Below are 410,382 nucleotides of genomic sequence, written 5' to 3'. Positions count from 1 at the left end.
ACGCCGCCCCGCCCGGCCCCGGGCGGGGCGGGGGGGGGGGGGGGGGGGGGGGGGGGGGGGGGGGGGGCGCCCCCGGGGGGGGGGGGGGCGCCGGCCCCCCCCCCCCCCCCCCCCCCGCCCTCCTGCCGAACCGAACGCTAACGGCGTGCGCCGCTCATCGCGCGCCCACCCGACTGGCCACACCGCGCCCCGCGGCAGCGGGACGACCGGCCGGACCGCGCGAACCCGCGGGTGCCGACCTGCCCTGCTGCTGCTGGGCGGGCAGACCGTTCTGCACGTCCATCACCGCGTGGGCCACCATGCCGCCCAGCGGGTCGTACCTGATCAGGTCCCGCAGCCGGGAGCGCGAGGACCGCCCCTCGTTGCCCGGGTACAGGTGCTTGCCCAGGCCGACCGCGTGCGCCAGCGCCGCCAGCGCGGCCGTCCGCGGGTCCGGCGGCACGCCGGTGCGGATCGCCGTGTCCAGCCGCTGCTTGATCGCCGCGTTGGTGCAGTCGTCCGACGCCTGGTAGCGCGTCGTCGGCAGCACCCCGCAGACCTGGCCGGCCACAGCCGTCACCATGCCGCACCGTTCCAGGTGCGCCAGGTACGTCTGCCGGAGGCCCAGGCGCGGGCCACCGATCCAGTGCGCGGCGCGCACCGGACTGCCGCGCCGGCGCAACAGCTCCAGTGCGTGGTCAAGTGTCGGATCACCGGTCGGCCGTGGCACCACCACGGCGATCCGGTCCCCGTCCGGGACTATCCTTCCGGCCAGGGACAGCTCGACGAGCTGCGCCCCGGCAAGTCCGAGGTCGAGGGTCTGCGGCTGTGCGGTGGTACCCGTGGCCGGGTCCAGCGCGAGCAACAGCAGCTCCTCGGGAATGGTTCGACGGCCTTTGCCCATCCAAGCCTCCCCGCGTGGATGAATGACAGGGTGACGCCTCTCACACAGGCTTGTCGAGTACGCCTCCGAATCGTGACCTTGCCCGGGCAGGCTGGAACCGCCGTCCGACGGCGCCGCGTCTGACCGGGCAACAGCCCGTACGGGCAGGAAAAACCGCCGGTCGGGCGGGGTGCGGCGGGCCCTTGCGGGCTCGGTGCCGGAGACTGTACAGGTGCTGGGCCGGGCCGAGAACCCGCCCGAAAAAAACCAGCTTGTGTGATCGGACCGGCGGTGCCGGGCGGACGAGGAGGAGTGGGTTACGTGGGCGAGTCCCCGCAGAGCGAGCGGCGCGACGGCGAGACGCGGTCGGCCGAGACCGAGGAGACCCCGCGCGAACCCGGCGAGCGCGCCGGGGGCAACGGCACTGTCCACCTGCGCGTCCGCGATGCGGACACCCGCACCGCCGCCCTCCGTCTCCCCGCCGACCTCCCCGAGGCGAGCGCCGCCCTCACCGACTCCCGTCCCACCCCTCGGGACGAGGACACCCCGGAATCCGAGACGGAATCGGCCCCGACACCCGCGCTGCCGGACCGGCCGGAGACGCCGGACGCGGAAGACGAAGGGGAAGAGGGCGCGGGAGCAGAGGAAGGGGAGGGCGCGGAGGCGGAAGCCGCCCCGGCCGGGCCGCAGCGGACGATGATGCTGCGGATGCCGGAGCTGCCCGAGACGGGGAGCGAGGACGGGGCCGCGCCTGCTGCTGAGCCCGAGGACGAGGACGAGGACGAAGCTGCGCCCGCCGGTGGGGCGAGTGCCGAGGACGAGGCCGCGCCGGCGGACGAGGGCGGTTCCGGTTCCGGTTCCGCCGCGAAGCCCGAGCCGACCATGATGCTCCGGCTGACGGACCTGCCCGAGGCCGCTGACGAGGGCGAGGGCGAGGGCGAGGGCGAGTCGGAGGGGGAGTCCGTTCCGGCCGGGCCGCAGCCGACCATGACCCTGCGGGCGGCGGGCCTGGCGGAGGCCGGTGCGGCGTCGGACCAGGGCAAGGCCGAGGACGCTGGGGCAGAGGACGAGGACGAGGACGCGGGGGCCAAGGGCGAGGGCGGGTCGGAGGGGGAGTCCGTTCCGGTCGGGCCGCAGCCGACCATGACCCTGCGGGCGGCGGGCCTGGCGAAGGCCGAGGACGCTGGGGCCAAGGACGGGGCCGAGGACGCGGAGCGGGCCGAGAGCGGCTCCGACGCCGAGCCCGCCGCGAAGCCCGATCCGACGATGACGCTGCGGGTCGACAAGGACCGTCCCGAGCAGACCGTGATGCTCCGGCTGCCCCCGGAGGCCGCGGCGCCCGGGTCGGAGCCGAAGGCCGGGCCGAAGCCCGCCCCGGCTGCTGCCGCGTCCGTCCCCGCGCCCGTTCGGGCGTCCGCGCCCGCCGCGCCCGCCGCGCCCGCCGTTCCGCCGCCGGCGCCTGCCGCGCCCGGGCCGGAGAGCACCATCGAGGCGCTGGAGGTGCTGAAGTCGCTCAGCGCCCGTCCGATGACGCCGTTGCGCCGGGCGGTGAAGCGGATCACGGTCTGGGGCGTCTTCCTGGCCGTGGTGCTGGGCGTGCTGGTCGCGGCGCAGTTGCTGCGTCCGCTGCCGACGCCGAAGGCGAAGCTCTCGCTGGCGGACTCGTTCACCTTCGGGGGCGAGCAGCCGACCATCCCGTGGCCGACGAAGGGCCAGGCCGCGGCCGAGGTGGTGGGCGTGGGCAGCCTGGGGGCGTCGGGGGAGGAGACGCCGGTGCCGATCGCGTCCGTCACCAAGGTGATGAACGCGTACCTGATCCTCCAGGCGCACCCCTTGAAGAAGGGGGAGAGCGGCCCGGTGCTCACCGTGGACAAGCTGGCCGCGCAGGAGTCGGGCAACAACGACGAGTCGACGGTGCCGCTGACCGAGGGCCAGCAGCTCACCGAGTACGAGGCGCTGGAGATGCTGATGCTGCCGTCGGCCAACAACGTGGCCCGGCTGCTGGCCCGTTGGGACTCCGGCAGCGAGCCGGAGTTCGTGAAGAAGATGAACGACACCGCCGCGCAGCTCGGCATGGGCAACACCACGTACGCGGACGCGGCCGGGTACAGCAACGACACCAAGTCGACCGCGAAGGACCAGCTGAAGCTGGCCGAGAAGGCCATGCAGCTGGACATCTTCAAGCAGGTCATCGCCGAGCCGGACACCCGGTTCAACGGCCAGCGGATCTACAACACCAACAAGCTGCTGGGCAAGAACGGAATGATCGGCGGCAAGACCGGCTCCTCCACCCCCGCCCAGTCCTGCCTGATGTGGGCGGCGGTCAAGGAGATCGGCGGCGTGCAGCGGATGGTCCTCGGCGTGACGCTGGGCCAGCCCGCGACGAAGGAGGACCCGAGCCTGGTCACCGCCGCCCAGGCACCCAGCCAGCGGATCAACGTCGCCGCGCAGACCGCGCTGGCCGGACAGACCCTGGCCAAGCAGGGCGACGTGGTCGGCCACGTGGACGACGGCGTGGGCGGCAAGGTGCCGGTGGTGGCGGCCAAGGACCTGACCGTCGCGGGCTGGAACGGCATCACCGCGCACCTGACCCTGACCCCGGTCGGGAAGATCGCCCACACCCTGCCGGCCGGCACCCAGGTCGGCACGATCGCGGCGGGCGAGGGCGACGGCCGGGTCGAGGTGCCGGTCGTCCTCCAGTCGGACCTGGCCCCGGCGTCCATCACCTCCCGCCTGCTGCGCCTCGGCTGAGGCCCCACCACGGCCCCACGGCCCCACGGCCCCAGGTCCCGCGCCCCGGCCCCGGTCCCCGTCCACTGCGGCGGGGGCCGGGGCCGGGGCCGTTCCGGGGGAGGGGGAGGGGGAGGCGCGGGGCTACCAGCTGCCGGGTTCGGTGCGGGTGCCGAGGGCGCGGGCCACGATCGGCTCCTCGGAGACCACCCGGCCCAGCACCAGTGCCAGGGTGATGGCGGTGAACAGCGCGATCAGCCAGGACAGCACGGTGAACACCACCCCGTACGGGCCGAACTTGTCGATCGACGCGGACATCGCGTGCGGCAGCCACACCTGCGAGGCGATGCCGAAGCCGACCTCGCCGACGCCGCACAGCACCGCGCCCGGCAGCAGCGGGTACCAGCGGACCCGGCCGCCGAGCAGCAGGTGCTGCGTCCACCACCACACGCCGGTGGAGGCCAGGAAGGTCAGCGGGACGCCCAGCCACAGGCCGGCGCCGAAGCCCTTGCGCAGCGGCACCTGGACGACCAGGAACACCAGCCACGCCAGCAGCCACACCACCCAGCGCCACAGGGCCAGCCGGGCGCTGTGTTTGGGCATCTCCCAGGCCCGTTCGCAGACCCGCTGGAGCGCCCGGCTCAGCGCGGTCGCGGACGCCAGGGTGACCAGCAGGCCGAGCACCCCGAAGCTCTGGCTGGCGCTGTCGTCGTGCGGGGTGTTCATCAGCAGCTGGACCTGCTGCTGCGCGGTGCCCTGCAGGCCGAGCTGTTCGCGCAGCGAGCCGGTGATGCTGTGCTTGAGCGTCGCGGGGGCGAACACCGCGACCACGAACAGGGCCGGCAGCGCGGACAGGAAGGCCTGCGCGGCCAGCCGGGTGGCGTTGTCCAGCAGGTTCACCCGGATCAGGTTGCTGACGGCCCGCCCGACCAGCGGGAAGCGCTCGGGGGCGCCCTTGGCGGTGGCGGTGAGGCGGGCCGCCCGCTCCTTCGCGGACTCCCACCGCCGGGGGCCCGGGTCGGGGTCCCGTCCAGCCCGTCGCAGTGACTCCGTCACGCCGCCACCTCCGCAAGCTCCGCCGGCCGGGAACTCCCATCGTCACCGGCCGGTGGAGTCGGAGGGCGGCCGCCTACTTCTTCTGGGTGAGCTTGGCGACCCGGTCGCCCACGCCCCAGGCGGTGACCCGCCACAGCGCCTCGACCACGATGTCGCGGCTCATCTTGGACGCGCCGTGCTCGCGCTCCACGAAGGTGATCGGCACCTCGGCGACCTTGAACCCGGCCCGCACCGCGCGCCAGGCCAGGTCGACCTGGAAGCAGTAGCCCTGCGAGGAGACCTGGTCCATGCCGAGGCCCAGCAGGGTCTCCTTGCGGAAGGCCCGGTAGCCGCCGGTGACGTCCCGGATCGGCACGTCCAGCATCAGCCGGGAGTAGGTGGAGCCGCCCTTGGACAGCAGCAGCCGCGACTTCGGCCAGTTCACCACCGCGCCGCCGGGCACCCAGCGGGAGCCCAGCACCAGGTCCGCGCCGCGCAGCGCGGTGAGCAGCCGGGGCAGCTCCTCCGGCTGGTGCGAGCCGTCCGCGTCCATCTCGACCAGCACGTCGTAGCCGCCGTCGATGCCCCAGTGGAAACCGGCCAGGTAGGCCGCGCCGAGGCCCTCCTTGCCCGGGCGGTGCAGCACCTTGACGTGCGGGTCGTCGGCGGCGAGGGCGTCGGCGAGCTTGCCGGTGCCGTCCGGGCTGTTGTCGTCCGCGACCAGCACGTGCGCCTCGGGGACGGCGGCGCGGACGCGGGACACGATCCGTTCGACGTTCTCGGCCTCGTTGTAGGTCGGGATGATCACCAGGATCTTGCCGAGTCCGGCGAACGGGGTCTCCGGGGAGGAGCTCACAGGTGGGTGCCTTTCAGGAGCGACTGGCCGGGGCGGCACACGGGTGCGCGCGACTTCCACGGTAGGTCACCCGGAGCGGTGCCCACGGCCACCGGGTGGGTCCGGGCGTCCGTCCGGGCGTCCGGCCCCCGGTCCGGCGGTGCGCGGGCGGTGTCAGGCGGGCACCGCCCGCAGGGCGCCCGGGTGGCGGCCGGCCAGCCGGTCGAGCGCGGCGGCGGTGGCCGGGTCGGCGGGCAGCTGGACCACCAGCCGCTGGTCGTCGTCGGCGGGCAGCTGGAGCGTCTCGTAGGCCAGCCGCAGCTCGCCGGCCTCCGGGTGGTGCAGCCGTTCGGTCCCGGTGGCGTCCGGCAGGCCGGGCAGCCGGGCCAGCCGGGTGGTGAACTCCGCGCCCGCGGCGAGCGCCAACTCGTCCATCAGCGCCGCGACTTGCCGGTCCGACCGGCCCGGGCCCTGCTTGAGGGCGGCCACCTGCTGGTCGGCCGTCCGCGCCCAGTCCGGGTAGGCGGTCCGGGCCCGGGGGTCGGTGAAGACGTACCGGGCCAGGCTCGGCCGCTCGCCGTCCAGCAGGCCGACCGGTCCGGCCAGCCGCCGGTAGGCGGCGGTGCAGGCGAGGATCTCGCCGAGCCGGTTGAGCACCAGCGCGGGGGCGGGTTCGAGGTGGTCGAGCAGCGCCCGGACGGCGGGGCGGACGGTGCGGTTCGGCGCGGCCCCGCCGGTGCAGGTGAAGGCGCCGCCCAGCGCCTTGCCCAGCCGGTGCAGGTGGACCCGTTCGGCCGTGCCCAGCCGCAGCGCGTCGGCCAGGGCGGAGAGCACCGGCACCGACGGGTGGCGGTCGCGCCCCTGCTCCAGCCGGGTCACGTACTCGACGCTGACCCCGGCCAGGGTGGCGAGCTCCGCCCGCCGCAGGCCGGGCGTCCGGCGGCGCGGACCGGCCGGCAGCCCCACCTCGGCCGGGGTGACGGCCTCCCGGCGGGTGCGCAGGAACAGCCCCAACTCGTTGTCGCTCACCCCTCGAACGTAACAGCCCGGCCCCGTACGGAGGGTGGCCCCGGTACTACCAGCCTCCGTGCGGTCTCCCCGGCCGCTGCCGGGCCCGCGAGCCTGGTGGAGCGCCCCGTCCGGGGCGGCCGTTCCGTCCCAGGGAGTCAGGTCATGACCGATCAGCCGCTCAACCTCGCCGTGATCGTCGGCAGCGTCCGGGAGGGCCGGTTCGGCCCGGTGGTCGCCCGCTGGTTCGTCGACCGGGCCGAACGGCACGGCCGGTTCGCGGTCGACCCGGTCGACCTCGCCGAGATCCCGCTCCCGCTCGAACTCCCGGCCGTCCCACCGGCCCTGGAGCCGGACCCGTCCCGTCCCGCCGGGCTGGCCCGCCTCGCCGACCGGCTCGCCGCCGCCGACGCCGTGGTGGTGGTCACCCCCGACTACAACCGCAGCTTCCCCGCCTCGCTGAAGGCCGCCATCGACTGGCACCACACCCAGTGGCAGGCCAAGCCGATCGGCTTCGTCGGCTACAGCGGGGCCAGCGGCGGCCTGCTCGCCATCGAGCAACTCCGGCAGGTCTTCAACGAGTTGCAGGCCCACACGGTCCGGGACTACGTCTCCTTCCCGCGCTACTACGCGCTCTTCGGCCCGGACGGCACCCCGCTCGACCCGGACGGACCGAACGCCGCCGCCCAGGCGATGCTCGACCAACTCGACTGGTGGGGCTCGGTCCTGCGCGACGCCCGCCGCGACCGCCCGCGCACCGCGCGCTGACCCCGCGGCGTCCGACGCACCCCCTGGCCGCGGCCGTCCCCGGCGGGTCAGGCGGTGTCGGCGTCGGCGGTGTCGGCGCTGGCGGTCCCGGCGTCGGCGGGGGTCTCCGGGCGGGCGCGGAACTTGTGCAGGCGGCGCGGCGGGACGACGGTCGGCAGGATCAGCTCCCACATGTCGCCGACCCGGCGGGAGAGTTCGGTCCGGTGGTCGAGGACGCCGGAGACCAGCTGGATGCCGGTGAAGGAGCTGATCACGAAGCGGGCCAGGTCGGCGGGGACGACCGTGGCGCGCAGGTCGCCGACCCGGTGCGCCTCGGTGAGCAGCTGCTCGATCACCTCGATCCAGCGCAGGTAGGGCCCGGGGTCGGGCTCGGTGAACGCCTGCTCGATGACCAGCCGGATGCTGGCCTGCATCATCGGGTCCTCGCGCAGCGAGCGCCCGATCCCGTGGCTGAGGTCGATCGCGGCCTGCAGCGCGGGGCCCTCGGGCAGCGGGGCGGCCTCGCCGTCCGCGGCGGGGGCGAACTGCTCGTTGACGACGGCCCGGGCGAGCTCCTCCTTGGAGGAGAAGTGGAAGTAGAGCGCTCCCTTGGTGACGCCCGCCTCGGCGAGGATCTGGGCGAGGCTCGTCCCCAGGTAGCCGTTGACGGCGAACACCCGGGCGGCCGCGTCCAGCACCGTCCGACGGGTCTGCAGGGCGCGTTCTTGCTTGAGCACGTGCGGTCCTTCCCCAACCTGTGAGCGACCCGGCCAACATTTCACATCGGGGCCCGGAAAATAAACCGCTCGCAAGGTATTCAACTTTTGAACCGGCGCCAGCCCGGGTGCAGGACCGCTCCAGGTCACGCGCGTACCACTGGGACCGGACACGGCCGTCGACCGTTCCGATGGTTCGTTCGGAGCCCACCGGGGCGCCCGTACCGGGAGTGCCGGGCTACGGCGTCAGCACGATCCGGCCGAAGACCTCGCCCGCGTCCATCTTCCGGTGCGCTGCCACGGCTTCGTCCAGCGGCAGCAGTTCGTGCACCACCGCCTCGATCTCGCCGCGGACGGCCGCGGCGAACAACTCGCCGCGCACGGCGCTCAGTTCGGCCGGGGGGACGGTGGCCGCGCTGAAGGCGGCGAAGGACGGCGACTTCCGGAACGCCGCCATGATCCTCGTGCCGAAGTCCGCGGGCGGCTGACCTGCGACCGCGCCCAGGGCCACCAGGCGGCCGTTCGGGTCGAGCCGGTCGAGGAAGGACGGCAGGTCCGCCCCGGCCACCACGTCGAGGATGACGTCGTAGCCCGCGGGAGCCGTCCCCCCGCCGTCGCCGCTGCGGTCCAGCACGTGGGTCGCGCCGAGGCGGCGCAGCCGGGCGCCGCGTCCGGCGGACGAGGTGGTGACCGCCACGGCGGCGGCACCGGCGCGGGCGGCGAGTTGCACGGCCATGATCCCGATGCCGCCGGCCGCGCCGCGGACCAGGACCTTCTCGCCGGGGACGAAACGGGCGTGGCGGAGCCCGAAGTGGGCCACCGCGCCGGAGCCGCCGAGCGTCACCGCCGCCGCGGCGGACAGGCCGTCGGGCAGCGGGACGACCTGCTCGACCGGCACCACGGCCTGTTCGGCGTACCCGCCGCCGGTGCCGGTGGGGCCCCACACCCGCCGGCCGGTCCACGCCGCGTCGACGCCGTCGCCGACCGCGGTCACGGTGCCCGCCACCTCGCCGCCCGGGACGTGGCCCGCCCGGAAGCCGTAGGCGGCCAGCGCCCCGCTCCGGACGACGGTGTCGACGCCGCCGACGCCCACCGCCTCGGTGGCCACCAGGACCTGCCCGGCCGCCGGCGCGGGTACCGGCAGGTCCACGACGGCCAGGCCGTCCGGGCCGCCGAAGCTCCGGATCGAGATCGCTTTCAACAGGGCCTCCAGGTCTCCGCTTCGGTCGAGCGTGCGAGCCGCTCCCCACGTCCCGGACGGTAACGGACGCCACCGTCCGGCTGGCTAAAGTGAGAGCGGTGACCGACCGTCTGCCTCAGGTCCGGCGCTCCGACGCGCTGGACAACCGCGCCCGCATCCTCGACGCCGCCCGCGCGCTGTTCTCCACCGACGGCCTGGACGTGCCGATGCGGGAGGTCGCCCGCCGCGCCTCGGTGGGGCCCGCCACCCTGTACCGGCACTTCCCGACCAAGCGGACGCTGCTCGCCGAGACCTTCGCCGACCAACTGCACGCCTGCCGCGCCATCGTCGACGAGGGGTGCGCCGACCCCGACCCGTGGCGCGGCCTGTGCCTGGTGATCGAGCGGATCTGCGAACTGCACGCCCGCGACCGGGGCTTCACCGAAGCCTTCCTCTCCGGCTACCCGGAGGTGGCGGACGCCGCCGCGGGCCGCGCCCACACGGTGAAGGCGGTCGCCGGACTGGCCCGGCGGGCGCAGCAGGCCGGGCGCCTGCGCCCCGACTTCGTCCTGGACGACCTGATCCTCGTCCTCATGGCCAACAAGGGCATCCACGCCGCCTCGACCACCGCCCGGGTCAGAGCCTCCCGCCGCTTCGCCGCGCTGGCCGTCCAGGCCCTCGAAGCCTGCCCGCGCCACGCCCCCCTGCCACCGCCGGCCCGACTGGCGCCCGCACCGCCCCCCGACCCGTCGCTGTAGCGGGAGCAGGCCCCCGCCCGGCACCGCGAAGCACGAAACCCCAGCTCGCACCCCCACGACGGCGGGAGCCCGGGTAGTTCACTCCGCCGCTCCACGCCGATCCGCTACGCTGTTCACGTCAGTGGCCAGGCCAGGCCGGATGTCCGCCCGGGAAACCGTCGCGCACACCCGCAGACCCCCACCGACCGACGAGCCCGCACCCCGAGGCCGAAGACCCGCCCGCCGGACCTTCGCCGAGGACCCTCCGCGGGCCCCCGCCTCAGTAGCTCAGGGGATAGAGCACGGCTCTCCTAAAGCCGGTGTCGCAGGTTCGAATCCTGCCTGGGGCACGAGCGTGACCGCAGGCCCTCCGCCCACCCGGGTCGGGGGGCCTGCGGCGTTCTCCGCGGCCGGTGCCGGCGGGGCCGTCACGGTCCGGTGGGTGGGGCGAACAGGGCGCGGACGGTGGTGGTGGCCAGGTCGCGGAGCCAGGTGTGGGCGCGGTCGTCGTCGTGGCGCTGGTGCCAGCGGAGGTGGAGGGGGGCGTCGGGGAGGGGGAGCGGCGGGGTCAGGGTGGTGAGGCCGAGCCGTTCCCGGGTGGTGCGGGTGACCGCGTCGGGGAGGGTGACGACCAGGTCGGTGTCGCGGGCGAGTTGCAGGGCGAAGGCGGTGGTGGGGCCGGCGGCGACGACGTGGCGGGTGAGGCCGTGGGCGGCGAGTGCGTCGTCGATCGGGTCGTGCAGGCTGCCGCGGCGCGACACGGTGAGGTGTTCGGCGGACGCGTAGCGCTCGACGCTCAGCGGTTCCTCGGTGAGCGGGTGGCCCGGCCGGACGGCGACGACCAGCCGGTCGGTGCCGACCAGGCGGTGCCGGATGTCGGGGAGGGCCGGAGCGCCGGAGCTCGATTCGAGGTCGACCTCGCCCCGGCGCAACTCGGCGTCGTCCGAACCGGGTTCGGCCGGCAGGCGCAGTCGGACGCCGGGGGCCTGGCGGTGGACGGCGGTGATCAGGGCGGTGCCGCAGGCGGCGGTCAGGGCGTCGTGCCAGCGCAGGGTGAACACCCGGTCCAGGGCGGCGAGATCGAGTTCCTGCTGCGCGGAGAGCAGGTGGTGGGCCTGCTGCACGAGGACGTGGACCTGGGCGCGCATGGCCAGCGCGCGGGTGGTGGGGACCATGCTGCGGCCGGTGCGGACCAGGATCTGGTCGCCGGTGGCCTTGCGGATGCGGCCCAGGGAGCGGCTCATCGCCGGTGCGGTGACGTGCAGGCGGGCCGCGGCGCCGGCGACGCTGCCCTCCTCCAGCAGTGCGTCGAGGGCGGTGAGCAGGTTCAGATCCAGTTGCATGGCAGTAACTCTACGAGTGAACAGCATGCACTTGTTGTTAACGATCGGGAAGCCTACCGTCGAAGTGCGGGCGCGGAACGAACCGCCCGCCCACCTCGACCCCAGGGAGACCGCCATGAGCACCGCCATGCCTTTCGCCGCCGACACCACGCTCCTGCCCGAGGTGACCGCGGCGGTGAAGACCGCGGGCCGCACCCTGCGCGACCGCCACACCCCGCACGCCCGGGGCGTGAGCCTGGACGAGATCGTCGCGGAGATCCACGCCAACGACGACGCGGTGCTGGACGTGCTGCGGGAGCCGCTGCTGCGGGCCCGGCCGGGATCGCGGTGGGCCGAGGACGAGTTGGCCGGCGGCGCGCTCCCGTCCGGGGAGTGGTGGGTCGTCGACCCCGCCGAGGGCAACATCAACCACGTCCACGGCATGGACGACTGGGCCGTGACCGCCACCCTGGTCCGCGACAACCGGCCGGTGCTCACCGTCGTCCACCTGCCGCTGACCGGCCACACCTACACCGCCGTCGCCGGCGGCGGCGCCCGCCTCGACGGCCGGCCGCTGGCGGTGTCCGCCAAGACCGACCTGGGCGCCGCGCTCGTCGGCACCGGCCAGGCCCGGCCCGGCGAGGACGAGCGCACCTTCCGGCGGATCGGCGACTCGGTCACCGCGATGCTCGTCAACGGCCTGGTCGTGCGGGTGTCCGTCCCCGCGACGATGCAGCTCATCCACGTCGCGGCCGGACGCACGGACGCCTTCTGGCAGTTCTCCGACGTCCGCTCCGGCCTGGTCGCCGGGGCGCTGCTGGTCTCCGAGGCCGGCGGCACCGTCACCGACCTGGCGGGCGAGCCCTGGACCGCGGGCAGCCGCGACTTCCTGGCCGCCGCCCCCGGCCTCCACGCCACCGCCCTCGACGTCCTGTCACCGCTCGCCTGACCCGGGCGCCCCCGTCCCGCCCACCCCTCCCACCGCAAGGAGCACCACCCCATGACCAGCATCGGCATCCTGGGCGCCGGCCGCGTCGGCACCCACCTGGCCGCCAAGCTCTCCGCCGCCGGACACCGGGTCACCCTCGGCGTCCGGAACCCGACGGAGACCGCCTCCCCCGGTGCCGTTCCACCGACCACCATCGCCGACCAGCGCACCACCGCCCGCACCGCGGACATCGTGATCAACGCGACGCCCGGCGACACCGCGCTGGCCCGCCTCACCGACCTGCGCGCCGAACTCGCCGGAAAACTCCTCGTCGACGTCTCCAACGCCACCCGCGACGCCGACGACGGCCTGCCCGGCGAGCTGTGCTACCCCGGCAGCAGCCTCGCCGAACGACTCCAGGCCGCCCTCCCCGACACCCGGGTGGTCAAGACGCTCAACACCATGCTGTTCACGGTCATGACCGCCCCCGAGACCCTGGCCGCCCCGCCGACCGCCTACCTCTCGGGCGACGACCCGGACGCGAAGCGGACCGTCGCCGGCCTGCTCGGCGACCTGGGCTGGCAGCCCGCCTGGATCGAGGACCTCGGCGGCATCACCACGGCCCGCGCCACCGAGGCCATGGTCCTCGTCGTCCCGCACGTCCTGCGCCTGCACGGCTTCGCGCCCTTCGCGGTCTCTCTCGCCCGCTGAGCCGCGCGGCCGGGGCGGTGACGTCCCGTGATCGATTCATTCCACCGACAGGGCGTCAATTCCTCTCTTCCTGAACGTCATTGACCCAGGAGAGAGCGAATCCGCCCGCTTCGATCAAGGGGTGAGGAGTGTGTTACGTTCCGTGTCCAGACCACGAAATAGTGGACCCCGGCGGTGCTACCAACACCCCGGGGCCTGGCACTAGGAGCAACAGACTCCCCATGCACATCCATCGTAGCGCGCGCATGCGCGGGTTCGACCCCTTCCCGGAGCTTCGGCCCGAACGTTCCGGGCTCTCCAAGGGCGCGTTCGGGCTCGCGGTCCAGATCCTCACCAGCCCCACCGGCTGCGACGCGGACGGCCGACAGCTCGCCGAACAGGGGCCGGACGGCCGGGCGGGGATCGCCAGGATGCTCCGGGAGTTGAAGAAGGCCGGGTTCTACTGGGTCATCACGTTCCGGCTCCCGGACGGACGGATCATCAGCCAGTCCCACCTCTTCGACACTCCGCAGCACGTCGCGCCGGATCCCATCCCCCCGGGTCCCGGCGGCCCCGGGTCCGGGGCACCTGACGTCCTATGGAAAACCCGGGAGGGAAAACCCTCCCTCCCGGCCGCCAGGACCGCCGCCGAGCCCCAGCCGAAGCCGAAGCCGAAGCCGGAACCGGAATCCGCCCCTGCCCCCGAGCCCGCCCCCGAGCCCGAAGTGCCCGCCGAGTCGCGGGCGGCAGCGGCCCTGCTGCACCGGGTGGTCCGGCCGGAGCCCCGGCTGCGGATCGGCGAGGTGGAGGCGCTGGAGCTGGCCCCGCTGGTGGCGGAGTGGGTGCGACGCGGCAGCACCCCCGAGGACCTGTCGCGGGCCCTGGTGCCCGGCCTGCCGGCGTTCATGTACTCGGCGGCGGCCGTCCTGCGGGACCGCCTGTCGCGCAAGATGCCGCCCGAACCGGGCCTGCTCCCGGAGACCCCGGCGATCGCAGCCGCCAAGTCGGCCCGGCCGAGGTCGAGTTACGCCGAGTGCGCCAAGTGCCATGACCCGGTGCCGAACCCGGGCATCTGCGGCCCCTGCGCGGGCCTGGCCCCCAGGCCGATCGCGGTCGGCACCGGCTCGGCCGCCGTCCGGGCCGGAGCCCAGCGCGCCCGAGCCGCCCTGCGCTCCGCCCGCGACACACTCCCGATCGCCCACCGCCCGGCCCCGGCAGGCACGTGACGCAGGCCCGACACCCGCCCCACCGAAAGCCCCGGAACGGGTAACCCGCCGACCGGACGGGTCCCCCGTACGAGCGACCCCCGCCACCCCGCCCAGACACCCGGCCACCGCCCGACACCCGGCACGCCGGACTGCAAACCACCAGGCAGGGAAGCACAACCCACCCAGGCCCCCACCGCCGGCGGCCCCCGCCACCCGCGACAGCCCCACTTGCATCCCGTGCGAACAGGCCCCTTCGCGCGCCGGGCCCGAGCCCGCGACACCGGCTTCAGGAGATCTTCCAGGGCGGGTCCCTGATCTGGGGCGTTACCATCCACACTAGCCATGACCTGCATAAACGCCCTTCGCTGGTGCGCAGTGCTCCACAGTGCTTCCCGCTTCCGCGTGCACCGGATCCGCATGTCGAGACGGGTCACCGAGGACCGCCGTAGGTGTCAGTGCTCCGGGCACCCGCGAGCTGTCACCTCGGGGATGTCCACAAGCTGTGGGCATCCCGCCCGCTGTCGCCGAACTGCTCTCCTGTCTCTCACTCCGTTCCTCCACCCCTGGCTGTTGGTCGAACGTGAGGTGGTCAGGACGCTGTGAAGTCCTCCGCGGTGGCGTCCATCAGGAGTTCGTCGCAGTCCCGCCCGAGCCAGTACCCGGACCGGCGCAGGCGGCCGGCCGGCTGGAACCCGGCCTTCCGGTAGGCGGCGATGCCCGCCGTGTTCGGTTCCAGGACCTTGAGCCAGACCATGCGCAGGGCGGCGTACTCGAAGGCCCAGCGCAGGGTGAGCGCGGTGGCTTCGGCGGCGAAGCCCTTCCCGCGCGCTTCGGGGGCGAGGAGGACCACGAACTCGGCGGTGCGGACGGCCGGGTCGATCGAGAGCGTGGTGACGCCGAGGGGGGTGTGGTCGGCGGCGTCGACGACCTCGAACTGCGGGTAGTTGCGGTTGCGGCCCTGTGCCTCCCAGCCGGCCGCGCGGACTTCCCAGGACTGGGCGACCTGGGTGCCGAAGCCGAGGATGGTGCCGGGGTCGTTCTCCCAGCGGTGGTAGTCCTCCAGGTGGTCGCGGCTGGTGGCGGCCAGGCTGACGCGGGTGCCGTCGAGCAGGACGAGCGGGGTGCGGGTCACGGGTGCCTCGTTCAAGGTCGGGGGCGGGGGTTGATCGGGGTGTAGTGGGCGGTGTGTGCCGGTTCTTCGACCGGTCGGCCGTCGCCGTCGCAGATCCAGGCGTGCAGCCGGATCGGGTCGGTAGCGATGCCGTGACGCCAGGCTCCGCCGCGTCCGCCGAGTGCGAGCAGCAGCACCGCGGCGACCGACTCTTCCAGGCAGGCCACCCGCGCGGGAACGTTCCGCGCGGCCCAGCGCACGGAGCGCACCGCGAGGCGCGCGTGCCGGGCGGACGGGGGCGGCAGCGCGTTGCCCGTCTCGGCGAGGTGGCGAAGCCGTCCGAACCGCTCCGCGCGGGGGCCGAGCGTACGGGCGGCAAGAACGCTTGCCAACACGGCGGTTGCCGCCAGACGCCAGTGAAGCGGGGGCTGTTCGAGGGCGGGCAGGCGGACCGGCACTTCACCGGTGCCCCAGGAGACAGTCGAGTCGGGGACCGGCACCGGGGCCGGTGCGGGGCTGCCTTCGAGGGCGGTGAGCCAGCGGTCCAGCGCGTCACCGGTGAGGAGGACGGTCGTGCCGGTGCGGTAGTTGACGACCACGCCCGCGTGGCGGGTCAGTGCGGTGACGGTGTCGGCGGTCGGTTGCGGCCTCATGCGGTGCTCTCCCAGCGGATCGTCCGGGCGGCCGATTCGGCGGCGCGGAGCCACAGTTCGGTGCCGAGGACGGGTTCGATCAGACCCCACGGGATGTCCGCTCCGAGGACGGCGTTGCGCAGCAGCGAGCGCAGCGCGGCGGGGCGGAGCAGGCCGAGGGCGGCGAGGTGGCCGTCCACCAGGTCCAGGACGGCGGCCTTGTTGGCGCGCAGCCCGTGGTGGTGGTCGGCGGTGAAGACGCCTTTCGCGCCCCGGCCGAGGACGCTGGGCGGGAGCAGGCCCGCGACGGCGTCGGACAGCATCGGCTTGTAGCGCCGGGCCGACCAGCGGTCGGCAGCGGGCGCGGCAAGGACCGTCTCCAGGACGCGGGTGTCGGTGAAGGGGTTGTGCATGGTGACGCCGTGGGCGGCGGCGAGCTGGTTCTCCGTCGCGGCGGTGCGGCCGACGTAGCGGACCTCTTGGAGCAGCATGGCGTCCGCGTGGCCGAGGCCGCCCGTGTCGCGGTGCGCGGCGGTGACGGACGCGGCAAGGTCGCGGGTGTCGGTGGTGAGCCAGGGCATCGCCACGGCGGTGCCGAGCTTGCCGGGGTCGCTCACGGCGGAGGCCACGGCGGCCCACGGGCTCGTCCGGTACAGCCGGGCCCAGGTCTGGGCGTCGCGGGCCAGGCGCAGCAGGCGGCCGGAGCGGGCGAGGTCCGCCAGGTGGGTCGGGGGCGGCATGAACAGGGAGTCGCCGCCGTCTCCGGTCAGGTGCACACTGACACCGTCCGATGCCAAGTCGCTCAACTGTGCGTCGAACTGGGCGAAGGTGATCGCGGACGGGGCGGGTTCGTCGGTGGGCGGGAGCGTGCCGGGGCCGGCGAACGGGAGGTGTTCGGGTCCCAAGGCCATCAGCCGGTGCCGGATGCGGGGGACGGCACCGGCGACGACGCGCGCGTGGTCGAGGTCGCCGCCTTCCTCGCGTCCCTCGGGGTGGTAGGTGAAGCCGGTCACCGGCCCGTGCTTCGCGGCCAGGACGGTCAGGGTGCTGGAGTCCAGGCCGCCGGACAGGTCCGAGGAGACCACCCGGTCCGCGACCCGGACCGCCACCGCACCGGTCAGGTCGTCACGGAGCCGCCGCACGGCGTCGGGCCAGGCCAGTTCGAGGCGGCACCAGAACGGCGCGATCGTGCAGGCCCCGCGTTCGGCTGCCGTCCAGCGGTGCCCCGGCGGGATCTGCTCCACATCGGCCCAGGCCGAGCGGTCGGGCACCCAGGTGGTGGGGTCGGCCAGGTGGGCGGCCAGCCATGCGGTGTCCGGGACCGCGCCGATCAGCGAGGCCAGTGCGAGCGAACTCGACGCCCACACCGGGCCGTTGGCCGTACGGGTGACGTAGACGGGGGCCGCTCCGGCGGGGTCCGCCCACACCGTCAGCGCGCCGTGCCCGTCGTCCAGCACCAGCGTGTACGCGCCGGACCAAGCGGTGGCCACGGCGTCGATCTCGGCGACCGTGGCGAGGCAGGCCAGTTCCGCATCGGTCGCACCGCACGGCCCGAACACCGCCAGCCGCAGCCCGTCGGCACCGCGCACCTGACGCACCGACACCCCGGCCGACCAGAGAGCTGGTCCCCGCCACACGACCTGCGCACCCACAGGGGCTCCGGCACTTCGACCGGGCGTCCCTCCGAACCACCACATGGGATCAACTCCGTGACCTGTGTTCCACCAGCGGCGCGGCGGCACCGGGATGGGGAGGTGCCGCCGCGCCGCCGACCGTCAGCCGGCGTCGTACGGGGAGCGCTTGCCCTCGACGCTGTTGTTCGAGCTGCCCTTGGTCAGGAGCGCCGCGTCCCCGAGGACCACGGTCTCCCCCTCCGGCTCGCCGTCGAGCGGGGTGAGTTCCTGCATGCCGATCACCTCCCTTGATGATGGACGGGGCGGGAGGAACCCGCCGCCGACTGGTGCCCCGGCCCCCGGCTGCACCGCCGAGCCCGGGGAGTCGTCACGTGCGGCTCACAGCGGCACTTCGCGGTCCGGTGCGGACAGTGCCGCTACCGGTTCCGCCCGGCCGTGACCCACCTGGAGGAAGGCAGCCGTCCCGAGCACGAGGACGGTGCCCAGGTTTCCGAGCAGCCACAGGAAGGTCATGGCGGCATCGGCCGGGTCGTCACGATCCCCTCGACGGCGGCCGCCCGCGGCGTACCGACCGCTCACGATTCCTCCAGCCCCAGCTCGAACCAGACCCACTTGCCGCACGGCGTGCTCTCCACGCCCCAGCGCCGGGAGAGCGCCTCGACCAGCCCCAGGCCGTAACCGGACTCCGCCTCGGAAGCCGGATCCATCAGGACGGGCAGCTCGCCCGACGAGTCCCGCACCCCGACCCACAGCACCGAAGGGCGACGCCGCACCGCGACCCCGACCCGCCGGCACCCCGTGTGCTCTGCCGCGTTGGCCACCAACTCCGTGACCAGCAACGTCGCGGTGGGCACCAGCTCGGCACCCGACCAGGCGGCGAACGCGGACTCGACCAGCCGCCGTGCGGACGAAGCGGACTCCGCAGCGCACGGAAGCACCACGTGGCACCCGCTGTCCTGCCGCTGTACGACCACCGGTTCGAAAGGCCCACGGCTCGAAGGCCCGGCGGGCCTAGCGGCAACGCTGGCGGACATGCGACCCCCTGTCCCGATCGGATCGGGCGGCGCCACCACCGGCACTTGCTTTCGGCCGGCGGCGATGTCGCCCTTTCGGGTCCGAAATCTCGGACCGCGCTGTGCAGCGCGTACAAGAAGGATCGATCCGGTACTGATTCCGCACGATGCCCGCGAGGTGTTACCTGGACGGTAATACTGGTCCACGGAGCGGTATTTGATGATCTGTATCCCGTTATGATCCCCACCGAAGGTACTGCCCGATGACGCATCCAGGCCCGACCCACGGCCCCTTGCTGTCTGCCGAGTTACTGGCGCGCGAAGACCTCCGCCTGGCGCTCGGTGAGCACGACTTCGCCGCAGCCTTCGGGCTGATCAAGAAGTACGGCGGGTACTCGCAGAACAGGATCGCTGCGGCCTGCCGGCTCACTCCGGGCAAGGTCTCCACGATCATGTCCGACCCGGCGAAGCGGATCACGTCCTACGAGGTGATCGCCCGGATCGCCGACGGTCTGGGAGCGCCCGGCCACTGTCTCGGACTGGCACCGCGCCCGTGGGAGTCCGACACCGGACAGCCCCGGCGACCGGCCGAGACCAGCCTTCCGGACGGCGACTTCCCGTGGCGGCCGGAGGTGACCACAGCACTCGCCACCCGCCTCACGAGAACTGACCTCGCCATGGACAGACGTACCGCCGCGCGCCTGCTGGCCGCCGCCGCGATCACCGGAACCGCCCTCCTGGACCCGCTCGAAGGGTGGCTCGCTACACCCGCCACCGCGTCGGAGCGGGCCCGCCCCGGACGGCTCGGCCGACATGACGTGGTCCAGCTCGAACACTCCGCCGTGGCCTTCCGGCAGTGGGACCACCGGTTCGGCGGCGGCCTGCGGGCCAAGGCCGTCCTCGGCCAGCTCAACGACACCGCCGCGGCCCTCGAAGACCACCAGCTCCCCGAGATCGAGCAGCGGTTGTACGGAGTGATGGCCCAGTTGGCGGGCACCGCCGCCACGATGATGTGGGACTCCGGGTACCAGCGCCGCGCGCAGGACTACTACCGGCTCGCCCTCCGTTCCGCTCACGAGGCAGGTGACCGGGCGTTCGGCGCGAACGTCCTCGCCGGCATGGCGCGCCAGATGCTCTGCACCGACCGCCCGGGTGACGCCCTCGAACTGGTCCGGCTCGCCCAGGACGGCAGCCAGGGCCACGCCGGCCCACGCGTCCGGGCCATGCTGCGGACCCGCGAGGCATGGGCCTACGCGGCGATGGGGCGGGTGGCGGCCTTCCGCCGGGCCACCGGTCAGGCCGAGGACGAGCTGTCCACCGCCCGCCCCACCGACGACGAACCGCACTGGATCGCCTACTTCGACCAGGCCGAGATCTCCGGAGTCACCGGCGGCCGACTGCTCGACCTCGCCCGCACCGACCCGCACACCCACGCCGACGCCGCAGCCCAGCACATCCGGTCCGCCCTGGCCGCACGAGGGGCCGAGGCGGGCCGTTCCCACGCGCTCGACCGGATCGGCCTCGCCGAGGCCCTGTTCCTGGCCGGCGACATCACCGCCGCGGTGGAGGAGACCCGGCAGGCCGTGGCCGCCGCCGCACTCACCAAGTCCGACCGCGTCCGGACCCAACTCTGCGGCCTCTACCAGTACACCGTCGGCCACTCGACGAACCCCGCCGTCCGGGAGGCCCGCGATAGCATCCGCGAGCTACTGGCGAACTGACCGAAGGGGAACGGGCATGACCGTCGTCGCCGTCACCGGGCACATGGACCTCACCGAGGAGAGCGTCCCGCTGGTCCGCGAAGCCCTCGAGGCGGTGCTCGCCGAGCACACCGCCGACGGCCTCACCGGCGTGTCCTGCATCGCGAAGGGCGCCGACGCAATCTTCGCGGACGCGGTGCTGTCGCTCGGCGGAAAGCTGGTCGTGGTGGTCCCGTCAGCCGACTACCGGCAGGCCGTGGTCAAGCCGAGCTACGCCGAGGAGTTCGACCGCCTCCACCAGGCCGCCACCGAGGTCGTGGTGATGCCGCACACCGAGGCCGACCGCGAGGCGTACGAGGCCGCCAACGCGGAACTGCTCCGTCGCGCCGACCACCTCGTCGCCGTCTGGGACGGCCGGCCGGGCAATGGACGCGGTGGCACCGCCACCACCGTCACGGACGCGCGCACGGCCGGCCTGCCGGTCACCGTCGTCTGGCCGGACGGTGCAGCGCGCAGAAGCCGCTGAAAACCGGCACCCCGCCGGTACGGACTACCCCGAGTGCTCCGAACCCGGAAACCGGCCGCGGAGAACGCCGCAGGCCCCTCGACCCGGGTGGGTGGGAGCCTGCGGTCGCGCTCGTGCCCCAGGCAGGATTCGAACCTGCGACACCGGCTTTAGGAGAGCCGTGCTCCGGGTCCGGAGGTCGGAGAGCGGGTGCGGGCTTCTGGGCGTGAGGGGAAATTTTGCCTCTGGGGCAATGAGGTTCTTGAAGTGTCAACAGGTTGTTTAAGGTCGTGTGGACCGTACTGCCTGATCAGGGAGCCTTTGCATGTCCGTCGCCTCGAACGTCGTCGCGCTGGGAAGTCGGGTGTGGCATGCAGTGCGGGCCGGGAGTTTTGCCATGGGGGCACTGTTGGTGTTGGTGGCGGTGGGGGGCGCGTTGCACCAGGCGGTGTTGATACCGCCGTTGGCGGCGAGTGCGGCGTTGGTGCACGGGGCGCCGGGGTTGCCGATCTCGCAGCCGCGGAACCTGGTGGGTGGGCAGTTGTTGTCGGCTGCGGTGGGGTTCGGGGTGCTGGCGGTGGTCGGGGCGGGGCCGTGGGCGGCGGCGGTGGCGGGTGGGGTGGCGCTGGGGGCGATGCTGGTCGCGCGGGTGCCGCACTCGCCGGCGGCGGCGACTGCGGTGATCGTGGTCCTGCAGTCCCCGCGTCCGGTGGTCTTCCTGCCGTTGCTGGCGCTCGCCACCGCTGTGCTGGTTCTCTTCGGGTTGCTCCCGCACCGGGTCGGCGGTCATCCGGTGCGTTATCCCGTCGCCTGGTGAGGCGCCGTCCGGAGGTGGGCGCGGGGCCTCAGTGGCAGCGGTCGGCGGGAGGGGAGATCGGGACGCGGGGCTGCCGGGCGTCGATCAGGGGGGTGGTCGTAGGGGTGGTCGTGCGGGTGGTGTCCTCGGGGCCGGTGGGGAGTTCGGCCCAGACCACCTTGCCGTTCGGCGGGGTGCGGTAGTAGCCCCAGCGGGAGGAGAGTTCGTCGACCAGGTGCAGGCCGCGGCCGCCGGTGGCGTCGGGCCCGGTTTCGCGGGGGCGGGGCGGGCGCGGGTCCTGGTCGCCGACCTGCACCAGCAGGTGGTCGTCGCGGAGGGCCAGGGAGAGGGTGAAGCCGCTCGGCCCGCCGCGGGCCCGGACCGCGTTGGTGGCCAGCTCGGAGACCACCAGCCGGGCGGCGTCGGAGAGCCCGTCCCGGGCGTGCCAGCAGTGCAGCACCAGGACGGTGTGGCGGCGGGCCCCGGCGACCGACTCCGGGGTGCTGTCGAGCGTCAGCAGGCTGAGTCGTGGCCGGCTTCGGGACATCGCGGGCCTCCCGGTGGGACGCGTACGGGCACCCGCCGACGGCAGGAGACGGCCCGCGCGGACCAGCCTCCGCCGGAACGCCGACGGCCCGCCACGGCCGGAAGTCCCCTGGGGCGCGGGCACTTCGGGACGGGCGGGCCGGTCGGAGTTGGGTAAGCGGCGTTAACCGACGGTGGATCAGCCGCGCGCGGAAACGCCCGGGCGGGCTCAGCCCCGGCGGGGCTCCCAGCGCAGCAGGCGGCGGGAGAGCATCGCGGCGGCGGCCAGCCAGGCGGCGAGCAGCAGCAGCGAGGGCCCGGCCGCCGTCCAGCCGTGCAGCAGGTCCAGGCGGGGGAGCGGGCCGCCCGCCCAGGTCTCCGGGCCGAAGCCGCGGCCGAACCAGGCCGTCCGCAGCCCCCGGATCACGGGGGAGAGCGGCAGCGCCCCGGCGGGCCCGCGCAGCCAGTCGGGCAGGCCCGCGACCGGGGTGAACACGCCCGCGCCGAACATGCACAGCACCAGCACCGGCGTCGCCACCAGCGGCGCGGACTCGGCGGACGGGGTCACCCCGGACAGCGCCACCGCCAGCACCGAGAACAGCAGGTAGCCGCCGAGCAGGGTGAGCAGCAGCAGCGCCGGATCGGCCGGCAGCGGCGCGCCGAACCAGCCCACCGCGACACCGCCCAGCACCAGCGCCTGGATCAGCACCACCACCCCGCCCGCGCCCAGCTGCCCCGCGAAGATCGCGCTCGGCGGGCACTCGGTGCCGCGCAGCCGCTTCAGCACCAGCTCCTCGCGGCGCGACACCACGCTGCCCAGCAGGTTGACGAACGAGGTCACCAGGGCTAGCCCGAGCAGCCCCACCGCCACGTACCCGGCGGCGTTCACCCCGCCGATCTCCTTGTCGCGCAGCGGCGCGGCGATCACCAGGTTGAGCAGCACCGGCAGCAGGAACCCGATGAAGGTGGAGCGCCGGTTGCGCCAGAACACCTTCCAGGACAGGCCGAACTGGCCCTTGGCGTACGTGAACCAGCTCATCGGGACGCTCCTGCGGTGGTGGTGGCGGCGGTGGTGGCGCCGGTGGCGGGCGTGGGGGTGGGGGCGGGAGTGGCGTGGGCGTGGTCGTGGTCGTGGTCGGCGAGGTCGAGGAAGACGTCCTCCAGCGAACTGGCGCGCACCTCCAGGCCGTCCAGCTCGACGCCCCGGGAGGCCGCCCAGGCGTGCAGCGCGGCCAGCGCGGGCGCCGAGCGGGGCACCCGGTAGACCGCCCGGCCGTCCGCCGAGGTGGGTGCGGTGCCCAGCAGTTCGGGCAGGGCGGCGAGGTCGCCGCCGGGCGGCAGCGGGAGGGTGATCAGGTCGCCGCGGCCGGACAGCACCTCGGCGACGGTGCCGGTGGCGGCGATCACGCCCCGGTCCATGATGGCCACCCGGTCGGCCAACTGCTGGGCCTCCTCCAGGTAGTGGGTGGTCAGCACCACCGTGGTGCCCGCCGCCCGCAGCTCCTCGACCAGCCGCCAGGTGGCGCGCCGGGCCTCCGGGTCCATGCCGGTGGTCGGCTCGTCCAGGAACAGCAGCTCCGGGTCGTTCAGCACGGCCAGCGCCAGGTCCAGGCGGCGGCGCTCGCCGCCGGACAGCTGGGAGACCCGGGTGCCGGCCTTCGGCTCCAGCGCGACCCGCGCCAGCACCTCGGCGGTCGGCCGGGCCCGGCTGGTGAAGGAGCGCCAGCAGTCGACGGTCTCCTTGACCGTCAACTCCTTGAAGAACCCGCCCTCCTGGAGCATCGTCCCGGTGCGCCGGCGGACCTTCGGGCCCGCCGTGAACGGGTCCAGGCCGAAGACCCGGACGTGCCCGGAGGTCGGCGGGTGGTAGCCCTCCAGCACCTCCAGGGTGGTGGTCTTGCCCGCACCGTTGGTGCCGAGCAGGGCGAGCAGTTCGCCGCGGGCGAGGGAGAAGGAGATGCCGCGCACCGCCTCGTAATCGCCGTAGCTGCGCCGCAGGTCCACTACCTCCACGGCCGGGGAATTCTCGGAAAGAGGTGTCATGTATGCAGCGTGACGGGTCCGGGCGGGGAACGGCAAGTAGCGCATCGCCGCAGGTCAGAACACGTGCAAAATGTCATCTCGGGTGGTGACATTTGCGTCCGCCGGAATCTGACATCTCCTACTGCACGGATTTTCGAGGGTCGGTCATAGTTGAGACATCGCCGAGAGCGGAACCGGGGAAAGCGAAACCGGGAAAGCGAAGGGCGGGAAAAGAGTAAACCGAGGCGGCCGGTCCGATCAGCGGGTCGGCGCCGCGAAACCGAGGGAGATTCCCATGGCGCAGAACGAGATCAACAAGGACGAGCAGTTCGACATCGAGGTCGAGGAGCTGGACACCGTCAACGGCGGCGTCTCCGTCTCCTCCCTGCTCTCCGCCGCCTGCCCGGTGTCGAGCTTCAGCTCGGTGTCGAACTCCGTCGCCGAGGTCGCGGCCGAGTAATTCGGGACCTGTGCGGGGGTGGTCCGCTCTCCGGCGGCCCACCCCCGCACCCCCCACCCGGCCCACCGGCACCCCGGCACTCCGGCACCCGGACCGGACCCCACACCCCAGCCCCACCGCCAGATTGAAGGAGAGCCGGGCATGGACAGCCTCCGGCACGAGCTGACGCGGTTCATCCAGCAGCCCGCCGCTCAGCAGGACCCACCCGCGCTCTACCGCCGGCTGCTGACCGAGGCGCCCGTCCTGGACCTCGGCCCGCTGTACGTGGTCTCCGGCTACCAGGAGATCCTCACCGTCCTGATGAACCCCGGGACCAACGTCGACCCGACCACCGTCGGCCTGCCCCGGGCGGGCAACACCGCGCTGCTCAAGGTGGTCAACCGGATGCTGCCGATGCGCGACGGCGCCGACCACACCCGGCTCAAGCGGCTCGCCACCGCCGCGTTCAGCCACCGCCGGCTGGAGCAGATGCGTGAGCGGATCGAGAGCACCGCCGCCCGGCTGCTCGCCCCGCTGATCGCCGTCGGCTCCTTCGAACTCGTCGCCGACCTGGCCGTCCCGCTGCCGGTCGCGGTCTCCTGCGCCATCCTCGACGTCCCCGACTCCGAGCAGGGCCGGATCACCGGCTGGGCGAGCCTGGTGGCCCGCTCGATGCTCGACCCCTTCGGCAACGGCCCCGAGGCCGCCGAGCTGGACGTCGAGTTCGCCGAATTCCACGCCTACGTCGAGGAGTTGTGCGCGGCCCGGGCCGCCGACCCCGGCGACGACCTGATCAGCCGACTGACCACCGCCCGCGGCGAGGGCCGGCTCGACACCGAGGAACTGCTCGCCTTCGTGGTGATGCTGCTGGCCAACGGGCTGGAGACGCTCACCTCCGGACTGGCCGTCGCCGCCTGGGAGTTGATCCGAACCCCCGGCCTGACCGCCCGGGTGCGCGAGGAACCCGGGCTGGCCGCCGCCGTGTTCGACGAGGCCCAGCGGCTCGGCAGCCCCGTCCGGGCCAGCGCCCGGGCCCTGACCCGGGAGGTCGCGCTCGGCGACACCGTCGTCCCGGCCGGGAGCGTCGCCATGCTGCTGTACGCCGCCGCCAACCGGGACCCGCGCCGCTTCGCCGACCCCGACCGCTTCGACCTCGACCGCGCCGAGCGCCAGCACCTCGCCTTCGGCCACGGCCCGCACCACTGCCTGGGCGCGCCGCTCTCCCTGATCGCCGGCTCCGCCGTCCTGCGCGGCCTCGCCGAGGCCGACGCCACCAGGGAGTTGAGCACCACGCTGACCGACGCCACCGCCCGCCCGACCGAGCAGTTCGCCTTCGGCGGGGTGCGCGAACTGCCGGTGGCCTGCCCGCCGCGGACCGCGCCGGTGCCCGAGCTGATGGAGGTGGCGGCATGAGCATCACGATCGAACCCCGGCCCGAGACCGAGTCCGGCACGAAGGTCGACACGAAGGCCGACACGAAGGCCGGGACACCGCGCGAGACCGAGGCGGAGTCCCGGGCGCGGAACGCCGTCGCCGCCGTCGCCGCCGCCCGGGCCGCCGCCGTGCTGGAGCCCGGACTCGACCAGCCCGTACGGCTGGTCGGGGCCCGGCTGTGGCTGGCCGGCGCCGCGCTGGTGCTGGCCGTCGGCGCGGGCGCGAGCTGGACGGTGTGGGGCAGGCTCCCGCACACCCTGACCGTGCACGCGGTCGCCGCCCACGGCGACGCCCCCGTCCGGGTGGCCGCCGAACACCCGGGCAGCGTGCTGGAGTTCAAGGTTCGGCCGGGCGAGCACGTGACGGCCGGGCAGGTGCTCGCGCTGGTCGGCGCGGAGGGGTCCACCACCGAGGTCACCGCTCCCGCGGCCGGCACCGTGAGCGCGCTGCTGGCCGCGCCCGGAGCCCGGCTCGCCGCCGGATCACCCGTGCTGACCCTGGACGCGAGCGCCGCACCGGCCACCGTCCGGCTGCTGGTGGACGACCCGAAGGACGCCGCGAAGCTCGCCCCCGGCCTGCCCGTGCTGGTCCCGGTGCCCGGCGGGGGAGCGATTCGCGCCGTCGTCGACCGGGTCGAGCCGCTGCCCGTCCGGGCCGACTCGCTCGACGGCACCCTGCCGGTCGCCGTCCCCGGCCTGCCCGCCGGCACCGCGCCCGTCTGGGTGGCGTACGCCCGGCTCCCGCAGGGCGTCGCGCTGAACGGCCCGCTGGCGCTGGACGTCCGGGTCGACCTCGGCAGCCGGCACCCGTACCAGGCGGTGCTCGGACAGGAGGCCAAGCGATGAAGCCCACCCGCACCGCTGCCGTCGAACCGCCCGCCACCGAGCCGCGCACCGCCAACAGCGGCGAGCCGAGGACGGAGCCGAAGAAGGCGGAGTCCAAGCCGCCCGAGCCCGGGACCGAGCAGGCCAACCGGACCGAGCAGGCCAGCCGGACCAAGCAGCCCGAGCAGCCCGAGCAGCCCGAGCCCGGGACCGAGCGGGCCGAGCCCGAGAAGAGCAAGCCCAGGACCAAGCAGCGCACCTACCTCCGCACGCCCGTCGTGCCGCAGATGGAGGAGCAGGACTGCGGGGCGGCCTGCCTCGCCGTCGTGCTCGGGGCGTTCGGGCGGCGGGTGACGCTGAACGAGGCGTCCCGGGCCTGCGGGGTCAGCCGGGACGGGGTGAGCGCGGCGGCCGTCGCGCGGGCCGCCGGGCGGTACGGGCTGCTGGCCCGGGGGCGCCGGGTGGTGCGGCGGGAGGATGACCGGCTGGAGGGGCTCGGCGCGGTGCCGGTGCCGTCGATGGTGCTGGTCACCGGCCCGCACTTCGCGGTCTTCGAGGGCGTCAGGCGGGGCCGGGTGCACGTCAACGACCCCTCGCTGGGCTCCTACTCGGCGACCCCGGCGGAGTTCTGGGACTCCTTCGCGGGCATCGCGGTGGGCTTCGAGCCCGGCCCCGACTTCGAACGCGGCGGGCGCCGCTTCCCGCTGCTGCGCTCGCTGACCGCCCGGATGCGGCCGTACGCGTGGCCGATGCTGGTCGCGGTGCTGGTCGGCATGCTGATGACGGTGCCCGGCGTGGCCTCCGCGTTCCTGCTGCGCACCTACCTGGCGACCGTGGTCAACGGCGGCGCGGGCGGCTGGGCGCTGCCGCTGACGCTGGCCGGGCTGGCGGTCGCCGGGCTGGTGCTGGCCGGGAACTGGCTGCGCTCCGCGATGGTCAACCGGGTGCTGGAGGCGATGGCCGCCCGCTCCTCGGCGTCCTTCCTGTGGCGGATGCTGCGGCTGCCCGGCGCGTTCTTCCACCGCCGCCAGCTCGGCGGCCTGGTCACCCGGGTGCAGCTCAACGACGGCCTGGCCAACCTGCTGTCCTACCGGGTGGCCGGCGCGGCCTCCTCGCTGGCCGCCGCCGCCGTGCACCTGACCGCGCTGCTCTGGCTGGCGCCGAAGCTCGCCGCCATCCCGGTGGCGGTCGCGGTGCTGGACGCGCTCGCGCTGCGCTCCGCGGACCGGCGGCGCGGCGGCACGATCCACCGGCTGCACGCGGAGGGCCACAAGCGGGACGGTGTCGCGTTCGCGGGGGTGTCGGCGATCGAGACGGTCAAGGCGGAGGGCGCGGAGGACGCGCTGTTCCGCTCCTGGGCCGGCTGGCAGGCCCGGGCCGCGCACACCGGGCAGCGGGTCGCCGAGAGCGTCCTGGTGCCGCTCTCGCTGCCCGGCGCGCTCAACTCGGCCGCCGCGGCCGCCGCGGTGGTCGCCGGGACGGTGCTGCTGCTGGCCGGCTCGCTCTCCTTCGGCACCCTGCTGGCCTTCCTGCTGCTGCTCAACGGCTTCCTCCTGCCGGTCTCCCAACTCGTCGGCACCGGAGCCGAGTTCACCGTCGCCCGGGCGCAGAACGCGCTGCTGGAGGACATCGAGACCAGCGAGGTCGACCCGTACCTCGTCCCGGTGCTCGACGCCCCGGCCGAACCGGTCCGGCTGCGCGGCGAACTGGAGCTGCGCGGGCTGGAGTTCGGCTACGACCCGAACCGGCCGCCGGCCCTCGCCGGGATCTCGCTGCGGATCGCCCCCGGCGAGTGGGTCGCGGTGGTCGGCGGCAGCGGCAGCGGCAAGTCCACGCTGGCCCGGCTCGCGGCGGGCGTGCTGCGCCCCTGGAAGGGCGAGGTGCTGCTCGACGGGCGGCCCCGCGACGACTGGCACCGGGGCACCGTCACCGCCCAGGTCGCCTACGTGGAGCAGCAGTTGCGGCTCTTCGAGGGCACCGTCCGGGAGAACCTGACGCTCTGGGACCCGTCGGCCGGCGAGGACGCCCTGCACCGGGCGCTCGCCGACGCCGAGGCCACCGAACTGGTCCGCCGCCGCGGCGGGTTGGACGCCCGGATCGACGAGGACGCCCGGAACTGGTCCGGCGGCGAGCGCCAGCGCCTGGAGATCGCCCGGGCCCTGGCCCTCGACCCGGTCCTGGTGGTGCTCGACGAGGCCACCAGCGCCCTGGACGCCCACACCGAGGCCGCCGTCAACGAGCACCTGCGCCGCCGCGGCGTCAGCTGCCTGGTGCTGGCCCACCGCCTGAGCACCATCCAGGCCGCCGACCGGGTGGTGGTGATCGAGGCCGGCCGGATCGTCCAGCAGGGCCCGCCCGCCGAGCTCGCCGGACAGGACGGCCCCTACCGGGAGCTGCTGCGCGACGCCGAGCGGAAGACCCCCGCCGCCGCCACCAGCACCGCGGCCGCCACGACCACCACGACCACCACGACCACCACGACCACCACCGAGAACCGCACCGTTCGGACGGAGGAGCAGGCATGAGCACCACGACCGCCGCCCGTCGGGGCGGACCGCAGACCGCCGCGGAGGACGAGGAGCGCGACCCGGCGACCCGGGCCGACGCCACCGCGGCCGCCAACCGGACCGCACTCGCGGACGCGTTGGCCGAGTTCGGCACCGTCACCCGTCCGCACACCTCCCCGCGCCCCGGCGGCACCACGCCGACAGCGCCGCGCCACCGCGCGGACCTGGCGCGGGAGGTGCTGCGGGCGCTGGGAGTGCCGGTGCCGAAGGAGATCCCCGCCGCGGTGCGGGACGCCGCCGACCCGGTCACGGCGCTGCTGCGCCGGGCCGGGGTGCGCTGGCGCCCGGTCACCCTCGCCGACGGGGACGAGACCGGCACGGCCGGGCCGATGGTGGCGTTCGCCGCCGAGGACGGCCGGCCGATCGCCCTGATACCCCGGGCCGGACGGCACCGCCGCCACGACCCGGGCTCCGAACGGGCTGCCACCCGTGCGGAGTTGAGCCGCCAGGCGCTGCTGCTGTACCCGCCGCTGCCGCCGGGGTGCCCGTCCCCGGTCGACCTGCTGCGCTTCGCCCTCGCCGTGCCCGGTGCCCGCCGGGACCTGGGAGTGCTGAGCCTGGCCGGTCTGGTGTCGGCGCTGCTCGGCCTGCTCGTCCCGCTGTCCACCGGAGTGCTGCTGCCCGGCCTGCTGCTGGCCGAACGGCACCCGGTGCGCTGGCTGGCCGTGCTGCTGGGCTCCGCGGTGGTGGCGTCCTGGCTGCTCACGCTGGTCCGCAACACCGCCGCCGTCCGGCTCACCAGCCGGGTGCAGCACGCGCTCGAACCCGCCGTCTGGGACCGGCTGCTGGCCCAGGACGCCAGGTTCTTCCGCGACTACACCACGGGTGACCTGGTGCACCGGGCGAACGCGGTGGCGCAGGCCCGCCAGGCCCTCTCGGAGGTGCTGGTGGGCGCCGTACTCGGTGCGGTGTTCGCCGTCACCGGGCTGACGGTCCTGCTGCTGGTGGACTGGCGGCTCGGCGGGCTGCTGCTGCTCGCCGTGCTGGCGGTGACGGCCGCGCTGCTGCTGCTCGGCCGTCGCCGCCAGGAGTACGAGTCCCAGGTGTACGCGGCGCACGGGCAGCTCCAAGGGGTGCTGTACGGGCTGCTGCTGGGCATCGACAAGATCCAGACCGCCGGCCGGGAGATCCAGGCGTTCGCCCGCTGGGCCGCCCCGTTCGCCGGGCAGAAGCGGGCCGACGCCGCCGCGATGCGCAGCGAGGCCCTGTCGAGCGCACTGACCACCGCGCTCCAGCCGCTGCTGCTGGCCGTCCTGCTGGCCGGGGCGACCTTCGGCCCGGCCGCCGAGGCCGGGCACCTGATGGCCGCCGGGGTGGCGGCCGGACAGGTCGCCCTGGCGCTCGGCCAGGTCACCCACGCCGCGGTCGGCGCGTACGGCGTCGCCCCGGTGCTGGAGCGGCTGCGCCCGATCCTCGCCGAACCGGCCGTGAACGCCGCCGAGCGGGCCGGACAGCTCACCGACCCCGGCCGGCTGAAGGGGCGGCTCGCCCTGGAGGACGTGGTGTTCCGCTACCCGGGCAGCGCGCTGCCCGCCCTGGACGGGGTGTCGCTGCGCGCCGAGCCCGGCGAGTTCGTCGCCGTGGTCGGCCCGTCCGGCGCCGGGAAGTCCACCCTGATCCGGCTGCTGCTCGGCTTCGAGCGGCCCGAATCCGGCGCGGTCCGCTACGACGGCCGCGAACTGGCCTCGCTGGACGCCCGGTTGGTGCGCCGCCAGCTCGGCTCGGTGCTCCAGCACGGCCGGATGCTGCGCGGCTCGCTGCTGGAGAACCTGGCCGGCGCCGACCCCGACGTCGCCGAGGACCGGATCTGGCACGCCGCCGAACTCGCCGGGATCGCCGACGAGTTGCGCGCCCTGCCGATGGGCCTGGGCACCCGGGTCGGCGAGGACGCCCAGGGCTTCTCCGGCGGCCAGGTGCAGCGCCTGCTGCTGGCCCGGGCCCTGGTCCGCGACCCGGCCGTGCTGCTGCTCGACGAGGCCACCTCCGCGCTCGACAACGCCACCCAGCAGCGGGTCGCCGAGGCCGTCGCCGGACTCGACCGCACCCGCCTGGTGATCGCCCACCGACTGAGCACCATCCGCACCGCCGACCGGATCTACGTGCTGGACGGGGGCCGGGTGTCCGCCGCGGGCACCTACCGCGAACTGCTCGGCACCGACCCCCTGTTCACCCGCCTCGCCCGCTTCCAGGAGATGTGAGATGTCGCTCGACGTTCAGACCTGGCTCCGCACCCCCGGGACCCCGGGCCACGCGGCCCCGACCGCCGCCCTGCTGCCCGGCCTGCCCGGCGCCGACGAGCGGCTGCACGCCGTGATCGCCGCCGCGGCGAGTTTCGAGGAACGCGCCGCCGCCCGCGACGACGGGCAGGCCCTGTTCACCCCCGACCCGGCCGAGGACCGGCGCAGCCGCGCCGCCGCCGTCGAGACCTGGCTGCGCCGCGCCGCCGGCGACCAGCGCTCCGCCGGGGTGCTGCTCGACCACCTCGCCGAGACCGGCCGCCCGCTCGGCGAGGGCCTGCGCCGGGTCCGGCTGACCGACCCGGCCGCGCTGCCCTCCTGGGCCCACGCGCTGGCGGTGTTCCTGCGCGCCCAGAGCGAGGCGCCCGCCACCGGACCGGGCGCGGTCACGGCCGGCTTCCGGGCCGCCGCCGACGCCCTGCTGCCCGCCGGGGACGGCTCCGTGCTGGGCGTCCCGGTCACCGCGAAGGGCCGCGCCGATGTGGTCGGCACCCTGACCGGACGGCTGGTCGAGGCCGCCAACCTGACGCTCTGCCAGGAGTTCCAGCTCGCCACCGGCCGCCCCCGCGCCACCAGCTGGGACGCCGAGGGCGGCCCGGACGCCTCCGCCGCGGGCTGGCTGGCCCGGCTGGAGCGGCTGCCCGCGCTGGCCCACCTGATCGGCACGGTCTGCCGGCAGTGGCAGGAGATGTACACCGAGATGTTCGCCCGGCTCTCCGCCGACCGGGCCGGCCTGGTGGCCGAGATGTGGGGCGGCACCGACCCGGGCGCGCTGGACTCCGTGCACGGCGACGCCGGCGACCGGCACGCCCAGGGCCGCTCGGTGGCGCTGCTGCGCTTCGAGAGCGGCGCGGGCGTGGTCTACAAGCCCAAGGACATGCGGCACGCCACCGCCTTCCTCGGCCTGGTCGAACGGCTCAACCGGGAGCTCTCCCTCGACCTGCCGCTGCGCACCGTGCTGATCCGCTCCGACCGGGGCGACGACGGCCACGGCGCCTCGCTCAGCACCGACTGCTCCGGCGACTACGGCTGGGAGGAGCTGGTCCCGTCCCGCCCCTGCGCCGACCGCGCGGGCTTCGCCCGGTTCTACCACCGCCTGGGCATGACCATCCGGCTGGTGCAGCTGCTGGAGGGCCGCGACCTGTGGGCGGACAACCTGCTGGCCGACGGCGAGCACCCCGTCCTGATCGACCTGGAGTGCCTGCTCTACCCGCGCGTCCAGGCCCCGCCGGTGCTGACCGCCGGACAGCACGGCCTGCTGGACGAGCTGGAGACCACCGTGGTGCGCACCGCGATGGCCTTCCAGGCGTGGACCCCGGCCGGACGCACCGACGCCCTCGACATCGGCTGCCTGTCCCGGGTCGGCAGCCTGGAGAGCGCCCCCGGCGTGCCCGCCCTGCCGCTGCCCGCCTACCGCCCGGTGCACGACGGACAGCCCGCCGACCCGTGGCAGTACACCGACGAGGTGGTCGACGGCTACCGCGAGATGCACGCCGCCCTGCACCGGCTGCGCGGCGAACTCGCCGACCCCGAAGGGCCGCTGAGCGGGTTCCGGGGCATCTGGGTGCGCTACATCTGGCGCCACACCTGGGACGGCTACAAGATCCTGCGGGCCTCCACCAGCCCGTTCGCGCTGGACGACGGCGCGACCCGGGAGACCGTCATCGCCGGGGCGCTGCGCGGCGCCGTCACCGCCCGCGCGGGCGACGCGGCCCGGGGCGACCTGCTGGAGGTGGTGCTCGCCGAGCTCGACTCCTTCCGCTCCTTCGACATCCCGTTCTTCCGCTCGCTGACCACCTCCTCCTCGGTGTTCACCGCCGACGGCCGGGAGATCCCCGGCCACTTCCAGTCCACCGGCTGGCAGCGCCTCCAGCTGCGGGTCGCCGAACTCGACGGCTTCGACCTGGAGGGCCACGTCGCGGTGCTCTCCGGCTGCGCGGACGCCGCCCGGGCCGGCACCGAGCGGCCCCCGGCGGTGCCCGCCCGGCCGCTGCGCGCGGCCCAGCCGCCCAGCCCCGGCGAACTGCTGTCCGCCGCCACGGCACTCGGCGACCGCGTCCTCGCCGACCGGCGCCCCACCGGCTGGCTCGGCCAGAGCTGGTACCCGGGCACCGGCCTGCGCCAGGTCGAGGCGCTCGGCCCCGACCTGACCTCCGGCACCCTCGGCATCGCCCTGCTGCTCGCCGAACTCTGGTCCGCCACCGGCGAACCGCGCTTCCACCGGGCCGCGCACGGCCTGCTCGCCGAGGCCGCCGCGCTGATCGACCCGAAGGAGCCGATGGCCTTCGCGTTCGCCGGCGACTCCCGGCTGGCCTCCGGCGCGCCCGTCCCCGGCGGCTTCTTCGGCCCCGGCGCGATCATCCACGGCCTGGCCCGGGGCGGGCTGCTGCTCGGCGAGGCCGACTTCCTCACCGCCGCCCAGGCCCTGGTGCCCGGCGCGCTGTCGGTCGCCGAGTCCGCCTCCAACCGGCCCGGCCGCCCGACGAAGGTCCCGCACGCCGACGTGCCGCTCGGCAGCGCGGGCCTGCTGCTCAACCTGCTGCGGCTGCGCCGGGCGGGCGGCAGCCACCCCGACACCGACCAGGGCATCCGGCTGCTGGCGGCCGGAGCGATCGACCGGCTCGCCGACGAGCACACCGCGTTCGACTTCCTGGAGCTCGTCCCCGGCGGCGCCGACTCGATCGCCGCCGCGCTCGCCCGCACCCTCGCCGAAGCCCCCGCGCTGCTCACCGACCCCGAGGACCTGCGGGCCCGGCTGCACGCGCACCGCTTCGCCACCGGCACCCGCTCCGGACGCCTCGCCTGCCTGGACACCGCCGTCTCGCTCGGCGCCGACGCCGTCGACCAGGCCGACCTGGGCGCGCTCGCCCCGCCCGTCACCGGCCCCGAACTCGCCGCCCTCACCGGCCGCGCCCTGCTCTCCGCCGCCACCGAGGCGCTCACCGCCGCCGAGGCGGGCCTGGTCCACACGCTGCCGGAGGACGTCGAGGCGCTGCTGCCCGGCCCGTTCTACGACGGCCGCGAGGCCGCCGCCCTGATGGTCCGCGAACTGCTCACCCGCCACCGCCTGCACGGCACCTGGTTCCCGGACCGGGCCGCGCACGACGCCGTCAACCTCGGCGCGCTGGACGGCACCGTCGCCGTCGGCCTGCTGCTGCTGCGCCTGCACGACGCCTCCGCCGCCCCGCTCGCCACCCTGCGCTGACCGCGCGCCGCTTCGAGGAGTACCCGCCATGTCCGAACTCATCGGCTTCAAACGCCACTTCACCCCGTACGTGGTCGACGGCGAGGCCGTCTACCTGGTCTCCGAGCGCGGCGTCTCGGTGGTCGACGGCAGGCTCGCCCAGGCCCTCGCCCCGCTACTGGACGGCACCCGCACCGCCGAGCAGATCGGCGCCGCCCTGGACGGCGTCGTCCCGGCCGACAAGCTGCGCGCGGGCGTCGACAAGCTCCGGGCCGGCGGCTGGGTGACCGCCGCCGACCCGGCCACCGACCGCCCCGGCGCGGCCTTCTTCGAGATGGCCGGGCAGGACGGCGACACCGCGATGGCCGCGCTGCGCGGCGCCACCGTCCGGGTCGAGGTGTACGGCGAGCTGGACGCCGCGCCGTTCCTGGCCGCGCTGGCCGCGGCCGGCGTCACCGTCGACCAGGACGCCGCGTTCACCGTCGCGCTCACCGAGGACTACCTGCACCCCGGCCTGGCCGAGCGCAACCGGCGGGCCCTCGCCGACGGCCGCCCCTGGCTGCTGGCCCGCCCGGTCGGCTCGATCGTCTGGGTCGGCCCGGTGTTCAGCCCGGACGCCCCGGGCACCGAAGGCGCCGGGAACACCGGGAACACCGAGAACACCGAAGGCCCCGAGGACGCCGGCGGCTCCGGCTGCTGGGAGTGCCTGGCGCACCGGCTCTCCGCCAACCGGCAGTCGCTCAGCTACCTCCAGCACCGCCTCGGCCAGGACCAGCCGATCTCCACCGCCGGCGCCCACCTGCCCGCCACCCTGGCGCTCGGCACCCAGCTCGCCGCCCTGGAGACCGCCAAGTGGCTGGCCGGCGCCCGCCCGCCGCAGCCCGCCGTCACCACCCTGGACACCGTGCTGCTGGAGAGCGAGAAGCACGTCCTGGTGCGCCGCCCGCAGTGCCCGTCCTGCGGCGACGACGCGATCATGGAGCGCCGCCAACTCGCCCCCGTCGCCTTCGAGTCCCGCCCCAAGGCGTTCACCGCCGACGGCGGCCACCGCTCCGCCTCGCCCGAGGACATGCTGGAGAAGTACCGCCCCCAGCTCAGCCCGATCACCGGTGTGGTCACCACCCTGGTCCCCGCCGCCCGCACCCCCACCGGCCTGCGGGTCTACGTCTCCGGGCAGAACCTGTCCCGGCAGAGCGGCGACCTCAAGCAGCTGCGCACCGGCCTGCGCTCGGTCAGCTGCGGCAAGGGCCGCACCGACGTGCAGGCCCGGGCCTCCGCGCTCGGCGAGGCCATGGAGCGCTTCTCCGGCGTCTTCCAGGGCGACGAGGCCCGCCGCACCGCGACCTTCGCCGAACTCGGCGACGCCGCGATCCACCCCGCCCGCACCCTGCTCTACTCCGACCGGCAGTACGCCGAGCGCGACCGCTGGAACGTCAAGCAGTCGATGTTCAACGTCGTCCCGGTGCCGTTCCGCGCGGACGACCCGATCGAGTGGTCCCCGGCCTGGTCGCTCACCGAGCAGCGGCACCGCTGGCTGCCCACCCAGGCGATGTACTACGGCTACCGGCACAGCGGCCGGTTCTACGCCGCGGGCGACTCCAACGGCTGCGCGGCCGGCACCTCCTTCGAGGACGCCGTGCTCCAGGGCTTCCTGGAACTCGTCGAGCGGGACGCGGTCGCGCTGTGGTGGTACAACCGGGTCCAGCGCCCGGCCGTCGACCTGGACTCCTTCGGCGACCCGTACGTCGACCAGCTCCGCGAGGTCTACCGCGGCCTGCGCCGGGAGGTCTGGGCGCTCGACCTGACCGCCGACTTCGGCATCCCGGTGGTGGGCGCGTTCTCCCGGCGCACCGACGCCGCGCCCGGCTCGGGCACCAACGAGGACGTGCTGATCGCGTTCGGCGCCCACCTCGACCCGCACATCGCGCTCACCCGCGCCCTGACCGAGATGAACCAGTTCCTCGGCCCGGTCGCCGGGGACGAGCACGGCCGGGTCAGCTACGCGGGCGCCGACCCCGAGCAGAAGGCCTGGTGGACCACCGCCACCGTCGCCAACCAGCCCTACCTGCTGCCCGACCCGCACGCCCCGCGCTCCACCCCCGCCAGCTGGCTCCCGCTCGCCGGGGCCGACCTGGCCGACGACCTGGCGCTCGTCCAGCGGATCGTCGAGGACCGCGGCATGGAGTTCCTGGTCGCCGACCAGACCCGCCCCGACGTGGGGCTGCCCGTCGCCCGGGTGATCGTCCCCGGCATGCGGCACTTCTGGGCCAGGTTCGCACCCGGCCGGCTCTACGACGTCCCGGTCCGGCTCGGCTGGCTGGACACCCCGACCCCGGAGAGCGAGCTCAACCCGATCCCCATCTTCATCTGACCGACGCGCGGGGCAGCCGGGCCCGGCTGCCCCGCCCATCCGGGGAGGTCCCCATGACCGTCATCGAACACCTGCCGCCCGCCCCCGCCACCGGGGGCCACCGCCCGCTGCGCCGCCTGCTCCGGCTGCGCCCCGAGGTCGAGGTCACCGCCCAGGGCGCCGACGTCGAACTCGCCCACCCCTGGGGCCGCCAGCGCGTCCACGCGCTCGGCGAACGCACCGTCGCCGCCCTGCTCGACCTGACCCGCTCCGACGCCGACCTCGACCTGCTGGCGCTCGACCACGTCCGGCTGCTGAAGCTGCTCGAACGCTTCCCGTACCTGGTCACCACCACCGTCGCCGACCCGCTCGGCACCCCGCTGGCCACCGCCGTGCCGATCGCCCGCTCCGCCGCACTGCCCGGATTCGCCCGCCCCACCGGCCGGTTGGTGCTCTCCCGGTTCGCCTACCTGCGCCGGCTGCCCGACGGCCAGGGCCAGGACGGCGAGAGCTGCGTCCTCGAATCGCCGATGGCGCCGTTCCGGCTCACCCTCCACCAGGCCGCCGCCGGGGCCTTCGTGGCGGCGCTCAGCGCCTCCCGCACCGCCGAGGAGGCCGCCCTGCTCGCCGGGATGTCCCCCGGCGAGGGCGAGGCGCTGGCCGGACTGCTGGCCGGCGGCGGCTTCCTGGACGCCGGGCAGGGCTCCGAGGCCCCGCTCTGGGACTTCCACGACCTGCTGTTCCACGCCCGCAGCCGCCCCGGCCGGCACGACTACCCCACCGGCGGCGTCTTCGCCCACCAGGACGTCCCGCAACTGCCCGCGGTCTCCACCCCCGGCGCCCGCGAGGAGGGCGAGGGCATCGACCTGCCCGTCCCGGACTGGGACACCGTGGTCGCCCGCGACCCCGCGCTCAGCGAGGTCCTCGAAGGCCGCCGCTCGGTGCGCTCCTACGCCGACACCCCGGTCACCCTCGACCAGCTCGCCGAACTGCTCTACCGGGTGGCCCGGGTCCGCCGGGTGATCCCCGGCGACCCCGCCGACCCGCACGGCTACGACGGCGTCGAGCGCCCCTACCCGGCCGGCGGCGCCACCGGCGAACTGGAGGTCTACCTCTCGGTGGTCAAGTGCGTCGGCCTGGAGCCCGGCGTCTACCGCTACGACGCCGCCGCCCACCGGCTGCGCCCCCGCCCGTTCCAGCACCCCGGCGAGGAGGCCGCGTTCAACGAACTCGTCACCGCCGCCTGGCGCGCCACCGCCTGCACCGTCGACCCGCAGGTGCTGCTCACCGTCACCAGCCGGTTCGGCCGGCTGTCCTGGAAGTACAGCCAGATCGCCTACGCGCTGACCCTCAAGCACGTCGGCGTGCTCTACCAGACCCTCTACCTGGTGGCCACCGCGATGGGCCTGGCCCCGTGCGGACTCGGCTCCGGCGACACCGACGCCGCCGCCCGGGCGCTCGGCCTGGACTGGACCGCGGAGTCCTCGGTCGGCGAGTTCCTGATCGGCAGCCGCCCGGCCGGGGTGCCGCGCACCGCGCACGGCTTCGCGGACGTGGTGGCCGCCGCCCGCGCCGGGGAGGGCTTCGGCGAGAACTTCTGACCGGCCCGCCGCGCCGCACCCGGCCGCGCGACGCCGCACGCGCGACGCCCGGACGCACAGCGCCTGTGCGCGCGACACCCGGACGCAGGCACGCCTGCGACCCGTCAGCGGGAATCTGACGGGTCGTCGGCGAGCCTGCGTTCTTGTCCTGCCGTCCTACAGCCAGCCGCACTCGCGGGCGATCCGGATCGCGTCGCAGCGGTTGCGGGCCCGGGTCTTGGCGATCGCCGCCGAGACGTAGTTGCGCACCGTCCCCGGGGAGAGCGACAGCGCCGCGGCCGCCTCCCGCACCGTGCTGCCCGCGGCGATCTCGCCCAGCACCGCCAGTTCCCGGCGGCTCAGCGGCCCGGCCTGCCCGGTGCGCACCACGTCCAGCACCAGCCGCGGGTCGTACACCCGGCCGCCGCGGGCCAGTTCGCGCACCGCCGCGATCAGCGCGGGCGCCTGCACGTCCTTCAGCAGGACCCCGGCCGCGCCCTCCACCAGGGCCCGCCGCAGCTCCGCCGTCCGCGGCAGGGCCGGCACCAGCAGCAGCACCGCCGCGCCCGGCGCCGCCTGCTGCACCTGCCGGGCCAGCGCCGGCCCGTCCGGCTGCTCCGGGTCCAGCCCCAGCACCGCGACCGCGGGCCGCACCCGGGCCGCCGCCGCGACCGCCTCCTCCCCGCCGGCCGCCTCGGCGACCACCGCGAGGTCCTCCTCCCGGTCCAGCAGGGCCCCCAGGCCGGAGCGGAACAGGTGGTGCCCGTCGGCCAGCAGGATCCCGGTCGAGTCCGTCGCCGCCGCGATCCCGGGGATCGGGAAGCGGTGGGCCGTGGCCCGCTGCACCAGCGGGCGTTCCAGTGCGGTCGTCATCCGCGTGCCTCTCCGGTCCGCTCCGGTCCGATCAGCCCCAGCCCCAGGTCCCGGACTGCTGCGGGCCGCTCGGGCTGCTGGTCGGGGTCGGGCTGCCGGACGGGACCGGGCTCGGGTCCGAGACGCCGCCGCCGACCACGGCGTTCTGGGCGGCCGCGTCCCCGGGCTGCTGCGGACCGCCGACGACCGCCCCGTCGGCGGTGACGACGGCGCCCGGTCGAGCCGGGCCGGCCAGTTCGGCGGCGGTGGCGACGCCGCCGACCGTCAGCGCACCAAGTACCGCAATCGTGACAATTCGGATGTTCAGCGCCATGGGAGTGCCCGATCCTCTCGCGTTCGGCTGATGCCCCGGGCTGCCACCGGGGCGTGTGGTGTGAGCCGTCGTCAGGTGCCCGGTGCGATCCGCGTCCCCCGCCGGGGGCTGCTCCCGCTTCCTCGCTCCGTCGTCCTGCCGACAACAACGAGAGTGCTCCCGGTGGCACCTCCGTGTCAGTAGTCGGAGCTGTCACCACAGTGCCGTGACACTGTGGTGCCAGCTCCACCACCGGGTTGTTGATGTACCGTCAGCTACGGGCGCTGTCCTGCCACGTGCCCAGCGCGATCCACGGGTCCGCCTCGCAGAGCGCCACCGACCAGCCCGCCAGCGGCCCGTCCGGCCCCACCAGCGCCGCCGCGCCCGCCCGCAGCGCCCACTCCGCCGACAGCAGCGAGGCCGCCGTCAGGAAGCACATCGCCGCCAGCCCGCCCGCGACCTCCAGCACCCGGACGTGGCACACCCGGGCCCCGTCCAGCGGCAGCCGCAGCAGCGCGGCCCGCACCGGACCGGCCCCGGCGGACACCGCGCACCGACCCGACACGGGCGGCGGGTCCAACTCCAGGCGGATCGCGTACATCCGTCCAGCGTGGCAAATCCGCATCCGATCCGCGCGGTACGACGGGTGTCACATCCCCGCCTGGCACGAATATGACAGTTGCCGGGCGCTCTTCACGGCTCGCCCACCTGTACGACAGAATCTCCGCAAGCCAGTTCTCGACGGTGACCGGTCAGCGCTAGTCTGACGCCCGGTCAGCAGGAATCCGGGGGGCGCGCCACGGCGCGCTGGAGGTCGACATGGGCAGAACCACGCGGACGGACTCGATCCGGGGCACGCGGAAGACCGGATCTTGACCGCCGGCGGCCCGATCGGGCTCGACCCGTTCGGCGAGGCGGTCTACCGCGCCATGCTGCTCCACCCCGACCTCGACACCGGTGGCCTGGCCGGCCACCTCGACTCCACCGAGGCCGAGGTCGGCCACGCCCTCGACCGGCTCGCCGACCTCGCCCTCACCCGCCCCACCAGCTGCGGCACCCGCTGGCGCGCCGTCAACCCCGAACGCGGCCTGGCCGCCCTGCTCGCCCACCAGGAGGCCGAGGAGGCCCGCCGCCAGCGCGAGGCCGAGCGCAGCCGGGCCGCGATGGCCGGGCTGATCGCCGAGTACGCCAGCATCCACGCCCCCGGCGCCGACGGGCAGCGCGGCATCGAGATGCTCTCCAGCCTCGACCAGGTCCGCGACCGGCTGATCCAACTGGCCTCCGACGCCACCGCCGAGGTGCTCTCCTTCGCCCCCGGCGGCCCGCAGCCCGCCCCCGTCATGGAGGCCAGCCGCGCCCTCGACCAGGAGACCCTGGAACGCGGCGTCCGGATGCGCACCGTCTACCAGGACAGCGTCCGCAACGACCCCGCCACCGTCCAGTACGCCCGCTGGCTGCACGGCCTCGGCGGCGCCGTCCGCACCACGCCCACCCTGCCGCTGCGCATGATCGTGGTCGACAACGCCACCGCCATCGTCCCGATCGACCCCGACGACCCCCGCAAGGGCGCCGTCCTGCTCCAGAGCCCCGGCGTGGTCGCCGCCCTGCGCGCCCTGTTCGACCAGGTCTGGGAGCAGGCCCGCCCGCTCGGCGAGAAGAGCCCCCAGCGCGACCCGCACGGCCTCACCGGCCAGGAGCGCGAACTGCTCCGCCTGCTCGCCGACGGGCTCACCGACGAGCGCGCCGGGCAGCGCCTGGGCGTCTCGCTGCGCACCGTCCGCCGGATGATGGCCGACCTGATGGTCCGGATGGACGCCCGCAGCCGCTTCCAGGCCGGCATCCAGGTGGCCGCCCTCGGCTGGCTGGAAGCCGCCGAGGACGCCCCCGCGTGACGGCAGCGGCCCCCGCCCCCTCGGAAGGGGACGGGGGCCGCCGGCACGGGCCCGGCGGACTACCGGTAGTAGCCGGTGATGTCGGCGATCAGGTCGACCGTGCCGTCGTTGTTGTACAGGTCGACCTTGCCGTTCAGCACCGGGACGACGACCAGGTTGGGGATGGTCTGCCCGGCGGTGAAGTTGAGGTTCGACGCGGACGTGCGCTGCTGCCCGTCCGGGTAGACCGCGACGTAGCTGGAGCTGGTCGGGTTGGTCGCCGTCACGTTCAGCACCACGGCCTTCGCGTCCGACGGCACCCCGGCCCGGCCCGCGACCTGCAGGGCGACCGTCCGGCCCGCGCCGACCTTGGCCTGCGGGGCGCCCAGGCCGGAGCGGGTGTCCATCAGCCGGACCGGGCCCGCGCTGACGAAGGACGCGCCGCCGCCCTGGGTGTAGTACCCGGAGATGTCGGCGATCAGGTCGACCGTGCCGTCGTTGTTGTACAGGTCGACCCTGCCGTTGACGACCGGGACGACGACCAGGTTGGGGACGGTCTGCCCCGGGGTGAAGTTGAGGTTCGACGCGGACGTCCGCTGCTGCCCGTCCGGGTAGACCGCGACGTAGCTCGGGCTGGTCGGGTTGGTGGCCGTCACGTTCAGCACCACGGCGGTGATGTCGTTCGGCACGCTCCGGCCGCCGCCCAGGTCCGCCCCCGCGACCTGCAGGGTGACCGTCCGGCCCGCGCCGACCTTGGCCTGCGGGGCGCCCAGGCCGGAGCGGGTGTCCAGCAGCCGGTACGGACCGGCGGTGGACAGCTTCGAGGCGCCCGACGGCGAGTAGTAGCCGGTGATGTCGGCGATCAGGTCGACCGTGCCGTCGTTGTTGTACAGGTCGACCTTGCCGTTGACGACCGGGACGACGACCAGGTTGGGGATGGTCTGCCCGGTGGTGAAGTTGAGGTTCGACGCGGACGAGCGGGGCTGTCCGTCGGGGTAGACCGCGACGTAGCTGGGGCCGGTCGGGTTGGTGGCCGTCACGTTCAGCACCACGGCGGTGATGTCGTTCGGCACGCTCCGGCCGCCGCCCAGGCCCGCCCCCGCGACCTGCAGGGTGATCGACCGGGCCGGTCCGACCTTGGCCTTCGCCGCGCCGGTGCCGTCCCGGGTGTCCAGCAGCCGGTACGGGCCCGCCGGGGTGTAACCGCTGGGCGCGGGCGCGTTGTTGGCGACCACCTGGACGTCGGAGGACTTCAGGTACGCCAGCCGGTGGTTGAACCGGATCGGGTAGTAGGTGTCGGTGCCGACCACCCGGGTGCGGTCCTTCGGCGCGTCGCCGTTGATGTTCTGCGCGTAGAAGAAGTCGCTGTCCAGCGCCACCGGGCTGCCCGCCAGGTACCCCTGGCCGGCCGGGACGGTCGCGCTGTACGCCACCGGCGCCAGGTTGGCGGTGCTGATCTCCGCCGGGTACGCCGACAGCTCCGGGTAGGTGCGCCCGTACACCGGGATCGAGGCGGCCCCCGGCTTCGCGGTCAGCACCACCTGGCCGGCCCGGTCGTCCGCCACGCCCGCCGTGAAGCCCGGGTTGGCGAACCAGGCCTTCTGGCCGCCGTACCAGATCGCCGTCCAGTCGCCCTGCTGGTCGGCCACCACGAAGCTGGTGCCGGCCACCGCCTTGGCCCGGACGTCCGCGGCCTGGGTGGTGCCGCCGTTGACCAGGGTGCCGCTGTTCGGGCCGGTGTACAGGTAGACGAAGTTCTCCGGCCGGGCCGGGACGCCGTCCACCGGCGGGGTGTTGCTGCCGTCGAAGGCCGGGGCGATGGTCACCTTGCCGCCGGGCAGCAGCACGCCGCCCCCGTTGGCCCGCACCGGCGCGCCGAGCAGGTCCATGTAGTGGTTCCAGTCCCAGAAGGTGCCCGGGTCCCAGTGCATGCCCGAGATGGTCTCCTGGGTCGGCCCCGGCACGTCGTCGTGGCCGATGACGTGCTCGCGGTCCAGCGGCACCCCGTACTTCTCCGCCAGGTAGCGCACCAGGGTCGCCGAGGACTGGTACAGCTGCTCCGAGTACCAGGGCTGGCTGCCGGTCGGGAGCGCGTAGCCCTCGTGCTCGACGCCGATGCTGTGCATGTTGACCGTCTTGTTGCCGGCCTGCCAGGCGATGTTCTTGTCGTTCACCAGCTGGGTGACGTGGCCGTCGCTCGCCCGCACGATGTAGTGCGCGCTGGACTGGGACTTCGGGTCCTGGAAGGTCCGGATCGACCCGGCGTACCCGCCCTCGGTGTCGTGGATCACGATGTACTGGATCCGGTCGCCGTCGGCGGGCCGGTTCGCGATCGTGTAGTTGCCGTACGAGGTCGGGTCGGCGGGGTTCGTCAGGTCGTACGCCGCCTCCTGGAAGTCGCAGTTCAGCGCGGCCGGGCACTCGATCGGGTGCGGCTCGGGGTTCGAGGAGAGCGGGGCCAGCGCCGGTCGCGCCGAGCCGCGCGAGGCCGCGGCGGTGCCGGTGGCGGTGGCGGTGCCGGTGGCGGCCTTCGGCGCGTCCTTGCCGCGGACGGCCTTGTCCGCGCCTCGGGTGGGGGCGGGGGCGGTCGCCGGCAGCGCGGGCAGCGAGCCCTGGCCGTCGGAGGAGCTGCGCGGCGCGGTCGCGGTGCTCGCCGATCCCTGCGACACCCCGGTGTCGGCGGGCAGTTCGACCCGCTCGCCGTCCGCGGTGGTCCGGGCCGCGCCGAGCCGGATGGTGTTGTACACCCGGTCCGCGAAGGCGTGGCCGCTCGCGTCGTCGCTCGCCTCGCTGAACCGGGCCACCGACTCGTACCAGGCGGCGGGGTCACCGGAGAGCGGCCGCCCCGCGTCCTTCTGGTACTTCACCAGCAGCGCCGCCGCACCGCGGATCGACTGCGCCGGGTCCGACTTCAACTGCCCCGCCGGACGGTCGATCAGCTTCGCGGCGCGCGCCAGCGTGTGCAGCGCGGGGGAGTCCTCCACCGGCACCGGATCGGCCTTCGCGGCCGGCGCGGTGCCGTCGCCCCGCCCGTCCACCTCCGCCCCCGGGCCCTGGGCGAGCGCCCGGGCGACCGCGGCCGGGTCGACCTCGGTCAGGCCCATCACGTTGTAGTTGCCGGTGGTGCTCGGCTGGCCGCCGTGCTGCTCCCAGCGGCTCTGCTGGTACGACAGCGCCAGCAGCACGCTCTGCGGGACGTGGAACTCCCCGGCGGCCGCGGCGAAGGAGCCGCGCAGCTTCTCGCCGGGCGCCGCGGCGGCGGCCCGGTCGTCGGCCGAGGCGAACACGGACAGCGCGGTCGCCGAGACGACCGCGGCGGCCGTCAGGGCCAGCGGTATCCGCAACCGGTGCGAGCGGCGGTGCCGCCCGCCACCGGCCGATGGGTCCTGGTGGGCAGTCAACAGGAGTGCGCCTTCCGGACGAGTCCGGCCGCGGGCGGCCGGTTCAGGTGGGAAACGGACCCGGTACGCACGACGAGGCACCCCCGGGGCGAGCGCTGACGCTAGCACCGATCGATACGCACCCGGACGGTCGGAGGTTGCGCGACACCGGTGGAGATCCGGTGAAGGCCGCTCCGCCCCTGCTCCGGCCCCCTGCCGCCTGCTCCGGCCCTCTGATCCGGCCCCGCTCGGGTCGCAGATCCGCCCACTCCGGCCGTCGGTCCCTGCTCCGGTCGCGCCGGTCGACGGCCCGGCCCGGGCCCCGCCGCGCCGCCTACCGCCGCGCCGCCTACCGCCGGTGCTTGCCGCTGGTCGGGGCCGGGGTCGGGTACGGGATGCGCAGCTTGCGGGCGAACGGGGCCACCGAGGCGCCCACGCCCAGCGGGCGGGCCAGCACGAACAGCGAGAGCAGCACCGCCAGCGCGCCCGCGGCCAGGCCCGCCAGGCTGCCGAACAGCCCCGCGCCGAACCGCCCGGCCAGCCAGTGCGCGGCCAGCGCGCCCGGCGCGCAGGCCGCCAGCAGCCCCAGGTGCAGCACCACCAACCGGCCGCCCTCCAGCCCGCTGCCGCGCCGCCAGTCGCGCCGCACGCCCAGGTCCACGGTGGCGTTCGCCCCCGGCGCGAAGGCGTCGGTGCGCAGCACCATCGTGGCGTCCGGCCCCTGGCCCGGCCCGGCCTGCGCGGGCACCGCCGCCGGGGCGGCGCCCCGGGACAGTCGGCGGCCCAGCGCGATGCCGGTCACCGCCACCGAGACCAGCGCGGCCGTGGTGTGCGCGAACGCCATGCCGACCACCTTGTAGCGCAGCGGCAGCGTCTCGTACGCCACCCAGCACATCAGCGCGTTGGTGCCGGTGGTCACCAGGGTCAGCCAGAACGGGGTGCGCGCGTCGCTCATCGCGTAGAAGCCGCGGGCCAGCGCGTACTGGGCGCAGAACGCGGGCAGGCCGATCGAGAAGGCCATCAGCAGCGAGGCCACCACCATCGCGTCGGCGTGCACGGTCGGCCCGGAGCCGTAGCCGTACGCGGCCATCGCGATCTGCGGGGCCAGCGCCAGGAAGAGCACCGCGGCGGTGACGATCATCGCGGCCGAGGAGCGGAGCATCCCCGACAGGTCCTCGCCGATCTTCCGGTAGTCGCCCGCCGTCGCGGCCCGCGACATCCCCGGCAGCAGCGCCGTCACCAGCGAGATGGTGATCACGCCCTGCGGGACGACGAACAGCTGGTACGCGTTGGCGTAGGCGGCGTAGCCGCGTCCGCCGACGATGTGCGCGGCCGCCGCCGCCTTGCCCGCGCCGGTGCCCAGGCTGGTGATCACCGCGAAGGACAGCTGGGTGGCCACCACCAGCAGCAGCGCCCAGCCCGCCGAGCGCAGCGGCCGGGTCAGGCCCGCGCCGCGCCAGTCGAAGCGCGGCCGGAAGCGGAAGCCGGAGGAGCGCAGCGAGGGCAGCAGCGCGGCGGCCTGCACCACGATGCCCATGGTCGAGCCGAGGCCGAGCAGCAGGGTGTCGCCGGAGGTCACGTCGCCGACCTGGTAGGCGTGCCGGCCGATCACCAGGTAGATGCCGAACACGCCGATCGCCACGACGTTGTTCAGCACCGGCGTCCACATCATCGCGCCGAACCGGTCGCGGGCGTTCAGCACCTGCCCGAGCAGGGTGAACACGCCGTAGAAGAAGATCTGCGGCAGGCAGTACCGGGCGAAGTCGATCGCCAACTCGCGCTGGGCGCCGTCGAACTGCGAGTACAGGTCGACGATCTGCGGGGCGAACAGGAACGCGCCGACCGTCAGCACCACCAGGATCACGCCGCACAGGGTGAGCAGCCGGTCGGTGTACGCCTGGCCGCCGTCCCGGTGGGTCTGCATCGCGTGCACCAGCTCCGGCACGAACACCGAGGCCAGCGCGCCGCCGATCAGCATCATGTAGACGATGTTCGGCAGCGAGTTCGCCACGTTGAACGCCTCGCCGACCGGGCCGTTGGTCAGCGCCGCCACGATCACCGCGCTGCGCACGAAGCCCAGCGCCCGGGAGGCCAGCGAGCCCAGCGCCATGATCAGGCCGTTGCGGCCGGTGGAGGCGGGCTTCTTGGCCGCGGGCTCCGGCCCGTCCGGCTCCTCGCCCGCCCGCGGCGCCGGTACCGGCCGCTCGGCGGCCGGCGGGGGGGCCTGCGGCGCGGGAGCCTGCGGCGGGAAGGGCGGCCGGCCGTACTGCTCGAACGCCTGCGCGGGGATCCGGCCCAGCTGCATGGTCGGCTGGTCCTGCCCCGGGTACGGTCCGTCCGGCGGCGGGTAGTACGGGGCGCCCTGCGGGTGCGGGCCGCCCTGCGGCGGCTGCGGCTCGTCCCGGCGGTACGCGGTGTCCGGCCGGTGCGGTCCGCCCTGCCCGTGCGGGGCGCCCTGCTCGTACGGTCCGCCCTGCGGGTGGTACGGGTCGCCGGGGCCGTCCGCAGTGTGCAAGGTCATCGGACCCCCCGTCGATCGGTGCCCGTCCGGCGTTGCGTGGGTGAGTGCGGGAGATTCGGCCCTGGTCCGGACTCCGCCTGCCGGTTGCAGGGTGCACCAGCCGCAGAAGTCTGCCCCACTTCGGCACCCGATGGGGAGTCGGGTGCCGACCGGCGAGCTGTTCGAGCCGGTCGCACCGGTGTCCGGGGGCCTTGCCGCACCGGCCGTGGAGCGTCGTTTGCGCCCGGAAACACGCGGAATGCTGCCCGCGCGGTTCCCCCGCGCGGAGGAGGCGGGCGACGCGGTGTGACGTTGCTCACGATCCGTCAGGAACGCCCCGGATCACGCTCCGCGGCGGGTTCCGCCGGTGGCAGCGGCGCGGCCAGCACCCGCTGCACCCGGGGCCGGTTCCGCCGGTGCAGCAGCCGCACGTCCCGGCCGAACCGGCCCGGCCGCCACAGCTCGACCGCCAGCGCCGACCCGGCCAGCACCGCGACCGCCGCCGCCCAGCCCGCCAGCACGTCGCTCGGCCAGTGCACGCCCAGCGCGATCCCGGTCCAGCCCGCCGCCAGCACCACCAGGCCCGCCGCGGCGCCCGCCGCCACCCGCACCGGCCGCTCCGCCCGCGGCCACGCCAGCACCAGCAGCGCCCCGCAGGTGACCGCCGAGGCCAGCGCGGGCCCGGACGGGAAGGACCCCCCGGAACCGGCGGCCACCGGATCGGCGAAGTGCGGCCGGGGGCGGTTGACCAGCGCCCCGCCCGCCCGGCCCGCGGCCCAGCCCAGCAGCGCCACCGCCACCGTCCAGCCCGCCGGCACCCGGGCGCCCAGCGCCCACAGCCGCACCGCGACCGCCCCGAGCAGCGCCCGCATCACCCAGGTCGGCCCCAGGTCGGCCAGCGTCTGCAGGGCCGCCGTCCACACCGGGTGCCGCAGCGCGTAGCGGTGCAGCAGCGCCACCCAGCCCCGGTCCAGTCGGGCCAGCGGCGGCCAGCCCGCCCGCACCAGCACCAGCAGCGCCGCGAACGCCAGCACCCCCGCCAGGGCGGGCCAGGCACAACGGAGCGCCCCCGGGCGTTGTACCCGTGGAGGGGCCGCGAGACGGCCGGTGCCCCGGCCGCCGCCCGGGCACCCGGCGGCCGACCGGGAGCCGGGGTCGATGGGCTGGTGCATGACAGAAACCTTCCCAGCGGCAGGAGGCGAACCGGCGCTGGTCCGATCGCGATTCGGCATCGGTTGTGCGGACGTGCCGCGAAGGCCGCGCACGGATTCGGTGCCGATCGTCCGGTGCGCACCGTGCAGGGTGCGTCACGCTCCGTCTATCGTCCGAGTGAAAATCGGCAGGATACTGCATGGCCGGTGGAAAGCTGAGTCACTTGGGAATGTTGTCCGTTTTCTGTGCGTTGGATCGTTACGTGTGAGCCACGAACGGGCCCACACGGTTGTGCCGAGTGGCGGAACGGAGCGCCCCCGGCAGCGTCAGTGAGGGAGCAAGCATGGCCACCCGTGCCGTCGTACGCGACAGGGCCGATCGGACTCGCACCGCCCGCCCGACCAACCTCGAAGCCGACCGCGACCTGGTCGGCATGTACCTCGACGAAATCGCCAGGACACCCCTGCTCGACGCCGCCGAGGAGGTCGAGCTGTCCCTGCGCATCGAAGCCGGGGTCTTCGCCCAGCACCTGCTCGACGAGGAGGAGCGGCCCGACGGCGTCACCACCGAGGAGCTCCAGGCGATAGCCGACGACGCCGAGCGCGCCAAGGACGTCTTCATCCGCTCCAACCTGCGCCTGGTCGTCGCCGTCGCCCGCCGCTACCCGCGCAGCGGCCTCCCGCTGCTCGACCTGATCCAGGAGGGCAACGCCGGCCTGGTCCGCGCGGTGGAGAAGTTCGACTACTCCAAGGGCTTCAAGTTCTCCACCTACGCGACGTGGTGGATCCGGCAGGCGATCACCCGCTCCATCGCCGACCAGTCCCGCACCATCCGGCTGCCCGTCCACCTGGTCGAGGAGCTCGGCCGGATCCGCCGGGTCCAGCGCGAGAAGGCCAAGGAGCTGGGCCGCGAGCCCGAGCCCGCCGAGATCGCCGCCGAGCTGGACACCACCGAGCAGCGGGTCAAGGACGTCCTGGACTGGGCCCGGGACCCGGTCAGCCTCAACATGTCGGTCGACGACGAGGGCGAGACCCAGTTCGGCGACCTGGTGGAGGACACCGGCGCGGTCTCCCCGGAGGACGCGGTCATGGTGATGATGCGCCGCGAGGAGCTGGACGACCTGATCGGCCGCCTCGACGACCGCACCGCCTCCATCATCCGCAGCCGCTACGGCATGGAGGACGGCCGTGAGCGGACGCTCACCGAGGTCGGCAAGCAGCACGGCCTGACGCGCGAGCGGATCCGCCAGATCGAGAAGCACGCCCTCGCCGAACTCAAGAAGATCGCCGACCACGCGGGCTTCGAGGCGGCGTAGCCCGTCCGGCGGGCGGGCCGCCGGGGCCCGCGGCGGTCCTACAGTGGAGGCATGACCTCCCCGGACGCGCAGAAGCCCGAGCCCCGGCCCGAGACCGGCCGCCCCCGGCCCCGACTGGTCTTCACCGACCCGTTCGACCAGCAGACCTCCGACGACACCGACCGCGGTTGGGGCGGCACCTCGGAGGAGCGGGGGCTGGACTGGTACCGCAGCCAGCGGCCCCCGCACCACGGCGAGAAGTAGGGGAACGGCGGGATCAGCCGCGGCGCACCAGCGCGTCGCGGATCTCGGCGAGCAGTTCGACCTCCTTCAGTTCGACGTCCAGCGCCTCGTCCTCCACGGACTTGCGCCTCCGCATGAAGTGGTTCATCGGCAGGATCAGCAGGAAGTACACGACGGCGGCGGTGATCAGGAAGCTGAGCGCGGCACTGAGCACCGAACCCCAGAGGATGAAGATGCCCGAGGTGACGTTGCCGGCGTCGTCCACCGTGCACGGCCCCTTGAGGCAGGAGCTGTAGGCGGCCAGGTCCTTGGTGCCGAACAGACCGACCAGCGGGTTGATCACGCCCTTGACGAACGCGTTGACGACGCTGGTGAAGGCCGCGCCGATGACGACGGCGACGGCCAGGTCCACCACGTTGCCGCGGAGCAGGAATTCCTTGAAGCCTTTCATGCCGCGTCGAACGGCGGACGCCCCCGAAAGTCACGGGTGAACCCCCCACCGTCAGGTTGACGCCCGAGCACACCCCACCACCCCACCACCCGCCCCCGACCCGGGCGGCGGCGCCCCGCAGAGCAGCACGGCGGACAGCGCCAGACAGACCACGGCAAGCAGACCGGAACGCCGCCGCAACGCCCGCCACAAGCGGTGGCGCCCCGACGCGACGCCCAGGATCGGCGGGAAATCAGGCACCTCACGGCGCGGCGGAACGAGCACGGCGGGCAGCAGGAAAGAGGTCACGGCACGGGCCTTCCCGAACGAAGCACACGACCCCGGACGGAGCCGCGCCAGCCATCCTGCGACCCACCCGGACAACCCCGCCCCGAATTCCCCCACCCTGTGGAAAACCCGCCCCTGTGGAAAACCGACCTCACCCCACCGAGTGAACCCCTACGCCGTCCGGCCCCCACCCCGTGACCCACCCGCCCCCACCGTCCGGAGGAACCCGCGTAACCCGCCCCCGACAGCGGGTCCGCGAGTCCCGGTGGTGGATCAGACCTCGGTGAAGTGGCCAGCCCTGACCGCCGTGACGAAGGCGGCGAAGGCGGCCCCGGTGAAGAGGAGAGCGGGGCCGTGCGGGTCCTTGGAGTCGCGGACCGGGACGATGCCGTGGGTGGCGGTGAACTCGGCCGTGAACTCGACGCAGTTGCCGCCATTGCCGCTGTGGCTGCTCTTCACCCACCGGGCGCTGGACAGGTCGATGTGGGGCATGCGAGTTCCTCCCGTGGCGGTTGTTGTGATGGCCGGCGGGGCCGCTTGGTGCTGGCGGCCGTGTTGTCGGGGCAGAGCGAGCCAGGAGAGCTTCCCGTTCTCAGATGCGAAGAAGCCCCACAGGCGGTCGTTCTGGCCTTCGACAGCCGGTGGTGGGTCAGACCTCGTTGAAGTTCCCGGCCTTGACCGCCGTGACGAAGGCGGCGAAGGCGGGCTCGGTGAAGAGGAGAGCGGGGCCGTGCGGGTCCTTGGAGTCGCGGACCGGGACGATGCCGTGGGTGGCGGTGAACTCCGGCGTGAATTCGACACAGTCGCCGCCGTCTGTGCTGTGGCTGCTCTTCACCCACTGGGCGTTGGGCAGGTCGATGTGGGTCATGCGAGTTCCTCCCGTGGCGGTTGTTGTGATGGCCGGCGGGGCCGCTTGGTGCTGGCGATCGTGCTTTCGGGGCGGAGCGCGTCAGGAGGGAATTCCCGACTTCCGGTGCGATGAAGCCCCGCAGACGGGCCGCGCCGACCTGCAGGGCCGGTGGGTCAGGCCTCGGTGAAGTGGCCGGTCTTGACCGCCGTGACGAAGGCGGTGAAGGAAGCCTCGCCGAAGAGCAGGGCGGGGCCGTGGGGGTCCTTAGAGTCGCGGACCGGAACGATGCCATGGGTGGCGGTGAACTCGGGTGCGAACTCGACGCATTCTCCGCCGTCGGAGCTGTGGCTGCTCTTCACCCACTGGGCGTTGGGCAGGTCGATGTGGGGCATGTGAGTTCCTCCTGCGGCGATCGTGGCGTGAGCCAGAGGAGGCTTCCCGGATTGGGACGCGCAGAAGCCCCGTGCGTCCAAGTGGCTTGGCTGCGCGACCATGCGGTACTGGTTTTAAGTCAGATGCCTTGGAAGCGGTCGGCCTTGATTGCCGTGACGAAGGCGGTGAAGGCGGGCTCGGTGAAGAGGAGGGCGGGGCCGTGGGGGTCCTTGGAGTCGCGGACGGGGACGATGCCATGGGTGGCGGTGAACTCGGTTGCGAACTCGACGCAGTTGCCGCCGTCGGTGCTGTGGCTGCTCTTCACCCACTGGGCATTGTGCAGGTCGATGGGTGTCATGCGAGTTCCTCCTGTGGCGATTGCAGTGGTGGGTCGGTGGGGCTGCTTGGCGCTGGCGATCGTACTTCGGGGCGGAAGCGACGGGGTGAGGTTTTCCGGTGTCGGGCATGAAGAAGCCCCGCGCGCCCAAGTAGCCGGCCTGCGGGGCTCGGTGGTTCTGGTGGCGGGTCAGATCGATTCGAAGTTTCCGGCCTTGATCGCCGTGACGAAGGCGGTGAAGGCGGGCTCGGTGAAGAGGAGGGCGGGGCCGTGGGGGTCCTTGGAGTCGCGGACCGGGACGATGCCGTGGGTGGCGGTGAACTCCGGCGTGAACTCGACGCAGTTGCCACCGTCGGAGCTGTGGCTGCTCTTCACCCACTGGGCGTTATGCAGGTCGATGTGGGTCATGCGAGTTCCTTCCGAGCAGTTCGGATCATGTCTAGTGAAGGGGCCGTTGGGAGGGACTCCACCAGAAGCCGATCGTAGCGCTTGGACCAGGAGGCAACAGTCTCCCGGTTCCGCTCTACATGTCCTCGGGCCAGGGATTCCGCATAGCCGAGCACCGACCTGTCGGGCAGGGTGAGCAGGACTACCGACGTTCTGAACGGTGCCCACTCGCCCAGTGTGAACGGAGCGATCTGCAGCACGATGTGAGGGCTCGCTGCCATGGCCTCAAGATGCGCAAGTTGGTTCGCCATGACTTCGGGTCCGCCTATGACCCGACGGATGCACCCCTCGTCCAGCACCGCGTGGACGATAGGTGCGGCGGGGCGCTGGAAGATCTGTTGGCGGTTCAACAGGAAAGATACTCGCGCCTCCGCCTGGGCTTCGGTGATGTCTCCACGCTGCGCCGCCGCCATCGCCAAGGCTGAGGCGTAGGCGCGCGTCTGAAGCTGTCCCGGAACGATGCCCAACTCAAAAGTGCGGAGCATCCGGCACCTCGCCTCTGCTTCGACATACTCCGTGAACCCCTCCACCAGGCTCGCGTTCGAGTAGAGCCGCCAGAGTTCCTGGAATCGCGAGCCGGTGCCGAACACCTCGTCGGCTTTTACAGCGAAAGTAAAAGTCAGGGCCCGCTTACCTCGTTCGATGAGCGAGATGTAGCCGTTCGTGTAGCCCATGTGTTTGGCCAACCTGACCTGCGACCACCCGCGAGCCGCCCGTGACCTGGCAAGTTCCCGGCCGAAGCGCAGGGCGGGAGATGACACCAGATCAACTTCGTTTCCGGTTTCCATGGTTGTCCCCCTTTGACGGACCGGAACGGTCAACGGTCAAGCCCTGGTGAGCGTAGCCGTTCCCGCCGATGCTTGTGACGCAGAGAACGCAGAAAGAAGCGGACGGTGACCGGCGCGCGGGAGCTCGCTCCCGGCGTGCGTGTCGTCCGGGCCGTCCGAGGGGGCGTGAGCGCTCTCCGAACTCCCCTTGCACAGCGCAAACCAGCCGTGAGGTCGATCGCCATGCCGAACCACCAGGACCCGGAGCCGAAAGCGAAGTTGACGATCCGGGTCTACACCGTGCGGGCCGACGGAGCCCGGGTGCAGGTCTCGTCCTGCACGTCCGAGGAGGAACGCTTCCTGCCGCTGGTCTCCGCGCTGCTCTGGCCGGCCTGCCGGTGCCCGCGCTGCGGCGACCGCGACGGGGCCCAGGCACCGGACGCGGCCTGACCGGCCGGTCGTCCCGCCCACCCGACACCCGACACCCGAACGAAGGGATGCACGTGTTGTACACCGGACAGCCACCGGAGGCGGTCGATGCCCTCCGGCGCTTTCTGCGCGCGGGGTTCGCCGACTCCGAACAGGCCGCCGACCTGCTGGAGCGGGCGTTCCGGCTGGCCCGACTCGATCCGCCGCCGGGGCTGTCGCCGGTCTACCGAGTCGAGGTGCCGCCGGAGTCCGGCGGCGTCGCGCTGGGGTGCGCCGGGCTGCCGTGGGTGCAGCGGTTGGCCGAGGCGCTGCTCGAACTCGCCCTCCTGCGCGGCGACCTGTCCTTCGTCCGGCCCGGTTGCGAGGGCCGTCCCGCGCTGGAGGTCGCCTCATGAGCGGCGGTGAGCGTGGCGAAGCCCGGAGGGTCACGTCCGCGGTCCGGGTGGCGGCGGCGGTCCTCGTCGCGTCCGGCCGTCCGCACTGATCCCGTGGGGAACGCGGAGGCGCGGCAGGCCGCCCGGGACCGGGCGTGGGCGATCGCCGAGAAGCTGGCGGCAGCCGGTGGCGGGGAGGCCCGGCTGACCGCTATCCCCGGCGGCTACCGGGTCGAACTCCACCTGACCGGGCCCGCGCCGGACGAGCTCGGGGTGCTGGAGGCGCTCGCGCTGGGCGACCGCTGGGGGCACCGCCGCTCGCCCCCGTCGCGCAACGGCGGGGTGGCGAAGGAGACCGTGTGGAGCGAGGTCCGGGAGCCGTCCGGGCCGGTGGCGGCCGGGTGAGCGGTCACGGCGAGGCGGGGAACGGGGCGGGGAAGGGGCGCCGCGGGCCGTGCCGTCAGCGCGGAACACCGGGCCCGTGCGGGACCCGGTGTCCGCGGAGCGCCGCGGTCAGCTCGTGCTGGAGGCGGAGCTGCTGGAGCTGGAGCCGGAGCCGGAGCTGCCGGAGCCCGTCGAGGAGGACGAGGCGCTGCCGCCGGAAGAGGCGGTCGAGGAGGACGGGGACGTCGAGGACGACGACGAGCCCACCGAGCTGCTGGAGCTGGAGCGGCTGTCGGTGCGGTAGAAGCCGGAGCCCTTGAAGACCACGCCCACGGCCGAGAAGACCTTGCGGAGCTTCCCCTGGCAGTCGGGGCACGTGGTCAGCGCGTCGTCGCTGAACTTCTGCACCGCCTCGAGGCCGTTGCCGCACTCGGTGCACTGGTACTGGTACGTGGGCACTTTCCGCTTCCTCCTGCACTCCCCCTGGCACTCTCACGCTATGAGTGCTAACGACGGTCCATGATGCGGCATTCCGCTGGAGGAGTCCAGCGGCTCAGCCGTGGCGGGCGGCGCCGACCGGCTCCTCGCGGACCGCGCCTCCCCGGGCCACGGTACGGGGCGCGGGTGCCGGAACGGCCAGCAGGCGGCGCATCGTGACGAGCGCCACCAGGCCGAGGCCGGAGCCGGCCAGGGCGACGGTGAAGCCCAGCGAGGGCCCGGAGCGGTCGATCAGCTGCCCGGCGGCGGTGGAGCCGAGCGCCAGGCCCAGGCCGATCGCGCCGGTGAGCCAGGTGAACGCCTCGGTCTTGGCGCCGTCCGCGACCAGGGTCTCCACCAGGGTGTAGCCGGTGATCAGGGTGGGCGCGATGGCCAGGCCGCAGAACAGGCCGGCCGCGGTCAGCGCGGCCAGGTTGGGCATCGCCCACAGGGTGGAGCAGCCGAGCACCAGCAGCGCGTAGCAGGCGGTCATCCGCCGCCGGGGGGTGGAGCGCCAGGGGACCAGGCCGTAGAGCACGCCGGCCACCATCGACCCGGTCGCGAAGAGGCCGTAGACCAGACCGCTGAGCCCGCCGGAGCCGGCGTCCTCGGCGAAGGCGGTGATCGAGACCTGGAGGGTGCCGAAGACGGTGCCGAGGCCGAGGAAGGCCCCGGCCAGCAGCCGCACGCCGGGGGAGGAGAGCGCGGAGACCCGCCGGTGGCCGGGGGCGGCGGGCCCGGTGGGCGCGGGCGCGGTGTCCCGGCGGGCGGCGAAGGCGAGGCCGCCGAGCAGGGTCAGGGCGGCCTCGGCGGTGAGCCCGACGGACGGGTTGACCAGGGTGGCGATGCCGGTGGCCAGCATCGGGCCGATGACGAAGGTGAACTCGTCGGTGACGGACTCGAAGGCGAAGGCGGTGTTCATCAGGGCCGGCCGCTCGCCCAGCCGGTGCACCCAGCGGGCCCGGACCATCGCGCCGACCTGCGGCACCGCCGCACCGGCCGGCGCGGCGGCCAGGAACAGCGTCCAGTCGGGGGCGCCGGCGTGGGCCAGCACGATCAGCGCGGCGACCGCCCCGGCGTGCACCAGCACGGCCGGGACCAGCACCGCGGCCTGGCCGTGGCGGTCGGCGAGCCGTCCGGTCTGCGGGCCGATCAGGGCCTGCGCGACGGCGGCGGCCGCGGCGACCGCGCCCGCCAGGCCGTAGGAACCGGTGGTGTCGTGGACCAGCAGCACGACGCCGAGACTGAGCATGGCGTACGGCAGCCGGGCGACCAGCGCCGGGAGCAGGAAGGTCCAGGCGCCGGGGGTGCGCAGCAGCGCCCCGTAGCCGGAGCCGTGGGTGGTGGTGTCGTCGACCGGTCGGCGCGCCGCCACGGTCGGTCCTCTCTGCTGCCTGGTAGCGCCGCGGTCGGGGGTGGGGACCGGTCCGGCGCCGAGAGTCGTCCTCTCGCGCGTCGACCGGGGTTGTTACCGGGCCCGGGCGAGGTGCCGCGGGGCCCGGCCGCCGAGCGGTCGCGCCGACTCTGCATCAGGCAGATACGGAAAAGCGGGTGTATCGGGTGTATCGGGGTGTTCCGGCCTTCAGCTTAGCGGTTCAGCCGGTCTTCTTCCTGGCGATGGAAGGCTTCCCGGCAACGGAAGCCTTCCCGGCGGTGGGGGCCTTCCCGGCGGCGGAAGGCTTCCCGGCGGCGGAAGGCTTCCCGGCGAGGGAGGGCGCCCGGCGGGACGTCCGGGAAACGGCGGACGGACCTTCCGCGTGCTCCAGCCACCCGGCGAGCTTGCCGCCGCGGTCGACGGCGCGCAGCCGGCGCTCGGCGGCCTCGGAGACCTCGTCGGTGGTGACCACCAGCAGTTCGTCGCCCTCGCGCAGCACCGTCGTCCGGTCCGGCACGAAGCTGGAGCCCTCGCGGACCACCAGGGTGACGGCGGCGCCCTTGGGCATCCGCAGCTCGGAGACCTCGACGCCGGACATCCGGGAGCCGGGGGCGAGGTGGACGGAGAGCAGGTGGCCGTGCAGCTTCTCCAGCGGGGCGGACTCGATGCCCAGGTCCTGGCCGATGTCGCCCTCGCCGATCCGCAGCCACCTGGCGACCAGCGGCAGGGTCGGGCCCTGGAGCAGGGTGAAGACCACGACCAGGATGAAGACCACGTTGAACAGCTGCTGGGCGTCGGTCGCGCCGGACACCAGCGGGATGGTGGCGAGCACGATCGGCACCGCGCCGCGCAGCCCGGCCCAGGACAGCAGCGCCTGCTCCTGCCAGGGGATCCGGAACGGCGTCATGGTCAGCAGCACCGACAGCGGCCGGGCGACGAACACCAGCACCGCGCCGGCCACCAGGCCCGGTACGACCGCCGCGCCCATGCTGGTGGGCGTCACCAGCAGGCCGAGCACCACGAACATGCCGATCTGCCCGATCCAGGCCAGCCCGTCGGCGAAGCCGCGCACCGCGGGGCCGTGCGGCAGCTTGGAGTTGCCGAGGATCACCGAGGCGACGTAGGTGGCGAGGAAGCCGGAGGCGTGCAGCAGCGAGCCGCCCGCGTAGGCGAGCACGATCAGCGCCAGCACCGCGATCGGGTACAGGCCGGAGGAGGGCAGCGCGACCCGGCGCACCGCGTACGCGCCGAGCTTGCCGACCGCGTAGCCGACCGCCCCGCCGACCACCAGCTCGACGATGATGGTGCCGACCAGCACGTACCAGGGGTCGAGCTCGCCGGTGGCGGCGAAGGCGACCACCAGGATCACCACGGGCGCGTCGTTGAAGCCGGACTCGGCCTCCAGCAGGCCGGTCAGCCGCTTGGGCAGCGGGACCATCCGCAGCACCGAGAAGACCGCCGCGGCGTCGGTGGAGGAGACGATCGCGCCGAGCAGCAGCGCGGTGCGCCACTCCAGGCCGACCAGCCAGTGCGCGCCGGCGGCCGTGACGAAGACCGAGACCGCGACGCCCAGGGTGGCCAGCACGGCGGCGGCCGGGACCACCGGCCTGATGGACCGCCAGCTGGTCTTGAGCCCGCCCTCGGCGAGGATGACCACCAGGGCGGCGTAGCCCAGGACCTGGGTGAGCTCGGCGTTGTTGAAGCTTATGCCGATGCCGTTCTGGCCGAGGGCGACGCCGATGCCGAGGTAGATCAGCAGCGAGGGCAGCCCCGAGCGGGTGGAGATCCGCACCGCCACGACGGCGAACAGCAGGATCACGGCGGACTCGAGCAGCAGGGTGTTCAGGTGGTCAACGGTCACGCAGGGGCACCTCGGGGCAGGGAGGGGGCTTCTGGCGGATCGTTACTCATCCTAACATTTTACTTGATCTTTACGCCAGCCCCTCCGCCCGGCCGCACCCGGTAAGGTCCCTGCGGTGCCGTCGAACCGCCGGGGCGTCCCCCGTGCACGGCCGCCGGTGCGCTCGCCCTAATGTGGTGACCTGTCACGGCCGCACGCTCCCTCATACAAGGACTCGGATGCCCCGCTCGAAGAAGTTCCGGCGCGCACGTCTGATCATGATCCTGCTCGCCGTGCTGCTGGTGGCGGGTCTGGTAGGCGGCGGCTGGTGGGCGGTGGACACCGTCCGGTCCTCCTTCCCGCAGGTCAGCGGCACCGTCAAGGTGGCCGGCATGTCCGCGCCGGTGGACGTGGTCCGCGACGACAAGGGCGTCCCGCAGCTGTACGCCGACACCGACGCCGACCTGTTCCGCGCGCAGGGCTACGTGCAGGCCCAGGACCGGTTCTGGGAGATGGACGTCCGCCGGCACATCACCTCCGGCCGGCTCTCCGAGATGTTCGGCTCCTCCTCGGTCGAGCAGGACACCTTCCTGCGCACCATGGGCTGGCGCAGGGTCGCCGAGAAGGAGTGGAACGAGGTCCTCTCCGAGGAGACCAAGCGCAACCTGACCGCCTACACCGAGGGCGTCAACGCCTGGCTCGCCGAGCACCCCGGCGGGGCCGGCGCCTCGCTCGAGTACGCGCTGCTCGGCACCGTCAACTCCGGCTACCGGCCCGAGAAGTGGGACCCGATCGACTCGGTGGCCTGGCTCAAGGCGATGGCCTGGAGCCTGTCCGGCAACATGCAGGAGGAGATCGACCGCTCGCTGCTCGCCCAGGACTTCACCGCCGAGCAGATCGACCAGCTCTACCCCGGGTACCCGTACGACCGCAACGGCACCATCGTGAAGACCGGCAAGGTCTCCGCCGACGGCACCTACACCCCCGGCGCCGGCGACACCGTGCCCCCGCTGGCCGGCGGCTCCGCCCCGGCCGAGAGCTCCCAGGCCCGGGCCGCCACCCAGTCGCTGCTGAGCGGCCTGTCCCAGCAGGTCGGCGCGCTGCCGCAGCTGCTCGGCCCGCAGGGCCAGGGCATCGGCTCCAACTCCTGGGTGGTGGCCGGCACCCACACCACCACCGGCCTGCCGATGCTCGCCAACGACCCGCACCTCGGCCCCGGCATGCCGTCCATCTGGTACCAGATGGGCCTGCACTGCCGCACCGTCTCCGCCACCTGCGGCTACGACGCGGCCGGCTACACCTTCGCCGGCATGCCCGGCGTGGTCATCGGCCACAACAAGGACATCGCCTGGGGCTTCACCAACCTCGGCGCCGACGTCACCGACCTGTACCTGGAGAAGGTCACCGGCCCCGACACCTACCTCTACGACGGCAAGGACGTGAAGTTCACCGTCCGCAAGGAGACCATCAAGGTGGCCGGCGGCGAGGACCGCACCATCACCGTCCGCACCACCCAGGACGGCATGCCGCTGATCTCCGACCAGTCCTCCGAGGAGCAGGAGGTCGGCCGGTACGCCCCGGCCGGCAACGCCGCCCCCGACCGGGCGGCCGGCTACGCCGTCGCGCTGCGCTGGACCGCGCTCGTCCCCGGCCGCACCATGGACGCCGTCTTCGAGATCGACCGGGCCACCGACTTCACGTCCTTCCGGGCCGCCGCCAAGGACTTCGCCGTCCCCGCGCAGAACCTGATCTACGCCGACACCAAGGGCAACATCGGCTACCAGGCCCCCGGCCTGATCCCGGTCCGCGGCAAGAAGAACGACGGCCGCTACCCCTCGCCCGGCTGGGACCCCGCGTACGCCTGGAACACCGCCTTCCTCCCGTTCAAGTCGCTGCCCTACGCGTACAACCCGCCCGAGGGCTACATCGTCACGGCCAACCAGGCCGTCGTCGACCAGAGCTACAAGCCGACGCTCACCACCGACTGGGAGTACGGCACCCGCGCCAAGGAGATCACCGACCAGATCCAGGCCAAGCTCAAGAACGGCGGCAAGGTCTCGCTGGACGACATGCAGTCCATGCAGCTCGACAACACCAGCGTGATGGCCAAGGAGCTCGTCCCGCTGCTGCTCAAGGTCAAGATCGACGACCCGTACGTGCGCGAGGCCCAGGACCTGCTCAAGGACTGGAACTACCACCAGGACGCCGACTCCGCCGCCGCCGCCTACTACAACGGCGTCTGGCGGGCCCTGCTCACCCTCGCCTTCGGCCAGAAGTTCCCCGCCGACCTCCGGGTCGAGGGCGACTGCCTGCTGGTGCGCCAGAAGCGCGACAACACCCTGCCCGACGACGCCCTCGGCGGCGCCGCGCAGGCCGTCACCGAGTGCGGCACCCGCGAGCCCGCGCAGGCCCAGCCGGACGGCGGCGACCGCTGGATGGAGGTCGTCCGCCAGCAGCTCGCCAACCCCGACTCGTCCTGGTGGGACTACATCGACTCCGACCACCAGCAGCAGCACGGGCTCGGCAATCTGCTCGCCGAAGCGCTCAAGGACGCCCGCCAGGACCTCACCTCGCGCCTCAGCAAGGACATCTCCACCTGGAGCTGGGGCCGCCTGCACCAGCTCACCCTGCAGGAGCCCACCCTCGGCAGCGACGACTCCTCGATCGCCTCCGGCGTCGTCCACAAGCTGCTCAACCGGGGCCCCTACAAGCTCTCCGGCGGCAGCGCCGCCGTCGACGCCACCGGCTGGAACGCCGCCGCCGGCTACGACGTCGACTGGATCCCCTCGATGCGGATGGTCGTCGACCTCAGCGACTTCGACGCCTCCCGCTGGATCAACGTCGGCGGCGCCTCCGGCCACGCCTTCCACCCCCACTACAACGACCAGACCGACCTGTGGGCCTCCGGCCAACTCCTGCCCTGGGCCTACACCAAGGACGCGGTCGCCAAGGCGGGCAAGGACACCCTCACCCTGACCGACTAGGCCCCGTCCGGTCGGTCCTGCCGGATCGGCGCGCGGCGTCGCGCGCCCGGCACGACCGACCGGACAGGACCTGGCGCGGACACCCGGCGGCGCGCGTCTCCGGCGGCCGGGGAGCGGACCGCCGGGGCCCGCTCCCCGCCTCCGGCTAGAAGCGCGTCACGCCCTCCGGCGTCACCACCGCGTGCACCGGCAGGTCGTGGGGTTCGGCCGGGAGGGCCGGGAGCAGCTCGCCCGGGTAGAGCAGGGTGGCCAGCAGCGGGCGGGCCCCGGCCCGGGTCAGGCGGGCCAGGACCCGGTCGTAGGAGCCGCCGCCCCGGCCGAGCCGGGTGCCGCGCGGGTCGACGGCCAGGCCGGGCAGCAGGACCACGTCGGCGCCCAGGACGGCGTCCGGGCCGAGCCGGGGCGCGGTGGGTTCGAGCAGGCCGCGGCCGGCGGGGGAGAGGCGGTCCTCGCCCTCGTACGCCGCCCAGTCCAGGTCGTTGTCCGGCAGCAGCACCGGCAGCAGGACCCGCACGCCCGCCCCGGCGAGCGCGGCCAGCAGCGGGCGGGTGCCGGGCTCCGCGCCGACCGAGACGTACGCGGCGACGGTGCCGCCCGGCGGCACCAGCGCGGCGGCGTGCCGGGCCAGCGCCCCGGCCGCGGCGGCGCGTCCGGCCGCGTCGAGCGCCCGTCGTTCGGCGAGCAGGCGTGACCTCAGCGCCGCCTTGTCGTTGGACAACCGATCCGCAGTCACCGTTCGATTCCCTCCACTCCGTTCCGTGCACTGACACGAGCCTGACACGCCCCGAGGCCGCCGCATGTCCACCCCGCTCCTGCTCCAGGCCCTGGCCGCGCTCGGTGCGGCCGCCCCGGCCGCCGCCGGCGTCCTCGCGCTGCGCCGGCGGCGGGACCGGGCCGAGCGGGGCGGTCGGGAGGCGGAACTCCTGGCGAAGATCGCGGAACTGGCGGCGGAACGCGACGAACTGGTCCGCACCGCCTCCTGCGACCCGCTGACCGGGGTGTGGAACTACCGGCACCTCCAGCTCACCCTGGACCGCGAGATCGAACGGGCCCGCCGGGCCGAGGCCACCGCGATCGACCCCCGGCCGCTGGCGGTGCTGATGATCGAGGTCGCCGGGTTCGAGGCGGTGGTCGCCGAGCACGGCCGGGCCCGCGCCAACGCGATGCTCCGGGACCTCGCCCAGCGCCTGGCGATGGAGATCCGCGGCTGCGACACCCTGGGCCGCTACGGCGGCGAGGAGTTCCTGGCGCTGCTGCCCGACACCGGCCCGGAGGGCGCCGCCCAGGTCGCCGAGCGGCTGTGCTGGTCGGTGCGCCGCCACCGGCTGACCGACCGTCACCCCGGCGAGAGCGCCGACCCGGGCGAGCGCAGCGGCCTGACCGCCTCCGTCGGCCTGGCCGTGCTGCCCCGGGACGGCGCGCACTCCGCCGTCCTGCTGCGGGCCGCCGACCGCGCGCTGGCCGCCGCGCGCGCCGCGGGCGGCGACCGCTGGCGCTCCACCGAGCAGCTCCCGCCCGAGCCGGCCGGTCCGGACGCTTCACCGGCGCCCGGTAAGGTGTCTTCCGGCCCCGGCGGGGGACCCCTCGCCCCGCATGCGACCACCGTCGGCCCGGGCCCGACCGGTGACAGGCCCTAACCAACGTTTCACGCCGCTCCCAGCAGGGTGGGACGCCCGCCTCAGTAAGGTCGACGCATGACGAACAAGCACGCCCGCCAGCCGGTCACCAAGGCAGTCGTCCCGGCCGCCGGCCTCGGTACCAGGTTCCTCCCCGCCACCAAGGCCACGCCCAAGGAGATGCTCCCGGTCGTCGACAAGCCGGCCATCCAGTACGTCGTCGAGGAGGCCTCCGCCGCGGGCCTGTCCGACATACTGATGGTCACCGGTCGCAACAAGCGTGCTCTGGAAGACCACTTCGACCGCGCCTACGAGCTGGAGGAGCTGCTCAGCCGCAAGGGCGACCAGGAGCGGCTGCGCCGGGTGCAGGAGTCCGTGCAGCTCGCCAGCATGCACTACGTCCGCCAGGGCGACCCCAAGGGCCTCGGCCACGCCGTCTCGGTCGCCGAACAGCACGTCGCGGGCCAGCCGTTCGCCGTCCTGCTGGGCGACGACCTGATCGACCCGCGCGACCCGCTGCTGTCCCGGATGATCGAGGTGCAGCAGGAACTCGGCGGCTCCGTCGTCGCGTTGATGGAGGTCGACCCCGCGCAGATCCACCTGTACGGCTGCGCCGCCGTCAAGGCCAACGGCTTCGGCGAGGACGTCTTCCAGGTCACCGACCTGGTCGAGAAGCCCGACACCGCCGACGCCCCCTCCAACTACGCCGTGATCGGCCGCTACGTCCTCGACCCGGCGGTCTTCGACGTGCTGCGCGAGACCCCGCCCGGCCGCGGCGGCGAGATCCAGCTGACCGACGCGCTGCGCGAACTGGCCACCCGCGACGAGTCCGCCGGCGGGCCGGTGCACGGCGTGCTGTTCAAGGGCCGCCGCTACGACACCGGCGACCGCGCCGACTACCTGCGGGCGATCGTCCGGCTGGCCGCCGAGCGCGAGGACCTCGGCCCCGAGTTCCGCAGCTGGCTGCGGCAGTTCGTGGCCACCGAGATGCAGGGCTGACCCGCGCGGGGCCGACCCACCACGAAGACCGGCGTAGAAGGCGGTAGAAGGCGAGCGTGAGGCGATGACCGGGAAGCACGACCCCTGCTGCGCGGAGGCCGGCTCCCCGGCCGCGCCGCGGCTGTGGACCGTCGACGAGCACCTCGCCGACGTCCTGGCCGCGGTCGCCCCGCTGCCGCCCATCGAACTGCAACTGCTGGACGCCCAGGGCTGCCGGCTCGCCGAGGACGTGCGGGCCGACGACGACCTGCCGCCCTTCGACAACAGCTCGATGGACGGCTATGCGCTGCGCACCGCCGACACCGTGCGCGCCACCGGGCAGTACCCGTCGGTGCTCGCCGTGGTCGGCGACATCGCGGCGGGCGCCGCCGAACTGCCCAGGGTCGGCCCCGGCCAGGCCGCCCGGATCATGACCGGCGCGCCCGTCCCGCCCGGCGCCGAGGCCGTCGCCCCGGTCGAGTGGACCGACGGCGGCACCGGCACCGGGCAGGCCGCCGACGCGATGGGCGCGCCCGTCGCGGACGAGGAGGTCCGGGTGCTGCGCCCGGTCGCCGAGGGCGCGCACATCCGCCGCCGGGGCAGCGACGTCACCGCGGGCGACACCGTGCTGGAGGCCGGCACCGTGCTCGGCCCCACCCAGCTCGGCCTGCTCGCCGCGGTCGGCCGCGGCACCGTCCGGGTCGCACCCCGCCCCCGGGTGGTCGTGCTCTCCACCGGCACCGAACTCGTCCAGCCCGGCGAGAGCGCCGGCCCGGGCCGGATCCACGACTCCAACTCCTTCACCCTGACCGCCGCCGCGATCGCCGCCGGCGCCGTCGCCTACCGGGTCGGCGGCGTCCCCGACGAGCCGGCCGTGCTGCGCGCCGTGCTGGAGGACCAGCTCGGCCGGGCCGACCTGATCGTCACCAGCGGCGGCGTCTCGGTCGGCGCGTACGACGTGGTCAAGGAGGTGTTCGCGGACTACGGCGGCGTCGACTTCCGCAGGTTGCGGATGCAGCCCGGCAAGCCGCAGGGCTTCGGCCGGATCGGCGGGGGCGCCGGGGTGCCGCTGCTCGCGCTGCCCGGCAACCCGGTCAGCGCCTACATCTCCTTCGAGCTGTTCGTCCGCCCGGTCATCCGCACCATGCTCGGCGCCCCCGACGTGCACCGCCCCGTGGTGCGCGCCGCGACCACCGCCGCGCTGCGCTCCCCGGCCGGGCGGCGGCAGTTCCTGCGCGGCCGGTACGACCCGGCGGCGGGCACCGTCGGCCCGGTCGGCGGCGAGGGATCGCACCTGGTCGGGGCGCTGGCGAAGGCCGACTGCCTGATCACCGTCCCCGAGGACGTCACCGCGCTGCCCGCCGGAAGCGCCGTCGACGTGGTCCTTCTCACGGACTGACCGGGACGGGGCTGTACGGTAGCGCGAGATTCGCACCGTGCCACTGGAGCCACTCGTGACCGACACACCCCCCGGCGACCGCCTCACGCACGTCGACCACACCGGCGCCGCCCGGATGGTCGACGTCTCCGCGAAGGCCGCCACCACCCGGGTCGCGGTGGCGGCCGGCCGCGTCCGGGTCTCCCCCCGGGTGGTGGAACTGCTGCGCGGCGAGGGCGTCCCCAAGGGCGACGCCCTCGCGGTGGCCCGGATCGCCGGGATCATGGGCGCCAAGAGGACGCCCGAGCTGATCCCGCTCTGCCACCCGATCGCGCTCACCGGCACCACCGTCGACCTCGCCGTCACCGACACCGCCGTCGAGATCACCGCCACCGTCCGCACCGCCGACCGCACCGGCGTCGAGATGGAGGCGCTCACCGCCGTCGCCACCGCCGCGCTCACCGTCATCGACATGGTCAAGGCCGTCGACAAGGCCGCCGCCATCGAGGACGTCCGGGTGCTCAGCAAGACCGGCGGCAAGAGCGGCGACTGGCACCGGGAGGACGCCAAGTGAGGGCGCTCGCCGTCACCGTCTCCAACCGGGCCTCGGCCGGCGTGTACGAGGACAGGGGCGGCCCGCTGCTGGTCGCCGGACTGCGCGCGATGGGCTTCACCGCCGACGGGCCGGTCGTCGTCCCGGACGGGGAGCCGGTCGAGGCCGCCCTGCGCGAGGCCGTCGCCGCCGGGTACGACGTGGTGCTCACCACCGGCGGCACCGGCATCTCCCCGCAGGACCTCACGCCCGAGATGACCGCCCGGGTGCTCGACCGGCCGATCCCCGGCATCCCCGAGGCGATCCGCGCGCACGGCCGGGACAAGGTGCCCACCGCGGCGCTCTCCCGCGGCCTGGCGGGCCTGGCCGGACGCACCCTGATCGTCAACCTGCCCGGCTCCACCGGCGGCGTCCGCGACGGCCTGGCCGTGCTCGCCCCGCTGCTGCCGCACGCCGTCGACCAGCTGGCCGGCGGCGACCACCCGCGACCCGCCGATCCCTCCGGGAGCGCCCACTGAACGCCGGCTGGCCCGTCGAACTGGCCGAAGGGGACATCCTGCTGCGGCCCATCCGCCGCCGCGACCAGGCCGAGTGGCAGGAGGTCAGCCGGCGCAACCGGGACTGGCTGCGCCGCTGGGAGGCCACCGTCCCGCCCGCCCCGCCCGGCCGGGCCCCGCTGCCCCGGCCCACCTACCGGCAGATGGTCCGCTACCTGCGGTCCGAGGCCGCGGCGGGCCGGATGCTGCCCTTCGTCCTGCTCCACCAGGGCCGCCTGGTCGGCCAGTTGACGGTCGGCGGGATCACCTGGGGCTCGATGTGCTCCGCCAACGTCGGCTACTGGGTGGACGAGGCGGTCGCCGGACGCGGCATCGTGCCCACCGCCGTCGCGCTCGCCGTCGACCACTGCTTCCGCGACCTGGGCCTGCACCGGGTCGAGGTCTGCATCCGCCCGGAGAACCGGCCCAGCCGCCGGGTGGTGGAGAAGCTCGGCTTCCGCGAGGAGGGGGTGCGCCCGCGCTACCTGCACATCGACGGCGACTGGCGCGACCACCTGGTGTACGCGCTCACCGCCGAGGAGGCCGCCGACGGGCTGCTGCGGCGCTGGTACGCCCTCAGGAACCGGCCGCCGCAGGATAATTGAATACTTGTTCGAAATTGATATCGATATGGCATCGGGGCCGGGGCGAGCCGTCACAAATACCGGCAAAATAGTCTGAGAATCAGCTTGATCACACGACACGCCGCGCCAAATTGCTGCAGTGCCTTCGCCCGCGCCCGTACCGTGTGAAACGTGAGCAGTAGCGGCCTTATCTACGCGGTCATCGTAGGGGCCTGGGCTGCCTATCTGGTGCCGATGTGGCTCCGCAGGCAGGACGAGCTCAACGAGTCGCGTCCGACGGAACGCTTCAGTACCGCGATCCGCCTGCTGGCCGGTCGATCGGCCATGGAGCGGCGCGCGGCCCGAGTCCTCGGCGACCAGACCGCCGACCAGCAGCACCCCGCCGGGCAGGACCCGGATGGGGCCCTCGCCGATCCCGCCCCCGCCTCCGCCTCCGGGCGCGAGTCCGGCCCCGCGCCCGATCCCGCCGACGTGCCCACCCGGGCCGCCGGGCCGGGCGCCGGGCCCGCGGTCGAACCGGCCGCCGAACCGGCCGCCGAACCGGCGGCCGAGCCGCTCGCGGCGGCGAAGCCCGCCGAGGGCCGCGCCGAGCGGGAACGCGAGCGGGAGCGCGAGCACGGCGACCGGCGCTCCGCCGAGCGGCGGGCCCTGCTGCTCGCCCGGCGGCGGCGGATGGTCACCATGCTGTTCCTGGCCTTCGCGCTGGGCGCCGTGGTCGCCGGGGTGGCCGGCTTCGCCTTCCTCTGGGTGCCCGCCGTCCCCGGCGTGCTGCTCACCCTCTACATCGGCCACCTGCGCCGACTGGAGCGGCAGCGCTACGAGGTCAAGTTCGACCGCGGCCGGGCCGCGCAGGCCGCCGAGCGGCTGCGCGAGCGCGAACGCGAGCGGACCGCCCGCCCGGCCGCCGCCCCCGCCGCGGACCGCCCCGCGCCCGCCGCCGAAGCGGCCGCCACCGCGGACCCGAGCACCACCCGGGCCACCGTCCTGGCCGAGGCCACCGAGCACGAGGAGTGGGCCGACGGCGTCCGCTCCCGGGCCGCCGCCGGACCGGACTCCTGGGAACCCGTCCCCGTCCCCCTCCCCACCTACGTCACCGCCCCCGTGGCCCCCCGCACCACCCGCGGCCTCGACCTCTCCGCCCCCAACACCTGGGACTCCGGCCGCCCGGCCACCCCGCTCTACGACCAGTACGGCGGCGACCCCGCCCAGCCCCCCGCCGCCACCGCGGACTGGGCCACCCGTCCCCGCGCCGCCAACGAGTAGCCACCCCGCCCGCCCCCGCCCCGGCCGCAACGCTCCCCCCGCGCCGGGGCGTTCGCGTCCCCCCGCCACCCCGCCGCCGGACCGCGTCGACCATGGTCACGGGGACCTCCGCGGAGGTGATAGAGTTCTTTCTTGTTGGGGCTGTGGCGCAGTCCGGTAGCGCACCTCGTTCGCATCGAGGGGGTCAGGGGTTCGAATCCCCTCAGCTCCACCCCATGGCAAAGGCCCTCCCGGGTAATCCGGGAGGGCCTTTGCGCATTTCGGAGCGGTGCGGCGATGCGGCGGTATGGCGGTGCGTCAGGGCCGCCGGGATGCGCGGCGGTGGAATTCCCGGCCCGCCTCCGGGGTCGTGGTCCGGGCCGATCGGGGTGGTGCCGTGGTCGCTCTCGGTGGCGGTGGGCGGTTGCTATGGTCGTGCCTGACGGCGGCGTCCAGGATTCGACGGAGATGGGGTGAGGATGTGGGCGACGACACCCCCCGCGTGACTCCGGTGGTCAGCACGCCGCTGTACCAGGTGAAGGCCGAGTTCTTCAAGACGCTCGGGCACCCGGTCCGGATCCGGGTCCTGGAGCTGCTCAGCGTGCGCGAGCACGCGGTGGCCGAGCTGCTGCCCGAGACCGGGGTGGAGGCGGCGCACCTGTCGCAGCAGCTCGCCGTGCTGCGCCGGGCCAACCTGGTGGTCGCCCGGCGGGAGGGCAGCACCGTGCACTACAGCCTCACCAGTCCGCGGGTGGCCGAACTGCTCGCGGTGGCCCGGGAGATCCTGGGCGGCGTGATCACCGGGCAGGCCGAGCTGCTGGACGGCCTGCGCGCGCCCACCGGGACGAGCGGCCGGGGCTGAGGCGCGCCCCTTCGCGGTGCACTCCGGGGCCGTCCTGCGCCCTCCGGTATGCCAAAACTGTGATTTGCGAAATTCGTAAAGTCAATACATGATGCCTGCTGTGGGACCGGCAGCCGGTACGCCCCAATCGGGCCGGGCCGGGGCGGCCGAAGGAGGGCGACGGTGACCGGGAGCTTCGACGGGGAACTGCGCGAACAACTCGTCCGGGCCAGGCACTCCGAGGCCGAGGCGCGCGCCGACGGGGACGAGGACGGTGCGCTGGCCTACGCCGGGCGGGCCGCCGAACTGCTGCGGCTCGCCGGGCAGCACGGGATCGAACTCCCGCCGGACGCCCCGGCGGACCGGCCGTGACCACCGTCCGGCACCGCCTCGCGGCGGTGCTGCCCAGCCGGCGGACCCTCGCCGCCATGGGCCGCTCCCCGCGCCGGGACCTGCTGGCCGGGCTGACCGTCGCCGTCGTCGCGCTGCCGCTCGCGCTCGGCTTCGGCATCTCCTCCGGCGCGGGCGCCGAGGCCGGGCTGGCCACCGCCGTGGTGGCGGGCGCGCTGGCGGCGGTGTTCGGCGGGTCGAACCTCCAGGTGTCCGGGCCGACCGGCGCGATGACGGTGGTGCTGGTGCCGATCGTCCACCGCTACGGCGTGGACGGGGTGCTGACGGTCGGTCTGCTGGCCGGGGCGGTGCTGTTGGCGCTGGCGCTGGCCCGGGCCGGGCGCTGGATGGCGTACGTGCCGGTGCCGGTGGTGGAGGGCTTCACGGTCGGCATCGCCGGGGTGATCGCGCTCCAGCAGGTGCCCGGCGCGCTCGGCGTCCCCGAGCCGGGCGGCGACAACCCGGCGGTGGTCGCGGCCCGGGCGGCCGGCGCCTTCCTCGGCACCCCGCACTGGGCGGCGCTCGGCCTGGCGCTGGGGGTGGCCGCCGTGATGCTGGTCGGCTCCCGGCTGCGGCCCGCCGTCCCGTTCTCGCTGCTCGCGGTGGTCGCGGCCACCCTGCTGGCCCGGTTCGCGGACCTGCCGGTGGAGAGCATCGGCCACCTGCCCGCCGGGCTCCCGACCCCCTCGCTCGGCTTCTTCGAGGCCGCGGACGTGCCCGCGCTGCTGCCCCCGGCACTCGCGGTGGCGGCGCTCGCCGCGCTGGAGTCGCTGATGTCGGCGACCGCCGCGGACGCCATGGGCGCGGGCGAACGGCACGACAGCGACCGGGAGTTGTTCGGCCAGGGCCTGGCCAACCTGGCGGCCCCGCTGTTCGGCGGGGTGGCCGCGACCGGGGCGATCGCCCGGACCGCCGTCAACGTCCGCTCCGGCGCGGCCTCCCGGCTGGCGTCGCTGGTGCACGCCGCGGTGCTCGCGGTGATCGTGTTCGCCGCCGCGCCGCTGGTGTCCGGCATCCCCCTGGCGGCCCTGGCCGGCGTGCTGATCGCCACCGCGGTGCGGATGGTCGAGACCGGCTCGCTGCGGGCGCTGGCCCGCAGCGGGCGCGGCGCGACGGCGGTGCTGGTGCTGACCGCCGTCGCGACCCTGGCGTTCGACCTGGTGACGGCTGTGGTGGTGGGCCTGCTGCTGTCCGGGGCGCTGGCGCTGGCCGAGGTGGCCCGGGCGGCCCGGGTCGAACAGGTCCCGCTGCACGAGGAACCGCCGACCGCCGGCCACCGCGAGGAGGAACGGGCGCTGCCCGCCGAGCACGTCGTTGCCTATCGGATCGACGGCCCGCTGCTGTTCGCCGCCGCGCACCGCTTCCTGCCGCAACTCACCGGCGCGGACCGGGTACGGGTCGCGATCCTGCGGATGTCGCGGGTCAGCGCGATCGACGCCAGCGGCGCGGTCGTCCTGGGCGACGCGATCGCCGCCCTCGAACGGCGCGGCACCCTGGTGCTGCTCTCCGGCCTGCGCGCGGAACACCACCGCCCGCTGGCCGCGCTCGGCGTGCTGGACCGGCTGCGCGACCAGGGCCGGGTGTTCGGCACCACCCCCGAGGCGATCGCCTGCGCCCGGCGGCACCTGGCCGGGGCGGAGCTGCCGACGGGCGCGGGTACGGGGGCGGCGGGTTGACGGCCGACGAACGCCGCCGCCCCGGCCCCCACTCGATCCGCCCGCCCGCCCGTACCAGCCCGTACCCGCCCGTACCCGCCCGTTCGAGCCCACCGGAGCAGCCATGAGCGACGCCGTCCGCGACGAGCGGAGCAGGCGTCGGGGGATGATCGTCCGCGCCCTGATCCACGTCGCCGGCACCCACCTGTTCGCCGGGTTCGTGATCCTGCTGTTCGCCGTCGGCGGCCGCCACTGAGGGCGGGGGCTACCGGAGCCGCGGCGGAGCCTCGCCCAGCAGTTCCCCGTCCGGGCCGCGGACCTCGATCCGCAGGCCGAACTCCGCGTGCAGCGCGGCCGCCTGCTCCGGGGTGGCCAGCAGGTAGTGGTCGTCGTCGTGGCGGCGCACGCCCGGGAGGAGGTGGAAGACCCGGGGGTCGCCGCCGCCCGGGGCGAGGTCGTCGATGCCCTCCGCGACGGCGGCCAGGTCGAGGTAGTCGTCCGACTCCTGGTCGATCGGCCAGCACTTCGGCACGCCGTTGACCTTGAAGCGCAGGTCCCGGAGGGAGTCCTCGTCGCCGACCAGCTCCACGTCGGTGACGGTCACCGCGCCGCCGGACAGCCGCCCGGCCGTCCGGAAGATCGCGCGGTAGGCGTCCTCCGCGAAGTCCACGTCGTCGCTGTGGGCCTGGACCACCGCCTCGCAGAGGGCCGCCACCGCGATCAGGTCCCGTTCCCGCCGCTCCGGCGGGAACTCTGGCCAGTCGGCGGCGTACTCGATCGTCTCGTCCGCCAGCGCGCGGGTGGTCAGACCGAACTCGTACAACCGCTCGGCCATCCGCTGGTAGCTGTTCATCCCCGTGTCCTCCATGCCGGGAGTCTGACAGGACGTCACGACAGCCCGGGGCGGGGAGGTGTCCGCCCGCGGGTGCGGGCGCTGCGGCACCCCGGGCGGGAGGACGGGGTCAGGGCTTCAGGACGGTCAGGCGGACGGTGGTGGCGTCGCCGTCGGGAGTCGTGACGGCGGTACCGGCGGGGGACGGGCCGAAGGTGAGGACCTGGTGGGCGAGGCCGGGCGGGAAGTCCCAGTCGACGTGGTCGCGGCGGCGCAGGACGTCGGTGTCGTGCAGGGCGGTGTCCGGGTCGGTGGTGACGGCGGTGGCGCGCAGAGCGGCGAGGTAGGCGGTGGCGGTGGCGGGCGGGGCGGTGAAGCGCAGGAAGAGGACGTCCGGGCCGGCGGCCGAGTTGTCGTCGCTGTAGTAGCGGACCTCGGTGGCGCCCCCGGGGAGGGTGACGTCGTAGTAGCGCAGCAGGGTGGGCAGGTTGCGCGGGCCGCCGAGGTTGGCGCAGTCGTACTGCCGGTAGGCGCGGGCGTCGTGCGGGTGCAGCGGCCAGCAGCCGCCCCAGGCCCGGCGGGCGCCGACCAGGCCGCCGCCCAGGACGAGCAGCGCGATCAGCACCCAGGTCAGCGGCCTGCGGTGCCAGGCGCGGACAGCGGACATCCCTACCCCCCGGTGTTCCGCCCGCTCCCCGTGCGCCGTCGTTCGTCGTCGGGCCCGGCCGGGCGGCAGTTCCCGGGGATCATAGTCGGCTCGAACACCCGGCCGACGCACGGCCGACGCACGGCCGGCGGACGGTCGACGCACGGCCGGCGGTCGGCCGGCGCCGCTCAGTCCCGCAGCAGCAGCCGCAGCCGGGGCGTCAGCAGCGGGCGCAGCAGCCGGGTGACCGGCGGGGTGCACAGCAGCAGGGCCAGCGCGGCGGCGGCGAGGGTCAGGGCCGCCTGCCCGGCCGCCGAGGTGAGGAGGCCCCCGCGGTAGCCGCCCGCGCGGACCAGGGCCAGCTGGACGAAGGGGTGCACCAGGAACGCCGCCGTGCTGGCCGCGCCGAGCCCGCTGTACCAGCCGGCCCGGACCGGCACCAGGGCCAGGAACAGCACGCCCAGGACCGCCCCCGCGAGGTTGACCGCCAGCGACAGCGCCAGCCAGCGGGGCAGGCCCGCGTGCAGGCCCGCCGCGCCGGCGCTCCGGTAGAACCAGGCCGCGTCCAGCCGCGGCACCAGCCAGTACGCGAGCAGCGCCGCCGCCGCGAACACCGGGGGCGCGGCGGCCCGCAGCCGCCGGTTGCCGCGCAGTGCGAGCACCCGGTCGCGGTCCAGGGTCAGCCCGGCGACGAAGAACGGCAGCAGTTGCAGGGTCCGTCCGATCGACAGCTGCGGGGTCAGCGGCAGCGCCCCCGCCAGCAGCGAGACGGCGACGGCGGTGGTCAGCGGGGCCCGCAGCCGGTGCCAGAGCGGGGCGCTCAGCCGCCACAGGAACAGCGACAGCAGGAACCAGGTCACCCAGACCGGGGTGAGCAGGTCCAGCGCGAACCGCCCCCCGTCCAGCCACGCCGTGTACGCCCCCAGCAGGGTGGTCCACAGCAGGTACGGGACCAGCACGCCGCTCAGCAGCCGGCCGAGCTGGTCCGGGCGGGCGGTGAAGGAGCGGGAGAACCAGCCGGACACGAACACGAACACCGGCATGTGGAACGCGTACACCAGCAGGTACGCGGCGTGCAGCACCCGGTGCCCCGGCACCCGCGCCAGCGGCTCCCAGAAGTGCCCGCAGACCACCAGCACCGTCGCCAGCAGCTTCACGTGGTCGAAGAACGGTTCGCGCCCGCGGGGAGCCGCGGGCCCGTCGGGGCCGGGTCGGGCGAGCGGGGGATCGGCGAGCACGGGTTCCCACAGGTCGGAAGGGGGCACGGACCGACAGGACTCTACGGGGTGCCACGGAACGGGGACCGCGCGGGCACCGCGCTGGTACCGCGCGGGGCGCCCGGGGCCGGGGAGGCGCCCGGGACCGGGGAGGCGGCCGACCCCGCCGCGGGGGTCGGACGGCGCCGTCCGTCACGGCGGCGCGCCCGGGTGTCACTCGTACGGGTGGATTGCGGAATCCGGGTGGCCCAGCGGGGTACCGGTGACCGCGGGCCCGCGGGCTCGTTAGGCAGCGTGCCGGTCTCCGTCGACGGCACACCATCAGACGCACACCTAGGGGCGGGACCCAGTGGCTCAGCCGTTCGAACTGCCGGACTTCTACGTGCCGTATCCGGCCAGGATCAACCCGCACTACGAGCAGGCGCGGGTCCACACCAAGGAGTGGGCGCGCCGCTTCGGCATGCTGGAGGGCTCGGGCATCTGGGAGGAGCACGACCTCGACTCGCACGACTACGCGCTGCTCTGCTCCTACACCCACCCCGACTGCGACAGCGGGGCGCTGGACCTCGTCACCGACTGGTACACCTGGGTGTTCTTCTTCGACGACCACTTCCTGGAGACCTTCAAGCGCACCCTGGACCGCGAGGGCGGCAAGGCGTACCTGGACCGGCTGCCCGCCTTCATGCCGATGGACCTCGCGGACGGCTACCCGGAGGCGACCAACCCGGTCGAGGCCGGCCTGGCCGACCTGTGGCAGCGGACCGTCCCGCACATGTCGGCGGACTGGCGGGCCCGGTTCGCCGAGTCGACCAGGAACCTGCTGAACGAGTCGCTCTGGGAGCTGTCGAACATCAACGAGGGCCGGGTCTCCAACCCGGTCGAGTACATCGAGATGCGCCGCAAGGTCGGCGGCGCGCCCTGGTCGGCCGGGCTGGTCGAGTACGCGGCGGGGGCCGAGGTGCCCGAGGCGGTGGCGTACTCCCGCCCGCTGCGCGTCCTGCGGGACGCCTTCTCGGACGGCGTGCACCTGCGCAACGACCTGTTCTCGTACGAGCGCGAGATCGGCGAGGAGGGCGAGCTGTCCAACGGCGTCCTGGTGCTGGAGACCTTCCTCGGCTGCTCCACCCAGGAGGCCGCGGACGCGGTCAACGACCTGCTGACCTCCCGGCTCCAGCAGTTCGAGAACACCGCGCTCACCGAACTCGCCCCGCTCTTCGCCGAGCACGCGCTGAGCCCGGAGGAGGTCGCCCGCGTCCTGGCCTACGTCAAGGGCATGCAGGACTGGCAGTCCGGCGGCCACGAGTGGCACATGCGCTCCAGCCGCTACATGAACGGCGGCGGCGCGGCCGCCCCGGTGCTCGGCCCCCGGGGCCTGGGCACCTCGGCGGCCAACATCCGCCTCGCGGCGGGCATCCGCGGCCTGCGCAGCTTCGCCCACGCCCCGCACCGCACGTCCGGGCCGTCCCTGCTGCCCGACTTCCCGATGCCGTACCCGCTCAGCCTCAACCCGCACCTGGACGCCTCCCGCGAGTACGTGGTCGGCTGGGCCCGCGAGTTCGGCCTGCTCGACCCGGAGCCCGGCGTCCCGGCCTCCGACATCTGGGACGAACGCAAGCTCCGCGACTACGACTTCGCGCTGTGCGCCGCCGGCATCGACCCCGACGGCACCCCCGCCGAGCTCGACCTCTCCTCCGCCTGGCTGACCTGGGGCACCTACGCCGACGACTACTACCCCGTCGTCTTCGGCCGCCCGCGCGACCTGGCCGGCGCGAAGGCCGCCAACGAGCGGCTGTACGCGCTGATGACGCTCGACGGCAGCCTCCCGTTCCCCCCGCGCAACGCGCTGGAGGCCGGCCTGGCCGACCTCTGGCAGCGCACCAGCGCCCCGTTCTCGCAGAGCGCCCGGGCCAAGTTCCGCAAGGCCGTCGGGGACATGATCGACAGCTGGCTCTGGGAGCTGGCCAACGGCGCGCAGAACCGCGTCCCCGACCCGGTCGACTACATCGAGATGCGCCGCGCCACCTTCGGCTCCGACCTGACGATGAGCCTGTCCCGGCTCGGCCGCGGCGAGGTGATCCCCGAGGAGGTGTACGCCAGCGGCACCATGCGCGCGATCGAGAACTCCGCGGCGGACTACGCCTGCCTGGTCAACGACCTGCACTCGTACCAGAAGGAGGTCGAGTACGAGGGCGAGTTCCACAACCTGGTCCGGGTGGTGGAGAACTTCTTCTCCTGCGACTACCCCGTCGCGGTCGACATCGTGGCCGACCTGATGACCTCCCGGCTGAGCCAGTTCGCGCACGTGGTCAAGGGCGAACTCCCGATCCTCAAGCAGGACTTCGCGATCGAGGGCGAGGCCGCGCAGGCCCTCGACGGGTACGTCCGCGAGCTGGAGGACTGGATGGCCGCCGTCCTGCACTGGCACCGCGCGTGCGACCGCTACGCCGAGGACGTGCTGCGGCGGCACTTCGCCCCGAAGGCGGCCGTCCCGGCCGACCTGGGGACGTCGGCGATGCGCATCCTGGAGACCATCGGCCGGTAGGGCGCGGGCGGCGCCAGGGGCGCGGGGAACCGCGCGAGCGGGCGGTTCCCCGCGCCCCTGACCGGCCCGACTCGGGCCGTCCTACTGCCAGTTGTTCTGCTGCGGCTGCCCCGGCGGCGCCTGGTGCGGCACCGGGGCCGGAGCCGGAGCCGGGTGGTGCGGGTGGTGCCGGTGCCCGCGCGGGTGCCGGGTGAGGGTGTAGCCGAGGACACCGGCCAGGGCGGCCAGCACGCCGCCCGCGACGGTCCACCACCAGCGGGTGTTCCAGCCGGAGAAGAGGTCCGAGTACCAGTGGGACTCCTCCGCCGCGGGCGCGGCCGCGTACGTCGCGCTCGCGCTCGGCACCGGGGTGGCCGCCGCCGCGGCGGCCGTCGCGCCGGCGTTCACCGGCGGCACCAGCGGGGCCTTGAGCGAGCCGCCCTCGGGCTGGGCGTCGTCCGCGCCGCCCTTGGTGGCGACGTGCACGTGGACGGTGGCGGCCAGGCCGAGGTCGGTCTGCGGGATGTCCGTGGTGGACAGCCGGACGTAGTACGTCCCGGGCAGCGGGTCCCCGGACCAGGGCTCGGCCCAGGACCGGATCTGCCGCAGCGCGCAGCTCAGCGCCAGGGTGGTCGCGCCCTGCTCGCCGGTGCCCTCCTGCGGCCCCGCGGTGCAGGACTGCCGGCGGCGCAGGCCGTCGAAGAGTTCGAGCGTCCAGGTCTGCGGGCCGTGCCGGTCCGCGGCGTCCGGCAGGGTGACGGTGACCTGGACGGTCGCGGTCTGGCCCTCGGCGGCCGGGAACGCCCAGTACAGGTAGTCGCCGGTGGAGACCGGGACGTCCGCGTCCTGGCCGGAGGCCAGCGTGGTCGCGGTCAGGAAGCTGGTGCCGACCGAGTTCAGCACCGGCTTCGCCCCACCGGAGGCGGAGGCGGAAGCGGAGGCCGACGGCGAGGCCGCGGCGGACGGGGACGCGGCGGAGGCCGTCGCCGGGGCCAGCAGGAGCAGGCCGGTGAACGCGGCGGCCGAGGCCGCGGCGGTGCGGAGCTTGCGCATCGTCAGTTCTCCCGCCAGACGGCGATCCGCCAGCGTGCCAGCCAGCCGAAGATCAGACCGGCGAGCAGGCCGGCCAGGGTCAGGACACCGAGCAGGATCCAGCCGCGGCCCAGGCCCATCGCGGGGCCGTCCGGAGCCGGGGAGGCGGCGGCGACGTCCACCGTCAGCTCCAGCGGCAGGCCCGGGTCGGCCTGCACGCCCGCCTGCGCGGCGAACGAGTTGCTGACCACCAGGCAGACCGTCCGGACGTCCGACCCGGCGCCCGCGCCCTTCGACGGGGAGGCCGAGGCCGAGGCCGAGCCGTCCCCGGTGGCGGACCAGCGCACGCCGGTCGAGGCCACGTCGGTGCGGCCCGAACCGGCGTCGCTGCCGCGCACCAGCTCCTGGCCGCCGCTGTCGGTGGCCCGGAGCAGCACCCCGTAGTCCCGGGCGACCGCCCGGTCCGGGGTCACGCTGACCGAGGCGCGCAGCTCCTCGCCCGCCTTCACCGGCACCCGGTACACCCGGTGCTCGGAGAACTTCTCCCGGTCGGTGTACACACCGGGGGTCAGGACCGGGGCGTCCGCGCACTTCTCGGTGCCCGTCACCTGCGCCGGGGCGATGGTGTGGGTGTCCTGGGCGCGGTTGACCAGCTGCTTGACGCGCTCGGTCAGCTGCTCCTGGGTGCGGACGTCGGTGAAGGTGCCGCCGGTCGCGTTGGCGATGCAGATCAGCTGCTGCCGGGTCTTGTCGTCGTGCGCCAGGCCCAGGGTGTCCACCACCAGGTGGATGCCCTGGCTGGCCAGCTCGCGGGCCACGTCGCACGGGTCCGGCGGGGCGCAGGTGTCCTCGCCGTCGGTGATCAGCACGATCCGTCGGGTGGTCGGCCCGGTCCCCAGGTCCTGCGCGGCGGCGCGCAGCGCGATCCCGATCGGGGTCCAGCCGGTCGCGCGGACGGTGGCGACGGCCGTCTTGGCCTCCACCTTGTTCGTCTTCCCGACCGGGTAGAGCTGCTGGGTGTCCTTGCACCCCTCCTTCTGGTCGTTGCCCGGGTAGGTCGCGCCCAGGGTGCGGATGCCGAACTCGGTCTCGTCCGGCAGCGCGTCGATGACCTCGTCGATCGACTGCTGGGCGACCGCCATCCGGCTCTTGCCCTGGATGTCGATGGTGCGCATCGACCCCGAGCCGTCCAGGACCAGGTCGACCTTGGGGGGTTCGGTCGCGGCGGGCGGGGCCCCGGGCTCGTCGGCGTGCGCGGGGAAGCCGCCCAGCACGGTGCCGACGACTATCGTCAGGGCCCCGAACAGGGCGGCCGCGCGGGCCGTCCGTCGTGGTGTGGGAGTGGTGATCACCCGCCGCATCCTAGGGACCGTCAGTTCGAATCGCCCAACGCGGGTGGTGGGCGGCCCCCGTCCCGAACGGGCGGGCGGGGCAGGCGGGGAGAGCACCTGACGGCGCGTCCGGCCGGGACCGGCGGCGGCCCGCCGGAAACGGACACACCGCACCGGATCGGCCCAAATGCCGCCGCCCCTGGCTAAGGTGCGGGAGACGTGCCCAACGCCAGTCGGAAGGAAGCCCGCCGTGAGCAACCTGTTCGCGATCGCCTACCCGGATGTCCCCACCGCGCAGAAGGTCCGTGACGAACTGGTCGGGCTGCAGAAGCAGAAGCTGATCGACCTGGAGGACGTCGTGGTGGTCGAGCGCCGCGAGGACGGGAGGATCAAGCTGCACCAGGGGGTCTCCAACACCGGGATGGGCGCGGCCTCCGGCGCGCTGTGGGGCGGCGTGATCGGGCTGCTGTTCTTCATGCCGTTCCTCGGCGCGGCGATCGGCGGCGCGACCGGCGCGGCGGTCGGCGCCTCCACCGACACCGGCGTGGACGACGACTTCATGCGGCGGGTCGGCGAGAAGCTGGACCCGGGCAAGGCCGCGGTGTTCGCGCTGGTCCGCTCGGCGACCCAGGACAAGGTGGTCCCCGCGGTCGCGCAGTTCGGCGGCGAACTGATCCAGACCTCGCTCAGCCACGAGGAGGAGGAGCACCTGCGGGAGATCGCCAAGGCGGCGTACCCCGCGTCGACGCTCTGACCCCCGGACGGCCCCCCTCCGGCGGGGTGCCGGGCGCCCGCCGCCCGGTGCCCCGCCGTCCGTGCCCCTACGAGCTGGCGAGGACGGCTGGCGGTGGCGACTGACTCCGCGACCCGGACGGCCCGGGCGCCCCGGGTGCCGCGGGCCGGGTCCGGGCGGTGGACCGAACTGGTGCTGGTGCTGGCCGCGGTGGGACTCGCGGTGTTCGGCTACGTCGAGGTCGGCGTCGACCTCGACGGCCAGGCCCCGCCGGACGCCGCCCAGTACGGCGGCGCGCTCGGCGTGCTCGCCCTGCTCGCGCACGCCGCGGTGCGCTGGCGCGCCCGCTGGGCGGACCCGCTGCTGCTGCCGATCGCGGTGCTGCTGAACGGCCTCGGACTGGTCGTCATCTACCGGCTGGACCGCAACCCCGGCAGCGCCGCCGCCCCCACCCAACTGCTCTGGTCCACCCTCGGGGTCGGCCTGTTCATCGCGGTGCTGCTCCTGCTGCGCGACCACCGCCGGCTCCAGCGCTACGCGTACGTCGGCGCGTTCGTCGCCCTCGTCCTGCTGGTGCTGCCGGTGTTCTTCCCGCCGGTGTACGGCTCGCGGATCTGGATCACGCTGGGCCCGTTCTCCTTCCAGCCCGGCGAGTTCGCCAAGGTCCTGCTGGCGGTCTTCTTCGCCGCCTACCTGGCCGCCCACCGGGACGCGCTGGCGCTGACCGGCCGCAAGGTGCTCTGGTTCCAACTGCCGCTGGGCCGGGTGCTCGGACCGGTGCTGCTGATCTGGGCCGCGTTCGTCGGCGTGCTGGTCCTGGAGACCGACCTCGGCACCTCGCTGCTGTTCTTCGGCCTGTTCGTGGTGATGCTGTACGTGGCCACCGCCCGCACCGGCTGGATCGTGATCGGCCTGCTGCTGTCCGCGCTGGCCGCGGTCGGCGTCGGCTGGCTCTCCCCGCACGTGCACGGCCGGGTCACCGAGTGGCTGCACCCGCTGGCCTCGATCGCGGCCGGGCGGGGCGCCAACCAGATCGCCCAGTCGCTGTTCGCGTTCGCCTGGGGCGGCCAGCTCGGCACCGGCCTGGGCCTGGGCCACTCCGCGCTGATCGGCTTCGCCACCAAGTCCGACTTCATCCTCGCCACCGTCGGCGAGGAGCTCGGCCTGACCGGCCTGTTCGCGGTGTTCCTGCTGTACGCCCTGCTGGTGGCCCGGGGCTTCCGGACCGGCATCGCACTGCGCGACCCGTTCGGGCGGCTGCTCGCGATCGGCCTGGCCGCGCTGGTGGCGATCCAGGTGTTCGTGGTGGCCGGCGGCGTCCTCGACCTGATCCCGCTGACCGGCATGACACTGCCGTTCATCGCCCAGGGCGGCTCGTCCGTGGTCACCAACTGGATCATCGTGGCGCTGCTGGTGCGGATGAGCGACCTCGCCCGGCGGCCCGTCCCCGAGGAGGACGCGTGAGGCCGCCCCGGCCCGCGGGCACCAACGGCGGACCGCAGGGCCTGCCCGGCATCTCCACCACCGGCCGCCGGGCCGGCACCTTCTGCATGCTGCTGATCGTCGCCCTCGCCGTCCAGGCCACCCGGGTCCAGGTGTTCCAGAAGCAGGGCCTGGACCACAACAGCGCCAACCAGCGCGCCACCATCCAGCGCTACGCCCAGCCCCGCGGCAACCTGCTGGTGGCCGGGCAGCCCGTCACCGGCTCCACCCCCACCGGCGGCCGCTACGCGTACCAGCGGACCTACTCGGACGGCCCGCTGTACGCCGCCGTCACCGGCTACTCCTCGCAGACCTACGGCAACACCCAACTGGAGGGCGTCTACGACGACCTGCTCTCCGGCACCGACCCCCGGCTGGCCGGCTGGGCGGTCTGGGACGCGATCACCCGGCACCAGCAGCCCGGCGGCGACGTGGTCACCACCATCGACCCGGCCGCCCAGCGCGCCGCGACGCAGGGCCTGGGCAGCCAGAAGGGCGCCGTCGCCGCGATCGAACCCGCCACCGGCCGGATCCTCGCCCTCGCCTCCGCCCCCAGCTACGACCCCGGCAGCTTCGCCGGCACCTCCGCCGCCGACCAGGCCGCCTGGAAGAAGCTCCAGGACGACCCCGACCAGCCGATGCTCAACCGGGCGCTGCGCCAGATCTACCCGCCCGGCTCCACCTTCAAGGTGGTCACCGCCGCCGCCGCGCTGGCCAACGGCACGGTCACCGACATCGACGCGCCCACCGACGCCCCCTACCCGTACGTCCTGCCCGGCACCACCACCCCGCTCAACAACGACACCGGCGCCTGCGACCAGGCCGGGCTCTCCCTGGACGAGGCGGTGACGCTGTCCTGCAACAGCGTCATGGGCTACCTCGGCGTGCGGACCGGCCTCGACCGGATGACCGCCATGGCGAAGAACTTCGGCTTCAACGACGCCCGGCTCGACACCCCCGTGCGCGCCGCCCGCTCCAACTTCGACGCCGACATGAACGCCTCCCAGCTGGCGCTCTCCTCGATCGGCCAGTACGACACCGCCGCCACCCCGCTGGTGATGGCGATGGTCGCCGCCGGGGCCGCCAACGACGGCCAGGTGATGTACCCCCAGCTCGTGGACCGGCTGACCAAGGCCGACGGCAGCCAGGTCCAGCTGATGCGCCCCGCCCTCTACCACCAGGCGTTCGGCTCCTCGGTCGCCCAGCAGCTGCGGCAGCTGATGGTCGACGTGGTCGAGAACGGCACCGGCCGCAACGCCCGCATCCCCGGCGCCGAGGTCGGCGGCAAGACCGGCACCGCCCAGCACGGCGTCGACAACTCCGGCACCCCGTACGCCTGGTTCATCGCCTGGGCCCGCCCGGCCGGCTCCACCGCCGCCCCGCCGGTCGCCGTCGCCGTGGTCATCGCCGACAGCCAGGCCGACGACGTCACCGGCGGCGGACTCGCCGCCCCCATCGCCCGCTCCGTCATGCAGGCCGTGCTGAACCGCTGACCGTGCTCGACCGCCGGCCGGCCCAAACGTCAGAAAAACACCATTTGGTACTGTCCCGGTCTGATTCCCCACCAGAAGGACACCGATGAGCACCACCCGCCTGTTGCGGCGCAAGCCCGTGGACACCCTGATCGCCGAAGCCGGCGGCACCGGAACCGGACACCTGCGCCGCTCCATCGGCCTGTGGCAGCTCTCGGCGATCGGCATCGGCGCCACCGTCGGCACCGGCATCTTCTTCGTCCTGACCACCTCGGTCCCCGAGGCCGGCCCCGCCGTCGTCCTCTCCTTCGTGATCGCCGCCGTCACCGCCGGCCTCACCGCGCTCTGCTACGCCGAACTCGCCTCCGCCATCCCGGTCGCCGGCTCCTCCTACTCGTACGCCTACGCCACCATGGGCGAGCTGGTCGCCTTCGGGGTCGGCGTCTGCCTGCTGATGGAGTACGGCGTCTCCGCCTCCGCGATCGCCGTCACCTGGGGCCAGTACCTCAACCAGTTCTCCGACCTGGCCTTCGACCTCCACCTCCCCACCGCGCTCACCGCCCCGCCCGGCGACGGCGGCGTCTTCAACCTCCCCGCGGTCGTCCTGGTGCTGCTGGTCACCGTCCTGCTGGTCCGCGGCGTCGGCGAGTCCGCCAAGGTCAACGCCGTCATGGTGACCGTCAAGCTGGCCATCCTGGTGCTCTTCGTGGCCGTCGCCCTGACCGGCTTCACCGCCGGCAACTTCACCCCGTTCGCCCCCAACGGCTGGGACGGCGTCCAGACCGCCGCCTCCACCATCTTCTTCTCCTTCATCGGCCTCGACGCCGTCTCCACCGCCGGCGAGGAGGTCCGCGACCCGCGGCGCACCCTCCCGCTCGCCATCCTGATCTCGCTGGTCGTCGTCACCACCCTCTACCTCGCCGTCGCCGTCACCGCGATCGGCGCCCAGCCCTGGCAGCTGTTCGACGGCCAGGAGGCCGGCCTGGCCCAGATCCTGCAGGACGTCACCGGCCACACCTGGCCCGCCCTGGTGTTCGCGGCCGGCGCGATCGTCTCGATCTTCTCCATCACCCTGGTGGTGATCTACGGCCAGACCCGCATCCTGTACGCGATGGGCCGCGACGGGCTCCTCCCGTCCCCCTTCACCCGGGTCTCCGCCCGCACCGGCACCCCCGTCTGGAACACCCTGGTGGTCGGTGCCGCGGTCGCGGTCCTCGCCGCGGTCTTCCCGCTCAAGCTGCTGGCCGACATGACCTCGATGGGCACCCTGGTCGCCTTCACCGCGGTCTCGCTCGGCATCATCGTGCTGCGCCGCACCCGCCCCGACCTGCCGCGCGGCTTCAAGGTCCCGCTCTACCCCGTCACCCCGCTGCTCAGCGCCGCGTTCTGCGTCTACCTCATCACCAAGCTGCACGCCGACACCTTCCTGGCCTTCGCGGTCGTCCTCGCCCTCGCCGCGGTGCTCTACTTCGGCTACAGCGCCAAGCACTCCCGGCTGGCACGGGACTGACCCCCGGCGGGACCCGGCCCCGACACGCGAGAAGGGCCCCCGCGGGGGCCCTTCCGCCGTTCCGTCCGACCCGCTACTTGTTGTTGCCGACCCGCAGGACCTTGGAGACCGCCGGACCGGCCGCGGTCGCGCCGTGGCCGCCGCCCTGGACCTCCGCGGCCACCGCCAGGTCACCCGAGTAGGCGGTGAACCAGGAGTTCGCGTCGGGGCTGTTGTCCACCTCGGCGGTGCCGGTCTTCGCGCCGGAGCCGGCCGGCAGGGCGGGCTTGACCTCGGCGGCGGTGCCGGAGCGGACGGTCTGCACCATCAGCGACCGCAGGCTGTCGAGGACCCCGGGGGCGAGGTTGCGGGCGGCCTTCACCTGCTCCATGCCGGGGACCAGGATCGGCTGGCGGAACACCCCGGACTGCACGGTCGCGGCCACCGACGCCATGCCGAGCGGGTTGGTGCGCACCCGGCCCTGGCCGATGAACTCGCTCGCCGCGCCCGCCATGTTGCCCTCGGTCGGGATGTCGGTGTCGAAGTTCGACAGGCCGGTCTTCCAGACCAGGCCGAGCCCGAAGACGTCCTTGGCGATCGCGGGCAGGCTGCCCGGCTTGAGGGCGTCCTTGCCCTTCTCGATGAAGGAGGTGTTGCAGGAGTGGATGAACGCGTCGGTGAGCGTGTACTCGGGGTGCGCGCCGGGCTCGTCGTTGGTGATGGACTTGCCGGTGACCATGGTGGTCTCCGGGCAGGGCATCGGGGAGGTGGGGGTGACGCCCGCCTCGAGCAGGGCCGCGGAGGTGATCACCTTCATGGTCGAGCCGGGCGCGGTCGCGCCGGAGAAGGCGCGGTTCTGGCCGGTCGAGGGGGAGAAGGCGTAGGCCAGGATGTTGCCGCTGCTGGGCTCGACGGCGACCAGCGAGGAGGGCTTGCCGGTGGCGGCGACCTCCTGCTCGGCGGCGGCCTGGAGACCGGCGTCGATGGTGAGCTTGAGGTTGGGGACGGGCTTGGGCTCCTTGATGGTGAACAGCTTCTCCGTGCTGCCCGAGCCGCTGCCGCCGGCCGTGCCGCCCGGGGTGCCGGTCGCCGCGCCGGTCGCCGCGCCACTCGGAGCGCCGCTCGCCGTGCCGCCGGGGGCGCTCGGGGAGATGACCACCCCGCTGCCCGCGTCCGCCGGGTCGCCGCCCTGCGGGGCCGCGGCCCGCAGCTGGTTGAGCAGGCCGGTGAGCGAGGCGTAGCCGGTGAGCGGCTTGCCCTTGCGGTCGGTGACGGCGGACGGGGCGGCGTACAGCGGCTTGACGGAGATGGTCTCGCCGGCGTCCAGCTTGGGGTGGATGACGCTGGGCGCCCAGTGCACGGCGGCGGTGCCGTCGCTCATCTTGACCACGCCGAGCACGCCGTCGTAGTTCCAGGGGGTGCCGCTCTCGGCGAACTCCAGCGACGCCTTGAAGCTCTCCAGCACGCCGGTGGGCGCGGGGCTCCCGGTGGCGGCGGCCGGGGCGGACGCCGGGGCGGAGGCGGCGGCGCTCGCGGACTTGGACGCGGCGGGGCTGGGCGCGGTGGTGGGGCCGCCGACGGTGAGGTGGACGGCGCTGGGCTTCACGCCGTCCTGGAAGGACTGCAGCGCGGCCTGCGCCCGGTCCGGGTCGTCGGTGAGCTTGGCGGCGCCGAACAGGTCGCCCTTGGCCCAGGCGTCCAGGAACGCCTTGGCGCCGGACGCGGCGAGCTCCTGGCTGGGGGGCTCGGCGACCACGGTGCGCGGCTTCTTCGCCTCGGCCCCGCCGGAACCGCCGGAGACCAGGGCGTAGGCCCCGTACCCGCCGCCGACGAGTACCGCCGCTGCGACCACCGAGACGCCGATCTTCGCGCCCTTGTTCACGTCGTGTCCCCCATGGAGTGTCGTGGCCGTCGGAGTTCAGCGGCCACGACACCATAGGCAGACCTGCTCCGTGCACTCACGACACGGAGCTGGTTTGTGACAGTTCCGGTACACGTGTGCAGGTGTCGTGGCCGTTCGGGCGGACCGGTCAGATCCAGGTGTCGAGCCACATCCGGGCCCGCCAGTCGTCCATCGGGATCGTCTGCCCGGTGTAGATCGGGTAGAAGTACAGGAAGTTCCACAGGACGGCGACGACCAGCAGCCCGGCGCCGGTGGCCCCGGCGAGCCGGCGGTCGGGCGAGGCGTCGGCCCGGCCGAGCATCGCGCCGATCATCATGGTCACCGCGAGCACCAGGAACGGGACGAAGCAGACCGCGTAGAAGAGGAAGACCGTCCGGGCCTGGTAGTTGAACCAGGGCAGGTAGCCGGCGGCCAGCGCGCACAGGATCGCCCCGGCCCGCCAGTCGCGGCGCAGCGCCCAGCGGTAGAGGCAGTAGGCCAGCGCGACGATGCCGGCCCACCAGAGCAGCGGGGTGCCGAGGGCGAGCACCTCGCGGGCGCACTCGGTGGTGGTGCAGCCGGACTGGCCGTTCTTCGGGGACTCGTAGAAGAAGGAGACCGGGCGGCCCAGCAGCAGCCAGCTCCACGGGTTGGACTGGTAGGTGTGCGGGCTGGTCAGGTTGACGTTGAAGTGCCAGATCTCGTGGTGGTAGTGCCACAGGCTGCGGGCCCAGTCCGGCATCCAGCTCCAGGAGCCGCCGGGGTGCTGGGCGGCCCAGTCGCGCAGGTAGCCGCCCCTGCCCGGCTCGGCGGAGGAGGCGATCCAGCCGCTCCAGCTGGCCAGGTAGGTGACGGCGGCGGTCAGGCCGAGGCTCAGGCCGGACCAGCAGAAGTCCCACGCCTGGCGGGCGAGGAGCGGCAGTCCGCCGGGGGAGCGGCGCACGTCCGCCAGGCGGCGGGCGGAGGAGTCCCAGAACGCGGCCAGCAGCACCAGGGCGAGGATCGCCGGGGCGCCGCTCCACTTGGTGCCCGTCATCAGGCCCAGGCAGACGCCCGCGGCCAGGCGGTAGGGGCGCCAGCCGAGGTGCCACCAGTCGGCGGCCAGGCCCCGGTCGATCCGCTCGGCGATCCGGGCCCTGGTCCGGTCCCGGTCGACCAGCAGCAGGCCGAACGCGGCCAGGAACCAGAACATCACCAGCAGGTCGAGGATGGCGGTGCGGCTGAGCACGAAGTGCAGGCCGTCGACGGCCAGCAGCAGGCCGGCCACGCAGCCCAGCAGGGTGGAGCGGAACATCCGGCGGGCGATCCGGGCCAGCATCAGCACCGACAGGGTGCCGAACACGGCCACCATGAACCGCCAGCCGTACGGGCTCATGCCGAAGAGGTGCTCGCCCAGGCCGATGATCCACTTGCCGACCGGCGGGTGCACCACGAACGCGGCCTGGGCCTGGTCGATCGCCGGGACGGCCGGGTTGGGCGCGGTGATCAGCGCGTTGGCGTCGTCGGGCCAGTTGCTCTCGTAGCCGAGGTGCCAGAGCGCGTACGCGTCCTTGGCGTAGTACGTCTCGTCGAAGATCAGCGCGTGCGGGGTGCCGAGGTTCGTGAAGCGCAGCACCCCGGCGAACAGCGCGACGGCCAGCGGCCCGAGCCAGCCCGCCCACCGGCACAGCCAGGACCAGAGCGGGTCGGGCAGCCGGACGCCGAGCCGGACCAGCACCGGGGAGGGCGCGACGAGCGCCGGGGTGACGCCCGGGCCGTCCGGCATCGGCGGCACCAGCTGCTCGGCCGCGCCGGGGCGCCGGGGTGCCCGGTAGCCGACGCCGGACAGCGCGCGGGCCCATCGGGAGGTCGGTTCGGGCTCCGCGCGCGGCGCCGGAACGGCGGCCGGGTCGGCCGGTTCCAGCACGGTCACGCCGCCCCGCTCGGGGTGGTCCATACCACTCTCCATGTCGCCGTTCACGGGCCACATCGTAGGGGCAACGGCTGAGGGCACAAGGGGTCCGCGGCCCGCGCTTCCCGGCGGTCGCGCGCTCACCAGCCACGAGCCGTCCCCCGGTAGGGGAGGATGGTGCCGTGACTGGTGTTCTCGTACTGGCAGGTACCCCCATTGGCGACGTCGAGGACGCGCCGCCCCGACTGCGCGCCGAACTCGCCGAGGCGGACGTCATCGCGGCCGAGGACACCCGGCGGCTGCGCCGGCTGACCCAGGCCCTGGGCGTCACCCCGGTGGGCCGGGTGCTCTCGTACTTCGAGGGCAACGAGGTGGCCCGCACGCCCGAGCTGGTGGCCGCGCTGCAGGGCGGCGCCCGGGTGCTGCTGGTCACCGACGCGGGCATGCCCTCGGTCTCCGACCCCGGCTACCGGCTGGTGGACGCCGCCGTCGCGGCCGGGATCAAGGTGACCGCGGTGCCCGGCCCGTCCGCGGTGCTGACCGCGCTGGCGCTCTCCGCGCTGCCGGTGGACCGGTTCACCTTCGAGGGCTTCCTGCCGCGCAAGGCCGGCGACCGCGCCCGGCAGCTCGCCCAGGTCGCCGCCGAGCCGCGCACCATGGTGTTCTTCGAGGCCCCGCACCGGATCGCCGAGACGCTGGCCGCGATGGCGCAGGCGTTCGGCGCCGACCGCCCGGCCGCGGTCTGCCGGGAGCTGACCAAGACGTACGAGGAGGTCCGGCGCGGCCCGCTGGCCGAGCTGGCCGCCTGGGCCGCCGACGGCGTCCGGGGCGAGATCACCGTGGTGGTGGCCGGTGCCCCGCCGGCCGCGCCGGAGGAGGTCGGCCCGGCCGAGCTGGCCCGCCGGGTGGCCGCCCGGGAGGAGGCCGGGGAGCGCCGCAAGGAGGCGATCGCGGCGGTCGCGGCCGAGCTGGGGCTGCGCAAGTCGGTGGTGTTCGACGCGGTGGTGGCGGCCAAGCACGCGCCGTGACCGCCTGGCACCGGTCATTTTGTATGGCGATGGCCGGAATCGCGCGTACGTTGGAATGAGCACCCCAGCGGAGGGCCAATTCGGGACCAAGACTTGGCAAGCCGGGCATCGGACGGAGCCTCCCGGGCATTCCCTGGGATGGAACACCCCGCACCCGGCGGCAGCGCCGGGCGACGGGCTCCGAGCGAAGCGAGGTGGCGCATGAGCGACACGATCGACAGCCCCCGGAACGGCGGAGCACCCAGCGGCCTCGGCACGACCAGCCGTCCCGCCCCCGTGCAGACGGTCCACGAGGCGTACTCCTTCGCCTGCCTCAACTGCGGCTACGGCTGGGAGCAGGCGTACGACATCGAGCACCGCACGGCCCGCGACGGCCACACCGTCGTCGAGTACACGGCGAACGGGGTCCGGGTCCCCTCCCCGCTGCGCGAGCTGGCCTGCCCGGGCTGCGGCGGCGAACGGGTCCGGATCATGCGGGCCGGACGGGTGGCCGGCATGGCCGCCGTCACCAAGCGCGGCCCCGGCTACGCCCCCACCGCCGAACCGGAGGGCCCGCCCGAGCCCGCCCGGCTGCGGGCGCGCCGCCACTGGCTCGCCTGGCTGCGCCGCACCGGCTGACCCCGGCCCCGCCCGGCCGACCCGCCCCGACCGCCCCGCCCGGGGCGGTCCGGCCCGGGACGGCGCGGCCACTAGGATTCCGAGCCATGGCGGCCTTGGAAGAGCACCCCGGTACCGGCGCGTACTACGTCACCACCCCGATCTACTACGTGAACGACCGGCCCCACCTGGGCCACGCGTACACCACCGTCGCGGGCGACGTGCTGACCCGCTGGCACCGCCAGCGCGGCGAGGACGTCTGGTACCTCACCGGCACCGACGAGCACGGCCAGAAGATCCTGCGCACCGCCGAGGCCCACGGCACCACCCCGCAGGAGTGGTGCGACCGGCTGGTCGAGGAGGAGTGGAAGCCGCTCTGGGAGCACCTGCGGATCGCCAACGACGACTTCATCCGCACCACCCAGGCCCGGCACACCGACCGCGTCCAGGAGTTCGTCCAGGACCTCCACGACAGGGGCGAGATCTACCGGGGCAGCTACACCGGCCCCTACTGCGTCGGCTGCGAGGAGTACAAGCTCCCCGGCGAACTGCTGCCCGGCGCCACCGAGGACGAGAAGCTCTGCCCCGTCCACAAGCGCCCGGTCGAGTGGCTGGAGGAGGAGAACTACTTCTTCCGGCTCTCCGCGTACGGCCCGAAGCTGCTGGAGTTCTACGCCGCCCACCCGGACTTCATCCAGCCCGCCGCCGCCCGCAACGAGGTGCTGCGCTTCGTCGAGCAGGACCTCAAGGACCTGTCGATCTCCCGCTCCACCTTCGACTGGGGCGTCCCGCTGCCCTGGGACGACAAGCACGTCCTGTACGTCTGGGTCGACGCCCTGCAGAACTACATCACCGCGGCCGGCTACGGCACCGACCCCGAGCGCTTCGCCCGGCTCTGGCCCGCCTCCGTGCACCTGGTCGGCAAGGACATCCTGCGCTTCCACGCCGTCATCTGGCCCGCCATGCTGATGGCCGCCGGACTGCCGCTGCCGCGCCGGGTGGTCGCCAACGGCTGGCTGATGGTCGGCGGCGAGAAGATGTCCAAGTCCAACCTGACCGGCATCGCGCCCACCGACCTGACCTCGCACTTCGGCGTCGACGCCTACCGCTACTACTTCCTGCGGGCGATCCCGTTCGGCACCGACGGGTCCTTCTCCTGGGAGGACTTCACCGCCCGCTACACCTCCGAACTCGCCAACGACTTCGGCAACCTGGCCTCCCGGGTCACCGCGATGACCGTCAGGTACTTCGACGGCGCGCTCCCGGCCGCCACCGCGCACGGCCCCGCCGAACAGGCCGTCGCCGACGCGCTGGCGAAGGCCGCCGCCGAGGCCGACCGGAGGATCGGCGAGGAACTCGACTTCGCCGGCGGCATCGCCGCCGTCTTCGAGTTCGTCAAGCTGGTCAACGGCTACCTCACCGAACAGGAACCCTGGAAGGTCGCCAAGTCCCCCGACGGGCGGGACCGGCTCGCCACGATCCTGTACACCGCCGCCGAGGCGCTGCGGGCCACCGCCGTCCTGCTCAACCCGCTGATGCCGGACTCCGCCGCCAAGCTCTGGGACTCGCTCGGCGCCGGGGCCGGGCTCGGCGCGCTCGCCGACCAGCCGATCGCCACCGTCGCCGACTGGGGGCGGCTGCCCGCCGGGTCCGCCGTCACCAAGGGCGAGATCCTGTTCCCGCGCCTCGAAGAGAAGGCTGCTGCCTGATGGCCGGCAAGAAGAACGACGCGGACCGCACCACCCCGCCGCCGCTGCCCGAACCGCTCGCCGTGCCGGTCGCCGACTCGCACACCCACCTCGACATGCAGTCCGGCACCCCGGCCGAGGGCCTAGCCCGGGCCGCCTCCGTCGGCGTCACCACCGTCGTCCAGGTCGGCTGCGACGTCCCCGGCTCGCAGTGGGCCGCCGACCTCGCCGCCCGGTACCCGCAGGTGCACGCCGCCGTCGCCCTGCACCCCAACGAGGCCCCGCGGATCTTCCTCGGCGACCCCGACGACTGGTCCGGCCGGCGGCGGAAGCCCGGCGGCCGGGACGCCCTGGACAGCGCGCTCGCCGAGATCGACCGCCTCGCCGCCCTCCCGCAGGTCCTCGCCGTCGGCGAGACCGGACTCGACTACTTCCGCACCGGCCCCGAGGGCGTCGACCTGCAGAAGGAGTCCTTCCGCCGGCACATCGAGATCGCCAAGCGCCACGGCAAGGCCCTGGTCATCCACGACCGCGACGCCCACGAGGACGTCATCGCCCTGCTGCTCGAAGAGGGCGCCCCCGAGCGCACCGTCTTCCACTGCTACTCCGGCGACGCCGCCATGGCCAAGACCTGCGCCGAACACGGCTGGTACCTCTCCTTCGCCGGCCCCGTCACCTACAAGGCCAACCACGCCCTGCGCGAGGCCCTCACCGCCACCCCCCTCGACCGCGTCCTGATCGAGACCGACGCCCCCTTCCTCACCCCCCACCCCTACCGGGGCCGCCCCAACGCCCCCTACCTGATCCCGGTCACGCTGCGCGCGATGGCGGCCCACCTGGCCCTGGCGGAGGACGAGTTGGCGACGGCGATCGCCGCCAACACGGCCCGCGCCTTCGGCTACCGGCCGCACCCTGGTGACGGGCCCGCTCGTTAGCATGAGGCAGTGAGGAGGCTGCGATGACCGCCGAACCGATCGACTGGGTGTACCCGCCGGCCAACGGCTGGACGTTTGACCAGGTCAATGAGCTCGATCTGCCGTTCAAGTGGGAGCTGGTGGACGGAGCGATCGGGGTCAAGGGACAGACGCTGTGGTGGCACGACCGGGTGCGGGACCGTCTGCTCGTGCAACTGCTCGCGGCGAGCGACGAGCCCTACGACGCGAACGTGGAGCGGGCCGTCCTGCTCGACGAGCACAACGTCGTGCTGCCCGACGTCATGGTGTTCGACGAGACGGGTCTGGAGGTCTCCGCGCTGGCCTGCACCCCGGTGGAGTCGGTGGTGCTGGCCGTCGAGGTGGTCTCTCCCGGTTCACGGGTGGCCGACCGGTTCACCAAGCCCGGCCTGTACGCGGAGAAGGGCGTCCCGTCCTACTGGCGCGTCGAGCGCGGTGAGGACGACGTTCCCGTCGTGCACGAGTTCCGGCTCGACCGGGAGCAGGGCGTCTACCTCCCGGTCGCCGTGCACGAAGGGGCGCTCCGCACCGAGCTGCCGTTCCCCGTCGAGATCGATCTCAAGCGGCTCGTCAAGCGCTGACCCGTATCCTTGGCGGGTGAGCACCACCGAACCCCCCTCCGACGGCCACCTGCTGGGCGCCGCCGACATCCGTGCGCTGGCCGAGGCGTTCGGCGTGAAGCCGACCAAGCAGCGCGGGCAGAACTTCGTCATCGACGGGAACACCGTGCGGCGGATCGTCCGGGCGGCGGGGGTGACGGACGAGGACGCGGTGGTCGAGGTCGGGCCGGGGCTCGGGTCGCTGACGCTGGCGCTGCTGGAGGCGGCGCGGCACGTCACGGCGGTGGAGATCGACCCGCTGCTGGCGCGGCACCTGCCGGACACCGTGCGGGGCCGGATGCCCGCGAAGGCGGACGCCTTCGACCTGGTGCTCAGCGACGCGATGGAGGTCACCGAGCTGCCCGGCCCGGCACCGACCGCGCTGGTGGCGAACCTGCCGTACAACGTCGCCGTGCCGGTGCTGCTGCACATGCTGGAGACCTTCCCCAGCATCGAGCGCACGCTGGTGATGGTGCAGAGCGAGGTCGCCGACCGGCTCGCCGCCAAGCCCGGCAACAAGGTCTACGGCGTCCCCTCGGTGAAGGCCAACTGGTACGCGGACGTCAAGCGCGCCGGGGCGATCGGCCGGAACGTGTTCTGGCCCGCGCCCAACGTCGACTCCGGCCTGGTCTCGCTGATCCGGCGCGACCCGCCGGCCACCACCGCCACCCGCCGCGAGGTGTTCGCCGTGGTCGACGCCGCCTTCGCCCAGCGCCGCAAGACCCTGCGGGCCGCGCTCGCGGGCTGGGCCGGCTCGCCCGCCGCCGCCGAGGAGGCGCTGCGCGGCGCCGGGATCGACCACACGCTGCGCGGCGAGATGCTCACGGTGGAGCAGTTCGCCGCGATCGCCGAGCACAAGCCGAAGACCCAGTCCCAGGAGCAGTGATGGTCACGGTCCGCGTCCCCGCGAAGGTCAACGTCCAGCTCGGCGTCGGCGGGGTCCGCCCCGACGGCTACCACGACCTGGCGAACGTCTTCTTCGCCGTCGCCCTCGGCGACCAGGTCACCGCCACCCCCGGCACGGACGTCACGCTCAGCTGCGACGGCCCCGACGCGGACGCCGTCCCGCTCGACGGGGACAACCTGGCCGCCCGCGCCGCCCGGCTGCTCGCCGCCCACCACGGCCTCGCCGACCCCGGCGTCCACCTGCACATCGACAAGGCCATCCCGGTCGCCGGCGGCATGGCCGGCGGCAGCGCGGACGGCGCCGCCGCGCTGCTCGCCTGCGACGCCCTGTGGGGCCTGGACACCCCGTTCGACACCCTGCTGGAGCTGGCCGCCGAACTCGGCTCCGACGTCCCGTTCGCGCTGCTCGGCGGCGTCGCGCTGGGCCGCGGCCGGGGCGAACTGCTGGAGCCGCTGCCGGTCTCCGGCACCTTCCACTGGGTGTTCGCGGTCGCCGACGGCGGGCTGTCCACCCCCGCCGTCTTCCGCGAGTGCGACCGCCTGCGCGAGGAGTCCGGCCGCGGCTCCTCCGTCGAGGACGTCCCCGTCCCCGACGCCGACCCCGCCCTGCTCGCCGCCCTCGCCGAGGGCGACCCCGTCGCGCTGGCCGCCGCCCTCGGCAACGACCTCCAGGCCGCCGCCGTCTCGCTGCGCCCCGCCCTCGCCGACACCCTGCACGCGGGCACCGAGGCCGGCGCCCTGGCCGCCCTGGTCTCCGGCTCCGGCCCGACCTGCGCCTTCCTCGCCAAGGACGCCGACGCCGCCGCCCACCTCGCCGCCGCCCTCCGCGCCTCCGGCACCTGCCGCACCGCCCACGCCACCCACGGCCCGGTGCCGGGCGCGCAGGTGGTCAGCGCACCCAGGCCTTGAGCGGTTCGGTGTCCAGGGTGATCCCGACCGGGTCGGGCAGCACGGCGGGCTTGCCGAAGGGCCGCCGCACCAGGCTCACGTACCGGCCGTCCTCGGGCTCGCTGTGGACCAGCACCTCGCCGCCGTCCCGGTCGACCAGCAGGTGGACCGGGATGCCGGTCTCCGCGTAGGCCCGGGGCTTCTCGTCCCGGTCGCGGCGGTCGGTGTCACGGTCGTACGAGGTCACCTCGACCACCATCAGGGCCCGGTCGGCGTCGGCCCACTCGCCCTGCCCGGCGAAGCCGCCGTCCGGCGCGAGCACGCCGTCCGGCTTGGCGTGGCCCCTGCGGGAGGTCCCCACCCGCAGTCCCCGTCCGGGGTAAAGCCACAGGTCGGGGCGCTGCTGCATGCACTGCTTCATCACCCAGCGGATGATCTCCATGTGGTCGCCGTCGGGCGCCGCCTTGACTCCGATCCGCCCGTGGATGAACTCCATCCGGACACCCTCGCGCTCGGCCGCCCGGGCGATGCGCTCGAACTCCTCGGTCGGCATCTGCGGCCGGTCCTCCACTGCCGCCATGACAACCTCCGGCTCACCGTCGTGGTCCTCGCACGCTACCGCGCCGCGGCGACGGCCCGGGAGACGACGGGCGCACGCCGTCCGCCGTGCGCGGGAGGTGGTCCACACCTCTGCTTGACCTGGAGCGCGCTCCGGGTTCCAGACTCTCTCCCGTGGCCCGCACCGGGCGGGCCGCGGACAACGAGGGGAACCCGGATGCGCAAGCGCACCATCGGAACCGACCCGCGCACCCGCCGCGAGGTCAGCGTGCTCAGCCTCGGGGCGATGCTGTTCGGCACGCTCACCGACGAGGCCACCTCCTTCGCCGTGCTGGACCGGTACGTCGAGGCGGGCGGCACCTTCATCGACACCTCCAACAACTACGCCTACTGGCAGGACGGCAGCCAGGGCGGCGCCAGCGAGGAACTGCTCGGCCGCTGGCGGGCCAGCCGGGGCGTCACCGACGAGGTGGTCATCGCCACCAAGCTCGGCGCCCGCCCCAAGGCCCCCGGCACCGGGTTCGTCGAGAACGCCGAAGGGCTGTCCGCCGAGGTGATCCGGGCCTCCGCCGAGGCCAGCCGCAAGCGCCTGGGCGTCGACAAGCTCGACCTGCTGTACGCGCACATCGAGGACGCGAAGGTGCCGCTGGCCGAGACGGTGCACGCGTTCGGCGAGCTCGTCCAGGAGGGGACGGTCGGCCTGCTCGGCGTCTCCAACCACTGGTCCTGGCGGGTCGAGCGGGCCCGCAACCTCGCCGAGCGGGCCGGGCTCCCCGGCTACGAGGTGCTCCAGTACGGCCACACCTACCTGCGCCGCCGCGCCGACGTGCCCGGCTTCCTCTCCGCCGACGGCGACCAGGCCGCCGTGCACGGCGACCTGATCTCCTACCTCAAGGAGAACCCGGAGCTGACCATGGTCGCCTACTCCCCGCTGCTCGGCGGCGGCTACGTCCGCCCGGACAAGCCGCTCGGCCCGTCCTTCGACCACGCGGGCACCGCGCCCCGCCTGGCCGCGCTCGACGCCGTCGCCCGGGAGACCGGCGCCACCCGCAACCAGGTGGTGCTGGCCTGGCTGCTCGGCGGCGAGCTGCCGGTCGTCCCGCTGGTCGGCGCGTCCTCGGTGGCCCAGCTGGACGAGAGCCTGGCGGCGCTCGACCTGGAGCTGACGGACGAGCAGCGCGCCCGGCTGGACTCCGCCCGCTGACGCCACCGGGACCACGTCCGGCGTCCCACTAGGCTGGGGAACGTTCCACCCCCCTTCCTCAGGAGTGCAGCTTCGTGGCCGTCAACCTCGCCACCATCGAGTCCGTCACCAAGGTGTACGGCACCAGGGCCCTGCTGGACGGGGTCAGCCTCGGCGTCAGCGAGGGCGACCGGATCGGTGTGGTGGGCCGCAACGGTGACGGCAAGACGACGCTGGTCCGGATGCTGGCGGGCCTGGAGGAGCCGGACAGCGGGCGGGTGACCTGGTCCGGCGGGCTGCAGATGGCGGTGCTGACGCAGCACGACTCGCTGGACCCGGCGGCCACCATCCGGCACGAGGTGATCGCCGGCCGGGCCGACCACGAGTGGCTCGGCGACGCCCGCATCCGCGACATCATCCAGGGCCTGTTCGGCGGCCTGGACCTGCCCGGCTTCGCCGACGGCCTGGACACCGTGATCGGCCCGCTCTCCGGCGGCGAGCGCCGCCGCATCGCGCTCGCCAAGCTGCTGCTCGGCGAACCCGACCTGGTCGTGCTGGACGAACCCACCAACCACCTCGACGTGGAGGGCATCGCCTGGCTCGCCAAGCACCTCCAGAACCGCCGCTCGGCGCTGGTCTGCGTCACCCACGACCGGTGGTTCCTGGACCAGGTCTGCACCCGGATGTGGGACGTCCAGCGCGGCGAGGTCCGCGAGTACGAGGGCGGCTACTCGGACTACGTGTTCGCCCGCGCCGAGCGCTCCCGGATCGAGGCCACCGAGGAGCAGAAGCGGCAGAACCTGGCCCGCAAGGAGCTGGCCTGGCTGCGCCGCGGCGCCCCCGCCCGCACCTCCAAGCCGCGCTACCGGATCGAGGCCGCGAACGCGCTGATCGCGGACGTGCCGGAGCCGCGCGACAAGTCCGAGCTGATGAAGTTCGCCAACGCCCGCCTCGGCCGGACCGTCTTCGAGCTGGAGGACGTCACCGTCAAGGCCGGCGAGAAGCTGCTGCTGGAGCACCTCACCTGGCAGCTCGGCCCCGGCGACCGGATCGGCCTGCTCGGCGTCAACGGCGCGGGCAAGACCTCGCTGCTGCGGGCCATGCAGGCCGCGTACGCCACCCAGGGCGACGTGCAGCCGGCCGGCGGCGTGGTCAAGGTCGGCAAGACCGTCCGGCTGGCGTACCTCTCCCAGGAGGTCGCCGAGCTGGACCCGGCCACCCGCGTCCTGCAGGCCGTCGAGCAGGTCCGCGGCCGGGTCGACCTCGGCAAGGGCCGGGAGATGAGCGCCGGGCAGCTGTGCGAGCAGTTCGGCTTCGGCAAGGACAAGCAGTGGACGCCGGTCGGCGACCTGTCCGGCGGCGAGCGCCGCCGCCTCCAGCTGCTGCGGCTGCTGATGGACGAGCCGAACGTGCTCTTCCTCGACGAGCCCACCAACGACCTCGACATCGAGACGCTCAACCAGCTGGAGGACCTGCTCGACGGCTGGCCCGGCTCGATGGTCGTCATCAGCCACGACCGGTTCTTCATCGAGCGCACCACCGACACCGCGTACGCCCTGCTCGGCGACCGCCGGATGCGGATGCTGCCCGGCGGCGTCGACGAGTACCTGGAGCGCCGCACCGCGATGGCGGAGGCCGCCGCCCAGGCCGCCGCCGCCCGGGTGCCGGCCGCCGCGGAGACCACCGGGCTGTCGGCGGGCGACCTGCGGGCCGCCAAGAAGGAGATGCAGAAGCTGGAGCGGCAGATCGCCAAGCTGGACCAGCAGGAGTCCAAGCTGCACACCCAACTGGCCGAGCACGCCGCCGACTTCTCCAAGGTCGCCGAGCTGGACGCGCAGCTGCGCAAGGTCCGCGAGGAGAAGGAGGAGCTGGAGATGTCCTGGCTGGAACTGGCCGACCAGGTCTGACCCGCGCCCGGGCCCGGCCGCGGACACCTGGCGGGGCGCGGGGCCTCGGACGCCCGGCGGGGGCGTGGCCGCCTGGCTCGGCTCGGCCGCTCGGCCTGGCCCCAGTCGCTCGGGCCCGGGCTTCGACCGCTCGGTCGAGCCTTAGCCGTCCTGCTCGGCTCCGGTCGCCCGGCTCGGGCCCCGGCCGTGCGACGCGGGCTTCGGCCGCCCGGCCGGGCCTCAGCCGTCCAGGAGCTGGTCGAGTTCGTCGGCGGCCCGGGCCAGCGCGCTGCGGGACGGGTCGTGCGGGCCGGTCGGGCCGGCGATCCGGCCGGTCGGGGGGTGGTGGGTGCGGGCTGCGGCGGTGATCCGGTCCAGCGAGGTCAGCACCCGTTCGATCACCTCCGGCTCCGGCTGCCGGCCGCCGTAGCGCAGCTGGGCGGCGTACGCGGCCACCGCGCCGGACATCCGTTCCAGCGCGGCGGTGGTGGGCAGCCAGCGTTCGGCGAGCCGGCCGGCGGGCGGGGGTTCGGCCAGGCCGAGGTCCACCTGCCGGCGGGCGTCGGCCAGTGATCGGTACGCGGTGCGGCGCAGCCACACCTCGGCGACCGGCTGGGTGCGTCCGGCGACCACCGCGGCCAGGTAGCGGCGCAGGGTGGCGGCGGCGGTGACGACGCTGGGCTCGATCCGGTGCGGCGGCCGGTCGGGCCACAGCAGGTAGCCGAAGACCAGCACGATGCCGCTGGCCAGCGCGGTGTCCAGGACCCGCGGCCAGAACTCGGCGGCCCCGCTCTCCCCGCCGAGCTGCACCAGCAGCAGCGCGACCGGCGTCATCACGATGGTGTTCAGCCCGTAGTGCGCGGCCGTCGAGTACGGCAGCAGCGCCACGCAGAGCGAGATGGCCAGGCTCAGCGCCCAGGGGTTCGTGGTCAGCGCCAGCAGCACCGCGGTGACCGCGATGCCCAGCACGGTGCCCAGCGCCCGGCTCACCGCCCGCTGGAACACCGAACCCAGGTCCGGCTTGAGGACGAACGCCACCGTCATCGGCACCCAGTAGCTGCGGCTCAGCGTCACCCCGTTGACCAGCGTCTCGGCGACCGCCACGCACAGCGCCACCCGCAGCCCGTAGCGTACCGAGCCCCGGGACAGCAGCCGGGCGCGCAGCCGCCACGGGTCGGGCGGCGGCGGGGCGGCGGTGTCCAGCGGCGCCCAGCGGCCCGCGACGGTGTCGGCGGCGGCCCGCAGCGCGGTGTCGAACGCCGTCCGGGACGGGGTGTCCGGCCGCCAGTCGGGGTAGTCGGGCTCGGGGCCGCCGGTGATCCGGGCGGCCAGCCGGGCGGGCAGCTCCGCCACCTCCGGCGGCACCGGGCGCCAGGCCCACAGCAGCCCGGCCGCCGCCTCGGTGGCGCCCAGCGCGGCCTCGTACGAGCGGCGCAGCCAGCGCAGCCGCTCCGACTCGCGCCGGTCCGGGCGGGGCGGCGGCAGCAGGTCCTGCATCTGGTTGAGCCGGCCGGTGAGCAGGCGGCGGGCCGCCGCGCCGTCCGGGGTGCCGAGGGCGGCGAGCAGGCCGCCGAGCGCCAGGTAGACCTCGGCGAGCGCCCGGGTGCGCGGATCGGAGCGGACGTCGGTGCGGTAGCGCACCCCCATCAGCAGCACCAGCGCGGCTCCGCACGGCATCATCGCGGGCGCCGCCCACCACGGGTGCGGCAGCGCCATCCCGCCGCCCAGCGAGGCCGACACCAGCAGCAGCATCCCGGCCGCCGACCCGCGCGGCCCGGTCGCGGACAGCGCCCCGCCCGCGAAGCCCACCGCGGTCAGCGCCGCCCCGATCTCCAGGCCGCCCGCGCCCCGGTACTGCAGTTCGGCGCCGATCAGCATCCCGGCCGTCGACGCCGCCAGCGCCAGCGCGATCCGCGGCGCCCGCAGCCGCAGCGGCTCCACCCGGTCGTTCATCGTCGCGTGCATCGCCCCCAGCGCGGCGAACACTCCCAGCGCCATCCGGTCGCACAGCAGCCCGGCCAGCAGCGGCACCGCCATCCCCACCGCGGCCCGCACCACCAGCGCCCGCGCCACCACCGGGCGGCTCGGCCGCAGGGCCAGCGCCCACCACGCGGAGGGGTCGCCGGAAGCACGGCTGCGGCCGGGGGCTGACACAGGATCACGCCTTCGCTGCACGGGAGTTCGCGGCTGCTGGGCGACATTGCACGGCAGATCGGGTCTTCTCGGGCAGTTTAGCCCTCCGACCTGGCCGAAGCGGATTTCCCAACCCGTCCGCGGAGCATGTAGTGTTTTCCTCGTCGCAAGGGGAACCGCGAGGGACCCGGAGCAACAAGCCCCTATAGCTCAGTCGGTAGAGCGTCTCCATGGTAAGGAGAAGGTCTGCGGTTCGATTCCGCATGGGGGCTCAGGACAGCGAGGCCCCGCCGTGAGGCGGGGCCTTTCGCGTTGTCCCGTTCGGGCCGCCCCGCGCGGGTCGCCCCCTCCGCGTTGCCCGGGGCCGGTTCCGGAGGTGCTCTGGCGGGGCGGGCGATTGTGCGCTGTGATGGTGCGTCTGTCGGGCCCGGAGGGGGAGGCGCGGGATGAGCGCACGGCTCGTGGTGGCGGACGACCACCGGCTGATGGCCGAGGCGCTGGGGTCGGCCCTGCAGCAGCGCGGGCACCGGGTGCTGGGGATCGGGGCGCCGTGCGGGGCGGTGCTGGAACTGGTGGCGGGGCGGCGGCCTGAGGTGTGCCTGCTGGGGACGGCGGGCGGGCCGGACGACCCGTTCGGGCCGCTGCGGCGGCTGCGCCGGGAGCGGCCGGAGATCGCGGTGGTGGTGCTCGGCCCGCTCGGCGCGCCGGGGCGGGTCGCGGCGGCGTTCGCGGCGGGGGCGGCCGGGTACGTCCGCAGCGACGAGCGGATCGAGGTGGTGGACCGGGCGATCGTCCGGGTGCGGGCCGGGGAGGCGGCGGTCGGGGTCGACGTGCTGCGGGCGGCGTTCGAGCACCTGCTGTGGCCGGCGGCCGAGCCGGACGACGAGGCGCTGCGGCTGCTGCGGCTGCTGACCCGGCGGGAGGTGCAGGTGCTGGCCCGGATCGCGGACGGCGAGGACACGGCGGCGATCGCCGCGGCGATGCGGATCGCCCCGTCCACCGCCCGCACGCACGTCCAGCGGGTGCTGACCAAACTGGGCGCGCGGTCCCGGCTGGAGGCGGCCGCGTTGGCGGCCCGGACCGGGCTGCTGGACCAACTGGCCTGATCTTCCCGTGAGTTCACCGTCCGGCCCGGCGCGGGGGCGGGAGGCCCGCCCGGCCGGCCCGGACGGGCGGTTCAGGCGGGTGCCCTATGCTCCGGTCGAGGAACACCCGAAATGTCGCGGAGGTCGGAGAGCATGGGCAAGTACCTGGTCACGGGCGGAGCCGGTTACGTGGGGAGCGTGGTGGCGGCGCACCTGCTGGAGGCGGGCCACCGGGTGACGGTGCTGGACGACCTGTCGACCGGGTTCGCGGAAGGGGTGCCGGACGGGGCGGAGTTCGTGCGGGGCCGGATCCAGGAGGCGGCCGGGGTGCTGGACTCCTCCTTCGACGGCGTGCTGCACTTCGCGGCCTCCTCCCAGGTCGGCGAGTCGGTGGCGGACCCGGAGAAGTACTGGCGCAACAACGTGGCCGGTTCGCTGGAGCTGGTGGCGGCGATGCGCAAGGCCGGGGTGGGCACGCTGGTGTTCTCCTCCACCGCGGCGGTGTACGGGGAGCCCGAGGAGGTGCCGATCAAGGAGAGCGCGCGGACGGCGCCCACCAACACCTACGGGGCCACCAAGCTGGCGGTGGACCACCTGATCACCTCCGAGGCGACCGCGCACGGCCTGGCCGCGGTGAGCCTGCGCTACTTCAACGTGGCCGGGGCGTACGGGCGTTACGGGGAGCGGCACGAGCCGGAGTCGCACCTGATCCCGCTGGTGTTCCAGGCGGCGCTGGGGCAGCGCCCGGACATCGCGGTGTTCGGCGAGGACTACCCGACCCCGGACGGCACCTGCATCCGGGACTACATCCACATCGCCGACCTGGCCGAGGCGCACCTGCTGGCGCTGGACGCCGCCAGGCCCGGCGAGCACCTGGTGTGCAACCTGGGCAACGGCACCGGCTTCTCGGTGCGCGAGGTGATCGAGTCCGTCCGGCGCGTCACCGGCCGGGAGATCCCGGTCCGGATCGCCGACCGCCGCCCGGGCGACCCGGCCGTCCTGGTCGCCGCCGCCGACCGCGCCCGCGAGGCGCTCGGCTGGACCCCGAAGCGCCCCGACCTCGACCGGATCGTCGCCGACGCCTGGGAGTTCACCCTCGCCCACCGCGCCTGACCAGCCCGCTCCCCGGCCCGGCTCCCGCCCCCGGAGACCCTGTGTACAGGAACTTCACCAAACCCCCACGCCGCGGCGGCGCACGCCCGTAGGCTGAGTGAGGCACCGGTGGGGGTCGGGCCACGAGCAGGGGGGCAAGGACGATGGGGCGTATGCGCGTCCTGGTGGTCGACGGCCACCGGATCTTCGCCGAGGCGCTCGCCACGGCACTGGCCGCCGAACCCGACGTGGACGTCGGGGCGGCGGGCAGCGCGGCGGCGGCCGAACGGGCGCTGGAGCGGGCGGTGGCCGAACACCGCCCGTACGACGTGGTGCTGGTCGACGTCGACCTGGGCGCCGTCCCGCTGCCGCCCCGCGCCCCGGCCGGACCGCCGTCGCCGCACCCGCAGGCCGCCCCGCCGCCCCGCGTGCAGGCCGCCGCGCCCGGGCCGCCCGCGTCCCGGCGCGCCCCGGCCGGGCCGCGACAGCCGCACCATCCGCAACAGCGGCCCGCCGCCGTCCAGTTGACGCCGCCGCAGCTCCCCGCCGTCCGGCCCGGCGAGGTCCGGCCGCTGACCGACGGGATCGCCCTGGTCGCCCGTGTCCGGCGGGCCCACCCGGAGGTGCGGGCCGTCCTGCTGGCCGCCGCGGACGACCCGCAGCGGGCCGCCCGGGCCCTCCAGGCCGGGGCCAACGGCTGGGTGGCGCGCGAGAGTTCGCTCAGCGCGCTGATGACCGTGGTGCGCGGCGTGCGCCGCGACGAGACGCACCTGCCGCCCGCGCTGCTCACCGGCGTGGTCCGCGAACTGACCTCGGCCCGCCGCGACCGCTCGGAGAGCGAGCGGCTGGTCGCCGCGCTCACCCCCCGCGAGGAGGAGGTGCTGCGCTGCATGGTCGCCGGGCTCGGCCGGCAGGCCGTCGCCGAGCGGCTGTTCCTCTCCCCGCACACCGTCCGCACCCACATGCAGAACGTCCTGGGCAAGCTGGGGGTGCACTCCACGCTCGCGGCGGTCGCGGTCGCCCGCCGGGCCGGGATCGCGCCCTCCGAACCGCCCGTCCCCGTCCCCCCGCCGACCGTCGCGGCCGCCACAGGCCCCGGCGCGGGCTGAACGAGCCCCCGCCTCCCCCGCACGTTCCACTCCGTGATTCAGGGAAACCGGAGGTCAGATGTTGCCGCACCGCACTGCCGCACGCCCGCACGGGGCCCGTACCCGCCCACCGGACGGCTCCACCGGCCTGCGCACCCTGGTGGTCGGGGCCGGTTCCGCCGGCACCGCCCTGGTCCGCGACCTGGGCCGGACCCCGGAGTTCGGCCTCGACCCGGTCGGCGTCCTGGACGACGACCCGGCCAAGGCCGGCCGGGACGTCTCCGGCAGCCCCGTCCTGGGCCCGCTCGCCGACCTCACCGACCTGGCGCTGCGCCACCGCGCCCAGGTCGTCGTCCTCGCCATCCCGGGCCTGCCGCACCAGCGGGTGCGGACCCTGGCCACCGCCGCGGCCGCCGCCGGCGCGGCCGTCCGCTACCTGCCGTCCTTCCTGGCCGCGCTGCGCCGCGAGGTGGTCGGCTCGGACATGCGCACCCTGGACGTCAACCGGCTGATCGGGCGGCACGAGGTGCACGTGGTCTCGCCGGACGTCCGCACCGTGATCGAGGGCCGCCGGGTCCTGGTGACCGGCGCCGGCGGCTCGATCGGCAGCGAACTGTGCCGCCAGGTCCAGGCGTTCGGGCCGGCCGCGCTCTACATGCTCGACCACGACGAGTCCAACCTGCACCGCCTCCAGCTCGACATCTGGGGCGAGGCGCTGCTCACCGACGACTCGCTGGTCATCGCCGACATCCGGGACCGCCCCCGGATCCAGCAGATCTTCCGCGACCTGCGCCCCGACGTGGTCTTCCACGCCGCCGCGCACAAGCACCTGCCGCTGCTGGAGCGCCACCCCAGCGAGGCCGTCAAGTCCAACGTCCTGGGCACCGACCACCTGGTCGAGGCCGCGCTGGCCACCGGCGTCGAGCGGTTCGTGCTGATCTCCACCGACAAGGCCGCCGACCCGACCTCGGTGCTGGGCGCGAGCAAGCGGCTGGCCGAACTCATCGTCCAGGCCAACGCCCGCGACGCCCGCAACCTCGGCACCGGCGTCTTCGCCGCCGTCCGCTTCGGCAACGTGCTCGGCTCGCGCGGCTCGCTGCTGTCCGTCCTGGAGGAACAGCTGCGCAGCGGCGGCCCGGTGACGGTCACCCACCCCGACGTCACCCGCTTCTTCATGACCATCGAGGAGGCCGTCGGCCTGGTCCTGGAGGCCGGGCGGATGGCCGAGGGCGGCGAGGTCTTCGTGCTCGACATGGGCGAGCCGGTCCGGATCGTCGACCTGGTCCACAACTTCGCCGAACAGGTCCAACTCGGCGCGGACGAGGTCGAGATCCGCTACACCGGCCTGCGGGCCGGCGAGAAGCTCAACGAGGCCCTGTTCTCCGCCGCCGAGGAACGCCTGCCCACCGCCCACCCCCGGATCTTCGCCACCGCCGCCGACCACGCCGCCGCCCCCGAGGACCTGGCCGGCGGCCTCACCGGCCTCTACGCGGCGGCCACCACCAACGACGACCCCGAAGTCCGCGACCGCCTGGCGGCCCTGCTCCCCGGCTACCAGACCGCCCCCGCCCGCACCCCGGCGCTCGCCACCCCGTACCCGGACGGCTTCTGAGCCCGTGACACCGGCCCCGCCGGGGCCGGGCTCAGCTGCTGCGGTCGAAGGGGGCGACCAGGTCGCGCAGCAGGGCGGCGAGTTCTGCCTGCTGGGCGGGGGCGAGCTGGGAGAGGATCTCGCGCTCGTGGGCGAGGAGGCCGGCCAGGGCCTGGTCGGCCTGGTCGCGGCCGGCCCCGGTGAGGCGGACCAGGACGCCGCGGCGGTCGTCCGGGTCGGGGAGGCGGACGACCAGGCCCTTGGCGGTGAGGCGGTCGATCCGGTTGGTCATGGTGCCGGAGGTGACCAGGGTCTGGGTGAGCAGCTGGCCGGGGGAGAGCTGGTAGGGGGAGCCGGCCCGGCGCAGGGCCGTGAGGACGTCGAACTCCCAGGGTTCGAGACCGTGCTCGGCGAAGGCGGTGCGGCGGGCGCGGTCCAGGTGGCGGGCGAGGCGGCTCACCCGACTGAGGACCTCAAGCGGTTCCACGTCGAGGTCGGGGCGCTCTCGGCGCCATGCTGCGACCAGGCGGTCGACCTCGTCCTCCATGACGATCAGTGTATCGGGGGGTGTGTCGATGTGAAGTCTCTTGACATCAAGAGATAACAAAGGAAGTCTCGGCGTGACAGGGATATCTTGACATCGAGATACTTTCCGGAGCCGCGTCATGCCCGCCCACTGGGACGCCGACCAGTACCTGCACTACGCCGACCTGCGCAACCGCCCGTTCGACGACCTGCTCGCCCGGGTCCCCGGCCTGCCGCCCCGCCCCACCGTGCTGGACCTCGGCTGCGGCCCCGGCAACTCCACCGCCGCCCTGCGCCGCCGCTGGCCCGACGCCCGGCTGCTCGGCCTCGACACCTCGCCCGAACTGCTGGCCCGGGCCCGCGGCGCCGACGGCGAGCCCACCGCCGAGTACCGCGAGCAGGACGTCACCGCCTACGACCCGGCCCCCGAACGGCCCGACCTGATCGCCTCCAACGCCGCCCTGCACTGGATGGACACCGACACCGCCGACCACCTCGCCCTGCTGCCCCGCTGGGCGGCCGCGCTGCGCCCCGGCGGGGTGATCGCCTTCCAGCTGCCCGGCAACTTCGCCGCCCCCAGCCACACCCTGCTCGCCGAGCTGCGCCGCAGCCCGCGCTGGCGCGACCGCCTGGGCACCGCCCGCCCCGACGCCTCCTGCCACGCCCCGGACCGCTACGCCCGGACGCTGCTGGCCGCGGGCTGCGCCGTGGACGTCTGGGAGAGCACCTACACGATGGTGCTCCAGGGCCCCGACCCGGTGCTGGAGTGGGTCAAGGGCTCCGCGCTGCGCCCGGTGCTGGACCGGCTGCCGGAGCCGGCCGAGCGGGCCGAGTTCCTGGCCGGGTACGGCGCGCTGCTGCGCGCGGCGTACCCGGCGACCGAGCACGGCACCCTGTTCCCGTTCCGCCGGGTCTTCGCGGTGGCCGTCAAGCGCTGAGGAGCCTCCGGACGGCCGCCGGGTCACTTCGCGCCGGGCAGCGCCGGGTGCCGGCCCAGCACCACCACGCCGACCACGACCGCGGCCAGCCCGGCGCTCTGCCAGGCCAGCGCCCCGGGGGTGAGCCGGAGCCGGTCGCCGAGGAAGCCGACCGCGCAGGCGATCCCGGCCAGCGGCTGGGCGGCGGTCAGCGCGGGCAGCGACATCCGCAGCGGGGCGGCCTCGAACGCGGACTGCACCAGCAGCAGCCCGACCACGCCCAGGCCGAGCACGGTGTACGGCGGCCAGGACACCAGCGCGGCCGCCGCCCCGTCCTGGTCGATCCGGTCGAAGGTGGCGCGGGTGAGCGCGTCCTGGAGGCCGTAGAGCAGCCCGGCGGCCAGCGCCAGCAGGGTGGCCTCCTCGAACAGCGGAAGCCGGCGGGCCACCGCGACCAGCAGCAGGGCCAGGCCGGAGACGATGCCGATCACCAGCCAGTGGCGCAGCGGCCCGGCCGCCGGGCCGCCGCCCCGGGGCTGCCCGGCGGCGATGAACGCGGTGACGCCGAGAGCGATCAGGGCGACGCCGGCCCAGCCGGAGCGGCCCAGCCGGGTGCCGGTGATCCGGCGGGCCAGCAGCATCGCCCAGACCAGGTTGGTGGCCAGCAGCGGTTCCACCAGGGTGACTTCGCCCTGGCTGAGGGCGAGCGCGGAGAGCACCTGGCCGCCGATCATGAAGGCGATGCCGAGCAGCCAGTCGGGCATCCGCACCAGGTCGAGCAGCAGCCGCCAGCGCAGCAGGTCCCCGCTGGGCGCGCGCTGGGCGGCGTGCTGCTGCAGGACGAATCCGGCGCCCAGCAGGCAGGCCGCGCCGAGGGCCAGCAGGAAGACCGCCACGGGACCGCCCCTGTCGTGCGTGTCGGCCCGGCGGCCCCGGTGGCGGGGCCGGGCCGGTCAGTTCTTGCGGTCGCCGACCAGCTTGGGGTGCCGCTCCAGGCCCTCCAGGCCGTGCCAGGCGAGGTTGACCAGGTGGGCGGCGACCTCCGCCTTGGCGGGCTTGCGCACTTCCAGCCACCACTGGCCGGTCAGCGCCACCATGCCGACCAGCATCTGCGAGTACATCGGCGCCAGCCTGGCGTCGAAGCCCCGGGACTTGAACTCCAGGCCGAGGATGTCCTCGACCTGGGTGGCGATGTCGCCGATCAGCGAGGCGAAGGAGCCGGTGGACTGGGCCACCGGCGAGTCCCGGACCAGGATCTTGAAACCGTCGGTGGAGGTGTCGATGTAGTCCATCAGCGCGAACGCGGCCTGTTCCAGCAGCTCGCGGGAGTGCCCGCCGGTCAGCGCGCCGGTGACCATGTCGAGCAGCAGCTGCATCTCGCGGTCGACCACCACCGCGTACAGGCCCTCCTTGCCGCCGAAGTGCTCGTACACGACGGGCTTGGAGACCCCGGCGCGCTCGGCGATCTCCTCGACCGAGGTGCCGTCGTAGCCGCGTTCGGCGAAGACCGTCCGGCCGATCTCCAGCAGCTGCTCGCGGCGCTGCTTGCCGGTCATCCGCACCCGGCCGGCGCTCTTGCCCCCGCCGCGGCGCGAGGGCTGCCGATGGCCGGCGCTGTCTCCGTTGGTCCCGTTCACCCCTCCATCATGCTGTAGGCGCTGACTCATGCGGCGCGGCGGGCGGCGATCCGCTCCGCGCCGGGCCAGCGGACGTCGTGCGCCCAGCCCGCCTGTTCGAACCAGCGGATGACCCGGGCCGAGGAGTCGACCTGGCCGCGGAGCACGCCGTGCCGGGCCGAGGTGGGGTCGGCGTGGTGCAGGTTGTGCCAGGACTCGCCGCAGGAGAGCACGGCCAGCCACCACACGTTGCCGGACCGGTCGCGGGACTTGAACGGGCGGGCGCCCACCGCGTGGCAGATCGAGTTGATCGACCAGGTGACGTGGTGCAGCAGCGCGACCCGGACCAGCGAGCCCCAGAAGAAGGCGGTCAGCGCGCCCTGCCAGCTCCAGGTGGCCAGGCCGCCGACCAGCGCGGGCAGGCCGAGCGAGAGCAGCGTCCACAGCCAGAACAGCCGGGAGATGCGCCTTATGGCCGGGTCGCGGACCAGGTCGGGCGCGTAGGTGAGCTGCGAGGTCTGCTCCTCGTCGAACATCCAGCCCATGTGCGCCCACCACAGGCCCTTGAGCAGCGCGGGCACGCTCTCGCCGTAGCGCCACGGCGAGTGCGGGTCGCCGTCCTTGTCGGAGTAGCGGTGGTGCTTGCGGTGGTCGGCGACCCAGCGCACCAGCGGGCCCTCGACGGCCAGCGAGCCGAGCACGGCCAGGCCGAGCCGCAGCGGGCGGTTGGCCTTGAAGGCGCCGTGGGTGAAGTAGCGGTGGTAGCCGACGGTGATGCCGTGGCAGGTCAGGAAGTACATGGCGACGGCGATCCCGGCGTCCAGCCAGGACAGCCCCCAGCCCCAGGCCGCCGGGACGGCGGCCAGCAGGGCCAGGAAGGGCACCGCGATGAACAGGATCAGGGTGGCGCGCTCCAGCGCGCCCTGCTTCTCGCCGCCTCTGGTGGCGGACAACGCGGTGGCGGTTCGCTGTGCGTCCTCGGCGGCGCTCGGCGGCGCCTGCCCGGCCTGGATGGTCATGGCGCTTCCCTGGGGGAGAGGGGACCGGCGGAGTACCTACGTGACCGTAACTTACGGCATCGTAGGTACCGGGCCCGGGAAAACGGAAGGGCCCCGCGCGCACGTGTCGCACCGTTCGCCCGCCGGATCCCGGCCCGTCGGTAGCGCGTCGGTAGCGCGTCGGCGGTCCGCCGACGGCCCGTCCACGGGGCGCGACCTGCGCGGTCGGGGGGCGCGGGCCGGGGCGCCTTCGGGGAAGGTGGTGGAGCTACGGGCCGTCAACCCGTAGGCTGTGCTGGGCGCGCGTCGCGCCCGTTCCGCCGTGGTGTAATGGCAGCACAGGGCCCTTTGGAGGCCTTTGTCTGGGTTCGAATCCTAGCGGCGGAGCCTCTTCCCGACCGGGTGCCGTCCCGGTCCGACCGTTTCGGACGGTTTGTCTTCCTTTTCTCTCGGTATTGTTCGGTGCGCCCTCAATCCGCATCGACCGAGGAGTCTCCCCGCGTGAGTGCCAACCAGCCCGCCGCCGTCATCGTGCTCGCCGCCGGGGGCGGTACCCGAATGAAGTCCAGGGCGCTGCCGAAGGTGCTGCACGAGATCTGCGGGCGCTCCCTGGTGGGCCACGCGGTCAGCGCCGCACAGGAGTTGACGCCCGGTCAGCTGGTCGTGGTGATCGGCCACCTGCGCGAGCTGGTCCAGGCCCACCTGGCCGAGCACCACCCGGCCGCCCGCCCGGTCGTCCAGACCGAGCAGAACGGCACCGGCCACGCGGTGCGCACCGCGCTGGAGGCGCTCGCCGCCGACGGCGTGCAGCTGGACGGCACCGTGCTGGTCACCACCGGCGACGCCCCGCTGCTGACCGGCACCACCCTGGCGGCGCTGGCCGCCGCCCACGCCGAGCAGGGCAACGGCGTCACCGTGCTGACCGCCCGCGTCCCCGACGCCACCGGCTACGGCCGGATCCTGCGCGGCCCGGACGGCGCGGTCGCCGCGATCGTCGAGCACAAGGACGCCACCGCCGAGCAGCTGGCCGTCGACGAGATCAACTCCGGGGTGTTCGCCTTCGACGCCAAGCTGCTGGCGCTCGCCCTGTCGCTGGTCGGCACCGACAACGCGCAGGGCGAGGAGTACCTGACCGACACCCTGGAGATCCTCCGCCGGGAGGGCCACCGGGTGGGCGCGGTGGTCGCCGCCGACCACCGGGAGATCGTCGGCATCAACGACCGGGTGCAGCTCGCCGCGGCCCGCCGGCTGCTCAACGACCGCCTGCTGGAGAACGCCATGCGGGCCGGCGTCACCGTGGTCGACCCGGCCTCCACCTGGTTCGACGTCCAGGTCACCTACGAGCCGGACGCGCTGGTGCACCCGAACACCCAGCTGCACGGCGCCAGCCACCTGGGCGAGGGCTGCGAGGTCGGCCCGAACACCACGCTGACCGACACCGCGGTCGGCGCGGGCGCCCGTGTGAGCAACACCACGGCCGACCGGGCCGAGATCGGCCCGGAGGCCGCGGTGGGCCCGTACGCGTACCTGCGGCCGGGCACCAGGCTGGCCCGGGGGGCGAAGGCCGGCACCTACGTCGAGATCAAGAACTCGGAGCTCGGCGAGGGGGCGAAGGTCCCGCACCTGTCGTACATCGGGGACGCGACGATCGGCGAGGGCACCAACGTCGGTGCGGCGTCCGTCACAGTCAACTACGACGGCGTGAACAAGCACCGGACGGTGATCGGGGCCCACTGCCGCACGGGTTCCGACAACATGTTCATCGCTCCGGTGACGGTCGGTGACGGCGCCTACACGGCCGCCGGGTCGGTGATCACCAACGACGTCCCGGCCGGTTCGCTGGGCGTCGCGCGGGCCCAGCAGCGCAACATCGCGGGCTGGGTTGAGCGGAAGCGGCCCGGTTCGGCCTCGGCCCGCGCGGCGGCGGAGGCCGGTGGGGCGGAGTAGTCGGGCGTGACGGCCGGGGATCTTGAGGAGTGGTCCCCGGCCGCCGGAGCTTCCGCGGGGCGCGTAACCTGATGTACATACGTGCGCCATCGGGCCAGTCCGGCCGTGCCTCGGCGTACTCACCCAGAGTGGCAATACACGAGGAGACGGTGCAGTGAGCGGGATCACGACCTCCGGTGAGAAGAAGCTGAAACTCTTTTCCGGCCGTGCCCACCACGAACTTGCCGAGGAGGTCGCCCGCGAACTGGGCACCGAACTCGTCCCGACCAAGGCCCTGGACTTCGCCAACGGCGAGATCTACGTCCGCTTCCTGGAGTCCGCCCGCGGTGCGGACTGCTTCGTGATCCAGAGCCACACGGCTCCGATCAACCAGTGGATCATGGAGCAGCTGATCATGATCGACGCGCTCAAGCGCGCGTCGGCCCGCAGCATCACCGCCATCCTCCCCTTCTACGGCTACGCCCGGCAGGACAAGAAGCACCTCGGCCGCGAGCCCATCTCGGCCCGCCTGGTCGCCGACCTGCTGCGCCAGGCCGGCGCCGACCGGCTGATGGCCGTGGACCTGCACACCGCGCAGATCCAGGGCTTCTTCGACGGCCCGGTGGACCACCTGTTCGCGCTGCCGATGCTCGCCGACTACGTGGGCGACCGCGTCCCGGACCGCTCCAAGCTGACCGTCGTCTCCCCGGACGCCGGCCGGGTGAAGGTCGCCGACCAGTGGTGCGACCGCCTCGGCGCCCCGCTGGCGATCATCCACAAGCGCCGCGACATGTCGCAGGCCAACACCATCCTGTCCGCCGAGGTGGTCGGCGACGTCAGGGACCGGGTCTGCGTCCTGGTCGACGACATGATCGACACCGCCGGCACCATCTGCGCCGCCGCCGACGCGCTGTTCGACGCCGGCGCCGCCGACGTCCTGGTGGCCGCCACCCACGGCGTGCTCTCCGGCCCGGCCGCGGACCGGCTGAAGAACTCCCGGGTCAGCGAGTTCGTGTTCACCAACACCCTGCCGACCCCCGCCCAGCTCCAGCTGGACAAGATCACCACGCTGTCGATCGCCCCGTCGATCGCCGCCGCGGTGCGCGAGGTGTTCGAGGACGGCTCGGTCACCAGCCTCTTCGAGGGCGTGCACTGACCCTCCGTCAGCCACCCGCCAGCCCCCTGGTCGGCCCCCGGTCCCGCACGGGAACCGGGGGCCGATTTCACGTCCGTGCCACCCCCCGGTTAGTCTTGGGAGACTGCTCGGCGAGGGATGCCCATTCGGTGCTCCGTGATCGACGCGCGAGAACGATGCGCCTTGATCGAACCGCCGAGCGTCCCCCCAAACGTACTTGAGGGTGTGGCCCGGCGGTTCTGTCGTTCCTGCACCCCTTCGCTTCACGAGGAGTGCAGCCGTGTCCGAGATCCGCCTTGCCGCCGAAGCCCGCACCGAGTTCGGCAAGGGTGCCGCCCGCCGCGCCCGCCGCGCCGGCTTCGTCCCCGGTGTCGTGTACGGCCACGGCCACACCCCGGTGCACCTGAACCTGCCCGGCCACGACCTGATGATGGCCCTCAAGACCCCGAACGCCCTGCTGGTCGTCCCGATCGAGGGCAAGGACGAGTTCGTGCTGCCGAAGGCCGTCCAGCGCGAGGCCATCAAGCGCACCATCGAGCACGTCGACCTGCTGCTGGTCAAGCGCGGCGAGAAGGTCACCGTCGAGATCCCGGTCCACACCGAGGGCGAGCTGGCCCCCGGCGGCAACCTGATCGAGAACGTGCTGAACGCCCTCCCGATCGAGGCCGAGGCCACCCACCTGCCCGAGTCGGTCACCGTCTCGATCGAGGGCCTGGAGGCCGGCGCCGCCATCACCGCCGGCGACATCACCCTGCCCTCCGGCGTGACCCTGGCCGTCGAGGCCGACACCGTCGTGCTGCAGGTCATCGGCGCCCAGGCCCCCGAGGCCACCGAGGAGGAGGAGGCCGAGACCGAGGCCGCCGCCGCCGACGAGGCCGTCGAGGCCTGATCACCGCGCCCTCGCTGCCCCGGCCGTCCCGCCCCGCGCGCGGACGGCCGGGGCAGCGGCGTGTCCGGGATGATGTGACGGTACGGAGAACACCCGCGTGAGGAGCGGCATGAGCGAGTACGACGGCCCCTGGCTGGTGGTGGGCCTCGGCAACCCGGGCAAGGAGTACGCCCGCAACCGGCACAACATCGGCTTCATGGTGGTCGAGCTGCTGGCCCGGCGGATGGGCGCGAAGTTCAAGGCCCACAAGAGCCGGGCCCAGGTCGCCGAGGGGCGGCTGTCCGGCAAGCGGGTCGTGCTGGCCGAGCCGATGAGCTTCATGAACCTCTCGGGCGGGCCGGTCACCGCGCTGCGCGACTTCTACAAGGTCCCGACCCCGGCGATCGTCGCCGTCCACGACGAGCTCGACCTCGACTACGCGGCGCTGCGGCTGAAGACCGGCGGCGGGGACAACGGCCACAACGGCCTCAAGTCGCTCACCAAGTCGCTCGGCCCCGACTACCACCGGGTCCGCTGCGGGATCGGCCGCCCGCCCGGCCGGATGGAGGTGGCCGACTTCGTGCTCAAGGACTTCTCGGCCACCGAGCGCAAGGACCTCGACTGGTTCGTCGACCGGGCCGCCGACGCCGTCGAGGCGCTGCTCGCCGACGGTCTGGAGCGGGCCCAGCAGAACTACAACTCCTGACCCCCGCCGCCGGGTTGGCACTCAGTGCAGGCGCGGACCGGGATTCGACCACCCTCCGTACACAACGTTCATGCAACGCTTCCCCGTTGGAAGCTGACCTGGGGTCAGAAACGCTCGGGGATCGGATACCGTCGAAACCGGTGCCGCAAGGATTGAAGTGCCGTCTATGGGGGTATGGACCGTGATCCGGTCAGAGCGCGTGGGCAAGGTCGTCGGAGGCACCGTCCTGTGCCTGGCCGCCGGGGGGTGGGTCGCCGGGCCCGCCGCGGCCGCCGAACCCACCTCCGTCCCGGAGCCCGCCGCGGCCCGGATCGCCCCGCCCACCGGCTCGGTCGGCTCGGCCGGCGGGTACGCGGTCGGCGGCGGCCTGGTGGTGGTGGCCGGCGGCGCGGCGGCCTGGCTGCGCAAGCGCAGGCGGGCCTGAACGAAGGACGCGCGAACGGCGGCGGCCCGCCCCCTCGGTGGACGAGGGGGCGGGCCGCCGCGGTGCGCGGTGCGCGGATCAGCCGGTGTTGCGCAGGCCCGCCGCGATGCCGTTCACGGTGAGCAGCAGCGCGCGGGCGCGCAGCGGGTCCTCCGGGCGGCCGGCCGCGACCTCCTCGCGCTGCCGGCGCAGCAGCGCGACCTGGAGGTAGGAGATCGGGTCGAGGTAGGCGTCGCGCACGGTGAAGGTCTGCTTGAGGACCTCGTTGTGCTCCAGCAGCTCCGACTCGCCGGTCAGCCGCAGCACCTCGCGCAGGGTGAGGTCGTGCTCGGCGACGATCTGGTCGAAGACGTGGTGCAGCTCGGCCGGGACCAGCTGCTCGACGTAGTGGCGGGCGATCCGCAGGTCCGTCTTGGCCAGCGTCATGGCGACGTTGGACAGGAAGTTCCGGAAGAAGTGCCAGTTGCCGTGCATCTCGTCCAGCACGTCCGTCAGCCCGGCCTCGCGGGCCGCCGCCAGGCCGGAGCCCACGCCGTACCAGCCGGGGACGATCTGCCGGGACTGCGTCCAGCCGAACACCCACGGGATGGCCCGCAGGCCGTCCAGGCCCGCGCCGCTGTCGGGGCGGCGGGACGGGCGGGAGCCCAGGTGCAGCGAGGCCAGCTGGTCGACCGGCGTCGCCGCGAAGAAGTACTTCGGCAGGTCCTCCTGCTCGACCAGCGCCCGGTACGCGGTGTGCGCGGCGGCCGAGACCTGGTCCATCGCGGCGTCCCAGCGGGCCAGCTCCTCCGGGGCCTGCCGGGGCGCGGTGTGCAGCGCGGACGCGGCCAGCGTGGCGGAGAGGGTCAGCTCCAGGTTCTCCCGGGCCAGCGAGGGCAGCAGGTACTTGTCGGAGATCACCTCGCCCTGCTCGGTGACCTTGATCTCGCCCTCCAGGGTGCCCCACGGCTGGGCCAGGATCGCCTCGTGCGAGGGGCCGCCGCCGCGGCCGACGGTGCCGCCGCGGCCGTGGAACAGCCGCAGCCGGATGCCGTAGCGGTGCGCGACGTCGCGCAGCCGGCGCTGGGCCCGGTGGATCTCCCACTGCGAGGTGGTGATGCCGCCGAACTTCGAGGAGTCCGAGTAGCCGAGCATGACCTCCTGGATGTCGCCGCGCAGCGACACCAGCAGCCGGTACGACGGGTCGGAGAGCATCTCGTCCAGGATGCGGTCGGCCTCCTGGAGCTCGTCGGTGGTCTCCAGCAGCGGCACGATGCCGATCTTGGCGATGCCCGCGTGCAGGTCGATCAGGCCGGCCTCGCGGGCCAGCACCGCCGCCGCGAACACGTCGTCCGCGCCCTGGCACATCGAGATGATGTACGACTCGACGATCTCGTCGCCGAACCGCTCGAAGCCCTCCCGGATGGTGGTGAACACGCCCAGCGTCTTGGCGCCCGCGGCGTCCAGCGGGGCCGGGGTCGGGGCCAGCGGGCGGCGCGAGCGCATCTCCTTGGAGAGCAGGCGCTGGCGGTACTCGCGCGGCATGTCGGTGTAGCGCCACGCCTCCTCGCCGAGCCGGTCGAACAGCTGACCCAGCGCGTGGTGGTGCGCCTCGGCGTGCTCGCGCACGTCCATGGTGGCCAGCTGGAGGCCGAACGCCTCGATGGTGCGGATCGCCCGGGCCAGGCGGCCGTCGGCGATCAGGCCGCCGCGGTGGGCGCGCAGCGAGTCCTGGATCAGGCGCAGGTCGGCCAGCAGGTCGCGGGTGCCGACGTAGTCCCGGCCCGGGGTGGGCGCGGTGCCCGCGGCGAGGCGGTCGCGGGTGTTCTCCAGCTTGATCCGGATGCAGGTGGCCTTGAGCCGGTACGGCTCCTCGGCGTTCATCCGCTTGTAGCGCGGGCTCAGCTCCGGCAGGTGCGCCAGGTCGGCGTCCAGCGAGGCCAGCAGCTCCTCGGAGGCCCCGGCCAGCCGGACCGAGGTGGAGAGCGAGGCGCGCAGGTCGTCGATGGCCGCCAGGGCGTCCTTGATGCCGTACTCGTGCTGGAGGTTGAGCACGTCCCAGGTGACCCGCGGGGTGACGTTCGGGTTGCCGTCGCGGTCGCCGCCGATCCAGGTGCCGAAGGTCAGCGGGCGCACGCCCTCGGGCAGCGTCAGGCCGACCCGGGCGAGCTCCTCGTGCAGCTCCTCCAGCACCTCCGGGACGGCGTCGCGGTACAGCTCGTCCAGGTAGTAGACGGCGTTGCGGGCCTCGTCGGTGGGCTCCGGGCGGGCGATCCGCAGCTCGTCGGTCTGCCAGAGCAGGTCGATCACCTCGGCCAGGCGGCGGTCGGCCTGGCGGCGGGCCGAGGTCTGCCGGGCGCTGTCGATCCGGCCGGTGGCGTCCTGCTCGCGGTGGATGCGCTCCAGCAGCTCGCCGACCCGGCGCAGCTTGTTCAGCACCGAGCGGCGGGCCGCCTCGGTCGGGTGCGCGGTGAACACCGGGCGCACCGCGAGGTTGGCCAGGGTGTCCGCCAGGTGCTTCGGGTCCGCCTCCTTCAGCTGGTCGGCGGTCTGCGACAGCAGCGAGCCCTCGCGGGCCCGGCGCGAGGCGAACTCCCGGCCGCGGTGCACCTGTTCCGTGACGTTCGCCAGGTGGAAGTAGGTCGAGAAGGCGCGCACCAGCTTCGCGGCGGTGTCCAGGTCGATCTCCGCCAGCAGCTGCGCGGTCGCCTCGCCGTCGGTGCGGCTCAGCAGGCGCACCTGCTCGACCAGGCCCAGGAGTTCGGGGCCCTCCTGGCGCACCAGTGTCTCGCCGAGCAGGTCGCCGAGGCGGCGGATGTCCGCCCGCAGCGCGGCGTTGTCCGCGTCGGCGATCGCGGACGGGCTGTCCGCCTGAGTGGGGACCGGAGCGGTCACGGCTGTCTCCCTGTGGTGGTGGGGTTCGGCAACGGCTCTGACATCACCGCGGTGCGGGTGACGGGTGCGGACCGCGCTGTCCGACGGGCAACAGCATAGGTGGCACGGGGTGCCAGAACGGAGAGGTGGCCGGATGGCGGACAGGTCGGGCGGGGCCGGGTGCGCGCCCCCGGCCGGCGACCCCCACTGCGTATCGTGTCGGTCATGAGTGAGAAGCCGGCGGGGGACGGCCTGTGGTGGTGGACGCGCAGACGCGGCGCGGCGCTGGACCTGGCACTGGCCGCGGTGTCGGCGGTGGAGTGCGCCGCGGGGGCGTACGGGCTGGTCCGGGACCGGCTGGGCTGGGGCCCGCCCGCGACGGTGGTCTGCGTGGTGCTGGGGGCGCTCGCCGGGGCGTCGCTGGTGGTGCGGCGCCGGTGGCCGGTGGTGCCGGTGGTGGTGGCGCTGGTGTTCGTGCCGGGGTTCTTCGGCGTGGTGCTGCTGGCGGTGTCGCTGTACACGCTGGCGGCGACCTGGGAGTGGCCCTCGCGGCGGGCCCGGGTGGTGGTGCTGTCGGCGGTCGCGATGGTGGAGACCTTCGGCATGGTGCTGTTCGCCACCACGGTGCCCAGCAAGGCCCCGCCCGCCGAACCGCTGCCGCCGACCTGGGTGTTCGTGGTGATCTCGGCGTTCGTCGCGGTCGGCATGGCGGTCGCCCCGATGGTGACCGGCCTGTACGTGGGGGCGCGGCGCCGGCTGGTGGAGTCGCTCAAGGACCGGGCCCAGGGCCTGGAGACCGAGCTGACCCTGCTGGCCGAGCAGGCCCGGGAGCGGGCCTGGCGGGCCCGGGCCGAGGAGCGCACCCGGATCGCCCGGGAGATGCACGACGTGGTCGCGCACCGGGTCAGCCTGATGGTGGTGCACGCCGCCGCGGTGGAGCGGATCGTCCCCAAGGACCCGGCGAAGGCCCAGCAGTCGGCGAAGCTGATCGGCGAGACCGGCCGGCAGGCGCTGGACGAACTGCGGGAGATCCTGGGCGTGCTGCGGATGACCGAGCCGCAGGAGCAGGTCGAGGCCCCGGTCGGCGGGCTGGGCGAACTGCCGGAGCTGGTCGAGCAGTCCCGGGTGGCGGGCATGGCGGTGTCGCTGGCGGTCAGCGGCGAGCCCCGGGCGTACGTCGCCGAGGCCGAGCAGACCGCGTACCGGGTGGTGCAGGAGGGCCTGACCAACGCGCACAAGTACGCGGGCGGGGCGCGGGTCGCGGTGCTGCTGGCGTACGTGCCGAACGGGGTGCGGGTGTCGGTGGTGAACGACTGCCCGGGCACGGCGGCGCCGGTGGCGCTGCCCAGCGGCGGCAACGGGCTGGTCGGGATGCGCGAGCGGGTGGTGGCGCTCGGCGGCGGCTTCCACGCCGGGCCGGAGGACGGCGGCGGGTTCCGGGTGGAGGCGGTGCTGCCCTCGCGGCTGCGGCGCTCGGCCGGGTCGGCGGGCTGACGGGCCGCTGCTCGGCGGGGCACTGCTCGCCGGGCCGCGGTCGGACGGGCCGCCCGCGGGCGGCCCGGCGCGGGCAGGTCCCGCGCGGTCAGTCCTGGGCGGTGCGCAGCCGGTGCGGGGCGCGGCCGAGGACCAGGGTGCCGATCGCCCGGTCGACGCTGTCGCCGAGGAACCACTCGCCGGTGTGGTCGAGGCTGTAGACCCGGCCCTGCTCGTCGACGGCCAGCAGGGCCTGCCCGTACAGCTCCTCGCCGAGCGGGGCCAGCCGGGTGTCCAGGGCCCGGCCGAGGTCGGCGAGGGTGCGCGGGGCATGCAGGCCGCAGCGCGGGTCGAGCAGGAACGGGGTGCGGGCCAGGGTGGCGCCCGCCCCCGGGACGTCGAAGGCCAGGCCGCCGAACTCGGCCCACGCCTCGATCGCGGCCGGGAACACCGCGTGCTGCGGCTCCAGCGGACCGCCGTACGCGACCAGGGCGTCGGCCCACAGCTCGGCCTGCCGGATCTCCCAGCGGCCGGGGTGCCAGCCGGCCTGCTTGAGCGCGGCGGCCACGTCGGCCGGGAAGCGGGGCTGGGTGCGGACGGGGCCGGCGTTCAGGGCGTGCTCCGGGAGTTCGGGGACGGGGGGTCGGGAACGGGGACGGGCGCTCAGCGGCCGGGCGGGCCGACCTCGACGCTGGCCACGTTCAGGTGCTCCAGCAGCGGGGCGCAGGAGCGGCACGGCGGCGCGTGCGTGCCGTGCGCCGGATCGCCCTCCTCGCGGATGCGCAGCGTGGTCATCCGGGCCCCCTTGAGCGCCTTGCGGGCCTCCTGCACCGTCATCGGCTTGCGCGCTGCCCGCTTCGAACGGGACGCGTCGACCTGCCCCAGGTACTGGGACAGCAGCGCCGCCTCCGGGCAGCGGCCGACGAAGCGCTCGCGCTTCTCCACCGGCAGCGCCGCCAGGAACTCGCCGACCAGCGGGTGCAGTATCGGCGCCAGCTCCGACTTGTCCCCGGCCAGCGTGTGCACCGTGCCGCCGCGCAGCGACAGCGCGGCCGCCACCGCGGGCAGCAGGCTGTCGCGCTGGTGGCGCAACACGGGCGGCGGGCCCGACTGGTCCATGACTGCTCCTCGGCGTTGTGCGGCGCACGGCAGTTCTCCGCTGCCGGGGGTCTGCTGACGGACGGTGGATCACGCACGGTAGCGGGACCCACGGACAGTGAATCCTCACCCCAGAGCATCCAGCCTGCCAAACCGATGCGGCGCGCGCCGCGCCGGGGTGCGGACACGGGGCGCGCGGAGGTGTACGGAGGGCCGAACCGCCGCCTCCCGCGCCCCGGGCGGCCCGCAGCGGTTTTGCCGATTGTGCCCCGGCGGGCCGGGCCGGACCGGTACGGTTCGAGCGACGCGGCGGCAAGGGGGGTCTTGCGATGGGGTCGAACGTCGTGGCGCACGAGGCGCCCGGGGAACACGTGCCCACACCGGGCAGCACCGAACAGCGCCCCGACCGGCGGATCGGCCTGGCCGTGGTCGGCGCCGGCTACTGGGGCCCGAACCTGGTCCGCAACGCCCAGCAGACCGCCGCCCTGCGGCTGCACTGGCTGTGCGACCTCGACGAACAGCGCTCCCGCAAGGTCCTGGGCGAGTACTCGACGGTCGCCGCCACCACCTCGTACGAGCAGGTGCTCGCCGACGAGCGGGTCCGGGCGGTGGCCATCGCCACCCCGGCCGGCGCCCACCACCGGCTGGCCCGGGCCGCGCTGGAGGCCGGCAAGCACGTCCTGGTGGAGAAGCCGATCACCACCACCGTCGAGGAGGCCGCCGACCTGGTCGCCCTCGCCGAGGAGCGCGGCCTGGTCCTGATGTGCGACCACACCTTCTGCTACACGCCGGTGGTGCGCCGCATCCGCGAACTCGTGCACGGCGGCGAGATCGGCGACGTCCAGTTCTTCGACTCGGTGCGGATCAACCTCGGCCTGGTCCAGCCCGACGTCGACGTGCTGTGGGACCTCGCCCCGCACGACCTGTCCATCCTCGACTTCGTGCTGCCGCCGGGCGTCGAGCCCGTCGGCGTCAGCGCCCAGGCCGCCGACCCGATCGGCGCCGGCCGGGCCTGCGTCGCCTACCTGACGCTGCGGCTGTCCAACGGCGCGCTCGCCCACTGCCACGTCAACTGGCTCTCCCCGACCAAGGTCCGCACCACGCTGATCGGCGGCTCCCGCCGCACCCTGGTCTGGGACGACCTCAACCCGCAGGCCAGGCTCGCGATCCACGACCGCGGCGTCGACCTCACCCCGCCCGACGAACTCACCGACGCCATCCGGCACCGCGCCCTGATCTCCTACCGGGTCGGCGACGTGGTCGCCCCCGCCCTGGTCGAACAGGAGGCGCTGCGCAACGTGATGGCCGAGTTCGCCGCCGCCATCACCGAGGGCCGCGCCCCGCTCACCGACGGCCGGGCCGGACTGCGCGTGCTGCGCCTGCTGCACGCCGCCTCCCGCAGCCTCGAACTCGGCGGCGCGACCGTCCCGGTGGACGCCTCCGCCGACGGCCCCGCCGCCGCCGGCAGCGGGGCCGACGCCGCCGCGCTGCTCACCCGCCAGCTCTCCGCCCAGCAGAAGGCCGCCGCCCGATGAACGCCGCCGTCCCGCTCGAAGGCTCCCGCTGCCTGGTCACCGGCGGCGCCGGCACCATCGGCTCCACCGTCGTCGACCAGCTGGTCGAGGCCGGCGCCCGCGAGGTCGTCGTGCTCGACAACTTCGTCCGCGGCCGGACGGCCAACCTGGCCCGCGCCCGGGAACTCGCCGCCCCCGGCCAGCTGCGGGTCGTCGACGGCGACATCCGCGACCGCGCCCTGCTGCGCGAACTGCTCGCGCCCGGCACCGACGCGCTGTTCCACCTCGCCGCGATCCGGATCACCCAGTGCGCGGCCGAACCCCGGCTCGCCCTGGAGGTGATGGTCGACGGCACCTTCGACGTGGTCGAGGCCGCCGCCGAGACCGGCGTCGGCAAGGTGATCGCCTCCTCCACCGCCTCGGTGTACGGCCTCGCCGACACCTTCCCGACGCCCGAGACCCAGCACCCGTACCACAACGACACCCTGTACGGCGCCGCCAAGGTCTTCAACGAGGGCCTGCTGCGCAGCTTCCACGCCATGCACGGCCTCGACTACGTCGCGCTGCGGTACTTCAACGTGTACGGCCCCCGGATGGACGTGCACGGCCGCTACACCGAGGTGTTCATCCGCTGGATGGAGCGGATCGCCGCCGGACGACCCCCGCTGATCTTCGGCGACGGCGCCCAGACGATGGACTTCGTCTACACCGCGGACATCGCCCGGGCCAACCTGCTGGCCGCCGCCGCCCCGGTCACCGACCGGGTCTACAACATCGCCTCCGGCACCGAGGTCTCGCTGCGCGGCCTGGCCGACGCCCTGCTCGTCGCCATGGACTCCGGCCTGGACGTCGAGCACGGCCCCGCCCGGGACACCGCCGGCGGCGTGGTCCGGCGCCTCGCCGACATCTCCGCCGCCGAGCGCGACCTCGGCTGGAAGCCCGAACTCGGCCTCACCGACGGGCTGCGCGAGCTCGTCGCCTGGTGGCGCGAGCAGTAGCCGCCCGAGCCCGGACGCGCCCGCGGGGGCGCGGGGGACCGCGCGGACCGGAGGGCTCCCGTCAGCAGGATCGCGCCGGGGCGGGCCAGTTGCACAGGGGCGCGACCCGGCTGTGCGTGAACCGAGGAGGAGCACCCGATGACCATCCCCGTCATGATCCCGTGGCTCGGCGAGGAGGAGGCCGAGGCCGCCGCCGAGGCCGTCCGCTCCGGGTGGGTCGCGCAGGGCCCCCGGGTGGCCGCGTTCGAGAAGGCGTTCGCCGAGCACACCGGCGCGCCGCACGCCGTCGCGGTGTCCAACTGCACCACCGCCCTGCACCTGGCGATGATCGGCGCCGGGGTCGGCCCCGGCGACGAGGTCGTCGTCCCGTCGCTGTCGTTCATCGCCACCGCCAACGCCGTCACCTACGTCGGGGCCGTGCCGGTCTTCGCCGACGTCGACCCGGCCACCGCCAACCTCACCCCCGCCACCGTCGCGCCGCTGCTCACCGCGCGCACCCGGGCCGTGATCGCCGTCGACCAGGGCGGCGTCCCCGTCGACCTGGACCCGATCCGCGCCCTGGTCGAACCGCGCGGCATCGCCGTGGTCGAGGACGCCGCGTGCGCCGCCGGCTCCGTCTACCGGGGCCGCCCGGCCGGCGCGGGCGCCGCGATCTCCGCATACTCCTTCCACCCGCGCAAGCTGCTCACCACCGGCGAGGGCGGCATGCTCACCCTCCAGGACGGCGAACTCGCCGCCCGGCTGCGGCGGCTGCGCGAGCACGGGATGAGCGTCTCGGCCGCCGACCGGCACGCCGGGGCGGGCGGCGCGGGCGTGGTGGAGACCTACGACGAGATCGGCTTCAACCACCGGATGACCGACGTCCAGGCCGCGATCGGCCTGGTCCAGCTCGGCAAGCTCCCCGCGATGGTCGCCCGGCGGCGCGAACTCGCCGACCGCTACCGCGAGTCGCTCGGACCCGAACTGGCCGCCCGGACGGTCGCCGACCCGGCGCACGGCACCGCGAACTTCCAGTCGTTCTGGCTGCTGCTCCCCGAGGACGCCCCCGACCGGGGCGAGGTGCTGACCCGGCTCGCCGCCGACGGCGTCTCGGCGCGGCGCGGCATCATGGCGGCGCACCTGGAGGCCCCGTACAAGGGGACGGCGCGGGTGCCGCTGCCCGCGACGGAGCTGATCACCGCGCGGTCGCTGATCCTGCCGCTCTACCACTCGCTCGGCCACGAGCAGGTCCAGCACGTCGTCTCGGCCCTCAAGGCGGCCCTGGGGCGTTGACGCGGGGGCGCCCGCACGTGCGGCGTCCTCTCCCCGCCGGGACCCTTCCGCCGTCCCCCCTCCGATCCGCGCAGTTCCTCGCGCCCCTGGTTCCGCCAACGAGAGGCTCCTCCCGTGACCGACATCCCCCTGGTCGACCTGCACGCCGCGCACGCCGAGATCGCCGACGAGGTCCGCGCGGGCTTCGACGCGGTACTGGCGAGCGGTGCCTACATCAAGGGCCCCGACGTCGCCGCGTTCGAGCGGGAGTACGCGGCGTTCTGCGGCACGGCGCACGCGGTGGGGACGGCGAACGGCACCGACGCGATCGAACTGGCGCTGCGCGCACTGGAGTTGGAGCCGGGCGGCGGGGTGGTGCTGCCCGCGAACACCTTCGTGGCGAGCGCCGAGGCGGTGGTCCGGGCCGGGCTGCGGCCGGTCCTGGTGGACGTGGACGAGGAGCACCTGCTGATCGACGTCGAGCAGGCCGCCGCCCGGGCGGCGGACGCCGTCGCGCTGCTGCCCGTCCACCTGAACGGCCAACTCGCCCCGATGGAGGCGCTGCTGGCGGCGGCCGACGGCCGGCCGGTGGTCGAGGACGGCGCCCAGTCGCAGGGCGCGACCCGGCACGGGCGGCCCGCCGGCAGCTGGGGGCGGATCTCGGCCACCAGCTTCTACCCGGGCAAGAACCTCGGCGCGTACGGCGACGCGGGCGCGGTGGTCACCGACGACGCCGAACTCGCCCGCGCGGTCCGGCTGCTCGGCGACCACGGCTCGGACCGCAAGTACGTCCACGAGCGGTTCGGCTTCAACTCCCGGATGGACACCCTGCAGGCCGTGGTGCTGCGCGCCAAGCTCCGCCGCCTGCCCGCCTGGAACGAGGCCCGCCGGGCCGCCGCCGAACGCTACGACAAGCTGCTCGGCGGCCTGGACGGGCTCACCCTGCCGCGCACCCTGCCCGGCAACGCGCACGTCTGGCACCTGTACGCGGTGCGGGTCGAGCGCGACCGGGACGGCGTGCTGGCCGCCCTCCGGGAGGCCGGGATCGGCGTCGGCGTGCACTACCCCGTCCCGGTCCACCTCCAGCCCGCGTTCCGCCACCTCGGCCATCCGGAAGGCGCTTTCCCGGTCACCGAGCGGGCCGCCGGGCAACTGCTCACCCTGCCGCTGTTCCCGCAGCTCACCGAGGTCCAGCAGACCCGGGTCGCCGAGACGCTGGCCGCCGCGCTGCGCCGCCGCTGACCTCCGCCGGACGCCCGGCCGGGCGGTACCCGGCCGGGTACCACCGCGCCCCTGAACGCGGACGGCCGTTGCCCTACGCTGGTCCCCGAGGACATCGGCTTCTGCCAGTGGGGGACCACAGATGACGACAGGTCGGCCCGGCACCGCCGCCGTGCCCAACGCGGCGTACGCGGGCCAGGTGGTGCAGTTCCCGGACCCGGTCCGGGCCGAGCGGCACCCCCGGGGCGTGCGCGTCGACGAGAACGGCCACCCGGACTTCTCGCCGTACGCCGCCGCCGCCGCCGAGGTCGCCGACCCGCCGGAGGGCTTCGGCGTCGACGAACTGCGCCTGACCGACTACGTGTCGGCCAACGCCGCGCTCTACACCCGGGGCCACGAGCTCTGGGCCGACCTGGACAGCGCCGTCGCCACCCCGCCCGGCTGGACCTGGCACCACGTCGTCGGCCGCGCCCCCGCGGGCTGGCGCCGGATGGAGCTCGTCCCGGTCGAGGTCAAGGCCCTGCTGCGGCACCACGGCGGCCTGGCCCGCTCCACCGCCGACCACACCCGCCGCGGCACCCGCCCGCTCCAGGACCACCGCCCCGCGCACTTCTCGCTCGCCAAGGACGGCGGCGACCCGATCGCCGTCACCGAGGACCTCGTCCAGCGCGCCGAGCAGCGCCTCGGCCACCCGCTGCCGCCCGCCTACCGGGACTTCCTCAAGCTCACCGGCGGCCGCGGCCCGGTCGGCGTCGCCCTCGACGTCGACCTCGGCCTGCTGGTCGACCAGCCGTTCCTCACCCTCAGCGAGGAGTACGGCACCCACGACCTGGTGTACGCCAACAAGTGCCTGCGCGACCACCTCACCAAGGACCACCTCGCCGTCGCCTACCTCCAGGGCGGCCTGCTGACCGTCAGGGTCCGCGGCGAGGGCACCGGCTCGGTCGGCTTCCTGCCCTACGACGACGCCCGCGACGACGGCTCCGACGAGCCCGTCGAGCAGCGCGTGCAGCGCCTCCTGCTGCCCTGCGGCGACAGCTTCGACGCGTTCCTGCTGCGCCTCGCCGGCGGGCCCGCGGAGCTGGAGACCGTCGCCGAACTCATGGTGGACGGCGGCTTCGCGCGCGCCGTCCCGGTGAACTGACCGAACGACAGGGGTGGGACGAGACGTGGTGACCACGTACGCGCAGGCGCAGGAGACCGCCGAGGACTGGATCAACGCCGGGGTGCCGCGCTCGCGGCACCGCGAGGTGAAGGTCCGCGAGTTCGACCTCGGCTACGTCTGCTGGGCCGTCGACGGCAGCGAGCACAGCGGCGGCCCCGGCACCTCGCTGCGCCTGGTGATCGCCCGCGACAGCGGCGCCAGCACGCTCTGGCCGCCGCTGCCGGTCAACGAGGTGGTCCGGCAGTACGAGGAGCTGTACGGCACCGGTGCCGAGCCCAACCCGGCCGGGGCCGCCAAGCCGGTGCGCGGCGCGGTCGAGGCCACCTCCTTCCTGCTCAGCCCCCCGCAGTGGCTCCAGGAGGCCGGGGCCGCCGCGATCGCCGCCGAGGCCGACCGGCTGGCCGCGCCCGCGCCCGCCGCCGCGCCCGCGCCCGCCGCCGCGCCCGCGCCCGCCGCCCCGGCCCCGGCCCCGCCGATCCCGCCGCAGACCGCCGCGCCCTCGCCCGTGCCGCAGGCCGCACCCCCGCCCCTTCCGCAGCCCGTGCCGCAGGCCGCGTCGCTGCCGGAACCCGGCGAGGAGGGCCCCAGCTACTTCACCGGCACGCCCACCCCCGTGCCCGGCACGTCCGTCCCGCCGCCGCCCGGTTCCGAGGCCGCCACCGTGCTCGCCCCCGGCCGGGCCTTCCCGGGCGGTGCACCCGCCGCGCCGGTGCCGCCCGGGGCGACGCCACCGCCCGGCGCCGAGGCTGCCACCGTGCTCGCCCCCGGCCACGCTTTCCCGGGCACCGCGCCCGTCCCGCCCGGGGCGACGCCGCCGTACCCCGGCCCCGGCGCGCCCGTCCCGCCCGCCGCCCCGCCGTACCCGGCCGGCGGCCCGGGCACCCCGGCACCCGGCACGCCCGTGCCGCCGCCCGGTGCTCCCGTCCCGCCCGTGCCCGGTGCGCCCGCGCCCTCCGCGAGCCCGGTCGACCACGCGGCCACCATGCTCGCCACCGACGGCCCGCCCGGCCTGATGGGCCTGCCCGGTGCCCCCGGCCCCGGCGCCCCGCTGCCCGGCCCCGGCGTCCAGCTGGGCCGTGGCGGACTCGGCGCACCGCCGCCGCCCCCGCCGAACGAGCTGCTGCCGTCCACCGGCGGGCCCGCCCCGCGCCCCGGCGGCCGCGGCGGCCCCGGCGCACCCCCGCCGCCCCCGCCCAGCGACCTGCTGTCCGCCGCCGGCGGCGGCCCCGCCCAGCACCCCGGCGGCCCCGGCGGCCCCGGCGGTCGCGGCGGCGCGGGCGCCCCGCCGCCGCCCGCCCCCGACGCGCTGCGCGCCGAGGGCGGGCCCGCCGCCCACGCCGCTCCCGCGCCGGAGGCCGCCGCGGTCGCCTACCAGGCCACCCAGCTGGCCCCGGCGATCGAGCTGCCGCCGGGCGCGACCCCGCCGTTCCCGCCGTCCGGCCAGCCCCCGCAGCAGCCGCCGTTCCCCGGCGCGCCGCAGGGCGCGCCACCGTTCCAGGCGCCCCCGCCGCCGTTCCCGGGCGGCCCGCAGGGCCACGGCCTCCCGCCCGGCGCGCCCGGCCAGGCACCGCCGGCCGGGCCGGTGCCGCCGTCCGGCCTGCCCACGGTCGGCCCCGGCACCACCGCCGTGGTCAACTACCGGGCCCCCGACGGCTCCGAGCTCAGCCTGGTGATGACCTCCGAGCTGGGCACCCCGCACCCGGAGTGGCGGGCCCTCCAGGAGCTGCGCCGCCTCGGCGTGCCCGCCGACCAGGTGCTGGAGGTGCACACCGAGCTGGAGCTGTGCGACCTGCCCGGCGGCTACTGCTCCCGGATGGTGCGGGCGTCCTGGCCGAACGCCCGGATCAGCCACACCGCCCCCTACGGCCGCGACGCCGCCGCCCGGCAGGCCGGGATGAACGTGCTGCAGGAGCACGTCGAGCAGCTGCACCAGCTGGTGTCCGCCCCGCACCGCCCGCGCACCGTCCGGGCGCCGCTGCCCGCGCCCGGCGCCGTCCCGCAGCTGCCGCCCCCGCCGCCGCAGCAGCTCGCGGCGGAGTTCGGCGCGATGTTCGGCCCGTCGATGTTCCGGTTCGAGCAGCGCGCGGTGGCCCGCCAGGGGGTGCCGGAGCAGGTCGCCCAGGTCCTGATGTGGGTCGGCCTGCCCCGCGAGTTCGCGCCGTTCTTCTGGGCCCAGGCCCAGGAGGGCCGCCCCATCCCGACGCTGGCCGAGCTCGCCGCCGAGCGCGGCCTGCCGCCCGGCCCGGACTTCGGCGGCTACCTGGTGCTCGGCAACGACTACGGCCGCCAGCTGTGCGTCCAGTACGGCACCGCCGCGGTGGTCGCCGTCGACATCGAGAACCCGGCCGAGCCGCCGCGCTTCGTCAACTCCGGGGTCCCCGAGTTCGCGGCCTGCCTGGCCGCGCTGGCCCGGATGTGGCACCTGCGCCACGGCCTCAACCCCGAGCAGGCCGGTCGCTGGACCACCGACTTCCAGGCCCAGCTGCTGGCGGTCGACCCGGCCGCCGTGCACACCCCCGAGAGCTGGTGGGCGGTCCTGGTCGAACAGCTCTGGGACGGCCTGCTCTGACACCGCCCCGCGCGGCCGGTTCGCCCGGCCGCGCGGTGGTCCCTGTTTGGTTTGCGTTCGTATCTGCGCAAAATAGGTCAATGGGACGGTTCGCCCGCCCCACCAGAACCACGCACCCGGCGGGGCCGCGCAGCCCGCGAGCACGAGGAGAACAGCCGAAATGAGCGACGCCGTGTCCCAGTACGGCTTCACCCCGTCCAGGCGCGGCTACGCGCCCGACCAGGTCGACGCGGCGGTCACCGCGCTCAGCCGTGCCCGAGACGAGGCGTGGGAGCGGCTCAGCGTCCTGGGCGGCGGGCTGCGCGAGATGGAGAAGCGCCTGGCCGACATCCAGCAGGCCGCCGAGGAGGCCCCCGACCCCGACTTCGGGGAGCTCAGCGACCAGGCCGCGGCCCTGCTCGGCATCGCCCTCAACGAGGCCGACGCCATCCACGCCAAGGCCAAGCGGGCCGGCGAGGACGCCCGGGACGCCGCCCACGAGGCCGGTGAGGCCGCCGCCAGGGCGGCCGAGGAGTACGCCGCCAAGCTGCGCGAGGAGACCGACCAGTTCGTCCGCCGCACCGACGAGCGCAGCCGCGCCGAGGCCGAGCGGATCCGGGCCGAGGCGGACGCCGAGGCCCGCGCCCTGGTGCACGCCGCGACCGGCCACGCCGCCCGGGTCCGGGTCGCCGCCGCGAACGCCTCCGAGCAGTCCGAGGCCACCCTCGCCGAGCGCCGCCGCAAGGCCGACGAGGACTTCACCGCGGCCGAGGCCGCCGCCGACGCCGCCGTGGCCAAGGTCACCGCCGCGGCCGACGCCCGGGTCAAGGAGGCCGAGCAGCACCGCGAGGCGATGCTGGCGGAGGCCCGCCGCCTCGACACCGAGGCCCAGGCCAAGGCGGACGCCGCGCTCGGCGCCGCGCGGGAGAAGGCCGCCCGGATCAAGGCCGCCAGCGAGCGCGAGCAGGCCGACTTCACCAAGCGCCTCGACAAGGTCCAGACCCACCTCGACCACATCAAGGGCACCCTCGCCTCCCTCACCGGCGCCGCCGTCGGCGCGATCGAGGACCCGGAGGACGCGGCGGAGGCCGTCGCGGCCAAGAAGGCCGACCTCACCAAGCCCCCGGTCGCCGACCAGCCCACCACCGTCCTGGGCCCGGTCAAGACCGCGGTCAAGCCCCAGCAGGGCGACCCCCGCAAGCCCTACACCCCGACGGTCCCCGCCGAGATCCCGGCCCCGCCGGCCAAGCCCGCGAGCTTCGCCAAGGACCCGGTCCCGCCGAAGCCCGCCACCGCGCCCGAGCCGCCCGCGACCGCGTCCGACAAGCCCGCGTCCGACAAGCCCGCGCCCGACCAGCCCGCGCCCGACCAGCCGGGGGCCGCGCCCGAGGCCGCCGCCGAGCAGCGCATCGTCCCCAAGATCGTCATCGTCGACGACGGCCTCGACCACGACACCCGCCCCGACCGCAACCGCATCCAGCGCCGGGGCTGAGCCGGCCCCGGCTACAGCACCTCGACCGCCGCCCCCGTCAGGCGGCGGCGGCAGTCGAGGACGTAGCGGGCGTGGGCGGTGACGGCCGCGTAGTCGAACTCGTCGTGGTCGGCGAGCAGCAGGACGGCGTCGGCGGCGGCCAGCTCCTCGGGGGTGGCCTCGACGCGGTGGACGGCGGCCAGCGGGCCGCCCTCGTGGGCGGGGGTGCGCTGGCCGGGGACGTGCGGCTCGGCGACGTGGACGCCCGCGACGACGTGCGGGTCGGCGGCCCGGACCTCGGCGCCCTGCCGGGTGAGCAGGTCGACGATCCGGGCCGCCGGGGTCTCCCGGGCGTCGCCGGTGTTGGCCTTGTAGGCGAGGCCCAGGATCAGCACCCGCGAGCCGTTCACGCTGCGGCGGCGCTGGTTGAGCGCCTCGGTGAGCCGCCGCACCACGTAGTCGGGCATGTGGCTGTTGACGTCGTTGGCGAGCTCCACGAACCGGAAGGACTGGCCGAGGGCGCGCTCGACCCGCCAGGACAGGTACGAGGGGTCGATCGGCAGGCAGTGCCCGCCGACCCCCGGGCCCGGCGTGAAGCGCAGGAAGCCGAAGGGCTTGGTGGAGGCCGCGTCGATGGCCTCCCAGACGTCGATGCCGAGGTCGTGGGCGAACATCGCCAGCTCGTTGACCAGCGCGATGTTCACGTGCCGGAAGGTGTTCTCCAGCAGCTTGGTGAGCTCGGCCTCCTTGCAGGAGGAGACCGGCACCGTCCGCTCGACCAGCTGCCCGTAGAAGGCGGCGACGGCGGCCAGGCCCTCGGGGGTGGTGCCGGAGACCACCTTGGGGGTGTTCTCCAGCTTCCACACCGGGTTGCCCGGGTCGATCCGCTCCGGGCTGTAGCCGAGGTGGAAGTCGGCCCCGGCCCGCAGCCCGGAGCCGGCCTCCAGCAGCGGGGCGAGCAGCTCCTCCGTGGTGCCGGGGTAGGTGGTGGACTCCAGCACCACCGTCGCCCCGGGCTTCAGGTGCCGCCCCAGCAGCCGCGCCGAGGCCTCGATGTACGACAGGTCGGGGACGCCGTCGCGCAGCGGCGTCGGCACGGTGATCACCGCGACGTCGAAGTCCGCGACGTCGCCGGGCGCGGCGGTGGGCAGGTACGCCCCGGAGTCGAGCAGCGGGCGCAGCCGCTCCCCGGGGATGTCCTCGACGTACGACTCGCCGACCGCGAGCCGCTTGATCCGGCGTTCGTCCACGTCGTACCCGACGACCCGGTGGCCCACCTCGGCGGCGCGCACCGCCAGTGGGAGTCCGACATAGCCCTGACCTGCGATGACCACGCGCATGACGAAGCAAACCCCCTGGAAATGACCGGCGTCCCCACACCTTCTTCACACGAGGGTACGGAGCGCCGCACCTCGCGCGGGCGGCTTCGCCGGAAGTGGTGCGGGCGGGGCGCGCCGGGCCCGGAACGCCAGGACGCCGAGACCCGCGGCGCCGCCCGGGAGCGGGCGCCGCGGTCCTCGGCGTGAGTGGCACGGGCGCCCCCACCCAGGGCCGCCCGGCCTTCGCACTCCCGACCCCCATCGAGGTGCGATCGCGCTTCCACAACCATCCCCCACGGTTGGATGCGGCCTGCGCTGACATCCATGGTGCGCGGTGACCATGGACGCACAGTGACAGCAGTGTGTCGGCCGCATGATCTCTGGACGAGCCGGACCGGATACCGGTGAGTCGCCCCGGCGCCGCCGTCGGGACGCCGCGCCGCGTGCGCGGCGGCGGCGCGGCGTAGGCTGGACACCCCCCGGGCGCACCGCGTTCCGGGCCTGTCGCGCTGCCCGGCCGTCTCCTGTGCCGGGCCACTCCCCGTCGTGGAGAAACTGACGTATGAGCCTGTCCGGACTGCTGGATGTCGTCGTACGGGACGCCGCCCTCGCCGAGGCGATCGAGGCGGCGGCCACGGGGCACAGGCAGCACCTCGACCTGGTCGGGCCGCCCGCCGCCCGGCCGTTCGCGATCGCGGCGCTGGCCCGGTCGCTGGCCGCCCGCGCCGGCGGGAGCGGCCGACCGGTGCTGGCCGTGACCGCCACCGGCCGGGAGGCCGAGGACCTCGCGGCCTCGCTGCGCTCGCTGCTGCCGCCCGACGCGGTCGCCGACTTCCCGGCCTGGGAGACGCTGCCGCACGAGCGGCTCTCCCCGCGCTCGGACACCGTCGGCCGCCGCCTCGCCGTGCTGCGCCGGATCGTCCACCCGCGCGCCGACGACCCGGCGGCCGGGCCGGTGCAGGTGGTGGTGGCGCCGGTGCGCAGCGTGCTGCAGCCGCAGGTCAAGGGGCTGGCCGAGCTGGAGCCGGTGGCGCTGCGGCGCGGCGAGCAGCACGACCTGGACGAGGTGGCCCGCGGGCTGGCGGCCGCCGCCTACGCCCGGGTCGAACTGGTCGAGAAGCGCGGCGAGTTCGCGGTGCGCGGCGGCATCCTGGACGTCTTCCCGCCGACCGAGGAGCACCCGCTGCGGGTGGAGTTCTGGGGCGACGACGTCGAGGAGATCCGCTACTTCAAGGTCGCCGACCAGCGGTCCCTGGAGGTCGCCGAGCACGGCCTGTGGGCGCCGCCCTGCCGGGAGCTGCTGCTGACCGACCAGGTGCGCGCGAAGGCCGCCGCACTGGCCGCCGCCCACCCCGAGCTGGGCGAGATCCTGGACAAGATCGCGCAGGGCATCGCGGTCGAGGGCATGGAGTCGCTGGCCCCGGTGCTGGTGGACGACATGGAGCTGCTGCTGGACGTGCTGCCGGCCGGCTCGATCGCCGTGGTCTGCGACCCGGAGCGGGTCCGCACCCGGGCCGCCGACCTGGTCGCCACCAGCCAGGAGTTCCTGGCCGCGTCCTGGGTGGCCGCCGCGGCGGGCGCCGACCGCCCGATCGACCTGGAGGCGATCGACGTCTCGGCCGCCTCGCTGTGGTCGCTGGCGGACGTCCGCGAGCACGCCGCCGGGATCGGCCTGCCGTGGTGGTCGGTCAGCCCGTTCGCGACCAGTGACTCCACGGTCTCCGAGGTCCTCGCCCGCGGCGCAGCCGCCGGTTGGCAGGGCGATGCGGACACCCTCACCCTGGGCATGCACGCCGTCGAGGCGTACCGCGGCGACACCGCCCGGGCGATCGCCGACGCCAAGGACCGCCTCGCCGACGACTGGCGGGTGGTGATGGTCACCGAGGGCCACGGCCCGGCCTCCCGGCTGGCCGAGGTGCTCGGCAACGAGGGCATCGCGGCCCGCCTGGTCGCCGACCTCGCCGAGGCCCCCACCCGGGACGTGGTGTACGTCTCCTGCGGCTCGATCGAGCACGGCTTCGTCGACGAGGAGCTGAAGCTCACCGTCGTCACCGAGACCGACCTGTCCGGCCAGCGGTCCTCCACCAAGGACATGCGCCGGATGCCGTCCCGCCGCCGCAACGCGATCGACCCGCTGGCGCTGGCGGCCGGCGACTACGTGGTGCACGAGCAGCACGGCGTCGGCCGGTACGTGGAGATGGTGCAGCGCACCGTCCAGGGCGCGACCCGCGAGTACCTGGTGCTGGAGTACGCGCCCGCCAAGCGCGGCCACCCCGGCGACCGGCTGTTCGTGCCGACCGACCAGCTCGACCAGGTCACCAAGTACGTCGGCGGCGAGGCCCCGACGCTGCACCGCCTGGGCGGCGCGGACTGGGCGAAGACCAAGCAGCGGGCCAAGAAGGCCGTCAAGGAGATCGCCGCCGACCTGATCAAGCTGTACTCGGCCCGGATGGCGGCCCCCGGCCACGCCTTCGGCCCGGACACCCCCTGGCAGCGCGAACTGGAGGACGCCTTCCCGTACGCGGAGACGCCCGACCAGCTGACCACCATCGGCGAGGTCAAGGCCGACATGGAGAAGTCCGTCCCGATGGACCGGCTGATCTGCGGCGACGTCGGCTACGGCAAGACCGAGATCGCGGTGCGCGCCGCCTTCAAGGCCGTCCAGGACGGCAAGCAGGTCGCCGTGCTGGTGCCGACCACGCTGCTGGTGCAGCAGCACTTCTCGACCTTCGCCGAGCGGTACGCCAACTTCCCGGTCACCGTGAAGGCGCTGTCCCGGTTCCAGACCGACACCGAGGCGAAGGCCGTGCTGGAGGGCCTGTTCGAGGGCTCGGTGGACGTGGTGATCGGCACCCACCGGCTGTTCTCCTCGGAGACCAGGTTCAAGGACCTGGGCCTGGTCATCGTCGACGAGGAGCAGCGCTTCGGCGTCGAGCACAAGGAGCAGCTGAAGAAGCTGCGGGCCAACGTCGACGTGCTGACCATGTCCGCCACCCCGATCCCGCGCACCCTGGAGATGGCGGTCACCGGCATCCGCGAGATGTCCACCATCACCACCCCGCCGGAGGAGCGGCACCCGGTGCTGACCTTCGTCGGCCCGTACGACGAGAAGCAGATCGCCGCCGCGATCCGGCGCGAACTCCTGCGCGAGGGCCAGGTGTTCTACATCCACAACCGGGTCGAGTCGATCGACAAGGCGGCCGCCCGGCTGAAGGACCTGGTGCCGGAGGCCCGGGTGGCCACCGCGCACGGGCAGATGGGGGAGAACCAGCTGGAGAAGGTCGTCGTCGACTTCTGGGAGAAGGAGTTCGACGTCCTGGTCTCCACCACCATCGTGGAGTCCGGCATCGACATCTCCAACGCCAACACCCTGATCGTGGAGCGCGGCGACACCTTCGGCCTCTCCCAGCTGCACCAGCTGCGCGGCCGGGTCGGCCGCGGCCGCGAGCGCGGCTACGCCTACATGCTGTACCCGCCGGAGAAGCCGCTCACCGAGACCGCGCACGAGCGCCTCGCCACCATCGCCCAGCACACCGAGATGGGCGCGGGCATGTACGTCGCGATGAAGGACCTGGAGATCCGCGGCGCGGGCAACCTGCTCGGCGGCGAGCAGTCCGGGCACATCGCGGGCGTCGGCTTCGACCTCTACATGCGGATGGTCGGCGAGGCGGTGGCCGAGTTCCGCGACGCACTGGAGGCGGGCGGCGGCGAGCCGGAGGAGGAGCCGCTGGAGGTGAAGATCGAACTCCCGGTGGACGCGCACGTCCCGCACGACTACGCGCCGGGGGAGCGGCTGCGCCTCCAGGCGTACCGCTCGATCGCGGCGGTCAACTCGGAGGACGACATCGCGCAGGTCCGCGAGGAGCTGACCGACCGCTACGGCAAGCTGCCCGAACCGGTGGAGAACCTGCTGCTGGTGGCCGGACTGCGGCTGTTCGCCCGGCGCTGCGGCATCGGCGACATCACCCTCCAGGGCACCTTCGTCCGCTTCGGCCCGGTCGACCTGCGGGAGTCCCAGCAACTGCGGCTCAACCGGCTCTACCCGCGCACCCAGATCAAGTCCGCCGCCCGGCAACTGCTGGTGCCGCGCCCCGGCAGCGGCGGCCGGATCGGCGGCAAGCCGCTGGTCGGGCGGGAACTGCTCTCCTGGTGCGCCGAGTTCCTGAGCACCATGTTCGAGGACCTCAAGCGCTGACGCGGCGACCGCGCAGCGCCCGCGGGGGCGCCGGAGGACGGCCGGACGGCGTCCCCCGGCGCCCCCGTCCCGCACCGGGAGCGAGCGAGCGAACGCCGCGCCCGGCGGGCGCGGGGGTCTGGCACCCGGGGGCGGGGCTCAATAGTGTTCGTCCCAGCCACGTACGCAGAGCACCACCGGACCGCGCTCCACCGCCCAGGAGGCCCCAGTGATCCGCACCAGCTCCCCCCGCCGACTGCGGGCCGCCCTCGGCGTCGCGGTCGCCGCCGCCGCGCTCACCGCCTGCGGCGGGGCACCGGCGCACCAGGGGGCCGCCGCCGTGGTCGGCGGCGACCGGATCAGCATCGCCCAGGTCGAGGCCCGGGTCGCCGCCGTCCGGGACGGCGCCGCGCAGGACGGGACCGCCACCGAGGAGCAGCCCGGCCTGGCCCGGCACGCCGTCTCCGACCTGGTGCTCGGCAAGGTGGTCGCCCGGGCCCTGGCGGACCGCCGGCTCGACGTCAGCCAGAGCGAGGTGGACCGGGCCCGGACCGCGGACGCCCGGACCGTCGGCAGCGAGGACAAGCTCGCCGAACTGCTGCGCGCCAAGCAGGGCGTCCCGGCCGGCGACATCGACGGCTTCTACCGCCAGCAGATCGGCCTGATGAAGCTGGCCGACGGCCAGGACCCGAACGGCGCCGAGGGCGACGCCGCGATCCGCAAGGCGCTGGTCGACGCCGGCACCGCCCTGCACATCGAGGTCAACCCGCGCTACGGCAGCTGGGACACCGCCCGGATCGGCCTCACCGACAGCACCGAGGACTGGCTGCCGAAGACCGTCCGGACGCTCTGACCGCAGCGCCGGTCCGGCACACCGATCCGGCACACCGGCCCGTCCCGCTTCGGCCCGTCCCGCTCCGGCCCGGCCTGCGCCGGACGGGTGAGCGGGCCCCGCGCCACCGCCGTGTCCCCCGGGCGGGTCAGGCCGGGCCGGTGAGGCTGTGGGGCAGCCCTGCCCCTCCGTCGCACCGGTTGCGAGGTCCGTCCGTGCTCCAGCGCCGTTCCCCCCTGCCGAGGAGGCTGCGCGCGCTGTGCGCGGTCCTGCCCGCCGCCGCCGGACTGCTCCTGCCGCTCGCCGCGTCCCCCGCCGCGTCCGCCGTGCCGCACGGGCCGCGCCCGGCGGTGGTCCGGCCGGCGCACCCGGGCCCGGCGACCGCCGCCCGGCCGGTGGCGGCCGCCGACCCGGCCCCGGCCCCGGGCGCGCCGGAGGGCAGCCGCCTCCCCGGGACCGGCGGCGCCGGCGCCCTCCCGCTGATCGGCCTGGCCGCCCTCGGCTGCGTCCTGGCCGGCCTGCTGGTGCTGCTCTCCAAGGCCCGCCGCCGGCACTGACCCCGCCCCGGGCGGGCACGTCCCGCGCGGCCGGTGCCTCCCGGTAGGTTCGACCCCGTGGAGACTCCGAAGCTGATCCTGCTGACCACCACCCACCGCGTCGCCCCCGGCCTGCTGTCCTGGCCCGCCTGGGAGGCGCTCCGGTCCGCGCCGAAGGTGCTGGCCGGGGTCGCGGACCACCCGCAGCTGGCCGCGCTGCGGGCGGCGGGCGTCGAGCCGGAGGTGATCGAGCGGCCCTCGGCCCCGGCGCTGGCCCGGCGGCTGCTGGCCGAGGCCCCGGCGCTCTGGCTGGAGAGCCCGGACGGCGACCCGGGGCTGACGGACGCGCTGGCCCGGATCGCGGTGGAGGAGGCCGGCGAGCACCCGGAGATCGAACTGCTGCCCGGCTCGTACGACCTGCCGGGCGCCCGGCTGCTGGACCTGGCCTCCGTGATGGACCGGCTGCGCTCGCCCGGCGGCTGCCCGTGGGACGCCGAGCAGACCCACCGGAGCCTGGTGAAGTACCTGGTGGAGGAGGCGTTCGAGCTGGTCGAGGCGATCGAGGAGGGCGACCGGGAGACCCTGCGCGAGGAACTCGGCGACGTGCTGCTCCAGGTGTTCTTCCACGCCCGGATCGCCGAGGAGGACGCCGAGGACCCGTTCTCGATCGACGACGTCGCGGGCGACATCGTCGAGAAGCTGATGTACCGCCACCCGCACGTGTTCGGCGACGTGAGCGTGTCCGGCTCCGCCGAGACCGAGGCCAACTGGGAGCAGCTGAAGGCGGCCGAGAAGCAGCGCGAGTCGGTGCTGGACGGCGTCCCGGCGGGCCTGCCCGCGCTGGCGTACGCGGCGAAGCTGGTGTCCCGGGTGCGGCGGGCGCACTTCACCGCCGTGCCGGACGCGCCGTACGAGCTGCCCGCAGAGCTGACCGCGGAGTCGGCGGGCGAGCTGCTGCTGGCGGTCGCGCAGCGCGGCTACGACCGGGGGGTGGACGTGGACGCGGCGCTGCGGGCGGCGGCCCGCCGCTACCGCGCGGCGGTCCGCTCCGCCGAGGGCCTGCCCGAGAAGTAAGGCCCGAGGAGTAACGAGGAGAGCGCGCTAGCCGGCCAGCGGGACGTCCGCGACGGGCCGGCGCTGGGCCGGGATCACCTCGCCGATGGCCTCGCCGACCAGGGCGAGCAGTTCGGCCAGCGGGTCGAGGTGGAGGGGCAGTTCGGCGAGCTGGACGATCCGCTCGCCGTCCGGCCCGGCCACCGCGAACAGGTCGATCGGGCCGAGGTGCTTGACGGCGGTGTCGACCAGCGCGGCGATGTCCGCCGGGTGGTGGACGTCGCCGGAGACGCCGACCACCGGGCAGCCGGGGCGGTCGAGTTCGGCGGCCAGGTCCTCGGCGACGCCGGGGCGCAGATCGGCGATGAGCAGACCGGCGGCGCCGGCGGCGGAGAACCTGCGGGCCAGGTCGGCCCCCGAGCCTCCGTCGAGCACCGCGATGACCACCACTGCACCGGCTACTCGCATGGTCAGCTCCCCTTTCAGAGCGAACCCGTGGCCGGCCCGCACGCCGCCCACTGTGGTTATCGGAGGATCGTAGGCTCGCCCCGACGCTCCGCAACAGGGAATACCCACCAGGTGACCAGACTCACGCGGTGGCGCTTCCAGATACGGTCAAGACATGCCAGATCAGCCCCACGCCGCCCACCCGCAACTCTTCACCTGGGAGTTCGCGGCCGACCCCTACCCGGCGTACGCCTGGCTGCGGGAGCACGCGCCAGTGCACCGCACCACCCTCCCGAGCGGGGTCGACGCCTGGCTGGTCACCCGCTACGCGGACGCCCGGCAGGCGCTGGCGGACGCCCGGCTCTCCAAGAACCCGGCGCACCACAGCGAACAGGCCCACCGCAGCGGCCGGGTCGGCATCCCCGGCGAACGGCAGGCCGACCTGATGACCCACCTGCTGAACATCGACCCGCCCGACCACACCCGGCTGCGCCGGCTGGTCTCCAAGGCGTTCACCCCGCGCCGGGTGGCCGAGTTCGAGCCGCGGGTGCAGCAGCTCACCGACCGGCTGATCGACTCCTTCGCGGCCCGCGGCGAGGCCGACCTGATCCACGAGTTCGCCTTCCCGCTCCCCATCTACGCGATCTGCGACCTGCTCGGCGTCCCCGAGGAGGACCAGGACGACCTGCGCGACTGGGCCGGCATGATGATCCGGCACACCGGCGGCAAGAGGGGAGGGGTGGGCCGCGCGGTCAAGCAGATCCGCGGCTACCTGGCCGACCTGATCCACCGCAAGCGGGCCGACCTCGGCGACGACCTGATCTCCGGCCTGATCCGGGCCGGTGACCACGGCGAGCACCTGACCGAGAACGAGGCCGCGGCGATGGCCTTCATCCTGCTGTTCGCCGGTTTCGAGACCACCATCAACCTCATCGGCAACGGGATGCACGCGCTGCTGCGCGACCCGGGACAGCGCACCCTGCTGCAGGACTCGCTGGCCCGCGGCGAGTCCGGCCTGCTGGCGACCGGGATCGAGGAACTCCTGCGCTACGACGGCCCGGTGGAGCTGGCGACCTGGCGCTTCGCCACCGCGCCGCTGACCATCGGCGGGGTGGACGTCCCGGTCGGCGACCCGGTGCTGGTGGTGCTGGCCGCGGCGGACCGCGACCCGGCCCGGTTCGCCGCCGAGAACACCCTCGACCTGGCCCGGCAGGACAATCCGCACCTGGGTTTCGGTCACGGCATCCACTACTGCATCGGCGCCCCGCTGGCCCGGCTTGAGGGGCAGCGCGCGATCGGCAGCCTGCTGACCAGGCTCCCGGACGTCCGGCTGGCCGCCGATCCGGCCGAGCTGCGCTGGCGGGGCGGGCTGATCATGCGCGGTCTGCGCGACCTCCCGGTCTCCTTCACGCCCCGCTGACGCCGTTTCAGCACCCGCGACACGCCGCCGTGCTGGGCCGACGACGCGCCGGGGCGGGGGCGCGCGTCGCACTCCCGTCCGGGACGAATCCGGACATACCTGGATCGTTCGTTGACGAAGTGGGAATTTCCGTGATTTCGGCGTGATCATGGTGATATGAGCTTGTGATTGCTCGTCAGCTTTGCTTACTCTCCGACATGCCCGCAGCTGCGGGCCCCGATCGCGGCACGCCGAGTCCTGTCCGCCGCGTCCTCGGGCCACCGACCAGGTACCGGACAGGAGTGGGGGAACCAGTGTGAACGCCGTAGTCCCAACGGCTTGGGGTGAAGCCGCCGAGCAACGGGCGCAAGCGCGCCCGGACCGTCCGGCGGCCGGGCCAGCCTCCCGGTCCGAACCCGACAGCTCACCTCGCAGGCGTGCGGAGAGGATGTCCCGTGCTGTTCACCCACACTGTTCGTCACCCCCGTAGTACCAAGGCCGAGAAGGTCATCGCCGCCGCCGGCGTGGCCTCGGTCGGCCTGGCACTTCCCCTGTTGGCCGCCACCGGAGCGGTCGCGGCACCCGTCGACACCTGGGACCGCGTGGCCCAGTGCGAGAGCGGCGGGAACTGGGGCATCAACACCGGGAACGGGTTCTTCGGCGGCCTGCAGTTCACCTCCTCCACCTGGCGCGCCTACGGCGGCGGCCAGTACGCGGCCCGCGCCGACCAGGCCAGCCGCTCCCAGCAGATCGCGGTGGCCGAGCGGGTGCTCGCCTCCCAGGGCCCCGGCGCCTGGCCGGTCTGCTCCAAGCGGGCCGGGCTGGTCAAGGGCGGCGCGCCCGCCGAGGTGTCCGCCGACACCGCCTCGCGCTCCGAGGAGCGCCCCACCGCGCCCCGGCGGCCGCAGGACTCGCCGTCCAAGCGGCCGGCCGAGACCGCCGCCGACCCCCAGGACGCGCCCCAGGCCCCCCAGCCGGCCCCGCAGGGCGCCGCCGGCGGCTACACCGTCCAGGGCGGCGACACGCTCTCCGCCATCGCCGCCGCGCAGCACGTGGCCGGCGGCTGGGAGTGGATCTACCAGGCGAACCGGCAGCTGATCGGCGCCGACCCCGACCTGATCCTGCCCGGACAGGTACTCGCCCTCTGACGCCGGGGCCCGCACCGGGCCCGGCACCCGGCCCGGCACCCGGCCCGGCATCCGGTCCGGCATCCGGGACGCGAGGCCCGCGGACCTGACGAGGTCCCGCCGCCGCCCTGACGAGGGCCGCGTCCCCTGACGCCCCGTCCGCTCCCGGCGCGCGCCGAGCAGTTCGCGCCACCGGGAGCGGCGGACCGGCCGTCAAACAGGTGAACTACCGGTGAGTAGCCGGGCCACACCGTGAGACGGGGCCCGGCCGGGCGTGGCCGCGGCGCGCTGTGCGGCTAGGCTCTGGTCGTAACGACCACACATCCGCTTCCGCTAGGAGATGCCTCGTGCCGTCCATTGATGTCGTCGTAGCCCGTGAGATCCTCGACTCCCGCGGCAACCCCACGGTCGAGGTCGAGGTCGGTCTCGACGACGGCAGCACCGGTCGCGCGGCCGTCCCGTCGGGTGCCTCCACCGGTGCCTTCGAGGCGCTGGAGCTCCGCGACGGCGACAAGAACCGCTACTTCGGCAAGGGCGTCGAGAAGGCCGTCCTCGCCGTGATCGAGCAGATCGGCCCCGAGCTGGTCGGCTACGACGCCACCGAGCAGCGCCTGATCGACCAGGCCATGCTCGACCTGGACGCCACCCCGGACAAGTCCTCGCTCGGCGCCAACGCGATCCTCGGCGTCTCGCTCGCCGTGGCGCACGCCGCCTCCGAGGCCAGCGACCTGCCGCTGTTCCGCTACCTGGGCGGCCCGAACGCCCACGTGCTGCCCGTCCCGATGATGAACATCCTCAACGGCGGCTCGCACGCGGACTCCAACGTCGACATCCAGGAGTTCATGATCGCCCCGATCGGCGCGGAGTCCTTCTCCGAGGCCGTCCGCTGGGGCGTCGAGGTCTACCACACCCTCAAGGGCGTGCTGAAGGAGCGCGGGCTCTCCACCGGCCTGGGCGACGAGGGCGGCTTCGCCCCGAACCTGGACTCCAACCGCGAGGCCCTCGACCTCATCACCGAGGCCATCAAGAAGGCCGGCTACACCCCGGGCAAGGACGTCGCGCTCGCCCTGGACGTCGCCGCCTCCGAGTTCCACAAGGACGGCGCCTACCAGTTCGAGGGCAAGGCGCTCTCCTCCGCCGACCTGATCTCGTACTACGCCGAGCTGGTCGCCGACTACCCGCTGGTCTCCATCGAGGACCCGCTGGACGAGTCGGACTGGGACGGCTGGAAGGCCATCACCGACGCGCTGGGCGACAAGGTCCAGCTGGTCGGCGACGACCTGTTCGTCACCAACCCGGAGCGCCTGCGCAAGGGCATCGAGACCGGCACCGCCAACGCCCTGCTGGTCAAGGTCAACCAGATCGGCTCGCTCACCGAGACCCTGGACGCCGTCGAGCTGGCCCAGCGCAACGGCTACCGCTGCATGATGTCGCACCGCTCCGGCGAGACCGAGGACGTCACCATCGCCGACCTCGCCGTCGCCACCAACTGCGGCCAGATCAAGACCGGCGCCCCGGCCCGCTCCGAGCGCGTCGCCAAGTACAACCAGCTGCTGCGCATCGAGGAGATCCTCGACGACGCCGCCGAGTACGCGGGCCGCTCCTCCTTCCCGCGCTTCCGCCCCGCGGACAAGTAAGCACAGTCGCTCCGCGGACAAGTCAGCACAGTCGCCCCGCGGACAGGTCAGCACAGCAAGGGCTGAACCCCGCGACGGGCGGACGCCTGTTGTGACCGGTGCCCCGGCTCCCACCGCGTAGGGTGGGGGCCGGGGCACCGGCATGCGCAGGAGGGGTGAGCAGATGGCCAAGTGGAGGATTCCCGGGTTGGCGGCGCGACCGCGCTTCACCAGCCGGGCCACCGTGCTGGTGCTCGTGCTCTGCTCGCTGGTGGCGATACTGGCCTACCCCGCCCGGCAGTACATCGCCCAGCGCGGCGAGATCGCCGACCAGCGGGCCAAGGCCGAGCACGCCCGCCGGCAGGTCGACGAGCTGCGCCGGGAGAAGGCCCGCTGGCAGGACCCGGAGTACGTCAAGGCGCAGGCCCGCGAGCGGCTGCACTACGCGCTGCCCGGCGAGACCCCGTTCGTCTCGGTCTCCCCGCCGCCCGCGCCCGGCGCCAAGCCCTCCTCGACGGACGCCGCGGCCGGCCGTCCGAAGGCCGTCAAACCCTGGTACGCCGCGCTCTGGGACTCGGTGGACGCCGCCGACGCCGCGGCGCCCGCACCGCAGCCGGCCCCCTGACGCCCCACCCGTCCCTCACCACCCCTCGCCGCCCCTTGCCCACCCCGCCCCCTCGGACGAACAGACTCCTGACCTGATGAGCAACCAGAACCCTCCCGCGTCCGACGCCCCCGAGGTGTCCGACCGCGACGTCGCCGCCATCGCCGCCCAGCTCGGCCGGGTCCCGCGCGGGCTGCGCGGCGTCGCCCACCGCTGCCCGTGCGGCAACCCGGACGTGGTGGAGACCGCGCCCCGGCTGCCCGACGGCACGCCGTTCCCGACGTTCTACTACCTGACCTGCCCCCGGGCCGCCTCGCTGATCGGCACCCTGGAGGCGGACGGCGTGATGAAGGAGCAGACCGCCCGGCTCGCCGAGGACCCGGAGCTGGCCGCCGCCTACCGCGCGGCGCACGAGGACTACATCGCCCGCCGGGACGCCGTCGAGGTGCTGGAGGGCTTCCCCAGCGCCGGCGGCATGCCCGATCGGGTCAAGTGCCTGCACGTGCTGGTCGGGCACTCGCTGGCCGCCGGGGAGGGCGTCAACCCGCTCGGCGACGAGGCGATCGGGATGCTGGAGCAGTGGTGGGCCAAGGGCCCGTGCGTCAGCGACGCCGAGGTCGAGGCGGCCGGCGAGCGGGTCGCCCGCAACCGGGCCAAGGCCAGGGACCACGACGCGGTGATCGCCGCCAAGGAGGCACTGAGTGCCGAGCGGGCGGCCCGCAAGGCCGCCGGGGCCGGGCCGGAGGACGAGTCGTGAGCCAGACCCGGGTCGCCGCGATCGACTGCGGCACCAACTCGATCCGCCTGCTGATCGCCGACCTCGACCCGGAGACCGGCGCGATCACCGACCTGGACCGGCGGATGCTGATCGTCCGGCTCGGCCAGGACGTCGACCGCACCGGCCGGCTGCACCCCGAGGCGCTGGCCCGCACCTTCGCGGCCTGCCGCGAGTACGCCGAGGTCATCGCCGCGCACGGGGTCGCCCCGGAGCGGGTCCGGATGGTCGCCACCTCCGCCTCCCGGGACGCCGAGAACGCCGCCGAGTTCACCGCCGGGGTCAAGGAGATCCTGGGCGTCGAGCCGAGCGTGGTCAGCGGCGACGAGGAGGCCCGGCTCTCCTTCACCGGCGCCACCCGCGAACTGCTCGGCGGCCCGCACCGCCCGCCCTACCTGGTGTTCGACCTGGGCGGCGGCTCCACCGAGTTCGTGCTCGGCGAGCAGGACGTGCGGGCCGGGTACTCGATGGACATCGGCTGCGTCCGGATGACGGAGCGTCACTTCGCGGGCGGGCAGCCCACCGAGGCGCAGATCGAGGCCGCCCGGGCCGACATCCGGGCCGCGCTGGACACCGTCGCCGGGACCGTCCCGCTGGACTCCGGCGCCACCCTGGTCGGCCTGGCCGGCACCGTCACCACCGTGGCCGGGATCGCCCTGGAGCTGCCCGGCTACGACTCCGAGCGGATCCACCACGCGGTGCTGGACGTCGCCCAGGTGCGGGAGACCGCCCGGTGGCTGCTGCACTCGTCGCACGCCGAGCGGGCCGCCGTCCCGGTCATGCACCCCGGCCGGGTGGACGTGATCGCGGCGGGCGCGCTGGTCCTGCTGGAGATCATGGAGCGCACCGGGGCCGCCGAACTGCTGGTCTCCGAGCACGACATCCTCGACGGGATCGCCTGGTCGATCCCCTGACCCGGGGCCGTCCCGGGAGGCCCCCGCAAGGGCCTTCCGGGTCCCTTCCGGGGCCCTCCGGGGGGTTCCCGGGGGGCCTGCGGCGTGTCGTCCGAAGAAGCTTCGTGAATTTCTTCACATGGCAATCCAGCCTTTCGTCGCACCTGGGTGTCCACTCCGTCCGAAATGTGGGACCGAAGGCGCCGTCGGCGGCTCGCGCATGGGATCGCAGGCAACCTGCCGTTCATCCCGGAGAAATCGAAACCCCGCTCGGGAACCCGCACGGCACAAGGATCGTTGCTGCTCAGCGCGGCACCGAGTGCCGGGCCGGTCGCGGAGGGCGGTCGGCGGGCCCGGAACGGGCCGCCGGGGGCCGAAATGCGGGCGCGTAGTGTAGCACGAGGTGTCCAGGAGCTTGTGACGGGCCTCACGAATGCTCCGTCAGGCGGGGGTGGATACTTTCGGATATGAGCACCACGGAGCGTCCTCGCATCCTCATTGTCGGCGGTGGTTACGTCGGCCTGTATGCCGCGATGCGCATCCTCAAAAAGATGCGCTACGGCGAAGCGACCGTCACGGTCGTCGACCCGCGGTCGTACATGACGTACCTGCCCTTCCTTCCCGAGGCGGCCGGCGGCAACGTCGCGCCCCGCAACCTCGTCGCGCCGCTGCGCAGCGCCCTCAAGAAGGCGGAGGTGCTCACCGGTCACGTGACCGAGGTGGACCACGCCCGCAAGGTCGCCACCATCCAGCCCGCGGCGGGCGACTCCTACGAACTGCCCTTCGAGTACCTGGTCGTCGCGACCGGCTCGGTCTCCCGGACCTTCCCGATCCCGGGTCTGGCGGAGCACGGCATCGGCATGAAGACGGTCGAGGAGGCGATCAGCCTCCGCAACCACGTCATGGCGCAGCTCGACAAGGCCGAGTCCACCACGGACGAGGACGTCCGGCGCAAGGCCCTGACCTTCGTGGTCATCGGCGGTGGCTTCGCCGGCATCGAGACCGTCGCCGAGATCGAGGACATGGCGCGCGACGCCGCCAAGATCTACAAGACCGTCAGCCGGGACGACATGCGCTTCGTCGTGGTGGAGGCGGCCAACCGCATCCTCCCCGAGATGGGCCCCGACCTGGGTCTGTGGACCAAGGGCCGGCTGGAGGAGCGCAACATCGAGGTCTACATCGAGACCTCGATGGACTCCTGCGTCGACCAGCACGTGGTGCTGAAGAACGGCATGGAGTTCGACGCCTCCACCATCGTGTGGACCGCCGGCGTCAAGCCCAACCCGGTCGTCAACCGCTTCGGCCTCCCGCTCGGCCCGCGCGGCCACGTGGACACCGCGGCGACCCTCCAGGTCCAGGGCTTCGACTACGTCTGGGCGGCCGGCGACAACGCGCAGGTCCCCGACCTGGCCGCCGGTGAGGGTGCCTGGTGCCCGCCGAACGCGCAGCACGCGGTCCGCCAGGCCGCCGTCCTCGGTGACAACGTCATCGCGGGCATGCGCGGCTTCCCGCAGGCCGAGTACAAGCACAAGAACCTCGGCGCGGTGGCCGGCCTCGGCCTGCACAAGGGCGTGGCGATCCTGTTCGGCAAGGTCAAGCTCAAGGGCCGCCTGGCCTGGTGGTTCCACCGCGGCTACCACGGCGCGATGGTCCCGACCATGAACCGCAAGATCCGGGTCTTCACCGACTGGACCCTGGCGATGTTCCTCAAGCGCGAGACGGTCGGCCTCTCCGAGATGGAGAAGCCCTTCGACGCCTTCCAGGAGGCGACCGCCCCCGCGCCGAAGCCCGCCGCCGCGGCCGAGCCCGCCAAGGAGCTCGCCGCGAGCAAGTAAGCGACCAGACCCGACACAGGTCGGGTTCGAGTCGGAGGCCCTCCGCCCGGCAGCGCCGCCGGACCACGACCTCCGTGGTGCTCAGCCGGCCCCGCCACCGGGCGGAGTAAGCACATAGGTGACGCGAAGGCCCCCACCCTCCACCGGGTGGGGGCCTTCGGGCGTTCCGGGGCCCGTGGCCGGGCCGCCACCCCGGCCCGGGGGGCCCGTGACCGGGCCATCACCCCAGGTCACCGAGGGTGGGCAGGAGAGTGCCCAGAGCCGGACTCGAACCGGCACGGCCTCACGGCCAAGCAGTTTTAAGCTGCCCGTGTCTGCGTTCCACCATCTGGGCCTGGGAGCGCGGCGAACTCAGTCACTGAGCCTAGTCGGCCGGGCGAGTGTTTCGCATATTTCCCGGGACGGAAGTTGTCATGCTTCCATGCCATCTGACGAAGCGTCCGCCGTTTCGGCCACCCGGCGGCGGTTCTCGGCCACCCGGGCCCCGGGCGGAGGTCGGGGGAGGGGTCATCCCGCAGGAGGAGACGGCGGGAGGGGCCGTACGCCTGGCGGCGGTGGGGCAACCGTTCGGCGGAGCGACGTGGGCGGGCCCGGGCGGCGGTGAGGATGGAGTAGCGGTCGGAGGAGCCTTCCCGTCGGTCGCGCCGTGACGAACCCCGACCCTCCGGACAGGAGTCCCCACCGTGAGCACCTCGACCGCGTACGCAGCCCACACCGGCCTGGCGGCGGCCCGCGCCACCGGTCTGAACAAGGTCTACGGCGAGGGCGAGACCCGCGTCGTGGCGCTGGACGACGTCTCGGTCTCCTTCGGGCGGGGCGAGTTCACCGCGATCATGGGGCCGTCCGGCTCCGGCAAGTCGACGCTGATGCACTGCATGGCCGGGCTGGACAAGGTCACCTCGGGGTCGGCCACGATCGGCGAGACCGAGCTGGTCGGGCTGAGGGACAAGCAGCTGACCAAGCTCCGCCGGGACAAGATCGGCTTCGTCTTCCAGGCGTTCAACCTGCTGCCCACGCTGACCGCGCTGGAGAACATCACGCTGCCGATGGACATCGCGGGCAGCAAGGTCGACCGGGCCTGGCTGGACCGGGTGGTGGAGACGGTCGGCCTGTCCGGCCGGCTCTCGCACCGCCCGGCCCAGCTCTCCGGCGGCCAGCAGCAGCGGGTGGCGTGCGCCCGGGCGCTGGCCTCCAAGCCGGAGATCATCTTCGCCGACGAGCCCACCGGCAACCTGGACTCCCGCTCCGGCGCCGAGATCCTCTCCTTCCTGCGCAACTCGGTGCGCGAACTCGGCCAGACCGTGGTGATGGTGACGCACGACCCGGTGGCCGCCTCGTACGCGGACCGGGTGGTGTTCCTGGCCGACGGCCGGATCGTCGACGAGCTGTTCGGTCCGACCGCCGACACCGTCCTGGACCGGATGCGCCGCTTCGACGCCAAGGGCCGCACCAGCTGACCCCGCGTCAGCCGCGTCCGCCGCGTCAGCCCCCGTCGAACCGACCGCACCCCTCTCCCCAGGACTGACCCCCATGCATCGCACCGCACTGCGCAACGTGCTGGCCCACAAGGGCCGACTCCTGATGACGGTACTGGCCGTGCTGCTGGGCACCGCCTTCGTGGCCGGCACCCTGGTGTTCTCCGACACCATGGGCCAGGCCATGCGCAACAGCTACTCCACCAGCTTCTCGGACGTCTCGGTGCTGGTCTCCGCCACCGGCGCGGACGACGGCGGCCCCGCCGACGGCGACGCCCCGCGGCCGGAGCGGAACTCGCTGACCCAGGACACCGTCCAGCAGCTGGCCGCGCTGCCCGGCGCCGAGCGGGCCCGCGGCGTGGTCTCCGGCTTCACCGGCGTCGCCGACAAGAAGGGCGACCTGGTCGGCCAGGTCTGGGGCGCCCGCGGTGCCAACTTCGTCCCGGACGCCTCCGGCGCGGACACCCGCTACCCGATGGCCGAGGGCCGCGGACCGCGCGCCGAGGGCGAGATCGCGCTGAACCGGCAGGCCGCCGACAAGGCCGGCTACCACCTCGGCGACACCGTCCGGGTGGCCGGCAACGGCGCCGCCCGGGACGCCGTGCTGACCGGCGTCTTCACCACCGACGACCCGCAGGTCACCTCCGGCGGCACCCTGGTGCTGATGGACACCGCCACCGCCCAGCGGGAGCTGCTGGAGCCGGGCCGGTTCAGCTCGGTGGTGCTCACCGCCAGGGCCGGCACCTCCGAGCGGGCGCTGCTGGAGCAGGCCCGGGCGAAGACCGGCACCGACGGCGTCGAGCTGCAGACCGGCCAGGAGCTCAAGGACGAGCAGACCCGGATGGTCGCCGACTCGGTCAGCAACACCAAGACCATGCTGCTGGTGTTCGCCGGCATCTCGCTGTTCGTCGGCGTCTTCATCATCGTCAACACCTTCACCATGCTGATCGCCCAGCGGCTCCGGGAGCTGGCGCTGCTGCGGGCGGTCGGCGCCAGCCGCGGCCAGGTCACCAGGTCGGTGCTGGTGGAGGCGCTGGCGATCGGCCTGGTCGCCTCGGCCGGCGGCCTGCTCGCGGGCGTCGGCATCGGCGCGGGCCTGCAGTCCCTGCTGCACGCCTTCGACGAGGGCATGCCCACCGGCTCGCTGGTGGTCGCCCCGGCGACGGTGGTCGCCACCCTGGTGGTCGGCGTGGTGGTCACCGTGCTGTCGGCGCTGCTGCCGGCCGTCCGGGCCTCCCGGATCCCCCCGGTGGCGGCGATGAGCAGCGGCGAGCAGCCCAGCACCCAGCGCGGCCTGCTGATCCGCAACACGATCGGGGTGCTGCTGGCCGGCGCCGGGCTGGGCCTGATCCTGGCCGGTGCGAACGGCAGCGGCTCGGGCGCCCAGCACCTGCTGGAGCTCGGCGCCCCGGTCACCCTGATCGGCGTGTTCGTGCTGCTGCCGCTGCTGTCGCGGCCGGTGATCGCGCTGGTCGGCCCGGTGCTGGCCCGGCTGTTCGGCACCCCCGGCAAGCTGGCCCGGCTGAACGCGGTGCGCAACCCGCGCCGCACCGCCAGCACCGCGGCCGCGCTGACCATCGGCCTGACCCTGGTCACCGCGCTGACCGTGATCGGCAACTCGGTCACCAGCGCCGTCACCTCGATGGTCGCCGGGTCGATGAGGGCCGACTACGTGGTCGCCATGGCCAACGGCCGCCAGCTGTCCCCCGAGCTGACCGGGCTGGTGGCCGGGGCGAAGGGCGTCAAGGCGGTCAGCCGGGTCGACAACGTCTGGTGGCACCTGGACGGCTCCGACCAGGCCAAGGCGATCGAGGGCTACGACGCCGACACCTTCGACCAGTTGGTCGGCCTGACCATGGCCTCCGGCTCCACCGGGGCGCTCAAGCAGGGCCAGGTGCTGGTGAACGACGAGTTCGCCGCCACCCACCACCTCGCGGTCGGCTCCACCCTGTCGGCCACCGCCCCGAAGGGCCAGGCCGTGACGCTCACCGTCGGCGGCGTCTTCGAGCGCAACGACGGGGTCTCCCCGGTGCTGGCCCCCAACCAGCTGGTCGAGCGCTACGACCCCGACCCGCTGGTCCAGCAGATCCTGGTGAAGGGCGTCGACGGCCCGACCGACGCGCTGAAGCAGTCGATCAAGGACGCCACCGGCCGCAACCCGGTGATGGAGGTCCGGACCATGAAGGACATGGTCGACGAGTTCAGCCGGATCATCTCGACCATGCTCAACCTGATGTACGGCCTGCTCGGCATGGCGGTGGTCGTCGCGGTCCTCGGCGTGGTCAACACGCTCGCCATGTCGGTGTTCGAGCGCAAGCGCGAGATCGGCATGCTGCGGGCGATCGGCCTGGAGCGGCGCGGCATCAAGCGGATGATCCGCCTGGAGTCCGTGGTGATCTCGGTCTTCGGCGCCTTCGTGGGTGTCCTGCTCGGCTGCTTCCTCGCCTGGGCCGCGACCCGGACCCTGGCCTCCGAACTGAAGGGACTGACCACCGTGATCCCGTACGGCAGCGTGCTGCTCTTCCTCGCCCTCGCCGCCCTGGTCGGCATGGTCGCCGCCCTCTGGCCGGCCCGCCGGGCCGCCCGGATGGACATCCTGACCAGTATCAAGACCGACTGACCCGACGCCGGGAAGCCGCCCGTCCCGGTTGCGGGGCGGGCGGCTTCCCGGTGCCGGACCGGTCAGCGGGTCTCGATCGCGACCTTCTCGATCACCACGTCCTGCACCGGGCGGTCGTTGCGCGGGTTGGTCGCGGTGGTGGCGATCGCGTCGACGACCTTCCGGCTGGCCTCGTCCGCGACCTCGCCGAAGATGGTGTGCTTGCCGGTCAGCCAGCTGGTCGCGCCGACCGTGACGAAGAACTGCGAACCGTTGGTGCCCGGGCCCGCGTTGGCCATCGCCAGCAGGTACGGCTTGGTGAAGGCCAGGTCCGGGTGGAACTCGTCGGCGAACTCGTAGCCCGGGCCGCCGGTGCCGTTGCCCAGCGGGTCGCCGCCCTGGATCATGAAGCCCTCGATGACCCGGTGGAACACCGTGCCGTCGTACAGCGGCTCGTTGCTGGGCTGCCCGGTGTTCGGGTCGGTCCACTGGCGCTCACCCGTCGCCAGCTCCACGAAGTTCTTGACCGTCTTGGGCGCGTGGTCCGGCAGCAGCCGGATCACGATGTCGCCCCTGTTGGTCTTCAGCGTGGCGTACAGCTCCTCGGCCATCGGGGGCCGCCTTTCTGGGTATGCGTCAGTTGCGCCACCCACCCTGCCCCCTCGGTGGCCCCCCGCGCAGCCGACACGGATCATCCTCACGACCGACGCGGAATACTTTGCCAAACCATTACTCTTGTGCTCTGTGTGGGTGGTGCCGTGCCGCCCCGGAGGGAATGTGATGAGAAGCAGGAACCCGGTCTTCTCGCGGGAGGGGTCCTTCACCCGCGACAACCAGTACGCGGGGTTCGGCACGCAGACGGCCGCCCAGCCCGGGCAGCCGGCCTACGGGTCCCCGTACGCGGGCGGCCCGTACGGCGGCCCGCAGGCCGCCGGGCAGCCGCCGCTGACGGACGACCAGCTCGCCGCGATGTACGGCGCGCCGTCCGCCGGTCCGGCCCGGACCGGCCGGATGACGATGGACGACGTGGTGGCCCGCACGGCCATGACGCTGCTCACCCTGGTCGCGTTCGGCGCGGTGGCCTGGTTCACCGTGCCGGTGGACAACTTCGCCCCGGCGATCGGCGCCGCCCTGGTCGCCATGGTCATCGGCCTGGTGGTGAGCTTCAAGCGCAGCGTCAACCCCGGCCTGATCCTGGCCTACGCGGCGCTGGAGGGCTTCTTCCTCGGCGCGCTCAGCAAGGCCTTCGAGACGCTCTTCGAGGGCATCGCCATCCAGGCCGTGCTGGGCACCGCCGCGGTGTTCGCGGCCACGCTGATCGCCTACAAGAGCGGCCGGATCCGGGTCACCCCCCGGTACACCCGGATCGGCCTCACGATCGCCATGGGCTTCCTGCTCCTGATGCTGGTCAACCTGGTCGCGATGCTCTTCGGCGCCGACTTCGGCCTGCGTTCGGGCCCGCTGGGCATCGTGGTCGGCCTGATCGGCATCGCGCTCGGCGCGTTCTTCCTCACCCTGGACTACGCCGAGATCGAGGAGGGCATCCGGCAGGGCGCCCCCGAGAAGGAGGCCTGGCGGGCCGCCTTCGGCCTGACGCTGTCGCTGGTGTGGATCTACCTGGAGATGCTGCGCCTGATCGCCATCCTGCGCGGCGACGACTGACCGCGCCGCACGACCGACCGCGCCGCACGGCGCGGACCGCGACCGCGGCGGGCCCCGGAGGAACGATCCTCCGGGGCCCGCCGCGCGCCCGGGCGAGGGCCTACGCTCGGGGGCATGTCCGAGCACCTCCCCGCCGCCCCGCAGCTCCCCGCCGAGCGCCCGCCCGCCGAGGGCCTCCCCGCCGAGGACCTCGCCGCCGACGCCGCCCGGCTGACCGCCGCCGTCGACCGGCTCGCCGACCGCTTCCGGGCGATGCCGCAGAGCCGCCTGCTGGCCGTCGTCCCCGGGCACCCGTCCCGGGCCGCCGCCGCGCTCGACCTGGCCGGTCGGCTGGCCGACCGGGCCCGGGCGCTGGAGGGCCTGCCCGCGCTGGCGGTGCCCGACTGCGGGGCGTTCGCGGTGGGCGACCAACTCGCGGTCACCGGGCACGACCTGGCGCTCGCCGCGGGCACCGGTCACCCGGACGCGCCGGCCGCGCTGGCCGCCGCGCTCGCCGAGGTCGAGCGGACCGACCGGCTCACCGCCTGACGCCCCGTCAGGGCCGCCCGGGCGCCGGAACGCCGACGGGGCGCCGAGCCGGCCCGGGCAACCCCTTGCCGGGCGGTCGGCGCCCCGTCGCGGGCGCGGGCGGGCGGTCAGATCGAGGCGACCACCCGGTCGGCGAGCACGTAGACCGTCTCGTCGTCGGTGGAGAAGGTCAGCGAGTACGAGCCGGAGAACCGGGACCCGCCGAGCAGCCGGACGTCCTCACCGGCCCGGACGGCGTCGATCAGCCGGTAGGCGGCCTCCCGGTCGCCGGGGGCGACGCAGAGCGTGGTGCCGTCGGCGAAGGCGTATACGTCCAGGGTGCCGAGCGGGCCGGGGCGGACGTCGGTCAGCGCGATCCGCTCCTCGGCGAGCGCGGCCAGCCGGTCGTCGGTCCACTCGCGGGACGGGGTCGGGCTGGGGATGAAGTCCGGGTGCGAGGGGTGCCGGCGCGGGTCGGGCGCGGTCGCGGGCTCCCCCTCGGCGTCCAGCAGCCCGGCCTCCAGGCCGGTGGCCAGCAGGTCGGCCTCCCGGCGGGCCTGCACGTCGCCGTTGTCGCCGGGCGCCGGGAAGCCGCCGCCCTGCGCGGGGTGCGCCGGGTGTGCGGGGTGGGCCGGGTGCGGGGCGCGGGCGCCGCCGGCCGGGCCGCCGTCCGCCGGGGCGTCCTTGATCAGGTCCTCCAGCGCGTGCCGCAGCGCCTCGCCGAACTCCGGGTCCATCACGCCGTTGTCGGCGGCCTCCTGCGGCCCGGTCGGGCGCGGGAAGAAGATCGGCCAGTCCTCGCCGATGGTGGTGAACGGGGTGTCGAACAGCGGGGAGTCCTCGGCGGCGCGGGCCTCCTGCTCGGCCCAGAACGCCCGGGCCTCGGTGATCTCCCGCTCCCGGTCGGCGGCCAGGGCTTCGGCGACGGCGCGGCGTATCAGCGCCTCGTCCCACTGCGGGTTCGGCTGCCGGTCTGCCAACTTCCTTGCCAGTGCGCGGAGGTGGAGCAGGACAGCGGTGGTCAGGGCGATCAGTACCAGCAGCAGGGAGAGGAAGACGGCGCTCACGGAACGTACTCCCAACGAGGAGCGGAACGGGGTTACGCCTCCACACTGCCGTATCGGCGGCCGTTACTGCAGTGGCTGATGTCGGATTTGTCAGCGTCTTTCCCACTTGTCCTCAAATTGTTAGGTAATACCTTTCTACGCTGCGGAGTTGATCCAATCCGGTGCGTCGACAATCCGGTCCCGGAAGGACGAAAAACGGGCCGGATCACACCTCGGGTGTGATCCGGCCCTCAATCACGCTGCGTCACTCCAGACGGGTGAGACGCGCGTCACAGCGCTCAGCTCAGGCGCTCGATGACCATCGCCATGCCCTGCCCGCCGCCCACGCACATGGTCTCCAGGCCGAACTGCTTGTCGTGCCACTGGAGGGAGTTGATCAGCGTGGTGGTGATCCGGGCGCCGGTCATGCCGAAGGGGTGGCCGACCGCGATCGCGCCGCCGTTCACGTTCAGCCGGTCCAGGTCCACGCCCAAGTCCCGGTAGGACGGGATGACCTGGGCGGCGAACGCCTCGTTGATCTCCACCAGGTCGATGTCGCCGATCGACAGCCCGGCCCGCCGCAGCGCCTGCTTGGACGCCTCCACCGGGCCGTAGCCCATGATCTCGGGGGAGAGGCCGGAGACGCCGGTGGACACCACCCGGGCCAGCGGCGTGATGCCCAGCTCGCGCGCCTTGGTGTCCGACATGACCACCAGCGCCGCCGCGCCGTCGTTCAGCGGGCAGCAGTTACCGGCCGTCACGGTGCCGTCGGGGCGGAACACCGGCTTCAGGCCGGACACGCCCTCCAGCGTCACGCCCGCGCGCGGGCCGTCGTCCGCGCTCACCACGGTGCCGTCCGGCAGCGTCACCGGGGTGATCTCGCGCTGCCAGAAACCGGCCTCGATCGCCGCCTCGGCCAGGTTCTGCGACCGCACGCCGAACTCGTCCTGCTCGGCCCGGGTGATCCCCTTCAGCGCGGCCAGGTTCTCCGCGGTCTGGCCCATCGCGATGTACGCGTCCGGCAGCAGGCCGTCCTCGCGCGGGTCGTGCCACTCGCCGCCGCCGGTCTCGGCGCGGTGCCTGGTGCGCGCCTGGGCCTCGTCGAACAGCGGGTTCGTGGTGCCCGGCATGCCGTCCGAGGTGCCGTTGACCGAGCGCGAGACGGTCTCCACGCCCGCCGAGACGAAGACGTCGCCCTCGCCCGCCTTGATCGCGTGCAGCGCCATCCGGGTGGTCTGGAGCGAGGACGAGCAGTAGCGGGTGACCGTCGCGCCCGGCAGGTAGTCCATGCCCATCTGGACGGCCACGATCCGGGCCAGGTTGTGGCCCTGCTCGCCGCCCGGCAGGCCGCAGCCCAGCATCAGGTCGTCGATCTGCCGCGGGTCCAGCTGCGGGACCTTCGCGAGCGCGGCGCCGATGATCTGCGCGGTCAGGTCGTCCGGGCGGACGTCCTTCAGCGAACCCTTGAACGCCCGGCCGATCGGCGAACGGGCGGCGCTGACGATGACGGCTTCGGGCATGGCGGGCTCCTCGCTGAGTGACCTCGGGACGCGATCCGGTGGATCTCCCCGGGAAAGTTACCGCTTGGTAGCTCCGGCGTCATCCGCCTCCGGATGTGAGTTCGCCGACGCGATAGCCCGCGACGGACGGCCGCCCGCCACCTGCGCGGGCGCGGCGTCCTCCCCGCCGGGCAGGGCCAGCCGGAACCGCTGCTTCAAGGTCGCCCACCGCCAGGTGCCGTTCACCGGACCCGCCGCCGTCACCTCGGTGCCCGAACGCCCCGCCGCCGCCGCGGCCGCCACCGCCACCGGCAGCACCGCCTGCGGCTCCACCACGCCGCCCGCCTCCGGCGACTCCTGCGGCCACAGCCCCAGCGCCGCGCAGAGCGAGGGCAGCAGCGCCATCGCCGCCGTCGCGTAACCCTGCGCGGACGGGTGGTAGCGGTCCTCGGCGAACAGCTCCGGCCGGGACGCGAACTCCGGACCCAGCAGCGAACCCAGCGAGACCGTCCGCCCGCCCGCCCCCACCACCGCGATGGTCTGCGCCGCCGCGAGCTGCCGGCTCACCCGCCGCGCCACCCAGCGCAGCGGCGGCCGGACCGGCTTGATGGTGCCCAGGTCCGGACAGGTGCCCACCACCACCCGGCAGCCCGCCGAGACCAGCGCGCCCACCGCCTCGCCCAGCTCGCGCACGCTGCGGGCCGCCGGGGCGTGCCGGGTCACGTCGTTCGCGCCGATCATCACCACCGCGACGTCCGGCCGGTGCGCCAGCGCCGCCTCCAGCTGCCGGACCAGGTCCGACGAGCGCGCCCCCGACTTCGCCACGTTCACCAGCCGCACCCGGCGCTCCGCGACCGAGGCCAGCCCCGAGGCCAGCAGCGCGCCCGGCGTCTCCTGCGAACGCTGCACCCCCAGCCCCGCCGCCGTCGAGTCACCCAGGAACGCCAGCACCAGCGGCCGACGGGCGTCCTGCGGATCGGCGAAACCCTCGCCGTACACCCCGTCCGCGAACGGCGGCTCCCCGTCCAGCACCCCGATCGCCCGGACCGCCATCCGGCTCTCGGTCAGCAGCACCCCGGCCAGCCCCACCCCCAGCAGCCCCAGCCCTCCGCCCCCGTACGCCGCCGCCGTGGCGATCCGCCGCGCCACCCGGGCCCTCGACGCCTGCGAGCCGGCCATGGGCCCACCCCCTCTCCGCTCCGCACAACCGCTACCACCCTGGATACCCCCCGACCGCGCCGCCGTACCGGCCCGCCCCCGCAGAACCACCCGCCCGCCGGACCGCGCCGCACCGCGGGCACCCCGGCGGCGGGGGCCGCGCGGGGCGGTCGGGGCGCGGAGGGGGGCCTAGGCTGGGGGTTTCGGCAGAACAGTGATGCCACGGACCGGGAGGACCCCCGTGCGGTACCACAATTCGATCATCGAGCTGGTCGGCGACACCCCGTTGGTGAAGCTCAACAAGGTCGCCGAGGGGATCAGCGCCACCGTGCTGGCGAAGGTCGAGTACTTCAATCCGGGCGGTTCGGTGAAGGACCGGATCGCCGTGCGGATGATCGAGGCGGCGGAGGCTTCCGGCGCGCTCAAGCCCGGCGGCACCATCGTCGAGCCCACCAGCGGCAACACCGGGGTGGGGCTGGCGATCGTGGCCCAGCAGAAGGGCTACCGCTGCATCTTCGTCTGCCCGGACAAGGTGTCGACGGACAAGATCAACACCCTGCGGGCGTACGGCGCCGAGGTGGTGGTCTGTCCCACCGCGGTCGCCCCGGAGCACCCGGACTCGTACTACAACGTCTCGGACCGGCTGGTCCGGGAGACCCCGAACGCGTGGAAGCCGGACCAGTACTCCAACCCGGAGAACCCGGCCTCGCACTACCACTCCACCGGCCCGGAGCTGTGGGAGCAGACCGGGGGGCGGATCACCCACTTCGTGGCGGGCGTCGGCACCGGCGGGACGATCTCCGGCACCGGCAACTACCTCAAGGAGGTCTCCGGCGGGAAGGTGCAGGTGATCGGCGCGGACCCGGAGGGCTCGGTCTACTCGGGCGGCACCGGGCGGCCCTACCTGGTGGAGGGCGTCGGCGAGGACTTCTGGCCGACCGCCTACGACCGGCAGGTCGCGGACCGGATCGTCGCGGTCTCCGACAAGGACTCGTTCCAGATGACCCGCCGCCTCGCCAAGGAGGAGGGCCTGCTGGTCGGCGGCTCCTGCGGGATGGCCGTGGTGGCGGCGCTGGAGGTGGCCCGCGACCTGGGGCCGGAGGACGTGGTGGTGGTGCTGCTGCCGGACGGCGGCCGCGGCTACCTGTCGAAGATCTTCAACGACGACTGGATGGCGGACTACGGCTTCCTGCCGACCGCCACCGACGAGGCGCACATCGGCGAGGTGCTGGGCCGCAAGGACGCCGTCGAGCACGAGGGCATCCCGCAGTTCGTGCACATGCACCCCAACGAGACGGTCGCCGAGGCGGTCCGGGTGCTGCGGGACTTCGGCGTCTCGCAGATGCCGGTGGTCTCCCCGGGCGCCGGGCACCCGGACATCATGGCCGGCGAGGTGATCGGCTCGGTGGTCGAGCGGGAGCTGCTGGACGGCCTGTTCAGCGGGCGGATCCAGCTGACCGACACGCTCGACGGGGTGATGTCGAAGCCGCTGCCGGTGGTCGGCTCCGGCGAGTCGGTGACCAACCTGATGGCGGTGCTGGAGAAGGCCGACGCGGTGGTGGTGCTGGTCGAGGGCAAGCCGCAGGGCATCGTGACCCGCCAGGACCTGCTGTCCTTCCTGACCGCCCGGGCCGGCCACTGACCGCCCGCCCGGGCGGCTCCGCCCGCCGTCCGGGTGAGGAATCCGGGCCCCGGAACAGTTGGTACTCGGACGTCACAGCTGCGCATCATCCGGTTAACACGGGCACGGCATCTTTGAAGCACGGCAAGAAGCCGAGAGCGGTGACAGCACAGGACGGGAGCGGCTCCCCATCCTGAGCGGTCACCCAGGACACGACCGGTCGGCCCTGACCCGGCCCACCGTGTCCGGACCGTGGGAGGCGCCGTCGTCCCGCCCCTGTCATCAGGGTGCGGCGGCTCCCGCGGCCAGAGATCGCGCCGCGAGGCGCGGCTCCGCGAGCTCCCGGGTGGGGGAGTCCGAGCGGAGGAGGAAGGGCCGGTCCGGGTTCGCCCGGGCCGGCCCTTCCTCATGCCCGCCGCCGCACCCCGCTCCGTACCGGCTCCGGGTCCGGCTCCCGGCCCCGTCTCGTTTCCGGAAGGGTGTGCGAGGCCCTAGGCTCGCTGACATGACCAGCACCGACCTGCCCGAGCAGGACGCACCGCGCTACGTTCGCCTCACCATCGAGCTGATCGCCGAGATCACCGACGAGGGGGCCCTCAAGGCCGCCGCGCTCACCCAGGTCTCCGACGACGAGTACCTGGACGACGACGAGCGGGCCCAGGCCGTCGAGGCGATCGAGGTGGACCCGACCGGTTCCCTCGCCCACTTCGTCGACCCGGTCGCCCTGCTCGGCGACGTCCCCGGCGTGGAGCTCGCCTCCGCGACCTGGGAGTCCGCCAGCACCGACTACGACCCCGACGACGAGAGCTGGGACGAGTACGAGGTGCAGTGACACCGCGTCCCGTCCGGGACCCGTCCCCGGGTCCCGGACACGCGGGTCCCGGACACGCGGGTCCCGCCCGCGTTCCAGCCGTGCGAGAGCCCGGTCCGGCAGCCCCGGACCGGGCTTTTGTCCTTTCTGCCCACTGCTTGGGTACTCTCGTACGATCTGCACATATATGCGTGATCTTGGAACGAGGAGCGTGGACGTGACCGCACCGGAGAAGCAGGACCGGCCGCGCGGCGGCAACTGGAGCCGGCGCGGCGTGCTCTCCGGGTTGCTGGGTGCCCCCGTGCTGCTGGTCGCGGCCTGCACGGGCGGCGGCGGGAAGTCCGGCCCCGCCAGCGCCTCCGGCTCGGCCCCCGCCGCGGGCGGGACCTCCGCCACCCCGTCCACCAGCCCGAAGGCCTCGGTGGCGGAGATCACCATCAAGCCCGCCGACGGCGTCACCGCCGCACCGTTCACCGAGCCGGTCACCGTCACCGTGCTGAACGGCACCCTGACCTCGGTGACCGTCACCGACCGGTCCGGGCAGCCGATAGGAGGAGAGCTCTCCGCCGACGGCGCGAGCTGGACCTCCACCGACCAGCTCGCCAGCGGAACCGCGTACACCGTCGCCGCCTCCGCCGTGGACGCCGGGCAGCGCCCGGCCGACGCCAACGCCAGCTTCTCGACCGCCTCCCCGGCCAACACCTTCGTCGGCTACTTCACCCCCGAGGACGGCAGCACCGTCGGCGTCGGCATGCCGGTGTCGATCAACTTCAACAAGGCGATCACCGACCGGAAGGCCGTGCAGCAGGCGATCACCGTGGTCGCCGACCCGCCGGTGGAGATCGTCGGCCACTGGTACGACGCCACCCGGCTCGACTTCCGCCCGCGCGAGTACTGGGCGAAGGGCACCAAGGTCACCCTCAAGCTGCGGCTCAAGGACGTGGCCGGGGCCAAGGGCGTCTACGGCACGCAGTCCAAGGACGTCGGCTTCACCATCGGCCGCAGCCAGGTCTCCACCGCCGACCTGAAGGCCGACACCCTCACCGTCCGCACCGACGGGCGGGTCACCGCGACCTACCCGGTGATCGGCGGCGCGCCCGAACACCGCACCTGGGGCGGCAAACTGGTGATCTCCGAGCGCTACCAGCAGACCCGGATGAACTCCAGCACGGTCGGCCTGGGCAGCGAGTACGACATCCCGGACGTGCCGCACGCCCAGCGGCTGACCAGCTCGGGCACCTTCATCCACGGCAACTACTGGTCGCCCGCCGGGCAGTTCGGCAACGACAACACCAGCCACGGCTGCATCGCGCTGCAGGACGTCCAGGGCGGGAACGACCCGCGCACCGACGCCGCGGAGTTCTACGCGAGTTCGATGATCGGCGACGTGGTCGAGGTGGTGAATTCCGGCGACCGCACCGTCAACCCCGGCAACGGCCTGAACGGTTGGAACATGGCCTGGTCGGACTGGGTCGCCGGGAGCGCCGTCTGACGCGTGCACGGAGAGGGCACGGTTCGGACACGGAAGGTGGGGGGCCGGTGAGAGTGTCCTCAACGAATGGTAAAAATATCCGCGTGCGGGGGGACACGCCATTGTGCTGAGCTTGCCTCCGCGGCAGGGCCGACCGGGCCCGAACCGTCTCCAGGTAGCAGGAGCAAGCCATCAACACCGTCATCCGCCGCCGCACCGTCCGCGCGGGCATAGCCGTCACCACCGGAGCCGTCCTCCTCGGCGGCGGCCTCGCCGCCTGTGGCACCGTCGAGCAGTTGACCGCCGGTCAGAAGCTCGACAAGGCGTTCGACAAGCTCGGCGACGCCAAGACGGTCACGGTCGACCTCTCGCTCGACGCCAGCTCCTCGCAGCTGGTCGCGTTCGGCGAGGCGATCGACGACCCGATCGAGAAGCAGGCCGCCGACCTGCTCTCCGACCTCAAGCTCTCCGTGTCGGTCGGCTACGACAAGCCGCTCAAGGACGCCGGAGGCTTCACGTCCGGCTGCGCCGCCGGCGGGAGCGGTGGGAGCGCCAAGAACGAGGGCGTCACGCTCGGCTACGCGCTGAACAGCAAGAAGGACGGCAAGACCTACGCCGACTTCCGGCTGGTCGGCGACAAGGCGTACCTCAAGGTCGACGTGCGCGGCATCGCCCAGCTCGCGGGCGAGGACGGCTCGGAGTTCGAGTCCGGCCTCGACCAGCTGCCGCCCGAGGCCGCCCCGCTCAAGGACCTGGTCGGCGGCAAGTGGGTCTCGGTGGACGTCGCCAAGCTCCAGGAGCTGTCCCAGCAGGCGGCCGGCGGCGGCGCGGCCGGCAAGGGCGCCACCCCGAAGCCCTCGCCCAGCCTCGACCCGTCCGTGCTCAACGACTTCTGCGACTCGCTGAGCGACGCCCTCTCCGACAACGTCACGCTGGAGGACAAGGGCAAGAGCGCCGACGCCGACGATGTGATCCGGGTCTCCGCGCCCGCCCGCCCGCTGGTCGAGGCGCTGTACAAGTCGTTCACCGGCGTCGCCAAGAACATCCCCGGCTCCCCGGGGCTCCCGGCCGAGGGCGACTTCGCCGACGTCCCGGACCGCAAGCTCTCCGCCGACGTGCAGATCAAGGACGGCCGCCCGCAGGCGGTCACCTTCGACTTCGCCCAGCTCGTCGAGAAGTCCGACTGGTCGGCGCACCTGCCGCTGCGGATCGGCATCTCCACCGACGGCACCACCCAGGGCGCCCCGACCGGCGCCACTGAGATCGACCTCGGCCAGCTCCAGGAGATGTTCGCCTCGATGGCCGGCGGCTTCGAGGACGGCACCGACCCCGACGTCGACCTCGGCGGCGTCGACCTGGGCCCGGCCGCCCCGCTGACCGACGCGCAGTACGCCGAACTGGGCAAGCTCGGCATCGAGCGGAGCGTCGCCGAGTCGATGAACCACAGCGGCCTCAGCTTCGAGGAGATCAAGGAACTGGCCCCCGAGCTGACCTGATCCGCCGTCAGCACGCCGGTGCGGCACGGCCCGCCGCGGGAAGCCCCCGCGGCGGGCCGCCGCGCGTTCCGGGCCCCGGCCGCAGCGCGACGTCCGGAAGCCGCCGGACCGCGGCGGGCGCCGGGCGCAGGCTGGACGCATGGAAACCGCCACCGCAGCTCCGGACACCGCAGTTCCGGCCACCGCAGCTCCCGGCACCGCCCCGGCGCTCGACGTCCGTGCCGTCCCCGGGCCCGTGCTGGACGCGCTGCGCCGCACCGACGACGCCGGGCGCGCCCGGACGTCCGCCGTCACCGAGCAGGGCGGCGAACCGCTGCGCTGCTGCCTGACCAGGGCCAGGCCCGGTGAGCGGATCACCCTGCTGTCGTACGCGCCGCTGCTGCGCTGGGCCGCCGAGACCGGCTGCGACCCCGGGCCGTACCTGGAGACCGGCCCGGTGTTCGTGCACGCCGAGCCGTGCCCGGGTCACCCCGGCGGCTGGCCGGCGGGCTTCCACGGCGGGCCGCGGGTGCTGCGGGCCTACGCGGCGGACGGCCGGATCCTCGGCGGCCGACTCGGCGGACCGGCCGAACTCCCCTCGCTCGCGGCCGAACTGCTGGCCGACCCGGCGACCGCCGTACTGCACGTGCGGGCCGTCGAGTTCGGCTGCTTCCTGCACGAGGTGCGCCGCGGGTAGCCGTCGGGCGCCCGGCTTCGCGCATACGGCGCCCCCTGCCGGTCGCGCACCGCGCCCGTGCGGGCCCACGGCGTGGGGCCGGGCGGCCCGGACCTGCTCCGGACCTGCTCCGGACCGGCCACCGGCCACCGGCCACCGGCCACCGGCACGGGCCGTGGGCGGCGGGCCGTGGGCGACGGGCGGCGGGTCGTGGGCGGCGGGTCGGGGACACCACCCGCAGCGCCGGGTAGCCGATCGCGCCGCTCAGCAGCCACGGCTCCACCGGGCCCGGCTGGAACCGGTCCGACCCGGCGACCAGGGCCCGGCCGGAGCGGCGCGAACCGGCGCGCCCGGTGCGCTCGGTACGCCCGGTGGACACTCCGCGTCCCCCCGTGTCCCCCCGTGTCCTCCGTGTGTCGATCGGGCGTGCGGTCGGTCGATCGTGGCGGTACGACCCCTGGTGCTGCGGGACTTCGCCGGTCGCGGACCGCCGGTCCGGCGTCCGGGTCCGGCCTCCCGTCGCGGCACGCCCCGGGGAGCCCTCCCGTCGCACTAGGCTCGGGAGCATGACCGAGCACCAGCTTTCCCACGGCTTCGAGACACTCGCCATCCACGCGGGCCAGGAAGCGGACCCCCGGACCGGGGCAGTCGTGACGCCGATCTACCAGGTGTCCACCTACAAGCAGGACGGCGTCGGCGGACTGCGCGAGGGCTACGAGTACAGCCGCTCCGCCAACCCGACCCGCACCGCGCTGGAGGAGTGCCTGGCCGCGATCGAGGGCGGCGCGCGCGGCCTCGCCTTCGCCTCCGGGCTGGCCGCCGAGGACACCCTGCTGCGCACCCTGCTCAAGCCCGGCGACCACATCGTCATCCCCAACGACGCCTACGGCGGCACCTTCCGGCTGTTCGCCAAGGTGCTGACCCGCTGGGGCGTCGAGTTCTCCGTCGCCGACACCCACCACCCCGAGAAGGTGCGCGAGGCGATCCGTCCGACCACCCGCGCGGTGTGGGTGGAGACCCCGTCCAACCCGCTGCTCGGCATCACCGACCTCGCCGCGGTCGCCGAGATCGCGCACGCCGCCGGCGCCAGGCTGGTGGTCGACAACACCTTCGCCAGCCCCTACCTCCAGCAGCCGATCTCGTTCGGCGCGGACGTCGTGGTGCACTCCACCACCAAGTACATGGGCGGGCACTCCGACGTGGTCGGCGGCGCCCTGGTGGTCGCCGACGCGGGCCTGGCCGAGGAGGTCGCCTACCACCAGAACGCGATGGGCGCGGTGGCCGGGCCGTTCGACGCCTGGCTGGTGCTGCGCGGCATCAAGACGCTCGGCGTCCGGATGGACCGGCACTCGGAGAACGCCGAGAAGGTCGCCGAACTGCTGGCCGGGCACCCGAAGGTGAGCCAGGTGCTCTACCCGGGCCTGCCCGGCCACCCCGGGCACGACGTCGCCGCCAAGCAGATGAAGGCGTTCGGCGGCATGGTCTCGTTCCGGGTCGCGGGCGGCGAGCAGGCCGCCGTCGAGGTCTGCAACCGGGCCGAACTGTTCACCCTGGGCGAGTCGCTGGGCGGCGTCGAGTCGCTGATCGAGCACCCCGGCCGGATGACCCACGCCTCCGCGGCCGGCTCTCCGCTGGAAGTGCCCGCCGACCTGGTGCGCGTCTCGGTGGGCATCGAGTCCGCCGCCGACCTGCTCGCCGACCTGGAGCAGGCCCTCGGCTGACGGCCGGTCCGGCTCTCCGGCTCCCCGGTTCAACGGCGGTCCAGCAGGCCGTCGTTGAACCGGGCCAGCAGCGCGCAGAACACCGCCCGCTCGCGGGTCGTCCAGCCCGCCGTCAGCTCGGCGATCAACTCCCGCCGCCGCTCCCGCACCTGGGCCAGCCGACCGGCCCCCAGCGGCGTCAGCGCCAGCTGCACCGCGCGCCGGTCCGCCGGGTACGGAAGCCGCGCCACCAGGCGCTCCCGCAGCAGCGGCGCGGCCTGCCGGGTCACCGTCGAGGAGTCCACCCCGAGCGCCGCCGCCAGCGTCTTCACCTTGGCCGGTCCGGTGGCGGCGAGCTGCTCCAGCAGCAGGAACGCGGCCCGGTCCAGCTCCCCGGCGGCGCAGATCCGCCGGGCGAACACCGCGACCTGGTAGGGGAGTTGGCGGTCCGCGTCGGGGCGGTCCGGACGTTCGGGGCGGTCGGCGTGTTCGGCGCGGCCGGGACGTCCGGCGCGGCCGGGGCCGTCGGGATCGGAGGGTCCGTCGGACGGGGGCAGGGTCATCGCGGCTCACGGGGGGTGCGGGCGACTCGTCCCAGCAGCGTACGCGCGCCGGGCGACCGGCGGAACAGCGCGCGCCCTACGCTGGCCCCCATGCACAGGTGGCCGATCACGGTGGACGACGTCCGGGGCGCGCAGAAGATGCTGGCGGGGGTGGCCCGGGTCACCCCGATGCAGACCAGCCGCCACCTCTCCGGGACGGCCGGCACCCCCGTCCACCTCAAGTGCGAGAACCTGCAGCGCACCGGCTCGTTCAAGCTGCGCGGCGCGTACGTGCGGATCGCCGGGCTGTCCCCGGTCGAGCGGGCCGCCGGGGTGGTCGCGGCCAGCGCGGGCAACCACGCGCAGGGCGTCGCGCTGGCCGCCTCGCTGCTCGGGGTGCGCTCCACCGTCTTCATGCCGGTCGCCGCGCCGCTGCCGAAGGTCGCCGCCACCCGCGAGTACGGCGCCGAGGTCCGGCTGCACGGCGCCAACGTCGACCAGGCGCTGCGGGCCGCCCGGGAGTACGCCGAGGACACCGGCGCGGTCTTCATCCACCCCTTCGACCACTGGGACGTGATCACCGGCCAGGCCACCGTCGGCCTGGAGGTCCTGGAGCAGTGCCCCGAGGTGCGCACCGTGCTGGTCGGCACCGGCGGCGGCGGTCTGCTGGCGGGCGTGGCGATCGCGATCAAGGCGCTGCGCCCGGACGTCCGGGTGATCGGCGTGCAGGCCGCCGCCGCGGCGGCGTACCCGCTGTCACTGGCGGCCGGGCGCCCGGTCGCGCTGGAACGGTTCGCCACCATGGCGGACGGCATCATGGTCGGCCGCCCCGGGGACATCCCGTTCGAGGTGGTGGAGGCCCTCGCGGACGGGGTGCTGACGGTCTCCGAGGACGCGCTCTCCCGGGCCCTGCTGGTCGGCCTGGAACGGCTCAAGCTGGTGGTCGAACCCGCCGGGGCGGCACCGATCGCCGCGCTGATGGCCGAGCCCGGGCGGTTCGAGGGCCCGGTGGTGGCGGTGCTCTCCGGCGGCAACATCGACCCGCAGCTGATGCAGCGGGTGCTCCGGCACGGCCTGGCCGCGGCGGGCCGCTACCTGTCGCTGCGGGTCCGGCTGACCGACAAGCCGGGCGCGCTGGCCGACCTGCTGGGCGTGCTGACCCGGATGGACGCCAACGTGCTGGACGTCGCGCACGTCCGGATCGACCCGCAGCTGGGCCTGACCGAGGTCGAGGTGGACCTGCACCTGGAGACCAAGGGGCCCGAGCACTGCGCGGCGGTGATCGGCGAGCTGCGCGCGGACGGGTACGTGGTCAGCCGCTGAGGCCCGCTGCGGCCCACCCGGGCCCGCCCAGGCCCGCCGGGGCCCTCTGGTGGGGCCGCCGGGGCCCAGGGGCAGCAGGTGGGCCCGGGTTGTCAGTGGTGGCTGGGAGGCTGTGACCCGCCTCACCTGCGGCGCTTGACGCGATATATCGCGAGTGACAGCATCTTGCGATGTATCGCGAGCTTCGCCGTCGGCGGGCCCGGGTACCGAACCGGATGATTTCCCCACAGAACCGACTCGCATCAGGAGATGAGGCAGGCCCATGGCGGCAGCCATCGAAGCCGAGAACCTGGTCAAGACCTTCGGTGACGTCCGCGCCCTGGACGGCGTGAGCCTGGACGTGCCCGAGGGCACCGTGCTCGGGCTGCTCGGACCGAACGGCGCGGGCAAGACCACCACCGTGCGCGTCCTGACCACCCTGCTCCAACCCGACTCAGGCCGGGCCACCGTCGCCGGGGTCGACGTGCTCAAGCACCCCAACAAGGTGCGCAGCCTGATCGGCCTGTCCGGCCAGTACGCCGCCGTCGACGAGTACCTCACCGGCCGGGAGAACCTCCAGATGGTCGGCGAGCTCTACCAGATGAGCGCCCGCGACGCGAAGCGGCGGGCCCTCGAACTGCTGGAGTGGTTCAACCTCTCCTCGGCCGCCGACCGCACCGCCAAGACCTACTCCGGCGGCATGCGCCGCCGCCTCGACCTGGCCGCCGCCCTGGTGGTCCGGCCCCCGGTGATGTTCCTGGACGAGCCCACCACCGGCCTCGACCCGCGCAACCGGCTCGCCCTGTGGGAGGTCATCGAGACCCTGGTCGAGCAGGGCACCACCCTGCTGCTCACCACCCAGTACCTGGAGGAGGCCGACCGCCTCGCCCACGACATCGCGGTGGTCGACCACGGCAAGGTGATCGCCCGCGGCACCGCCGACCAGCTCAAGGCCCAGATCGGCGGCGAACGCATCGAGGTGGTCGTCCGCGCCGCCGACCTCGTCCCCGAGGCGGTCGCCGCGCTCACCCCGTACGCCAAGGGCGAGCCGACGGTGGAGCGCAACACCCGCCGGATCACCGTCCCGGTCAGCGGCGGCGCCCGGGTGCTGGCCGACGCCATCCGCGAACTGGACGCCCACTCCATCGAGATCGACGACATCGGCCTGCGCCGCCCGACCCTGGACGACGTCTTCCTCTCCCTCACCGGCCACGCCACCGAGGACGGGACGGGCGAGGACGAGGGCGGCACGCCCGCCGCGTCCGCCGGGAAGGGCCGCCGCGGCCAGCGAGAGGACGCCTGAGATGACACTCGCCAGCACCGACGGCGCCATCGGCGGCGCCCCCGTCGCCCCGCGCCGCGGCGTCGCCGCCACCGCCCACGACTCCTGGGTGGTCGCCAAGCGGAACCTGCGCCGGATGACCAGGATCCCCGAGATCGTCGTCTTCGGGCTGATGCAGCCCGTCATGTTCGTGCTGCTGTTCTCGTACGTCATGGGCGGCGCGATCGCGATCCCCGGCGCCCCGCCCGGCCACGACGTGTACATCGAGTACCTGATGGCGGGCATCTTCGCCCAGACCGTCACCTTCGCGGTGGCCGGCGCCTCGGCCGGCATCGCGGAGGACATGACCAAGGGCCTGGTCGACCGCTTCCGCTCGCTGCCGATGGCCCGGGCCGCCGTGCTCACCGGCCGCACCCTGGCCGACCTGGTGCAGACCGCGTTCATCCTGGTCGTGCTGGCGCTGGTCGCGCTGCTGGTCGGCTGGCGGATCCACCACGGCGTGCTGGACATGCTCGCCGCGTTCGGCCTGCTGCTGCTGCTCGGCTACGCCTTCTCCTGGATCGGCGCGCTGATCGGCCTGTCGGTGCGCAGCCCCGAGGCGGCCACCTCGGCCGGTCTGATCTGGCTGTTCCCGCTGACCTTCGTCTCCAACGCGTTCGTGCCGGTCAGCTCGATGCCGAGCTGGCTCCAGCCGGTCGCCTACTGGAACCCGTTCTCCGCCACCGTGCAGGCCTGCCGCAGCCTGTTCGGCAACCAGCTCGGCCCGGTGCCGGACTCCTGGCCGATGCAGCACGCCGCGCTGGTCTCGGTGGTCTGGTCGCTGCTGATCACGGCGGTGTTCTCCTGGCTGGCGGTGCGCAAGTACCGCCGCGCGGCCGGCTGAGGAACGCCGCACCGGGCGGCTGAGGACCGCGGTGCCGGACGTGCCGGCCCCGGACGTGCCGGCCCCGGACGCGCCGGCCCCGGACGCGGAACGGCCGCTCCCCCCACCCGGGGGAGCGGCCGTTCGACGCGGGGCGTCCGGTCAGCCGGAGAAGGGCTTGGCGTCGATGATCTTCACGCTGGCCTTCTTGCCGTTCGGCAGCTCGTACTGGGCGTCCTCGCCCACCGACTTGCCGATGATGCCCCGGCCCAGCGGCGACTGCGGCGAGTAGACGTCGATGTCGCCGTCGGTGACCTCGCGGGAGGCCAGCAGGAACTCCATGGTGTCGTCGAGGTCGCCGTCGAAGGCGACCTTCACCAGCATGCCCGGGGCCACCACGCCCGAGTCGGCCGGCGCCTCGCCGACCTTGGCCCGCTCCAGCAGCTGGGTCAGCTGGCGGATCCGCGCCTCGGTCTTGCCCTGCTCGTCCTTGGCCGCGTGGTAGCCCGCGTTCTCCTTGAGGTCGCCCTCCTCGCGCGCGGCCTCGATCTTCTGGGCGATCTCGATGCGCCAGGGCCCGGTCAGGTGGTCAAGCTCGGCCTTGAGCTTGTTGTAGTGGTCCTGAGTGAGCCAGGTCACGTCATCGTTGGTCTGGGTCACAGGAGTGCTCCTCGTCGGTGCTGGCGCCGCCCCGGGGGTGGACCGGCGGCGGTGTGGTCGATTTTCTGGGCAGATGCAAAGCAACGCCCGCTTCCGTGCCGATCGGCGCGGAAGGGGCGAAACCACGAGCCTAACAAGTTCCCGGCCTGGACGGGAGGTCTCCGAGCGGCCGGCCCCCCGGGGCCGGCGGCCGATCGGGCGGTGGGCGGGTACGGGCCGGGTGCCGGGCGGGTGCCGGGCGGGTACGGGCCGGGCGCTGGGCGGGTGCGGGTCGGGGGAGCCCCGGCGGCGGGCGGTCGGAGAACGCGGTGGCATCCGCGCGCGGCGGTGCCTCCGAAAGGGTGAGCGAGCGGGCGGGGCGGGGCGTTACTTCTTGTCGGGGGTGCAGCCGAGCAGCTCCGCAGTGGTGCCGCGGGCCGTGGTGCGCAGCGTGACCACCTCGTCGTAGGCGGTGCCCGCGGCCGGGACCGGGAAGTCCGACTGGCCGACCACCGCGCCGTCCGCGCCCTGCGAGCGGACCGTGCAGACGCCCGCGGTGCCGTCGCTCTTGCGCACCGAGAGCTGCAGTTGCAGCTCGGTGTCCGACACCGGCTGGAAGGTGGGCACCGTACCGTTCAGCCGGGTCTCCCGCAGCAGGTACGAGCCGCCCAGCCAGGCGATCAGCCCGAGGAACAGCACCCCGCACACCACCGCGGCGATCCGCAGCCTGCGGTCGGCGGCCCGGTCGTCGGACCGGCTGTAGCGGCCGGCCGGCGGTGCGGCCGGGGACGCCGCCGGCGTCGTGGGCGTAGGGCTGTGGTCCATGGCGGGGCTCGGTCCTTTCGCGGAGGCGGTTCGTCCTTCGGTGGGAATGGACGGGCCCTCCAGTCCGTCACTATAGGAGGGGCACGTCCGCGCCGGAGGCGGCGGGGGAGCCGACCCGACGAAGCGGACATACCTGTACCTGAAGGGGACCAGGCGTTGAGCGAGCAGTTGCGTTTGATGGCGGTGCACGCGCACCCGGACGACGAGTCCAGCAAGGGCGCCGCCACCATGGCGATGTACGTGTCGCAGGGGGTGGAGGTCCTGGTCGCCACGTGCACCGGAGGGGAGCGGGGATCGATCCTCAACCCCAAGCTCCAGGGCGACCCGTGGGTCGAGGAGAACATCCACGAGGTCCGCCGCAAGGAGATGGACGCCGCCCGGGAGATCCTCGGCGTCCAGCAGGCGTGGCTCGGCTACGTCGACTCCGGCCTCCCCGAGGGCGACCCGCTGCCCCCGCTGCCGGAGGGCTGCTTCGCCCTGGAGGACGTCGACGTGGCGGCCGGGGCCCTGGTCAAGCTGATCCGCGAGTTCCGCCCGCACGTGATCACCACGTACGACGAGAACGGCGGCTACCCGCACCCCGACCACATCATGACCCACAAGATCACCATGGTGGCCTTCGACGCCGCCGGCGATCCCGCGGCCTACCCCGAGGCCGGCGAGCCCTGGCAGCCGTCCAAGCTCTACTACAACCACGGCTTCCCGATGGGCCGGATCCGCGCCCTGCACGCCTACCTCAGCGCCAACGGCCACGAGTCCCCCTACGGCGAGTGGATCGAGGGCTGGGAGAAGTCCGGCCGGGCCGAGCGGGAGATCACCACCCAGGTCGCGTGCGGCGACTTCTTCGAGATCCGCGACAAGGCCCTGATCGCCCACGCCACCCAGATCGACCCCGACGGTCCCTGGTTCCGCGTCCCGCTCGACATCCAGCGCGAGGTCTGGCCCACCGAGGACTACGAACTCGCCAAGTCCCTGGTCGACACCGACCTCCCCGAGACCGACCTCTTCGCGGGCCTGCGCAAGTAACCGCACCCCGCCACGCCCGTACCACCCCCCGGTGACCCGGCCGCCCTAAGGCCGGGTCACCATGGAGGAATGAGCACCCCCGTGAACCCCGTCCAGCTCGCCACCGCCCTGGCCCTCGACGAAACCAAGGTCACCCCCGGCCTCCTCGGCTTCGTCGTCTTCGCGGTCCTCGGCATCGCCACCTGGTTCCTCCTGAAGTCGATGAACGCCCAGTTCAAGAAGATCGACTTCACCGAGCAGCCCGACCCCAAGGACGACTGACCTCCGGGGCCCCGCTCCCTCGCACCGAGGCCCGACCCACCCCGGAGCGAGCGCCGTCGCTTCGAGAACGTGCCGCTGACCGCTTCTCGGCGTCATCGCGCGGCGCGGGTCGATCGGGCCGGCCGGGCCGTCCTGGACCGATGGGCCGGCAAGGGACGGCGGTGGCGGTGGGTTCCGCCCCGGGGCGTTCGCGGATGGACCGAAGATCAGCGCACCCTCGTCGCCACTTGCAACGGACCGGGTTCGAGACCATGGCCCCATATCCTGAGAGACGACAGGAAGGAGCCGTTGATGAGCGTCGAAGCGGTCATGCACACCGAGTTCCCCGCGGGGCACGTGGTCTTCTTCGGTACCGATGGGAAGGTGATCATGACCCCCCAGAGCTTCGAGCACTCCAGCACCATCAAGTCGATGCAGATCGATTCGCTCTCGCTCGGCCGTCATGCGAAGACCGCGTCCGACGTGTACATCGACTTCCCGGCCGACGAGAACTCGGCCCCGGACTTCGCGATCCTGCGGGAGGACGCGCAGCGGCAGGGCAAGCGGTACGGCTTCGAGGACGTGCTGCTGATCGCCGAAGTGGTCTCGGTTTCCTCCGCGCGCAAGGACTACGACGACTGCACCGCGAAGTACGGCCGCTACGGCATCCCGGTGTACGCGGTGGTGGACCCGTACGCCGCAGAGGTCGTGGTCCACACTCAGCCCACCGGCGACGGCTACATTGCGGCGCACACGCACAAGTACGGCTCGGGCAAGCTGCCCATCGAGCTGGCCGACGGACGTACTTACCTCCTTGACCTGGACGAGTTGCCCCGGCCCGAGGCCGAGGCCCGCTGACCGCACCGCCCGGCTCATCTTCTGAGACTGTCGACCTTCATTGGTTCACGCTTCGGTGTCGTACGGTGCGCAACAGCCCCTGGCTCCATCGTCGGCGTTGGTGGTCCGAGCCCGCCGCATGGCGACTCCTCGCTTCCGACCCGGGCGACGCCCTGGTCCTGGCGGACATCCTGCGCACCGACACGCACGCCCACCGGTCCCTGCTCGACGACAGTGACCCGGCCCGCGCCGTCGCCGTCCTCGCCCGAGCCCAGCAGGCCGCGGTGTGGCACCCCGCTGGCCGACCCGGTCGGCGCTCTCGATCGGCGACACCCGCTCCTCCGGGCTGTGCCGAGCCGAGCGATACGTACTGAAGCAGTACCGCTTCGCCATCCGTGCGGCGCTGACCGCTGCCGAGCTCGAACCGATCCACGAAGCACAGGAGTACCTGTACTTCCCCTTCGCCTCCCGCGGCTCGGGCCCGCTCGCCGACGGCCTCCCGCCGACGGCCGAAACTCCGCCCACGCGGTGGCAGCTTGAGCACGGCCTGGAACTGAGCTGGTACGAGAGCTGGTGGCGGGACAACCGGAAGGGCTGGGCCCACGACCCCCTCGACATCTGGTCCGGGGCGGATTGGGAGCGGCACGAGCTTCTGCCGCTGCCGCTGTTCGCCCATCCCGAGGACATCGTCGACGTTGTGCGGCGGCTGCTCGAAGGGAGCCGCTCCATCGCCCCCGCACCCGGGAGTGGGAGCATGCGGACGCGCTGACCACGCTCTGGGGCCAGGTCGAGGCTCTGGAACGAGCCAATCGGGAGGAGTGGGGCGAGGAGGCGATGTCAGAAGCGGCAAGGCGGGACGTACCCATCCTCCTCTCGGTGGGTTACGCGGTGTGCCACTGGTGCCAATGACTCAACACAACCAGGTAGTTCTGACCTGGCATGTTCTCGAGCAGTACTGAGGTGGGCGCGCGTAGTGAGGGAGACGGGCGGTACGGGGCGTTGTGTCACTCCAAGCGGAGGAACAGCGGGCCTCCCACGTTGTAGCGTGGTACCGGCCCAACGCACGGAGGAGAAGTGACCGCACAGCCGGAGCACCACGCCGAAGCGCTGATTCCGCGCCCGGAGCGGACCATCACCGCCCTCAAGGCTGCCCTTGCCGTCGTAGCCTCGGACCGCTTGCTGGAGATGCAGACCGAGCAGGCCGAAGCGATCACCAAAGCCATCGACTCCGACACCCTTGATCCTCTTCGGGGGTTCCTCCTGCGATGGGCTGTCGTGGTCGAGATCGAACGGCATCCGGAGACAGCCTCCAGGCTCCGCCGAGCCGAGTACCTCATGCAGGTGGCGGAGGATCCTGATGAATCCCGGCGTTCTGCCCTCACCGCTGCCGAGATCATCCGAGCCGCCTACCGAGTTCTGGGCGCATGACGTGGTCCTGGGAGTACCTCCCCAGTGAGGAGTACGTGATCAGCGGAGCGGCGCTGGCCTTCGTCGCCGAAGTCGAGAAGAAGGCTGACGAGCTGGTCCGAGCCGCGGAAGCCCTCTACCTCGACGGGACCACGTATCGGGGTGAGAACCCCAAGAGTAAGACAGCCGACGTTCCCGGCGGCATGTTCGAGTACCTGACCGTCGTGCGACACGAGCAGATCTACATCGTCCAGGTCACATACCTATAGGTCGTAAGGATGGACCGTCCGTGCTGCTGCGAGTGGAGGTATCGGCCTACGACGCACCCTGTGAGCGGTGCTCATTCTCATTTTGGTGGGTATTCGCGCTGCTGCCTTCCCACCGGCCGAGCGGCGACGAATTCACGTCCACGGACTTTCCCGAAGCCGTTGAGATGGCTCGCACCATCCTGTCGGTGTCCGGCAGCGAAACCGGTCTCCGTGAGCAGCTGAGGGACCGGCTGGCATGGCAGCGGGGCCGCAGCTTCAATCCGAACCGGTGTGACGCGTGTGGGTATCAGGCAGATTGGCATGCTTTCGAGAAGGTCCTCGACCGAGTCATGTACGGAGGCTGGATCCACGTGGCTGAGGGCCGTGTGCCCGTGGCCCAGTGGCGATCGATCAGAGGTGGGGGACAAGGCGTTTTCTGGCCGCATTGCTGATCGCGCCCGTGCGCACCCCTCGTCGTAGTGGCGTGTGGTGATTTGTATAAAAAGCGCACACGTGGAGCGGCCGGCGTAGGATGATTTCCGCGCATGGCGTTGTCGTATCCAGGTGGGCCAGGTGGGGGAACATTGGCGCAGTGGATGGAGCAGTTGATCCAGGCCGTGGACGAGGTGCTGGCCGGCGAGGGCCGTTCCGGTGGCCGTGCGGAGTCTCCCAGGCACACGAAGGTCGGGGACGTCCACTATCTGGAGGACGGCTGGTACGGACTTCCCACCTATGCGAGCCGGATCGACCCCGACGACCTCCAGGACATGCGGCTGGCCACTGGGGCCGGGCCCGACGATCAGCGGGGGCGGTCCTTCACCGTACTCGGCTGGCGAGTCGAGTCGGAGCGGGTGCGACTCCAGGTGGCGACCCACGCACCCCGGAGCGGAATGTCGTTGTGGGCGGTGCGGCGACCGCCCGACTTCCTGGTGCGCTCGCTGCGCGAGGCGTTGGCGGCCCTACCGGTCAACGGACTCACGGAGCGACTGATCGGGGGCCGGATCGACGCGGTCGCACCGTCGGATGCCTCGGCCTGCGACGGTGTGCTGAAGGACGGCCAGGCACAGGCGTACCTGGCCTGCACCTCGCCAGGCCTGCGGTTGGTCTGGGGACCACCTGGGACTGGTAAGACGACTGTGCTGACCCGGGCGTTGAGCGACCTGGCTCTGCGGGGCAAGCGGGTTCTGCTGGTTTCCGGCACCAACGTGGCGGTGGACAACGCATTGGAGGGGGTGCTCAAGGATCGCTCCTCGCTGCCACCTGGTCTGATGGTCCGAGTCGGTTCTCCCGCGCTCCGCCACGTGGCCGAGGACCCGCGCGTCTCGCTACCCCTGCTGGTGCGCGCCAAGGTGGTGGAAGCCGAGCGAGCGGTGGAAGGCGTCGCCGAGCAACTCGCTGCCCTGGCAGGCGAACCCGAGCTGGCCGAACTGCGCGATACGGAGGCCCGACTCTCCGGCTTTGATCCCGACACGTACGAGCGAGCAAAGGGACGCCTTGCCCACGGCCGCCTGGTGGAGCGCCTCGCCACCGAACTGGAGGCGGCCGAAATGGGCGAGGCCGGCGCCCGATCCCGGAGTGAGCAGGCTGCCGTCGAGCACCGGGAGGCGCTGAGGCGCTGGGAAAGTTGGGCACCTCAACGGGCTCTGCTGGAACAGGTGGCGCAGTGGCGGGCCGAGATCGGGAAGGGCGAGCAGAGCCAGCAGCAATTGAGGGCGGCCCTGCTCGACGCCGAAGCCGCTCTTGCCGCTCTGGACACGGAGCAACGCGAACTCGACGGACGAAGTCGCTTGCGGGGCAGGCGGCGGCGTGCCGAGATCCAGCGCGAACGAGCCGAGCAGAGCCGACGCCGTGACGCCCTCCACCAGCGGGTCGTCCAAGCCGCCGAGACCTACGCCGCCCACCACGACGTGCTGCGCCGCCACATCGCTCAGGCACGGGCGGCGGCCCATCCTGTCGATGACACCGCGCTGCGCCTGCAACTGGCGTTGGTCGATTCGACCGCTGCCGACCAGGCCGAGGTGAACCAAGAGCTCGCTCTCGCCCGGCGGACGGCGCGGACCGCCGGACACCTGCTGCGTGCAGCCCAGCAGGATCACCACCCTCAGCCCGGGGACGCCGATCTGGTGGCCGTCTCCGACAACGCTGGCCTTCCCCAGCTGACTGTCCGGCTTCGGGAACTGCAGGCCTCCTGCGCTGGACTGCTGGCCAGACAAGGTGAGCTGGAGCGCGAACACGAGCGGCTCGTGCGGGAGTTGGCACGCCGACGCTCCCAAGCCGAGCCCGAGCTGATCCGCGGTGCGAACGTGGTCGCCACCACGCTCGCTCGGCTCCGGCTCAACCGAACCGTGGCCGAAGGGCCATATGACGTTGTCCTGGTCGATGAGGCCGGGGCCGCGCTGCTGCCCGAACTGATCGTCGCGGTCGCCAAGGCCCAGGAAACCGTCGTCCTGTTCGGCGATTTCTGCCAGCTCGGCCCGGTCATGCCCAAGCGCGTGCCGAAGCAGCCAGAGCTGGAGCGGTGGATTCGCACGGACTGCTTCGAGCTGGTGGGCATCCGCACGCCCGCCGACGCGTTGGCGCACCCTGGCTGCGCGGCGCTGCTCACCACGCACCGGTTCGGACCCGACACCACCGATCTGGTCAACCGGATCGTCTACGGCGGCATGCTCAGGTCGGCCCGCCCGGTGCGGGACCGGGCTCTCGACCCGGAGATCATCCTGGTCACGACCGATGGGCTCGGCGAGGAAGACGACGGAATCGCTTCCGCGAGGCGGGTGCCGGGTGAGAAGGGCCGCTGGTGGGTGGCCGGCAGTCTGCTGGCCACCGCGCTGGCCGAGCGCCACCACGATGAGGGCGAGAGCGTCGGCATCGTCACGCCGTACAAACTGCAGGCCCAAGTGACGCACGACTGGCTCCACGACCAGGGTCGCCTCTTCCGGACCCCCGAGGTGGAGGTGGGTACCGCGCACCGGTTCCAGGGCCGGGAGTTCGACGTGGTCATCCTTGATCTGGTGGAGGACGGTGTACTTGCGGGATGGGCAGCTGTCGGTGACTTCAAGGACGCGCGGTCGTACCCGAGGGACGGGGCCAGACTCTTCAACGTGGGTGCGACGCGGGCTCGTCAGCGTGTCTACGTGCTCGCGGCCTGGGACGCCGTCGCCAGAGCGGCGAACGGGACGGTCCTGGCCCAGCTACGGGACATGGCAAGAACGGAGCCCGAGGCACTGGTTCGCGGAGTCCGTTCCGATCAGCTCCTCGGCCTGCCGGCTGCTGAGTCGCCGGGGTTGAACTCACTGCAGCAGGAGATCTGGCGGGCCTTCGAAGGCCACGTTCGGTACACCGCCATTCACGACGAGGACACTTACTACCCCGACGCCCTTGACGCCATTGACCAGGCCCGCCACAGCATTTGGCTCTGGTCACCTTGGTACACCAAGCGGATGTGGGAGGTGCTCCCACACCTTCACGACGCACGCCGCCGCGGTGTGCGGATCCACCTCTTCGTCACTAACCAGAGCGACAGCCTGCTGCAGGGCCAACTGGCGAAGCCGGACACCGCGGCCGACGCCGCCCGCCGACTGCCGGAACTCAAGGCGGTGGCCGACACGGTGGTGGAGATCAAGGACATGCACCAGAAGATCCTGGTGATCGACGAGCAACTCTGTTTCCTCGGTAGCCTCAACACCTTGTCCCACGCGCCCGGCGGGCAGGGTCGGCGCGAGATCATGGTTCCGTTCCGGGGGCGCCGCTTCGCTCGTCACATCCTCGACCACGAGAACGCCGAACTCTTGCTCCACCCACCCGTCTGCCCCGACCACGGAGACCAGGCTGAGCTGCGCAAGTACACGATCCCGTCCAAGCAGCGCCCCGCAAGGTCATCGCATACGGCCAACCACCCGGCCCAGCGCTACTTCGTCTGGGCCTGTCCCACACGCATTGCCGTGACCAAACCCGACGGCACCGCCGGCACCGTCGGCTGCAACAGACGCAAGGCTCTGCGCCCGGAGGAGACCGAATACCTCGGAAAGCAGCCATCGCTGTAGCCGACAGGCTCGTGCTCGCCCTCGGCAGGCCCTGTATCCGGACACGCCGTCCGGGGCTGTAGCGCCCGTCGTCTGTCGGCCGACGGCCTTCCCCCTTCGGGCTTCGGGAAGAAGGCTCTCATCGGGAGGCTCCTGGACTGGCATCGCCCGGACGGTCGATCCGAGGCACGCCGTCAGGGGAGTAGCCGACCGCAACGACGTTGGTCGGACCGACCCATTCCTCCATGGTCTTGAGAGCTTCCTCGGGGGAACTCCGAGTAGGCCTCTGTGGAGAAGTCCTCTACACGGAGCCTGATGTCGCCAGGACGGAGGAACCTGCTCAGCACCTCCGCCAGTGACGTCTTCCCGGTGTTGTTCCGACCCACACAGACTGTGACGTCCTTGTCGAAGGCGATGCTGACGTCCCGCAGAAAACGGAAGTTCTTGACGTCCGTCCTCGTGACCCTGGGCGGGTGCACCTTCGGTACGGTCTGTGGCTGTTCGGAAGACTCTGGCTGACTTGCGCTCACGATCGCTCCTGTCAGGGCGCGCACTTGGGCCAAGACAGTAGCCTCGTAGCGACCGCCGTGTGACCCTTCGGGACGATTGCCCAGCCCTGACTGGCTTGCAGAGCGGCCTGCCTGACAGCCTCATGGCACGGGCCGGCTGCGGCTGGTACCCGCGTCACGCGTGTCGCGATGCCTGGGTGGCGGCGGGTCGATCGATGCTCTGAAGCTGGGCTGTTGTGAAGCGTCGACACAGGCTGTGGCGGGCAGATCCTCGGCGTGTTGGCCAATCGGTCCGCGCGGCGGGCTGGAGGGCTGGGATACTTCCCCCATGGTGAATCGACTGGTGCATGCCCAGTCCCCCTATCTCCAGCAACACGCCACCAATCCTGTGGACTGGTGGGAGTGGGGCGAGGAGGCGATGTCAGAAGCGGCAAGGCGGGACGTACCCATCCTCCTCTCGGTGGGGTACGCGGCGTGCCACTGGTGTCACGTGATGGCGCACGAGTCGTTCGAGGACGAGGCGACGGCGGCGTACCTGAACGAGCGGTTCGTGGCGGTGAAGGTCGACCGGGAGGAGCGGCCGGACGTCGACGCGGTGTACATGGAGGCGGTGCAGGCGGCGACGGGGCAGGGCGGGTGGCCGATGACGGTGTTCCTGACGCCGGGGAAGGAGCCGTTCTACTTCGGGACGTACTTCCCGCCGGAGCCGCGGCACGGGATGCCCTCGTTCCGGCAGGTGCTGGAGGGGGTGGACAAGGCGTGGACGGGGCGGCGGGACGAGGTCGGGGAGGTGGCCGGGCGGATCAGTCGGGACCTGGCGGAGCGGGCCTCGGTGTACGCGGTGGGCAGCGGGGTGGCGCGGGTGCCCGGGGAGGGGGAACTGCACCAGGCGGTGGTGGAGTTGGCGCGGTCGTTCGACGAGCGGCGGGGCGGGTTCGGCGGGGCGCCGAAGTTCCCGCCGTCGATGGTGCTGGAGTTCCTGCTGCGGCACCACGCGCGGACCGGGTCCGAGGCGGCGCTGCAGATGGTGGAGCGCAGCTGCGAGGCGATGGCGCGCGGCGGGATCTACGACCAGTTGGGCGGCGGGTTCGCCCGGTACGCGGTGGACGCGACCTGGACGGTGCCGCACTTCGAGAAGATGCTGTACGACAACGCGCTGCTGCTGCGGGTCTACCTGCACCTGTGGCGGGCCACCGGCGAGCCGCGGGCCCGCCGGGTCGTGCTGGAGACCGCCGACTTCCTGCTGCGTGAACTGCGCACCCCCGAGGGCGGGTTCGCCTCCGCGCTGGACGCCGACTCGCTGGACGCGGCGAGCGGGAAGACCGCCGAGGGCGCGTACTACGCGTGGACGCCGGAGCAGCTGGAGCAGGTGCTGGGCGAGGCGGACGCCGCCCTCGCGGTGGAGCTGTTCGACGTCACCGGGACGTTCGAGCACGGCAGTTCGGTGCTCCAGCTGCTCAGGGACCCGGAGGACGGGGAGAAGTACGGGGAGATCCGGGCGAAGCTGTTCGAGGCCCGGGCGCGGCGCCCCGCCCCCGCGCGGGACGACAAGGTGGTGGCGGCCTGGAACGGCCTGGCGATCGCCGCGCTCGCCGAGGCCGGCGCGCTGCTGGAGCGCCCGGACCTGGTCGAGGCCGCCGAGCGGGCCGCCGACCTGCTGATCGCCGTCCACCTCACGTCCGAGGGGCGGCTGCTGCGCACCTCGCGGGACGGCCGGGCCGGGGCCAACGCGGGCGTGCTGGAGGACTACGCGGACACCGCCGAGGGCTTCCTCGCGCTGTACGCGGTCACCGGCGAGACGTCCTGGCTGCAACTCGCCGGGGAACTCCTCGACCTGGTGCTGCTGCACTTCACCGACGAGGCGTCCGGCGCGCTGTACGACACCGCCGACGACGCCGAGCGGCTGATCCGCCGCCCGCAGGACCCCACCGACAACGCCACCCCGTCCGGCTGGACCGCCGCGGCCGGCGCCCTGCTCACGTACGCCGCGTACACCGGTTCGGCCCGCCACCGCACCGCCGCCGAACGGGCGTTGGGCATCGTCTCCACGCTCGGCACCCGCGCCCCCCGGTTCACCGGCTGGGGCCTCGCCGTCGCGGAGGCGCTGCTCGACGGCCCGCGCGAGGTCGCCGTGGTCGGCCCCGCCGGCGACCCCGGCCGGGCCGCGCTGCACCTGGCCGCGCTGCGCTCCACCGCGCCCGGCGCGGCCGTCGCGGTCGGCGAACCCGGCGACACCGAGGTGCCGCTGCTCGCCGACCGCCCGCTGCTGGACGGCCGGGCCGCCGCGTACGTGTGCCGGCACTTCGCCTGCGAGCGCCCGACTGCGGAGGTCGCCGAGCTGGAGGAGCGGCTGCGCGGCTGAGGCCGGGGAGGGGGTGTCAACTCCCGTACGGGCTGTGCATGGTGAGGAAGTGGACGGTCAGGTCCTCGGCCAGGTAGTCCATCCGGCGCTCCTGGAACGCGCGCAGGTGCGGGAGCGCCAGGTGGGCCGCCAGGTCGGCCTCGGTGCGCCAGGCCTCGTAGAAGACGAACACGCCGGGCTCGTCCCGCTTCTCGTGGAAGTGGTACTCCAGGCAGCCCTCCTCGGCGCGGGTCGGCTCGACGAAGGAGAGCAGCAACTCCCGCAGCTCGTCGACGCGTTCGGGCTTCGGGCGGGCGGTGCCGACCAGGGTGAAGGGCTGCGCCACGGGGATCCTCCGAAAGGTGGAAGGTAGAAGACGGAAGGCGGGAGGCGGGAGGCGGGAGGTGGGAGGTGGGAGGTGGGAGGTAAGAGATTTTTCGTACCTGGGGGACGCTAGCGGGCGGGAGAGGTACGATGCAAGCCTTACCTGGAAGGTGGTGGACGGTGCCCGACCGCGAGGGACACCCGGAGACGGACGAGATCGAACTCGGCGCGGTGCTGTCCGCGCTGGCCGACCCGCTGCGGCGGCGCGTCGTCCGCGAACTCGCCCTCGCCCCCGCCGACACCGCCCGCACCTGCAGTTCCTTCGCCCTCCCGGTCAGCAAGGCCACCGTCACCCACCACTTCCGCGCCCTGCGCGAGGCCGGCCTGATCCGCCAGGTCGACCGGGGCAACAGCCGCGCCGCGACCCTGCGCCGCACCGACCTCGAACAGCGCTTCCCCGGGCTGCTCGCGCTGCTCACCGCTGAGGGGGAGACCGCCGGGCGGGACGAAAAGCGGGACGGGAAGCGGGGCGAAAAGCGGGACGGGAACGGCGGATAGCGGATAAGCGATGGCCGTGGGCGGCGGCACCGGGAGAGGATGCGGCATGGGCTGGACACTCACCACGTCACTGGACGAATTCCGCGCCGCGGCCGGGGCGTTCCTCGCGGCCGATCCCGCCGAGAACACCGTGCTGCTCACCATCCTCGACCGCGTCGACCGGGACGGCCCGCACGTCTACGGCGAAGCCGCGCCGCGCTACGGCTGGTGGCGGGAGCCGGACGGCACCGTCACCGGCGCCACCCTGCGCACCCCGCCGTACGGGCAGCGCCTCGGGCGGATGGGCACCGCCGCCGCCGAGGAACTCGCCCGACTGCTCGCGGCCGGCGACGAGCGGCCGGACGACGCGGGCGGCGGGCGCGAGACGGTGTTCGCCTTCGCCCGCGAGCTGGAGCGGCTCACCGGCCGCGGCTGGGCCGTCGGCTCCAACGAACGGCTGTACCGGCTGGGCGAGTTGACGCCCCCGCCCGCTCCGCCGGCCGGTCGGGCCCGGCTCGCCGCCCCGGCGGAGCGGGAGCTGGTCGCCCGGTGGCTCGCCGCGTTCGCCGCCGAGGCCGGGGTGAACGTCCCCGGTGACGTGCAGGCCGACGCCGACCAGCGGATCGCGGTCGGCGCCCTGCTGGTCTGGGAGGACGCCGACGCCCACGTCACCTCCCTCGCCGGAGCCAGCCCGGCCGTCGCCGGGATGTCCCGGATCGGCCCGGTCTACACCCCGCCGGAGCGGCGCGGCCACGGCTACGCGAGCGCCCTGACGGCGGCGGCCTCCACCCACGCGCGGGCCGGCGGCGCCGCGGAGGTGCTGCTCTACACCGATCTCGCCAACCCCACCAGCAACGCGATCTACCGGCGCATCGGCTACGTCCCGGTCGGGGACGCGGTGCACGTCGTCTTCCGCTGAGGCCGTTTCCAGCGCCGGGGAGCGGGCCGCCGCGCCCGGGCCCCGGCGCGGCCGTCACTCCCAGTCCCAGCGCAGGCCGAGCAGGCAGGGCGGCAGGTCGGCGGCCACCAGGTGCGCACAGTGGTGGCCGTCGAGGGTCAACTCCTCGGTCTCCAGCGGGGACCGGCCGGGGGTGGGCCGGGTGAAGCGGTCGCAGCGGACGGGCAGGGCGGCCGGGTCGAAGGTGACCTGGAGGACGTACTGGCCGGCGCCCGCGTTGAAACCGCGGACGTACTCGCGGCTGGGCCCGGTGGACGGGGCCTCGTCGAAGCCGTAGCCGAGCAGGTGGGTGTCGCCGGTGCGCAGGCGGCGGTCGAGGAGGAGTTCGGCGACCAGCATGTGCGCGGCGGGGTCGCGGCGGATCCGGCCGGGGCGGCAGTTCTCCTCGGCCCGGACCCGGACGCGTTCGATGTCGCAGCCCGGGTCGCCCTGGTAGATCGCCAGGTAGCGGTCGATGCCGTCGCGGTGCGCGCGCAGCACGTGCTGGGAGTCGCGGCGCAGCAGCCGGCGGTCCGGGCCGACCCTGATCCGCTCGATGTGGGTGATGGTGTGCAGGCCGGTGTCGGGCGGTCCGGACAGCACGGCGAGCAGGCCGTCGACGGCCTCGGCGGGGCTGATCAGGTCCCGGTAGGGGCGGACCGCCGGGCCGGTCGGGTCGGGGGTGCTGCGGCGCGGGCCGAGCAGCCGGGTCAGCGAGTGCTCGGGGAGCTCCAGCACCTCCTCCAGCGCCGCGACGGCCCGCAGCGACTCGGCCCGCTCGGGGCGCCGCAGCCCCTGCTGCCAGTAGCTGAGGCTGGTCACCCCGACCCGCACGCCGCGCTGCGCGAGCCGCTCGCGCAGCCGGTGCAGGGCCAGGCCGCGGGCGGCGATCGCGGCCCGCAGCGCGAGGTGGAACGGTCCGGTGCGCAGGGCGAGGGCCAGGTCGGACGGTGCGGACGGCTGCTGCATGGCCACCTCCTCGATTGACCGTGAATATTCACACCTCCGGCCCGCCTTGTCATCGGCCCGGCAGATATCCGCGCTGCCCAGGGCCGCCGCGTTCACACCGCCACCGGGCCCGTTCACACCCCGACCGCCGTACGGGAGAAGGCCGTTGACCCGCGCACCGGCTCGGCCGGATGCTCGTCCAGCGCCGTCCGGACGCCGCCCCCCACATCCACTCCTCGCCCCTGCCAGGAGGCCGAACCCCCATGCCACACCTCCCGATCCGGCTGCGCCGGACGGCCGCCGCACTCGCCCTGGGCGTCCTCGCCCCGGTGCTGGGCGCGGCCGCCACCGCCGCCCCCGCCCAGGCGGCTGCCGCCCCCACCACGGCCGCCGCCCCCGCCGCGCCCCAGGCCCCGGCACTGGCCGGCACCTCGCGCATCCTCAACCTCACCATGCAGTCCCAGCAGCAGAGCAACTGGTGCTGGGCGGCCGGCGGCAACACCATCGCCACGTACTACGGCTACACCTACAGCCAGAACCAGTTCTGCAACCTCGCCTTCGGACGCTCCGTCAACTCCACCTGCCCCAACAACCAGGCCAGCCTGGCCGAGGTGCAGAACGCGCTGTACCGGATCGGCATCAGCACCGGCTCGTACGTCAACGGCTACCTGCGCTACGCCACCGTGCAGGGCGAGATCGACGCCGGCCGGCCCGTCGAGACCCGGATCCAGTGGAGCTCCGGCGGCGGCCACATGAACGTCCTCTACGGCTACGACCTCAGCAACAACTGGCTGTACTGGGGCGACCCCTGGCCGTCCAACTACCGCTACAACTGGGGCGACTACACCTACTACGTGAGCAACGGCTCCTTCTCCTGGACCCACTCCCTGTACCGGATCGGCGCGTGAGGAGCCCCGCCATGAACAGCCACCGCGTCCGTACCGCCCGCGCCGCCGCCGCGATCACCGCGGCCCTCGCCCTCGGCCTCGCCGCCGCCCCGGCGCACGCCGCCGACACCCCCGCCGGAGCCCCCGCCGCGCTCGGCACCGGCGACCTCGCCGCCGCCCGCGGCGCGACCGGGGCACCGGCCGTGCTCGACCAGCTCGGGCACTTCTTCGCCCGCAAGGGCGTGCCGCCCACCCAGCGGCTCGGGATCAGCGCCGCCGACGAGGCCCGGGCCGCGACCGCCGCCGCACCACGGCTCACCGGCGACACCGTGCCCGTCTACACCCTCTCCGCCGGGTTCGTCTCCGGCCGCGCCGGGGCCCCGGTCGCCGAGGTCGAGTTCACCGCGACGACGGCCGTCGCCGCGGACGGACAGCGCGCCTCGGTCTGGGCCGCCCGGCAGGACAGCGGCTGGCGGGTCGTCAACATCGCCTCCGGCAGCGACGAGGGCGACTACGCGGCCGAGGCCGCGGCGGACGGCGGCACCGCCTTCCGCGAACCCCAGCTCGACGCCTGGTACGAGCTCAAGGACGGCCGCGTCCTGCCGCTCGACGACGAGGCGAGCCGCTCGGTCGGCGCGCACGGCAGCACCGTCGCCGCCTACCAGCGCCTCGTCCAGCAGCGCTACGGCGACAAGCTGCCCGGCTCCGGGTACGACGCCGCCGGCAAGGCGGGCGGCTTCGCCACCGAGGCCACCGAGGCCACCGGGAGCGCCGGGAACGCCGGGAGCGGCACCAGGACGGCGAGCGCCGCGCCGGACCGGACGGCACCGCTGCTCACCGCCGGCGCCGCGCTCGGGCTGACCGTCCTGACCGGCGCCGGGCTGGGCCTGCGGCGGCGCAGGACGGCCCGCATCACGTACTGAACGCACTGAACGAACGCCCTGAACGAAGGCACTGGACGAAGGCACTGGACGCACGCACTGGCAGAGCCCGCCCGCCGTTCCCGCCGTCCCCGCACCGAGGGGCCGGCGGGAACGGCGGGCACCGGCTTGTCAGGGAGTGGCCCCGGCGAAGGTGCGCCGGTAGGCGAGGGGGGAGACGCCGATCGCGCTGTGCAGGTGCTGGCGCAGCGAGACGGGGTTGGCGAAGCCGACCCGGGTGGCGATCTGTTCGATGGTCAGGTCGCTGGCTTCGAGGAGGTGGCGGGCCAGGGCGATGCGCTGCTGGGTGAGCCAGCGGCCGGGGCTCTGGCCGGTCTCCTCCTGGAAGCGGCGGGCGAAGGTGCGGGTGCTCATGCTGGCGTGGGCGGCGAGTTCGGCCAGGGTGAGGGGGCGGTGCAGCCGGGCGAGGGCCCACGCGCGGGTGGGGGCGGTGCCGGTGCTGCCGACGGTGGGGACGGGGTGCTCGACGTACTGGGCCTGGCCGCCGTCGCGCCAGGGCGGGACGACGCAGATCCGGGCGGCCCGGTTGGCGGCGGCGGTGCCGTGGTCGTTGCGCAGGACGTGCAGGAAGAGGTCGACGCCGGACGCGGCGCCCGCCGAGGTGAGGACGTCGCCGTCGTCGACGAACAGCACGTCCGGATCGAGCCGCACCCGCGGGAAGAGCGCGCGGAACCGGTCGGCCAGGGCCCAGTGGGTGGTGGCGGGGCGGCCGTCGAGCAGCCCGGCGGCGGCGAGCACGAAGGCGCCGGTGCAGATGGAGATCAGCCGGGTGCCGGGCCGGACCAGGGCGAGCGCGGCAGCGGTGGCGGGGTCGAGCGCGGCGCTCTCGGGGACGGGCCCGTACGGCGGGACGACGACGGTGTCGGCGGTGGCGAGGATCTCGGGGCCGTGGTCGGGCGCGACCGCGAAGTCCGCGTTCGTGCGGACCGGGCGGCCGTCGACGGTGCAGGTGGACAGCCGGTAGAGGCCGTCGGTGCTGCCGAACACCCGCTGCGGGATGCCGAGTTCGAAGGGGTACACGCCGTCGAGGGCGAGCACGGCGACCCGGTGCGGGGCGGGCGCGGACGCGGCCGGGGCTCCGGACAGGGCTCCGGACGGCGGGGCGGTGGCCAAGGTGTGCCTCCTGGCGGGCTGGCGTGATCCCATCGGACAGTGACCATCTTGCCACTCCCGGCCGGGCCGCGCGCCCGCCAGGCTGAAAGGCATGACGACGAACCAGACCCACCGGACCGACTCGACCCACCAGGCGCATGAGGCGCACGAGGCGCACGAGGCGCACGAAACACAGCAGGACGGCGGCGGCACGATGCGCGCGGTCAGCCAGGACGTCCTCGGCGGCCCCGAGGTGCTGCGCGTGGTGGAGCTGCCTCGCCCGCGGCCGGGGACGAGCGAAGTGCTGGTCCGGGTGCGGGCGGCGGGGCTGAACCCGACCGACTGGAAGCACCGGGCGAGCGGCCTCTTCCTCGGCGAACCGCCGTTCGTCCTCGGCTGGGACGTGGCGGGCACGGTGGAGGCGGTCGGCCTCGGCGTCACGCTGTTCGCGCCGGGCGACGAGGTGTTCGGCATGCTGCCGTACCCGCACGGCGCCGGCTCGCACGCCGAGTACGTGACCGGCCCGGCCCGGGCGTTCGTCCGCCGGCCCGCCTCGGTGGACGCGGTGCAGGCGGGGGCGCTGCCGCTGGCCGCGCTGACGGCCTGGCAGGCGCTGGTCGACACCGCGCAGGTCCGGGCCGGGGACCGGGTGCTGGTGCACGCCGCGGCCGGCGGGGTCGGGCACCTGGCGGTGCAGATCGCCAAGGCCCGCGGCGCGTACGTGATCGGGACGGCCAGCGCGGGCAAGCACGACTTCCTGCGCCGGATCGGGGTGGACGAGCCGGTCGACTACCGGGAGACCGACTTCGCCGAGGCGGTGCGCGACGTTGACGTCGTGCTGGACACCATCGGCGGCGACTACCAGGTGCGCTCGCTGCGCACGCTGCGCCGGGGCGGGCTGCTGGTGTCGATCCTGCCGTTCCCGGCCGAGGGCCTGGCCGCGGCGGCGGAGCGGCTCGGGGTGCGGACCGCGATGCTGCTGGTGGAGGCCGACCATGCGGGCATGGCGGGCGTCGCGGACCTCGCCGAGCGCGGCCTGCTGCGGGCCGAGATCGCCGGGACGTTCCCGCTGGCGGAGGCGGCGAAGGCGCACGAGGTGGGCGACGGCGGGCGGGTCACCGGGAAGCTGGTGCTGCTGGCCGACTGAGCCGCCGGCGGACTCCCGCTCGCCCGCCGGCCCGCCGATCTCCGCCCCCACCGACCTGCGGCCCCGCCGATCTCCGCCCCCGCCGACCGGACCGCACCGACCGGAACGCGCCCACCGGAACGCCTTCCTGCGCGATTCCCACCTCTGGAATTGACGCGTTGTTGATCCCCTGTTCGCCCTCGCAGCGTGCCGAACGTGTCACTGTAGGTGGGAAGTTCTCTGACGACCTGTCAGAAGACCTGTCGGCCGGCGGGAGGTTTGCCGATGGAGTACGGTGCGGCGCGGTTCTGGAGCGGCGTGGTCGGTGTGCTGGCCGCGCTGGCCGTCATCGCCGGGTACCTGATCGGCGGGGCCCGCCTGGTCTGGGGCGTCTCCGCGATCGAGGTGCTGGCGGTGATGGCCTGGGTCGCGCACCGCTTCCGCGGCCGGGCCCACCGGCGCACGGCGGGCGAAGGGCCCGACGCGGCGCACTGCGAGCGCTGCCGTCGGGCCCGGGAGCGGCTGGAGGGCAGGGCCCAGCCGGTGAGGTACTGAGCTGCCGGAGCGCCGCGGGGAGCGGGGGTCAGGAGGTGACGGTGTACGCCACCAGCGAGACCCCCACGTACTGCACGATGAACGCGCCCAGGGTGAGGGCGTGGAAGACCTCGTGGAAGCCGAACCAGCGCGGTGACGGGTTCGGCCGCTTGAGGCCGTAGACCACGCCGCCGACCGTGTAGAGCACGCCGCCGACGACGATCAGGGTCAGCACGGCCGCGCCGCCCCTGTGCAGGAAGTCCGGCAGGAAGAACACCGCCGCCCAGCCGAGGGCCACGTAGCACGGGGTGTACAGCCAGCGCGGCGCGCCGACCCAGAACACCCGGAACGCGATCCCGGCCAGCGCCCCGCCCCACACCAGCCACAGCAGCACCTGCTGTCGCGCGCCGTCCAGCAGCAGCATGGTGAACGGGGTGTACGTCCCGGCGATGATCAGGAAGATGTTGGCGTGGTCGAGCCGGCGCAGCACCGCCTCGCCGCGCGGCCCCCAGGTGAAGCGGTGGTAGAGCGCGCTCACCCCGAACAGCATCCAGGCGCTCACCGAGTAGACGACGCAGGCGACCCGCGCCGCCGTCGAGTCGGCCAGGCAGATCAACACGATTCCGGCGGCCAGGGCGGCCGGGAACATTCCGGCGTGCAGCCAGCCACGCCACTTGGGCTTCATGAGCTCCAGCGCTTCCGCGGTCATGGACAGCATCTTACGGAACCGTAGGTTACTGGCGCGTAGTGAAGTGGCGATCCTCACTCTTGTACGTTCTGGAGCATTGAGGCCGAGTGATCAAGGTCTCCCCGGGGCATTCGAGGAGCAGTTCCGGGCCCCCGAATCAGACATTCCGTAGTAAAAATCTCGTCAATGACGCCAATTGGACGAAGAAGAGGGCTCGACCCGGAGCTACCGTGTAACCACCCTCAACCCCCGCGAAGCCGTCTCCTGGCCGAGATGGTGTGAAACGGAGCGATCGTGCCGCCTCAGACCTCTGCACTCGCCGAGTCCGCGCCCACCCGCCACCAGCGCCTGGTGGACTGGGTGAACGAGATTGCCGACCTCACCCAGCCGGACCGCGTCGTCTGGTGCGACGGCTCGGAGGAGGAGTACCACCGCCTCGCCGAGCAGCTCGTCGCCCAGGGCACCTTCACCAGGCTCGACCAAGCCAAGCGCCCCAACTCCTACTACGCGGCCTCCGACCCGTCCGACGTCGCCCGTGTCGAGGACCGCACCTTCATCTGCTCCGAGCGCGAGCAGGACGCCGGCCCGACCAACCACTGGAAGGCCCCCGCCGAGATGCGGAGCGTCTTCCAGGGCGAGGACGGCCTGTTCCGCGGCGCGATGCGCGGCCGCACCATGTACGTGGTGCCGTTCTCGATGGGCCCGGTCGGCTCCCCGCTGGCCGCGTACGGCGTCGAGATCACCGACTCCGCGTACGTCGCCGTCTCGATGCGCGTGATGACCCGGATGGGACAGGCCGTGCTCGACCAGCTCGGCGAGGACGGCGAGTTCGTCAAGGCCGTGCACACCGTCGGCGCCCCGCTGGCCGAGGGCCAGGACGACGTGCCGTGGCCGTGCAACAGCACCAAGTACATCTCGCACTTCCCGGAGACCCGGGAGATCTGGTCCTACGGCTCCGGCTACGGCGGCAACGCCCTGCTCGGCAAGAAGTGCTACGCGCTGCGGATCGCCTCCACCATGGCCCGCGACGAGGGCTGGCTGGCCGAGCACATGCTGATCCTCAAGCTCACCCCGCCCTCCGGCGAGGTCAAGTACGTCGCCGCCGCGTTCCCGTCCGCCTGCGGCAAGACCAACCTCGCCATGCTCCAGCCGACCGTCCCGGGCTGGAAGGTCGAGACCATCGGCGACGACATCGCCTGGATGCGGTTCGGCGCCGACGGCCGGCTCCACGCGATCAACCCGGAGGCCGGCTTCTTCGGCGTCGCCCCCGGCACCGGCGAGGACACCAACGCCAACGCGATCAGGACCCTCTGGGGCAACACCGTCTTCACCAACGTCGCCCTCACCGACGACGGCGACGTGTGGTGGGAGGGCCTCACCGAGGAGCCGCCCGCGCACCTCACCGACTGGCGCGGCAACGACTGGACGCCCGCGTCCGGCACCCCCGCCGCCCACCCGAACGCGCGGTTCGCCGTCCCCGCCGCGCAGTGCCCGACCATCGCCCCGGAGTGGGAGGACCAGGCCGGCGTGCCGATCTCGGCGATCCTGTTCGGCGGACGCCGGGCCACCGCCGTCCCGCTGGTCACCGAGTCCTTCGACTGGCAGCACGGCGTCTTCCTCGGCGCCAACATCGCCTCCGAGAAGACCGCCGCCGCCGAGGGCACCGTCGGCGAGCTGCGCCGCGACCCGTTCGCCATGCTGCCGTTCTGCGGCTACAACATGGGCGACTACTTCGCGCACTGGCTCAAGGTCGGCGCGGACGCCGACCCGGAGAAGCTGCCGAAGATCTACTACGTCAACTGGTTCCGGAAGAACGCCGACGGCCAGTTCGTCTGGCCCGGCTACGGCGAGAACAGCCGCGTCCTGAAGTGGATCGTCGAGCGCCTGGAGGGCACCGCGGCGGGCGTCGAGACGCCGATCGGCGTGCTGCCCGAGGTGGACGGCTTCGACCTGGACGGGCTGGAGCTCTCCGACGCCGACCGCGAGCTGCTGTTCACGGTCGACCGGGAGATCTGGAAGCAGGAGGCCGCGCTGGTCCCGGCCCACCTGGAGCTGTTCGGCGCGCACACGCCGAGCGCGCTGTGGGACGAGTACCGGGCGCTGGTCAAGCGGCTCGGCGACTGACCTCCGGCCGCGGCCCGACGCACCGCGGGGTCCGCCCGGCGAGGAGACCCTCCTCGCCGGGCGGACCCCGCCGCCGTCGGCCCCGCCCCCGCGCTACGGCTGGGCGTAGCCGGACAGGAAGTCGCCGATCCGGGTGACCGCGTCGGTGATCTCCTCCGGGCGGGGGAGGGTGACCAGGCGGAAGTGGTCCGGGTCGGGCCAGTTGAAGCCGGTGCCCTGGACGATCAGTATCCGCTGGGCGCGCAGCAGGTCCAGGACCATCTGCGCGTCGTCCTTGATCTTGTAGACCTGCGGGTCGAGCCGCGGGAAGGCGTACAGCGCGCCCTTCGGCTTGACGCAGGAGACGCCCGGGATCTCGTTCAGCAGCTTGTACGCGGCGTCCCGGGAGGCGAGCAGCCGGCCGCCGGGCAGGATCAGGTCGCGGATCGACTGCCGGCCGCCGAGCGCGGCGGCGACCGCGTGCTGGGCGGGCATGTTGGCGCACAGCCGCATCGAGGCGAGCACGTTGAGGCCCTCGATGTAGGAGCGGGCCCGGTGCCGGTCGCCGGAGAGCACCATCCAGCCGGAGCGGAACCCTGCGACCCGGTAGGACTTGGACATGCCGTTGAAGGTGACGCAGAACAGGTCGGGCGCCAGGGTGGCCAACGGGGTGTGCTCGACGCCGTCGTAGAGGATCTTGTCGTAGATCTCGTCCGCGTAGATCACCAGCCGGTGCCGCCGGGCGAGTTCGGCGATGCCCTCCAGCAGCTCGCGCGGGTACACCGCGCCGGTGGGGTTGTTGGGGTTGATCACCACGATCGCCCGGGTGCGGTCGGTGATCTTCGCGGCGATGTCGGCCAGGTCCGGGTACCACTCGGCCTGCTCGTCGCAGCGGTAGTGCACGGCGGTGCCGCCGGCCAGCGAGACCGAGGCCGTCCACAGCGGGTAGTCGGGCGCCGGGACGAGCACCTCGTCGCCGTCGTCGAGCAGGGCGGTCATGGCGAGCTGGATCAGCTCGGAGACGCCGTTGCCCAGGTAGACGTCCTCGACGGTGAGACCGTGCAGGCCGCGCTCCTCGTAGTGCATCACCACGGCCCGCCGGGCCGACAGCAGGCCCTTCGAATCGCCGTACCCGTGGGCCGAGTTGAGGTTGCGGAGGATGTCCTGGAGGATCTCGGGCGGCGCCTCGAAGCCGAACGCGGCCGGGTTGCCGGTGTTGAGCTTCAGGATGCGGTGGCCCTGCTCCTCCAGCCGCATCGCCTCGTCGAGGACCGGACCGCGGATGTCGTAGCAGACATTGGCGAGCTTGCTGGACTGGATGACCTGCATACCCGCCTACTTTACGGGCGGCTCACACCGATCACCGCGTGGTGTTCGCCACCTGGACACGGACGGGCGAACGCCCCGGCCGGTAGGGTCGCGGCGGACCGTCAGGGAGGGCCGTCAGGGGAGGGCCGGATGTTCGGGGCAGTGCTCGGGGCCGTGCTGGGACTGCTCGCGGGGCCGCCGCTGCGGGTCGCGGTGGCGCGCTACGCGGTGCCGCCCGGCGAGCCGTGGCGCGACTGCCGGCCCACCCCGCTCGGCCGCTGCGTCCGGCACGGCGAACGGGTCGGCCCGCCGCCGCTGTCCGTCGAGGCCGCCGCCGCGGCGCTCGGCGCGGCCCTGGGTGCCTGGGCGCCCGGGCGCTGGCTGCCGGTGCTGGTGTGGCTGGCCCTGTTCGGCACCGTGCTGGGCTTCGTGGACGCCGCGGTGAAGCGGCTGCCGGACGCGCTGACCCTGCCGCTGTTCCTCGGCACCGCCGCGCTCGTCCCGCTCGCCGACCACCGCCCGGCGGTGTGGCTGCGCTGCGCGCTGGCGGCGGGCGCCCTCGGGCTGCTGTTCCTGCTGCTGGCGCTGCTGGCCCCGATGGGCCTGGGCGACGCCAAGCTGGCCCCGTCGCTGGGCGCGGTCCTGGGCCTGGCCGGCTGGCGGACGGTGTACGGGGGCCTGTTCGCCATGTGGGCGGTCGCCGCGCTGTGGGCGGTGGCCCTGCTGGTGCTGCGCCGGGCGGGCCGGCGCAGCGAGCTGGCGTTCGGCCCGGCGATGCTGCTGGGCACGCTGGCGGCGGTGCTGGCGGCGCCCTGACCCATGGGCGCACCGGCCTGCGACGGGCGCGGGCCATGGGCGGGGCCCGCCGTACCCCAGCGGTACGGCGGGCCCCTGTGCGTGCACCTACCCCACCCTCGAGGAGCGGCGCACTGGCTCTCTGTCCTGCTTACTGCATGCCGTGCGCGAAGGCGCCGACGTTGGTGGAGAAGTCGTTGCCGTTGGCGGCGTCCCAGTTGGTCGACCAGGTCATCGCGCCGCGGATGGTCGGCCACTTGGCCGGCGGGACGAAGCTGCCGCAGTGGTTGCCGGTGGCCAGGCAGTCCAGCGCGTTGTTCACCACGGTGGAGTTGACGTAGCCGCCGCCGGCCGCCTTGGCGGAGGCGGGGACGCCGATGCCGACCTGGTCCGGCCGCAGGCCGCCCTGGATGTGGGTGCAGACCTGGGCGGTGATGAAGTCGATGGTGCCCTGGTTGTAGACCTTGCCGTCGCAGCCGTTCATGCCGCCCGAGTTGTAGAACTGGGTGTTGACGACGGTCAGGATGTCCTTGGTGTTCAGCGCGAGCTGGAAGTACGCGCCGGCGGTGGAGTACATGCCGATGGTCTCGGGCGCCATGGTCAGGATGAAGCCGGAGCCGACCTTGGACTGCAGGGTGTGCAGCGCCTGCGCCATGTAGGTCGGGTCGACGCCGTTCTCCAGGTCGACGTCGATGCCGTCGAAGCCGTACTGCTGGATCAGGGCGTACGCCGAGTTGGCGAAGTTGGTCGCCGCGGTGGCGTTGCCCACCGAGATGGCACCGTTCTGGCCGCCGATGGAGAGGACGACCTTCTTGCCGGCCGCGTGCTTGGCGGCGATGTCGGCCTTGAAGTCGGCGTCGGAGTAGCCGCCGAGCTTGGTGGCCAGCGCCGGGTCCAGGGTGAAGGAGATCCCGCCCTGGGTGGTGGTCGCGTCGGCGAAGGAGACCGCGATGATGTCGTACGCGGACTGCACGTCGCGCAGCCGCTGCACGGTCGCGCCGTTGTCGAAGTTCTGCCAGTAGCCGGTCAGCGCGTGCTTGGGCAGGCCGGTGACCGGCGGCGGGGTGCTCGTCGAGGCCGACGGGCTGGGCGAGGAGCTCTTGGTGGGCGAGGCCGACGCGGACGGCGAGGAGCTCTTGGTCGGCGAGGCCGACGGGGACGGCGAGGCGCTCTTGGTGGGCGAGGCCGACGGGGTCGGGGAGGCGGTGCCGCCCGGGCCGATCAGCTGGATGTCGTCCGCGTAGTACGTGGGCTGGCCGTACCAGCCGTGGACGTACAGCGTGACGCTGGTGGTGTTGGCACCGGTGGTGAAGGTGGTGTTCAGCTGGTTCCAGGCGCTCTGCGCCGACCAGGTGGACGGGTCGGTGCCGCCGGTGCCGCGGGCGCCCAGGTAGACGTACTGGCCCTGGACCCAGCCGTTCAGCGTGTAGGCGGTGTTGGGGAGCACCGAGACGGTCTGGGTGCACTCCGCGGTGTCGCCGGCGCCGGGGGTGGCGGACAGCGCGCCGGTGCCCGAGTGCACGGGGGTGGAGACCGCGGCGGTGGTGCCGGTGCAGGACCAGCCGGACAGGCCGGAGTCGAAGCCGCCGTTGGTGACCAGGTTGCCGACCGCGGCGCTCGCGCCGCCGGCCGACAGGGCGAGACCGGTGCCGGCCAGGGCCAGCGCGGTCGCGGTGGCGAGCACCGCCGGGATCTTGTTGCGGCGCCGGTGGGACGGCTGCTGCAGGGTACGGGCCATGACAGGCTCCAGTGCGGGGAGTGGGGGTACGGGTGTGGGGAGGCACGCCGGAATGTCGGGGAGAGCCGCCGCGGTGGGGGTCGCGGCGGCTCCGCCTGTGGGGGAGGGTCCGCTGTGGTGCTGACCACACGCTGGACTAGACCAATGGCAAGCGTCAAGACCCGGAATCCGGTTTAGGGGCCGTTTAAGGATTCGGAGACCGTTCCGTAGCCGTCCTCGTGCGCGCACTGTGACAAGACCGGTACCTGCGGTTTTGCCGCGCGCAAACCCGGGCGGAGTAGGCTGCCGCAGGGATTTCGCACCCGGAGCAATCAGCACGGAGGGGCCGTTCACGATGGGTCTGCGCGATGTGGTGGAACGCACGCCGGGGCTGCGCACCCTGCTGGACCGGGCCTACCGCCTGTACGGCCGCCGGGTCGAGGTGCACCTGGCGAACACCCCGCACCACATCGGCGTGATCCTGGACGGCAACCGGCGCTGGGCCAAGGCCACCGGCGGCAGCACCGCCTACGGGCACCGGCGCGGCGCCGACAAGATCAGCGAGTTCCTGGGCTGGTGCGAGGAGACCGACGTCCGGGTGGTCACCCTGTGGATGCTCTCCACCGACAACCTGGCCCGCCCCGCCGAGGAGCTCGTCCCGCTGCTCGGCATCATCGAGGACGCGGTGCGCGGCCTGGCCGAGGCCGGCCGCTGGAAGGTCCACCCGGTCGGCGCGCTCGACCTGCTGCCCGCGCGCACCGCCGAGGTGCTCAAGCGGGCCGCCCAGGAGACCGGGCACATCGACGGGCTGACCGTGAACGTGGCGATCGGCTACGGCGGCCGCCAGGAGATCGCCGACGCCGTCCGCTCGCTGCTCCAGGAGCACGCCGGGCGCGGCACCTCGATCGAGGAGCTGGCCGAGGTCCTCGACGTCGAGCACATCGCCGAGCACCTCTACACCAAGGGCCAGCCCGACCCGGACCTGGTGATCCGCACCTCCGGCGAGCAGCGGCTGTCCGGCTTCCTGCTCTGGCAGTCCGCGCACAGCGAGTTCTACTTCTGCGAGGCGTACTGGCCGGCCTTCCGGAAGGTCGACTTCCTCCGGGCGCTGCGCGACTACCAGCTGCGCAACCGGCGGATGGGGCGCTGACCCCGGGTCAGGCTCCACTACCCGTGGGACGGGTGGGAAAACGTTCACCCGATGTGATCCCGCCATTCGCGCGGGCGCGAATGCGGGGCCGCTCGCCTGGGAATACACCCTTCAGACCGTCCCCCCGGCCAGCGGGGCCGCGGGGACCGGTGGGCCGCGGGTGACGTCGGGTCACCCGCTCTGGAGGGCTAGTGGTCAGTTCCAAGAGCCGCCGGACACCTGACCGGCGCACGTACGTCCTCGACACCAGCGTGCTCCTGGCGGACCCGATGGCGATGACGCGCTTCGAGGAGCACGAGGTGGTCCTCCCGGTCGTCGTCGTCACCGAGCTGGAGGCCAAACGGCACCACCCGGAGCTGGGCTACTTCGCCCGCCAGGCACTGCGGATGCTGGACGACTACCGGGTGCGGCACGGCCGGCTGGACGAGCCGATCCCGGTCGGCGAGCTCGGCGGCACCATCCGGGTCGAACTGAACCACTCCGACACCTCGATCCTCCCGGCCGGCTACCGGGTCGGCGGCGGCGAGGCGGACACCCGCATCCTCGCGGTCGCCCGCAACCTGCAGGCCGAGGGCTACGACGTCACCGTCGTCTCCAAGGACCTGCCGCTGCGGATCAAGGCCAGCTCGGTCGGCCTGCTGGCCGAGGAGTACCGGGCCGAGCTGGCGATCACCTCCGGCTGGACGGGCATGACCGAACTGCACGTCCCCGCCGACCAGGTGGACCGGCTGTTCGCCGGCCAGGAGCACGCCCTGGAGGTGGAGGGCGCCGAGCAGCTCCCGGTCCACACCGGCCTGGTGCTGCACTCCGAGCGCGGCCGGGCGCTGGGCCGGGTGGCCCCCGACGGCCGGGTGCAGCTGGTGCGCGGCGACCGCGAGGCGTTCGGCCTGCGCGGCCGCAGCGCCGAGCAGCGGATCGCCCTCGACCTGCTGCTCGACCCGGAGATCGGGATCATCTCGATGGGCGGCCGGGCCGGTACCGGCAAGTCCGCGCTCGCCCTGTGCGCCGGGCTCGAAGCCGTCCTGGAGCGCCGCCAGCACCGCAAGGTGATGGTCTTCCGCCCGCTGTACGCGGTCGGCGGCCAGGAGCTCGGCTACCTGCCCGGCAGCGAGGCCGAGAAGATGGGCCCCTGGGCGCAGGCGGTCTTCGACACCCTCTCCGCCGTCACCACGCCCGACGTGATCGAGGAGGTCATCTCCCGCGGCATGCTGGAGGTGCTGCCGCTCACCCACATCCGCGGGCGCTCGCTGCACGACGCCTTCGTGATCGTGGACGAGGCGCAGTCGCTGGAGCGGAACGTGCTGCTCACGGTGCTCTCCCGGATCGGCCAGAACTCCCGGGTGGTGCTCACCCACGACGTCGCGCAGCGGGACAACCTGCGGGTCGGCCGGTACGACGGGGTGGTCGCCGTGGTGGAGAAGCTGAAGGGGCACCCGCTGTTCGCCCACGTCACGCTCACGCGGTCCGAGCGCTCGCCGATCGCCGCCCTGGTGACCGAGATGCTGGAGGACATCCAGCCCTAGGCCATACCGGGACACAACGGGGCAAAGGGGCCTGGCGCATAGCGTCAGGCCCCTTCGCTGTCAGTCGAACTGACGTCCCCTCGGCGGCCGTTCCGCCAAAGCCGCAGGTCGAAAAGTTTGTGAGATCCGCCACGGCCAAGGGAATTGCGTAGACACGCTCGCGTGCGGCATGGTGTGGGTTCTGTCAGGCCCCGCGTACGGCAACCGCACGCCCGGCGACCCTGGTCGGCGGGCGGACAACTGAACAACCCCAAGGCCGTACGCCGCTCGATCCAACCGCCGCTCCGGGCCCGCCCGGGGGGACGGCCGAGCCCGTGCCTCCCGTGACCAGCGTTCGACGGAGGCCAGTGCCAGGGGCAGATAACGCGCCCGTGCGGTCACAGGACGGGCGACGCTGGAAGGAAACCATGTGACTCGGATCTCGGTCCGGGGAGTCGCTGTCGCCTCCGCCACCGCGGTGACCGCCGTCGGTGCCGTCGTGGGTGCGGCCTCTGGCAGCGAGGGCAAGGCCGTCCAGACGGTCGACGTCGCGAGCGCCACCCTGCTCGCCGACGCGCCCACCGGTGCGCAGGCCCAGAACGTCAGCGACGGGATCGGCCGGCAGGCCGACGCCCAGCAGGTGTCCGCCGACACCGCCGCCAGGAAGGCCGCCGCCGAGGCCGCCCGGCAGAAGGCCGCGGCCGACGCCCAGGCCAAGGCCGACGCGGACAAGGCCGCCAAGGAGGCCGAGGCCAAGCGGGCCAAGGAAGAGGCCAACCGGGCCGCCGCCCGCAGCGTGCTCGCGACCGTCAGCCCCGGCTCGGTCCAGGACATGGCGCTGCAGATCGTCGGCGACCCCACCCAGTTCCAGTGCTTCAGCCAGATCGTGAAGCGCGAGAGCGGCTGGAACTACACCGCGACCAACGCCTCCTCCGGTGCCTACGGCCTCGTCCAGGCGCTGCCGGGCTCCAAGATGGCCTCGGCCGGCGCGGACTGGCGGACCAACCCCGAGACCCAGATCAAGTGGGGCCTCAACTACATGAACAGCCGCTACGGCAGCCCCTGCGGCGCCTGGTCGTTCTGGCAGGCCCACAACTGGTACTGAGCCGCCCCCGGTTCGGACCCGCACGTGACGACCAGGGCCCCGGCTCCCGCGAGGGAGCCGGGGCCCCGCGCGTGCTGCCACCGGACGACCGGCACGGAACGGCCGCCCCGCCCGGGCGACGCTGACCAGTGCGCCGCGGGCGGCGACGGCTCGGTGCGGACGCGGGGGAGCGGAGCGGGTCCTGGTTTCCTCCGCTCCCGGCCGGTCCGCCGGCAGAAGGTCTGTCTGCTCACCCCCTTCCCCCTCCGCGCCGGGTGAAACATTCGCAAAGCCGATGATTTGCCCGTTTTTACCGGTAGTTGACCGAGCCACCCCCGAGACCCGGCCCGCCCGCGCCGGGTAGCGTTCCTCACCGACGGCCGCGCGACCCGCGGCCGACAGGAACCGACGCGGGGGAGACCGGGCAGTGACGGAAGAAGAGCCGGACGGCGGCCGCTGGCGCGGCATCGCCAAGATCGGAGCGGTCGCGGCCGGGCTGTTCGCCGCCGCCGAACGCCGCCGCCGCGCGGCCATCTCCGCCGAGGCGCACGTCCTCGCCACCGAACAGGCCGTCGAACTGGCCGCCGAACGCGCCGCCCTGCGCAGCGCCGAGCGGACGGCCCGTCAGCTCGCCGCGGCCCACGGCGCACCGGCCGACCCCGGCGCGCCCGTCCCACCGGAAGGAGCGGCCGTGCGGACCGACGACACCGTGCCCGCCCCGCGCCCCGCGCAGCCCGTCGAACCCCCGGCCGCCGAACCCCCGGCCGGCACCGCCCCGCTCGGCCGGCCCGCCAACCCGGTGGACGCGGTGCCCTGGTCGCTGCGGGTCGCCGCCGAGTCCACCTGGCGGCTGCTGCTGCTCGGCGTCGCCCTCTACGTGGTCCTCCGGGTGGTCGACACCCTCAAGCTGGTCGCCTTCGCCGCGATCGCCGCCCTGCTCATCTCCGCGCTGCTCGAACCCACCGTCTCCTGGCTGCGCCGGCGCGGGGTGCCCCGCTCGGTGGCCGCCGCGATCACCTTCCTGGCCGGCCTGGCCAGCATCGGCCTGGTCGGCTGGTTCGTGTTCTGGCAGGTCTCCAGCAACCTCGACCCCGTCACCGTCCAGGTCCAGAACGGCGTCCGGCAGCTGCGCGACTGGCTGCTGACCGGCCCGTTCCACCTCACCCCCGACCAGCTCGACAACGTCACCAACCAGATCACCACCGCCATCGGCAAGAACTCCGAGCAGCTCACCTCGGCCGGCTTCACCGGCGTCACCATCGCCGTCGAACTGCTCACCGGCGTGGTGCTCACCGCCTTCACCACCTTCTTCCTGCTCTACGACGGCGCCCGGATCTGGAGCTGGGTGCTGCGCGGACTGCCCCGGCACTCCCGCTACGCGCTGGCCGGGGCCGGGCCCAAGGCGTGGGCCACCCTGACCGCGTACGTCCGCGGCACCGTCACCGTGGCCTTCATCGACGCGCTCTGCATCGGCACCGGGCTCTTCATGCTCGGCGTGCCGATGGCCATCCCGCTCGCGGTGATCATCTTCCTGGGCGCGTTCGTGCCGCTGGTCGGCGCGCTGGTCACCGGCACCATCGCGGTGCTGATCGCGGTGGTCACGGTCGGGCCGGCCAAGGCGCTGATCGCGCTGGCCATCCTGATCGGCGTCCAGCAGCTGGAGGGCCACATCCTCCAGCCGCTCATCCTCGGCCGCGCGGTCCGGGTCCACCCGCTGGCCGTGGTGCTCGGCGTCGCCACCGGCTCCATCCTCGGCGGCATCCCCGGCGCGATCGTCGCCGTCCCGCTGATCGCCGTGACCAACACCGTCACCGGGCACCTGCGCCGGCGCAACGCGGCCGGGCAGGAGGTCTTCCAGGCCATCGAGGCCGCCAAGAAGCAGTGAGCCCCGCCGGGGCTCGGGCGGGCGCCGCACGCGGAAGGGTCCGCCCGGGGAGAGAACCCTCTCCCCGGGCGGACCCTTCCGCGTGCGCGGCGGACCTACCGCGGCAGCTGCGCCTCGGCGTCCAGCACCGCGGCGACGGCCTGGACGGTGGCGGCGATCCTGATCGCGGCCTGGATCACCTCGCGGTCGACCCCGGCCTTGCGCAGCACGCCCTCGTGCGAGTCGAGGCACTGGCCGCAGCCGTTGATCGCCGAGACGGCGAAGGACCACAGCTCGAAGTCGACCTTGTCGACGCCCGGGTTGCCGATGATGTTCATCCGCAGACCGGCCCGCATCGTCCCGTACTCCTTGTCGGAGAGCAGGTGCAGCGTCCGGTAGTAGACGTTGTTCATCGCCATGATCGCGGCCGCGCCCTTGGCGGCCTCGTACGCCTCGGGCTTCAGGTTGGCCCGGGCCTCCGGCTCCAGCTCGCGCAGCACGCTCGCCGAGCGGGTGGCCATCGCGCAGGCCAGCACGGTGCCCCAGAGCTGCTGCCCGGGCAGGTCGGAGTTGCCGATCACCGAGCCGAGGTTGAGCTTGAGGTCCTTGGCGTAGTCCGGCAGGGCGGCCTTCAGTTCGTCGAGCGCCATCGGGTCAGCCGGCCAGCAGGGACTGGGCGTCGAGGGTGTCCTCGCCCTTGGTCCAGTTGCACGGGCACAGCTCGTCGGTCTGCAGGGCGTCGAGGACCCGCAGCACCTCCTTGGGGTTGCGGCCGACGGAGCCCGCGGTCACCATCACGAACTGGATCTCGTTGTTCGGGTCGACGATGAACACCGCGCGCTGGGCGGTGCCGTCCGCGCCCTCGACGCCGCAGGCGCGCATCAGGTCGTGCTTGACGTCGGCCAGCATCGGGAAGGGCAGGTCGCGCAGGTCCTTGTGGTCCTTGCGCCAGGCGTGGTGCACGTACTCGGAGTCGCCGGAGACGCCGAGGACCTGGGCGTCGCGGTCGGCGAACTCCTCGTTCAGCTTGCCGAACGCGGCGATCTCGGTCGGGCAGACGAAGGTGAAGTCCATCGGCCAGAAGAAGACGACCCGCCACTTGCCCTCGTAGGACTTGTGGTTGATCTCGGCGAAGGCGCTCGCAGCGTCGAGGTCCACGCAGGCGTTGAGTTCGTACTCGGGGAACTTGTCGCCGATCGTCAGCACGTCGCTTCTCCAAAACTTGGGACGAGGGATGTCCGGATTGCGGACGGTACCCAGCCTCGCACAGAGAAACTGATCAGTGAAATCGGTTCTGACGTGCGCCGCGATAGGCAAGTCCGATCAGTGCGGCAGACTGGAGGGGAGCACCGGACCGGCAGGAAGCACCCCGTGAAGCCCCACCCCCCGCACACCCCCCGCACCCCCACCGTCTCCCAGCTGCGCGCCTTCGCCGCGGTCGCCGAGCACCGGCACTTCCGGGAGGCCGCGTCCGCGATCGGCACCAGCCAGTCCGCGCTGTCCGGGGCGGTCGCCGCCCTGGAGGAGTCGCTCGGCGCGCAACTCGTCGAACGGACCACCCGCCGGGTCGTGATCACCCCGCTCGGGGAGCGGATCGCCGAGCACTCCCGGCGGGTGCTCGGCGCGCTGCACGCGCTCACCGAGGAGGCCGAGGCCGCCCGCCGCCCGTTCACCGGGCCGCTGCACCTCGGGGTGATCCCCACCGTCGCGCCCTACCTGCTGCCCGCCGTGCTGCGCCTGGTCCGCGACGCCTACCCCGACCTCGAACTGCACGTCCACGAGGAGCGCACCCCCTCGCTGCTGGGCGGCCTGGCCGACGGGCGGCTCGACCTGCTGCTGCTCGCGCTGCCCGCCGGCGGGAGCCTGCCGGTGGCCGAGATCCCGCTGTTCGACGAGGACTTCGTGCTGATCGTGCCGCCCGAGCACGAACTCGCCGGACGGATCGACGTCCCCCGCGACGCCCTGCTCGACCTGGACGTGCTGCTGCTGGAGGAGGGGCACTGCCTGCGCGACCAGGCGCTCGACATCTGCCGCGAGGTCGGCGCCGAACCGGCCGGCGGCAGCACCCGGGCCGCCGGCCTCTCCACCCTGGTCCAACTGGTCGCCGGCGGACTCGGCGTCACCCTGCTGCCCGCCACCGCGCTCGACGTCGAGACCGGACGCACCGACCGCCTCGCCGCCGTCCGCTTCGCCCACCCCGCCCCCGGCCGCCGGATCGGCCTCGCCCACCGGCCCGGCTCCGCCCGCACCACCGAGTACGGCCGCTTCGCGGCAGCCCTGCGCGAAGCGCTCCGCGGCCTCCCGCTCCGGCTGGCCGCCCCGCCCGGCAACCCCGCCCGAACGGGTGAGGGCGAGGCGCGGTACGGCGGTTGACGCCCCGGCGGGTGGGCGGGCCGGGGCGTGGGCATACATCGCCCCGAGGGGGTGGTCCGGTGTACGTGTCGCGGATCAGGGTGTCCGGGGTGAAGTGCTTCACCGGTGCGCGCGAGGTCGACCTCGCGGTCCCGCCGGAACCGGGGTGGACGGTGTTCGCCGGGCCGAACGGCAGCGGCAAGAGCACGCTGCTGCTGGTGCTCGCGATGGCGCTCGGCGCACTGCCCCCCGGCCCCGCCGCGCGGTGGGGCGCCGGGGGCTGGGCCCAGGCCGACCCGGCCCCGCGCTGGCGGGTCGGCGATCCGCCGGGCACCCCGCGCGCCCGCTACCCGCTGCGCGCCGAGGGCCGCCGCGTCCCGCTGGACGCCGACCTGGCGGGCCGGGTGCTGCCCGACGGCTGGCGGGTCAGCGACCCGGAGCGGCAGTACGTGGCCCGCGGCGGCCTGGAACTCCCGCTGGACGAACTCGGCAGCGGCACCGCCGAGTTGGCCCGCCTGGTCAGCCAGCTCGCGGCCGCCCCCGACCGGGGCCCGGTCCTGCTGGACGACGTCGACCGGCACCTGCACCCCGCCTGGCAGCAGCGGATCGGCCCCTGGCTCACCGAGCACTTCCCGCACACCCAGTTCCTGGTCGCCACCCACAGCCCGTACGTCTGCCAGGCCGCCGACCCCGGCGCCCTGATCCGGCTGCCCGGCCCCGACGAGGACCGCGCCCCCTACCGGCTGGACGAGGAACTGCGCCAACGGGTGCTCTACGGCAGCGGCGAGGACACCGCGCTCTCCGAACTGTTCGCGCTGCCCAGCGCCTACTCGCCCGCCGCCGAGGCCGAACGCCGGCTGCTGGTGCGCTTGGAGCGCAAGATGTACGCCGGACAGGCCACCGCCGCGGAACTCGCCGAGTACCGCGAACTGGGCGCCCGGCTGAACAGCTCGCTGACCGCCCGGGTCGACGAGGTCACCGCCCGGCTGCTCGGCCGGGACGGGTGATCCCGCTCCAGCGGCCGCCGCTGCAACCCCGGCTGGCCGCCGAACTCGAACGCGCCACCGCCCAGGTGCGGGCCGCCGGTCCCGACACCGCCTCCGGACGCGCCGCCTGGCGCCGCGCCGTCCGGCCCAAGGCCCAACTGCGGCTGCTGCTGCGGCAGATGGCCCCCGGCCTGGAACGCTGCATGTACTGCGGCGACAACCTGGGCACCGACATCGACCACTTCGAGCCGATCGCCCACGCCCCGCTGCGCACCTTCGACTGGCAGAACCACCTGCTGGCCTGCGCGCACTGCAACAGCAACCGCAAGCGCGACCGCTTCCCGCGCGACCCCGCCACCGGCGACGGCCTGCTGATCGACCCCTGCCGCGAGGACCCGGCCGACCACCTGCGGCTCTACCTCGACTCCGGCGCCTACGACCCGCTGACCGCCCGCGGCGAGGCCACCATCGAGGTGTTCGGCCTCAACGAGCGGCCCGAACTCGTCCGCGGCCGGCGGATGATGTTCGCCGTGGTCAAGGCACTGCTGCTGACCTGGCGGGCCGCCCCGCCCGCCGAAGCCGCCGAGTACGCCGCCGCCCTGCGCGAGATCCACCACGCCGACGTGCTGCGCACCGTCCTCGGACTGCGCCGCAGCCCCCCGCTGGCCCTCGCCGTGCTCGGCCCGGACGTGCTCGACGCGCTCGAACGGCTCGTGCGGGAGGCGGGGGACGACCGGAGGCCCGGGGAGCACCGGGAGGCCGGTGCCTAGCCCCGGTCCAGCCGCTGCTCGAACCAGACCACCTTGCCCGCCCCCAGCCGGGTCGCCCCCCAGCGGTCCGCGCACCGGGAGACTATCTGCAGGCCCCGGCCGCGCTCCTCCTCCGGACCGGCCCGGCGGGTGCGGGGCAGCGCCGGGGAGTCGTCGCCCACCTCGCAGCGCAGCACCGAGGTGCGCACCAGGCGCAGCGTCACCGGCCGGGTGGCGTGCTGGATCGCGTTGGTGACCAGCTCGCTGACCATCAGCTCGCAGCTCTCCGCGAGGTGGTCCAGCCCCCACTGGCGCAGCGCGTGCCCGGCCAGCCGGCGGGCCCGGCCCGGCGTCTCGTGCCGGGGCTGGAGGTGCCAGTGCGCCACGTCCTCGGCCGGGATGCCGTCGAACGCGGCCGCCAGCAGCGCGATGTCGTCGGCCCGGTCGCCCGGCGGCAGGATCCGCAGCGCCTCCTGGCACAGCTGCTCCGGGGTGAACCGGTGCCCGCCCGCCAGCCGGGCCCGCAGCAGCTCCAGGCCGGTGCCGAGCGGGCGGCGCCGGGTCTCCACCAGGCCGTCGGTGAACAGCAGCAGCGCCGAACCGGGCGGCGCGGGCAGCTCCACCGAGGCGAAGTCCACCCCGCCGACGCCGATCGGCGCGCCCGAGGGCAGCTCCAGCAGCTCGCTGGTGCCGTCCGGACCGATCAGCACCGGCGGCACGTGCCCGGCGTTGGCGATCCGCACCCGGCCCGCGATCGGGTCGTACACCGCGTACACGCAGGTCGCCAGGTGCTGCTCGCGGCCCAGCCGCTGGGCCTGCTCGTCCAGGTGGTACAGCACCTCGTGCGGCGGCAGGTCGAGGCCCGCCAGGGTCTGCGCGGAGGTGCGCAGCTGGCCCATCACGGCGGCCGAGGTCAGCGAGTGGCCCATCACGTCGCCGGTGATCAGGGCGACCCGGTTGCCGGGCAGCGGGATCGAGTCGTACCAGTCGCCGCCGACCTGCGCGCCGCGCTCGCCCGGCAGGTAGCGGTGCGCCAGCCGGACGCCGTGCGGCTGCGGCAGGTGCGCGGGCAGCATCGAGCGCTGGAGCTCGTCGGCGATCTCCCACTCGCGGGTGTAGCGCAGCGCGGTGTCCACCGCGAGGCCGCCGTGGGTGGCCAGGTGGGCGGCGGTCGCCGCGTCGGCCGGGTCGAAACCCGCCGGGGAGCCGTCCGGCCCCGGACGGCGGACCAGCAGCAGCATGCCCAGCGCGGCCTGCCGCCCGTGCAGCGGCAGCGCCAGCAGCGCCGTCCCGGCCGGCAGCCGGCCCAGCGCCCGGGCGCCCAGCAGTTCGGCGGCCGGACCGCCCCGGCGGCGGTCGTCCAGCACGGTCGGCCCGCTCGCGGCGCGGCGGGCCAGCACCCGTTCCAGTTCGCCGCCGGGCAGCACCGGGCGCACCCCCGCGCTGCGGCCCAGTTTGGTCCCGCGGGTGTGCCGCACCCGCAGCGCCCGGGGCGGGCCCGGGTCGCGCTCGACGTCCGGCAGCGGGTCGCGGACCAGCACCACCAGGGCGTCCGCGACCGCCGGGACGAGCACCCGGCCCAGGTTGCGCAGCGTCGCCGTCAGGTCGAGCGAGCTGTTGATCAGCCGGGCCGCCCGGTCCAGCGCCGCCAACCGCTCCGCCAGCCGCCCGGGCACGCCGGAGGCCGCCTCGCCGGACCGGCCCGCGCCGGGCGGCGGGTGCCGCTGGACGGGAACGGCGGGCTGCTGCCCCGCCAGGGGCTCCAGGTGGTCGCGCACGGGCTGCCCGATCTGTGCAGATGTGGTCTCGGGGACGGAAGCCGACGCCTCGTCAGCCGGTGCGCCGACAGCGCAGGTACAGCTGGGTCTCCGGCGGCTGCGCGGACCCGGCGGGCGCGTACGACTGGCTGTCCACCGCCCGCACCGCGAAGCCGCTGCGCTCCAGCAGCCCGGCCAGCTCCTCGCGCAGGTAGCCGCTGACCCGGATCTCCTGCTCCAGGAACGGCAGCGGCGCGTCGTCCAGGTCCGCCTCGACCATGCCCAGCGCCAGCAGGCCGCCGGGGCGCAGCAGGGCGCGGAGCCGGCCGAGCGTCTCGGCGATCTCGGCCCGGGGCAGCATCAGCAGCGAGAAGAACGCGGTCGCGGCGTCCAGCGAGCCGTTCCCGTCCGGGCCCAGCTCCTTGACGCCCCAGCGGGACGCGGCGCCGTCCAGGCCCAGGTCCAGGACGTCCATCCGGTGGAACTCCGCCGCCGGGACGGCCGCCCGGGCCCGCGCCAGCATGCCCTCGGACAGGTCGACGCCCGTCACCCGCAGCCCGCCGTCGGCCAGTTGGCGGGCGGTCGGCTCGCCGGCCCCGCAGCCCACGTCCAGCACCCGGGCCCCGGGCGGGAGTTCGGCCAGCAGCCAGTCGCCGCACGCGAGCTGCCCGGCCCTGGCCGGAAACACCTCCTGGTAGCGGCCCCCGACCGCGTCGAACACGGCGGCCTGGCGGGCCCGTTCCTCCCGGCGCGCACCCGCCGCGGACGCCGGGCCGGCGTCGTCGGCGGCAGCGGTCTGTTCGTCCGTCACGATGATCTGGGCACCTCTCCCGCGCGCGTCCTGCCCTGCCCGTCGTGGCCCGCACTCCACTCCCGACCCTGGCCTTCGAGAATAAACGCGATCACCGGACCGTGGAGTCCGTTTCCGGCCAACTCGTGCGCCGTTGGGCGCTTATCGCCCGCCAGGGGAAGCACACCGGGGCCCGCGACGGAGCGCGCCACCGCGCCGCGCGCCGCATGGCGCACCGGCGGCAGGGCGGTGACCTGCGCCGACGCCGGACCGACGGCCCGGCCGCAGGCGTTTATCGAACGTCAATCTCGACCTGTCAGAGTCTTCTCAGCGCCGGGGAAGCGTCAAAGCGTTCCCGCAGCCGGGGGGCTGCGGGGACGCTGACGCTCCGGGGGGACGGGCTTCCGCCAGGGGGGACCAGGGGGGAACACCAGGGGGGAACGGGAGCCTAGGGCGCGGTGGGGGGAACAGGGGGAGGGGGAGGCTCGGTGTGCCGAGACGTGATGAGGTCCTGCACGGGCTGGGCCTCGGGCACACCGAGCCGCGTGAACACCGTGAGCGCCTCCTGGAGGCACGCCAGCCCGCGCGAGGGCTGCCCCAACTCCAGGAGCGCCTCGCCCAGCGCCGCGTTCGCCATGCCCTGGCAGTACGCGGCCTCGATCTCCTGGGCGATCGACAGCGACTCCTCGGCCGCCTCCGCCGCCGCCGGGAACCGGCCGTCCGCCAGCAGGCAGGCCGCCAGCCGGGCCAGCGAGTAGCCCTCCCAGATCGGGTGCTGCTGCTGCCGGTACAGCTGGTGCGCCTCCCGCAGGTGCACCGCCGCCTCACCGGGCGAACCGGTCGAGCGCAGCACCACGCCCAACTGGTAGAGCGTGTCCGCCAGGCACGGCACGTTCCCGGACGCCCGGGCCGCCGCCACCGCGGCGCGCGCGGCGTCCACGGCCTCGGCGTGGCGGTCCAGGCCGACGTGGGCGCGGGCCATGTTGGCGAGCAGCCGGGCCTCGCTGATCGAGGAGTCCAGCCGGCGGGCCGTCTCCTGCGCCTGCTGGTACACGGGCAGCGCCTCGGCGGGGCGGCCGGCTCGGAACAGCGTGATGCCCAGGCCGTTGGCCGTGGCCAGCCGCAGCGCGGTGGGCCGGTCGACCGGCTGGAGCGCCAGGCTCTTCGCCAGCTCCCCCTCGGCCTCGGCGAGTTCGGACGCCACCTGGTGGATGTGGCCGAGCGCGTAGTGCACCTGGGCCCGGGTCCCCGGGTCGTCCTGGGCGCCGGGGCTCGCCGCGGCGGCGTGCAGCACGCTGCGGATGCGCGAGGCGAGCGACGGGTCCTCGACCATGTGGGTCATCCGCTGCAGGATGTCCACGGCGGGGTGCAGCAGTTCCGGCGGGGCACCGGCCGCCGCCTCGACGCTGCTGAGCAGCAGCGCGACCTCGGAGCGGAGCCAGCCGCGGGCAGCGTCGGTGTCGGGGAACACCCGCCCCGGCGAGCGGGCGACGTGCAGCGACTCCACGTAGATGTCGTCCGGCTCGATGACCCGCTCGGCGTTGCGCACGGTGGCGTGCAGCAGGTCCAGCAGCCGCAGCAGTGCCTCGTGCTGCCGTCCGACGTCGCCGAGCTTGGCGTTCTGCCGCTGCGCGTACAGGCGCAGCAGGTCGTGGTACCGGTACCGGCCGGGGGTGAAGCACTCCAGCATGTTGGCCTCGACCAGGGACTCCGCCAGGTCCTCGGCCTCTTGCTCGGAGGTGCCGAGCAGCGCGGTGACGGCGGGCAGCGGCAGGTCGGGGGAGTCGACCAGGGCGAGCAGCCGGAACGCCCGGGCCTCCTCCGGCCGGAGCTGGGCGTAACCGAGCCCCAGGGTGGTCTCCACGGCGAGGTTGCCGAGCTGGAGCTCCTGGAGCCGGTTGCGCTGGTCCGCTAACCGCCGGGCCAGGTCGGAGACGCTCCAGCGCGGACGGCTGGCCAGCCGGGCGGCGGCGATCCGGACCGCCAGCGGCAGGAAGCCGCAGGAGGTCACCACCTGGAGCGCGGCCTCGGGTTCGGCGCCGACCCGCTCGGCCCCGACGATCGCCGAGAACAGCGCCAGCGCCTCGTCCGGGGTCAGCTCCTCGATGTCCACCAGGTGCGCGCCGGGCAGTTCGGCCAGCCGGGAGCGGCTGGTCACCATCACCGCGTTGCCGGAGACGCCGGGGATCAGCGGCCGCAGCTGCCCGGCGTCGCGGGCGTTGTCGAGCAGGATCAGCATCCGCTTGTCGGCCAGCAGCGAGCGGTACAGCGCGGCGCGCTGGTCCAGCGAGTCGGGGGCGTCGGGTGCGCCGAGCGCGTGCAGGAAGTCGCCGAGCACCACGGCCGGGTCGGCCGGGGAGGCGCCCGCGCCGCGCAGGTCCACGTACAACTGCCCGTCCGGGAAGTCCGGCCGCAGCGAGTGCGCCACGTGCACCGCGAGGGTGGTCTTGCCGACGCCGCCGATGCCGGCCAGCGAGGTCACCACGACGGCTTGGCCGGAACCCGCCCTCAGCACGTCCCGCAGCTCGCCGACCAGCTTGTTGCGGCCGCTGAAGTCCGAGACGTCGGCCGGGAGTTGGGCGGGCGGAACGAAGGCGGGCGGCTCCTCGGCGGCCTTCGGCGGGGCGGCCGAGGTGGCCAGCAGCTCCGGGTCGCCGGCCAGGATCCGGGCGTGCACCGCGGAGAGCCCGCCGCCCGGCTCCACGCCCAGCTCGTCGATCAGCAGCTTCCGGGTGTCCGCGTACACGCCCAGCGACTCGGCCTGCCGGCCGCTGCGGTACAGCGCCAGCATCAGCAGTTCGCGCAGCCGCTCGCGCAGCGGGTACGCGGCGGACAGCGCGTTCAACTCGGCCACCACGTCGGCGTGCAGGCCGATCTCCAGGGCCAGCGCGCAGCGCTCCTCGGCCACCGCGAGCTGCCGTTCCGCCAGCCGGTTGCGCTGGGTCTCGGCGTACGGGCCCGGCACGCCGGGCAGCGGGCGGCCGCGCCACAGGTCGAGCGCGGCGACCAGGGTGTCGTGGGCGGAGCGCAGGCCGCCGTCGCCCCGGGCGGTCCCGGCATCCGCGACCCGGTGCTCGAAGACGGTCAGGTCCAGGGCGTCGGCCGGGATCCGCAGCGCGTAGCCGTCGGTCATCGAGACCAGGACCTCGGCGGGCTTGCGGGCGGCCCGGTTCGGCTCCAGCACCGAGCGCAGCCGGGAGACGTAGGTGCGCAGCGCGGCCACCGCCTGCGGCGGGGTGCGCTCCCCCCAGATGCCGTCGACCAGGTCGTCGGTGGTCACCGGACGGCCCTCGCTGAGCAACAGGGCCACCAGCACGGCCTGTTGCTGCGGCGATCCGAGCGCCAGCGGCGCGTCACCGCGCCACGCCTGGACAGGGCCGAGCACTTGGAAACGCAACGCCTCGGCGGAGCGCGTGTCCTGATGCTCCATGTCCTCCCCTGTGGCCGATGAACCGTCTGTTCCCCACGCCGCCGCCGGTCGTGTGGGGGCGACAGCTTATGAGGAAGCGCGCAAACATCCACCAAGTGGATGCGCGGTGCAACGTTTATAAGACATTTAGCGGTTCCTACGATACTGTCCGCGCGCCCAGGCACAGTCGTCCGGGTGATCGAACCCTCTCAGCTGAAAGGCGGCCCGCCCCATGGCCGACGAGACCACCACCACCGTTCCCGAGGCCGAGCAGACCCCGGCCCCGGTCGAGCACACCGCCGACGCCGCCGACCCGAACGCGATCGAGCACGCCCTGGAGGTGCTGGCCGAAGGGCAGCCCACCGAGCCGGCCGTGGAGCGGATCAAGACCGGGGACGACGAGACCTTCGAGCCGCTCGGCACCGTCACCAACTGCCCGTGACCGCTGCCCACCTCACCAGAACGAGCCCCGACCCTCACCGGCCGGGGCTCGTCCCGTTCGCCCGCTCCACGGCCGCTACTGCGCCGAACGCACCCGCAGGTTGGTGATCAGCGGGCCGTCGGTGACCTCGGCGAAGAAGTCGTTCCCCTTGTCGTCCACCACGATGAACGCCGGGAAGTCCTCCACCTCGATCCGCCAGACCGCCTCCATGCCCAGCTCCGGGTACTCCAGCACCTCGACCTTCTTGATGCAGTCCTGCGCGAGCCGGGCCGCCGGGCCGCCGATCGAGCCCAGGTAGAAGCCGCCGTGCTCGGCGCACGCCTTGGTGACCTGCTTGGAGCGGTTGCCCTTGGCCAGCATCACCATCGAGCCGCCCGCCGCCTGGAACTGGTCGACGTAGGAGTCCATCCGCCCGGCCGTGGTCGGACCGAACGAGCCGGACGCGTAGCCCTCCGGGGTCTTGGCCGGGCCCGCGTAGTAGACCGGGTGGTCCTTCAGGTACTGCGGCATGCCCTGCCCGGCGTCCAGCCGCTCCTTGATCTTGGCGTGCGCGATGTCGCGGGCCACCACCAGCGTGCCGGTGAGCGAGAGCCGGGTCTTCACCGGGTACTTGGACAGCTCGGCGCGGACCTCGGCCATCGGCCGGTTCAGGTCGATCCGCACCACGTCGTCGTTCAGGTGCTCGTCGGTGGTCTCCGGCAGGTACTTCGCCGGGTCGGTCTCCAACTGCTCCAGGAACACGCCCTCGGCGGTGATCTTGCCGAGCGCCTGGCGGTCCGCCGAGCAGGACACCGCCATCGCGACCGGCAGCGAGGCGCCGTGCCGCGGCAGCCGGATCACCCGCACGTCGTGGCAGAAGTACTTGCCGCCGAACTGCGCGCCGATGCCGATCTTCTGGGTCAGCTCGAAGACCTTCTGCTCCAGCTCCAGGTCGCGGAAGCCGTGCCCGGTCCGCGCGTCGCCGCCGGTGGGCAGGTTGTCCAGGTAGTGCGCGGAGGCGTACTTCGCGGTCTTCAGGGCGAACTCGGCGCTGGTGCCGCCGACCACGATCGCCAGGTGGTACGGCGGGCAGGCCGCGGTGCCCAGCGAACGGATCTTCTGCTCCAGGAAGTTCAGCATCGACGCCTCGTTGAGGATCGCCTTGGTCTCCTGGTACAGGTACGACTTGTTGGCCGAGCCGCCGCCCTTGGCCATGAACAGGAACTTGTAGGCGTCCCCGTCGGTGGCGTACAGCTCGATCTGGGCCGGCAGGTTGTTGCCGGTGTTCTTCTCGTCCCACATGGTCACCGGGGCCATCTGGGAGTACCGCAGGTTCAGCTTGGTGTACGCGTCGAACACGCCGCGGGCGATCGCCGCCTCGTCCTCGCCGGAGGTCAGCACGTGCTGGCCGCGCTTGCCCATCACGATCGCGGTGCCGGTGTCCTGGCACATCGGCAGGATGCCGCCCGCCGAGATGTTGACGTTCTTCAGCAGGTCCAGCGCCACGAACCGGTCGTTCGGGCTGGCCTCCGGGTCGTCCAGGATGCGGCGCAGCTGCGCCAGGTGCGCCGGGCGCAGGTAGTGCGAGATGTCGTGCATCGCCTCGGCCGTCAGCAGCCGCAGCGCCTCCGGCTCGACCTGCAGGAAGGTGCGACCGCCGGCCTCGAAGGTCGAGACCCCCTCGGAGGTGAGCTTGCGGTACGGAGTGGTGTCCGTGCCGAGCGGGAGCAGGTCGCGGTAGGCGAACTCTGGGGCCATGGGGTGATCCTTCGGTTCTTTCGGCTTCGTCGACGAGGCACCCTCCAGGTTAGGCGCACCTGTCCGCGCCCCCGGCGGTAAGGTCGGCCTGCGTGACCGGCGTCACGCGCATTGCGTCGAACCGCCGTTCGGTTCCGGGGTCGGCTCGCTAGGCTTGTGACGTGGACAACTCTCCCGTGCAGGACCCGCAGGGCCCGCTGCCCGCCCCGCTGCCGAAGAACGAGCCCGCACCGGCTCCCGACCGGACCCCCGGTACCGACCTGGCCGCCGAACTGCGCGCCTCCGACGCCGACCGCGAACGCGTCGCCGACCTGCTCCGCGACGCCTACGCCGAGGGCCGGCTCACCGTCGACGAGCACGCCGAACGCATCGAGGCCGCCTACGGCGCCCGCACCTTCGGCGAGTTGGAGCCCCTCACCCGCGACCTCCCCGGCCACCCCGGGCCGATCCGGCACAACCTCACCAAGGCCCCGCTGGACGACCGGGCCCCCGCCCCGAAGCCCGCGCTGCCCCCGGCCCGGGCCGAGGCGCCCACCATGGTCGCGGTGTTCGGCGGCGCCGCCCGCAAGGGCCGCTGGCGGGTGGGCTCCCACCTCAAGGCGGTCGCCGTGTTCGGCGGCATCGAGATCGACCTCACCGACGCGGTCTTCGAGTCCCCCGAGGTGGTCATCGAGGTGGTCTCGGTGTTCGGCGGCGTCGACATCCGGGTCCCCGAGAACGTCAGCCTGCACGGCGGCGGCGCCGGGGTGTTCGGCGGCTTCGAGGTCCGCGAGCAGACCTCCGCCGACCCGCACGCGCCCGTGGTCCGGGTCAAGGGCGCCGCGGTGTTCGGCGGCGTCGACGCCAAGCCGCGCCGCGGCAAGAAGCTCAAGGAGTGGGTGCGCCGACAGCTCGACAGCTGACCTGCGCGGTCACCGACGGGGCGTCAACTCGCCGGGCGGCACTCGTCGTTGTCCCGAGTGCAGGGCGTAGTCGATTGCGTGCGGTGTGCATGAATCCCGGAGCGGCGGGGTAGTTCCAATCGCACATCGTTCCTGTACGGCTGTGACCCCGCGGGTCGGCGACGGTGCCACGGCGAGGGAGCACGGGGCAGTCGGGCAGGAGGCGACATTGTCCCCGAGCCTTGAGCCTGGTCAGGAGTCACCGTGCTGCATCCGATCGAGTCCAGCGCCACCGCCGCCGCCCGCCGCCCGGCGGCCCAGCCGGACGTGGACGACAACCCCTGGCACACCTCGGCCGCCTGCCGCAGCGACGAGGCCGGGCTGTTCTTCGCCCCCTCCAAGGAGCCGACGGCCGCCCGGCTCTCCCGCGAGGAGCAGGCCAAGCGGGTCTGCGCCCGCTGTCCGGTCCTGCTCGAATGCCGCGAACACGCCCTCGCCCAGCCCGAGCCCTACGGCGTCTGGGGCGGCCTCACCGCCGCCGAACGCCGGGTCGTCCTCACCCGCCGCCGACGCCGGGACGCGGAGATCCGCGTCCCGGCCCGGATAGCCGGCTGACACCCGCCGCGCCGGACGCCGCGAGAGCGCACCGGGGAGCACGGAACCGGGGGCGCGGGGAACCGCGCCCCGACTCCGCGCCCGCGCGCTAGTTGGCGCGGTCGAAGTCGATCGCGCTGTACGCCCGCAGCTTGGCGAGCTTGTGGGTGGAGTCGATCCGCCGGATCGTCCCGCTCTTGGAGCGCATCACCAGCGACGAGGTGGTGGCGGTCTCCTGCCGGTAGTGGACGCCGCGCAGCAGCTCGCCGTCGGTGATGCCGGTCGCGACGAAGAACACGTTCTCGCCGCTGACCAGGTCGTCCGTGGTCAGGACGCGGTCCAGGTCGTGCCCGGCGTCCAGCGCCTTCTGCCGCTCGGCCGCGTCCTTCGGCCAGAGCCTGCCCTGGATGACGCCGCCCATGCACTTCATCGCGCAGGCCGCGATGATGCCCTCGGGGGTGCCGCCGATGCCCATCAGCAGGTCGATGCCGGTCTCCTCGCGGGCGGCCATGATCGCGCCGGCCACGTCGCCGTCCGAGATGAACTTGATCCGGGCGCCGGCCTCCCGGATCTCCCGGACCAGGTCGTCGTGCCGGGGCCGGTCCAGCACCACGACGGTGACGTCCTCGACGGCGGAGCCCTTGGCCTTGGCGACCCGGCGGATGTTGACCGCGGGCGGGGCGGTGATGTCGACGTAGTCGGCGGCCTCGGGGCCGCAGACCAGCTTGTCCATGTAGAACACCGCGCTGGGGTCGAACATGGTGCCGCGGTCGGCGACCGCGAGGACCGCGACCGCGTTGTTCATGCCCTTGGCGGTGAGGGTGGTGCCGTCCACCGGGTCGACGGCGACGTCGCACTCGGCGCCGGTGCCGTCGCCGACCCGCTCGCCGTTGTAGAGCATCGGGGCCTCGTCCTTCTCCCCCTCGCCGATGACGACGATGCCGTTCATCGAGACGGTGGAGACGAGGGTGCGCATGGCCTTCACGGCCGCGCCGTCGGCGCCGTTCTTGTCGCCCCGGCCGACCCAGCGGCCGGCGGCCATCGCGGCGGCCTCGGTGACCCGGACCAGTTCGAGGGCGAGGTTGCGGTCGGGGGCCTCCGGAGCGACCTCCAGGGCGGAGGGGAGGTGGTGCGGGTACTGCGTGGTCATCGTCGTTACCTCTCTGTACGCGACGGCCAGACAGCACCGGGACGCGGAGGGTCACCGGCACTGCGATGAGGGTTGCTGCGATCGTATCGGCAGGTGGAAGGGGTGTCTGTGGCGCACTCCCCGCGTACCCCTCACCGGCCTCGCCACCCCGTCCCCGTCCGCCCCTCCCGCTCCTCCCGCCCTGTCCCGCCCCGCCCCGGCACGCGGTGCCCGCGTAAGCGCCGCCTACCATGGGCGGGTGGCAGGCAACAGCAGCAACAGGGGCCGTCAGACGGTACGGGACATGGTCCTGTCGATGGCGGCGGTCGGCGTCGTGGTGGTGGTCGCGTACTTCTCGATCCCCAGCGCGGACGGCAAGAACGGCGTCCACGCGGTGCCGTACCAGGTCGAACTGGCCTCGGCGAAGCGGGCCGCGCCGTACCCGCTGCTCGGGCCGCAGCAGCTCCCGGACGGCTGGAAGGCCACCTCGGTCAGCTACGGCCGGGACGACAAGGGCCGCGCCGCCTGGCACCTGGGCCTGAACACCGCCTCCGGCCAGTACGCGGCGGTCGAGCAGAGCGACGGCAAGTCCGCGGACGTGGTGGCGCTGAACGTGCCGGGCGCCGAGCCGGACGGCACCGCCACGGTGGCGGGCCAGGAGTGGCAGCGGGTGCAGGGCGACCGCTACCGGGCGCTGGTCCGCCCGGCCGGCGACACCGGCACCACGGTGCTCACCGGCACCGCCTCCTACGAGGAGCTCGCCCGGCTCGCCGAGACGCTCCGGTAGCGCACGTCGGCGGCCCACGACCGCGGCGCAGCACGACCGCGGCGCAGCAACGACCGCGGCGCACGACGAAGGCCCCCGCCGGGGAACGGCGGGGGCCTTCGCGGTCACCGGTGCCGGCGGAGCGCCGGCGTCCGGGAGGATCAGACGGTGGTGACGACCTCGTCGTAGGCCAGGCGCGGGCTGCGCGGGAACCAGGCGTCCTCGCCCGGCTTGCCGATGTTGACCACGGCCAGCACCGAGTGCTCGCCGTCGCCGAAGAACTCCTTGTTGATGCCCTCGGCGTCGTAGCCGGTCATCGGGCCGGCGGCCAGGCCGGCAGCGCGGACGCCGATGATGAAGTAGGCGGCCTGCAGGGCGCCGTTCAGGGTGGCGGAGGACTCGCGGACCGCGCGCTCGGAGAAGAACATGTCCTTCGCCTGCGGGAAGTGCGGCAGCTGGGTCGGGAGCTCCTCGTGGAACTCGTTGTCGGCGGCCAGGATGGCGACCAGCGGCGCGCCGGAGGTCTTGGCCTTGTTGCCGTCGGCCATGTGCTGGACGAGGCGGGCGCGGCCCTCCTCGGAGCGGACCAGGACGATGCGCAGCGGCTGCTGGTTGAAGGCGGTCGGGCCGAACTTCACCAGGTCGTAGATCGCCTGGACCTGCTCGTCGCTGACCGGCTCGTCCGAGAAGGTGTTGGCGGTGCGGGCCTCGCGGAAGAGCAGGTCCTGAGCGGCGGCGTCGAGTGCCAGGGTCATGTCTGTGTCCTACCTCAGAGCTGGAGACGGGGTCCGGTCGGCGGCTGGGGTGCCGCACGCTGAGGTGCAACTTCGATGAAACTTAAACCATTCCCGGACGGGGTGGTGATGTACCTCACAGCCCCGCCGCCGCCCCGGGCCGCCGGCCGTCACTCCCCGGCGGGCTCCTCGACGGCCAGCGCCGCGTCCAGCCGGGCCCGGGCGCCGTCCAGCCAGCGCTGGCAGACCTTCGCCAACTCCTCGCCGCGCTCCCACAGCGCCAGCGACTCCTCCAGCGTCGTCCCGCCGGTCTCCAGCCGCCGGACCACCTCCAGCAGTTCGTCCCGCGCCTGCTCGTACCCGAGCGCCTGCTCCGGACCCGCTTCCCGCTGACCGCGCTGATCTGCCATGCCGCCCAGGGTAGGCGCTGCCCCCGACAAACCCGGCGCACCCCGGCCCGCGTCCGCCCTGCCCTGTTCCGCCCTGCTCTGCTCCGCCGGACCTGAGCACCCCGCGCCCGGGCCCGCACCGGGGCGCCCTACCGGGGCCGCGGCTTCCGCGAGCACTCCGCCGCGCTCTCCCGGCGGCGCCCGCCGACCGCCTGACCCGCCGTCCGGACCGCCGACCCCGCCGTGCCCGCCCCCGCCGTCCGGCGGCGCGGCCCCACCCCGTGCCGGGCCGGGGGCGGCGCGCCCTCGGCCAGCGAGCGGCGCAGGTTCAGCCGGGCCCGGTAGGTCAGCGTCTTGACGGCGCCGACCCGCAGCCCGATCCGGTCCGCGATCTCCAGCGAGCTCAGCCCGTCCCAGTAGCGCAGCCGGAGCACCGCCCGCTGACGCTCGTTCAGCACCGCCAGTGCCGCGCCCACCCGCTCCGCCTCCACCGCCGCGATCACCGCCTCCTCGACCCGCACCCCCGAATCCCGGTCCGCGAACGCCGCCACCGTCGACTCGCGCCGGGTGGAACGCCGTTTCTCGTGGTCCAGCAGCACGTGGCGGGCAATGGTGAACATCCACGCGCCGATATCCGTGCCCGTCCAGTGGAAACCGCGAATTCCCGCCATCGCGCGGACGAAAGTGTCCTGGGCCAGGTCCTCGGCCAGCGGGCGGTTCCCGGTCCGGCGCAGCAGGAACCCCAGCACCGCGCCGTGGTGGCACCGGTAGATGACCGCCCAGGCTTCGCGGTTCCCGGACTTCGCGGCCTCGATCAGCGCGGGCGTCACCGCCGGTCGGCCCGCCGGGGGGACGTCCATGCCAAACCTCCGGAAAACGCCGGAAAAGGGAAGGGCCGTCACACTAGGACCCGCCCCGACCCGGTGCAAGCAGTTCCCGGGGAAGCGCCGGCAATTCCCGCCGATTTCCGCGCGGAGGGGGGCTCGCGGACAATTCCGCGAGCCGGTTCCGGACGGTCGACGGACCGTCAGCCCCCGGCCCCGGCCGCCCCGGCCTCCGCCGCCCCGGCCACCCGCACCTCGAACGCACCGCCCGCCACCCGGGCCCGCAGCGCCTCGCCGGCCGCGGCCTGCCCGGGATCGGTCAGCACCGTGCCGTCCGCCCGCTGCAGCACCGCGTACCCGCGCTCCAGGGTGGCCAGCGGCGACAGCGCCACCACCCGGGCCAGCGCGTGCCCCAGGTCGGTCTGGGCGTGGTCCAGCCGGTGCCCCAGCACCCGCCGGGCCCGCTCCACCAGCGCGTCCACCTCCGCCCCGCGGGCCGCCACCGCCTCGGTCGGCGCCGCCAGCACCGGGCGGCTGCGCACCGCGGCCAGCCCCGCCGACTCCCGCTCCACCCGGTTCAGCACGTGCCGCCGCGCCCGGTCCCGCAACTGCCGCACCTTCGCCAGCTCCTCGCCCACGTCCGGCACCACCCGCTTCGCCGCGTCGGTCGGCGTGGAGGCCCGGAAGTCCGCGACGAAGTCCAGGAGCGGCCGGTCCGGCTCGTGCCCGATCGCGCTCACCACCGGCGTCCGGGCCGCCGCCACCGTCCGCACCAGCTCCTCGTCGGAGAACGGCAGCAGGTCCTCCACGCTGCCGCCGCCGCGGGCCACCACGATCACCTCGACCTCCGGCAGCGCGTCCAACTCCCGCACCGCCGCGCACACCTGGCCCACCGCCTGCGGCCCCTGCACCAGCACGTTGCGCACCTCGAAGCGCACCGCCGGCCAGCGCCGCCGGGCGTTCTCCAGCACGTCCCGCTCGGCCGCCGAACCCCGGCCGGTGACCAGGCCCACGCAGCCCGGCAGGAACGGCAGCGGCCGCTTCCGGGCGTCCTCGAACAGGCCCTCGGCGAACAGCCGCCGCTTCAACTGCTCCAGCCGGGCCAGCAGTTCGCCCAGGCCGACCAGCCGCAGCTCGGAGGCGCGCAGCGAGAGCGTGCCGCGCGCCGTGTACCACTCCGGCTTCGCCCGGACGATCACCCGGGCGCCCTCCTGCACGGCGTCCGCGACCTGCTCGAACACCTGCCGGAAGCAGGTCACCGTCAAGGAGACGTCCCGGTCCGGGTCGCGCAGGGTCAGGAACACCATGCCCGCCCCCGGCCGCCGGTTCAGCTGCGCGATCTGCCCCTCCACCCAGACCTCGCCCAGCCGGTCGACCCATCCGCCGATCAACGCCGAGACCTTGCCCACCGGCAGGGGCGCTTCAGGACTGCTCGTGTTGGCCATCCCCCGAGGCTAGCCCCCGGGCGGGACACATCAGGGGCGCGTCCCGCTCCCGCGCCCCCGGTTCCGCCCGCGCTGGGCGACGAGCACCACCAGCCCCACCACCAGCCACACCGCCCCCACCACCTGCGCGGTGTGCGCGGCCTCCACCAGCACCGCCACCAGCACCGCGACCCCCAGCACCGGCACCACCCCGTGCCGCAGCCAGTCCCGCGAGCCCCCGCGCACCACGTACCAGCCCACCACCGAGGCGTGCAGCAGCACGAACGCGGTCAGCGCGCCGACGTTCACCACCGAGGTCAGCTGGTCCAGCCCGTCGTCCCGGCGGGCCGCCCAGACCGCCGCCACCAGCGTGACGACGGCCGCGGTCAGCAGCGCCCGCCGGGGCACCGCCGTCCGCTCGTCCACCACGCCCAGCAGGCGCGGCAGCCGCCCCTCCCGCCCCATCGCGAACACCAGCCGCCCGGCCGCCGCCTGCCCGGCCAGCGCCGCGAACGCCGCCCCGACCGCCTTGGACACCGCGATCAGCACGTGCAGCCAGTGCCCGACCGCGGACTCCACGGTGTCGTAGAACGCCGAGCCCTGCGCCTCCGGGTCGGCCGCCAGCTGCTGCGGCGCCGTCGGCTCCAGCAGCGCCGCCAGGTAGGTCTGCGTCACGAACAGCAGCCCGGCCAGCGCCAGGCACCACAGCACCGCCCGGGCCACCGCCGCGGACGCGCCGACCGCCTCCTCGACGAAGGAGGCGATCGCGTCGAAGCCCAGGTAGGAGAGCACCGCCACCGACACCGCCGACAGCACCGCCGTCAACGAGAACCCGCCGACTCCCCCGAACGGGGACCCCCAGTCGCGCGCCGCCCCGTCCCGGGCCAGCACCACCACCGCCGCGACCACGAAGACCGCCAGCACGACGACCTCCATCGCCAGCACCGCGAACCCGACCACCGCCGCCGTCCGCACCCCGGTCAGGTTGAGCGCCGTGGTGACCAGCACCGCCAGCACCGTCCACACCCAGCGCGAGACGTCCGGCACCAGCGAGTTGAGCGCGATCCCGGAGAACAGGTACGCCACCGCCGGGATCAGCAGGTAGTCGAGCATCGCCATCCACCCGGCGACGAACCCCGGCCCCTCGCCCAACCCGGCCCGGGCGTACGCGAACACCGAGCCGGCCCGCGGCACCGCCCGCACCATCTCGGCGTACGACAGCGCGGTGAACCCCATCGCCACCGTCGCCACCAGGTACACCGCCGCCACCGCGCCGTGGCTCTTCGCGTCCAGCACGCCGAACACGCCGACCGGCGCCATCGGGGCGATGAACAGCAGCCCGTACACCATCAGATCCCGCACCCCGAGGGTGCGCCGCAGCCCAGCCGTGCTCGCCTGTGTGCTCACCCTGGCCATTCCACCCGGCCGCACCCGTCCGGCGGCGGCGGCGCGCGTCCGCCCCCCGCGGGACTCGCCCGTACGATGGAGCCATGTCCACCAGTGCTCAGCGCCGTGTCCTGCTCGCCGCCCCCCGTGGCTACTGCGCGGGTGTCGACCGCGCCGTGATCGCCGTGGAGAAGGCCCTGGAGCAGTACGGGGCGCCCATCTACGTCCGCAAGCAGATCGTCCACAACAAGTACGTCGTGCAGACCCTGGAGAAGCAGGGCGCGATCTTCGTCGACGAGACGGAGGAGGTGCCCGAGGGCTCGATCGTGGTCTTCTCGGCCCACGGCGTGGCCCCGTCCGTGCACGACGAGGCCGAGACCGGCCGGCTCGCCACCATCGACGCGACCTGCCCGCTGGTCACCAAGGTGCACAAGGAGGCCCGCCGCTTCGCCGACGAGGACTACGACATCCTGCTGATCGGCCACGAGGGCCACGAGGAGGTCGTCGGCACCATGGGCGAGGCCCCCGAGCGCATCCACCTGGTGGACGGCGCCGAGGACGTCGCCAACGTGCGGGTCCGCGACGAGTCCAAGCTGGTCTGGCTCTCCCAGACCACCCTCTCCGTGGACGAGACCATGGAGACCGTCGGCGCCCTCAAGCAGCGCTTCCCGCTGCTGGTCTCCCCGCCCAGCGACGACATCTGCTACGCCACCCAGAACCGCCAGGTCGCGGTCAAGCAGCTCGCCCCCGAGGCCGACCTGCTGATCGTGGTCGGCTCCAGGAACTCCTCCAACTCGGTCCGGCTGGTCGAGGTCGGCCTGGAGTACGGCGCCAAGGCCGCCCACCTGGTCGACTTCGCCGAGGAGATCGACCCGGCCTGGCTGGAGGGCGTCACCACGGTCGGCCTGACCAGCGGCGCCTCGGTGCCGGAGATCCTGGTCGACGGCGTGCTCCGGCTCCTCGCCGAGCACGGCTTCGAGGACGTCCAGGTGGTCAAGACCGCCGAGGAGCACCTCACCTTCTCGCTCCCCAAGGAGCTCCGCCGCGACCTGCGCGCCGAGGCCGCCGGCAAGCTCTGACCCCCCGTCACCCCGACCGCGGTCCGGCCCCCTCCCCGGAGGGCGCCGGACCGCGCGCGTCGCAAGGGCTGCGCAGGTTCCGCTCCGCCCGTACGTTTGGTACGAGGACCGGCGGGCAGCGGATGCTCACGGCCAGTGAGGGAGGCGACGGCAGTGACGACGTTCTTCGGCGTGGACATCGGCGGCTCGGGCATCAAGGGCGCGCCGGTCGACCTGGACAAGGGCGTGCTCGCCCAGGAGCGGCACAAGGTGCTCACCCCGCACCCGTCCGGCCCGGACGAGGTGATCGGCGCGGTCTGCGAGGTGGTCCGGCACTTCGACCACCGGGGGCCGGTCGGCCTGACCTTCCCCGGCGTGGTCGTCGACGGGCGCACCATGACCGCGGCCAACGTCGACAAGGGCTGGATCGGCCTGGACGCCGCCCACCGGTTCAGCGAGGCGCTCGGCCTGCCCGCCACCGTCGTCAACGACGCCGACGCGGCCGGGATCGCCGAGGTCACCCACGGCGCCGGACGCGGCCGCAAGGGCGTCGTCCTGCTGCTCACCTTCGGCACCGGCATCGGCAGCGCCCTGTTCTCCGACGGCGTGCTCGTCCCCAACACCGAACTCGGCCACCTCGAACTGCGCGGCAAGGACGCCGAACGGCGCGCCTCCTCCGCCGCCAAGGAGCGCCACGACCTCAGCTGGTCCGAGTGGGCCGGGCGGGTCGACGAGTACCTCGACCTGGTCGAGATGCTGTTCTCCCCGCAGCTGGTCGTCATCGGCGGCGGCGTCAGCCGCAAGCACGAGAAGTTCCTGCCGCTGCTCAAGGACCGCCGCGCCGAGGTCGTCCCGGCCGAACTGCGCAACGACGCGGGCATCGTCGGCGCGGCCATGGCGGCGAGCCTGCGGCCCACCGTGCCCGCGTCCGAACCCCCGGTCGGCTGACCGGGCCGGTCGGGCGGCCCGGCGGGCTCAGCGGACCCGGTGCCGCCGGCGCTGGGCCACGTGACGCGCGGTGACGATCGCGGCGGCCAGGGCGGTGCCGGCGAACAGCCAGCCCGCCCGCAGCGCCAGCCCGCCGGCCAGCGCCACCACCTCGCCGGTCACGCCCTGGGAGGGGCCCGGCTGCAACAGCACCAGCGCCGCCGCGAAGGCGATCGGCCCGCAGATCGGCGCCGCCGGCAGGTCCGAGTACCGCACCCGCACGGCCAGCTGGAAGCACACCACCAGATAGCCGAGCCCGAACAGCACCCCGAGCCCGCCGAACAGCAGCCGGTCCACCCCCGCCGACACCAGCGTCCCGGCCACCGCCGCGACCCCGGTGCCCACCGCGGTCAGCCGGGCCGGCCGCCCGCTCCCGCCGCGCCGCCGCCGGGCCGCCAGCAGCCGCTGCACCGCGCGCTGCACGACCGGCGGGCCGGTCCGGACGCCGGAGGCCGACCGCAGCCGCGAGTCGGGGGGGCCGCTCTGCCCCGGAACGGCGGCCTCGGCGGCGCCCCGACCGGGCGGTCGCCTTCTCGGCCCTGGCGGCTGGGTACGGGTGCTCTGCTCCACCCGACCAACGTACGGTCCGATCATCGACACCTTGTGTAATGGCTCCCCGGCAATTGTCCGTGTCCGGCCGGAGCGCGCCCCACCGCGCTGCCGGAGGCCCCGCGCGCGCCCCGTAGACTGGGGGATCGGCCCGTACGGGCCACCTCGACGCCCTCCAAGCCACGGGACACCACTCTCCATGTCGCTCACGATCGGAATCGTCGGCCTGCCGAACGTCGGCAAGTCGACCCTGTTCAACGCCCTGACCAAGAACGACGTGCTGGCGGCCAACTACCCGTTCGCCACCATCGAGCCGAACGTCGGCGTCGTCGGTGTCCCCGACCCGCGCCTGGAGAAGCTCGCCGAGATCTTCGGTTCGCAGCGCGTCCTCCCCGCCACCGTCGACTTCGTCGACATCGCCGGCATCGTCCGCGGCGCCAGCGAGGGCGAGGGCCTGGGCAACAAGTTCCTCGCCAACATCCGCGAGGCCAACGCGATCTGCCAGGTGGTCCGGGCCTTCACCGACCCCGACGTGGTCCACGTCGACGGCAAGGTCTCGCCCAAGGACGACATCGAGACCATCCACACCGAGCTGATCCTCGCCGACCTCCAGACCATCGAGAAGGCGCTGCCCCGGCTCCAGAAGGAAGCCCGCCTCAAGAAGGACACCGCCCCCGTCCTCGCCGCCGCCGAGGCCGCCCAGGCCGTCCTGGAGACCGGCAAGACCCTCTTCGAGGCCGGCTTCGACACCACCGCCGTCCGCGACCTGCACCTGATGACCTCGAAGCCCTTCCTCTACGTCTTCAACGTCGACGAGGACGCCCTCTCCGACGAGGACTTCAAGAACGCCCAGCGCGCCCTGGTCGCCCCCGCCGAGGCCATCTTCCTCAACGCCAAGATCGAGTCCGAGCTCATCGAACTCGACGACGCCGAGGCACTCGAACTCCTCCAGTCCATGGGCCAGGACGAGCCCGGCCTCGCCACCCTCGCCCGCGTCGGCTTCGCCACCCTCGGCCTGCAGACCTACCTCACCGCCGGCCCCAAGGAAACCCGGGCCTGGACCATCAAGCAGGGCGCCACCGCCCCCGAGGCCGCCGGTGTCATCCACACCGACTTCCAGAAGGGCTTCATCAAGGCCGAGGTCACCTCCTTCGACGACCTCGTCGCCGCCGGCTCCCTCCCCGAGGCCCGCGCCAAGGGCAAGGCCCGCATCGAGGGCAAGGACTACGTCATGCAGGACGGCGACGTGGTGGAGTTCCGCTTCAACGTCTGACGATTCAGCACTGCACGTCACTTGATTTGACGAGTGTGCAGGTCGGAGAGGGCCGGACTCCACGGAGTCCGGCCCTCTCCTCGTTTCTGTGCTGACCTGGTGCTGACTTGTGGGGGTCCGCACCGGTCGTCGAGCCCCGGGATCCCCACTTGAGTGGTACGTTGTTCGGTACCACTCGCCGAAGGGGGTACGGCCATGTCCATCACCGCGAGCGAGGCCCGAAGGGATCTCTTCCCGTTGATCAAGAAAGTCAACGAGGACCACGACGCCATCGAGATCGTCTCCAAGCACGGAAACGCCGTGCTCGTCTCCGCCGAGGATTACGCCTCGCTGCGCGAGGGCTCCTACCTCCTGCGTTCGCCGGCGAACGCACGTCGCCTGCTGAAGGCGTACGACAACGCGCTGAACGGCATCGGGCTCTCCGAGCGCACGCTCATCGACCCCGACTCGGCTGACGCCGAGCGGGGTGTCGAGTGAGGCTCGTCTTCGAAGCGCAGGGCTGGGAGGACTACACGTCCTGGCTCAAGAACGACCGCAAGACGCTCGCCCGGATCAACAAGCTCATTGAGGATGTCCTGCGCGATCCGTTCACCGGGATCGGCAAACCCGAGCCGCTGAAGTACCACCTGCCGGGGGCCTGGTCCCGGCGGATCGACGACGAGCACCGCCTCGTCTATCTGGTCACCGACCGTGAGGTCGTCATCCTGGCGGCCCGCTATCACTACTGATTGCAGTTCGGGTGCGCTCTTGTGCTGACTTATTGACCCGAAACGGTAAGGTTCCGGGCTCGTTGATCCTGGCGTGACGGACTTGGTTGGGGATGCGCGGCGGTTGTCGCCGGACGCGCAGGAGGCCTTGCGGATGCGGGCCGTGGCAGCCGTTCGGGCGGGACGGAACCGGCGTGAGGCGGCTGAACTCCTGGGTGTGAGCGCCGAGTCGGTTGCCGACTGGTGGGCGGCGTGGCAAGCCGGCGGCCGTGAGGCCCTAGTCTCCGGCCGACGCGGCCGACGGCCGGGCGAGCACCAGGTGCTGGACCCGGACGAGCAGCAGTGTGTCCGTCAGGCGTTGCTCGACCACCGGCCCGAAGACCTCGGCCTGGGCGGCCAGTTGTGGACGCGCGCCATGGTCGGTGACCTGATCGCCCTGCTCTACCGGGTGCGGCTGACCGAGCAGGGCGTGGGCAAGTACCTGCGGCGTTGGGGCCTGTCCTTCCAGCGACCGGACAAGCGGGCGATCGAACAGGGTCCGGAAGCGGTGCGCGCGCGGCGCGAGGAGACCTGGCCGGCCATCCGCGCGCGGTCCGCCGAGGTGCTGTCCGCCGACCAGGTCGGTGTCCGCTCGGACCAGGTCTCGGGGCGCACCTGGGCCGCGAAGGGCGGCACGCCGACCATCAGGCGGACGGGCAACCGCTTCTCGGTGAACGCCATGTCGGCGATCAGTACCCGCGGGAAGATGTGGTTCACGGCCTATCGCGGATCGTCCACCACCACGGTGTTCCTCGACTTCCTCCGCAGATTGGTCGGGCAGTTCGACCGGAAGACCCACCTGGTCGTCGACCGGCACTCGGTCCACCGCGGCAAGGCGGTCCGCGAGTGGCTGGCCGAGCACGAGGACCGGATCGTCCTGCACCTGCTGCCCGCCTACGCGCCGGAGACCGACCCGGACGAGCTCGTCAACGCGGACCTCAAGCGGACACTCCTGCCGGCTTGCCGGGCCCGAAACGCCGGAGGGCTCGCCGACGAGGTCCGCCGCTTCTTCCACCGACGCCAGAATCAGCCCCGCATCGTGCGGGGCTACTTCCGCGCCCCGCACGTCCGGTACATCCTCGACGCGCAGAAACCTTAGCGTTTCGGGTCGATAGATGGATCTGTTAAATGCGAAATTCGAACGGGGCTCGCCTTTCCGAGGCAAGTCCCGCTCCCCTTTCCGCGCTGACTTGAACCCCTGAAACCAGCGACCTCGCAGGTCGAAGCGGTGAAGCGGGCATTCCGCTTCGCCGCCTGACCGCTCCGTACGAAGGCCGCTCCCGTGAGGGGGAGCGGCCTTCGGTTCGCCGGCGGTGACTACCCGGAACACGCCGAGCACGCGCACCCGGTGGGTGCGGCTCTACCTGCGCCGTCGTAGCTGCTGGATGACGGGAACGACGCCCAGGCAGAGCAATGCGGAACCACCGAAGGCCGCACCGCCCTCCAGGAGGGCGTCCACGAGTGCGCTCCCGCCCAGGCGCTTGAGGAAGCCGACGCACACGGCGACCAACAGGGAGAACAGCAACATGACCAACAGCCACGGGATCCACGCGCTGTCGGTGGAGCTGGCGGTGTCGGTGGGCATGGACGGGTCGGTGGAAGGGGTCACAGCGGATCCTCCTCGTCAGTTCGAGTGCGAGTGGTCGGTGCATCGGGGCCGAGCTGGGGCGGGAAATTCATCAGCAGGTCGGCAAGGGCGGAGCGGGTGCCGCGTGCTGAGGTGGCGAATTCCCTGTACAGGCGGTCCAGTTCGTCGAGGTGGACCAGCGCCGAGACGATCGTGTGCTGTTCAGAGAGAGGCGGCAACGGAACCTCCAGTCGCCCGAGGGAGCCGGTTCTGATCGACGGGGCCGCAGTGGACGCCGCACGATCCCGCATCCAGCCGACTGATTTCTCCCGGGACAAGTAGTACAGCAGGTACTCCGGCAGCACCTCGGCCTGTTTCCGCAGCCGCAACCGGATGATGTTGGGACTCATCAGCCAGCCTTCCTGCGAGGCACGGACCAGGGACGGCGTCCCGATCGCACCGGAACGGACGCAGACGATGTCGTCCACCCGCAGACTGAAGCCCGCCAGCAGGTCGGCGGTCTTCGCGTCGACCAGTTCGTCCCTGCTGTTGGCGATGCGTCCGTCCTTCAGGTGGCGGGGGTACACGACGGGGACGCTGCCGTCCGTCGCTGCCCGCTGCGTCTTGCCGAGCCGGGAGTAGGAAGGTCCAGCCTTGATCTCGCACAGGTGATCCAGCGGAACGACTGGGACGGGACAGGAGGGTGCCGAAGGTGCCGCAGTGCTGAGGTGGGGAAAGCCGGCGGTGGCGTTCTGTGCGCGCAGTACCTGCCACTCCAGTTCTGCCATCTGCTGCCGAGCGGCGGAAAACGCGGCCACGGCCTCTCCTGTGACGCTCTCATGGTGGCGGATGTGGTCGAGAGGATGGAGGGAGTAGCCCTGAGCGCGTAGGGCGTCCCGGGAAACCCAGGCCCGAGATACGGGTTTCCCCTCAACCTCCCGGGCGGAAGAGGTGGTGCAGTGCCCGTTCGTTTCACCCCCGGCCCTCGCGCCACCGTACGCGTCGAGGACTGCCTCGACGTCCTGGTCGCTGAGGGTGCGCCGAGGACCGTTCTTCGTGCCCAGGTGCCGTCCGTCGAGGAAGAGTACGTGGTCGCACGGGTCATCCGGGTGCCGGAGGATCCAGATCGACACCGGCACGGGCGTGCCGGAAAACAGGTGCGGGGGCAGGGTGACGACGCCCTCGATCACTCCGCGCTCGATCAGGTTGCGACGGATCTCCAGTTCGGCCCGGTGCCCGGAATTGCCGGCCTTCGTGGGCATGATGATCCCGGCCCGCCCTCCCGCCCGAAGCATGGACAGGCAGTGCTGGACGTAGGCGAAGTTGTCGTTGTCGAGAGGTGGGGCGCCGTAGGCCCACTCTCCTCCTTGACGTTCTTCCCGTGCGGGATCGTTCATGTTGAAGGGCGGGTTGGTGAGCACGATGTCCGCGCTGCCAGGTGTTCCGCGCCGGGATCTCCCGTCCCAGGGGACGGTGCGGCGCAGTTCCAGTTCGGGGCGCACACCGTGTAGCGCGAGGTTCATGCTTGCGAGACGCCAGGTGTCAGCCCGGCGGGTCTCGCCTCTGATCTGAAGGGCAGTAGGAGACCCATGGGCGTCTTCAGCCGTGAGGGAGGCCGCTGCCTGCGCCAGGAGTTCGCCGCTCCGGGCGTAGGGGTCGTAGACCGACCACATTTCGCCGGGTTCGTGGCCGGAACATGCGAGACCGGCCATCAACTGCACCACTCCGCGAGGTGTGAAGAACTCCCGGCTTCCCAGCGCGGCGCGCTCCTCGTACTCACAGAGGATGAGCTCGAACACGTTGCCCCGCAAGCGTGCCACCCGCTCGATCACCTCGCGCAGGTCGCGCGCGGTCCGGGGTTCGAGACGGCTCAGCGCCTCCGTCATGTCAGAGGAGACACCGAAGCGCCGCAGGTTCTCGTCGGTCACCGCCCCGATGTGGTGGAGCAGTCGGGCCACGGCCTCCAACCCGGTGGCCTCCCTGGAGTCCTTCCTGAGAGCGGCCCACTGGGAGTCGTCGGAGCCGCGGAGGTACTGCAACGCGAACAGCAGGTTCAGGTAGTCGACGACGCCGGCGGCCCCCCGTACGCGGTCGACCAGGGAGCCCATCAACTCCTTGACGATCCTCTCATCGTCCGGCCCGGCTGCTGCTGTGCCGGGCGCCGGACCGGCTCCTGGGCGTTCGGCTCCGAGCCCGGTGGGCCCCTCACCGCCGGCCGTGTGGTTGCGCCGGACCCGGTCCCCGTACGTCGTACCAACCGGCTCTCCCCCGACCAGGCGGTTACTGGGCACGGTGCGTCCGTCCAGCCAGTCGAGGATGTCCGAAAGCCGGAAGTACTCCTGGCCTCCGGACCGGCGTGGTGAAGGGAAGTCCCGGTACTGCTTCCCCCAAGCGGTGACGGTGGGTCGACTCACACCTGCCAAGGCCGCGATCCGCGAGCGCCTGAGCAGTGAGTCGTCCGATAGCGAATTGAGCATCCGATCTCTCTTTCAAGTAGGTTGATGGAGCAGCTCTCTGAGAGGAGATGCTAGAAGTCCCTTAGGCTCATGAGCATGTGCGCACTCGGAGTGCGCAATGCCCTAACACTCTGGAAGCGCCGGGAAAGAGTGCGACAGGCTGCCGCCTGGCGACGGGAAATGGCTGCTTGTCAGTAGGAGATGCACGGGCCTGCCCCGAAGGGAGGGGCAGGTAGGCCGCAACGGGGTTCGCTGTCTCTCGGAGGTGCGGACGGCACGTCCGCACCTGTGAGGAACAGCGGTTGTCCCTGTCGGTTTCGAAGCGAAAACCTTTGGTGTCCGGCGTGATGGGACGGCGATCATGGCGGCCATGGAGACCCGCTTCCTCGCCATCGGCGAACTCACCGACACCCCGCCCGTCGCCGTCGTCATCGACGTGATGCGCGCCTTCACCACGGCGGCCTGGGCCTTCGCGCAGGGGGCCGAGCGGATCGTGCTCGCCGAATCGCTCGACGGGGCACTGGAGCTGAAGGCGCGCCACCCCGGGTGGATCGCCCTCAAGGACGGGCCGCCCGCGCCCGGCTTCGACGCCGTCAACTCGCCCGGCCGGATCCGCGGCACCGACCTCACCGGCCGCACCGTCGTGCAGAAGACCACCGCCGGGACGGTCGGCGCGCTGGCCGTGCGGGGCGCCGAGCTGGTGCTGTGCGCGAGCTTCGTGGTCGCCGGGGCCACCGCCCGCGCCCTGCACGGCCGTCCCGAAGTCACCTTCGTCGTCACCGGCGAGGACGGCCGCGCCGAGGAGGACCTCGCCTGCGCCCGGTACATCGCCCACCGCGCCACCGGCGCCACCCCCGACCCCGCCCCCTACCTCCGCCGCGCCGCCGAGTCCACCGCCGCGGCCGAACTCGCCCAGGACGTCCGGGAAGGCGTCCACCCGGACGACGTGCGGCTCTGCCTGGAGCCCGACCGCTTCCCCTTCGCGATGGCCGCCGCCCCGGAGCAGGGGCTCATGGTGCTGCGCCCGTACGGGGAGGGGAGCCGGTAGTCAGAGGTTGGCCACGAGCTGGTCGAGGTCGAGGTCGATCTCGAACGGCACCGGGCGCCGGAGGGTGCCCCGGAAGATGCCGGCCGGGGCGTAGCTCCCGGTCGCTCCGTCGAGTTCGTAGACGTGGGCGACGGGACGGCCGTCCTCGTCCTCGATGCGCCAGTAGTGCGGGATCCCGGCCTCCGCGTACGTGCGGAGCTTGACGGTGCGGTCGCGGTGGGCGGATTCGGGAGAGACCACTTCGACCGCCAGTACGACGTCTTCGGGCGCGAGCCAGGTGCGGTCGGGGTCGACCGGGGCGTCGGTCACCAGCAGGTCGGGTTCGGGCCGGTTGCGGGAGTCGAGCCTGACGGACATCTCCCGGCCCGCCTTGAACCCCGGCGGGCACTGCCGCATGAGCGCGACGGTGAGCATGGTGACGAGGTGGCCGTGCCACCACCGCTGCGGGGACGTCGTGAAGACGAGCGCCCCGTCGATCAGTTCCGTGTGGCGCGGGGCCTCCGGCAGACGGTCGAGATCCTCCGCGAACCAGCCTTCCGCGCGCGGCGGGCGCATCCAGCCGGGCAGTGGGGCCATGTCCCCAGGGTAGCTGGTAGACACTGTCTACTCGGCGCTGGTAGACAGTGTCCATGAGCAGCGACGAGCAGAACCCCCTGCGGGAGCGACTGGTGGACGTCGGGGTCGAACTGGTGCTGGCGGAGGGGTCGGGGGCGGTCGGGTTGCGGGAGATCGCGCGGCGGGCCGGGGTGTCGCACGGCGCGCCGCGGCGGTACTTCCCGACGCACCGGGCGTTGCTGTCGGCGGTGGCGCGGCGGGGGTTCGAGGAGCTGGCGGGGCGGTTCGCGGGGGTGCGGGCGGGGGACGCGCGGGCGCGGGTGGCCGGGATGGCGCGGGTGTACCTGGCGTACGCCGCCGAGCGGCGCGGGATGTTCGAGCTGATGTTCCGGCACGACCTGCTGGACGGGGAGGGGCGGCCCCCGTTGCGGGAGGCGACGGTGCCGCTGTTCGGGGAGCTGGCGCGGCTGGTGGGGGAGTGCACGGGGGAGGCGGAGCGGGCGCCGGTGGTGACGGCCGCGCTGTGGGCGAACCTGCACGGGCTGGCGCAGTTGCAGGGCTGGGGGAGCACCGGGCTGATGCTGGGGGAGGGCCGCGAGGAGGAGCTGCTGGAGGCGGTGCTGGCCGCGCACCTCGGCGGTGCGGCGTGAGCCGCCTCGCGCTGCCGGTGAGCGCCGGCGCGGCCATGCTGGTGGCCCTGGACGGCACGGTGCTGCTGATGGCGCAGCCCGGCATGCGGCGCGAACTCGGCTGCACAACAGCGCAGTTGCAGTGGACGAGCACCGGCTACCTGGTCGCCGTCGCCGCCCTGCTGGTGCTCGCGGGCCGACTCGGCGACCGGTACGGCCACCGCCGGACGCTGCTGGCGGGCGTGCTCGGCTTCGGCGCGTCCTCGGCCGGGATCGCGCTCGCGCCGACCGTCGGCTGGGTGGTCGGACTGCGGGTGGCGCAGGGCGTGTTCGGCGCGCTGCTGCAACCCGGGACGCTCGCGCTGCTGCGGCTGTCCTCCCCGCCGGAGCGGCTCGGCCGGGCGGTCGCCGTCCGGACCGGGGCGATCGCGGTGGCGGCGGGCGCGGGCCCGCTGCTCGGCGGGGTGCTGGTGGACGCGTTCGGCTGGCGCGCGGTGTTCTGGATCAACGTCCCGGTGGCCGCCCTGATCGCCGCCATGGCCTTCGCCCTGCGCCCCGAGCGGGAGCCCTCTGAGCGGGAGCCCTCCGGGCCGGAGCCCTCCGGGCGGGTGCCTTCCGGCGGTCAGCGGTTCGACGGAGTGCCTTCCGACGATCGGCGGCTCGACCTGGCGGGCGCCGCCCTGCTCGCGGCCGCCCTGGCCGTGCTGGTGCACGCGCTCTCCCGCGTCCCGGAGCGCGGCTGGGGCGGGACGGCCGCCGAACTGGCGGGCGCGGCGGCCCTGTCGGCGGTGCTGGTGGCGCACGAGCGGCGGGCCGCGAGCCCGGTGGTGCCGCGTCCGGTGGTCCGGTCGCGGCCGGTGGCGGCGTCCCTCGTCCTGCTGCTGACCGCCTCGGCGGGGCTGTTCGGCACCCTGTTCAGCACCACCTTCCGGCTCCAGGACGCCCTGGGCGTGGGCCCGTTGGACACCGCGCTGCGGATGCTGCCGCTGACCGCGCTGATGGTGCTGGGCGCCCCGGCGGCCGAGCGGGCGCTGCGCGCGCAGGGGCCCCGGCGGACGGCGCTGGTGGGGGTGGCGCTGCTGGTGGCGGGCATCGCGGGGCTGGCCGGCCCGGGCGGCGGGGGCGGGTCGGCCCCGGCCACGGGGGTGGCGTCGGCGCTGCTGGGCGCGGGGTTCGCGGCGGTGATGGTGACGGCCACCGGCACCGTGGTCGGCGACGCCCCGGCGGGGTACGCGGGCGCGGTCGGCGGGCTGAAGCAGACCGCGATGAACATCGGTCCGACCCTGGGCGTCGCGACCGCCGCCGGTGCCGGGACGCACGGCTCCCTGCCGCTCCTGGCCGCCCTCGCCGCCGTCGGCCTGCTGCCCGCCGCCGCCCTGCCCGCCGCCCTGCCCGGCGCCCGACGCGCACCGCGCCGCGGAGCCGCTGTCGGCGGGGCGTGACACGCTGGGCCGGTGACGGAACGACGGACGGCGCAGGCCGTGGGCACGCTCGGCTCGGTGGTGCTGGACTGCGCCGACCCCGAGCAGTTGGCGGCCTTCTACCAGCAGGTGACGGGCTGGCCGGTGACGTACCGCAGCGAGAGCTACGTGTTCATCGGCGAGGGCCCGGTGCGGATCGGCTTCCAGCGGATCGGCGGGTACCGGCCGCCGCACTGGCCGGAGGACGGCTCCCGGGCCCATCTCGACTTCACTGTGCTGGAGTTGGGCCCGGCGGTGGCGGCCCTGCTGGCGGCGGGCGCGACCAGGCCCGGGCACCAGGCCGGCGGCGAGCACTGGGTGACGCTGCTCGACCCGGCCGGGCACCCGTTCTGCCTCGCCGTCCCCGACTGACCGGCGGCCGTCCGACCGCGCACCCGCCCGACCGCCCACCAGGGAGAAGAGACCGGATGGACTTCGTCGAGTCGACCGTCGAGGCGGACGGCGAACGCCTGGCCTGCACCGTGGTCGAGCCGGACGCACCGGCCGGGCTGGCCGGGCCGGACGGGCCGGACGGGCCCGCTCCGGTCACGGCGCTGCTGATGCACGGCGCGGGCAGCGGTGACCGGCACCGCTGCCTGCCGCTGGCCCGGGAGTTGGCGTCCGCCGGGTGCCGGGCCGTGGTGTTCGACTTCGCCGGGCACGGCGCGAGCACCGGTGTCCTCGGGGAGCTCTCGCTGGCCCGCCGGGCCCGCCAGGCCCGCGCGGTGCTGGACCGGCACGCCCCGGACGGGCCGCTGCTGCTGGTCGGGTTCTCGATGAGCGGCCAGACCGTCGCCGACCTGCTGCGGATGCCCGAACTCGCCGCCCGCACCACGGCGATCGCCCTCGGCGCGCCCGCCGCCTACGCCCGCGAGATCCACGAACTCCGGTTCGCCGCTCCGGAGTTCACCAACACCCTGCGTACCGAGGGGAGTTGGCGCAGCAGCCGGGCCTTCGACGCCCTCGCGGCGTTCGGCGGCCGGGCGGTGCTGGTGCTGCCGGAGACGGACGGGGTGATCCCCGCCGAGGTGACCGAGGCGCTGGACGCCACGCTGCGCACCCGCCCGGCGTCGCCCCCGTACGCCCGGCTCACCCTGCCGGGCGCGGACCACCTGCTCGGCCGCTGGCTGGGCGAGCACCCGCAGGAGTGCGCCCGGGTGGCCGCGGCGCTGCTGGGCGGCGCGGTCGGGGCCGGCACTCCCGTCGTTCCGGTCGACCCCACCCGCCCCGCGCCGGTCGTTCCGGTCGGCCCCGACCGTTCCGTCGTCGCGGTCGGCCCCGGCCACCCGGCACCGGCCGCGCCGGGAGGCCCGGCCCGGTCCGGGCGTTAGCCGCTCAGGGCAGTTCGACCACCAGCCGGCCGTCCGCCGCGCCGGTGACGCGGACGCCGGACAGGTCGTCCACGTGGTGGTCGGGCCGGTGGGCGGCGGCGCGCGGGCCGATGCCGAGCACCGGCATGCCGGCGGCCCGGGCGGCGGCGATGCCCGCCTCGGAGTCCTCCAGCACCAGGCACTCGGCGGGGGCGACGCCCAGTTCGGCGGCGGCCTTGAGGAAGCCCTCCGGGTCGGGCTTGCTGGCGCCGACGTGCTCGGCGGTGATCATCCGCGGCGGCAGCGGGACGCCGGCGGCGGCCATCCGGACCCGGGCGAGCCGGTCGTCGGCGGAGGTCACCAGGGCGTGCGGCAGCCCGGCCAGCGAGGCTACCAGCCGTGCCGCGCCCGGGACTTCGACCACGCCGTCGGTGTCGGAGCTCTCCTCGTCCAGCATCACCGCGTTCTCGGCGAGGTTCTGCTCGACCGGCCGGTCGGGCAGCAGCAGGCCCATGGTCAGGTGGCCCTGCCGCCCGTGCGCGACCCGCATCACCTCGTCGCCGTCCAGGCCGTTGCGCTCGGCCCAGCGGCGCCAGCAGCGTTCGACCACGGCGTCGGAGTTGACCAGGGTGCCGTCCATGTCGAGCAGGACGGCCCGGACCGGCGGGGTGAGGACGGGCATCGGGGCTCCTCGGGAGACCTCGTACGAATGTTTGTTCCTCAATCGTACAAAACCGGCCGGGGGCGGCCGCTCACCCCACCAGGTGCGCGTTGACCGCCCGGGCCTCCGCGCCGAGCTCCGGCAGCTCCACCACCTCGACGCCCGCGCCGGTCAGCAGCGCGGTGCCCCGGCACGCCTCGACGAACAGCGCGGGCTCCCGCCAGGCCACCACCACCCGCGGCACCCCGGCCGCGACGATCAGCTCCGCGCACGGGTGCGGCCGGGAGGCGCGCTGCCCGCAGGGCTCCAGGGTCGAGTAGACGGTGGCGGTGCGCAGCCGCGGGTCGCCGGCGGGCAGCTTGCCGAGCGCGGCCTCCTCGGCGTGGTTCACGGCGTCCACCTCGCGGCTGTAGCCCTCCGCCAGCACCTCGCCGTCCGCGCCGACCACCACCGCGCCGACCGAGAAGGCCGTCCCGGACGGCGGGCAGCGCCGGGACAGTTCGACGGCGCGGCGCATCCACCGCAGGTCGCGCTCGCGGCCGTCCGCGCGGTCGGGTTCGGGCGTGCGGTCACTGGTGGTCATCGGGAGACTCCTTCGGGGCGTACCGCAGCAGGACGACGTCCCCCACCGTACGTGCCCCCAGCAGCCGCATCCGGCGGGTCGGGCCGCCGGGGTAGGCGGCGGGGGAGAGGAAGCGGGGGGCGTCGGCCTGGCCGACCAGCAGCGGGGCGACGGCCAGGTGCAGTTCGTCGGCCAGGCCCTCGGCGAGGAACCGGGTGTGCACGCTGCCGCCGCCCTCGACCATCAGCCGGCGCACCCCGCGCGCGCCCAGGTCGTCCAGCACCGCGCCCAGCGGCACCGTCCCGCCCAGGCCGACCACCTCGGTGCCGGGCGCCCCGGCCAGCGCGGCGCGCAGCGCGGGCGCGGCGGCGTCGGTGGTGTAGGCGAGCTTGGCACCGCCGGTGTGCCAGAACTTCAGGCCGGGGGCGAGCGCGCCGCTCGCGCTCAGGGTGACCTTGAGCGGGTACGCGGGCCGCCCGGCGGACACCCGGGCGGCGCGCCGCTCCGGCGAGTTGACCAGCAGCCGCGGGTCGTCGGCGCGCAGCGTCCCGCCGCCGACCAGGATCGCGTCGCTGTCGGCGCGCAGCGCGTCGACCCGGTCGAAGTCCTCGGCGTTGGAGAGCAGCAGCCGGTCGGGCGAGGCGTCGTCGAGGTGGCCGTCGATCGACACCGCGGCGCTCAGCAGGACGTGGGGGCGGGGCACGGGCGGGGCTCCAGGGTCGGCGGGCGGACGGAGTCCCACCGTACGCCGCGCCCCGCCGGACCCCGCGCCCCGCGCCCCGCCGGACCCCGCGCCCCCGCACCGGGGGCTGCGGCGGTCGTTCAGGACGGCCGGGGCGGCACCGGCAGCGGCAGGGCGGGCAGCCCGTTGATGCTGACGCCGACGTACTCCTTGCCCTCGCAGTACTCGCTGAACCGGTCGTCGCCCTTGCGCTCGAAGAACTCGGCGAGCAGCGTCCGGTCGGAGCGGTAGTCCATGAACGGGACGGCGAACCCGCAGGAGTCGCTGACCCGCTCGGCCCGCACCAGGATGATCGCGCGCAGCGCGGCGCCGTCCGCGGCGGGGTCGAAGCGGCCGAGCAGTTCGGCGAACCGCGGGTCGTCGCGGAACACCGGCTCGCCGTGCCCGTGCACCCGCACCACGGTGGGCGGGCCCTCGAAGGCGCACCACATCAGCGCGATCCGCCCGTTCTCCCGCAGGTGGGCGATGGTCTCGGCGTGCGAACCGCCGAAGTCCAGGTAGGCGACGGTGAGTTCGTCGAGCACGGCGAGGGTGCCGGCCCGGCCCTTGGGGGACAGGTTGAGGAAGCCGTCGTCGGCCAGCGGGGCGGTCGCGACGAAGTAGACGGGCTGTTTCTCGATGAACGCGCGCAGCCTGGCATCGATGCGCTCATAAGTCTTTCCCATGCCGACGATTCTGCTCCCGGCAGGGCGCGCCGGGCCAGGCGACGACGCGGGTGTCTCACGATGCGAAACAAGATTGTCCGAACAGTGGAACGCTTTCCTATCCTGGAGGGGTCGCCTTCGAGGGAGAGGGAACCCGCCATGTCCGGCTACACCCACGGCCACCACGCCGCCGTCCTGCGCTCGCACCGCAGCCGCACCGCCGCCAACTCCGCCGCCTACCTGCTGCCCGAACTGCGCCCCGGGCAGCGGCTGCTGGACGTCGGCTGCGGCCCGGGCACGATCACCGCCGACCTGGCCGAGCTGGTCGGCCCGGACGGCCGGGTGGTCGGCATCGAGCCGGTCCCCGAGGTGCTGGCCGAGGCTGCCGCGCTGGCCGCCCGGCGCGGACTGGCCCACCTGTCGTACGAGGTCGCCGACGTGTACCGGCTGCCGTACGCCGACGCCTCGTTCGACGTGGTGCACGCCCACCAGGTGCTGCAGCACCTGGCCGACCCGGTCGCCGCGCTGCGCGAGATGCGCCGGGTCACCGCCCCCGGCGGGGTGATCGCGGTCCGCGACTCGGACTACGCCGCGATGACCTGGTATCCCGAACTGCCGGAGCTGGACGAGTGGTTGAGCCTCTACCGCGCGGTCGCCCGGGTCAGCGGCGGCGAACCCGACGCCGGCCGCCGGCTGCTGGCCTGGGCGCGCGCGGCCGGCCTGACCGACGACTCCGGCGACAACCCGCGCTGCTCGTCCAGCAGCTGGACCTTCGCCACCGGGGCCGAGCGGGCCTGGTGGTCGGGGCTCTGGGCCGAGCGCACGGTGCACTCGAAGACCGCCGCCACCGCGGTGGCCGAGGGCCTGGCCACCCCCGCCGACCTGGAGCGGATCGCCGCCGGCTGGGCCCGCTGGGGCGCCGACCCGGACGCCTGGTTCGCCGTACTGCACGGCGAACTCCTGTATCGCGTAAGCTAGTTGGGCACGCCCCCCGCGTTAACGAGACGTTGACCGGATGCGTACCGCCCGGTAGCAATCACCGTCCAGCCTGGAGGCCGGACGGGCGGTCCGACCCGCCCCCCACCGGGTCGGACCGCTACCGTGTGGGCATGGACCGCGAGCAGCGCACCGGCGTCGCCCACCGGGTGATGCGCCAGGACGACAACGGCAACCGCTTCCTGCTCGCCCGCGGCCTCGACCGGGCCGAAGCCGAGGCGCTGGCCGCCGAGTTCGAGGCCCGGGGCCACAAGCAGCTGTACTGGGTCGAACCCGAGGACCCGCCGGAGCCCACCGCCTGACCCCGCCGACCGCCCCGCCCGCGTACCGTGGCACCCGGCGGCCGTCCCGGCCCGCAGCGCGCCCGCGGCGCGTGGCACGCGGCAGGGAAGCGGCAGGGGCACGGCAGAGGCGCGGCAAGGAGCACGAGGAGGCCCGGTGGGCACCGAGATCGAGCGCAAGTTCCTCGTCCCGGACGGCGGGCACGTCCCCGACGGGCCGGAGTCCGAGATCCGGCAGGGGTACCTGGTGATCGGCCCCGAAGGCGCCGAGGCGCGGGTGCGCCGGCAGGACGAGGAGTACTCGCTGACGGTCAAGCGCGGCGCCGGACTGGCCCGCGGCGAGTGGGAGACCCCGCTGAGCGCCGAGCAGTTCGCCGCCCTGTGGCCCGCCACCGAACCGGCCCGGATCGCCAAGACCCGCCGGTCCGTCCCGCTCGGCCCGCACCTCGCCGCGGTCGACACCTACCACGGCCGGCTGGCCGGACTGCGCACCGTCGAGGTCGAGTTCGCCGACCCGGAGGCCGCCGCCGCGTTCACCCCGCCGCCCTGGTTCGGCCCCGAGGTCACCGACCGCCCCGACCTCAAGAACCAGCGGCTGGCCACCGCCTCCGCCCCACCCCGCCCCTGACATAGGGTCGGACCCCGGGGACCGGCGGAGCCGGTACCGGCAGGCGAGGGCACGAAGCACGAAGGCGCGAGGACGGCGATGGCGATCCTGATCGACACGGTGGCGTGGGTCCGGCTGGAGGGCGGCAGGATCCTCTGCGCCCGCCCGCGCGGCAAGGACGTCTTCTACATCCCCGGCGGCAAGCGCGAGGGCGCCGAGACGGACCTGCAGACCCTGGTCCGCGAGGTCGCCGAGGAACTCACCGTCGCCATCCGCCCCGAGACCGTCACCCACGTCGGCACCTACCACGCCGAGGCCCACGGCCAGGGCCCCGGCGCCACCGTCCGGATGGCCTGCTACGCCGCCGACTACACCGGCACCCTCGCCGCCAGCAGCGAGATCGAGGAGGTCGACTGGTTCGGCTACGCCGACCGCGACCGCGTCCCCCCGGTCGACCAGGTCCTCTTCGACGACCTGCACCGCGACGGCCGCCTGCACTGAGCCCGCCCGCGCCGAGCCCGCCCGCGTCGAACCGGCCCGCACGGGAAGCGCCCGGCCGCACCCCGGGTGTCCGTTCTGTACGCCAATCGGACAGACGACCCGTATGCCGGGATAGCGGGGCGATTCCCTGGGTATGGCAGAGTTCGGCAGCATTCGTCACGATCCGTGCGCCCGTGGTGGCGCGGTGTGGCAGCGGCCCGCGCCCCGGCGACCAGCCGGGGGCGTCCCAGTGGCGGCGGGAGGCACCGTAGGTGGCGAAGCCGGGTGACGGCGGGGGAGAGCGCGAGGCGTCCGGCCTGCCCGCGCACGGGGCGCGGCGGCCCGGCGGCGCGGCGCTGCCCGCCCGCACCGCGGCCGGCCGGGCCGCCGCCCGGGCCCGGCTGCGCCGGGGCCGTCCCGGTCCGGGCGAGCGGCCCGCCGCCCTGCCCGGCAGCGCCCCGACGGCCGGCGCCGCGCCCCGGCCGCCCACCGAGCCGCCCGCGCCCGGCGGCGGGGCCGCCCCGGCCCGCGGCCGCCCCGCCCGGGCCTTCCCGGGCACGCCCGAGTCGCACCCGGGGGCCCGCTCCGACACCGGCCCGACCACCCTGCACCCCAGCCGCCGCACCGAGGGCGGCAGCCTGCTGGACGTGGTGCGGGTGGCCATCGTCATCCTCGACACCTCGGGCCGGGTGGTGCTGTGGAGCCCGGCCGCCGAGGAGATGCTCGGCTGGCCCAGCGAGGTGCTGGTCGGCCGCGCCGTCGACGAGCTGATCCCCGACCCGGCCCAGGTGCAGCGGACCCGCTCCGCCCTCCAGGAGACGCTGCGGCGCGGCTCCTGGAACGGCTTCACCGAGATCGCCGACCGGGACGGCCTGCCGGTCGAGGTGGAGGCCCGGCTGTCGCTGCTGGTCGACGGCGACGGCGCCCCGTACGTGCAGGCCGCGCTCACCGAGGCCGCCGCGCTGCGCGCCGTCGAGCGGGACCTCGCGGTCCGCGACGCGCTGTTCGAGCAGTCGCCGCTGGGCATCGCGGTGCTCGACACCGAGCTGCGCTACACCGCCGTCAACCGCACCCTGGCGGAGATGAACGGCCTGCCCGCCGAGGAGCACATCGGCCGCACCACCGGAGAGACGCTGCCCGAGCGCTCCGCCGACGAGATCACCGCCGTCCAGCGCCAGGTACTGGCCACCGGCGAGCCCGTCATCGACGTCACGCTGGCCTCCCCGTCCACCGCCCGCTCCGGCTACCGGTCGATCTCCTACAGCCGGATGACCGACCGCTCCGGCCGCGTGCTGGGCATCTCCGGCACCGTGATGGACGTGACCGAGCGCTACCGGGCGGTGGCCAAGGTCGAGGGCGCCCGGCGGCGGCTGTCGCTGCTCAACGAGTTCGGCTCCCGGGTCGGCGACCTGCTGGACGCCTCGATGATCGCCCAGGAGCTGGCCGGGGCGGTGGTCCCCCGGCTCGCCGACTACGCCGGGGTGATCCTGCTGCAGGCCGTCGCGCACGGGGACGACCTGCCCCGGCACGGGCACGACCGGCGCACCTCGCTGCTCCAGCTCGGCGTCGCCGCGGTCCAGCACAGCCCGGCGGTGGAGACCATGCTGCGGCACGGCGCCCGGATCACCTACGAGGAGGACTCGGTCTACGGCCGGGTGCTGCGCAGCGGCGTCCCCGAGATGCTCTCCGGCGGCAACGGGCCCGAGGAGCTGTCCTTCCCCGGCGACCCCAAGGTCGAGGCCGCCCGCGAGCTGGGCGTGCACTCCCGGCTGGTGGTCCCGCTGCGGGCCCGCGGCATCGTCATCGGCCTGCTGGTGGTCAGCCGGGCCGGCTACCGCGAGGGCTTCGACCGCGACGACCTGGCCTTCACCGTCGAACTGGCCGACCGGGCCGGCAGCTCGCTGGACAACGCCCGGCTGTACGCCCGCGAGCGCACCGCCGCGCTCACCCTGCAGCGCACCCTGCTGCCCCAGCAGGTCCCGCAGCCGCCCGGCGTCGAGGTCGCCTACCGGTACGTGCCCGGCTCCAGCGGCACCGAGGTCGGCGGCGACTGGTTCGACGTCATCCCGCTGCCCGGCGAACGCACCGCGCTGGTGGTCGGCGACGTGATGGGCCACGGCCTGCGGGCCGCCGCCACGATGGGGCGGCTGCGCACCGCCGTGCGGGTGCTGGCCGCCCTCGACCTGGCCCCCGAGGTGGTCCTGCGGCACGTCCACGAGCTCGCCGACGACCTCGCCCAGGGCCCCGACGAGGCCCTGCTCGCCACCTGCGTCTACGCGGTCTTCGACCCCGCCCGGCGCAGCCTGACCGTCACCAAGGCCGGCCACATCCCGCCGGTCCTGGTGGTGCCCGGCGCCGACGCCGAGCCGGCCCGCTCCGGCGGCCCGCTGCCCGGCGGCGCCGGACGGGTGCTCGACCTGCCCTCCGGCGCGCCGCTCGGCGTCGGCGGGGTGCCGTTCGAGTCCATCGAGATGCGGATCCCGGACGGCAGCCTGCTCGCCCTGTGCACCGACGGGCTGGTGGAGTCCCGGGACAAGGACCTGGACGTGGGACTGGGGAGGTTGATCAGCGTGCTCGAACAGCCGTATGCCTCGATCCAGCAGGCGTGCGAGGCCGTCCTCGGCACCATGGAACAGGGCCGCGAGCCCGACGACGTGGCGCTGCTGCTGGCCCGGCTCGGCCAGGGCCGGGCCGACGCGCCCACCGCCGGCTGGACACTGCCCGCCGAACCGACCGCGGTCTCCCGGGCCCGCCGGCTGGTCCGCGGCACCCTGGCGGACTGGGGCACCGAGGAGCTCACCGACACCGCCGAACTCCTGGTCAGCGAACTCGTCACCAACGCCGTCCGCTACGCCAGCGCCCCGATCGGCGTCCGGCTCACCCTCGGCGACCTGCTCCTGGTCGAGATCTCCGACCCGCTGCCCGACCCGCCCCGGGAACGCCACGCCGGGGCCGGCGACGAGGGCGGACGCGGCCTCGAACTGGTCCGCCGGCTCGCGCTGCGCTGGGGCACCAGGGCCGAGGGGCTGGGCAAGGTGGTCTGGTTCGAACTCTCCCCCGGGGCGGACGGGGCCGCCCCGGAGGAGTGACGCGGCGTCAGGGAGCGGTGTAGCCCTGGATGTCGACGATCGCGTCGGTGCTGCCCACGTGGTTCGCGACCTCGATCAGGCCGTCGCGCACGGGCACCAGCGCCAGGTTCGAGACGATCGCCCCGGGCGCCAGGTTGAGGTTCGAGGTGGTCCACTCGGTGGTCGCGGGGTCGCCCGCGGCCAGCCAGTCCTCGTACCGGGAGTTCAGGCCGGTCAGGTTGACCAGCACTGCCGTGGCGTCGGCCGGGACGCCGTACTTCCGGACGTCCACCAGGGTCTCGGACGCCGGGCTGACCGGCTTCCCGGTGGTCCGGGTGTCCAGCGCGCGCACCGGGCGCACCGGCACCAGCGGGTTGTCCGCGGCGCCGTAGTAGCCCTGCAGGTCGGCGATCAACTGCACGGCGCCGACGTGGTTGTACAGCCTGACCGTGCCGTCCGCGGCGATCGGGACGGTGACCTGGTTGGCGACGGTCGCGCCCCGGCTCACGTTCAGGTTCGAGACCGACACCGGGAACGACGGGTTCGCCGCGATGTAGGTGTGCTCGGTGGAACCGGTCGCGGTCAGGTTCAGCACCGCCGCCTTCGCGTCGTCCGGCAGCAGGCCGGGCCCGCGCACCTTGAACGACAGCGAGGCGTCCGCGCCCAGTGCCCCGGCCCGCGCGCCCAGCCCGCTGCGGGTGTCCAGTGCCCGGACCGCCCGCACCGGGTGCAGGTCCGTCCGGACCTGCGGCTTCACGCCGTAGTAGCCCTGCACGTCCGCGACCAGGTCGGTGCGGCCGGAGTGGTTGTACAGCGTGATGGTGCCGTCCGCCGCCACCGGGACCATCGCCGTGTTGCCGACGTCCCGGCCCGGCACGGCGTTCAGGTTCGAGGTGTCCGGCCGGGCGCCGTCCCCGTACGCGATGACGTGGGTCTCCTCGGTGCTGCCGGTCGCCGTCAGGTTGACCAGCACCGCCGTCACCGTGCCGTCGCCGGGCACCCCGGCCGTGCCGGTCACCTTCAGCTTCAGCGTGCCGTCCGGCCCGAGCCGCCCCTTCGGCGCACCCAGCCCGCTGCGGGTGTCCAGCGTCCGCACCGGCTGCGCCAGCGGCACGTACGCGGGGCCGACGGTGACCCGGGTGCTCTTCTTCAGGGTGCGGCCGTGGTCGTCGGTGACGGTCAGCTCGACCGGGTAGCTGCCCGGCGCGGCGTAGCGGTGAGTCGCGGTCGGCGTGGTGACGGCCGGGGTGCCGTCCCCGAAGTCGTACCGGTAGGAGGCCACCGGGTACTGGCTGTCCAGGCCGGACGCCTCGGACCGCACCGTGAGCGTGTCCGCGCCCTCGGCGGGGGAGGTCTTCAACTCGGCGGCCAGCGGCCGGTCGGCGACGGTCACCAAGAGGCGGCCGTAGACCTTCTTGCCGCTGCTGTCGGTGACCGTCAGCACCGCGGTGTAGTTGCCGAAGCCCGGGTAGGTGTGCGGGACCTCGGCCCGGTCCGCGGTGACGGGCACCTGCGGGCTGCCGTCGCCGAAGTCGAAGACGGCGGTGGACGGGAACCACGGCGAGGTGAAGCCCAGATCGAACACCGCGTCGTACCGGGCGCGCTGCGGGTGCTGGGCCGAGATGTCCCGAGCGGTGGCGACGACCGGGTTGGTCTGCTCGACGGCGCCCCGGTCGTACCAGCCGGTGGCCGTGCCGGTGTTCGGGGCGTAGGGGGAGTCCACCCGCGGGTACCCGGCGAAGTCGACGGGGAGCATCCCGGGCACGGTCGCGTCCGCCGAGTCGGTGGTCGACTGGTCGAGCTTGCCGTCCTCCGCGCTCGTGTAGTCCCGCTCGCCCTGCCCGCTGCCGGCCCGGAACGCGTCCGCGGAGCGGTACGGGGTGCCAGCCCAGCGGTACGGGGTGTCGACGGACTGCACCGAGTTGTACTTCACGGTCGTGCCGGACACCGAGTCGGCGGTGACGTCGACGGCGATCCTGCCGTCCGCGGGGCAGGGCTGGCCCGGGGCCTGGGCACCGTAGCCGGTCACGAGGTTGTTGGCGATCGTGCCGCCGGCCGACCCGCCGGTGAGCCGGATCCGCGTCACGCACGGGCCGCTGACCGTGTTCGACACCACCGTCGTTTCCGGCGCGCCGTCGACGAGGACGCCGCCGCTCGCGCCGGCCGTCAGGTAGTTGCCGGTGAGCACGGTGCCCGAGGCGCCCCGGTCGACCCGGATCGCGGAGTTCGCGGTGCTCCGGGCCAGGGTGACCCCGCTGCCGCCGCTGACGTGCACGGCGGAGGAGTCCGCCCCCCACGGCGCCCCGATCCGGAGCCGGGTCAGCCCGATCTGCGCGGAGTCCATCACGGTGACCGGCGAGCGGTCCAGCGGCAGATCCGATCCGAGGATCCCCAGTTCGGACACGTTCAGGAGGCTCGCGCCGCGCACCGTCAAGCTGGTCACGCTGACGCCGCCGGGCAGCCCGCCGAATCCGCTCGGGCCGACGAAGCTGATCGGCGCACCCGCCGTCCCCGAGCGGGTCAGCACCACGTCCTCGGCGTAGGCCCCCGGCGCGATGTGCACGGTCTGGCCCGGCCCGGCCGTCCGCGCGGCTGCGGAGACCGTGCAGAACGGGGCCGCCTCACTGCCCGGGCCGTCGTCCGCGCAGTTCGCGCCGGACCGGTCGACCCAGAGGTCCGTGGTCCGCGCCGAGGCCGCCACCGACGGCAGCACCCCGGTCGCGGCGAGAACCGTCACGGCCGCCGCTGCCACCCGTCTTGAACGCATGGGTGTTCCTCCTCAAATTCCGGTAAAAACCGAAGGTAGGGGCGTGATGATGCCAGACCGGTCGTACACCGCCGCGCGAGGGTTGCCCCGAGTCCCGTGAGCCCGTCACGGGGCGTTGGGACACCCGATTCGATGTTGTGACGTGGAAGGGTGTGTGCGCCCGCGCCCGGATGATGAATACTCGGACATCGAATACTCGGTCTTCTCGACACCGGATGGGCGCGGGTTGGAGGGGTCGGTCCGTTGAACAGCTTCCCGGCACGGAACGTGACGCACGGCAGTAGCGGCTATGCCGCGGTGCCGGAGCAGCCGGGTGCCCCGACGACCCCCGCTCCGCTGCCGCTCGGCTGGGGACAGGGCGGCTCGGGCACCATCTACGACTACATCCGGGTCGCGACCTTCGCGATCGGGGCCGACGGGCGGATCGCGCAGTGGAGCGACCGGGCCGCCGAGTTCTTCGGCGTCCCCGCCGCGGAGGCGGTCGGCGCCGACCCGATCACCGCGTTCATCCCGCGCGAGCTGTGGCAGCGCGGGCGGGCCCGGCTGGAGCGCATCCTGTCCGGCGAGGAGTGGGTCGGCACCGCCCCCTACCGGGACCAGTCCGGCGCCGAGAGCCTCGCCGAGGTCTACGCGATGCCTGCCAGCGCCGACGGCTCGGCCACCTGCCTGGCCGTCGACCTGGGCCGGCTGCGCGCCATCGAGACCGACCTGGCCGCCTCCGAGGCGGTCATCGGCCAGACCCCCACCGGCTTCTTCCTGTTCGACACCGACCTCAGGCTCCAGCGGGTCAACGCCGCGTTCGCGGCCGGCGTCGGCCGCAGCCCCGCCGCCCTGCAGGGCCTCGCCCCCGGCGACGTGTTCCGCCCCTCCGACGCGGACCGGCTGCTGCTCGCCCTGCGCAAGGTGCTCGCCGGCCAGGAGCCCGTCCTCGACCTGCGGCTGTCCGGCCCGGTCCGGGCCGCCCGCCCCAGCGCCGGCCGCGACGAGGACCAGCGCACCTGGGCCGTCTCGCTGTACCGGCTCACCGCCGCCAATGGCCGCCCGATCGGCGTGGCCGGCCAGGTCCAGGACGTCACCAGCCGGCACATCGCCGAGCGCGAGGCGGCCGGCGTGCGCCGCAGCCTCGCCCTGCTGAACGAGGCGTCCACCCACATCGGCTCCACCCTCGACCTGGAGACCACCGCCAAGGAACTGCTCGACGTGATCGTCCCGCAGTTCTGCGACGTCGCCACCGTCGACCTGTACACCGCGCTGCTCACCGGCGACTCCGCCCCGCTCACCGCCAACCCGGAGAGCGGCGAACTGCGCCGGGTCGCCGTCTCCAGCGTGGTCGGCAACGCCCCCTCGGTGCTCGGCACCGAGCGCGGCGGCGTCCGGGTCGCCGAGGCCGGCGGCACGCTCTGCTACCCGCCGCGCTCCCCGCACGCCCGCGCCCTGCGCACCGGCCGCAGCGTCGTCCCGCAGCCCGGGCCCGACCCGCTGCTGCGCTCCACCCTGGTGGTGCCGCTGGTCGCCCGCGACCAGGTGCTCGGGCTGGTCCAGCTCTCCCGGGCGATCGGCAGCGAGCCGTTCGACGCCCGCGAGGTGGCGATCGCCGAGGAACTCGTCGCCCGCGCCGCCGTCTGCGTCGACAACGCCCGCCTCTACCGCCGCGAGCACGAGCGCGCGCTGATCCTCCAGCGCAGCCTGCTGCCCCCCGGCAACCCGGCCGCCTCCGGCCTGGAGATCGCCCGCCGCTACCTGCCCAGCAACAACAACACCGAGGTCGGCGGCGACTGGTTCGACGTCATCCCGCTGCCCGGCAGCCGCACCGCCCTGGTGATCGGCGACGTGATGGGCCGCGGCCTGCGCGCCGCCGTCGCGATGGGCCAACTGCGCACCGCCGTACGCACCCTGGCCATGCTCGACCTCGACCCCGAAGAGGTGCTCTCCGCCCTCGACGAGATCGCCCGCGGCCTGGGCAACGACGAGGACCCGGACCGCTCCAGCGCCGAGGTCTACCTCGCCACCTGCGTCTACGCGGTCTACGACGCCGTCAAGCAGCGCTGCACCTTCGCCAACGCCGGCCACCTCCCGCCGGTGCTGCTGGCCCCCGGCCAGGGCGCCCGGACCATCACCGTGCCGCCCGGCCTGCCGCTCGGCGTCGGCGGCGAGCCGTTCGAGGAGGTCACCGTCGACCTGCCGGAGGGCGCCGTGCTGGCCCTCTACACCGACGGCCTGGTAGAGTCCCGCAAGCACCAGCTCGACGAGGGCATCGACGCGTTCCGGGCCGCCCTCGAGGGCGGCTCCGACCGGATCGAGGAACTCTGCGACCAGGTGCTGGAGGAGCTCAACCCGCACCACGGCGAGGACGACATCGCCCTGCTGATGGCCAAGGTCAAGGGCCTACCCAAGGGCTCGGTCGGCGACTGGCGGCTGCCCCCCGAGCCCACCTCGGTCGCCAAGGCCCGCGAGGCCGCCTGCGGCTGGCTGCTGGAGCGCGGCCTGGACGAACTGGTCGACACCTCGGAGCTGCTGGTCAGCGAGCTGGTCACCAACGCGCTGCGGCACGGCCGCGGCGAGATCCGGCTGCGGCTGCTGCGCGACAAGACCATGGTCTGCGAGGTCTGGGACGACGCCTACGCCCAGCCCCGCCAGCGCCGCGCCCAGGAGACCGACGAGGGCGGCCGCGGCCTCCAGCTGGTCTCCCTGCTGGCCGAGCGCTGGGGCAGCCGCCGCACCCCCAAGGGCAAGATCGTCTGGTTCGAGCTGTCCCTCTAGCCGGACGCCGGCCGGACAGGGCCTAGTCGAGGACGACGGCCGCGGCCCGGTGCTCCACCAGGGCGATCCGGGCCAGGCCGGGCAGCAGCTTCCCGGCCCGGGCCAGCGCCTCCCGGGCCTCGTCGTCACGGTGGACGGCGAACAGCGCGGCGGCCCGCGAGCACAGGGCGTTGGCCGTGCCCGCGGCGTCGGCCGTCAGCCGCAGGCCCAGCGCGGACGCCTTCAGCGCCTCCTGCCGCTCACCGCGCAGCCGCAGCACGTCGGCCCGGACCAGGGCGGCCTGCGGGCGGCTGCCGAGCACGTCGAGTTCGGCCGCCAGCCGCGGCAGGTACTCGGTCGGGGGGAGCAGCCCGGCCTCCGCCGCGCACACCAGCACCCGGGCACGCAGCAGCGCCGTCGCCCAGTCGGCACCGGGCAGCGGGCCGGGGGTCAGCTGCCCGGCGTCCGCCAGGGCCCGCTCCCACTGGCCCCGGGCGAGCCGCACCTGGATCCGGAGCGCGGTGCCGGGCCGTCCGGTGGCCTCCCCGGCGGCGGCCAGCAGCGCGGCGGCCTCGTCGATCCGGCCGCCGTCCAGGGCCCGGTGGGCGGCCGCCTCGGCGGGCGTCAGGTAGACGTCGGCCAGCGCGGCCGCCGGAGCGGTGGGCAGCCGGAACACCGTCCAGCCCGCGCCCCCGGCGAGACCCGCGGTGAACACCAGCTCCAGCAGCGGTACCGCCGCCAGCACGATGCCGAACGGCCGCCAGCCGGTGGGCGCGGACACCAGCAGGAACCCGCCGAGCAGCACCGGCGCGGCGTACGCGGCGGTCACCACCGCCCAGGTCCGGGCCCGGGGCGCGCGGAGCCACTGGTACACGCCGTGGAACAGCGGCAGCGGCACGGCCCGCACCACCAGTCGGCGCGAGCCGAGCGGGACGGTGAACAGCCGCGGACCGCCGCCGAGGCTGTGGGACAGCGCCCGGAGGCCGCCCAGCGGGCCGAGCAGCGCCAGCAGCAGCTGGGTGAGGTCGACGGCGGCGAAGATGCCGCCCAGCAGGCCGAGCAGTTGGACGCCGATGTTCTGGTGGGGGGCGCTGTGCAGGGCGAACTGGCTGCCGACGGCCACCGCCACGACGAACAGGATGCGGATGCTTCTCTTCACCGCCGTACTGTCCCGTGCCTTGGTGCGTACCGGAAGCAGCGATACCCAGTGGTGATCTCCGCCGCCCCGCCACCGCCCGTTTCGGCTCCATTGAGCCCTTCCCCGTACGATGGGAAGAAGCCGAGGCATGTGCCGTGCCCGGTGGGTGGACCGGTGAATGCTGACGCGGGCCGGGCACCGTGACCCACGATTCCGGGAGAATCAGCGCCGCATGCCCACGCGCAACGACATCCGAAACGTCGCCATCGTCGCCCACGTCGACCACGGCAAGACCACCCTGGTCGACGCCATGCTGAAGCAGGCCGGCGCCTTCGCCGCCCACCAGCAGCTCGACGACCGGATGATGGACTCGAACGACCTGGAGCGCGAGAAGGGCATCACCATTCTCGCGAAGAACACCGCGGTCAAGTACCACCCCAAGGACGGTGGCGCGCCGATCACCATCAACATCATCGACACCCCCGGCCACGCCGACTTCGGCGGTGAGGTCGAGCGCGGCCTGTCGATGGTGGACGCGGTCGTCCTGCTGGTCGACGCCTCCGAGGGCCCGCTGCCGCAGACCCGCTTCGTGCTGCGCAAGGCGCTCACGGCCCGGCTGCCCGTCATCCTGTGCATCAACAAGACCGACCGTCCGGACGCCCGGATCGACGAGGTCATCAACGAGACCTACGACCTGTTCCTCGACCTGGACGCGGACGAGGACCAGATCGAGTTCCCGATCGTCTACGCCTGTGCCCGTGACGGCGTGGCCTCGCTGACCAAGCCGGAGAACGGGACGGTTCCGGCCGACTCCGACAGCCTGGAGCCGTTCTTCTCCACCATCCTGGAGCACGTCCCGGCCCCGGTCTACGACGAGGACGCCCCGCTGCAGGCGCACGTCACCAACCTGGACGCCGACAACTTCCTGGGCCGCATCGCGCTGCTCCGGGTCGAGCAGGGCGAGCTGCGCAAGGGCCAGACGGTGGCCTGGATCAAGCGCGACGGCTCGATCCAGAACGTCCGGATCTCCGAGCTGCTGATGACCGAGGCGCTCACCCGCAAGCCCGCCGAGAAGGCCGGCCCCGGCGACATCTGCGCCGTCGCGGGCATCTCCGAGATCATGATCGGCGAGACCCTCGCGGACACCGAGAACCCGATCGCGCTGCCGCTGATCACCGTCGACGAGCCGGCGATCTCGATGACCATCGGCACCAACACCTCGCCGCTGGTCGGCAAGGGCGGCTCCGGCAAGGGCGCGGACGCCAAGTCCGGCGCCAAGGTGGACCGCAAGGTGACGGCCCGCCAGGTGAAGGACCGTCTGGAGCGCGAGCTGATCGGCAACGTGTCGCTGCGCGTGCTGGAGACCGAGCGCCCGGACGCCTGGGAGGTGCAGGGCCGCGGCGAGCTGGCGCTGGCCATCCTGATCGAGACCATGCGCCGCGAGGGCTTCGAACTGACCGTCGGCAAGCCGCAGGTGGTCACCCGCGAGGTCAACGGCAAGACCCACGAGCCGGTCGAGCGCCTCACCGTGGACGTCCCCGAGGAGCACATGGGCGCCGTCACGCAGCTCATGGGCATCCGCAAGGGCCGGATGGACAACATGTCCAACCACGGTTCGGGCTGGGTCCGGATGGAGTTCGTGGTGCCGTCCCGCGGCCTGATCGGATTCCGGACGGAGTTCCTCACCAACACCCGCGGCACCGGCATCGCGCACTCGATCCACGAGGGCTACGAGCCGTGGTTCGGCCAGCTGACGACCCGCAACAACGGCTCCCTGGTCGCCGACCGCTCCGGCGTGGTCACCGCCTTCGCGATGACCAACCTGCAGGAGCGCGGCGTGCTGTTCACCGACCCCGGCACCGAGGTGTACGAGGGCATGATCGTCGGCGAGAACTCGCGCGCCGACGACATGGACGTGAACATCACCAAGGAGAAGAAGCTCACCAACATGCGTTCCTCGAACGCCGACGTGGCGGAGTCCATCGTGCCGCCGCGCAAGCTCTCGCTGGAGCAGTCGCTGGAGTTCTGCCGCGAGGACGAGTGCATCGAGGTGACCCCGGAGACCGTGCGCATCCGCAAGGTCGTCCTGGACGCCAAGGAGCGCGGCCGCACCGCCTCGCGCGCCAAGAAGGGCTGACCCCGCCCGGCTCCACCCCGTTCGGCCGACCGGCCGGCGTCCTCGCGGACGCCGGCCGGTCGCGTTTTCCGTGACGTTCCGTCACTGGACTCCGGGCGCGGATCGTTCGTTAATCGGACGTCACGGATCGTCATCCGTGACAACTGTCCGTTTCGCCCGTGTCTGGGTATGTCTGCAATGTCCGTTTTCCGGGATTCATTCGGCGTTCATGTGACCAAATTGAAATCCGTATTGGTCATTTCCGTATCCGTGAGTGACCGATAGTGGGTGCAGTCGAGCTCGGGTCGAGGCTCCTGCGCAGGGGTGCGCGCCAGGCCGCGAGTGATCTGCAACACGATTTCAGGAGGCACACCCATGCGCGGTGCCAACCAGGCCAAGTGGGTTGTCGCAGCCGTCGCGGTCGCCCTCGCCGCCACCGCTTGCGGCAGCGGCAGCTCTTCGAGCGGCTCCACCGGGGCGTCCAACGCCCAGGGCACGTTCAGCTACCAGAGCACCGAGCCGCAGAACCCGCTCCAGCCGGCGAACGCCATGGAGGTCGGCGGCGGCCGCATCATCAAGACCCTGTTCAAGGGTCTGGTCGACTACGACCCCACCAGCGGTGAGCTCCGCAACCAGGTCGCCGACAAGATCGAGACCACCGACGCCCAGAACTACACCGTCACCCTGAAGTCGGGCTGGACCTTCCACGACGGCACCCCGGTGACCGCCAAGTCCTTCGTGGACGCCTGGAACTGGTCCGCCAACACCAAGAACAAGCAGATCAACTCCGACTGGTTCTCGGACATCCAGGGCTACGCGGACGTCCACCCGGACGAGGGCGACCCGAAGGCCGACACCATGTCCGGCCTGAAGGTCGTGGACGACACGCACTTCACCATCGCGCTGAACGGCCCGGTCTCGTACTTCGAGTACAAGCTCGGCTACACCGCCTTCTCGCCGCTGCCCGAGGTCTTCTTCACCGACCCGGCGAAGTACGGCCAGGCCCCGATCGGCAACGGCCCCTACAAGTTCGTCTCGTGGGAGCACAACAAGGCCGTCACCGTCGCCGCCTACGACAAGTACGCGGGCGTCGACAAGCCGAAGAACGGCGGCATCGTCTTCAAGAACTACGCCCAGGCCGAGGGCGCCTACAAGGACCTGGTCTCCGACAACCTGGACGTGCTGGACCAGGTCGACCCGAGCGACCTGGCCTCGTACAAGAACGACCTGGGCGACCGCGCCGTCGACCAGGCCCAGGGCGCCATCCAGTCGATCTCCTTCTCGCTGTACGCGGACGACTGGAAGCCGGAGAACCTGGCCAAGGTCCGCCAGGGCCTGTCGATGGCGATCGACCGCGACACCATCACCAAGACGGTGCTCAACGGCTCGCGCCAGCCCGCCAACTCCTGGGTCGCCCCGGGCGCCATGGGTTACAAGGACAACACCTGCGGCGAGTACTGCACGTACAACCCGGAGAAGGCCAAGCAGCTGATCACCGAGGGCGGCGGCGTCCCCGGCAACAAGATCACCGTGCTGTACAACGCCGACGGCGGCCACAAGGAGTGGGTGGACGCGGTCTGCAACTCCATCCGCCAGGCCACCGGCGTGGAGTGCACCGGCGACGCCAAGCCGGACTTCAAGACCTCCCGCGACCTGATCAAGAACAAGAAGGTCGACGGTCTGATGCGCACCGGCTGGGTGCAGGACTACCCGCTGAACGCCAACTACCTGCGCGACGTGTACGGCACCGGCGCCGCGGCCAACGACGCCGGCTACTCCAGCCCGGAGTTCGACAAGCTGGCCGCCGAGGCGGACAAGGCCACCTCGGTGAAGGAGACCGCGGACCTGTACCAGAAGGCCGAGGAGCAGCTGGCCAAGGACATGCCGGCCATCCCGCTCTGGTACTACAAGACCACCGCCGGTTACTCGAAGAACGTGCAGAACGTGAAGTACGACTCCTTCGGCGACCCGGTCTTCACCCAGGTCGAGGTCAAGCAGAAGTAACCGAGCCGGCACCGCGCGGCTCGAACAGACACGGCCGGTGCCGTGCCCCGCCCCACCGGGCGGCCCGGCACCGGCCGTTGTCACGTCCAGAACTCTGACACCGGGACGACAGCCCGTCAGAGCAGTCAATTGGAGGCACGATGGGGCGCTACGTCGCGAGGCGACTGCTCCAGATGATCCCGGTGTTCCTGGGCACGGTCACCATCATCTTCTTCATGACCCGTCTGCTGCCCGGTGACCCCGCGGCGGCGATGTGGGGCGACAAGGCCGCCGACCCGGCCCAGCTCGCCGCGTTCAAGCACGACATGGGACTCGACGTCTCCAAGTGGCAGCAGTACCTCAACTACATGGGGAACCTGCTCACCGGCGACTTCGGCACGGCCATGAACGGCCGCAAGGTCATCGACCTGATCGGCGAGGCCCTCCCGGTCACCGTCCGACTGGCGCTGCTGGCCTTCGTCTTCGAGCTGGTCGTCGGCATCGGCATCGGCCTGTTCGCCGGCCTGCGCCGGGGCAAGGCGTTCGACAAGTCGACCCTGGTCCTGACCCTGCTGCTGATCTCCGTCCCCGTCCCGGTGCTCGGCTTCGTCTTCCAGACCGTCTTCGGCATCCAGCTCGGCTGGGTCACCCCGACGGTGCAGAGCAGCACCGACCTGAGCCAGCTGATCCTGCCCGCCGTCGTGCTGGGCTCGATCTCGCTCGCGTACGTCGCCCGCCTGACCCGGACCTCCATCGCGGAGAACCTGAAGGCCGACTACATGCGCACCGCCGTCGCCAAGGGCCTGCCCCGGCGCAAGGTGATCGGCACCCACCTGCTGCGCAACTCGATGATCCCGGTGGTCACCTTCCTGGGCACCGACCTGGGCGCCCTGATGGGCGGTGCGATCGTCACCGAGGGCATCTTCAACGTCCAGGGCGTCGGCCACGCGCTCTACCAGGCCATCAACCGCAACGAGGGCGCGACCGTCTCCGGCTTCGTCGTGGTGCTGGTGCTGGTCTACCTGGTTGCCAGCCTGCTCGTCGACCTGCTCTACGCGGTCCTGGACCCGAGGATCCGGTATGCCTGACCTGATCACGAAGAACGCCCCCGCCGGGGACGGCGAGACCCCCGCCGAGCGGGTCGCCGTCCCGATGCCCAAGACCGAGAAGCCCCGCAGCCTCGGCCTGGACGCCTGGCACGACCTGCGCAAGCGCCCGGTCTTCATCATCTCGGCCGCGCTGATCGTCCTGCTGGTGCTGTTCGCGGTCTTCCCCAGCCTGTTCACCTCGGTGGACCCGCGGGCCGGCGACCTGCGCCACCACTACCTGACCAAGCCGCAGTACCTGCACTTCTTCCAGGCCGACTGGTTCGGCTACGACGGCCAGGGCCGCTCCATCTACGCCCGGGTGATCTACGGCGCCCGCGCCTCGGTGGTCGTCGGCATCTGCGTCACCACCGGCGTCACCGTCCTGGGCGGCCTGCTGGGCATGGTGGCCGGCTACTACGGCGGCTGGGTCGACACCATCGTCTCCCGCTTCACCGACATGGTCTTCGGCATCCCGCTGCTGCTCGGCGCGCTGGTCATGCTGAACGCCTTCTCGGTCCGCACGGTCTGGTCGGTGGTCTTCGCCCTGGTGGTGCTCGGCTGGACGCAGATGACCCGCGTGATGCGCGGCTCGGTGATCACCGTCAAGCAGTCCGACTACGTGACCGCGGCCAAGGCGCTCGGCGCCGGCACCGGCCGGATCATGTTCAAGCACATCCTGCCGAACGCGATCGCCCCGGTGATCGTGGTGGCGACCATCGCGCTGGGCGGCTACATCGCCACCGAGGCCACGCTGAGCTTCCTCGGCATCGGCCTCCAGGACCCGACCATCTCCTGGGGCATCGACATCAACTCGGCCCAGAAGGTGATCCGGCAGGCGCCGTTCGCGCTGTTCTTCCCGGCCGGCATGCTCAGCCTCACCGTGCTGGCGTTCATCATGCTCGGCGACGCGGTGCGCGACGCCCTCGACCCGAAGCTGCGTTGAGAGAGGCGGCCCGCATCATGACCACCGCACGTGAGAAGACCACTGCCGTGAAGGACCGTCCGGCCCCCGGCACCCCGCTGCTCGAAGTCCGCGACCTGCACGTCGAGTTCAAGACCCGGGACGGCGTCGCCAAGGCCGTCAACGGCGTCAACTACTCGGTCGCGGCCGGCGAGACGCTGGCCGTGCTGGGCGAGTCCGGCTCCGGCAAGTCCGTCACCGCGCAGACCATCATGGGCATCCTCGACATGCCGCCCGGCCGGGTCACCGCCGGCGAGATCCTGTTCCGCGGCCGGGACATGCTCAAGATGTCCAACGAGGAGCGCCGGAAGATCCGCGGCCGGAAGATCGCGATGATCTTCCAGGACGCGCTCTCCTCGCTCAACCCGGTGCTCTCCGTCGGCTACCAGCTCGGCGAGATGTTCCGGGTGCACGAGGGCGCCTCCAAGAAGGAGGCCAAGGCCAAGGCCATCGAGCTGATGGACCGGGTCCGCATCCCCGCCGCCGCCCAGCGCGTGGGCGACTTCCCGCACCAGTTCTCCGGCGGCATGCGCCAGCGCATCATGATCGCGATGGCGCTGGCCCTGGAACCGGACCTGATCATCGCGGACGAGCCGACCACCGCGCTGGACGTCACCGTCCAGGCCCAGGTGATGGACCTGCTCGCCGAGCTCCAGGCCGAGTACCACATGGGCCTGATCCTGATCACCCACGACCTCGGCGTGGTCGCCGACGTCGCGGACAAGATCGCCGTCATGTACGCCGGCCGGATCGTCGAGACCGCCCCCGTGCACGACCTGTACGCCAACCCCGCCCACCCCTACACCGAGGGCCTGCTCCGGTCGATCCCGCGACTGGACCAGAAGGGCGAGGAGCTGTACGCGATCAAGGGCCTGCCGCCCAACCTCTACAAGGTCCCGGCCGGCTGCGCGTTCAACCCGCGCTGCGACAAGGCCGTCGACCTGTGCCGTACCGAGGTCCCCGCCCTGCACCAGGTCACCGACCGGGACGGCGCGGAGCTCGCCGGGCGCAAGAGCGCCTGCCACCTCTGGAAGGAGACCCTCCATGGCTGAGCAGCCCATCCTGGAGGTCCGCGACCTGGTCAAGCACTACCCGCTGACCCAGGGCATCCTGTTCAAGAAGCAGGTCGGCGCGGTCAAGGCCGTCGACGGCATCTCCTTCGCCCTGCACAAGGGCGAGACGCTCGGCATCGTCGGCGAGTCCGGCTGCGGCAAGTCCACGCTCGCCAAGGTCCTGATGAACCTGGAGCGGGCCACCGCCGGCCAGGTGCTCTACAAGGGCGAGGACATCTCCCGGCTCTCCGGGGCCGCGCTCAAGGCGGTGCGCCGCAACATCCAGATGGTCTTCCAGGACCCGTACACCTCGCTGAACCCGCGGATGACGGTCGGCGACATCATCGGCGAGCCGTACGAGATCCACCCGGAGGTGGCGCCCAAGGGCGACCGCCGCAAGGCCGTCCAGGACCTGCTGGACGTGGTGGGGCTCAACCCGGAGTACATCAACCGGTACCCGCACCAGTTCTCCGGCGGCCAGCGCCAGCGCATCGGCATCGCCCGCGGCCTGGCGCTCAAGCCGGAGATCATCATCTGCGACGAGCCGGTCTCCGCGCTGGACGTCTCGGTGCAGGCCCAGGTGATCAACCTGCTGGAGCAGCTCCAGCAGGACTTCGAGCTCTCCTACATGTTCATCGCGCACGACCTCTCCATCGTCCGGCACATCTCCGACCGGGTCGGCGTGATGTACCTCGGCAAGATGGTCGAGATCGGCACCGACCTGGAGATCTACGACCACGCCACCCACCCGTACACCCAGGCGCTGCTCTCCGCGGTGCCGGTGCCGGACCCGGCGGACCGCGAGAACCGCGAGCGGATCATCCTCTCCGGGGACATCCCCTCCCCGGCCAACCCGCCCTCCGGGTGCCGGTTCCGCACCCGCTGCTGGAAGGCGGAGGAGCGCTGCGCCACCGAGGTCCCGCTGCTCGCCGTCCCGGAGCTGCCGGCGCCCGGCGCCCGGCACGAGTCGGCCTGCCACTTCGCGTCGGAGCGTGAGACCGCCGCGGCGTGAGACCGCCGCTGCGTGAGCCGGACGCGGCCGCGGACGGGGGCACCGGGAGACACTCCCGGTGCCCCCGCCGCGTTCCTCCCCCGTCCGGCCCTACTGCGGTCGCGTCGCCGCGGCCCGCCCCTTCTCATGAGGTGAGATGCGTCTTACCCCCCTGAGGAGGAAGCTCCATGCCTGCAGGCACCCGCGTGCGCTGGGCCCTGGTCAGTGCGACGTCCGTGGCCCTGGTGGCCACGGGCTGTGGCAGTAGTGGCAGCGGCTCCGGCAGCGGTTCGTCCGACACCAGCAAGACGTTCACGTACCAGAGCAGCGAGCCGCAGAACCCGCTGCAGCCGGCCAACGCCAACGAGACCGGCGGCGGACGCATCGTGCAGAACCTGTTCAAGGGCCTGGCCGACTACGACCCGTCCAACGGCAAGCTGCGGATGCAGGTCGCCGACTCGATCGACACCAGCGACTCGCAGACCTACAACGTGACGCTCAAGTCGGGCTGGACCTTCCACGACGGGACGCCGGTGACCGCGAAAAGCTTCGTGGACGCCTGGAACTGGGCGGCGAACACCGGGAACAACCAGATCAACAGCTCCTGGTTCGGGGACATCGAGGGCTACAAGGACGTCCACCCGGACAGCGGCTCGCCGACCACCGACAAGATGTCCGGCCTGACCGTCCAGGACGACACCCACTTCACCATCAAGCTCTACAACAAGGTCTCGTACTTCCCGTACAAGCTGGGGTACGTGGCCTTCTCGCCGCTCCCGGAGGGGTTCTTCAAGGACCCGGCGGGCTACGGGCAGAAGCCGGTGGGCAACGGCCCCTACGAGTTCGTCAGCTGGGACCACAACTCGCAGGTGGTCACCAAGACCTTCGCCAACTACCAGGGCGTGGACAAGCCGAAGAACGGCGGCGTCGTCTTCAAGATGTACACCACCGCCGAGGCCGCCTACGCGGACCTGCAGTCGAACAACCTGGACGTGATGGACCAGGTGCCGCCGTCGGCGCTGGCGAACTACAAGAACGACCTCGGCGACCGGGCGATCGACTCCCCGCAGGGCGCGATCCAGAACATCGGCTTCACCCTCTACCAGGCCGACTGGCAGGGCCAGGACAAGGCCAAGGTCCGGCAGGGCCTGTCGATGGCGATCGACCGGGACACCATCACCAAGACGGTGCTCCAGGGCTCGCGCAAGTCGGCCACCGCCTGGGTCGCCGAGGGCGTCGAGGGCTACAAGTCCGGTACCTGCGGGGACTTCTGCACGTACAACGCGGACAAGGCGAAGCAGCTGATCACCGAGGGCGGCGGCGTCCCCGGCAACGCCGTCAAGATCACGTACAACGCGGACGGCGGCCACAAGGAGTGGGTGGACGCGGTCTGCAACTCGATCCGGCAGGCGACCGGGGTGGACTGCAGCGGCGACCCGAAGACCGACTTCAAGACCGCCCGCGCGGCCATCACCGGGCACCAGATCAACGGCCTGTTCCGCACCGGCTGGGTGCAGGACTACCCGCTGAACGCCAACTTCCTGGCCGACGTCTACAAGACCGGCGCCGCCTCCAACGACTTCGGCTACTCCAGCCCGGAGTTCGACAAGCTCGCCAACGAGGCCGACCAGGCCGCCTCGATCCAGGACACCGCGACCGGCTACCAGAAGGCCGAGGAGCAGCTGGCGATCGACATGCCGGCCATCCCGCTCTGGTACTACCGGACCAACTCCGGCTACTCCACCAAGGTCCAGAACGTCGCGTTCGACTCCTTCGGCAACCCGGCCTGGACCCAGGTCGAGGTCAAGGGCTGACCGTGCCCGCGCCGGCCCCGTCCTCCCCGCACGGAGGGCGGGGCTCCGGTACTACGTCACCCCTTCGGAGGGAGGGCTCCCATGGGCCGTTACGTGCTACGCCGCGTGCTCCAGATGATCCCGGTGTTCTTCGGGGCCACGCTGCTGATCTTCCTGATGGTGTACAGCCTGCCGGGCGACCCGGTCGCCGCGATGTTCGGCGACAAGGCGGCCGACCCGGCGACCGTGGCCAACCTGCGGCACCAGTACTACCTCGACCAGCCGCTGTGGAAGCAGTACCTGCACTACATGAACAACATCTTCCACCTGGACTTCGGCACCAGCTTCACCGGCCGCCCGGTCTCCGAGATCATGGCGGACGCCTTCCCGGTCACCATCCGGCTCGCCCTGGTCGCCTTCTTCTTCGAGATCGTGATCGGCCTCCCGCTGGGCCTGATCGCCGGCCTCTACCGCGGCAGCATCGCCGACACCCTGGTGCTGCTGGTCACGCTGATCGTCATCTCGATCCCGGTCTTCGTGCTCGGCTACATCGCCCAGACGATCTTCGCGATCAACCTGGGCTGGGTGACGGCGACCGTCCAGGACCCCCGGGACATCAGCCAGTTGATCCTGCCGGGCCTGGTGCTGGCCTCCCTGTCACTGGCGTACGTGGCCCGGCTCACCCGCACCTCGATCGGTGAGAACCTGCGCGCCGACTACATGCGCACCGCGGTGGCCAAGGGCCTGCCGCGGCACACCATCATCGGGCGGCACCTGCTGCGCAACTCGCTGATCCCGGTGGTGACCTTCCTGGGGACCGACCTCGGGGCGCTGATGGGCGGCGCGATCGTCACCGAGGGCATCTTCAACATCGCCGGTGTCGGCAACGTCCTCTACAAGGCGATCAACCAGAAGGAAGGCCCGACGGTGGTCGGCATCGTCACCGTGCTGGTGCTGGTGTACCTGGTCGCCAGCCTGGTCGTCGACCTGCTGTACGCCGTCCTGGACCCGAGGATCCGCTATGCCTGACCGGAACGGGGACATCCCCGACGAGCACGACCCGCTGCGGAACATCCAGCCCACCGACAGCGACCACCTGGACTACGTCGGACAGCAGGGACTGGCCGTCGAGCAGGAGACGCTGATCGAGCCGGACCCGGCCAAACGGGAACAGGCCCGCAGCCTGTGGGGCGACGCCTGGCGGGACCTGCGCAAGCGGCCGACCTTCATCGTCTCCGCCCTGCTGATCCTGCTGCTGATCATCATCGCGATCTTCCCCGGGCTGTTCACCGACGCCGACCCGCGGGCCTCCGACCTGACCCGCGACTACCTGCGCAAGCCCGACTACACCGACTTCTTCGGCGCCGGCTGGTTCGGCTACGACGGCCAGGGCCGCTCGATCTACGCCCGGGTGCTCTACGGCGCCCGCGCCTCGATCACGGTCGGCATCTGCGTCACCCTGGCGGTGACCGTGCTCGGCGGGCTGGCCGGGATGACCGCCGGGTACTTCGGCGGCTGGATCGACGCCGTGCTCTCCCGGCTCACCGACATCTTCTTCGGCATCCCGCTGCTGCTCGGCGCGCTGGTGCTGCTGAACGCGTTCACCACCCGCAACGTCTGGTCGGTGGTGATCGCGCTGGCGGTGCTCGGCTGGACCCAGCTGGCCCGCGTGATGCGCGGCTCGGTGATCACCGTCAAACAGTCCGACTACGTGGTCGCCGGACGGGCGCTGGGCGCCGGGACGGGGCGGCTGATGTTCCGCCACATCCTGCCGAACGCGCTCGCCCCGGTGATCGTGGTGGCGACCATCGCGCTGGGCGGCTACATCACCGCGGAGGCCACGCTGAGCTTCCTCGGCATCGGCCTCCAGGACCCGACCATCTCCTGGGGCGTGGACATCTCCTCCGCGCAGAAGGTGATCCGCCAGGCCCCGTTCGCCCTGTTCTTCCCGGCCGCCGCGCTCTCCGTCACCGTGCTGGCCTTCATCATGCTGGGCGACGCGGTGCGCGACGCCCTCGATCCGAAGCTGCGCTGAGCGAGGGGAAAGGCACATGAGCACCGTCGCCGACCAGGCCCGACCCGCCCGCGAGGAACCCTTCGACGGGCCGCTGCTGGACGTGAAGGACCTGCACGTCGAGTTCAAGACCCGGGACGGCGTCGCCAAGGCCGTCAACGGCGTCAACTACACCGTCAGCGCGGGCGAGACGCTGGCCGTGCTGGGCGAGTCCGGCTCCGGCAAGTCCGTCACCGCGCAGGCCATCATGGGCATCCTCGACATGCCGCCGGCCAGCATCCCGCAGGGGGAGATCCTGTTCCGCGGCCGGGACATGCTGAAGATGCCGAAGGACGAGCGCCGCAAGATCCGCGGGCAGAAGATCGCGATGATCTTCCAGGACGCGCTCTCCTCGCTCAACCCGGTGCTCACGGTCGGCTACCAGCTCGGCGAGATGTACCGCAAGCACCGCGGCGACAGCCGCAAGGACGCCAAGGCCAAGGCCGTCGAGCTGATGGACCGGGTCCGCATCCCCGCCGCCAAGGAGCGGGTCAACGACTACCCGCACCAGTTCTCCGGCGGCATGCGCCAGCGCATCATGATCGCGATGGCGCTGGCCCTGGAACCCGACCTGATCATCGCGGACGAGCCGACCACCGCGCTGGACGTCACCGTCCAGGCCCAGGTGATGGACCTGCTCGCCGACCTCCAGGCCGAGTACCACATGGGCCTGATCCTGATCACCCACGACCTCGGCGTGGTCGCCGACGTCGCGGACAAGATCGCCGTCATGTACGCCGGCCGTATCGTCGAGACCGCCCCCGTGCACGAGCTCTACGCCCGGCCCGCCCACCCCTACACCCGGGGGCTGCTGGACTCCATCCCGCGGCTCGACCAGAAGGGCCAGGAGCTCTTCGCGATCAAGGGCCTGCCGCCCAACCTGCTGCGGATCCCGCCGGGCTGCGCCTTCAACCCGCGCTGCCCGCGGGCGCAGGACATCTGCCGGCAGGAGGTGCCGCCGCTGGCCCAGGTGACCGAGGACGACGGGACGCCGCTGGCCGGACGGCGCAGCGCGTGCTTCTTCTGGAAGGAGACCCTCCGTGACGGTTAACGGTGCCACTCCGCTCGGGGCGACCACCCCCGAGGAGGTCGCGTTCACCCAGGAGGTGCCGCGCGGCGAACCCATCCTGGAGGTCCGCGACCTGGTCAAGCACTTCCCGCTGACCCAGGGCATCCTGTTCAGGAAGCAGGTCGGCGCGGTCAAGGCCGTCGACGGCGTCTCCTTCGACCTGATGCAGGGTGAGACGCTCGGCATCGTCGGCGAGTCCGGCTGCGGCAAGTCCACGCTCGCCAAGGTCCTGATGAACCTGGAACCCGCCACCGCCGGCTCGGTGAAGTACAAGGGCGAGGAGATCTCGCACCTGTCCGGGGCCGCGCTCAAGGCGGTGCGCCGCAACATCCAGATGGTCTTCCAGGACCCGTACACCTCGCTGAACCCGCGGATGACGGTCGGCGACATCATCGGCGAGCCGTACGAGATCCACCCGGAGGTGGCGCCCAAGGGCGACCGCCGCAAGGCGGTGCAGGACCTGCTGGACGTGGTGGGGCTGAACCCGGAGTACATCAACCGGTACCCGCACCAGTTCTCCGGCGGCCAGCGCCAGCGCATCGGCATCGCCCGCGGCCTGGCGCTCAAGCCGGAGATCATCATCTGCGACGAGCCGGTCTCCGCGCTGGACGTCTCGGTGCAGGCCCAGGTGATCAACCTGCTGGAGCAGTTGCAGAGCGAGTTCAACCTGTCGTACATGTTCATCGCGCACGACCTCTCGATCGTCCGGCACATCTCGGACCGGGTCGGCGTGATGTACCTCGGGCGGATGGTCGAGATCGGCACCGACCTGGAGATCTACGACCACGCCACCCACCCGTACACCCAGGCGCTGCTCTCCGCGGTGCCGGTGCCCGACCCGACCGCGCGGGAGCACCGGGACCGGATCGTGCTGACCGGCGACGTGCCCTCCCCGGCCAACCCGCCCTCCGGGTGCCGGTTCCGCACCCGCTGCTGGAAGGCCCAGGAGAAGTGCGCCCGGGAGGACCCGGCGCTGACCGTGCGGGACTGGCTGGAGGGGCGGGCCCGGCACGACTCGGCCTGCCACTTCGCCGGCGAGCGGGACAACCTGATCTGACCCCGGCACGGAACGCGGCAGGGCCCCACCGAACGGATCGGTGGGGCCCTCGCGCGGGACGGCCGGGGGCTCAGACCCCGGCGCGCTGCTCCGGGACGGCGCTGGTGGTGCCCTCCTCGGGGAAGTGGCAGGCCGTCAGGTGCCCGGCCGCGTTGCCGGAGAGCTGGATCAGCGGCGGCTCCTCCGCCGCGCACTTCTCCTGCGCCTTCCAGCAGCGGGTCCGGAACCGGCAGCCCGAGGGCGGGTTGACCGGGGAGGGCACGTCGCCGACCAGGCGGATGCGCTCGCGGTCGTCGTCCGGGTCGGCCTCCGGGACGGCGGAGAGCAGGGCGTGGGTGTACGGGTGCCGGGGGGACTCGTACAGCGACGTGCGGTCGGCGATCTCGACGATCTTGCCGAGGTACATCACCGCGACGCGCTGCGAGAAGTGCCGCACCACCGACAGGTCGTGGGCGATGAACAGGAAGGCGATGCCCAGCTCGCGCTGCAGCTCCTGGAGCAGGTTGACCACCTGCGCCTGGATCGACACGTCCAGCGCCGAGACCGGCTCGTCCGCGACGATCAGCTTCGGGCTCAGCGACAGCGCGCGGGCCACGCCGATGCGCTGGCGCTGGCCGCCGGAGAACTCGTGCGGGAAGCGGTTGTAGTGCTCCGGGTTGAGGCCGACCGTCTCCAGCAGCTCCTGCACCCGGCGCTGGACGCCGCCCTTCGGGTTGATCCCGTTGATCTCCATCGGCGCGCCGATGATCGAGCCGACGGTGTGCCGCGGGTTCAGCGAGGAGTACGGGTCCTGGAAGATCATCTGGATCTCGGACCGGATCGGCGCGAGCTCCTTGCGGCCGGCGTGGGTGATGTCCTGGCCGGCGTAGCGGATCTCGCCCCCGGTCGGCTCCAGCAGCCGGGTCACCAGGCGGCCGGTGGTCGACTTGCCGCAGCCGGACTCGCCGACCAGGCCCACCGACTCGCTGGGGAACACCTCCAGGTCCAGGCCGTCCACCGCGTGCACCGCGCCGACCTGGCGCTTGAACAGGAAGCCGTCCATCACCGGGAAGTGCTTCTGCAGGCCCTTGAGCGACAGCAGCGGGTCACCGGGGGCGGGCACCGGGACGGCCGGCTTGTCGAGGGTCAGTTCGTTGCTCATGGGGTCCCTCTCAGCCGAGCCGCGGCTTGATCTGGTCGATGAAGATGTCCTGCCGCTGCGCCGGGTTCAGGTGGCAGGCGGCGGCGTGCCCGGTCGCGGGGGAGAGCGGCGGGCGCTCCGTGGTGCAGCCGCCGCCGATCACGTACTCGCGGAAGTCGCAGCGCGGGTTGAACGGGCAGCCGGACGGCAGGTTGATCAGGCTCGGCGGGGTGCCGCGGACCGGCCGCAGCGGCACGTTCACGTCGCCGGTCAGGCTCGGCATCGAGGCCAGCAGGCCCCAGGTGTACGGGTGCTGAGGGGCCTTCAGCACCTCGCGGACGGTGCCGCGCTCCACGGCCCGGCCCGCGTACATCACCATGATGTCCTGGGCGGTCCGGGCGACCACGCCCAGGTCGTGGGTGATCAGGATGATCGCGGTGCCCATCTCCTGCTGGAGGTCCTTCAGCAGGTCCAGGATCTGGGCCTGCACGGTGACGTCCAGCGCGGTGGTCGGCTCGTCCGCGATGACCAGCTTGGGGTCGCAGACCAGCGACATCGCGATCATCGCGCGCTGGCGCATGCCGCCGGAGAACTGGTGCGGGTAGTCGTCGACCCGCAGGGTGGGCTGCGGGATGCCGACCTTGGTCAGCATCTCGATCGCCCGGTCCCGGGACTCCTTCTTGGAGGCGCCGGTGTGCTTGCGGTAGGTCTCGCCGATCTGCTTGCCGATGCTGTGGAACGGCGACAGCGCGGTCAGCGGGTCCTGGAAGATCATCGACATCTTCTGGCCGCGGAGCTTCTCCAGCGTCCGGTTCGAGGCGCCGATCAGTTCCTGGCCATCCAGCTTGATCGAGCCGGTGATCTCGGTCCGGTCCGGGTTGTGCAGCCCCAGCACGGCCAGGTTGGTCACCGACTTGCCGGAGCCGGACTCGCCGACGATGCCGAGCGTGGAGCCCGGGGCGACGTCGAAGGAGAGGTTGTCCACGGCCCGGACCACGCCGTCCTCGGTGCTGAAGCGGACCGAGAGGTCGCGGACTGAGAGGAACGGCGTGCCGCCGCTGCCGGCGGACACCTCCTCGGGCTTGGCCTGGGTGGTCATGGACTGGGCTCCTCGGTGCGGTACGTGAGGTCGGGACTGCCGGTCGGCCGGGGTGTGGCCGTCAGGCCAGGCGGATGCGCGGGTCGATCAGGGCGTAGGCGGCGTCGACGATGATGTTGAAGAAGACGATCAGGGTGGCGGCCACCACGGTGACGCCGACCAGCAGCGACAGGTCGGAGTCGCGGAACGAGTGGATCGCCAGCTCGCCCAGGCCGTGCAGGCTGAAGGTCGTCTCGGTGATGATGGCGCCGCCGAGCAGCACGCCCAGGTCGATGCCGAAGACGGTGACGATGGTGCCCATCGCGCCGCGCCAGGCGTAGCGCATGAAGACCGAGGTGCCGGACATGCCCTTGGCCCGCGCCGTCCGCACGTAGTCCTCGGACAGCTGCTCGACCATCGAGGAGCGGGTCATGCGGGTGTAGTTGGCGGTCCAGATCAGCGACAGCACGATCCACGGCACCAGCAGGCCGCCGGCCCAGCCGATCGGGTCCTTGGTGAACGGCACGTAGGTCGGCAGGTCCAGCAGGTTGGTGCTGTAGCAGAGCGCCCAGAGCGCGAGCGGACCGGCCACGTAGATCTGCATCGAGGAGGCCAGCAGCGAGAAGGAGCTGGCGACCTTGTCGGCGGCCTTGCCCTGCTTGTGGGCGGCCAGCATGCCGGTGCCGACGCCGACCAGCAGGAAGATGATCGCGGAGCCGACGGTCAGCGACAGGGTGGTCGGGAAGCGGTCCGCGAGGATGCCGCCGACCAGCTCCTTCTTGTCGAAGGAGTAGCCGAAGCACGGGGCGCCGCAGTGGGTGCCGTTGAAGGTGCCGCCGGTGAAGATGGTGCTCAGCCAGTTCCAGTACTGGACCGGCCACGAGTGGTCGAAGCCCATGTCGTGCCTGATCAGGGCGAGGTTCTCGGGCGTGCAGGTCTTGCCGCAGTAGAGCCGCGCCGGGTCCGCCGGGATCGCGAAGAACAGCGCATACGTGATCATCGAGACGATCAGCAGGATGACGAGAGCGCCGAGGGTTCGGCGGACGAGGAATCGGAGCATCGGACGGGCTCTCCTGATCGGGGCGGGACACCGGCAGATCGTGCCGGTGTCCCGCCGTGAGCTACTGCTCGGTGACGACTACTACTTGACGTAGATGTTGAGCGGGGACTGCAGGCCGGCCAGGGTGTCGAAGGTGACGCCGCCCAGGCCCGAGCCGTACAGGCTCAGCGAGCGCTGGTAGACGTCCGGGATCGACAGCGCCTTGTCCTGGAGCTTCTTGTCGAGCGCGGCCCAGGCCTTGCCCTGCTCCACCGGGTCGGCGATCTTCGCCGCGGCGTCGATCGCGGAGTTGATCTCCGGGTCGTTCACGTGGGCGTAGTTCGCGGCGCCGTCGGCGATGGCGCGGCCGTCCCAGACCGGCTGCAGCGAGGTGTAACCGGTCGGCCAGTCGGCGCCCCAGCCGCCCCAGTACAGGTCGTACTCGTTGTTGACCAGGCCGATGGCGTCGTAGTAGGTCTTCGCGTCCAGCGGCTTCGGAACGAACTTGAAGCCGGCCTTCTCCAGCGCGTCGCGGATCGCCTCGGTGATCTTCTGCTGGAGCGGGGTGTTGTTGTACGCGTAGACGATGGTGGTGCCCACCGCGTTCGCCTCGGTCAGCAGCTGCTTGGCGGCGTCCGGGTCGCCCTGCGGCTTCTTGAGGATGCCGTACGGGTCGTAGGACTCGTAGCCCAGGACGGTCGGGCTCATGTACGAGGTGGCGTAGTCACCGTAGGAGGTGCCGCCGGACAGCTGGCGGGTCTGCTGGTGCGGGAACGCCTTGATCAGCGCCTCGCGGACCTTCTGGTCCTTGATGCGGGTGTTGTTGATGTAGTAGTAGTCGACGTACGGGGTCAGGCCCTCGAGGGTGCGGGGCTTGAGCTTCTCGTCCGCCTTGACCTGGTCGATGTACGACGGGTACACGGTGTTGTGGAACGAGAAGGTGGTCTTGTCGTCGCCGTTGTCCGCCATGAAGCGCTCGGTGGACTGCTGCGCCTGGACACCGAAGGTCATGTGCCACTTGTCCGGGTAGGCGTTCCGGATCGGGTCGGTGGCCGGGTCCCAGTTGGGGTTGCGCTCCAGGTCGAGCGAGCGGTCGGTGACGTGCTCGACGATCTGGTACGGGCCGGAGGAGAACGGCTTCTTGTCGTACTCCTCCTTCGTGTCGTTGGCCTTCGGCACGATGCCGTAACCGGTCATCGCCAGGGTGAAGTTGGCGTCCGGGTGGACGTCCGCGAAGGTGATGACCACGGTCTTGGCGTCCGGGGTCTGGACGGCGTCGAGCTCCTTGCCGCCGTAGGGGCCCTCGTACGCCTCGCGGTACTTGTCGCCCGAGATCCAGGTCTGGATGTAGGTCGGGCCGGCCTTGATGAACGAGGCGTAGGTGCGCTCGATCGAGTACTTGATGTCGGCCGAGGTGATCGGGCTGCCGTCCTGCCACTTCACGCCGTCCTTCAGCGTGAACTTCCAGGTCTTGCCGCCGTCGGTGGTGGAGCCGGTGTCGGTGGCGAGGTCGCCGACGAGCTTCTGCGAACCGTCCGGGAGGGTCTTGTAGCCCGTCAGCTGGCGGGTGAACAGCAGCGAGACCTCGGCGTTGTAGTTCATGTAGATCTGCGCCGGGTCGAGGTGCGAGAAGTCGTCGCGGTCGATCATGTTGACCGTGCCGCCCTTCTTCGCGCCGTCCTCGGGGGCGGCCGGGCCCTTCGAGTCGTCGGCGGTGCCGACCGAGATCGAGGTGGCCTTGACCGGGGCCTTGGAGGCACCCGCCTTGCTGCCGTCGCTGTTGCTGTGGCCGCTGGAGCACGCCGTGGTGACGGTCAGGGCCCCGGCCACCAGAATGGCGGCGGCGAGCCGCGTCTTGCGAGAGCTCATCTTCATCCTGCCTGGGATAGTTGTACGGAATCTTCGTGGGTGTGCCCGGGGCCTGGCTTTCCCGTCCCCCCGGAGTCTTGAGGGTCTGTCAGCGGTTGGTCTTCGGGTCGAACGCGTCCCGGACGGAGTCGCCGAGCAGGTTGAAGGCCAGAACGAACACCACCATGGCGAGGCCCGGGAAGAGCAGGAAGGTGACGTCGGTCCGGAGGAAGCCCGAGGCGTCGGCGATCATGCGGCCCCAGTCCGGGACCGGCTCGGACACACCGACACCGAGGTACGAGAGGCCCGCCTCGGCGGTGACGAACGCCGGCAGGGCGAGGGTGGACTGCACCAGGATCGGGGTCCACAGGTTGGGCAGGATCTCCTTGAAGATGATCCGCATCGGGGAGGCGCCGGTGACCTTGGCGGCCTCGATGAACTCGCGCTCGCGCAGGGACAGCGACACACCGCGCAGGATGCGGGCCAGGCCCATCCAGCCGAGCAGCGACAGCACGATGGTGACCGAGACGAACGGCAGCCACTCCGGCACGCCCTGGTCGGGCTTGACCAGCAGGCTGGTGACCACCGGCATGGTGGCGATCAGGAAGATCTGCGACGGGAACGACATCAGCACGTCGATGATCCGGCCGATGAAGTAGTCGAACTTGCCGCCGAGGTAGCCGGCCGCGATGCCCAGCGCGACACCGATCACGGTGGTCAGCAGCGAGGTGGCGACGGCGATGATCAGCGAGGTGCGGATGCCGTAGATCAGCAGGGTGAACACGTCGCGGCCGAGGCCCGGCTCCAGGCCGAACCAGAAGTCGCCGCTCATGCCGCCGTTGGGCCCGGTGGGCAGGCCGGAGTCGGTCAGCAGGCTGACGTCCTCCTGGCCGTAGTGGGTCTTCGGGTCCTTGCCGTACAGCATGGAGATGACCGGCGCGAGGATCGCCACCGCGACGAAGAACAGCACGACGCAGGCGCTCACCACCCCGGTGCGGTCACGGAGGAAGCGGCGCCACATCAGCTTCCCGGGAGAGAGGCCGCGGAAGCCCGGATCTGCGGGCGCGTCGGCCGTGGCGTTGTCCGCGAGGTCCGACGTCGGCCCGGGACGGGAGGTGTCCCCGTCCGTCGTGGCCCCAGTAGGCGTCGTCATGGTGCTAAAGCTCCCGACCGTGGTCCGTGCAGAAGCAAGGAGTAAGAACTTGGATGAATGGACTCTTGCAAGTCGTTTATCGAACGTCAAGAGTTCCTCAGTTGTCGACGGCCCATTTCCTCCTTCGTGCTGGAATGTCAACCACTTCGTAGTTCCCGAACTCTTGACACCGACTCGGCGAGACGGTCAAAACCGGACAAACGGCGTCAATGATCGTTCACATGTCCGTAACGATGCACGGTCAGCTCCGCTATCAGGACGTCGAGTTCGAGACCGTGTCCGGATGACGCGCGTAGAGCAAGTGTCCGGTTTGACGCCATTCACCGCAAATGGCGGGCGCAATTGAGTGTCCGATAATCGGACGCCGGTGTTTTCGGGCATGCCTCAGCGAATTCATGGGTAGGGGTCACCCAATTCGGGCGGTCCGCGGGGAACCGCCCGACTGGCATTTTCCCGCCATTGGCGGGACTTCGCCGCGGCGTTACCGCCGGCGGTTGTTACTTCGTCCGCCCGGTGTTCCCGCGGACCGCGTCGACGGGCTCGGCGGGACCGGTCCGGCGGCCTCCCGGGCCCCGCCGCCGCCGACGGGGTCCGGGGTGGGACCGCGCGGACACGACGGGGGGCGCGGCGCCGCCGCCGTGGCGGTCAGGGCGCGCGGGAGGGAGCGGGGTCTCGGCACGCGGCACATCTTGCGTACCGGCGAACTGACTTGTCGACCTGCCGCGGATCAAGTATTGGTAACGCCGCGTGGCCGCCCGGTTGCGGCGCCCGGTTCGCCCTGTTCCGTGACGCCAGTGGCGAGGATTCGCCAGTGGGGCCGGGGCGCCCGTCCGGCGCCCCGGCCCCACCGGTGGATTGACGGCCCGTCAGGCCGGGATCTTGACCGTGCGGTCCTTGCCGGTCTTCGAGACGCCCTGCGCGATGGCGTCCGCCACGTCCTGCGCGGTGATCGCCGTCTGCTGGCCGTTGCGGGTGGTCTTCAGCTTGTCGAAGGTGGTGCCGACGGCGGCGGCCAGCTTGTCCAGGTCCCACTTGAGGACCACGGTGCCGGACGCGTCCGGGGCCAGCACCAGCGCCTTGGCGGCGGTGTTGCGGCCGAAGGCGAACTGCTTGGTGCCCGAGGTGACCGTGACGTTGCCGTTCAGCACCTGCTTGCCCAGGTCGTCGGCGGCGGCCTGGAGCACGTCCTGGCCGACCTTCGGCTGGGCGTCGGCGACCGGCAGCACCACCTCGGCGTCCGCCCGGCCGGCCGCCCGGCCGCGGTACGCCTGCTCGACCAGGTCGGCGGCGGCGGCCGAGTCCAGCGCCTTGCCGCCGGCGCCCGGGACCACCTCGGTGCCGCCCGCCTCGGTGAAGCGGACGTAGCCCTCCTGGAGGCTCTGCCCCGACTTGGCGCCCAGGTCGTCCAGGGCGGCCTTCAGCTTCGCCCGGTCGACCCGCACCACCGGTTCGACGGCCTTGGCGCCGCCGGTCAGCGAACCCAGCACCTCGACCGGGTTGTAGCTGTGCTTGGTCAGCGCGTCCACGGTCGCCGTGGTGTCGAAGCTCAGCCCGGCGCTGGCCGGGTCCAGGGAGACCGGCTGGTCGCCGATCCTCACCTTGAGCGGCTGCTGCCCGGCCTTGCCGACCGAGCCGTCCAGCGCGGTCACCGCCTGGTCGCGGGAGTCGCCGCCGATGTCGGTGCCCAGCACCGTGGTGCCCTTGGGGATGTCCGACTGGTTCATCATCAGGCCCGCGCCGTACGCCGCCGCGCCGAGGAACAGCACGCCGCCGAGACCGGTCACGACCAGCTTCCGGCCGCGACCGCCCTTCTTCTTCGCGGCGGGCGCCGGCTCCTCCCGCTCGGCGGGCGGCCGGGACTCGGCCGGGGCGTCCGGGGCCGGGGCCCGGGACGGTTCGCGCTTGGGCGTCGCGGCCCGCGAGCCGCCCGGGAACGGCTGCGCGGCGGGCAGGTCGGCGAACCGGCCGCCGCCCTCGCCGGCCGGGCGGGGCCGGGGCTCCTCGGCGAACGGGTCGCCGCCGTCCGGGGACTTCAGGAACAGCTGGGTGGTCGGCGGGTCCGATATGCCGGCGCCCGGGGCCGGCTCGTCGCCGGTGACCGGGTCGAAGCCGCCGATCTGGGTGTCCTCCGGCTCCCCGGCGGCCTGCGGCGGCTCCGGGCGCTCGCCGCCGCGCGGCCCGGGGGCGGGGGTGGCGAACGGGTCGGCGGCGAACTGCTCGGTGGCGAACGGGTCGGCGGCGGCGAACGGGTCGGCGCCGGTCCGCGGCCGGCCCTGGCCGGGGTGCGGGGCCGCGAACGGGTCCTCGGCGGCGGCCGCGGACGGGCCCGGCTGCTGGGGCTGCTGGGGCTGCTGCGACTGAGGCGGCTGCTGGGACTGCGGCTGCTGCGGCTGCGGCTGCGGCTGGGCGAACGGGTCCTGCGGGCCGCCCTGCCGGGCCTGCGGCTGCTGCCGCTCCGACCGCCGGGGCTGCTGCGCGGCGAACGGGTCCTGGGCGAACGGGTCCTGGGCCGCCTGGTCCGGCGCGAACGGGTCCGGCGCGGCGGCGGTCCGGAACGGGTCGCCCTGGTGCGGCAGCGGGTGGCCGCCGGTGCGCGAGGACGCCGCCGGGTCGGCCGGGGCGAACGGCGAGGCGGGCGCGCCGGACGGGCGCGGCGCGGGCTGCTGGGCCCCCGGGGCGCCCTGGGCCGGCCCCGCCGGGGCGGCGGCGGCCGGGGCGGGCTCCGGACGGCCCTTCTGGCGCGGCTTGAACCACTCGCCGGTGGACTCCGACTCGGACGGCTTCGCCGCCTTCGCCGCGGACGGCTCCTGCCACTCCGGCGGCAGGGTCGGCGGGACGGCGGTGCGCGCCCCGCCGTCCATCACGCCGAGCACCGGGTCGCCCGCGCCGCCGCGGTGGCGCGGTCCGGACGGCTCGGCGGGCGGCTCGTCCTTGACCTTGCTCTGCACCACGACCGGCGGGATCGGCCGCGAACCGGGGATGTTGATCCGCACCCGGGTGGTCAGCGTGGTCTCCGTGGTCTTCGGCGCGGCGGCCTCGTCGGAGCGCGGACCGGGAGCGGTCCGTCCGGCGGCCGGGTCCGCGCCGAGCCCACCGGGCACGCCGGTGCCGTACGGCGGGGTGCCCGACGGGTACGCGTCGGGGCCGCCGCGGCGGGGCTGCGGATGGGCGTTGTCAGATTCGCGGCTGCTCAATGCTGCTCTGCTCCGGGTTCGCGGCCGGGCCGGCCGGGCCGTCCGCTGCGTATGGGGCGGGGACCGCCGGACGGCGGCCTGCGGCCGTGCGGCGGGCCGACCGGCCCCGGGGACATCGGCTGTTCACATGTCGGCTGCGGCGAGCGCCCCGCCACGCGAGTGGTGCCGAAGCTACCGTCCGACCCGGCCGGGCCGGACAGGGGGGTGGTCCGCCGGGGCACCACCTTACCGACAAGGCATCCGGGCCGGAGGACGACCGGGCATCCCGGTGGCCCCCCGACCCGCCGTGCGCTAGCGGCCGCCGTCCTTGACGGCCCGTCGGGGCTCCGGCGCCGGTACGCCGAACAGGAACCCGGAACGGGTCGGCAGGGTCGCGCAGACCACGCCGAGCACCGCGCCGCCGAACAGGTACAGGTACGCGGACGGAGTGGCGGAGAGCACCAGGTCACCCTCCGGACGGGGCGCCAGCAGCACCGCCAGCACCACGAACCAGCCGCCCAGCGCGACGCCCGCGCCGAGCTTGGTGCCGGTCGCCCGCAGCCCCCCGTAGAACAGCCCGGCGCAGGCCGCCAGCGCCAGGACCACGCCGAAGCCGCCCCACAGGGTCTGCACGAAAGCTCCGCACACCGACACCGCGGCGCCGAGCAGGAACAGCACGACGTACACCGCGATCCGGACGCCGCGCGGCGGCATCGGCTCGGCCAGGCGCTGCTCGCGGGTGCCGAGCAGGAGCTGCGGGAGCCTCACCGCTCCACCCCCGCGAACAGGTCGGTCTCCGGGTCGCCGGGGCCGGGCTCGCCGCGCACCAGCTCGTAGTACTCGGTGGCCAGCAGCGGCTGCCCGAGGCCGTTGCTGAGCGCGAAGTGGCGTCCGTCCACCGTGATCTGGGTGGCGTGCGCCCGCATCGCGGCGGCCTTCGCCCCGGCGTGCGCCGCGTTGTCCAGCACCGTGGTGACCGCCTTGTCGTCCACCACGCCGGGGATCTGTCCGACCGGGGCGGTGCCCGCGAACGGCGCCTCGGCGGCGGTCTCCGCGAGCGCGGCCTCGATCACCGAGCGGGGCACCCGGTTGTAGTAGACCTTGGCGATCCGCCAGGGCGCGCCCAGCTCCGGGCGGAAGTCCGGGTCGGCGGCCAGCTCGTAGCCGCGCAGCGCCACCCGGTGCGCCTGGATGTGGTCGGGGTGGCCGTAGCCGCCGTTCTCGTCGTACGTCACCAGCACCTGCGGCCGGACCTCGCGGACCACCCCGGCCAGCAGGCCGGCCGCCTCGTCCACGTCCGCCCGCCAGAAGCAGGACGGGTCGTCGTTGTCCGCGACGCCCATCATCCCGGAGTCCCGCCAGCGGCCCGGGCCGCCCAGGAAGCGGTGGTCGGTGACGCCCAACGCGCGCATCGCGGCGGCGAGTTCGCCGATCCGGTGGGCCCCCAGGGCGTTGTCGCGGCCCTGCTCCAGATGGGCCAGCTCCGGCGGGATCACCTCACCGCCCTCGCCCAGCGTGCAGGTCACCAGGGTGACCCGGACGCCCTCGGCCGCGTACCGGGCCATCGTGGAGCCGTTGTTGATCGACTCGTCGTCGGGGTGGGCGTGCACCAGCAGCAGCCCGCGCGAGTCGGCCGGGGGTACGGAGGTCATGCCCGGCAGCTTACGGCCAGGCCGCGGCCCGCCCGGAGGGGGACACCCCGGGCGGGCCGCGCACGATCCGGCGCCGCGCTAGAGGTCCAGGCCGTTGAGCATCCCGGCCAGGTTGGACGTCACCTGCTGGATCGTCGGCGCGATCGAGCTGGACGCCAGGTAGAAGCCGAGCAGCGAGCACACCAGCGCGTGGCTCAGCTTCAGGGTCGACCGGCGGACCAGCACCACGACCACCACCAGCATCAGCACGACGGCGGAGACGGACAAAGCCATGACGGCTCACACCCTTCCTCGGGTGCGCTGCCCCGGGGCGGGGCAGCGGGCGGAACGATGTTCCAGACATACCCGATGAGTGACGCCCGGGTGACGTTCCGTGAGGCGGCCCGGGGTGTCGCGCCGCCCGGTCCGGTCGGCAGCGCCCCCGGTCAGCGGCCCTCCGAACGGTCGTACGCCTCCTCCGGGCGGGCTGCGCCGTCCGGGTGATCACCGGCGGGCGGGGCCGTAGGGTCGGGCCCATGACGACCGAGAAGCCGCAGGACACCTTCCCCCGGCAGTACGCCCGCACCGGGCGGTTCACCGCGGGCGCGCCCCGCTCGTTCAGCGTCTCCCCGGACGGCGCCGGGGTGCTGTTCCTGCGCGCCCGCGGCGACGGGCGGCACGGCAACCTGCTGTGGCGGCTGGACGTGGCCACCGGCGTCGAGCGGGTGCTCGCCGACCCCGGGGAGCTGCTCGGCGGCGGCGCGGAGGAGCTGTCCGCCGCCGAGCGGGCCCGCCGCGAGCGCAGCCGGGAGACCTCCGCCGGGATCGTCGGCTACGCCCTGGACGCGGCCGGGCGCACCGCCGCCTTCGTGCTCTCCGGGCGGCTGTTCGCGGTCGACACCGACAGCGGCGCGACCCGCGAACTGCCCGCCGCCACCCCGCTGCTGGACCCGCGGCCCAGCCCGGACGGCACCCGGGTCGCCTACGCCACCCCCGGCGGCGAGCTGCGGGTGACCGCCGCCGACGGCAGCGGCGACCGGCTGCTGGCCGGGCCCGAGGCGGCCGGGGTCAGCTGGGGGCAGGCCGAGTTCATCGCCCAGGAGGAGATGGGCCGCGACCGCGGCCACTGGTGGGCCCCGGACGGGAGCGCGCTGCTGGCCGCCCGGGTCGACGACACCCCGGTGCGCCGCTGGTGGATCGCCGACCCGGCCAACCCCGGCCGCCCGCCGGTCGAGGTCGCCTACCCGGCGGCCGGCACGCCCAACGCCGAGGTCGGGCTCTGGCGGCTCGGCCTGGACGGCACCCGCACCGAGATCCGCTGGGACCGGGCGGCGTACCCGTACCTGGCCCGGGTGCACTGGTCGGCCGGCGGGCCGCCGCTGCTCCAGGTGCAGGCCCGCGACCAGCGCGAACAGCTGGTGCTGGAGGCCGACCCGGCCACCGGGGAGACCGCGGTGCTGGTCACCGAGCGGGACCCGGACTGGCTGGAGCTGTTCGCCGGATCGCCGGTGCGGCGGGCCGACGGGCAGCCGGTGCGGATCACCGACCGGGACGGCGCGCGGGTCCTGACCGTCGGCGAGCGGGCGCTCACCGACGCCGGGCTGCACGTGCGCGCGGTGCTCGGGACGGACGGCGAGCGGGTGCTGTTCACCGCCTCCGCCGGGGCCGCCGAGTTCGAGCGCCGCCCGCCCGGCTGGCTGGGCGTCTTCGAGGCCGGGCCGGACGGCGTCCGGGAGGTCGGCGAGGGCGCGCTCGGCGCGGTGCGCGGCGGCGGCACCACCGTGCTCACCACCGCCCACCCGGCGCGGCCCGGCACCACCGTCACCGTGCACCGCGCGGGCGCCGAACCGCTGGTGATCGCCTCGCACGCGGCCACCCCGCTGCTGGCGGCCCGGCCGGTGTTCCGGTTCGCCGGCGAGCGGCGCATCCCGTGCGCGGTGCTGCTGCCCACCGGCTACGACCCGGACACCGCCGGGAAGCTGCCCGTCCTGATGGACCCGTACGGCGGCCCGCACGGGCAGCGGGTGGTGCGGGCGCACAACCCGCACCTGGTGTCCCAGTGGTTCGCCGACCAGGGCTTCGCGGTGATCGTCGCGGACGGGCGCGGCACCCCCGGGCACAGCCCCGGCTGGGAGAAGTCGATCAGCCGGCGCACCGCCGAGGTCTCGGTCCGGGACCAGGTCGACGCGCTGCACGCGCTCGCCGAGCAGTTCCCGCTCGACCTGGGCCGGGTCGCGATCCGCGGCTGGTCGTACGGCGGCTACCTGGCCGCCGCCGCGGTGCTCCGCGAACCGGACGTCTTCCACGCCGCGGTGGCCGGCGCGCCCGTCACCGAGCACGACCTGTACGACACCCACTACACCGAGCGCTACTACGGCGACCCGCGCACCGAACCCGAGTCGTACCGGGCCAACTCGCTGGTGGAGATGGCCCCTTCGCTGCGCCGGCCGCTGATGATCGTGCACGGCCTGGCCGACGACAACGTGGTGGTCGCGCACAGCCTGCGGCTGTCCACCGCGCTGCTCGCGGCCGGGCGCCCGCACACCGTGCTGCCGCTGTCCGGGGTGACCCACATGACCCCGCAGGAGCAGGTCGCGGAGAACCTGCTGCTGCTCCAGGTCCGCTTCCTGAAGGACGCGCTCGGCCTGTCGTGACCGCCCGGACCGTGACATCCGTCATGCGGAGGTCACGACGGCGCGCACTGCCGCCGACACCCCCGTCCCGGGGAGTCTGGAGGAGTCGGAGAGAACGGCTCTCGAAAGGACTCGGTTCGGATGACGACGGGAACGGGGGAGGTCGCGGCCTTCCGGAACGTCAGCAAGAGCTACGGCCGGGTGAAGGCGGTGAACGGCCTCGACCTGGTGCTGCGCCCGGGCGAGACGGTCGCCCTGCTCGGCCCCAACGGCGCGGGCAAGTCCAGCAGCCTCGACCTGCTGCTGGGCCTGCGCGAACCGGACAGCGGCACGGTCGAGCTGTTCGGCGGCACCCCCCGCGCGGCGATCGCGGCCGGCCGGGTCGGGGCGATGCTGCAGAGCGGCGGCCTGATGACGGACGTCAAGGTCCGCGAGATCGTCGAACTGGCCTGCAAGGTGCACCCCCGCGGCCACGGCGTCGACGAGGTGCTGACCACCGCCGGGATCACCGAGATCGCCGACCGGCGGGTCGACAAGCTCTCCGGCGGCCAGGAGCAGCGCGTCCGGTTCGCCCTCGCGGTGGCCGGCGCCAACGACCTGATCGTCCTGGACGAGCCCACCACCGGCATGGACGTCTCGGTCCGCCGCCAGTTCTGGGAGGCCATGCGGGCCCAGGCCGACGCCGGCCGCACCGTGCTGTTCGCCACCCACTACCTGGAGGAGGCCGACTCCATCGCCGACCGGGTCCTGGTCCTGCACAAGGGCCGGCTGATCGCCGACGGCTCCTCCGCCGAGATCAAGGCCCGGGCCGGCGCCCGCCGGATCGGCTTCGAACTCCACCCCTCCGACGGCGGCGCCTTCGACGAGGCCGTGCTGCGCGCCCTGCCCGGCACCGTCGGCCTGGACGTCAGCACCCGCGCCGACGGCGTGCGCACCGTCCGGATCCGCTCCGCCGACGCCGACGCCGGCGTCGCCGCGCTCTACAAGGCGGGCCTGTACCCGCGCGGGCTGGAAGTCACCAGCCTCGGCCTGGAACAGGCCTTCCTCACCATCACCGGCGAGCAGGACCGCAACGAGAGCGAAGAGGAGAACGCGCGATGATCACCCTGGTCAGGCTGGAGATCCTGCGCACCCTGCGCAACAAGCGGTACCTGATGTTCACCGTGCTCTACCCGGCGCTGCTGTACGTCTTCTTCATCAGCGCCTACGGCAGCGGCGGCACGGTGGCCGGCGGGGTCTCGGTCAAGTCGTACTTCATGGTCTCGATGGCCACCTTCGGCGCGGTCGGCGCCGTGCTGACCGGCTCCGCGCAGCGGATCTCGCTGGAGCGCAAGAGCGGCTGGACCCGCCAGCTGCGGCTCACCGCCCTGCCCGGCCGGGCCTACACCCTGGGCAAGATCGCCGCCTGCGCGGTCACCACGCTCCCCGCCATCCTGGTGGTCTTCGTGATCGGCGCGATCGAGGGCGTCGACCTCACCGCCGCCCAGTGGCTCGGCCTGGGCGTCGCGCTCTGGCTCGGCAGCTTCGTCTTCGCCGCGCTCGGCGTCGCCCTCGGCTACGCCGCCCAGCCGGACGCGATCCAGCCGGTCGTGATGATCGTCTACATGCTGATGGCGCTGTTCGGCGGCACCTGGTTCCCGGTCAGCGACTCGCTGAAGACCTACGCCCGGTTCAACCCGGTCTACGACTACAACCAGCTGGCCTCGTTCATCCACGGCCAGGGCGTGGCCGGCCTCCCGATCGTCGCGCTCGCCGCCTTCCTCGCGGTCTTCACCGCCGCCGCGGCCTACCTGTACCGCAAGGACGCCCAGCAGGCATGATGGCGCCCATGCAGACGCCCGCACCGGCCCGCCGCCCCGACCGGAACGGGGAGGACGGGCCGGACGGCCGTTGGACCACCTACCCCGGCGCGCCGGTGGACACCAAGCGCCAACTGATGGTCAAGCTCGCCTGGACCTCGGTCTGGGCGTTCTACCTGGCCTACCCGCTCCAGGACCTGGCGACCCGGCAGCACACCCGGTCGGCGACCGTCGCCGGCGCCGTCGCGCTGGTCGTCTTCCTGGCCGCCTACCTGACCGTCGTGATCGTCCGCAACCGCCGCGGCCACCCGGCCCGGCAGTACCTGCCGCTCGCCCTGATGGCCGCGATCGCCGTCGGCACCTCGTACACCCTCGGCGAGTCCTGGCTGACCCTGTTCACCTACACCTCGGTGTGCGCCGCGGTCACCTTCCCCGGCAGGCTCGGCATCGTCGGCGTCCTCGCCACCACCGGCGTCTTCGCCCTGGTCGGGCTGACCAGCCGCGCCGACGTCGAGACCATGGTCAGCATCGGCCTGCCCTGCGTGCTGGCCGGGCTCGCCATGCTCGGCATGCAGCGGCTGGTCACCACCATGCGGGAGCTGCGCGAGGCCCGGGCCGCCGTCGCCCACCTCGCCGCCTCCGAGGAACGGCTGCGGCTGGCCCGCGACCTGCACGACCTGCTCGGCCACTCGCTCTCGCTGATCGCCATCAAGGGCGAACTCACCGGACGCCTGATGGACGCCGGCAAGACCGCCGACGCCCGCGCCCAGGTCGCCGACATCGAACAGGTCGCCCGGCAGTCGCTGGCCGACGTCCGCAGCGCCGTCAGCGGCTTCCGCCGCCCCACCCTGCCGGTCGAACTCGCCGCCGCCCGCACCGCGCTGGCCGCCAGCCAGGTCGCGCTCGACGCCGACCCCCGGCTCGCCGAGGACCACCCCGGCCTGGGCCCCGAGGAGTCCGGCGTGCTCGCCTGGGCGCTGCGCGAGGCCGTCACCAACGTGGTCCGGCACGGCGCCGGCGCCACCCGGTGCGGCGTCCACCTCGACGAGACCTGGGAGGAGGACGGCCGCTACGCCGTCCTGGAGGTCGTCGACAACGGCCCCGGCCCCGGCAAGTCCGCCGCCGGCAACGGCCTGTCCGGCCTCGGCGAGCGGCTGGCCCAGGTCGGCGGCCGGCTGGAGACCGCCGCCGCCAACCGCGGCAAGGGCTTCCGGCTGCGCGCCCTGGTCCCGCTGCGGCCCGGACCCAGCGGGGAATAGGCTGCCCGACGTGACGGACGGAACGGATGCGCGACCGGTGCGGGTGCTGCTCGCCGAGGACCAGGGCATGGTGCGGGAGGCGCTCGCCGCGCTGCTCTCGCTGGAGGGCGACCTGGAGGTGGTCGCCCAGGTCGCGCGCGGCGACGAGGTGGCCGCGGCGGTGACCGAGCACCGGGTCGACGTCGCGGTGCTGGACATCGAGATGCCCGGCATGACCGGCATCGACGCCTGCGCGGAGGTCCGGAAGGCCAAGCCCGGGACGAAGGTCGTCATCGCCACCACCTTCGGCCGGCCCGGCTACCTGCGCCGGGCGATGGAGTCCGGGGCGGACGCCTTCCTGGTCAAGGACGCCCCCGCGGCGGAACTCGCCGAGGCCATCCGGCGGGTGCTGCGCGGCGAGAAGGTGATCGACCCGACGCTGGCCGCCGCGGCCCTCTCGGAGGGCGCCAACCCGCTCACCGGCCGCGAGCGCGACGTGCTCGCCGCCGCCGCGGACGGCGCGGTCAACGCGGACATCGCGGCCCGGCTGCACCTCTCCGAGGGGACGGTGCGCAACTACCTGTCGATGGCGATCCAGAAGACGGCCGCCCGCAACCGCGCGGAGGCGGTCCGGGTCGCCCGGGAGAAGGGCTGGCTGTAGGCCGCCGCCCGCGCACCGCCCGGCCGGGCGCGTTCAGTTGAGCCGGTGCCGGGCCGACCTCGCCTCCAGGCGGACCTTCGCCGCGCTCTCCGGATCGAAGGCGTCCAGGATCTTCGCGTAGTCCTCCATCTCGGCGGCGCCGCCCAGGAAGTCGCCGGTCTTGACCAGCAACTCGGCCCGCTCCAGGCGCAGTTGCGCGGGGTGGCGGGGCAGCAGCAGGGCCAGTTCGGCGGCCCAGAGCTGGGTGCGGGCGTGCTCGGGGCGGTCGGCGGCCCAGCGCCGGATGTTGCCCAGGACGCGCAGCACGGTGTCCAACGGCTGCGCCGGGGTGAGCAGTTCGGGGGAGAACGGGTGGCCGGAGGCGGCGACCAGGCGCTCCACGTCGGAGACGTCGAGCAGCCGGCCGCCGTGGAACGGGTCGGCCAGCACGTACTCGTCGCCGCCGCCCGGATCGCCCACCGCGACGATGAAGTGGCCCGGCAGCGCGATGCCGTGGACGGTCAGCCCGGCCCGGGCGGCCACCGCCGACCAGACCAGCGAGAGCATGATCGGCAGCCCGCGGCGGCGGCGCAGCACCTCCGGCAGCAGCGAGGACTCCAGCCGGAGGTAGTCGGACTGCCGGCCGTGGAAGCGCTCGCGCCCGCCGAGCACCGCCGCGAGCAGCGCGGCGGTCTCCTCCGGGCCGCTCGGGCGGCGTTCGGCGACGGCCTCGCGGATGGCCGCGGCGTGCCGGTCCAGGGCGGCCTGACAGGCCGTCAGGAGGGCGTCCGGGGACGGCTGTTCGGCACTGTCGCCGGGGTCGCCGAGGGTGTGCTCGGCGGCGGCGAGCAGGCACAGCAGCACCGGGTCGGGGTGTTCGCCCCGGGCTTCGGTGCGGAAGCGGGTTCTGCTCTGCTCGGTCACTGCGGCCTTCGGTTCAGCAGCGGTCGTGGCTCACTACAGGTGGTGCACGCTACCGCTGGGGAAGGCGGGCGTAGTGGTAAGTGTGACTGGTCGTGAAGCCCAGCCGGTCGTACAGCGCGATCGCGCCCCCGTTGTCCGCCTCGACCTGCAGGTACCCGCCGGTGGCGCCCTCCTCGGCGGCCCGGGCGGCGAGCGCGGCCAGCACGGCGGTGGCCAGGCCGCGGCGGCGGGCGGCCGGGGCGACCTCGACCGCGCCGAAGCAGGCCCAGGCGCCGTCCACCACCAGCCGGCCGATGGCCAGCGGGGTGCCGTCCGGGCCGGGGACGCGGGCGAACCAGACCGAGGGACCGCCGTGCATCACCGCGGTGGCGGCCGCCTCCAGGGCGGGGTCGCCGCCCACCCGGCGGTACAGCGCCAGCCACTCCGGCCCGGCGGTGCGGGCGAGCCGGACGTCCGCCGGGCGACCGGCCCGGGCCAGCCCGCCGAGCGGGGCGGTGCGCACCAGGGTCGGGGCGAGGGCCGCGCCGAGCCGGTCCAGCTCGGCGGCCAGGCCGGGCGGCGAGCCGGGGGAGACCACCTCGACGTACGCGGGCAGCGAACGGGCCGCGTACCAGTCGCGCACCCGGTCCAGCGCCGCGTCCAGCGGCAGGCCCGGGTCGCCCAGCGTCTGCACCGAGTTGGCCCGCCGGGTGAACCCGGCCGAGGCGCGCAGCGTCCACCCGCCCAGCTGCTCCTGCTCGACGGCGGGCCAGCCGCGGGCGGCGATCCGCTGCAGCTCGACCGGGCCGGTCGCGGGCGCGGCCAGCCGCCGGGCCGGGAACGCCGGGACGGGCTTGCCGGCCACCAGCAGCCCGGCGGCGAAGCGCACCGGCGCGCCGCCGCGCGGCTCGACCGTCAACCCGTCGCCGTCCCACGAGGTGAGCACGCCGATCGCGTCGCGGAACACCGGACGCCCGTCCGCCACGCCGTCGACACGCCGGACCGACACCCGTCGTCCCACGTCAGACGGGCCTATCCGGACCTCCGGACGGGCCTCCCACGGCACCGCGCCGACCATGAACCGCACCTCCTGTGCATTTGCGTGCCCCGACCCGCGATACTAGGGGCGGGCATCGGCGACGCCGCGCGCAAAGCGCGACCGAGTAAACAGTAGGGCGGCAGCCCTTCCGAGGAGGAACGACAGCGTGACCTACGTCATCGCGCAGCCTTGTGTCGACGTCAAGGACAAGGCGTGCATCGAAGAGTGCCCCGTGGACTGCATCTACGAGGGCGAGCGCTCCCTCTACATCCACCCGGACGAGTGCGTGGACTGTGGCGCCTGCGAGCCGGTCTGTCCGGTCGAGGCGATCTTCTACGAGGACGACACCCCGGAGGAGTGGAAGGACTACTACAAGGCGAACGTCGAGTTCTTCGACGACCTGGGCTCGCCCGGCGGCGCCTCCAAGCTCGGCCTGATCGAGCGCGACCACCCGTTCATCGCCGCGCTGCCCCCGCAGAACGCCGACCACTGATCGGTGGCATCCACGCTGTGAGCACCAACGACAGCACGCACGCGCCGTTCCCGGGCCACCCGGGGGCGGCGCGCCGCGTCTCCGACCGCCTGCCGGTCTTCCCCTGGGACCGGCTCGAACCGTACAAGCGCACCGCCCTGGCGCACCCGGACGGGCTCTGCGACTTCTCCGTCGGCACCCCGGTGGACCCGGTGCCCGAGCTGGTCCAGCGGGCGCTGGCCGCGCACACCGACACGCCCGGCTACCCCACCGTGTGGGGCCCGCTGTCGCTGCGCGACGCGATCGCCGGCTGGCTGGGCCGCCGCTGCGGCGCCGAGATCGGCCCCGAGGCGGTGCTCCCCACCGTCGGCTCCAAGGAGCTGGTGGCCTGGCTGCCCGGCCAGCTCGGCCTCGGCCCCGGCGACCAGGTCGCCTACCCGAAGCTCGCCTACCCCACGTACGAGGTCGGCGCGCTGCTGTGCGGCGCCGAGCCGGTCGCCTACCAGGACGTCGACGAGCTGGACGGCTCCAGGGTCCGGCTGCTGTGGCTGAACTCGCCGTCCAACCCCACCGGACGGGTGCTGGACGCCGCCGAGCTGCGGCGCGCCGTCGAGTGGGCCCGGGAGCACCGGGCGCTGCTGGTCAGCGACGAGTGCTACCTCGAACTCGGCTGGGAGGCCGAGCCGGTGTCGGTGCTGCACCCGTCGGTCTGCGGCGGCTCGCACGAGGGCCTGCTGGCCGTGCACTCGCTCTCCAAGCGCTCCAACCTGGCCGGCTACCGGGCCTCCTTCGCGGCCGGCGACCCGGTGGTGGTCCGCGAGCTGCTGGAGGTCCGCAAGCACGGCGGCATGATCGTGCCCGCGCCGGTGCAGGCGGCCACCGCGGCCGCCCTCGCCGACGACGCGCACGTCGCCGAGCAGCGGGCCAGGTACGCCCAGCGGCGCAGCGCCCTGCGGGCCGCGCTGGAGGCGTACGGGTTCCGGATCGAGCACTCCGAGGCGAGCCTGTACCTGTGGGCGACCCAGGACCGGCCGTGCTGGGAGAGCGTGGCCGAACTCGCCGAGCTGGGCATCCTGGTGGCCCCCGGCGACTTCTACGGCCCGGCCGGCGACCGGTTCGTGCGGGTGGCGTTCACCGCCACCGACGAGCGGGTGGCCTCGGCCGTGGAGCGGCTCAAGCGCTAGATGTACTGCCCACGGAGGTTGGTGACAGGGCTCACGGCGTGGTGATCTTGAAGTGAGTGAGGGCCTTCTGGCCAGGTGTGGATTGCGACATCCACCCCAGCGCCGGAAAGGCCCTCATCTCGCACTCTGATGCACCGCTGACCGAGACCGGCCGGCTGCGCCCGGTCCACTGCGTGGTCGAGGACGGCGGGCCGCCGAGCGCTTCCAGGCGTCGCCGACCACCGCCAAGCGCTGGGCGGACCGCTACCGCACGCTCGGCGAGGCCGGTACGGGCGACCGGTCCTCGCGGCCGCACCACAGCCCGCGCCGGACCCGACCCGCTCCGGCTCCGGTCCCGGCCGGAGCCGGGCCCGGCCGATCGCGGCCGTCGTCGGTACCCGCCAGGCCCCCCGGCCACTCTCCCGCTCCAGGCCCCTGGGTCAGGAGCCGGGCGAGTTCCTCATAGCCCTGCCCGCAGAACAGGCGCATCGCCAGGACGAAGTACACCACCACTCGCGCCGGGAGCAGTCGGTGGCGCTTCTCGGTCCGGCCGCACTCCGCGATCACCTCGTCCACCAACTCAGGCAGGAAGGCCCACGTCAGCACCCCCAGCGCAATCCGATCCGAGAACCGCTCGTCCACCGACGGCTTCACCTGTCCGGGCCTTGGCACGACCGACCCGACGACCAAAGCCACCGGTATTGCGTCTGGACCTCGACGGCACGCCGACGCCTCGGTGGGAGCCGGTCCCGCCGGACCATTGGAGTTGGTGATCGGCTTTCCGGGTCGGGAAGCCGCCTGCTCCCGGGCCCATGGGTTGTCCGGGACGTCCTGCGGGGCAGGGGCGGAAGCACCGCGGGGTGACGGTTCGGGACCGGACGCTGACAGGTGAGATCAGCGGCGACTCCGTGACGGCGACCGCGGCCGGAGGGGGGCCGAGGGGCGGCCGGCCGACGGCGGTGATGCGGCCGACGGCGGTGAGGCCGAGGTGGGCGCCCCGGGGCCAGGGCCCGCAGGACGACGGCCTCCAGGAGGTCGAGCAGCACTTCGCAGCCGGCGCTGTCCAGCTCGTCGCCGGGCGGATGGAGAGGACAGGGGGCAGCATCGACATGCAAAGAACCGTCGACAAGGGCGCTGGGGACAACCCCGCGGCCCAGCCGTGGCGTCCTGCCGCCGCCGGGCGTCGGACGACGACCGTCCGCACGGAGGACGGCACCCGCGCGAGCGAGCGCTTGACGGCGCGGTGGACCAGGGATCCAGAGGCATGCACCCGCCGACAGCGGGATGTCAGCCGGAATTCCCACGCCGCGCGGGCGGGAACGCGTCCTCGCCAATCGCAGCACCCTTTCCGGAGCCATGGCTACGGACGGCCCGGGGCAACCAGTTCTCTTCGGCTTCGCAGGCATGAGGTGCAACGGCTTTCCTCAAGTGCCCGCCCGTGAACCCAAGAGCCTGGCACCACAGCCCGAACGAAGCATTCCGCAATGAGCCTCTTCCATCCTGAGTTTTCGCTGGTCGTGAGGCTGTGGATCATGAGGGTGCGGGTGGCGGTGATCAGGCGGCTGATGCGGTCGGTCGAGCAGCGGGCCTTGCTGAAGACCTTCCAGGTCTTCAGCTGGGCGAAGGCCCGTTCGCCGGGCGCTCGGAGTCGGGCGTGGTCGCGGTTGTACTGCTGGTGGTGCTCGGGCAGTTCGTGGTGGTTGTGGTGGGGGGGTGCGGAAGGTGGCGCCGGCGCCGCGGTGGGCCCGGTCCGCCAGGACGAGGACCTCGCGGGTTCGGGCAGGCCTGGAGGATGCCGTGGGCGCGGGCCGCGGTCAGGTCGTGGGTGCGGCTCGGCAGGGCGCGGGAGAACCACAGGGGTGTGCCGTCGGGTGCGGCGACGACCTGCACGTTCATCCCGTGCGTGCGGTGCTTTTGCGAGTGGTACGGTTCGTCCGTCTCGACCCGGTCGGTCGGGATCAGCGTGCCGTCGATGATCACGAAGTCGCCCTCGCCCAGTCCCGCCAGGGCCTCGCGCGGGCCCGGCGCCCAGGCGGCCAGGACCTCCCCGCTCTCGTCGGAGTACCGCCAGGCCGTCGCCTCCGACCCCCCGAACCCGGCGGCGACCCGCGCGAACGTCTCGTTCTTCCGCAGGTGGGCCAGGACCGGCAGGGCCTGTTTGAAGCAGCTCAACTTCCGCCAGCGCGACCCGAGTTCACACCTTCGGGTACGGATCGGCCATGAGACGTGCTCGACCAGCTCGTACGGGACATCGAGCATGGCAGGACGCGAGACCGGGCGAGGCTCCTCGATCAGAGCGTGGTGCGTAGAGAACACCAACGCAACGACCAGGAGCCTCGCCTGTCACCCCACCCGCGCTGACCGGCCATTTCACCCCCTCGGGACAGGATGGAGGAGGCTCGGTGTCAAGTGCATCCCATTTGTTTCTTTTGGGCCGGCTTGGGAAATTGGAGTTCTTTGCGAAACATTGCCGATGTCTACACGGGGTCCACTTCTCGGAAGGTGCACAATCTTCACATCCGATGCCGCTTCACGACCTTTCAGGCCGCCATGCGGGCACATTTTTTCCACTGCACAAGGATAGCCTACAGTACTAATTTTCCTAGAACTTATCAGATTCGCACTTCACGATCCATCGCCTGTTGGCAAAAAATTGGCAATAAATATTTGAGCACCCTCTGAGGGTGTCGGGCGGACACCGATTCGCCGTCGCTGCGGAGATCGGCGAGGGGTGCCATGATCCTTCCGGCCTCGGGACCGAGGCCATTAGGGAGATGTTCATGTCTAGCAGATTCGGTGCGATCGGGCAGGATATGCCCGTTTCGTCACCATCGGCTCCATCGCGCATGCTGAGACGAATTGCCATTTCGGTAATTCTTGCCCTTGTGGTCGATGCCGGTGCCGTACAGGCACTGGCCACCCCGCTGTCGGCCCCGCGTCCCAAGCCGGCTGCGGCCACCGGGCCGGCCGAGGCCGCGGACGAGTCCTCGGCACGCATCGCGGCGCGGCTGCAGCAACGTCCCATCGAGGCGCTGAGCGCTCGTACCGAGACAACGGCTCTCTGGGCGAATCCCGACGGCACCCTGACCACGCAGCTCTCCGCGGCACCCGTCCGGTTCAAAGAGGCAGACGGCCAGTGGCGTGCGATCGACCCGACGCTGGTGACCCGTCCCGACGGGACGGTGGAAGCCAAGTCCCACCCGTTGCACCTCGCCTTGACGGGCCGACGCGATGTGGCCGCCGGTCGGACCCCCGTGTCCGGAACGACACCCCTCGTCTCCATGAACGATGGCACGGGAAGCGGGCTTGAACTCGCTTGGGCGGGTGCCCTGCCCGCACCCACGGTGGAAGGCACGACGGCGACCTACGCCGATGCGCTACCGAGGACCGACCTGTTGGTCGAGTCCACGCGGACGGGCTTCGAGCAGTACCTGCGGCTCAAGGACCGGTCTGCTGTCACGAACGGCACGATGTCCTTCACCCTGAAGGCCAAGGGGCTCAAGGCCCGTGCCCTGGACGACGGTTCCGTGGAGTTCACCAGAGCCCAGAGCGGCGAGAAGGCCGGTTCGCTACCGGCACCGACGATGTGGGACGCCCAGACCGACCTCCGGACCGGACAGCACACCCACCGGGCCAAGGTCGGGCTCAAACTCGCCCAGGACGGCGATCTCGTCCAGCTGACCCTCACCCCCGACGCAGCCTTCCTGGCAGACCCCGGAACAGCGTTCCCGGTGATCGTCGACCCTGCAGTCGACCTCGGCTCCAGTTTCGACACCTACGTCCTCAACGGCGACACCACCGACGAATCGGCCGCCACCCAGCTGAACATCGGCAACGACGGCACCGGCAAGGTCGCCCGCTCCTTCCTGAGCTTCCCGGTGGCCGCCATCGCGAAGAAGCACGTTCTGTCGGCCGATCTGAACCTGTACGGAACGGGTTCCTGGTCGTGCACCCCGAACGCGTGGGAGATCTGGTCCACGGGAGCGGCCGACACAGCCACCAGGTGGACCAACCAGCCCACCTGGGGCACCAAGTACGCCACCTCAAGTGAGACCAGGGGCTTCTCCGGCTCCTGCGGCGCCGACTGGACGAAGACCGACGTCACCGCCCTGGTCAGCGCGTGGGCGGTGGACGGCAGCGCCGTCAACCACCTGGGGATCCGCGCCGCGGACGAGGGCGTCGGCTCGTGGAAGACCTTTGCCTCCGGCAACGCCGCCGCCAACCCGCCCTCCATCACGGTGACCTACAACACCGTGCCCGGCGCGGCGGTCGGCTACGGCCTCAGCCCGTGGTCGGTGAACGGCTACACCGCAGGCACGTACACGACCTCGGCGACTCCCACGCTGTGGGCGAAGGGCGTGGACGCCGACGGCGCCGTGTACACCGCCGAGTTCGAGGTGACGCCCGATCCCGCCGCTGCGGACACCACGTACAGCTACACCGGAAGCAGCGGCAGCACCGCCTCGGGCGTCAACGCCCTGCTGACGGTCCCGACAGCGAACGCCTTCCCCGACGGCAAGCACCTGCGGCTGCGGACGCGCATCAAGGACGGGACCGACACCAGCGCCTGGAGTGCCTACAGCACGTTCGCCGTCGACACCACCAGGCCGGCCTCCCCGACCGTCAACTGCTCGCCCTACGCGGCCGGCACGTGGTCCGCCCAGACCGACAGCGGTGCCGACTGCGCACTGTCGACAACTGCCTCCGACGGGCAGGGCTTCGTGTGGGGCCTGGACGACGAGAGCACCCCCACCCGGCTGGACGACACCGCCCACGGCACGGGCGGTCACCCCCTCACTCTCAACATCAAGCCCGGCGGCGGCTGGCACACCCTCTACGTCCGCACCGTCGACGCGGCCGGCAACCGCTCCCTCAACGCCACCGCCTACGCCTTCGGCGTCGGGGCGGACGGGGCGGCACTCCTGACCCCCGGCGACGGTGAGCGCAGCGCCGCCCGCGTCTCGCTCACCGCCAAGGGCCGCAGCGACTGGACCGGTGTCACCTACGAGTACCGGATCGGAGAGACCGACACCTGGAAGACGGTTCCCGCCGCCGACGTCAGCCGGGCCTCCGACGGATCGGCCGTCAGCTGGCCGCTCGCCGGCGGCGGTGGCAGTCCCGCCGCGTTGAACTGGAACATCACCTCCACCGTCGCGGCAGACGGTCCTGTAGACGTACGGGCGAAGTTCACCAATGCCTCGACGAGCGGGTACTCGCAGACCGTGGCGGTCACCGTCGACCGGCTCGCGGGAGAGGCTCCGGGTCGACCCGTGGGCCCCGGCTCGGTCAACATGCTGACGGGCGACTTCACCCTCTCCGCCACCGACGCCTCTGCCTTCGGGCTGAGCGTCGCGCGCGCCGCCTCCTCCCGGCAGCCGTCGGCGGGGTCCGCGCAGCAGGGCCAGGTCGCCATCTTCGGCCCGCAATGGACCTCGGGCACCGTCGCTGAGATCAGCGGAAGCACCTGGGTGTCGGTGGAACCGACGTCGGCGACCTCGGTCGCCCTCACGGACGCCGCCGGCAGCCGCATCGGCTTCACCGCCACCAGCACCGGGCAGTGGAAGGCCGAGACCGGATCGGAGGAACTCCAGCTCTCCGGTTCCCTCGCCACCTCGTTCACCCTGAAGGACACCGACGGTGTCACCAGCACCTTCGCCAAGGTCGACGCCGCCGCGACGGCGTGGACGCTGACCACCAGCTACCGTCCGACCGACAACTCCATGACCACCGTGGTGTCGGAGAAGGTCGTCAGCGGCAGCACCACGCTCGCCCGGCCGAAGTACGTCCTCGCTCCGACCAGCGCGGTCACGGCGGCCACCTGCGCCACGACGCCGTCCACGAAGGGCTGCCGCGTCCTGGAGTTCGTGTACGCGAACTCCACCAACGCCACCGACAGCGCCTTCGGCGACTTCACGGGGCGCGTCCGGCAGATCAACCTCTGGGCCACCAGCCCGGACGCGGCCTCCGCCACGTCCGAGACCATCGCCCAGTACACCTACGACGCCACGGGGCGCCTGCGTGAGACCTGGGACCCCCGGATCAGCCCGGTGCTGAAGACCTCGTACGGCTACGACGGTGCGGGCCGGGTCACGACGTTGACGCCGCCCGGGGAACTCGCCTGGTCCCTCACCTACGGCAAGGCGGGGACAGGCCCCACCTCCGGCGATGGCATGCTGCTCAAGGCCTCCCGCAGCACCCTGGTCCCGGGCACCGCGTCCACCGTGAACGGTTCGGCCGATACCAGCCTCGTCTACGGTGTCCGTCTGAGCGGCTCCCGCGCGCCGTACCCGATGGCGGCCGGCGACGTCGCCGGCTGGGGGCAGAAGGACGCCCCGACCGATGCCACCGCGCTCTTCCCGGCAGGCAGCAACCCGGTGTCCAACGACGGCAGCCAACTGAGCGCCGGTGACTACGCCCGCGCCAGCATCGTCTACACCAACGCTTCCGGCCGTGAGGTCAACGCCGCCCAGCCCGGCGGCCACATCAGCACAACCCAGTACGACCGGTACGGAAACCGGCTTTCCAGCCTGTCCGCGGCCAACCGCGAGGTCGCGCTCGGCGTGTCCGCCGATGACCGCGCTGCCCAACTGGAGCTGGGCATCGCGCAACTCGGCGCGGGCGACCGCGCAGAACTGCTCGAGACGTCCTCCTACTACAGCCAAGACGGTGCCCGGGAGCTCGAAACGTTCGGCCCCCTGCACCGCGTCCAGCTCACCACCGATCTCAAGAAGGGAACCTCCGTCCTCGTCCCCGCCGGCACGACCGTTCCCGCCCGGGCCTGGACCGTCAACGAATACGACACCGGCCGCCCCGCCGACGCGTCCGTCTCCGACCAACTGACCCTCACCACCAGCGGTCTGCGCGTCAACGGCTACGACTCCCAGCAGGGCGACACCCGCGTGCACGAGACCCAGTACGACTGGGCCAAGGGTCTGCCGAACCTCGACATCGTCGACTCCGGCGGCCTCTCGCTGGGCACCCAGACCGGCTACAACGCTCAGGGCAAGGTCGTCTCCTCCATCCCGCCGGGCGGCACCGACACCGCCGTCGCCACCTCCACCGTGTACTGGTCGGCGGCCGGCACCGGTTGGTGCAAGGGACGTCCGGAGTGGGCCGACCTCCCGTGCTGGACCGGTCCCGACGCCGACATCACCGGTGGCGGCACCAATCCCTCGCAGAAGGCCGACACCAGCATCGAGTACGGCCGCTACGGCCAGATGACGAAGACGATCGACACGGCCAACGGCGCGAGCCGGACGGTCTCGATCACCTCCGACGCCGCCGGCCGTCCCGTTCAGGTCACCCAGTCCGGTGGCAGCGGACAGGCCGTCCCGACCACCACCACCGGTTACGACCCCCTCAACGGCAAGGTTTCGTCGGTCACCTCGGCCACCGGCGGCACCGTCACCAAGACCTACGACAAGCTCGGCCGGATCCTCAGCTACCAGGACGCCGACGGAGCGACCACCACCAGCCAGTACGACGCCCTCGACCGGCTGACCAAGGTCACTGACGCGGCCCCGTCCACCACCACATACACCTACGACACCAGTGTCGACCCCCGCGGCCTGCTCACGCAGTTGACCGACTCGGTCGCCGGTACCTTCTCCGCCAGGTACAACGCCGACGGCGACGTCGTCTCCGAGCAGCTGCCCGGCGGCTACACGCTCTCACTGCACCAGGACAGCACCAGGAACACCACCGGCCGCACCTACACCCGGGACAGCGACTCAGCCCTCGTAATGGCTGACTCCATCCTGACGTCGATCCACAACCAGGTCGCCACGCACATCGCATCCGCCGGTGACAGCTCCGTCCAGCGCTACACCTACGACCGGACCGGTCGCCTGACCGAAGTGCGCGACACCCTCGCAGACCAGTGCACATTGCGCACCTACACGCTCGACAAGCGCGCCAACCGGATCGCGCAGAGCACCGCCACCGCAGCGGTCGGGGCAGTCTGCCCCTCCGCCGGCACCGCGGTGACCCACACCTACGACAGCGCCGACCGCCTCGTCGACGCCGGCTACACCTATGACGCCTTCGGGCGTGCCACCGCCATGCCCGGCAGCACGATCACCTACTACGGCAACGACCTCATCCGCCAGCAGACCGCCGGCTCCAAGCGTCAGACCTGGACGCTCGACTCCGCGCTGCGCCAGCGCTCGGCCACGATCGAGACGAACACCTCCGGCACCTGGAGCACGACCGCCACCCGCACCAACCACTTCAGCGACGACACCGACGCCCCCCGCTGGGTGGCCGAGGACGCGAGTGGCACCGTGACGCGCAACGTCCACGGCATCGGCGGAAAGCTCATGGCCACCACCGCCAATGCCGGCGGAGTCGTCCTGCTCCTGAGCGACTTCCACGGCGACATCACCCTTCAACTGCCGCTCGACACCTCCAAGAGCCCCGTCGTGGTGCACGCGGACGAGTACGGCAAGGTGAGCGCGCCGGCCCAGGGGACCCGTTACGGCTACCTGGGCACGGAGCAGCGGTCCGCCGAGACCCCCAGTGGTGCGGTGCTGATGGGCGTGCGCGTCTACTCCCCCGAGGCGGGCCGGTTCCTCAGCAACGATCCCGTTCCCGGAGGAAGCTGCAGCAACTACGACTACGTGTGCGGCGACCCGGTCAACAACACGGACCTGGGCGGCGATCTGCCGAACGGATGCGCGAGCTACTCGAAGACGTACAACATCTACGAGGGCAGCGTGAACATCACGGTCGCCACCATCCACATGCGCGCCGAGTTCTGCACCAGCTACGGGAGACTCACCAGCTCCAGGGTCTACTCCTGGAGCGACCAGTCCTACCGCGCCCAGTGGATGGGCTGGAGCATCGGCTTCTGGTCTCCGTGGCCCTCCGTGAACAACCAGGGCCACCACCAGTGGATCTCCAGCGGGCGCATGCGCGCGTGCCTTGTCAAATACATCCCGATCTGCGGCTACGACGAGACGTTCGACATGCGCGTCGACTACTACGGCCTCACCTACATATGGGGTGTGCCCGCCAGGTACACCGCCGTATGGAGCGCCTACTGCACCAACAGCAAGTGCAAGCTCCGGTTCCGCTGACCGCAGGGTGACGCCATGAGGACAAGACAGTTCGGCTTCGTCCTGGTACTGCTGTCCACCACAGCGGCCGCAGCCATCGGTTACCACGCCAACGGCGGCCACCCAAGTCGCCCCTGGGCCCTCCTCGGAGGCACTCTGGGGACGGCAGCAGCCCTGACGATCCGATGGATCCGCAAGAAATAGCACCGTCCGAGGGAACGGCGAGAGGTCTGCACCGACCTCTCGCCGTTCCCTCGACCGCTTCCTCACCGGGTTCCGGACGACGAGCGGAGCGCAGAGCCGGCGCGGCCGCCCAGCGGGGGTTCTGCCCAGGTCGGAGCAGTGGGCGACGCCGCGTCGACCTCGGTGAGGACGTCGAGCTCGACGAGGCGTTCCAGCTCGACGGGTGCCTTCGATGTTCTTCGGTAGGAATTCGTGACCGAGGACTTCGCAGACGTCCCCGACCCGGAGGGAGCCGGTGGCCTCGTTGAAAACGGCGGGGATGCGCGGGTGGTCCGGGTGCCCCGGCACGCCGGGTCTGCCAGATGATTCATGCCAAGGGCACCTGAGCGCGCATGGGATGAAGCGAGGGAGTCCAAAGGTCGGTTGTGACGCCTGACCTGGACTCCCTCGCGACCGCACTCCACGTGAAGACCGACGACCTGCTGAAGGAATCGTCGCATCCGGCGTCGTGGCGGCCCGCGGTCGGAATCGCGCCCCGGCTCACGGACGCCGAGCTGGTGACCCTGGCAGTGTTGCAGGCCCTGCTCGGCTTCCCTTCCGAACGCCGCTGGATCCGCCGCGCCACCGCACACCTTCGCCACCTGTTCCCCTACCCGCCCGGGCAGTTCGGCTACAACAGGCGCCTGCGCAAGCCCGCCGATTTGATCGCCCACGTCAACCGGCTCCTGGTGACCGACACCTCGCTGTGGGCCGAGAGCGTGTGGATCGTGGACTCCACACCGCTGGAGTGCGGCCGCTCCCGGGAGAACGCCGAGCGCTCCGACCTCGTCGGCTGGGCCGAGTACGGCTACTGCGCCAGCCACTCACGCTACTTCCGGGGCCTGCGGCCGCACCTGGTGTGCACCCTGCACGGCCTGCCCGTCGCCTTCGCCCTCACCGGCGCGAAGGCCGACGAGCGCCAGACCCTGCTCGGCATCCTCCACGCCGACCCCGACCTGGCCCGCTCCCGGCCGGGACAGACCCTCATCGCCGACCGGCACCACTACGGCCGCGCCTTCGAACACGAACTCGCCCAGTGGAGACTCCATCTGCTCCGCACGGCCCGCGAGGGCGAGCCCGAACGGGCCGGAGGCGGGCTGTTCAAACCGCTGCGGCAGACCATCGAGTCGGTCAACCAGACCTTCAAGGCCCCACTCGACCTCGAACGCCACCACGGCCGCACCCAGGGCGGTGTGATGGTCCGCGTCCTGCAACGCGCTCTCGCCCTGACCAGCGCGATCTGGCACAACGACCACACCGGCCAACCCGCCATGCGCTCCCTGACCGCCTACGACCACTAACCCTTCGCATCAATCGTCCAGCCGCAGGCAACGCGGCACGACGGGCGCGCGGGAGGGGGCGGAGCCGGCCGGCTCCGCCCCCTCCCGCGTGCGTGCGCCGGATCAGCCGATCGGCAGGCCGCCGCCCTGGATGCCGCCGAGCAGGCCGCCGACCGGGCCCAGCGCGCCGGTCAGGCCGCCCAGCGGGCTGTCGCCGCCCAGCGAGGGCACGCCGCCCAGGCGGTTGGCGGACTCGTGCTCGGTCAGGCCCGCCAGGGTGCCCGCGACCGGCAGCGACTGGACCGCGCCGGTGACCGGGCCGAGCTTGTCGGCGGCCGGCAGGCCCTGGGCGAGCTTGTCGGTGGGCAGGCCCCGGGCCACGGTGGACAGCGGGGTGCCGGTGACCTTCTGGGCGGCCGGGACGACCTTGTCGGTGACGGCCGGGGCGACCTTCTCCTCGACCGCCGGGGCGACCTTGTCGGTGAGGGTGTCGAGCGAGCCGGTCAGCTGGCCGGCCTTGCCGAGCGGACCGAGCTTGCCGAGCGCGTCGTCGGTGGAGGGCAGGTTGTGCGCGACGGTGTTGCCCGCCGCGTCGGCGGCCGCCGGGCCGCCCGCCGCCAGGGTCGCGGCGCCGGTGGTGCCGACCACGTGGCCCAGCTCGTGGGTGGCCCCCTGCACCGCGTCACCCGAGTTGGGGACGTCGGCCAGCTTGGTCACGCCGGCGCCCAGGTCGGTCTGCGGCACCACCTCGGTGGCGGAGGCGGCGCCCGCGGCCGCGAGCGGCGCCGCGGTGGCGGCGACGAGCAGCGCGGCCTGGGCGATCCGGCGCGTGAGGGGGAAGGACATGGTGCTCCTAAGAAGTGAGGTCGACGGTCCGCCGGGCGGCCGGCGCGGGGCCGGCCCGTCCGGCGGGCGACGTGTATGACCGCAAGAGCACCGGGAAGGTTTCGGCCGGTCAAGGTCAAGGGTTGGCAAAGATCGGACGATCCTTTTTCGGTCCGCGCGCACCCGCCACCCCGGCGGCGGCCGGTGCAGAACCGTCACTCCCCTGCTGCGCCACGCCTCCGGGCCGGGGTGGCGCGCCGGGCGCGGGGCCGCCCGCCAGGAGGGCCGCCGTCAGCGGGAGTTGACCCGAATCACCCGGTGGGCGGTCACCCGCGCACCAGTGCGTCAACGCACCGTCGGACCGTCACTTCCCCTTGACCGGCTCGCCCAGCGTCACCAGCACCCGGTCCGACGGCGCGCCCGCCAGCGGCTTCCAGCCCTGCCCCGGCTTGTCCACCCGCCACACCCTGCCGTCGTACGCGACCTGGCCGATGCCCAGCGCGGCGGCCTGCGCCACCGACCAGTGCGCCAGCGCCCAGCCGGTCTGCCCCGCCCCGCCGGCGCCCGCCGTGCTCGCGGTCGGCTGCGGGGTGAGCGCCAGCACCTCGCGCGGGTCCTTGGCCGCCTTCTCGGCGCCCGCCACCGTCACCGCCTTGCCGAACTCCCGGCGCACCCGGTCCGACAGGTTGGCCGCGGTCGGGGCCGGCTCGGTCGGATCGGTCGGGACCGGCGCGGGCAGCGCGTGCACCACGCAGTCCAGCGCGGCCGGTTCGCGGCCGGTCAGCACCGAGGCCAGCAGCGCCGCGTTGTTCTCGTGCTTGGCGTACGCCTGCGGGTAGCCGCTGCGCTGCACCTGCTGGGCGGCGTCGGTCAGCGGCATCTGCGCGTACCCGTTCACCTTCACCAGCGCGTCCAGGAACTTGTCGGTCGAGTAGACCGGGTCCATGATCTGCTCGACGCTGCCCCAGCCCTGCGAGGGGCGCTGCTGGAACAGGCCCACCGAGTCCCGGTCGCCGCCCGCCAGGTTGTGCAGCTTCGACTCCTGGATGGCGGTCGCCAGCGAGATGGTCACCGCCCGCTCCGGCAGGCCGCGGGCCATCGCCACCGCCGTGATGGTGGCCGCGTTCGCCGCCTGCGGCAGCTCCAGCGTCCCCGAGCCGGCCGCGGTGGTGACCTTGCAGCCCTCGGCCGGGGGCGCGAGCTTGTCCCGGTTCAGCCACACCACCAGGCCGCCGACCACCGCCAGCGCCAGCACCCCGACCAGCACCCGCCGCCACGGCCGCCGCCGGCGCGGCGCCTCGTACCCGTCGTCGTACTCGGCGTCGTACCCGTCGTCCGCGGCGTCGTACCCGGCGTCCTCGGCCACGGTGGCCCCTTTCCCTGGTGGTGCGGTCGCCGCGGTCCCGGCCCGGCGCGCGTCGTTCGCGGACACCGTAACCGCTCGGACGGCCGTACGGGTCCGCGCGGTTGCGCGGGCGCCCGCGCAGCGGTCCGGCGGCTCGGTAGGGTGGCCGCCATGAGCAGCCCGAACGAGCCCCTCGACCTGACCCTCGACGGCGGAGCGCTGACCGCCCGCCTGGTCGACTTCCCGTCCGTCAGCGGCGAGGAGACCGCCCTGGCGGACGCCGTCGAGGCCGCGCTCCGGGCCCTCCCGCACCTCACCGTCGACCGCCACGGCAACAACGTGGTCGCCCGCACCCACTTCGGCCGGGACGAGCGGGTGGTGCTCGCCGGCCACCTGGACACCGTGCCGATCGCCGACAACGTGCCCTCGCACGTCGAGGGCGACCTGCTCTACGGCTGCGGCACCTCCGACATGAAGTCCGGCGTCGCCGTGCAGCTGCGGCTCGCCGCCACGCTCACCGAGGCCAACCGGGACGTCACCTACGTCTTCTACGACTGCGAGGAGGTGGAGGCCACCCGCAACGGCCTCGGCCACCTGTTCGCGACCCACCCCGACTGGCTGGCCGGGGACTTCGCCGTCCTGCTGGAGCCCAGCGGCGCCGTCGTCGAGGGCGGCTGCCAGGGCAGCCTGCGCGCCGACGTCACGCTCACCGGAGTCCGGGCCCACGCCGCCCGCGGCTGGCTCGGCGACAACGCCATCCACAAGGCCGCGGAGGTGCTGCGCCGGCTCGCCGAGTACCAGCCGCGCCGGGTCGAGATCGACGGCCTGGAGTACCGCGAGGGCCTCAACGCCACCCGGATCGACGGCGGCGTCGCCGGGAACGTCATCCCCGACGAGTGCACCATCCACGTCGCCTTCCGGTTCGCCCCCGACCGCACCCTGGAGCAGGCCGAGGAGCACCTGCGCGAGGTCTTCGAGGGCTACCGGCTCGACATCGCGGACGCCTCGCCCGCCGCGCTGCCCGGCCTCGGCCTGCCCGCCGCCCGGGCCTTCCTGGCCGCGGTCGGCGGCGAGCCCCGGGCCAAGTTCGGCTGGACCGACGTGGCCCGGTTCTCCGCGCACGGCGTCCCCGCCGTCAACTACGGCCCCGGCGACCCGAACCTGGCCCACAAGCGGGAGGAGCATTGCTCGCTGAGCGCGATCGCCGAGGTCGAGCAGCGGCTGCGGGACTGGCTGAGCCGGTAGCCGGTAGCCGGTAGCCGGTAGCCGGTAGCGGACGGGGAGCGGCGGGGGCCGAACGGGGGCCGCGCGAGCGGAGGTTCGTCCGACCCCCGCCTGCGCGACCACCGTTATTTACCTCGGATCGTGCCTCGTCAGGCGTAGTGTTCCGACATGACAGCCAACGGAGATGAACCCGTCCGCCGGCAGAAGAAGCCGTGGCCCGAGAAGCGCAAGGGCCCGGTCCTGCTGCGGCGCGACCAGGTCGAGACGAGCACGACGGACCAGCGGCTGCTGGACACCACCGGGCCGTCCGACTGGTTGCACACCGACCCGTGGCGGGTGCTGCGGATCACCTCGGAGTTCGTCGAGGGCTTCGGCGCCCTCGCCGAACTCCCCACCGCGATCAGCGTGTTCGGCTCCGCCCGGACGCCGGTCGGCTCGCCCGAGTACGAGGCAGGGGTGGAGATCGGCCGGGCGCTGGCCGAGGCCGGCTACGCGGTGATCACCGGCGGCGGGCCCGGCGCGATGGAGGCCGCCAACAAGGGCGCCACCGAGGCCGGCGGGCTGAGCGTCGGCCTGGGCATCGAGCTGCCGTTCGAGCAGGGCCTGAACGAGTACGTCGACCTGGGCCTGAACTTCCGCTACTTCTTCGTCCGCAAGACGATGTTCGTGAAGTACGCCCAGGGCTTCGTGGTGCTCCCCGGCGGGCTCGGCACCCTGGACGAGCTGTTCGAGGCGCTCACCCTGGTGCAGACGAAGAAGGTCACCCGGTTCCCGGTGGTCCTGTTCGGCAGCGCCTACTGGGGCGGCCTGGTGGAGTGGCTCAAGTCCACCCTGGTCGCCCAGGGCAAGGCCAACCCCGCCGACCTCGAACTGTTCCACGTCACCGACGACGTGACCGAGGTGCTGAAGGTCCTGGACGCCGCGCGGGGGCCGAAGGGCACCCCCGCGTAGCGCGCGGGACGACGGGCCGTCAGGCCAGCCCCCGGCGGGCCACCGCCGGGGGGCGGGTGCCGCGGATCGAGGCCACCATGTCCAGCACCTGCCGGGTCTCGGCGACCTGGTGCACCCGGTAGACCCGCGCGCCCAGCCAGGCCGAGACCGCCGTGGTGGCCAGGGTGCCGAGCAGGCGCTCGTCCACCGGCTTGTCCAGGGTCTCGCCGACGAAGTCCTTGTTCGAGAGCGAGACCAGCACCGGGAAGCCGGTCGCGGTCATCTCCGGCAGGCGGCGGGTCGCCTCCAGCGAGTGCCGGGTGTTCTTCCCGAAGTCGTGCCCCGGGTCGATGATCAACCCGTCGCGGCGCACGCCCAGTTCGAGCGCCCGCTCGGCCAGGCCGACGGTCACCGCCAGGATGTCCGCCATCACGTCCTCGTACCCCACCCGGTGCGGGCGGGTGCGCGGCTCGGCGCCGCCCGCGTGCGTGCACACCAGGCCCGCGCCGTACCGGGCCGCGACCTCGGCGAGCTTCGGGTCGAAGCCGCCCCAGGCGTCGTTCAGCAGGTCCGCGCCGACCTCGCAGACCGCCTCGCCGACCTCGTGCCGCCAGGTGTCCACGCTGATCACCGCGTCCGGGTGGCGCTTGCGCAGCTCCGCCACGAACGGCACCGTGCGGCGCAACTCCTCCTCCACGGTGACCTCCTCGCCCGGACCGGCCTTCACCCCGCCGATGTCCAGGATCGCGGCGCCCTCGGCCACCGCCCGGTCCGCGGCCGCGAAGGCCGCCTCGTCGGCGAAGGTCGCCCCCCGGTCGAAGAACGAGTCCGGGGTGCGGTTCACGATCGCCATGACGACCAGCTCGTCCGGGCCGAACTCCCGTGTGCCGAGGCGTAGTGCCACCGGTGTCTCCTCCTCAGCGCTCCCGGGTGCAATGATGGGCCCCGGCCTGTACCGGGACCATGATCCCACCGTAGCCCTCGCGGGCGGGCCGAAGCCGACCGGGAACTGCCGGGAACTGACGGAGGACAGCTCGTGTTCGTGGTGATCGTGATCGCGATGGCCCTGGTGGTCGGCGGCGCCGCAGTGGTGGCGCTGGGCGGCGGCGGAACACTGCCGGAGGCCGAGCACGACCGGCTCACGGTGCGCCTCCCGCAGGACCGCGCGCTCAGCCGCACCGACGTCGACGAGCTCCGCCTCCCGATGGCGCTGCGCGGCTACCGGATGGACGAGGTCGACGACGTGCTCGACCGCCTCGGCGCGGAACTCGCCCTCCGGGACGCCCGGATCGCCGAACTGGAGGCCGTCGGCGTGGTCCGCGGCTCGGTGGCGGCGGCCGAGGGCGCGGCGGGTGCGGCGGGCGCGGCCGGGGAGCCGCTGCCGGGGCTGGAGGCGTTCACCACCGTCCTGGAGAAGGAGCCGCAGGGCCCGGCGGTCGGCGAGGTGACCGAGGCCGCCGAGGCCGGCGAGACCGGCGCGCAGGGCACCGACGTGGTCGCGGACGAGGACGCCGCCACCGCCGCCGAGCACAAGGGCGACCGCGCGTGACGGGTGCGGTCCTCGGGGCCGACGGGCTGCGGCGCTGCGGCTGGGGCGACTCGGCCGAGGACTACCGGGTCTACCACGACACCGAGTGGGGCCGCCCGGTCCACGGCGACCGGGCCCTGTTCGAACGGATCTCGCTGGAGGCGTTCCAGTCCGGGCTGTCCTGGATCACCATCCTGCGCCGCCGGGAGGGCTTCCGGGCGGCCTTCCGCGGCTTCGACCCCGCGGCGGTCGCCGAGTTCGGCGACGCGGACGTCGAACGGCTGCTGGCCGACACCGGGATCATCCGCAACCGGGCCAAGATCCTGGCCACCATCGCCAACGCGCAGGCCGCCCGGACGCTGGCCGACGGCGAACTCGACGCCCTGATCTGGAGCCACGCCCCGGACGGCGACCGCCCCGCCCCGCCGACCCTGGCCGACGTACCGGCCGTGACGCCGGAGTCCACGGCACTGGCGAAGTCCCTCAAGCGGGCCGGCTTCCGCTTCGTGGGCCCGACCACCGCGTACGCGCTGATGCAGGCGTGCGGCCTGGTCAACGACCACCTCGCGGACTGCCACGCCCGCTAGCCCCTCCACCCCGGAGCCGCTCGGGCAGCCCCGCCCCGCCGTGAGCGGATCTCACCGGGGGTGTCGTTCCTCTTCGCGCGGTTCCTCGCGCCCCTGGCGGGTTGGGGGGTGTGGGTGGGAGTGCGGTTTCCGGCTCCGCCGGGCAGGCAGGGGGTGGAGCGTTTGGGCCGCTCGGGCGGCTACGGCCTGCCGTGAGCGGATCTCACCGGGGGTGTCGTTCCTCTTCGCGCGGTTTCCCGCGCCCCTGGCGGGGCGCGGGGGTCGTGCGGGGGCTGCTCTCTTGGTTCTGCGGGGCCCCGCGGGGGCGGTCAGCGGCCGACGAAGGCGGGCTTCTCCTTGGCGAGGAAGGCGTCGACGGCGATGCGGTGGTCCTCGCTCTCGCCCGCGAGGGTCTGGAGTTCGTCCTCCTTGTCGAGCAACTCGTCCAGGGAGTGGGAGGCGCCGTAGGCCAGGGACGCCTTGATCGCGCCGTAGGCGACCGTCGGGCCGTTGGCCAGGGCGAGGGCGAACTCGTGTGCGGCGGCGGCGAGTTCGGCGGCGGGCAGGACGCGGGTGGCGAGTCCGAGGGCGAGCGCCTCCTCGGCGCGGACGGTGCGCGGCAGCATCAGCAGCTCGGTGGCCCGGGCGTGGCCGACCAGCCGGGGGAGGGTCCAGGAGGCGCCGGAGTCGGCGGTGAGGGCGACGCCGGCGAAGGAGGTGTTGAAGCCCGCGGTGTCGGCGAGCAGCCGGAAGTCGCAGGCGAAGGCGAGCGAGGCCCCGGCGCCGGCGGCGATGCCGTTGACCGCGGCGACGGTGGGCTTGCGCATCCCGGCCAGGGCCCGGACCAGCGGGTTGTAGTGCTCGGCGACGGTGCGCAGCGCGCCCTCGCCGGTCTCGCGCTGGCGCTGGAGCAGTCCGACGTGCTCCTTGAGGTCCTGGCCGACGCAGAACGCCTTGTCGCCGGCGCCGGTGAGCAGCACGGCCCGGACCCCGGGGTCGGCCGCGGCGGTGGTGACGGCGTCCCGGAGGGCGACCTTGGTGGGGACGTCGAGGGCGTTCATGGCGGCGGCGCGGTCGATGGTGAGGACGGCGAGGGCGCCGTCGCGCTCGTAGCGCACGGTGTCGGACATGGTGAGGGCTCCCGGGTCGCGGTGGCTGTCGTGGGCCAGCATGCCGGAGCGCGGGCGGGCGGGGGAGTGTGAGGTGGCGCACCCCCGGCGGGCGTGTCGGACTGCGCGGGGATGCGGCTTTCGGCAGGTTATCGGGGCTTTTCGGCTGGTTGGAGGAGTTTGACGCAGAGAGTGATGTTGGTCATCCAGCCGTCGCATGCGGGATAATGGCTTCCGATCAATGCGTTCGATACCGGCGGTGGACGGACTGTCCGGTGCGTACCTGAACGGTTGCAGGAAGGGGAACGAGCATGGCGGCCATGAAGCCGCGGACGGGTGACGGCCCGCTGGAGGTCACCAAAGAGGGGCGGGGCATCATCATGCGAGTTCCGCTCGAAGGAGGCGGGCGCCTGGTGGTGGAGCTGACGCCCGACGAGGCGGACGCTCTGGGCGAGGCCCTCAAGAAGGCCTGCGGCTGATCTGCAGGTGGTGACCCCGCATCTCCCCGGGCGATCGGCGAGGTGCTCGACGGGCCCGGCTCCCCGCTGCGGGGGGCCGGGCCCGTTCCGCACCGCCCCGGGCCCTGCCGCCCCGGACCGGTGCGGAAGGGCCGTCCCGGGCCGGTCAGCGCTTGACGGCGCAGAGCAGCCCGTCGGAGACCGGAAGCAGGGCGGGCAGCAGGATCTCGCTCTCCCGGATGTCGGCGACCAGGTCGCGCACGGCGCGGGTCTGCGGGTCGTCGAGTTCGGGCTCGGCCAGCCGGCCCTCCTGGAAGACGCCCTCGAAGCAGACCACGCCGCGCGGCCGCAGCAGCCGCACCGCCTCGGTCAGGTGCAGCCGGGAGTCGGCCGGGTCGCCGTCGCAGAAGACCAGGTCGTACTGGCCGTCGGCGAGCCGGGGCAGCACGTCCCGGGCCCGGCCGGGGATGCAGCGGACCCGGTTGCCGGCGAACCCGGCGGCCCGGTACGCCTCGCGGGCGTACTGCTGGCGCACCGGTTCGGAGTCGACGGTGGTGAGCACCCCGTCCGTGCGCATGCCGCGCAGCAGGTAGACGCCGGAGACGCCGGTGCCGGTGCCGACCTCGACCACCGCCTTGGCGTCGAGGGCGGCGGCGAGCAGCCGGAGCGCGGCGCCGCCGCTGGGGCCGATCGCGCGTATGCCGGTGCGGGCCGACTGGGCCCGGGCGTAGGTCAGCACCGCGTCCTCGCCGACGTAGGTGTCGGCGAGGGCCGCTCGCTGGGGCCCGAACTCGGTGATGGCTGCCTCTTCCGGAGCGCCGGTGCCGACCCAAGTCGACAAATTCCAGCGACAGACTACTGGCCGCCCGGGAACCGCGTTCGACGGCTGGCCGTTGGACTGCTACGGGCGGCCCGACCGCCCGGGGCGGTCGCTGTTCGACGGCTCTTATCCGGGCTTGACGGGTGAGGTGGATATGGTGGTGGCTCTGCTGGGCAGAAGAGCCGACCGAGGAGGTGTGGCCGAGGGCGACGTCCCTGTGCAGCGGCACTCCCGCGGCCTCACGTCGATCCGCACGCCGAAGCCCGTGATGAACCAGTCTGTGCACTCCCCCCTGGACAAGTCGACCGCAGCCGACGACACGGTGGCCGGGGCCGCCGGCACGCTCGCGTCCTTCGCGGAGGGGCCCGACGCGCAGAGCTGGACGCCGCCCAGCTGGGAGGAGATCGTCGAGGCGCACAGCGCCCGGGTCTACCGCCTGGCGTACCGGCTGACGGGCAACCAGCACGACGCCGAGGACCTCACCCAGGAGGTCTTCGTCCGGGTCTTCCGCTCGCTCTCCACCTACACCCCCGGCACCTTCGAGGGCTGGCTGCACCGGATCACCACCAACCTGTTCCTGGACATGGTGCGCCGCCGCCAGCGGATCCGCTTCGACGCCCTCGGCGAGGACGCGGCGGAGCGCCTGGCCAGCCGCGAGCCCAGCCCCGCCCAGCACTTCAGCGACACCCACTTCGACGCGGACGTCCAGCAGGCGCTGGACACCCTCGCTCCGGAGTTCCGCGCCGCCGTGGTGCTCTGCGACATCGAGGGCCTCTCCTACGAGGAGATCGCCGCCACCCTCGGGGTGAAGCTCGGCACCGTCCGCAGCCGGATCCACCGCGGCCGCTCGCACCTGCGGGCTGCCCTCAAGCACCGGGCGCCGAACGCCGCCGCGGGCCGTTCGCGCCGGGGCGGCTCCGCCGAGCCCGTGCCGGTCGGCGCCGAGCAGGCCGTCAGCGACCGGAGGGGGTCATGAGCGATCGCGCCCCCGAGCGCGCGGACGCCACCGGCCGCTCGCGCTGGGCGCCGCTGCGCCGCGCCGAGCAGCCGGCCCCGCCCGGTCCCGAGCCGCGCCCGTCGGCGGTCCGCCCGGTCGAACCGGCCGCCGAGGAGCACCACCTGGGCGAGCGGCTGTCCGGTTACCTGGACGGCGAGCTGGGCCACGACGCCCGCGAGCGGGTCCAGGCCCACCTGGCGACCTGCCCGGACTGCCTGGCCGAGGCCGAGCAGGCCCGGTCGGTCAAGCGCGCGCTGAGCGAAGCCGGCACGCCCGGCCCGTCGGCCGCCCTGATGGCCCGGCTGATGGCCGTCGCCGCGCTGCCCGAGGAGCAGGACGGTCCGGACGGGCCGCCCGGCGGCACCGGCGGCTCCGGTTCCGGCGGCGTGTTCGGCGGCAGCCGGCTCACCGGCGGCTCCTTCGGCCGCGGCGCGGGCTTCGGCGGCGGCGCGCTCGGCGCGGACGCCCCGATACCCGGCATCGACCCGCGGGCCGGCCTGTTCGGCACCCGCCCGTCCGCCCTGCCGGGCCGCGAGCCGGACGCCGACCTGCGCCCGCTGGCCGCCGGACTCGGCGAACTCCCGGTCTCCCGCCCGGCCGCCCGCGGCCGTCGGCTGGTGTTCGCCGCCGCCGGGGCGTTCTCGGTCGCCGCCGTCACCCTCGGCGGGGTCGGCAGCGTCACCGCCGGCCAGAGCCCCGGCCGCCAGCCCACTAGCGTCACCCCGGTCGGCGGGGCGGTCGTCCCGGTCAACGCCCAGCAGCCGGTGGACGTGCAGGAGTACCCGCTGCGCGCCCGCTACCAGCTCAGCACGCCCGCGCCCACCGGTGACCCGAGGCAACTCCTGCGCTAGCCTGCCTTCACCGGCACGCCGTCGACGCCGGTCACCCGGGTGGTCTTTACCACGGTTTCATCCGCCGGGGGCCGGGGGAACGGCCGCCCGCGTTTACCCTTGTGATTCAGCGATGTCGGGTGCTGGGAGTTCAGGTGTTCGGAGACATAGGCGGACTGGAGGTCGTGACGGTCATCGTCATGGCCATCGTGATCTTCGGCCCGGACAAGCTCCCCAAGCTGATCCAGGACACGATGGGCTTCATCCGCAAGGTCCGCTCCTTCGCGGACAGCGCGAAGGAGGACATCCGCAGCGAACTCGGGCCGGAGTTCCAGAACTTCGACTTCGAGGACCTCAACCCGAAGACCTTCGTCCGCAAGCAGCTGCTCGGCGACGGCGACGACCCGCTGGGCCTCAAGGACCTCAAGGACAGCGTCGACCTCAAGTCCGCGCTGAACGGCGACCCCACCCCGACGCCCACCGCCTCGGTCGACTTCGCCAAGAGCGCCACCGCCGGCGCCGGTCCGGCCCTGGCGGTCGGGGAGCGCCCCCCGTTCGACCCCGACGCGACCTGACGCCGCCCGCGCCCGGCCGCCCCCTCCGGCCCTTCCGACGCCCCGTCCCACTCCGGTAGGACGGGGCATCGCCGTCCGCGCCGCTATCGTGTCCACTGCCCCTCCCGGACGGCGGACCTGTGGGTTCCGTCACGCCTGGCCGTGTCCGGCCCGGTTCTTCCGGCCGGAAGGGCCCGGGTGCGCGACCATGGAGCGCCCGGGGAGCACAGCTGAGGAGGCCCGCAGTGGACGTCACGCACCGTACGGGGAGCATCGCCGCCGCCCGCCGCGCCATCGACCCGCTGGCCGGCTACCGCGCCGCCGACTTCCCCTGGTACGGCCTGGACGAGGGCTGGACCGGCCGCCGCTGGCTCGGCCAGGTCGGCACCGGCCAGCGCGGCGCCGAGCCGGGCACCCCCGACTACGGCACCCTCGGCCACGGCGACGAGCCCGCCCGCGGCCCCGAACCGCGCGACACCCGCCGCTTCGCGGTGGTCGTCACCGTCGCCCGCCGCGAGGTCCGCCGCAGCGCCGACAACACCGGCACCCTGGAGGCCACCTCCGCCTCCTCCGCCGCCTGGCTGGCCGGCTCCGGCCTGCTCACCGCCACCTGGCCCGGCAACCTCGACCGCACCCTGCGGCAGAACTGGCTCGACCAGCAGTCCGCCCTCGCCTGGGACCTGGCCGACGACCTCGACGGCCCCGCCTGGTCCTCGCTCACCCTCCCGGTCAACGGCCTCCCGCAGCCCTTCCGCTACCGCGAGTCCGAACACGGCTGGGTCCTGGCGGGCGAGGCCCCCGGCGTGCTGATCGGCGCCTACGGCCGCTCGGTGTCCGCGTACGGCGTCGGCTTCACCGCCGTCGCCGACCTGGGGACGTACGACGGCAAGTAGGCCCCGGCCGGCCCCGCGGAGCAGCGGGAGGAGCCGTCGTCCTGCCGGCTGATCCGGCCGCCCCGGCACTCCGGCACCGGGGCCCGGTGGCTCCCGGGGAGCGGCAGCGTGACGACGAGCACCGCGATCGAGCCGCAGCGGCTGCCGGACCGGGTGGCGAGCACCCCGGCCACCGGCACCAGCAGCAGGCCCAGGGCCGACAGCGCCGTCGGGCGCCCCGTCTCGCCGCCGTCCGTCCACACCCTGTGGACAGTCCCGCCCGCCCGACCGGTTCCGGAGCCCCACCGTGCAGATATCCTTCGCCACCGCCCCCGGTCACCCCGGCCGGCCGAACGAGGACCTCGTCCTGGCCGGCCCCGACACCGTCCTGGTCCTCGACGGCGCGGGCCTCCCCGACGGCACCGCGACCGGCTGCGCGCACGGCGTGCCCTGGTTCGTCCGCACCCTCGGCACCGAACTGCTCCACCGCGCCCTGGACGGCACCCGGCCCCTGGCGGACTGCCTGGCCGACGCGCTCGCCGCCACCGCCCGGCACCACGGCCCCGCCTGCGACCTCGCCCACCCCATGACACCCACCGCCGCCGTCGCCCTGCTGCGCCGCACCGAGGACCGCGCACAGTGGCTGGTGCTCGCCGACTCCACCGTCCTGCTCGACCTCCCCGACGGCCTGCGCGCCGTCTCCGACCACCGCGTCGGCGAGGTGACCGACCGTCAACTCCGCGACCTCGCGCACCGCCTGGAGGGCCTCCCCGCCGCCGACCGCCGCACCCTCCTCGCCGACGCCCAGCGCCAGGCCATGAACACCCCCGACGGCTACTGGGTGGCCGGCCCCGACCCCGCCGCCGCCCACCACGCCCTCACCGGCACCGCCCCCTGGCCCGACCTCCGCTCCGCCGCCCTCCTCACCGACGGCGCCGCCCGCCCCGTCGACGACTTCGCCACCACCGACTGGCCCACCCTCCTCACCCTCCTCCAGGACACCGGCCCCCAGTCCCTCATCGACCACACCCGCACCCTCGAACACACCGACCCCCACCACACCCGCTGGCCCCGCACCAAGACCCACGACGACGCCACCGCCGCCCTCCTCCGCCCGCACCAGACCAAGGAGACAGCCAGCCAATAGACCAGTACGAAAGCCACGTCGGCGCGGCCAGGCAACTGCTGACCGAATCCCACCGCCGCCGCAACGGCCACTTCACCCCCGAACAGGCCGCCGCCTTCGCCCAGGTAGAAGCCCTCCTCGCCATCGCCGCCGCCATCCGCACCCACCCCACCACCCCCGCCGCCCACGCCGCCGCCATCACCGCGACCCCGCCCACCCATCCCCTGCAGTGACCGCCCTCGTGCGCCGACACACGCCGGTCGGACCGCCCCACCTCCGCCAACTCCCCGAGCTTGCTTCGGCCACACGAGGCCGAACTGACGGCCGCGGTCAACGACCTGACATCGCACCCTGCCCGCACCCGGATCGCCAGCACCAGACCGGAGGCCGTGGCCCTGACCGTGACAGCAAGGACGTCCCTGCCAGGGCCGGGCTACGCACCGAGCACGAGCGGGGCCACTCGGCCACATTGCAACCAGGCCTCTAACCTCCGATCGAATCGCAAAAGTTTGCGATCCTCCCCGATCATGCTCGATTCCAGAGCGGACGGGATAGTGGCCCAAAACGCTCCGCTGTCCACAAGTTGCCGCGTGGGGGACTTGGCAAGCCTATGCTGCGCGGCATGGCTGATACGGGATCCGCAGGTTTCTGGTCTTACACTCACCGCGACGACGAACTTGTCGAGGGGAGGATTCTCAGGCTGGCCAAGAAAATCGGCAATGCGTTCGAGCTGATCACGGGGAAGGAATTGGAGGTCTTTGTTGACAGCACGGAGATATCCTGGGGCGACTCTTGGCGCGAGCGCATCGATAAGGCGCTACTCAACGGGACATTCCTGATCCCGATCGTCACTCCGAAATTTTTTCTCAGCCAGGAATGCCGTAAGGAAGTCCTGACCTTTTCTGGCCACGCTGCAAGTCTCGGCCTGGACGATCTTCTCCTACCAATTTACTACGTCGATGTTCCCGCTCTGAATGAGGATCCGTCTGCCGATGAGGTCATGGCGATCATTGCGAAAAGACAGTGGGTTGATTGGAGGCATCTGCGCCTAGAGGACGAGGGATCCCAGAGGTATCGATCTGCGATCAACGAAATGGCCCTTCGCCTGAAGGGGATCGTAGAGTCGGTCAGCCCGTCTCCTATCCTCACCGCGCTAGAATCCGGTAGCGCAGAGGAGTCCTCGGAGGATGAGCCGGGTTTCCTTGACGTGATGGCCAGGGCCGAGGAAGTAATGCCCAGGTGGTCGGAGACGCTCAACGAGATTTCGGAAGTCACCACCGATATCGGATCACATGCGCAGTGGGCATCCGATGCCATGGCGGAATCGGATCGGCGCGGTCGCGGCTTCGCCGGTCGTCTCGCGGTGGTCCGGCAGATGAAGCAGCGACTCGAAACTCCTGTCATCAGGTACGCGAGCCTGAGTTCCAAGTACGCTTCCGAGCTGGTTGCTATCGACCCCGCGTTCATTGCGGTGATCCGCCAGGTGGCAGACGGTGGCTTGGCGGAAAGTGACTTGAGCGCGGCTCGCGAGTTCTTCGGCGTGATCAAGGGGCTGGTCGAGTCGAGTCGGCAGGTCTACCCTATGCTCGAAGAGTTCTCGGACAGTGTGAAGGTGCCGGCGCAGCAGAGTTCGGACCTGCGGCCGCTGATGAAAAAACTGGGTTCGTCCATTCAGCAGGTCATCGATGGCCGAACCATCATTGAGGAATGGGGCCGACTGATTGACGAGACCGGTCTCATCGATGACGCCGACGGACAGTAGTTTTTTCACTTTCGGTGGTTGCTCTCAGTTTTTAGCCGGTGGTCAGCAGGCCGCCCGCAGGGGTGCACAGTGATCATGCAGGTCAGACCGGAGCCCTGACGCCTTTTCGACTAAAGATTTTTGCTCAGAGTTACTGAATTTGAATGGGTGATGTCGGGGAGCAGCGAGTGTGGTGGTGCCCGGGGCTCCTCCGCGGGTGGCTGCTGCGTCAAGATGGGCGCATGACCGAGAGCGAAGTGGATCTGCTGGCGTTGCTGCGCAAGCTCGATGATCCGGAGTGGCTGGAGTGGCCGCAGCACTACGACCGTGGCGAGACATCAGTTCATTTCGGTGCTCTGGTGGCTCGGCTTGAAGACGACTTCGCAGCCCCCTGCACGGCCGAGCAGGACACCCAGGACTCCAGCGAGTACGGACGCGTCGTCGTGCCCGGGGACGCAACCGTCTGCGGAACCCGGATCGTCGTCTGCGTGAGCAAGTTCGGCTCACTGGCTCTGGTCTGCGCCGACAACCCGGGGGCCTTCCTCGGAACGGAGGAAGCCCAGACCGAGGGCGAGTTGGACAGCGCGGACCTCGCCAAGGCCAACCGGGCGCTGGTCGAACTCGGCTATGTCGTGGTTGCAGAGGAACTGCTGGAGAGCAACTACGACGGGCCGAGTCGACTGCCCTCGCACGTTCAGCGGCCCACCTGGTGGGCTCGCTTCTTCGGCTTCTTCTGACGGTCCACCGGCAGGGTCAGACAGGTGCCCCTCAGGCAGCCGTCGATGACCTCCGGCCGGTACTGGAGCATCTTGAGCTTGCGCTTCACTGCACGGGTGGCCCGGCCGAGGTCAGCGGCGGCCAGGTTGCCGATGTCGCGCTTGACCAGGGACCAGATGCCTTCCTGCGGATTGAGGTCCGGGGCGTAGATCGGTAGCTGGAACACGGTGAGCCAGTCGGTGTTGGCCTCGATGAACTCCTGCAGTGGCGCGATCAGGTGCGCACGCAGGTTGTCCCACACGAGCACGATCGGACTGTCGAGCTGTATATGGGCGCGGATGACTAGATCGCGGTAGCCCTTCCAGTCGAAGCCCTTCGCTTCTTCCTTACGAGCCCGGTACTCGTGGATCGCGTAGATCAGCCGAGACCGTTCACCTGGTTGTAGCAGGTCATGCCCTCGGCCAGACCTCCCGCTTCCACAGCTCCACCGCTGGTCGGTCCACCCGTGTGCCAGCGGACCGCGCTCCAACTCCCGTTCCCGCCTCGCCATCTGCATCTCGGACAACCGAGGACGACCAGGTGACCCCTTAGAGGCCACCCCGGCGTGACCGCCCTCGCACCACTGACGCCGCCAACGTTCCACCGACCGCTCCGAGACCCGCAACGTGGCAACGATTTCCCGATTCTTCTCGCCAGCCTCGAAGCAAGCCACGGCCGGGCACCGGACCCGCGCGGCCCTCTCAGCGTCGGTCAAACAGCCGCCCTACGGATATCTCACCGCCCCAGGACTACCGGAGCCACCTGCGCGGTGTCCGGCGAACAGCCCGACATCACCCAATCAATTTCAGCAGCGGCCCCGAGACGCGAGTCCTGGGGCCGGCTGCGCCGTATGAGATCAACCGATGCCGACCGACGACGGCAAACGGGCTGGCCAGCGGGTCGGGGAAGTGTCCCGCCGCTGGCCAGCCCGTTGCTTGATCAGAACTTGTTCCTCGGGGTCAGCCCCAGCGAGAGGCCCGAGAGGCCGCGCTGGCGGCCGGAGAGTTTGCCGGCGATGGTGCGGAGGGCGGAGCCGGCGGGGGAGTCGGGGTCGGTGAGGACGACCGGGCGGCCGTCGTCGCCGCCCTCGCGGAGGCGGACGTCGATGGGGATGGAGCCGAGGACGGGGACGGTGGCGCCGACGGTGCGGGTGAGGGCGTCGGCCACGGTCTGGCCGCCGCCGGTGCCGAAGACGTCGATCATCTCGTCGCAGTGCGGGCAGGGCATGCCGGACATGTTCTCGATGACGCCGACGATCTTCTGGTGGGTCTGGAGGGCGATGGTGCCGGCCCGTTCGGCGACCTCGGCGGCGGCCATCTGGGGGGTGGTGACGATCAGGATCTCGGCGTTCGGGACGAGCTGGGCGACCGAGATGGCGATGTCGCCGGTGCCGGGGGGCAGGTCGAGCAGGAGGACGTCGAGGTCGCCCCAGTAGACGTCGGCGAGGAACTGCTGGAGGGCGCGGTGCAGCATCGGGCCGCGCCACACCACGGGGGCGTTGCCCGGGGTGAACATGCCGATCGAGATGACCTTCACGCCGTTCGCCGACGGCGGCATGATCATGTCCTGGACCTGGGTCGGCCGGCCCTCGACGCCCAGCATCCGGGGCACGCTGTGGCCGTAGATGTCGGCGTCCACCACGGCGACCTTCAGCCCGTCCGCGGCCAGCGCCGCCGCCAGGTTGACCGTCACCGAGGACTTGCCGACGCCGCCCTTGCCGGAGGCCACCGCGTAGACCCGGGTCAGGGTGCCGGGCTTGGCGAACGGGATCTCCCGCTCCGGGGCGCCGCCGCGCAGCAGCTGGGAGAGCTCGCGGCGCTGCTCCTCGCTCATCACGTCGAGCTCGACGGTGACCGAGGAGACCCCCGGCACCGCGGAGACCGCGTCGGTGACCCGCTGGGTGATCGTCTCGCGCATCGGACAGCCGGAGACGGTGAGGTACACCGCGACCTTCACCGCGCCGCCGTCGCCGGTCTCGACGGACTTCACCATGCCGATCTCGGTGATCGGGCGGTTGATCTCCGGGTCGTGGACGCTCGCCAGGGCTTCCCGGACGGACTGCTCCGTCACCCCGGTCGCCACCTCTGTCTCGTTGGCCATGTGTTGATGGTACGGCGCGGCGCCCGGCCCCCGACTCGTCGGTAGCGTGCCGCCGGTCACAGCGTGTCGGCGGACTCCCGGCGCTCGTCGATCTCCTTGAGCAGCGCCTGCAGTTCGGAGCGGACGCCGCCCAGTTCGGAGCTGATGAAGGCGCGCGTGGCGACCTCGCCCAGGCCCTGGCGCAGCGCCGCGACCTCGCGGGTCAGGTACTCGGTGTCGGCGATGTTCCGGTCGCTGCGGGCCCGGTCCTGCTCCATGTTGACCCGGTCGCGGTCGTCCTGCCGGTTCTGCGCGAGCAGGATCAGCGGGGCCGCGTACGAGGCCTGGAGGGAGAGCATCAGGGTGAGGAAGATGAACGGGTAGTCGTCGAAGCGGACGGACACCGGGAGCAGGGTGTTCCACACCACCCAGGCGATGATCACCACCGTCATCCAGACGATGAACCGCCCGGTGCCCAGGAAGCGCGCGATCCGCTCGGAGAGCTTGCCGAACGCCTCCGGGTCCCAGGCCGGCAGGCGGATCAGCCCGGGCCGGCCGGTGCGCGGCTGGTCGAGCCGGGAGCGCGGCCCGCCGCCGCCCGTCGAGGGCCGCTCCTCGCGGCGGCCGCGCTGCTCGCGGGCCCGCAGTTCGCGCAGCTGGCGCAGTTCGCGCAGCTCGCCCTGGATCCGCTGGCCCGAGGTGCTGTCGCCCTGGCGCTTGCGGTCAGCGTCCACCGTGCACCTCGCTCGTCTCCGCGCCGGTGCCGCGCGCCGTGTCGATGCCGTGCGCCGTGCCCTCGCGCCAGTCCTCCGGCAGCAGGTGGTCCAGCACGTCGTCCACCGTGACGGCGCCCAGCAGCCGGTCCTCCTCGTCGACCACCGGCGCCGCCACCAGGTTGTACGTGGCCAGGTAGGAGGTGATCAGCGGCAGCGGGGTGTTCGGCGGCAGCGGGTCCAGGTCGTCGTCCACCATCGAGCCGACCAGCGTGTACGGGGGCTCGCGCAGCAGCCGCTGGAAGTGCACGGTGCCCAGGTACGTCCCGGTCGGCGTCTCGTTCGGCGGGCGGCACACGTACACCTGGGCGGCTAGCGCCGGCTTGGTGTCCGAGATCCGCACCCGGGCCAGCGCCTCGGCCACCGAGGCGTCCGGTTCCAGCACGATCGGCTCGGTGGTCATCAGCCCGCCCGCGGTGTCCTCCTCGTACGAGAGCAGCCGGCGCATCTCCTCCGCCTCGGCGGGCTCCATCAGCCGCAGCAGGCGCTCGGCGTCCGCCTCGGGCAGTTCGGAGAGCAGGTCGGCGGCGTCGTCCGGGTCCATGGTCTCCAGGATGTCGGCGGCGCGCTCCTCCTTGAGCTTGCCGATGATCTCCACCTGGTCGTCCTCCGGCAGCTCCTCCAGGACGTCGGCCAGCCGGTCGTCGTCGAGGGCGGCGGCCACCTCGGCCCGGCGCTTCGCCGACAGGTGGTGCATGACGTTCGCCAGGTCCGCCGGGCGGAGCTGCTCGAAGGTGGCCAGCAGGTTGGCCGCGCCCTGGCCCTCCTCGGTCAGCGAGAAGCCGGTCACGGCCGACCAGTCGAGCAGCAGCTGCTCGCCCTTCGCCTTCCGCAGCCGTCCGGCCGGCCGGCCCGCCTGGACGAACACCTTGTCGATCTCCCACTCGCGCAGCCGGGTCTGCACCATCGCCACGTCCAGGACGGTCACCTCGTCGGTGGTCTTGGTCCTGGTCACGGTGCGGTCGAGCAGCTCGGCCAGCACCAGCGTCTCGGACGGCCGCTGCTCGAACCGGCGCATGTTCAGCAGTCCGGTGGAGAGCACCTGTCCCGACTCCAGGCTGGTCACCCTGGTCATCGGCAGGAAGATCCGCCGCCGCCCGATCACCTCCACCACCAGCCCCAGCACCCGGGGCGGCCGCCCGCCCAGCCGCAACGAGACCACCACGTCCCGGACCCGCCCCACCTGGTCCCCGTTCGGGTCGAACACCGCGACACCGGAGAGGTGGGAGATGAACACCCGGCTGCCAGGCCCCGCCATACGAGACTCCCTCCGGGGAAGCGGACACAACCCCCCAAATCTAGCCGGGCGGGGGAGGGGAGGCCGTCAGACGCGAGCGGGAGGGAGCGAAACCGGACGGGCGGCGGGCGGAAGGACCGGGCGGCGGGGTCGGGCGGGCGTCAGCGCCCGCGCCGCTTGAGGAGCAGCTTGGGCAGCCCCGCCGGGACCGGCCGCCGGGTGGTCGCGGCGGTGGGCAGCGGCGCGGCGGCGAGGTCGTCGTCGGGGAGCGGGGCGAGCGGCGCGTCGACCGGGGCGAGGCGCAGGACGTGGCACTCGCGGGCCCAGCGCTCGCCGATGGTGTCGGTGTCGGGGGCGTTCAGGCGCTTGCCCTTGAGCTCCTCGACGGCGCCGTCCCAGGCGGGGGTGCCGGGGTCGAGGCGGGTGACGGTGGCGGTCAGGGCGACCAGGCGGCCCCACTTGTCCTTGCTGCGCAGCGTGATCGCGGCGGAGGTGACGGCGGCGAGCCCGTGCAGGGGCTGTTCGGAACCGTCGCCGACCACGACGACCGCGCCGTCGTGCCAGGCGTGCCAGAGCGGGCGGGCGTGCGACTGTCCGGCGGGCCGGACCCAGAGCAGTCCGGACTTCTTGGCGGCTTCCTCCACCAGGGCCCGGTCGAGGAAGTCCGTCGGGCTCGCGGTCGTCGTACGCTCCATGCCGCACAGCGTACGGCCTGGGCCCGCGGCGGCCGGTCCATCCCCCGGACGACAGTGCCGTCACCGCCGGACAGCCCTTACCGTAGAGGCCGTCCACCCCGTCGCCCGAAGGAGCGCCGTGACCGCCGTCAGCACCACCGCCCCCGCCGCACCCCCGGCGCCGGGAGAGCGGCGGCACCTGCCGCGCACCGACCTGCTGCTGCTGGCGGTGTCGATCGCGGGCATCTCGCTCTCCGCGCCGCTGATCAGCGCGACGGCCGCGCCCGCGCTGGCCATCGCGTTCTGGCGCAACGGCATGTCGGTGGCGGTGCTGGGCCCGTACGCGCTGTGGCGGCACCGGGCCGAGCTGCGCGGGATCCCGCGGCGGGCGCTGCTGCTGGCGACGGCGGCGGGCGTGCTGCTGGCGCTGCACTTCGCGCTGTGGATGCCGAGCCTGCGGATGACCTCGGTCGCGTCGTCCACGGCGCTGGTGACCACCACCCCGCTGTGGACGATCCTGCTGATGCGGCTGTCCGGGGTGCGGGCGCCGCGGCTGGTCTGGCTGGGCGCGGGCGTCGCGTTCGCGGGCGTGCTGGTGCTGACCGGCGTCGACCTGACGGTCTCGGCCCGGGCCCTGCTGGGCGACGGCCTGGCGCTGGCGGCGGGCGCGGCGGCGGCCGGGTACATGCTGCTGGGCGCGGAGGTGCGGCGGACCGTCTCGACCACCGCGTACACCCTGGTCTGCTACGCGACCTGCGCGCTCGCGCTGCTGGCGGCCTGCCTGCTGACCGGCACCCGGCTGGGCGGCTGGCCGGCCGGCGCGTGGTGGCAGATCTTCCTGCTGATGGTGACGGCGCAGCTGCTCGGCCACTCGCTGAGCAACCGGGTGGTGCGCACCCTGGGCCCGTCGATCACCTCGACGGCGATCCTGCTGGAGACCCCGGGCGCGGCGCTGATCGCCGCGGTCTGGCTGGGCCAGTGGCCGCCGGTCGCCGCCTACCCGGCGGTGGGGCTGATCCTGCTGGGCCTGGTGCTGGTGGCCCGGGCGGAGCGCCGCTGACGCCCCGCCCGGCCGCCCGCCGCCGTCACAGCCAGCCGTTGCGGCGGAAGCCCCGGTACATGCCGACGCAGATCACCACGATCGCGCCGAGCACGGTCGGGTAGCCGTAGGTCGACTTGAGCTCCGGCATGTGCTCGAAGTTCATCCCGTACACACCGGTGATCATGGTGGGGACGGCGAAGATCGCGGCCCAGGCGGTGATCTTGCGCATGTCCTCGTTCTGGGCGACCGAGACCTGCGCCAGGTTGGCCTGGAGCAGCGAGTTGAGCAGCTCGTCGAAGCCGTGCACCTGCTCGCTGACCCGGGCCAGGTGGTCGGCGACGTCCCGGAAGTACTTCTGCATCTCCGGGTCGACCAGCCGCGCGGTGGGCTCGGCGAGCTGGAGCATCGGCCGCAGCAGCGGGGTGACGGCGCGCTTGAACTCCAGCACCTCGCGCTTGAGCTGGTACACCCGGCCGACGTCGGCGCCGCGCCCGCCCTTGTTGGCGAACACGTCGAACTCGATCTCGTCGACGTCGTTCTGCAGCCGGTCGGCGACCAGCAGGTAGTTGTCCACCACGTGGTCGGCGATGGCGTGCAGCACCGCGGCCGGGCCCTTGGCGAGCAGGCCGGTGCCCTCGTCGTCGGCCTCCAGGCGGTGCCGCAGGGTGCGCAGCGAGGAGTGCGCGCCGTGCCGGACGGTGATCACGAAGTCCTGGCCGGCGAAGACCATCAGCTCGCCGGTCTCGACCACCTCGCTGGTCGGGGTGAGCTGCTCGTGCTCGACGTAGCGGACGGTCTTGAACACCGCGAACAGCATGCCGTCGTACCGCTCGACCTTGGGGCGCTGGTGCGCGTGCACCGCGTCCTCCACGGCCAGCGGGTGCAGGCCGAAGCGCTGCGCGATGCCCTCGAACTCGGCCTCGGTCGGCTCGTGCAGGCCGATCCAGCTGAACGAGCCGGGGCCCATCTGCTGCGCGGCCTTCACCTGCCGGGCGGCCTCGCGCGGGCTGCACGTCTCGGTGGCCCGCTTGCCCTGGTGGTAGACGGCGCAGTCCACCACGGCGGACGGGGTGTCGCCGGGCTTCGACTCGAACGAGTCGCCGACCCGGCGGCGGGCTGGACGGACGACGGCGGCGCGCAGGTTGTGCATCATCGACATGGCACGGGCTCCCTAGGGCCGGACCGGCGCGCCCCGGGACGTACCGGGGGAACGCGACGGCGGAAAACACCGGTGGACACGCCGGGGCTGAAGAAGTGTCAGAAAGCCGTTCGCTGGGCGGGTTTCGTCGGATCAGGCCCGGGGAAGGTGCTCTCTCGGCCGCGCGCGACGCTGCGGGGACCTGGTCAGCCGCGGGGGCGGCGGGCCGGGGTGGGCCGGAGAGAGCTGCCGGTACTGCATGGTCGACTGCTGTCCACCGTGACCACCTCCTCCACGCCGGGGCCCGCGCGGGGGCCTTCGCGGCCCCGGTTCGCGTTCACGAGGCCGACCGCTCACACTAACAGCTCTTCCCGGAGCCGCGCCCGGCATTCGCCGTCCCCCGGGTAAAGGTCGCGCCAAGGTTCCCGACGGCGCGCCCGCGCTAAGGTCGCCGCATGGCGCACGACTTCCCGCACTTCGGCGACTTCTCGCAACCGGACGGCCACGCCGGCCCGACCCGGCAGACCGTCCTCACCCTGGTCGAGGCCCGGCTGACCGGCACCTTCGGCGAGCCCACCGGCCGGGCCGCCGTCACCTTCGTCGGCGCGGACCGGATCGAGGTGCTGCGGTTCGGCCCCGACCCGGACGGCCTGGTCCGGTACGCGACGCTCGGCATGGCCGCCGCCCCGATGGCCGACCCGACCGCCCCCGTCGCCGACCCGGTGCGCGGCCCGCGCGCCGAACTGGTGCTCACCGTGCGCGGCGGCCGCGACGAGGCGCACCGGGCGCTCGCGGTCTTCGCCGCCAGCCCGCAGGTCGAGGGCCTGGTGGTGGCCCCCGGCGGCTCGCTCGACCTGGGCTCCCCGCTGTGGACCGGCGCCCCGTTCACCTCGGTGCTGGCCGCCGAACCCGGCGGCCTGGTCGAGGACCTCGAACTCCCCGCCCCGGCCGACCCGGTCCGCTTCCTCCCGCTGCTGCCGATGACCCCCAACGAGGCCGCCTTCAAACGCGTCCAGGGCGCCGAAGCACTCCAGGACCGCTGGCTCAAGCACGGCACCGACCTGCGCGACCCGAACCGCCGCGGCGTCCCGCTGGACTGACGGCCGGCGGCGGACGACGGGCGGCGGGGGTCAGCCGGTGACCGGGGCCGCCCCCGTCGCCTGGGCGAGCAGTTCCTCGTACGCGGCCGGGTCCGTGGTGTGCTCGCCCAGGCGGACGGTCTTGCGGGTGCCGTGGTAGTCGCTGGAGCCGGTGGTGAAGAGGCCCAACTCGGCCGCCAGGGCGCGCAGTCGGGCCCGGGTCGGCTTGTTGTGGTCGACGTGGTCGACCTCCAGGCCGCCCAGGCCGGCCGCCGCCAGCCCGGCGATCACCGCGTCCGACACCGTCCGCCCGCGCTTGACCGCCCCCGGGTGCGCGAACACCGGCACCCCGCCCGCCGCCCGCACCAGCCGGACCGCCGCCACCGGGTCGGTCTCGTGCTTGCGGACGTCCGCCCGCCCGCCGTTGGCCAGCCACTCGGGCGTGAACGCGTCCGAGACGCTCGCCACCACGCCCGCCTCCACCAGCGCCGAGGCGATGTGCGGACGGCCCACCGAGCCCTCGCCCGCGATCCGCTCCACCTGCTCCCAGCTGATCGGCGCGCCCAGCTCCCGGCAGCGCTCCACGATCGCCCGCCCGCGCCGGAACCGGTCGGTGCGCACCAGCTCCCGCTCGGCCGCGAAGGCCGGCTCCGCCGGGTCGAACAGGTACGCCAGCAGGTGCATGCTGATCCCGTCCACCTGGCAGGACAGCTCCGCGCCCGGCACCAGCACCAGCCCCGTCCCGGCCACCGCGGCCGCCGCCGCCCCGTACCCGGCCACCGTGTCGTGGTCGGTCAGCGCCACCACGTCCAGCCCGGCGGCCACCGCGTTGGCCACCAGCTCGGCGGGGGAGTCGGTGCCGTCCGAGGCATTGCTGTGGGCGTGCAGATCGATACGCATGCCGCCCAGGATAGGGACGGGTCCTAGCCCAGCAGGCGCGGGGTGAGAGCCCCGCAGGGCAGCAGGCCCAGTTCGGCGCCCGCGTCGCGCAGGTCGGTCAGCACCAGCTCGTCGTGCATCAGCAGCGCCGACTGCTCGGGCCAGGCGATCGCCCACAGCCACAGGCCGCGCGCCTCGCCGACGTACACCGCGCGGTCGTCCGGCGCGCCCGGGACGTGGAACATCGGGGTCGGGCGGCCCGCCGCCATCAGCTTGGCGTCGGCCGGCTTGTACAGCGCCACCGAATCGCCCGGGTCCGGCCCGTCCAGCCCGGCGTACCGGGCGCCCAGGCCGATGCCCGGCTCCTCGGCCACCAGCACCAGCTCGCCGAACCCGCCGAGCGGCGCCGGGCCGGAGCAGGCGACGGCGGTGGCCCGGGCGCCCGACAGGTCGTCCCCGGCGTGCGCGATCCCGGTGAACAGCCAGCCCACCGGCAGCGGCCAGGGCAGCCAGACGGGCACCTGCGAGCGGTTCACCGCGACGTTCAGCGCCTCGATGCTCGGGGGCAGCACCGGCTGCATCGGGTGCACGGCACCGTGCAGATCGCACTGCCAGGTGTCGGAGAAGAGGCCGGGGGCGCGGACCCGACCGGCGCACCTCGGGCAGCTTGGCTCGCCCCTCATAACCGACAACGGTCCTCCCTCCGGACAGCTGCGTCAAGGACGATCACCCGTAAGGAGTGCGTCACGAGCCGCCCCCGGCAACGGCCCGGGTCCGGCTCAGGTGATGTCCCGGGCGGGGCGCCGCCAAACCCCCGCAGGTCGCGGACCCCGAACAGACTGACGCCCCGTCATCCCAGGGGTCTCCTGCGGTGACGGGGCGTCAGCCGGGTATCGGAACGTCGGACGACTCGGAGGTCGGTCCGCGTCCGCTCACACGGCCTTGCACGGCCGGATGTACAGGCGTTCGCCGGTCTGTGCGGCGGCCTTCAGGTACTCGGAGACGGTCTCCGCGTCGGCGATCAGCCGATCGCTCTCCGTTCCCGCGTGATCCAGACGGAGGATCTCGAAACGCATGGGCCTCTCCCTTCCCGTCCTCGGGCTCCGAGGCGGACTCGGCCGACGGTCGGCCACCAGGCGGTGGCTCGTCGGCGTTGGCTGGGTCGGACGTCCGGCAGGTGCGGTCACCCGTCGCTCCCCCCACTCTCAAGCAGGACTCGATCAGCGGCACTTTCCCTTGCGGCACTGGAGGGAGGCTGCGATGCCTCGATGACTCATCGTGCCGCGACGCTGCTTCCCGGCGGTTGCCCGCCGGTAAATCCGTGGTTTCGGCAGCCGGAGGAGGGTGCGGCAGCCGGAGGGTGTTGATCCCGGACAAAATCAAATATTACCCGAGCTAACGATTCTTGTCGCGCGAAAACCGGGGCCGACTTCTGAGCGGCTGTCAGGAGGCCCGCCCGTGGCCCGGAACCGGCACGGAAGAACCGGCCGGTCAGCGCCCCGCCGCCGCGGCCCCGCTCAGGCGGACCAGAACGCGGCCAGCACCGCCGCCGTCTCGGCCGGCCGCTCCGCGTTCGGGGAGTGTCCCGCCCCGGCCACCGTCCTCCGCACCGCGCCCAGCCGCCGGGCCATCCGCGACTGCTCCTCGACCGGCCAGGCGTAGTCCCGCTCGCCGGACAGCACCAGCTTCGGCAGCGCCACCGCCGCCAGCTCGTCCACCCGGTCCGGCGCCGCGACCAGGTGCGCCGCCGCCGCCCGCAGCGCCTGCGGGCGGTTCGCCAGCCAGCGGCGGTGCAGGAAGTCCGCGATCTCCGGGTCCAGCGGCGGCACCCGCTCGCCCTCCAGCTGCCGCATCACCTGCCAGATCGACTCCAGGTCCATCGAGTCCAGCGCCGTCAGCAGCAGCCCGGTCCGGACCGCCTCCGCCGCGTCGATCGCCCCCGGCCCGGTCGACACCAGCGCCAACGACGCCCACGGCAGCTCCTCCGGCGCCGCCAGCACCGCCTCCCGGACCACCTGGCCCCCGAACGAGTGCCCCAGCAGGTGCACCGGCCCCTCCACCCCCAGCCCGGCCGTCACCGCCCGCACGTCCGCCCCCAGGGCCCGGACCGCGTACGCCGCCGGGTCGTCCGGGCCGCCGGACTCGTACTGGCCGCGCTGGTCCACCGCGACCGTCCGGAACCCCGCCTCCGCGAGCGGCTCCAGCAGCGCGATGAAGTCCTCCTTGCTGCCGGTGAACCCCGGCACCAGCACCGCCGTCCCCCGCACCGCCCCCGCCGGCTCGCCCCACAGCGCGGCCAACCCCGCCACCCGGACCGCCCGCACGCACGACGGCAACTTCAAGAACGGCGGCGTACTCATCCGCTGCGGCCCCTCATCTCCGGCTCACCCGACACCGGGCTCAGCCTACGGCGGCGGGACGGCGACGGGACGGCGGGCGCGAGCGGGAACCCGCGGGGCGCGGGAACGCCGCAGGGGAGGGGCGGCCTGTGCGGCCGGCCCTCCCCTGCGGGGTGGTGCGGTTGCTTCCCGACTACTTCTCGACGGCCTTCCGGGTCCGGCGCGGGGCCGGGATCTCCTCGGCGGTGGTGGCCGTGGCCTTCTTGACGGCCCGCTTCCGGGGAGCCGGAGCCTCTTCGGCCGCGGGGACCGCCTCGACGGCGGCGACGGCCTTCTTCACGGCCCGCTTGCGCGGCGCCGGGGCGGCGGCCTCCTCGGCCGGGGCGGCCGTGGCCTTCTTGGCGGCCCGCTTGCGCGGCGCCGGCGCCTCCTCGGCGGCAGGGGCCGCCTCGACGGCGGCGGCCGCCTTCTTGGTGGTGCGCTTGCGCGGCGCCGGGGTGTCCGTCTCCTCGGTGACGGCGGCGACGGCCTTCTTGGCGGCCCGCTTCCGGGGAGCCGGGGCTTCCTCGGCGCCGGGGGCCTCGACGGCGGCGGCCGCCTTCTTGGTGACCCGCTTGCGCGGAGCCGGCGCCTCCTCGACGGCGGCCGGGGCCTCGGTGGTGGCCGGGGTCTCGGCGGGGGCCGGGGTGTCGACGGTGGTGGTGGCCTTGCGCACGGCCCGGCGACGCGGGGCCGGGGCGGCTGCCACCTCTGCGGCGGGCGCCTCGACGGCGGCCGGAGCCGCCACCGGAGCCTCGGCGGGGGCCTGGGGCTCGATGGTGGTGGTGGCCTTGCGCACGGCCCGGCGGCGCGGGGCCGGGGCGGCTGCCACCTCGGCGGCCGGGGCCTCGGTGGTGGCCGGGGTCTCGGCGGGGGCCGGGGTGTCGACGCTGGTGGTGGCCTTGCGCACGGCCCGACGGCGCGGGGCCGGAGCGGCTGCCACGTCGGCGGCCGGGGCCTCGACGACGGCCGGAGCCGCGGCCGGGGTCGCGACCGGAGCCGCGACGGCGGCCGGGGCCGCCACCGGGGCCGCGGCGGGGGCCCGCTTGGCGGTCCGCTTGCGCGAGGCCGGGGCGCTCGCCGACTCCTCGGGGGAGCTCACCAGGGAGGTGATCGGCTTGCGGACGGCCCGCTGCTGCGGCTTCCGGGAGCGGATCACGGGCTCGGCGGCGACCGGCGCCTCGACGGCGGCGGGTGCCTCCGCGGTGGCGGGCGCCGCGGCGACGGCGGTGGTCTCGGCCACCGGCTCCGCCCGGTGGGCGCGCTTGCGCGGGGTGCGGGCGGGCGCCTCGACGGGGGCGGCCTCGACGGCCGGAGCCACCGGAGCGGCCACGGCCTCGGCGGTCTCCACCGCCACCTCCGCCGCCTCCACGGTCTCCGCGGACGCGGACGCGCCGCCCCGGCGGTTGCGGTTGCGGCGGCGCGAGCTGCGGCCCTCCACCGGGACGGCCGCGGGGCCGGTGCCGGTGGCGGCGGGCTGCTGCTGCTCGACGGCCTGGGTCTCGGGGGCCACGGCGCCGACGGCGTCGACCGCGCCGCTGCCGCCACGGGTGCGGCGGCGCTCGCGGGAGCGGCGGGACGGCCGCTCGGCGGGAGCCGGGGTCTCGGGGGCGGCGCTCCGCCCACCGCGGACGTCCCGGCCCTCCCGGCTGTCCCGAGCGTCCCGGCTGTCCCGGCCGTCCTTGGCGTCCCGCCCGCCGCGACCGCGCTGGCCGCGTCCGCCGGTCTCGCCGAGGTCCTCGACCTCCTCGGCGGCCAGGCCGGCCCGGGTGCGCTCGGAGCGCGGCAGGACGCCCTTGGTGCCGGGGGCGATGCGCAGCAGCTCGTACAGGTGCGGCGAGCTGGAGTAGGTCTCCTCCGGGTCGTTGAACGGCAGGTCCAGCGCCTTGTTGATGAGCTGCCAGCGCGGGATGTCGTCCCAGTCGACGAGGGTGACGGCGGTGCCCGAGGCGCCGGCCCGGCCGGTGCGGCCGATCCGGTGCAGGTAGGTCTTCTCGTCGTCGGTGCACTGGTAGTTGATGACGTGCGTGACGCCCTCGACGTCGATGCCGCGGGCGGCGACGTCGGTGCAGACCAGGACGTCGACCTTGCCGTTGCGGAAGGCGCGCAGCGCCTGCTCGCGGGCGCCCTGGCCGAGGTCGCCGTGCACCGCGCCGGCCGCGAAGCCGCGCTTGGTGAGCTGCTCGGCGACGTCGGCGGCGGTGCGCTTGGTGCGGCAGAAGATCATCGCCAGGCCGCGGCCGTCGGCCTGGAGGATCCGGGAGACCATCTCGACCTTGTCGAGCGAGTGCGCGCGGAAGATGTGCTGCTCGATGTTGGCGACGGTGGTGCCGGTGTCGTCCGGCGCGGCGGCCCGGATGTGGGTGGGCTGGCTCATGTACCGGCGGGCCAGCGAGATGACCTGGCCGGGCATGGTGGCCGAGAAGAGCAGGGTCTGCCGCTTGGCGGGCAGCATGGTGATGATCTTCTCGACGTCCGGCAGGAAGCCGAGGTCGAGCATCTCGTCGGCCTCGTCCAGGACCAGCGCGCGGACCTTGGACAGGTCGAGCTTGCGCTGCCCGGCCAGGTCGAGCAGGCGGCCGGGGGTGCCGACCACGATGTCGACGCCCTTCTTCAGGGCCTCGACCTGCGGCTCGTACGCGCGGCCGCCGTAGACGGCCAGGACGCGGACGTCGCGGACCTTGCCGGCGGTCTGGAGGTCGTTGGTGACCTGGGTGCACAGCTCGCGGGTGGGCACCACGATGAGTGCCTGCGGGCCGTCGGAGAGCTGCTCGGCGGTGGCCCGGCCGGCGGCGACGTCGGCCTTGACCACGACCCGCTCGATCAGCGGGAGGCCGAAGCCGAGGGTCTTGCCGGTGCCGGTCTTGGCCTGGCCGATGACGTCGTGGCCGCTCAGCGCGACCGGCAGGGTCATCTCCTGGATCGGGAAGGGGTGGACGATGCCGACGGCCTCCAGGGCCTCGACGGTCTCCGGGAGGATCCCGAGGTCCCGGAAGGTCTGCTTGACGGGTTCAGTGGTGGTGGACAGGGTGCTGCCTCTTCCGTGTGGAGGGCCGAGTCCGACGCGTCCTGCCGTGCCCGGGCAGCCCCGTGCGGGGCGTGACGGGCGGGCGGCGCGGGGGAGGGCGTCCCGGTGACGGGTCGTGCGGCGCGCTGTCGGCGCGATCCGCGGCGGCCCTCGCTCGGCCTGATGCGGTGCCTGGGCCCGAGGCTCGGGCCAGGTCGGAGCCGATCGGGTCTCCGACCGGGCATCCGCGTACGTGAGCGCCGGGTGCTGCACCGGGCGGCGGGACGCCGCCGGGCGCGACTGGGAGCGGCCTGCCGTTGGACGGACGGGCCGCGCCGGTCTACACCTGGCCTCACCACCTACCATACAGTCAAGCGACGACTCGAACACGTGACGGCGGCTACTCCGACCGGCCGCGCCCGGGTGGCGGGGCGCCCGGCGGGCGGATCCGGCGGGCGGGCGGGAGCACTAAGGTCGTCGGCATGGAGACTCAGGAACCCGGTGAGGGCCCCACCGACTCGATCGGCCCCTGGGCGGCCCGGGCCGCCGACCCGCAGTACCGGGCGGCCGTGCTGGACCTGCTCGGCGCCCTCGCGTACGGCGAGCTGAGCGCCTTCGAGCGGCTGGCCGAGGATGCCAAGTTCGCGCCCGGCATCACCGAGAAGGCCGCGCTGGCCCGGATGGCCTCCGCCGAGTACCAGCACTTCCAGCTGCTGCACGACCGGCTGGCCGAGGTCGGCGCCGACCCGGTCGCGGTGATGGAGCCGTTCGTCGAGCCGCTGGAGAACTTCCACCGGATGACCGCCCCGTCCGACTGGCTGGAGGGCCTGGTCAAGGCGTACGTCGGCGACGCGATCGCCACCGACTTCTACCGCGAGGTGGCCGTCCGGCTCGACGACGACACCCGGGACCTGGTGCTGCGGGTGATGTCCGACACCGGGCACGCCGAGTTCGCGGTCGAGCGGGTGCGGCAGGCGATCGCCGAGGACCGGCGGGTCGGCGGGCGGCTGGCGCTGTGGGGGCGGCGGCTGATGGGCGAGGCGCTCAGCCAGGCGCAGCGGGTGGTCGCCGAGCGCGACGCGCTGTCCAACCTGCTGGTCGGCGGGGCCGAGGTGCGCGGCTTCGACCTGGTCGAGGTCGGCAAGATGTTCAACCGGATCACCGAGACCCACACCAGGCGGATGGCGGCGCTGGGCCTGGCCTCCTGAGCGGGCGGCGCCCCCGGCCGCTCAGCCGTGCCGGTGCCGGCCGCGGGGCAGCAGGTCCGGCCGGGCGGGCAGCGACACCAGCAGCACCGCCGCCGCGGCGGAGAGCAGCAGCTGCACCGGCGGCAGCTGCCCGTCCATCACGTAGCCGCTGATCCGGCCGCCCAGCACCGCGGCCACCAGCGCGGTGCCGACGGGCAGCGCGCGCGGGCCCGGGAACAGCTCGGGCCGGACCATGAGGGCGCCGAAACCGACGGCCAGTCCGATCAGCGCGAACGCGGTCGTCTCCCACACGGCTGCCTCCCGGGGCGTTCGATGCTGCGGCAGCACTCCGCCTACCCGCCCTCGCCCGCCGGTACGCACAGCACGGCGCCCCGTCCCCCGGGCGGGGGACGGGGCGCCGTGACGCGGGCTCAGAGCGTGCCGAAACCGACCTTGCGGACGGACGGCTCGCCGATCTCGACGTACGCGAGCCGCTCGGAGGGCACCAGCACCCGGCGGCCGTGCTCGTCGACCAGGGTGAACAGCTTGCTGGTGCCGTCCAGGGCCTTGGCGACCGCGTCCGCGACCTCTTCGGCAGATTGCGCGCTCTCCAGGACGATCTCCCGGTTCGCGTTCTGCACCCCGATCTTGACCTCCACGGCTTCCGTCCCTCCGGTAGCTGGCCGCGCGCCCCCGACCGCGGTTCGCGGTGGGCGCGCCCTACGGGCATCACCTTAAGGCAGCAACCCGGCCGGGAGGCGAAGGTCGGGGGCCGGTCCGCTCAGGGCCGAATCCGGCGGTCAGTCGGACTGCTCGGCCGAACCGTCCTGGGAACCCTCCTGGGAGGGGTGCATCGGGAAGCCCTTCAGGCCGCGCCAGGCCAGGCTGGCGACCAGCCGGACGGCCTCCTCGCGCGGGATCTCGCCGTCCTGGGTGAGCCAGTACCGGGCGGTGATCTGGGCCAGGCCGCAGACGCCGACCGCGAGCAGCTTGGCCTCGGCCTCGGGCAGGTCGGTGTCCTCGGCGATCACCTTGGAGACCAGGGTCGCGCTCAGGTCGGTGGCCCGGTCGACCCGCTCGCGCACCGCCGGGTCGTTGGTCAGGTCCGACTCGAAGACCAGCCGGAACGCGCCGGACTCGCTGGAGACGTAGTGGAAGTACGCCTCCATGGTGGCGGCGACCCGCTGCTTGTTGTCGTTGGTCGCCTCCAGGGCGGCCCGGGTGCCGTCGACCAGCGCGTCGCAGTGCTTGTCGAGCAGCGCGAGGTAGAGCTCCAGCTTGCCCGGGAAGTGCTGGTAGAGCACCGGCTTGCTGACGCCGGCCCGCTCGGCGATGTCGTCCATGGCGGCGGCGTGGTAGCCCTGGGCGACGAACACCTCCTGGGCGGCTCCGAGCAGTTGTTCACGGCGGGCGCTTCGCGGCAGGCGGGCACCGCGCGGGCGCTCCTGCGCCTCTTGGATGGCCGTCACGGCGCTCCTCACTTCTCACTTCACGGTCCGCGGTGGGACTGGACAGGTGATTGATTCTACTTTTCGGTAACCCGCGCGTGCGCGGGTGAAGCCGAGTAAAGCGCACAACCGCCCTTGTCGGGAGCCCACAATACGACCCGGACCTGGACTGTCCACAGGTCGAGACGGGCTCGTGACGGGGGCAGTACGGCCCCGTGACCGGCCGTGGTGACCGGTCCCCGTCACTACCATCGTGCTCCATGAGCGCCTCCCAGCACCCCCTCGCCGCCCTGGAGCCGCACCGCACCGCACCGTCCGGGTGCCCGGAGCGGAGCTGGCCGTCAGCCGACACTGCGAACCCCGGGAGGGCCTGCCGCCCGCCCTGTTCGTGCACGGGCTCGGCGGCTCCGCCGACAACTGGCTCGAACTCCTCGACCAGCTCGCCGACGACGTCGACGGCGAGGCCGTGGACCTGCCCGGCTTCGGCCACTCCGCCCCGCCGCTGGACGGCAACCTGACCCTCTCCGGGCACGTCCGGGCGGTCATCGGGTACCTGGAGGAGACCGGGCGCGGGCCGGTCCACCTGCTCGGCAACTCGCTCGGCGGCGCGGTCGCCGTCCGGCTCGCCGCGCTCCGGCCCGACCTGGTGCGCAGCCTCACCCTGATCTCCCCGGCGCTGCCCGAGCTGCCCCCGCAGCGCACCGCCTGGTCCACCGGCCTGCTGGCCCTGCCCGGCGTCGCCGAGCTGATCCGCCGCCGCAGCCGCGGCGCCGACCCGGAGAGCGCCACCGCCGACCTGCTGCGCCTGGTCTACGGCGACCCGGCCGGCATCCCCGCCCACCGCCGGGCCCGGGCGGTCGACGAGTACCGCCGCCGCGCCGCCCTCCCCTACTCCCTGGGCGCGCTGACCGGGTCCGCGCGCGGCATCGTCAGCGCCTACACCGAGCGCGGCGGGCAGGCGCTGTGGCGGCAGGCCGAGCAGGTCACCGCGCCGGTCCTGCTGGTCTACGGGCTCAGGGACAAGCTGGTCTCCTACCGCTCCGCCCGGCGGGCCTGCGCCGCGTTCCGGGACGCCCGGCTGCTGGTGCTGCCCGACTCCGGGCACGTCGCGATGCTGGAGCACCCCGAGCCGGTCGCCCGCGCGGTGCGGGAGCTGCTCGCGGAGGCCGACGGGCGCGGCTGAGCGCCGACCGGCGGGGCCGCGCCCGGCGCACGCGGGGCGCACCGGGCGCGCGGAACGCGGCGGAAGGCCGAAAACGGAACGGGGACGCGCGAGGTCACGGGCGTTCACTCGATGGTGTGGCAAGCCGGGCCGGGCCCCTAGGGGGCCCGGCCCGGCGCTCTACCGTCGTGTTGTCGGACCGAACAGGTGTGGGGGGCGAGACGGCGAGGGCGGCGGCCGCGGGGAGCGGACACCGGCCGGACGGCCGTCGAGCACGGACGCACTCCCCTGTGTCGTAGGGCCGCGAACCCAGTCGAAACGCTCTGCTCTGGAGGCGTCGTGCGCATCGCTCTGCTCACCGAGGGCACCCTCACCACCGCACAGCGTGGCGGAGGGGGCTGGTGCGGCCGCCTGGTCGACGGCCTGCCCGAGCACGAGTTCCGGCTCTACCGGCTGCTGCCCGCCGACCGCCAGGCCCCGCCCAGCGGCGTCCGCGGCCTGCACGGCGTCCACGAACTGCCGATGTGGGGCCGCCGCCCCGCCGGGCGCGGACCGACCGCGCTGCGCCGCCGGGCGTACCTCAAGGCGTACGAGGAACTCGTCCGCGCCCTGGTGATGCCCGGCGAGCGGGCCGGGTTCGGGCCCGCGCTGTACCGGCTGGCTGCGCTCGGCCGGGAGGACGAGGCGCTGCCCGCGTTCCTCGCCTCCGGCCACGCGCACCGCGTCCTGGAGCGGACCTGGCGGATGCCCGGCGCCGACACCGCCGGCGGCCAGCCGCTGGTCTGCGACGTGCTGGTCGCCGCCGACCTGCTGGAGCAGTGCCTGCGGCCGCTGTCCGTGCCCTGGTACGGCACCGGCCCGGCCGGGCTCGGCGGCGCCGACCTGTGCCACGTGGTCGGGGGCGGACCGGCCGCGCTGCCCGCGCTGGTCGCCCGCGACCTGCACGGCGTCCCGTTCGTGGTCACCGAGCACGGCCTGCACCTGCGCGAGCAGTACCGCGGCTACCGCAGCGCCCCCTACCGCTGGCCGGTGCGGGCCCTGCTGCTGTCCTTCTTCCGGCAGCTCACCGAGGAGACCTACCGGCAGGCCGCCGTGCTCACCCCCGGCAGCGAGTACGACCGGCGGTGGCAGCAGCGCTGCGGCGGCGACCCGGCCCGCACCCGGATCGTCCACGAGGGCACCACCGCCACCACCCGGCCCGCCGCCGGGGCCGAGCCCGAGGCGCCGACGCTGGTCTGGGCCGGCGCGCTGGAGCCCGGCCGCGACCCCGAACTGATGCTGCACGCCTTCGCCCGGGTCCGGGCCGAACTGCCCGCCGCCAGACTCCGGATGTACGGCGAGGAGGGCGCGCCCGGCTACCTCGCGCACTGCACCGCGATCGCCGGGCGGCTCGGCGTCGCGGACGCCGTCGAGTTCGCCGGACGGCCCGGGACGTCCGCCGAGGCGTGGGAGTCCGGCAGCGCCGTGGTGTTCAGCGCGCTCGCCCAGCGCAGCCCCCGTCCGCTCGCCGACGCCATGCTCAGCGGCCGGGCGGTGGTCGCCACCGAGGTCGGCGTCGCCCGCGAGGTGCTCGGCCCCACCGGACTGCTGGTGCCGCCGCGCAGCCCGCGCGCCCTCGCCGCGGCCTGCCTGGCCCTGCTCACCGACCACGAACGGCGCTCCCGGCTCGGCCTGGCCGGCCGGCTGCGGGCGCAGGAACGCTTCGCCGTGGAACCCGTGGTCGGCGCGTTCCGCGAGGTCTACCTCGACCTGGTCTCCCGCTACCCCGCCTTCCCGGCCCGCCCCGGCGCCCCGGTCCGGCCGTTCGCCCGCCCCGCCGAGTACTGGGTGGCCGGGGCCAACGGCGGGGAGACCCCGCTGCCGACCGTGCCGTCCGTGCCGGTCGTGCCGACCCCGGCCGCGCGGCCCGAGCGACCCGCGCGGGCCGCCGCCGGACCCGCCCTCGCGGAGGCACTGTGACCGGCACACCCGCCGACCCCGTCCGCGAACTCCTGGACGCCAACCGGGACTTGTGCGAGCAGGCGGTCGACCCGCTGGAGATCGCCGCCGCCCTGGAGGACTCCGGCCTGGCCGCCGACGGCGCCACCCGCTACCGGCACGCCGACGTGTTCGGCCTCGCCGAGGAGCTGTACGCCCGGGTGCCCCGCCGCCCGCCCGCCCGCGAACCGCTCCCGCCCGCCGCACCGCTGCGCACCCTGCCGCTCACCGCCCTGCGCACCGCCGCCGCCCACCTGCTGCCGCTGCTGCCCGCGACCACGCTCGGCGGGGTGCCCGGCGGGGCGCTGGCGGTGCTGCTCGGCGCGGGCGCGGGGGCCGCGCTGGCGGAGCGGCCGGACGGTGGGCCGGGGCGGCGGAAGGGGCGGGGCCGGGGCCGGGGTGGCCGGGGGCCGGACGACGGCGGCCCGGACGACGGCCGGGGCCTGACCGGCCGGGAGCGGGGCGGCGGTGGCGAGCCGGACCGGGAGCCGGCGCGGGGCGCGTTCCCGTGGGCCGCGCTCGGACAGGGCGCCGGGACCGGGCTGCTGCTGGCGCTGCTCGCCGCCGCCGCGCCCGGGGCCGCGCCCGCCGCCGCGTTCGGCGCGGCGGGGGCCGGATGGGCGGCGGCCTGGCTGCGCCGGTTCGGTCAGCGGCAGGGCGGGGCCGCCACGCTGGGGGAGTTCCGCTCCCGGCTGCGGTTCGCGCTGCCGCTGGCCGTGCTGGCGCAGCTGGCCGTCCTCGCCGCGCTCGGCTGGGCCCTCGCCGACGGCGCGCCCGCCACCGGCCCGGCCGCGCTGCTGGTGCTCGGCGTCCTGCCGCTGCTGGCCGCCGTGGTCCGCGACGCGGGCCGCCCGGGCACCGCCGCGGTCGCGGTCCTCACCGCCGCCGCCGGGGCCGCCGTCCTGGCCCTGCCCGGCCCCGCGCACTGGCTGGACGCCTCCCCGTCCGGCGGCCTCTCGGCCGCGGCCCTCGGGCCCGCCCTGCTGCTGGCCGGCCGCGCCTGGCCCCCGTCCACGAGGCCGGGGGCGTACCGGTGAGGGCCGTTCCGGCGGCGGGCGGCCCCGCCGGGGCCGCGACCGGCGGCCGGGCCCGGAAGCGGTCGGGGGCCCGGCGTGGGGCCGCGGTCCCGGGCCGGGAGCCGTGGGGCGCCCGTCGTGGGGCCGGTGCGGCCGGTCGGGCCCGGGCCGCGCGGCTTCGGGCGGCGGCTGTCGGCCGGGCCCGGGTCGTCGCCGTCGTCCGGGCCCGGCGGTCGTCGGGTGCCGGTGATCCGGCTGCCCGGGCCGCGCGGCTTCGGGCGGTGCGCGCTCCGGGGCGGTGGGCCGGCCGGTGTGTCGATCAGATCTCGTTCCGCCCGGCGGTCGCCGGGCCTGAGGGAAGGACTTGGACCCGATGAGGGTGCTGCTGCTGGGGGCCGACGGGTTCATCGGCCGGCGGGTGGCCGATCGGCTGCTGGCGGAGGAGGGGCTTCAGGTGACCGTGCTGGGCCGGGGCGATTCCGCCGACATCCGGTTCGACCTGGCCGCGGGGAGTCCGGGCGCGCTGGCCCGGTTCCTGGACGCGGTCGCCGCGCAGGTGGTGATCAACTGCGCGGGTGCCACGTACGGGACGTCGCGGACCCTGATCCGGTCCAACACGCTCGCGGTGGCCACGGTCTGCGAGGCGATCCGGCGCAGCCGGGAGCCGGCCCGGCTGGTGCACGTGGGCTCGGCGGCCGAGTACGGTCCGGCGCAGCCGGGCGGGCCGATCCCGGAGAGCGCGGAGCCGCGTCCGGTCGGTCCGTACGGGGTGTCGAAGCTGGCGGGCACCGAGCTGGTGCTGAACTCGGGGCTGGACGCGCTGGTGCTGCGGGTGTTCGACGTGGTCGGGCCGGGGGCGCCGACGGCCTCGCTGTTCGGGCGGCTGGCGGAGGGCCTGCGGCGGGCGCTGGAGCAGGAGGAGAGCCAGGTGCGGATGCCGGACCTGTCCGGCTACCGGGACTTCGTGGACGTCCGGGACGTGGCCCGGGCGATCCAGGCGGCGGCGGTCTCGGCCGCCACCGGGGTGATCAACATCGGCTCCGGCCACGCCGTCCGGGCCCGGGACGCGGCGCACCTGCTGGTGCGGGCGTCCGGCTTCGAGGGCACCGTCACCGAGGACGCCCGGCAGGTGGTGCTGCCCGCGCAGCAGGCGGGCGCGGAGGGGCTGCGGGCCGCGGAGGCGCGGGCGGTGGTGGAGCCGGTGCAGTGGCGGCAGGCGGACGTCCGGACCGCCCGGGACCGTCTCGGATGGCGGACGCAGGTGCCGCTGGAGGAGTCCCTCGGGGACGTCTGGCTGGAGACCGCCTGCCGGGTGTGAACCGGAACGGCCGGGCCTGACCAGGGGGTTGGCCCGGGGAGCCGAGGTCTCGGCATCCGGTGCGGCGCATCTCACCCACTGGACCCGCTGTCTTGGAATACCCCGGGCACGTGACACTGTTGGCGTAGTCGAACAGAACCTGACGACCATCGGAGTCCCCGTGTCGCTGCCACCCCTGGTCGAGCCCGCCGCCGAGCTCACCGTCGAAGAGGTCCGCCGGTACTCCCGCCACCTGATCATCCCCGACGTGGGCATGGACGGGCAGAAGCGGCTGAAGAACGCCAAGGTGCTGTGCGTCGGCGCCGGCGGCCTCGGGTCCCCGGCCCTGATGTACATGGCCGCGGCCGGTGTCGGCACCCTCGGCATCGTCGAGTTCGACACGGTCGACGAGTCGAACCTGCAGCGCCAGATCATCCACGGCCAGTCCGACATCGGCCGGTCCAAGGCCGAGTCCGCGCGCGACTCGGTCAAGGAGATCAACCCGCTGGTCGAGGTGGTCCTGCACGAGGAGCGCCTGGACAACGACAACGTGATGGAGATCTTCTCCGGCTACGACCTGATCGTCGACGGCACGGACAACTTCGCCACCCGGTACCTGGTGAACGACGCCGCGGTGCTGCTCGGCAAGCCGTACGTCTGGGGTTCGATCTACCGCTTCGACGGCCAGGCCAGCGTGTTCTGGGCCGAGCACGGCCCCTGCTACCGCTGCCTCTACCCGGAAGCCCCGCCGCCGGGCATGGTCCCGTCCTGCGCCGAGGGCGGCGTGCTGGGCGTGCTGTGCGCCTCGATCGGCTCGATCCAGGTCAACGAGGCCATCAAGCTGCTGGCCGGGATCGGCGAGCCGCTGGTCGGCCGGCTGATGATCTACGACGCCCTGGAGATGCAGTACCGCTCGGTGAAGGTCCGCAAGGACCCGAACTGCGCCGTCTGCGGCGAGAACCCGACGGTCACCGAGCTGATCGACTACGAGTCGTTCTGCGGCGTGGTCTCGGAGGAGGCCAGCGCGGCGGCGGTCGGCTCGACGATCACCTCCAAGCAGCTCAAGGAGTGGATCGACAACGGCGAGCCGATCGACATCATCGACGTCCGCGAGGTCAACGAGTACGAGATCGTCAGCATCCCGGGCGCCCGCCTGATCCCGAAGAACGAGTTCCTGATGGGCAACGCCCTCCAGGACCTGCCGCAGGACAGGCGCATCGTGCTGCACTGCAAGACCGGCGTGCGCTCCGCCGAGGTCCTCGCGGTCCTCAAGTCCGCGGGCTTCGCGGACGCGGTGCACCTGGGCGGCGGCGTGATCGGCTGGGTCAACCAGATCGAGCCGGAGAAGCCCGTCTACTGACGGGCCCGTGCCCTCCGCGCGACCGCCCGGTCGGGGATGCCGTCCCCGGCCGGGCGGTTCCGTGCGTCCAGGGGCCCTCCGGGTCCCGCAAAGGGGCCGGGGTCCTAGAGGGCGTTCCTGCGGTGCAGGACGTTGTAGGCGACCCAGCCCGGGATGACCGGGAGCCAGAAGGTGAGCAGCCGGTAGAGGAAGACCGCCGGGGTGGCCGCGGTGGCGGGGACGCCGGCCACGGTCAGGGCGGTGATCAGGGCGATCTCGACCGGGCCGATGCCGCCCGGGGTGGGGATCGCGGAGCCGGCCGCGTTCGCGGTGAGGAAGACCACGGCCACGGCCGCGTAGGTGACGTTGGCGCCGCCGCCGAACGCGTGCACGGAGGCGTCCAGGCAGGCGGTGAAGGAGAGCGTCAGCAGGAGGATGCCGCCGAAGCCGGTGATCAGCTTGCGGGGGGTCTGCATCAGGTCGAGCATCCGCGGGATCACGCCGAACAGCAGGGAGCGGACCCGGGTCACCACGAAGCGGCGCAGCGGGCCGACCGCGGCCACCACCAGGGCCAGCACGGCCGCGGTGAGGACGCCGATGATGACGGCCCGGGAGGCGCCGAGGTCGCCGTTGGTCTGGGAGCCGGTGATCAGGCCGAAGGCGAACAGCAGCAGCAGGTGGCCGCCGAGGCCGGCCAGCTGGGAGGCGCCGACCGAGGCGACGGCCTGGACCGGGCGGATGCCGGCCTTCTGCAGGTAGCGGGTGTTCAGGGCGATGCCGCCGACCGCCGCCGGGGCGACCAGCTTCACGAAGGAGCCGGCCAGCTGGGCGGCGACGGTGCGCCAGAACGGGAGCTTCTCCGGGACGAAGCCGGTCAGGCTCATCGCGGCGGCCACGTACGAGAACGCCGAGGCGGCCAGCGCGACCGAGGCCCAGGCCCAGTTCATCTGGGAGACCTTGAACTGGTCCGGCCGGATGGTGGTCAGGGCCAGGTAGGCGGCGAAGGTGAGCGCCACCACCATGATCAGTGTCTTGGGCTTGAGGCGCTCCAGCTTGGCGGGCTCCAGCGGGGCCTCCGGGGCGATCTGCAGGATCTGCGCCCGGATCCGGGCCAGCAGGTCCTCGCCGGCCTGGGCGATGTCCTCCTCGGCCTGCTGCTGGGTGCGCTCCCCGGCGGCGACCTGCCGGAGGGCCAGCGCCTGGGCGGCGGCCTTGCGCTCCTTGGTCATCCGCTGGAGGTCGCCGCGGGTCTGCCGGCTCAGGCCGACGGGCTGCAGCAGCGGCAGCGCCTCGGCGATCCGGGTCGGGCCGAGGACGGCGGTGGCGACGGCCACCGCGCGCTCCGGGCCGATCCGCAGGGCGAAGGTGGTGATCAGCTGGGCGACGTCGATGCGCAGGGTCAGGTCGCCGGCCGCGATGTCGCCGCCGGAGAGGTTGACCAGGCAGCCGGTCTGCTCGTCGACCACCAGCAGCGACTCGCCGGTGAGCCGGCGGTGCGCGATCCGGCGCTCGTGCAGGGTGGCCACGGACTTCCAGAACGAGGCCATCACCGCGTCGGTGACCTCCGCGTCGGCCAGGTCGTCCAGCGTCCGCCCGGCCACGTTCTCGTAGACCAGGATCGCGGCGTCCGGGCCCAGCTCGGAGGTGGCGACCAGCTGCGGGGCGCGGGCCCCGGAGGCGGCCGCCGCGTACGCGATCAGGGCCTCCTGCTCCAGCGCCTGGCGCAGTGACTGGGGGCTGCGGCGGACCGCGACGGAGCGCAGCCGCAGCCGCCGCCAGGCGCGGTAGAAGAAGCCGGACGCCTGCTGCTCGCGGTCGATGATGTGCACGTCCAGCAGCGGGCCGGTCTGCTGGGTGACCAGGTAGCGGCGGGTGCCGCCGGGCGCGGGCGGGGCCAGGTGCGCGGCGGACGGGACGAAGCCGACCTTGCGCAGGCCGATCATCAGGTGCTGCCCGGTGGGGCGGATGTTCGGCGAGCCGATCGCGTACAGCGTGCCGTACGCCACCGACCAGCCGATCAGGACGGTCAGCACCAGGGAGAGCGGGGTGGTGTTGCCGTTGATCAGCTCGGCGGCGCCGGAGAGGATCACCACCACCCACAGGGCGACCCGCCAGCGCGGGCGGCTCGACATGCCGACCGCCGTCATGTAGGCGATCACCGGCGCCAGGTAGCCGTGCACCGGGTCGGTGAGCGTGTCGCTGCCGGGGGAGCTCTGGGTCAGCGCGTTGCGGATCTCCTCGGGCGCGCTGGCGGCCACCCACCAGTCGACGCCCAGCGAGACGCCGTACGCCAGCACCGAGGCGAGCACGCCGTCGGCGACCCGCAGGCCGTCGCGTTTGATCAGCCGCTCGACGGCGAAGGCCAGCGGCACGGTCAGCACCGCGACCGAGGACACCAGCGCGGAGATCTTGGACAGCACGCCGGGGATGCGGTTGGCGTTGACCGTGATGTCGTTCTCGATGCCGGTGGTGGTGGAGACCGCCACCTGCGCCAGCACGAACACCGCGATGATGCCGAACAGCCCGGCCAGGAAGCGCAGCAGGTCGGACGGCCGGTGCGCGCGCGGGGCGAGCAGCGGCTCGTCGACGGCCAGGTACTCGCCGGCCGGCTCCTCGGCGGGCTGGTCCTCGCCCGGGCCGTAGGGGCCGTCCGCCCCGCCGGGGCCGTAGGGCTCGTCCGGCGGCCCGTCCGGTCCGTAGGGCTCGTCCGGCGGCCCGTCCGGTCCGTAGGGCTCGTCCGGCCCGTCCGGCGGCCGGTCCGGCCCGCCGTCCGGCGGCAGCTGTGCGGCCACCGCTTCCTCCCCCGTGTGGTGCGCGTCCCGTGCCCGGTGGCGCAGGTCGACCGGTGGGGCGGCGGGGCCCCGCGCGGCGGAACCGTCGGTGGCGGGCTGCTCGGAGCCCTCGTCCACGTTCAATTCCGCCGTCCCGGTCATCTGGTCTTCGTCCTGGTGTGTCGCACTGCCCCGAAGATGCTGCCATGCCCGCCACCCGGGCGCGGTCCAGGGGCGGCATCCCGCGCGCCGGGTCGCCCGCACGGGGTGCTGGAAATCGACCGGATGGGGAAGAATGCGTCGGATGACCGAGCCCGAGGACGTCCCCGAGATCCCGCCGTACGCCGAGGCCGTGCTCGACCTCGCCGAGCGCATCCCGCCCGGCCGGGTGATGACGTACGGGGACGTCGCCGAGTACCTGGGCCGCGGCGGTCCCCGGCAGGTCGGCCGGGTGATGGCGCTGTACGGGGCGCCGGTGCCCTGGTGGCGGGTGATCCGGGCGGACGGGCGGCCGCTGCCCGGCCACGAGCACCGGGCGCTGCCCGAGTACCGGTCCGAGGGCACCCCGCTGCGCACCGTCGGCGGCGAGCCGCGGGTCGACCTGCGGGCCGCCCGCTGGGACGGAGGGGTCTGACCGGGAGAGGTGCGCCGGAGGGGTCTGTGGGTGCAGGATCGTAGGCTCGTCGGGCGAGCCCGCCTCCCGGCCCGCCGCCGAACCGCCCGAACCGCCTGAACCGCCTGAACCGCCGTACGACCCTGGACCGCAGTGACCTCACCGTTCCGCCTGGTGCGCAGCCCCCTCGCCCAGCCCGACCCGCCCCAGCTGGACTCCTTCCAGCAGGCGGTGGTCGAGCACGCGTCGGGGCCGCTGCTGGTGCTCGCCGGGCCCGGCACCGGCAAGACCACCACGCTGGTCGAGGCGGTCGCCCGGCGGGTCGCCGACGGCACCGCGCCCGAACGCGTCCTGGTGCTGACCTTCAGCCGCCGGGCCGCGATGGAGCTGCGCGACCGGATGACCGCCCGGATCGGCGCCACCGCCCCGCAGGCCACCACCTTCCACTCGTTCTGCTACGCCCTGCTCCGCGCCCACCAGGCGCCCGAGGAGTACGCCGAGCCGCTGCGGCTGCTCTCCGGCCCCGAGCAGGACGTGATGGTCCGCGAGCTGCTGGCCGGCGGCGCCGAGGACGCGAGGGCGGGCGCCGGCACCATCGACTGGCCGCTCGACCTGCGGGCCTGCCTGACCACCCGCGGCTTCGCCGACGAGGTGCGCGCCGTGCTCGCCCGCAGCCGCGAGCTGGGCCTGGGCGAGGCGGAGCTGGAGCGCTTCGCCCGGGGCGTGCAGCGCCCCGACTGGGCCGCCGCCGCGCACTTCCTGGCCGAGTACCTGGACGTGCTGGACCTGCGCGGCGTACTGGACTACGCCGAGCTGGTGCACCGCGCCGTGCTGCTCGCCGAGCGCCCGGACGTCGCCGCCGGGCTGCGCGGGCGCTACGACGCGGTGTTCGTCGACGAGTACCAGGACACCGACCCGGCCCAGGTCCGGCTGCTGCAGCGGCTGGCCGGCGGCGGCCGGGACCTGGTCGCGGTCGGCGACCCCGACCAGTCGATCTACGCCTTCCGCGGCGCCGACGTGAACGGCATCCTGGAGTTCCCGCACGCCTTCCCGCGCGCCGACGGCAGCCCCGCCGAGGTCAAGGTGCTGCGGGTCTCCCGGCGCTCCCGGCCGGTGCTGCTGGCCGCCTCCCGGGAGCTGGCCCGCCGGATGCCGATGGGCCGGCTGCCCGCCGACAAGCTCGCCGCGCACCGCGCCCTGCTGCCCTCCGCGGCCGGCCACGGGCGCGAGGGCGGCGCCGTCGAGGTGTACACCTACCCGACGCCCGGCGCCGAGCTCGACTCGGTCGCCGACCTGCTGCGCCGCGCCCACCTGGAGGACGGCGTGCCCTGGGGCGAGATGGCCGTGCTGGTCCGGGCCGGGTCCCGGACCATACCGGCGGTGCGCCGCGCGCTGACCGCCGCCGGCGTCCCGCTGGAGATCGACGGCGACGACCTGCCGCTGCGCGAGGAGAGCGCCGTCGTCCCGCTGCTGCTCGCCCTGCGGGTGTGCGCCGAGGGCCCCGGCGCGCTCACCGCCGACCTCGCGCACACCCTGCTCACCGGCCCGCTCGCCGCCCTGGACGGCTCCGACCTGCGCCGCCTCGGCCGCACCCTGCGCGAGGAGGAGCGCCGGGCGCTGGCCGCCGAGGGCACCCCCGGGGTGGTCCGCCCCGCCGAGGAGCTGATCCGCGAGGCCCTGGAGCAGCCCGAACTGCTCGCCCTGCTGGCCGCCCCCCACGCCCGCCGCGCGTACGAGCTGGGCACGCTGCTGCGCAAGGTCCGGGAGCTGCTGGCCGGCGGCGCGAGCGCCGAGGACGCGCTGTGGGAGCTGTGGGACGGCTCCCGGCGCTGGCGCGAGCGGCTGGAGCGGGCCGCCCTGCGCGGCGGCCCCGCCGGGCGCAACGCCGACCGGGACCTGGACGCGCTGTGCGCCCTGTTCGAGACCGCGGCCCGCGCCGAGGAGCGGGTCACCGGCCACCGCGGCGCGCTCGACCTGCTCGCCGAGGTCGAGGCCCAGGACATCGCCGCCGACACCCTGCACGTGCGCGCGGTGCGCCCCGACGCCGTCCGGCTGATGACCGCGCACCGCTCCAAGGGCCTGGAGTGGCGGCTGGTCGTCGTCGCCGGCGTCCAGGAGGGCCTCTGGCCCGACCTGCGCCGCCGCGGCTCGCTGCTGGAGGCCGACCGGATCGGCCGCGACGGCCTGGCCGAGCCGCTGTCGGCGGGCGCGCTGCTCGCCGAGGAGCGCCGGCTGTTCTACGTCGCCGCGACCCGGGCCAAGGACCGGCTGGTGGTCACCGCCGTCAAGGCCCCGGCCGAGGACGGCGACGAGCCCTCCCGGTTCCTGCGCGAGCTCTACCGCGAGACGCTCGACCCGCGCACCGGCAAGGTGCTGGAGCGCACCCCGCCGGTCAGGGTCGCCGACGTCACCTCCCGGCCGCGCCGCCCGCTGTCGGTGCCCGCGCTGGTCGCCGAGCTGCGCGCCGTCACCGTCGACCCGGCCCGCTCCCCGCAGCTGCGCCGGGCCGCCGCCGAACGGCTCGCCACCCTGGCCGCCGCCCTGGACGAGGAGGGCCGCCCGCTCGTCCCCGCCGCCCACCCCGACCAGTGGTGGGGCCTGGACGACCCCACCGCCGCCCCGCAGCCGCTGCGCGAGCCCGGGCAGCCCGTCGGACTCTCCGGCAGCGGCCTGGAGCAGCTGGAGTCCTGCTCGCTCCAGTGGTTCCTGGAGAAGGACGTCAAGGCGGGCACCACCGCCTCCGCCGCCCAGGGCTTCGGCAACGTGGTGCACGCCCTCGCCGACGAGGTCGGCTCCGGCCGCACCCCCGCCGACCTGGCCGTCCTGATGGAGCGCCTGGACACCGTCTGGGACGCGCTGGCCTTCGACGCGCCGTGGAAGTCCGCCCAGGAGAAGGGCGAGGCCCGGGCCGCCCTGGAGCGCTTCCTGCGCTGGCACGTGCTGGAGCGCGGGCGCACCACCGTCGCCACCGAGTACGGCTTCGACCTGACGCTGGACGTCGGCGGCGTCGCGGTGCGCGTCCGCGGCTCGATGGACCGGGTGGAGACCGACGCCGCGGGCCGCGCCTACGTCGTCGACTTCAAGACCGGCAAGCAGGTCCCGACCGACAAGTCGCTGCCCGGGCACCGCCAACTCGCCGTCTACCAGCTGGCGGTGGGCAACGGCGCGCTCGACTCGCTGCCCGGCTTCGAGCACGGCGCCACCCCCGGCGGGGCCGAGCTGGTGCACCTGCGCGAGCCCGCCAAGGGCGACCCGGAGGCCCCCAAGGTGCAGCGGCAGCTGCCCGAGGAGAGCACCCCCTGGATCGAGGACCTGCTGGTCACCACCGCCGGGAAGGTGCTCGCCGAGAGGTTCACCCCCACCGCGGGCGAGCGCTGCGGGCGCTGCTCCTTCCGCGGCAGCTGCTCCGCGCAGCGGGACGGGCGGCATGTCGTCGACTGAGCCGCTCCGGCACCCGGCCCAGCTCCGCGACCTGCTCGGCATCCCGTTCAACGACGAGCAGGTGGCGGCCCTCGGCGCGCCCATGGAGCCCGGCGTGATCGTGGCCGGCGCGGGCTCCGGCAAGACCACCGTGATGGCCGCCCGGGTGGTCTGGCTGGTCGGCTCCGGCGCGGTCCGCCCCGAGCAGGTGCTCGGCCTGACCTTCACCAACAAGGCGGCCGGCGAACTCGCCGAACGCGTCCGCGCCGCCCTGCTGCGGGCCGGGGTCCGCGCGGCGGACGAGGACGCCCTCGGCGAACCGCAGGTCTCCACCTACCACGCCTTCGCCGGCACCCTGCTCAAGGAGCACGGCCTGCGCCTGGGCATCGAACCCGACGTCCGGCTGCTCGCCGACGCCACCCGCTTCCAGCTCGCCGCCCGGGTCCTGCGCCAGGCCCGCGGCCCGTTCCCGGGGCTCACCGGCACCTTCAGCGCGCTGGTCGCCGAGATCATCGCGCTGGACTCCGAACTCGCCGAGCACCTGGTCGAGCCCGCGCGGCTGCGCGCGTACGACCAGGAGCTGCTCGACCGGCTGGCCACCGTCAAGCTCTCCAACGAGGACCTGCGGGCCGTCCCGAAGGCCGCCCGCGGCCGGCAGGAACTGCTGCAGCTGGTCGAGGACTACCGGGCCCGCAAGCAGAGGCTCGGCCTGCTCGACTTCGGCGACCAGATCGCCGCCTCCGCCCGGCTGGCCCAGCAGCGCCCCGAGGTCGGCCGGCTGCTGCGCGAGCAGTACCGGGTGGTGCTGCTGGACGAGTACCAGGACACCTCCGTCGCCCAACGCCTCATGCTGGCGGGCCTGTTCGGCGGCTCCGCCGGGGCCGGGCACCCCGTCACCGCGGTCGGCGACCCCTGCCAGGCGATCTACGGCTGGCGCGGTGCCTCGGTCGCCAACCTGGACGACTTCCCGCGGCACTTCCCGCGCGCCGACGGCGGCCCGGCGCACCGCTTCTCGCTCAGCGAGAACCGCCGCAGCGGCGGCCGGCTGCTCGACTTCGCCAACGAACTCGCCGCCCCGCTGCGCGAGATGCACGAGGGCGTGGCGGCGCTGCGCCCGGCCCCCGGCGCCGAGCTCGACGGCTACGCCCGCGTCGCGCTGCTGCCCACCCACGCCGAGGAGGTGGACTGGCTGGCCGACTCGATCGCCCACCTGGTGCGCACCGGCACCGCGCCCGGCCGGATCGCGGTGCTCTGCCGGGCCGGCGGCTCCTTCCCCGACCTGCACGCCGCGCTGGTCGCCCGGCAGGTCCCGGTCGAGGTGGTCGGCCTCGGCGGGCTGCTGCAACTCCCGGAGGTGGCGGACCTGGTGGCGGTCTGCGAGGTGCTCCAGGACCCGACCGCCAACGCCGCCCTGGTCCGCCTGCTGATCGGCCCGCGCTGGCGCACCGGCCCGCGCGACCTGGCCCTGCTCGGCCGCCGGGCCGCCGAGCTCGTCCGCACCGCCCGCCCCGGCGAGCAGGACCCGCTGGCCGCCGCCGTGGCCGGGACCGACCCGACCGAGGTGGTCTCGCTGGCCGACGCGCTGGAGACCTTCGTCGACGCCGAGCAGCCCGACGACCTGCCGTTCTCGCCCGAGGCGCGGGTCCGCTTCGCCCGCTTCGCCCGGGAGATCCGCGAACTGCGCCGGGCGCTGGCCGAACCGCTGATGGACGTCCTGCACCGGGTGCTCACCGTCACCGGCCTGGAGGTCGAGCTCTCCGCCTCCCCGCTGGCGCTGGCCGCCCGCCGCCGCGAGACGCTGCACTCCTTCCTGGACATCGCGGCCTCCTTCGCCGACCTGGACGGCGACCCCGGCCTGGCCGCCTTCCTGGGCTTCCTGCGCGCCGCCCAGGAGTACGAGCGCGGCCTGGACGCCGGGCTGCCCGGCGGCGAGGACACCGTCAAGGTGCTCACCGCGCACAAGTCCAAGGGCCTGGAGTGGGACGTGGTCGCCGTCCCCGGCCTGGTCAAGGGGGGCTTCCCGTCCGGCCAGGGGCGCGAGCGCTGGACCTCCACCCGCCGGGTGCTGCCGCACGCCCTGCGCGGCGACGCCGCCACGCTGCCCGCCGACCCGGCCTGGGACGCCAAGGGGATGGGCCGGTTCAAGCAGGAGACGGCCCGGCACGGCGCGGTCGAGGAACTGCGGCTCGGCTACGTCGCGTTCACCCGGCCGCGCTCGCTGCTGCTGGCCTCCGGGCACTGGTGGGGGCCGACCCAGAAGCGCCGCCGCGGGCCGTCGGAGTTCCTGACCGCGCTGCGCGCGCACTGCGAGCGGCCCGGCAACGGCGAGGTCGAGCACTGGGCCGCGGAGCCGGCGGAGGACGCCGGGAACCCCGCGTTCGACGTGTCGGTGGAGACCCCCTGGCCGCTGCCGCTCGACCCGACCGCCCAGCACGCCCGCCGACGGGTTGCCCGGGTGGTGCGGCAGCGGCTGGCCGGCGCGCCCGCCCCCGGGCCGGAGCCGATGGGCGCCGAGGACCAGCGGCTGCTGGCCTCCTGGGACCGCGACCTGACCGCCCTGCTCGGCGAGTTGGAGCGCTCCCGGCGCACCGTCCGGGACGTCGGGCTGCCCGCCTCGCTGTCCGCCACCCAGCTGATGCGGCTGGCCGCCGACCCGGACGGCTTCGCCCGCGACCTGGCCCGCCCGATGCCCCGCCCGCCCGCGCCCGCCGCCCGCCGCGGCACCCGCTTCCACGCCTGGGTGCAGTCCCGCTACGACCAGCCGCTGCTGCTCGGCCCCGACGCGCTGCCCGGCCTGGAGGCCGAGGAGATCGAGGACGAGCGCGACCTGGAGCGGCTCAAGGAGGCGTTCCTGCGCGGCCCCTACGCCGGCCGCACCCCGTACCGGGTCGAGGCGCCCTTCCAGCTGGTGCTCGCGGGGCGGGTGGTGCGCGGCCGGATCGACGCGGTCTACCGGGACGCGGGCGGTGGCGCAGGGTCACCGCACTACGAGGTGGTCGACTGGAAGACCGGCCGGGAGGACTCCGGCGACCCGCTGCAGCTCGCCGTCTACCGGCTGGCCTGGGCCGAGCAGGCGGGCGTTCCGGTGGAGCAGGTCACCGCGTCGTTCTGCTACGTCCGCTCCGGCCGGATCGAAACCCCGTCAGGACTTCCCGGCCGAAAGGAGTTGAGCGATCTTCTGATCGGGAATAGGTAGAAAAGAGTCACTCAGAGCATCCAACCCGTCACGAGATCACGCGAAACCTGTGCGCCCTGCACGTTTCGTGCCTATTGTGGGGTCGGTAACCGGTCATCCCTCGTACTCCGGCCGCCGTCAGGGCTCCCGACCCCCTGACCTCCCGTCAGACCCGCAGGTGCCGAGCAGCACCCGCACCTTCCGCTGGAGAGACCGACGTTGAGCGCGACCGGATGGATCAGGGACGTCCTCCACGGCCCCACCCCAGGCCCGGTACCGGGCACCGTCACCGGGACCTGGCCCAAGACCTCGCACGCCCTGCCGCTGATCGGCATGCTGCTGATCCTCTCCCTCGACCTGCTGACCGCCAGCCGGGTCAGCGTCGAGCCCGCCCTGACCGCCGTCCCCGCCCTCGCCGCCGTCGTCTCCCGCCGGACGTGGTACCCGCTGCTGACCGGCGCCCTGGCCGAGGCGTGCGCCTTCGGCACGGCCTGGTACCACGGCATCCTCGGCCAGTCCGTGCACACCGCCACCGTCGCCGCGATCGTCGTCATCGCCGGCATCGGCCACCTCAGCGCCACCCTCCGCCTGCGGCAGGAACTCGCCCTCGCCGAGGCCCAGTTGGTCGCCGAGATCGCCCGCCGGGTGCTGCTGCGCCCGGTCCCCGACCGGGTCGGGCCGGTCCGCGCCGCCGTCCGCTACGCCGCCGCCGCGGCGCACGCCTCGATCGGCGGCGACCTGTACGAGGTGGTCAACACCCGGCACGGCGTGCGCGCCGTGATGGGCGACGTGCGCGGCAAGGGGCTGGCCGCCGTCGAGACCGCCGCCGCCGTGCTCGGCGCGTTCCGCGAGGCCGCCCACCAGGAGCCCGCGCTGGAGCGGGTGGCCGGCTGGCTGGCCGTCAGCCTGGACCGGGCCCTGCACGAGAACGACCACCCCGGCGTCGAGGAGGAGTTCGTCACCCTGGTGCTGGTCGGCGTCCGCCCCGACGGCGTCCTGGAGATCGCCAACTGCGGCCACCCGCCGCCGGTCCTGCTCCGCGGCGAGGAGCCGCCGCACCTGCTGGCCGCCGACGAGACCGTCCCCCCGCTGGGCGTGCTCGACCCCGAGGACGTCTGCCCCCCGCTGCAACTGGTCGAGCTCCGGTCCGGCGACCGCCTGCTGCTCTACACCGACGGCGTCATCGAGGCCCGGGACCACGGCGGCGCCTTCTACCCGCTCACCGACCGGCTCCCGCTGCTCGCCGACGACGGCCCCGGCGACGTCCTGCAGCGCCTGCACGACGACGTGGTCCGGCACGTCGGCCACAAGCTCGGCGACGACGCGGCGATGCTGCTGCTCCAGTTCGACCCCGTCGCGCTGCCCGCCCAGGCGGCCCCCCCGGGACCCGGGGGCCGCGGTGGGCACCGGGGCCGACGCCTGACCCCCGGGCGCTGATCAGACCTCGACCTCGACCACCAGCGGCCGGTGGTCGGAGACCCCGGTGCGGGGCGCCGAGACCGAGCCGACGGTGTTGCGCGGGACGCCGATGCCCAGGATGTGGTCGAACTGGACGGTCGGCCGGTGCGCGGGGTAGGTCGGCGTGCGGGCCAGGTCGTACCAGCCCTGCAGCCGGGTGCGCCGTGCGGTGCGGACGCGCTCGCGCCGCGCCGTGCGCTGGATCGCGTGCGCCGAGCCGAGCACGGTGCGCGGCACCGCGCCGATCAGGTTGAAGTCGCCGAGCACCAGGTAGGGCTGCGGCAGGTCGGCGATCCAGCGCCGGATCGCGGCGAGCTGCCCGACGTTCCACCCCGGCACGAACGACAGGTGCGCCGCCACCACGGTGAACTCCCCGCCCGGCCCGGCCAGCACCGCCGCCAGCGCCGCCCGCGGCTCGTCCGGGACGGGCGTCAGCCCGCGCCGCCCGGCCACCCGCAGCGGCAGGCCGAAGGGCGCGGGCGCGAACCGGCGGGCCCGCCAGTGCAGCACCGGCAGCCGGGTGAGCAGTGCGGTGCCGTACGAGGGCCGGGCGGTGTCGGCCAGGTCGGCCGGCCCGTAGACGGCCAGGCCGGGCCGCTCCGGGTCGGGCACCCAGCCCGCGGAGGGGGCGGGGACGCCGTGCAGCGCGGCGGCGAAGCGCCAGTCCGCGGCGCCCATCGCCTTCGCGGCGACGGCCGCCTGGTCGACCAGGCCGGAGCGCTCCTGGTGGCGGTCGACCTCCTGGAGGGCGAGCACGTCGGCGTCGAGCGAGGCGACGGCCTCGGCCAGCGGGCCGCCCGGATCGGCGGGCCGGGGCGCCGGGCTGCCGTCGGGGGCGAGCGGTTGGCCGTGCAGCAGGTTGTACGTGGCGATCCGCAGTGTGGTCACGCCGTCGACCGTACCGGGCCCGGGTGAACGGCCCGGCGGCTTGAGGGTGGCGGGCATACCGGGTATACATACTCGGTATGTCGATCCGTCACGGCCTGCTCGCCCTGCTCGACCAGGGCCCGCGCTACGGCTACCAGCTGAGATCCGAGTTCGAGGCCCGCACCGGGGCGACCTGGCCGCTCAACGTCGGCCAGGTGTACACCACGCTGGGCCGCCTGGAGCGCGACGGTCTGGTGGAGGCCGCCGGCGAGGACGACGAGGGCCACCAGTTCTACTCCGTCACCGACGAGGGACGCGCGGAGCTGCGCCGGTGGTTCGACACCCCGGTGCCGCGCACCAACCCGCCGCGCGACGAACTGGCGATCAAGCTGGCGATGGCGGTGACCATCCCCGGCGTGGACGTGGCCGCGGTCGTGCACGGCCAGCGCCGGCACAGCATGCAGGCGCTCCAGGACTACACCCGGCTCAAGGGCCGGGCGCTGGCCGCGGACGACGGCTCCGGCAAGGACCTGGCCTGGCTGCTGGTGCTGGAGCAGCTGATCTTCCAGACCGAGGCGGAGATCCGCTGGCTGGACCACTGCGAGTCCCGGCTCGCCCAGCACGCCGAACGCGCCGCCGCCCCGTCCGAACCCGCCGCCGCGCCGCCCGCCCGGCGCGCCGCCAAGAGCCGCGACCGCGGCCGCATCTGAACCTCCTGGGGGAGTGATGACCGAACAACTCAAGCCGGCCGAGCCCGTGCTGCACCTCGACCAGGTCAGCCGGACGCACGGCCAGGGCGCGGCCCAGGTGCACGCGCTGCGCGCCGTCGACCTGCGGGTCTACCCCGGCGAACTGGTCGCCGTGATGGGCCCCTCCGGCTCCGGCAAGTCCACCCTGCTGACCCTGGCCGGCGGCCTGGACAGCCCCACCGGCGGCCGGGTGGTCGTCGAGGGCACCGTCCTGGGCGACCTGGACCGCAAGAAGCTGGCCGCCGTCCGCCGCCGCTCGGTGGGCTACGTGTTCCAGGACTACAACCTGATCCCCGCGCTCACCGCCGCCGAGAACATCGCGCTGCCCCGGGAACTGGACGGGGTCTCCGTCCGCGCCGCCCGCCGGGAGGCGCTCACCGCGCTCGAGGAACTCGGCATCGCCGAACTCGCCGACCGCTTCCCCGACGACATGTCCGGCGGCCAGCAGCAGCGCGTCGCCATCGCCCGCGCCCTGATCGGCGACCGCCGCCTGGTGCTCGCCGACGAGCCCACCGGCGCCCTGGACTCCACCACCGGCGAGTCCGTGCTCGCCGTGCTGCGCGCCCGCTGCGACGCCGGCGCCGCCGCCATGATGGTCACCCACGAGGCCCGGCACGCCGCCTGGGCGGACCGGGTGGTGTTCCTGCGCGACGGCCTGCTGGTCGACGAGACCGCCCGGCAGGACGCCGGCAGCCTGCTGGTCACCGCCGCCACCAACGCCCGGAAGGACGGACAGCGGTGAAGCTGACCGCCTGGCGCGCCGCCCTGCGGATCGCCCGCCGCGACGCCGCCCGCGCCAAGGGCCGCAGCGCCCTGGTGCTGGCGATGATCGCGCTGCCGGTGCTCGGCGTGGCCGGCGTGGACGTGATCGCCCGCAGCGCCCAGCTCGAACCGGCCGAGAAGGCCGCCCGGCAGATGGGCACCGCCCAGGCGTACGTCACCATGTCGCAGCGCGGCGGCAGCATCCTCCAGGACCCCTCGGGCGAGAACACCGTCAGCCAGGTGCCCGACAAGGACCGGCCGCAGACCGCCGCGCAGAAGCGCAGCGCCGACACCGACCCGGCGCGGCTGCTCACCGAACTGCTGCCCGGCGCGGTGCTGGTGCCGACCGGCAACGACACCGGCACCACGACCACCACCAGGGAAGGGCGGATGCAGGTCACCCTCGACGAGGCCGACCTGACCGACCCGGTGTGGCGGGGCAAGCTGAACGTGGTGGCCGGCGCCGCCCCCACCCGGCCCGACCAGATCGCCGCCACCCGGGGCTTCCTGGACCGCTCCGACCTGCGGGTCGGCGACCGCACCGCGATCCACGGCCTGGACTCCACGCCGTACACCATCACCGCCGTCGTCGAGGACCCGGGCTACCTGGACCGGAACATGCTGTACGGCCGCCCCGGCGCGGTGTTCGCCCCGATCGCGCAGGCCGACCCGACGGCCGGCGACAGCGGCCGGGTGCGCAACGGCAGCAGCTGGCTGGTCAAGCTGCCCGCCGGGGCCCGGGTGGACTGGTCCAAGGTGCGGGAACTCAACGAGCACGGCTTCACGGTGGTCTCCCGGGCCGTCCTGCTGGACCCGCCGGCCCGCTCCGAGGTGCCCTACTACGCGGCCGAGCGGTCCTCCTCCTCGGCCGTCAGCAAGAGCGCGCTGGCGATCGCCGCCATGGTGCCCGGCATGGCGCTGCTGGAGATCGTGCTGCTGGCCGGACCGGCGTTCGCGGTCGGCGCCCGCCGCTCGCGCCGCCAGCTCGGCCTGCTCGCGGCCGGCGGCGGCGACCGCTCGCACGTCCGGGCGGTGGTGCTGGCCGGCGGCGCGGTGCTGGGCAGCGGCGGCGCCGTGCTCGGCCTGCTCGGCGGCGTGGGCCTGGTCGGCCTGCTCCGCGGACAGCTCGAACACCTGGGCGGCCAGCGCTTCGGCCACCTCGACGTGCAGCCCCTCGACCTGCTCGGCGTCGCCCTGATCGGCCTGGTCACCGGCCTGCTCGCGGCCGTGGTCCCCGCCGTCCAGGCGTCCCGGCAGGACGTCATCGCCGCCCTCACCGGCCGCGGCGACAGCAAGCCCGCCAACCGGACCGTCGCCGTGATCGGCGCGGTGATGGTGGCCGGCGGCACCGCGCTGGCCCTGCTCTGCGCGATCGGCAACACCGCCGTCGTGGCCGGCCTGCTCGGCGGCTCGGTGATCGCCGAACTCGGCATGCTGCTGTGCACCCCGGTGCTGATCGGCCTGTTCGGGCGGCTCGGCCGCCACCTGCCGCTCAGCCCCCGGCTCGCGCTGCGCGACTCGGTCCGCCACCGCGGCCGCACCGCGCCCGCCGTGGCCGCCGTGATGGCCGCCGTGGCCGGCGCCGTCGCGGTCGGCATCTACCACGCCAGCGACGTCGAGAAGCAGCGCCAGGACTACCGGCCCACCCTGCCGTCCGGCGCGGTCGCGCTCTACCAGCCCTCCGGACCGGCCGACGACCCCGCCCGCTTCCCGATGCTGCTCCAGTCGGTGGAGACCCACCTGGACGGGCTCGGCCGGCGCGCCGACGTGCAGGAGATGACCGCGCTGCCCGGCGACTGCACGACCGGCTACGAGTGCGGCTACGTCCGGGCCGTGAAGCCGCCGGACAAGCGCTGCCCGGCCGACGACGTCCAGGACGCGGACAAGGCCCGCGCGTACCAGGACGACCCCCGGTGCGTGGCCGACCGCAGTCAGCCCGAGTACCCGACCAGCTTCTTCGGCGACACCCTGGTCGGCGACGCCGCCCTGCTGCACAACCTGCTCGACGTGCACGACCCGGCCGCCGAACAGGCGCTGGCCGCGGGCAGGGCCCTGGTCTTCCGGCCCGGCTTCGTCACCGACGGCAAGCTGTACCTGCGCGCCGAGGAGCAGCCCACCCAGGCGCAGACCGACGCCGGGGACTACCAGGGCAAGCAGCGGGACGTCGCCGTCGACGCGGTGGAGGTGCACGCGTCCCTCCCGTTCGCGGTGACGGTGCTGAGCCCGCAGGCCGCGCAGAAGGCCGGACTGGGCGTGCGCGGGGCCGGCTCGCTGTGGAAGCCCGCCGGGACGCTGTCCGACAAGAGCGTCCAGAAGGCCACCGCCGACCTCTCCAAGCTCGACGGCAACGCCTACCTGACCGTCGAGCAGGGCTTCAAGCCCGAGACCGACGTCCTGACCCTCGGCCTGACCGGCTTCGCCGGCCTGGTCGCCCTCGGCGCGGCCGGCATCGCCACCGGCCTGGCCGCCGCCGACTCCCAGCAGGACCTGGCCACGCTGGCCGCGGTCGGCGCGTCCGGCGGCATCCGGCGGCGGCTGTCCGGCTTCCAGTGCGGGGTGATCGCCGCGATGGGGGCGGTGCTCGGCCTGGTCTGCGGCGCCGTCCCGGCCCTGGCCCTGCGGCTGCTGGAGGCCCGCAACTCGACGGTCTGGGTCAACGGAGTGCCGGCCGGCCACGAGGACCCGGTCATCGCGGTCCCGTGGGCGAACCTGGCCGGGCTGCTGATCGGCCTGCCGCTGGTCGCGGTGCTGCTGGCCGCGGTGCTCACCCGCTCCCGGATCGGGCTGACCCGCCGGGCCGGGTGAGCCGGGCGCGGGTGGACCGGCCCCGGGGCCGCGGCGGGGGCCGCGGTGGGGCCGGGCGGACCGCGGCGGGGGCCGCGGTGCGGGGACCGGGGCGGGTGACCGTGCTCACGGCCGGGGGAGGCCGTGGGCACGCACCCGTCCGGGCGAACTAAAGTCGTCCGTATGACGAAAACCCCGGACAGCGCCGTCCGCTCCTACATCGACCGGCACGAGGACGCCTTCCTGGCCGACCTCGCCGACTGGCTGCGCATCCCCTCGGTCTCCGCCGACCCGGACCGGGCGGGCGAGGTCCGCCGCTCCGCCGAGTGGCTGGCCGAGAAGCTGCGGGCGACCGGTTTCCCGGTCGCCGAGGTGTGGGAGACGGACGGGCTGCCGGCGGTGTTCGCCGAGTGGCCCTCCGGCGAGGAGGGCGCGCCGACCGTGCTGGTCTACGGCCACCACGACGTCCAGCCCGCCGCCCGCGAGGACGGCTGGGACACCGACCCGTTCGAGCCCACCGTGGTCGGCCGCCGGCTGTACGCGCGCGGCGCCGCCGACGACAAGGGCCAGGTCTTCTTCCACACCCTGGGCGTGCGCGCCCACCTGGCCGCCACCGGCCGCACCGCGCCCGCGGTCAACCTCAAGCTGCTGGTCGAGGGCGAGGAGGAGTCCGGCTCGCCGAACTTCGCCGCCCTGGTGCGCCGCGAGGCCGGGCGGCTGGCCGCCGACGTGGTGATCATCTCCGACACCGGGATGTGGTCCGAGACCACCCCGACCGTCTGCACCGGCATGCGCGGCCTGGCCGACTGCCAGATCGACCTGTACGGCCCGGACAGCGACATCCACTCCGGCTCCTTCGGCGGCGCCGTCCCCAACCCGGCCGCGGTGGCCGCCGAACTCGCCGCCGGCCTGCACGACGCCGACCGCAGGGTCGCGGTGCCCGGCTTCTACGACGGCGTCGTCGAACTCACCGACCAGGAGCGGGCGCTCTTCGCCGAACTGCCCTTCGACGAGCAGCGGTGGCTGGAGGTCGCCAAGTCGCACGGCACCCTGGGCGAGGCCGGCTACACCACCCTGGAGCGGGTCTGGGCCCGGCCGACCGCCGAGGTCAACGGCATCTGGGGCGGCTACACCGGACCCGGCGGCAAGACCATCGTCCCGGCCGAGGCGCACCTGAAGCTCTCCTTCCGGCTGGTCGCCGGGCAGGAGGTGGAGAAGGTCCGGGAGTCCGTCGCGGCCTGGGTTTCCGAGCGGGTCCCGGCGGGAATCCGGTACGAGATCGTCTTCCCCGGCGCGACCCGCCCCTGCCTGACGCCGCTGGACCACCCGGCGCTCCGGTCCACCGTCCGGGCGATGGAGCGGGCCTTCGAGCAGAAGATCCTGTTCACCCGCGAGGGGGGCTCCGGCCCGGCCGCCGACCTCCAGGACGTGCTGAGAGCGCCGGTGCTCTTCCTCGGCATCTCGGTCCCCTCGGACGGCTGGCACTCGATCAACGAGAAGGTGGAGCTCGACCTGCTGCGCAAGGGCGTCGAGACCTCCGCCCACCTGTGGGGCGACCTCGCGGAGAACTTCCGACCGTGACGACGCGCCCCGCACCTGCCGCACCTGCCGTACTGAAGCGAAGCGAACGGGGATGGACGAGTTGAGCAGCGCACCCGACACCAAGCACCTCGCGCTGGCCCGGGCCGGGGTGGACCGGGCGGCGCACCGCCGGCTGGACGAGCCGTGGCTGGCCGCGGCCTGGAGCCACCCCAGCACCCGGGTGCTGCCGATCGCCGGCGGCGAGGCGTTCGTGGTCGACACCGCGGACCGCACCGAACTGGTGCTGCTGCCCTCCTTCGAGGCCCCGGTGACCGGCGACCGGTACTTCCTGGGCACCGACGAGGACGGCACCCACTACTTCGCGCTGGACTGCGAGTCGCTGCCCGGCCGGCTCGACGGCGACGCCCGCCCGGCCGGCCTGCGCGAGGTCGGCAGCGCCCTCTCCGACCGGGACTCCGGGCTGCTGGTGCACGCCGTCGCCCTGGAGCACTGGCACCGGCTGCACTCCTTCTGCTCCCGCTGCGGCCACCGCACCGAGAAGGCCGGGGCCGGCCACCTGCGCCGCTGCACCTCCTGCGCGGCCGAGCACTACCCGCGCACCGACCCGGCGGTGATCATGCTGATCACCGACCCCGAGGACCGCTGCCTGCTGGGCCGCCAGGCGCTCTGGCCGGAGGGCCGCTGGTCCACGCTGGCCGGGTTCGTCGAGCCCGGCGAGTCGATCGAGCAGGCGGTGGTCCGCGAGGTGCTGGAGGAGGCCGGGGTCCGGGTCGGCGAGGTCGAGTACGTGGCCAGCCAGCCCTGGCCGTTCCCGTCCAGCCTGATGCTCGGCTTCCTCGGCCGGGCGCTGCCCGGGGGCACCGGGATCACCGTGGACGGCGAGGAGCTGTCCGAGGCCCGCTGGTTCACCCGGGAGGAACTGCGGGCCGGGATGGCCGCCGGGGAGATCCTGCCGCCGTCCGGCATCTCGATCGCCCGGTACCTGGTCGAACTCTGGTACGGCGAACCGCTGCCGGCGGCCGCCCGCTGGTGACGCCCGGCGCCCGGTGCCGGTGGTTCCCGCACGACGGGGGCGTACGGAGAGATCCGTACGCCCCCGTCGTGCGTCCACCGGGGGGCCGCGACCGGTCGGCCGGAATGGTTCGGGCGCACCCGGAACGTTCCGGCGGGGTTTCCCGAACTCCGTTCCCCGGCACGGTTGTCGCATTCCGCTGAAACCGCGCGAGCCCACTGGCTACATTCACTCGCGTGACGATCCACCGCCGCGCCGCCCCCGCGCCCAAGTACCAGCAGCTCGCCACCGACCTGCGCCGGCGCATCGAGTCCGGCGAGTGGGAGGGCGGCGGCCGCCTCCCGGTCGAGACCGAGCTGGAGGCGCAGTACGGGGTGGCCCGCAACACCGTCCGGCTGGCCGTGGACGTGCTGGTCAACGAGGGCCGGGTGGTGCGCGTCCAGGGCAAGGGCACCTACCTGCGCGAGCCCTCCCGGCACGACCACCGGGTGCACGCCCGCCCGCCCCGGCAGGCCCGCCGCGAACCGCTCACCCCCAGCGGCGAGGTGTACGCCGCCGAGGCCGCCGCCGCCGGGCGGCAGCTCACCGTGGACTTCGAGGTGGCCGCCGTCCGGGCCCGCCGGGACGTCGCCGCCTGGCTCGGACTGCGCCCCGAGGACACCGTGATGATGCGCCGTCAGCTCTGCCGGGTCGACCAGGAGCCCTACGCCATCGAGGAGAGCCACTACCGGGCCGGGCTGGCCGCCGGCACCCCGCTGATGCAGGACCGGCCCGTCCCCGGCGGCGACGAGCGGATACTGGCGCAGCTCGGCCGGACCGAGACCTCCGCCACCGACCACCTCACCGCCCGGATGCCCGACCCGGCCGAGGCCGCCTGGTTCGGCCTCGGCCCGGGCGTGCCGCTGCTGGTCAACACCCGGATCAGCAGCGACCGGCGCGGCCCGATCCGGGTGGTGGAGACCCGCTACGCGGCCGACCGGGCCCGGCTGCTCTACGAGCTCGGCGACACCGCGGCGGGCGGCTGAACCGGCAGCCGGGCGCCGCCCCGGTCCGGCCGCCCGGCGTGCCGCGGCGGAATGCCGGCCCGCGCCGTTCCGGCCGCCGGGCCGGAATTCCGATCAGTACCGGTCGGAACTCCGGCGGAATTCGACCGGGCCCCGGTTGACATTCAGCCGGAATTCGACCGCCGACGACCGGGATTGGACCGGTAATGATCGGATCGGGACCGAATTCGATCAGGCCAGCGCGGACTGGACCTGCCGCAGGCTCGGGTTGGTCATCACGCTCTGCTCCCCGGAGGCGGAGACCACCACGACCGTCGGCACCGTCTGGTTGCCGTCGTTCACCGACTCCACGTAGGACGCCGAGGCCGGGTCCTGCTCGATGTTGACCTCGGTGTAGGCGATGCCCTCGCGGTCCAGCTGGCTCTTGAGGCGGTTGCAGTAGCCGCACCAGGTCGTGCTGTACATCGTGACGGTGCCGGACATGGCGGGGGACTCCTTCGGTCGACGGACGGTGGCCGGACGGTGGCCGGACGGCCGCCCGGTGCAACGTCCGGCGGCCCCGGCCCATTCCGGGGCGGGTGACGGTGTGACGATCCGACCACCTCGGACCGCCTGTGGACAACCCCGTCCGAACTGTCCGGCCCGCCTGCGAGGATGGAGGGCATGCAGGAAGACCTCCTCGGGCTCGACGGCCCCCACCCGCAGTACGGCCACGCCCCCGCCGGGGCGGACGCGGTGCTGGCCGGGCTCGACCCCGAGCAGCGCGCCGTGGCCACCGCCCTGCACGGCCCGGTCTGCGTGCTGGCCGGCGCCGGCACCGGCAAGACCCGCGCCATCACCCACCGGATCGCCTACGGCGTGCGCAGCGGCGTCTACCACCCCGCGCAGGTCCTCGCCGTCACCTTCACCGCCCGCGCGGCCGGCGAGATGCGCGGCCGGCTGCGCCAGCTCGGCGCCGACGGCGTGCAGGCCCGCACCTTCCACTCGGCCGCCCTGCGCCAGCTCCAGTACTTCTGGCCGCGGGCCATCGGCGGCGAGTTCCCCCGGCTGCTGGAGCGCAAGGTCCAGCTGGTCGCCGAGGCGGCCGGCCGCAGCGGCCTGCGCGTCCAGCGCACCGAACTGCGCGACCTGACCGCCGAGGTCGAGTGGGCCAAGGTCACCCAGGTCGTCCCCGACGACTACCCGGCCGCCCTCGCCAAGTCCGGCCGCGAGGCCCCGCGCGACCCGGCGGAGATCGCCCGGGTCTACGCCGCCTACGAGCACGCCAAGCAGCAGCGCCGCCTGATCGACTTCGAGGACGTGCTGCTGCTCACCGCCGCCGTCCTGGAGGACCGGCCGGAGATCGCCGACCAGGTCCGCTCCCAGTACCGGCACTTCACCGTCGACGAGTACCAGGACGTCTCCCCGCTCCAGCAGCGCCTGCTGGAGCAGTGGACGGGCTCCGACGGCGGCGCCAGCCTCTGCGTCGTGGGCGACGCCAGCCAGACCATCTACTCCTTCACCGGCGCCACCCCCGACCACCTGCTGAACTTCCGGCACCGGCACCCCGAGGCCACCGTGGTCAAGCTGGTCCGGGACTACCGCTCCACCCCGCAGGTGGTCCACCTGGCCAACGGGCTGCTCGCGCAGGCCCGCGGCCAGGCCGCCCAGCACCGGCTGGAGCTGGTCTCCCAGCGCGAGGCCGGCCCCGAGCCGGTCTACCGCGAGTACCCGGACGAGCCGACCGAGGCCGAGTCCACCGCCCGCCTGATCCGCGACCTGCTCGGCACCGGCGTCCGGGCCAGCGAGGTCGCCGTGCTGTTCCGCACCAACGGCCAGTCCGAGGTGTACGAGCAGGCCCTCGCCGACCTCGGCATCGCCTACCAGCTCAAGGGCGCCGAGCGGTTCTTCGAGCGCCCCGAGGTCCGCGAGGCCGGCGTGCTGCTCAAGGGCGCCGCCCGGGCCGCCGACGACCCGCTGACCTCCGGCGCGCCCGACCTCGCCGCCCAGGTCCGCGCGGTGCTCGCCACCCGCGGCTTCGCGGCCGTCCCGCCGGCCGGCTCCGGCGCCGTCCGCGAGCGCTGGGAGTCGCTGAACGCGCTGGTCCGCCTCGCCGAGGAGTTCGAGGCCGCCCGCCGGTCCGCCGGGGCCCCGGCCGACCTCGCCGCCTACGTCGCCGAGCTGGACGCCCGGGCCGCCGCCCAGCACGCCCCCGCCGTCGAGGGCGTCACCCTCGCCTCGCTGCACGCCGCCAAGGGCCTGGAGTGGGACGCGGTGTTCCTGGTCGGCCTGAGCGAGGGCACGCTGCCGATCATCTACGCCAAGACCGACGAGCAGGTCGAGGAGGAGCGCCGGCTGCTCTACGTCGGCGTCACCCGGGCCCGCCGCTTCCTGACCCTCTCCTGGTCGCTCTCCCGCTCCCCGGGCGGCCGCGCCTCCCGCAAGCCCACCCGCTTCCTGGACGGCCTGCGCCCCGGCTCCTCCGGCCCCGGCGCGCGCACCCGGGGCGGGCGCGGGGGCGTCGAGCCGGGCGCGGAGCGCTCCGCCGCGCGCCGGGCGCGCGGCCCGGTCAAGTGCCGGGTCTGCGAGCGCACCCTGACCGACGCCGTCGAGCGCAAGCTCCGCCGCTGCGAGGGCTGCCCGTCCACGATGGACGAGGCGCTCTACGAGCGGCTGCGCGAGTGGCGCTCGGTCAAGGCCAGGGAGCAGGGCGCCCCGGCCTACGTGGTGTTCACCGACGCCACCCTGACGGCCATCGCGGAGGACGTGCCGGGCAGCCTCGCGGAGCTGTCCCGGATCTCCGGAGTGGGCGCCATGAAGCTGGACAAGTACGGCTCCGACGTGCTCTTGTTGTGTGCGGGGGAGAGTCCGGAGCCGGTGGGGGAGACCGACCGCGAACCGGAGCCCGCCCCGTCCGAGGGCGAAGCTGAGAACCAGGCTGAGAACTCGCCGGAAAAATAGTTTGCGCGCCGCATGGACGGCGCAATAGCCTGCCGGAGCGGTCAAGGGGACGAGGCCGCGAAGCTCGCAGAGGGCTTGTTTCTGCGTGCACTGACCATCAACCAGATATCGGAGCCCGGGCGACCGGGTGCCGCGAGACGCCGAGAGGAGGCGAGTTCAGTGGAGACCAAGATGATCACCAAAGTGACCGACCTGATGACCACCCTCGCCATGCCCTCGCGCGTCAGCGCTTCGGGTCTGGGTCTCGGCACGGCCGGCGGCGACGCCGGAGTCCTGCTGTCCGAGCACTGCCTTGTCAGTGATCTCGGCAATGCTGTGGCCACCCGTGTCGAGGCAGGTCTCTCCCGTGACTGGGCGACGTTCGGCGGCGGCATTTCGCTGTCCGACGAGCGACCGACCAAGGCACCGAAGGCAGTAGTGGCAGAGGCCCTGCATGGGCGCTATGCCGCGGTCATCGGTGCCGGAAGCAACAAGCAGGACCAGCAGATCTCCCTGGCCGAAGCCGCCGTCCACGGCGCCGAGGCCGGCCGGAAGCAGGCTTTTCGCGGGCCTGGACCCTGGAGCGAACGACCCTGACTGAACCAGTCACGGGCGGTGCCTCCAGGGCCGCGGAAACCCAGCAACCGGGTTCCGCGGCCCTTCTGTTTTGTCCGGTACGCAAGACCACCCAGGCCCCCCGGGGCCTCCGGACCGCTCCGCACCACGGAACGGCCGGATCCACATCGAAGACGAGGAAGACGCCCACAGTGTCCACGGTCATCACACCGCCGCCCCTCCCGTCCGTACCGACCGACAAGACCGTCAAGGCCGACCAGGCCCACCCCCCGGAGGTAACACTCATGCAGCTCACCGCCATCGACGAGGCTGACTCGCTCGGGCTCCCCATCCCGTGCCGGGCCTTCGACCCGGAGGTCTTCTTCGCGGAGACCCCCGCGGACGTCGAGTACGCCAAGTCGCTGTGTGGCACCTGCCCCGTCAAGGCCGCCTGTCTCACCGGTGCCCTGGAGCGCCGCGAGCCCTGGGGCGTCTGGGGCGGCGAGCTCTTCGTGCAGGGCGTCGTCGTCGCCCGGAAGCGCCCGCGTGGCCGTCCGCGCAAGACCGAGGTCATGGCGTGAACCCCGCAGCCAGGGCCGACCGCAGCGGCACCGGAGCCGTCCGCAGGGGAGAGCAGCCCCCGCTGGACACCGCTCTGCGCCACTCGGTACGCATCGCGGCCGCCAAGGCCGACGCAGAACTGACCCGTCCCTTCCCGACCACGCACCACGAGCAGGACCACCACATGAACCCCGCCGGCATCGATCCGACCGTCCGCTCCGAGCAGACCACCGAACTTCAGATCCAGAACAGGACCCTCGAGATGAATCTCCTCCAAGAATCCCTGGCGCGCGCGCATATGCAGCAACGCCTCCACGAGGCCGAGGAGCAACGCCTCGGCCTGCGGGTGCTGCGCGCGGCGCGGTTGCGCCGCCGGGCCGAACGTGCCTCGCTGCGCGCCCGCAAGGCCCTCGCCGTCGCCCTGATGTGACGGACGCTCCACCCCGCCGGCCGGCCGCGAGGCCCCGCCGGTGACCCACCCCTGAACGCCGACGGCCGACTCCCCGCCCCCGGGGAGCCGGCCGTCGGCGCGTTCCCGCCGCCTCCGGGGCTTCTGCGGCTCCCGGGGCCCCCGCCGGGCCCGGGTGTCGGGCGTCCAACTCCAGGGTTCCGTACTGCTGTTCGCCACTCGAACGGGTCGTGCAAGGATGGCCCCCATGTGGTCCTCCCTCCCGCTCGGCGAGCGGCTGCGCGCCGAACTCGGCCCGCCGCGCAAGGTCCGCCGCCTGGTCAGCAGCCCGCGCTCCCGGGTCTGGCGGGCCGAGCTCTCCGGCCGCCCCGTGGTGGTCAAGCAGTTGGTCGACTCGCCCGGGGCCGACGGCCGTTACGCCCGCGAGGCGGCCGGGCTCTCCCTCGCCGCCCGGCCCGGCCGGCCCGGCCGCCCGGTGGCGCCCGCCCTGCTCGGCGCCGACCCGGCCGCCCGCCTGCTGGTGCTGGAACGCCTGGAGGACCGCACCCCGGGCCCCGACTGGCAGCGCGAGTACGCCACCGCGCTGGCCGGGCTGCACGCCAGCGCCCCCGCCGACCTCCAGGACCTCGCCGGGACGGCCCCCGCCACCGACCTGCCCGCCTGGACCGGCCCGACCGGGCGCGACCTCGGCTGCTTCATCGCCCTGGCCCGGATCCTCGACGTCCCGGCCCCGCCCGGCGCCCGCGCCGAGGCCGAGGCACTGCTCGACCGGCTCTGCGCCACCCCCGTCCGGCACGCGCTGCTGCACGGCGACCCCTGCCCCGGCAACGACCTGCACACCGCCGACGGCGTCCGGTTCGTCGACTTCGAGCAGTCCGCGCTCGGCCCGGGCGCCGTCGAGTTCGCCTACCTGCGGATCGGCTTCCCCACCTGCTGGTGCTCCACCGCCCCGCCCGCCGCCGTGCTGGCCGAGGCCGAGGCCGCCTACCGCACCGCCTGGCGCGCGGCCACCGGCACCGAGGCCGCCACCCCCGCCGAACTCGCCGACGCCTGCGCCGGCTGGCTGCTGCGCGGCGACGCCCTCGTCCCCAAGGCCGAACGCGGCACCGCCGACCACCTGTCCCGCCTCCACCACGGCGACTGGACCTGGGGCAACGCCACCGCCCGCCGCCGCCTCCTGCACCGCCTGCGGGTGGTCGCCGAACTCGCCGATGCCGACACCGCCCTCCCGGTCTTCGGCCGCTTCTGCGCCACCCTGGCCGCCCGCGCCCGCACCGCCTGGCCCGCCGCCACCCCGCTCCCCGCCGAACGGGCCTGACCGCCCGCGAACCCGCCGCCCGCGAGCGTCGGCCGGGGCCCGGGCACCCGCGCCTCCGGGCGTCCGGAGGCGCGGGTGCCCGGGCCCCGGCTCAGTCGGCTTCCGGCCCCGTCTCCGGCTCGTTCCCCGGTCCGGCGAAGCCGGGCAGCCAGCGGAGCAGCTCCTCGTGCAGGCGGACGGTGGCGCCGAGCTGGCACAGGACGCCGATGGTGGAGAGGGTGACGCGGTGGATCAGCAGGTAGGAGGGCGGGAGGTTGAGCTGCTTGCCGAGGTTGTAGGCGGGGGAGCGCGGGTCGGCGATCCGGGCGGCCTGGGTGCGCATCCACGGGCGGCTGAAGGTGAACTGCTCGGCGCGGGTGGGCTCGATGATCGGGAGCAGGTAGTCGAGCACCGCGTCCGGGTCGAGCGAGATGCCGGGACGGACGAAGTTCTCCTGCCTGAGCAGGTCGTACACCGCCCCGGCGTCCCCGGCCAGGGCCAGCCGCAGTGAGGTGCCGATCGTGCGGGGCAGACCGCCGGGGAGGCGGTCGACGGTGCCGAAGTCGAGCACGCCCAGCTTCCAACTCGCGGCGGTGCGGCCGGTCTTGACCAGCCGGAAGTTGCCGGGGTGCGGGTCGGCGTGCAGCAGGCCGGTGCGGCTCGGACCGGCGAACAGGAAGCGGGCGAGCAGCTGCCCGGCCCGGTCTCGCTCGGCCCGGGTGCCGTCCGAGACGACCTGGGAGAGCGGCTTGCCCTCCAGCCACTCGGTGACCAGCACCCGCCCGGACTGGGCCACCACCCGGGGCACCACGATGTCGGCGTCCCCGGCGAACTCCTGGGCGTGCAGCTGCTGGGACTCCGCCTCCAGCCCGTAGTCCAGCTCCTCGGTGACCCGCTCGCGCAGCTCGGCGATCAGCGGCTTGATGTCCACGCCCGGGATCAGCGGGCCCAGCATCCGGGCCACCCGGGAGAGCTGGCTCAGGTCGCTGAGCAGGGCGTCGCCCGCGCCCGGGTACTGGATCTTGACCGCGACGTCCCGCCCGTCCTTCCAGACGGCGCGGTGCACCTGGCCGATCGAGGCGGCGGCGGACGGCTGGTCGGAGAAGGAGCGGAAGCCGTCGGCCCAGTCCTCCCCGAGGTCGGCGGCCAGCACCGCGTGCACGGTGCGGGTCGGCATCGCCGGGGCGGACTCCTGGAGCTTGGTGAGCGCGGCCCGGTAGGGGCCCGCGACGTCCTCCGGGAGGGCGGACTCGAAGACCGACATGGCCTGCCCGAACTTCATCGCACCGCCCTTCAACTTGCCGAGGGTGGCGAAGAGCTGCTCCGCGGTCTGGGCCTGGAGCTCGGCCGCCACCTCCTCCGCGGGCCGCCCGCCCAGGCGCTTGCCCAGGCCGAGGGTGGCCCGCCCGGCGAAGCTCAGCGGCAGGGCCGCCAGCCGGGCCGTCCGGGAGACCGCCTTGCGCGGCATGTCAGACATCCGCCGCCTCCGTCCGGACGGTGCGGCCGGCGGTGGCCGGAGCCGCCCCGGCGCACGGGTGGGCGACCGGCCGGGCCGGGCCGGTCCTTGCCTTGCGCGGTAGATCGCTCACCGGACCTCCTGATCCTCCGGACCGACCGGCGCCCCGCCGGCGGTCGGTACAGCGGCGCTCCCGGACCCGTCCGGCGGCTCCGGCCCCGACGGCCGCCGCCCGCCCGGCCTCCGGAAGCGGTGCACCGGGACGGGTGGCGACGGATCGGGCTCGCGGGCTGCCGGACGGGCCCCAGGGCTCGTCCTAGGCCATTGTGCCCGTTCGCCCCGGTGTGGCGGACTGCCAGAGGCAACCGCAGTCCGGGTGGCTGCGCAGCCGCAGCCGCCGGACCATGCCGTCGGCGGCGGACAGCTCGCACCAGCCGTCCACGCTCGGCGGCAGCACTCCGTCCAGGTACAGCTGGGCGTGCAGCGCGGCGAGCCCCGCGACCGAGGCCGCGACCGCGCCGTCGCAGGCCGGGACGCGGGCCCGGCCGGGGCCCTCGTCGATCAGCTGGGCCAGCAGCCGGGGCCACGCCTCGTCCTCGTCGCGCCGGGCCAGGGTCGCGCAGCTGCCGCAGGCGGAGGCGCCGGGGACGACCAGCGGGCCGACCACGCCGAGGTGTTCGAGCACCCCGGTGTACAGGTGCGGGACGCCGGCCCGCATCAGCTCCTGGGCGTCCACCGCGGCCCCGGTGTACGCGGCGGAGCCGTCCCTCGGGGCGAGCACCACCAGGGTGGGCGGCGGGGGAGCGGCGGGCGGGCGCCGGTAGCGCTCGCCCACCGGGGCGCCGGTGACGCGGTGCACCAGCTCGCGGGCGGCGGTGGAGCGCAGCCGCCCGATGTCGCCCGGGGGCAGGCCGCCGGGCAGGCAGTCCCGGGCGGCGACCCGGCCGCGGTCCAGCACCGCGACCTCGCCGATCCCGCCGGCCGCCAGCGCGGCCCCGACGGCGGCCCCGACCCGCCCGGCGCCGCGCACCTCGACCCGGGCCCGGACCCGGCCGTGCAGCACGGCGGCGGCCTCGCCCGGCGCGGGGTGCACCAGGGAGAGCGAGGCCAGGTCGGGGCCGAGCAGGTCGCGCCGGGCGGGTGGGTACAGCTCCAGCACGTCCCGCAGGGCCTGGGCGTCGTCCAGCAGCTCGCTGCGGCCGAGCGAGTCGAGCACCGCCCGGCAGTACTCGGCGCCCAGCCCGAGCCGCTGCCCGGCGGCGATCAGCGCGGGGCCGTCCCGGCTGCCGTCGATCAGTTCCAGGAAGCCGGCCAGCTTGCGGTCGACACCCTCGATCAGCCGGGCGTGCCGCCGTACGGTGCCGAACTGCAGGGTCTGCTTCTCCCGCCAGAGCCGGGACAGGGCGGGCTTGATCACGGGGCGCATGCGGGTACCTCCCACGGTCGGGACCCCGGCGTCGGGATCGCCGGTGACCGCAGCTTGCCCGCCCGTCCGGACCGGCGGAAATCCGTTGTCCACAGCCCCGGTGTGACGATCGGTTCATCGCCGCGCACCACCTGTGGACAACGCACCCGGGTGGACCCGTGGGCCGCGCCGTCCCGCTGCCGGACTTCTGTCACGGGGACGGGGTAACGTCCTGTGCCATGGCAGCCGAACGGGACTCCCATCGGTCGGCGTCGCATCGGCGTGCCCGGGCAGCCTCCGGTCCGACGGTCGCGGCGCCCGGTGCGCATGCCAGCACCGGGGCCGATCGTGAGTGCACATCCGACCGCGAGCACACCCCCGATCCGACCTGCGCGGCCGACCGCGGCGGCCTCGACCACGGCGGCCTCGACCGCACCGGCCCGGAGCGCGGCGGCGTCGACCGCGGCAAGGTCGAGGTCCGCCGCAGCGCCCGCCGCAGCCGCACCGTCTCCGCCTACCGCGAGGGCGACCGCACCGTGGTGCTGATCCCGGCCCGGATGTCGCACGCCGAGGAGCAGCGCTGGGTGGCCCAGATGCTCGACAAGCTGGCCGCGCAGGAGAGCCGCCGGATGCTCGGCGACGAGGCGCTGCAGTCCCGCGCCCGCGAGCTCTCGCGGCTCTACCTGGGCGGTCGCGCCGTCCCCGAGCAGGTCCGCTGGGTCACCAACCAGAACTCCCGCTGGGGCTCCTGCACCCCCAGCGAGCGCACCATCCGGCTCTCCCACCGCCTCCAGGGCATGCCCGAGTACGTGGTCGACTACGTCCTGCTGCACGAGCTCGCGCACCTGCTGGTCCCCGACCACGGCCCCCGGTTCTGGGCCCTGCTGGACGCCTACCCCCGCACCGAGCGCGCCCGCGGCTACCTGGAGGGCGTCGCCTCCGCCGCCCGGCTGCCGCACGTCCCGCCCGCCCACCTCACCTGACGTCCCGCTCCCCGGCCGCCGCACCACCGGCCCGGCCCGGGAGCGGCACGGAGGCCCCCGACCGGCCCCGCCGGGGCGATCGAGGGCCTACGGGACGGCGGAGGACGCCGGGCCGGTGCGGGGAGGGCGTCAGACCAGCGCGCGGGCCCGCGCGACCAGGTCGCGCACCGAGCGGTCGGTGTCGGCGGGCAGCTCGTCCCAGCCGAACCAGCGCAGGTCCAGTGACTCCTCGCTGATCAGCTCGCGCGCCCCGGCCGGGGCCAGCGCCACGTACTGCACGTCGAGGTGGGTGTTCTCCGGCCGGTCCTTCCCGGTGCAGCGCACCCGGTGCCGGTCCAGCTTCACGGGCGCGGGGCGGCCGTCGACGGCGAGCAGCGCCAGGCCGGCGATGCCGGACTCCTCGACCGCCTCGCGCAGCGCCGCCGCGGCCAGCGTGCCGTCGCCGGGCTCGCAGTGGCCGCCCATCTGCAGCCACAGCCCGACCTTCGGGTGCAGGGTGAGCAGCACCCGCCCGCCGTCCGGGTCGACCACCAGCGCGCTGGCGGTGAGGTGCCCGGGCAGGCAGGCCCGCCACATGCCGTCGGGGCGGTCGGCCAGGTGGGCCAGGTAGTCGCGGCGCAGTTCGTCCTGCCCGGCGCCGTCGGGCACCCAGTCGGTGAGGACGCGGACGGCGTCGGCGTGCAGCGCGGTCACTTGGCGGTGCCCTCCGGACCCTGCTCGCCGCCGTCCTCGCCCTTACCGTCCTCGCCCGGGGCATCACCCGGGGCGTCGTCCGGGGCAGCCTTCGGGGCGTCCTCCGCGGGCTGCTCCGCGGACTCCTCCGCCGCCCCGTCCGCCCCGCCGTCCTTGCCCTTGCGCAGGTCCGCCTTCCCGGCACCGGAGCCGGCACCGGAGCCGGAACCGGCCCCGCCGCCCGCCGCCTCGCCGAGCAGCTTGTCCAGCGCGTCGAAGTCGAAGCCGCCCTCGGCCACCGCCGCGGTGTCCCGGTGCACGAAGCCGTCCGGGTCGTCCAGGTCGGCGGCGGTGGGCAGCATGTCGGGGTGGCTCCACAGCGCGTCGCGGCCCTCGACGCCGCGGGCGTCGGCGAGCGAGGCCCAGAGGCGGGAGGCGTCGCGCAGGCGGCGCGGGCGCAGTTCGAGGCCGACCAGGGTGGCGAAGGTCTGCTCGGCGGGGCCGCCGGAGGCGCGGCGGCGGCGGAGCGTCTCGCGCAGCGCGGCGGCGTGCGGCAGGTGCGGGGCGGCGGCGGTGTGCACCACGGCGTCGACCCAGCCCTCGACCAGGGCGAGGGCGGTCTCCAGCCGGGCCAGCGCGGCCTTCTGCGCGGGGGTGTCCTCGGGCTGGAGCAGGCCGCCGGCCAGCGCCTCCTGGAGGGCCTCGGGGTTGGACGGGTCGAGCTGGCCGACCAGCTCCTCCATCCGCGAGGTGTCGACCTTGATGCCGCGCGCGTACGCCTCGACGGCGCCGAACAGGTGCGCCCGCAGCCACGGCACGTGCGCGAACAGGCGCTGGTGGGCGGCCTCGCGCAGGGCCAGGTAGAGCCGGACCTCCTCGGCCGGCACGTTCAGCCCCTCGCCGAACTCGGCGATGTTCTGCGGCAGCAGCGCGGCCTTCCCGGCGGGGGCCAGCGGCAGGCCGACGTCGGTGGAGCCGAGCACCTCGGCGGCCAGCGCACCGAGCGCCTGCCCGATCTGGGTGCCGAACATGGCGCCGCCCATCGAGCGCATCATGCCCATCAGCGGCCCAGCCACGGCCTGCATCTCCTCGGGCAGCACGCCGCCCATGGCGTTGCCGACCCGCTCGGCGACCGGGTCGACCAGGTCCTTCCAGACCGGCAGGGTGGCCTCGATCCACTCGGCGCGGCTCCAGGCCACCGCCGCGGAGGAGGTGGACGGGAACTCGGTCGCGGAGTCCAGCCACAGGTCGGCCAGCCGGACGGCCTCGGTGACGGCGGTGCGCTCGGCCGCGCCGACCGAGCGGTCCTTGGTCTTCCCCTCGGGCTGCTCGGCGACCACGGTCTGCCGGGCGATGTTCTTGGCCAGGTCCCAGTTCACCGGGCCGCCCTCGAACGAGAGCATCTGCCCGAGTTGCTGGAACGCCGCGCCGAGGTCGTTGGGGTTGAAGCCGCCCATCATCGCGGCGAACGGGTTGTCCCCGCCCTGGCCGCCGCCGGGGCCGCCCATGCCGAACAGCGCCCCGAAGGGGTTTCCGCTGCCGAAGCCGAACGGCTGCTGCGGGGTCGAGTCGCCCGGCTCGCCGTCCTTCTTGCCCTTGTTCTCGCCGTCCTCGGGCTCCTCGGGGGGAACGCCGAATCCGAAGGGGAGGTCGCTCACGGGGTCCTCGATCTGATCGGCCGTCACGCGGGTGGTGTGGCGGGAAAGTCTGCCGCCCGGGGGCTCCGAGCGGTTTCAATGGTCTCGCGGCGACCGCGCCGGGTGCACCGCCGGGGCCGAGCCTCGGGCAGGATGGTCGAGTGCGTGACACTCGTACGTCCGCACTTAAGCTAACCGTGGAGGATGGCCGGTGAGTTCCCCGCCTTCGGACGTTCGCTCTGGGCTGACCGAGGGCGAGGGCGTGCCGGCCGACGCCGGTTCGCCGATTCCAGCCTACGGCGGCAAGCCGCTGACCGTGGCGGTCACCGGCGCGGCGGGCGTGCTCGGCGAGCGCGTCGCGCAGCGGCTGGTCGACTCCCCGCACGTGCGCCGGGTGCTGGCGGTGGACGACCGGCGCGGCGAGGTGCCCGGCGTGCAGTGGCGGGTGCTGGACGTGCGCGACCCGGCGGTGGCCGAGCGGCTGTCCGGCGTCGACGTGGTGGTCCACCTGGCGATGGACCTCGGCATGGAGTCCGACCCGCGGGCCCGCAGCGCCTACAACGTGCGCGGCGCGCAGACCGTGGTGACCGCCGCCGCGGCGGCCGGGGTGCACCGGGTGGTGCTGTGCACCTCCGCGATGGTCTACGGCGCGCTGCCCGACAACGAGGTCCCGCTGGCCGAGGACTCCGAGCTGCGGGCCACCGAGGAGGCCTCGCTGGTCGGCGACCTGCTGGAGATCGAGCGCCTGGCCCGCCGCGCGCCGCGCGCCCACCCGGGCCTGCAGATCACCGTGCTGCGCCCGGCCGTGGTGGTCGGCCCCGGCATCGACACCGTGCTGACCCGGCACTTCGAGGCGCCGCGGCTGCTGGTGGTGGCGGGCTCCCGCCCGTGCTGGCAGTTCTGCCACCTGGACGACCTGGCCTCGGCGCTGGAGTACGCGGCGCTCGGCCTGGTGGAGGGCGAGGTGACGGTCGGCTGCGACGGCTGGCTGGAGCAGGAGGACGTGGAGGAGCTGTCCGGGATCCGCCGGATGGAGCTGCCCGCCTCGCTGGCCCTGGGCACCGCGGCCCGGCTGCACCGGCTCGGCCTGACCCCGGCCCCGGCCGGGGACCTCGCGTACACCATGTACCCGTGGGTGGTGTCCGGCAGCCGGCTGCACGAGGCGGGCTGGCGGCCGCGGCACAGCAACGAGGAGGTGCTGGCCGAGCTGCTCGCCCAGGTGTCGGGCAAGCACGCGGTGGCCGGGCGCCGGCTCGGCGGCAAGGAGGCCGCCACCAGCCTGGGCGCGGCCGGGGCCACGGTGGCGCTGATCGGCACCGCTGCGCTGGTCCGGCGGGCCCGCAGGCAGCGCCGGATCTGAACCGACATCTTTCCGCATCATGGAATTACCGCATCGTGATACGAAAATCCTTGCGGCCGCTGGCCGGGGATGCGGAATGATGGTGGGCATGTCCGAGAACCACGACCCGATCCGCCTGCTCGCCGTCCGCGACACCCCGCTCTCGCTGGACGAGGTGCACGCCGCGGTCGGCGACGACGCGGCCGGCGGCACCACCCTGTTCGTCGGCACGGTGCGCGACCACGACGGCGGCAAGCCGGTCGCCGCGCTGGAGTACAGCGCCCACCCGACCGCCGCGCGCGAGCTGCGCCGGATCGCCGAGAAGGTCTGCGCGGACTTCCCGGTCCGGGCGCTGGCGGCGGTGCACCGCACCGGCCGGCTGGGGATCGGCGACGTCGCGGTGATCGTCGCGGTGTCCTGCCCGCACCGCGGCGAGGCGTTCGCGGCGGCCCGGCGGCTGATCGACGACCTCAAGCACGAGGTGCCGATCTGGAAGCACCAGGTCTTCGCCGACGGCGAGGAGGAGTGGGTCGGCGCCGGCTCCTGCTGACGCCCCCGTGTCCGGCCCCGGGCGGCGCTCGTTCCCCGTTCGGCGGTACCGCCGTGCGGTGGAGAACGGGCCCCGTCCCGTAACCCGGATGCCGCTCGCGCCGTTCCCCCAGCAGGCGGCTAATCTGCTGATACGCATGACGAGCCTGTGGGGAGTTCGAAAATGGCTGTGCTCGCCTGGTTGAGCATTCCTGTGGTGGCCGGGGTGCTGGCCGCGGTCTGGGCCACCTGGGCGGCCCGGCCGCCCCGCGCGATGACCGATCCGACCTCGCTCGCCGAGCACGAGCGGTTCCGCGCCGCGATGGAGCGCAGCACCGGCGCCCGGGACTGACCGGCCCGTCCCCGATCGGCGGTGCCGGGCGCGGACCGCCGGTGCACCCCGAACCGCACTTCCCGTACTGTCGTGCCATGCCACGCCGATCGTCGACGATGCTCGCCGCCACCCTGCTGCTGATAGGCCTGCTCTGTGCCTCGGTGCTGTTCAAGGTGCCGTTCACCGAGATGAGCCCGGGGCCGACGTACAACACCCTCGGCACGCAGGACAAGACCGGCACCCCGGTGATCACCATCACCGGCCACGAGACCTACCCGACCAGCGGCCACCTCAACATGACCACGGTCCAGGTCACCGGGGCGAAGTACCAGCCCAGCCTGGTCTCGGCGATCGTCGGCTGGGTGCGGGACGACGTGCTGGTCGTCCCGCACGACAACGTCTACCCGAAGGGCCAGACCGACCAGGAGGCCCAGCAGGAGAACGCCGAGCAGTTCGCCTCCTCCGAGGACAGCGCCAAGACCGCGGCCCTCAAGCAGCTGGACATCCCGGTCGGCACCGAGATCATCGTCTCCTCGGTGGCCGCGGGCGGGCCCGCCGAGGGCAAGCTGCACGCCGGCGACCAGATCGTCGCGGTGGACGGCACGGCCATCTCCAGCCAGGCCCAGGTCGCCGCGCAGGTGACCAGGCACAAGCCCGGCGAGACCACCGTCTTCACCGTGGTGCCGCACGCCAAGGCCGGCGCGACGCCGGACCCGGCGGACCGGGTCGAGGTGCCGATCGTCACCGGCAAGTCCGCGGACGACGGCCCGGAGCGGGCGGTCGTCGGGATCACGCCCGGCGTCGACCACGTCTACCCGTTCAAGATCGACATCGGCCTGCAGGACGTCGGCGGCCCCAGCGCCGGCCTGATGTTCGCCCTCGGCATCGTCGACAAGCTCACCCCCACCGACCTCACCGGCGGCACGTTCGTGGCGGGCACCGGCACCATCGACGACGACGGCGCGGTCGGCCCGATCGGCGGCATCCAGATGAAGCTGATCGCCGCCCGCGACAAGGGCGCCGAGTACTTCTTCACCCCCGCGGACAACTGCGCCGAGGCGACCAAGGGCACCCCGTCCGGCCTCACCCTGGTCAAGGTCGAGAACCTGGACGGCGCGGTGAAGGCCCTGGACGGCATCCGGGCCGGCGACAGGGCCGCGCTGCCGAAATGCGGTTAGTCACCCCGGCGGGGGCCCCGGCGGGGCCCCGGGCGGTCAGGAGAACGTCGCGAGCAGGGCGTCCGTCAGGTTGGGGACGAGTTCGGGGCCGGTGAGCACCTCGCGCGCGAGGTCCTTCTCGCGCAGCCGCAGCGCGACCTCCTTGGCGCCGTCGCGCAGCACGGCCGCGGTGATCCGGACCTCCTGGCGCTGCGGGTGGGTGGCCACCCAGTCGTTGATCTCCTTCTCGGTGGCGTTCTTCGGCCGGGTGGCCTCGGCGCCGGGCGGGAGCATCAGGCGCTCGACCACCAGGGCGCAGCCGACCACGCCGTCGGGCCAGGCGATGGTGCCGAGGAAGCGGTCGAGCTCGGTGCCCGGGGGGATCTCCTCCTGCTCGACCGGGGTGAGCCCGGTCGGGTTGTCGTCCAGGCCGAGCTGCGAGGCGAGCCGCGGGTTGGCCTTGAGCATCTGGGCGTTGTCGACCAGGGCGAACAGGCGGGCCGGGAGGTCCCAGCCGAGGGTCGCGGCGTGCTCGTCGATCTCCAGGGCGGCCCGGGTGAGCGGGGTGGCCGCGGGCGGGCCGGAGGTGGCGGCGGTCAGGTCAGGGGAGTCGGACATGGGGTCATCCTCACACGTCCGGGGGGGCCGTCTCCAACTCCGACGCAGCCACCGGGAACTCAGGTAAAGACTGATTAAGTTGCATGGGGAGACCGCTGCCGGTTATCGGTGCGGCAGCGGGCATTCCCAACGACGACAGCTGAGGTGGCGCCTTGACCTTCCAGATGCCGGACCGCTCCGGTCCGGGTTTCCGAGCGAGAGTCGGGCCGCCGTCGCGCCGGGCGAAGGTGCTGCTGCTGACGCTGGGCGTCCTGGCGGCGCTGTTCGTGCTGTTCGTGCTGTTCGCGGGGCTGTGGACCGACTGGCTGTGGTTCGACTCGGTGCGCTACGGCTCGGTGTTCACCGCGCAACTGGGCGCCAAGGCCGGGCTGTTCGCGGTCTTCGGGCTGCTGATGGCGCTGGTGGTCGGCTTCAACCTGTGGCTGGCGTACCGGCTGCGGCCGCCGCTGGCCGCGATGTCGGTGGAGCAGCAGAGCCTGGACCGCTACCGGATGGGCATCGCGCCGTTCCGCAAGTGGCTGATGATCGGCCTGTCGCTGCTGGTCGGCCTGGCGGCCGGCGCCGCGGCGGGCGCGCAGTGGCGGACGTGGATGCTGTGGGTCAACGGCACCGCGTTCGGCGTGAAGGACGGCCAGTTCCACAAGGACGTCTCCTACTACGCGTTCAAGCTGCCCTGGTACGAGTTCGTGCTGGGCTTCGGCTTCAGCGCGGTGATCGTGTCGCTGCTGGCGGCCACCGCCGTGCACTACCTGTACGGGGGCCTGCGGCTGCAGGGGCCCGGGCGGCGGGCGAGCGCCGGGGCGCAGGGCCACCTGGCCGTGCTGCTGGGCGTGTTCGTGCTGCTGAAGGCGGTCGCGTACTGGCTGGACCGGTACGCGCTGGCGGTGAAGAGCGAGTCGTACAAGAACGTCGACGGCTGGACCGGCCTGCGCTACGTGGACGCCAACGCGTTCCTGCCGGCCAAGACGATCCTGTTCTTCGTCGCGGTCATCTGCGCGCTGCTGTTCTTCCTGACCCCGATCCGGCGGACCTGGGCGCCGGCGCTGATCGGCTTCGGGCTGATGGCGCTGTCGGCGATCCTGGTCGGCGGGCTCTACCCGGCGCTGGTGCAGCAGTTCCAGGTCAAGCCGAACGAGCAGGCCAAGGAGACCGCGTACATCCAGAAGAACATCGACGCGACCAGGCAGGCGTACGGCATCGCGGACGTGGCCGAGCAGCAGTACGCGCCGACCGACTCCACCGACGCCGGCACGCTCGCCAAGGACGCCCAGACCGTCTCCGACATCCGGCTGCTGGACCCGAACGTGGTCTCGCCGACGTTCCAGCAGAACCAGGCGCTGCGCAACTACTACGCGTTCCCGAAGACGCTGGACGTGGACCGCTACGGCGACCAGGACACCGTACTGGGCGTGCGCGAGCTGGACCTGACCGGCGTCCAGCAGCACAACTTCATCAACGACCACTTCAAGTACACCCACGGGTACGGCGTGGTCGCCGCCAAGGGCAACCAGGTCGACTCGAACGGCAACCCGGTCTACACCGAGCACTCGCTGCCCGCCGAGGGCAGCATGGGCAGCTACGAGCAGCGGGTGTACTACGGCGAGAAGACGACGATGTACTCCGTCGTCGGGCCCGGCCTGGACGAGATCGACTACACCCGGGACGGCCAGCCGGACCAGACCTCCCAGTACAGCGGCGGCAGCGGCGTCTCGCTGAACAACCCGCTGACCCGGGCCGCGTACGCGCTGAAGTTCGCCGAGCCGCAGATCCTGTACTCGGGGGCGATCAAGGACGACGCGAAGATCCTCTACGACCGCACCCCGAAGGAGCGGGTCGAGAAGGTCGCGCCGTGGCTGTCGATCGACGCCGACCCGTACCCGGTGGTGCAGAACGGCCGGCTGGTGTGGGTGCTGGACGGCTACACCACCTCGGACGGGTACCCGTTCTCGTCCAAGACCACCTTCGGCGACGCCACCAAGGACTCGCTGACCGACCAGCGCGGGCGCACCCTGACCGCCGTCAACCAGGTCAACTACATCCGCAACTCGGTGAAGGCCACCGTGGACGCGTACACCGGCGAGGTGACGCTCTACCAGTGGGACGAGGCCGACCCGGTGCTGAAGACCTGGATGAAGGCGTTCCCGGACACGGTGAAGGCCAAGGCGGACATCCCGGCCACCCTGCTGCCGCACCTGCGCTACCCGCAGGACCTGTTCAAGGTGCAGCGCGACCTGCTCGGGCAGTACCACATGACGGACGCCACGGCGTTCTTCAACGGCACCGACATCTGGGAGGTGCCGGAGGACCCGACGGTCAACACCCACGAGGTGCAGCCGCCGTACTACCTGACGCTGCGGATGCCGGACGCCCAGGAGGCCAGCTTCTCGCTGACCACCTCCTTCGTGCCCTCGGGCCGCAAGAACCTGGCCGCGTTCATGACCGCGGACGCCGACCCGGGGCCGGGCTACGGCAAGCTGCGGATCCTGCGGATGCCGTCCGGTTCGGGCGCGCTCGGCCCGGCGCTGACCCAGGCGAAGTTCAACTCGGACTCCGAGGTGGCCCGCCAGCTGACCCTGCTGCGCAGCGGCACCGACTCCGACGTGGTCTACGGCAACCTGCTGACCCTGCCGGTCGGCGGCGGCATCCTCAACGTGGAGCCGGTGTACCTGGTGGCCCGCGGCGCCAAGGTGCCGGTGCTGAAGAAGGTGCTGGCGGTGTACGGCGACCACAACGTGGCGCTGGAGGACACCCTGGACCAGGCGCTGGCCAAGGTGCTCGGCGGCGCGGCCGACGGGGCCACCACCCCGACCGCCCCGGCCGACCCGCAGAACCCGGGCACCGGGACGCCGACCACGCCCACCACGCCGGACAGCCCGGAGGTGCAGCAGGCGCTCACCGAGGCGCAGAAGGCCTTCGACGACGGCCAGGCGGCGCTGAAGAACGGCGACTGGACGGCGTACGGCAAGGCCCAGGAGGCGCTGAAGAAGGCCATCGGCGACGCGATGGCCGCCGAGCAGAAGGCGTCCGGCGCCACCGCGCCGGCCCAGCCGGGCGGCGGGGCCGCCGCCTCGCCGTCCGCCTCCCCGCCCGCCTCGCCCCCCGCCGCGCCCTCGGCCTCGCCGACGGGCTGAGCTGCGGAAACCGGTTTGTTGGTCCACCCCGTGATCGTGATACAGTGGTTTCACCGACGCGGGGTGGAGCAGCTCGGTAGCTCGCTGGGCTCATAACCCAGAGGTCGCAGGTTCAAATCCTGTCCCCGCTACTCAGTAGCGAAAGGCCCGGAGGCATCAGCCTCCGGGCCTTTGCCATTCCTTGGGCGTCGGGCCGATTGACACCCCATGTGGTCCAGTCCAATCTGAGTCATGCCCATGGCGGGCGGCCCCCACCGTCCGCCTTGATGCGTTGCAATTCCTTTGCCGGCAACGGGAATTGATCACGTGCCGGCTCCGTCTGCCGCTCTCCCCGACCGGGTGTCGGACGGCGTTCCTGCATCCCCACGTGACAGGAGAGAGGCACATCCGCATGCATCGCCACAATCGCAGGGCCTGGGCCGTCACGGCCGCGGCCGCCACGCTGCTCGCCGGGGCGGTCTCACTGCTGGGAGCCCCCAGCGCGAGCGCCGGACCGGGCAACACCACCGGGGCCCCCGCCACCAGCGGCGGCATCAAGGTCGCGTACTTCGACCAGTGGTCGATCTACCAGAACGCCTACTACCTGAAGAACGTCGACACCAACGGCATGGCCGGGAAGCTCGACTACCTGCTGTACGACTTCGCCAACATCGACCCGGCCAACCTGACCTGCTTCGAGGCCAACTCGGCGGCCTCCCAGGACGAGAACAACCCGAACGCCGGCGACGGCGCGGGCGACTACTACGCCGACTACGCCAAGACCTTCGCCAACGGCAACAGCGTCGACAACTCCACCGACACCTGGAACCAGCCGCTGGCCGGCAACTTCCACCAGCTCCAGGAGCTGAAGGCGAAGTACCCGAAGCTCAAGGTGCTGCTGTCGATCGGCGGGTGGACGTACTCCAAGTACTTCTCCGACGCGGCGGCCACCGACGCCTCGCGCAAGAAGCTGGTCTCCTCCTGCGTCGACATGTTCATCAAGGGCAACCTGCCCGCCCAGGGCGGCTACGGCGGCCCGGGCACCGGCAAGGGCATCTTCGACGGCTTCGACATCGACTGGGAGTACCCGGGCGGCGGCGGCCACACCGGCAACCACTCCTCGACGGCCGACAAGCAGAACTTCACCGCCCTGCTGGCCGAGTTCCGCAGCGAGCTCAACACCCAGGGCGCCGCGGACGGCAAGACCTACGCGCTGAGCGCGGCGCTGCCGGCCGGCCAGGACAAGATCCAGAACATCGAGACCAACAAGATCGGGCAGTACCTGACCTTCGCGGACCCGATGACGTACGACATGCACGGCGGCTGGGAGGCCCAGGGTCCGACCAACCACCAGACGCCGGTCTACCAGAGCCCGAACGACCCGATGAACAACGTGCCGCCGGGCAACGCCAAGTACTCCATCGACGAGGCGATCAAGGCGTACACGGTCGGCGACCCCTCGTACGGCATCCCCGGCGGGTTCCCGGCGAACAAGCTGAACATGGGCGTCCCGCTCTACTACCGCGGCTGGACCGGCGTGGCGGCCGGGGCCAACCACGGGCTGTTCCAGCCCGCGGCCGGCCCGGCCCCCGGCGCGCCGAACTCCGGCAACGTCGCGGGCGTGCGGATGTACAAGGAACTGCTCGGGACGGTGGACAACCCCGCCTACACCTACTGGGACGCCGCCGCGCAGGCCGCGTACTTCTACGACGGCACCACCTTCTGGTCCGGCGAGAACGCCAAGTCCATCCAGGCCAAGATGGACTACGCGCACTGCAACGGACTCGGCGGATCGTTCGTCTTCTCGCTCTACGACGACCCGAACGCGGCGCTGCTCAACCCGCTGATGACCGCGACCGGCGGCTCGGCCGCCTCCTGCCCGGCCCCGCCGACCGGCTCGCCGAGCGCCAGCGCCTCGCCGTCGAAGTCCCCGTCGCCGTCGCCGTCCACCAGCCCGTCCACCAGCCCGTCGACCAGCCCCTCGACCTCGCCGTCCGGCAGCCCGTCCGGCAGCCCGTCCTCCTCGCCGACCTCGCCCGGCGGCGGGATCGTGGCCAACCCCGGCCTGGAGTCCGGCGCGCTCAGCCCGTGGACCTGCTCGGGCGGCGCCGTGGTCGGCGGCGGGCACACCGGCTCCTACGCCCTGCAGGGCAACGCGAGCGCCGGTGACACCGCGCAGTGCCAGCAGACCGTCACGGTCAAGCCGAACACCGCCTACACGCTGTCCGCCTGGGTCAAGGGCAACTACACCTACCTGGGCGTCACCGGCTCCGGCGCGGACAGCTCGACCTGGACCCCCGGCGGGAGCGCGTGGACGCAGCTGTCCACCAAGTTCACCACCGGCGCCTCGGTCACCTCGGTGACCGTCTGGGTCCATGGTTGGTACGGACAGGGTGCCTACCAGGCCGACGACTTCAGTGTCAGCTGAGGCTCCGTCAAGACCCTTTTAAGGAAGGCCCGGAGGATTCCGTCCTCCGGGCCTTCCCCCTTGCGGGCGCGCGGAGTTGATCGACTCCGGTACGATGCGTGGCCGGGGTTTGTGGGGCTCAGTGTCGGGAAATCGACAAAGAGCCGAAGCGATCTCGCCGGGCTTCGGCCCCGCTCCGCCAAAACGGACGGAGCAGGTGTACGCGGTGTGCGGGTGATGCGACGATGGACCACGAGGGGGACGCGGCGCGGCCGTTGACGGGCCGTCCGGTCCGGCGTGCCCCCCGGGGGAGACGACCCGGGCCGACGGCCCGGGTCGGATGCCGCGACACTCGGGGGGAGCGGGAGTCGGCATGAAGCTCATCGGCAACAGCGGGACGGGGGAACGACTGGCGGCCGGCAGCACCGCGGACACCGACACCGGTGCCCGCCCCACCGACCAGTCCACCGGCAGCCTGCCCGCCCAGCGCGGCACCGCGGGCGGCATCGACGTGACCGGCTACGGCCCCGAGAGCCTGGTCCACCTGACCGCCGACCAGGTCGCCGCCGCCTCCGTCCGCGACCTGATCGACCCCGACGACGACGCCGCCGACAGCTTCGAGACCGCCCTCGCCGCCCGCGAACAGGCCGCCCTCGAGGCCCGCCACCGCGGCTCCGCCGACGCCGGCGACCCGGGCGCCGCCAGCCAGCTCGGCGCCCTCCTGCTGCGCCGCGGCGACCTGCTCGACGCCGAGCGCTACCTGCGCGCCGCCGCCGCGGCCGGACTGCGCGCCGCCGCCAACAACCTCGGCGTCCTGCTCCACCAGCAGGGCCACCGCACCGAGGCCGCCCAGTGGTGGCGCCAGGCCGCGGTGGCCGGCTCCGCCCCCGCCGCCCACGCCCTCGGCCTGCAACTGCGCGACCAGGGCGAGGAGGAGGCCGCCGAGTACTGGCTGCACTTCGCCGCCGAACAGGGCCACCCGCTCGGCGCGTACGCCCTCGGCGACCTGATGGAGCACCGCCGCGACGTCCGCGCCGAGCGTTGGTTCAAGGCCGCCGCCGACTCCGGCCACCGCGAGGCCGCCTACCGCCTCGCCCGGATGCGCGAGGCCGCCGGCGACAAGGACACCGCCGAGACCTGGTACCGCACCGCCGCCGCCCGCAGCCACGCCCGCGCCGCGCTGCGCCTGGGCGTCCTGCTCGAAGCCCGCGGCGACCTCGACGAGGCCGCCCGCTGGTACCGGCAGTCCGCCCAGAACGGCGAGGCCCGCGCCGCCTGCGCCCTCGGCTTCCTGCTCCGCGACACCGGCGACCTCTCCGCCGCCGCCGAATGGTGGCAGGAGGCCGCCGAGGCCGGCGACGGCACCGCCGCCAACGCGCTCGGCGCGCTGCACGCCGGCCGCGGCGAGAACGCCGTCGCCGAACGCTGGTACCGCGCCGCGCTCGACGCCGGCGACCACAACGGCGCCTTCAACCTCGGCCTGCTGTGCGCCGGCGCCGGGCGCGAGGCCCAGGCCGAGCAGTGGTACCGCCGCGCCGCGTACGCCGGCCACCGCGAAGCCTGCAACGCGCTCGCCATCGTGCTGCTCCAGCGCGGCGACGAGTCCGGCGCCGAACCCTGGTTCTCCAAGGCCGCCGAGGCCGGCTCCGTCGACGGCGCCTTCAACCTCGGCGTCCTGCACGCCGGCCGCGGCGAGACCCGGCAGGCCCAGGAGTGGTACGCCCGGGCCGCCGCCGAGGGCCACGGCGAGGCCGCCCTGCAACTCGCCGTCGCCCAGGAGCAGCGCGGCAACCTGGCCGGCGCGCTGGAACGCTACCGGCAGGCCGCCGACGGCGGCTCCGCGGAGGGCGCCTTCCGGCTCGCCTCGCTGCTCGACCGCCGCGGCGACGCCGACGCCGAGGCCGAGCACTGGTACGCGGTCGCCGCGGACGCCGGACACCGCCGGGCCCAGGTCCGGATGGGCGTGCGCGCGGCCGAGCGCGGCGCGCTCCAGATCGCCGAGAGCTGGTACCGGCGCGCCGCCGAGGGCGGCAGCCGCAGCGCCGCGTTCAACCTCGGCCTGCTGCTGGCCCGGCAGGACAGCGAGGCCGAGGCGATGCTCTGGTACACCCGCGCCGCGGACGCCGGCCACGGCCGCGCCGCGCTGCGGCTGGCGCTGCTCGCGCTGCGGCGCGGCGAGGCGATCCAGGCCGAGAACTGGTGCCGCCGCGCGGCGGAGTACGGGCCGGCCGAGGTCGCGGAGCGGGCGGGGCGGCTGCTGGGAGCGCTGAGCGCGGAACTGAGCGCGTAGCGGGGGAGCGGGCCTCGGCGGGGTCGCGGGACAGGGCAGGACGCTGTCCCGCGTCGCGGTCCGGCGGTGCGTGCCCGGTCGGCCGCGCGGTTCCTCGCGCCCCTGCCGGTGCGCTCCCTGCCGGTGCGCTCCCCGGCGGTCACACGCTGAGCGAGCGCAGCACGGCCTCGTGGAGGACGCCGTTGGTGGCGACCGCGTCCGCGCCGGTGGGGCCGTCGATGCCGTCGAGGCCGGTGAAGCGGCCGCCGGCCTCCTGGACGATGACGCAGGGGGCGGCCATGTCCCAGAGCGAGAGCTCGGGTTCGGCGGCGATGTCGACGGCGCCCTCGGCGACCATCATGTAGGACCAGAAGTCGCCGAAGGCGCGGGTGCGCCAGCAGATCCGGGTGAGGTCGAGGAAGGCGTCGAGGCGGGCGCGCTCCTCCCAGCCGCTCAGCGAGGAGAAGGAGAGCGAGGCGTCGGCGAGGCGGGAGACCTTGGAGACGTGGATGCGCTGGGCCTTGGCCAGGCTGCGGCCGGCGAACGCGCCCAGGTCCTTGGCGGCCCACCAGCGGCGGCCGAGCGCGGGGGCGGAGACGATGCCGACCACCGGGACGTGCTCGCCGTCGGGCTGCTCCTCCAGCAGGGCCACCAGGGTGGCCCAGACCGGGACGCCGCGGACGTAGTTCTTGGTGCCGTCGATCGGGTCGATCACCCAGCGGCGCGGGCCGGAGCCCTGCAGGCCGTACTCCTCGCCCAGCACCGCGTCCCGGGGGCGGGCCCGCTGCAGGACGGAGCGGACGAGTTCCTCGGCGGCCTTGTCGGCGTCGCTGACCGGGGTCAGGTCGGGCTTGGTCTCGATCTTCAGGTCGAGCGCCCGGAACCGCTCCATGGTGATCGAGTCGGCCGAGTCGGCGAGGACGTGGGCGAGTCGGAGGTCGTCGTGGTAGTCGGCCATGCACGGCACCCTAGCGGACTCAGTGTCCCGAGCCGCTGAGCTGGAGACCGATCACGCCCGCGATGACCAGGGAGATGGACACCAGTTTGAGGACGGAGGAGGACTCCCCGAGGAAGACCATCCCGTACACCGCTGTGCCGGCCGCGCCGATGCCGGTCCACACCGCGTAGGCGCTGCCGACCGGGAGCGTCTTCAGGGAGAGGGTGAGCAGGCCGAAGGAGCCCAGCGCGAAGAGCGCGAAGCTGATGGTGGGCCAGAGCCTGGTGAAGCCGTGGCTGAGCTTGAGGTTGACCGCGAATCCCGTTTCCAGCAGACCGGCGAGGATCACCATGGCCCATGCCATCGGGTTGACTCCCTGTCAGGTAGGAAGGTGTGACCTTCCTATCGTTACCCAGCGCAGCGGCCCCAGCGACTCGTGATCGCCGGGAATTCTCACTCCGCCTCCGGCGCCTCGCGGGTGGCCAGCAGCCGGCGCAGCGAGTACAGCCGGGCCGGGTCGGCGTGGCCGCCGGCGACCCAGGCGTCCAGCGCGCAGTCCGGTTCGTCGTGCGAGCAGGCGCGCGGGCAGTCGGCGGTGCCGGGCTCCAGGTCGGGGAAGGCGAGGATGACCCGGGACGGGTCGATGTGGGACAGGCCGAAGGAGCGGAAGCCGGGGGTGTCGATCACCCAGCCCGGGTCCAGCGCCTTCTTCGAGCCCGGCTTGGCGCCGGGCGGCGGGGGAAGCCGCAGGGCCAGCGCGGAGACGGTGGTGTGCCGGCCCCGGCCGGTGACCGCGTTGACGTGGCCGGTGCTGCGCTGCCGCTCCGGGACGAGCGCGTTGACCAGGGTGGTCTTGCCGACGCCGGAGTGCCCGATGAACACCGTGGTGCGCCCGCGCAGGTGCGCGCGCACCGCCTCCGCGCCGGCCGTCTCCAACTCGTCGGCCCGGGTCACCACGTAGTCGATGCCCAGCGGCGCGTACGACTCCAGCAGCTCGTCGGCCGGGGCCAGGTCCGACTTGGTGAGCACCAGCAGCGGCTCCATCCCGGCGTCGTACGCGGCGACCAGGCAGCGGTCGATCAGCCGGGGGCGCGGCTCCGGGTTGGCCAGCGCGGTGACGATGGCCATCTGCTGGGCGTTGGCGACCACGATCCGCTCGTACGGGTCGTCGTCGTCCGCGGTGCGGCGCAGCACCGAGCTGCGCTCCTCGACCCGGACGATCCGGGCCAGCGTGTCCGGCTCGCCGGACAGGTCGCCGACCACGCTGACGGTGTCGCCGACCACGACGCCCTTGCGGCCCAGCTCGCGGGCCTTCATGGCGGTGACCAGGCGCTCGTCCTTCGTGCCGCCGTCGACCAGGCAGGTCATCCGGCCCCGGTCCACGGTGAGGATCATCGCCTCGGCGGCGTCCTCGTGCTTGGGCCGGGTGCGGGTGCGGGGGCGGGAGCCCCGGCGGCCCGGGCGGCTGCGGATGTCGTCCTCGTCGGCGTCCTTGCCGTAGCGGCGCATGCTCGTGATCCCCCGTCAGCCCTGGCCGAGGAGGTCGGCCCACATCTGCGGGAAGTCCGGCAGCGTCTTGGCCGTGGTCGCCACGTTCTCCACCAGCACGCCCTCGACGGCCAGGCCCAGGACGGCGGCGGCGGTGGCCAGCCGGTGGTCCTCGTAGGTGTGGAAGACGCCGCCGTGCAGCGGGCGGGGCCGGATCCGCAGGCCGTCCTCGGTCTCCGAGACGTCGCCGCCCAGCCCGTTGACCTCCTTGGCCAGCGCGGCCAGCCGGTCGGTCTCGTGCAGCCGCAGGTGGGAGATGCCGTACAGGTGCGACTCGGAGTCGGCCAGCGCCGCCACCGCGGCGATCACCGGGGTCAGCTCGCCCACGTCGTGCAGGTCGACCTCGATCCCGTGGACCTTGCCGGTGCCGGTGAACTTCAGCCCGTCGTCGGTGAACTGGCAGCTCCCGCCCATCGCGGTGTAGATCTCGCGCAGCTGGTCACCCGGCTGGTAGGTGTGCCGGGGCCAGTCCCGGACGGTCACCCGGCCGCCGGTGGCCAGCGCCGCCGCGAAGAACGGGGCCGCGTTCGACAGGTCCGGCTCGACCACCAGGTCGCGGCCGATCAGCGCGCCCGGGGTGACCCGCCAGACGTCCTTCTCGCCGCCGTCCTCCGGCGCGTCGACCTGGCCGCCGGCCTTGCGGATCATGTCCACGGTCATCCGGATGTGCGGCAGCGAGGGCACCGTCCCGCCGGTGTTGCGGATCTCCACGCCGTTGTTGAACCGGGCGCCGGAGAGCAGCAGCGCCGAGATGAACTGCGAGGAGGACGAGGCGTCCACCTCCACCGACCCGCCGTCCAGCGCGCCCGCGCCGTGCACGGTCAGCGGGAAGCCGCCGCGACCGCCGTCCTCGATCCGGGCGCCCAGCGCGCGCAGCGCGTCGATCACGCCGTGCTGCGGGCGCTCGTGGCTGCGCGGGTCGCCGTCGAAGTGCACCGGGCCGTCCGCCAGGGTGGCCAGCGGCGGCAGGAAGCGCATCACCGTCCCGGCGTTGCCCACGTCCACCCGGGCCGGGCCGCGCAGCCGCTCGGCCGGGATCACCCGCCACGCCTCGCCGCCGCCGGTGCCGCCGGACGCCGCGTTCACCGTCTCCTCGACCGTCACGCCCAGCGCCCGCAGGCCGTCCGCCATCAGCTGCGAGTCGCGGCTGCGCAGCGGGCGGCGCACCCAGCCCGGGCCGTCGGCGAGGGCGGCCAGCACCAGCGCGCGGTTGGTCGCGGACTTCGAGCCGGGGATGGTCACGGCCGCGTCCACGGCGGCGGTGGCGACGGGGGCGGGCCACAGGGAGTCGGTCATGGCGCCAGTCTATGAGGCGCGGCGCTCCTACCGGGGCAGCAGCCAGGCCGCTCCGAGCCCCAGGCAGGCCAGTGCCACCGCCAGGAACGCCAGCAGCCACAGCGCCCCCGGCACGCCCGTCAGCCGCGCCAACTGGTCGGCGTCCGAGCCGGGCGCGCCGCCGCGCCGCCGCCGGGTCGCCCACAGCTCCAGCATCGGACGCACCCCCGCCAGCAGCAGGAACCACACCCCCAGGTAGGCGAACGCCCCCTGCCATTCGGCCGTCCCGTACCAGGACACCGCGACGAACGCCCCGCCGGTCGCCAGCACCGCCGCCACCCCGAACAGGTTGCGCAGCGTCAGCAGCATCATCGCCAGCAGCGCGATGCCGATCCACAGCAGCGCGGTGATCCGCCCCGCCGCGAGCAGCGCCGCCCCGCCCAGGCCCAGCAGCGAGGGCGCCGGGTAGCCCGCCGCGGCGGTCAGCACCATGCCCGGGCCGGTCGGCCGCCCGGAGGAGACCGTCAGCCCCGAGGTGTCCGAGTGCAGCCGGATGCCCGACAGCCGACGCCGGGTCAGCAGCGCCGTCAGCCCGTGCCCGCCCTCGTGCGCGATCGTCACCACGGTGCGGGTCCACAGCCACACCGGGCGCACCGCCACCGCCAGCAGCGCCACCGCCGCCGTGCCCCACACCAGCCAGTGCGGCGGGTCCGGCTGCACGTTCGTCACCCGGTCCCACAGTCGCGCGAAGTCCATCGCCGCCGGCCTCCGATCACCGTCGCTTCCCCTGCCCGGGGCGGGCAGCCTCCCACGGGAGGACGGGTCCCCGGTAGCCGCCGGTTCTCCCGGACGGCCCCGCCCGCCCGGCCCGCTCTGGCAAGCTGGACGCCATGTGCGGACGCTTCGCCTCCTCCACCGACCCCGCCGAACTGGTCCGGCTGTTCGGCGTCCAGCAGTGGGACCCGACCGAGACGATCGCGCCCAGCTGGAACGTCGCCCCCACCGCGAAGACCTACGCCGTCCTCGACCGGGCCCCGCGCGGCCGGGGCCGCCCGGTGCGCCAACTGCACGCGCTGCGCTGGGGCCTGGTGCCCGGCTGGGCGAGCAGCCCCGACACCGCGGTCAAGATGATCAACGCCCGGGCGGAGACCGTCCACGAGAAGCCCGCCTACCGGCAGGCGTACGCCTCCCGGCGCTGCCTGATACCCGTCGACGGCTACTACGAGTGGCAGACCGCCCCCACCGACGACCTCGCGCGCCCGCCCCGCCGCCCCTACTTCGTGCACCGCGCCGACGGCGCGCCGCTCGCCCTGGCCGGGCTGTACGAGTTCTGGCGCGACCGCGAACGCCCCGGCGACCACCCCGACGCCTGGCTGGTCACCTGCACCGTCGTCACCACCGCCGCCGAACCGCTGCTCGCCCCCGTCCACGAGCGGATGCCGCTCCACCTCGGCCCCGACCGCTGGGACGCCTGGCTCGACCCGCACGCCGAGACCGCCGACCTCACCCCGCCACCGCCCGGCGACCTGCGCATCCACGCCGTCCCCGACGAGGTCGGCAAGATCCGCAACAACCACCCCGGCCTGACCCGGCCGCGCACCGAGGACGACCGCACCACGCTGTTCTGAGCGGCCCGCGCACGAGGAGGGGCGGGGGACGGATGGGTACGCTCGGGGCCGTGCAGCGCATCATCGACACCCCCGCCGGGGACGCCAGGCTCCACTACCACCGCGCCGCCCGCCCGCGCGCCGTGCTGCTGCTCGGCCACGGCGCGGGCGGCGGCGTCGAGGCCCCCGACCTGCGGGCCCTCGCGGCCGCGCTGCCGGCCACCGGCGTCACCGTGGTGCTGGCCGAGCAGCCCTGGCGGGTGGCCGGCCGCAAGCTCGCCCCCGCCCCGGCCGCGCTCGACGCGGGCTGGCCCGCGCAGTTCGCCGCCGCGGCCGAGGAGGGCCTGCCGGTGTACGCGGGCGGCCGCAGCGCCGGCGCCCGGGTCGCCTGCCGGACCTCCGCCGCGCTGGGCGCGGCGGGCGTCCTCGCGCTGGCCTTCCCGCTGCACCCGCCCGGCAAGCCGGAGCGGAGCCGGGCGGACGAACTGCTCGCCACCGGCCTGCCCACCCTGGTCCTCCAGGGCGGCGCCGACACCTTCGGCACCCCGGACGAGTTCCCCGCCCTGCCCGCCACCCACCGCCTGACCGGGGTCCCGCACGCCTCGCACGCCTTCAAGACCCCGAAGAAGGCCCCGCTGTCCCAGGACGAGGCCCTGGAACTGATCACCCGCACGGCCGCCGACTGGCTCCGCCGGCCCTGAACCCCGCCGCCCGGCGCCTCCGGGCCCCCGGCGGGCGGAGCGGGCGGTGTGACCGTCCTCATACCGCCCCCCTGCCGCGCCCTTCGCGGCTGCGGTTCCGCGCCCCGCCGGGGGAGGGGAAGGGAGGGGAGCGGCGCGGGGCGGCCGGAGCGGGCCGGCAAGGCCACGGCTCCGGCAGTGAGTTGTGCCGTCCGGGAATGCCCGGGTGGCGGACGGGGTTGCACGAGGCGTCAGAACATGCCCCCGGTGGAAAGGCAGCGTCCATGGGTTCGATCGCGTGCCGCGAGCGGCCGGAAGAGCGGGCTGCGCAGTCTGCGCTCCTGCCGGACTGGTCGGAGTGGGTTGTCGCGGGCGAGAAGCCGGTCAGCCCGATATCCTCGCTTGCGGGTCGGCCCGAGGTGGGCCGTGTGCGGGTTTCCGAGGAGGTGGGTCCAGTCGTCGGGACCGATGACGCGGCCGTGTCGGGCGCTGCCGGCGCCGACCAGGGCCGTCCGGAGGGCGAACAGCTCACCGGCGACGAACTGGCCGAGGCGATCGGCGAGGACACCTTCCGGGTGTCCGAGAACGAGAGCGAGGGGGCCAGGCGCGAGCGCTTCGAGCGCGACGCGCTCGGCTACCTGGACCCGATGTACTCGGCGGCGCTGCGGATGACCCGCAACCCCGCCGACGCGGAGGACCTGCTCCAGGAGGCGTTCGCCAAGGCGTACGCGTCGTTCCACCAGTTCCGCGAGGGCACCAACCTCAAGGCCTGGCTGTACCGCATCCTCACCAACACGTTCATCAACTCGTACCGCAAGAAGCAGCGCGAACCCCAGCGCACCGCGGCCGAGGAGATCGAGGACTGGCAGCTGGCGCGCGCCGAGTCGCACATGTCGACCGGCCTGCGGTCGGCCGAGGCGCAGGCGCTCGACCACCTGCCGGACAGCGACGTGAAGGACGCGCTCCAGGCCATCCCGGAGGAATTCCGGATCGCGGTGTACCTCGCGGACGTCGAGGGCTTTGCGTACAAGGAGATCGCGGACATCATGGGTACACCCATCGGTACGGTGATGTCCCGACTGCACCGTGGCCGCCGCCAGTTGCGCGGCATGCTGGAGGACTACGCCCGCGAGCGGGGGCTGGTCCCGGCCGGTACCGGTGCAGGGCAGGAAGCGAAGGGCGCGGGCTCATGAGCTGCGGAGATCCGCACGAGACCGAGTGCGGTGAGGTGCTCGACCACCTCTACGAGTTCCTCGACAACGAGATGGCCGAGGGCGACTGCGCCAAGCTGCGGGTGCACTTCGACGAGTGCTCGCCGTGCTTGGAGAAGTACGGCCTGGAGCAGGCGATCAAGGCGCTGATCAAGCGCTCCTGCGGGTGCGACGACACCCCGACCGACCTGCGGGCCAAGGTGCTGGCCCGGATCGACTCGATCCGCACCCAGCGCTCGGGAGAGGTGGACACCTCGGTGATCGAGGTGTCCTCGGTGAGCGTCGAGGTGACGGTCGACGGGACGGCCGGGCACGGCTCGGCGGTGGCGACCGCCGAGTAGCGCTCACTCGATCGGGTGAGCCGACGCTGCTCCGGCTGCGGCGATGCGCGATCGTGCGCCACGTCCGTGCGGGCGGGCCCTATTCTCTGACGAGTCCTCACGTCGGAGGGCCCGGTACGGGCGGGGGAGGCCGAGATCGCCAGCGGAAGCGAACGCCAGCGGAGCGCCGCGGCCCTGCCGGGGCCGGCCGCGGGCTACCTGGCCGCCGTCCTGGTGGCCGCGTTCGCGGTGCTGCTGCCGCTGGCCGCCGTCGGCCCAGGGCTGGACTGGCCCCGGATCGGCCTGCTCGCCCTGCTGCACCTGTGCCTGGAGTCGCTGGCGCAGGGCGCCCGCACCCCGTGCGCCCGGCTCTGGCGCCGACTGCGCGGCCGCCCCGCCGACGAGGCCCCGGCCGACCCGCGGGGCAGCGGCTTCTTCCCGGTGCTGTTCGCGGGCGTGCTGATGCTGCCGCCCGCCGCCGCCGCCCTGGTCGCCCTGCCCGGGGCACTGCTCGGACCCGCCGTCCCGCCGCGCGGCCTGCGCCGGGTGTGGAACGCCGCCCAGCTGGCCCTGGCCGCCGCTGCCGCCGCCGAGGTGTTCCGGCTGCTCGGCGGGGCCCGGCTGCTGCTCGGCACCCGCTTCCCCGGGGCCGCGCTCGGCGCGCTGGCCGCGATCCTGACGTTCTGCCTGGTCAACGGCGTGCTGGTGACCGGCATGGTTCGGCTGACCTGCGGCTCGGCCGGCCCCGGCGCGGCCCGCGCGCTGCGCCGGGCCGCCCCCGCCGCGCTGCTGCACGGCGCGGGCGGGCTGATGATCGCGGTGCTCTGGCAGGGCCCGTACGGGGCGTTCGCCGCCGTGCTCGGGCTGCTGCCGCTGACCATCACCGCCTGGCTGTCCGCGCAGGGCCACCGCGAGCGGGCCGCGCACCGGGCCACCGTGCAGGCCCTGGTGCAGGCCGTGGAGATCAAGGACTCCTACACCCGCGGCCACAGCGAACGGGTCGGCCGGGCCTCGGTGCTGATCGCCCGCCAGCTCGGCCTGGCCGAGGACCGGGTGCGCACCCTGCACTTCGCCGGGACGCTGCACGACGTCGGCAAGCTCGCCGTCGCCACCGAGCTGCTGCGCCGCAACGGGCCGCTGACCGACGCCGAGCGGCGCGCCGTCGAGGTGCACCCGGTGTTCGGGCACGAGCTGGTGCGGCAGCTGGACTTCCTCGGCGAGGGCCGCGACGGCATCCTGCACCACCACGAGCGGATGGACGGCCGCGGCTACCCGCACGGGCTGACCGGGGACCGGATCCCCGAGTTCGCCCGGATCATCTCGGTCGCCGACGCCTTCGACTCGATGACCTCCACCCGCTCCTACCGGCGCGGCCGCCCCGTCCCGGAGGCGGTCGCCGAACTGGAGCGGTGCGCCGGCAGCCAGTTCGACCCGGTGATGGTCTCGGCGCTGGTCGAGGCCGTCGCCGAGCACGGCTGGCAGCCCGAACCGCCGCCGCCCGGCGGCTGGGACGGCGAGGTGCCGGACATCCCGCTCGGCGTGCCCGAGCCGGCCCGGCTGCCGCAGCAGTCCGGCACCGGCCTGCCGACCGGGGGAGCGGCGTGACCACCCGCCGCCCGGCCCCGGCCGACCTGCTGCTCGCCGCCTCCGCCGCGCTCGCCGCCGCCGCCGTGCTGCACGCGCTGGCCAGCGGCGTCGCCCAGGGCCGGGTCGCGCTGGCCTTCGCGGTGCTGATCGGCCTCGGCCAGTGCGCCGGGCCGGCCCTGCCCGGCGACCGCGAACCCGCGCCCGTCGCCACCGCCGTCGCCCTCGCGTACGCGCTGCTCGGGCCGCTGCACGGGCTGCCCACCACGCACGGGGTGCTGCAGGTCGCGGGCGTCACCGCGGCCGGCACCCTGCTCGGGCTGGGCGCCCAGCTCGGCGGGCAGGCCGTGCTGGCCGCCGCCCGGCACCGGCCGCGCACCCCGCCCGCCGGGCTGGACGCCGCCGCCCGCCGGCTGGTCACCGTCGCGTTCGCCGCGCTGCTGTTCCAGCCGCTGTACAACACCGGCCTCACCGACCGGCTGCCCGGCCCCGCGTACGGGGCGCTGCTGGCGGGCGTGGCCGCGCTGGCCGCGCTCGGCGACGCGGTGCTGGCCGCCGCCCAGCAGGCCGCCCGCACCGGGCTGCGGTACGCCGCCGCGCTGGAGGACCAGCTGCACGCGCTGCTCGGCATCGGCTCCGCGCAGGTCGCCACCGGGCTGCTGCTGAGCCTGCTCGCCGGGGAGGCCGGGCTGTGGGCGCTGCCGGTGTTCTGCCTGCCGCTGATCCTCGCCCAGACCTCGTTCCGGCGGGCCGTCGCGGTGCGGGCCACCACCGGGCAGACCATCGAGACGCTGGCCCGGGCCACCGAGATCGCCGGGTACACCACCCCGGGGCACGCCCGCCGGGTCGCCGACACGGCGTGCGCGCTGGGGCGCGAACTCGGGCTCGGCAGCCGGGAGCTGACGCTGCTGGAGTACGCCGCGCTGATGCACGACATCGGGCAGCTGTCGCTGGTCGAACCCGTCCCGGGCGGGGCCACCGCGCTGCTGCCCGACGGCGAGCAGCAGCGCATCGCCCGGCTCGGCAGCGAGGTGATCCAGCGCACCGGGGTGCCCCGGCAGGTGTGGCAGCAGGTCGCCCGGCTGGCCGACCCGTGCCGCCTGGCCGACGGCCGGCACGACCCCACCCTGCCGCTGGCCTCCCGGATCATCCGGGTCGCCAACGCCCACGACGACCTGCGCACCGCCGCCGCCGACCGCCCCCGCGGCGGCCTGCTCGACCCGCTGGAGCACCTGCGGCTGGAAGCCGGGCCCGGCTACGACCCGGTGGTGCTGGACGCGCTGGCCCGGCTGGGCCGCCGCGGCCACCGCGCCGCCCGCGGTCCGGACCGCCGCTGCCGCCCGGCGGCCTGAATGGCCGCGCGGGGCGCGCGGCCGGGGGCGGGCGTGGTTGGATGCGGTCGTGGCGGGAAGACCCGGAGGCGGGGCGACCCGGTGACGACCGACGGCAAGGGACCAACGTGAGGATCTTCCACCGCGCACGGCACCGTCCGTCGGCGACCTGGCGGCAGACCACCGACCGTGCGTTCACCCTGATCGGCGACGGCCGCTACGAGGACGCCGGGGCGCTGCTGGTGATGGCGGCGGACCTGGAGCCGTGGCTGTCGGACTCCTGGTTCAACCTGGCCCTGCTGCACAAGTTCCGTCGGGACTGGGAGCAGGCCCGCTCGGCCGGCCTGCGCGCCGTCGCCCTGCTCGACCGCCAGCACGGCGCCCCGGACTGGTGGAACCTCGGCATCACCGCCACCGCCCTCCAGGACTGGCCGCTGGCCCGCCGGGCCTGGCAGGCGTACGGGCTGCGGCTGCCCGGCGGGCCCGCGCTGGACGGGCCGATCGAGCTGGACCTGGGCACCACCCCGGTGCGGCTGTCCCCGGACGGCGAGTCCGAGGTGGTCTGGGGCCGGCGGCTGGACCCGGCCCGGATCGAGGTGCTGTCCATCCCGCTGCCGTCCTCCGGCCGCCGCTGGGGCGAGGTGGTGCTGCACGACGGCGCCCCGCACGGCGAGCGGGTCGCCGACGGCGTCGCCTACCCGGTCTTCGACGAGATCGAGCTGTGGGCGCCGTCCCCGGTGCCGACCTGGGTGGTGCTGCTGCAGGCCGCCACCGCCGCCGACCGGGACGCGCTGGAGAAGACGGTGGCCGACGCCGGGTACGCCGCCGAGGACTGGACCTCCTCGGTGCGGCTGCTGTGCCGCACCTGCTCGGAGTCCCGGATGGCCATCGACGACGGCCACACCGCCCACCACGACCCGCACGACGACGGCGACCCGCTGCACCCCGGCCACCTCAGCCACCTCAGCCAGGGCGCGGCCGGCGGCCCCTGGCAGGTCGAGCGCGAGTGCGGGATCGCCGCGCCCGCCGGCCTGGTCCGCTCCCTGCTGGAGCGCTGGGCCGCCGCCTCCCCCGTCACCCGCGCCTACCGGGACCTCGAAGAGGTCTGCTGACCCTGCCGCATCCCGGGGGGCCGGGAGGTGACCCCGCCCCGGACCGCGCCCCGTACCCTGGACCGGTACACCAGGCGGATGCGGACGAAAGCGGAACCGAGCGATGGCCGAGCACCACGACCACGAGCACGAGCACGGACACGACCACGCGCACGAGGACACCGAGCCCCAGCGGGTGGTGGGCGAGGAGCCCGACCTGACGAAGGGCACCGCCCGTCCGATCACCGTGGTCGGCAACCCGGTGCTGCACCGCGAGGTCAGGACCGTCACCGCCTTCGACGGCGAACTCTCCGCGCTGATCGACGACATGTTCCAGTCCATGTACGCGGCGGAGGGCGTCGGCCTGGCCGCCAACCAGATCGGCGTCGACCTGAAGGTCTTCGTCTACGACTGCCCCGACGACGAGGGCGTCCGGCACGTCGGCCACGTGGTCAACCCGGTCCTGGAGGAGCTGCCGGCCGGCCGCCGGGTGCTGGACGACGGCCAGGAGGGCTGCCTGTCGGTCCCCACCGCCTACCAGGAGCTGGCCCGCCCCGACTACGCGGCCGTCACCGGCCAGGACAAGGACGGCAACCCGGTCCGGGTCGAGGGCACCGGCTTCTTCGCCCGCTGCCTCCAGCACGAGACCGACCACCTGTACGGCTACCTCTACATCGACCGCCTCTCCAAGCGCGACCGCAAGGACGCGCTGCGGCAGATGGCCGAGGGCACCCCCAAGTACGCCACCGTCCCGAACGACTGACGCCGCGGCGGGCACGCGCGGAGGGCCGCACCCCGTCGGGGTGCGGCCCTCCGTCGTCGGTGGCGGGGCGGCCTAGAAGTCGTCGTCGAAGGAGACCGAGCCCTCGACGGCCACCTGGTAGGCGGAGACCCGGCGTTCGAAGAAGTTGGTGAGCTCCTGGACGTTCTGGAGCTCCATGAAGCCGAACGGGTTGGTGGAGCCGTAGCGGATCGGCAGGCCGAGGCGGGCCAGGCGCTGGTCGGCGACGGCCTGGAGGTACTCGCGCATCGACTCGGTGTTCATGCCGGGCAGGCCCTCGCCGCACAGGTCGCGGGCGAACTGGAGCTCGGCCTCGACGGCCTCCTCCAGCATCTCGGTGACCTGCCGGGCCATCTTGTCGTCGAAGAGGTCGGGCTCCTCCTCGCGCACGGTGTCGACCACCGAGAACGCGAAGTCCATGTGCATCGACTCGTCGCGGAAGACCCAGTTGGTGCCGGTGGCCAGGCCGTGCAGCAGGCCGCGGCTGCGGAACCAGTACACGTAGGCGAACGCGCCGTAGAAGAACAGGCCCTCGACGCAGGCCGCGAAGCAGATCAGGTTGAGCAGGAAGGCCCGGCGGTCCTCCTTGCTCTGCAGCGAGTCGAGGTGGTCGACCGCGTTCATGTACGTGAAGCAGAACTGGGCCTTCTGCGCGATGGAGGGGATGTTCTCCACCGCCGCGAAGGCGGCGTTGCGGTCCTCCGGGTCGGGCAGGTAGGTGTCCAGCAGCGTCAGGTAGAACTGGACGTGCACGGCCTCCTCGAACAGCTGCCGCGACAGGTAGAGCCGGGCCTCGGGGGAGTTGATGTGCTTGTAGAGGCTCAGCACCACGTTGTTGGCGACGATCGAGTCGCCGGTGGCGAAGAACGCGACCAGCCGGCCGATCATGTGCCGCTCGCCCTCGGAGAGCTTGGCGAGGTCGGCGACGTCGGAGTGCAGGTCCACCTCCTCCACGGTCCAGGTGTTCTTGATCGCGTCCCGGTAGCGGTCGTAGAACGACGGGTAGCGCATCGGACGCAGCGTCAGCTCGAAGCCCGGGTCGAGCAGCATCTTCTTCTGGTCTTCGGTGCTCACTGGCAGGCCTCGCAGGACTCGGGGTTCTCCAGCGAGCAGGCGATGGCGTCCTGCTCGGCCTGGGAGAGGGCGGGGGTCTGCACCGGCACGGGGGCGGCGGTGCGGGTGGCGCCGGACGCGGCCTGGGCGATCCGGGTCGCCGGGCGCGAGCGCAGGTAGTAGGTGGTCTTCAGACCGACCTTCCAGGCGTAGGAGTACATCGAGGAGAGCTTGCCGATGGTCGGCGCGGCCATGAACAGGTTCAGCGACTGGCTCTGGTCGATGTACGGCTGGCGGGCGGCGGCCAGGTCGATCAGCGCGCGCTGCGGCAGCTCCCACGCCGTGCGGTACAGCGAACGGACCTCCTGCGGCAGCCAGTTGAACTCCTGGATGGAGCCGTTGGCGTCGCGCAGCGCGTCCCGGGTCTGCTGGTCCCAGACGCCCAGCTCCTTGAGCTCGCGCACCAGGTACGGGTTGACCTGGAGGAACTCGCCGGACAGCGTCTCGCGCTTGAACAGGTTGGAGACCTGCGGCTCGATGCACTCGTAGACGCCGGCGATGGACGCGATGGTCGCGGTCGGGGCGATCGCCAGCAGCAGCGAGTTGCGCAGGCCGACCTCGGCGATCCGGGCGCGCAGCGCCTCCCAGCGCCCGGTCCACCGCGGGTCGGCGCTGCCGAAGTGGTCGACGTGCAGCTGGCCGCGGGCGGCGCGGGTCTCGCCGTACGCCTCGTGCCGGCCGAACCGCTCGGCCAGGTCGGCGGAGCGCTCGTACGCGGTGAGCATGATGCGCTCGGAGATCAGGGTGGAGAGGGTCTTGGCCTCGGCGGAGTCGAAGTCGATCCGCAGCTGGAAGAAGACGTCCTGCAGGCCCATCACGCCCAGGCCGACCGGCCGCCAGCGGGAGTTGGAGGTGCCGGCCTCGGTGGTCGGGTAGAAGTTGATGTCGATCACGCGGTCGAGGAAGGTCACCGCGGTGCGGACGGTGGCGTCCAGCCGGTCCCAGTCCATCGCGTTCAGCAGGTCGGCGGCGGTGGCGCCGGGGGCGACGTGCGCGCCCAGGTTGACCGAGCCGAGGTTGCAGACCGCGGTCTCGGAGTCGTCGGTGACCTCCAGGATCTCGGTGCACAGGTTCGAGGAGTGCACCGTGCGGCCGGGCAGCGCGGTCTGGTTGGCGGCCCGGTTGGAGGCGTCCTTGAAGGTCATCCAGCCGTTGCCGGTCTGCGCCAGGGTGCGCATCATCCGGGCGTACAGGGTCTGCGCGGGGATGGTGCGCACGGCCTTGCCGGCCAGCTCGGCCTTGACGTACGCCTCGTCGAACTCGGCGCCCCACAGGTCGACCAGCTCCGGCACGTCGGCCGGGGAGAACAGCGACCAGTCGGCGTCGGCGTTGACCCGGCGCATGAACTCGTCCGGGATCCAGTGCGCCAGGTTCAGGTTGTGGGTGCGCCGGGCCTCCTCGCCGGTGTTGTCGCGGAGCTCCAGGAACTCCTCGATGTCGGCGTGCCAGGTCTCCAGGTACACGCAGGCCGCGCCCTTGCGCCGGCCGCCCTGGTTGACCGCCGCCACGGAGGAGTCCAGGGTGCGCAGGAACGGCACGATGCCGTTCGACTTGCCGTTGGTGCCGCGGATCAGCGAGCCGCGGGAGCGGATCCGCGAGTAGGACAGGCCGATGCCGCCGGCGTGCTTGGAGAGCCGGGCGATCTGCGCGTACCGGTTGTAGATCGAGTCCAGGTTGTCCAGCGGCGAGTCCAGCAGGTAGCAGGAGGACATCTGCGGGTGCCGGGTGCCGGAGTTGAACAGCGTCGGCGAGCTGGTCAGGTACTCCAGCCGGCTCATCAGGGTGTACAGCTCGGCGACCTCGCGCACCGACTCCTCGGTGGTGCCGACCGCCAGGCCCGCCGCCACCCGCAGCAGGAAGTGCTGCGGGGTCTCGACCACCTTGCGGGTGATCGGGTGGCGCAGCAGGTAGCGGGACTGGACGGTGCGCAGGCCGAAGTACTCGAAGCGGTCGTCGCCCGCCTCGTCGATCAGCGAGTCGAACAGCCCGGCGTGCCCGGCCACGAACGCGGCGGTGGCGTCGCCGATCAGGCCCTCGGCGTGGCCCACGGCCACCGAGGAGGAGAACGAGGTGACGCCCTGGGTGGCGGCCTCGTCGCGGATCTCCAGCGCCAGCAGGCGGGCGGCCAGCTTCGAGTACTGCGGGTCCTCGGCGATCATCGACGCGGCGGCCTCCACGGCCAGCCCGCGCAGCTCGGCGAAGTCCGAGCCGGCGTGGCGGCCGCGCAGCGCGGCGGCGGCGACGTGGCCGGGGTCCACCTGGGGGAGGTCGGTGCTGCGGTCGGTGAGCAGCCGGAGCAGCGCCGCACCGGGGTCGGTGAAGGCGTCGGCGGATCCCTGGGACGGCAGGGTGACTGAGGCGGCGACGGTCAAGGCGCACTCTCTCCTGTGGCGGCGGACGTGGCTCGGGGTGTCCGGCACCGCACGCGGCCAGGGGAGGGCGGCACGAAGGAACGAGAACGCGTTCCGGCGCGCGAAGACCACCCCCGGTCCGCCCGCGAGACCGGACGGCAAAGCTGTGCTGCATGGCGTCTGCGGGGATGCCGTGTCGCACACCGTCGGCAGGTCCTCGGACTGCGCGGGCGTCGCAGCAACCCGCTCACCGTTGCGGGGCAGTCCCGGATTCGCACCGGATTCCCCTGCGTCGACAGCGAGAGTGAGCATACATGTTGTGGTGGCTGGAACTGGAAGCACCAGATGTAGTAGCGCGTGTCGCGTCGGCGGTGCCGCGCGTAGACAACGAAACCGTCCGCGAACCGTCCGCCGACCGCCCACGAACCGTCCGCCGACCGCCCACGAACCGTCCGCGAACCGCCCACTGACGGCCCGTGGGCCCGCCCGCGGACGGCCCGCGGACGGCTTCGGGTCCGGGCTCGGGGCCCTGCTCGGGCCCGCCCTCAGAACCGCGTCGTGTAGACCCACAGGTCCGTGCCGGGCGCCGCCGACCAGTCCCGCGCGGGGCTGCGGACGAAGCCCAGGGCGTCGTAGATCCGGTGCGCGGCGGTCATCGACGGCCGGGTGGAGAACGCCATCCCGGCCAGCCGCAGTTCCCGGCTGCGCGCGATCGAGGCCCGCACCAGGGCCCGGCCGACGCCGCGCCCGCGGGCCGCCGCGCCGACCGCGAGCATCCGGATCTCGCCCTCGTCGGGGTGCGCGACGTCCGCCCACGCGGTGCCGCCGGGCGCGAAGGTCACGCAGCCGAGCACCGCCCCGCCGTCGTCGACGGCGACCAGGAGCTCGGCCTCCCGGTTGCGGCGGGCGGCGTCGCGGAGGAGTGCGGCGTAGGGGGAGTCGGGGCGGGTGTGGCCGTCGCCGACGAAGGCTTCGACGCTGACCTCCCCGGCTCCGGCGAGGTCGCGGTCGAGGGCGCGGCGGACGGTCGGGGAGCGCATCCGGACAGTGTGCCGGACGGCCGACGGCGCGGGTCGGCCAGGTCCGGGTCGAACGGGTAGCCGCCCGGCCGGTGCACGTCGTCGCGGCCGTGCCGGCCGTTGCGGTCCAGGTCGCGGCCGACCAGGACGCCGAGGAGTCCGAAACTGCCGAGGAGGCCCAGCAGGGCGAGTGCGGTGGTCATGCCTCCACTGTCCGCGCCCGGCCGGGGCCGGACGAGTGGCAGGAACGCACCATTGCCACGAAATCCTGCCACTGCCATGCTGGCCGGATGCGGAAGCTGGAGAACGTCGCCGTCGTGGTGCTGGAGGAGGTCCACCCCTTCGAACTGGGGGTGGCCTGCGAGGTGTTCGGCCTGGACCGGAGCGAGAGCGGCCTGCCGGTCTACGACTTCGCCCTGGTCGGCGACCGCCCCGGCCCGATGCGCACCCACTCCGGCTTCACCGTCGACGTCCCGCACGGCCCCGAGCGGATCGCCGGGGCCGACCTGGTGATCGCCACCGCCACCGGCATCCGCGCGCACTACCCCGAGGAGGTCTGCGCGGCGCTGCGGGCCGCCCACGACCGCGGCGCCCACCTGCTGTCGATCTGCTCCGGCAGCTTCCTGCTCGGCGCGGCCGGCCTGCTCGACGGCCGCCGCTGCACCACCCACTGGCGCTACGCCGACCTGATGGCCGAGCGCTTCCCGCTGACCACCGTCGAACCCGGCGTGCTGTACGTGGACGACCACCCGGTGATCACCTCGGCCGGCACCGCCGCGGGCATCGACGCCTGCCTGCACCTGGTCCGCAAGGTGCAGGGCGCCGAGGTGGCCCGGGCGATCGCCCGCCGGATGGTGGTCGCCCCGCACCGGGACGGCGGCCAGGCCCAGTTCATCAACCGGCCGGTGCCCGAGGGCGGCGGCGAGTCGCTGGCCGGGGTGCTGGAGTGGATGCGCCGCCACCTCGACCGGGAGACCGGCGTCGACCAGCTCGCCCGGCTCGCCCACATGTCGCCGCGCACCTTCGCCCGCCGCTTCCGGGAGGAGACCGGCACCACCCCGCACCGCTGGCTGACCGGCCAGCGGGTGCTGCTCGCGCAGCACCTGCTGGAGTCCACCGGCGAGAGCGTGGACGCCATCGCCACCCGCTGCGGCTTCGGCAACGCCGCCACCCTGCGACACCACTTCGGCCGCCGCCTGGGCACCACCCCGCAGGCCTACCGCCGGGCCTTCGGCGGCCCGCGCCGCACCGCCGGGCCGCAGTACCAGGACGCCTGACCGGGGCACGGCGGGGGAGCCGGAACGGGGGCTGGAACGAGGGACCGGGCCACGGACACCGGGCTGCGCCGGCAGGCGTCCGGGCCCGGGGTGCCTGTGCCGGGGGTCGCCCGCCCGAGTCGGCCGCGGGCGCTCGCGGCCCCGTGGCGGGGGCCAGGTCGGGGGTCGGGCTGCTGTGGTGCCGGGCTGCGACGGCAGGGCGTCCGGGCCCGGGGTGCCGGCGTGGGGCTGCGGTCAGGTCGAGAGGTGGTCGGTGCGGTTCCAGCCGGTCGGGCGCAGCCGTCCCTCGTGGGACCGCCACGTGCTGGTCGAGCAGTTCGCCACCGGGAGCAGGGCCAGCAGCTCCCGCTCGGTCGGCCGGTCCAGGACGTGGCGCAGCATCAGCACCGTGCAGTCGTGCGCCACCACCAGCACCGACCGGCCGGCCTCCTCCGCGCACAGGTCGCGCAGCAGGTCGCGGACCCGCAGGGCCACGTCCAGCCAGGACTCGCCGCCCGGCGGCCGGTAGTACAGCTCGCCCATCCGCCGCCGCCGGGCCGCCTCCGCGGGGTGGTCGCGTTCGATCGCGGCCTTGGTGAGCATCTCCAGCACGCCCAGCTCGCGGTCCCGCAGCCGCTCGTCGTGGCGCACCGCCAGCCCCACCTGGACGGCTCCCAGCCCGGACGCCTGGGCCAGCGCGATCCGGGCGGTCTCGGCGGTGCGCACGTACGGGGAGCACCACACCGAGCGCGGCCGGTCGGCGGGCGGCAGTTCGGCCCACCAGCGGCCCAGGTCGCGGGCCTGGTCCTGGCCGTGCAGGGAGAGCGGGATGTCGGCGTCCCGGCAGGTGATCGGGACGGAGAGCGCCCCGCTGGCGTCCGCGTGCCGGAACTCCACGTTGGCGGTGGACTCGCCGTGCCGGGTGGCGATCAGGACCGAGGGCAGTCTCGGTCCGGCGTCCGGCTGCTGCGCCTCCGGACGGTGCCCGTTGCGTACCGTGGTGAGGTCGGTCATGGCGGTGGCTCCCCGTGGTCGGTGGCGCGGGCGAGTGGACCCGTCTCCCCCGGTCTCTCCAGGGAGCGGGCGGTCATAACAGATGGTCGCGCCGTCACCCCAGTGTCGATCGGGGCAACGGCGCGACCACAGGGCGCATGGCGCGGCTATGCGCGCCCCCGGTGCGTCAGTGCGCCACCGCGGGCTGTGGAGCGTGCTCCACGGCCTCGTCGCCGGACTCCGCGGAATAGTCCGCCTTCGAGGTCTCGTCGGCCCCCTCCGGGGCCTTCAGGGCCCGCAGCACCAGCGTCAGGACCACGGCCACCGCCAGGTTCAGCACGAACGCGGTCAGACCGATGTAGCCGGTCTGCCCGATCCCCGGGATGTTCGAGCTGCTGCCGCCGAAGTGCTTGGTGGCCGGGGAGGAGATCCCCCAGGCCAGCCAGGTGCCGTACACCATGCCGACCGCCCAGCCCGCCAGCAGCGCCCAGCGGTGGAACCACCGGGTGAACAGGCCCGCCACCAGTGCCACCGCGGTCTGCAGGATCCACAGGCCGCCCAGCAGCTGGAAGTTGATCGCCACCTGCTTGTCCATCAGCAGCACGAACACCAGCGCGCCGACCTTCACCAGCAGCGAGGCGATCTTCGCCACCCGGGTCTCCTCGGCCGGCGTCGCGTCCGGCTTCAGGAACTCCTTGTAGACGTTCCGGGTGAACAGGTTCGCCGCCGCGATCGACATGATCGCCGCCGGCACCAGCGCGCCGATCCCGATCGCCGCGAACGCCACCCCGGTGAACCAGGACGGGAACATGTCCGCGAACAGCTGCGGCACCGCCAGCTGGCTGTTGTAGCCCTTCACGCCCTTGCCCACCCCGGCCGCGATCGCCAGGAAGCCCAGCAGCGCCAGCAGGCCCAGCATCAGCGAGTACGCCGGCATGATCGCCATGTTCCGGCGCACCGTGTTGCGCGACTTCGAGGCCAGCACGCCGGTCACCGAGTGCGGGTACATGAACAGCGCCAGCGCCGAACCGAACGCCAGCGTCGCGTACGCCCACTGCCCCGACGGGCCGACCACCAGCGCCCCGCTCGGCTTCCCGTTCGCCCCGGGCGTGGCGAACTTGTGCTGCGCCGCGTCGAACACGTGCCCGTAGCCGCCCAGCCGCATCGGGATGTAGACCACCGCCACGATGATCACGATGTAGACCAGCGCGTCCTTGACGAACGCGATCAGCGCCGGTGCCCGCAGGCCCGAGGAGTACGTGTACGCGGCCAGCACGCCGAACGCGATGAACAGCGGCAGGTCCTTCAGGAACCAGTTGCCGCTGCCGCCCACGCCCAGCACGTCCAGCACCGCCTGGATGCCGACCAGCTGCAGCGCCACGTACGGCATGGTCGCCAGGATGCCGGTCAGCGCCACCGCCACCGACAGCCCGCGCGAGCCGTACCGGCCGCGCACGAAGTCCGCCGGCGTCACGTACCCGTGCACCCGCGACACCGACCACAGCCGGGGCAGGAACAGGAACACCAGCGGGTACGCGATGATCGTGTACGGCACCGCGAAGAAGCCCGCGGCGCCGGCCGCGTAGATCGCCGCCGGCACCGCGATGAACGTGTACGCGGTGTACAGGTCGCCGCCCAGCAGGAACCAGGTGATCCAGGTGCCGAAGCTCCGGCCGCCCAGCCCCCACTCGTGCAGGTGCGCGGCGTCCGCGGCGCGCCGCCAGCGGGAGGCCAGGAAGCCCATCACCGTCACCGCGGCGAAGAACAGCAGGAAGACCGTCATCGCGGTCCAGTCGACGTGCTTCACGACCGGCCCCCGTCCGACGGCTGGGCGGGCAGGACCGGGACGGCGGGGGCGGCCTTGCGGGCCGCCTCGTCCCGCCGGATCAGCAGGTACGCGGCGCCGGTGAACAGCGCCGACACCGGCACCCACAGCAGCTGGTACCAGTAGAAGAACGGCATTCCGCCGAGTTCGGGAGAGATCTTGCTGTAGGACGGCACCCACAGCACCACCACGATCGGCACCAGCAGGCACAGGCCGGCCAGCACCCGGGCGGGGGAGACCACGGGCGGTGCGCCCGCGGCAGGGACTTGGGACGACGACACGAGCGGCTCCTGGCTGACGAGGAGTCACCTCAGTGGCACCGCAACGCACATGGCTGTGCGCCCGCCGAGCAGCACCCTCGGTGATCGAAAGGTCCCCGAGAGGCTAGGGCAGCGGAGCGACCCGTGTCACTACCCGGTCAACCCGGATCGCCCGTTCACACGGGCCGGTTCGACCGCGTGATGCGGTGTTGTCCCGGAACCGCCCGTGGGACTGGGCCGGCCGGTTCGACCGCGTGGTGCGGTGTTGTCCCGGAACCGCCCGTGGGACTGGGCCGGCCGGTTCGACCGCGTGGTGCGGTGTTGTCCCGGAACCGCCCGTGGGACTGGGCCGGCCGGTTCGACCGCGTGATGCGGTGTTGTCCCGGAACCGCCCGTGGGACTAGGCCGGCCGGTTCAACCGCGTGATGAACTTGTACCGGTCGCCGCGGTAGATCGAGCGCACCCACTCGACCGGCGCGCCGTCCGCGTCGAAGGAGTGCCGGGACAGCTGCAGCATCGGCAGGCCCAGGTCGGAGCCGAGCAGGCCGGCCTCGCGCGGGTTGGCCAGGGTGGTCTCGATGGTCTCCTCGGCCTCCGCGACCGTCACCCCGTAGACCTCGCGCAGCGCGGTGTACAGCGAGTTGTGCTTGGCCAGGTTGCGCCGGAGCGCGGGGAAGCGCTTGGCGGACAGGTGCGCCACCTCGATGGCCATCGGGTCGCCGTTGGCCAGCCGCAGGCGCTCGATCCGCAGCACCCGGCCGCCGGGCTTGATGTCCAGCAGCGGGGCGAGCCGCTCGTCGGCGGAGATGTAGGCGACCTCGACCAGCCGGGAGGTCGGCTCCAGGCCCTGGGCGCGCATGTCCTCGGTGTACGAGGTGAGCTGGAGGGCCTGGGCGACCTTCGGCTTGGCGACGAAGGTGCCCTTGCCCTGGATGCGCTCCAGCCGGCCCTCGACGACCAGCTCCTGCAGGGCCTGCCGGACGGTGGTGCGCGAGGTGTCGAACTGGGCGGCCAGCGCGCGCTCCGGCGGGACCGGCGTCCCGGCCGGCTGGGTCTCGGTCAGCTGCAGCAGGTGCCGCTTGAGGCCGTAGTACTTGGGGACCCGGGCCGTGGCGGTGGCAGGGCCGGTCTGGGTCGGCACGGTGGAGCCCTCGGCGAGCGCCGCCGTGTCCCTGTCGCCACTCATGGCAGCTCTCACTCCTCGTTGGAGGCGGTCCCTTAACGGACCCCTAAGTCCTATGTAACAGCACATGTTTGCACGCACGGGAGAGCAAACGTGAGCCCTCGGCCGCATTCGCGGCCGGTGGCGGGCCCGTGGCGGCCCGGCGGCGGCCCCGGGGGGCCCTCCGGGTGTCCGGGGCCCCCGGTCAACGCGACGGGCCCGGAACGGGCGCCAGGCGCCCGCCCCGGGCCCGTCCCGAGTGTCTCAGCCGGCCTGGGCGGCCGTCACCGTGAGCCCCGCCAGGGCCTCCGCCGCGGCGACCGCGCAGACCCGCGAGCCGCCGTAGGTGGCCAGCGTGGTCACCCCGCGCGGGGCGAACAGCTCGGCCACGCCGTGGGCGGTGCCGATCTCCACCACCACCGCGTCCGGCCGGTGCTCGACCAGGGCCAGCGCGGCCCGGCGCATCCAGCCGTGCCGGTGCACGTCGCGCACCACCAGCACCAGCGGGCGGCCGACCGCCGCGCCCAGCAGCGGGGCGGTGTCGATCTCGGCGTCGTCGGCGGCCACCGCGACGTGCAGCAGGCCGGAGCCCTCGGTCACCGTCGCGGGCGGGGAGACCCGGCTGGAGGTGGTGCCGGGCACCAGCTCGGCCAGCGGCCCGGCCACGCCCCACGGGGTCTCGTCGCCGGCCGCGATGTTCGCGCCGGGGGAGAACTCCACCACGTGCGGGACGCCGCCCAGCGGGCGCAGCCCGCCGGTGATCCGCAGCGCCCGGCGGGCGGCGGTCAGGCCGACGCCGACCTCGGCCTGCTGGCCGACCAGCGAGGCCCGCAGCTCGGCCGACCAGCGGGCGACGGCCCGGTTGCGCTCGGCGGCCTCGTGCAGCCGTCCGGCGGACAGCCGGCCCTCGCGGACCGCCCAGACCAGGGCGTCGCGCAGGTAGACGAAGGCGTCCTCGTCCTGGAGGCCGCCGCCGACGCAGATGGTGTCGGCGCCGGCCGCGACGGCCCGCACCGAGCCGGCCGCGACGCCGTGGGTGCCGGAGATGGCGCCCATCTCGATGCCGTCGGTGACGATCAGCCCGTCGAAGCCGAGCTCCTCGCGGAGCAGGCCGGTCAGGATGCGCTGCGACATGGTCGCGGGCAGCTGGGCGTCGTACGCGTCGAACAGGATGTGCGCGGTCATGATGCTCTTCGCGCCGGCCGCGATGGCGGCGCGGAAGGGCAGCAGGTGCGCGGCGAACTGGTCGGCGGCCAGGTCGATCCGGGGCAGCCCGAGGTGCGAGTCGCCGGCGGTGTCGCCGTGGCCGGGGAAGTGCTTGGCGCAGGCCGCGACGCCGGCCGACTGCAGGCCGCGGACGTAGGCGGCGGTGTGCCGGGCGGCCAGCTCGCCGTCGCCGCCGAAGGACCGGACGCCGATCACCGGGTTGTCCGGGTTGGAGTTGACGTCCGCGTCGGGCGCGTAGTTGAGGTTCACGCCGACGCCGGCCAAGTCGAACCCGATGGAGCGGGCGACCCGCTCGGTGAGGTCGGTGTCGTCGACCTCACCGAGCGCCAGGTTGCCGGGGTAGGAGGAACCGCTGACCACTTCGAGGCGGGTGACGTCGCCGCCCTCCTCGTCGGTGGCGACCAGCAGCTCGCCGTTGAGGGCGTACAGCTCCGAGGTGAGCGCGGCGACCTGCTGCGGGGTGCGGATGTTGCGGCCGAACAGGGCGACGCCGCCGAGTTCGCCGTCGCCCAGTCTGCGGCGCAGCCACTCGGGCGCGGTCAGACCGGCGAAGCCGGGCTGCAGGACCGCTCCGGCGTCGCGGAGGAGATCGGCGCTTTCCGTACCGGGCATCGCCTTGGTTCCTTCCCTGGAGGTGGAGGTGTGACAGGTGCAGTGGGGTGGGGAAAGGGGGATCAGCCCTTGACCGCACCGGCGGTGAGACCCGCCGACACCTTCTTCTGGAAGAACACGAACAGGATGATCACGGGCAGCGAGACCAGCAGACCGCCGGCCATCTGCGCGCCGTAGTCCGCGCCACGGGTGGGAGTGGTCGAGTAGAACGTCAGCCAGGTCATCGAGGTGTTCATGCCGCTGGTGCCCAGCAGGGTCTTGGCGACGATGAACTCGTTCCAGGCCTGGATCCAGCTGTACACCGAGGTGGTGATCAGGCCGGGCAGGGTGAGCGGCAGGATGACGCGGAAGAACGCGCCCCACTGGGTGCAGCCGTCGACCATCGCGGCCTCGTCCAGCTCCGCCGGGATGTTCACGATGAACGAGCGCAGCGTCCAGATCACGTACGGGACGGTGAAGACCAGGTAGGCGAGGATGACGCCGAACAGGCCGCCGGTCATGTTGAGGCTGTTCATCACCACGAACAGCGGGATGATGATCGCCAGCAGCGGCACCATCTGGACCACCAGCATGGTGACGATGAAGAAGTTGCGGCCGCGGAAGTTGAACCGGGCCACGCCGACCGCGGCCAGGAAGCCGACCGCGACGCCGAGCACGACCGCGCCCAGGGTCAGCACCAGGGTGTGCCCGAGGCTGGGCAGGAACTGGTCGTCGTCGAAGATCGTCCGGTAGCTGTCGAACGAGAACGAGGTGGGCCAGAAGGTCGGGTCCTTGGAGATCAGGTCCTTGTTCGTCTTGAACGTGGTGATGATCATCCAGTAGATCGGGAAGGCCATCACGACCGCCACGAGCAGGGCGATGGTGTTCCAGACCCAGGTCATGGCGCCGCTGCGGCCGACCTCGGTCTCCTTGACCTTCTTCCGCTTGACCGGCGGGAGCGGCTGCTGGGTCTTCGGAGCGGTGGTGGAGACGTCCGTGGTCATCGCTCGTTGGCTCCGATCTTGAGCATCTGGCGGATGTAGTACACGAGAACCGCCAGCATCATGACGATCATGGCGATCGAGATCACCGAGGCTTCGCTGTACCGGGAGGCGACGATGCCCTGCATGTACAGGTAGGTGCCGATGGTCCGGTAGCCGGGTTCGGGCGAGGTGTTGCGCAGCGCGAAGATCTGCGCGAAGACCTGGAAGTCCCAGATGAAGCTCAGCGCGGTGGAGATCATGAGGAACGGCCGGATGACCGGCAGGGTGACGTTGCGGAACGCCTGGAACGCGTTGGCGCCGTCCAGCTTGGCGGCCTCCATCAGCTCCTTGGGCACCTGGGTCAGCGCGGCGTACAGGCCCAGCACCAGGAAGGGCAGCGCGCCCCAGATGACCACCGCGGCGCCGACCACGTAGAGGCCGACGTGCGCGTCGGCGAACCAGTCGTAGTTCTTCCAGGTCTCGTCGCCGGTGACCAGGTACGCGATGTAGTCGACGACGCCGCCCTGCGGGGAGAACAGCCAGCGGAACACCTGGCCGTTGACCAGCGCCGGGATCGACCAGACGAACATCATCACGGTGATGACGGTGACCCGGACCCAGTTGGAGACCCGGTTGAGCAGCAGTGCCAGTGCCATCGACAGCACCATGGAGAGGATGACCAGCTCCGCGGTGAAGTAGACCGAGCGGAGCACGACCTCCCAGAACTCGCTGTCGCCGAAGACCCGCGAGAAGCCGTCGAAGCCGATGTACTGCGCCCGCTCCGGGTGGACCAGCAGCGCGTACTTGTTGACGTTCTGGAAGGCCAGGTCGATCAGCCGGTACAGCGGGTACGCCAGAACGCCCGCCAGTACGACGACCGCGGGCAGCAGCAGGGTGTAGGGGATGTAATGGCCGGCCGCGAAGAACCCGCGCCGCTGCGGCTTCCCCGTCGGGGCAGGCCCCTGGTTCTCGGACCGGGTCACGGTCTCGTTGGTGGTCACACTCATCAGGGTCCTTCCCGGGCCCGCGGATCTGGTCGGTCCTGGCGCACGGGTGGGCAGCCCGCGGTATCGCGGACTGCCCACCCCCTATCCGGCGCTCAGTGCGGTGGTCCGTCCGGGGAGCACCGTTGGAACTCCCCGGGCCGACCTGCGGTTCAGCTGGAGCTGGATCAGCCGTTCAGGGTCTTCAGAAGGTCGTCGTTCGCCTTCTTCAGCTCGGTGGCCGGGTCGCCACCGGCGGCGATCGCACCGAAGGCGGTCTTCAGCGCGGTCTCGTTGGTGCCGGACCACAGCGGGGTGTTCGGGATGAACCAGGTCTCGCCCTGGGCCGCGTCACCGGTGGCCTTGTTCGCCGGGTCGGCCGCCTTGTAGGCGTCCACCAGGTTCTTGGCGTTCGGGATGGCGTGCTTGGCGAGCAGGGTCTGCTGCGCGGTGTTGGTGTAGATCTGCAGGAAGGTCGCGCCCAGGCCCGCGTTCTTGGCGTTGGTCGGGACGGCCAGGTCGGAGCCGCCCAGGAAGGCCGGGGTGGTGCTGCCGGCCGCGGCGCCCGGGAGGGCGAAGGTGCCGAGCTTGTCCTTCAGGGACGGGTCGCCGGTCTTCGGGTCGGCCACGGAGGAGAGCTCCCAGCCGTTGCCGACGATGGCGGCGATGTTGCCCTTGGCCATCAGGGCGTCCTGGGTGGCCTCGTCGGAGGTGGTGCCACCGGTGGAGAAGTTCTTCTGCAGGTCGTTCCAGGTGGAGACGCCCTCAACGAACTTCGGGTCGGCCAGGGTGCTGGTCCACTTGTCGCCGTCCTTCTTGGCGATGACGTTCTTCACGCCGTAGGTGCCGGCGCCGAAGGAGACGGCGGTGTACCAGTTCTGACCCGGCAGGTACATCGCGGAGAAGCCCGGGGTGCTGGCGTTGGCGGCCTTGACCTTGGTCAGGGCGTCCTTCAGCTCGGCCAGGGTGGTCGGGGCCTGGGTGACACCGGCGGCCTCGAAGAGGTCCTTGCGGTAGATCACGACGCGGGCGCCGGCGTAGTACGGGACGGCGTAGGTCTTGGAGCCGTCGGCCGACTGGCCGGAGGCGGCCAGCGAGTCCAGCCACTTGTCCGAGTTGTCGAACTTGCTCTTCACCGAGGTGAGGTCGACGAAGGAGTCGGCGTCGATGTACTTGGCGGCCTGGGTGTTGCCGAGCTCGATCGCGTCGGGGGCGTTGCCCGAGAGCAGGGCGGTGTCGAGCTTGGTGGTGTAGTTGGTCCAGGTCTGCCACTGGATGTCGACGTCGGCGCCGGTCTTCTCCTTGAACTCGGTCTTCGCCGCCTCGACGACCTCGTTCCAGCCCTTCTGCGCGTCGTCCATCAGCCAGACGGTGATCTTCTTGCCCTTGCCGTCCGTGCTCAGGACGTCACCGCTCGACTTGCTGCCGGACGAAGAAGACGACGAGCAGGCCGAGGCGACGAGCACGGTGGCGATAGCGGCCACGGCTGCGATCTTGCGGTTCAAACCATCCTCCAGAGGGATGAGCAAGGTAGGGCACCGGGCTGCTGGGCCGACTGGCCTGGAGCTGCGTTGTGCCGTATGGGGGAACGTCACCGGGTGACACGGATACGAACTGCCGGGGCCGGCGGGCCGATCCGTGAGGTGGAGTAGACCATTGGTTTAGACCAACGCCTGGAGGTTGGCATGGACCAATGGCGAGCGTCAAGGGCTCGAAGAGCCGCTGCACAAGCCGTTATCAACGCTTGACTCGCCTGTGTTGGACTGGACCAAGTCGGGGAGGAAACGGGACCTATCGGGACACCTCGACGGCCCCGTCGGCGGGTGGGTGGTACGGGCGCTGCATATCTGTGAGGTCATGTCAAGACCGCCCCCGGGTGCGGCCGTCGGCGCGGTGCCCGCGCGTCCTGCGGGTCGTCCCCGTGCGTCCCCCGTGCGTCCCCCGTGCGTCCCCCGGGCGTGCCGCCCGCGCGGCGCGCCCGCGCGCCCGTCCCCGTGCGGGCCCGGGCCCGCACCCGCGAGGGGCGGTCCCGAAAGCGGCGGAGTTTCCCGGCCGAATGGCGCGGGGCGAATAGTGAGGCCGGTCGTCCCCGTTCTTTCCCGCCGCCGCGGCCGATAACGGGCCGGGAATCACCGCCGGAGTTCTGCGGATTTCCCCCGGGAACCCGGCCCGCCCACCGTCGCGCCGACCGCCCGGACGGCGGGTCCCCGGTGTTTTCGCCGGGCCGCCCGCGCCCCGCCCCGGCCGCGGGGGCCCGCCGCCGGGCGGCCGGGGTCGCGCCGCCGCAGGTCCGGCCTCCGGCGCTGGGCCGCCGGACGGCGCCGAGCCCGCGCCCCGGTGAAGTCGTGCGTATTCGACGGACGGTCCGCCGCCTCCCGCCGCCCCCGCCGTCCCGCCCGGAGGCCGCGCCGCCCTCGTCGGCCCGCCGACCGGACCGGGGCGCCGGGCCGGATAAACCGGGGCGCGGAATTCCCGGGATTCCGCTTGATCCATTCCTCTCACCCTGGGTCACCTTAAGTGAGCCTAAAGTCATGCCCGGGTCGGCCCCCGCCGATCGTTGACGTGGCCGGGCCAAGGAAGACAACGGATTGACAACGAGCAGGGTGCGAAACCGCACCTGCGTTGACGCCCCAAAATGGTCTAGGCCAAGATCCGGAAAGCTGGTCTGTACCACCGCGCAGACCTCCCCGTACCCCATCCGGAGGATCGCGTGAAGCGTCAGGTACTGGCCACGCTCAGCACCGCTGCCCTGCTGGCCACCGCCGCGGGCTGCTCGTCCGGCGGCCCGTCGCCCGCGCCGACCGGCGTCGACGCGAAGAACGTGACCGGCACCGTGACCGTGTGGCTGATGAACGACGCCCAGAAGAGCTGGCCCGAGCTGGTGCAGCAGGTGAACGACGAGTTCGCCCGGAAGTACCCGAAGGTCCAGATCAAGCTGAGCTACCACGAGTGGCAGAACAAGGTCTCCGAGCTGGACGCCGCGATCGCCGCCGGCCAGGCCCCGGACGTGGTCGAGCTGGGCAACACCGAGACGCTGAAGTACATCGTCAACGGCTCGCTGATGTCCCTGGAGCGCGGCAGCTTCGACAACTCCGACAACTGGATCAAGGGCCTCTCCGACACCTGCACCTACAACCAGACGCTCTACTGCGTGCCCTACTACGCGGGCGCCCGGATCGGCCTCTACAACTCGAAGATGTTCCAGGACGCCACCGGCTCCGCCGACCTGCCGCAGAACGAGGACGACCTGCTCACCGCCCTCGACAAGGTGCAGGCCAAGTACAAGGGCAGCGCCGGCTACTCCTCGCTCTACCTGCCCGGCCCCTACTGGTACGCCGCGATGTCCTACGTCACCGCGTACGGCGGCTCGATCGCCAAGTTCGACTCGGCCGGCAACTGGCACGGCACCCTGCACGACGCCAAGTCCCAGCAGGGCCTCCAGCACTTCGTCGACCTGGTGAAGAAGTACAACAAGAGCGGCGACTACAAGGTCAACGAGGCCGACCAGGCCAAGGTGCTCGGCCACGAGAAGGCCGGGCTGATCTACGCCAACGGCTGGGAGCAGAGCGTCGCCACCGCGCCGATCACCGGCACCCCGGCGCTCCAGGACTCGCTCAGGATCGCCGCGATGCCCGGTCCGAACGGCAAGCCGCTGCCCTCCTTCATCGGCGGCTCCGACCTGGCGGTCACCGCCAAGTCGCAGAACGCCGAGGCCGCCGCGGACTGGGTGCGGATGTTCACCAGCAGCAAGTCCGAGCAGGTGCTGGCCGACAAGGACACCCTGCCGAACAACCTGGTCCAGCTCGCCCCGCTGAAGAACAAGCCGGCCACCTCCGCGGCCGCCAACGCCGTGCAGGACGCCTGGTTCACCCCGCTCGCCCCCGGCTGGGGCGCGATCGAGAAGCAGAACATCCTGGTCAACATGCTCAACGCGGTCTTCGCGGGCAAGAGCGTGGAGGAGGCCACCAAGGAGGCCGACGCCCAGATCGACCAGCTGATCAACAACCCGGGCTGACCGGACCGCCGGACCACCGGTCCGGCGTCCCGCTCCCCGGGACCGGGCCCCGGCGCACCGTCACGGAGTGTGCCGCGGGGCCCGGTCGCACGTAGGATCGGCACAGAACAGTTCCACGCAGCGAGGGTGCGGACTCGCCGCCGTTCAGAGGTCCCCGTCGGGCGTCCCGCCCCACGGGGTAGAACCATCTCTCCACGGAGGCACACCCCGATGTCCGACCCGCAGACTGTTTCCGTACCCGGCAGGATCATGTCGGCGGAGATGGCCGAGCAGCCGGCCGTCCTGCAGCGCATCCTCGACGAGGGTGCGCCGGCGATCCGTGAGATCGCCGCGCAGATCGCCGCCCGCAACCCGCGTTTCGTCCTGCTGACCGCCCGCGGCACCTCCGACAACGCGGCGCTGTACGCCAAGTACCTGATCGAGGTCCTGCTCGGCAAGCCGGCCGGCCTCACCTCGATGTCCACCACCACCGCGTACGGCGCCAAGCCGGACCTCACCGACTGCCTGGTCATCACGGTCAGCCAGTCCGGCGGCTCGCCCGACCTGGTGGCCTCCACCAAGGCGGCCCGCGAGGCCGGCGCGATCACCCTGGCGGTCACCAACAACGCCGCCTCGCCGCTCGCCGAGGTCTCCGAGTTCCACATCGACGTGCTGGCCGGACCGGAGAAGGCGCTGCCCGCCACCAAGACCTACACCGCCGAACTGCTGGCGCTGTACCTGTTCGTCGAGGGCCTGCGCGGCGGCGACGGCTCCGCGGCGAAGGCGCTGCCGGAGCTGGCGGCCGGCATCCTGGCCCGCCAGGGCGAGGTCAAGGACCTGGCCGAGCGCTACCGCTTCGCCCAGCGCCTGGTCATCACCTCGCGCGGCTACGGCTACCCGACCGCCCGCGAGGCGGCGCTCAAGCTGATGGAGACCACCTACATCCCGGCCTCCCCGTTCTCCGGCGCCGACCTGCTGCACGGCCCGCTGGCCATGGTCGACAACGTCTCGCCGGTCATCGCCATCGTCCCGGACGGCAAGGGCGGGGAGGCCCTGCAGCCCGTCCTGGACCGCCTGCGCGGCCGTGGCGCGGACCTGGTCGTGATCGGCCAGCAGGCGCAGGTCGACGCCGCCAGCGCGGGCTTCGCGCTGCCGGCCGGCGTGCCCCAGGAGGTCCAGCCGATCCTGGAGATCCTGCCGCTCCAGCTGCTGGCCTACGAGGTCACCATCGCCCGCGGCCAGGACCCGGACGCCCCGCGCGCCCTGGCCAAGGTCACCGAGACCCACTGAGGCGAGACCCGCCGAGGCGAGCCCCGCCGAGGCGGGACCCGCCGAGGTGGGTACGGCGAAGCCGCCCCCGCGAGGTGCTGCGGGGGCGGCTTCGCCGTGTCCGGGGCCGGGGAGCGGGGCTCGTCCGGGGCCGGGAAACACTACGGGCCACGGCGCCGACACAGGACCCTCAACCTGTGCGGCACCGCAGCCCGGAGCTGTATGCCGGAGGCGGGGACCGTCCGAGAGTTGTGCGGGACCCTCGAACGACGCCTCCGACCGAGGAGGGGCCTCGCGCGGTCAGGGCAGTTGCGCGGAGGGCCTCTCCTTGGTGCGTGTTCATTGTGGACTAGACCAATTGTGGTTGTCCAGGGGGTCCCCGCAATTGGTCTGGACAACGTGCGGCAGGGCGGTCGGCGATACGCTCACGGTGTGCCCTCGCTGAACGAACTCGTCCGCCGCCACACCACCCTCACCGGTGCCGACGTGGAGTGGCTGCACCTCCTGGTCTCGGAGTGGCAGCTGCTCTCCGACCTGTCCTTCGCCGACCTGGTGCTGTGGATCCCCACCTGGGACGGCATCCGCTACGTCTCGGTGGCCCAGATGCGGCCCAACACCGGCCCCACCTCGTACCAGGACGACATGGTCGGCCACCTGGTGCCGCGCGGCCGCCGCCCGCTGCTGGACGCCGCCTACGACGAGGGGCGGATCGTCCGCGAGGGCGACCCGGAGTGGCGGGAGGAGGTGCCGGTGCGGGTGGAGTCCATCCCGGTGCGACGGGACGGCAAGGTGCTCGGCGTGATCGCCCGCAACACCAACCTGCTGACCGTCCGCACCCCCAGCCGGCTGGAGCTCACCTACCTGCAGAGCGCCTCCGACCTGGCCCAGATGATCGCGGCCGGCACCTTCCCCTACCCGGGCGTCGAACAGGCCGACATGGACGCCGCGCCCCGGGTCGGCGACGGGCTGATCCGGCTCGACGTGGAGGGCGTGGTCACCTACGCCAGCCCCAACGCGCTCTCCGCCTACCACCGGCTCGGGCTGACCACCGACCTGGTGGGCAGTCACCTGGGCCGCAGCACCGCCGAACTGGTGCCGCCCAGCCGCGGCGCGGTGCACGAGGCGCTGGTGAAGATGGCCAGCGGCTGGGCCCCCCGGCAGACCGAGATCGAGGCCCAGGGCGGCGTGGTGACGCTGCGCACCATCCCGCTCAAGCCCAAGGGCACCCCCACCGGCTCCCTGGTGCTCTGCCGGGACGTCACCGAACTTCGCCGCCGAGACCGCGAGTTGATGACCAAGGACGCCACCATCCGGGAGATCCACCACCGGGTGAAGAACAACCTGCAGACCGTCGCCGCGCTGCTGCGGCTGCAGTCCCGCCGGATGGACTCGGCGGCCGGCCGGGCCGCCCTCGACGAGGCGGTCCGCCGGGTCGGCTCGATCGCCATCGTGCACGAGACGCTCTCGCAGGCGCTGGACGAGTCGGTGGCGTTCGACGAGATCGCCGACCGGGTGCTGGCGATGGTGATGGAACTCTCCCAGGACGGCCGGGTGGTGGCCCGCCGCAGCGGCTCCTTCGGCATCCTGTCCGCCGAGGTCGCCACCCCGCTGGCGATGATCCTCACCGAGCTGACCCAGAACGCCCTGGAGCACGCCTTCGGCCCCAGCGCCTCCGGCAACCTGGAGGTCAGCGCGCTGCGCGGGCGCGCCCCGGCCGGTGGCAAGGGCTGGTCGGACACCT

Annotated in this window: 353 protein-coding genes, 7 tRNA genes, 5 pseudogenes and 2 riboswitches (1 of these 367 only partly in view); of the genes and pseudogenes, 218 read left to right on the top strand and 147 right to left on the bottom strand. The window is 73.6% G+C overall.

From position 1 onward, the window contains the following. Positions 1 to 154: 154 nt before the first annotated feature. Positions 155 to 883, bottom strand: a complete 729-nt coding sequence (locus tag ACIP60_RS11390) for a GPP34 family phosphoprotein (protein ID WP_400682373.1) — start codon at positions 881 to 883, stop codon at positions 155 to 157. Positions 884 to 1,183: 300 nt separating this feature from the next. Here ACIP60_RS11390 and ACIP60_RS11385 point away from each other — a divergent pair, with 300 nt between their 5' ends. Further along, positions 1,184 to 3,613, top strand: coding sequence for a hypothetical protein (locus ACIP60_RS11385; RefSeq protein ID WP_400682372.1), 2,430 nt, complete (start codon positions 1,184 to 1,186; stop codon positions 3,611 to 3,613). Positions 3,614 to 3,736: 123 nt separating this feature from the next. Here ACIP60_RS11385 and ACIP60_RS11380 read toward each other — a convergent pair whose 3' ends face one another. From ACIP60_RS11380 to ACIP60_RS11370, 3 genes are all read right to left on the bottom strand, one after another. Next, on the bottom strand, positions 3,737 to 4,648 hold the full coding sequence (locus ACIP60_RS11380; RefSeq protein ID WP_400682370.1) for a ribonuclease BN: 912 nt from the start codon (positions 4,646 to 4,648) through the stop codon (positions 3,737 to 3,739). A 73-nt stretch (positions 4,649 to 4,721) separates the two neighbouring features. Then, on the bottom strand, positions 4,722 to 5,483 hold the full coding sequence (locus tag ACIP60_RS11375) for a polyprenol monophosphomannose synthase (RefSeq protein WP_400682369.1): 762 nt from the start codon (positions 5,481 to 5,483) through the stop codon (positions 4,722 to 4,724). A gap of 153 nt (positions 5,484 to 5,636) precedes the next feature. Then, entirely contained in the window at positions 5,637 to 6,491 is an 855-nt protein-coding gene (locus ACIP60_RS11370; RefSeq protein WP_400682367.1) for a helix-turn-helix domain-containing protein, read from the bottom strand. 144 nt (positions 6,492 to 6,635) lie between these two features. Between ACIP60_RS11370 and ACIP60_RS11365 the strand changes: the two genes are divergently transcribed. Continuing rightward, complete coding sequence (locus ACIP60_RS11365) at positions 6,636 to 7,238, top strand: NADPH-dependent FMN reductase (RefSeq protein WP_400682365.1); 603 nt, start codon at positions 6,636 to 6,638, stop codon at positions 7,236 to 7,238. A gap of 47 nt (positions 7,239 to 7,285) precedes the next feature. Here the strand turns inward: ACIP60_RS11365 and ACIP60_RS11360 are convergent, their stop codons facing one another. Further along, on the bottom strand, positions 7,286 to 7,954 hold the full coding sequence (locus ACIP60_RS11360; protein WP_400682364.1) for a ScbR family autoregulator-binding transcription factor: 669 nt from the start codon (positions 7,952 to 7,954) through the stop codon (positions 7,286 to 7,288). A gap of 217 nt (positions 7,955 to 8,171) precedes the next feature. Continuing rightward, the gene (locus tag ACIP60_RS11355) at positions 8,172 to 9,134 is read right to left on the bottom strand and encodes a zinc-binding dehydrogenase (protein ID WP_400682362.1); all 963 of its coding nucleotides are present in this window, start codon (positions 9,132 to 9,134) and stop codon (positions 8,172 to 8,174) included. Between the two features lie 98 nt (positions 9,135 to 9,232). On the opposite strand from ACIP60_RS11355, the gene ACIP60_RS11350 reads away from it, so the two are divergent. Further along, positions 9,233 to 9,871: a TetR/AcrR family transcriptional regulator gene (locus tag ACIP60_RS11350; protein WP_400682360.1), complete on the top strand. Its 639-nt coding sequence runs from the start codon at positions 9,233 to 9,235 to the stop codon at positions 9,869 to 9,871. A 256-nt stretch (positions 9,872 to 10,127) separates the two neighbouring features. Then, positions 10,128 to 10,200, top strand: a tRNA-Arg gene (locus tag ACIP60_RS11345). A gap of 78 nt (positions 10,201 to 10,278) precedes the next feature. Here the strand turns inward: ACIP60_RS11345 and ACIP60_RS11340 are convergent. Further along, positions 10,279 to 11,193, bottom strand: a complete 915-nt coding sequence (locus ACIP60_RS11340; protein ID WP_400682358.1) for a LysR substrate-binding domain-containing protein — start codon at positions 11,191 to 11,193, stop codon at positions 10,279 to 10,281. Positions 11,194 to 11,308: 115 nt separating this feature from the next. Here ACIP60_RS11340 and ACIP60_RS11335 point away from each other — a divergent pair, with 115 nt between their 5' ends. The 3 genes from ACIP60_RS11335 (at position 11,309) to ACIP60_RS11325 (ending at position 14,016) form a co-directional block, all read left to right on the top strand. Further along, a complete protein-coding gene (locus ACIP60_RS11335; RefSeq protein ID WP_400682356.1) occupies positions 11,309 to 12,121 on the top strand; it encodes an inositol monophosphatase family protein in 813 nt (270 codons plus the stop codon). Between the two features lie 51 nt (positions 12,122 to 12,172). Next, a complete protein-coding gene (locus ACIP60_RS11330; RefSeq protein WP_400682354.1) occupies positions 12,173 to 12,811 on the top strand; it encodes an NADPH-dependent F420 reductase in 639 nt (212 codons plus the stop codon). A 221-nt stretch (positions 12,812 to 13,032) separates the two neighbouring features. Continuing rightward, positions 13,033 to 14,016, top strand: a complete 984-nt coding sequence (locus ACIP60_RS11325) for a hypothetical protein (protein WP_400682352.1) — start codon at positions 13,033 to 13,035, stop codon at positions 14,014 to 14,016. A 571-nt stretch (positions 14,017 to 14,587) separates the two neighbouring features. Here ACIP60_RS11325 and ACIP60_RS11320 read toward each other — a convergent pair. The 6 genes from ACIP60_RS11320 to ACIP60_RS11295 all read right to left on the bottom strand — a co-directional run bounded on the left by ACIP60_RS11320 (position 14,588) and on the right by ACIP60_RS11295 (position 18,316). After that, positions 14,588 to 15,130, bottom strand: coding sequence for a GNAT family N-acetyltransferase (locus ACIP60_RS11320; RefSeq protein WP_400682350.1), 543 nt, complete (start codon positions 15,128 to 15,130; stop codon positions 14,588 to 14,590). Between the two features lie 11 nt (positions 15,131 to 15,141). Next, complete coding sequence (locus ACIP60_RS11315; protein WP_400682349.1) at positions 15,142 to 15,762, bottom strand: lasso peptide biosynthesis B2 protein; 621 nt, start codon at positions 15,760 to 15,762, stop codon at positions 15,142 to 15,144. Beyond that, entirely contained in the window at positions 15,759 to 17,438 is a 1,680-nt protein-coding gene (locus tag ACIP60_RS11310; protein ID WP_400682348.1) for an albusnodin/ikarugamycin family macrolactam cyclase, read from the bottom strand. The genes ACIP60_RS11315 and ACIP60_RS11310 overlap by 4 nt, the downstream gene beginning before the upstream one ends. A gap of 78 nt (positions 17,439 to 17,516) precedes the next feature. Then, the gene (locus ACIP60_RS11305) at positions 17,517 to 17,648 is read right to left on the bottom strand and encodes an albusnodin family lasso peptide (RefSeq protein ID WP_106437696.1); all 132 of its coding nucleotides are present in this window, start codon (positions 17,646 to 17,648) and stop codon (positions 17,517 to 17,519) included. A 105-nt stretch (positions 17,649 to 17,753) separates the two neighbouring features. Further along, positions 17,754 to 17,888: a hypothetical protein gene (locus ACIP60_RS11300; RefSeq protein ID WP_400682347.1), complete on the bottom strand. Its 135-nt coding sequence runs from the start codon at positions 17,886 to 17,888 to the stop codon at positions 17,754 to 17,756. A gap of 62 nt (positions 17,889 to 17,950) precedes the next feature. After that, complete coding sequence (locus ACIP60_RS11295) at positions 17,951 to 18,316, bottom strand: ATP-binding protein (RefSeq protein WP_400682346.1); 366 nt, start codon at positions 18,314 to 18,316, stop codon at positions 17,951 to 17,953. A 335-nt stretch (positions 18,317 to 18,651) separates the two neighbouring features. On the opposite strand from ACIP60_RS11295, the gene ACIP60_RS11290 reads away from it, so the two are divergent. Both ACIP60_RS11290 and ACIP60_RS11285 read left to right on the top strand, forming a co-directional pair. Beyond that, positions 18,652 to 20,109 carry a hypothetical protein gene (locus tag ACIP60_RS11290; protein ID WP_400682345.1) on the top strand — a complete coding sequence of 486 codons (1,458 nt, stop codon included), beginning with the start codon at positions 18,652 to 18,654 and terminating at the stop codon, positions 20,107 to 20,109. Positions 20,110 to 20,125: 16 nt separating this feature from the next. Next, the gene (locus tag ACIP60_RS11285; RefSeq protein ID WP_400682344.1) at positions 20,126 to 20,614 is read left to right on the top strand and encodes a hypothetical protein; all 489 of its coding nucleotides are present in this window, start codon (positions 20,126 to 20,128) and stop codon (positions 20,612 to 20,614) included. A 114-nt stretch (positions 20,615 to 20,728) separates the two neighbouring features. On the opposite strand, the gene ACIP60_RS11280 is transcribed toward ACIP60_RS11285, so the two are convergent. Then, positions 20,729 to 20,845: transfer RNA gene (locus ACIP60_RS11280), tRNA-Arg, on the bottom strand. 73 nt (positions 20,846 to 20,918) lie between these two features. On the opposite strand from ACIP60_RS11280, the gene ACIP60_RS11275 reads away from it, so the two are divergent. Then, positions 20,919 to 21,410 carry an HPP family protein gene (locus tag ACIP60_RS11275; RefSeq protein ID WP_282202321.1) on the top strand — a complete coding sequence of 164 codons (492 nt, stop codon included), beginning with the start codon at positions 20,919 to 20,921 and terminating at the stop codon, positions 21,408 to 21,410. A gap of 28 nt (positions 21,411 to 21,438) precedes the next feature. Here ACIP60_RS11275 and ACIP60_RS11270 read toward each other — a convergent pair whose 3' ends face one another. The 3 genes from ACIP60_RS11270 to ACIP60_RS11260 all read right to left on the bottom strand — a co-directional run bounded on the left by ACIP60_RS11270 (position 21,439) and on the right by ACIP60_RS11260 (position 23,957). Further along, on the bottom strand, positions 21,439 to 21,936 hold the full coding sequence (locus ACIP60_RS11270) for an ATP-binding protein (RefSeq protein ID WP_400682343.1): 498 nt from the start codon (positions 21,934 to 21,936) through the stop codon (positions 21,439 to 21,441). A 207-nt stretch (positions 21,937 to 22,143) separates the two neighbouring features. After that, the gene (locus ACIP60_RS11265) at positions 22,144 to 22,953 is read right to left on the bottom strand and encodes an ABC transporter permease (protein WP_400682342.1); all 810 of its coding nucleotides are present in this window, start codon (positions 22,951 to 22,953) and stop codon (positions 22,144 to 22,146) included. Continuing rightward, positions 22,950 to 23,957 carry an ABC transporter ATP-binding protein gene (locus ACIP60_RS11260; RefSeq protein WP_400682341.1) on the bottom strand — a complete coding sequence of 336 codons (1,008 nt, stop codon included), beginning with the start codon at positions 23,955 to 23,957 and terminating at the stop codon, positions 22,950 to 22,952. Before ACIP60_RS11260 ends, ACIP60_RS11265 begins: the two co-directional genes overlap by 4 nt. A gap of 274 nt (positions 23,958 to 24,231) precedes the next feature. On the opposite strand from ACIP60_RS11260, the gene ACIP60_RS11255 reads away from it, so the two are divergent. From ACIP60_RS11255 to ACIP60_RS11220, 8 genes are all read left to right on the top strand, one after another. Continuing rightward, positions 24,232 to 24,396, top strand: coding sequence for a hypothetical protein (locus tag ACIP60_RS11255; RefSeq protein WP_157852240.1), 165 nt, complete (start codon positions 24,232 to 24,234; stop codon positions 24,394 to 24,396). 141 nt (positions 24,397 to 24,537) lie between these two features. Further along, complete coding sequence (locus tag ACIP60_RS11250; RefSeq protein ID WP_400682340.1) at positions 24,538 to 25,788, top strand: cytochrome P450; 1,251 nt, start codon at positions 24,538 to 24,540, stop codon at positions 25,786 to 25,788. Then, positions 25,785 to 26,654 carry a biotin/lipoyl-containing protein gene (locus ACIP60_RS11245; protein WP_400682339.1) on the top strand — a complete coding sequence of 290 codons (870 nt, stop codon included), beginning with the start codon at positions 25,785 to 25,787 and terminating at the stop codon, positions 26,652 to 26,654. Before ACIP60_RS11250 ends, ACIP60_RS11245 begins: the two co-directional genes overlap by 4 nt. Next, the gene (locus tag ACIP60_RS11240) at positions 26,651 to 29,158 is read left to right on the top strand and encodes an ATP-binding cassette domain-containing protein (protein WP_400682338.1); all 2,508 of its coding nucleotides are present in this window, start codon (positions 26,651 to 26,653) and stop codon (positions 29,156 to 29,158) included. Before ACIP60_RS11245 ends, ACIP60_RS11240 begins: the two co-directional genes overlap by 4 nt. Continuing rightward, positions 29,155 to 31,398, top strand: coding sequence for an ATP-binding cassette domain-containing protein (locus tag ACIP60_RS11235; protein WP_400682337.1), 2,244 nt, complete (start codon positions 29,155 to 29,157; stop codon positions 31,396 to 31,398). The genes ACIP60_RS11240 and ACIP60_RS11235 overlap by 4 nt, the downstream gene beginning before the upstream one ends. 1 nt (position 31,399) lies before the next feature. Then, entirely contained in the window at positions 31,400 to 34,642 is a 3,243-nt protein-coding gene (locus ACIP60_RS11230) for a DUF4135 domain-containing protein (protein ID WP_400682336.1), read from the top strand. Between the two features lie 28 nt (positions 34,643 to 34,670). After that, positions 34,671 to 36,992, top strand: a complete 2,322-nt coding sequence (locus ACIP60_RS11225) for a TOMM precursor leader peptide-binding protein (RefSeq protein ID WP_400682334.1) — start codon at positions 34,671 to 34,673, stop codon at positions 36,990 to 36,992. Between the two features lie 53 nt (positions 36,993 to 37,045). Beyond that, the gene (locus tag ACIP60_RS11220) at positions 37,046 to 38,572 is read left to right on the top strand and encodes a SagB family peptide dehydrogenase (RefSeq protein ID WP_400682333.1); all 1,527 of its coding nucleotides are present in this window, start codon (positions 37,046 to 37,048) and stop codon (positions 38,570 to 38,572) included. Between the two features lie 156 nt (positions 38,573 to 38,728). On the opposite strand, the gene ACIP60_RS11215 is transcribed toward ACIP60_RS11220, so the two are convergent. The 3 genes from ACIP60_RS11215 to ACIP60_RS11205 form a co-directional block, all read right to left on the bottom strand. Then, positions 38,729 to 39,424 carry a response regulator transcription factor gene (locus tag ACIP60_RS11215; protein WP_400682331.1) on the bottom strand — a complete coding sequence of 232 codons (696 nt, stop codon included), beginning with the start codon at positions 39,422 to 39,424 and terminating at the stop codon, positions 38,729 to 38,731. A gap of 31 nt (positions 39,425 to 39,455) precedes the next feature. Beyond that, a complete protein-coding gene (locus ACIP60_RS11210) occupies positions 39,456 to 39,737 on the bottom strand; it encodes a hypothetical protein (protein ID WP_400682329.1) in 282 nt (93 codons plus the stop codon). A 250-nt stretch (positions 39,738 to 39,987) separates the two neighbouring features. Beyond that, a complete protein-coding gene (locus ACIP60_RS11205; protein WP_400682328.1) occupies positions 39,988 to 40,317 on the bottom strand; it encodes a hypothetical protein in 330 nt (109 codons plus the stop codon). Positions 40,318 to 40,588: 271 nt separating this feature from the next. Here ACIP60_RS11205 and ACIP60_RS11200 point away from each other — a divergent pair, with 271 nt between their 5' ends. Further along, positions 40,589 to 41,608 (top strand): LuxR C-terminal-related transcriptional regulator, encoded by a 1,020-nt coding sequence (locus ACIP60_RS11200; RefSeq protein WP_400682327.1) that lies wholly within the window; start codon positions 40,589 to 40,591, stop codon positions 41,606 to 41,608. Between the two features lie 59 nt (positions 41,609 to 41,667). Here ACIP60_RS11200 and ACIP60_RS11195 read toward each other — a convergent pair whose 3' ends face one another. The 3 genes from ACIP60_RS11195 to ACIP60_RS11185 all read right to left on the bottom strand — a co-directional run bounded on the left by ACIP60_RS11195 (position 41,668) and on the right by ACIP60_RS11185 (position 48,501). Continuing rightward, the gene (locus ACIP60_RS11195; protein ID WP_400682325.1) at positions 41,668 to 44,988 is read right to left on the bottom strand and encodes an N-acetylmuramoyl-L-alanine amidase; all 3,321 of its coding nucleotides are present in this window, start codon (positions 44,986 to 44,988) and stop codon (positions 41,668 to 41,670) included. A 328-nt stretch (positions 44,989 to 45,316) separates the two neighbouring features. Beyond that, on the bottom strand, positions 45,317 to 47,488 hold the full coding sequence (gene murJ / locus ACIP60_RS11190; protein WP_400682324.1) for a murein biosynthesis integral membrane protein MurJ: 2,172 nt from the start codon (positions 47,486 to 47,488) through the stop codon (positions 45,317 to 45,319). A gap of 305 nt (positions 47,489 to 47,793) precedes the next feature. Continuing rightward, the gene (locus ACIP60_RS11185; RefSeq protein WP_400682322.1) at positions 47,794 to 48,501 is read right to left on the bottom strand and encodes a phosphatase PAP2 family protein; all 708 of its coding nucleotides are present in this window, start codon (positions 48,499 to 48,501) and stop codon (positions 47,794 to 47,796) included. Between the two features lie 461 nt (positions 48,502 to 48,962). On the opposite strand from ACIP60_RS11185, the gene ACIP60_RS11180 reads away from it, so the two are divergent. Continuing rightward, positions 48,963 to 49,934, top strand: a complete 972-nt coding sequence (locus ACIP60_RS11180) for an RNA polymerase sigma factor RpoD/SigA (protein ID WP_111555682.1) — start codon at positions 48,963 to 48,965, stop codon at positions 49,932 to 49,934. A 51-nt stretch (positions 49,935 to 49,985) separates the two neighbouring features. Further along, a complete protein-coding gene (locus ACIP60_RS11175) occupies positions 49,986 to 50,177 on the top strand; it encodes a hypothetical protein (protein WP_400682320.1) in 192 nt (63 codons plus the stop codon). A 13-nt stretch (positions 50,178 to 50,190) separates the two neighbouring features. Here ACIP60_RS11175 and mscL read toward each other — a convergent pair whose 3' ends face one another. From mscL to ACIP60_RS11140, 7 genes are all read right to left on the bottom strand, one after another. Then, positions 50,191 to 50,607: a large conductance mechanosensitive channel protein MscL gene (mscL, locus tag ACIP60_RS11170; RefSeq protein WP_100836667.1), complete on the bottom strand. Its 417-nt coding sequence runs from the start codon at positions 50,605 to 50,607 to the stop codon at positions 50,191 to 50,193. Positions 50,608 to 51,147: 540 nt separating this feature from the next. Beyond that, on the bottom strand, positions 51,148 to 51,366 hold the full coding sequence (locus ACIP60_RS11165) for a DUF397 domain-containing protein (protein ID WP_400682318.1): 219 nt from the start codon (positions 51,364 to 51,366) through the stop codon (positions 51,148 to 51,150). Between the two features lie 157 nt (positions 51,367 to 51,523). After that, entirely contained in the window at positions 51,524 to 51,742 is a 219-nt protein-coding gene (locus tag ACIP60_RS11160; RefSeq protein WP_400682316.1) for a DUF397 domain-containing protein, read from the bottom strand. 155 nt (positions 51,743 to 51,897) lie between these two features. Continuing rightward, positions 51,898 to 52,116, bottom strand: a complete 219-nt coding sequence (locus ACIP60_RS11155) for a DUF397 domain-containing protein (RefSeq protein ID WP_400682314.1) — start codon at positions 52,114 to 52,116, stop codon at positions 51,898 to 51,900. A 119-nt stretch (positions 52,117 to 52,235) separates the two neighbouring features. After that, positions 52,236 to 52,454 (bottom strand): DUF397 domain-containing protein, encoded by a 219-nt coding sequence (locus ACIP60_RS11150; protein WP_400682313.1) that lies wholly within the window; start codon positions 52,452 to 52,454, stop codon positions 52,236 to 52,238. Between the two features lie 168 nt (positions 52,455 to 52,622). After that, positions 52,623 to 52,841 (bottom strand): DUF397 domain-containing protein, encoded by a 219-nt coding sequence (locus ACIP60_RS11145; protein WP_400682311.1) that lies wholly within the window; start codon positions 52,839 to 52,841, stop codon positions 52,623 to 52,625. Beyond that, on the bottom strand, positions 52,838 to 53,668 hold the full coding sequence (locus ACIP60_RS11140) for a Scr1 family TA system antitoxin-like transcriptional regulator (protein ID WP_400682310.1): 831 nt from the start codon (positions 53,666 to 53,668) through the stop codon (positions 52,838 to 52,840). The genes ACIP60_RS11145 and ACIP60_RS11140 overlap by 4 nt, the downstream gene beginning before the upstream one ends. Before the next feature lie 222 nt (positions 53,669 to 53,890). Here ACIP60_RS11140 and ACIP60_RS11135 point away from each other — a divergent pair, with 222 nt between their 5' ends. The 3 genes from ACIP60_RS11135 to ACIP60_RS11125 all read left to right on the top strand — a co-directional run bounded on the left by ACIP60_RS11135 (position 53,891) and on the right by ACIP60_RS11125 (position 54,855). Beyond that, positions 53,891 to 54,097: a hypothetical protein gene (locus ACIP60_RS11135; RefSeq protein ID WP_400682308.1), complete on the top strand. Its 207-nt coding sequence runs from the start codon at positions 53,891 to 53,893 to the stop codon at positions 54,095 to 54,097. A 53-nt stretch (positions 54,098 to 54,150) separates the two neighbouring features. Further along, on the top strand, positions 54,151 to 54,471 hold the full coding sequence (locus tag ACIP60_RS11130) for a hypothetical protein (protein ID WP_400682307.1): 321 nt from the start codon (positions 54,151 to 54,153) through the stop codon (positions 54,469 to 54,471). A 93-nt stretch (positions 54,472 to 54,564) separates the two neighbouring features. Beyond that, positions 54,565 to 54,855, top strand: a complete 291-nt coding sequence (locus ACIP60_RS11125) for a hypothetical protein (protein ID WP_400682306.1) — start codon at positions 54,565 to 54,567, stop codon at positions 54,853 to 54,855. 108 nt (positions 54,856 to 54,963) lie between these two features. Here the strand turns inward: ACIP60_RS11125 and ACIP60_RS11120 are convergent, their stop codons facing one another. The 3 genes from ACIP60_RS11120 to ACIP60_RS11110 all read right to left on the bottom strand — a co-directional run bounded on the left by ACIP60_RS11120 (position 54,964) and on the right by ACIP60_RS11110 (position 58,547). Beyond that, on the bottom strand, positions 54,964 to 55,293 hold the full coding sequence (locus tag ACIP60_RS11120; protein WP_400682304.1) for an FmdB family zinc ribbon protein: 330 nt from the start codon (positions 55,291 to 55,293) through the stop codon (positions 54,964 to 54,966). 94 nt (positions 55,294 to 55,387) lie between these two features. After that, on the bottom strand, positions 55,388 to 56,686 hold the full coding sequence (locus tag ACIP60_RS11115) for an MFS transporter (protein WP_400682302.1): 1,299 nt from the start codon (positions 56,684 to 56,686) through the stop codon (positions 55,388 to 55,390). Positions 56,687 to 56,906: 220 nt separating this feature from the next. Continuing rightward, positions 56,907 to 58,547: a potassium/proton antiporter gene (locus ACIP60_RS11110; protein WP_400682301.1), complete on the bottom strand. Its 1,641-nt coding sequence runs from the start codon at positions 58,545 to 58,547 to the stop codon at positions 56,907 to 56,909. Between the two features lie 218 nt (positions 58,548 to 58,765). Here ACIP60_RS11110 and ACIP60_RS11105 point away from each other — a divergent pair, with 218 nt between their 5' ends. Further along, on the top strand, positions 58,766 to 61,510 hold the full coding sequence (locus tag ACIP60_RS11105; RefSeq protein ID WP_400682299.1) for a penicillin acylase family protein: 2,745 nt from the start codon (positions 58,766 to 58,768) through the stop codon (positions 61,508 to 61,510). 145 nt (positions 61,511 to 61,655) lie between these two features. Here ACIP60_RS11105 and ACIP60_RS11100 read toward each other — a convergent pair whose 3' ends face one another. Further along, positions 61,656 to 62,243, bottom strand: coding sequence for a 5-formyltetrahydrofolate cyclo-ligase (locus ACIP60_RS11100; RefSeq protein WP_400682298.1), 588 nt, complete (start codon positions 62,241 to 62,243; stop codon positions 61,656 to 61,658). 64 nt (positions 62,244 to 62,307) lie between these two features. On the opposite strand from ACIP60_RS11100, the gene ACIP60_RS11095 reads away from it, so the two are divergent. From ACIP60_RS11095 to ACIP60_RS11040, 12 genes are all read left to right on the top strand, one after another. After that, positions 62,308 to 63,147: a GGDEF domain-containing protein gene (locus ACIP60_RS11095; protein ID WP_400682296.1), complete on the top strand. Its 840-nt coding sequence runs from the start codon at positions 62,308 to 62,310 to the stop codon at positions 63,145 to 63,147. Between the two features lie 57 nt (positions 63,148 to 63,204). Next, on the top strand, positions 63,205 to 64,125 hold the full coding sequence (gene galU, locus ACIP60_RS11090; RefSeq protein WP_100836655.1) for a UTP--glucose-1-phosphate uridylyltransferase GalU: 921 nt from the start codon (positions 63,205 to 63,207) through the stop codon (positions 64,123 to 64,125). A 64-nt stretch (positions 64,126 to 64,189) separates the two neighbouring features. After that, positions 64,190 to 65,503 carry a gephyrin-like molybdotransferase Glp gene (gene glp / locus ACIP60_RS11085; RefSeq protein ID WP_400682295.1) on the top strand — a complete coding sequence of 438 codons (1,314 nt, stop codon included), beginning with the start codon at positions 64,190 to 64,192 and terminating at the stop codon, positions 65,501 to 65,503. Positions 65,504 to 65,618: 115 nt separating this feature from the next. Further along, a complete protein-coding gene (moaC, locus tag ACIP60_RS11080; RefSeq protein WP_233533806.1) occupies positions 65,619 to 66,056 on the top strand; it encodes a cyclic pyranopterin monophosphate synthase MoaC in 438 nt (145 codons plus the stop codon). Next, positions 66,053 to 66,553 (top strand): molybdenum cofactor biosynthesis protein B, encoded by a 501-nt coding sequence (locus tag ACIP60_RS11075; RefSeq protein WP_400682293.1) that lies wholly within the window; start codon positions 66,053 to 66,055, stop codon positions 66,551 to 66,553. Before moaC ends, ACIP60_RS11075 begins: the two co-directional genes overlap by 4 nt. Next, positions 66,550 to 67,176, top strand: a complete 627-nt coding sequence (locus tag ACIP60_RS11070) for a GNAT family N-acetyltransferase (protein WP_400682695.1) — start codon at positions 66,550 to 66,552, stop codon at positions 67,174 to 67,176. Before ACIP60_RS11075 ends, ACIP60_RS11070 begins: the two co-directional genes overlap by 4 nt. Before the next feature lie 150 nt (positions 67,177 to 67,326). Further along, positions 67,327 to 68,418, top strand: coding sequence for a gephyrin-like molybdotransferase receptor GlpR (gene glpR / locus ACIP60_RS11065; protein ID WP_400682291.1), 1,092 nt, complete (start codon positions 67,327 to 67,329; stop codon positions 68,416 to 68,418). Between the two features lie 137 nt (positions 68,419 to 68,555). After that, positions 68,556 to 68,629 (top strand) — tRNA-Ala (locus ACIP60_RS11060). Positions 68,630 to 68,899: 270 nt separating this feature from the next. Continuing rightward, complete coding sequence (locus tag ACIP60_RS11055; RefSeq protein WP_400682290.1) at positions 68,900 to 69,259, top strand: ArsR/SmtB family transcription factor; 360 nt, start codon at positions 68,900 to 68,902, stop codon at positions 69,257 to 69,259. Between the two features lie 162 nt (positions 69,260 to 69,421). Next, positions 69,422 to 69,610 (top strand): hypothetical protein, encoded by a 189-nt coding sequence (locus ACIP60_RS11050; RefSeq protein ID WP_400682288.1) that lies wholly within the window; start codon positions 69,422 to 69,424, stop codon positions 69,608 to 69,610. Positions 69,611 to 69,666: 56 nt separating this feature from the next. After that, a complete protein-coding gene (locus ACIP60_RS11045; RefSeq protein WP_400682692.1) occupies positions 69,667 to 71,304 on the top strand; it encodes a SulP family inorganic anion transporter in 1,638 nt (545 codons plus the stop codon). A gap of 103 nt (positions 71,305 to 71,407) precedes the next feature. After that, complete coding sequence (locus ACIP60_RS11040; RefSeq protein WP_400682286.1) at positions 71,408 to 71,539, top strand: DUF6126 family protein; 132 nt, start codon at positions 71,408 to 71,410, stop codon at positions 71,537 to 71,539. A gap of 9 nt (positions 71,540 to 71,548) precedes the next feature. Here the strand turns inward: ACIP60_RS11040 and ACIP60_RS11035 are convergent, their stop codons facing one another. The 3 genes from ACIP60_RS11035 to ACIP60_RS11025 all read right to left on the bottom strand — a co-directional run bounded on the left by ACIP60_RS11035 (position 71,549) and on the right by ACIP60_RS11025 (position 74,026). Next, positions 71,549 to 72,151, bottom strand: coding sequence for a hypothetical protein (locus ACIP60_RS11035; protein ID WP_400682284.1), 603 nt, complete (start codon positions 72,149 to 72,151; stop codon positions 71,549 to 71,551). A 94-nt stretch (positions 72,152 to 72,245) separates the two neighbouring features. Continuing rightward, positions 72,246 to 72,782, bottom strand: a complete 537-nt coding sequence (locus ACIP60_RS11030) for a hypothetical protein (protein ID WP_400682282.1) — start codon at positions 72,780 to 72,782, stop codon at positions 72,246 to 72,248. Positions 72,783 to 72,949: 167 nt separating this feature from the next. Next, complete coding sequence (locus ACIP60_RS11025; RefSeq protein ID WP_400682281.1) at positions 72,950 to 74,026, bottom strand: acyltransferase family protein; 1,077 nt, start codon at positions 74,024 to 74,026, stop codon at positions 72,950 to 72,952. 301 nt (positions 74,027 to 74,327) lie between these two features. Here ACIP60_RS11025 and ACIP60_RS11020 point away from each other — a divergent pair, with 301 nt between their 5' ends. After that, positions 74,328 to 76,520, top strand: coding sequence for a germacradienol/geosmin synthase (locus tag ACIP60_RS11020; RefSeq protein ID WP_400682279.1), 2,193 nt, complete (start codon positions 74,328 to 74,330; stop codon positions 76,518 to 76,520). 81 nt (positions 76,521 to 76,601) lie between these two features. Here the strand turns inward: ACIP60_RS11020 and ACIP60_RS11015 are convergent, their stop codons facing one another. Beyond that, a complete protein-coding gene (locus ACIP60_RS11015) occupies positions 76,602 to 77,552 on the bottom strand; it encodes a peptidase (protein WP_400682278.1) in 951 nt (316 codons plus the stop codon). A gap of 2 nt (positions 77,553 to 77,554) precedes the next feature. Continuing rightward, positions 77,555 to 78,892 carry a VWA domain-containing protein gene (locus ACIP60_RS11010; protein WP_400682277.1) on the bottom strand — a complete coding sequence of 446 codons (1,338 nt, stop codon included), beginning with the start codon at positions 78,890 to 78,892 and terminating at the stop codon, positions 77,555 to 77,557. Between the two features lie 220 nt (positions 78,893 to 79,112). Here ACIP60_RS11010 and ACIP60_RS11005 point away from each other — a divergent pair, with 220 nt between their 5' ends. The 4 genes from ACIP60_RS11005 (at position 79,113) to ACIP60_RS10990 (ending at position 84,059) form a co-directional block, all read left to right on the top strand. Then, positions 79,113 to 79,616, top strand: coding sequence for a DUF1269 domain-containing protein (locus tag ACIP60_RS11005; RefSeq protein WP_100836644.1), 504 nt, complete (start codon positions 79,113 to 79,115; stop codon positions 79,614 to 79,616). Positions 79,617 to 79,709: 93 nt separating this feature from the next. After that, a complete protein-coding gene (locus ACIP60_RS11000; protein ID WP_400682275.1) occupies positions 79,710 to 81,059 on the top strand; it encodes an FtsW/RodA/SpoVE family cell cycle protein in 1,350 nt (449 codons plus the stop codon). Between the two features lie 86 nt (positions 81,060 to 81,145). Then, the gene (locus tag ACIP60_RS10995; RefSeq protein WP_400682689.1) at positions 81,146 to 82,570 is read left to right on the top strand and encodes a penicillin-binding transpeptidase domain-containing protein; all 1,425 of its coding nucleotides are present in this window, start codon (positions 81,146 to 81,148) and stop codon (positions 82,568 to 82,570) included. Between the two features lie 85 nt (positions 82,571 to 82,655). Continuing rightward, complete coding sequence (locus ACIP60_RS10990; protein ID WP_400682274.1) at positions 82,656 to 84,059, top strand: APC family permease; 1,404 nt, start codon at positions 82,656 to 82,658, stop codon at positions 84,057 to 84,059. A 73-nt stretch (positions 84,060 to 84,132) separates the two neighbouring features. Here the strand turns inward: ACIP60_RS10990 and ACIP60_RS10985 are convergent, their stop codons facing one another. Together ACIP60_RS10985 and ACIP60_RS10980 are read right to left on the bottom strand one after the other, a co-directional pair. After that, positions 84,133 to 85,920, bottom strand: coding sequence for a penicillin-binding transpeptidase domain-containing protein (locus tag ACIP60_RS10985; RefSeq protein ID WP_400682273.1), 1,788 nt, complete (start codon positions 85,918 to 85,920; stop codon positions 84,133 to 84,135). A 148-nt stretch (positions 85,921 to 86,068) separates the two neighbouring features. Continuing rightward, a complete protein-coding gene (locus tag ACIP60_RS10980) occupies positions 86,069 to 87,856 on the bottom strand; it encodes a dolichyl-phosphate-mannose--protein mannosyltransferase (protein WP_400682686.1) in 1,788 nt (595 codons plus the stop codon). Positions 87,857 to 87,993: 137 nt separating this feature from the next. On the opposite strand from ACIP60_RS10980, the gene rsmI reads away from it, so the two are divergent. From rsmI to ACIP60_RS10945, 7 genes are all read left to right on the top strand, one after another. Continuing rightward, entirely contained in the window at positions 87,994 to 88,839 is an 846-nt protein-coding gene (rsmI, locus tag ACIP60_RS10975; RefSeq protein WP_400682272.1) for a 16S rRNA (cytidine(1402)-2'-O)-methyltransferase, read from the top strand. A gap of 201 nt (positions 88,840 to 89,040) precedes the next feature. After that, positions 89,041 to 89,457, top strand: coding sequence for a hypothetical protein (locus ACIP60_RS10970; protein WP_400682270.1), 417 nt, complete (start codon positions 89,041 to 89,043; stop codon positions 89,455 to 89,457). Positions 89,458 to 89,543: 86 nt separating this feature from the next. Continuing rightward, positions 89,544 to 91,145, top strand: coding sequence for a methionine--tRNA ligase (metG, locus tag ACIP60_RS10965; protein ID WP_400682268.1), 1,602 nt, complete (start codon positions 89,544 to 89,546; stop codon positions 91,143 to 91,145). Further along, complete coding sequence (locus ACIP60_RS10960; RefSeq protein WP_400682267.1) at positions 91,145 to 92,059, top strand: TatD family hydrolase; 915 nt, start codon at positions 91,145 to 91,147, stop codon at positions 92,057 to 92,059. Before metG ends, ACIP60_RS10960 begins: the two co-directional genes overlap by 1 nt. 23 nt (positions 92,060 to 92,082) lie before the next feature. Further along, a complete protein-coding gene (locus ACIP60_RS10955) occupies positions 92,083 to 92,658 on the top strand; it encodes a Uma2 family endonuclease (RefSeq protein ID WP_400682265.1) in 576 nt (191 codons plus the stop codon). Between the two features lie 16 nt (positions 92,659 to 92,674). Next, entirely contained in the window at positions 92,675 to 93,562 is an 888-nt protein-coding gene (gene rsmA, locus ACIP60_RS10950; RefSeq protein ID WP_400682263.1) for a 16S rRNA (adenine(1518)-N(6)/adenine(1519)-N(6))-dimethyltransferase RsmA, read from the top strand. Next, a complete protein-coding gene (locus ACIP60_RS10945) occupies positions 93,562 to 94,491 on the top strand; it encodes a 4-(cytidine 5'-diphospho)-2-C-methyl-D-erythritol kinase (protein ID WP_400682261.1) in 930 nt (309 codons plus the stop codon). The genes rsmA and ACIP60_RS10945 overlap by 1 nt, the downstream gene beginning before the upstream one ends. Here the strand turns inward: ACIP60_RS10945 and ACIP60_RS10940 are convergent. Then, entirely contained in the window at positions 94,472 to 95,050 is a 579-nt protein-coding gene (locus ACIP60_RS10940; protein ID WP_400682260.1) for a Uma2 family endonuclease, read from the bottom strand. The two genes, ACIP60_RS10945 and ACIP60_RS10940, sit on opposite strands and share 20 nt — an antisense overlap. Before the next feature lie 195 nt (positions 95,051 to 95,245). Between ACIP60_RS10940 and ACIP60_RS10935 the strand changes: the two genes are divergently transcribed. Continuing rightward, the gene (locus ACIP60_RS10935) at positions 95,246 to 96,232 is read left to right on the top strand and encodes an aldo/keto reductase (protein WP_400682258.1); all 987 of its coding nucleotides are present in this window, start codon (positions 95,246 to 95,248) and stop codon (positions 96,230 to 96,232) included. 74 nt (positions 96,233 to 96,306) lie between these two features. After that, positions 96,307 to 98,118 carry an ABC-F family ATP-binding cassette domain-containing protein gene (locus ACIP60_RS10930; RefSeq protein WP_400682256.1) on the top strand — a complete coding sequence of 604 codons (1,812 nt, stop codon included), beginning with the start codon at positions 96,307 to 96,309 and terminating at the stop codon, positions 98,116 to 98,118. Positions 98,119 to 98,337: 219 nt separating this feature from the next. Here ACIP60_RS10930 and ACIP60_RS10925 read toward each other — a convergent pair whose 3' ends face one another. After that, entirely contained in the window at positions 98,338 to 100,251 is a 1,914-nt protein-coding gene (locus ACIP60_RS10925; protein ID WP_400682254.1) for an FUSC family protein, read from the bottom strand. Positions 100,252 to 100,429: 178 nt separating this feature from the next. Between ACIP60_RS10925 and ACIP60_RS10920 the strand changes: the two genes are divergently transcribed. The 5 genes from ACIP60_RS10920 (at position 100,430) to ACIP60_RS10900 (ending at position 105,107) form a co-directional block, all read left to right on the top strand. After that, positions 100,430 to 100,502, top strand: a tRNA-Thr gene (locus ACIP60_RS10920). 174 nt (positions 100,503 to 100,676) lie between these two features. Next, entirely contained in the window at positions 100,677 to 101,336 is a 660-nt protein-coding gene (locus tag ACIP60_RS10915; protein ID WP_400682253.1) for a LuxR C-terminal-related transcriptional regulator, read from the top strand. Positions 101,337 to 101,447: 111 nt separating this feature from the next. Continuing rightward, positions 101,448 to 102,428: a UDP-glucose 4-epimerase GalE gene (gene galE / locus ACIP60_RS10910; RefSeq protein WP_400682251.1), complete on the top strand. Its 981-nt coding sequence runs from the start codon at positions 101,448 to 101,450 to the stop codon at positions 102,426 to 102,428. Between the two features lie 143 nt (positions 102,429 to 102,571). Then, a complete protein-coding gene (locus ACIP60_RS10905) occupies positions 102,572 to 103,516 on the top strand; it encodes a LuxR C-terminal-related transcriptional regulator (protein ID WP_400682250.1) in 945 nt (314 codons plus the stop codon). A 58-nt stretch (positions 103,517 to 103,574) separates the two neighbouring features. Then, positions 103,575 to 105,107 carry a polysaccharide biosynthesis protein gene (locus ACIP60_RS10900; protein ID WP_400682248.1) on the top strand — a complete coding sequence of 511 codons (1,533 nt, stop codon included), beginning with the start codon at positions 103,575 to 103,577 and terminating at the stop codon, positions 105,105 to 105,107. Between the two features lie 31 nt (positions 105,108 to 105,138). Here the strand turns inward: ACIP60_RS10900 and ACIP60_RS10895 are convergent, their stop codons facing one another. Continuing rightward, positions 105,139 to 105,633 carry a MarR family winged helix-turn-helix transcriptional regulator gene (locus tag ACIP60_RS10895; protein WP_400682247.1) on the bottom strand — a complete coding sequence of 165 codons (495 nt, stop codon included), beginning with the start codon at positions 105,631 to 105,633 and terminating at the stop codon, positions 105,139 to 105,141. Between the two features lie 118 nt (positions 105,634 to 105,751). On the opposite strand from ACIP60_RS10895, the gene ACIP60_RS10890 reads away from it, so the two are divergent. Continuing rightward, the gene (locus tag ACIP60_RS10890; protein WP_400682246.1) at positions 105,752 to 106,549 is read left to right on the top strand and encodes a methyltransferase domain-containing protein; all 798 of its coding nucleotides are present in this window, start codon (positions 105,752 to 105,754) and stop codon (positions 106,547 to 106,549) included. A 23-nt stretch (positions 106,550 to 106,572) separates the two neighbouring features. Here the strand turns inward: ACIP60_RS10890 and ACIP60_RS10885 are convergent, their stop codons facing one another. Genes ACIP60_RS10885 through ACIP60_RS10875 form a run of 3 tightly spaced genes read right to left on the bottom strand, consistent with a single transcriptional unit; the run spans position 106,573 to position 109,163 of the window. After that, a complete protein-coding gene (locus tag ACIP60_RS10885) occupies positions 106,573 to 107,424 on the bottom strand; it encodes a DMT family transporter (RefSeq protein WP_400682244.1) in 852 nt (283 codons plus the stop codon). Positions 107,425 to 107,481: 57 nt separating this feature from the next. Next, the gene (locus ACIP60_RS10880; protein ID WP_100836621.1) at positions 107,482 to 108,165 is read right to left on the bottom strand and encodes a TetR/AcrR family transcriptional regulator; all 684 of its coding nucleotides are present in this window, start codon (positions 108,163 to 108,165) and stop codon (positions 107,482 to 107,484) included. Positions 108,166 to 108,191: 26 nt separating this feature from the next. Further along, positions 108,192 to 109,163, bottom strand: a complete 972-nt coding sequence (locus ACIP60_RS10875; RefSeq protein WP_400682243.1) for an acyl-CoA desaturase — start codon at positions 109,161 to 109,163, stop codon at positions 108,192 to 108,194. Positions 109,164 to 109,458: 295 nt separating this feature from the next. Here ACIP60_RS10875 and ACIP60_RS10870 point away from each other — a divergent pair. The 6 genes from ACIP60_RS10870 (at position 109,459) to ACIP60_RS10845 (ending at position 114,201) form a co-directional block, all read left to right on the top strand. Next, positions 109,459 to 109,529, top strand: a tRNA-Gln gene (locus ACIP60_RS10870). A 114-nt stretch (positions 109,530 to 109,643) separates the two neighbouring features. Next, positions 109,644 to 111,089, top strand: a complete 1,446-nt coding sequence (gene glmU / locus ACIP60_RS10865) for a bifunctional UDP-N-acetylglucosamine diphosphorylase/glucosamine-1-phosphate N-acetyltransferase GlmU (protein WP_100836619.1) — start codon at positions 109,644 to 109,646, stop codon at positions 111,087 to 111,089. A gap of 154 nt (positions 111,090 to 111,243) precedes the next feature. Then, complete coding sequence (locus ACIP60_RS10860) at positions 111,244 to 112,224, top strand: ribose-phosphate diphosphokinase (RefSeq protein ID WP_111555635.1); 981 nt, start codon at positions 111,244 to 111,246, stop codon at positions 112,222 to 112,224. Between the two features lie 259 nt (positions 112,225 to 112,483). Continuing rightward, entirely contained in the window at positions 112,484 to 113,092 is a 609-nt protein-coding gene (locus ACIP60_RS10855) for a 50S ribosomal protein L25/general stress protein Ctc (RefSeq protein WP_400682241.1), read from the top strand. Positions 113,093 to 113,201: 109 nt separating this feature from the next. After that, complete coding sequence (pth, locus tag ACIP60_RS10850; protein WP_400682239.1) at positions 113,202 to 113,777, top strand: aminoacyl-tRNA hydrolase; 576 nt, start codon at positions 113,202 to 113,204, stop codon at positions 113,775 to 113,777. A gap of 199 nt (positions 113,778 to 113,976) precedes the next feature. Next, entirely contained in the window at positions 113,977 to 114,201 is a 225-nt protein-coding gene (locus tag ACIP60_RS10845; protein WP_282202377.1) for a hypothetical protein, read from the top strand. 78 nt (positions 114,202 to 114,279) lie between these two features. Here the strand turns inward: ACIP60_RS10845 and ppc are convergent, their stop codons facing one another. Further along, on the bottom strand, positions 114,280 to 117,075 hold the full coding sequence (ppc, locus tag ACIP60_RS10840; RefSeq protein WP_400682237.1) for a phosphoenolpyruvate carboxylase: 2,796 nt from the start codon (positions 117,073 to 117,075) through the stop codon (positions 114,280 to 114,282). Positions 117,076 to 117,279: 204 nt separating this feature from the next. Here ppc and ACIP60_RS10835 point away from each other — a divergent pair, with 204 nt between their 5' ends. Further along, positions 117,280 to 118,548: a sensor histidine kinase gene (locus ACIP60_RS10835; protein WP_400682236.1), complete on the top strand. Its 1,269-nt coding sequence runs from the start codon at positions 117,280 to 117,282 to the stop codon at positions 118,546 to 118,548. Between the two features lie 88 nt (positions 118,549 to 118,636). On the opposite strand, the gene ACIP60_RS10830 is transcribed toward ACIP60_RS10835, so the two are convergent. Together ACIP60_RS10830 and ACIP60_RS10825 are read right to left on the bottom strand one after the other, a co-directional pair. Continuing rightward, positions 118,637 to 119,095: an SUKH-3 domain-containing protein gene (locus ACIP60_RS10830; RefSeq protein WP_233533793.1), complete on the bottom strand. Its 459-nt coding sequence runs from the start codon at positions 119,093 to 119,095 to the stop codon at positions 118,637 to 118,639. A gap of 95 nt (positions 119,096 to 119,190) precedes the next feature. Next, complete coding sequence (locus ACIP60_RS10825) at positions 119,191 to 119,646, bottom strand: YwqJ-related putative deaminase (protein WP_400682233.1); 456 nt, start codon at positions 119,644 to 119,646, stop codon at positions 119,191 to 119,193. A 308-nt stretch (positions 119,647 to 119,954) separates the two neighbouring features. Between ACIP60_RS10825 and ACIP60_RS10820 the strand changes: the two genes are divergently transcribed. The 7 genes from ACIP60_RS10820 to ACIP60_RS10790 all read left to right on the top strand — a co-directional run bounded on the left by ACIP60_RS10820 (position 119,955) and on the right by ACIP60_RS10790 (position 129,814). Next, entirely contained in the window at positions 119,955 to 121,160 is a 1,206-nt protein-coding gene (locus tag ACIP60_RS10820) for a Gfo/Idh/MocA family protein (protein ID WP_400682232.1), read from the top strand. Continuing rightward, a complete protein-coding gene (locus ACIP60_RS10815) occupies positions 121,157 to 122,137 on the top strand; it encodes an NAD-dependent epimerase/dehydratase family protein (protein WP_400682231.1) in 981 nt (326 codons plus the stop codon). Before ACIP60_RS10820 ends, ACIP60_RS10815 begins: the two co-directional genes overlap by 4 nt. A gap of 138 nt (positions 122,138 to 122,275) precedes the next feature. Further along, positions 122,276 to 123,409 carry a DegT/DnrJ/EryC1/StrS family aminotransferase gene (locus tag ACIP60_RS10810; protein WP_400682229.1) on the top strand — a complete coding sequence of 378 codons (1,134 nt, stop codon included), beginning with the start codon at positions 122,276 to 122,278 and terminating at the stop codon, positions 123,407 to 123,409. 114 nt (positions 123,410 to 123,523) lie between these two features. Then, positions 123,524 to 124,630: a DegT/DnrJ/EryC1/StrS family aminotransferase gene (locus tag ACIP60_RS10805; RefSeq protein ID WP_400682227.1), complete on the top strand. Its 1,107-nt coding sequence runs from the start codon at positions 123,524 to 123,526 to the stop codon at positions 124,628 to 124,630. A gap of 121 nt (positions 124,631 to 124,751) precedes the next feature. Continuing rightward, entirely contained in the window at positions 124,752 to 125,753 is a 1,002-nt protein-coding gene (locus ACIP60_RS10800) for an SMI1/KNR4 family protein (RefSeq protein WP_400682226.1), read from the top strand. 28 nt (positions 125,754 to 125,781) lie between these two features. After that, positions 125,782 to 128,343, top strand: coding sequence for an SUKH-4 family immunity protein (locus tag ACIP60_RS10795; protein ID WP_400682224.1), 2,562 nt, complete (start codon positions 125,782 to 125,784; stop codon positions 128,341 to 128,343). Positions 128,344 to 128,503: 160 nt separating this feature from the next. Further along, the gene (locus ACIP60_RS10790; RefSeq protein WP_400682223.1) at positions 128,504 to 129,814 is read left to right on the top strand and encodes a hypothetical protein; all 1,311 of its coding nucleotides are present in this window, start codon (positions 128,504 to 128,506) and stop codon (positions 129,812 to 129,814) included. Positions 129,815 to 129,825: 11 nt separating this feature from the next. Here the strand turns inward: ACIP60_RS10790 and ACIP60_RS10785 are convergent, their stop codons facing one another. Then, positions 129,826 to 131,133: a nucleotide sugar dehydrogenase gene (locus tag ACIP60_RS10785; RefSeq protein WP_400682222.1), complete on the bottom strand. Its 1,308-nt coding sequence runs from the start codon at positions 131,131 to 131,133 to the stop codon at positions 129,826 to 129,828. Positions 131,134 to 131,674: 541 nt separating this feature from the next. Between ACIP60_RS10785 and mfd the strand changes: the two genes are divergently transcribed. The 4 genes from mfd (at position 131,675) to ACIP60_RS10765 (ending at position 137,728) form a co-directional block, all read left to right on the top strand. Then, the gene (gene mfd / locus ACIP60_RS10780) at positions 131,675 to 135,307 is read left to right on the top strand and encodes a transcription-repair coupling factor (protein WP_400682221.1); all 3,633 of its coding nucleotides are present in this window, start codon (positions 131,675 to 131,677) and stop codon (positions 135,305 to 135,307) included. 208 nt (positions 135,308 to 135,515) lie between these two features. Continuing rightward, positions 135,516 to 136,139 carry a SurA N-terminal domain-containing protein gene (locus ACIP60_RS10775; protein ID WP_400682219.1) on the top strand — a complete coding sequence of 208 codons (624 nt, stop codon included), beginning with the start codon at positions 135,516 to 135,518 and terminating at the stop codon, positions 136,137 to 136,139. Between the two features lie 194 nt (positions 136,140 to 136,333). After that, complete coding sequence (locus ACIP60_RS10770; protein WP_400682218.1) at positions 136,334 to 136,675, top strand: hypothetical protein; 342 nt, start codon at positions 136,334 to 136,336, stop codon at positions 136,673 to 136,675. Positions 136,676 to 136,732: 57 nt separating this feature from the next. Further along, positions 136,733 to 137,728, top strand: coding sequence for a MazG family protein (locus ACIP60_RS10765; RefSeq protein ID WP_400682216.1), 996 nt, complete (start codon positions 136,733 to 136,735; stop codon positions 137,726 to 137,728). 27 nt (positions 137,729 to 137,755) lie between these two features. On the opposite strand, the gene ACIP60_RS10760 is transcribed toward ACIP60_RS10765, so the two are convergent. Continuing rightward, on the bottom strand, positions 137,756 to 138,175 hold the full coding sequence (locus ACIP60_RS10760; RefSeq protein ID WP_400682214.1) for an SDR family NAD(P)-dependent oxidoreductase: 420 nt from the start codon (positions 138,173 to 138,175) through the stop codon (positions 137,756 to 137,758). A 154-nt stretch (positions 138,176 to 138,329) separates the two neighbouring features. Between ACIP60_RS10760 and ACIP60_RS10755 the strand changes: the two genes are divergently transcribed. The 7 genes from ACIP60_RS10755 to ACIP60_RS10725 all read left to right on the top strand — a co-directional run bounded on the left by ACIP60_RS10755 (position 138,330) and on the right by ACIP60_RS10725 (position 146,403). Further along, the gene (locus ACIP60_RS10755; protein WP_400682212.1) at positions 138,330 to 139,574 is read left to right on the top strand and encodes a cytochrome P450; all 1,245 of its coding nucleotides are present in this window, start codon (positions 138,330 to 138,332) and stop codon (positions 139,572 to 139,574) included. Between the two features lie 232 nt (positions 139,575 to 139,806). Further along, a riboswitch (cyclic di-AMP (ydaO/yuaA leader) is annotated at positions 139,807 to 140,005 on the top strand. Between the two features lie 3 nt (positions 140,006 to 140,008). Beyond that, positions 140,009 to 140,701: a transglycosylase family protein gene (locus ACIP60_RS10750; RefSeq protein ID WP_400682211.1), complete on the top strand. Its 693-nt coding sequence runs from the start codon at positions 140,009 to 140,011 to the stop codon at positions 140,699 to 140,701. Positions 140,702 to 141,027: 326 nt separating this feature from the next. Continuing rightward, positions 141,028 to 142,317, top strand: a complete 1,290-nt coding sequence (gene eno, locus ACIP60_RS10745; protein ID WP_400682210.1) for a phosphopyruvate hydratase — start codon at positions 141,028 to 141,030, stop codon at positions 142,315 to 142,317. Between the two features lie 163 nt (positions 142,318 to 142,480). Further along, entirely contained in the window at positions 142,481 to 142,921 is a 441-nt protein-coding gene (locus ACIP60_RS10740) for a septum formation initiator family protein (protein WP_100836595.1), read from the top strand. A gap of 76 nt (positions 142,922 to 142,997) precedes the next feature. Further along, the gene (locus tag ACIP60_RS10735; protein WP_400682209.1) at positions 142,998 to 143,657 is read left to right on the top strand and encodes a DUF501 domain-containing protein; all 660 of its coding nucleotides are present in this window, start codon (positions 142,998 to 143,000) and stop codon (positions 143,655 to 143,657) included. Beyond that, complete coding sequence (locus ACIP60_RS10730; RefSeq protein WP_400682207.1) at positions 143,654 to 144,589, top strand: exopolyphosphatase; 936 nt, start codon at positions 143,654 to 143,656, stop codon at positions 144,587 to 144,589. The genes ACIP60_RS10735 and ACIP60_RS10730 overlap by 4 nt, the downstream gene beginning before the upstream one ends. A gap of 446 nt (positions 144,590 to 145,035) precedes the next feature. Continuing rightward, on the top strand, positions 145,036 to 146,403 hold the full coding sequence (locus ACIP60_RS10725) for an NAD(P)/FAD-dependent oxidoreductase (protein ID WP_100836592.1): 1,368 nt from the start codon (positions 145,036 to 145,038) through the stop codon (positions 146,401 to 146,403). A 252-nt stretch (positions 146,404 to 146,655) separates the two neighbouring features. Here ACIP60_RS10725 and ACIP60_RS10720 read toward each other — a convergent pair. Further along, a tRNA-Leu gene (locus tag ACIP60_RS10720) sits at positions 146,656 to 146,737 on the bottom strand. Positions 146,738 to 147,086: 349 nt separating this feature from the next. Here ACIP60_RS10720 and ACIP60_RS10715 point away from each other — a divergent pair. Together ACIP60_RS10715 and ACIP60_RS10710 are read left to right on the top strand one after the other, a co-directional pair. Continuing rightward, positions 147,087 to 147,860, top strand: coding sequence for an ABC transporter ATP-binding protein (locus tag ACIP60_RS10715; RefSeq protein WP_400682206.1), 774 nt, complete (start codon positions 147,087 to 147,089; stop codon positions 147,858 to 147,860). Positions 147,861 to 147,933: 73 nt separating this feature from the next. Next, positions 147,934 to 150,498 (top strand): ABC transporter permease, encoded by a 2,565-nt coding sequence (locus tag ACIP60_RS10710; RefSeq protein WP_400682205.1) that lies wholly within the window; start codon positions 147,934 to 147,936, stop codon positions 150,496 to 150,498. 62 nt (positions 150,499 to 150,560) lie between these two features. On the opposite strand, the gene ACIP60_RS10705 is transcribed toward ACIP60_RS10710, so the two are convergent. Beyond that, on the bottom strand, positions 150,561 to 151,088 hold the full coding sequence (locus ACIP60_RS10705) for a peptidylprolyl isomerase (protein WP_400682204.1): 528 nt from the start codon (positions 151,086 to 151,088) through the stop codon (positions 150,561 to 150,563). Between the two features lie 169 nt (positions 151,089 to 151,257). Here ACIP60_RS10705 and ACIP60_RS10700 point away from each other — a divergent pair, with 169 nt between their 5' ends. Further along, complete coding sequence (locus ACIP60_RS10700) at positions 151,258 to 152,139, top strand: Bax inhibitor-1/YccA family protein (RefSeq protein ID WP_400682202.1); 882 nt, start codon at positions 151,258 to 151,260, stop codon at positions 152,137 to 152,139. A gap of 114 nt (positions 152,140 to 152,253) precedes the next feature. Then, positions 152,254 to 152,667, top strand: a complete 414-nt coding sequence (locus ACIP60_RS10695; RefSeq protein ID WP_400682200.1) for a hypothetical protein — start codon at positions 152,254 to 152,256, stop codon at positions 152,665 to 152,667. Positions 152,668 to 152,774: 107 nt separating this feature from the next. On the opposite strand, the gene ACIP60_RS10690 is transcribed toward ACIP60_RS10695, so the two are convergent. The 3 genes from ACIP60_RS10690 to ACIP60_RS10680 form a co-directional block, all read right to left on the bottom strand. Continuing rightward, complete coding sequence (locus tag ACIP60_RS10690; protein WP_400682198.1) at positions 152,775 to 153,713, bottom strand: hypothetical protein; 939 nt, start codon at positions 153,711 to 153,713, stop codon at positions 152,775 to 152,777. A gap of 278 nt (positions 153,714 to 153,991) precedes the next feature. Continuing rightward, positions 153,992 to 155,212 carry an acetyl-CoA C-acetyltransferase gene (locus tag ACIP60_RS10685; protein WP_400682197.1) on the bottom strand — a complete coding sequence of 407 codons (1,221 nt, stop codon included), beginning with the start codon at positions 155,210 to 155,212 and terminating at the stop codon, positions 153,992 to 153,994. Between the two features lie 57 nt (positions 155,213 to 155,269). Further along, positions 155,270 to 156,370 carry an SGNH/GDSL hydrolase family protein gene (locus ACIP60_RS10680; protein WP_400682196.1) on the bottom strand — a complete coding sequence of 367 codons (1,101 nt, stop codon included), beginning with the start codon at positions 156,368 to 156,370 and terminating at the stop codon, positions 155,270 to 155,272. Between the two features lie 220 nt (positions 156,371 to 156,590). Between ACIP60_RS10680 and ACIP60_RS10675 the strand changes: the two genes are divergently transcribed. From ACIP60_RS10675 to ACIP60_RS10650, 6 genes are all read left to right on the top strand, one after another. Further along, entirely contained in the window at positions 156,591 to 157,991 is a 1,401-nt protein-coding gene (locus ACIP60_RS10675; RefSeq protein ID WP_400682194.1) for a cystathionine beta-synthase, read from the top strand. Between the two features lie 484 nt (positions 157,992 to 158,475). Further along, positions 158,476 to 158,802, top strand: a complete 327-nt coding sequence (locus tag ACIP60_RS10670) for a hypothetical protein (RefSeq protein WP_100836583.1) — start codon at positions 158,476 to 158,478, stop codon at positions 158,800 to 158,802. Between the two features lie 190 nt (positions 158,803 to 158,992). Further along, complete coding sequence (locus tag ACIP60_RS10665) at positions 158,993 to 160,273, top strand: Ig-like domain-containing protein (RefSeq protein ID WP_400682192.1); 1,281 nt, start codon at positions 158,993 to 158,995, stop codon at positions 160,271 to 160,273. Between the two features lie 275 nt (positions 160,274 to 160,548). Beyond that, positions 160,549 to 161,748, top strand: coding sequence for a hypothetical protein (locus ACIP60_RS10660; protein WP_400682191.1), 1,200 nt, complete (start codon positions 160,549 to 160,551; stop codon positions 161,746 to 161,748). A 139-nt stretch (positions 161,749 to 161,887) separates the two neighbouring features. Next, the gene (locus tag ACIP60_RS10655) at positions 161,888 to 162,424 is read left to right on the top strand and encodes a DUF1203 domain-containing protein (protein ID WP_400682190.1); all 537 of its coding nucleotides are present in this window, start codon (positions 161,888 to 161,890) and stop codon (positions 162,422 to 162,424) included. A gap of 545 nt (positions 162,425 to 162,969) precedes the next feature. Further along, complete coding sequence (locus ACIP60_RS10650) at positions 162,970 to 164,124, top strand: cystathionine gamma-synthase (protein WP_400682188.1); 1,155 nt, start codon at positions 162,970 to 162,972, stop codon at positions 164,122 to 164,124. A 29-nt stretch (positions 164,125 to 164,153) separates the two neighbouring features. Here ACIP60_RS10650 and ACIP60_RS10645 read toward each other — a convergent pair whose 3' ends face one another. After that, complete coding sequence (locus ACIP60_RS10645) at positions 164,154 to 164,660, bottom strand: MarR family winged helix-turn-helix transcriptional regulator (protein ID WP_400682683.1); 507 nt, start codon at positions 164,658 to 164,660, stop codon at positions 164,154 to 164,156. A gap of 96 nt (positions 164,661 to 164,756) precedes the next feature. On the opposite strand from ACIP60_RS10645, the gene ilvA reads away from it, so the two are divergent. The 3 genes from ilvA (at position 164,757) to ACIP60_RS10630 (ending at position 168,112) form a co-directional block, all read left to right on the top strand. Next, positions 164,757 to 165,968, top strand: a complete 1,212-nt coding sequence (gene ilvA, locus ACIP60_RS10640; protein WP_400682186.1) for a threonine ammonia-lyase — start codon at positions 164,757 to 164,759, stop codon at positions 165,966 to 165,968. 262 nt (positions 165,969 to 166,230) lie between these two features. After that, positions 166,231 to 167,250, top strand: coding sequence for an ATP-binding cassette domain-containing protein (locus ACIP60_RS10635; RefSeq protein ID WP_400682185.1), 1,020 nt, complete (start codon positions 166,231 to 166,233; stop codon positions 167,248 to 167,250). A gap of 1 nt (position 167,251) precedes the next feature. Further along, a complete protein-coding gene (locus ACIP60_RS10630; RefSeq protein ID WP_400682184.1) occupies positions 167,252 to 168,112 on the top strand; it encodes an ABC transporter permease in 861 nt (286 codons plus the stop codon). Positions 168,113 to 168,253: 141 nt separating this feature from the next. Here ACIP60_RS10630 and greA read toward each other — a convergent pair whose 3' ends face one another. Next, on the bottom strand, positions 168,254 to 168,751 hold the full coding sequence (greA, locus tag ACIP60_RS10625) for a transcription elongation factor GreA (RefSeq protein ID WP_400682182.1): 498 nt from the start codon (positions 168,749 to 168,751) through the stop codon (positions 168,254 to 168,256). A gap of 366 nt (positions 168,752 to 169,117) precedes the next feature. Next, complete coding sequence (locus ACIP60_RS10620) at positions 169,118 to 169,555, bottom strand: DUF4307 domain-containing protein (RefSeq protein WP_400682180.1); 438 nt, start codon at positions 169,553 to 169,555, stop codon at positions 169,118 to 169,120. A 156-nt stretch (positions 169,556 to 169,711) separates the two neighbouring features. Between ACIP60_RS10620 and mca the strand changes: the two genes are divergently transcribed. The 9 genes and pseudogenes from mca (at position 169,712) to ACIP60_RS10575 (ending at position 177,356) form a co-directional block, all read left to right on the top strand. Next, complete coding sequence (gene mca / locus ACIP60_RS10615; protein WP_400682178.1) at positions 169,712 to 170,581, top strand: mycothiol conjugate amidase Mca; 870 nt, start codon at positions 169,712 to 169,714, stop codon at positions 170,579 to 170,581. Positions 170,582 to 170,650: 69 nt separating this feature from the next. Beyond that, positions 170,651 to 170,842 (top strand): hypothetical protein, encoded by a 192-nt coding sequence (locus ACIP60_RS10610; RefSeq protein ID WP_100836571.1) that lies wholly within the window; start codon positions 170,651 to 170,653, stop codon positions 170,840 to 170,842. Between the two features lie 291 nt (positions 170,843 to 171,133). Then, positions 171,134 to 171,679 carry a Uma2 family endonuclease gene (locus tag ACIP60_RS10605; protein ID WP_400682177.1) on the top strand — a complete coding sequence of 182 codons (546 nt, stop codon included), beginning with the start codon at positions 171,134 to 171,136 and terminating at the stop codon, positions 171,677 to 171,679. A gap of 134 nt (positions 171,680 to 171,813) precedes the next feature. Next, positions 171,814 to 171,951: pseudogene (locus ACIP60_RS10600) on the top strand (IS110 family transposase); the annotation flags it as partial. Beyond that, positions 171,945 to 172,427, top strand: a complete 483-nt coding sequence (locus ACIP60_RS10595) for a hypothetical protein (protein WP_400682715.1) — start codon at positions 171,945 to 171,947, stop codon at positions 172,425 to 172,427. The pseudogene ACIP60_RS10600 and the gene ACIP60_RS10595, both read left to right, overlap by 7 nt. Positions 172,428 to 172,477: 50 nt before the next feature. Continuing rightward, positions 172,478 to 172,561, top strand: a pseudogene (locus ACIP60_RS10590) (DUF255 domain-containing protein); the annotation flags it as partial. Positions 172,562 to 172,732: 171 nt separating this feature from the next. After that, the gene (locus tag ACIP60_RS10585; RefSeq protein ID WP_400682175.1) at positions 172,733 to 173,086 is read left to right on the top strand and encodes a hypothetical protein; all 354 of its coding nucleotides are present in this window, start codon (positions 172,733 to 172,735) and stop codon (positions 173,084 to 173,086) included. Further along, positions 173,083 to 173,334, top strand: coding sequence for a hypothetical protein (locus tag ACIP60_RS10580; RefSeq protein ID WP_400682173.1), 252 nt, complete (start codon positions 173,083 to 173,085; stop codon positions 173,332 to 173,334). Before ACIP60_RS10585 ends, ACIP60_RS10580 begins: the two co-directional genes overlap by 4 nt. Positions 173,335 to 173,909: 575 nt before the next feature. Then, complete coding sequence (locus ACIP60_RS10575) at positions 173,910 to 177,356, top strand: AAA domain-containing protein (RefSeq protein ID WP_400682172.1); 3,447 nt, start codon at positions 173,910 to 173,912, stop codon at positions 177,354 to 177,356. Positions 177,357 to 177,529: 173 nt separating this feature from the next. On the opposite strand, the gene ACIP60_RS10570 is transcribed toward ACIP60_RS10575, so the two are convergent. Then, the gene (locus ACIP60_RS10570) at positions 177,530 to 177,814 is read right to left on the bottom strand and encodes an AAA family ATPase (RefSeq protein WP_400682680.1); all 285 of its coding nucleotides are present in this window, start codon (positions 177,812 to 177,814) and stop codon (positions 177,530 to 177,532) included. A 358-nt stretch (positions 177,815 to 178,172) separates the two neighbouring features. Between ACIP60_RS10570 and ACIP60_RS10565 the strand changes: the two genes are divergently transcribed. Next, positions 178,173 to 180,206, top strand: a complete 2,034-nt coding sequence (locus ACIP60_RS10565; protein ID WP_400682171.1) for a thioredoxin domain-containing protein — start codon at positions 178,173 to 178,175, stop codon at positions 180,204 to 180,206. 16 nt (positions 180,207 to 180,222) lie between these two features. Here the strand turns inward: ACIP60_RS10565 and ACIP60_RS10560 are convergent, their stop codons facing one another. Next, positions 180,223 to 180,531, bottom strand: a complete 309-nt coding sequence (locus ACIP60_RS10560) for a putative quinol monooxygenase (RefSeq protein ID WP_111557041.1) — start codon at positions 180,529 to 180,531, stop codon at positions 180,223 to 180,225. 158 nt (positions 180,532 to 180,689) lie between these two features. Between ACIP60_RS10560 and ACIP60_RS10555 the strand changes: the two genes are divergently transcribed. Further along, positions 180,690 to 181,067: an ArsR/SmtB family transcription factor gene (locus tag ACIP60_RS10555; protein WP_400682170.1), complete on the top strand. Its 378-nt coding sequence runs from the start codon at positions 180,690 to 180,692 to the stop codon at positions 181,065 to 181,067. Between the two features lie 46 nt (positions 181,068 to 181,113). Beyond that, positions 181,114 to 181,965, top strand: coding sequence for a GNAT family N-acetyltransferase (locus ACIP60_RS10550; RefSeq protein WP_400682169.1), 852 nt, complete (start codon positions 181,114 to 181,116; stop codon positions 181,963 to 181,965). 54 nt (positions 181,966 to 182,019) lie between these two features. Here the strand turns inward: ACIP60_RS10550 and ACIP60_RS10545 are convergent, their stop codons facing one another. Next, the gene (locus tag ACIP60_RS10545; RefSeq protein WP_100836564.1) at positions 182,020 to 182,952 is read right to left on the bottom strand and encodes a hypothetical protein; all 933 of its coding nucleotides are present in this window, start codon (positions 182,950 to 182,952) and stop codon (positions 182,020 to 182,022) included. Between the two features lie 242 nt (positions 182,953 to 183,194). On the opposite strand from ACIP60_RS10545, the gene ACIP60_RS10540 reads away from it, so the two are divergent. Further along, positions 183,195 to 183,839: a papain-like cysteine protease family protein gene (locus tag ACIP60_RS10540; protein WP_111557037.1), complete on the top strand. Its 645-nt coding sequence runs from the start codon at positions 183,195 to 183,197 to the stop codon at positions 183,837 to 183,839. Positions 183,840 to 183,850: 11 nt separating this feature from the next. Beyond that, entirely contained in the window at positions 183,851 to 184,741 is an 891-nt protein-coding gene (locus tag ACIP60_RS10535; protein ID WP_400682168.1) for a hypothetical protein, read from the top strand. Positions 184,742 to 184,870: 129 nt separating this feature from the next. Here the strand turns inward: ACIP60_RS10535 and ACIP60_RS10530 are convergent, their stop codons facing one another. After that, positions 184,871 to 185,872 (bottom strand): GlxA family transcriptional regulator, encoded by a 1,002-nt coding sequence (locus ACIP60_RS10530; RefSeq protein ID WP_400682166.1) that lies wholly within the window; start codon positions 185,870 to 185,872, stop codon positions 184,871 to 184,873. A gap of 193 nt (positions 185,873 to 186,065) precedes the next feature. Here ACIP60_RS10530 and ACIP60_RS10525 point away from each other — a divergent pair, with 193 nt between their 5' ends. Together ACIP60_RS10525 and ACIP60_RS10520 are read left to right on the top strand one after the other, a co-directional pair. Beyond that, the gene (locus tag ACIP60_RS10525; protein ID WP_400682677.1) at positions 186,066 to 186,998 is read left to right on the top strand and encodes an NADP-dependent oxidoreductase; all 933 of its coding nucleotides are present in this window, start codon (positions 186,066 to 186,068) and stop codon (positions 186,996 to 186,998) included. Positions 186,999 to 187,262: 264 nt separating this feature from the next. Next, positions 187,263 to 187,532: a hypothetical protein gene (locus ACIP60_RS10520; protein ID WP_400682164.1), complete on the top strand. Its 270-nt coding sequence runs from the start codon at positions 187,263 to 187,265 to the stop codon at positions 187,530 to 187,532. Between the two features lie 28 nt (positions 187,533 to 187,560). Here the strand turns inward: ACIP60_RS10520 and ACIP60_RS10515 are convergent, their stop codons facing one another. Continuing rightward, positions 187,561 to 188,229 (bottom strand): hemolysin III family protein, encoded by a 669-nt coding sequence (locus ACIP60_RS10515; protein ID WP_400682163.1) that lies wholly within the window; start codon positions 188,227 to 188,229, stop codon positions 187,561 to 187,563. A gap of 264 nt (positions 188,230 to 188,493) precedes the next feature. Here ACIP60_RS10515 and ACIP60_RS10510 point away from each other — a divergent pair, with 264 nt between their 5' ends. Further along, positions 188,494 to 190,323 carry a phosphoenolpyruvate carboxykinase (GTP) gene (locus ACIP60_RS10510; RefSeq protein WP_400682162.1) on the top strand — a complete coding sequence of 610 codons (1,830 nt, stop codon included), beginning with the start codon at positions 188,494 to 188,496 and terminating at the stop codon, positions 190,321 to 190,323. 93 nt (positions 190,324 to 190,416) lie between these two features. Here the strand turns inward: ACIP60_RS10510 and ACIP60_RS10505 are convergent, their stop codons facing one another. Next, complete coding sequence (locus tag ACIP60_RS10505) at positions 190,417 to 191,631, bottom strand: pyridoxal phosphate-dependent aminotransferase (protein ID WP_400682161.1); 1,215 nt, start codon at positions 191,629 to 191,631, stop codon at positions 190,417 to 190,419. 129 nt (positions 191,632 to 191,760) lie between these two features. On the opposite strand from ACIP60_RS10505, the gene ACIP60_RS10500 reads away from it, so the two are divergent. Further along, entirely contained in the window at positions 191,761 to 192,426 is a 666-nt protein-coding gene (locus ACIP60_RS10500; protein ID WP_400682160.1) for a prepilin peptidase, read from the top strand. A gap of 130 nt (positions 192,427 to 192,556) precedes the next feature. Here the strand turns inward: ACIP60_RS10500 and ACIP60_RS10495 are convergent, their stop codons facing one another. Beyond that, positions 192,557 to 194,143: a chitinase gene (locus ACIP60_RS10495; RefSeq protein WP_400682159.1), complete on the bottom strand. Its 1,587-nt coding sequence runs from the start codon at positions 194,141 to 194,143 to the stop codon at positions 192,557 to 192,559. A 334-nt stretch (positions 194,144 to 194,477) separates the two neighbouring features. Here ACIP60_RS10495 and ACIP60_RS10490 point away from each other — a divergent pair, with 334 nt between their 5' ends. The 4 genes from ACIP60_RS10490 to ACIP60_RS10475 all read left to right on the top strand — a co-directional run bounded on the left by ACIP60_RS10490 (position 194,478) and on the right by ACIP60_RS10475 (position 199,743). Continuing rightward, positions 194,478 to 195,272, top strand: coding sequence for an isoprenyl transferase (locus tag ACIP60_RS10490; protein WP_400682157.1), 795 nt, complete (start codon positions 194,478 to 194,480; stop codon positions 195,270 to 195,272). A gap of 191 nt (positions 195,273 to 195,463) precedes the next feature. Further along, a complete protein-coding gene (locus tag ACIP60_RS10485; RefSeq protein WP_400682156.1) occupies positions 195,464 to 196,795 on the top strand; it encodes a PhoH family protein in 1,332 nt (443 codons plus the stop codon). A gap of 409 nt (positions 196,796 to 197,204) precedes the next feature. After that, entirely contained in the window at positions 197,205 to 197,879 is a 675-nt protein-coding gene (locus tag ACIP60_RS10480; protein ID WP_100836552.1) for a transglycosylase SLT domain-containing protein, read from the top strand. Between the two features lie 406 nt (positions 197,880 to 198,285). After that, on the top strand, positions 198,286 to 199,743 hold the full coding sequence (locus ACIP60_RS10475; protein WP_400682155.1) for an AI-2E family transporter: 1,458 nt from the start codon (positions 198,286 to 198,288) through the stop codon (positions 199,741 to 199,743). 95 nt (positions 199,744 to 199,838) lie between these two features. Here the strand turns inward: ACIP60_RS10475 and ACIP60_RS10470 are convergent, their stop codons facing one another. Then, positions 199,839 to 200,372 (bottom strand): alkyl hydroperoxide reductase, encoded by a 534-nt coding sequence (locus ACIP60_RS10470; RefSeq protein WP_400682154.1) that lies wholly within the window; start codon positions 200,370 to 200,372, stop codon positions 199,839 to 199,841. Between the two features lie 4 nt (positions 200,373 to 200,376). Continuing rightward, positions 200,377 to 200,928, bottom strand: a complete 552-nt coding sequence (locus tag ACIP60_RS10465) for a peroxiredoxin (RefSeq protein WP_400682152.1) — start codon at positions 200,926 to 200,928, stop codon at positions 200,377 to 200,379. Between the two features lie 165 nt (positions 200,929 to 201,093). On the opposite strand from ACIP60_RS10465, the gene ACIP60_RS10460 reads away from it, so the two are divergent. Genes ACIP60_RS10460 through ACIP60_RS10450 form a run of 3 tightly spaced genes read left to right on the top strand, consistent with a single transcriptional unit; the run spans position 201,094 to position 203,830 of the window. Further along, positions 201,094 to 202,095: a LysR substrate-binding domain-containing protein gene (locus tag ACIP60_RS10460; protein ID WP_282202423.1), complete on the top strand. Its 1,002-nt coding sequence runs from the start codon at positions 201,094 to 201,096 to the stop codon at positions 202,093 to 202,095. Between the two features lie 11 nt (positions 202,096 to 202,106). Next, positions 202,107 to 203,081 carry an AAA family ATPase gene (locus tag ACIP60_RS10455; protein WP_400682151.1) on the top strand — a complete coding sequence of 325 codons (975 nt, stop codon included), beginning with the start codon at positions 202,107 to 202,109 and terminating at the stop codon, positions 203,079 to 203,081. Further along, positions 203,078 to 203,830 (top strand): HNH endonuclease, encoded by a 753-nt coding sequence (locus ACIP60_RS10450; RefSeq protein ID WP_400682150.1) that lies wholly within the window; start codon positions 203,078 to 203,080, stop codon positions 203,828 to 203,830. Before ACIP60_RS10455 ends, ACIP60_RS10450 begins: the two co-directional genes overlap by 4 nt. Here the strand turns inward: ACIP60_RS10450 and ACIP60_RS10445 are convergent. From ACIP60_RS10445 to ACIP60_RS10435, 3 genes are all read right to left on the bottom strand, one after another. Then, positions 203,827 to 205,587, bottom strand: coding sequence for a SpoIIE family protein phosphatase (locus tag ACIP60_RS10445; protein WP_400682148.1), 1,761 nt, complete (start codon positions 205,585 to 205,587; stop codon positions 203,827 to 203,829). The two genes, ACIP60_RS10450 and ACIP60_RS10445, sit on opposite strands and share 4 nt — an antisense overlap. Before the next feature lie 52 nt (positions 205,588 to 205,639). Next, complete coding sequence (locus ACIP60_RS10440) at positions 205,640 to 206,377, bottom strand: class I SAM-dependent methyltransferase (RefSeq protein ID WP_400682146.1); 738 nt, start codon at positions 206,375 to 206,377, stop codon at positions 205,640 to 205,642. 427 nt (positions 206,378 to 206,804) lie between these two features. After that, entirely contained in the window at positions 206,805 to 209,786 is a 2,982-nt protein-coding gene (locus ACIP60_RS10435; RefSeq protein ID WP_400682145.1) for an AfsR/SARP family transcriptional regulator, read from the bottom strand. Between the two features lie 211 nt (positions 209,787 to 209,997). Between ACIP60_RS10435 and ACIP60_RS10430 the strand changes: the two genes are divergently transcribed. Next, positions 209,998 to 210,207, top strand: coding sequence for a hypothetical protein (locus ACIP60_RS10430; RefSeq protein WP_400682144.1), 210 nt, complete (start codon positions 209,998 to 210,000; stop codon positions 210,205 to 210,207). Between the two features lie 75 nt (positions 210,208 to 210,282). On the opposite strand, the gene ACIP60_RS10425 is transcribed toward ACIP60_RS10430, so the two are convergent. Continuing rightward, the gene (locus tag ACIP60_RS10425) at positions 210,283 to 211,944 is read right to left on the bottom strand and encodes a fumarate hydratase (RefSeq protein ID WP_282202428.1); all 1,662 of its coding nucleotides are present in this window, start codon (positions 211,942 to 211,944) and stop codon (positions 210,283 to 210,285) included. Positions 211,945 to 212,105: 161 nt separating this feature from the next. On the opposite strand from ACIP60_RS10425, the gene ACIP60_RS10420 reads away from it, so the two are divergent. Next, the gene (locus ACIP60_RS10420) at positions 212,106 to 212,846 is read left to right on the top strand and encodes a DUF1707 domain-containing protein (protein WP_400682143.1); all 741 of its coding nucleotides are present in this window, start codon (positions 212,106 to 212,108) and stop codon (positions 212,844 to 212,846) included. Between the two features lie 243 nt (positions 212,847 to 213,089). Next, on the top strand, positions 213,090 to 213,440 hold the full coding sequence (locus tag ACIP60_RS10415; RefSeq protein WP_400682142.1) for a WhiB family transcriptional regulator: 351 nt from the start codon (positions 213,090 to 213,092) through the stop codon (positions 213,438 to 213,440). Positions 213,441 to 213,528: 88 nt separating this feature from the next. Here ACIP60_RS10415 and glpX read toward each other — a convergent pair whose 3' ends face one another. Further along, positions 213,529 to 214,569, bottom strand: coding sequence for a class II fructose-bisphosphatase (glpX, locus tag ACIP60_RS10410; protein ID WP_100836540.1), 1,041 nt, complete (start codon positions 214,567 to 214,569; stop codon positions 213,529 to 213,531). A gap of 238 nt (positions 214,570 to 214,807) precedes the next feature. On the opposite strand from glpX, the gene ACIP60_RS10405 reads away from it, so the two are divergent. Continuing rightward, positions 214,808 to 215,335, top strand: coding sequence for a DUF4245 domain-containing protein (locus ACIP60_RS10405; protein WP_400682140.1), 528 nt, complete (start codon positions 214,808 to 214,810; stop codon positions 215,333 to 215,335). Positions 215,336 to 215,475: 140 nt separating this feature from the next. Here ACIP60_RS10405 and ACIP60_RS10400 read toward each other — a convergent pair whose 3' ends face one another. The 5 genes from ACIP60_RS10400 to ACIP60_RS10380 form a co-directional block, all read right to left on the bottom strand. After that, entirely contained in the window at positions 215,476 to 216,069 is a 594-nt protein-coding gene (locus ACIP60_RS10400; RefSeq protein ID WP_100836538.1) for a malonic semialdehyde reductase, read from the bottom strand. A 149-nt stretch (positions 216,070 to 216,218) separates the two neighbouring features. Continuing rightward, positions 216,219 to 216,458, bottom strand: coding sequence for an exodeoxyribonuclease VII small subunit (locus tag ACIP60_RS10395; protein WP_400682139.1), 240 nt, complete (start codon positions 216,456 to 216,458; stop codon positions 216,219 to 216,221). Between the two features lie 128 nt (positions 216,459 to 216,586). Further along, positions 216,587 to 217,297: an RNA polymerase sigma factor gene (locus tag ACIP60_RS10390; RefSeq protein ID WP_400682137.1), complete on the bottom strand. Its 711-nt coding sequence runs from the start codon at positions 217,295 to 217,297 to the stop codon at positions 216,587 to 216,589. A 167-nt stretch (positions 217,298 to 217,464) separates the two neighbouring features. Then, a complete protein-coding gene (xseA, locus tag ACIP60_RS10385) occupies positions 217,465 to 218,706 on the bottom strand; it encodes an exodeoxyribonuclease VII large subunit (protein WP_400682136.1) in 1,242 nt (413 codons plus the stop codon). A 30-nt stretch (positions 218,707 to 218,736) separates the two neighbouring features. Beyond that, the gene (locus ACIP60_RS10380; RefSeq protein ID WP_400682134.1) at positions 218,737 to 220,101 is read right to left on the bottom strand and encodes an APC family permease; all 1,365 of its coding nucleotides are present in this window, start codon (positions 220,099 to 220,101) and stop codon (positions 218,737 to 218,739) included. Positions 220,102 to 220,175: 74 nt separating this feature from the next. Here ACIP60_RS10380 and ACIP60_RS10375 point away from each other — a divergent pair, with 74 nt between their 5' ends. After that, positions 220,176 to 221,150: a 4-hydroxy-3-methylbut-2-enyl diphosphate reductase gene (locus tag ACIP60_RS10375; RefSeq protein ID WP_400682133.1), complete on the top strand. Its 975-nt coding sequence runs from the start codon at positions 220,176 to 220,178 to the stop codon at positions 221,148 to 221,150. A 153-nt stretch (positions 221,151 to 221,303) separates the two neighbouring features. Further along, positions 221,304 to 222,077 carry a polyphosphate--glucose phosphotransferase gene (gene ppgK / locus ACIP60_RS10370; protein WP_400682131.1) on the top strand — a complete coding sequence of 258 codons (774 nt, stop codon included), beginning with the start codon at positions 221,304 to 221,306 and terminating at the stop codon, positions 222,075 to 222,077. A gap of 27 nt (positions 222,078 to 222,104) precedes the next feature. Here ppgK and ACIP60_RS10365 read toward each other — a convergent pair whose 3' ends face one another. Next, positions 222,105 to 222,686 (bottom strand): DUF6542 domain-containing protein, encoded by a 582-nt coding sequence (locus ACIP60_RS10365; protein ID WP_400682130.1) that lies wholly within the window; start codon positions 222,684 to 222,686, stop codon positions 222,105 to 222,107. Between the two features lie 178 nt (positions 222,687 to 222,864). On the opposite strand from ACIP60_RS10365, the gene ychF reads away from it, so the two are divergent. The 4 genes from ychF (at position 222,865) to ACIP60_RS10345 (ending at position 225,783) form a co-directional block, all read left to right on the top strand. Continuing rightward, a complete protein-coding gene (ychF, locus tag ACIP60_RS10360; protein WP_100836529.1) occupies positions 222,865 to 223,938 on the top strand; it encodes a redox-regulated ATPase YchF in 1,074 nt (357 codons plus the stop codon). Positions 223,939 to 224,133: 195 nt separating this feature from the next. Then, a complete protein-coding gene (locus ACIP60_RS10355; protein ID WP_400682129.1) occupies positions 224,134 to 224,415 on the top strand; it encodes a type II toxin-antitoxin system Phd/YefM family antitoxin in 282 nt (93 codons plus the stop codon). Continuing rightward, positions 224,412 to 224,666 carry a Txe/YoeB family addiction module toxin gene (locus ACIP60_RS10350; RefSeq protein ID WP_400682128.1) on the top strand — a complete coding sequence of 85 codons (255 nt, stop codon included), beginning with the start codon at positions 224,412 to 224,414 and terminating at the stop codon, positions 224,664 to 224,666. Before ACIP60_RS10355 ends, ACIP60_RS10350 begins: the two co-directional genes overlap by 4 nt. Positions 224,667 to 224,739: 73 nt before the next feature. Continuing rightward, on the top strand, positions 224,740 to 225,783 hold the full coding sequence (locus ACIP60_RS10345; RefSeq protein ID WP_400682126.1) for an IS630 family transposase: 1,044 nt from the start codon (positions 224,740 to 224,742) through the stop codon (positions 225,781 to 225,783). A 261-nt stretch (positions 225,784 to 226,044) separates the two neighbouring features. Here the strand turns inward: ACIP60_RS10345 and ACIP60_RS10340 are convergent, their stop codons facing one another. Both ACIP60_RS10340 and ACIP60_RS10335 read right to left on the bottom strand, forming a co-directional pair. After that, a complete protein-coding gene (locus tag ACIP60_RS10340; protein WP_400682125.1) occupies positions 226,045 to 226,293 on the bottom strand; it encodes a hypothetical protein in 249 nt (82 codons plus the stop codon). Next, positions 226,290 to 228,728, bottom strand: a complete 2,439-nt coding sequence (locus ACIP60_RS10335) for an N-6 DNA methylase (RefSeq protein ID WP_400682123.1) — start codon at positions 228,726 to 228,728, stop codon at positions 226,290 to 226,292. The genes ACIP60_RS10340 and ACIP60_RS10335 overlap by 4 nt, the downstream gene beginning before the upstream one ends. Before the next feature lie 349 nt (positions 228,729 to 229,077). On the opposite strand from ACIP60_RS10335, the gene ACIP60_RS10330 reads away from it, so the two are divergent. Beyond that, positions 229,078 to 229,755, top strand: a complete 678-nt coding sequence (locus tag ACIP60_RS10330) for a 2-phosphosulfolactate phosphatase (protein WP_400682121.1) — start codon at positions 229,078 to 229,080, stop codon at positions 229,753 to 229,755. Here ACIP60_RS10330 and ACIP60_RS10325 read toward each other — a convergent pair whose 3' ends face one another. Then, positions 229,756 to 230,331: a Uma2 family endonuclease gene (locus tag ACIP60_RS10325; protein ID WP_400682119.1), complete on the bottom strand. Its 576-nt coding sequence runs from the start codon at positions 230,329 to 230,331 to the stop codon at positions 229,756 to 229,758. Between the two features lie 53 nt (positions 230,332 to 230,384). Between ACIP60_RS10325 and ACIP60_RS10320 the strand changes: the two genes are divergently transcribed. The 4 genes from ACIP60_RS10320 to ACIP60_RS10305 are packed head-to-tail and all read left to right on the top strand — an operon-like array spanning position 230,385 to position 233,730. Next, positions 230,385 to 230,960 (top strand): TetR/AcrR family transcriptional regulator, encoded by a 576-nt coding sequence (locus ACIP60_RS10320; protein ID WP_400682118.1) that lies wholly within the window; start codon positions 230,385 to 230,387, stop codon positions 230,958 to 230,960. Further along, positions 230,957 to 232,381, top strand: a complete 1,425-nt coding sequence (locus ACIP60_RS10315) for an MFS transporter (protein ID WP_400682116.1) — start codon at positions 230,957 to 230,959, stop codon at positions 232,379 to 232,381. Before ACIP60_RS10320 ends, ACIP60_RS10315 begins: the two co-directional genes overlap by 4 nt. Before the next feature lie 12 nt (positions 232,382 to 232,393). Continuing rightward, positions 232,394 to 232,771, top strand: coding sequence for a VOC family protein (locus ACIP60_RS10310; protein ID WP_400682115.1), 378 nt, complete (start codon positions 232,394 to 232,396; stop codon positions 232,769 to 232,771). 56 nt (positions 232,772 to 232,827) lie between these two features. Then, on the top strand, positions 232,828 to 233,730 hold the full coding sequence (locus tag ACIP60_RS10305) for an alpha/beta fold hydrolase (RefSeq protein ID WP_400682114.1): 903 nt from the start codon (positions 232,828 to 232,830) through the stop codon (positions 233,728 to 233,730). A gap of 4 nt (positions 233,731 to 233,734) precedes the next feature. Here ACIP60_RS10305 and ACIP60_RS10300 read toward each other — a convergent pair whose 3' ends face one another. The 4 genes from ACIP60_RS10300 to ACIP60_RS10285 all read right to left on the bottom strand — a co-directional run bounded on the left by ACIP60_RS10300 (position 233,735) and on the right by ACIP60_RS10285 (position 236,339). Continuing rightward, entirely contained in the window at positions 233,735 to 234,391 is a 657-nt protein-coding gene (locus ACIP60_RS10300) for an HAD-IA family hydrolase (protein WP_100836523.1), read from the bottom strand. A 70-nt stretch (positions 234,392 to 234,461) separates the two neighbouring features. After that, positions 234,462 to 234,953 carry a deaminase gene (locus ACIP60_RS10295; RefSeq protein WP_400682113.1) on the bottom strand — a complete coding sequence of 164 codons (492 nt, stop codon included), beginning with the start codon at positions 234,951 to 234,953 and terminating at the stop codon, positions 234,462 to 234,464. Then, entirely contained in the window at positions 234,940 to 235,635 is a 696-nt protein-coding gene (locus ACIP60_RS10290) for a RibD family protein (protein WP_400682112.1), read from the bottom strand. The genes ACIP60_RS10295 and ACIP60_RS10290 overlap by 14 nt, the downstream gene beginning before the upstream one ends. Positions 235,636 to 235,754: 119 nt before the next feature. After that, complete coding sequence (locus tag ACIP60_RS10285) at positions 235,755 to 236,339, bottom strand: pyridoxamine 5'-phosphate oxidase family protein (protein WP_400682111.1); 585 nt, start codon at positions 236,337 to 236,339, stop codon at positions 235,755 to 235,757. Between the two features lie 138 nt (positions 236,340 to 236,477). On the opposite strand from ACIP60_RS10285, the gene ACIP60_RS10280 reads away from it, so the two are divergent. The 5 genes from ACIP60_RS10280 (at position 236,478) to ACIP60_RS10260 (ending at position 241,771) form a co-directional block, all read left to right on the top strand. After that, a complete protein-coding gene (locus ACIP60_RS10280) occupies positions 236,478 to 237,296 on the top strand; it encodes a methyltransferase domain-containing protein (protein WP_400682110.1) in 819 nt (272 codons plus the stop codon). Positions 237,297 to 237,427: 131 nt separating this feature from the next. Next, a complete protein-coding gene (locus tag ACIP60_RS10275) occupies positions 237,428 to 237,616 on the top strand; it encodes an SPOR domain-containing protein (protein WP_400682109.1) in 189 nt (62 codons plus the stop codon). Positions 237,617 to 237,752: 136 nt separating this feature from the next. Beyond that, positions 237,753 to 238,223, top strand: coding sequence for a CYTH domain-containing protein (locus ACIP60_RS10270; protein ID WP_400682108.1), 471 nt, complete (start codon positions 237,753 to 237,755; stop codon positions 238,221 to 238,223). A gap of 78 nt (positions 238,224 to 238,301) precedes the next feature. Further along, positions 238,302 to 238,703, top strand: a complete 402-nt coding sequence (locus ACIP60_RS10265; protein WP_400682107.1) for an NUDIX domain-containing protein — start codon at positions 238,302 to 238,304, stop codon at positions 238,701 to 238,703. Between the two features lie 251 nt (positions 238,704 to 238,954). Continuing rightward, complete coding sequence (locus tag ACIP60_RS10260; protein ID WP_400682106.1) at positions 238,955 to 241,771, top strand: SpoIIE family protein phosphatase; 2,817 nt, start codon at positions 238,955 to 238,957, stop codon at positions 241,769 to 241,771. 7 nt (positions 241,772 to 241,778) lie between these two features. On the opposite strand, the gene ACIP60_RS10255 is transcribed toward ACIP60_RS10260, so the two are convergent. Continuing rightward, the gene (locus tag ACIP60_RS10255) at positions 241,779 to 244,517 is read right to left on the bottom strand and encodes a PKD domain-containing protein (RefSeq protein ID WP_400682105.1); all 2,739 of its coding nucleotides are present in this window, start codon (positions 244,515 to 244,517) and stop codon (positions 241,779 to 241,781) included. A 297-nt stretch (positions 244,518 to 244,814) separates the two neighbouring features. On the opposite strand from ACIP60_RS10255, the gene ACIP60_RS10250 reads away from it, so the two are divergent. Next, positions 244,815 to 247,277: a SpoIIE family protein phosphatase gene (locus ACIP60_RS10250; RefSeq protein ID WP_400682674.1), complete on the top strand. Its 2,463-nt coding sequence runs from the start codon at positions 244,815 to 244,817 to the stop codon at positions 247,275 to 247,277. A 22-nt stretch (positions 247,278 to 247,299) separates the two neighbouring features. On the opposite strand, the gene ACIP60_RS10245 is transcribed toward ACIP60_RS10250, so the two are convergent. Beyond that, positions 247,300 to 248,415: a hypothetical protein gene (locus ACIP60_RS10245; RefSeq protein ID WP_400682103.1), complete on the bottom strand. Its 1,116-nt coding sequence runs from the start codon at positions 248,413 to 248,415 to the stop codon at positions 247,300 to 247,302. 211 nt (positions 248,416 to 248,626) lie between these two features. On the opposite strand from ACIP60_RS10245, the gene typA reads away from it, so the two are divergent. From typA to ACIP60_RS10190, 11 genes are all read left to right on the top strand, one after another. Beyond that, a complete protein-coding gene (typA, locus tag ACIP60_RS10240; protein WP_282202447.1) occupies positions 248,627 to 250,531 on the top strand; it encodes a translational GTPase TypA in 1,905 nt (634 codons plus the stop codon). 354 nt (positions 250,532 to 250,885) lie between these two features. Next, positions 250,886 to 252,514, top strand: a complete 1,629-nt coding sequence (locus ACIP60_RS10235; protein ID WP_400682101.1) for an ABC transporter substrate-binding protein — start codon at positions 250,886 to 250,888, stop codon at positions 252,512 to 252,514. A 140-nt stretch (positions 252,515 to 252,654) separates the two neighbouring features. After that, positions 252,655 to 253,581: an ABC transporter permease gene (locus ACIP60_RS10230; RefSeq protein ID WP_100836511.1), complete on the top strand. Its 927-nt coding sequence runs from the start codon at positions 252,655 to 252,657 to the stop codon at positions 253,579 to 253,581. Continuing rightward, positions 253,574 to 254,524 (top strand): ABC transporter permease, encoded by a 951-nt coding sequence (locus ACIP60_RS10225; RefSeq protein ID WP_400682098.1) that lies wholly within the window; start codon positions 253,574 to 253,576, stop codon positions 254,522 to 254,524. The genes ACIP60_RS10230 and ACIP60_RS10225 overlap by 8 nt, the downstream gene beginning before the upstream one ends. A 17-nt stretch (positions 254,525 to 254,541) precedes the next feature. Next, positions 254,542 to 255,594 carry an ABC transporter ATP-binding protein gene (locus ACIP60_RS10220; protein WP_100836509.1) on the top strand — a complete coding sequence of 351 codons (1,053 nt, stop codon included), beginning with the start codon at positions 254,542 to 254,544 and terminating at the stop codon, positions 255,592 to 255,594. Next, on the top strand, positions 255,587 to 256,606 hold the full coding sequence (locus ACIP60_RS10215) for an ABC transporter ATP-binding protein (RefSeq protein WP_400682095.1): 1,020 nt from the start codon (positions 255,587 to 255,589) through the stop codon (positions 256,604 to 256,606). The genes ACIP60_RS10220 and ACIP60_RS10215 overlap by 8 nt, the downstream gene beginning before the upstream one ends. Positions 256,607 to 256,773: 167 nt before the next feature. After that, positions 256,774 to 258,399 (top strand): ABC transporter substrate-binding protein, encoded by a 1,626-nt coding sequence (locus ACIP60_RS10210; protein ID WP_400682093.1) that lies wholly within the window; start codon positions 256,774 to 256,776, stop codon positions 258,397 to 258,399. 81 nt (positions 258,400 to 258,480) lie between these two features. After that, positions 258,481 to 259,407, top strand: coding sequence for an ABC transporter permease (locus ACIP60_RS10205; RefSeq protein WP_400682091.1), 927 nt, complete (start codon positions 258,481 to 258,483; stop codon positions 259,405 to 259,407). Next, complete coding sequence (locus tag ACIP60_RS10200) at positions 259,400 to 260,413, top strand: ABC transporter permease (RefSeq protein WP_400682089.1); 1,014 nt, start codon at positions 259,400 to 259,402, stop codon at positions 260,411 to 260,413. The genes ACIP60_RS10205 and ACIP60_RS10200 overlap by 8 nt, the downstream gene beginning before the upstream one ends. A gap of 16 nt (positions 260,414 to 260,429) precedes the next feature. After that, positions 260,430 to 261,482 carry an ABC transporter ATP-binding protein gene (locus ACIP60_RS10195; protein WP_400682086.1) on the top strand — a complete coding sequence of 351 codons (1,053 nt, stop codon included), beginning with the start codon at positions 260,430 to 260,432 and terminating at the stop codon, positions 261,480 to 261,482. Continuing rightward, positions 261,472 to 262,557: an ABC transporter ATP-binding protein gene (locus tag ACIP60_RS10190; protein WP_400682085.1), complete on the top strand. Its 1,086-nt coding sequence runs from the start codon at positions 261,472 to 261,474 to the stop codon at positions 262,555 to 262,557. Before ACIP60_RS10195 ends, ACIP60_RS10190 begins: the two co-directional genes overlap by 11 nt. A 70-nt stretch (positions 262,558 to 262,627) precedes the next feature. Here the strand turns inward: ACIP60_RS10190 and ACIP60_RS10185 are convergent, their stop codons facing one another. The 9 genes from ACIP60_RS10185 to ACIP60_RS10145 form a co-directional block, all read right to left on the bottom strand. Further along, positions 262,628 to 263,698 carry an ABC transporter ATP-binding protein gene (locus ACIP60_RS10185; RefSeq protein WP_400682083.1) on the bottom strand — a complete coding sequence of 357 codons (1,071 nt, stop codon included), beginning with the start codon at positions 263,696 to 263,698 and terminating at the stop codon, positions 262,628 to 262,630. A gap of 10 nt (positions 263,699 to 263,708) precedes the next feature. Beyond that, the gene (locus ACIP60_RS10180; protein ID WP_400682081.1) at positions 263,709 to 264,776 is read right to left on the bottom strand and encodes an ABC transporter ATP-binding protein; all 1,068 of its coding nucleotides are present in this window, start codon (positions 264,774 to 264,776) and stop codon (positions 263,709 to 263,711) included. A 61-nt stretch (positions 264,777 to 264,837) separates the two neighbouring features. Further along, entirely contained in the window at positions 264,838 to 265,815 is a 978-nt protein-coding gene (locus ACIP60_RS10175) for an ABC transporter permease (RefSeq protein ID WP_100836500.1), read from the bottom strand. Between the two features lie 81 nt (positions 265,816 to 265,896). Continuing rightward, complete coding sequence (locus tag ACIP60_RS10170) at positions 265,897 to 267,663, bottom strand: ABC transporter substrate-binding protein (protein ID WP_400682078.1); 1,767 nt, start codon at positions 267,661 to 267,663, stop codon at positions 265,897 to 265,899. An 88-nt stretch (positions 267,664 to 267,751) separates the two neighbouring features. Beyond that, entirely contained in the window at positions 267,752 to 268,795 is a 1,044-nt protein-coding gene (locus ACIP60_RS10165; protein WP_100836498.1) for an ABC transporter permease, read from the bottom strand. An 866-nt stretch (positions 268,796 to 269,661) separates the two neighbouring features. After that, positions 269,662 to 271,989, bottom strand: coding sequence for a hypothetical protein (locus ACIP60_RS10160; RefSeq protein ID WP_400682077.1), 2,328 nt, complete (start codon positions 271,987 to 271,989; stop codon positions 269,662 to 269,664). A gap of 291 nt (positions 271,990 to 272,280) precedes the next feature. Continuing rightward, on the bottom strand, positions 272,281 to 272,736 hold the full coding sequence (locus tag ACIP60_RS10155) for a DUF6113 family protein (protein WP_400682075.1): 456 nt from the start codon (positions 272,734 to 272,736) through the stop codon (positions 272,281 to 272,283). Further along, entirely contained in the window at positions 272,733 to 273,620 is an 888-nt protein-coding gene (gene mshB / locus ACIP60_RS10150; protein ID WP_400682074.1) for an N-acetyl-1-D-myo-inositol-2-amino-2-deoxy-alpha-D-glucopyranoside deacetylase, read from the bottom strand. The genes ACIP60_RS10155 and mshB overlap by 4 nt, the downstream gene beginning before the upstream one ends. 78 nt (positions 273,621 to 273,698) lie before the next feature. After that, the gene (locus tag ACIP60_RS10145; RefSeq protein ID WP_100836494.1) at positions 273,699 to 273,893 is read right to left on the bottom strand and encodes a DUF2304 family protein; all 195 of its coding nucleotides are present in this window, start codon (positions 273,891 to 273,893) and stop codon (positions 273,699 to 273,701) included. A 242-nt stretch (positions 273,894 to 274,135) separates the two neighbouring features. Between ACIP60_RS10145 and ACIP60_RS10140 the strand changes: the two genes are divergently transcribed. The 5 genes from ACIP60_RS10140 to ACIP60_RS10120 all read left to right on the top strand — a co-directional run bounded on the left by ACIP60_RS10140 (position 274,136) and on the right by ACIP60_RS10120 (position 279,930). After that, the gene (locus ACIP60_RS10140) at positions 274,136 to 276,253 is read left to right on the top strand and encodes an alpha/beta fold hydrolase (RefSeq protein ID WP_400682073.1); all 2,118 of its coding nucleotides are present in this window, start codon (positions 274,136 to 274,138) and stop codon (positions 276,251 to 276,253) included. A 120-nt stretch (positions 276,254 to 276,373) separates the two neighbouring features. Next, positions 276,374 to 277,333 carry an ABC transporter ATP-binding protein gene (locus ACIP60_RS10135; RefSeq protein ID WP_282202461.1) on the top strand — a complete coding sequence of 320 codons (960 nt, stop codon included), beginning with the start codon at positions 276,374 to 276,376 and terminating at the stop codon, positions 277,331 to 277,333. Next, the gene (locus ACIP60_RS10130) at positions 277,330 to 278,052 is read left to right on the top strand and encodes an ABC transporter permease (protein WP_400682071.1); all 723 of its coding nucleotides are present in this window, start codon (positions 277,330 to 277,332) and stop codon (positions 278,050 to 278,052) included. The genes ACIP60_RS10135 and ACIP60_RS10130 overlap by 4 nt, the downstream gene beginning before the upstream one ends. Before the next feature lie 8 nt (positions 278,053 to 278,060). Then, on the top strand, positions 278,061 to 279,290 hold the full coding sequence (locus ACIP60_RS10125) for a sensor histidine kinase (protein ID WP_400682068.1): 1,230 nt from the start codon (positions 278,061 to 278,063) through the stop codon (positions 279,288 to 279,290). Between the two features lies 1 nt (position 279,291). Next, complete coding sequence (locus tag ACIP60_RS10120; protein WP_400682671.1) at positions 279,292 to 279,930, top strand: response regulator; 639 nt, start codon at positions 279,292 to 279,294, stop codon at positions 279,928 to 279,930. Positions 279,931 to 279,963: 33 nt separating this feature from the next. Here ACIP60_RS10120 and ACIP60_RS10115 read toward each other — a convergent pair whose 3' ends face one another. Together ACIP60_RS10115 and ACIP60_RS10110 are read right to left on the bottom strand one after the other, a co-directional pair. Further along, entirely contained in the window at positions 279,964 to 280,833 is an 870-nt protein-coding gene (locus ACIP60_RS10115; RefSeq protein WP_400682066.1) for a transglutaminase family protein, read from the bottom strand. A gap of 49 nt (positions 280,834 to 280,882) precedes the next feature. Continuing rightward, a complete protein-coding gene (locus ACIP60_RS10110) occupies positions 280,883 to 281,821 on the bottom strand; it encodes a GNAT family N-acetyltransferase (RefSeq protein WP_400682063.1) in 939 nt (312 codons plus the stop codon). A 196-nt stretch (positions 281,822 to 282,017) separates the two neighbouring features. On the opposite strand from ACIP60_RS10110, the gene fdxA reads away from it, so the two are divergent. The 3 genes and pseudogenes from fdxA to ACIP60_RS10095 all read left to right on the top strand — a co-directional run. Further along, entirely contained in the window at positions 282,018 to 282,344 is a 327-nt protein-coding gene (fdxA, locus tag ACIP60_RS10105; protein WP_030061559.1) for a ferredoxin, read from the top strand. Between the two features lie 17 nt (positions 282,345 to 282,361). Further along, entirely contained in the window at positions 282,362 to 283,507 is a 1,146-nt protein-coding gene (gene dapC / locus ACIP60_RS10100; protein WP_400682061.1) for a succinyldiaminopimelate transaminase, read from the top strand. A gap of 116 nt (positions 283,508 to 283,623) precedes the next feature. After that, a pseudogene (locus tag ACIP60_RS10095) lies at positions 283,624 to 283,820 on the top strand (helix-turn-helix domain-containing protein); the annotation flags it as partial. Here the strand turns inward: ACIP60_RS10095 and ACIP60_RS10090 are convergent. Next, entirely contained in the window at positions 283,751 to 284,053 is a 303-nt protein-coding gene (locus tag ACIP60_RS10090) for a transposase domain-containing protein (RefSeq protein ID WP_400682668.1), read from the bottom strand. The pseudogene ACIP60_RS10095 and the gene ACIP60_RS10090 overlap by 70 nt on opposite strands. Positions 284,054 to 285,008: 955 nt before the next feature. Continuing rightward, positions 285,009 to 285,745 (bottom strand): annotated as a pseudogene (locus tag ACIP60_RS10085) (transposase family protein); the annotation flags it as partial. Between the two features lie 1,136 nt (positions 285,746 to 286,881). On the opposite strand from ACIP60_RS10085, the gene ACIP60_RS10080 reads away from it, so the two are divergent. Then, positions 286,882 to 292,563: a DNRLRE domain-containing protein gene (locus ACIP60_RS10080; protein ID WP_400682058.1), complete on the top strand. Its 5,682-nt coding sequence runs from the start codon at positions 286,882 to 286,884 to the stop codon at positions 292,561 to 292,563. A gap of 587 nt (positions 292,564 to 293,150) precedes the next feature. Further along, positions 293,151 to 294,065 carry an IS982 family transposase gene (locus ACIP60_RS10075; protein WP_400682056.1) on the top strand — a complete coding sequence of 305 codons (915 nt, stop codon included), beginning with the start codon at positions 293,151 to 293,153 and terminating at the stop codon, positions 294,063 to 294,065. A gap of 102 nt (positions 294,066 to 294,167) precedes the next feature. On the opposite strand, the gene ACIP60_RS10070 is transcribed toward ACIP60_RS10075, so the two are convergent. Both ACIP60_RS10070 and ACIP60_RS10065 read right to left on the bottom strand, forming a co-directional pair. After that, positions 294,168 to 294,890 (bottom strand): hypothetical protein, encoded by a 723-nt coding sequence (locus ACIP60_RS10070; RefSeq protein WP_400682053.1) that lies wholly within the window; start codon positions 294,888 to 294,890, stop codon positions 294,168 to 294,170. A 343-nt stretch (positions 294,891 to 295,233) separates the two neighbouring features. Then, positions 295,234 to 296,235 carry a hypothetical protein gene (locus ACIP60_RS10065; protein WP_400682051.1) on the bottom strand — a complete coding sequence of 334 codons (1,002 nt, stop codon included), beginning with the start codon at positions 296,233 to 296,235 and terminating at the stop codon, positions 295,234 to 295,236. 150 nt (positions 296,236 to 296,385) lie between these two features. Here ACIP60_RS10065 and dapE point away from each other — a divergent pair, with 150 nt between their 5' ends. After that, positions 296,386 to 297,459: a succinyl-diaminopimelate desuccinylase gene (gene dapE / locus ACIP60_RS10060; protein ID WP_400682049.1), complete on the top strand. Its 1,074-nt coding sequence runs from the start codon at positions 296,386 to 296,388 to the stop codon at positions 297,457 to 297,459. Between the two features lie 147 nt (positions 297,460 to 297,606). Beyond that, on the top strand, positions 297,607 to 298,389 hold the full coding sequence (locus ACIP60_RS10055; protein WP_400682047.1) for a TIGR00730 family Rossman fold protein: 783 nt from the start codon (positions 297,607 to 297,609) through the stop codon (positions 298,387 to 298,389). 19 nt (positions 298,390 to 298,408) lie between these two features. On the opposite strand, the gene folP is transcribed toward ACIP60_RS10055, so the two are convergent. Then, positions 298,409 to 299,221, bottom strand: coding sequence for a dihydropteroate synthase (gene folP, locus ACIP60_RS10050; protein ID WP_199847111.1), 813 nt, complete (start codon positions 299,219 to 299,221; stop codon positions 298,409 to 298,411). 183 nt (positions 299,222 to 299,404) lie between these two features. On the opposite strand from folP, the gene ACIP60_RS10045 reads away from it, so the two are divergent. Both ACIP60_RS10045 and ACIP60_RS10040 read left to right on the top strand, forming a co-directional pair. After that, a complete protein-coding gene (locus ACIP60_RS10045) occupies positions 299,405 to 299,917 on the top strand; it encodes a DivIVA domain-containing protein (RefSeq protein ID WP_400682046.1) in 513 nt (170 codons plus the stop codon). Beyond that, positions 299,914 to 300,483, top strand: coding sequence for a DNA-3-methyladenine glycosylase I (locus tag ACIP60_RS10040; protein ID WP_400682045.1), 570 nt, complete (start codon positions 299,914 to 299,916; stop codon positions 300,481 to 300,483). Before ACIP60_RS10045 ends, ACIP60_RS10040 begins: the two co-directional genes overlap by 4 nt. A 308-nt stretch (positions 300,484 to 300,791) precedes the next feature. On the opposite strand, the gene ACIP60_RS10035 is transcribed toward ACIP60_RS10040, so the two are convergent. Further along, positions 300,792 to 301,592 (bottom strand): enoyl-CoA hydratase-related protein, encoded by an 801-nt coding sequence (locus ACIP60_RS10035; RefSeq protein ID WP_400682044.1) that lies wholly within the window; start codon positions 301,590 to 301,592, stop codon positions 300,792 to 300,794. A 290-nt stretch (positions 301,593 to 301,882) separates the two neighbouring features. Between ACIP60_RS10035 and ACIP60_RS10030 the strand changes: the two genes are divergently transcribed. Next, positions 301,883 to 302,050: a DUF3117 domain-containing protein gene (locus tag ACIP60_RS10030; RefSeq protein WP_014137929.1), complete on the top strand. Its 168-nt coding sequence runs from the start codon at positions 301,883 to 301,885 to the stop codon at positions 302,048 to 302,050. A gap of 145 nt (positions 302,051 to 302,195) precedes the next feature. On the opposite strand, the gene ACIP60_RS10025 is transcribed toward ACIP60_RS10030, so the two are convergent. Then, on the bottom strand, positions 302,196 to 302,870 hold the full coding sequence (locus tag ACIP60_RS10025) for an O-methyltransferase (RefSeq protein WP_400682042.1): 675 nt from the start codon (positions 302,868 to 302,870) through the stop codon (positions 302,196 to 302,198). Between the two features lie 247 nt (positions 302,871 to 303,117). On the opposite strand from ACIP60_RS10025, the gene sigE reads away from it, so the two are divergent. The 4 genes from sigE (at position 303,118) to ACIP60_RS10005 (ending at position 306,123) form a co-directional block, all read left to right on the top strand. Beyond that, positions 303,118 to 303,825 carry an RNA polymerase sigma factor SigE gene (sigE, locus tag ACIP60_RS10020; protein ID WP_111554281.1) on the top strand — a complete coding sequence of 236 codons (708 nt, stop codon included), beginning with the start codon at positions 303,118 to 303,120 and terminating at the stop codon, positions 303,823 to 303,825. Beyond that, positions 303,822 to 304,697, top strand: coding sequence for an anti-sigma factor family protein (locus tag ACIP60_RS10015; RefSeq protein ID WP_400682041.1), 876 nt, complete (start codon positions 303,822 to 303,824; stop codon positions 304,695 to 304,697). Before sigE ends, ACIP60_RS10015 begins: the two co-directional genes overlap by 4 nt. Positions 304,698 to 304,831: 134 nt before the next feature. Then, positions 304,832 to 305,251 carry a sec-independent translocase gene (locus ACIP60_RS10010; RefSeq protein WP_400682040.1) on the top strand — a complete coding sequence of 140 codons (420 nt, stop codon included), beginning with the start codon at positions 304,832 to 304,834 and terminating at the stop codon, positions 305,249 to 305,251. A gap of 224 nt (positions 305,252 to 305,475) precedes the next feature. Further along, entirely contained in the window at positions 305,476 to 306,123 is a 648-nt protein-coding gene (locus tag ACIP60_RS10005) for a hypothetical protein (protein ID WP_111554140.1), read from the top strand. Here the strand turns inward: ACIP60_RS10005 and ACIP60_RS10000 are convergent. Continuing rightward, positions 306,048 to 306,365 (bottom strand): hypothetical protein, encoded by a 318-nt coding sequence (locus ACIP60_RS10000; RefSeq protein WP_400682037.1) that lies wholly within the window; start codon positions 306,363 to 306,365, stop codon positions 306,048 to 306,050. The genes ACIP60_RS10005 and ACIP60_RS10000 overlap by 76 nt on opposite strands. Positions 306,366 to 306,409: 44 nt before the next feature. Between ACIP60_RS10000 and ACIP60_RS09995 the strand changes: the two genes are divergently transcribed. The 3 genes from ACIP60_RS09995 to ACIP60_RS09985 all read left to right on the top strand — a co-directional run bounded on the left by ACIP60_RS09995 (position 306,410) and on the right by ACIP60_RS09985 (position 309,706). Beyond that, positions 306,410 to 307,249: an integrase gene (locus ACIP60_RS09995; protein ID WP_400682035.1), complete on the top strand. Its 840-nt coding sequence runs from the start codon at positions 306,410 to 306,412 to the stop codon at positions 307,247 to 307,249. A gap of 601 nt (positions 307,250 to 307,850) precedes the next feature. After that, positions 307,851 to 308,990 (top strand): toll/interleukin-1 receptor domain-containing protein, encoded by a 1,140-nt coding sequence (locus tag ACIP60_RS09990; protein WP_400682033.1) that lies wholly within the window; start codon positions 307,851 to 307,853, stop codon positions 308,988 to 308,990. A gap of 221 nt (positions 308,991 to 309,211) precedes the next feature. Continuing rightward, complete coding sequence (locus tag ACIP60_RS09985; RefSeq protein ID WP_400682031.1) at positions 309,212 to 309,706, top strand: hypothetical protein; 495 nt, start codon at positions 309,212 to 309,214, stop codon at positions 309,704 to 309,706. On the opposite strand, the gene ACIP60_RS09980 is transcribed toward ACIP60_RS09985, so the two are convergent. The 6 genes and pseudogenes from ACIP60_RS09980 to ACIP60_RS09955 all read right to left on the bottom strand — a co-directional run bounded on the left by ACIP60_RS09980 (position 309,664) and on the right by ACIP60_RS09955 (position 314,509). Next, complete coding sequence (locus ACIP60_RS09980; RefSeq protein WP_400682664.1) at positions 309,664 to 310,242, bottom strand: transposase; 579 nt, start codon at positions 310,240 to 310,242, stop codon at positions 309,664 to 309,666. The genes ACIP60_RS09985 and ACIP60_RS09980 overlap by 43 nt on opposite strands. Positions 310,243 to 310,293: 51 nt before the next feature. Further along, positions 310,294 to 310,440, bottom strand: a pseudogene (locus ACIP60_RS09975) (helix-turn-helix domain-containing protein); the annotation flags it as partial. A gap of 224 nt (positions 310,441 to 310,664) precedes the next feature. After that, the gene (locus ACIP60_RS09970) at positions 310,665 to 311,825 is read right to left on the bottom strand and encodes an Mrp/NBP35 family ATP-binding protein (RefSeq protein ID WP_400682030.1); all 1,161 of its coding nucleotides are present in this window, start codon (positions 311,823 to 311,825) and stop codon (positions 310,665 to 310,667) included. 56 nt (positions 311,826 to 311,881) lie between these two features. Next, positions 311,882 to 312,451: a DUF1003 domain-containing protein gene (locus ACIP60_RS09965; protein ID WP_400682662.1), complete on the bottom strand. Its 570-nt coding sequence runs from the start codon at positions 312,449 to 312,451 to the stop codon at positions 311,882 to 311,884. Between the two features lie 76 nt (positions 312,452 to 312,527). Continuing rightward, positions 312,528 to 313,835 (bottom strand): magnesium transporter MgtE N-terminal domain-containing protein, encoded by a 1,308-nt coding sequence (locus tag ACIP60_RS09960; protein WP_400682029.1) that lies wholly within the window; start codon positions 313,833 to 313,835, stop codon positions 312,528 to 312,530. 140 nt (positions 313,836 to 313,975) lie between these two features. Beyond that, the gene (locus ACIP60_RS09955) at positions 313,976 to 314,509 is read right to left on the bottom strand and encodes a hypothetical protein (RefSeq protein ID WP_400682027.1); all 534 of its coding nucleotides are present in this window, start codon (positions 314,507 to 314,509) and stop codon (positions 313,976 to 313,978) included. A 118-nt stretch (positions 314,510 to 314,627) separates the two neighbouring features. Between ACIP60_RS09955 and ACIP60_RS09950 the strand changes: the two genes are divergently transcribed. Further along, positions 314,628 to 315,548, top strand: a complete 921-nt coding sequence (locus ACIP60_RS09950; RefSeq protein WP_400682024.1) for a DMT family transporter — start codon at positions 314,628 to 314,630, stop codon at positions 315,546 to 315,548. A gap of 25 nt (positions 315,549 to 315,573) precedes the next feature. On the opposite strand, the gene ACIP60_RS09945 is transcribed toward ACIP60_RS09950, so the two are convergent. Beyond that, a complete protein-coding gene (locus ACIP60_RS09945; RefSeq protein ID WP_100836470.1) occupies positions 315,574 to 316,689 on the bottom strand; it encodes a magnesium and cobalt transport protein CorA in 1,116 nt (371 codons plus the stop codon). A 434-nt stretch (positions 316,690 to 317,123) separates the two neighbouring features. On the opposite strand from ACIP60_RS09945, the gene ACIP60_RS09940 reads away from it, so the two are divergent. After that, the gene (locus ACIP60_RS09940) at positions 317,124 to 317,768 is read left to right on the top strand and encodes a suppressor of fused domain protein (protein WP_282202478.1); all 645 of its coding nucleotides are present in this window, start codon (positions 317,124 to 317,126) and stop codon (positions 317,766 to 317,768) included. 30 nt (positions 317,769 to 317,798) lie between these two features. On the opposite strand, the gene ACIP60_RS09935 is transcribed toward ACIP60_RS09940, so the two are convergent. The 5 genes from ACIP60_RS09935 to ACIP60_RS09915 form a co-directional block, all read right to left on the bottom strand. Continuing rightward, entirely contained in the window at positions 317,799 to 318,647 is an 849-nt protein-coding gene (locus tag ACIP60_RS09935) for a PHP domain-containing protein (protein ID WP_400682022.1), read from the bottom strand. Between the two features lie 23 nt (positions 318,648 to 318,670). Further along, positions 318,671 to 319,309 carry a DUF6758 family protein gene (locus tag ACIP60_RS09930; protein WP_100836468.1) on the bottom strand — a complete coding sequence of 213 codons (639 nt, stop codon included), beginning with the start codon at positions 319,307 to 319,309 and terminating at the stop codon, positions 318,671 to 318,673. Positions 319,310 to 319,558: 249 nt separating this feature from the next. Further along, the gene (locus ACIP60_RS09925; RefSeq protein ID WP_199528104.1) at positions 319,559 to 319,702 is read right to left on the bottom strand and encodes a hypothetical protein; all 144 of its coding nucleotides are present in this window, start codon (positions 319,700 to 319,702) and stop codon (positions 319,559 to 319,561) included. 441 nt (positions 319,703 to 320,143) lie between these two features. Next, on the bottom strand, positions 320,144 to 320,986 hold the full coding sequence (locus ACIP60_RS09920; RefSeq protein ID WP_400682020.1) for an alpha/beta fold hydrolase: 843 nt from the start codon (positions 320,984 to 320,986) through the stop codon (positions 320,144 to 320,146). Between the two features lie 172 nt (positions 320,987 to 321,158). Further along, positions 321,159 to 323,918: a DEAD/DEAH box helicase gene (locus ACIP60_RS09915; RefSeq protein WP_400682018.1), complete on the bottom strand. Its 2,760-nt coding sequence runs from the start codon at positions 323,916 to 323,918 to the stop codon at positions 321,159 to 321,161. 575 nt (positions 323,919 to 324,493) lie between these two features. Between ACIP60_RS09915 and ACIP60_RS09910 the strand changes: the two genes are divergently transcribed. After that, positions 324,494 to 325,219 (top strand): ferritin-like fold-containing protein, encoded by a 726-nt coding sequence (locus tag ACIP60_RS09910; RefSeq protein WP_400682017.1) that lies wholly within the window; start codon positions 324,494 to 324,496, stop codon positions 325,217 to 325,219. A gap of 21 nt (positions 325,220 to 325,240) precedes the next feature. On the opposite strand, the gene ACIP60_RS09905 is transcribed toward ACIP60_RS09910, so the two are convergent. From ACIP60_RS09905 to ACIP60_RS09895, 3 genes are all read right to left on the bottom strand, one after another. Continuing rightward, positions 325,241 to 325,510 carry a hypothetical protein gene (locus tag ACIP60_RS09905; protein ID WP_400682016.1) on the bottom strand — a complete coding sequence of 90 codons (270 nt, stop codon included), beginning with the start codon at positions 325,508 to 325,510 and terminating at the stop codon, positions 325,241 to 325,243. Between the two features lie 119 nt (positions 325,511 to 325,629). After that, positions 325,630 to 325,857 (bottom strand): DUF3107 domain-containing protein, encoded by a 228-nt coding sequence (locus ACIP60_RS09900; protein ID WP_033251447.1) that lies wholly within the window; start codon positions 325,855 to 325,857, stop codon positions 325,630 to 325,632. A gap of 141 nt (positions 325,858 to 325,998) precedes the next feature. Beyond that, the gene (locus ACIP60_RS09895) at positions 325,999 to 326,667 is read right to left on the bottom strand and encodes a TetR/AcrR family transcriptional regulator (protein WP_400682015.1); all 669 of its coding nucleotides are present in this window, start codon (positions 326,665 to 326,667) and stop codon (positions 325,999 to 326,001) included. 298 nt (positions 326,668 to 326,965) lie between these two features. On the opposite strand from ACIP60_RS09895, the gene ACIP60_RS09890 reads away from it, so the two are divergent. From ACIP60_RS09890 to moeZ, 5 genes are all read left to right on the top strand, one after another. Further along, a complete protein-coding gene (locus ACIP60_RS09890; RefSeq protein WP_400682013.1) occupies positions 326,966 to 327,829 on the top strand; it encodes an alpha/beta fold hydrolase in 864 nt (287 codons plus the stop codon). A 318-nt stretch (positions 327,830 to 328,147) separates the two neighbouring features. Beyond that, a complete protein-coding gene (locus ACIP60_RS09885) occupies positions 328,148 to 329,767 on the top strand; it encodes a DUF3492 domain-containing protein (RefSeq protein ID WP_400682011.1) in 1,620 nt (539 codons plus the stop codon). Continuing rightward, entirely contained in the window at positions 329,764 to 330,822 is a 1,059-nt protein-coding gene (locus ACIP60_RS09880) for a hypothetical protein (protein WP_400682010.1), read from the top strand. The genes ACIP60_RS09885 and ACIP60_RS09880 overlap by 4 nt, the downstream gene beginning before the upstream one ends. Positions 330,823 to 331,174: 352 nt before the next feature. After that, the gene (locus ACIP60_RS09875; protein WP_100836458.1) at positions 331,175 to 332,119 is read left to right on the top strand and encodes an NAD(P)-dependent oxidoreductase; all 945 of its coding nucleotides are present in this window, start codon (positions 331,175 to 331,177) and stop codon (positions 332,117 to 332,119) included. Between the two features lie 160 nt (positions 332,120 to 332,279). Continuing rightward, the gene (moeZ, locus tag ACIP60_RS09870; RefSeq protein WP_400682007.1) at positions 332,280 to 333,458 is read left to right on the top strand and encodes an adenylyltransferase/sulfurtransferase MoeZ; all 1,179 of its coding nucleotides are present in this window, start codon (positions 332,280 to 332,282) and stop codon (positions 333,456 to 333,458) included. Positions 333,459 to 333,562: 104 nt separating this feature from the next. Here the strand turns inward: moeZ and ACIP60_RS09865 are convergent, their stop codons facing one another. Then, positions 333,563 to 336,370, bottom strand: coding sequence for a lysylphosphatidylglycerol synthase domain-containing protein (locus tag ACIP60_RS09865; protein ID WP_400682004.1), 2,808 nt, complete (start codon positions 336,368 to 336,370; stop codon positions 333,563 to 333,565). Positions 336,371 to 336,503: 133 nt separating this feature from the next. On the opposite strand from ACIP60_RS09865, the gene ACIP60_RS09860 reads away from it, so the two are divergent. The 4 genes from ACIP60_RS09860 to ACIP60_RS09845 all read left to right on the top strand — a co-directional run bounded on the left by ACIP60_RS09860 (position 336,504) and on the right by ACIP60_RS09845 (position 344,853). Further along, positions 336,504 to 336,842, top strand: a complete 339-nt coding sequence (locus tag ACIP60_RS09860) for an MGMT family protein (RefSeq protein WP_400682001.1) — start codon at positions 336,504 to 336,506, stop codon at positions 336,840 to 336,842. Positions 336,843 to 336,974: 132 nt separating this feature from the next. Next, on the top strand, positions 336,975 to 340,262 hold the full coding sequence (locus ACIP60_RS09855) for an ATP-dependent helicase (protein WP_400682000.1): 3,288 nt from the start codon (positions 336,975 to 336,977) through the stop codon (positions 340,260 to 340,262). After that, on the top strand, positions 340,249 to 343,437 hold the full coding sequence (locus ACIP60_RS09850; RefSeq protein WP_400681999.1) for an ATP-dependent DNA helicase: 3,189 nt from the start codon (positions 340,249 to 340,251) through the stop codon (positions 343,435 to 343,437). Before ACIP60_RS09855 ends, ACIP60_RS09850 begins: the two co-directional genes overlap by 14 nt. A gap of 198 nt (positions 343,438 to 343,635) precedes the next feature. After that, positions 343,636 to 344,853 (top strand): PP2C family protein-serine/threonine phosphatase, encoded by a 1,218-nt coding sequence (locus tag ACIP60_RS09845; protein ID WP_400681998.1) that lies wholly within the window; start codon positions 343,636 to 343,638, stop codon positions 344,851 to 344,853. Here ACIP60_RS09845 and ACIP60_RS09840 read toward each other — a convergent pair whose 3' ends face one another. After that, positions 344,854 to 345,762: an endonuclease/exonuclease/phosphatase family protein gene (locus tag ACIP60_RS09840; RefSeq protein ID WP_100838510.1), complete on the bottom strand. Its 909-nt coding sequence runs from the start codon at positions 345,760 to 345,762 to the stop codon at positions 344,854 to 344,856. It lies immediately after the preceding gene. A gap of 77 nt (positions 345,763 to 345,839) precedes the next feature. On the opposite strand from ACIP60_RS09840, the gene ACIP60_RS09835 reads away from it, so the two are divergent. From ACIP60_RS09835 to ACIP60_RS09810, 6 genes are all read left to right on the top strand, one after another. Continuing rightward, positions 345,840 to 346,451 carry a PadR family transcriptional regulator gene (locus tag ACIP60_RS09835; RefSeq protein ID WP_100836451.1) on the top strand — a complete coding sequence of 204 codons (612 nt, stop codon included), beginning with the start codon at positions 345,840 to 345,842 and terminating at the stop codon, positions 346,449 to 346,451. A gap of 16 nt (positions 346,452 to 346,467) precedes the next feature. Then, the gene (locus tag ACIP60_RS09830) at positions 346,468 to 347,232 is read left to right on the top strand and encodes an ABC transporter ATP-binding protein (RefSeq protein WP_400681994.1); all 765 of its coding nucleotides are present in this window, start codon (positions 346,468 to 346,470) and stop codon (positions 347,230 to 347,232) included. After that, complete coding sequence (locus ACIP60_RS09825; protein ID WP_400681991.1) at positions 347,229 to 350,057, top strand: FtsX-like permease family protein; 2,829 nt, start codon at positions 347,229 to 347,231, stop codon at positions 350,055 to 350,057. Before ACIP60_RS09830 ends, ACIP60_RS09825 begins: the two co-directional genes overlap by 4 nt. 162 nt (positions 350,058 to 350,219) lie before the next feature. Then, the gene (locus tag ACIP60_RS09820) at positions 350,220 to 351,617 is read left to right on the top strand and encodes a dipeptidase (protein ID WP_400681988.1); all 1,398 of its coding nucleotides are present in this window, start codon (positions 350,220 to 350,222) and stop codon (positions 351,615 to 351,617) included. 52 nt (positions 351,618 to 351,669) lie between these two features. Beyond that, complete coding sequence (gene nudC, locus ACIP60_RS09815) at positions 351,670 to 352,611, top strand: NAD(+) diphosphatase (protein ID WP_400681986.1); 942 nt, start codon at positions 351,670 to 351,672, stop codon at positions 352,609 to 352,611. Between the two features lie 215 nt (positions 352,612 to 352,826). Next, positions 352,827 to 353,615, top strand: coding sequence for a GntR family transcriptional regulator (locus ACIP60_RS09810; protein WP_400681985.1), 789 nt, complete (start codon positions 352,827 to 352,829; stop codon positions 353,613 to 353,615). Between the two features lie 210 nt (positions 353,616 to 353,825). On the opposite strand, the gene ACIP60_RS09805 is transcribed toward ACIP60_RS09810, so the two are convergent. Next, positions 353,826 to 354,077 carry a mycoredoxin gene (locus ACIP60_RS09805; protein WP_111554167.1) on the bottom strand — a complete coding sequence of 84 codons (252 nt, stop codon included), beginning with the start codon at positions 354,075 to 354,077 and terminating at the stop codon, positions 353,826 to 353,828. Between the two features lie 180 nt (positions 354,078 to 354,257). Here ACIP60_RS09805 and ACIP60_RS09800 point away from each other — a divergent pair, with 180 nt between their 5' ends. The 5 genes from ACIP60_RS09800 to ACIP60_RS09780 all read left to right on the top strand — a co-directional run bounded on the left by ACIP60_RS09800 (position 354,258) and on the right by ACIP60_RS09780 (position 359,356). Then, positions 354,258 to 356,534, top strand: a complete 2,277-nt coding sequence (locus ACIP60_RS09800; protein ID WP_400681982.1) for an ATP-dependent DNA helicase UvrD2 — start codon at positions 354,258 to 354,260, stop codon at positions 356,532 to 356,534. 159 nt (positions 356,535 to 356,693) lie between these two features. Further along, on the top strand, positions 356,694 to 357,110 hold the full coding sequence (locus ACIP60_RS09795) for a hypothetical protein (RefSeq protein WP_400681980.1): 417 nt from the start codon (positions 356,694 to 356,696) through the stop codon (positions 357,108 to 357,110). Between the two features lie 170 nt (positions 357,111 to 357,280). Continuing rightward, positions 357,281 to 357,649: a WhiB family transcriptional regulator gene (locus ACIP60_RS09790; protein WP_100836442.1), complete on the top strand. Its 369-nt coding sequence runs from the start codon at positions 357,281 to 357,283 to the stop codon at positions 357,647 to 357,649. A 164-nt stretch (positions 357,650 to 357,813) separates the two neighbouring features. Then, a complete protein-coding gene (locus tag ACIP60_RS09785; RefSeq protein ID WP_030459980.1) occupies positions 357,814 to 358,059 on the top strand; it encodes a hypothetical protein in 246 nt (81 codons plus the stop codon). A 226-nt stretch (positions 358,060 to 358,285) separates the two neighbouring features. Continuing rightward, the gene (locus ACIP60_RS09780) at positions 358,286 to 359,356 is read left to right on the top strand and encodes an aminoglycoside phosphotransferase family protein (protein ID WP_400681979.1); all 1,071 of its coding nucleotides are present in this window, start codon (positions 358,286 to 358,288) and stop codon (positions 359,354 to 359,356) included. Positions 359,357 to 359,447: 91 nt separating this feature from the next. Here the strand turns inward: ACIP60_RS09780 and ACIP60_RS09775 are convergent, their stop codons facing one another. Continuing rightward, complete coding sequence (locus tag ACIP60_RS09775; RefSeq protein WP_400681976.1) at positions 359,448 to 360,812, bottom strand: ABC1 kinase family protein; 1,365 nt, start codon at positions 360,810 to 360,812, stop codon at positions 359,448 to 359,450. Positions 360,813 to 361,107: 295 nt separating this feature from the next. Next, positions 361,108 to 362,217: a ThiF family adenylyltransferase gene (locus ACIP60_RS09770; protein ID WP_400681974.1), complete on the bottom strand. Its 1,110-nt coding sequence runs from the start codon at positions 362,215 to 362,217 to the stop codon at positions 361,108 to 361,110. Positions 362,218 to 362,435: 218 nt separating this feature from the next. On the opposite strand from ACIP60_RS09770, the gene ACIP60_RS09765 reads away from it, so the two are divergent. Next, entirely contained in the window at positions 362,436 to 363,179 is a 744-nt protein-coding gene (locus ACIP60_RS09765; RefSeq protein WP_400681972.1) for a M48 family metallopeptidase, read from the top strand. A gap of 129 nt (positions 363,180 to 363,308) precedes the next feature. Here ACIP60_RS09765 and ACIP60_RS09760 read toward each other — a convergent pair whose 3' ends face one another. Together ACIP60_RS09760 and ACIP60_RS09755 are read right to left on the bottom strand one after the other, a co-directional pair. After that, positions 363,309 to 363,872, bottom strand: a complete 564-nt coding sequence (locus ACIP60_RS09760; RefSeq protein WP_400681970.1) for an NUDIX hydrolase — start codon at positions 363,870 to 363,872, stop codon at positions 363,309 to 363,311. Continuing rightward, on the bottom strand, positions 363,869 to 365,509 hold the full coding sequence (locus ACIP60_RS09755) for a zinc-dependent metalloprotease (RefSeq protein WP_400682658.1): 1,641 nt from the start codon (positions 365,507 to 365,509) through the stop codon (positions 363,869 to 363,871). Before ACIP60_RS09755 ends, ACIP60_RS09760 begins: the two co-directional genes overlap by 4 nt. Before the next feature lie 190 nt (positions 365,510 to 365,699). Here ACIP60_RS09755 and ACIP60_RS09750 point away from each other — a divergent pair, with 190 nt between their 5' ends. From ACIP60_RS09750 to ACIP60_RS09735, 4 genes are all read left to right on the top strand, one after another. After that, positions 365,700 to 366,848, top strand: coding sequence for an NAD-dependent epimerase/dehydratase family protein (locus ACIP60_RS09750; protein WP_400681969.1), 1,149 nt, complete (start codon positions 365,700 to 365,702; stop codon positions 366,846 to 366,848). An 88-nt stretch (positions 366,849 to 366,936) separates the two neighbouring features. Then, on the top strand, positions 366,937 to 367,377 hold the full coding sequence (locus ACIP60_RS09745; RefSeq protein ID WP_233533604.1) for a molybdenum cofactor biosynthesis protein MoaE: 441 nt from the start codon (positions 366,937 to 366,939) through the stop codon (positions 367,375 to 367,377). A gap of 162 nt (positions 367,378 to 367,539) precedes the next feature. Continuing rightward, positions 367,540 to 367,707 carry a hypothetical protein gene (locus ACIP60_RS09740; RefSeq protein ID WP_199528107.1) on the top strand — a complete coding sequence of 56 codons (168 nt, stop codon included), beginning with the start codon at positions 367,540 to 367,542 and terminating at the stop codon, positions 367,705 to 367,707. A gap of 77 nt (positions 367,708 to 367,784) precedes the next feature. After that, positions 367,785 to 368,867, top strand: a complete 1,083-nt coding sequence (locus ACIP60_RS09735) for a PDZ domain-containing protein (RefSeq protein WP_400681966.1) — start codon at positions 367,785 to 367,787, stop codon at positions 368,865 to 368,867. A gap of 36 nt (positions 368,868 to 368,903) precedes the next feature. Here ACIP60_RS09735 and ACIP60_RS09730 read toward each other — a convergent pair whose 3' ends face one another. Then, positions 368,904 to 369,464: a PPA1309 family protein gene (locus tag ACIP60_RS09730; protein WP_400681964.1), complete on the bottom strand. Its 561-nt coding sequence runs from the start codon at positions 369,462 to 369,464 to the stop codon at positions 368,904 to 368,906. Between the two features lie 164 nt (positions 369,465 to 369,628). Between ACIP60_RS09730 and ACIP60_RS09725 the strand changes: the two genes are divergently transcribed. The 4 genes from ACIP60_RS09725 (at position 369,629) to ACIP60_RS09710 (ending at position 377,271) form a co-directional block, all read left to right on the top strand. Continuing rightward, positions 369,629 to 372,595, top strand: a complete 2,967-nt coding sequence (locus ACIP60_RS09725; protein ID WP_400682656.1) for a UPF0182 family protein — start codon at positions 369,629 to 369,631, stop codon at positions 372,593 to 372,595. Between the two features lie 57 nt (positions 372,596 to 372,652). After that, positions 372,653 to 372,726, top strand: a tRNA-Met gene (locus ACIP60_RS09720). A gap of 260 nt (positions 372,727 to 372,986) precedes the next feature. After that, on the top strand, positions 372,987 to 375,002 hold the full coding sequence (locus ACIP60_RS09715) for a glycosyl hydrolase family 18 protein (protein WP_400681962.1): 2,016 nt from the start codon (positions 372,987 to 372,989) through the stop codon (positions 375,000 to 375,002). A 352-nt stretch (positions 375,003 to 375,354) separates the two neighbouring features. Continuing rightward, complete coding sequence (locus tag ACIP60_RS09710; protein WP_400681960.1) at positions 375,355 to 377,271, top strand: tetratricopeptide repeat protein; 1,917 nt, start codon at positions 375,355 to 375,357, stop codon at positions 377,269 to 377,271. Positions 377,272 to 377,410: 139 nt separating this feature from the next. Here the strand turns inward: ACIP60_RS09710 and hisN are convergent, their stop codons facing one another. The 5 genes from hisN to ACIP60_RS09685 all read right to left on the bottom strand — a co-directional run bounded on the left by hisN (position 377,411) and on the right by ACIP60_RS09685 (position 381,766). Beyond that, positions 377,411 to 378,208 (bottom strand): histidinol-phosphatase, encoded by a 798-nt coding sequence (gene hisN / locus ACIP60_RS09705; RefSeq protein WP_100836431.1) that lies wholly within the window; start codon positions 378,206 to 378,208, stop codon positions 377,411 to 377,413. A gap of 19 nt (positions 378,209 to 378,227) precedes the next feature. Continuing rightward, positions 378,228 to 378,551: a DMT family transporter gene (locus ACIP60_RS09700; protein WP_400681957.1), complete on the bottom strand. Its 324-nt coding sequence runs from the start codon at positions 378,549 to 378,551 to the stop codon at positions 378,228 to 378,230. An 89-nt stretch (positions 378,552 to 378,640) separates the two neighbouring features. Continuing rightward, positions 378,641 to 379,696 carry a ribosome small subunit-dependent GTPase A gene (gene rsgA, locus ACIP60_RS09695; protein ID WP_400681954.1) on the bottom strand — a complete coding sequence of 352 codons (1,056 nt, stop codon included), beginning with the start codon at positions 379,694 to 379,696 and terminating at the stop codon, positions 378,641 to 378,643. A gap of 15 nt (positions 379,697 to 379,711) precedes the next feature. Continuing rightward, positions 379,712 to 381,031 (bottom strand): 3-phosphoshikimate 1-carboxyvinyltransferase, encoded by a 1,320-nt coding sequence (aroA, locus tag ACIP60_RS09690; RefSeq protein WP_400681951.1) that lies wholly within the window; start codon positions 381,029 to 381,031, stop codon positions 379,712 to 379,714. 27 nt (positions 381,032 to 381,058) lie between these two features. After that, positions 381,059 to 381,766 (bottom strand): M50 family metallopeptidase, encoded by a 708-nt coding sequence (locus ACIP60_RS09685; RefSeq protein WP_400681948.1) that lies wholly within the window; start codon positions 381,764 to 381,766, stop codon positions 381,059 to 381,061. A 134-nt stretch (positions 381,767 to 381,900) separates the two neighbouring features. Here ACIP60_RS09685 and ACIP60_RS09680 point away from each other — a divergent pair, with 134 nt between their 5' ends. The 8 genes from ACIP60_RS09680 (at position 381,901) to def (ending at position 389,597) form a co-directional block, all read left to right on the top strand. Further along, positions 381,901 to 382,638, top strand: a complete 738-nt coding sequence (locus tag ACIP60_RS09680) for an SOS response-associated peptidase (RefSeq protein ID WP_400681945.1) — start codon at positions 381,901 to 381,903, stop codon at positions 382,636 to 382,638. Positions 382,639 to 382,670: 32 nt separating this feature from the next. Then, complete coding sequence (locus ACIP60_RS09675; protein WP_400681943.1) at positions 382,671 to 383,318, top strand: alpha/beta family hydrolase; 648 nt, start codon at positions 382,671 to 382,673, stop codon at positions 383,316 to 383,318. Between the two features lie 425 nt (positions 383,319 to 383,743). Then, entirely contained in the window at positions 383,744 to 384,490 is a 747-nt protein-coding gene (locus ACIP60_RS09670) for a sigma-70 family RNA polymerase sigma factor (RefSeq protein ID WP_033212168.1), read from the top strand. Beyond that, entirely contained in the window at positions 384,487 to 384,849 is a 363-nt protein-coding gene (gene rsrA / locus ACIP60_RS09665; RefSeq protein ID WP_100836423.1) for a mycothiol system anti-sigma-R factor, read from the top strand. The genes ACIP60_RS09670 and rsrA overlap by 4 nt, the downstream gene beginning before the upstream one ends. Positions 384,850 to 385,062: 213 nt before the next feature. Beyond that, positions 385,063 to 386,433 carry an HD-GYP domain-containing protein gene (locus ACIP60_RS09660; protein WP_400681940.1) on the top strand — a complete coding sequence of 457 codons (1,371 nt, stop codon included), beginning with the start codon at positions 385,063 to 385,065 and terminating at the stop codon, positions 386,431 to 386,433. Further along, positions 386,430 to 387,764, top strand: a complete 1,335-nt coding sequence (locus tag ACIP60_RS09655) for an HD-GYP domain-containing protein (protein ID WP_400681937.1) — start codon at positions 386,430 to 386,432, stop codon at positions 387,762 to 387,764. Before ACIP60_RS09660 ends, ACIP60_RS09655 begins: the two co-directional genes overlap by 4 nt. Before the next feature lie 107 nt (positions 387,765 to 387,871). After that, positions 387,872 to 388,855, top strand: coding sequence for a hypothetical protein (locus ACIP60_RS09650; RefSeq protein ID WP_100836420.1), 984 nt, complete (start codon positions 387,872 to 387,874; stop codon positions 388,853 to 388,855). 103 nt (positions 388,856 to 388,958) lie between these two features. Next, entirely contained in the window at positions 388,959 to 389,597 is a 639-nt protein-coding gene (gene def, locus ACIP60_RS09645) for a peptide deformylase (protein ID WP_400681934.1), read from the top strand. A 72-nt stretch (positions 389,598 to 389,669) separates the two neighbouring features. On the opposite strand, the gene ACIP60_RS09640 is transcribed toward def, so the two are convergent. From ACIP60_RS09640 to ACIP60_RS09630, 3 genes are all read right to left on the bottom strand, one after another. Next, the gene (locus tag ACIP60_RS09640) at positions 389,670 to 390,665 is read right to left on the bottom strand and encodes a ribonucleotide-diphosphate reductase subunit beta (RefSeq protein WP_400682653.1); all 996 of its coding nucleotides are present in this window, start codon (positions 390,663 to 390,665) and stop codon (positions 389,670 to 389,672) included. A gap of 20 nt (positions 390,666 to 390,685) precedes the next feature. Then, positions 390,686 to 393,100, bottom strand: coding sequence for a ribonucleoside-diphosphate reductase subunit alpha (locus tag ACIP60_RS09635; protein ID WP_400681932.1), 2,415 nt, complete (start codon positions 393,098 to 393,100; stop codon positions 390,686 to 390,688). 169 nt (positions 393,101 to 393,269) lie between these two features. Next, a riboswitch (cobalamin riboswitch) is annotated at positions 393,270 to 393,408 on the bottom strand. A gap of 216 nt (positions 393,409 to 393,624) precedes the next feature. After that, on the bottom strand, positions 393,625 to 394,119 hold the full coding sequence (locus tag ACIP60_RS09630; RefSeq protein WP_400681929.1) for a GNAT family N-acetyltransferase: 495 nt from the start codon (positions 394,117 to 394,119) through the stop codon (positions 393,625 to 393,627). 269 nt (positions 394,120 to 394,388) lie between these two features. On the opposite strand from ACIP60_RS09630, the gene ACIP60_RS09625 reads away from it, so the two are divergent. Continuing rightward, positions 394,389 to 395,375, top strand: a complete 987-nt coding sequence (locus tag ACIP60_RS09625; RefSeq protein WP_400681926.1) for a helix-turn-helix domain-containing protein — start codon at positions 394,389 to 394,391, stop codon at positions 395,373 to 395,375. 234 nt (positions 395,376 to 395,609) lie between these two features. On the opposite strand, the gene ACIP60_RS09620 is transcribed toward ACIP60_RS09625, so the two are convergent. From ACIP60_RS09620 to ACIP60_RS09585, 8 genes are all read right to left on the bottom strand, one after another. Then, positions 395,610 to 396,368 carry a histidine phosphatase family protein gene (locus ACIP60_RS09620; protein ID WP_400681923.1) on the bottom strand — a complete coding sequence of 253 codons (759 nt, stop codon included), beginning with the start codon at positions 396,366 to 396,368 and terminating at the stop codon, positions 395,610 to 395,612. Positions 396,369 to 396,534: 166 nt separating this feature from the next. After that, positions 396,535 to 398,130, bottom strand: coding sequence for a monocarboxylate uptake permease MctP (gene mctP, locus ACIP60_RS09615; protein WP_146616477.1), 1,596 nt, complete (start codon positions 398,128 to 398,130; stop codon positions 396,535 to 396,537). A gap of 20 nt (positions 398,131 to 398,150) precedes the next feature. After that, positions 398,151 to 398,453, bottom strand: a complete 303-nt coding sequence (locus ACIP60_RS09610) for a DUF3311 domain-containing protein (RefSeq protein ID WP_400681921.1) — start codon at positions 398,451 to 398,453, stop codon at positions 398,151 to 398,153. A 379-nt stretch (positions 398,454 to 398,832) separates the two neighbouring features. Continuing rightward, the gene (locus tag ACIP60_RS09605; RefSeq protein ID WP_344559039.1) at positions 398,833 to 399,618 is read right to left on the bottom strand and encodes a GntR family transcriptional regulator; all 786 of its coding nucleotides are present in this window, start codon (positions 399,616 to 399,618) and stop codon (positions 398,833 to 398,835) included. A 240-nt stretch (positions 399,619 to 399,858) separates the two neighbouring features. Beyond that, positions 399,859 to 401,433, bottom strand: a complete 1,575-nt coding sequence (locus tag ACIP60_RS09600; protein ID WP_400681917.1) for a glycoside hydrolase family 3 protein — start codon at positions 401,431 to 401,433, stop codon at positions 399,859 to 399,861. Between the two features lie 62 nt (positions 401,434 to 401,495). Then, positions 401,496 to 402,416 carry a carbohydrate ABC transporter permease gene (locus ACIP60_RS09595; RefSeq protein WP_400681915.1) on the bottom strand — a complete coding sequence of 307 codons (921 nt, stop codon included), beginning with the start codon at positions 402,414 to 402,416 and terminating at the stop codon, positions 401,496 to 401,498. After that, positions 402,413 to 403,402 (bottom strand): carbohydrate ABC transporter permease, encoded by a 990-nt coding sequence (locus ACIP60_RS09590; RefSeq protein ID WP_400681912.1) that lies wholly within the window; start codon positions 403,400 to 403,402, stop codon positions 402,413 to 402,415. Before ACIP60_RS09590 ends, ACIP60_RS09595 begins: the two co-directional genes overlap by 4 nt. A 164-nt stretch (positions 403,403 to 403,566) precedes the next feature. Next, on the bottom strand, positions 403,567 to 404,883 hold the full coding sequence (locus tag ACIP60_RS09585; RefSeq protein WP_400681910.1) for an extracellular solute-binding protein: 1,317 nt from the start codon (positions 404,881 to 404,883) through the stop codon (positions 403,567 to 403,569). A gap of 1,205 nt (positions 404,884 to 406,088) precedes the next feature. Between ACIP60_RS09585 and ACIP60_RS09580 the strand changes: the two genes are divergently transcribed. The 3 genes from ACIP60_RS09580 to ACIP60_RS09570 form a co-directional block, all read left to right on the top strand. Further along, complete coding sequence (locus tag ACIP60_RS09580; protein WP_400681909.1) at positions 406,089 to 407,393, top strand: extracellular solute-binding protein; 1,305 nt, start codon at positions 406,089 to 406,091, stop codon at positions 407,391 to 407,393. A 210-nt stretch (positions 407,394 to 407,603) separates the two neighbouring features. After that, the gene (locus tag ACIP60_RS09575) at positions 407,604 to 408,662 is read left to right on the top strand and encodes an SIS domain-containing protein (RefSeq protein ID WP_100836409.1); all 1,059 of its coding nucleotides are present in this window, start codon (positions 407,604 to 407,606) and stop codon (positions 408,660 to 408,662) included. Between the two features lie 411 nt (positions 408,663 to 409,073). Next, positions 409,074 to 410,382, top strand: the 5' portion of a protein-coding gene (locus ACIP60_RS09570; protein ID WP_100836408.1) for a sensor histidine kinase. Its footprint extends 212 nt past the window's final position; the window shows 1,309 of its 1,521 coding nt (coding positions 1-1,309); its start codon is at positions 409,074 to 409,076; its stop codon lies off the right edge, out of view.

The sequence above is a fragment of the Kitasatospora sp. NPDC088783 genome, from assembly GCF_044750705.1.
Classification (GTDB): Bacteria; Actinomycetota; Actinomycetes; order Streptomycetales; family Streptomycetaceae; genus Kitasatospora; species Kitasatospora fiedleri.
The sequence above is the reverse complement of the archived record's forward strand: the minus strand, read 5'-3'. Positions and strand labels throughout refer to the sequence as shown.

Excerpts from the sequence above, each read along its gene's own strand:
- ACIP60_RS11390 (WP_400682373.1), bottom strand. The coding sequence starts at position 883 with ATGGGCAAAGGCCGTCGAACCATTCCCGAGGAGCTGCTGTTGCTCGCG.
- ACIP60_RS11365 (WP_400682365.1), top strand. The coding sequence starts at position 6,636 with ATGACCGATCAGCCGCTCAACCTCGCCGTGATCGTCGGCAGCGTCCGG.
- ACIP60_RS11340 (WP_400682358.1), bottom strand. The coding sequence starts at position 11,193 with ATGCAACTGGATCTGAACCTGCTCACCGCCCTCGACGCACTGCTGGAG.
- ACIP60_RS11335 (WP_400682356.1), top strand. The coding sequence starts at position 11,309 with ATGAGCACCGCCATGCCTTTCGCCGCCGACACCACGCTCCTGCCCGAG.
- ACIP60_RS11330 (WP_400682354.1), top strand. The coding sequence starts at position 12,173 with ATGACCAGCATCGGCATCCTGGGCGCCGGCCGCGTCGGCACCCACCTG.
- ACIP60_RS11325 (WP_400682352.1), top strand. The coding sequence starts at position 13,033 with ATGCACATCCATCGTAGCGCGCGCATGCGCGGGTTCGACCCCTTCCCG.
- ACIP60_RS11315 (WP_400682349.1), bottom strand. The coding sequence starts at position 15,762 with ATGAGGCCGCAACCGACCGCCGACACCGTCACCGCACTGACCCGCCAC.
- ACIP60_RS11310 (WP_400682348.1), bottom strand. The coding sequence starts at position 17,438 with ATGTGGTGGTTCGGAGGGACGCCCGGTCGAAGTGCCGGAGCCCCTGTG.
- ACIP60_RS11305 (WP_106437696.1), bottom strand. The coding sequence starts at position 17,648 with ATGCAGGAACTCACCCCGCTCGACGGCGAGCCGGAGGGGGAGACCGTG.
- ACIP60_RS11300 (WP_400682347.1), bottom strand. The coding sequence starts at position 17,888 with ATGACCTTCCTGTGGCTGCTCGGAAACCTGGGCACCGTCCTCGTGCTC.
- ACIP60_RS11290 (WP_400682345.1), top strand. The coding sequence starts at position 18,652 with ATGACGCATCCAGGCCCGACCCACGGCCCCTTGCTGTCTGCCGAGTTA.
- ACIP60_RS11285 (WP_400682344.1), top strand. The coding sequence starts at position 20,126 with ATGACCGTCGTCGCCGTCACCGGGCACATGGACCTCACCGAGGAGAGC.
- ACIP60_RS11275 (WP_282202321.1), top strand. The coding sequence starts at position 20,919 with ATGTCCGTCGCCTCGAACGTCGTCGCGCTGGGAAGTCGGGTGTGGCAT.
- ACIP60_RS11270 (WP_400682343.1), bottom strand. The coding sequence starts at position 21,936 with ATGTCCCGAAGCCGGCCACGACTCAGCCTGCTGACGCTCGACAGCACC.
- ACIP60_RS11265 (WP_400682342.1), bottom strand. The coding sequence starts at position 22,953 with ATGAGCTGGTTCACGTACGCCAAGGGCCAGTTCGGCCTGTCCTGGAAG.
- ACIP60_RS11260 (WP_400682341.1), bottom strand. The coding sequence starts at position 23,957 with ATGACACCTCTTTCCGAGAATTCCCCGGCCGTGGAGGTAGTGGACCTG.
- ACIP60_RS11255 (WP_157852240.1), top strand. The coding sequence starts at position 24,232 with ATGGCGCAGAACGAGATCAACAAGGACGAGCAGTTCGACATCGAGGTC.
- ACIP60_RS11250 (WP_400682340.1), top strand. The coding sequence starts at position 24,538 with ATGGACAGCCTCCGGCACGAGCTGACGCGGTTCATCCAGCAGCCCGCC.
- ACIP60_RS11245 (WP_400682339.1), top strand. The coding sequence starts at position 25,785 with ATGAGCATCACGATCGAACCCCGGCCCGAGACCGAGTCCGGCACGAAG.
- ACIP60_RS11240 (WP_400682338.1), top strand. The coding sequence starts at position 26,651 with ATGAAGCCCACCCGCACCGCTGCCGTCGAACCGCCCGCCACCGAGCCG.
- ACIP60_RS11235 (WP_400682337.1), top strand. The coding sequence starts at position 29,155 with ATGAGCACCACGACCGCCGCCCGTCGGGGCGGACCGCAGACCGCCGCG.
- ACIP60_RS11230 (WP_400682336.1), top strand. The coding sequence starts at position 31,400 with ATGTCGCTCGACGTTCAGACCTGGCTCCGCACCCCCGGGACCCCGGGC.
- ACIP60_RS11225 (WP_400682334.1), top strand. The coding sequence starts at position 34,671 with ATGTCCGAACTCATCGGCTTCAAACGCCACTTCACCCCGTACGTGGTC.
- ACIP60_RS11220 (WP_400682333.1), top strand. The coding sequence starts at position 37,046 with ATGACCGTCATCGAACACCTGCCGCCCGCCCCCGCCACCGGGGGCCAC.
- ACIP60_RS11215 (WP_400682331.1), bottom strand. The coding sequence starts at position 39,424 with ATGACGACCGCACTGGAACGCCCGCTGGTGCAGCGGGCCACGGCCCAC.
- ACIP60_RS11210 (WP_400682329.1), bottom strand. The coding sequence starts at position 39,737 with ATGGCGCTGAACATCCGAATTGTCACGATTGCGGTACTTGGTGCGCTG.
- ACIP60_RS11205 (WP_400682328.1), bottom strand. The coding sequence starts at position 40,317 with ATGTACGCGATCCGCCTGGAGTTGGACCCGCCGCCCGTGTCGGGTCGG.
- murJ (WP_400682324.1), bottom strand. The coding sequence starts at position 47,488 with ATGACCTTGCACACTGCGGACGGCCCCGGCGACCCGTACCACCCGCAG.
- ACIP60_RS11180 (WP_111555682.1), top strand. The coding sequence starts at position 48,963 with ATGGCCACCCGTGCCGTCGTACGCGACAGGGCCGATCGGACTCGCACC.
- ACIP60_RS11175 (WP_400682320.1), top strand. The coding sequence starts at position 49,986 with ATGACCTCCCCGGACGCGCAGAAGCCCGAGCCCCGGCCCGAGACCGGC.
- mscL (WP_100836667.1), bottom strand. The coding sequence starts at position 50,607 with ATGAAAGGCTTCAAGGAATTCCTGCTCCGCGGCAACGTGGTGGACCTG.
- ACIP60_RS11165 (WP_400682318.1), bottom strand. The coding sequence starts at position 51,366 with ATGCCCCACATCGACCTGTCCAGCGCCCGGTGGGTGAAGAGCAGCCAC.
- ACIP60_RS11160 (WP_400682316.1), bottom strand. The coding sequence starts at position 51,742 with ATGACCCACATCGACCTGCCCAACGCCCAGTGGGTGAAGAGCAGCCAC.
- ACIP60_RS11155 (WP_400682314.1), bottom strand. The coding sequence starts at position 52,116 with ATGCCCCACATCGACCTGCCCAACGCCCAGTGGGTGAAGAGCAGCCAC.
- ACIP60_RS11150 (WP_400682313.1), bottom strand. The coding sequence starts at position 52,454 with ATGACACCCATCGACCTGCACAATGCCCAGTGGGTGAAGAGCAGCCAC.
- ACIP60_RS11145 (WP_400682311.1), bottom strand. The coding sequence starts at position 52,841 with ATGACCCACATCGACCTGCATAACGCCCAGTGGGTGAAGAGCAGCCAC.
- ACIP60_RS11140 (WP_400682310.1), bottom strand. The coding sequence starts at position 53,668 with ATGGAAACCGGAAACGAAGTTGATCTGGTGTCATCTCCCGCCCTGCGC.
- ACIP60_RS11135 (WP_400682308.1), top strand. The coding sequence starts at position 53,891 with ATGCCGAACCACCAGGACCCGGAGCCGAAAGCGAAGTTGACGATCCGG.
- ACIP60_RS11105 (WP_400682299.1), top strand. The coding sequence starts at position 58,766 with ATGCCCCGCTCGAAGAAGTTCCGGCGCGCACGTCTGATCATGATCCTG.
- ACIP60_RS11095 (WP_400682296.1), top strand. The coding sequence starts at position 62,308 with ATGTCCACCCCGCTCCTGCTCCAGGCCCTGGCCGCGCTCGGTGCGGCC.
- galU (WP_100836655.1), top strand. The coding sequence starts at position 63,205 with ATGACGAACAAGCACGCCCGCCAGCCGGTCACCAAGGCAGTCGTCCCG.
- glp (WP_400682295.1), top strand. The coding sequence starts at position 64,190 with ATGACCGGGAAGCACGACCCCTGCTGCGCGGAGGCCGGCTCCCCGGCC.
- moaC (WP_233533806.1), top strand. The coding sequence starts at position 65,619 with ATGGTCGACGTCTCCGCGAAGGCCGCCACCACCCGGGTCGCGGTGGCG.
- ACIP60_RS11045 (WP_400682692.1), top strand. The coding sequence starts at position 69,667 with ATGGGCCGCTCCCCGCGCCGGGACCTGCTGGCCGGGCTGACCGTCGCC.
- ACIP60_RS11040 (WP_400682286.1), top strand. The coding sequence starts at position 71,408 with ATGAGCGACGCCGTCCGCGACGAGCGGAGCAGGCGTCGGGGGATGATC.
- ACIP60_RS11035 (WP_400682284.1), bottom strand. The coding sequence starts at position 72,151 with ATGGAGGACACGGGGATGAACAGCTACCAGCGGATGGCCGAGCGGTTG.
- ACIP60_RS11030 (WP_400682282.1), bottom strand. The coding sequence starts at position 72,782 with ATGTCCGCTGTCCGCGCCTGGCACCGCAGGCCGCTGACCTGGGTGCTG.
- ACIP60_RS11015 (WP_400682278.1), bottom strand. The coding sequence starts at position 77,552 with ATGCGCAAGCTCCGCACCGCCGCGGCCTCGGCCGCCGCGTTCACCGGC.
- ACIP60_RS11010 (WP_400682277.1), bottom strand. The coding sequence starts at position 78,892 with ATGCGGCGGGTGATCACCACTCCCACACCACGACGGACGGCCCGCGCG.
- ACIP60_RS10995 (WP_400682689.1), top strand. The coding sequence starts at position 81,146 with ATGCTGCTGATCGTCGCCCTCGCCGTCCAGGCCACCCGGGTCCAGGTG.
- ACIP60_RS10990 (WP_400682274.1), top strand. The coding sequence starts at position 82,656 with ATGAGCACCACCCGCCTGTTGCGGCGCAAGCCCGTGGACACCCTGATC.
- ACIP60_RS10980 (WP_400682686.1), bottom strand. The coding sequence starts at position 87,856 with ATGGACCACCCCGAGCGGGGCGGCGTGACCGTGCTGGAACCGGCCGAC.
- ACIP60_RS10970 (WP_400682270.1), top strand. The coding sequence starts at position 89,041 with ATGAGCGACACGATCGACAGCCCCCGGAACGGCGGAGCACCCAGCGGC.
- metG (WP_400682268.1), top strand. The coding sequence starts at position 89,544 with ATGGCGGCCTTGGAAGAGCACCCCGGTACCGGCGCGTACTACGTCACC.
- ACIP60_RS10960 (WP_400682267.1), top strand. The coding sequence starts at position 91,145 with ATGGCCGGCAAGAAGAACGACGCGGACCGCACCACCCCGCCGCCGCTG.
- ACIP60_RS10955 (WP_400682265.1), top strand. The coding sequence starts at position 92,083 with ATGACCGCCGAACCGATCGACTGGGTGTACCCGCCGGCCAACGGCTGG.
- ACIP60_RS10945 (WP_400682261.1), top strand. The coding sequence starts at position 93,562 with ATGGTCACGGTCCGCGTCCCCGCGAAGGTCAACGTCCAGCTCGGCGTC.
- ACIP60_RS10940 (WP_400682260.1), bottom strand. The coding sequence starts at position 95,050 with ATGGCGGCAGTGGAGGACCGGCCGCAGATGCCGACCGAGGAGTTCGAG.
- ACIP60_RS10935 (WP_400682258.1), top strand. The coding sequence starts at position 95,246 with ATGCGCAAGCGCACCATCGGAACCGACCCGCGCACCCGCCGCGAGGTC.
- ACIP60_RS10915 (WP_400682253.1), top strand. The coding sequence starts at position 100,677 with ATGAGCGCACGGCTCGTGGTGGCGGACGACCACCGGCTGATGGCCGAG.
- galE (WP_400682251.1), top strand. The coding sequence starts at position 101,448 with ATGTCGCGGAGGTCGGAGAGCATGGGCAAGTACCTGGTCACGGGCGGA.
- ACIP60_RS10905 (WP_400682250.1), top strand. The coding sequence starts at position 102,572 with ATGGGGCGTATGCGCGTCCTGGTGGTCGACGGCCACCGGATCTTCGCC.
- ACIP60_RS10900 (WP_400682248.1), top strand. The coding sequence starts at position 103,575 with ATGTTGCCGCACCGCACTGCCGCACGCCCGCACGGGGCCCGTACCCGC.
- ACIP60_RS10895 (WP_400682247.1), bottom strand. The coding sequence starts at position 105,633 with ATGGAGGACGAGGTCGACCGCCTGGTCGCAGCATGGCGCCGAGAGCGC.
- ACIP60_RS10890 (WP_400682246.1), top strand. The coding sequence starts at position 105,752 with ATGCCCGCCCACTGGGACGCCGACCAGTACCTGCACTACGCCGACCTG.
- ACIP60_RS10875 (WP_400682243.1), bottom strand. The coding sequence starts at position 109,163 with ATGACCATCCAGGCCGGGCAGGCGCCGCCGAGCGCCGCCGAGGACGCA.
- pth (WP_400682239.1), top strand. The coding sequence starts at position 113,202 with ATGAGCGAGTACGACGGCCCCTGGCTGGTGGTGGGCCTCGGCAACCCG.
- ACIP60_RS10835 (WP_400682236.1), top strand. The coding sequence starts at position 117,280 with ATGAGTGAGAAGCCGGCGGGGGACGGCCTGTGGTGGTGGACGCGCAGA.
- ACIP60_RS10825 (WP_400682233.1), bottom strand. The coding sequence starts at position 119,646 with ATGGACCAGTCGGGCCCGCCGCCCGTGTTGCGCCACCAGCGCGACAGC.
- ACIP60_RS10820 (WP_400682232.1), top strand. The coding sequence starts at position 119,955 with ATGGGGTCGAACGTCGTGGCGCACGAGGCGCCCGGGGAACACGTGCCC.
- ACIP60_RS10815 (WP_400682231.1), top strand. The coding sequence starts at position 121,157 with ATGAACGCCGCCGTCCCGCTCGAAGGCTCCCGCTGCCTGGTCACCGGC.
- ACIP60_RS10810 (WP_400682229.1), top strand. The coding sequence starts at position 122,276 with ATGACCATCCCCGTCATGATCCCGTGGCTCGGCGAGGAGGAGGCCGAG.
- ACIP60_RS10800 (WP_400682226.1), top strand. The coding sequence starts at position 124,752 with ATGACGACAGGTCGGCCCGGCACCGCCGCCGTGCCCAACGCGGCGTAC.
- ACIP60_RS10790 (WP_400682223.1), top strand. The coding sequence starts at position 128,504 with ATGAGCGACGCCGTGTCCCAGTACGGCTTCACCCCGTCCAGGCGCGGC.
- ACIP60_RS10785 (WP_400682222.1), bottom strand. The coding sequence starts at position 131,133 with ATGCGCGTGGTCATCGCAGGTCAGGGCTATGTCGGACTCCCACTGGCG.
- mfd (WP_400682221.1), top strand. The coding sequence starts at position 131,675 with ATGAGCCTGTCCGGACTGCTGGATGTCGTCGTACGGGACGCCGCCCTC.
- ACIP60_RS10760 (WP_400682214.1), bottom strand. The coding sequence starts at position 138,175 with ATGCGAGTAGCCGGTGCAGTGGTGGTCATCGCGGTGCTCGACGGAGGC.
- ACIP60_RS10755 (WP_400682212.1), top strand. The coding sequence starts at position 138,330 with ATGCCAGATCAGCCCCACGCCGCCCACCCGCAACTCTTCACCTGGGAG.
- ACIP60_RS10740 (WP_100836595.1), top strand. The coding sequence starts at position 142,481 with ATGGCCAAGTGGAGGATTCCCGGGTTGGCGGCGCGACCGCGCTTCACC.
- ACIP60_RS10735 (WP_400682209.1), top strand. The coding sequence starts at position 142,998 with ATGAGCAACCAGAACCCTCCCGCGTCCGACGCCCCCGAGGTGTCCGAC.
- ACIP60_RS10725 (WP_100836592.1), top strand. The coding sequence starts at position 145,036 with ATGAGCACCACGGAGCGTCCTCGCATCCTCATTGTCGGCGGTGGTTAC.
- ACIP60_RS10710 (WP_400682205.1), top strand. The coding sequence starts at position 147,934 with ATGCATCGCACCGCACTGCGCAACGTGCTGGCCCACAAGGGCCGACTC.
- ACIP60_RS10705 (WP_400682204.1), bottom strand. The coding sequence starts at position 151,088 with ATGGCCGAGGAGCTGTACGCCACGCTGAAGACCAACAGGGGCGACATC.
- ACIP60_RS10700 (WP_400682202.1), top strand. The coding sequence starts at position 151,258 with ATGAGAAGCAGGAACCCGGTCTTCTCGCGGGAGGGGTCCTTCACCCGC.
- ACIP60_RS10695 (WP_400682200.1), top strand. The coding sequence starts at position 152,254 with ATGTCCGAGCACCTCCCCGCCGCCCCGCAGCTCCCCGCCGAGCGCCCG.
- ACIP60_RS10685 (WP_400682197.1), bottom strand. The coding sequence starts at position 155,212 with ATGCCCGAAGCCGTCATCGTCAGCGCCGCCCGTTCGCCGATCGGCCGG.
- ACIP60_RS10680 (WP_400682196.1), bottom strand. The coding sequence starts at position 156,370 with ATGGCCGGCTCGCAGGCGTCGAGGGCCCGGGTGGCGCGGCGGATCGCC.
- ACIP60_RS10670 (WP_100836583.1), top strand. The coding sequence starts at position 158,476 with ATGACCAGCACCGACCTGCCCGAGCAGGACGCACCGCGCTACGTTCGC.
- ACIP60_RS10655 (WP_400682190.1), top strand. The coding sequence starts at position 161,888 with ATGGAAACCGCCACCGCAGCTCCGGACACCGCAGTTCCGGCCACCGCA.
- ACIP60_RS10650 (WP_400682188.1), top strand. The coding sequence starts at position 162,970 with ATGACCGAGCACCAGCTTTCCCACGGCTTCGAGACACTCGCCATCCAC.
- ilvA (WP_400682186.1), top strand. The coding sequence starts at position 164,757 with ATGCACAGGTGGCCGATCACGGTGGACGACGTCCGGGGCGCGCAGAAG.
- ACIP60_RS10635 (WP_400682185.1), top strand. The coding sequence starts at position 166,231 with ATGGCGGCAGCCATCGAAGCCGAGAACCTGGTCAAGACCTTCGGTGAC.
- ACIP60_RS10630 (WP_400682184.1), top strand. The coding sequence starts at position 167,252 with ATGACACTCGCCAGCACCGACGGCGCCATCGGCGGCGCCCCCGTCGCC.
- ACIP60_RS10620 (WP_400682180.1), bottom strand. The coding sequence starts at position 169,555 with ATGGACCACAGCCCTACGCCCACGACGCCGGCGGCGTCCCCGGCCGCA.
- ACIP60_RS10610 (WP_100836571.1), top strand. The coding sequence starts at position 170,651 with ATGAGCACCCCCGTGAACCCCGTCCAGCTCGCCACCGCCCTGGCCCTC.
- ACIP60_RS10605 (WP_400682177.1), top strand. The coding sequence starts at position 171,134 with ATGAGCGTCGAAGCGGTCATGCACACCGAGTTCCCCGCGGGGCACGTG.
- ACIP60_RS10580 (WP_400682173.1), top strand. The coding sequence starts at position 173,083 with ATGACGTGGTCCTGGGAGTACCTCCCCAGTGAGGAGTACGTGATCAGC.
- ACIP60_RS10575 (WP_400682172.1), top strand. The coding sequence starts at position 173,910 with ATGGAGCAGTTGATCCAGGCCGTGGACGAGGTGCTGGCCGGCGAGGGC.
- ACIP60_RS10565 (WP_400682171.1), top strand. The coding sequence starts at position 178,173 with ATGGTGAATCGACTGGTGCATGCCCAGTCCCCCTATCTCCAGCAACAC.
- ACIP60_RS10550 (WP_400682169.1), top strand. The coding sequence starts at position 181,114 with ATGGGCTGGACACTCACCACGTCACTGGACGAATTCCGCGCCGCGGCC.
- ACIP60_RS10545 (WP_100836564.1), bottom strand. The coding sequence starts at position 182,952 with ATGCAGCAGCCGTCCGCACCGTCCGACCTGGCCCTCGCCCTGCGCACC.
- ACIP60_RS10540 (WP_111557037.1), top strand. The coding sequence starts at position 183,195 with ATGCCACACCTCCCGATCCGGCTGCGCCGGACGGCCGCCGCACTCGCC.
- ACIP60_RS10535 (WP_400682168.1), top strand. The coding sequence starts at position 183,851 with ATGAACAGCCACCGCGTCCGTACCGCCCGCGCCGCCGCCGCGATCACC.
- ACIP60_RS10525 (WP_400682677.1), top strand. The coding sequence starts at position 186,066 with ATGCGCGCGGTCAGCCAGGACGTCCTCGGCGGCCCCGAGGTGCTGCGC.
- ACIP60_RS10520 (WP_400682164.1), top strand. The coding sequence starts at position 187,263 with ATGGAGTACGGTGCGGCGCGGTTCTGGAGCGGCGTGGTCGGTGTGCTG.
- ACIP60_RS10515 (WP_400682163.1), bottom strand. The coding sequence starts at position 188,229 with ATGCTGTCCATGACCGCGGAAGCGCTGGAGCTCATGAAGCCCAAGTGG.
- ACIP60_RS10505 (WP_400682161.1), bottom strand. The coding sequence starts at position 191,631 with ATGCAGGTCATCCAGTCCAGCAAGCTCGCCAATGTCTGCTACGACATC.
- ACIP60_RS10500 (WP_400682160.1), top strand. The coding sequence starts at position 191,761 with ATGTTCGGGGCAGTGCTCGGGGCCGTGCTGGGACTGCTCGCGGGGCCG.
- ACIP60_RS10495 (WP_400682159.1), bottom strand. The coding sequence starts at position 194,143 with ATGGCCCGTACCCTGCAGCAGCCGTCCCACCGGCGCCGCAACAAGATC.
- ACIP60_RS10490 (WP_400682157.1), top strand. The coding sequence starts at position 194,478 with ATGGGTCTGCGCGATGTGGTGGAACGCACGCCGGGGCTGCGCACCCTG.
- ACIP60_RS10470 (WP_400682154.1), bottom strand. The coding sequence starts at position 200,372 with ATGGCGCTCGACGAACTGAAGGCCGCCCTGCCGGACTACGCCAAGGAC.
- ACIP60_RS10435 (WP_400682145.1), bottom strand. The coding sequence starts at position 209,786 with ATGGAGCATCAGGACACGCGCTCCGCCGAGGCGTTGCGTTTCCAAGTG.
- ACIP60_RS10430 (WP_400682144.1), top strand. The coding sequence starts at position 209,998 with ATGGCCGACGAGACCACCACCACCGTTCCCGAGGCCGAGCAGACCCCG.
- ACIP60_RS10425 (WP_282202428.1), bottom strand. The coding sequence starts at position 211,944 with ATGGCCCCAGAGTTCGCCTACCGCGACCTGCTCCCGCTCGGCACGGAC.
- glpX (WP_100836540.1), bottom strand. The coding sequence starts at position 214,569 with ATGACCACGCAGTACCCGCACCACCTCCCCTCCGCCCTGGAGGTCGCT.
- ACIP60_RS10400 (WP_100836538.1), bottom strand. The coding sequence starts at position 216,069 with ATGACCCTGGCACTCGACGCCGCCGCTCAGGACCTGCTCTTCCGCGAG.
- ACIP60_RS10395 (WP_400682139.1), bottom strand. The coding sequence starts at position 216,458 with ATGGCAGATCAGCGCGGTCAGCGGGAAGCGGGTCCGGAGCAGGCGCTC.
- ACIP60_RS10390 (WP_400682137.1), bottom strand. The coding sequence starts at position 217,297 with ATGGACGTCCCCCCGGCGGGCCGACCGGCGGTGACGCCCGCGCTGATC.
- xseA (WP_400682136.1), bottom strand. The coding sequence starts at position 218,706 with ATGGCCAACACGAGCAGTCCTGAAGCGCCCCTGCCGGTGGGCAAGGTC.
- ACIP60_RS10380 (WP_400682134.1), bottom strand. The coding sequence starts at position 220,101 with ATGGCCAGGGTGAGCACACAGGCGAGCACGGCTGGGCTGCGGCGCACC.
- ACIP60_RS10375 (WP_400682133.1), top strand. The coding sequence starts at position 220,176 with ATGTCCACCAGTGCTCAGCGCCGTGTCCTGCTCGCCGCCCCCCGTGGC.
- ychF (WP_100836529.1), top strand. The coding sequence starts at position 222,865 with ATGTCGCTCACGATCGGAATCGTCGGCCTGCCGAACGTCGGCAAGTCG.
- ACIP60_RS10355 (WP_400682129.1), top strand. The coding sequence starts at position 224,134 with ATGTCCATCACCGCGAGCGAGGCCCGAAGGGATCTCTTCCCGTTGATC.
- ACIP60_RS10335 (WP_400682123.1), bottom strand. The coding sequence starts at position 228,728 with ATGCTCAATTCGCTATCGGACGACTCACTGCTCAGGCGCTCGCGGATC.
- ACIP60_RS10330 (WP_400682121.1), top strand. The coding sequence starts at position 229,078 with ATGGAGACCCGCTTCCTCGCCATCGGCGAACTCACCGACACCCCGCCC.
- ACIP60_RS10325 (WP_400682119.1), bottom strand. The coding sequence starts at position 230,331 with ATGGCCCCACTGCCCGGCTGGATGCGCCCGCCGCGCGCGGAAGGCTGG.
- ACIP60_RS10320 (WP_400682118.1), top strand. The coding sequence starts at position 230,385 with ATGAGCAGCGACGAGCAGAACCCCCTGCGGGAGCGACTGGTGGACGTC.
- ACIP60_RS10305 (WP_400682114.1), top strand. The coding sequence starts at position 232,828 with ATGGACTTCGTCGAGTCGACCGTCGAGGCGGACGGCGAACGCCTGGCC.
- ACIP60_RS10300 (WP_100836523.1), bottom strand. The coding sequence starts at position 234,391 with ATGCCCGTCCTCACCCCGCCGGTCCGGGCCGTCCTGCTCGACATGGAC.
- ACIP60_RS10295 (WP_400682113.1), bottom strand. The coding sequence starts at position 234,953 with ATGACCACCAGTGACCGCACGCCCGAACCCGACCGCGCGGACGGCCGC.
- ACIP60_RS10285 (WP_400682111.1), bottom strand. The coding sequence starts at position 236,339 with ATGGGAAAGACTTATGAGCGCATCGATGCCAGGCTGCGCGCGTTCATC.
- ACIP60_RS10280 (WP_400682110.1), top strand. The coding sequence starts at position 236,478 with ATGTCCGGCTACACCCACGGCCACCACGCCGCCGTCCTGCGCTCGCAC.
- ACIP60_RS10275 (WP_400682109.1), top strand. The coding sequence starts at position 237,428 with ATGGACCGCGAGCAGCGCACCGGCGTCGCCCACCGGGTGATGCGCCAG.
- ACIP60_RS10265 (WP_400682107.1), top strand. The coding sequence starts at position 238,302 with ATGGCGATCCTGATCGACACGGTGGCGTGGGTCCGGCTGGAGGGCGGC.
- ACIP60_RS10255 (WP_400682105.1), bottom strand. The coding sequence starts at position 244,517 with ATGCGTTCAAGACGGGTGGCAGCGGCGGCCGTGACGGTTCTCGCCGCG.
- typA (WP_282202447.1), top strand. The coding sequence starts at position 248,627 with ATGCCCACGCGCAACGACATCCGAAACGTCGCCATCGTCGCCCACGTC.
- ACIP60_RS10235 (WP_400682101.1), top strand. The coding sequence starts at position 250,886 with ATGCGCGGTGCCAACCAGGCCAAGTGGGTTGTCGCAGCCGTCGCGGTC.
- ACIP60_RS10230 (WP_100836511.1), top strand. The coding sequence starts at position 252,655 with ATGGGGCGCTACGTCGCGAGGCGACTGCTCCAGATGATCCCGGTGTTC.
- ACIP60_RS10225 (WP_400682098.1), top strand. The coding sequence starts at position 253,574 with ATGCCTGACCTGATCACGAAGAACGCCCCCGCCGGGGACGGCGAGACC.
- ACIP60_RS10220 (WP_100836509.1), top strand. The coding sequence starts at position 254,542 with ATGACCACCGCACGTGAGAAGACCACTGCCGTGAAGGACCGTCCGGCC.
- ACIP60_RS10215 (WP_400682095.1), top strand. The coding sequence starts at position 255,587 with ATGGCTGAGCAGCCCATCCTGGAGGTCCGCGACCTGGTCAAGCACTAC.
- ACIP60_RS10210 (WP_400682093.1), top strand. The coding sequence starts at position 256,774 with ATGCCTGCAGGCACCCGCGTGCGCTGGGCCCTGGTCAGTGCGACGTCC.
- ACIP60_RS10205 (WP_400682091.1), top strand. The coding sequence starts at position 258,481 with ATGGGCCGTTACGTGCTACGCCGCGTGCTCCAGATGATCCCGGTGTTC.
- ACIP60_RS10200 (WP_400682089.1), top strand. The coding sequence starts at position 259,400 with ATGCCTGACCGGAACGGGGACATCCCCGACGAGCACGACCCGCTGCGG.
- ACIP60_RS10195 (WP_400682086.1), top strand. The coding sequence starts at position 260,430 with ATGAGCACCGTCGCCGACCAGGCCCGACCCGCCCGCGAGGAACCCTTC.
- ACIP60_RS10185 (WP_400682083.1), bottom strand. The coding sequence starts at position 263,698 with ATGAGCAACGAACTGACCCTCGACAAGCCGGCCGTCCCGGTGCCCGCC.
- ACIP60_RS10180 (WP_400682081.1), bottom strand. The coding sequence starts at position 264,776 with ATGACCACCCAGGCCAAGCCCGAGGAGGTGTCCGCCGGCAGCGGCGGC.
- ACIP60_RS10175 (WP_100836500.1), bottom strand. The coding sequence starts at position 265,815 with ATGCTCCGATTCCTCGTCCGCCGAACCCTCGGCGCTCTCGTCATCCTG.
- ACIP60_RS10170 (WP_400682078.1), bottom strand. The coding sequence starts at position 267,663 with ATGAGCTCTCGCAAGACGCGGCTCGCCGCCGCCATTCTGGTGGCCGGG.
- ACIP60_RS10165 (WP_100836498.1), bottom strand. The coding sequence starts at position 268,795 with ATGACGACGCCTACTGGGGCCACGACGGACGGGGACACCTCCCGTCCC.
- mshB (WP_400682074.1), bottom strand. The coding sequence starts at position 273,620 with ATGACCTCCGTACCCCCGGCCGACTCGCGCGGGCTGCTGCTGGTGCAC.
- ACIP60_RS10145 (WP_100836494.1), bottom strand. The coding sequence starts at position 273,893 with ATGGCTTTGTCCGTCTCCGCCGTCGTGCTGATGCTGGTGGTGGTCGTG.
- ACIP60_RS10140 (WP_400682073.1), top strand. The coding sequence starts at position 274,136 with ATGACGACCGAGAAGCCGCAGGACACCTTCCCCCGGCAGTACGCCCGC.
- ACIP60_RS10135 (WP_282202461.1), top strand. The coding sequence starts at position 276,374 with ATGACGACGGGAACGGGGGAGGTCGCGGCCTTCCGGAACGTCAGCAAG.
- ACIP60_RS10130 (WP_400682071.1), top strand. The coding sequence starts at position 277,330 with ATGATCACCCTGGTCAGGCTGGAGATCCTGCGCACCCTGCGCAACAAG.
- ACIP60_RS10125 (WP_400682068.1), top strand. The coding sequence starts at position 278,061 with ATGCAGACGCCCGCACCGGCCCGCCGCCCCGACCGGAACGGGGAGGAC.
- ACIP60_RS10070 (WP_400682053.1), bottom strand. The coding sequence starts at position 294,890 with ATGTCCTTCCCCCTCACGCGCCGGATCGCCCAGGCCGCGCTGCTCGTC.
- dapE (WP_400682049.1), top strand. The coding sequence starts at position 296,386 with ATGAGCAGCCCGAACGAGCCCCTCGACCTGACCCTCGACGGCGGAGCG.
- ACIP60_RS10055 (WP_400682047.1), top strand. The coding sequence starts at position 297,607 with ATGACAGCCAACGGAGATGAACCCGTCCGCCGGCAGAAGAAGCCGTGG.
- folP (WP_199847111.1), bottom strand. The coding sequence starts at position 299,221 with ATGGCGATCGTGAACCGCACCCCGGACTCGTTCTTCGACCGGGGGGCG.
- ACIP60_RS10035 (WP_400682044.1), bottom strand. The coding sequence starts at position 301,592 with ATGTCCGACACCGTGCGCTACGAGCGCGACGGCGCCCTCGCCGTCCTC.
- ACIP60_RS10030 (WP_014137929.1), top strand. The coding sequence starts at position 301,883 with ATGGCGGCCATGAAGCCGCGGACGGGTGACGGCCCGCTGGAGGTCACC.
- sigE (WP_111554281.1), top strand. The coding sequence starts at position 303,118 with ATGAACCAGTCTGTGCACTCCCCCCTGGACAAGTCGACCGCAGCCGAC.
- ACIP60_RS10015 (WP_400682041.1), top strand. The coding sequence starts at position 303,822 with ATGAGCGATCGCGCCCCCGAGCGCGCGGACGCCACCGGCCGCTCGCGC.
- ACIP60_RS09990 (WP_400682033.1), top strand. The coding sequence starts at position 307,851 with ATGGCTGATACGGGATCCGCAGGTTTCTGGTCTTACACTCACCGCGAC.
- ACIP60_RS09985 (WP_400682031.1), top strand. The coding sequence starts at position 309,212 with ATGACCGAGAGCGAAGTGGATCTGCTGGCGTTGCTGCGCAAGCTCGAT.
- ACIP60_RS09980 (WP_400682664.1), bottom strand. The coding sequence starts at position 310,242 with ATGCAGATGGCGAGGCGGGAACGGGAGTTGGAGCGCGGTCCGCTGGCA.
- ACIP60_RS09970 (WP_400682030.1), bottom strand. The coding sequence starts at position 311,825 with ATGGCCAACGAGACAGAGGTGGCGACCGGGGTGACGGAGCAGTCCGTC.
- ACIP60_RS09960 (WP_400682029.1), bottom strand. The coding sequence starts at position 313,835 with ATGGCGGGGCCTGGCAGCCGGGTGTTCATCTCCCACCTCTCCGGTGTC.
- ACIP60_RS09955 (WP_400682027.1), bottom strand. The coding sequence starts at position 314,509 with ATGGAGCGTACGACGACCGCGAGCCCGACGGACTTCCTCGACCGGGCC.
- ACIP60_RS09945 (WP_100836470.1), bottom strand. The coding sequence starts at position 316,689 with ATGTCGATGATGCACAACCTGCGCGCCGCCGTCGTCCGTCCAGCCCGC.
- ACIP60_RS09940 (WP_282202478.1), top strand. The coding sequence starts at position 317,124 with ATGGCGCACGACTTCCCGCACTTCGGCGACTTCTCGCAACCGGACGGC.
- ACIP60_RS09935 (WP_400682022.1), bottom strand. The coding sequence starts at position 318,647 with ATGCGTATCGATCTGCACGCCCACAGCAATGCCTCGGACGGCACCGAC.
- ACIP60_RS09930 (WP_100836468.1), bottom strand. The coding sequence starts at position 319,309 with ATGAGGGGCGAGCCAAGCTGCCCGAGGTGCGCCGGTCGGGTCCGCGCC.
- ACIP60_RS09925 (WP_199528104.1), bottom strand. The coding sequence starts at position 319,702 with ATGCGTTTCGAGATCCTCCGTCTGGATCACGCGGGAACGGAGAGCGAT.
- ACIP60_RS09920 (WP_400682020.1), bottom strand. The coding sequence starts at position 320,986 with ATGAGTACGCCGCCGTTCTTGAAGTTGCCGTCGTGCGTGCGGGCGGTC.
- ACIP60_RS09915 (WP_400682018.1), bottom strand. The coding sequence starts at position 323,918 with ATGACCCTGCCGGTCGCGCTGAGCGGCCACGACGTCATCGGCCAGGCC.
- ACIP60_RS09910 (WP_400682017.1), top strand. The coding sequence starts at position 324,494 with ATGGAGACTCAGGAACCCGGTGAGGGCCCCACCGACTCGATCGGCCCC.
- ACIP60_RS09875 (WP_100836458.1), top strand. The coding sequence starts at position 331,175 with ATGAGGGTGCTGCTGCTGGGGGCCGACGGGTTCATCGGCCGGCGGGTG.
- ACIP60_RS09865 (WP_400682004.1), bottom strand. The coding sequence starts at position 336,370 with ATGACCGGGACGGCGGAATTGAACGTGGACGAGGGCTCCGAGCAGCCC.
- ACIP60_RS09860 (WP_400682001.1), top strand. The coding sequence starts at position 336,504 with ATGCGTCGGATGACCGAGCCCGAGGACGTCCCCGAGATCCCGCCGTAC.
- ACIP60_RS09850 (WP_400681999.1), top strand. The coding sequence starts at position 340,249 with ATGTCGTCGACTGAGCCGCTCCGGCACCCGGCCCAGCTCCGCGACCTG.
- ACIP60_RS09835 (WP_100836451.1), top strand. The coding sequence starts at position 345,840 with ATGTCGATCCGTCACGGCCTGCTCGCCCTGCTCGACCAGGGCCCGCGC.
- ACIP60_RS09830 (WP_400681994.1), top strand. The coding sequence starts at position 346,468 with ATGACCGAACAACTCAAGCCGGCCGAGCCCGTGCTGCACCTCGACCAG.
- ACIP60_RS09820 (WP_400681988.1), top strand. The coding sequence starts at position 350,220 with ATGACGAAAACCCCGGACAGCGCCGTCCGCTCCTACATCGACCGGCAC.
- nudC (WP_400681986.1), top strand. The coding sequence starts at position 351,670 with ATGGACGAGTTGAGCAGCGCACCCGACACCAAGCACCTCGCGCTGGCC.
- ACIP60_RS09805 (WP_111554167.1), bottom strand. The coding sequence starts at position 354,077 with ATGTCCGGCACCGTCACGATGTACAGCACGACCTGGTGCGGCTACTGC.
- ACIP60_RS09800 (WP_400681982.1), top strand. The coding sequence starts at position 354,258 with ATGCAGGAAGACCTCCTCGGGCTCGACGGCCCCCACCCGCAGTACGGC.
- ACIP60_RS09785 (WP_030459980.1), top strand. The coding sequence starts at position 357,814 with ATGAACCCCGCCGGCATCGATCCGACCGTCCGCTCCGAGCAGACCACC.
- ACIP60_RS09780 (WP_400681979.1), top strand. The coding sequence starts at position 358,286 with ATGTGGTCCTCCCTCCCGCTCGGCGAGCGGCTGCGCGCCGAACTCGGC.
- ACIP60_RS09775 (WP_400681976.1), bottom strand. The coding sequence starts at position 360,812 with ATGTCTGACATGCCGCGCAAGGCGGTCTCCCGGACGGCCCGGCTGGCG.
- ACIP60_RS09770 (WP_400681974.1), bottom strand. The coding sequence starts at position 362,217 with ATGCGCCCCGTGATCAAGCCCGCCCTGTCCCGGCTCTGGCGGGAGAAG.
- ACIP60_RS09765 (WP_400681972.1), top strand. The coding sequence starts at position 362,436 with ATGGCAGCCGAACGGGACTCCCATCGGTCGGCGTCGCATCGGCGTGCC.
- ACIP60_RS09745 (WP_233533604.1), top strand. The coding sequence starts at position 366,937 with ATGTCCGAGAACCACGACCCGATCCGCCTGCTCGCCGTCCGCGACACC.
- ACIP60_RS09740 (WP_199528107.1), top strand. The coding sequence starts at position 367,540 with ATGGCTGTGCTCGCCTGGTTGAGCATTCCTGTGGTGGCCGGGGTGCTG.
- ACIP60_RS09735 (WP_400681966.1), top strand. The coding sequence starts at position 367,785 with ATGCCACGCCGATCGTCGACGATGCTCGCCGCCACCCTGCTGCTGATA.
- ACIP60_RS09730 (WP_400681964.1), bottom strand. The coding sequence starts at position 369,464 with ATGTCCGACTCCCCTGACCTGACCGCCGCCACCTCCGGCCCGCCCGCG.
- ACIP60_RS09725 (WP_400682656.1), top strand. The coding sequence starts at position 369,629 with ATGCCGGACCGCTCCGGTCCGGGTTTCCGAGCGAGAGTCGGGCCGCCG.
- ACIP60_RS09715 (WP_400681962.1), top strand. The coding sequence starts at position 372,987 with ATGCATCGCCACAATCGCAGGGCCTGGGCCGTCACGGCCGCGGCCGCC.
- ACIP60_RS09710 (WP_400681960.1), top strand. The coding sequence starts at position 375,355 with ATGAAGCTCATCGGCAACAGCGGGACGGGGGAACGACTGGCGGCCGGC.
- hisN (WP_100836431.1), bottom strand. The coding sequence starts at position 378,208 with ATGGCCGACTACCACGACGACCTCCGACTCGCCCACGTCCTCGCCGAC.
- ACIP60_RS09700 (WP_400681957.1), bottom strand. The coding sequence starts at position 378,551 with ATGGCATGGGCCATGGTGATCCTCGCCGGTCTGCTGGAAACGGGATTC.
- rsgA (WP_400681954.1), bottom strand. The coding sequence starts at position 379,696 with ATGCGCCGCTACGGCAAGGACGCCGACGAGGACGACATCCGCAGCCGC.
- aroA (WP_400681951.1), bottom strand. The coding sequence starts at position 381,031 with ATGACCGACTCCCTGTGGCCCGCCCCCGTCGCCACCGCCGCCGTGGAC.
- ACIP60_RS09685 (WP_400681948.1), bottom strand. The coding sequence starts at position 381,766 with ATGGACTTCGCGCGACTGTGGGACCGGGTGACGAACGTGCAGCCGGAC.
- ACIP60_RS09680 (WP_400681945.1), top strand. The coding sequence starts at position 381,901 with ATGTGCGGACGCTTCGCCTCCTCCACCGACCCCGCCGAACTGGTCCGG.
- ACIP60_RS09675 (WP_400681943.1), top strand. The coding sequence starts at position 382,671 with ATGGGTACGCTCGGGGCCGTGCAGCGCATCATCGACACCCCCGCCGGG.
- rsrA (WP_100836423.1), top strand. The coding sequence starts at position 384,487 with ATGAGCTGCGGAGATCCGCACGAGACCGAGTGCGGTGAGGTGCTCGAC.
- def (WP_400681934.1), top strand. The coding sequence starts at position 388,959 with ATGGCCGAGCACCACGACCACGAGCACGAGCACGGACACGACCACGCG.
- ACIP60_RS09640 (WP_400682653.1), bottom strand. The coding sequence starts at position 390,665 with ATGCTGCTCGACCCGGGCTTCGAGCTGACGCTGCGTCCGATGCGCTAC.
- ACIP60_RS09630 (WP_400681929.1), bottom strand. The coding sequence starts at position 394,119 with ATGCGCTCCCCGACCGTCCGCCGCGCCCTCGACCGCGACCTCGCCGGA.
- ACIP60_RS09625 (WP_400681926.1), top strand. The coding sequence starts at position 394,389 with ATGCGGAAGCTGGAGAACGTCGCCGTCGTGGTGCTGGAGGAGGTCCAC.
- ACIP60_RS09620 (WP_400681923.1), bottom strand. The coding sequence starts at position 396,368 with ATGACCGACCTCACCACGGTACGCAACGGGCACCGTCCGGAGGCGCAG.
- mctP (WP_146616477.1), bottom strand. The coding sequence starts at position 398,130 with ATGACGGTCTTCCTGCTGTTCTTCGCCGCGGTGACGGTGATGGGCTTC.
- ACIP60_RS09605 (WP_344559039.1), bottom strand. The coding sequence starts at position 399,618 with ATGAGTGGCGACAGGGACACGGCGGCGCTCGCCGAGGGCTCCACCGTG.
- ACIP60_RS09600 (WP_400681917.1), bottom strand. The coding sequence starts at position 401,433 with ATGCCCGGTACGGAAAGCGCCGATCTCCTCCGCGACGCCGGAGCGGTC.
- ACIP60_RS09595 (WP_400681915.1), bottom strand. The coding sequence starts at position 402,416 with ATGACCACGGACGTCTCCACCACCGCTCCGAAGACCCAGCAGCCGCTC.
- ACIP60_RS09590 (WP_400681912.1), bottom strand. The coding sequence starts at position 403,402 with ATGAGTGTGACCACCAACGAGACCGTGACCCGGTCCGAGAACCAGGGG.
- ACIP60_RS09575 (WP_100836409.1), top strand. The coding sequence starts at position 407,604 with ATGTCCGACCCGCAGACTGTTTCCGTACCCGGCAGGATCATGTCGGCG.